A 461373-nucleotide genomic window follows, 5' to 3' on the forward strand; every position below is an offset into this window, starting at 1 on the left:
GAGCAGCGCGAGCGCCACGACAAGCGCTTCGACCTTGATATACAGCTTCGCGCCGAAGCCGCCGCCGAGCAGCGCCGATTTCACGCGCACGCGGTTTTCGTCCCAGCCGAGCAGACGCGCGATTTCGATGCGCACGAACGACGGGCTTTGCGATGCCGTGTGCACGGTCAGTGTGCCCATGCCCGCATCGGGTTCGGCCACCGAAACCATCGGTTCGAGCGGCGTATGCATCACCTGCTGCGTCCTGAACGTGTCTTCGAACACATGCGCGGCGCTCGCGAAGGCCGCCTCGACGTCGCCGCGCCGCAACCTGTAATCGAGCGCGACGTTGGTGCCCTTGCGGCCGGCCAGGTGCTGGAGATCGGGAAAGGTGCCCGCGGGGCGCAGAAACTCGTGAACCAGCACGTCGTCCGATTGCGCGGCTTGCACTTCGTCGAACACGGCCGGCATGTCCTCGTAGTCGACCATGATCAGATGCGTGGCTTCCTCCGCGATATGCGGATCGGTCGCGAGCACGACGGCGACCGGTTCGCCGATATAGCGCACTTTCTCGAGCGCGAGGATCGGCTGGTCGTGAAACGCGGGTCCGTAATACGGCTCCGGAATCACCTTGACGATATCCTGGGCGGTATAAACGCCGAATACGCCCGGCAACTCACGCGCCGCGCTCGTATCGATGCCGGTTATCTTTCCATGCGCGACCGTGCTGCGCAGAATCTTGCCGTGCAGCATGCGCGGCAGCACGAGGTTGTGAATGTAATCGGCGCGTCCGGTAACCTTCGAACGCGCCTCGAGCCGGTTCAGTGAGCGGCCTATCTGCTTCTGCGCCGGCTGTTCGTCCAGCTTCGTTTCAATCTTCATTTAGGCGTGGCCCTCGAATGCGGTACCGCGCGAGTTCGCGGCGGCAAGCGCCGTGCGCACCGCGCGGCCCAGGTAGACCTTCAGCAACTGTTTCTTGTAGCTCGCCGTGCCGTGCGAATCGCCGACGATGTCGAGTTGCGCGGCACCCGCTTCGCCCGCTTCACGCAAAGTCTTTTCGTCGTTCGGCTCGGCGCCGCGCAAGAGCGTTTCGGCTTCGGTGAGGCGGGTCGGCCGGTCGGTGGCCGCGCCGACGATCACGCTCGCCTGTGCGATCGCGGCGCCCTGCATGTCGAGCACGACGGCCACGCCAAGCGCGGGCCAGTCGTGCGACGCTCGCGTCGTCACCTTCATATAGGCGGCGGGCCGGCCCGCTTGCGGCGGCACGATCACGCGCGAAATCAGTTCGTCGCGCGCCAGCACGGTTTCGTAGTAGCCGGTGCACAACTGCTCGACAGGCACCGTTCGCTCGCCGTTCGGACCTTTGATCGTCACGCGTGCGCCGAGCGCACTGAGCACGGGCGGCATGTCCATATGCGGGTCCGCATGCGCCAGGTTGCCGCCGATCGTCGCGACGTTGCGCACGCGCACATTGGACAGCGTGCGCAAGGTGCGCGCGAGCATCGGCCAGCCTTCCTTCACGAGCGGCGCATGTTCGAGCGTGGCGAGCCGCGCGAGGCCGCCAATCTGCAATTCGCCGTTGTTGCCGATGCCGATCTGCGCGTACTCGGGTTCGACGTCGCGCAGACTCACGAGACGCGTCGGCCGCAGCACGCCGGCTTTCATCATCAGCATCACCGCCGTGCCGCCGCCCATCGGTCGGATATCGGGGTCTTCCGGATCCAGCAGGGCGATCGCTTCGGTCAGCGAGCGGGGCTTTGCGAGCTCAAACGGAATCATCGGGTGCGCTCCCTTTTGTTTGTCATGCCGGTATCACACTTGTATCCCGCGTTTATCGCGCGCAGCCGGCGCGATCGAGCAGCTTGTGCAGTTCGTTCGCGACGATGTCCGGCGTTTCGAGCGGCGTCAGATGGCGCGCCTTCGGGATCTCGACGAATGTCGATCCGGCGACGCCCGCGTGCAGCGCGCGCGCCATCGCAGGCGTCGCCGCATAATCTTCTTCGCCGACGATCACGCATGCAGGCACCTTCACGTCCTTCATCAGCGCGCGGCCGTCGAACGCGCCGAGCATGCGGCCCGTCGCGGCGAACTGCGCGACGCCGTTGCGCAGGAACGTATCGACGCAGCGCTGCACGACTTCGGGGTTGGCGGCACGAAACGCATCGCTGAACCAGCGCGTCGTCTGGAATTCGACGAGCGGCGCCATGCCGCCCGCTTCCGCTTTTTTCATGCGCTCGTCCCAGTCCTGCGGCGCAGTCTCGCCGTACCACGCGGTCGTATCGATGAGTCCGGCGGCGATCGCGTCGGGATAGGTCGCGGCGAACTCGAGCGCGACGCACCCGCCCATCGATGCGCCCGCGATCAGCACATTGCGAAAGCCGGTTCCGCTCACGACGTCGAATACGTCTTCGGCGAACTGCGTCACGGTGTACGGCCCCGGGGCCTTGTCGGACGAACCGTGGCCGCGCGCGTCGATCGCCAGCACGGATGCGCGCGGCAGCAGGCGCTCGACGACAGGCGTCCAGAAGTAGCGGTCCATCGCAAGCGAATGGACGAGCACGACGCGCACCGTGTTCTGCATTCCGCCGTAGAGGCTGTAGCCGATGCGCGTGCCGTCCCGTACGACGACGTGGGATGAAACGACATCGGGGCTGGTCGGTTGATTCATTGCATTGCTCCGCTGGCCGAAAGGTAAATTCAAGGCGGGCTCGACGCTGCGCGTCTGAATGGTCTGCGTTTCAGATCGACTGCGAGGTCTGCTGCGAGCCGGTAAGCGGATATTGCGGGGCCGCTGCTGGCGCGGCAAACGACGATCATTCATGCCCCATATGAAAACTATTCATTGCCTTGCGAAGAGGCGTTTTGCGTGATCCAGGCGGCCTGCGAGCCGGCGATGCAAACGGCCGCGGATGAATTTCTCTCATGTTCGGCATGAACAATTAGCGTTTGCCCACTGCCGGTCACGCGGTCAATCTCTGTGGCAACCACTCACCACAGAGGTTTAATGCCGTGAATGTCACGAGGAAAATCCTGAACTCGCAGTGGGTCCGTCCTCTGCTCCTGATCGTCGTCGTGCTCGTCGCGTGGGATCTCGTGATCCGCGTGTTCAAGATTCCGCCTTACCTCGTGCCGACGCCCGAGGCGATCGGCCAGCAGATCGCCGCGCAATGGCAGATGCTGCTGCAGGAATCGCTGCCGACGCTCTATGCGACGCTCGGCGGATTTGCCCTCTCGGTGCTGATCGGCGTGCCGATCGCGATGCTCGTCGCCGCGTCGCCGCTGATCGAAAGCTATCTCTATCCGCTCGTCGTGTTCTCGCAGAGCATTCCGAAAGTGGCGATCGCGCCGCTGTTTGTCGTCTGGTTCGGCTTCGGACTCTTTCCGCGCATGCTCGTCGCGTTTCTGCTCGGCTTCTTTCCCGTCGTCGTTTCGACCGTGCTCGGCTTCAAGTCCGTCGAGAAGGACCTGATCGATCTCGCGAAATCGATGGGCAGCTCGCCGGTCAAGACCTTCTTCAAGATCAGCCTGCCGCATGCGCTGCCGTCGATTTTTTCGAGCATGAAGGTGTCGATCACGCTGGCCGTGGTCGGTGCGGTGGTCGGCGAATTCGTCGGCGCGAATTCGGGGCTCGGTTTCGTGCTGCAGCGCGCGAACGGCAATTTCGATCAGCCGCTGATCTTTTCGGCGCTCGTCGTGCTGTCCGTGTAATAGGCGCGCTGCTGTTCGTCGCGATCGACATGCTCGAGCGCGTCGCGATTCCGTGGCACTCGTCGCATCGCGCGCGGCTGCTCGGCAAGACGTAACGCACCTGCGTGAAGTACTACGCGAGGTACTACGCGAAGTACGGCGCCGGCGGCATGGCGCGATGCCGCACGCGCGCGATCTGAATTTCTACATCATAAAAGGCAGGAGACGATATGAAGCTAAAACGGCTATTGCGTGCGGCAGCGGCGCTCGGTTTCGCCGCGTTCTGTTGCGCAAGCGGCAGCGCCTATGCGAAAGATTCGTTGAGCATGATGCTCAATTACACGGTCACGGGCGCGGTCGCACCGTTCTATCTCGGCAAGGTACGCGGCTATTACGACGCCGAAGGCATCGACCTGAAGCTCATCGAAGGCCACGGCTCGGGTCCGACCGTGCAGGCCGTCGCCACGCATAACGTCGATATCGGCTATGCCGATTTCAGCACGATGGTCAAGGTGGCCGCGATGGGCGCGCCCGTCAAGGCGATCGGCGTGCTGATGCAGGAAAACCCGACCTCGGTGGTCGGCCTCGCGGAAAAGAACATCAAGACGCCGCAGGACATCAAGGGCAAAACCGTAGCCGTCGCACCGGGCGATGCATCGTCGCAGATCTGGACGATGTTCATGAACAAGGTCGGCTTGAAGGACTCCGATTTCAAAACGATTACCGGCAATCCGCAAACGACGATCAATGCGGTTATCACCGGGCACGCCGATCTGCTCGTTGGCTTCGCGACGATCCCGCTGATCACCGTCGAAGAAGTCACCCGAAAGCCGGCTCGCGCGATTCGCTTCGCCGACTACGACGTCAATGTCGCGACGCTCAGCATCATCGCGCGCGACGACATGATCAAGGACAATCCCGATCTGCTCAGGCGCTTCATGCGCGCCACGGCGAAGTCGGTCGACGCAGCCGAAAAAGACCCGGCCGCGGCTGTCGACGCGCTGCTGAAAACGCTGCCGGCAGCGGGTTCGCGCGACACGATGATCCGCACGCTGCAGGCGACGATTCCGTTCTACCGGACGCCGGAAACGGAGAGCCAGCCGATTTTCCACGTCAGCGCGAAGAATATCGACGATTCGGTCGCGTCGATCGTTCAGTACAGCAAGCTCGATGCGTCCGCGAATGCGCCGGCGAAGTACTACACGGGTGCATTCGTGCCTTGAGCACCGCACGCTCTGGTCCCTCTCCTTCCTCCATTGAGACCCGTTCCGCCATGACCACCGTACTGAAGCTCGACGAAACCCATTATCGAACGCCCGCGGCGTCGCCGGCCCGGCCGCTGATCGAGTTGCGCAACGTAAGCAAAAGCTATAGCAGCCGGCAAGGCATGATGCAGGCGCTCAGGCCGCTCGACTTCGAGATCCGCGAGCGCGAGTTCGTGTCGATCGTCGGCCCGTCGGGCTGCGGCAAGAGCACCCTGCTCAAGATGGTCGCGGGACTCGAGCCGATCTCGTCGGGCTCGATGACGCTATCGGGCCAGACCATCAGCGGTCCGCAGAAGAACGTCGGCATCGTGTTCCAGAGCGCCGTGCTGCTTGCGTGGCGCAATGTGCTCGGCAATATCCTGCTGCAAGCCGAAATGCGTCATATGCCGAAGCGCGAAGCGCGCCAGAAGGCGCGCAAGCTCATCGAAATGGCCGGTCTGGTCGGCTTCGAGGAGAAGTACCCGTGGCAACTGTCGGGCGGCATGCAGCAGCGCGTCTCGATCTGCCGCGCGCTGCTTCACGAGCCGTCGGTGCTGCTGATGGACGAGCCTTTCGGGGCGCTCGATGCGATGACGCGCGAAAGCATGAATATGGAACTGCAGCGCATCTGGCTCGAATCGAAGAAAACCGTGCTGCTGATCACGCATAGCATTCCCGAGGCGGTGTTTCTGTCAGACCGCGTGCTCGTGATGTCCGAGCGCCCCGGCGGCATCGCCGCGATCTACGATATCGACCTGCCGCGGCCGCGGCCGCTCGAAGTGATGGCGACGCCTGCATTTCTGCACTACACGAAGACGATTCGCGCGCACTTCAACGCGCAAGGCTCGCTCGACGATCACTGATTGCGTTGGGAGGACGGCAGGCGCCCCAAAAAAGCGGCAGGAATCGCGAGATTCCTGCCGCTTTTTCGTTTGGCCTCGGCTGAAGCCGGAAGGCAGAAGGAGAGTAAGGCGAGCGCCGCTTGCGCCCGCCCAAAGCGCTAGAACCAGTGGTTGATACCGAACGAGATACCGGTCTGCTTTTCATGCCCCGATGCGTTGAGCGACGCGTTTTTCAAGTACACGCCGCTAAAGTGCGTATAGTCGATGTCCGCATAAAGCTCGGTGCGTTTGGACAGCAGATAAACGATGCCGAGAATTGCCACGTCCTTGCGCCCGTCGACGCCGGCCGTCCGGTTCGTGTCATCGTAATACGCAGCTGTCGCATTGAAGAACCGCGTGACCTGATAGCGCACGCCGCCCCACAAATACTGGTTGCGCGTCTTGCTCTTCGCCCCGGCCGGCACGTCCTGCATATCGAGCGAATAGCCGGCCATCATGTCGACGGGGCCGACCGACAGCGTGCCGCCCGCCGTGTACTGATCGTTGCTGAAGAACTGGTTCGATGTCGCCGTTAGCGGATTCGAGCGATGCGTGTAGCCGGCACCGAACTTCACCGTCTGCGTTCGGTAATTGAAGCCGCCGGCAAGCACCGAGCCGTGCGACACGCTGCCCGGCACGCCGCCGACCGCCACTTCGCCGCGCAGCACCCACGGTCCGAAAATGCCGTGATAGTTGATGTCGTTATCGTCGCGGCCCGTGTTCCCGCCCGATACGCCTGTCGCTTCCGTGATTCCCAGATAATGAAAGTCGAACGGCTCGAAATCCTTGATGACGAAGTGCTGCAGCGTGAACTGGCGGCCGATGTCGACCTGCCCGAACGGTCCGCCAAATCCAACCGTCGACGTGCGCTGGAACAGCTGGTTGTTCGAGTTGTTGTTCTGGCCTGTCGAAAGCACATAGCCTGCCTCGAGATTGAAACGCACGTAGTACCCGCCGCCCAGATCCTCCTTGCCGATAAAACCCCAGCGGTTCGAGTTATACGTGCCGTTCGAAGCCATCGAGAGCGCGGCGCCGCCCGCTTTCGTCCCGTTGACGAGATTGCGCAAGCCGCCATCGAGCGAACCGTACAGCGTCACGCTGCTTTGCGCATGCGCGGTGCCGCCCGCCGTACAACCGATCCCAACCACTGTCATTGCCGCCAGCGATCGCGTCAACATGACGACGCGCGTAGCGCCAACCGCTCCTCCTTTTTTATACATATCTCACCTGTTGATGTCGTTCTATTCGTGAGGCCGGACGTGTAAAGCCGATGCGCAGGCAAGGCCCGATGACGAACGGCGCCGCATGCGGCCGGCCGCTCGACGCGCCGCTGTCTCCAGTCGACGGCGCTTCGATACACACACGGGGCACGCATTTCCTTCAGCCTGTCGCGCAAATGAGAAGAGTGCTTACATGTGGTTTTTTTCCTCGCTCGCTTCGTCGTGCTTTTCGTCGCGCCTTTCTTCAAAATACCAGGCCGAATCCTTGTTGATCCACTCGGGGCCTACGCGTTGACGCGTCTGCTCTTCGCCAGTCGCGAAGTACTCGCTCTTCACCGCGCGCTGCGCCATTGCTTCGTTACGCTCGTCCCAGTCCCCCATCGAAACGCCGTACCACGGCCATTCGGGGCGCAGCGCCGGCAGGCCGAGTTCTTCCCAGATCGCCTTGGCGTTTTCCATGTATGGCTGCGTCGGCAGCGACATCGGCGGCAGCTTTTCCTTGAGCGTCGCGTTCATCAGGATCACGCCGTCCACCGCGTCGTCGCCGCGCTGTGCGCCCGACGTGCGCGGACCGTGGCCCGTATCGCGGCCGTGCAGGATCTGCACGTCCTTGACCGCGTTCATCCGGTAGCTCATCGACCAGAAAATCGCGTCGCTGTTTTCGGGGTTGATGTCGTTGCTGACCGCGACCACGAGCTTGCCGACCGCCGGCTGCAACGACGCTGCGCCCATCAGTGCGCGCCAGATCTCCGTTTCGGTGGCCTTTTCATTGAAGACGACGATGACGAGCTTGCGCAGATTCGTGAGCGGCTCGTGCATGACGACCTTCTCGACGCTCGAAATACGCAGCGCGTTACGCAGATGGTCGAGAAACAGCGGCTCGAAGGCGACTTTCTTCACGAGCGAGCTTTCGCTCGGCGTAACCTGACTGATGATCGAAACGAGGTGTGCGTTCTTGCGCCGCGTGATCGCGGTCACATTCATATACGGATTGAATTCCTGCAGGTTCACGTGACCGTGCGATTCGCCGAACGGCCCTTCCGGCTCGAGCGAATCGGTCGGCACGAAGCCTTCGATGACGATTTCCGCGTCGGCGGGCACGAGCAGATCGTTGGTCCTGCATTTCACGACGCGCAGCGGCTCGCCGAGAATCGCACCGGCCACGCCGAGTTCGTCGACGTCGATCGGCAGCTTTTGCACCGAGCAGAACGACACGGCCGGATGGCCGCCGATCACGAGCGCGGCCGGCATCGGCTTGCCCATCGCCTTGTACTTGAGCCAGTGCTGGTAGATGCCCTGTCCCATTTCGATCGACGGATTGCAGCCGACGCGGCGCTTGCCCTTGATCTGCCCGCGATACGTGCCCATGTTCTGCACGCCGTTCTCCGGATCGACCGAGATGTACTGCGAGCACGTCGTGTACGGCGCGTTGTCGAAGCCCGGCGTCGAAATCGGAATCGGCAGATGCTCGAGCCCCTGGCCGTCCACGTCGAGGTCGTCGCCGATAAAGCACACTTCCTGGCATGGCGCTTCGTCGACGACCACCGGCTTCAACGGGTTGCTCTTCGCCTGCTGCCACTTCTTGCCGATCTGATCGACAGGCACGCCCATCCCGATCGAATACACCTCGCGGTTGATCGATAGCGCGCCCACCACCACCGGCAATGCGTAGCGACGGCCCTTGCTGTCGACGACGTTGTGGAACACGAACGCCTTGCGGTCCGATTCGGGAATGCCGCCGCGCAATTGCCAGCGCACCAGTGGATGCAACTCGGTATCCTTGTTGATCTCTCGGTGCACGTGCACAACGAGCCCTTTTTCGTCGAGGGCTTGCAGATGTGTCTGGAATGAAGGGAAATTCTTCATGGTGGTCCGGTTAGTGAACGGGGAAATATCAATCGGCGCTACGGCGGATCGTCTATTGCGTAGTACACCGACAGGTAGCGGGCGCGCGGCGGATCGCGCAAGACGGTCAGCGCAGACTGAGGCAGAACCGCTCACGTCGCAAACGGTGATTTCTCATATAAGGCATGAACAGATTTCATCCGATCAGGCATCGAGGCACCCTCGCAGCGGCGCGCACGCAGACGATGAATCGCGCTCATGCCTTGCATGAACAGATTTCGTTTGAGCGGCATGACGTCCGTCATGCAACCTTCAAACTGGAGACGGGGATATTCGACGCGTTTAGCGGCGCATGTCCTCTCAAGCGGACCTCGACGCGGGATAACCGCTCAAACAAGAGAACGATCGTGACAAACCGACGCAAACGTATCGTGGTGGGAATCAGTGGCGCTTCGGGCGTGATTTACGGCATCCGGCTGCTCGACATGCTGCGCGAGCTCGATATCGAGTCGCATCTCGTGATGACGCGCTCGGCGCAGATGACGCTCGCCTACGAAACGCAGTGGCGTTCGGCCGACGTTCAGGCGCTGGCCCACCAACACTATCCGAACGCCGACATCGGCGCGGCGATCTCGAGCGGCTCGTTTCCCGTCGACGGGATGATCGTCGCGCCGTGTTCGATGAAAACGCTTGCCGAAATCGCGACCGGCAACACGGGTTCGCTGCTGTCGCGTGCCGCCGATGTGATGCTGAAGGAACGCCGCCGTGTGGTGCTGATGGTGCGCGAAACACCGCTGCATCTCGGGCACCTGCGCAATATGACGAGCGTCACCGAGATCGGCGCGATCGTCTATCCGCCCGTGCCGGCATTCTATGCGCGGCCCGATGGCCTCGAATCGATGATCGACCATACGCTCGGGCGCGTGCTCGATCTGTTCGATATCGACGCAGGCACCGTCAAGCGCTGGACGGGCCAGTTCGAAGTGGATGTGGCGCGGCTTGCGACGGTTTGAGCGCAGCGCGTAAGCGCCGGCGGTCTGCTCCGCCCGAGCCGATACGACATGGCATCGCGCCCGTCAATGCGCCGCCAGCTCACAGCAATGCATGCGACCCTATTCGAGCAACACGTCTCCCGTCTTCGACATATGCGTCGGGAAAATGCGAACGCGCTGCGCCGCGCCTCCGCGTTCCGGTCGAAGCCAGGCTTGCGATAAACTGAGAGTTCAGTCCGGAAGGTTTTCGACGTATGCGCAACGTCAAGTTCAACCACCGTGGAGAACCCGCCATGCAGCTTGCCGAGAATCGATTCAAACGCGCGATCGCGGCGCGCAAGCAGCAGATCGGCTTATGGTCGAGTCTGGCTCATCATGGGTCGGTCGAACTGCTGGCGGGCGTCGGCTTCGACTGGCTCGTGCTCGATATGGAACACGCCCCGAACGAGCTGCATATGGTGCATGGCCAGTTGCAGGCGATGCTCGGCTCGCCCACGCAGCCCGTGGTGCGCCCGCCGTGGAACGACATGGTGACGATCAAGCGCCTGCTCGACGTCGGCGCGCAAACCTTACTGATTCCCTACGTCGAGACCGAAGACGATGCACGCCATGCGGTTGCCTATACGCGTTATCCGCCCGACGGCGTGCGCGGCTACGCATCGGCGCCGCGCGCGTCGGGCTTCGGACGCATCGCGGATTACGTGAAACACGCCGCGAACGAGCTCTGCGTGCTCGTGCAGGTGGAAAGCCGGCTCGGTCTCGAGAACCTCGAGCGCATCGCCGCCGTAGACGGTGTCGACGGCGTGTTCATCGGCCCCGGCGACCTCTCCGCGGCGCTCGGGCATATCGGCAATCTCAAGCATCCGGACGTGGTCGACGCAATCGAGAAGACGCTTGCGCGCATCGTGGCGGCCGGCAAGCCCGCCGGCATTCTCGCCAGCGATGAAACCCTGGCGCGGCGCTGCATCGAACTGGGCAGCACGTTCACGGCGGTCGGATCGGATGTCGGTATTCTGACGCGCGGCGCCGAACAGTTGCTGACGAAGTACAAGGCAGGCGTCTAACGTAGCAAACTCGGCAACCATGTCGAGAATGACGCAAAGCACATGACGATATCGATCGCACTGAAGATGGCGAGGTAATACGGCGGCGCCGTCTTCGACGTCTCGCCGATCGCGCAACCGATCAACTGCACCAACCCGATCGGCGGATGCACGAGCCCGAGCGAGCAGTTGAGCAGTACGAGGCCCATCACCCATGTCTGCCGCTTACGGCGATGCGTGCGCCTTGTCGAATGGCGAACCGTCGAACGAAGAACCATCGGACGACGGCCCGCCCATAGGCAAAACACTCGACGAACCACTGCCGAACGAACCGCCATTCGACGATCCATCGTTGAACGAACCGCTGACCGATGCACCGCCGCCAAACGGCGTGCTGCCCGGCTGCGTTCCACCGGGCGGCGCGCTGCCGCCGTTCCCCGTTCCGGACGCATCGCCGTTCGGCGTCACCGGGCCATCGGGTGGACGCTGCCCCTGCGTGAGCGTCGGAAAGCGCGCGACGAACACCCAGTCCGAATAACTCTTCCTGTTCGCGAAGCCCTGAAACGCTGCGGGAAAATGCGAGATCTGGATCGGACGCGCATGCGATGCGCTATGAATGCCCACGATCGTCTGCCCATCGGGAGACATCACGAGTACCCAATCGCCCTTGCCCGTCATCGGATCGTCATAGACTCTGCGCAGATGGCGCACGACATTCGGGTAGCGCGGATCGCGCAGCAGGTCTTCGAGCGTGCGCGGCTGCGTCGGCTGGCCGATCGGCGTGGCGGACGCATAGCTTTGCAGCGCGCGCTGGAATTGCGCGCCGACCGCGAGCAGTTCCTTTTCCGCCATGCGCCGCTGATAGATCGCACCGAGTTGCGCCGACGCCGCCGCCGTGATGCTGATGATCGCCAGCAGAATCAGCAGCGCAAGATACGTGTAGCCACCTTGCGAAGTGCGGCGGCGCGGCGCGTGCGCGCGAACGTCAGCGCGAACGTCAGCGCAGACCTCAGCGCAGACCTCAGCGCGAGCGCAACTGCGCGCAAGGTAACGCGGCCTCGTGCGGGAACGCGTCTCGCCCATCACATCGCCCCGTAGGCCTTGCCCTCGGCATCGGTGCCCTCCGCACCGCTTTTGATGTCGTAGACATTGCCGGGAAACTGCTCGTCAGGCGCGACGATCTGCCAGGTCGTCGCGCTGTCGGCCACCGGATCGAACGGCAGCGAGCGCAGATAGTGCTTGTCGACGAGTTCCTGCAGCGAATCCGGATAACGCCCCTGGTCGCCGTAGAACTGATCGATCGCCACGCGCGTGACGTGCAGATTCTGCACGAGCACTTTCTCCTTCGACGAATCGATCGAATGGAAATACTCGGGCAATGCGAGCGTCAGCATCAACGCGATAATCGCGAGCACGATCAGCAGTTCGATCAGCGTAAAGCCCGCCGCGGTCTTCGCATGTCTCGCGCCTTGCATCGGTGTCACCATTTCCGGTAAGGAATGCCGTTCAGGCCAATGCCGTTCGACAGCGAATAGACGTCGTAGACGTCGTCGCCCTCCTGCGGATCGTCGGCTTCGCTCGCATAGGCCCGCTTGCCCCAGGTCGCCGAATCGGCAAGCTGCGGGTCGTTGTCGTTCATCGGATCGCGCGGAATGCGCCGCAGGAAGTACATCTTGTGCGCCTTCGGGTCCTGCTGGTCGGGCACGCCCTGCACCAGCAGTTCGAGATTGGCCGGATAGTCGGTGGCGCCCGCCTCTTTCTGGATGCGCCCATCCTTGCTCGCCGTGTGATACGCGTCGATCGCGTCGCGTATTTCATGCAGCGCCGCGCGCAGGTCCTGTTCGCGTTCGCGCTGACGCATCACCTGTGCGACGGGCACGGTCATGCACGCGAGCACGCCGAGAATCGCCAGCGTGACGAGCAGTTCGATCAGCGTGAAACCGCGCGCGCGCGCCTGCGTCATTTCGGATTCACCGTCAGGTCGTACGGCGTCGGCGGCAGCGCCGTCACCGGAATGCCGGTCAATCCGAGCAGCGTGCCCGGCTGCACCTGGATCGAGGTCTGCGAAGACGGTGCGATCGCGCGGAACGACAGCACCGCATACGTCGCGGACGCCGTGGCGCCCGTTCCGCCCGATGCGGAATCGGACAGGCTCAGCTGGCCGTTCTGCCCGACGCGGCTCGAGAAATTCGTCTGCGCGCCGCCCTGCTTCAGGAAATCGCCTTCGGTCACGCCCGTGAATTGCAGCTTCGAGCTGTCGTAGGTCACGTTCGCGGGCACGATCAGCAGCGGCTGGTCCGCCTGCATCGTCACCGTGACCGTGACCGAGTCGCCGACCTTCACCTGCTGCGGCCCCTGCACCGTCATCTGGGCCGTGCCCGTACCCGGCGCACCGCCGGCGACGACCGGATCGCCCTCGCCGCCGGCAAAACCGCCCGCGCCGCCGCCCACCGTGCCGCTACCCGCGCCGCCGTAGTTCGAGCCGAGCCCGTTCGTGCCCTGCGCGCTGTTGTTGCCGAACCCCGACGATGGCGCTTTGCCCGGCGTGGCCGACGTCGACGACGAACTGCTGCCCGGCGAGAACGACGCGCTGCTGATGCCGTTCGATTGCATCAGACCCTGCGAATTGGTCTCGGTGCCCGCCGAAAAATACGCCGCAGCGGCGTCGGGGCGCTGGATATTGCGGATCAGATGCGGCGTGATCGCAAGCACGATTTCGGTGTTCTTGTCGTCGTCGGTCGTCGCGCCGAACAGGCGGCCCAGCACCGGCAGCTGGCCGAAGCCCGGAATCTTGTTGCCCGACGTGCGCTCTTCGCTGTCGATCAGGCCCGCCAGCACGTCGGTTTCGCCGTTCTTCAGCTGCAGCACCGTGCTCGCGGTGCGCGTGCCGATTTCATAGGCGGTCGTGCCCGAGTTGCCGCCCGATACGACATTGAGCAGGCTGCTCACTTCGAGCGCGACCTTGATGCCGACCGAGTTGTCGAGATAGATCGACGGCTCGACGTTCAGCGTGAGGCCGACGTCGATATAGTTGACCGACTGCGAGACGAAGCCGGTCGAGGTCGCCGTCGACGTGATGTTCGGCACGCGCTCGCCGATCAGGATCTTTGCCTTCTCGTGATTGCGCACGCGAATGCGCGGATTGGTCAGCAGCTTCGCATTCGAATCGACGAGGTTCGCCTGCGCGGTCGCCTGGATCTGCGATACGCCGAGCGTCTTCGACGTCTGGTGAAACAGGTCGTTCAGCGACAGCGCCGGCGGGTTGCTGCCGCCCGAGGACGGGATGCCGAACGATCCGCTGTTGAACGGGTTGCCGAATCCGTTGCCCGTGTTGTTGCCCGAGCCCGTATTCGAGATCACGCTGCCGACCGGCAGCGGCGTCACCGTGAGCGAATCGGGCCACTGTATGCCGAGACTTTGCGTGCTGTTGCGCTGCACCTCGAGCACTTCGACTTCGAGCATGACTTCCGGCTCCGCGACATCTTCGAGTGCGACGAGCTTTTCGGCCATATGGATCACATCGGGCGTGTCGCGCACGATCACGAGATTGAGCTTCTCGTCGACGACGATGTCGTGCGCCTTGAGGATCGTCTTCAGCGTATTCGCGACTGTCTTCGCTTCGGCGTTCGACAGGAAGAACGTGCGCACCGCGAGCTCCTGGTAGTCCTTGAGCTTGGCCGGCGTATTCGGGTAGATCAGCACGGTGTTTTCGTCGAGCACCTGTTGCGCGAGCTGGTTCGTCGCGAGCACATAGCGAACCGCGGCTTCGATCGTGCTGTTTCTGAGGAAGATCGACGTGTGCTGGTCGGTGCGCACGTCCTTGTCGAACAGAAAGTTCATGTTGGCGCTGCGCGAGATCACATCGAATACCTGCTTGAGCGATGCGTCCTTGAAATCGATATGGATCGGCCGGCGGTAGGCCGCGGCGAGCGCCGCCTCGATGCGCGTCGCGCCCGAATCGAGCGTGAGCCGGCGCTGCAATGCGAGCGCGCGCGGCTGCTCGGGCGCTTCGGTCAACACCTGCTCGACGAGGCGGCGTGCGCCGGCCACGTTCTGCTTCGCCGCCATCGCTTCGGCTTGCGCGACGAGCGCATCGAGTCGCGCGGCCTGATCGAGCGCGGCCAGTCCGGCCAGTGCCCGTTCGTTTTCCGGGTCGAGCGTCAACGCATGCTGATAAGACTTGCGCGCCGCATCGCGTGCGCCGCTGGCGGCGAGACGGTCGCCCTGCTCGTTGTCGTGCGTCAGCGTGCTCGCGCGCACGGCGAGCCAGGTCGCGCGATATTGCGCGTCGTGCGGCTCCTGCGTCATCGCTTCCTGCATTTTCGCGAGCCCTTCGTCGACCTTGCCCTGCGCGACGAGATCTTCGCCCGCGCGATAGGCCTTCTGCGCCGCGCAACCGGCCAGCAGCACCGGCAAGGCAACGGCGAGCACGAGCGGCGCCAGCCACTGCAAGGAGGCGCGCCGCGCCCGCCGTTGCCGGCGCGGCATCTCGCCCGACGCGGCACCGCCGCCCGGACCCCGATGGCCATGTTGTTCTAGTGATTGCGTATGCAACGACTTGCTTCCTGTAAATGCTTTCTCTTATTGCATGTCAATCGGCGCTGCCGATATCGATGGTCTGGACCAGCTTGAGCGGCAGGTACGTCAACGTCAAAACAGGCGGCTTGATCGAGTCGACGCGATAGGTCGCATCGATCACGGATTTGTCGTGCACGATCACGGTCTCGTCGCCGTGCGCGAGATAAACCTCCCACGCACCGTCCGACGCCTGTTTCCCGATATAGGTGAACGGCAGGGTCGGCGCGATCGGCGCGGACGGCAGCGGCGGCACCTGCGCACCAGCCGGTGCGACCGACGGCAACGCGGGCGCCCATGTCTGGCTGCCGAACAACGCGTGATGGCCGCCGCCGGCCGAGCCGAACAGTTCCTTGCGCGAGCGCAGCGCGCCGACCGCGACGAGCGCTCCGTTGTCGGGATTCGCGGCCGATGTCGCGTCGGTGCCGCGCCCGGCCGGGGCGGCTGTGCGGGCCGCCGCGGCCGCGCGCGGCGAGGCTTCGACAACCTGATCGGGCGCGTCGTGACGACCGAAGATCAGCAGGCCGCCGCACACGACGAATGCGACCGCGAGCACCGCGTGCAGAGGCTTCATCGTTGCGCCTCGCCCGCCGCGACCAGTGCGGCGGTATTCGCGGCGCCCTCGCCCTGCTGCACGGGCCGCAGGAATACCGTAAACCGCAGGCTCGCCTCGACGGTCTGGTCGTTCGCGGAACTGCGCTTGAAGCGCATGTCGTCGAGCGCGGCGTAAGGCACTGTCAGCAGCACTTTTTCGCAGAAGCGGCGCAATTGCGCATAGTCGCCCTTGACGGGCAGCACGATCGAGTAGGTCTCGAAGCGCCCGGCCGCATCGCGCGCCGGCTTGTATTCGGTCTTGTCGAGCACGACGCCGGTCTCGCTTGCGGCGTCGAACAGATGCATGACGACCTGCTCCGTGTGACCCGCATCGCCGAGCGCGGCGTAAAACGCATCGAGCCGCTGGGCCGCGAGCGCCTGCGGAGAAATCACCGGCGCGGGCGGCGGCGCCGATCGCGCGCGCGCGACGGCGCGGGCTTCGTCGGCGATACGCACGGTCAGACCCGGCAGCAGCACGAACCACATCGTCGCGGCGCCGATCGCGAGCCCGCCCGCCGCGAGCGCGTCGATACCGGTGCGGCGCAGCGCGAGCCGGGTCCACAACAGCGCACGCATCAGATCCGGCATCTTCATGACGCGCTCCTGCGCCATCGCGCTTCGATCTGGAAGCGGATCACGCCGTCCATATGGTCTTTCGACATCTCGTGACGCACGAGATCGACGCGTCCGAACAGCGGCTGCTGCTCGAGCGCCTGTAGATAACCGATCATCGCGTCGCTGCCGGCGCCCTCGGCTTCGATGCGCAACAGCGCACGGCTCGCGTCGGGCGTGATCGACAGCAATGCGACCTTCGGCGGCGTCGCCGCTTCGACTGCGTCGAGAATGTCGTCCCAAGGCAAGTTCAGGCGCGCGACCGCTGCGTTGACGGCGGCGCCCTGCTTCGCGTCGACCGGACGGCTCGCGACGCTCGCGCGTGCGCGCGCCGCTTGCGCGTGATGCGAGGCAATGCGCTCCTGCTGGCGCTCGAGCACGTCGAGGCGGCCCAGCAGTTTGTGCGCGCGCACGCCGGCGATCACGCATGCGATCAGCGCGGCGAGTGCAAGCACGCGCATCACCGGATGGCTGCGGTACAGCTGACGGCGAGCGCTGAGCGGCGCGAGATCGATATGCAGGCGCTTCATCGCGAGGCACCGCCCTGGCTGCCGAATACCAGTTGCGCGGCGGAAGACCACGTCGCGATCGCGCCTTCAGGCGATGCGAACGCCGCCTGAACGGCAGTGCATGCGCGGACCTCGATGAAGCTGTCGATCGGGTTCGGGCTGGGGTCCAGGCTCGGGTTCAGGCTCGAGCTCGCGTTCGTGCTGCTGTTGCCGGACATCGCCGCGCGCGGCGTTTGCTGCCAGGCCGGCGGCAACGGGCCGTACACATGCAGCAGTTTCGGTGCGTGCACATTGTCCAGCAGCGCCGTACGCACAAGCTGCTCATGCAGCCATGCGAGCGGCGGCGCTTCTTCGACGAGCTTTAGCGTGCGTATCGCCGCAAGGCGCGCACGCCGCCCGGCGCCGTCGATCACGCCGAGCGTCAGCGCGCCATCATGCAGCGTGGCGAGCCACGCATCGCCGGTCACGCGGCGGCGCCAGCGGTTCCAAGCGCCGATGAAATTGGGCGCTGCCGAAACGAGACAACTGCGCCGTGCACGCGCCGCGAGTCGCAGCGCCATATGCATGCGCAGCGGCACCGCGCACGCGAGAAATGGCCGCGCCGCATGCCAGTCCGCGACGAGATGCCATGCCGCCGCCGATTCGCCATAGAGCACCTGGAAGCGCACCTCGGCCGCGGTGCGCAGGTCCTGCACGCGCGTGCCGTTCGGCGGCGGCGTCACGATGAAGTAGCGCACGAGGTCATCACCGAAGGTCGCGTGGATCGGCAATCCGCCGCATCCGGACTCGTCGAGCGCATCGCCGATCGCGGCGGCGAGTTCGTCGGGCGTCAGGGCGGGCGATGTCGCGCGCAGCGAACGTTCCGCGAGAAGCGGCGGTGCCGCTGCCTGACGTAACGCAACCGCATTTGTCACGCTGCTCGCCGCTGGGCCGACGCTCGAATTCGCGCGAGCATCGGCGAGCAGCCCTGTTCCCCCATGCCGCGCGCCCAAAGCGTTCACTCCGTCACCGCGTCCGCCGTTCGTGCGCAATATCGCCACGCCGTCTCGCGACAACCCGATGCGGCACACGCCGCGCCGCCACTTCAGCGAAACGCGCGGCAGCCCCGGTATCGAAACCGGCGTTGTGCTCCACCGCTTCAACACATCACGCATTGAGAGTCACCCGTTTCACTTCGGCGAGCGTCGTTTCGCCGCGCTTCACCTGGGCCAGCGCAACCTCGCGCAAATGGCGCGTGCCGTTGCGGCGCGCGACTTCCTTGATCAGGCGGATCGGCTGCTTCTCGACGACCATATCGCGGATCTCGTCGTCGAGAATCAGAATCTCGGCAATCGCGCGGCGCCCGCGATAACCGGTGCCGCGGCAATCGCCGCAGCCCGCGCCCTGGCGGAAATCGAAATCGGCGACCTCGGCGCGCGTGAGACCGACGCGCGCGAGTTCCGCGTCGGTCGGCGTATAAGGCGTCGCGCAATGCGAGCAGTTCACGCGCAACAGCCGCTGCGCCCAGATGCCGTTCAACGCGGACACGAACGCGTACGGATCGATACCCATATGGCTAAAGCGGCCGAACACGTCGAACACGTTGTTCGCGTGCACCGTCGTCAATACGAGGTGGCCCGTCAGCGCGGATTGCACCGCGATCTCGGCCGTCTCGCGGTCGCGGATTTCGCCGACCATGATCTTGTCCGGGTCGTGCCGCAGAATCGAGCGCAAGCCGCGCGCGAAGGTCAACCCCTTCTTCTCGTTGACTGGAATCTGCAGGATGCCCGGCAGCTGATATTCGACCGGGTCTTCGATCGTAATGATCTTGTCGCGGCCGTTATGAATTTCGGTGAGCGCCGCATACAGCGTCGTCGTCTTTCCCGAGCCGGTCGGACCCGTGACGAGCAGCATGCCGTATGGCTCCTCCGCGAGACGGCGCAATGCTTCGAGCGATTCGCCGTCGTAGCCGAGCGCTTCGAGCGTCAGCGACCCGTACGCTTCGATCATCGCGCGCTTGTCGAGAATACGGATCACCGCATCTTCGCCGTGAATGCTCGGCATGATCGACACGCGCAAGTCGATATCGCGCCCGCCGGCCGCGACGCGGAAACTGCCGTCCTGCGGCACGCGGCGCTCGGCGATATCGAGTTCCGCGAGCACCTTCAGGCGCGAGATGACCTGCTCCGCGGTTTCGACGCCGTGTATCGTCGCCGCCGCATCGAGCACGCCGTCGACGCGGTATTTCAACGCGAGGCCGGTCGCCGTGCTTTCCATATGGATGTCCGATGCGCCTGCCTTGAGCGCATCGTAGAGCGTCGAATTGACGAGCTTGACGGCGGGGCTCGCGGCCTCGCTGACCGTCTCGAACGACAGCACCTGCGCGGTGCGCCCGTCGGCGCGCGTGTCGCCGCCGTCGGTCACGAGGCTGTCCACCGCGCGCGCCGATTCCTCCATGCGCGTGTGGTAAGCCTGCAGATCGGACGGCAGCGTGACGCGGATCTCGATCGGGCCGCCTGCCTGCGCGGCCAGCCACGTCTGCAGGTCGAGATCGAACGGACTCGTCACGACGCCGATCAGCGTGCCGCAGAGGCTCGCTACGCGATCGTTCGCGTCTTCCGGCAGATTTTGCGCCGCGTGTTTGACAGTATTGTCCACATCGCGCAGCAACGCGCAGCGTCGCTGCATCGCGCGCGATAACGGCACGCGGTCGAACGCGGGCTGCATCGCGAGCATCGCAGGCGTTTCGATCACCTGCATCGCAAGCTGCTGCGCGAGCGTCTGCAGCAGCTCGCGCGGCTCGCTGCCGGTCATCGCTTCGAGCTCCACGATCAGATGACGCTGCGTCGCGGAGGCAGCCGCGCGCGCACGCGCGAGCAGTTCGGCATCGAGCTTCAATACCGGCCGCGCGAGCGAAACCGGTTGCGCGGACAACGATCCGGCCGGCGCATCGGACACATCGGACGCATCGGGCACACCCGGCACCCCGGCGGCCAGCGGCACCACATTCGCGGGCATGCTCACGACAGACTCTCCGCCAGATCGAAGATCGGCATGTACAGCAGGATAACGATGGTCCCGACGACGAGACCGATCGCCGACATCAGCAACGGCTCGAACAGACGCGTAAAGCGGTCGATCCACCGGCTGATCTCGCCGTCATAGAACGCCGCCGATTTGGTCAGCATGTCGCCGAGTTCGCCTGAGCGCTCGCCCACGCGCAGCATGCGCAGCGAGATCGGCGTCGTGAGGCCTTCGTTGTCGAACGCACTCGATAGATTCGTGCCGGCCTGCACCGCGATGCGCGCCTGCATCAGCCGCTCGCGCAGTGCGGGCGAGATCGTGCCGCCGGCGGTTTCCATCGCCGGCACGATCGGAATACCGCCTTCGAGTAGCATGCCGAGCGTCAGATACAGACGCGACAGCTGATAGATGCGCAGGTGCGGTCCGATCACGGGAATGCGCGCGAGCAGCGTCGCGAGACCCGCCTTCGCGATCGCCGCGCGCAGCACCGTGCCGCCCGCGAAGACGATGCCGAGCGTCGCGCCCGCGAGCGGCAGGCCATGCGCGGCGGCGAACTTGCCCCAGTCGAGCAGCAGCTGCGACATCCACGGCAGCGAGCGCCCTGTGCCCTCATAGATCGTCGCAAAGCGCGGCACCACATACGCGATCAGAAACGCCGCCACGCCGCCGCCGACGCATAACAGAATGCATGGATAGATCGCGGCGCTGACCAGCTTGTTGCGCACGAGGTCGATGCGCGACTGATAGTCGATATAGCGTTGCAGCGAGCGCGGCAAGTCGCTCGTGCCTTCGGCGGCGCGCACGATGCCGATATAAAGCGGCGGAAACACATCGGGTTGCTCGGCGAGCAGGCTCGAAAAGCGCTTGCCTTCGCGCAGCCCCGAAAGCAGCCGCTCGAGCACACCGCGCAAACGTCCGCTGCCCTCGCGCTCGAGCAGCGCCTCGAGCCCCTCGACGATCGACAGCCCCGCCGTCAGCAGCGCCAGCAGTTCCTCGCTGAACAGCACGAGCGACAACGCGCCGCGCGACGCCGCCGGGCGGCGCAGCGAACGGCGCGGCGCAAGCCGCGTCGCATGCAGTCCGCGCGCTTCGACCTGACGCCGCGCATCGTTCTCGTCGTGCGCATCGATGACGAGCGCGACGATCTGATTGTCGGGCGCCAGCGCTCTGACTTCGTATTGCATGGTGTATCGCCAGGGTTTACAGACGATGCCGGTGGCCCATTTCGGGTGCACCGGCATCGCACGTGATGATCAGTAGTCCGTCTGTCTATTCGCTGCTGATCTGCGCGCTTTCTCCGTTCGTGCCCGACTGGCTGTCGGGCCCGTTCGAAATGATCGCGTAGTCGCTTTTCGTACCGGGAATCCTGTAGATATACGGATGCCCCCACGGATCGAGCGGCACTTCCTTCTTCAGATACGGCCCCGCCCATTTGTCCGCGTTGGCGGGCTTCACGACGAGCGCCGCGAGTCCCTCCTGGGTGGTCGGATAACGGCCGACGTCGAGCCGGAAGTTGTCGACCGCCTTCGTGAACACGTCGATCTGTGCGCGCGCCACCGTCACCTGCGACTTGCCCAGTTGCGCGAAGTAGCGCGGACCGACCAGCGCCGCAAGCATGCCGATGATCACGAGCACAACGAGCAATTCGAGCAGCGTGAAGCCGCCTTGCCGGCGTGCCTGCTCTCGCCTCTGCACTTGCTCCTGCCTGTGCCCTTGCCTGTGCCGCTGTGCGACGCACCGCGTTTGCCCTGCCTGCGGGCTGCGCATCACCGCCGTGCTACTCATGCCATGCCGCCACATCGATACTCTCCTCGATGCGCCCGCGGATGCGGGCGCCCTTTCGCTTTACTGATTGCGTGCTCAGAAACCGATGCCGAGCACCACATGCTCCGGCTGCGGCGCGACGATCGTCGAGCTCGCATCGTTCACGTCGTCATACGCGAAGCCGTAGTCGAGTCCGCTGATGCCGTGGTCGTGGAAGAACCGCGCGTACTCGTTCGACGGCGAAGCTGCATACCACGCGGCCGGGTTCGCCCACTTGCTGACGTCTTCCGCTACGTGGCGATTCAACGCCGCGCACAGTTGCGCCTCGATCGCCAGCTCCGTCGAATTGCCGGTTGCGAGCGCACCGCTGCCCTGCAGCACGTCCTGCGTGGTCGGCTTGTTGACGACGTACGTGCCGCCGACGAACGCGCCGTTGTTCAGGTTCGTTTCGCTGAACACGAGCTGGTCGCCCTGCACCTTGCCGACGAACTGACGGCTATTGCCGAACATGTTCAACACGAGGCTGTTCGACGAGTAGTACTTCCAGACCTCGCTCACATACGCGTCGAAGTAGTTGCCGTTCGGCTGGCCGGCCGCGAAGCTGCCCTTGGCCGGCGCCATGATGCGGAACTGCGACGCCGGCTGCGGCTGGAACGCGGACGACACTTCGCTTGCGTACGCGGCGAACAGATCCGCGCGACGCTGCGTGATACCGGTCTGCTGGTGGAACGTGTGATTCGAGCCGTACACGTCTTCGGTCAGCGGGAAGCCGAACTCGTCGACCTGCGTCGTGTTGAGCCACAGGCCCGAATCGTTGTACGTGAACTCATACCAGTCGAAGTTCACGTTCAGGTTCGGGTCGGTCGGGTTCTGCGGATTCGGGCCGGCGAAACCGATCTGATTGTTCGCATCGGTCAGGATCTTCAGGAACACCGGGCTGCCCAGCGACACGTAAATGCGGCCCGAGAACAGCTTCGGCAATTGCAGCGTCTTGCTCTGCGCGAGCGTGAACGCATAGTTCGCGTAGTTCTGTCCGTCCGGTCCCGTCAGGTGATTCGGCGCATCGTTGTCCGACACGGCCGACGCCACAATCGTGCCGTCCGGCTTGAGCCACGCGAACTGGCCCGTCGCCGGGTCGCGCGCGATCACGAGCACATACACCTTGTCGTCCGGATACGCGCCGTTCGTGTTGTTCGCGAGATCGACGCCGACGAAGCCCGGCGTCACCGTGTAGTTCGGGAACGCACTGTTCACCGTCAACGTCGCGTCGTTCGACGTCACCGGACCGTTCGGGCCGGTCACGACGACGCTGTACACCGCGCCGCTGTCGCCGGCCGTCGTGACCGGCGTGTCGTACGTGCGGCTCGTCGCGTTTGCGATCGGCGTGGCGTTACGGCGCCACTGATACGTGAACGGACCGTTGCCCGACGGCAGGACCGCGAAGTGGCCGTTCTGGCCGACCGGCACGGTCTGGCTCGCCGGCTGCTCGATAAAGGCAGCGACCGGCGCGCTCGTCGTGGCACCGCTGTTGTACAGCTGGAATTCGAAGATCGAGTCGCCGTACTGCGTCGAGCGCTGCGTCATGTCGATGCGCACGTAGCGTGCGGTCGCAGCCGCGAACTTCAGATCTTCGACACCGCCTTTGCCTTCGTTCTGCGTGAACACGGGCGTCCAGTTCTGGTTGTCGCTGGACGTCTGGATCTGGTACGCGGTCGCATGCGCATCCTGCCAGTTGATCACCGCACGATCGAACGTCTGTGCCGTGCCGAGATCGACTTCGAGCCACTGCGGATCGGAGAACCCCGACGAGAAGCGCGTCGTCAGGTCGCCGTCGACCGCTGCCGACGCGGGCAGCCCGTCGTTTTCGAGGCTGCTCGCCGTCGCCGTCCTGTGCAACGCGAGGTTCACGCTCGCGGCTTGCGGCACGAAGTTCACGCTGATCGTGTGCGAGCCGGTCACATTCGTGAACGTGTAAGTCGACTGCACGCCGACTTCCTGGCCGTCGACGAACATCGCACCGACACCGTAGCCTTGCGCCGGCACTGCCGTGAACGTCTGGGTGGCGCCTGCGTCGATATTGACGGTGCCTGACGGGCTCAGCGTACCGTTCGCGTCGCCGCTCGCGGTAATCGCCACCTTCGGCGTGGTCGCGTTGTTATAGACCTCGAATTCGAACAACGAGTAACCATACTGCGACGCACGTTTCACACCTTGCATGCGCACGTAGCGCGCGGTCGTAGCCGGTACCGTCAGGTCTTCGGTGCCGCCCTTGCCCGCGTTCTGCGTGAATACCGGCGTCCACGTCCTGTCGTCGTTCGACGCCTGCAGCTGATAAGCCGAGCCGTATGCGTTTTCCCAACGCAGCACGATGCGGTTGAACAGCTGTGCCTGACCCAGATCGACTTCGAGCCATGCGTTGTCGTTGAAGTCCGACGACCAGCGCGAGTTCAGATCGCCGTCGACCGCGGCGGACGCGGGGTAGCCGTCACCCTGCGTGCCGCTCGCCGTCGCGAGCTTGCCGAGCGCGAGATTGCCGTTCGTCGCTTGCACCGGATTCGTGTTGTTGTTGCTGCCGGTATTGCCGCCCGTGCTGCTGCCGGTGTTGTTCGAGCCGGTGCCCGGATCGGTTGCGCCGCCGGTGCTGCTGCCGGTGTTGCCGCCGGCGTCGCCGGTCGTCGGTATATTGAACACTTCGAACTCGAACAGCGAGTTGCCGTAGTCACTGCTGCGTTGCGTGCTGTTCATCCGCACGTAACGGGCCGTGACGGTCGCAAACGAAATGTCCTCGACGCCGCCCTTGCCGTCGTCCTGCGTGAACACCGGCGTCCAGTTGTTGCCATCGTTCGACGTCTGGATCTGGTACTTGACGGAGTGCGCGTTTTCCCAGAACAGCATCACGCGGTTGAACGTGCGCTGCGTACCGAAGTCGAGCGTGATCCACGACGGGTCGATAAAGGCCGACGACCAGCGCGTGTTCAGATTGCCGTCCACTGCATTCGACGCCGGATATCCGTCGTTCTCGAGGCCGCTCGCGGTCGCCTTCGCACCAAGCGCGAGATTCACCGCACCTGCACTCGGGCCGAACGTCACGTTCACCGTATGCGGCATCAACACGTCGTTGAACGTATAGCTGCTCACGAGACCGACGTTCTGGCCGTCCACCTGCACAGCCGTCACCGCATTGCCGTCAGCCGGCGTGAACGTGTAGGTCACCGGACCGCCCTGCAACACCTGCGTCGTGCCGGCCGGCGTGATCGTACCGCTGCCGGTCGAGGTTGCCGTGATTGCGAACTGCGGCGTATTCGCCGTGTTGTACACACCGAACTCGAACAGCGAGTAGCCGAACTGCGTGGCGCGCTTCGTGCCGTGCATCCGCACATAGCGAGCCGTGGTGGCCTTGAAGCGCACGTCTTCCGTGCCGCCCTTGCCGCCCGTTTCCGTATACACCGGCGTCCAGCTCGAATCGTCGTCGCTGCCGTCGTTCGACACCTGGATCTGATAGTCGACCGCGAACGAATCCTGCCACTGCAGCACGACTCGATCGAAGGTCTGGGCCGAACCGAGATCGACCTTGATCCACTGCGGATCGGCGAAGGCCGACGACCAGCGCGTACCGTCGTTGCCGTCCACCGCCTGCTGCGGCTGGTAGCCGTCGTTCTCGATACCGCTCGCGGTGACCTGCTTGCCGAGCGCGAGGTTGGCCGAAGGAGCCGGCGGGGTGCCGCCGTTTCCGCCGTTTCCGCCGTTGCCTCCATTTCCACCGTTACCGCCATTGCCGCCATCACCGCCGTTAGCGGCTGCCGTGACGGTCAACGTCGCAGTGCCGCTCGACGCGCTGCCGCCGCCATTGCTGACGATCACCGAGATCGTCGCGCCGTTGTCGGTTGACGCCACCGTCGGCGCCGTGACGAAGGTCGGAATCGTCGTGATCGCGACCGGCTTGCCGTTCTCGAACCACTGGTAGCTGAACGGCCCGACGCTCTTCGGATCGATGCCGACCGTGAACTGCGCGGACGTGCCTTCGGCGGCCGACTGGTTAGCCGGCTGCGCGATGATGACCGGCGCCACGATCGACGGACCCGCCACGCACAGCGAAGCGCCCGGCGTGTTGTTCTTGATGCCGAACGTCGCGTTGCCTTGCGAGTCGACGATAAATGCGTCGCCCGGCGTCGACTGCACGTCGGTCGTCGTCCACGTGGTCCACGGCAACGGGAATGCACATTGTGCGTAGTTCGCGCGAGCGATCGTCAATGCCTCGGCCTGCGTCGGCAGACGCATGCCGATCGAGTTGCAGTACTCGGCTGCGAGATCCTGCGTGAACTGCGCGCCTTGCTGGCGGAACGTCGTCGAGAACTGCTGCCACGTCTGGCCGCTCACGTTGTCGCGCACGGTCGGCACGAACGGGCCCGAACCGAGTTGCGACAGATCCGACGGCGGCACATAGGTGCCCGACTTCGCCGGAATCGGCGTGAAGCGCTCGGTGTTGCTTTGCGCATCGCATTGCGGCACATCGTAGACGCCGAACTCGAACAGCGAATAACCGAAATCCGTATGGCGATGCTCACCGAGCATGCGCACGAAACGCGCCGACGTGCTGCGCAGCGGGATCGTTTCCGTGCCGCCCGTACCCGCGGACTGTGTGTGAATCGACGTCCATTGTTTGTTGTCGCCCGTATCGTTCGATACCTGGATTTCGTACTGATCGGCGTACGCGTTTTCCCACGCGAGCACGATCTGGTCGAACGTGCGCACGGTGCCGAGGTCGAGCTGGATCCACTGCGGGTCCACGCCGGCCTGCGACGACCAGCGCGTCGCGAAGCTGCCGTCGTTGACGAACTTCGGTCCTAGACCGTCGTTCTCGACGCTGCTCGAGGTCGCCGTCGCGCCGATCGCGAGGTTCGTCGCGCCGCCGCCGCTCACGCTCAGCGTGACCGGACCGGCGGTCACGCTGCCAGCGCCGTTGCTGACAGTGACCGTATAGTCGCCGTTATCGCTATCGGTCGCCGACGTGATCACGAGGCTCTTGCTGTTCGTGCCGACCACCGTGCCGTCGTGCTTCCACTGGTAGGTGAGCGGGTCCGAGCCGCTCGCGCTGACGCTGAACGTCACGTTCTGGCCGAGCGTCACGCTCTGGCTGCGCGGCGGGATCAGGATGCTCGGGAACGTGCCCTGACCGACCGTCAGCGACGCGCTGTTCGACGTCACCTGGCCCGCGCTGTTCTTCACGAGCACGCTGTAGGCCGTGTTGTTATCGGCAAGCGTCGTGACCGGCGTGATATAGGTCGGACGCGTCTCGCCCTGGATCGCTGCGCCGTTTTTCATCCACTGATAGCTGAGCACGGGCGAGCCGTCCGCGATCACGTCGAATTCCGCGGTCAGACCGACCGTGACGGACTGCGGCACCGGCTGCGCGACGATCTTCGGCATCGACGGCTGCACCACGGTAAGCGTGGCCGGATTCGACGTCTGACTGTCGGTGCCGTTGCTGACCGCGACCGAATAGCTCGACTGGTCGTCGCTCGCCTGCAGCGTCGGCGTCGTATAGCTGAAGCCCGTGGCGCCCTGAATCGGCGTGTTGTTCTTCATCCACTGGAAGTGCAGCGGCGTCGCGCTCGCGGCGAGCACGTTGAAGGTCGCCGTGAGACCGACGGTCGACTTCTGGTCGAGCGGCTGGTTGATGATCTGCAGTCCCGATGCCTGCTGCGCACCGATGAGCAGATCCTTGCCGTCAAACGTTTGCGCGCTGCCCGTCGGCGCGACGTCGAAGCTCACCGTGCCGCTGCCGAGGTTCGGCGAGCTCGCCGTGACGGTCACCGTGCCCGGAGTAAACGTGCTCCTGACGACGATTTGCGTCTGGCCGCCCTCGGCGTAGAGGCTCGGCCAGCCCGGCGAGTGGAAATGCAGATCCTGGCCGTCCGATACGTAGTGATCGCTTCCGCCGCGGTACTCGCCTGCCGCCCCGCTCACATTGAACGTGATTTCCTGGTTCGCATCGGGTACCACGATGCCGTTCCTGTCGACCACGGCAACATGGATGATTTCAGCATCCGAGCCGTTCGCCTTCATTTCGAACTGCGTACCGTCCGGCTTCACGAGTTGCGGTTCGGCGCTCAGCACGATGTGGTCGGCTGCGCCGGCAGTCACGAGCTGATCCTGCGCGACCACTTCCTGCCGGTCGTTCAGACACTGGGCCACGAGCGTGCCCGCCTGAAACTGCACGTTATCCCAGTGCACCTGCCCGGGCAGCAGCGTCGTACTCTGCGTCAGATTCGCGCTCGAATCCGAAGACGTCGGATTCGGCACCTGCGGCGCGCCGACCGGCTGTCCGTTGAGCATAAGGCCGACCTGCGGACAGTTACTGAACGCATTCACGGTCACGAGACCCGAGCGGTTCCACGTGTGCGCGAGTTTAACGACCGGTTTGCGATCGAACGGCGTCCAGGCCGCTTCGTAGATGTAGTACAGCAGGCGCGGCAGGCGGTTCTGGTCCATCATCGATGCGCCGTTGCCGCGCACTTCGGAATTCAGCGTACCGTCGACCTGGTCGACGATTTCGCCCGGCGTGTCCGCAAGATACCAGTGTGCGATACCCATCGACTGGATCGCCACGCTCTGCACCCAGTTGTTCACGTATGGCGCGGCAAACGCAAGCTCGAAGTCGTACTTCGCGCGGCCAACGCCGTTACCCCAGTATTCGGAGCCGACCGATGGCGTATCGGGGAAGTCGCGCTTCACGCCGATGTCGCAGCCGTCGCCGCTACAGCCGAGCAGCCCGCCGTTCGCCGGATTCGGCGTACGGTCGGCCTGAACGCGCGTGTTGACCGGATCCCAGGTCTGCGCGATCTGCGCGAGATCCTGCGCGAGCGAGGTGACCATCGCGCCGTTGTTCGCTTCCCACGCGAGCACCGACGGGTGGTTGCGGCCGTTGATGATCATGTCGCGATGCAGTTCTTTCTTCAGCGCGACGTCGTTCGGCGTCTCGAGACAGCCGGTCTTATCCTCCGTCTGGCACAGCGAACCGAAGCCGCCCTCGCCGTCGCCGCTCGGCTGCAACATCATGATGCCGTATGCGTCCGAACCGTCGAGCCAGCCGGGAGCTTGCGACGAGTGACCCGGACGGTACAGTGCGCCGCCCGCCTGCGCGAGCAAGCTCAGATCGCGCCATTGCAGCGCTTCCGGCACGGCCGATCCAAGCGCCGGGAAGTCGTAACGCCCCGACGCGCCCCATAGATAGCGCGCGTGCCCGTTGAAGATCGGGAAATTCTTGTCCCACGTGAGCGTGCGGATACCGAGCGGCGTTTCCTTTGCGTCGACCACCGTGCCGTTCACGCTGATCGTGTGGATCACGTGGTACAGGTACGGACCGCCGTTCGGATCATTGTTCGGATACCAGAGCGTCGGGTTCTTGACCGTCATGATCTGCGTGAACGTCGTCGGGTTCAGACCCGGCGGCGCGTTGGCAGCCACGTTATTGGTCTGCTCGTCGCGCGCGACGACCACACCGTTCGCATCGACGATCTGCGTCGTCAGCGTCACGGGCTGGTCGGTCGAGTACTCGTTAAGCACGTTCGTCTGCACCTGGATCGTGGCCGAGGACGGACTCGCTGCCGTCGTCGCGACATAGGTACCCCACGTCTGCAGCACCGAGTAGACGTTCTCGGGAATGTGCAGGCGGTCCGTGATGTGCATGATCACCGGCCGAAACAGACCAGAGTCGCTCTGGCCGAAGCGAAACGCGGTGCTGAAGCCCGGCGCCTGAAAGAACGTGTCGTTGCGCGCGACCTTCACGGCGATCACGTTATCCCCGCCGTTGAAATCGAGGTACGGAGTCGCATCGACGATAAACGGGATGAAACCGACCACGTGCGTCGCGTTCGGGTTGATCGCGCTGTTGCCGTGAATCAGGTTGCCGTTGATGTACACCTGCGCACCGACATGCGCGCCCTGGAACTCGATCAGCACCTTGCGATTCTGGAACGAGGAATCGATCTTGAAGTGCTTGCGGTACCAGGTGATGTTGCCGGTCAGCTCGCCCTCGCCGCCGCCCGACTGTTCGTTGATGAACGTGTCGTTATCGGATGGCGACTGCGGCACGCCTTTGAAGGCCCAGCTGGAGTCGTCAAACGTTTGCGTCGAATAGAGAGCGTTGTCGCTGTCCTTGATGTACCGCCAGGGTGTCTCGCCAAGATTGATGTCGAGACGATTGGATGCCGGTACGACGACGCCCGCGACAGCGTGTGTCGCGGCGAATACCAGCAATAGCCAAAGAAGTGCAAGCCGGCCCGTGAGCCCCGATAAATGCCCAATGCGTTCGCGCATCGTGATTCCCTTCTTCTGGTTTTACTACGCGTGGCTTTCTTTCGCCCCATTCGGCACAGCCGGTCGAAAGCGGACGTCGAAGTGATTGAGGCGCCATTGAGAGCGCTATTCCCCGGGGCGCTATGATCCGGTGTTCATTTCATCGTAAAGATTTCAACGCGAAGAACAGATGCGAAATACGAAGTTATTTCTTTCGTTGTTAATCCACCGGTACACGTTATGCAGTAACCAGAGATGGAATGGAATTTTCAGATGCGCCGGGCGTTCCCGCGCCAAGCCTTCACCGGCAAGGGGTTCCGGCGAGACGGCCAATGTCCGGCCGGTGTGTATGCAGCATGCGCATTCAGGCGACCGGCCCAGTCGTCTTTTCTTGGTGACCGGGACGAAAATTACGTGTAGAAAGGCTTTCATACACGTTTAGTAATATTTGAGAAAGAAAAGTATTCATCCAGGTGAACCCGTTGTGGTCACCGGTTTGTCATAGTCTTGTCTGCCTTTGTTATCCAACGGTTAAGCGGCGGAAATACGTCGCCTCTACCAGATCCTTTAAATTTCTTTCATCTTATTTACGAGCCGCGCTAATGAACTCAGGTGAGGCCTTTTAAAAACAATTAAACAATTCACGCGAGGCCAGGCCGCGCTCGCTCGGCGAACTAACAGGTTTGTCCATTACCCGCTGCGCGCGATGCGCGGGAAGATGAGCAAGGCGCACTCATGCCGCGCCGCGCGCGGACGAAATCCATCGTCCCGTCGTGACTCACATTTCGTTATCCATATTTAAAAATGAACACAACTATCACGGGATCGAGCCCTTGGCCGACCTCATCCAGCTTTGCCGACGCCCCGCCGCACACAAAAATCACGCAAGACAGAAGCAGCCGCGCAGCGCAGACGAACCATGCGTTACGGCAACCGCCGCGAGCGAGGCGCGACGACCCAAGCATCCCCACCAGGACATCCGATGCGTTCGCGGATTACGTGCTGCGTGCCGGCTCCCAGGCACCCATGACCGAGGAACAGATGTTTTCCGCGCGCATCGGCATCCTGCGTTCTATTTCGGCGAGCCGCCCGCGACTGGCCGATCGGCAAACGGCCGACATGATCGGCAACACCTTGCTCGACGCGATGAACCGGTCGCCGACTTTCCGTTCGGTGGTCAGTTACAGCTTCGCCCGCAACGGCGGACGCTTCGACAACCTCACCTTCAGGAACGAATACATCCACAACGCTACCTACCTGGGTGCCATGACACCGATCGGCAGCATGACGATTTCCTACCTGCAGTCGCATGGAACGAATCCGCTGCCGGTCACTGCGGAATCCGACGCGAATCGCGCATGGAGAAACATTGGACCCTATGTGAATCTCGGCGTGGCGCCGAACCCGGACACACCCGCTTCGCAGGCCTGGCAAGCCGTATTGATGCACGAGATCACCCATCATCTGACCGGCGCGGACGATCCCCCCGCAAGTTCACAGGGCAGTCACCTGGGGCCGACCGAGATCATTGCGCGACGTATAGCCGGCGAGATGGGTTGGGCGCTGCCGACATTCCGCGGCTACGGCGATCCGGCTCGCGTCGCGTATCACCTGCAAGCCAACTGGACCGGGCTCCTCGAAGCGGCGCAGCGCAATGGCGCACATGAGCACTCGTTTTTCGAGCGCCTGGAAAACATCAGCGATGCGCACGACGCGAGTGCCGATTTTCATGAACTGGACCCGCCGGGCGCAGCGGGCAGCGCGACCCATAACGCCTCGGTGCTTGCGGATATGGAACCGGACGATCTCGAGCGCGTGCGCTTCCACGACGGCGAGGTATCGTTCTTCCCGTTCGCCGACAGCGCACCGGCGGGCAAACCCGACGGATACCAGAGTGCGTATGCGGCAAGCAGCGCAAGCTGGAATACGCAGGGCCGGTTTTTTCGTTACGGCGAACCGGTGGGCGGCAACCCGCACGTCCGGCAGTTCGATTTTCCCGACGGCAGCAAGGCCGTCATCACCGCGCATCAGCCGACGCTGGCCGCGAGTGACCTGACCGGATTCGAGACGGCCATGGCGGTGGGCGGCGCAGCGCTGGGCGGCGCCGTCATCGGCTTTGTCGGCAGCGGCGGCAACCCGGCCGGCGCATACCTCGGAGGCGCGGCCGGTGCTGCCGCGGGATCGGCAATCGCAGCGAAGTTTCCCTACGACCGCATCTGGCAGGGTTACACGCTCGAGTATTTCAACCAGGGCGAGACGGCTCCGTTCTACACGCAGTCCATGTATGCGTGGGACAGCGGCTGGAGCCGGGTCGGCTTGCTATCGAGACAGCGCGATTCGAACCTTTGGCCCGATTACGCCGATACCAACCCGGACAAGAACTGGAACTGGTGGACGTGGAGAACGGGCAACGCGCCCAAACGCACGTGACCTCGCCGGCGAAACGCCACGGCGTGTCGGTTTCTCTTCAACGCATGCGCGCCCGATACTGTGGATTCCAGATCATTCTCCTGATCGACGCCGTGAAGCGCCGGCCACTACTTCCCATCCGCCTCGTTGCACCCGAAGACACGCGAGAGCGCGCGCGTGCCGCACGGCGTCATAGCGAGCGGCATCGATGTGTTCGATCACGCGGCCTCGATCCTGTTTGCGTTCCGGCGTGAGGACGAACGGCTGACGCTGCCCCGACTCTCGGAACGTAAGGGCTCTACAAAAGCACGCTGTAACGGCACGCGCAGGCGCTGTGTCACCACAATCAGCTGAACCGCCGTCACGACGGGCGCTACTGGCGCCATATCGACCGAACTGCTCGTGCCGGATCAGACCGCAAGACCCGGAGTGCGCGTGCCTCACGGCATCGGTAAGCTAGTCTTTCGACATTGAAAGGCTGCACAACGATACGAGGGATTGAAGATGAAAATCGCCATGCACGGGGCACGGCACGCCACTGACGCGGGGGCAAGCGTTTTGCCGGACCGGCCCGTCGACGAACGCGTCGCGTCGCTTGACTGGCCGCGCATCGAAGACGAGCTCGACAGCTTCGGCTGCGCGACCGCCGCGGGCCTTCTGGACCCGCAAGAGTGCGATCGGCTCGCGGGACTTTACATGCAAGACGCTATCTTCCGCTCGCGCGTCGTCATGGAGCGGCACGGCTTTGGGCGCGGCGAATACAAATATTTCGCCTACCCGCTGCCCGACATCGTCGGCACCCTGCGCGGCGCGCTCTACCCTCACCTCGTCGCCGTCGCGAATCGCTGGAACGAGGCACTGCGAATCGGCGTGCGCTATCCGTCATTGCATCGCGACTTCATCGAGCGCTGTCATCGTGCCGGGCAGACGCGGCCGACGCCGCTGCTGCTTCGATACAAGGCCGGCGACTACAACTGTCTGCACCAAGACCTCTATGGCGAGCATGTATTTCCGATTCAGGCGGCAATTCTGCTCTCGGAACCCGGCAAGGACTTCACGGGCGGCGAATTCGTGATAACCGAGCAGCGACCGCGTATGCAGTCGCGCGCGGAAGTGGTAACGCTCAACAAGGGCGATGCCGTCATCTTTACCGTGAACAGCCGGCCCGTGCAGGGCACGCGCGGCATCTATCGCGTGAATTTGCGGCATGGGGTCAGCCGCCTTCGTTCGGGGTATCGGCACACCGTCGGCGTGATCTTTCACGACGCGCTGTGATCGGGTGCAGCCGTTTCGTCTCACGAAAGGTAAGTGGACATTCTGCCACCGGAACAAAGGCGGCCGACAATACAAGCGATGGCAGCGATTAGCCAGCTCGCTTTGCAATTCCATTCGTCCCGGAATAGGACGGGGTGTTCGCCCGTTTGGCACTTGATACACGGCAACGTGTTTTAACGGGAGCACCCCATATGTCAAACGCTCCGCTCAGTCCTGGGAACAGCATGGCTCAAGTCACGGAAACACCCGCGTTCGATCGCCGCGTATGGCTGTTGGCGCTTGCCTTTTTCGCCATCGGCACGGATTTCAACGTCGTTTCAGGCATTTTGCCGTCGCTCGCGCAAAGCCTCGACGTCAGCGTGCCCGCTGCGGGCCAGGTCGTCAGCTCTTACGCGCTGTTCTATGCAGTATGCGCACCGGTGCTCGCGGGGCTAACGGCGCATATCCCGCGCAAACCGCTAGTCGTTATATCGCTGACGGCGTTCGCCGCCGCCAACGCGGCGTCCGCGCTGTCTCCAACCTACGCATTCCTGATCGGCACGCGCATCGTCGCGGCTTTCGCCGCCAGCGTGTTCTCGCCGGCCGGTTACGGACTCGCCGCAACGCTCGCGAGAGCGGATCGAAGGGGCGTCGCGCTGGCCGCGGCCTTGTCGGGCATCACGATCTCGCTCGTCGTGGGTGTGCCGATCGGCGCCTACATCGGCAACCGCTTCGGCTGGCCCAGCAGCTTCTGGTTTGTCACCGCGCTCACGCTAATCGGCGCCGCGGGCCTCGCGATGCGTTTGCCGCAAATCGATGCGCCGGCCGCAGCGCAAGCGCCCGGTCTCGCTGCCCGCTTTGCGCCCCTGGCCAATCGCGAGGTACTGCTCGGCATGACGCCCTCGCTCGTCTGGTACGTGGCAATGTTTTCGCTATATACGTATCTGGGCGCCGCAATGACCGAGCGCGGCATGACAAAGGAAGAACTCAGCGCCATTTATGGTGCGCTCGGCGTGGGATGCATCGCGGGCAACCATATCGGCGGCAAGCTAAGCGACCGGATCGGATCGCAGCGCGTCGTCGCCGTCGCGCTCGTCATCCAGATTGCGAACCTCGTGTGGCTTGGTCTTGCCGGGTCGTCGATGGTCGCCAATGCGTGCTCGATTGCGATTTTCGGCATGAACATGTGGTTCCTGTTCCCCGCACAGCAAAGCCGGCTCCTTTCGATCTCGCCACAGCACGGGCCGCTTGTGCTCGCCTTGAACAACTCGACGATGTACCTCGGCGGCGCCATCGGATCGGCCGCAAGCGCACTGTTGATTCGACACGGCATTGCGACGTCGAATCTGCCTTGGGTGTCGTGCGTGTTCTTCTTTGCAGCGCTCGTGCTGTTCGCGCTATGTTCGTGGGCACTGAAGCGCAGCGCCGCATCCGGACAGCAAGGCGTGGCATGAGCGGCAGCGAGCCGTCGAGCCAACCGGTGCCCCGGTCGCACTAGCTCCCTGCTACCGCTACACCTCGGATCTGGTGCCGGCCGTCAAACGCCGGCGCCCTTCATCACCCTCCCCGCCTCCGCCATACCGCGCTCTCTGTCCGCACTCCGCACTTCCGCGAAGCGGCTTTTAGTAACTTGTCATATTTTCATTCAGTAGTTACGCTTCATGGGTGATCTGTCCCGGAGAACCCCTATGCCCGCCCAATTCCTGACGCTATCCGACGATATGGTGCTTGATTTTCTCAATACGTCTTCCGCCGAAGATACGCACTTGCACGAATATTTCGCCAGCGACCAGCATGTTATCGATTGGATGCAGGCGCATCGGCTTATCGGCACGAGAAAGCTGCCGCTATTTGCGGACGGCGCATTGGTCAACGCCGCACATGCGCTTGGAGAAGCGATCAGAAAGGCACTGTTCGAGCGCAAAGCAGGAGAGAAAGTGCAAGTCGGATCGCTGAACGCATGCCTGGCACAAGGCCGCTATCGGCTCACTCTGGTCAGACAATCGAACGGCCAGCTACAACTCATGCACGAATACGAGCATTCGACACCTGAACAGTTTCTTGCGCAAATCGCCAGCGCGGCAGCCGAACTGCTGGCCGCCGGAGACTTCGCCCTAATCAGGAAATGCGAGTCCGATACATGCTCGCTATGGTTCTACGATCGAACCAAGGCTCACCGGCGTCGCTGGTGCAGCATGGCGAGGTGCGGCAATCGCCGCAAGGTGGCCGCGTATCGCGCGCGCCGCAAAGGCCGCGCCGGCGCCGGAATCGCCTGACGCCTTCATCCTCCGCGGTTTCGAGCTCGCTCATTCATTATTCGACGAGGCCGCCACACAGTAATCGCGTGCGAAAACGAGCCGCTTTCTGGCGGTTCCCGCAAATCGTCATGTTGCACCAGCGCCGCCTGTGCGATTTCGTTCTGTCGTAAAACCATAGCGGACAGTCTGGCGATTCGCACTGACGAATCAGCAGGAAATCTCCGCGAGCGAGCAGTTGCGCTGCCGCGATCGCGACAGGCACGAGCACCTGCATCGCCGATTGCGCCGGAAACCGGTATAACGCGTTCAAATTGCCTTCGCCATCCTCCGCGAGCTCGATTTGATAGCTGCCGGCGCTCAACACCCGATTGAGCAGTTCGGCGTCCACGCACTGTCCCAGCTTTTTCTGCAATACCAGTTGACGCACGTCCTCCCTCAACTGCCGCGCCTCTAATGCAAGATCGCAATAGAGACCGTCACCACGCATCTCGATCATATCGAGCAGCCCCGCTCCTTCGAGCCAGGCAAGCACATCGCTGTCGGATTGAAAAAGATCCAGCAACTGACCATTCCGCGGTACGACGGTATTCAGGAATTCGAGCACCGCGTCCTGAGCGCGTACTGATGCCAATGGCGAAGCCATTGAATCCTCCACAAAAATGAACCGTGACTGTAACTTCTAACACCACACTTGACAAGTTACTCTCATAATGAATCACTCCCATGCGCATGATTTCTTTAGCATAGGTCGACGGCTCATCTCAACAGGAAGATTCAGGTCTGCTCTTCAGGTATGAGCGCGCGCTCATACCTGCCACTCATACCTCGTCGTGCAATAACGGGAGATAACGGAGCGAGGCCTTGGAGGAACAGAGATAAGCCCACGAAAACGCTACCGCGGGAAAGCATGCCTCACATGCCGTGTCCTCACCGCTGCATAACGGTGATGCGGACCGACAGGCGATCTCAAACTCTATTCGACGGCGACACACAAATGACCGATGCTCACAACTGTCCGATTGCGGCGAATCAGAATGGTATTGTCTTTGTTAGTTTTCCCATTCATTTCATACCTTCGGCTCTCTCGGTACTGGCGTCGAAAGCCAACACGAACGACGAAACATTCGCGATTCGACCGTCGCGACAGCTAAACGTCAATCTGGCTGGCTTCGACGCTCCCTCTTTCAAAGGCCCTTCACTTCGCCGCCATCCATCCGCAACGCCGCGCCGATCAGCCATTCACCCGCTGGGGACAACATGAACGCCATCAGCTCCGCGATATCGTCGGGCTTGCCATAGCGCGTGATGCCGGCTAGCCCCGGGAATTTGTCGAGCGCCTCTTCCACTGTCATACCGTGAGAAGCCGCATACTTTTCCATATACGAGCGGCGCCGATCGGTCATCACGGGGCCTGGAAGCACGCTATTTACGCGTATGCCGTCGCCAATGCCGCGATCCGCAAACGCCTTCGCCATGGCGACGATCGCCGCATTAACGGTCGCAACGGCGGCAAAGCCCGATTTGGGCGCTTCGGCCGAATTGCCGGACGTAAAAATAACCGCACCGCGCGTTGCCTTCAGCGCATCCCACGCGTGAATTGCAAGCCTTCTCGCGCCGTGCAGCTTCAGTGCAAATCCGTCGTCCCATTGTTCGTCGGTCATTTCGAGCACGTCGATTTGCGGTACAGCACCGGCGATGTTGACCACCGCGTCGATTCGACCGAACCGGTCGAGCGTCTTCGCAACCACGGCTTCGGCGGCGATCGGCTCGCGCAGATCGATGCAGATATCGAGCGATTCCGCGCCGGCCGCGACGACGTCTCTCGCCGTCGCCTTCAGCAGTTCCGCGTCGCGTGCCGCGATCGCGACGCCGCCAAAGTCTTGCGCAAGACGAATCGCCGTGGCACGCCCGATACCGCGGCTCGCGCCAGTCACGATGGCAATTTTCTTTTCCATTTCTAATACCTCAGCAAGGTGGATGGCCAGGTTCGCGTCATGCGAACTTCACATTGTTTCGCATGACATATCGTTGCGTGCAGGATCGCCGCGTCTCGACAACGACGGGGTACCCGAGCGCTGCTTCGCTGAATGCAGTATTGGCCAATCCTGGCGGACAAGCCATAGAGCGGGCGAGATAGCTGCTATGACCTGGTTCCCATAAGATCGGGAACTAAGCCTCGCTCATCACTTTCGATGCGCTCTCACGCGCGATTTCGAGCATCAGCGCGGTCATGGCCGACAACGGACGGCCGCGGCGCGTCACCGCCACGACCCAGCGGCGCATCATCGGCTGCTCGATCTTCACGCTCACGAGCTGATACTCCTGCAACAGTTTCTCCGGAATCAGATCCGGCAGAATGCATTGGCCATTTGTCATCGACACGAGCTTCAGCATCGCGTCGACGGTTTCGACTTCGGCGGTAACCGTCGCATCGAATTCCTTCGTGTGCAGCATCTTGCGCAATGCGTAGCCTGCCGGAAACGCAACAAGCGGCACCGACTCGCTGCGCAAGTCGACGCTCGCCTTCGTAGCAAATCGTGAACGCTCATGTACGACCAGGCACATCGTGTCTTCGAATAAAGGCGTGATCTCGAGCTGGTCGGATGCGACTGCCGAGTCGTATGCGAAACCTATCTCGGCCCTTCCGCTTTCGACCAGTTCCACGACGCCGGGCGAACTGCGCCCGAGCAACGCGAGGCTCGCGCTCGGCCTTTGCGCCATGAACCTCGCGGCCACTTCCGCCATGAAGTAATAGCTCAGCGTGTGGATCGTCGCGATGTGAATGCTGCCGTCCGTCACGCCGTGTTCGTTGCGCAATTGCAGCATGGTGTTGTCCACCAGTTGATACGCGGCGCTGACCACTTCCAGCAGCTTGCGGCCCGCTTCGGTCAATTCCACCCCACGCCCATGGCGAATGAAAAGCGGTTGCCCGATGAATTCTTCGAGGCTCGCGAGATGACGGCTCAATCCCGATTGCGTGAGCGACATCGCCTCCGCTGCGGCGGAAAGCGATTTATGGGCAGCTATTTCTATGAAGAGCCTGGCCTGATAGTCAACGTTGGATTTCATGGTTGCACGGTGCGTTGCTTTGTCGGTCGGCTCGTTGCCGAATGCGGTAAAAATAGTTGCACGAACACATGTAACTTGTCAAATGCATTATTAACAGTTACGCCAACAAAGTGCACGCAGCAAGGCACACACGTGTACCTTGTATCCGTGAAATTGCCGGCCCGCGGCGCGCGAGCCAGGCAATCCGCGGCGTCGCGATCAGGGCTTCAGATGCTCCGCCAGAAAATCCCGCATCGCCGCAGCGATTTCATCGACATGCGTTTCCAGAGCAAAATGCCCAGTGTCGAGCATCCTGACCACCGCGCCCGGATTGTCGCGACGGTACGCTTCGGCGCCGGGCGGGATGAAGAACGGGTCGTTCTTTCCCCAGATGGCGAGCGTCGGCGGCTGCTTTTCGCGGAAAAACTGCTGGAATACCGGATAGAGTTTCAGGTTTGATCGATAGTCGAGGAACAGGTCGAGCTGGATGTCCTTCTGGCCAGGGCGCTCGAGCAGCGCCGCGTCGAGCGTGTACGATTCCGGCGGCACCGAATCGGGGCTCGATACGCCGTGCAAATATTGAAAGCGCGTGCCCTCGAAGTTCAGGATCGCGTCGTGAACGGTCTTGCGGTGAGCCGGTGTCGGCTCCGCCCAGTACTTGCGAATAGGATCCCACGCGTCACCGAGCCCTTCTTCATACGCGTTGCCATTCTGCGAGATCAATGCGCTCACGCGCTCCGGAAACTTCACGGCGAGCCGGAGGCCGACCGGTGCACCATAGTCGAATACGTAGACTGCATAACGCTTCAATCCGAGCTTGTCGACAAACGCGGCCATCGTCTGCGCGAGCGCATCGAAGGAGTATTTGTAGCCACGCGCGTCGGGGACATCGGTGAAACCGAACCCGGGCAAGTCCGGCGCGATCACCCGGTACGTATCTGCGAGACGTGGCATCAGTCGACGATACATGTGCGACGAAGAAGGAAAACCGTGCAACAGCAAAACGACCGGTGCCGTTGCAGGGCCGGCTTCCCGATAAAAGACGCCGACGCCGTCGGCCTCGATACGCTTGACGGAAACGGCTGGGACGTTATGACCTTTCGACATTGAAATCTCCATGAACCACTGATCAACGGGCTGGCCGCGTGCTGCCGGTGCTTCGCGGCAACCAGTCAATCCAACCTTTTATTCAATTTTTTATTGGTTACACTGACTGATTGCTTTCCGGGCGGCCTGACGATCGGTTCCGACTCGTCAGTTATGGTCGGTATCCTATCTAATAAAATGTATTGCAAATCACACGGCGCGCTTGTTCAATTCGCCCGCTACGGCGCCCTATGGGATTCGGCACGCGCTGCCTACCGGATCAGCGTAGCGAGTTCGACGAGCGACCGATGCTCGCTATGCAATCCCGCGAACTCGTATTCCGGCGGCAACTGTGACCGGTTGATACGTGCAGCCTTGAAGCCGAAAGACGACGCGCCCGCGAGATCCCATGCGTTGCTCGATACGAACACCACCTGACTCGGCTTCACGTTCAACGTGTCGCAAGCGTACTGGTAAACACGCGGGTCCGGCTTGTAGACCTTCAGATCATCAACCGACAACGCCGCGTCGATAAATTCCAGCAATCCACCCGCCTCGAGCGCCGCCTTGATCATCTGGTTTGTGCCATTCGACAGCACCGAAATTTTGACTTGCGAATCTTTCAAACGAGCGAGCGCTTGCCGGGCCTCCGGATGCGCATCGAGCACGAAATACGCGCTCAACAGCCGCGCTTTCAAGTCCTCGTCGTGATCGAGCCCGAACGTGCGCAAGGTATAGACGAGCGCTTCCTCCGTCACGGTCCAGAAATCTTCATAGCGATTCATCATCGTGCGCGTCCAGCAATACTCGAGCTGGCGCGATCGCCACATCGCAGCGAAGGCATCGGCCTTCTCTCCCATTGACGCCGCGTTGCGTTTCACCGCTGCGTTGACGTCCAGCAGCGTTCCGTATGCGTCAAACACAAAAGCTCGAATTCCGTCCGACATATCGCGCTCCAGTTCATAGGTCAAGGTGCAGTCCATATTAACCGGTTGATATGGTTTATCCAAACGCTGACTTGTCTCCATCTGACGAAAACACTTTTCTATTTCCGACCTGAAAAGAAGCGGACGTGCTTGAATGCGGAACTTCGTCGTAGAACGCTAAGGACTGCATTTGTCCCGCTAGCAGAGACGGGATCTCCGAGCGCGCCTCGACGCGATTCTGCGCGAGATCCGGGACATCACATAACAGCTATGCACGCGTCGCATCGGCGACGCGAGAATTGACCTATGGGATTCGACGGCAGACCGGTTCGACAAGGCCACGGTGGCCATGGGTATGGGCTTCGTGTTCTCGCGGAGCGGGACACGACGATGCGACCCGACGGGCGGCCGACTCTGAGGATTCGCCTAGCCGTCCCGGACAAATCAACGCATATGCGCCGCTCGCGCGTGCTTGCGCTTGAATGCGTGAACCTTTGCGCGGCTCCCGCAGCGCTGCATCGAACACCAGCGGCGTTGGCCGCTCGGTGATGTGTCGACGAACAGCATTCGGCAATCGGGCTGGTCGCAAGTCTTGACGCGCAATTTCAATGCCCCGGTGACGAGGTCGATCGCATCTCGCGCAATGATAGAGAGGGCCGTGGCCAACGGGTCGTCGGAAACCACCGATACGGTGCCGGTGGTACTGTCGAGCTGCGGCATTCCGAGCGGATACTTCGCCGCACGATTGACGATGCTCACGGCCCGCTCCGGCAACCTGCCGTGCATCGCTCCCGTGACCATCTGCCAGATCGCTTCGCGCAGCTCGACAAGGCGAGCTTCTTCGCTTCTGGATAGCGCCGGCACGTCGGAGAACAGACCCGCTGCTTTAAGCCATCTGCCGCTCGCGCCTGCCGACGCCATGATGTCGAGCGGTTTGGAGGCACGCCGCCGGATTGTCGCTGCAAGGTCTAACGAGACCCGTCCGGAATTGAAACGGAACTCCGGTTCCATTGCTCTCGCAATCGCCATACAAATAACCCTGAAACTCGAGACGAGTGCAACCAGTATATCCGGTTATACCGGTTTCCACCCGGTTCGAACCAGGGATGATCCGGGCGCGCCTTGACCCTGCGTTTTGTACTTAATAGTATGTACGCAACAAGCGTACGTACATCTCGATCAGGAGGCGAAAGGCAATGGGGCCGCGGGAAGACATCATCGAGGCGGCGAAAGACCTGCTCTGGGAGAAAGGGTACGAAGCGACGAGCCCGCGCGATATTCAACTGAAAAGTCATTCTGGCCAAGGCAGCTCTTATCATCCCTTCCCGAGCAAGCAGGCGTTAGCGTATGCCGCTATTGTCGAAGTCGTCGATGAGCGCATCGCAGATTTCGAAAAAGCAATGTCGCATGACGGACGCTTCAGGGACCGCCTGCTTACCTTTCTCGAGCAGAACACGAGGCCGTTGTCGGGTTGCCGCGTAGGCCGGCTCGTTTGGGATTGTGCAATTCAGGACGAAACGTTGCGGCTTCCTTTATCACGCTATTTCGAACACCTCGAAACGCGGCTGCGAGCAATTCTCGAAAACGAACAGGCAGCGGGTTCGATCCGCTTGAGCCTGCCTGCCGCCCACATAGCATTGACCATCGTCACCGTCGTTCAGGGCAGCTTCGCGGTGAGCCGCGCCATGAACCGGTCACGCGCCGACGATTCGCGCACCGCGCTGGCTGCCTGTCTCGACCTTGCAATCGTGGATTGCGGCGATTCGCACACGGCGTTCGCGGGTTCGTCCAACCACTGAGGCCAGCCATGCAAATGCCGCTCAAAGGCTCGATCAGCGTCGCAAATCAGCGGATCGCCTATACGCGCTCCGCTCAGACGCCTACGGTCGCATTGCTGCACGGCATTCCGACAAACCGCCATCTCTGGCGTCACGTCACGCCGGAGCTGTCAGCGAAACAATGCGGCTGGATTGCATTCGACCTCGTCGGATACGGCGATTCGTCAAAGCCGGCAACGCTCGACATTGGCGTGCGCGCGCAGGCGCATTTCATTGCGGGCGCCATGCATGCAGCAGGATGGCGGCGCGGCACGGTAGTCGGCCACGATATCGGCGGCGGAGTGGCACAGTTACTTGCGCTCGATCCGTCGCTAAGGATCAATCGAATGGCATTGATCGATAGCGTGGCCTACGACTCGTTTCCCGAACCGGGCATTGCGCGCCTTAAAGACCCGGCATGGGATGCGATCCTCGGCGCGGAAGATTTCGACCTGAAGCGCGGCTTTGCCAAGGGCCTGAAGCAAGGATTAGTAAAAGGCGAACTCGTGACGCCCGAGCTGATAGCCGCGTATGAACGCCCGTTCCAGGGCGTATCTGGGCGGCTCGCCTATTTACGCGCGGCACGCGCGCTGCGCAGCGAAGACCTCATGGCGCGAATCGCCGACATCGAGGCGCTTGACATTCCGGTCCTGATGATCTGGGGTGCGCACGATCATTTTCAGCCCGTTGAATATGGCCATCGGCTCGCAAATGCGTTGCAAAACGCGCAGATCGAGATCTTGGAGACAGCCGGGCACTTTCTGCCCGAAGACGAGCCCGCGCTGCTGGGCAAGCGGTTGGCCGATTTCGTATCGCACGCGCGCTGAGACGCCGCCCGCGGCCTCGCCCTCGCCGTTGCCCCTCGCCGCAAGGCCATTCTCGAACACGAATGGCGCTCGCGCAGACGGGTCGTCGCGCCAACCATCACCCAATACGTATTCGCACCCGCCGCTGCGGCGTCGACGCTTGAGATCACGCTTGCACTGGCATTCACTTACGCCATCAACCGAAAGCTGACTTGCTTGCCAGGTTGGGCGGCAAGCCCGCGAACTCGCAGACTCCTGTATATTACGAATGCGGGTTACCGGTACTGCAAGCGCCCTACGCCACGTATTTTCGACTGACCGATAACTTGTTCAATTTCCATTTTACCGGTTACAATCGGCTTCCCGGTTACTGGAGAAGACTGATGGTTGCCCCTTCCCAAGCGTTTCTGCAGCTTGCTGACGACCCTGCGCTCGACTTCGTCAATACGGTCGCGACCAACGAGGGCGAGCTATTCGATTACCTCGAAACCGATAGCGATGTGATCGCCTGGCTACAGGCGATGCAGTATCTCGACGCGAAGGAGCAGCCCTCGTTCAGAAAGGGAGCGCTGCTCGCCGCTGCCCGCCACCTGCGAGATGTCATCAAGAAGCTCGTCATACAGAAAAAAGAAGGAAAGCGAGTGGATGTGGCGGCGCTCAACGCGTTTCTGGGCCATGCGCGCTATCACGTGAACCTTGTTCGCAAGGCACACGGGCATCTCGATGTCGTTCACGAATACGAGCGCTCGTCGCCGGAGCAACTGCTGGCGCCCGTCGCGCAAGCGGCTGCGGAACTGCTTGCAACCGGAGACTTCGAGCTGGTCAGGAAATGCGAGGCCGACGATTGCGTGCTGTGGTTTTACGATCGAACCAAGGCGCATCGGCGCCGCTGGTGCAGCATGGCAATGTGCGGAAATCGCCATAAAGTTGCGAACTTTCGTGCCCGCCAGAAGTACGCCGCGAGCGAATGATCGCGACGCACCTTCGTGCAGCAACGTCGACAAGACACCCTATCATCAGCCCTCGCAGAGCGCACGCGGACAAAAAGTAGAAAATCCGTGGCGCGCATTGCGCCGGGACCCGCCAACTCAACGCACACACCATCGTGCAATAGCGCGTAACAGAACACCGTGGCGCTATCGAAGTCGCTTGCACGGTGACTTGTTGCAGGCGTAAGCGCCAACACATAGAAGTTCATCGTCCCGTTGCGGGCAGTCGAGGCATCGCAGCAACCGCACCGCAGCAGCCGTCTGCACGCTATCCCACGCCGCTCCCGTCATATCAGCTATTCCAAGCCTGGTGCAGCGTTGACGCTCCTACTCCGTACCTACTACTATGCACGAACGTCGAGTGCTGTTGCATTGGGTCCGTTTCAGCAGGAGTTCTGTTCATCCTGGCATCTCACGGATCTGTTTTAGCCGCACATGAGCAAAACCGGTATGAAGAACATCGATTACCAACTGCGTCAATTCGTTAAGGTTGCTTCTTATAAATCTTTGTCCGAAGCCGCTGTCGCACTGAATGTCACGCAGTCGGCATTGAGCAAGCAGTTGAGGGAAATCGAGCTTGCGGTTGGGCATCGGGTCTTTCGCCGCCACGGCCGCGGTATCGAACTGACGAAACAGGGCGATGCGCTCCGGCGCGCGGTGCGGGCCGCTTACAACCTGGTGGATGCAACGATCGGCCAGATCCGCGCGACGCATGACCGCACACCGGGCATGACATTGCGAGTCGCGACGTTGCATGGCCACTCACAGCGCGTCGTAAACGAACTTCTCGCGACCACGCCGGGCAAGCAGCCCGAAATGAATCTAACAGTAATGGAGGGTTCGGCAGCCGACGTGTACCGCCTCGTCGAAACAGGTATCGCCGACGTGGGCTTTATCGAAAGCGCCACAGAAATACCGGATACGCTCGAGCTAAGCAGCGCAGCGCCGGATCGCGGCGATTCATCCCGGTACGCTCATGGCGAGCGCTCGGCGCGTGCTGCGATTAGCGATGATATACCGGTTACACGCGTGAGTTGTGTTTCCGCCATCGGCAGCAGCGACATCGCCGCGAATTCTCCGATCGCTGAAACGATCGACCGAACCATGGGCCAGCGCAATTGCGAAGTCGCGAGGACATTCCTGCGCCTCGTCGCCGTTACCCGAAAAGCGAAGCGCGCGGCGTGACGCCGGCTCGCCGAACCTCCCTTCGACACAACCGTTTGCCGCATTCATACGCATTCCTTTTCATGGCGAGTTCCATCCATGGTTTCTCGATCATCGCGCTGTCCGTGACAACATATCTGTCATTGAGTAGACTTCTTGCCATTCACAGGTATCGCTGGACCATGACAGAGCAAGCCGCGAACTGTAACCAGTAAATCAGATATATCCGGTTTTACAGAATTTATGAGCGACACAGCCAGCCGCGGCTCGGCGAGCAATGACAGCAGCGGAATCGTCTATGTGATCGATGACGATTCGCCGATCTGCCAGGCAGTCGAATCCCTGTTCCGTTCCGTCGGAATCCACGCGAAGACATTCTCGAGCGCCGTGGATTTTCTGACGAGCGAGATGCCCGACACGCCATCGTGTCTGCTCCTCGACGTGCGCTTAAGGGGCCCTAGCGGCTTCGTCGTCCAAAGCCAGATGCGCGAGCGGCACATTCATATTCCGATCATCTTCATGACGGCCCACGGCGACGTCGCAATGTCGGTCAAGGCGATGAAAGCCGGTGCGTTCGATTTTCTGACAAAACCCATACGGGATCAGGAATTGCTTGACGTGGTCGCGGAAGCGCTGAAAGTCGACGAGAAACGCTTGCGCTACCAGCGTTCGCTGGCGGCACTGCGTTACCAATACGATTCGCTTACGCCAAGGCAACGCGAAGTGATGACGCTCGTCGTAAGCGGTCTGATGAACAAACAGATTGCCTCCCAGATGTGCCTGAGCGAGATCACGGTGAAGATCTACCGGAGGGAGGCCATGAAGAAGATGGGGGCGGCGACCGTGGCGGATCTCGTTCGCAAAGCGGTTCAGCTCGGCATACAGGATCCCGTGCCCGACGACCTCGCGCACTGCGTCCAGCTCGCGAAGGACACGGCCGTCTGAGCACATTCCATCGGTCCGCAATGACATTGCCGGAATAGAAACCATCGGTCGCGTGTCCAGTAAGGGTGCAACTGCGCAAAGCAGATAGGAACGGCGCAGTTGCCTTCACCGAGACACTGCGATGACCACACCGTCCCACCATCTGTCCTATCGCCGCGGACCCGCCGTCGAATACGAGTGGCAGCAGGGTTTGCGCTCGCTCGGCATCCACTGCAGGATGGATCCGCTGCGTTCGATCGATGCCGGCTTTACCAGCTGGAGCGCCGGGCAGATCGCGATCATGTCCGCTGATTTTCGCCATCAGACGATTACCCCGGTTTCCCCCGACGAATCGGTACTAACGCACGATCATCTGTTTCTCAAGGTCGTGAAAAGCGGTTGGGCCACGATCGAGCAGCGCGGACAAACGCGCGTGATTCGCGAAGGCGACGTCGTTGTTCTCGATCCCAAGGAGCCTTACCGCGAAATCGTCACGGAACGCGCGTCCGGCCTGGGCCTGCGCTTTCCGCGTTCCGCGTTGCGCGAACGCGGCTTTCGCTGCGCATTGCGCGGTCTCTATCTGCCCGATGTGTCTTCGCCGGATGTGCAGGCAGTGCGCGCGCTAATCGAGTGTCTTGGTCAGCGATCGGGCGCGTCCAGCACCGAGGTCAGGCGCCGTCTCGGCGATCAGTTGCTCGATCTGCTCGATATCGTCATCGACGATCCGACCGTGGCTCGCACAGGACGCGGGGCGGCCGCCATTCTCTTCAAGGCCAGGCAGTTTATTTCGCGCAACGCCGGCAATGCGGACCTCTCGCCATCGCAGATTGCCGCGCACGCGTGCGTCTCCGAAAAGCATTTGAGCCGCATTTTCTCGGCGCAAGGGACGTCGTTGATGCGCTACGTGCAGTCGGTGCGTCTCGAACGCGCCGCGCGGCTGCTTGCGGCAACGCCATGGAAACGCAATCTCGTCGTACAGGTTGCATTCGAGTGCGGATTTACGACCGCTTCACATTTCAGCCGCGCGTTCAAGGAGCGATTCGGTGTCGCGCCAAGCGAAGCGCAGACGCTTGGTCTGCTATCGCCGGACGGCGCGTACGGGCTCGAGGCGACGGAAAAGCGCTAGCGCGATAAACAATCGGCACGCGGCCGCTAGAACATCCCAAGTTGAAGACGCGCGGCTTCGGTCATGCGTGCCTTTGTCCAGGGCGGGTCCCATACGAGGTCGATCCGGACATCGCGCACGCCCGCTAGCGAGAAGACCTCCTCCTCGACTACCGATGGAAAAGTTTCGGCGACCGGACACGCGGGCGCGGTCAACGTCATCTGGATTTCCACGCGCCCTTCTTTTTCGTCGACTTTCAGGTCGTAAATCAGCCCCAGATCGTAGATGTTCACCGGAATCTCCGGATCGTACAGCGTGCGCAATCCCTCGATCACGCGGTCTTCGAGCGCACGCGCGCTTTCGCCGCTAAACGATTCGCCGCTCATTCTTCGTGCTCCTTGCGGCCTTGCAGCGCAGCCGATAACGTGTGCCATGCGAGGGTCGCGCATTTCACGCGTGCCGGATAGTCGCGCACGCCGGCTAGCACACGGGTTTTGCCGAGACCTTCGGTATCGTGTTGCGCGGGTTCGCGATCACTCGTCACCATACCCTGAAAGCGCTCGATCAGCCGTTGCGCCTCTTCCAGCGTTTTGCCCTTGACGAGATCGGTCATCATCGACGCCGATGCGGTCGCAATCGCACAGCCCTCGCCATCGAATCCGACCTCGATCACGACGCCATTCTCGACGCGCAGCGCAAGCTCGACACGATCGCCGCACAGCGCGTTATACCCTACCGCCGCGTGACTTGCGTGTTCGACCTCATGCCGGTTATGCGGCCGGCGATAGTGATCGAAGATCACTTCCTGATACAGCTCGCGTATGTCGCTCATGATCCAAACAGCTCCTTCACACGCGCGAGTCCCTTCACGAGGGCATCGATTTCGCCGTGCGTGTTGTAAAGCGCGAGCGACGCACGCACCGTTGCGGGGACGTTGAAACGCGCCATCGCCGGCATTGCGCAATGGTGACCGGCGCGCACCGCAATGCCGGCGTCGCTCAGAATCGAGCCGACGTCGTGCGCATGGATGCCGTCGACGACGAAGGACAGAATGCCGGATTTCTCCGCCGCAGTGCCGATGAGCCGCACGCCGTCGACGCGCTGCAATTCGCCTGTCGCATACTCGAGCAACGCATGCTCGCATGCTTCGATCGCCTTGAAGCCGAGCGAGCCGATATAGTCGATCGCCGAAGCAAGCGCAATGGCGCCCCCGATATTCGGCGTGCCCGCCTCGAACTTCCATGGCAGCTCGTTGTACGTGGTCGTTTCGAACGAGACGGTGCGGATCATGTCGCCGCCGCCCTGCCAGGGCGGCATTGCATCGAGCCACGTCGCCTTGCCGTACAGCACGCCGATGCCGGTCGGACCATACAGCTTATGGCCTGAAAACGCGTAGAAGTCGCAGTCGAGCGACCGTACGTCGACGGGCATGTGTGCGATTGCCTGCGCGCCGTCGAGCAGCACGGGAATACCGTGCTCGTGCGCGGCCTCGATCAGCCGCTTAACCGGATTGACCGTACCGAGCGCATTCGATACATGTGCAAGCGCAACGAGTTTCGTGCGCGGGCCAAGCAGGCGTTGGTAGGCCTCCATATCGAGCGTGCCGGTATCGTCGACGGGCACGACTTTCAGTACCGCGCCCGTCTGTTCGCACACGAGCTGCCACGGTACGATATTCGAATGATGCTCGATCGCGGAAAGCACGATCTCGTCGCCCATCTGCAAACGCGGCCGTGCGAAGCTGTGGGCCACGAGATTGATTGCTTCGGTCGTGCCGCGCACGAAGACGATTTCCGATGTGTGTGCCGCGTTGATAAACTTCGCGACCGTTGCACGCGAGCGCTCGTACGCTTGCGTTGCACGTTCGGCCAGCCAGTGCACGCCGCGGTGCACGTTCGAATTCGTGCTGCGGTAATAGTCTGCTTCCGTCGCAATCACGCGATACGGTTTCTGGGTGGTCGCGGCATTGTCGAGATAGATGAGCGGCTTCCCGTCCGGATGGGTGTCGAGAATCGGAAAATCGCGCCGCCATACGCGCACGAGGTCTTCGCGTTCCAGATCGATGCGTTTCATATGCGCTCCCTATGCCTATGCCTGTTCAGGCGTTGTTTGCGTCAGCCGGCGCCTCGTTCATCCGCGTCAGCAATGTGGCTTCGAGACGCGCTTTCAATGCGTCGATCGCCACGCGGTCGATCACGTCGCGCGCAAAGGCAAACGTCAGCAGCGCGCGTGCAGCCCGTTCGTCGATGCCGCGCGCACGCAGATAGAACAGTTGCGTTTCATCGATCTGTCCGACGGTCGTGCCGTGCGTGCAGCGCACGTCGTCGGCAAAGATTTCGAGTTGAGGCTTGGTGTCGACTTCCGCATTGCGCGACAGCAGCAGGTTGTGATTTGCCTGATCGGCATCGGTCTTTTGCGCATCCTGGCGCACGACGATGCGTCCGTTGAATACGCCGTGCGCGGCGCCGTCGAGCACGCCACGATAGGTTTCGCGGCTCGCACATAGCGGGTGCGCATGGTCGATCATCGTGTAGTGGTCGAGATGCTGCTTGCCGTTGCCGACGTAAAGCCCGTCGAGCGATGTCCGGCTGCCCGGCGCCGCGAGCTCTACGGCGATGGTCGAACGTGCGAGCGCGGCGCCGAACGAAAACGCATACGACGAAAAGCAGCTCGCGTTGCGCTGCTCGGCAATCACCGTTCCGGTATGAACGCTGCCTGGCGCCTCGTCCTGCACGCGGTAGTGCTGCACGTCCGAATTGTCGTCCGCATGAATATGCGTCACCGCGTTCGTGTAATACCAGTCGCCCTGCGTGCCGACGTACTGTTCTACGACCGCGCAGCGCGCATGTGCACCTGCAACGATCAGGTTCAAAGGTTGAACGGTCAGATCACGCTTGCCGCCGTCGACAAAGAGCACGTGCAGCGGCCTGTTCAGCTCCGTGCCCGGCGGCACCAGCATGACATAGCCATCGCGTGCGAATGCCGCGTTGAACGCAGTCAGGCCGTCGAACGCATCTTCGCGTTCCAACCGCTCACGGATCCGCTCTGGAATCTGCTCGAGCGCGTTTGCGAGGCTGCCGATAAACACGCCGGGCGGCAACGCGCCGAGGTCGGACAATTGTCGAGCCCACACGCCGTTGACAAACACTAACCGGCTCACTCCTTCGAGCGCATGCGCTTTCACAAGCTGTTCAGCTGCCCTCGGATGAACCTCGTAATCGACGGCCGTCGCAAAGTGCAGCAGCTTGCTGCTCAATATGTCGAGGTTCGTGTACTTCCACGCTTCCTCGGCGCGCGTCGGAAAGCCCTGAACGCGAAACTGCTCGAACGCGCGCAAGCGCCACTCGTTCACCCACGGCAGTGTTGCACCGGGTAAAGCCGGGGCAAGTGCCGTGAAGCGGTGCGTCAGATGGTCGAGGGACTCGCTCTTCATGCGGCCACCTGCGAGGATTGCGGCGCGCGAGCGTTTTCGTCGGAGCCCTCCACGAGCCAGCCATAGCCGCGCTGTTCGAGTTCGAGCGCCAGTTCGCGCGTGCCGGACCGTACGATTCTGCCCTGCGACAGCACATGCACATAGTCCGGCACGATGTAGTCGAGCAGCCGCTGATAGTGCGTGACGAGCACGATTGCACGCTCCGGGCTGCGCATCGCATTCACGCCCTTCGCCACGAGTTGCAGTGCATCGATATCGAGGCCCGAGTCGGTTTCATCGAGAATCGCGAGCTTCGGTTCGAGCACTGCCATCTGCAGAATTTCGTTGCGTTTCTTCTCGCCGCCGGAAAAGCCTTCATTTACGGCACGATGCAACAGATCGTCGTTCATCTGCATCATGTCCATCTTGCCGCGCAGCAGATCGAGGAAATCGATCGCGTCGAGTTCAGGCTCGCCGCGATGCCGGCGTTGCGCGTTGAGTGCCGCACGCAGCAAGTAGACGTTGCTCACACCCGGGATCTCGACCGGATACTGGAACGCGAGAAAAATGCCTTCGCGTGCGCGCTCTTCGGGTGCCAGCTCGAGCAGGTTCGAACCGAACCACAGGACTTCGCCGCCCGTAATCTCGAACTGGTCGCGGCCCGCCAGCACATTCGCAAGCGTGCTTTTTCCCGAGCCGTTCGGGCCCATGATCGCGTGTACTTCGCCGGGCCTTACGTCGAGATCGATACCGCGCAGAATGTCCTTGCTTTCAACACTTGCGCGCAGATTTCTGATTCTCAGCATGATTCAGTGCTCCTCGCTGTTTGCTGCCATTCCGTCTTGCTCGTCGCGTCAGCGTCATTAGCCGACGCTTCCTTCCAGACTGACCCCTAGAAGCTTCTGCGCTTCGACCGCAAACTCCATCGGTAGCTGATCGAACACTTGCTTGCAGAATCCGTTGACGATCATCGACACGGCGTCTTCCGCCGACAGCCCACGCTGCATGCAATAGAACAGCTGGTCTTCTCCGACGCGCGACGTCGACGCTTCGTGCTCGACCTTCGCCGTCGGATTCTTCACTTCGATATACGGAAACGTATGCGCGCTGCAGCGCTCACCCATCAGCAGCGAATCGCATTGCGTGAAGTTGCGCGCGCCTTCGGCCGAGCGCGCGATGCGCACGAGACCGCGATACGCGTTGCTGCCGCGGCCGGCGGAAATGCCTTTCGACACGATCGTACTGCGTGTGTTCGCACCGATATGAATCATCTTCGTGCCCGTGTCGGCCTGTTGCAGATTGTTGGTTAGCGCGACCGAGTAGAACTCGCCGATCGAGCCGTCGCCGCGCAGAATCACGCTCGGGTATTTCCACGTGATCGCCGAGCCGGTTTCGACCTGCGTCCACGAGATCTTCGAGTTTTTCCCGCGGCAGTCGCCGCGCTTCGTCACGAAGTTGTAGATGCCGCCACGGCCGTTCTCGTCGCCCGGATACCAGTTCTGCACCGTCGAATAGCGGATCTGCGCATCGTCGAGCGCAACGAGTTCGACCACGGCCGCATGCAACTGATTTTCGTCGCGCATCGGTGCCGTGCAGCCTTCCAGGTAGCTGACTTGCGCTCCCTTGTCGGCGATGATCAGCGTGCGTTCGAACTGGCCGGTGTTCTGCGCATTGATACGGAAATAGGTGGACAGTTCCATCGGACAGCGCACACCGGGCGGCACGTAGACGAACGAGCCGTCGCTGAACACCGCCGAATTCAGTGCCGCAAAGAAGTTATCCTTGTGCGGCACGACGGAGCCGAGATATCGCTGCACGAGATCCGGATGGTCGCGCACTGCGTCCGAAAACGAGCAGAAGATAATGCCGAGCGCCGACAGCTTGTCGCGGAACGTCGTTGCGACCGACACGCTGTCGAACACGGCATCGACTGCGACACCGGCGAGCATTTCGCGTTCCTTGAGCGGCACGCCAAGCCGTTCGTAGGTGCGCAACAGTTCAGGGTCGACTTCGTCGAGACTCTTCGGCCCGCCGTTGCGCGCCTTAGGCGCCGAGTAATAGACGATCGACGCGTAATCGATCGGGTCGCGCCGCACCGTCGCCCATTGCGGTTCGGTCATCGTCAACCAGTGGCGATAGGCGGCGAGACGCCATTCGAGCAGAAACGCCGGTTCACACTTGCGCGCCGATATGGCGCGAATCACGTCCTCATCCAGTCCCGGCGGTAACGAATCGGCCTCTACGTCCGACACGAAGCCATGCTTGTACTGCCGGTTTACGAAGGGGTCGAGTTCGGTCATCGTGTCTGCCATGCGTGCTCTCCATTGATTCCCTTGCGTTGATTCCCTTGCGTTCCTGCCACATCGAACAGTGCATGTTCCGTACCGCATCGATCAAAGTTTATGCTTTATCAGGATCCCTTATGTCGATACGGTTTTATGGTCTTCGGGCGCTATAACCCCACTTTCTTTAGCGCTTTCGTCGATAAGGTCTTTTCGCCTCGCGGCTCGCACGCGGCGAATCGCGGCAGCGAAACAGCGCTTGCAGCACGTCCGCTCAGGCGAGCCCCTATGGATGTCATGCGATTTTCAATCGCGGCGCAGCGTGACGGCTTTCGCGCGACCTGAGCCGAATGAGCATGTGTTTGAGCCATCCGGACTGCAAGCCACTACATGTTTCTTCCTAGAGTGGACCTACGCCATTGCCGATGGCCACGCGTGACGACCCTCAACAGGAGAACATGATGAAGTTCCAATTCGCCATCCCCCTCATTGCCGCGACTGCATTTGCGGTTCCCGCCTTGTCCGGCACCGCTGCGAGTGTCGCGCACGCGGATGAACTGACGCGTGCCCAGGTGCGCGCCGAACTCGCGCAATTACGAGCGACCGGCTACGACCAGTCGGTCGGCGAAGATGCGCATTATCCAGACGCATTGCAACTGGCACAGGCACGCGTCAATGCACCGCAACCCGTCGCGCAGGCGCCGTCTCACGAAATTTCAGGCTATGGTCCCGAAGCCGCGGGCATTTCGACTTCCGGCGGCAAGCGGTTCGCGCAGCCTGGCAACGACGGTATGAAGCCGATCTACTTCGGCCAGTGAATTCCCGCGAGCGGTTTTTAGCCCGACACGCTTTGACCAGAGCAGGCCGCTCGCGCGGCCTCGACTCACTTATCCGATGGAAGAAAACGATGAACCTCTATACCGACTTTCTGCGGGTCGCGAGCCGTGGCGAAAGCCTCGGCGCGAATCTCGTCCGTATCGCCATTGCGATCGTTTTTCTGTGGATCGGCGCGTTGAAGTTCGTTCCTTACGAAGCGGACAGCATCACGCCGCTCGTCGCGCAGAGTCCCGTGATGGAGTTCTTTTACAAGCATCCGAAGCAGTATGCGCAGCATATGACGAAGGAAGGGCAGCTCGTACCCGAGCAGCGCCAATGGCAGCAGGCTAACAATACGTATGGTTTCTCGCGTGGCCTCGGCACGCTCGAAATCATCATCGGCCTGCTCGTGCTGTCCAACTTCGTGTCGCGCAATCTCGGGCTGCTCGGCGGCGTGTTGTCGTTTCTCACGCCATTCGTGACCCTGTCGTTTCTGATAACGACGCCCGAAACATGGGTGCCCGCGCTCGGCGACGCGCAACACGGTTTCCCGTACCTGTCCGAACATGGCCGGCTAATTATCAAGGACACCGTGATACTGGCCGGCGGCGTCGTGATCATCGCCGATTCGGCGAGGCGGCTGTTGCTCGAACGCGAGTCGCTCACGCGGTCGGGCGCCCGTTCGCTGCTCGCTGAACACGCGCAGTCCCAGTAGGCATCGATGCCGCTATCTTCGCGGCCGTGCTTGTGCAAGGCGGGCAAACGGCCGCGAAGCTCGCGGTGCTTACTTCCAGAATACGTAGTTCGCGAAGTAAGGCGAATAAGCGATCTGATGTTCGGCCGTGCACATCTGGGCAGGTGCAGCGCCGCCCACCGTGTTCAATCGCTGCACATAGCGCACGTTCGACAGTTCGCCGCCTTTTTCACCTTTTTCGCCTTTTCCGTCGTCGCTCTTCGTTTCGAGCAGCAACTGCGGAATACTGTCCGCCGATGCGCTGGCCATCTGCGCGATCGGATGGCCGACGATGCGGCTACCGTCCTGCGCCTGCCATGACGGTCCGGCGTCGTGTTGAATCACCGCGCGCCCGACTGGGTCGTACAGCGTCGCATGTGGGCTTCTGAAGAGCCACGTCAGATGGTGCGAGCCGTCGTACTCGCACATATAAATCTGGACGCCGGTCGCGGTAGTGGAAGCGTACGGCTTCGCGTTCGCCGGCGTAAGCAGCGACGAAGTCGGTACAGCGGATTGCGCCGGCGCCGATCCAGCCGCCAGACAGGCGGCGGCCAGTACGGTGAAGACGCGCAAATACGGTAAGCGGTTGCGGAACATGACATGGGTCTCCTGGCAAAAAAGCCTGCTCCGGAAACATTCGAGACGCCGTTTCTATTCCGCCCGGCACAAAGCTTTCAGTTGCAAGCCAGGAAATGGCCAGCACGCCGCGCCGCGCCCCGTGACATATTCTGCACTGCGTACGCTGCGGGCACCGCCTGGTTATTTTTTTCGCGCCGCTTTCGCGGTCTTACTGCTGCTGTCTCCCCGAAGCGAGCTGCTCGTTGCGCTCCGTCAGGAACTGAATGAGCCCATCGATGCCGCTCTGTGCGATCTTCTCTCCAAATTGCTGCCGATACGTCTGCACGAGCCACGCGCCGACCACATTGAGGTCGTAGACGCGCCAGCCTGCCGGCGTCTTGTGCAGCCGGTAGTCGATTTCGACAGGCTGGGCATTCGTCAACGCGATGGTGCGCACCACGGTATCGGTATCGCTCGGCGACATCCGCATCGGCGGATACTCGATTTTCTGATCCGGGCGCAATTGCGCGAGCGCGCCCGCATACAGGTGAATCAACAGCATCTGGAACTGATGCACGAGCTTCTGCTGCTGTTCAGGTGTCGCGGTCCGCCAGTAGCGGCCGATCGCGAGCTGCGTCGTGTAACGGAAATCGATGTACGGCAGGATGTCCCGGTTCACGATATCCATGATGCGCGGGATGTCGCTCGGGTCGATCGACTGCTGGCGCACTTCGTCGAGCACTTGCTGCGTGGCGGTTTTGATCAGCGCCTGCGGGTCCGATTGATCGTCGATCTGCGCGAACGTGCTGCCTGAAAAGATGAAGGACGTGGCGAAAGCGGCGATCAGGAATAGTTTTTTCATGGGAGCGCGAATCCTGTGCGAATGCGTGGCAGCGATGCTTTACTGCGCGGGCCGATAGGGCGACGGCGCAAGCATGGCGTTGCGCTAGCTTAGCATTGCGCACGACATCGCGACCAAGGCGCGCCAAAACGCTGCCGTAGCGGCGCAGTCCGTACGCCGCAGCGCCTTCGCCGCGATGCGCAGACCGATGCGTAGACCGTTGCGCCGACCCTAAGCACCCGCGCGCATGGCCGCCGCGCCTGCGCTGGCCGGATGCTCGCACCACAGCGCCTCGACGCCGCGCAGCGTGTTGTGATGCCGCCAGCGCAGCGCTTGCAGGTTCAGCACACGCAAATCCGGCAGGCGCGTCAGCAGCGTCTCGAGCGCGATGTGCAGTTCGAGCAATGCAAGGCGTGCGCCAAGGCAATAGTGCAGACCGCCACCGAACGACAGAATGCGCTTGTCGTTTTCCGCACGGTCGAGAATCAGCTGGTTCGGGTCGTGAAAATGCGCGGGGTCGCGATTCGCACCGCCCAGCATCAGCGTAACGATCGAACCGCGCGGCAATGCGATGCCTTCGATTTCGACGCCGTCTTCGAGCGTTGTGCGCAGCGCCGTCTGTACCGAACTCTCGTAGCGCATGCACTCGATAATCGCCTTCGGCAGCAGCCGCGGTTGCTCGCGCAACTGCCTCAACTGCTCCGGATGCCGGTGCAAGCTCACCACCGCATTGCCGATCATGTTCGACGTAGTTTCATGTCCTGCAAAAAAAAGCAGCAGCACATTCGAGACGATCTCGTCGTCGGTCAGGCGCCTGCCGTCTGCTTCGACCGAAATCAGCATCGAAATCAGGTCGTTGCCCGGCTGCGTGCGGCGTGCCTCCAGCACACCGTAGAAGTACTGTTCGAGTTCGAGCGTCGCCTCGTTCGCGGCGGCGAGCGTCGGTTCGTCCATCGCGATCGTCTCGAACGCTCTCGCAAAACGCTCCATCTTGTGCCCGATCGCAGCGGCTTCCTCGAACGGCAGGCCGAGCACGCCGGCAATCACCTGCACAGGCAGCGGCAACGCGTAACTGCCGACGAGATCGAAAGGTCCGTCGTGCGGCAGCTCGCCGATAAGCCGTTCGGCGGTCGCGCGCGTGACCTCGCGCAGCCGCTCGACCTGGCGCGCGTTGAACGCCTGCATCAGCAATGCGCGCAGCGGCGTGTGATCGGGCGGGTCCATCGTAATGAACATGCGGCTCAGCGCCTGAAACGTCGGCTGCGTCGCACGTTCTTCGCCGTAACGGCGCACGACGCCCGGCATGTAGCGGCGCCCCATGCGGCGGTCGTCGAGCAAAGCGGTAACGACCGCGTGGCGCGCCGTCGCGAAACGCTTGCCATCCGGCGTCAACGCGACGAGCGGCCCCTGCTCGCGCAGTACTTCGTAGTACTGGTACGGATCATCGAAAAAAGCGGGTGATTGAAATGCAGGAGCGTTCATCAGCGAGGGCCTCCGTGAAGCGGAAACTGAGCGGAAACTGAGGACGCCCGACGACGCCCTTGTCCCGATTACAGCGCTCGCTGTGCCTTTATTCCCTGCTGCTTTTTATTCCGTATTTATTGTGCTTTTATTTGGCCTCTCTCGAACGGCCATCTGACGGCTATTCAGTCGAGGCTTTTGTCGATGCCGATGCCGTTCCGTTTTCGGTTGCCGGCTGAACGGGAGCTTCGCTTTCGCTAGCGGCTGGCGCAACGACCTGCGACGCTTCGACTGCTTGAGCGGTTTCCGGTGCTTGTGCAGTTCCCGGCGCCTGCGCGTCGCCCGCCGCCACGTCCTGCGGCTTCTCCGACGATTGCGCCGCACCTTCCGCGTTGCGCGGTCGACGCGGGCCACCGCGCTGCAAGCTGCGCGCGAACGCCGTATCGCGCGGGCTGACCTGCCCCGCCGGTTCGCCATTCAGGTTCACGCGCGCCGCGCCTTCGGTCAGGCTCGCCCAATAGCGGCTACCGCGGCACCACGTGGCAATCGCTTCGCGGATTTCGGCTTCGTTCAGCGCTAATTCCTGCGCATGCGGCAACAGGTCTTCGAGAATGCCGATTTTCAGCGGCAGTTTCGGCGCTGGCTTCTTCGGGAAGGCAGCCGGAAAACGCTTCTGCAATTTGCCGATCGCGTGCACCACCGCATCGACCGGCTCCTGCGGCGGCCTGCTTTTCTGCCGGTTACGCGAATTTGCGTGATTTCCAGCCTGATTTTCGCCCCGATTTCCAGCCTCATGGCCGGCGTGCTGCCCGCCACGCGCCTCGCTGCGGGATTCGCCGCGTCGAGGATCCCGCTGTTCACCGCGCTGTGGCCGCCCCTGCTGCCGGCCGCGCGCATCGCCATGCCTCGCGTGCTTGTCCGGGCCGCCGGGCTGACCCGCCGACGCACCGCCGGCGCCGCGTTGTGCACCGGCTTGAGCGCCGCCGGCTTGCCCGGTCTGGCTGCCGTGTTGATCCGCCGCGCGAGCGCGGCCTTCGTCTTTGCGCGGTCGATGCGTCGAGCCATCCGCGGATTTCTCCGCCGCTCTTTCCGCAGCCTTCTGCTGCCTTTGTTGCCGCGCCTGTTGCTCGAGTTGCTTCTTCAACTCGGCCAGTTGTTCGAAACCCATGCTGTGTCCTGCAAAAATGACGCGTGATTCTACCAGCCCCGTGCGATGCCCACGCGGTATGGCGTTACCGCACCTCGCGCCGTCCGACCCGCGGTGCGATGCCGAACCGGCGCGACGCCGTTACTTGCGCCACGTCTCGCGCATCACCATGAGCCGCAATTCCGTCATATCCTCGATCGCGTAACGAATGCCCTCGCGCCCGAGACCCGAATCCTTGACCCCGCCGTACGGCATATTGTCGACCCGGAACGAGGGCACATCGTTGATCACGACTCCGCCCACCTCGAGTTCATCCCACGCCTCGTGCGCATGCGCGAGCGAATCGGTAAACACGCCTGCCTGCAAGCCGAAGTCGCTGTCGTTGACGGTCGCCAGCGCTTCGCTGTAGTTCTCGAAACGCTCGAGAATCGCCACCGGCCCGAACGCTTCCTTGCGATAAAGATCGGTATCGCGCCCGACATTCTCGAGCAGCGTCGCCTCGAAGTTCGCGCCGTCCACCTTCCCGCCCGCGACGATCTTCGCGCCCGCTTTCACCGCGCTGTCCATCCAGCCGCCAAGGCGTTTCGCTTCCGATTCGGAGATCATCGGCCCGACGAAGGTCGCTTCGTCCTTCGGATCGCCCATCTTCAACGACTTCGTTTTAGCGATCAACTTTTCGCGCAAGGCGTCATATATATCGGCATGAACGAGGATACGCTGCACGCCGATGCAACTCTGCCCCGACTGATAGAACGCGCCGAACGCGAGCCGGTCGACCACGTAGTCGAGCTTGTCGCGCTGGTCTTTGTCGACGATCGCCGCCGCATTGCCGCCCAGTTCGAGAATGACCTTCTTCTTGCCGGCCTTGGCCTTGAGGTCCCAGCCGACCGCGGGCGAACCCGTGAATGAAAGCAGTTTAAAACGTTCGTCGGTCGTAAAGAGGTCCGCACCGTCACGGTGCGCGGGCAGAATCGAAAACGCGCCCTTCGGCAGATCCGTTTCCGCGAGCACCTCACCGATAATCAGCGCGCCGACCGGCGTGCGGCTCGCCGGCTTCATCACGAACGGCACGCCCGCCGCGATGCCGGGCGCGACCTTGTGCGCGGCGAGATTCAGCGGGAAATTGAACGGCGAGATAAACGAGCACGGCCCGATCGGCACGCGCTTCGCGTAGCCGTGATAGCCCTTGGCCCGCGGCGAAATTTCCAGATTGATCACTTCGCCGTCGATGCGCACCGATTCTTCGGCCGCAACCTTGAAGGTATCGATCAGGCGCGTCACTTCGCCGCGCGAGTCGTTGATCGGCTTGCCGGCCTCGATGCAAAGCGCCATGGCGAGTTCGTCGTAGCGCTCGCGAAAGCGCTTCACGCAATGTTCGAGCACTGCCTGCCGTTTGAACGGCGCAAACGCGCGCATCGCCGGCATCGCGTCGGCGGCGAAACCGATTGCGGCATCGATGGCCTTCGCATCGGCGAGCGCGACGCGCGTCGCGACCTCGCCGCTGAATTTGTCGGTCACTGCGAGATCGGTGTTCGCGGCGACCGGTTCGTTGGCGAGATAGTACGGGTACGTTTCTTTCAGCATCACACGTTCTCCTTGGGGACGCCCGTTGTTCGCAGCGGGCCGAGCAAGCTACGTGCCGCGGGTCCGCTACATTGCGTCAAAGCTGCGCCGACAGCCGCTTGATCTCGCGATTCAGCACGCGCTCATTGTCAGAGTAGTCGATCGGCAGATCGATGACGTGCACGCCGCGTGTCGCGAAGCAATCGCGCACGAGCGGTGCGAATTCGGCCGCGGACGCAATGCGATGCCCATGCGCGCCATAGCTTTTCGCGTAGTCGACGAAATCCGGATTCGACAAGGTCATCCCATAGTCCGGGAAATTCATGTTTTCCTGCTTCCAGCGAATCATGCCGAACGCGTCGTCGCGCAGGATCAGCACGACGAGATCGAGCTTGAGCCGCACCGCTGTTTCGAGCTCCTGCGAATTCATCATGAAGCCGCCGTCGCCGCAGACGGCCATCACCTTGCGCTCCGGATGCACGATCTTCGTCGCGATCGCCGACGGCAAACCCGCGCCCATCGACGCGAGCGCGTTGTCGAGCAGCAGCGAATTCGGCTCGTGCGCGCGGTAGTAGCGCGCGAACCAGATCTTGTACATGCCGTTGTCGAGACAGATGATGCCGTCCTGCGGCATCGTCTCGTAGACGTCGTTGACGATGCGCACCGGGTACATCGGAAAGCGTTCGTCGTGCTGGCCCTTCGCGAGATGCGCGTCGAAGTGCGCCTTGATCTCGGTGAAGCGCGCGAAATCCCAATGCTCGCCGCGCCCTTTGAGCGCCTCTTTCAACTGCCACACCGCATTCGCAATGTCGCCGACCACTTCGATTTGCGGGAAGTACACCGCATCGACTTCGGCGCCGAGAAAATTCACATGAATAACGGTCTTGTCGCCGACATCGGCGCCGCGCATGAAGAACGGCGGCTTTTCGATCACGTCGTGGCCGACATTGATGATGCAGTCCGCGTGATCGATCGCGCGATGCACGAAGTCGCCATCGGACAACGTTGCATTGCCGAGCCACATCGGATGCGATTCGTCGATCACGCCCTTGCCCATTTGCGTCGTAAAGAACGGAATGCCGACCTGATCGACGAATTCGCGCAGCATGTTGCACGTGGTCTTGCGGTTGCCGCCCGCGCCGATCATCAGCAGCGGGTGCTTCGCCGCAGCGATCGCCTCGACCGCGCGTTCGACCGCCTTTTCCTCGACCACCGGCCGCCGGCTGTAGCTCTTCGGAATCGGCTTGCCGTCGCCTTCTTCATGTGCGACGTCTTCGGGCAGTTCCAGATGCGTCGCACCGGGGCGTTCCTCTTCGGCACGACGGAACGCCTCGCGTACCGACGCCGGGATATTGCCGATCGATACGATCTGGCGCGTGTACTTCGTGAGCGGCTCCATCATGCGCACGACGTCGACAATCTGGAAATGGCCCTGCTTGCTCGACTTGATCGGCTTCTGCCCCGTGACCATCAGCATCGGCATGCCGCCTAGCTGCGCATACGCGGCCGCCGTGACGAAGTTCGTCGCGCCGGGGCCGAGCGTCGAGATGCAGACTCCCGTGCGCCCCGTCAAACGGCCGTAGGTCGCCGCCATGAAACCCGCGGCCTGTTCGTGGCGCGTCAGAATCAGCTTGATACGCGAACGGCGCAACGATTCGAGCAGGTCCAGATTTTCTTCTCCGGGAATGCCGAACACGTATTCGACGCCTTCCGCTTCCAACGATTTGACGAACAGATCCGATGCTTTCATGAAAGAGCCTCGTTTGAATTCAGGATTAAAAGCGCAGGATTTCGAGTGGACTGCCAGGCCGACATGCACGGCCTGAGCCGCCATCATGGCATTGAGGTAAAGCTTACTCTTTCAGAGGCGATCGTGCGTCAAACAGGTTAGACAAATCGCATGGGGCGGCGCTGCGCAACGACGCATGCCCAACAGGAAAAGGCCGCTGCGCGAGATCGCCTGACGATCCGCGGCAACGGCCAACTGTTCGACCTTCTAACGATGCGATGCCGGCGGCAACTCAGCGCTTGAACTGCTTGAGCAGTTCTTTGGCAGCGGGACCTGAAGACGCCGGGTTTTGTCCCGTCGTCAACAGACCGTCGACGATCACATAAGGCGCCCAGTCCGGCCCCTTCGAATACTTGCCGCCCTTTTCCTTCAGCATGTCTTCGACGAGAAACGGCACGACCTTCGTCAATTGCACGGCCTCTTCCTCGCTGTTCGCAAAGCCCGTTACCGACCGTCCCGAAACGAATGGCTTGCCGTCCTTGCCTTTGACATTTTTGAAAACGCACGGGGCGTGACACACGGCCGTCACGGGTTTGTCCGTGGCGATCGCGCGTTCGATCAGCGCGGCGGAGTCTTTATCTTCGGCGAGGTCCCACATCGGGCCATGTCCGCCGGGGTAGAACACCGCATCGAAGTCGTCCATCGACATCGTCGAGAGCTTGTGCGTGTTCGCGAGTGTGTTCGTCGCTTCCGTGTCTTTTTCGAAACGGCGTGTCAGATCGGTTTGAAACTCGGGCTCGTTGCTTTTTGGGTCGAGCGGCGGCTGGCCGCCCTTTACCGAGGCAAGCGTCAGTTCCGCGCCTGCGTCCTTGAATACGTAATAAGGCGCCGCGAGTTCTTCAAGCCAGAAGCCGGTTTTCCTGCCCGTGTCGCCGAGTCTGTCGTGCGAGGTCAAAACAATCAGGATCTTCATGTCGATCGCTCCAGAAAGTGCCTGCCGTTGCCGCATACCCGCTGCTGCTGCCGGCATTCAAGCAGGACGCTTGAACGACCGGCAAGCCATCTTTCGACGATCTTGTCGAATACGCAAGCGGCGTTACAACTGCCCGGACACTCGCGTATCGAGCCGTGCTTTTCCGAAATGCCCGACGAGCGATCAGGCGCATTTCATTCTGCAGCACACCGATCCATTTTTTGCGCGGCCAGATCGCGGCGCCCCGCACTTCGACACGAGCAACGGCGAGCAGTCGCGCGCGTGTGGGCATGACGGGCATCGCAGGGGCATACCTTCGTATAAGTACCGCAGACTGTGATTTGTTGATTGGACACCACCGTACGATGTTCAGTGGACGCGACCGACGTTATGTTCGAGGCGTTTAGTATTTTTCGTGGGTCTCGCGCCGGAACGGGCAGCGCGCAGGCCCGTTCGCATGCCCGGCCGCATCTGACATGACCTGCTCGTAGTTCCGTCCTCCATGACGAGGTGATCCGCGATGTCGTCGTTCATATCCTTATCCGTAGAGTCCTCGAATCTCGCCGCAGCGGACAGCGGCATGCGCACGCCACTGTTGCCGGCTGCCCGGGCGCGCACGCCGCTGCGCCATGAAGCGAGCTGGCGCAGCATGCCGCAGGAACGCGCCGACGCGCCCGCGTTGCGCGGCGAGCACGCGATCGTGCTGGCGCGCTGGACGACGAGCGCCGAAGGCGAAGGCAACGCGCTCGGACCGCAAGGCTATTACGTGATCGCGCTCGCGCTGCGCCCGACGCTCATGCGCCTGTCGTCGAATGGCGATGTGCTGCACGACGGTCCGATCGATCGCGGCATGGTGCAGGTTACCGCGCCCGCGACGCAGATCGAATATCGCGCGCATGCACCGTCCGACTTCCTCCATATTTATCTGTCGGCGCGATACGTGGCGCAATGCTCTGATCCCGCGCTTGCGATGCGCACACAGCAGGCGCACCAGACGTGCTTTCCGTTCATGCGCGACAGCGTGATTCGCCAGCTCATGCATGTGCTCGTCGAAGCGCTCGATAGTCCGGACCCGGCAAGCCGCGCATGCGCGGACGCGGTAGCGCGCGCCATTGCCGCCCGTGCGCTCGGCATCGCGCTGCAGCCGGCCCGCTCCGGTCAGCCCGAGCCCGGCAGAACGCCGGCGCTCGAGAACTGGCGCCTGCAGCGAACCGTCACGTTTATCGACGACCATCTCGATCAGTCGATTTCGTTGCAGCAGCTGGCCCACGCGGTTGGCCTGTCGCCGACCTATTTCGCCGCGCGCTTTCGCGCGGCCGTAGGCGCGTCACCGCGTCTTTTCGTGATGCGGCGGCGCATCGAGCGCGCCAAGGTGCTGCTCGCGTCCACGCAGATGAGCATGATCGACGTTGCGCTGAACGTGGGCTTTCGGACGCAGTCGCACTTCACGACCGTGTTCGGCCGCCAGGAAGGCGCAACGCCGCATCAGTGGCGCATGCGTTGCGCGAACATGAACGATACGGCGAGCGCGGACGGGCTCGGTCGCGCGGCGCACGAAACACTGACCTTGCCGGAGCGCTGCGCTCAGTCCGGCATGACAAAGCAATGCAGCGCGGCCGCATCGTCCTGAAGCACGAATTCGCTTGCGCGCCCCGCGCGTACGTCGAGCAGCAGGCGCTCGAGCTCGGCAAGCTCCGCACGCAATGTGTCCGCTTTCGCGACGTGCCGGTCGTCGAGCGCATCGGAAACGATGCGCCGGCGCACCATGATCTTTTCTATTGCGCGTACGCGCGTCAAAAACAGGCGTTCCATACTTGTTCGTCGATTCATCGAGCTTGCGCGCGGCCGGCCCGGCCGCACGCAGCACGATTCGACTACGCACGGCTTGCATGATTCCTTCCTGCGTGCAAAAAAATAACGGCACGTGCAGGTTGTCGATGTGCGCCACGCACGCCGCGTACCCGACACCGCATCGAGCCGCTGATCTGAAGCCCGCTATTCGTCTTCGATGCTGAGCAGGCACTCGTCGGCCTCGGTCCACATCGGCTCCGGGCGCACGATGCGCGCGTCGCCGAACAGCGATTTGAAGCGGCTCGGTTGCGCACGCAAATACTGTTTCGGCGCACACACCTGCGCGCCGAGTTCCGCGGCCGCATGCCACGGCCAGCGCGGGTCGTATAGCACGGTGCGCGCGAGCGCGATCATATCGGCATCGCCGTTTGCGACGATGCTTTCGGCATGCTCGGCGTTGCTGATCAGGCCGACCGCGATGACCGGCATGCGCACGGCCGCCTTCACTGCGCGCGCAAGCGGCACCTGATAGCCCGCGGACACGGGAATTTTCTGTGCCGGATGCAAGCCGCCGCTCGATACATGGATCGCGTCGCAGCCGCGCGCTTCGACTGCCTTCGCAAAGGCGATGGTCTGCTCGATGTCCCAGCCGCCTTCCACCCAGTCGGTACCGGACACGCGCACACTGACCGGTCGCTCATCGGGAAATGCGGCGCGCACCGCGTCGAACACTTCGAGCGGAAAGCGCATGCGGTTTTCGAGCGAGCCGCCGTATTCGTCGGTACGCCGATTCGAGAGCGGCGACAGGAATTGATGCAGCAGGTAGCCATGCGCGCAATGCAACTGGATCAGGTCGAGATCGAGCCGCGCGGCGCGGCGCGCGGCTGCGGCGAATGCCTCGCGCACGCGCTCGAGTCCGCCGCGGTCGAGCGCGACCGGCGCATGATCGCCCGGATCGAACGGTATCGCCGACGGCGCCTCGGTCTGCCAGCCGTTCGGCTGGCCCGGCGCGAACTGCAGCCGGCCGGCCCACGGCACTTCGGTCGACGCCTTGCGCCCCGCGTGATCGAGCTGCACGCCGATCGGCATGTTCGACCAGCGCCGGATGTGCGCGAGCGTGTCGCGCATCGCCGCTTCGCACGCATCGTCGTAAAGACCGAGGTCGCCGTAAGTGATCCGGCCTTCCGGCACGACCGCGGTGGCCTCGATCGTCAGCAACGCAGCGCCCGATAGCGCGAGCTGCCCGAGGTGAATCAGATGCCAGTCGTTCATGCAGCCGTTTTCGGCCGAGTACTGACACATCGGCGCGATCACGATCCGGTTCGCGAGCGTCACGTTGCGAACCTGCGCCGGCTTGAATAGAGCGGATTGAGCCACCGTGAACTCCTTGGCGTGCACAGGCACGTCAACGAGTGTAGGCGATCGTCGCGCGAATGCAGCGGCCTCGTGCGCTCAGGTGCAAGCGCCGGCCGTGCATTGGCGACAGTTGTTGCGTCATGCGACAGGCCACGGCAATTCGCTGCCGCCGCAAGAATGCGTTCACGTGCGGCGTCTATGTGTGCGCTTTCCTTTGCACAGGCCTTTGACGCACACCAGGCATCACACCTCGGGCGCGGCAGTCACGATCGATTTCAGCTCCGGCACCGGCTGCGCGAGCTTAGCGAGATCGGGACGCGCACGGCAGCGTGACGCATCGCGCTGCCACAGCATTTCGAGCGACTGCGCAATATCGAGCAGTCTTGCATCGCCGCGATGCGCGCCGACCACCTGCAACCCGAACGGCATGCCCGCATAATCGGTGCCGCACGGCAACGAAATCGCCGGGTTCGTGGCGAGCGTGACGAGATAGGTCAGCGCGAGCCAGCGGTAATAGTTCGCGAGCGGCTTGCCGTTCATTTCGGCGAGATAGACCTGCGACCACGGAAACGCCGTGATCGGCGTGGTCGGCGAGACGATCACATCGTAGCGGTCGAACACGCGCTGAAAGCGGCGGAACAGCCGCGTCTGTTCCGCGTGCGCCCACACGACATCGGCCAGCGTCATCGCGCGGCCCATCTCGTAGTTCGTACGTGTGTTCGATCCGAGCGAGTCGGGATCGCGCTCGTAGATGTCCTGAAAACCGGCCACGAAATTCTGCGCGCGCAGGATGTCGAAGCAGCGGTCCGCTTCGCCCATGTCGAGTTCGAGCGGCTCGCACACTTTCACTTCGCGCGACAGCGCAGCGATTTTTGCGCGGAACGTCTGGCGCATCGTGTCGTCGACGGCGGCCACGCCGAAGTCTTCGGTATAAGCGACGCGCAAGGTCGCGATGTCGACGGGCTTGAAGTGCGCGAACGCAGCGGTGTCGTACGCGACGCTCACCGGGTCGCTCGCTTCGAGGCCGACTGTCGCCGCAAGCTGCAGCCGCGTATCGGCGACGTTGCGGCCCATCGGGCCGACCACCGTAAGCGGCGTCCAGCCGAGCGGCAGGCGATCGTTCGGCACGAGCCCCGGCGACGGACGAAGCCCGACCACGCCGCACAGCGCGGCAGGAATGCGCAGCGACCCGCCCGTGTCCGAACCGGTACACATCGGCAGCATGTCGGTGGCGAGCGCGCAAGCCGACCCGCCCGACGAGCCCCCCGCATTCAGCGACGGATTGAACGGATTGCCGGTCGCGCCCCACACCACGTTGCGCGTATTCGCGCCCGCGCCGAACTCGGGCACATTGGTCTTCGCGGCGACGATCGCGCCGGCGGCCCGCAAACGCGCGACGAGCACGTGGTCTTGCTGCGGCACATGCGTGCGGTAAAGCGGCGAGCCGTAGGTGGTCAACAGGCCCGCGGTTTCCTCGAGATCCTTGATGCCCATCGGCAAGCCGTGCAGCGCTCCGAGCGTCTCGCCGCGCAGCACCGCCTGCTCGGCCCGGCGCGCGGCGTCGCGCGCACGGTCGAAATCGGTTGCCGCGATCGCGTTCACCGCCGGGTTCAGTGCTTCGATGCGCGCGATGCATGCGTCGAGCAGCTCGACCGGCGAGAGCTCGCGATTGCCGATCATGCGTCGCGCCTCGACGGCCGACAGAGCAACAACAGATTCGTCCATATCCGATGCGATCCTTGCGATTCGATGAATGGGAGAGGCGTGCAACGCGCGGGTGCACAGCGGCAGACTGCACAGCGATGGTGCGCAAACGTGGCGTCCCCGGGGCGCTTTCTGCGGCGCACGGACGGCGCCGCGGCGCCAGGTGCCGCCATGATGCCATGTCTGCAGCATCGGTGCCGCGCACTGCGCAGGTTGTCTCGCCGCTTGCAAAGCGGCGCGCGATCGACGGACGGCGTTCAGTGCAGGCGACGCAAAACGCGCTCGACCATCCGGTCGTGCCGCGAACGATCCACGCATCGCTCGACGACCTGCGCGCGATTGCGCGCTTCGATTGCGCGCTTGATACTCGCCGCCGGCGGGCCGCAAAAGAGCGGGACGACCGCAGAACGAAATTCGAGCGCTGGCCGGTATGGCCGAACAACGCTTCTGATCGCGCCTAGCGCGACGCGGACATCGGCGGCTTCGAGCCGTGTTCGTTGAACGCGCGCCCGAGCTTCAGACGCACGGCGACATGCGCGAGCCTTGCGCGATCGACCGATACCCCCAGCACTTCCGCCGATTCCTCGTAGGTCAATCCTTCGACTTCGGAAAGCAGCAGCGCGGCCCGCTCGGGCGGCGCAAGCGAGCGGAACTCCGCAAGAATTCTGGAATGTACGTCCGCATTGCGTATGCGGCGGCGCGCTGATCCCGACGAGGAATTGCGCGTCGCCCGGCGCGAACGCTCGTAGCGTTCATAAGCGGAGCCGCTGCGCAGCACACTATGCGCGGCGGCCAGCATGCGCACGAGCGTCTCGCGTTCGCCCACCGCGCAGCCCGCCTCGGCGCGGCCGGCCTCCACGCCGGCATTGCACGCATTGGCGACCATTGCTTCCGCGAGCGGAACATCCTCGGTAACCCGATAAGCAAACGACCATACCCGGGTGACGAGCGCGCGTAAGACAGCTGGATTCGAGACCGCATTCATGCGTATTGCTCCGCTTTAGACAACGCCGTTATTGCCAGATTGAACGACGCAGCAAGAGCTTACACAGGCAGCGGCAGTCACGCTATGCCAATTGCGTCAAATTTCTTGCTTGTTAAAAGCATTCGTTACGGCAATCGTCCGTTTGATGAGGCAACTGAAACAATAGGCTGAATGTGTTGCAATTTTTCATTGCTGGGAGCCTTCTTCTGCACGCCGGAAAATTTACGTTTTCTTTACGAATTCGCGCTATCCAAGGCTTGGCGGGCGTATCGGTGGGGACGCAGAGGGTCGGCCAGCATCGGCTGCGCAAAGGAAATATGTCGAACGATTTCCTGTTTTTCCCGCTTGGCGGATCGCCGGCGTTTTCATCGAACCAGAGAAAATGAAGAATGGCGTAAAAGACGGAATGCTGTATTTTTGAATAAAAGCCAACTATGGCCGTCTGAATAAAATTACGCGAATCGTGTCAATTACCATTTGGGATTAGACGGCGGCGCATTACGCCGCCGTCAGTTAGCCCATTAGTAGTATGGGTACGGTGAGTACATCACGGGCGGCGCATAGTAGCGCGGCGCCGGCGCATAGTAATACGGCTGCGGCGCATACACCGGCGCTTGCGGCTGCGCGATCGTATTGCCCTTCGACGTCATGCATTGGGCGTAGGCGGCGTCGTAACGCGCCTGCAAGCCGCCGGCTGCATAGGTCGCGCCGTTTGCGCCGACCGCGCTGCCGAGCAGCAACCCGCTGCCTGCGCCGATCGCCGCACCGACGCCTGCGTTGCCGGCTGCCGCGCCGAGCAATGCGCCTGCGGCAGCGCCGCCGAGCGTGCCGAGCGCGGTGCTGTTGACGCTGTTTTGCGTCGCCCCTTGCGAGGCGCCCTGCGCGTCGCTCGAGTGAAACGCATAGTCGCGGCACGCGTAATCATCCTGCTGGAACTGCGCGAGCGGCTCGCCCTTGCGCGGCAGCGCGACGATACTCGGACCGCTCGGCGGCGCGACGGCGCAACCGCCCAGCGCGAGTGCAATGGCAATGACCGGCAGCGCGACGGTGAGGGATCGGGTTCGGGTACTCATACCGGTTCAGGTTTTAAAGTAGTTTCAATACAGCAACGTTAGACGAAATCGGACCCCGCATGAGTTACCGGATCGTTACTGGATATTTTCGCTTATCCGGGCACGTCCAGGCGGCATGTCGCGCGGGACGTGCGTTGCGCAATGCATCGCGTGCGCCGCGTCGGGCGCCGGTAAGAAATGCTTACCAAATGTAACGCGCCTATCGCGCGAAGCACTACTTCAAGCAGCGCCCGCGCAACGCCTTTCTTCCGCTCTACCGCCCCCACCGTAACGCCGGTGTGTGCACCGCACTGTCCCAATGCCGCGTCATTTCGTCGTCGAGCGAGCATAGCGTGAGCGATGCGCCGGCCATCTCGAGCGAGGTGGTCAGCGAGCCGACCTGCACGCGCCCGACGTTCAGGCCGCGTCGCTGCAGCCACGCCCTGGCCGAATTGAAAAGCAGATACAACTCGCCCAACGGCGCGCCGCCGAGCCCGTTGACGAGCACGAGCAACGGCGTGCTCGCGGCCGGCTTCAGTTCGTCGACGATCGCTGTCAACAGTTCGTCGACAATCGTATCGGCCGGCGCGATGCGCGCGCGACGACGGCCCGGCTCGCCATGAATGCCGACGCCGATTTCGATTTCGTCGTCGCCGAGCGAGAAGGTCGGTTTGCCCGCGGCCGGCACCGTGCAGCTCGAAAACGCCACGCCCATCGAGGCGATACGCCTTGCCACACGCTCGCCGAATGCCTTGCATTGCTCGAGCGTCGCGCCGCTTTCGGCGAAGCTGCCCACGAGCTTCTCCACGATCACCGTGCCCGCGACGCCGCGGCGCCCTGTCGTGAAACTCGAGTTCTCGACCGCGACGTCGTCGTTGACGATCACCGTTGCGTTTGGCACTTCGCACATCTCTGCGGCCATCTCGAAGTTCATCAGATCGCCCGAGTAGTTCTTCACGATAAACAGCACGCCGGCGCCCGTCTCGACCGACTTCGCCGCGGCCATCATCTGGTCCGGCGTCGGCGACGTGAACACCTGGCCGGGACATGCCGCATCGAGCATGCCGTAACCGACGAAACCGCTGTGCAACGGTTCATGACCCGAGCCGCCGCCGGAAATCAGCGCGACTTTGCCGGGTGTCGTGCGTTTGCGCCGCACGTAGACGGGGTCGGCGTTCAGTTCGACGAGATCCTCGTGCGCGGCGGCGAAGCCGGCGAGGCTCTCGGATAAAAAATCGTCGACGCGGTTGATGAATTTTTTCATGATGCCTCTCCTCTATCTCCCAGGCAGCACATCGGCCGATCGATCACTGCGATTCCGTGCGGCGGGTTTGGCCGCGAGTTCGTCCAGTGCTGCATGTGCGGCGTCGATGCTCGCGGCGAGCGTCTGGCCGTCCACGTTGCCTCCCTGTTCGTTCGAACGGGCCGGAAGTCGTCTTGCGAGGCGGCCGCGCACACAAAACATAACGTTTCGCGAATCGAATACCAAGCGTTTTGTAACGAAGCAATGTTCGTACGCATAGGCGCGGGTCGGACTGCTGGTACAGTGGCGCGTCGGCGCGCCTCAGTGGCGAGCCGGACTGCATCGACCCGAGGCCTCGATATCCCGACGGCTCGTGACCTCCAGGCTTCGCAACGTGCAACCTCGAAGCCCGCGCCCACGCCATCGAAACCGGAGAACGCACAATGACTGAACGAAAAGGCCCGTTTTTCGCACGAAGCGCCGCTGCGCTTGCCGCGTTGGCGGCCGTCTCGCTTGCCGCCTGCTCCAGCACGGCACCCGTTGAATTTTCGTTGTCGGGCGCCGACGCGCCTTCGCTTACGCGCGCCGATGACCTCGACTTCGGTCCGATGGACCACTCGATCGCCGAATGCAAGACCGTGTCGCGCAACTCGGGGCAAGGACGTTGCACGCAGCTGCGCGCGTACGAGTCGTGCATGAAGACGCGCGGCTATATCACCGTGCTGGGACCGGAGAATTCGTCCGGATGCGGGGATCCCGATTGGGAAAAGGACGTGCGCAAATGGCTGCAGTGAAGAACGTCAACTGAAGGACGTCGCGAACATCGCGCGGTATCGATCGCGCCCGGCCGCATCTTCGTCCGGCGGGCGCATCATGCTCGTCAATCGAGCAGCTTCATCGCGAGATCGGCCGTCTGCCGCATCTGCGCCCGCGTACGGCCGGTCTTGCCGATCACGCGCATGCCTTGCATCGCACAGAGCATGAGGCGCGCGGTCGCTTCGCCGTCGACGCGCTTCGATATCGAACCGTCTTTCTGCCCCGCACGAATCAGCGCGGCAATCAGCGTTTCGATTTTGCGAAAGCCTGTATTCACGCGCTGGACCACATCGGCCTCGAACGTGCCGAGCACCATCGCGCTGCCGGCCAGCAGGCAGCCACGTTTGCCCGCTGCCCCCGACGATGCATCGGCATGGAACATCAGCACGCGATGAATCGCCTCGCGCGGCGGCAGGCCTGGTTCGACGGCGCGCCGCAACGATTCGTCGCGCGTGGCCTGCATGCGGTCGAACGCGGCGATGAAAACCGCCTGTTTGTCTTTAAACGCTTTATAGACACTGCCTGACGCGAGATCCATCGCGTTGGTCAGATCGACGATCGACGTGGCGTAAAAGCCGCGCTCGCAGAATACCGCCACGGCCTTGTCGAGCGCCGCGTCGATATCGAATTCGCGAGGGCGTCCCCGGCTTCTGGATGGCGCTGTGGCGGACGTATCTGTCATGAACGCATTATAGGGAAGGGCTAATTTCTTAATCAAGCCGGTGAATAGTAATTCAACTGCTTGCTAGCCGCGTGACAAATGCGTGTCGATACGACGGGTTTTGTTAAAGTAATCAGTAATTGACTGTATATAATCTGTTAGCGTAATTTCGTCGTCATCTTCTGTTTTTGTGCGCAGTCGAGGCGAGCACACGCGGCGACGTCGGCTTGCCGCTTGCGCCGTCAACCGCATCGCGCAGCAACCGGTTCTCCTCCGTCTTTCGTTGCAGCAGTGCCTGCAGGTGACGAATCTTCTCGACCGCCGCACTCAAGTCGGACACGAGCACCGGCTCTTCGCGCAAAGCGCCGCCGGCGGGTGCGGCCACCCCGTTGCGCGGCCGATCGCCGGCCGCCGGCGGGCGTTTGCGCGGCGGCAGCTCCGGCGGCGCGACCGGGGCACTGGCCGGTGAGCCGACCGGCCGCTGTTCCTGCTGCAGTTCCGGGCCACGCGCCACATCGACGACCGACGAAAGGCGAAATCCGGCGCCGCGCACCGTCTCGATCACGAGACTGTTGCGCAGCGGCTCGAGCGTTTCCCGCAGCGACTTGATATAGACGTCGACAATGCCTTCCTTGACAGACGAACCGAACCACACGTTTTCGATGATGTCCTTGCGTGAAAGCACCTTGTACGGGTTCTCCACGAAAAAGCGCAGCAACCGGTAGCAGGTCGGGCCCAGTTGCAACTCGACTTCGTGCTGGTCTTGCGCCGTTCGCGCAAACGCGCGGCGCGCATCCAGGTCCATTGTCAGCGTCTCGACAGCCACGCGGCGGCGCACTTCCCGGTATTCGATCGGCCGCAGCACGACCTGCACGCGCGCCATCAGTTCGCGAACGCCGAAAGGTCTTTTCACGTAATCGTCGGCACCTGCATCGAGCGCGCGGACGCATTCGTCTTCGCCCCCGTCTTCCTCGCCGAGCACGATGATCGGCATGCGGCTCGTGGCCGAATGCGTGCGCAAATCATTGATCAGCGACACGCCCGATGCGTCGGGCAATTTCCAGCGCAGCAGGACCGCCTGAGGATGCTCCTGCTCGATCAGCATGGCAGCCCGCTCGACGGAAAATGCGGCGAGCGGTTCGTGGCCTGCGAGCCTGACCTCGTTCCACAAGATCTCGGCGCACGACGTGTCCCATTCGACGATCAATATTTTTGCAATAGTGCCCATAGATGCGTGATGGCCTTATCGACGATGCGTTTCGAGCGGCATACGCGCTCACGCCGGCCATTGTGAGCGCCTGACTTTTGCGCACGTTCTGAAAAAGGAAACATAAGATTCCAAAATAGAGAAACGTCCCTTTTCGATAGCTGTGCAGCCGCAATGCGCGCCTTTCTCGCTATCGGCGAAGCGCGCACAGCAAGCAGGCATACCGTCTTTGCGCGGCACGCGTGTCTAAAGCCGGGCGACGGCAAAAAGGGAGTTGTCGTTTTCATAACAATCGATGCGGGGAGAATATTCCAGGGCTCGGTGACACGACCTTATCAGTGTCACGAATGCCTGATCCGGCACTGCCCAGGTCACTTATCGGCAAACTGCAACCATCGAATGAGCACGGACGCGCACGAACGGCGGTGCGCCTGATGGCGCACCTGCCGGATGCGGTATTGAAGTTGGATCAGATGCGCGCGAGTGGCGCTCATCGATGCAAGCGAAGCCGCGGATGTGCAATGCGTGCGCAAGCGCACAGCGGCCGATAGGCCGCGGCAGGGGTCTACGCCATCGTATAGCGCTAGTCCACCGTATGAATAACCGGTGGCCGCAGCCCGTCCGATGCCGGTTGCGGCGCGGACATCGCCCACGGCGCGGGCGCGAGACCCGTCGGCGTGCCGTTGCCGCCGTCGCTGTTGTCGTTGCCGCTGTTGTCGTAGCGACCGGCGGCGGCGGTATTTTCGGACGCGGCGCCTGTCGGGTCGGAAGCGCCGGTTTGCGCGGCCGTCGAGTCGCCGCGTTCACCGCATGCGCTCAACAATGCACCGGTAATCAACAAGGCAAGAACGTGCGGCCTGATCGACGCTCGCGGCACGATGGTCTCCTCGAAATATTCAGCGGCCGGCGCCGCGCAGGCGAATCGGCCCGCGCGGCGCCAGCCGGTTCGCCTGTGCCTAGCCGCCGAGCGCCGGATCCGACACGCTGTCGCGCCCCGTCTCCACGTGGCCGGCAATCCGCCATTGCGCGTTGCTGTCCGTGTCGACCGTGATCGTCAGGTCGTACCAGCCGAACGACTTGCGCAAGTCGACCATCACCGTGTTTGCGTCGTTGCCGCGCACATGCAGCGAACCTTGGACATGCGAGTCGTACGCGCTCGAAATTTTGAACGTGCAAGCGTCGCGGCCATCGTTTTTCAGACGCAGCTGCAGGTTGCCGTTCGCAACGTCGTAGCCGTCCTTGATTTCCACGCTGCCGCTCTGGTGACGTCCGCTCGAATCGACCTTGCCGACGAAGCGGCGCAGGAAGCCGTTCGGTCCGAATACCGAGAAGTCGTAGCCGCCGTTCGCTGCGAGCATCAACTGGTCGGCGAGGTCTTTGCCCGCTTCGACGGTATAGCTGCGCGGCAGGTCCTGCACGTTGCCCGAATAGACGAGGAAGTTCGCTCCGAGCTTGCCCGTGTTCGTGAGGTGCAGACGGAACGCATTGCCGCCGCCGCTCACGTCGCCGCGCACGAAGAACTCGTAGTCGAGTGCGCGTGCGGGCCGCACGCCCGGCTCCTGTTTCGGCAGCGACTGCGCGCCCGGCACCGCCGGCACGACGTCCGGATGACGGTTCTGGTCCGGGGGAAACGACGTGGACGGCAGTGCCGGCACGTGACCGTTCGGGTTGCGGAAATCGAACGCCGAAGTCAGGTCGCCGCAGACCGCGCGGCGCCACGCCGTGATATTCGGCTCGTGCAGGTCGTGGTGGCGACCGAAGCGCTTCTCGATAAAGCGGATGATCGATGTATGGTCGAACACTTCCGAGCAGACGTAGCCGCCCTTCGACCACGGCGACACGACGAGCATCGGCACGCGCGGCCCGAGACCGTACGGACCGGGCTGATTGTCGCCCGCGCCCGCGTAGAACTCATTGGCCGTCGAGACGGTCGAGCGGCCCGTGTCCGGCGTCGACGACGCATACGGCGGCGGCATATGGTCGAAGAGACCATCGTTCTCGTCGTACGTGATGAGCAGCACCGTCTTGCTCCACACTTCCGGGTTCGACGTCAACGCCTGCAGCACCTGGTCGACATACCACGCGCCGTAATTCGGCGGCCAGTTGCCGTGTTCGGAGAATGCCTCCGGCGCGACGATGTACGAGACCTGCGGCAACGTGTTGTTCTTCACATCGTTAAGCAGGATGTCGAAATAACCGCCGCCCTGCAGCACGTTGGTGCCCGTGCGTGCCGCCTGATAAAGCGGGCTGCCCGGCTGCGCGTTGCGGTACTGGTTGAAATACAGCAGCGACGTGTCGCCGTAGTTGCCGATAAACGGATTGTCGGTCCAGCCCCACGCGCCTTTGGCGTCGAGACCGTTGCCGATGTCCTGATAGACCTTCCAGGAAACGCCCGCCGCCTGCAGCTTTTCCGGGAACGTGCTCCACCCGTAGCCGGCTTCGGCGTTGTCGATCACCGGGCCGCCGCCGCTGCCGTCATTGCCGACCCAGCCGGTCCACATGTAGTAGCGGTTCGGATCGGTCGGCGTCATCGCCGAGCAGTGGTACGCGTCGCAAACCGTGAACGCGTCGGCGAGGCTGTAATGGAACGGCATGTCCTCGCGCGTCATGTAGAACATCGTCGTCGCGGACTTCGCGGGCACCCACTGATCGTAACGGCCGTTGTTCCATGCATCGTGCGTGCCGATCCAGCCGTGATCGAGGTCCACCACGAACTGCGAGCCGAGGTTCGGCAGATTCGGACGGAACGGCAGGACATACCCGTCTGCGTTCGGCGCCGGTTGATAGAACACCGGCTTGCCGGTGGAAAGCGGAATCGGCCGCGAGTCGCCAAAGCCTCGCACGCCACGCAGCGTGCCGAAGTAGTTATCGAAAGAACGGTTCTCCTGCATGAGCACGACGATGTGCTCGACGTCTTCGATCGTGCCTTTTGCGTTGTGCGCGGGGATAGCCAATGCGTTGCGAATACCAACCGGAAATGCTCCGAGAGCGGTGGCTGCGCCGGCGGCTTGCGCAGCCGCACGCAGGAAATCACGACGGCTATTCGATGTCATGTTCGTCAATCATCCTGATGAGTGGGGAGGGAACGGCGGCTGAAAACAGGGGCAAGCGTGGTCGAGAAAGATGACTCGCCTGTGGCAGCTCCATTCGAAAAAAATACATATCCTGGATGACCGTGCTTAGCATTCCTGGTTAATCAGTTAGCGGTCTTTAATCCGCAAGTGCTTGTGCCGATTCGGTTTACGGTCTGACAAATAATTCGTTCTGCATGCAAGCGGTACCGGCGTGGAGGACATTGCCGCTCCTGAGGGACCGTATTTTTTTCTAAAGTGATTTCCCTGGTGCACAGTCAATATCGTTGCTGCTATTCGCGCGCGGCGCGACGCCTGCGATGCGTGATGGGTGTGTGAGATGTGTTGAGCTAAATATGGCGCGACAGGAAGCATTGCTTGCGATCGACGACCGAGTTGCGCGACTGACACGCGGCCTTCACAAGCACCGGCGATACTGCGTCCACTTCCAGGTGAAAGGGAGCTCCCCCGCGATACCTGATGCCGGCAACCCGACACGCTCCATGCGTTTCGGGCATCATGGCGTGCCCACCGTTTAGCGGCGGCACGACCACGAACCTTGCCGTTCCGGCTATCGACATATGAACACCTCTGCGCTTCCGTCCGCGCCACGCGCGCGACCACGTGCCGCACTCGAAGTGCTCGCCGTATTTCTGCGGCTTGGGCTGACCAGCTTCGGGGGGCCGATTGCTCACCTCGGATACTTTCGTCGCGAGTTCGTCGTAAGACGCAACTGGCTCGACGACCAGCGCTACTCGGATCTCGTGGGCGTCTGTCAGTTTCTGCCTGGACCGACGAGCAGCCAGGTCGGCTTTTCGATCGGCTTGCTGCGCGCCGGGTGGCTCGGTGCGCTCGCCGCGTGGTGCGGTTTCACGTTGCCATCGGTACTGTTGCTGCTCGGCTTCGCCGTGCTTGCACCGCATCTTTCGGGCGGCCTCGGCGATGGCCTCGTGCATGGACTCAAACTCGTCGCGGTGGCGGTTGTCGCGCAGGCGGTCTGGGATATGGCGCGACGCTTGTGTCCGGATCGTCGGCGCGCCGCGATTGCGCTATGCGCGATGGCCGTGATCGGCGTGCTGACCGGCAACGTGTATGCGCAACTCATTGCGATCGTGGTCGGTGCGCTGCTCGGCCTCGCGCTGTGCCGCGCGGCGACGCCGTCATCGTCATCTTCGTCGGCCGCGCTCGATCGATCCCGACACGAGCAGCCCGCGCCTGACGCGCGGCTGCGCATCTCGCGTGCGGCCGGTGTGATCGCCCTGCTGATGTTCTGCGTTCTATTGCTTGTGCTTCCCGCCTTCTCGCGTTCGCACGACAGCCAGGCGTTGAAACTGTTCGACGCGTTCTATCGATCGGGCGCACTCGTGTTCGGCGGCGGCCATGTCGTGCTGCCGCTGCTGCAACAGCAAACGGTCGCGACCGGCTGGGTCGCGTCAAACGATTTTCTGGCTGGCTATGGCGCCGCTCAGGCTGTTCCCGGTCCGCTCTTCACATTCGCTGCGTACCTCGGCTGGATGTCGACGTTACAGCCTCACCTCTGGACGGGCGCGCTCATCGCGACAGTCGCGATCTTCTTGCCCGGCATGCTGCTCGTGATCGCCGCGCTGCCGTGGTGGCAGTCGTTGCGCGCGCGACCCGCCGTGGCGGCGCTGCTCGCTGGCGTCAACGCCGCGGTGGTCGGATTGCTCGCGATGGCGCTCTACTCGCCGGTCTGGACGAGCGCAGTTCACACGCCGATCGACTTCGCGGTCGCCGCGCTCGGATTCGTGCTGCTTGTGCGCTGGAATGCGCCGCCGCTGGCGATCGTCGCGCTGTGCGTCGCGACAGGCGTAGCGGCGACGGCTCTGTGATGAACTCCGTCACTCGTCGTGCGCGTGCCGGATGAGGTTGTCGCGCAACGCGCTCACCGACTTCTGCAGCTTTTTGAATTCGTCTTTGCTCAACCCGGTCGCCTCGACGAGATTCCTGCCGAACGCGTTTTTACGCAGATCGCGACCTGCTTCGGTCAGGCTCACGAGCACCTGGCGCTCGTCCGACGGATCGCGTTGCCGGCGCAGATAGCCCATCGCCTCGAGCTTCTTCAGAATCGGCGTCAGCGTGTTCGATTCGAGGAACAGCTTTTCGCCCAGCGCGCCGACGGTCACGTTGCCCATCTCCCACAGCACGATGATCGTGATGTATTGCGTGTATGTCAGACCGAGTTCGTCGAGAATCGGCCGATATGCACGGCCAAACGCCAGATTGGCCGAATAGACCGCGAAACACAGATAGTCGGCCAGCCGCTGCGTCGATGGATCGGACGCGTCGGCCGCGGGGTCGCTTCGATCGCTTCGATCGCTTCGGTGCTCGGTTCGGTGTTCGACCTGCTGGTCCGCGGGCTGGTCGCTGCGGCGCGCCGCAGCGTTCGTTCGTGAAGTCGTCATCTGTATGCCCCTCTTCGGCGTTCATAGGACCGCCGCATCATCGCCGAATAATACATCGGATGCGATTTAATCGAAAGTGCTTGACTTGGCGGCGCACATCGACAATGATTCACGCATCCGATTCAATCGCATGCGATATAAAAGCGTGGATCGGGGAGATAACCTCTTATTTCACAAAGGAAATTTTCCATGTCACGCATCGAAAAAGTGCTGTACACGGGTAAGACACACACGACCGGCGGCCGCAACGGCGCGTCGCGCAGCTCGGACGGCAACCTCGATATCGAACTTTCCCCGCCTGGAACCGGCACCGGCACGAACCCCGAGCAGCTGTTTGCGGCGGGCTGGTCGGCATGCTTCATCGGCGCGATGAATCGTGCGGCTGCAGCGCAAAAAATCGTGCTGCCGAAAGACCTGGCCGTCGACGCCGAAGTCGATCTCGGCACCGCCGGCAACGACTATTTCCTGCAAGCGCGGCTCAACGTGAGCCTGCCTGGGCTCGCACCGGAAGTCGCGCGTGCGGTCGTCGACGGCGCACATCAGCTGTGCCCGTATTCGAAGGCGACGCGCGGCAACATCGACGTAACGATCAACGCGATCTGAGCGCAACGTCGCACCGCGTTCAGAGCACCGAATCCCTGGCTTATGTACCGGACATCTGGAGTTTGATTATGAAGACCACCCTTCTTGCCACCCTGCTCGCAGCTTCCGCTGCTTTGGCGACCGTCGCCGCTCCCGCTGTGGCGAGCAACTACGGGCCGGCGCCGTTCTACCGCCCGTCGGTCAGCGACGCGCGGCCCGTGCCGCAAGCGGCCCGGGACGCTGCAGCCGAGCCCACGGCGATCACCGCGTCCAACAATGGCGATGCTGCCGACGCGGCGCGATCGTACGGTGGCGTCAGCGACGGCAGCTCGCAAGCGGACGCTCGCCGGAGCTTGACGGCATCGCAACGTGGACTATTCGCGCATCATTGATGGGACGCTGCATGGGGGTGTGCCAGAGTGCCGCATGATCTGCGGGCACTCCGGCGAGCTCCGTGCAGAGAATCAATTGCAGCGAACCGGTTGCAGCGAACCGATTGTGCCGACCAGCTGCAACGAACCAGTCGCAATGGACCAATCGGCAAACGTTACGAAGGAGCCACGAGGCTCACGGCGCGCCCGTCATACCCCACCGCCAGGCGATCGTGCGCCCAGTTCAGCGACCGTCGTCAGTTGCCGGAAATGATGGCGCCACAGGGCTACGCCGAGTTCGCCGCTTCGGTCGAGCGACGAGCCGACGGTCAGATCGGTGACGAGCGTCGGGTTCAAGCCCGCATCGAACAACATATAGCCGGCGCCGAGCACGCAGGTCTCGGTCTGCATGCCGCACACGAGGACGCGCTCCAGTTGCCGCGCGACCAGATAGTCGATCATCTCGCGCGGCGGCAAGTACCCGTATTTGACGAACACGCGATCGGCAGCGACGAGGCTCTCGTCGTCGCGCGCCGGACGCCAGCCAAGCTGCCGCTCGAATGGCGTGCGGCTTTCGTCGTGCCGCTCCACCGTCGCGATCGACGGCATCCGCTTCGCGAGCGCGCGAATATCGGTCACGAGCCAGTCGGGCGGCGCGCACGACGGCTGCACATCGACGACGAGAAGCATGTCGCGCATGGAAGTTGCTCCGGTGCGCCGTGCGGAAATGATCGGCTGGAACCGCGATTGTCCATCACTGCGACCGGTTCCGCGCTTCGTCGCCCGCCACGAGCAGACTCTGGTCGACAAGCTCGAGCTTAAGCGGCTTATCGGGGTCGAGCTGGTTCCTGTCGATCACGCGCTTCCATGCGCCATCGCCCCCCGGCTCGCGATAGAACGCCACCACCGCGACGAACTTCGTTTCGGGTTGCAACGGCTGCGAAAGACTCGCCGACGCGCCGGGGTTCAGCACGGCCGACAGGCTCGCCGCCTGCAGATCCTGCGCGAGCACGGTGCGATCGTTCTTCAGCAGATCGTCGTACGATGCGCCGTCGAACAACTTGCGGTCCTTCAGTTGAAGCACACGCACGGCAACCGATGTCGCGCGGCCGGCGTCGTCGGGATTCAGCGATGCGCGCGCGGTGAGATCGACATCGACCGTCTTCACCTGCTTGTAGAACACCGCGCGATAAGCGCTCGCCGACGTATCGGAGATGCTCTGCCATGCGCCGCATGCCGACAGCAGCGTCGCACACGCGACCATCGCCGTCGTCACTCGCGTCGCCGCGGCGATCGGCATAGACATGGCACTTCGTTGTTCACGCATGATTCGAGTCCAGACAGATGTTCGGCCGGGACGCCAGAAGGGCTTCGCAGAGGCCGAGGTTGATATGAATGAGGCGCTCGTCGCTGGCCGGCAGAACGGTCGTCCAGCCAAGGCGCGGCGCAGGGGTAACGCCGGGCGCGTCCGAAGCGCCCCGTGTGCCGATCGTCGGCTGCGGCGCGAGCGTCGAAGGAATCGTCATGCGCAGATGCACGTTGGCCTTGACGCCGACATAGAGCCGCACGTATGCGCAGAGTTCTCGATGCAGCCATGCACCGGGCAGCAGGTCGTGAGCCTGCCTTGCATCGGCGGGACGCAGCGTCGCGCGCACCGCGCCGTTGCGATAGATCATGCGCTTGCCGAGCACATAGCCGCAGCCGAGCCCACGCCTGCCGCCGTCGGGCGCGGCCGCGCCGCCTTGCCTGGCCGAGGACAACGGATCAGGCGCACCGGCCATGATCGCGACGGGCCAGAACTCGTCGACGCGCACCCGCACGCCCGGCGCCGCCAGCGCGATCACGCCCTCGAGACCTTCAGGCGTGCGCGTGCGCTGAATCAGCAAGCCCAGCAACGCAAGCATCCGAGATGCCGGCAAACCGGCCCGCTCCGGCTTGTCGCCCCACCCGAAGCCCGCGAGACACAGCAGATCGCGCGAATGCCGGTCGACACCGCCCGCACGAAAACTTTCCGGATAACGGTATTTTTTCCACGCGCGATAGAGCAGCGTAACGAAGCGATGATTGAACTGATCGAGAAACGCTTCGAGCGCTTCATGTCCCTCCTCGCGTAAGGCAATCTCGTCGATCATGTGCGGCGGCATCGCCGCGTCCACACCGTACAGGCCCATGAAGGTCGTGCGGACCGTCGGCGGTGCGGGAGGCACGCGATACGGATCGCGATCGCCATATGGATTGCCGGATTCCGCGCCAGATGCACCGCCCCGGCGGCTCTCACGGCTCTGCTCGCTCTCGTCGAACTCGACCGCAGCCAGCTCGCCGGCTGGGAAACCGAGCCGCGGCCACGAACCGAACCGCACCGGCTCATGCGCGGCCGTATCGCGCGTGCCGAACCCGGGACTGGCCGGAGCGCGCATCTCGAACAGCCGGCACAGCTGCATGAAACTCATATGCGGCGCGCGCGCGAGCAGCAACATGACGAGCGGCTCGAGCGCCGGCGAATCGACCGGCTTCATAGTGCCGCCCTTTGCATCTTGCTGCGCGGCCAACCGATGCGCGCCCTGGAGGGCAGGCTCACGATCGACAGCTTCGTGAACAGGTTGATTTCCGCGTAGAGCCCGAAAAAGCGATGCAGCAGTTCGCCGAACAGCATCACGTCGCCGTCGCCCGCGAAAGCGTGCGAATCGAGCGTCACCACGATATGCATGCCGCGTTCGACCGCGCCGCCCGACACCTCTTCGAGCAGCTCCTGCGACACCGACAGAATGCCCGCAAGACGCCTGCGATTGAGTTCGTCATCGGTCCAGTCGTAGAGCGCGAGCGCGCCGCGCAGCACCTGCGCGTCCATCATCGACAGGAAATTCGGTGCGAGATGCGACAGCACACGCCAGTGGAAGCGGTCGCCGGTCGGTGGATGCAACGGCAGCGTCGGCGCAACGAGGCTGCGTACCCCCGCGACATGCGGCGTGCTCTCGGCCAGCTCGTCGATATTGGCCTCGCGCAGTCCTTTGCGCGGCAGCATGCCGTTCGTGCCGGTCACATGCAGCGACAGACTTTCGAGCGGCAGCGTTTCGGCCGACTCCCACGCATGGCCGCCAAGCACGATCCAGGTTTCGTGCAGACCGCCGACACCGGGCCGCACGCGCGTATGAAAGTAGCGCTCCGGCGCTTCGTGCCGCATCATCCCGCCGCGATGGCGGAACGTCTTGAACGGCACGTATTCGTAGCGTCTTGCAGTGACATGGTCGAACGATTCGATCGCGTCGACCGAATAGGTTTCGATATGCTCGCCGTGCCGGCCGGCGGGCACGACACGGTACTCGGTTTCGTGATGATTGGCTTCGATCGTCTCGGCATCGAGCCGGAACAGATTGATCACAGGCGTGCAGAAAAGCCGCACGTTTTCCGCGTTGAAACGCTGGTCCGATGGGAACGCTTGCTTGAGGACGAACTCGAGCTCGAAGCGTGTCGACTTCGCGGGCAGCTTGGCGATATCGAGCCCGCACAGGTCGACGAACAGGAATTTTTCACGAAACGTGAAGTACTCGAGCAGCAGTTGATAGCCGGAAAACGCCGCCTCGGCCTTCGGCCATAGACGCTCTTCGGCGCAGAAGCCGGCCGGCTCGACCGTTACACCGGCAAGCGGCTGCGCTTCGCCATCGCGCACGCCGGCGATGCGCCACGCGACCGCATCGACCTCGCGCGTCAGCGCGAGATGCACGGCGAACGCAGTCGGCAAATCCGCGTTCAGGTACAGGCGCAGCCGCGACAGGTCGGTCTCGGCGCGGCGCGCCGAGGCATGCAACGCAAAGGAGAAGCGGATAACGGAGCGGCCATCGTGGCGTACGGCCGGCCCCGCATGCGTGAGCGCGACCGGCTGAAGCGCGACCGCCTGCGTCGTGCGGTACTCGCACTGGACCGTCTTCGGCGTCGTTGCGTCGGCACCGTCCTGCGGCGCGATCGGAATCGGCGCCGAACGCACGGAGATGCCGGCCGGCACGATCTCGGTTTTCTGCAGCTTTTCGTCGGGCGGCACGAGTTGCACGACCGACAGCGACGGAATCATCCGCAGATAGTGCGGCCATAGCAGGCTGACGAGCCCTTCGGTCAGTTCCGGCAGTTCGTCGTCGAGCTTCTGCTGAAGCCGGCCGGTCAGAAAGGCAAAGCCTTCGAACAGGCGTTCGACGTATGGGTCGCGATCGCCGACGCGGTCGAGATTCAGCATCCGCGCGCGGTCTGGATGCGCCTTCGCGAAGGCACGGCCGGACTCGCGCAGGTAGCGCATTTCCGCTTCGTAGTAGCGCAGGATCGGATCGTCGTTTTCCATCGATGTAGGTGGTTCAGTATGAGGTTATGTCGGGCTGTGTCGGGTTGCGCCGGATCGCGTGCCGTGGTGCGCTGTTATTGCAGCGCGAGCGCGCGGGCCGGATCGAGTACGGTCAGTTCGGCTTGCAGCTCGCCGACGCGGCGTAGGAGCGCCTGCTTATCGGCGTCCTTTCTCTGACTCTGCGCGTTGAGCATGCGCATCAGGTGGTGCTTGACCTCAAACGTCAGCGCAGGCTCCCAGCGCGCAAGCGGCACAGCGCGCGCCGCTGCGTCCAGTTCGGCAAGCAATGCGAGCGCGGCGTCGGTGTGCCCGGCGTGATCGGCGATGCGCGCCATGACGAGACGCTGCAGATAGCGCTGACGATCGGTGCGCAAGCCCGGCACTGCGTCAAGCCAGATAAAAGCCGCCTCGATTCCGTCGCTCGCCGCGATATCGCGCGCCTGCGCCTCGATTTCGGGCCAGTCGCCGGCTACGCCGTCTTCGTGATCGGCCGATACCGGCAATGGCGTCACGCCGTCGCCCGCTTCGAGATTGCGAACGACCGCGTGACGCGCGATCCATTCGAGCGTCGTATCGTCGGCGAACGGAGTGCCGTCGTCGAAAGCGAGGCGCTCGATTGCGGGCAGGCGCTCGAGGAACAGCGCAAAATCGGCGCGCAGCAAGTCGCGCCAGCTGTCGTAAGGCGGGCCGATGTGATCGAGCGCGACGTGCTGGAAATACTGAAGGTCGAACCACAAGTGGTTGACGCCTTCCATAAACGCACCTTCGACGCGCTCGAGCAATTCATACCACTGCTTTTGCAGCACGAGACGTTTCAATTGCTGACGCACTTCGCCGCGCGGCGGTGCGAGACGCGTGCGCCCGCTCGCCGCGGCTGGCGGCAGTTCATGCAGTGTGTCCCAGCGAATGCTGCGCGCAACGCGCGCGGACGACAGATAGCCGTCTTCCTGGTTGCGCAGCCAGTCGGTCAGCGCACGCGTTTGATCGAGCAGATCTCGCGCCGATGAGATCGTCGATGCCGCTGTCGCGCTTGCGGCCATATCGGGCTGCCGCGCGGCAGACTCGACGTTGGCATTCTGCGCGGGTTCTTCGGTACGCGCGAAACGCGCGACGAGCGGTTGCAGATTGGGGCGCGCCGGCTCGGGCCACCCCCCCGTACGCGCGATAAGCAGGTCGAGCGCGGCAATCGCGCGCTCGAAGTCGTCAGGTTCGAACTCGCCGCGGCTGTCGAGCATGCCGAGCATGCGAGTCGTGGCCAGCATATCGAGCGCGCCCTTCTTCGCCTCGGCGCGCACGGGCAGGATCGCCTCGCCGAAGCGGTCGACGAGCGCGGCAACGAGTTCGAGACCGTCGGCGAAACCGGCCGGGCCGTCCTGTCGCAGCCGCGCGAACGTGTAGTAACCGGCGACGCGCAAGTCTTTGCCGGTCTCCTTCGTCAACTGTTCGCAGTGGCGCACGATCAGCGCGTCGTCGATGCCGGAGAGCTTGCTCGCTTCGTCCTTCAATTCGAAGAAGGCGTCTTCGTAGCCGGGGTCGCGGCCCGCTATGCCGCCGCTTTGCGCGGTGCTGCTTTCGCCCGTGAGCGGTTTGAATGGCTGCAGCCACGCTTCCCATGCGTTCAGGCGCTCGCGCGACAATTGGTCGGCGTCGCGCGACGGAAAAAGATTCTTAAGCAGACTCGAGAGCATTACTGCGCCTCCTGCGGCATCAGGCGAGCGCCCGGCAACGGCGTCGTGGCGCGCTTCGCCGAGGCGATCGCGGCGGCGGGCAGCGGCGGCGGATCGAGCGCCACGGCGTTCGTGGCTGCGCTGTTCGTCGGGTTTTGTGCGTTCGTTGGGTCCGTTGCGTTTCTCGAATGCTTCACGAAAATGCGTGACGGCAACGCGAAATGCCGAAGCGCCAGCACATCGAGCGGACCGGCGCCCGCTTCGCTGCGCAACTGCACGCGAAGCGCAATGCCCTCGCTTTGATCCGGCGTCCACGACAGCAGGTAGCGCGCGTTGTCCTGCTGCGCGACGCTCGCGCGTTCGAGCAGGCGTATCAGTCCGAAGCGGCCTTGCGTGTCGAGTGCGGAACGCAGGCCGCCGTGCTCGGTTTGCCATTCGATATGCGACAGGTTGTCGAGCGACTGACCTGGCCATTCGAACGGCATCCATTCTTCTTTCTGGTTGAAGTAATGCAGCTCGCGGCCGGACAGCGCAAAGCGGATGTCGGAAATGCCCGGTGTCGGGACCGCGCGCAGTTCGTAGCGCACGTGCGCATCGCCGGACGGAAACAGCACCGTCGACACGCGCGTGAGCCGGTTCAACGCGGCGAGAAAATTCGGATCGAGCATCAGCGCGCCATGGTTCGCGCTTTGCGCGGCGACCCACCGGTCGCCCTGGCGTTCGACGACGCCCGCAAGCTGCGTGGCAACGAACTGCGTAATCACGCCATTGTCGGTGCGCATGAAGCGCGCCATTTCGGGTAACGATGCGTCGTTGTCGGAGTCGGCGAATGGATAACGGCCCGCAAAGCTGCGATTCCAGTCCGAGACGATCGCGCTGCGCCAGATCTCGTTCAGACTCGACGCAGCCGGTGCGACGACGACCTGCCACGTCTGGTTCATCGGCGCTTCGAAGAGATTGCCGAAACCGGCCCATTGTTCACCGAGGCTTGCCGCCACGCGGCTTGCGTAATCGCGGCTGTCGGCGATATCCGATGTTTTGCCTTGCAGAACCGCTTGCGCCGCGACGCGCGACATCGCGTCCGGGTCCGCGCTGGCCACCATTTGCTGCGCCTTGAGACGCATGGCCGTCACGCGTTCGAGATAGCGGGCGAGACTGAGCTCGCCCGTGGTCCCGAGTTGAGCCGCGGCCTGGTTGCCGGACGTTTGCTGCAGCGAAAGCGGGTCGCTGCCGGTCAGGCGAAGGATCGGCGCGAAAGCCGCGGCGAGCGAGGCGGTTGCCGGCGTGCGCTCTACAGGTCGCGAACGCCCATCGTTGGATGGACTGATCGCGCCGCTAAAGGAGGGGTTGTTCGACTGCCCGTCGGCGCCGACCAGATGTTGCGCCTTGCGAATCAACGTGTCCGACAGCGATTGCGCGGTTGTTCCCGCATTCGCCTGATAGACGATGACGTTCATCAGCGCGACGAGCGGCGAGCGTTGCGGATCGCCGAGCAACGCCAGTTGGTCGACCGTGCCTGACAGCGTAGGCGCCGGCTGCCAGCGCAGGCTGTTCAGGAACGTGCCCCACGCGCGCGCGTAGTCGTCGAAATAGCGCTTGCCGAGGTCGGCTTTCAACGTCGACGGCGAGACAGCGCGCGTGCTCGTGTCCGAGAGCACCCAATCGGCTTTCGTATCGCGCTTCTCGCTTGCGTCTTCGATGGCCTGCGAGATGCGCTCGTCCCACGCTGCCCGCGTGAAGACGCCGGGGATCGTTGTCGCGGTGCCGAAAAGACCGCGGCTCGTGGCGCCGCCGACGCCGAGGGACGCCTGTGCTTGTGGCGCGCCGTCGCCGAGTAACGTGGCAAGCGACACCGGCGGGTACTTCGGTCGCGCATCGTCGAGAATCTGCTGGTAGATCGCGTCGGTCGAATTCTGGATGCCGCGTACGCCGATGATGGTCTGTCGCGTCGAGGCGATCAGTGCACGGTCCGCGGAGATCGCGGATGCCGGCTTCGCACCGTGTTTGCGGTCGGCCAGGTGCGTGGCGTAGAACGTCAGCAGATGACGGCGCAAGTCGTCCCATGTGCCCGGGGCCAGCGTCGAATCGTGCGGACGGGCGGGGATGCCCGTTGCGATCAGTTGAGGCGTGAGAAACGCGGCATTGGCCAGTTCGGGCTTTGTCAGCATCAGATACGTTTTCAGTGTGTCGTAGGCGGCTTGCACCTGCGTGTCGCCCCCGCTCGCGATTTCCGAGTCGGACAACGACGCGAGTTGACGCAGGCGGCCTTCGAGCTTTTGACGCAGTGGTTCACCGAGGAAACGGTGCGCTGCTGAGTCGTACGCGGCTTGCAGTGCGCTGAGAACGGCGATGTCGCGGTTCAGGCCGAAACGCGTGCTCCACGGGGCACGCTCGCGCGTGTGGGTCTCGAGGGTGTCGATCTGTTTGGCGAGCGCGTCGAAGGCGAGCGCGGTTGCGGTCTGATCGGGCGTGGTCGAATCGCTCATGAGCCTGGCGAGCGTGTGATCGGCAGCGCGGATTGCCGCGCGGTTCGTGAAACCTGATGTGACCGTGCCAGCGATCCACAGGGCGAACGCTGCGATTGTCAACCACGCGGCTGTAGTGGACGCGGAAAACCCGACGCGGCGGCCGTGGACTTTGCGGCTGTGGTCGGCGATGGTTTGCCAGATGACGGTTCCGGAACGGAGCAGGTCTGCTCCGTCTGCTTCGACTGCTACGTCCGCTCGCGGCTGCACGCCGCTACCGCCGGCCGCTTCGCGCGCTCCCGACGCGACCGGGTCCCGCTCCTTGTAAAGCGGCATGAATAGAAGGCCATGCACCGCGTGGGTGTAGAAGCGGGATTGAGCGACCCGGAACACTACCTCCGACAACGAGCGCCGCAGACCGGAAACGTATCGAGAAAGCGCTGCCGGGTAGCGATCGAGAGGATCGCTGGCCATCCGTCCGACACCGGCATACGCGAGATGGTCTGCGAGACCTTGCAACGATAGATCGATTTCGGCGGCATCCACTCGCGCGTTCGACCAGGTGACACCGATGGCTTCATCTGGCATTGGCGATTCGGTGCCGAAATCCGTGACGTGCAGCAGATAGGCCGGCGCGGCCCAGCACAGCACGTGAGCGTGGCGTGCCAGCCGTTGAACGACTTCGTCGGCTTCGGCCGGCGCGTGCTTCGCGCCGCGATCGCGGGTCACCACAACGACGGCATCGACCGGACGTCGGCGGCGCATACGCCGGATCTGCTCGAGCCAGTCGGGATCGAGCGTGGTGGAGATTTGCTTCGCGTAGAGCAGGACCGCGTTTGCGGTGACTGCATAGCCAGTCTTGGCAAGCTGCGGCGCAAGACGGCTGACCTGCGGCAAATCGCCCGCAAGCAGTATCCAGCGGTCGCGATAGCGCCAATGACGGCCGTGGCGTTGTCGAAGCGTGTCGCGCAGTGCGGTTGCGGGATCGGGTTGCGCGTCGTGTTCGCCATGCTCGTCATGTGCAGCCGAGCCTGTGAAAAGACCTGACGGGGCATGCTTCTGGCTGTCGTAGTGCACAAACCAGCGCGCTGCTCTCGACGACGCGATGAGCAGCAAGACTGCTTCCAGATATTTCACGAACAGCATGGCGAGCAGCAACGCGGACAGCAGCCCAAGCTCGATCATGATTCGCGCATCGCGAGACCATCCGTAGCGGGCGCCCTGCACCCATACGGCAATACCGAGGGAGACGAAAATGATCGCGGCCGAGATGCCGATAAAGAGGCCGAGCGGTTGTATTTTGCTTTTGTTCATATCTGTTATTTGCACACGAGGGCAACGAGTTCGTTGTCGTCCCGGGACAGCACTAGTTGTGGCTCCCGCTCCCGTGTTGCCCGAGCGTTTTCAGCAGCGAACGCGGCGGCAAGCCAGGGACCGGCTGACGAGCAATCGCCGACGGACGTTTCGAGCCTCATCCAGTTCGGGTTGTTCTTGAGATTGGCCGCCTGTTGCACTGCGGTTACCTGCTCGCCTGTCAGGCCGTGGGTCCAGACTGTTTGCACGTCGTCGATCGATAGCCCGCTCCAACCGGTCACAAGTTCCAGCGTTTCTTTGATGGTCTCCCGCTCACCTTTGGCCGGTCGGTGCAGATGTGTCGCTGTGGAGCGCAAAGGCGACGGCAGCACGTGTGGCCGCCCGACGAGCAAGGCGACGCCGGCTTCTGCAACGCCATCCGGCAACAACGTGCTCAGTGCGTCGCGAAGTTCAATTGCGATCAGCAGATAGGCTTTGCTGTCGTCCCGGTTGTCGAGCCACGCGTCGATCTGGAAAAGCGGGATCGGGGCGCTGGCCGACTGGACATCGAGTGCCTTGCTGTCTAGCGTAGTTCGCGCGAGCAACAGCGCTCGCAATTGGCTTTTGAGTTCATCGGACTTTAACTTCGACTGCACATGGAACTTGACCTGAAGCTCTGTTTGCGCAGGCAAGGCGTTGATTTGGGGAGCGAAATAGTCGGTGAACCGCGCGAGCAGTGACGTACATATCGCGCGATGACGGGCGTATTCGTCAAGTTCGTTACCTGAACCGGGTTGGTCTACCGGGCAATCCATCCAGCGGGCGGCGACATTGCCAGTCATGCCTGGAGGGCGAGGTCGCGCTTCGAGCTTTGTCGATCCGCTCCGAATGCCATCGAGGGCATTGACCGTTTCGTTTGTCGAGAAACACCAGGCGCGGCCAAGCACGGCAAAGGGCCTGCTCGCGAGCGCATGACAAGCGTCTTTCGCTTCATCGCTCATGCTGTTGGCGGCGATTGCTTCGGCACGGATCATGTAGCCATAGCCGAGCCGGCTGCACAGCAGGAAAGCCCACGTCAGGAACGGGTAGCCTGTCAGGCAAAACCAGAACCATGGCGTGTTCGTCGGACGGCCCGCCGGCCATAAGACGATCGCGAGCCCTGCACCGGCCAAAAGCGTAAGTGCGAGCAGGATGGTCCATGTAATCGTCGATAGTCGCGGAGGAGCAGGCACGGTTACCGGCGGTGGGACGCGATTGAAGTCGATAGGCATTGGTTTAACGCGATCGAGTGTTGCTGGACGATGGGATGAAAGTCGCGGCGCACCGAGTGCGACCGCCATCACCAGGACAAAGGGACCGTGCATATGGGCGCATCATTTCTGCATGAGATTTTTCCATTGAAACTACGCCGCCACTTCGTGATCGAGCAATTCGATACTAATTATCTACGTCATCGATCGGCGATGATGTACTTATTCCGCGGTACGCACGTTGACTCAGACGTTGATATATGCCTTTTTCACAAATCAGATTCGCGACGGTTTCGCCGCTTCTTTTCACATAGACCCCATTAGGCGGCCCTTGATAGATTACGTAATCGTAGTCGCCCGATCTGAATCGCACATGTTCAATATTCAAATTTCCGCCAGTAATGTCAACGATCGAAAATCTTTTTCGAGGCGACTGCGATCCACTTGGAAATTTGAACTCTATGCGATCAGGCGTGCCAAACCGGTACTGGACGTAACCATAGTTTGGCGACAGATTTCCAGAGGCACAAAGGGAGATTATTTTTTTGCCTGATGGGCAGCTGAAGTAAATTTCCTCGTGCTGTTGACATAACGTTGCTTCGTTTGCTTGCACAGTGACGCATGCACTTGCAATGGATAGTGCGATGGCTACTCTGAATATAAAATTGCGCGAAATCCGATTCAATTAAAATCTCCACGATTATAAAATACTTCGAAATTTTTGAAGCGCGCCTGATAACTATCAGTGTATAAATTCACAATGGCAGTAATCGCGTCCACCTGCTTACTGGTGGCACCTTGATCGGCTATATTCGCGAGGCCATTGCTCACCCAGAAGTACGCCGCTGACCTTGCCGCGTACTTGGGCTGGATCAACAGGTCCGGATTAGTTTCAAAGTCGACTATGTCTTCAGGCCATTCGCTTTGGTGATTCTTGTTCCACTTCGTAAATTCGCGATAGTGGGTACGGCCGGTAAGTTGCTTCATGCCTCTTCCCCGATACTTCCACCCGTCTCCACTTTTATAATCCCCGTTGCCGAGATCGACGCGCCCGCCATACGCACCATTTGCGATTGCCTCAAAGTCCTCTTGAGTCATGCGAGTGCCATCCGCTTTGATCGGTCTTACATTCTCGTAGCCGTGTACGGCCTGATCCGGATTTCGCCTGAAGTAGGAGAAAGTTGCGATTAATGAACTTGCCTTCCATACGAAACTTTCCTCTAACGTTAAAGACGGTCCGGCTTCCTGCGCGACTTGCGCAAAAAAGTGCGTTCGTCTGAGCGGCGAATCCAACTCGTAGGTTTCGATGTGCGCATTGAGTTCATCGACGAGTTCCTGGAGGTCTTCTGCACGCGCGCTCGGGAACACTTTTTCTACGATCTGCAAAGTGAATCGGAAGCATGCACGCTGGAAGTTGCCAGCCAACCCAATCGGGTGAATATGAAACACATCCGGTTCCGGAAAGCCCGGCACCCGAGCCTTCACCTCATCCCACCACGCAAGCTTGCCGATCCGCTTTAGCTCTTCCTCGCGCTGCGGCTTCGTGCCCGTGCGCTGGTCGAGTTCCGCAATCAGCTTCGTCCATTTGGCCGGGTTCGCCCACTCGCTCCCGTGCTTGACGATCAGCCGCGACGCAGCCTGCACGAGCCACGGATAACCGCCCCGTTCGGTCTTCGACAGTGAGCACAGCTCGACCGCCGCCTGCCGGCCGTCGCCGCGGGTGAACAGCGCGTCGTACACCTTCAGCATCAGTGGACTGAGCTTCGCGCGCGAGGCCGTGTCGGCCACCTCGGCATGACTCGCGTAATCGATCCATTGCGCAGAGTTCGCAAAGATCGTATGGGTCGCATCGTGAGCGTCCTCGATGCACCGGAAATCGATCCACTTGCGCGAGAATTCGCGCGTGACCATGCCGCCCTTGTGGCTCGACTCCCGTACCCAGCCCTCGATCGGATGCCCCAGCATATTGGCGCTCTGGACAAGCCACCAGTTCACCGTGCGCTGCTGGATCGGGTCCGGCTCCGGTTCCGCGTAGTGCCGGCTTCTGTCCCGGGCGAGCCCGGCCAGCGGGTAGACCTGGACCACATCGGTTTTCCTCGACTGCGGCTCCATCCCTTCGGCAAACGTATCGCCGTTACGCTGGTTCAGCACCGTGTTCGGCCCGATCCGCAGGATGGTCGGATCGGCCGGCAGGCCCAGCTCGCTCCAGTCCTCCCTGTGCGGGCCATGCTGCGAAATCCAGGCGCGGCTCTGCTCGATAAACGGCCTGATGCTGCCGTCGCAGAACACTTCGATGTGGGCCATCCGTGTCCCGCTCGCGCCGCCTTCGGTCAGCGCGTCATAACGGCCCATGTGGCCGATCGGGTCGCCCGCCCTCACGCAGAAGCCCGCGCCTTGCGCATCGTCCGGCCGGCAATGCGCAGCCGCGGTGATCACCACCTGGTCGAATGCTGCGTCGGGGAAGACTTCATCAACCAGCGGGCCGCCGTTTTCCTGACCCATGCAGATCCATCCGCCGATCGCCGCCGACGCTGAGACGAACGTTCCCGCAATCGGTGGATGCAGCTGCGCGCCGTGCAGGTCCTTCAGCTGCCCCCAGCCCTTCTCCTTCTTTCCGATACTGACGCTGGCGCCCTGCGGCAGGATGCCGATCGCGTTGCTGTGCGGCGTCGGCGCAGTGCGTACGCGCAGCCCCAGCTGCCTCGCGTCCGCTGCCTGTCCGTTTCTGCCGATGACCGGTCTGTCGCGCGCAAAAGAGGTGACCAGCCACTGCCTCGTCCAGTAGGACGGTTTTCCCCGCGCCGGGAAATTCGCATAGTCCTCATCGGACATCAGGTGCATGTACAGGCTATAGAACGTCAGCGCCGAGCCGCGTGGAAACTCCATCGAGTGGCGCAACAGCGCAAAGCCGGTGCTGTAGGGCGCGCGAACCGTGCCGCCGCCCGGCGCGGCAAACTCGCTGACCGGGTAGGCGCGGTTGGCGCGATAGGCGATCAGATGACCGTCGGCAAGTGCACGCAGACCCGCATCGAGGTCCATTGCCCGGCCGGCACCGGCTTCCGTAATGTGGATGCCGCCATGCCACATGCCGCTCCTGCTGACGGGATACGAGCCGGACGGCTCGCGTTCGGCCAGCAGACGGTGAATCTCGTGCTCGTCGGTAAACGGCGACGCCTTCTGCGCCTTGCCTTCGGCTTTGCGCAGGAACGGAAAGGCAAACTGCAGTTCCCGCAGTCGAGGTTTTGCCGGTTGAGGAGCTTGCGCTGATTGCTTCGGCGTGTGCTTTGTTGTCATGGGTCAGGCTTATTCAGAGAATCTGAAGTCAATGGCGGTCTTTGCGTCTTTCACAGACGTCTTCGTCCACATGGGAAATTTGAAATTGCCTCCATCTGCGCCACTGATATTCAAGCCCCCTCTCAATTCAATTTCGCCTGAAGGGCTACCCAAAAGAATCTTGCCGCCCGACAACCGGATATAGGCACCGGACCCGTCCCCGATCGTGACGCCTTTGTTCCCTGTGATCGTGACCTCACCATCCGACGAGCTCACGACCAGGTCCTGCATCGACATCAGTTCCATCGCATCGCCCTGGGCCTGAATTTGCACCTTTCCCTTGGCGGCAAGTAACCGGATACCAAGCAGTGCCGCGAGAATGGAAATCGCCTCGCCAGCGGCGACCGTCACTCGCTTGAGCACGCCGATATCGAGACCCGCGCCTGCCGTGAAAAACGCCTGCTTTCTCGCCGCAATTTGAATGTGTTCCCCGCTAGCGAGACCAATTCCTTCCGGCGCGGTTGCGACGACCGCAGGACGCTGCAACCTCGCGAGCTTTTGATCGATCAACACTCTCTGCTGGTCGGCTTCCGCTGGTATGGCGTTCGCCTCATGTGCCGACGCGTTGAGCGAGCGCAGAATTTCCTTCGACTCGCGAAATGTCGCGTCAGCATTGCGCATTTCGAGCAGTTCCCCAGAGGCAGCCAGTTGCGCCTCCGCGGAAACCATATTTCCTAGCGCGCCGCGAGACACGGCATGTGCGTCCGAACGCATTTCGGCGCCGTGCCCACGCTCCTTGCGGTCGGCATCGACCAAATGCCCAAGATTGAGTTCGCTGGTCTGGTAAGGCGTCGACAAATGGCTGTGCTCGACACCTTCCTTATCTTCGATAGACCACTCGGTGCCGCCAGCCGTACGGACGACATTGCGCGTATGGTTCAGGTTGTTGACCAGATCCGGATGCTCACTGTCGTGCATTGCGCCGACGATGACGGGCCGATCCGGATTCCCTTCCATAAAGAGAAGCCCAACCTCCGTTCCGTCGATCAGCGGAAAGTGATGCCCGTAGTTGTCCCCACTATAGGGTTTCGAAAGCCGAACCGGCCGGCTCGTGCCGCCTGGGCTCCATTCGTCGAGATCGAACGGGAGCTTGACCACGTAGTGGCCCCGCTCGTCCAGATACGCGTATTTGTAGTTTCCTGGCGATGTTACGCGTGCCGGGAGAATGCCCTGAATCGACGGCCGCCTTGCCGCATCGACCATCGGCCGCCAGACACGATGCGAGGGAATAGCCTTGAATTGGATCGCATACGACTCACTGCGACCACCGCCCGATTCAACCGACGTGATCAGCAGGCCGTGCGGCGCATCCGCCTGATTCTGCTCGAGCCGCATCACCTCGCCGGCTTCGAGCGCAAACGGATTTCCCGTTCCCGCGAACGTGACCTGTTCGGCCAGGAGTGCCTCATGCCTCAGCCGCGCGATGCGTCGACCTTCTTCCCGTGTCTTATAGTGCTCGCCCCAGCGATAATCAATTGCATTGGTTGTCTTATCCTCGGGCGCGGCATTGTGTTCGACGAGCAGTTCCACCGCGGCATTTCGATGGTTGTAGTCATTAAGGTTGACGCCTTGTACAACGCGCTTTGTGCGGCGCTCAAGTGACTTGATCGCCTCAGCGCCCACGCTTTCCAGGCCCGCATCATGCCGCAGAGGTACGACACGCTGATGGCGCGCATAAGCATCGATATCGTCACCGAACACGACGACCGCACGATCCCTCCTCTGCTCGAAGCGAAACCAGATTCCCTCTTCCGCCGCTATACGCCGGATGAATGCGAAGGTAGTCTCGTGATATTGCGTGCGGTACTCATGCCGCTTGTACTCGCCACGCAGCTTGAACTCGAAATCGACACCCGCCCTGAAACCAAAGTGGCGTAGCGTATCGGTGATGATCTCCTCAACCGACTGTTTCTGGAACAGGCGGCTCGTTACACCGCGATTCAAATCCGCCAGGTTCGGCTCGAGCACGACGCGGTAGCGCGTCTCGTCCGACGACGTCTCGAATTCATCGAAACGGGTGATGATGCCGTGCACGGTCCGCGCCGGAGGCTTCTTGCTGAATTGCTCTGCGTTCTCACCGAACATCTTCTGCAAGTAAGCAAGGTCCGGATCGATCGGGTCGATAATGAACTTCGCCGGTCTGCCAAGCACCTGGTCCATCGGAATGCCGGCGACTTCGCTCGTGAACTCGATCTCATAGCAATACAACTCGCAAAGCGCGTCGCGCCCTGCAAATCGTAGAACAGAGAATGGCGCAGGATGCGGCGCGAGCCTTAGCTCATAAGCCTGCGAAGGCAAAACCATCGACATCTTCGTCTTCTCCTCACAAACGTGCGACCGGCGAATGGACGTGCACTACCAGCGCGCCAACGCGCGCGCTGGTCGCTCCTATGCATTACCTATGGGTCAGTTCTTAGCCTTCGGCATCTGCGACACGAGCGACAGCCCGATGTCCATCCCTTCGACCTGGAAGTGCGGCACGATAAACAGCTTGATGCGGAAGAAGCCCGGATTGTCCTCGATGTCTTCGACCGTTACCGTAGCCTCGCGCAACGGATGCGATGCCTGCAATTCATCGCCGGGATCTTTCATCTCGGTCACAAGACCCTTGACCCAATTATTCAGCTCGAGCTCGAGCAACCGACGATCTTTGGTCGTACCGATGTTTTCGCGCTGAATGAGCTTTAGATAGTGCGCGATGCGGGACAACAGGAAGATGTACGGCAATCGCGCATTGATACGACTGTTCGCCGTCGCCTCCTTCGTTTCGTAGATCGCGGGCCTTTGCGCCGAGTTTGCCGAGAAGAAGCACGCGAAGTCGTGGTTCTTATAGAACGACAGCGGGATAAATCCGAGATCGGCGAACTCGAACTCGCGCGTCTCCGGAATCAGCACTTCAGTCGGAATCTTCGGCTGAGAGCCGGTACCGAGGTCATACAGATGCACCGGTAGGTCTTCCACCTTACCCCCGGCCTGCGGGCCGCGAATCTGCACGCACCACCCGTTATTGACGAAGCTACGCACCATATTCACGGCGAAAGCGAACGACGCATTGACCCACAAATAACGATCGTGGTCCGGGCCTTTGACCGCTTCTTCATAGTTGAACGTGCGTACCGGCGTCGTATCTTTCCCGTACGGCAAACGTCCGAGCACACGCGGCATGGTCAGCCCGACGTAGCGCGCATCGTCGGTGTTGCGGAAGCTCTTCCATTTGATGTACTCCGCGCGATCGAAGTAGTTGCCGATATCCTGAATTGCGGCGACCTCTTCCATCGTTCTCTTGCCGAAGAACGCTGGTCCGACCGACCCGATGAACGGCATATGTGCCGCCGCCGCGACTTTGGAAATGTTGCGCAACAGAGCGACATCCTGCGGCGAGTTCGCAAATTCGAAATCGCTGATCATCGCGCTCACAGGCTGGCCACCCGGTGTGTCGTATTCCTCGATGTACGTGAGACGATACAGGCCGCTCTGAATGAGCTCAGGCGTGTCTTCGAAGTCGCGCGTCAAAGCGTCCTTGGACACGTCGAGCACTTCGATCTTCGCGTTCTTGCGGAAGTCCGTGCGCGATACAAGCATCTTGAGCCCACGCCAACGCCCTTCCAGCGCCTGGAAATCGGGATGATGCATTACCGCGTCCAATTGACGGCTAATTTTTCTGTCGATCTGGCCAATATGGAAGTCGAGCAGCGATTTGTCGAGCCGGTCGACTGGATGGCTCGCGTTGCTGATCAAATCGAGGAATGCACTCATGCCTCGCGCAATCCGCTCGTCAGCCGAGGCTTCCGAAAGCATGTCGCTGTCGCGAAACGCCTCGAGCGGACGAGCTTCGCTAACCGGCTTCAGGTTGATCTTGCTGCACAGCGATGCATACAAGCTGTCGCTTGCAGCAGAGGGGTCGAAATGCGAGCCCTCAAGGACGACAGTTTCAGTTGCCCCGTGCCGGGTTTCGTTCTGTTGGTTCATCTCGTTGTCTGCCTGCGTTCGTGTCGCCAAATGGTTGCGGAATACGGTAAGCGCGCGTTTTGCCTCGCTGCGCTTACGCATGCGCTTCCTGCTGCGTGGCCGCGCTGCCGATCTGCGCCAGCTCGTGGCGTAGTCGTTCCGACAGATGTCGGTCCTTCAGGATCTTTTCGAACTCGCGACGGAACGTGCCGTTGTCAAGTAAGTTCGATTTAAGATCGCGCAGCAGATTGCGCATAGCCAACAGCGCCTGCAGTTCCGGAATCCGCCGCGCGACCTGCTCGGGCTCGAAGTCCCGCATTGACCGGAACGCGAGATGCACCGGCAACTCGGACCCGTCGTCGGCGAGGGTGTTCGGTGCAGCGGTCTTGAGGTCTGGCGCGTAGTCGGCCAGCACTGCATCGAAATTGTTCTTGTCGATATTGACCTTCTTGCGCTCGGCGAGTGGCGCCTGCTCTCGCCCCGCGCTGAAATCGCCTGCCACTAGAAGCTTTAGCGGTAACTCGACCTTCTTCCGGGCTCCACCCGTATGCAGGTCCAACGTAATCGAGACGCGACTCTTCGGAATTTCGCGCTGGAAGCTGTCCATCTGTATCCGCTCCAATCTATTTAGATAAATTAACCCCGCCGAACCTACCCGGCTTTGCTCGGCGATCCGCGCAGGACGATGTGAATACTTGCCCCAGTCATTTAAATAAACGGGGATCTTTTTACTACTGTGCGTTGATTATGTTCTCACGAAAAACAAACGAATAACCATCTCATAAATACCATTGACAAATATTTGCAAAATCCGTCCTAAGGCGCCCAGTCCCATTCTTATGCAGCAGCGCCGCCAGATAAGGGATACATGGGACTTTTCGCAATCGAAACATATGCGCCCGTCAGTCGATTTGACATTTCCTGAATATCTTTAAATAACTTAAATGAACAAAAAAATCGTTTGCCATTGGATTTGATCATCGCGTACACTTCGCTCTCACGATTACGAATCCGATACTCAAGGTTTGCAGGTTTAATTGCTTTATTCAGTTGACGCTTTTGTATGTGTGCTCTGATGCCCACGCGTCTCCTCGTTGCGATCTGATCGTCGCTATTCAATTCTTTAAACCGTTTTTTCGCTACACCTATGCGGATCGATAAACCGCTTTGGCATGAAGGCCTGATCCTCACGCAACAGCACTTTCAACAGCACGAACGTTGGGCTGAATTCTCGCTGCGTCAGGTCACAACGGCGTCGCTCGTGCAGCCGTGGGGAACGCTTGGCGTCCATATCGACGAAGAAGCGCTCTCAGCGAGTCGCCTCAAGCTCACGCAACTAAAATTGCGCTTTCCGGATGGCACACCGTTCGACTCGACCGTCGCGGATGCGTTGCCGCCTGCGCGCAATCTGTCACAGGGATTACCGGTCGATCTGCAGAGCGTCGTTGTGCTGGCAGCGCTGCCGCTTGCCAATGCGAATGGCAATAACTGCCGCTTCGATGAAGACTCTCTCGCGCGGCCGCGCCGGGCGTTTCGAGAATTCGTGCAGGTCGCGGACCTCAACGGCACGGGCGAAGCGGAGATCGCTGCCGAGCGCCACGCGGTGCGACTGCTATTTGACTTCGAACCAAACGAAGACGACACGGTATGCGCGATCGCCCGCCTCACGCGCTCGAGCAGTGGCGAGTTCAAGCTCGATCACCGCTACGTACCTCCTTGCCTGACGTTGGCCAGCCATCCGCTGCATATCGAGCGGATCAATCGCCTGGCGGACATTCTGCTGGCGAAGAGCGTCGCACTCGGAGCACGCCGCGGCGAACGTATCGAACAGGTTACCGAGTACGGCGTGGCGGACGTGCAACTCTTCTGGCTCCTGCACTGTATTCATACGGCGTGGCCACAACTGCAGTTTTTCGCGTCTCACCCGTCGCAGCCGCCCGAGCGGCTCTACACGGTACTCGCTCAACTCACCGCCGCGTTGATGACGTTTTCGACAGGCGCGCAACTGACGGACATCCCGACTTACGATCACGCGCATGCCGGCGATGTTTTCGCGCGGCTCGAAACGAAGATCCGTGAGTTGCTCGACGCGATCATTCCGTCGCGCGTCGTGTCCATTGCGCTGACGCAAAAAAGCGCGACAACCTGGACCGGTCTTTTCGCCGACGAACGCATCGCGACCGGCACGGCGGACTGGTATTTGTCCGTCAGCGCATCGTTGTCGCCGTTTGAACTTGTCGAGCAATTCGCGCGACTGTGCAAGATCGGCGCACCCGACGATGTCAGGCAAATCGTGAATTCGGCACTCACAGGCATTCCGCTGAAGCCGGTACAGCGCGTGCCATCCGCGATTCCAGTGCGTCTCGACAACCACTATTTTGCGCTGGACGCTGACGATCCCGCACACGCGCGCATGCTTGCTGCGCGCGCTTGCCAGATCTATTTGCCCGCATCGATCCCCGATGCAACGCTTCAACTCCACGCGGTGCTGCGGTCATGAATCTTTTCGGCGTCTCCCCTTTTTCAAGACTGGTTGACTACTCGGCGGATGCGGGTCGCGCATCCTCGCAATGCATGCGTGGTCTCCTGCGCGATACCGCACTGGCCGTCACCCAGCTCTCGGCGAACCAGACGCCGACTACCTACAGGTTGCTTCGCGATCGCGCTGGGGAACTGGTCACGCAGTTTGCTGCCGCGCTCGAGCGTCACGGTTATCCGCGTGATGTGCGCGAGGACGCGGTCATCGCTCAATGCGGACTGCTCGATGAGACGGCACTGCGCCATCTCTCCGGCGATGACCTATCACAGTGGGACGCACATCCGCTGCAAATCGTGCATACCGGTCGGCACGATGCGGGTGAAAGCGTATTCGAACGACTCGAGCAACGGATGATCGAGGCGTCGCCCAACGTCGACCTGCTTGAATACTATGAATCGATCCTCGCGTTGGGATTTGTCGGCCGATATGCGTCGCTTTCATGGAACACGCCCGAAGGCGACGGCGCTGCAAAACGTGAGGCGCTCATCAAGGCGCTCAACACGCGACTGCAAACGCTAAGACCTGCGCGAGACCAGGCGTTCGTCGTCGAACGTTCAGGCTGGCGTTTTGCAGACTCGCTCTATCGCCTGTCGCCGTGGGCAATGACGAGCGTCGCTGGCGCGGTAGCGGTTGCCGTATGGCTCGCGTGGAACGCGACGCTCGATGCACAAGTCGCACATCTTGCATCGCAGGCGGTGCGCCCGTGACTCGGTCTATCAAGTCCGCCTCGCTGGAACCCGCGCGGGACGGGTTGCAGCGATTGGAACCGATGTCGTCCGTGCCACCGCGCTTTGCGTCAACGCCGCTCGAGCGCACATTGCACGCTCAATCTGGTACCGAGCCGGATGGCTCGGCGGCGATTCCGTCCAACGCAGCGACAGTCCTCGGGAACGAGGGCCTCGGCTACCCGTTTCGGACAATGGTCGTGCTTGCCGCGGTGCTCGCTCTCGCTGTGCTGTGGTTTATTCCGCGACTGGGCCAGACCCCGGTCTTGCTGCTAACGGCGTTCATCGGACTGCTGGCCTTCGCGCTCATATGGCTGCGCACCCGACAACTCATTTCCGCTCGCTCGCAAAACACGCGTGTACTTGCAGCGCTTGGCACTGCGGCGTCTGAGATTCCAGTTCGATTGCGGACGAATATGCCTCTGGTTGTCGTCACCGGCGACGGCTTGCCTGCGATCTTCGATCGCGCTGGCGAAGCGCGCTTCGCGCATATCGGCGATGGTGCAATCTGGATACGCGCGGAACGGCCGCGGGATCTGCCGAAACTTTCGGTTGCGGTCCGACAGTGGCGCAATGGCCGGGCGCCAGATGGCTTTGTGCTTTCGGTCGCGCCGGCTCTGCATTCGGACCTCGACACGTTGACGCAAAGACTTCGCGTGATGCGTCAGGCGATAGCCGACGCGTCACGAATGCTTCGCGCGCGTTTGCCTGGCTACCTCGCCATCTATCAGCGCGTAACGGCAGATGGAGATCCACATGGAACAGCCGCCGCAATGATCGATGGCGTAGGCGGCACGAACTCGTCTACCTTATCGAAAGCAACGCCGAATACCACGGCCGAATCTGGCTCGCAGTCGTCGAGGTTCATGGCGGGCCGCACGGACCCCCTGTGGTATGGCGCGTCATCAACCACGCGCATTCGTCCGCAGGGAGTGGCTTCCGGCCGCCTGGAAAAAATACCCGGGGACAGCGCTGCCGGGCTCTTCGAATCCATCACCAAGGCCGCCGAAGCCACCGCGTTAAGCATCAGTGCGTCAAATATCAGTGCGTCAAATATCAGTGCGTCAAATGCCAGTGCATTAAACGCCGAAGCCTTAAGCGCGGATGTGCGACGAGCCAGTTCAATCCATCGGGCGGTCACCCGCGCCGCCGCCCTGCCATTGCTCATCGACTGGACCCGGAGGATCGTGATCGAGGCATTAACCGACGATCGGCAGCCTTCGGCGCCGTGCACGCTGCATGGCGTCGGCTGGGTCGATTGCGGTCCCGCAACCGGCAGAGGCAAGCCTTGGGAAAGAGACGTCGAGTCGCGAACCGCCGTCGTACCAGCAACCATGCCGGCATCGCCGTTGCCCTGGCCTCTGCCGCAGCCGCTCATTGAAGCGATGCCGCAGCAGCGCTGGGTACCGCCCCGGGTCGCTGCGCTCGCGCACGCTTTAGCGCTGACCGCATGCGCGGCGGCAATCGCCTTCTGGGGCGCTGCGTCGAACAACGTGACCTTGATCGACCGTATCGGCGCCGACCTTCAACGGTACGCGAAAATTCCCGCGGCACGGGATACCGCGAGACGCGACGCGCTACAGGCGCTCGTCGCAGATCGCGATCAGCTCGAGCATTACGCGCGCCTCGGTGTTCCATTGCAGCTGTCGTTCGGCATGTACCGCGGCGCTCAACTGATGCCGGCGCTGAACGACGCAATCGCGACGTACCAGCCCCCTGAGGCGCCTCCGGCAGTCGTCACGCTCGACAGCATGTCGTTATTCGACAGCGGCAGCGCGCAACTAAAACAAGGCTCGACGCGTGCGATGGTTGGTGCGCTCGAGATGATCAGGGCGAATCCTCGCAAGCGGATTCTCGTTGCTGGGCACACCGACGCAGCCGGCGCACCGGACCGCAACTTGCGGCTGTCGATTGCACGTGCAGCCGCCGTACGCGACTGGCTGATCGACGCGTCGGGCATGCCGGCCACGCAGTTCGCCATCCAGGGGTATGGCGATACGCGGCCCATCGCAAGCAACGACGCATCCGAGGGTCGCTCAAAGAACCGGCGCGTCGAAATCACGCTCGTACCCGATACGGCTCCACAGCCCGTTGATGGCGCGTCGACGGCGCATCGATTACACATTGGTCACGGATCTGTATCCAACCGATTCACCAATCCGTCTAAGTCCCGAAGCGCTCCGCTTCGGGAATGGGAACCCCGGAGCCATCGCTCCGGGATATCGTTGCAGTACGAAACAGCAGGAAAAGGGAGAGAAAATGGCGATTCCAGCATATATGTGGCTCAAGGATGATGGCGGCGCGGACATCAAAGGCTCGGTGACGGTGCAAGGCCGTGAAGGTAGTGTCGAGCTTGTCGCGTTCGATCACAGCGTCCACATTCCGACCGACGGCAACACCGGCAAGCTCACAGGCACCCGCGTGCACAAGCCGATTACCCTCACCAAAGAGACGGACTCGTCCACCCCGTATCTCTATAAGGCGGTGACGAGCGGACAAACCCTCAAGAACGTTGAAATCAAGTGGTACAGGATCGACGACGCGGGCAAGGAAAAGGAATACTTCAACACGAAGCTCGACAACGTGAAGATTGTCGCCGTCAAGCCGAAGATGCTCGATATCAAGAACCCGGACTTCGAGAAGCACAACCATCTGGAAGACGTGGAACTGCGTTACGAGACGATCACATGGTCTTACAAAGACGGCAACATCATCCATAAGGACACATGGAACGAGCGATCCTGATCGTTTGAGCCGATGTCGTGCGGCGCACTCTGCCACGCATCTGCTACGCACTTGCCACCCAGGCGCCTAAGGTAGTACCGGCGCCACACGACAGTCCTGAAAGCACTTGTTTCGCCAGCTCGCTGCGCGGCGCGGCTGGCGCATCAAACCGACGATCAACGGCAGCCAAACGCCACACCAGACGCAACGCACGTCTGCCACGCTTTTCTGGCCGTGTCATTTCATCCCCGCGAGACGATCGAAGCATGTCCGTTACGAATACCCGAGATACGTCTGCGCTGCTGCGCAGGCTCAACCCTCACTGCGCGCGCGCACTCGAAGCAGCCGCGAACCTTTGTCAGGCGCGTCTTGCGGGCGAAATTTCCGTCGAGCACTGGCTATTGAAACTGATTGAGGCCGGCGACGGCGATGTCCCGGCGCTGCTCGAGCATTGCGACATCGATATCGATGCACTGTGGCACGCGCTGCTCGAATCGATCGACCGTGCGCCACGCAATTTGCGCGGCAAGCCAGCCCTGTCGTTGCAGGCTGCTACCGTATTGCAAGATGCGTGGAGCCTCGCGTCGCCGGACGCCTTGAGTGACACCACGGGCGACGCAATCCGCTCGAGCCAATTACTCCAGGCTATCGTGCAAGCGCCACACGTGTTGCATACGCGCCGCGCGCTTTCTCTGCTACCGCTGTCCGCTGCACAGATCAGCAGGCTGATACCGCGGCTCGGTTCCCGATCGGTCGAACACATTCCGACGCCGCCACCTGTTCCCCAATCGGCCACCTATACGCTTCCGCCCGGGCAAACCGGAGCAATCGGACCCACCGAATCCATCGGAGCCATCGCCGCAACAAAAGCCACCGACGAAACCGCCGCCCGTGCGACCCATCGGTGCCCTCAACCCGCATCCACACGCAAACAAGCGGAGGACATGTCATCGTCCGCGCCGGCATCTCATCAACGCCGCTCTAACGCATATCAAGCAACACCGTCTGCCGGCGAGTCTGCCGGCGAAGCTCTCTCCCGCTTCGCGCTCGACCTGACCGATAAGGCACGCCGCGGCGAAATCGACCCGGTCTTCGGACGCGATCGTGAAATCCAGCAGATGGTCGATGTCCTCGTGCGCCGGCGTAAGAACAATCCGATTCTCGTCGGCGAACCCGGTGTCGGCAAAACGGCGCTCGTGGAGGGGCTTGCATTGCGCGTCGCAGAAGGGAACGTGCCGAATCCGATCCGCGACGTGCGTATTCTTACGCTCGACCTCGCACTGTTGCAGGCCGGCGCCGGCGTCAAAGGCGAGTTCGAACAGCGTCTCAAGAACGTCATCGACGAGGTGCGCGCGTCACCGGTACCGATCCTGATTTTTATCGACGAAGCGCATACCTTGATTGGCGCCGGCAACGCCGCTGGCGCAGCCGATGCGGCCAACCTGCTGAAACCCGCGCTCGCGCGCGGCGAACTGCGGACCATCGCGGCGACCACATGGTCGGAGTTCAAGGAGCTTTTCGAGCGCGACGCCGCACTCGAACGCCGCTTTCAGATCGTCAAAGTGGACGAGCCCGACGACGAAGCCGCATGCCTGATGCTACGCGGGCTCGTCAACCGCTACGCGCAATACCATCGCGTACACATCCGCGATGACGCACTCGTTGCGGCAGTCAGGCTGTCACGTCGCTATATTCCCGCGCGGCAGTTACCCGACAAGGCCGTCGACCTCATCGATACCGCGGCGGCCCGGGTCCGCATGACGCTCGAGTCGCCGCCGGCGGAATTGCAACGCGTGCGCGCAGCGGTCGCCGCGCTCGAACTGGAACGCGCAACGCTCGATGCAGACGCGGCGGCCGGCATCGAAGACCATCAAATCGGTCAAACGCGCCGTGCCACCCTCGACGCGCTGCTCTTAACCACTACCGAAGAACAAAAGAAACTGCAGGCGCGATACGAACAGGAGCTCGCTCTCGTCACCGCGCTGCACGCACGCCGCGACGCCGAACCACCGATGCGCGATCCGCTCGCGCTAAGCACCGCACGCGAGGCGCTCGCCGACGTCCAACGCAGCTCGCCGCTCGTGTTCGCGGAAGTCGATGCGCAAGCGGTCGCACGTGTGGTCGCCGATTGGACCGGCATCCCGGTTGGCGATCTCGTCGACGACGAGCTGCAGCGCCTGCTTACACTCGAAGCACAGCTTGCGCAGCGTGTCGTCGCGCAAGACGATGCACTTGCCGCGCTTGCACAAAGCCTGCGCACCGCCAAAGCGGGGCTCGGCAACGAGCGGGCTCCGCTCGGCGTGTTTCTGCTCGCCGGCCCGTCCGGCGTCGGCAAGACCGAAACGGTGCTGGCGATCGCCGACCTGCTGTTCGGCGGCGAGGCCGCGTTGACCACGATCAACATGTCCGAGTATCAGGAAGCGCATACGGTCTCGCAATTAAAGGGGGCGCCGCCCGGCTACGTCGGTTATGGACGCGGCGGCATTCTGACCGAGGCAGTCAGGCGACGTCCATTCAGCGTCATCCTGCTCGACGAAGTCGAGAAAGCGCACCGCGACGTGCTGGACCTTTTCTATCAGGTATTCGATCGCGGCACGATGCGCGACGGCGAAGGACGCGAGATCGACTTCCGCCATTGCGTGATTTTGATGACGTCGAACCTCGGCAGCACGCAAATCGACGACGCGAGCGCCGATAACCGGGCGATCTCGCAAGCGGAACTGCTCGAAGCCATCCGCCCGTCGCTCACGGCGCACTTTCAGCCAGCGCTGCTCGCGCGCTTCCAGACGCTCGTCTATCGGCCCCTCGACCTGCCCGCGCTTGCATCGATCCTGCGGCTCAAGCTCGCGAAAGTCGCCGACCGCCTGCGCCGGCAGCACGATGTCCGGTTCGCGTGCGACGAGGCGCTAGTCGACGCGCTGGCACAACACTGCGTCGCGCGCGACTCGGGCGCGCGCAGCATCGACGCATTCATCGATCAGCGCATTTTGCCCACCGTTGCGCGTGAATTGCTCGTGCGCATCGCAACCGGCACCGTGCCCGCCGAAGTGCGGCTTTCGGGTTCACCGGAGGGCCAGCTCACAATCGACTTTATCGAACGCGACATCGCGCAAGGCCGCCATACGCCTCCAATCACTGCCACTGCCACTGCGACCGCATAACAAACGCCCCCTCAACCAGCCTACCCGCGAAACCATGCCCGCCGGCCCATCCCTCCATGATGTCCTGCTCGCGCATATCGACGGCGAGCCGCTCGACGCGCACAGCGATCGCACGCTCGAGTGTCTGAGCGTGCAGCAAAACGTGCGCCGCATTCTGAACACACGAGCCGGCGCGCTCAAACATCTGCCGGACTACGGGCTGCCCGACCTGACCAGCATCTATAAGGCTTTGCCGTCATCCGCACACCGGCTCAAGGAACAGATGGAAGCCACGCTGCTCAAGTACGAGCCGCGTATCCGCTCGATCGACGTCACGATTATCGACAACGATGACCCCGGCGTGCTCGTCAGCTTCGAAATGGCGTGCCATCTACGCAACGCCGGGCTCGTGCGGTTCGGCACGCACTTCGAGCCGCCCGGCCGGATGCGTATCGAGCCGCGTTGAGCGCAGCCGCATTCACCCCTTATCGGACACCACGAACGGCAACCGTCGGAACTAGCGGCTCCTCACCACATCCGCTGCTTCGACAATCATCTGCGTCACGACCTGCGGCGTTGCAATCATCGGCGAATGGTCGACCGCATGCGAATGCACCCGCGCATTCATGCGCGTGGCGAGCGCCACTTGTGTCTCGGGATTGATCATCCGGTCCTGTTCGGCCACGAGATACCAGTTGGGCCGCTCTCGCCAGAGCGGTCCCTCGATCGGCACGCCAATGCACGCCGCTGAAATCGGCCGCTGCACGGCGGCGAGCACCGCCAGTTCATCCGCGCTCGCCTGCTGCGCGAATGCCGCTGCGAAGGCGTCGTCCGGCAGCCAGATCAATCCGTCGCGGTCCGGCGCCAGTTGCGGTGCCTGCGGATGCGCGGCGCCGCGATAGAACACGTCGGCTACCGTCTCGCCGTGATCCGGCGCCAGCGCCGCGATATAAACGAGCGCCTTCACCTTCTCGTCGTGTGCCGAGCCGATTACCGCGCCTCCATAGGCGTGTCCGGCCAGCACAACCGACCCATCGATCCGATCGAGCACGCGATTCAATGCCGCCGTGTCGTCGGCAAACGTCGTCAGCGGCAACGGCGCCGCCACGGCCTTCATGCCCCATCCACGCAACAGGGCGATCACCTTGCTCCAACTCGATCCATCGGCCCATGCGCCATGCACGAGCACGACCGTCACATCGTTCAAAGCCATTTTTCTGCTCCATCAGGAATCGCTGCTATTGATCACGAAAACCCCCGCGGAAACCCAAGCCACGACCTCAAAAAAGCCTACGTTCCAATATCGCCCTCGGTGCCGTCATTTTGTAACCCGAATAATTTTATATCCGAGGTTACGACCCAGCATGTAACTAGCGAACAAAGACTGATGTGGTTATGACTGGCACACTCAATTCCGTTGGCGGATTGTCAGCGGAGCCGTTTCTCTATACCGCCGCTTTTATCGCCGACGCGCGGGGCCTCGATTTTCTGAATTTGATCGCGACGCAGGTCGATGTCGAGATCGACTCGATCGAGCGTGGCGAAGGTTGGCTGGCCTGGCTCGGGCAGGCGTCGCTCGTGCCCGAGCCGGTGCTCGACGCGTTTCGCCCGCGCGCCTTGCCCGGCGAACTCGATGCCGTCGCCGCGCAGGCGAGAAGCCTGCGTGAATGGTTCAGAGCGTTAGTCGCACGGCACATAGAGCAGCCTTTGACGACCAATGCGCCTTTACGCGATGCTGCCGTACGCGGATATCGCATCGATATCGACCGACTAAGGCCGTTTAAGTCCGTTACTCGAACGTGACGAGACCTTCACTGAAATCGTCTCGCACGACCATGGCGACAGTCTGGTATTGACACTTGAACAGCAGCGCCGCTGGCGGTCGTCCGAATCGCTGCTGCTGCCGATCGCCCAGACGCTCGCGACACTGATCTGCAACGAGAACTTTCTGCATGTGAAAGCTTGCGAGGGGCATCCAGTACACGATGCGGTTCGCCGACCATACGCGCGGCCATAGCCGCAGATGGTGCAGCATGGCCCTTTGCGGAAACGCGCGAAAGTCGCTGCGCATCGCAAACGTCAGAAAGAAATCCCGCAAGACCTGTTGCAAAACACGCTACGAGGCCCGTCGCGCAGCGTATACGGTCACTAGACCACGACAAACGCGTACGCGATTGCAAAAACGCACGGCGCGCCTCGCAACGCACGAAAACGCATTGCACGAAGCCCCGTTAAAATAAAACCCGCCATTGAGCAACCGATCGAACACTGCGCACAGAACGGCGCAAAGAATGGCGCCGAAAGCCGTTCAGCGTTTTGCAAGGTACCCACATGCGGATTCTGGTCGTCGAAGACGAGCCCAAGACGGGCGCCTATCTGAAGAAAGGTCTCGAGGAATCGGGCTATAGCGTCGACGTCGCCGCCGACGGCGCCGATGGACTGATCCTCGCGCAGGAAGAAGACTACGATGTCATCGTGCTCGACGTCATGCTGCCGACAATGGACGGCTGGGCCGTGCTGAAAACCCTGCGCGCCACGCGCTCCACACCGGTGCTGTTTCTGACCGCGCGCGACGACATCGACGACCGCGTGCGCGGCCTCGAACTCGGCGGCGACGATTACCTCGTCAAACCGTTCGCCTTCGTCGAGCTGCTCGCGCGCGTGCGCACGCTCGCACGCCGCGGGCCGCCGCGCGAAAGCGAACTACTGAAAGTGGGCGACCTCGAAATCGACGTGAACCGGCGGCGCGTCAAACGCGGCACGAATCGCATCGACCTCACGCCGCGCGAATTCTCGCTGCTGCAACTGCTCGCGCGCCGCCAGGGCGAAGTGTTGAGCCGCACGCAGATCGCGTCGTATGTGTGGGATATGAACTTCGACAGCGACACGAACGTCGTCGAAGTCGCGATTCGCAGGCTGCGCGCCAAAATCGACGATGGCTACGACGCCAGACTGATCCAGACCGTGCGCGGCGTCGGCTACGTGATCGAATGCAAAACGCCCGACTGATGGCCGGCCGGTCGCTGACCACGACGCTCGCGCTCGCGTTCGCGGGCACGACGATCGCGGTGTTCGCGCTGGTCGGCAGCGTGCTCTATTTCGCGCTCGAACGGCAGGTCACGCACCAGGACGACGACGAAATCGTGCTCGCCGCGCGTCACACGCGACGCCTTGCCAACGAGCTACGGTCGTTCGACGACGTGCGCGCGCATGCGGACCGGCTCACGAGCCAGGTGCTCGGCAACACGGCGCTGTCGATGGACGTGCGCGACTCGAACGGCAACGTGCTGTCGAGCCATAACACCGCGGGCGGCGCGACGTCGATGGTCGAGCCGCTCGTCGCGACGCAGCGCGTCGCGCAAGCCGAACGCATTACCGACACCGCCATCGTCGAAACGCAACAAGGCTCGCGCATGCCCGTGCGGGGCCTCGCCACGGATGCGCTACTGGCCGACGGCAGCGCGGTCACGATTGTCATCGCGCGCGACATGACCGACCGCTGGCTGCTGCTCGACCACTATCGCGACCGGCTGTACGGCGCGGGTTTCGGCGGCATGCTGCTCGCGTTTCTGATGAGCTGGATGCTCGTGCACGAGTCGCTGCGCCCGCTCCGCGAGCTCGCGGCACATGCTGCGGCCATCACGGTAGACCGGCTGCACGCACGTATGAAAATCGACGATGCGCCGCGCGAGCTCGCCGCCGTCATCGCATCGCTCAATGCAATGCTCGACCGGCTTGCCGGCGGCTTTCAACGGATGTCGCAATACACGGCCGATCTCGCGCACGATATGCGCACGCCGCTCGCGAATCTGCGCGGCTCGACCGAGGTCGCGTTAGCGCGGCCGCGCGGTGCCGACGAATATCAGGCCTTGCTCGAATCGAACCTCGAGGAATGCGAACGCTTGTCGCGGATGATCGAGAGCGTGCTGTTTCTTGCCCGTGCCGAGCATCCACAGTTCGTCACCCATATGAAAACGCTCGATGCGCACGCGGAACTCGCGCGCGTCGCCGATTACTTCGAGGGCATCGCCGACGATGCGGGCGTCAAGGTACGCGTGCTCGACGCCCGGCGAATCGATGACAAAACCGATAGAAAAAATGAAAGCGAAACCAGCGGCAGCGCGTTCCGGGCCGATGCGGAACTGTTCCGGCGCGCGGTGTCGAATCTGCTCGCGAATGCGATTCGCCATACGCCGCGCGGCGGCGAAATCACCCTGAGCGCGCAACCGGAGCGCGCCGCGCAGAGGCTACGCGTGAGCGTCGCGAACGAGGGCTCGCATATCGATCCGTCCGCGCTCGAGCGCGTCTTCGACCGCTTCTACCGCGCCGACCCCGCGCGGCGCACCGCGCCCGCCGGACCCGCGTCGACGGGCCTCGGCCTCGCCATCGTGCGCACGATCATGGAACTGCACGGCGGCAGTGCCTTCGCCGAAAGCGACAAAACGGGCACGCGTTTCATTCTGCTTTTCCCATTGAAGCGGAAGTAGTCGAGGTTGAAGTGGCGGATGCGAGCACCGCCCGATCCCATCCCCCGCCCAGCGCGCGCATCAACTGCACGCTTGCGTCGATACGGCGCGCGTCGATCTGGTCGACGGTGCGCTCGTTCGTCAACGCGATCGTCTGCGCGGTCACGACGTCGAGATAGCTGACCGCGCCCGCATTGAAGCGGTTCGTCGTCAGTTGCAGCGAGCGTGCCGCGGCGGCGGCCGCGAGCTGCTGCGTCTGCGCTTCGCTCGCGAGCGTCGTGAGCGCGCTGAGCTGATCTTCGACCTGCTGGAACGCGACCAGTACCGTCTGCCGATAATCGGCGACCACGCCGTCGTACTGTGCATGCGCGCCTTGCAGCGCCGCGTCGCGGCGGCCGCCATCGAAAAGCGTGCCGGCAATTTGCGCGCCGAGCGACCAGAAGAGGCTCGGCGCCGTCAGCCACGGTGCGAAGAACGTGCTCTCGAGGCCCGCGCTCGCCGACAACGTGAGGTTCGGATAATACGCCGCACGCGCTTCGCCGATCTGCGCGTTCGCCTCGGCGACGCGCCGTTCGGCCGCCGCGATGTCGGGCCGGCGTTCGAGCAGTTCGGACGGCACACCTGGCGGGATATCGGGCACCGGCACCGCGGCTGTGATCGGCGCAATCGTGAACGTCGAGGCCGGCTCGCCGATCAGCGTCGCGATCGCGTGCTGCAACTGCGCGCGCTGCAAGTCGATATCGGTGTCCTGTGTGCGCGTGCTTTCGAGTTGCGTCTGTGCCTGCGCAACCGCCGATGCATCGACGACGCCCTTCTGGAACTGCTGTTGATTGATCTTGAGCGCGGCTGCATAAGCGGTCACCGTATCGTCGAGGAGCTTCTTCTGGATATCGAGTGCACGCAGATCGAAGTAGTCGGCGGCGAGGTCCGCGCTGACAGACAGACGCACCGCATCGAGATCCGCTTGCGACGCCTGCGCCTCGTCGCGTGCACCGACCGTCGCGTCGCGCACGCGTCCGAACAGGTCGGGCTCCCAGCTCGCGTTCAGACCCGCGGAATAGTCGGGTTCCGTCACGCCCGCAAGCGAGCGGTGCTCGATGTTCTGCGACGTGCGATAGCGCAACGTCGAAGCGCCTGCGCTGACTGTCGGAAAGAAGCCCGAACGCTGATACGCGACCATGGCGCGCGCCGCCTGCAACTGCGCGACCGCTTTCCTGACGGTCTGGTTCGAGATGTCGACGCGGGCTTCGAGGCGATTCAGTTCATCGTCGTCGAAGACGGTCCACCACGGGCCGCGCGGCGTCGCATCGGCGGGCGCGGCGAGCGACCAGCCATTCGTCGATTGTGTCGGCGAAGACGGCGGCGAGGTGGGCGCGCTGGCGATGCCTGCTTGCGTGCCCGCATAGCGAGCCGGCACGTCGACGTCGGGTTTCGTGTAAGCGGGCAGTGTCGAGCAGGCCGCAAGCGAGCTCGCGAGTATGGCGGCGAGCATCACGCGAGCGCGGTCACGCTTCAGGAACACGGGCGGCGTTGTCATCATCGACTCCTGATTGTGCGCATCGGCGCGTATCATTTGTTCGCTGCCGCAACCGTGCGCGCCGGCGCCGACGGTTCGATCGCGACGCTTTCCCCGGTCACGATCGCATCGCCCGGGTTATTGATCACGCGGTCGGACTTCGCCAGTCCCGTCGCAACTTCGACATAGGTGCCAAAGTCGCGGCCGATCGTCACGGTCTTCAATTGCACCTTGTCGCCGGGGCCGGCCACCGCAACCGTCACGCCGTCCGGCCGGAACAGCAGCGCGCTGACGGGTAACTCGAGCGCCGGATGCGCGGAATCGAGCTGCACGTGCACCTGGGCGTACGCGCCGGGCAGCAGCGCGCCGTCCTTGTTGTCGACGTCGACTTCGACGCGCAGCGTGCGGCTCACCGGGTCGATCGCATCGGCACTGCGCGCGACCTTCGCATCGAAACGCCGCCCCGGATATTGCTGCGTCGTCAGATAGACAGGCGTGCCCGTGCCGACTTCGCTCGCATCGTTCTGCGGCACGTCGATAAAAACGCGCAGCGTATTGGTCTCTTCGACATGAAACAGTTCGCCCGGCATTGCCGCGAGCCCCGGCGTGCCGCCGGCGGTCACGAGCGCGCCGACATCGACATTGCGCGCGGTGATTACCCCGTTGAACGGCGCCGTCACCTTTTCGTACGACACGAGTTCCGCCAGCCGCGCGACGTTCGCCTGCGCCGACGCGAGAATGGCGCGCTTCGCTTCCATATCGCTCGTTTTCGCGTCGGCGTCCTGCTGCGCCACCGATTGCGTCTGCAACAACTGCTGCCAGCGTTTTGCGGTGGTGTTCGCGTAGTCGTAGTTCGCCTGCGCGGTCGCTTCGTCGGCCCGCGCCTGGCGTAATTGCGCATCGAGTTCCGGCGTTTCGATCACGGCGAGCGTATCGCCGGCTTTCACTTTTGCGCCGATATCGGTGTACCAGTGCAGCACGTAGCCGCTCGTGCGCGCATAGATCGACGCATCCGCATACGGCATCACCGAGCCTGGCAACAGCAGTTCGCTCGACGCGGGCGCGGGCTTCGGCGTCACGATCGACACCGGCAGCGCGCGTTGCGCAGCGACCTGCTCCGTCAACGCCCGCTTCGCCTCGAGCCGCGGCACGAGGCCGATCGCAAGCAATACGGCGGCCAGTCCGCCGATCACGAGCGGCAGCGCGCCATAGCGCCGTCGACGCGCACGCGCAGACGCGTCCATGCCGCCGTCGGACACGTTGCTGTCGCCCGGCTGGGCCGGCCCGGTTTGCGTGGTTTCCTCGGTTTGGGGAGTATTCATCGCGGGTCTCTATCTGAAGAAGGCATCGCGAACAGGTCGCATCGGATCTCGAAAGAAGGCGCTGTCATGGTTTATGCATGCACGGACGTCGCGGAATCGATCGCGCGCCCCGACTTTCCGCGCTTTGCGAGCCAGCTATGGACCATGCCGAACACCACCGGCACGAAGATCAGCGTCGACATCGTGCCCGCCGCGAGGCCGCCGATCACGGCGCGGCCAAGCGGCGCGTTCTGCTCGCCGCCGTCGCCGAGGCCAAGCGCCATCGGCAGCATGCCGATCAGCATGGCGAGCGCTGTCATCAGCACCGGACGGAAGCGGCTGAAGCCGGCGTCGAGCGCGGCGGCAAGCGGCTCGATGCCGGCCGCGAGTTTTTCGCGCGCGGTGTTGATCACGAGAATGCTGTTCGCCGTCGCGATGCCGATACACAGAATCGTGCCGGTCAGCGCGGGCACGCTCAATGTGGTGTGCGTCGCGAACAGCATCCATGAAATGCCCGCGAGCGACGCGGGCAAGCCGCTCACGATGATCAGCGGATCGAGCCACGACTGAAAATTCACGACCATCAGCAAATAGACGAGCACGATCGCGAACACGAGGCCGAAGCCGAGTCCGCTGAACGATTCGTTCATCGACTGCACCTGGCCGCGCATGACGATCGACGAACCGGGCGGCAATTGCGCGCGCGCTTCTTCGACGAGCTTCGATACGTCGGATGCGACGCCGCCGAGGTCGCGCCCTTGCGCGGATGCGAAGATATCGAGCACCGGCTGCACGTTGTAGTGCGAGACCACTGCCTGCTGCGTGCCGCGCGACATCGTGCCGAGCGTGCCGAGCAGGTTCTGCGGATTGACGTTCGGCGAAACCGTGGTGATCGGGATATTCGCAAGCGTCTGCAGCGAGTGAATGTCGTATTGCGGCACTTCGGCCATCAGCGGATAGCTGACGCCGTTCTTCGGGTCGAGCCAGAAATTCGGCGACGTCTGCGAGCTGCCGGACAGCGCGATCAGCAGGTTTTGCGCGACGTCGCGCTGCGTGAGGCCCGCCTGGATCGCCTTGGTTCGATCGACGTCGACATTGATGGCCGGCTCGTCGCCGGGCTGCTGGATGCGGGCGTCGACGAGGCCGCGCACGCCGCGCAGTTTCGTCAGCAGTTCGTTGGCGACCACGCGGTTCGCGGCGAGCTTGTTGCCGACGATCTGCACGTCGATCGGCGCAGGCAAGCCGAAATTCAGGATCTGGCTCACGATGTCGGCCGGCAGAAACGCAAACGTCACGCCGGGAAACGATGCGTTGAGCACATTGCGCAGCTTCGCGACATATTGGGCAGTCGGCTTGTGATCGGGCTTCAACGTGATCAGGATGTCTGCGTCCGCGGAGCCGATCGGGTCCGACGAGTCATACGTCAGATTGATGCCGCTGACGGGCACGCCGATGTTGTCGAGCATCGATCCCTGCTCCGAGGCCGGAATCACCGTGCGGATTCTGGCTTCGACCTCGTCGGTGATGCGCGCGGTTTCTTCGATGCGCGTGCCGGTCGGGGCGCGCAGGTGCAGACGGATTTCGCCGGTGTCGACGGCCGGAAAAAAGTCGCGGCCGATAAACGGTACGAGCACGAGCGAACCGAGGCACAGCAGCAGAAACAGCGGAATAAAGCGGCGGCGCCGGGCAAGCGCGCGTTCGAGCGCGCCGCGATACACGAGGCGCAGCGCCTCGAAACGCCGCTCGAATGCGGCCTGAAAACGCGCGAATACAGCAAAGCGGCCCGGCTGCGATGCGGCGTCAGGCGCGCCCTGCACCTTCTTCTTCGCCCGCATCAGATACATGGCGAGCGTCGGAATCAACGTGCGCGAGAAGAAATACGACGCGCACATCGCGAATACCACCGCCTCCGCCAGCGGCACGAACAGATAGCGTGCCACGCCCGACAACAGGAACATCGGCACGAATACGATGCAGATCGACAACGTCGAAACGAAAGTCGGCACTGCGATCTCGCCCGAGCCGTTCAGAATCGCATCGTGCAGCGCTTCGCCGTTCTCGAGATGATGGGTGATGTTCTCGATCGCGACGGTTGCGTCGTCAACCAGTATCCCGACGGCGAGCGCGAGTCCGCCGAGCGTCATGATGTTGATCGTCTCGCCGAGCGCCGACAGTGCGACGAGCGAGGTCAGCACCGCGAGCGGAATCGACACCGCGATGATCAGCGTCGCGCGCCAGCTGCCGAGAAACAGCAATATCATCGCGGCGGTCAGGCAGGCGGCGATCGCTGCTTCGCGCACGACGCCGTTGATGGCCGACTTCACGAACACCGACTGATCCGACAACGGCGTGACCTTCAGCGCGCTCGGCAGGCCTGCCTCGATCTTCGGCAGCATCGACTTCACTTGCTGGATGATCGTGAGCGTCGATGCGCTGCCGGTCTTTTCGATTTCGAGCAGCGCCGCGCGCTTGCCGTCGCTGCGCACGATATTCGTCTGCGGCTCGTAGCCGTCGATCACATGCGCGACGTCGCGTACATAGACTACGCCGCCGTTCACGGTCTTGATCGGCAGGTTGTTCAGCGCGGCGATCGAATCGGTGCTGCCGTTCATCTCGACGTTGTACTCGCGCGTGCCGATCTTCGCGGTGCCGCCGGGCAGAATCAGATTCTGCGCGTTCACCGCGTTGACCACGTCGAGCGGCGCGAGGCCTTTGGCCTGCAGTGCGGCCGGGTCGAGTTCGACGATCACCTGGCGCACTTTGCCGCCGAACGGCAACGGCACGGCAGCGCCCTGCACGGTTGCAAGCTGCGTGCGGATAAAGCTGTTGCCGAGGTCGTACAACGATTGCTCGGGCAGCGTGTCGCTCGACAGCCCGAGTTCGAGCACCGGTACGGTCGACGCGTTGTAGGTGATGATGTTCGGCGGCAGGGTGCCGGGCGGCAGCAGCCGCAACAGCGATTCGGAGTTCGACGACGCCTGGGCCACCGCGCGGTTGATGTCGGCGCCCGGGTGGAAGAACACCTTGACCACCGCGACGCCGTTCAGCGACTGCGATTCGATGTGCTCGATGTCGTCGACGTCGGTCGTCAGCGCACGTTCGTAGATCGAGGTGATCCGCTGCGCCATGTCCTGCGCCGACAGGCCATTGAACGACCAGACGATGCTGACCACCGGCACATTGATATTCGGGAAGATATCGGTCGGCGTACGAACGATCGCGAGCGGCCCGATGATGAACAGCAGGATGGCCAGCACGATGAACGTGTACGGGCGCTTGAGCGCGAGCTTGACGATCCACATGACCAGACTTCCTCGAAGGTGAACGACGTGCGAGCCTCCTTCGCGTTAGCGCGTCAGCTCAAGCCTGGCGCTTCATGCGGCCGCGAAGTGTCTCGGGATGGAAACAGTGTGCGCGGCCGGCCATTACCCGTTTCCGACGCGTTGATTACGAGTCTGTTATCTACGCGCCGATATGCCTGGTCGTGGGCTGAAGCGGACTAAAGCCGAATAAAGCGGGCTGGAGCAAGGCTGCTGCGCGTTGCGATCCCAATCGACGTCGAGCGCCGTTCAGTTCGCGCCCGCCTTGAGCGCGTCGTAGCGGTCTTTCGTGATGCCGCGAGCGTCGTAGAGGAATGCCGCCAGTTGCCAGATCGTCGCGTCCGTTTGGGTTTTGCCGAACGAAGGCATCGCGGTCATGTCGACGCCATGCTTGATCACCCAGAACATCAGTGGCGGCTTGTTGCGGCGGCTGGCCGCGAGCAGTCGCGGCGCGGACGGCTCGATGCCCTGCCCGACCGCGCTCAGCGGGCGGTCGGGCGCACCGTGGCACAGCGCGCAGGTCGAGTCGTACATGCGTGCGCCGGCGCGGATGTTTTCGAGCGACATCAGATCGCCCGGCGGCAGATCCTTGCCGCCGTGCCGGTGCAGCGATGCTTCATAAGTTCGATGCAGCAGCCACGCGACGGCCGGATTGTCCTTCGAACTGGCCGATACGTCGTAGATGCCGGAATAGACGAACGCGATGGCCGCGACGGCGGACAGCACGAGCAATGCAACCGCCGTCGCGACGACGGTGGCGAGTCGGGAACCAGTAGACATGCGCGGGGCCTTTGTGCGTGAAGGTTTCGAGCGAGCGACGCACGATCGTAAGACGCGCTGCTTTGCTGTTCGCGGTCGCGCAGATTACCGTTCCGTTATCTTTGCCCGCACACGGCGAGCGCGTTTGCGGCGCGCGATCCGTGTTTTTCAATGCGCACGCACCCTGCGCAGATGCGGCGTGGCTAGGCCGATTCGCCCGGCGTGGCTTCCCAATAGAGGTTGAAACCCATCAGCGAAGTCAGCGTGTACGCCGCGTCTTTCATCTTTGCGCCGACTTCGGCCATCGACGGCACCGGCGCATTGTCGATACGCTCGATATACGGCGTCGTCAAGGTTGCGATGGCATGCCCGTCGCGACCGAACACCGGATACGCGAGATTGCGCACGCCCTTCACCTGGCGGCTCGGCATCCGCGCGAAGCCGCGCTGCCGGATCTGCTCGAGCTCGCGTGCGAGTGCCGGCGGATCGACTTCGAGCTCGCCGTCGACGGGAACGTGCAGATCGAGCATGCGCTGCCGTTCCGCTTCATCCTGAAACGCCATCAGCACCTGCCCCGACGCGGTGTCGGTCATGCCGATCAGCGTGCCGACCTTCAGCGCAAAGCCCCAGCGTTCCGGGCTTTCGACGCCCGCGACGATCAGCACGCGTCCCGCCTGGTACACGCACATATGAAACGACTGGCGCACCTCGTGCGCGAGCTGCGTCAGCAGCGGCAGCGCCGTCGACACGAGCGAGCGCACCGGTTGATGCCGGTGCGCAAGCTGGAACAGCAGCAGCGACAGCTGATAGCGCTCGCCGGCCGCAATCAGATAGCCGCGCGTCTGCAACGTGACGACCATCCGGAAAATTTCGTTCGTCGTGCGTCCGAGCGCGCGCCCGAGTTCAACCAGCGACAGGCCCTCCGGGTGGTCGGCCAGCAGTTCGATGATGTCGAGGCCCTTTTCGAGTGCAGGGGCGGAATAGCGCGTGGTGTCCAAGCCGGTTCCTTCGCGAAGGCGCGATGAGCAATGTGTCGGGAAATGTCGTTGGTGTCGATTGTAGTGCGGCAAGGTGGGGAAAACACCGATCAACATTTCATGTATGAAAACACGTTTTATAAATAAAATAAACTTCATCAAGACGTTCGGAGGGGAGCTGCGCATGGCGGAAGTCACATTCGAGCAGGTGCGGAAATCGTTCGGCGCCGTGCAGGTGTTGAAACACATCGATCTGACCGTGCATGACGGCGAGTTTCTCGTGCTCGTGGGCCCGAGCGGTTGCGGCAAGTCGACCTTGCTGCGCGCGCTGGCCGGACTCGAGAACGTGACGCGCGGCCGGATTCTGATCGACGGCCGCGTCGTGAACAGCTTGCCGCCGAAAGATCGCGACATCGCGATGGTGTTCCAGAACTACGCGCTCTATCCGCATATGAGCGTGCTCGAAAACCTGACGTTTGCGCTGAAGCTGCGCGAACTCACGCCGGCCGAGATCGACGAGCGCGCGCGCGAGGCTGCGGCGATCCTCGGCCTCGAAGGCTTGCTCGACCGTTATCCGCGGCATCTGTCGGGCGGGCAGCGGCAGCGCGTCGCGATGGGCCGCGCGATCGTGCGCGACCCGAAGGTATTTCTGTTCGACGAACCCTTGTCGAATCTCGATGCGAAGCTGCGCGTGCAGATGCGTGCCGAGATTCGCGCACTGCATCAGCGGCTCAGAGCGACCACGGTCTATGTGACGCACGATCAGATTGAGGCGATGACCATGGCCGATCGCATCGTCGTGCTCAACGGCGGCGTGATCGAACAGATCGGCGCACCGCTCGATCTATACGACGATCCCGACAATCTGTTCGTCGCGGGCTTTATCGGCTCTCCGGCCATGAACCGCTTCAGCGGTATCTACGAACGCACGGCGCAAGGCGCACGCGTGCGAATCGGCGACCACGCACTCGCGGCGCCCGACGTGAAGGCGACATCGGGTCAGCGTGTGACCGTCGGTGTGCGTCCCGAACATCTGGAACCCGTCGTTGCGCAAGACACCGCCGTGGCTGGCCTGCCGTTCGCGATCGATGTCGTCGAACCGACCGGAGCCGCTACCGAACTGTTCGGCACCGTCGCGGGCGAGCGCTGCTGCGTGATGCGCAACGGCCGCTCGGCGCTGAAGCCCGGCACCATGGCGACGCTGCATGCAGCGCCCGGGCACGTCTATCTGTTCGACGACGAAACGGGACGGAGGCTGCGCTGACCAGCGGCCCGATGCTCATTGCTCACCCGTATTGCTCGCGACGATAAGCCACAACAACAACGGCGCTGCCTTCGATGCACGCCGCTCAATCCAAGGAGACGCACCATGTCGGGCTGCAACCGGATCAGGCAACGAACAAGCATGAAGGGGGCGATCGTCCGCGCGTTCGTGTCGGCGCTCGCGCTTGCCGGCGCAATCGCATCGGGTACCGCGCACGCCGACGGCGAATACAAGGGCTATACGCTGCGCGTGAAGCTGATCGGCGGCGTGCAGTATGAAGCGCTGTACACGCGCATTCCGTTGTGGGAAAAACAGACCGGCGCGAAGGTGGAAATCGTGTCGCGCAAAAGCCATTTCGAACTCGATCGCGAGCTGAAACAGGACATCGCCTCGAATCATATCGATTACTGCGTCTCGTCGAATCACACGAACTTCGCCGCACAGTATTCGATCTTCCGCGATCTGAAGGGGCTGTTCCCAGCCGACTATCTCGCTCAATTCGCGCCGAACCTGCTCAAACAGTCCGAAGTGAACGGCCATCTCGTGCAGATCCCGCGCTCGACCGATATCGAGGCGCTGTACTACGACAAGACCGCCTTTAACGATCCTGCCAATCAGGCGGCGTATCGAAAACAGTTCAACAAGCCGCTCGAACCGCCGAAAGACTTCGTCGAGTTCGCGCAACAGGCGAAGTTCTTCACGAAGTCGCCGAATTTCTACGGCACGCAATTCCCGGGCAAGGATGAAGCGCTGACCGGCACCTTCTATTCGCTGCTCGTCGCGAATGGCGGACAACTGCTCGATGCGAAGCTGCGCCCGACCTTCAACTCGCCGGCCGGCGTGAAGACACTCGACTGGTTCGTCGATCTGTACAAGACCGGCACCGTGCCGAAAGGCGCGCCGAATTATGTCTGGGACGACCTCGGCAACAATTTCGCCGCGGGCAAGATCGCGCTCGATATGGACTGGCCCGGTTTCGCGTCGTTCTATAACGACCCGAAAACCTCGAAGCTCGCGGGCAAGGTCGGCGTCGTACGCGCGCCGCTTGGTGCCGGCGGCAAGCGGCCGGGCTGGTCGGGCTCGCACAGCTTCTCGATCACTAAAACGTGCGACCGACCGGAAATCGCCGCGAGCTTTATCGAATTTCTGACGAGCCATGATTCGCAGATGGTCGAAGCCCGCCTCGGCACGATTCCGTCGCGCATCGACGCGCAGCGCGATGCGGTCAAGGAATTCCAGGCGAAGCACGACGAATTCATGGCCAATGCGATTGCGGTGTTCAGCAAGGCCGCACAGGACGATTCGTTCACGCCGCCGCGGATTGCGCAATGGAACGAGATTTCGAATGCACTGTGGCCCGAGTTGCAGAAAGCGATCATCGGCGACAAGAGTTCGAAGCAGGCGCTCGACGACGCAGCGAAGAAGGTCTCCGACATCATGCAGGATGCGGCCGATTGATGACGAATGCCGACCGTACCGTGAACGACGATCTGCGCAATGGCGGCCGCCGCGGCGCGGGCGAGCGGCTCGAACCTGACGGGGCCGACGCCTCGCATGCGGTTCGCGCCGCGCGCAAGGCGCCGATTGTGCCGCGCGTGCCGTCCGTCGTGCGTGAACGCATTGCCATGCCGGTCAAGCTGTTGCTACCCGCATTCGTTGCCGTCGCCATCGTCGTCGTGCTGCCGCTGCTGTTTTCGCTCTACACGAGCTTCACCGCATACCGGCTGACCGATCCCGGCACGCTCACGCACTGGATCGGCTGGCGCAACTACATGCGTGTGCTCGGCAATGCCGACTTCTGGGCCGCATTCGGCCGCACCGTGCTGTTCCTCACAGTCGCGTTGAACCTCGAGATGGTGCTCGGTCTCGGCATCGCCTTGCTGCTGAACCGCGTGACGGCCGGCCAGCGTGTGCTGCGCACCGTGATGATGTTCCCGATGATGTTTTCGCCAGTGCTCGTCGGCTTTCAGTTCAAATTCATGCTCAATGACAGCACCGGCGTGATCAATCATCTGCTGCAAACGCTATTCGGCATGCACGGCACGATTCCGTTTCTCGTCGACGAGAAATCGGCGCTGGCATCGCTGATTGCGGCCGAGGTGTGGAATTCGACGCCGGTGTTCGCCGTCATTCTGCTGGCCGGACTGATGGCCTTGCCAAAGGATCCGATCGAAGCGTCGAAGGTCGACGGATGCACGCCGTGGCAGACGTTCCGCTATGTCACGCTGCCGTACCTGATGCCGTTTATCTACATCGCGATGACGATCCGCTCGCTCGACGTGGGCCGCGCCTACGACATCGTGCGCATCATGACGAACGGCGGCCCCGGCGGGCGCACCGAATTGCTGTGGACGATGGTCGGGCGCATCGCGTACGACGATTCGCACATGGGCTACGCGAATGCGATTGCGTATATCTCGGTGCTCGTGTCGATCCTGTTCACGCTGTATTTCTTCCGCAAACTGAATGCCGCGCGCCGGCATATGGGACCCGCGTGACCATGACGACGAATGCTTCCGCTCCTGTTCGGGATTCGTACGATGCCGATCGCGGCATCGCATGGCGCCCTCTTCTGTCGCGTTGCGCATTGTGGTTCGGCGTGTTTGTCGTGATGGCCGCGATCTGCCTGCCGGGCATGTGGGTCGTACTGAACGCGTTTCGCTCGAACGTCGCGATTCTGTCGAACCAGTCGCCGTTCGCCGCCAGCAGCTACACGCTCGACAATTTCCGCGCGATGTTCGGCTTCGGGAAGATGGCGTCGCTGCCGATCGCGCAGTACTTCATCAACTCGCTGATCATTTCGAGCGTGAGCACCGTTGCCGCACTTGCGGTCGGCGTGCTCGGCGGCTATGGGTTTGCGCGCTTCGACTTCCGCCGCAAGAACGTGCTGTTCGTGCTGCTGATGCTCACGCGCGCGATTCCCGGCATTGCCTTGTCGTTGCCGATTTTCATGCTGTGGGCGTGGACGGGACTGCTCGATACGCGCATCGGCGTGATCGTCGTCTATCTCGCGATGAACGTGCCGTTCACCGTATGGCTGATCGACGGCTTTTTCCGCGAAGTGCCGATCGAACTGTCGCAAGCGGCGCTGATCGACGGCTGCACGCGCTGGCAGGCATTCTGGCGGGTCGAATTGCCGCTTGCCCGCTCGGGCATTGCATCGGCCGGCATCTTCGCGTTCCTCACGAGCTGGAACGAATTCGCGCTCGCCACGCAGCTTTGCCGCAGTCCCGACACGAAGACGCTGCCGGTCGGTCTGATGGATTACACCGCGCAGTTTTCGGTCGATTGGGCCGGCATGTGCGCGATGGCGGTCGTGATTATCGTGCCCGCGATCGTGCTGACATTCATCGTGCAGAAGCATCTGATCGCGGGGCTTACGCTTGGCGGCGTGAAAGGATAAATGCGCGTGAAGACGACTCGACCGCGGACGCGCCGCACGCCTCTCGACCTGGCGAACCCTGCAGGAGAACCCCGACATGACAAGAATCGACGCAGTTCAGATCCGGCAGGTCAACCTGCAGCCGAAGGTCAAACGGACCGATGCGATCCAGGCTTTCGTCGTGCAGGAGACCGTGCTCGTCACCGTGCGGTGCGACGACGGCAGCTGCGGCACGGGCTACACCTATACGATCGGAACCGGCGGCTCGTCGGTCGTCGCGCTATTGCGCGACCATCTCGCGCCGCAACTGATCGGCCGCGACCCGGCCACTTTCGAAGCGATCTGGCGCGACCTGCTGTTTCATACGCACGCGACCGCAGTCGGCGCGATCACGAGCCTCGCGCTCGCCGCCATCGACACCGCGCTATGGGACCGCAATACGCGCGTGGCCGGCGTGCCGTTGTGGGTCGCGGCGGGCGGCGCGAAGCCGGCAACGCGCACCTATTCGACTGAAGGCGGCTGGCTGCATCTGTCCGGGCGCGAACTGATCGACCAGACCCTGCAGGCGCAGGCCGACGGCTTTCGCGGCGCAAAGCTCAAGGTTGGCCGGCCGCACGTATCGGAAGACGTGCGGCGCCTCGAAGCCGTGCGCGACGCAGTCGGCGACGATTTCGAACTGATGGTCGACGCGAATCAGGGCTTTACGCTTTCCGAAGCAATACGCCGCGCGCATGCGTTCGAGCCGTTTCGTCTCGCATGGCTCGAAGAACCGTTGCCGGCGGAAAGCATCGATGCGCATCGGCGGCTCAACCTGGCCACGTCGGTGCCCGTCGCGATCGGCGAATCGCTGTATCACCCGGGCCAGTTCGGCGAATATATGAAAGCCGATGCGTGTTCGATCGTACAGGCGGACGTTGCGCGCATCGGCGGCATTACGCCGTGGCTGAAAGTCGCGCATGTGGCCGAAGCACTGAACCTCGATATCTGTCCGCATTTCCTGATGGAACTGCATGTCAGCCTGTGCGCGGCGGTGCCGAACGCGACGTGGGTCGAGTACATTCCGCAGCTCGATTCGCTCACGCATTCGCGCGTACGCATCGACGAAGGCTACGCGTACGCGCCGAACGAGCCCGGCATCGGCATCGATTGGGACTGGGATGCGATTCGCGCCGCGCAACATGTGGAACACGCAGTGAATGCAGCCGACGCGCTGGCGTAAGGCGTTCGTCGCGATTGCACGCCTCGGCGGTACTCGCGCGGCAGTCCGGGTACGATAGGCGCTCCTCGAACTCATGCAACGGAGCTTTGGATGCGCAAGATGGCCATGCTGATCGGCATCGCGCCGGAGAAAATCGCCGAATACAAGGCGCTGCACGCGGCGGTATGGCCTGCCGTTCTCGCGCGGATCCGGCAATCGAATATCCGCAATTACTCGATCTTTTTACGCGAGCCGGAGAATCTGCTGGTTGGATATTGGGAATATCACGGCGACGATTTCAATGCCGACATGGCGGCGATCGCGGCGGACCCTGAAACGCAGCGCTGGTGGGAACTCACCGCGCCTTGCCAGACACGGCTTGCGAGCGCGAAAGATCACGAACAGTGGTCGATGATGGAGCAGGTGTTCGATCTCGACGCCTGATCGTCAGCGCGGGCCGGCATGGGCCGGCACGGGCCGGACGGCGCAACGCCGTGCGCCGGTTCGCGCCGCGCCCGACCATCGCCAGAGATGGGGCGCCTAGCCGCGCGGCTCGCCGCGCGACGGCCGGTTGAAACGCTGCTCGACCACCGGCTGTCCCCAATGCATGCCTTCGGCTTCATGCGTGAGCACGAAGCCTTCAGATTCGTATAGATGGCGCGCGGCGTCGAGCCCTTTGAATGTCCATAGAAACGTCTCGTCGAAGCGCGCATCGACGTAATTGAGCGCCTTCGCGAGCAGACGGCGCCCAACGCCGGTGCCGCGCACTGCATCGTCGACGATAAACCAGCGCAGGTGCGCTTTGCCGGTCGCCTCGTCGCCGTCGATCGCGATCGACGCGAGCGTGCGGCCATCTTCCACGTAGCACCACAGCTCCTTGCCGCTTGCGGGCAACCGGTAGGCGAAGTCGGCCAGTTCCGATGCGACGCGCCGCTCGAAAAACGCGCCGAAGCCCGACTCGCGCGCGTAGTAACGCCCATGCAGGGCTGCTATGTCGCCGATGCAGCCGGGCCGGTAGCCCGCCTCGATCTGCCCGGTCGGCACGAGTACCGGCGCGCTGCGCGCCGTGTTGCCCGCGTCGTTATCGAGCGCGAGCGCGTCCGCATAGAGCGCGAGCGATCGCACGAGCGCCTGCTGGTCCTCCGGCACCAGCTTGCGCAATGCGTTCGACACCTGGTCGGTCGCGAAGCGGTCGATCTTTCTGCGCAGTTTTTGCCCGGCTTCGGTCAGATAAAGCAGCGACGAACGCGCGTCGTCGCTCGAGGCCTCGCGGTAGACAAGGCCCGCTTCCTCGAGCTTCGCCAGTTGCCGGCTCGTATTCGATTTGTCGAGCCGCAGCAGATTCGCGAGGTCGCGCGCCGGCATGCCCGGCGCGCCGCCGATCTCGAGAATCGCGTGGCAGGCGGACGGCGCGAGCTCGCTGTTGGCGAGCGTCGAGCGCATGAAGCCGAGTTCGCGCACGAGTTTGCGCGAGAATTCGCGCAGTTCGAGGATCGTGCGGTCGCGCGGTTTTTCGTGTTGTGCGACGTAATCCATCGTGAGTCTCCTGTTTATTGCTGAGATCCAGCCGCTTCTTTTTGGTTGCGATGTGCAACCAATATAATTGCGGATCGCAACTTGTTCAAGCGGTTTTTTCAGGAGACTTTTTAACTGGGCGGGGCCGAGTCGCGACCGCGAAGCACAAAAGCAAGCGCGCGGTATTCAACCGTTCGAGACCGGCTGGATACCGCGCGTTTTGAAATCGCTCGCCGCCCGCGTACGGGCCATTCTCTTTGCGTCAGTCAGGCATGCCCTGCCCACGCGTTTCCGGCAAAAACCACGGCAGCACGATACCGATCACATAAACGGAACCGAGCGCCATCGCCGCTTGCGGCACGCCGCCGAACGACTTGATCATGCTGCCCGCGATGATCGGAAAGACCCATGCGATCAGCCGCGCCGCGTTGAAGACGAAGCTGATCGCGGTGGAGCGCACGGTGCTCGTGAACAGTTCGCACGGATAGATCGCCATCCACACGTACGCACAACCAAGCGTGAAGAAGCCGTTGACCGGTGCGACGACCATCATTGCTTCGACACTACCCGTGAATCTGTAGGTAATCACCGTCGTCACGAGCGAGCCGACGAAGCTCAACGACAGAAACGCCTTGCGGCCGATTGCATCGATGATGAAGCCTGCGACCATATACGCGACGATCGCGCCGATCGTGTACGAGATCGAAACCTTCGAGCCCCACGACAGCGGATCGGCAACATGCTCGGCTTTGGCAATGGCCACCGTATGCGTCGGCAGCCAGCTCGAGATCGCCCACCAGCCAACCGTCGTAACGATCGACAGCACGAGCAAAATAACGGTGCGGCGCGCGGCCTCGCGCTCGTTGAACAGTTGCGTGAGCGTGAAAGGCCGCTTGTCGCTGTGCATGACCGCATTCGCGCCGCGTTGCGCAGACGCCGTTGCCGACGTCGCGTTCCAGCGCTTCTCGCGCACCGCGCGCTGCCATTTCTCCGATTCGTTCACGCCGCGCCGGATGTACAGCACGAATAGCGCGGGCACCGCGCCGAGCACGAACATCAGCCGCCAGGTTTCGGCGCCGAGCGGATGCAGCGTCGACATCGCGTACCAGACGACCGCCGCCGTCAGCGTGCCCCAGCCGAAGCCCGATTGCAGAAAGCCCGCGCCTTTCGCCCGCGCTTGCTCGGGCCACGTCTCGGAAAGCAGCGCAATGCCCGTGCTCCACTCGCTGCCCATCGCGAGGCCCGTCACGAAGCGCAACGCGCACAAGGTCCAGACCGTGTCGGAGAACGCGGTGAAACCGGAGAAAAGCGCGTATAACAGGACCGACCACAGCATCATGCGCTTGCGGCCGACGTAGTCGGCGAGAATGCCGCCGACAAGGCCGCCGATGCCCCAGCCGAGCAGCGTGATGCCGATCACGAGCCCGGCATAGATAGTCGACGATGCAGCCTGCGCCGGCGTCAACACCGAGTGCAGCATCGGCGCGAGCACGACGACGAGCACGAGCGCCTCATAGCCGTCGAAGATCCAGCCGAGAAAACTCGCGCGCAGCACACGCCAGTGCATCGCCGTCAAACCGTCGTACCAGCGGCCGCGTGAGCCGACCGCAATGTGCCCTTGTTCCATCTGCTTTGTCTCCAATGTACTTGCCTGCGTGTTGCCGCCGTTCTGCGCCGGCTTATCGCGTTTCTCTTTTATCGCTGTCCGAACGACGCGCCGCTGAACACCTTGTTCACGCCACGCGGTTCGCTGCGCCAGTATTGCGGCGGCGCCGTCACGCTTGCGCCAAGTTCTGCCGCCGCATGCCATGGCCAGCGCGGATCCCACAGTACCGCGCGAGCCAGCGCGATAAGATCGGCCTCGCCGCTGCGAATCACCTTGTCCGCTTCGGCGGCCTGCGTAACGAGGCCGACGCCCACCGTCGTCATACCGGTGGCCTCGCGCACCGCTTTCGCAAACGGAATCTGATAATGAGGCCCAAGCGGGATTTTCTGCAACGGCGACAAGCCGCCCGTCGACACGTCGATCCAGTCGCAGCCGAGTTGCTTCAGGCGTTGCGCGAGTTCGATCGTCCCTTCGAGATCCCAGCCGCCGTCCACCCAGTCGGTCGCCGAGACGCGCACGCCGAGCGGCTTGTCCGCGGGCCACGCGGCGCGCACCGCCTCGAATACCTCGAGCGGAAAGCGCATGCGGTTTTCGAGCGAGCCGCCGTATTCGTCGCTGCGCCGATTCGACAGCGGCGACAGAAACTGGTGCAGCAGGTAGCCATGCGCGAAGTGCAATTCGATCGCGGCAAGTCCGACGCGCGCGGCGCGCCGCGCACTTGCTGCAAACGCGTCGCGAATACGCTGCAAGCCGTCGCGATCGAGTGCGGCGGGCGTCGCTTCGCCGTCGCGTTGCGCGACCGGCGACGGCGCGACGGTCTGCCAGCCGCCGTTTTCGGCGGCAATCAGCGTGCCGCCGCGCCACGGCGGTTCGCTCGATGCCTTGCGCCCCGCGTGGTTCAACTGGACGCCGATCGGCATGCCGCTGAATTCGCGCACGTCGTCGAGCACGCGCGCGAGCGCGCGCTCGTTGTCGTCCGAATAGAGGCCGAGGCAGTGCGGCGTAATGCGGCCCGCCGCTTCGACCGCGGTCGCTTCGAGCAGCATCATCGCTGCGCCGCTCTGCGACAGATTGCCGACATGGATGCGATGCCATGCGCTCGCTGAACCGTCGATCGCGCTGTACTGGCACATCGGGCTGATCACGATACGGTTCGCCAGTTCGAGCGAACCGAGCTTCAAAGGAGAGAAAAGGGTTGCGTCCATCGATGCGATTGAGTTCAACCGATTGAATGAAATGAAAACCGCGGGCGAGCCGATTGCACGAGGCCGTTGCCGTCATGCTGCGGTGCCGGCTGTCTGTATGGGCTTCGCGACATGCGATGGCTCGCTGCCGCAAACGCCGCCTGCGATCGTCCGCACGCGACGCTGCACGGGTTATAGAATGCGGTTTGGCGCACGATTTGAGAATTTCTGATTATTCAGTGCAGCCATCGTCAATCGAGATGGATGCCGATGGCCGATAGCCTGCCGCCAGAACCGCCGAGAAACCAGGGGAAACCCGTACACAAAGGGTGTTAGAGCATGCGCATCCCGGAGGAGCGTCCGCTGCGCTTCGATATCGAGTCGCTGCGGATTTTTGTCGCCGTCGTCGAAGAAGGCAGCATCGCGGCAGCATCGGGACGCATGCATCTGGTCGCGTCGGCGGTCAGCAAGCGCGTGTCGGATCTCGAAGCCGAGGCCGGCACGCCGCTGCTCTATCGGCATAGCCGCGGCGTGCTCGCCACGCCGGCCGGGGACGCACTCTATCATCATGCGAAGCGGCTCGTCGAGCATCTGCAGCAGATCTCCGACGAGTTGTCCGAATACTCGCAAGGCTTGCGCGGCCATGCGCGGATCTACGTGAATTTCACTGCGATGGTGCTGTACCTGCCCGCGGCGCTGAACTCGTTCTTGCATGTGAATCCGCAAGTGCGCGTCGATATGGTCGAGAAGACCAGCGACGAAGTCGTGCAGGCGATCTCGAGCGGCGTCGCCGACCTCGGCATCTGCGCCGCGTCGCGCGATGCGCTCGGCGACCTGCAGGTGCGGCCGTATCGCGTCGACAAACTGGTTCTGATCGTGCCGAAGGCGCACCGTTTCGCCGACCGCGCGCGCGTCGCCTTCGACGAAACGCTCGACGACGATTTCGTTTGCATGCCGTACGGCACGTCGATTCCGAAGCTGTGCCGCGCGGCCGCCGAACGCGCAGACCGGCGCATGCGCGTGCGCATCGAGGTGACAAGCTTCGAGGGCGTGCGCAACATGGTCGGCGCAGGCCTCGGCATCGGGGTGCTGCCCGAACAAGGCGTGATGCCTTATCTCGAGTCGGCGGGCATACGCGCAGTCGAACTCGAAGAACCGTGGGCGTTCCGGCCGCTCGTGATCGTCGCGCGCAACTTCGACACGCTGCCGATGCCGGCCCGCATTCTTGTCGATCATCTGCAGAAGGAGGCGGCCGCCGCCGTGCCGGCTGTTGTGCCGGATGTTGTGCCGACCGCGGAATCAACCACCGGGCCGCGCGCGGCGTGACGATCCGAAAGAGAAACTAGACGCGGCTTCAAACGCGACATTCAAAGCGCGGTTCTGCACCCGCCTCACATCGCTTGCAAGCTCCTTCCGTTCACACGAGACGTGCAAGAAACGATTGCACCGCGCCATTGAAAAGCGCTGGCCGTTGCAGCGGCGCGAAATGACTGACGCCTTCCAGTCCCAGCCACTGCGCACCGGGAATGCTGCGGGCAAGATATTCCGCGTGTTCGCGCGTGATGAATTCGTCATGCTCGCTATGCGCGATCGTCACCGGCACGCGAATTCGCGCGAGTTCATGCACGCTCCAGTTCGGCTGCGTCTTCTGCATCGTGCTGACTGCTTCGACGAAAGCGTCGAACTGCTGCGGCGTGGCCGAAAGCTGCGCATAGTCCTTCACATGCCTCGCAAAGCAGTGGTCGATCACCGGCGTGGCGACAAACGGTTTCGCACCACCGGGGTCCATATTGCAGCCGAAGAAGAACACGCCCGCCACACGCTCGGGCGCTTGAGCCGCGAGTATCAGCGAGGTGCATGCGCCGTCGCTCCACCCGATCAACGCAGCGCGTTCGATACGCAGTGCATCGAGCACCGCGCGGACGTCCGATGCCATCAATTCATAGCTGTATGGCCGCGCGTCGCGCGTGCTGCGTCCGTGTCCGCGGCTGTCGATCGTGACGACGTAGTGCCCTGCCGCCACTAACGCCGGGATCTGGTAACCCCAATTTCCGCTGTGACCGAGGCCGCCATGCAGCAGCACGACCGGCACTCGATCGCCGCGCGGCCCGCAAGCGGCATACCAGATCCTTGCTCCGTCATGGTCGATGTGGCCTTCACGCCGGCTCGCCGGTAACGGCGGTGCGCCCGCGGCAGCGAACTGCGCCAGGTCGTCGTCGAATGAATCCATGCTGACCGTCTCCGTGTGCTTTATCGCAATGCTTTGTCTTCGTGTCTCGCCGGGTCCGCTGCGATTTCTTTCTCTCTTGCCCAGGAATTCGCGCGCATGTCCGGTGTTATGCCACATGCCATGCACGTTTACCGCCGTTCACGAATGACGAACGACACCCGCATGGCACGCAATCGGAATGCGTTTCCAACCGGAGAAAATCAGTTATGCGACGACTCTACACGATGATCAAAACCGCCACCGCGCTCGGGGCGTTGCTTGGCGCCGCGAGCGTGTACGCGCAGACGATGGAGGCTGCGCCTGCAAGCCCGGGCGCCACCGTCGATGCGAGCACTGCGAACACCGCGAGCACGACTGCCGCCGCTTCCGCGCGGATTGCGCTGCGCGGCCTACCCACGGGGCGACCGGTCAGCAAAGAGACGCTCACACCCGACGCGTTCGCGGCGCTGCTTCAGGCGAAATCTCCGGCGCTGCTGCAAATCGCGGGCACGCCGAAATGCACCGTCAACATCTATTCGCTCGGCTATCACACAATAGGCGGAGCCGGCGAACCGACCACCGCCGCTACCGCGGTGATGGAGCCTTCCGGTTCGGCCGCCGGCTGCTCGGGCACGCACCCTGTCGTGCTCTATGGGCACGGCACGTCGACGGACAAGCGCTATGACTCGACCAATCTCAACGGCGATATCGACGGCGAAGACGACGCCCTGCTCGTCGCCGCCGTCTACGCTGCGCAAGGCTTTACTGTCGTCATGCCGAACTACGCTGGCTATGCAGGTTCGACGTTGCCCTATGCGCCGTTTCTGAATGCCGACCAGCAGTCTGCCGATATGATCGACGCGTTGCGCGCCGCACGCATCGGATTTCCTTCGGTGCTGCTCGACAGCATTTTCGACAAACTGTTCGTAACCGGTTACTCGCAAGGCGCCCACGTTGCACTGGCAACGTTGCGTGCGATGCAGCAATTGCCGATCGAGTTCCGCCCCGCGGCATTCGCGGCGGGGAGCGGGCCGTACGCACTCTCGCATCTCGTCGACGAGGAAATCGACGGCGCCCCGAGCGCCTCCGCGCCGTTGCTGTTCGATCTGATTGTCGCCAGCTGGCAGCACGCGTACCACAACGTCTATCGCGTGCCGACCGACACGTTTGCCCCGCAATACGCGGCGCGCGCGCCCACCCTTCTCCCCGGCACGGCGCCCGAAACAACGCTGTTTGCGCAAAACGCGATACCGGCAACTGCGCTGTTCCAGACCGGCTCGCTGCCGCCGCCGGATCTATCGAATCCAAACACAGCCCTCGTCGTGCAGTCGGGCTTCGCCCCGGCCGATTTCTTTCTGAACACGAGCTTTCGCGAGCAACTCGTAGCCGACGTCGCCGCCAACCCGTGCAGCGACGCGACAGGCCAACGAATTGCAAACTGCGCGCCGGCGACCGGTTTTCGGCAGGACGCATTGCACAACGACCTGCTCGACTTCAAGCCTGCCGTTTCGGTGCAACTGTGCGGCGCGCATTCGGATAGCGTCGTGTACTTCTCGAACACGCAGATCGCCACGAAGTTTTTTCAGCAGGAAGGTGTGGACGCATCGAAGCTGACCATGATCGACGTCGACCCGGGCAACGCGGCGCCATCCGGGCCGTTCGCGGCACTGCAGGCGGGATTTGCCGCCGCGCGCGCACAGGAAGCCACGCAGCTCGGCAATACGCCCGCTGCGCAACTGCAGCTGTCGGCCGATATCCATACGCTCGCCGCGCCCTTCTGCGTGGTCGCCGCGCGCAGCTTTTTCCAGAGCTTCAAATAAGGAGCGCGGTCGAGATCTGCGCGGCATCCCGGTCGCAGGCGGCGAAGTGTGGGGGCAACTTCGCCGTCCGAGCGTTTCAGGCGCGCGTCATTTCGGCTGCGCGACATAACGCAGATACGGCTTCAGCGTCTTGAAACCTTGCGGATACTTCTTGTGCGCATCGTCGTCCGATACCGAGGTCGGGATGATCACGTCGTCGCCCGGCTTCCAGTTCACTGGCGTAGCGACGGCATGCTTCGCGTTCAGTTGCAGCGAGTCGAGCAGACGCATCACTTCGTCGAAGTTGCGGCCGGCGCTCATCGGATAGACGAGCATCGCCTTCACTTTCCTGTCCGGACCGATCAGGAATACCGAACGTACGGTCGCGTTGTCGACGGCGGTGCGCGTGCCGCCGCTCGCGTTCGGGTGAATCATGTCGTATAGCTTCGCGACTGCCAGGTCTGCGTCGCCGATCAACGGGTAGTTGACTGCATGGCCCTGGGTCTCCTCGATATCCTTGAGCCATTTCCGGTGGTCCGCCACCGGATCGATGCTAAGCCCGATGATTTTTGTATTGCGTTTGTCGAACTCGGCTTTGAGGCCGGCCATATAGCCGAGTTCGGTCGTGCAGACGGGTGTGAAATCTTTTGGATGCGAAAACAGGATGGCCCACTTGTCGCCGATCCAGTCGTGAAAACGGATCGTCCCCTCGGTCGTTTCGGCAGTGAAATCGGGCGCCTCTTCTCCTAAACGAATGGACATTTTTCAGCCTCCTTGGGTTGAGCGCGTCGGTTCCGGTAATCCCGCCGTAGACGCGAACGCAGATAACGGCTGCTTGAATTGTAGTCAGGTTGTCGGCTAAGAGATTACGTTTGACGCCTTGTTTTTGGGGATTTGCGTGCGGCTCATGCTTGAAGCAGAGGCGCATCGCCGATACTTCGGACGAAAGCCGAACTCGACCGATGACCGTGCGGGTTTCGTACGTTCGGTTACTGCGCCCCGTGCGTGACAGCGCTTCACGGCGCGCGGGTCGCGCTGCGGACCTTCGCCACGGCCTTTGCGCTAACCGCCGGCGCAGCGTTGTTCCAGTTGCCGCGCACGAAAGTCAGCACGTCCGCGATCTGCTCGTCGGTCAGCATCGCGTGGTACTTCGGCATCGGATATGGCGCCGGCACGCCGCCGATGACAAGTGCGCCCGTGCCGTTCAACGTGACGTTGATCAGCGATACGGGATCGGGCTCGAGCACGTTCGGATTGCCCGCAAGCGGCGCGAGCCATGGCGCCGCGCCCAGTCCGCCCGCGCCGTGGCAATGCATGCAGTAAGTCGCATACGTATGCGCGCCCCGGTTGTCAGGCATCGCGGCCAGCACCACGCGCTCGCCGTCCGGATGCGGCGCATACGGCGGCCCATCGTCGCTGCGGCCGCCCGGCAGCGATTTGATATAGCGAGCGATCGCGCGCGTGTCTGCATCGGTCAGCGCCTGCGTGCTGTAGTTGATCACGTCGGTCATCGAACCGAATGCCGTCGCGTGTGCATTCGCGCCCGTGCGCAGGAACGTATTGAGGTCGTCCTCGCTCCAGCGTCCGAGGCCCGTGTTGTGATTGCCGGTCAGGTTCGACGCAAACCAGTTCTCGAGCGGCGCGCCCGTCAGGAACGCGCGCCCGCTCTCGTCGAGCGCTTTTTCCTGAAAGCCGATGCCGCGCGGCGTGTGGCAGGCGCCGCAATGGCCGAGCCCTTGCACGAGGTACGCGCCGCGATTCCATTGCGCGTCCTTGCCGGTTTTCGTCTGGTAACGCGCGTTGTCGAGAAAGACGATGTTCCAGAGCTTGAGCGGCCAGCGCATGTTGAGCGGCCACGGAATGTCGCTCGCGCGGTTCGCCTGTTTGACCGGCGGCACGCCGTGCATGAAGTACGCGTAGAGCGCGTTCATGTCGGCATCGCTGACTTTCGCGTACGACGGGTACGGCATCGCCGGATACAGCGCATGACCGTCCGGCGCGACGCCTTCACGCACGGCTCGTGCGAAATCGGCTTCGCTGTAGCGGCCGATGCCGGTCTCGCGGTCCGGCGTGATGTTCGTCGAGAAGATGCGGCCCATCGGCGTCGTCATCGGCAGGCCGCCGGCAAACGGCTTGCCGCGCGGCGTCGAGTGGCAGGCGAGGCAGTCGCCGGCCCTGGCGAGATATTCGCCGCGCGCGACCAGCGCGGCATCGGCCTTCGCGCCTTGTGCGTGACAGGTGGCCGGGAGGCCGCCGCACAGCGCGACAAGCGCCGCGGCGGCCATTTGCATCAGGCGCGGATACGAGAAGCGCGGATACGAGTTCACGTTGACTCTCCTCACGCCGTCTGGCCCGGGCGCAATTGATCGCCGACCGGCAGCCGACGCACGCGCGTGCCGGTCGCCGCGAAAATGGCGTTGGTCACGGCCGGAATCACCGCCGACGTGCCCGGTTCGCCGATGCCGCCCGGCGCTTCCTCGCTTTTCACGATGATCGTCTCGATGCGCGGTGCCTCGTTGATCCGCATCACGCGATAGTCGGTGAAGTTCGTCTGTTCGACGCGGCCGTCCTTCAGCGTGATTTCGCCCCACAGCGTGGCGGTGATGCCGAAGATCGCGCCGCCCTCGATCTGTGCTTCGATCGTGTTCGGATTCACGACGTGCCCGCAATCGACCGCACAGACGACGCGCTCGACCCGCACCTCGCCGTCTTTCACGTCGACCTCGGCAACCACGCACAGGAAGCTGCCGAACGCGTTCATCACCGATACGCCGCGCCCTTTGCCTTTCGGCATCCCGGTGCCCCAGCCGGCCGCGCGCGCCGCGACGTCGAGCACATTGCGCGCGCGCGGCGTCTTGCCGAGCAGCGCGCGCCGGTATTCGACCGGGTCCGTCTTCGACTCGTGCGCGAGTTCATCGACGAAGCTCTCGACGACGAAGGTGCCGCGCGTCGGACCCACGCCGCGCCAGAATGCAGTTGGAATGCCGCGCGGCTCCTCGCGCACGTAGTCGATGCGCTGCGCGTGAACGTCGTACGGCAGCGTTGCGGCGACTTCGATCACGTCCGGATCGATGCCGTTCTTGAACCACTCCGGATACCAGCGCGCGACGATCGACGAGCCCGCGATGCGGTGCGTCCACGCGACGGGCTTGCCGTTCGAATCGAGTCCGGCGGCGATGCTATCGAAGTAGCACGGCCGGAACATGTCGTGCTGGATGTCTTCCTCGCGGCTCCACATCACCTTCACCGGCGCATCGACCTGCTTGCCGATCGCGACCGCCTGCCGGGCGACGTCCGATTCGAGCCGGCGCCCGAAGCCGCCGCCGATCAGGAAGTTGTGCACGACGATCCTGTCCGGCGGCAAACCCGTGACCTTGACCGCTTCGTCGACGACCCGCGTCGGCACCTGCGTGCCGATCCATACTTCGCACCGGTCGCCCGTCACATGGACCGTGCAGTTCATCGGCTCCATCGTTGCGTGCGCAAGGAACGGCTGCTGATAAACCGCGTCCATGTTTTTTGCCGCGCCCTTGAAGGCCGCATCGACGTCGCCATCCTTGCGTGCGATCGCGCCGGGACGTTGCGAGGCGCGCCGCAGATCGTCGAACAGCATCGCAGTGGTCAGATTCGCGTTGGCGCCTTCGTGCCAGTCGATCACGAGCGCGCTTGCGCCGCGCTTCGCGGCCCACGTGTGGTCGGCGACCACCGCCACCGCGTTGTCCAGCTTCACGATCTGCCGCACGCCTGGCTGCGCAAGCGCGACGCGATCGTCGACTTTCGCGAGCTTGCCGCCGATCACCGGGCAATTGACGACCATCGCAACGAGCATCCCGGGCTCGCGCACGTCGATGCCGAAGCGCGCGACGCCGTTCACTTTTTCCGGCGAATCGAGGCGCTTATGCGGTGTGCCGATCAGCGTGAATGTCTGCGGCTTTTTCAGCGTGACGGTCTTGAGCAGATCGGCGTTGACGGGCAAGCCGGCCGCGCGCGACGCGCATTCGCCGTAGCCAAGCGTGCGGCCGCTCGCCGTATCCGTGATAACTGCGTCGCGCGCGACGCAGGCCGCGGCATCCACCTGCCACTGTTGTGCCGCCGCATTGACGAGCAGCATGCGCGCCGCGGCGCCGGCCCGCCGCATCGGCTCCCATGTCGCGCGAATCGATAGCGAGCCGCCCGTGGCCTGCTGACCGAGCAGCGGATCGGCATAAAGTCTCGCGTCCGGCGGCGCATGCTCGACCTTCACGCGATCGAGCGGTACGGCGAGTTCTTCGGCGATCAGCATTGGAATCGCCGTATAGACACCCTGCCCCATCTCGACCTTGGAAATGACAAGCGCGATGCTGCCGTCCGGATCGATGCGAATAAATGCGTCGGGGGCGAATACACCCGCTGGCGGCTGCAGCGAACCGTCGCCGGCAATCACACTCGCGGAGGCAGGGGCGCCGTCGCTGCGCGCATCGAAGCTCACGCCGAGCAGCAAACCGCCGCCCGCCGCGACGCCGACACTGAGCCCGGCACGCAAAAAATCACGCCGGCTGAAAGCGCGCTCCACGCTGTGCGGTGGAATGCGCATATCACGCTCCCTTTGCGGCCTGTTTGATTGCAGCGCGAATTCGCACGTAGGTGCCGCAGCGGCAGATGTTGCCGGCCATCGCCATATCGATGTCGGCATCGCTCGGCTGCGGATGCGCGGCGAGCAGCGCGGCGGCCGACATGATCTGACCGGACTGGCAGTAGCCGCACTGCACGACATCGAGATCGAGCCATGCCTGCTGGATCTTGCGGCCTGCCGGCGTGCTGCCGATCGCCTCGATCGTCGTGACCTTGCGTGTGCCGACGGCTGCGATCGGCATCACGCACGAGCGCACTGGCTGGCCATCGAGATGGACCGTGCACGCGCCGCACTGTGCAATGCCGCAGCCAAACTTCGTGCCGGTCAGGCCGACGAGATCGCGCAGTACCCACAAAAGCGGCATTTCCGGCGTCGCGTCGACCTGCTGGTCTTGTCCGTTGACGTTGACGGTGAACATCGTAGCTCCCGCATTCCGTGAAGCGAGTTGCGTTGTGTTCGGATGGCGCTCGCGCGGGACGTAGCTACTGCGGGACGCGGCGCCGGCATCGACAATCAGGATCTTCTATCAACGCGGGCGCGGCGGTTTGCCGATTCGAACGGATCATTTCGCGATCCGTCATGGGGATGGAGGCCGCCGGTTCAGCACGTGTCGTTAGGACATCATAGGCGTGCGAAACGATATCGGCTAAAAGAAAATGCGGGCGCGCGCCGAGCGCATGCACGCGCTCAGCGCGCCGTCATTTGGCGTTCTGCCGCTTGTGAACCGGCTCTTCGCTATAGAACTCGTGCTGTTCGGTCTCACTGAGGGCGTTCAGAATGCTCGTCGTCTTTTCGTTGATGAGATTCTCGACCGTATTCGTGATCGTGTTGCCATAGTGGCTGGCAAGCCGTTCGAGGTTGCGCTTCGTCGATATCCGGACAAAAACGGACAAGCGTTCGCTCCCTCCCCCGGGCCCTAGATGCCGCTGCCGGTACCTTCGCTGCTTTTCGGAGTTCGATAATCCCATTGCGTCATTTCCATTCCGTCTTGGGCCCGGTGCTTCCGGACACCTGGTTGCCGCTTCAATGGATATCGGCCACAACCAATCAGCATTTAGGGTGGGGTAAAAGTTATGCGGTAACCGCTGTGGCCCAAAGCCGGCCGGGTGTTCCGGCAGAGCCGCCAGCAGAGCGGCTCCGCCTTGATCGGCGGGGCTGCGAGCGAGCGCGGCGCGCGCTGCCCGGATTCGCATAAACGTTTGCGAGTTCGTCTTCCCGGGCCAGGGCTATCGCGTCGTCACTCGTCATCTTTATGTGATCCCGGCTCATATTCGAGCCGATTTCTTTCATTATTCATACGGATGCGGTTCGATCAATGCGACTGGAACGCATGCATGAAACGCGGCGGAGAATCGTCCTTGCGATGCCTCATCTCGTCGTCGAAGAACGTCGAGAAGCGCGAAGCGGAGATCGCTTTGCCCAGATAGAAGCCCTGTGCGAGATCGATATGCGCGCGCCCGACCGCATGGAACTGGCTCACGCCTTCGACGCCGTCGACCACCACGGCCATGCTCAAACGCCGTCCCGCACTCGCCATCTCCTGCAACTGATGCGCGCGTGCGCCCTCTTCGAGGCCCATCACCTCGCGATCGACCTTCACGAAATCGCAGCCGGCTCGCGCGGCCGAGTCGAGCGCCGGCGATGCCGACCGCACATGCGACACGCCGACCCGAATCCTGTCGGTACGCAATTGCGCGACCGCGGATACCACATCCGATATGTCATCGATCGGCATCTGCAGAATGACATGGCTTTTTGCCGTCAGTCGATTCGCCATCCTGACGAGTTTCGCAATCGAGTCGGCCGAATCGAGCATCGACGCCGGCACATCGACGATCAGATAAAGCGAATCGCCGTGGTCTAACGTTTCGAGTTCGGTCGCGGCGGTCTCGAACACATGGTCGAGAATGCGCTCCGCGATCGGCGTGCGATCGAGCTGCTCCATATACCATTCGGCGCCGCGAATGCCATGCACCGAATTGCGCCAGCGCAGCATCACTTCGAGGCCCACACACTTCTGCGTGCGCGTGTAGAAGACCGGTTGATACTCGAGATGAAATTCGTTGCGCCGCAGTCCGCGCCGCGCGGCGCGCGCAAGTGACGCGCGCGGACTGAACCAGCGTGCGCGTGCGAGCATCGCGCCTGCGATAAGCGCGGCGATCAATGCGGCGCCAAGCACGATCGCGATGCCGATGCGGATCACGAGCGGCCAGTCGGTCGTGGGACCCGGCGAATCCGAGGCGCCGTCGCGAGGCGCGTCGGTGCTCGAATGCGCGTTTTCGATCGGGGCCGGTGCAGGCGCCGCAGCGTGTGCCGTCGAGGGCTTACCGAACGACGCGCCGATACCGCCGCTGACGGCGGTAGTCAGATTCTGCTGCGCGTTCGCATGGGGCGTGGGCGTACCTGTCGCGGTTTGTTGCGCGGCCGGATCGAACGGCGCCGAGGTCTGTGCCTCGCCGCCGTCACCGCTCGCCGCGATCTGCGTGAAACGGCAGTTGACCGGTGCGTCAGCGCCGAGCGTCTCGTTCATGCCCATGCCGCCGAGTGGCGCCGGCAAGCGAAGCACGGCGGGTCCTGCGCAATCGGTACCTGAAAACGCGCCGCCGGCGGAATCGTTTGCGTTTGCGGCCGCCAATTGCGCCGATTGCGCCGACGCGGCGAGCGCCGCTGCATAGGCCGCTTGCGCGAACATGCAGACAGCGAATACGCAGTACACCCCGATGTTTCTCGATCGCATAGTCGTGTGGTTAATGTTGCCGCACTTTCATTTCATTCCTCGCGGAATGGCCCGCTTGCCCGGCTTCTAAAGGCCGTGCTTAACGGGCTAACGCGTTTGCGTCCGAATATGAGCGGCACCGGCCGCGACGCAAACGTGTGCGCTTACGGCAAGGAACAGACGTCGTGACTACGCAAACGAGGACCTCAAAAGCCTCGGATTATAAGGACGCTATTCATGCTGCATTTCAATTCGGTTACGCGGTAACCGGTGAACTGATCGGCGAACTGCGATTGAGAGGGAGCAGAAAAAGGCAAACGACTTTATCGAAACGCTGCAGCTGGAAGAATCGCCGCCGGCGACAGGCAATCGTGCAATTGCGAGCTGCGTGTTCGTTTATTTTGTAGGGCGCAAGTCTACACCGCGCAGACGCTGCTGTGTAGACGGCCCGGTTACGCGCAAACCGCACGGCTAGAGCGCGGCCTGCAAGCGTGCGATTTGCGCTGAGCGGTTGCGCCCATTCCGCGTCGACCGACCGAAATCAGGTCTCGCTCCACATGCGCAACAGGTTGTGATAGCAACCAACGAGCGTGCGCCGCGCGGCTTCGTCGCCGTTCGACGCATTGAGGCGCTGGATCGCGTTGTCCATGTCGAATAGCAGTGCACGCTGCGTATCGTCGCGCACGAGGCTTTGTGCCCAGAAGAAGCTCGATACGCGCGCGCCGCGCGTAACGGGACGCACCTGATGCAGGCTCGTGCCCGGATAGACGATTGCATGGCCGGCCGGCAGCTTCACTTCCTGCAAGCCGAACGTGTCTTCGATCAGCAGTTCGCCGCCATCGTATTCGTCGGGCGGCGTGAGGAAAAGCGTGATCGATACATCGGTGCGTACGCGCCGGCCGCTGCCCGGCACGAGCCGGATCGCGCCGTCGACGTGGCTGCCGAAATGCATGCCGCCTTCGTAACGGTTGAATAGCGGCGGATACACCTTGTTGGGCAACACCGCGCTGATGAAAAGCTGGTTGCGCTCGAGCGACGCGACGATGCGATCGCCCATTTCGAGCGCGATTTGCGAGCCCTCCGCAATCTGCTGATTGTGCTTGACGGGCGCACCCTGATAGCCGGCCGTCGCACGGCCGTGCACCCATGAGTCGGTTGCCGCTTCGAGCTGCGCGCGCATGGCGGCCGCCTCGGCAGGACTCAGAACGTCGGGAATGGAGACAATCATCGTTTGACGCTTCCTGCATGGCCGCGCGCATGCCTGCTTGCAAGGCACGCATGCGCGCGGCGTTCGTGAGGGTTCGAAGACCCGCCCGCGGCGATCAATAGAAGCGATAGTTTAGCGTCGCGAGGAACGTGCGGCCTAGCGCCGGCACCGCGCGCCCACCATCGGACTGGATGATCGCATCGTAGTAGTGCTTGTTGGTCAGGTTGATCAGGTTCAGCTGGATGTCATAGTGCTTCTGGTGGAACGCAGCCATCGCGTCCCAGCGCGTGTAGCCAGGCACTTCGACGCGGTTGTTGTTCGCCGCATAGCGCGGACCCGTGTAAATCGGGCCGCCGCCGATTTCCCATTGCGGCGTGAACGCGTACGTCGTCCACAGCGTCAGCATGTTGCGCGGCGTGTTCGCCGGCGTATTGCCCTGCGTGCCATCGCGCGCTTCGAGAATATCGCCGTCCATATACGTGTAGCCGCCGAACACCTGCCATTTGTTCGTGATGCGGCCCGCCACGCCCGCCTGATAGCCGCGCACGCGGATATTGCCGTCGAGCGTGTAGGTGCCGTCCACATTCTGCGTGCGCGCGTTGGTCTGCTCAATGTTGAACAGCGACTGCGTGACCGACAGGCCGCCGCCGAGCAGATCCCACTTCGCGCCGACTTCGTACGACTTGTTGTGCACGGGCGGCAGATTCTGCTGGCCGTTCGTCAGCGTCAATGCTTCGAGCGACGGGTCGAACGAAGTGCCGTACGACACGTAGTACGACTGCCAGTCGGTCGGCTGCCAGATTATGCCGCCGCGCACGCTCGTGAAGTAGTTGGTCTGCGTCGCATAGCCCGGCGAATTGATCGAGTTGTTGATCGACGCTTCGTAGCGGTCCCAGCGCACGCCGCCCACGACCTTCCAGTGCTCGCCGATCGACACGGTATCGTTCGCATAGACGCCGATGCCGTTCGCACTCGATTCGGCGAGATTGCCGCGCGTGATCTGCAGGTTCGCCGGCGTCGGCACATAGGCCGGATCGAGCAGCGGCACGATCGCGATCGTGTTGGACGGCAGCCCCGGCGTGGTCGCCGTGTACGACTGATTGCTGTACGTCTCGTGACTGAGGTCGACGCCCATCAGCAGGTCATGCTTGATAAAGCCCGTCGCGAACTTCGTTTCGAGCTCGGTCGTGTTGTACAACGAGTGATCGTTGATCACACGGTCCTTGCCCTGCATCTTCACGAACAGCTGCGACGGATCGAGCGTGGTGAAGTTGCCGTTGCTCAACGCCGTCGACGTCGCGAGCGGCCCGGTCAGCACTGCGGCCGGATTCGAGGCGCGCACGTCGGTACTGTAGTGGCTGTACTGCGTCTGGTTGCTCAGCGTGACGTTTTCGTTGAAACGGTGCTTGATGCGCGCCGAGAACGTCTGCACGTCCTGAATCGTGCGGTCGTTGGTGAAGCCGTAAAACGTCGACGGGCCGACTACCGATGCCGGGTGACCATTCAGCGACGGAATGCCGTAGTCGGGCTGATCGTTGTTGTGCTGGATCAGCGCGCTCAGCGTGATTTCCGTCGGCGTGCCGATACCGAATTTCACTTCCGGCGCGACGCCGTAGTCCTTGCTTTTCATGACGTCACGCGTCGAACCGAGATCCTGGCCGAACGCATTGATTCGGAATGCAGAGGTGTCGGTGATCGGCTGATCGAGGTCGACGGTCGTGCGATAGCGGTCATGCGTGCCCGCCTGCACCGATACGTCGGCGCGCGGCTTCAGGGTGGGCTGCTTGCTGACCTGATTGATCACGCCACCCGTCGAGCCGCGGCCGAAATACAGCGACGACGGACCGTACAGCACGTCGATCGATTCGAGGTTGAACGTGTCGCGATAGTACTGGCCGCGATCGCGGAAGCCGTCGAGATAGATGTCGGTACGCGCGGTAAAGCCGCGCAGGTTGATGTTGTTGCCGATCGTGCCGCCTTCGGCCGCCGCGATCGTGATGCCGGGCACATTGCGCAGTGCGTCGGTAAACGAACTGGCCGCCTGCGACTGCAGCACGGCCTTTGGCACGACCACCGCTGCCTGCGGAATGTCGCGCAATGCGGTCGGCACTTTCGCGCCGACGCTCGAGATGTCAGGCTGGAAGTCGTTGGTGGTGTCGGCCTGGCCGGTCACCTTCACGGCAGGCAGAGTCGCTCCCGGCGCGGCGCTTTCGGCGGCGCCCGCAGCGCTGGTGTTTGCTGCGTCAGCGGCTCCGGTTGCGGTCTGTGATCCTGTTGCGGCCTGAGCGACCTGCATGGTTGAAGGCACGGCAGGCGCCGTGGGCGCGCTGGCGGTCTGGGCGTAAAGCGGCGTCGCGAAAATGGCCATGGCGGCCGCCGCGACTGGCGTCGTCTTGAACATCTGGTTCCCTGTCGTTGTCAATTAATTCTTATGAGCCGACAGGCACTACGCCGCCGGCGCACGCGAATAGGCGTGCGGGGACCGCCCCATGCCGTGGCGCAGCATCGCGACCGGCTGGTGGTGTTTGCTTATTGTTGGCTAAAACCAGTTACAAATAAATGAGAATCGGTATCATTACACAACCGGCACTGCGGGGCAATCGTTGGCTGACAAGGGTGTAGCCGAAACGCATCAGTTAACAATTTGAAAGGATTTGAAACAGTCGCAGGAGCGCGGAGCGATGGCGCGAGTGCATGTCGGAAGCCGGATCGCATCTAAATCCGCGTCTGGAAAAGAAAAAGCGGCACCGCTGGCGCCGCCTATCATGCTCATGACGTGAAATTTTCTACCTATGCAGCAAGTGCCGCCGGGTCAGCGAACCTTTCCAGCCTTCCACGCTGAAAGCAACTGATCGTACTTGACCGTCTCGCCTTTTGGCTTTTCGTTGGCCAGTTTCTTCCACGGCGCATGCTGATCGGAAAGCCACTTCGACGGATCGCTTTCCGGGTTCAGTTCCGGCGCGCACGACTTCATCCCCGCGCGCTGCAAACGCGCAAGCACCTGGTCCATCTCTTTGGCGAGATTGTCCATCGCGGCCTGCGGCGTCTTCTCGCCGGCGACCGCGGTGCCGACGTTCTTCCACCACAGCTGCGCCATCTTCGGGTAGTCGGGCACGTTGTTGCCGGTGGGCGTCCATGCCACGCGCGCCGGGCTGCGATAGAACTCGATCAGGCCGCCGTACTTGTCGGCATTCTTCGTGAAGTAATCGCTATGAATGTCCGAATCGCGAATAAACGTGAGGCCGACGATCGACTTCTTTAGCGACACCGTCTTCGACGTCACGAACTGCGCGTAGAGCCATGCGGCCGCGCGCTGGTTGGCCGGCGTCGACTTGAAGAAGGTCCACGAGCCGACGTCCTGGTAGCCGTTCTGCATGCCGTCCTTCCAGTACGCGCCGTGCGGCGACGGCGCCATGCGCCACTTCGGCGTGCCGTCCGGGTTCGTCACGTTGCCGGGCTTGAGCATCGACGCCGTGAACGCCGTGTACCAGAACACCTGCTGCGCGATGCGACCTTGCGCCGGTACCGGGCCCGCTTCGCTGAACGTCATGCCCGACGCCTCGGGCGGTGCGTATTTCTTCAACCAGTCGATATACTTGGTCGTCGCATACACCGCGGCCGGGCTATTCGTGCCGCCGCCGCGCGACACCGACGCGCCGACCGGATGACAACCGTCCGGCGTCACGCGAATACCCCACTCGTCGACGGGCATGCCGTTCGGAATGCCCTTGTCCGCTTCGCCTGCCATCGAGAGCCATGCATCGGTAAAGCGCCAGCCGAGCGATGGATCTTTCTTGCCGTAGTCCATGTGGCCATAGACTTTTTCGCCGTCGATGTTTTTCACGTCGTTGGTAAAGAACTCGGCGATATCTTCATAGGCCGACCAGTTCACCGGCACCCCGAGGTCGTAGCCGTACTTCGCCTTGAACTTGTCCTGCAGATCCTTGCGTGCGAACCAGTCGGCGCGGAACCAGTACAGATTCGCGAACTGCTGGTCCGGCAACTGGTAAAGCTTCTTGTCCGGCGCGGTCGTGAAGCTCGTGCCGATGAAGTCCTTGATGTCGAGCCCCGGATTCGTGTACGGCTTGCCCTCGCCGGTCATATAGTCGGACAGCGGCATGATCACGCCGTAGCGATAGTGCGTGCCGATCAGGTCCGAATCGGAAATCCAGCCGTCGTAGATGCTTTGTCCCGACTGCATCGACGTCTGCAGCTTTTCGACAACGTCGCCTTCCTGAATCACGTCGTGCTTGACCTGAATACCGGTGATTTCGGTAAATGCCTTGGCGAGCGTCTTCGATTCATACACGTGCGTATCGATTGTTTCGGATACCACATGGATTTCCTTCACGCCCTGCGACTTCAGTTTCGCGGACGCGTCGATAAACCACTTCATCTCGTCCATCTGCTGCTGTTTGCTGAGCGTGCTGGGCTGGAACTCGCTATCGACCCATTTCTGCGCCTCGGGCATGCCCGCCACCGCGGCATGGTTCGCGAAAGCGCCTGCAACGACGCCTGCGACCGCGAGCGCGACGATCCGTCTCCTGTGTTGCATGGTCTTCTCCTGTGTCTCCACACCCCTTGGATCATCCGCCGGCGGCCGCTCGGGGCATCAACGGAACCGGTCTCTTCTCACCTAGTTTTTTCGCGTACGGTGCTGCGTCATCCTTTCCACATCACGATCAGCAGCACGACGGCCGAGGCGGCCACGCCGGGCCACACGTTCGCGCCCTCGCTCGTCACCGCGAGCCAGCCGAGATTCACGTAAGCCGCGGCGAGCAGACCGATAAAGAGCCGATCGCCGCGCGTCGTCGATATCGGCAGGAAGCCTTTACGTTCGACGGTCGGTGCACGCAGCTCCCAGACCGTCATGCCGGCCAGCATGACGACGACGCACGCAAAGAAGATCGCGACTTCCGGCGTCCAGTACATCCATCCGAGCATCACACTCTCCCCATTGCAAAGCCCTTCGCGATGTAGTTGCGCACGAAATAGATGACGAGCGCGCCGGGCACGATCGTCAGCACGCCGGCCGCCGACAGCACGCCCCAGTCCATGCCGGCCGCCGACACCGTACGCGTCATCACGGCGGCGATCGGCTTCGCATTGACGGTCGTCAACGTTCGCGCAAGCAGCAGTTCGACCCAACTGAACATGAAGCAGAAAAACGCCGTCACGCCCACGCCCGACTTGATCAGCGGCAAAAAGATCTTCACGAAGAACGTGGGGAACGAATAACCGTCGATATACGCGGTCTCGTCGATTTCGCGCGACACGCCCGACATGAAGCCTTCGAGAATCCACACGGCAAGCGGCACGTTGAACAGCATGTGCGCGAGCGCGACCGCGAGATACGTGTCCTGCAAGCCGATGCTCGAATAGAGCTGGAAAAACGGCAGCAGGAACACCGCGGGCGGCGTCATGCGATTCGTCAGCAGCCAGAAGAACATGTGCTTGTCGCCGAGAAAACGGTAGCGCGAAAACGCGTACGCGGCCGGCAATGCGACGAGCACCGAAAACACCGTGTTCATCGCCACGTAGATGATCGAGTTGATATACCCCCAGTACCACGACGGGTCGGTGAAGATCACCTTGAAGTTCTCGAAGGTGACGTGCTGCGGCAGCAGCGCGAACGCCGACATCGTTTCCTCGTTCGTGCGCAACGCGATCGACAGCATCCAGTAGAGCGGGATCAGCGCGAACAGGATGTAGACGATCAGTACGACTGCGCGAATCCAGCGGCGCTGGCCGGTCCGGTCATGCATGATCGGCTCCTTGCGCGGCCGGTCCGCCCTTGCCGACGCGGCTCATCCAGTTGTACAGAATGAAGCACAGCAGCAGGATGATCAGGAAGTAGATCAGCGAAAACGCAGCCGCCGGGCCGAGGTCGAACTGGCCGACCGCTTTTTGCGTCAGGTACTGGCTCAGGAAGGTGGTCGAATCGCCGGGGCCGCCGCCCGTCAGCACGAACGGCTCGGTATAGATCATGAAGCTGTCCATGAAGCGTAGCAGCACGGCAATCATCAGCACGCCGCGCATTTTCGGCAGCTCGATATAGCGGAACACGGCGAAGCGGCTCGCGCCGTCGATCTCCGCAGCCTGATAGAACGCGTCGGGAATCGCACGCAAACCCGCATAGCAAAGCAGCGCGACCAGCGGCGTCCAATGCCAGATGTCCATTACGAGCACCGTGATCCAGGCGTCGGTCGGGCTTGCCGTGTAGTTGTAGTCGAAGCCGATGCGATTGAGACCGTAGCCGAGCAGGCCGATATCGGGGCGCCCGAAGATCTGCCAGATCGTGCCGACGACGTTCCATGGAATCAGCAGCGGCATCGCCAGCACGACGAGCGCGGCCGACGCGCGCCAGCCCGACGCGGGCATCGCAAGCGCAAGGCCGACGCCAAGCGGAATCTCGAACAGCAGCACGCACGCGGAAAAGATGATCTGCCGCCCGAGCGCGCCACGCAGATCGGGGTCCGTCATGATGTTGCGAAACCACTCGGTGCCGACGAAGACATGCTGCGTCGGGCTGATGATGTCCTGCACCGAATAGTTGACCACCGTCATCAGCGGCAGAATCGCGGAGAACGCGACGCACAGAAACACCGGCACCACGAGGAGCCACGCCTTCTGGTTGATCGGTTTGTTCATCGTTCGGTCCTTTCGGCGACCTTCACGGGAATGCGTTCGTCGTTGCTGAAGAACACCGTTTCGGCAGCAACGAGCTTCAACCACACCGCGCCGCCGTCCGGCACGCGAAGATGCGGCTCGAGCTTCGCATTGAACAGGTGGCCGTCGCATTGCGCGCTGACGAGCTGATAGTTGCCGAGCTGTTGCGCGCGCAACAATTGGGCACGCACGGCGCCGCGCTCGCCTTCGTGCGCGAGGCGCACGAATTCCGGCCGGATGCCGAGCTTGAGCGGGCCGGCCGCCTGCTTCAAGGCCGATAGCGTATCGGCGTCGAGCGCGATACGTTGCGCGCCGAGCCTGATGCCGTCGGCATCGGGTTCGACCGGACACAGGTTCATGCCGGGGCTGCCGATGAAGTACCCGACGAACGCGTGATCGGGCCTCAGAAACAGCGCTTCCGGGCCGCCTTGCTGCACCACGCGCCCATTGGTCATGACCACCACTTCGTCGGCGAACGTCAACGCTTCGACCTGATCGTGCGTGACGTAGATCAGCGTGAGCTTCAGTTGCTGGTGGATCTTTTTCAGTTGGCGCCGCAGCATCCACTTCATGTGCGGATCGATCACCGTCAGCGGTTCGTCGAACAGGATCGCCGCGACGTCCTGGCGCACGAGCCCTCGGCCCAGCGAGATTTTCTGTTTCGCGTCGGCCGCCAGATTGCTCGCCTTGCGCGGCAGCTCGCGTGTCATATCGAGAATCTCGGCCACTTCGTGCACGCGCCTTTTCACTTCGCTTGCGGCGATGTGGCGATTGCGCAGCGGGAACGCGAGATTGTCGAACACGCTCATCGTGTCGTAGATCACCGGGAACTGGAACACCTGGGCGATGTTCCGCTCGCGCGGGCTTTGCGCCGTCACGTCGCGGCCGTCGAACAGCACTTTTCCTTCGGATGGCGCAACGAGCCCCGAGACGATGTTGAGCAGCGTCGTCTTTCCGCATCCCGACGGTCCGAGCAACGCATAGGCGCCGCCGTCTTCCCACGCCATACTCATCGGCTGCAGCGCATAGTCGTCGAGCGTCGCGGGGTTCGGCCGGTACGCATGCGCGAGATTGTCGAACTCAATGCGCGCCATGCAAAGCCTCCGGGCTCGAGACGAGCCTCGTGTCCGCGCCGAATACGAACAGTTCGTCAGGGTCGACAAAGACGTCGAGCTGCGTGCCGAGGTCGATCTGATGAACGCCTTGCAACTGGGCGATCAGATTGATGCCGCCGTTCAGCGTATGCAGGTGCAGATAGGTTTCCGAGCCGCTCAGCTCCGCGAGTTCGAGCCTGCAAGGCACGGGCAACGCCTGCGGGCGGTTCGGCACGAGCCGCAGATGTCCGGGGCGAATGCCGATGCGGCACGTGCCGTTGGCTGGACCTGCTGCGTCCCGGCTGTTCGCGCCGTTCGCCTCCATCGCGCCGCTGCTCGCGTGCGCCGCTCGCTGCGCGCCGCGCACCGGCACTTCGATGCCGATCGGCAAGCGTGCGCTGCCGCTTGCGGTCAGTTCGCTCGTCAGCATGTTCATCGGCGGGTCGTTGAATACCGCGGCCGCATCGACGCTCGTCGGCGCGTTGTACACGTCGAGCGTCGGACCGAACTGCAGCACGCGGCCCTTGTCTACGATTGCCGTATAGCCGCCGAGCAGCAACGCTTCGAGCGGCTCGGTCGTTGCATAGACAACGGTCGTATTGCCGTCGCTGAAAAGCGTGGTCAATTCTTCGCGCAACTCTTCGCGCAGCTTGTAGTCGAGATTGACGAGCGGTTCGTCGAGCAACACGAGCGAGCTGCGTTTGACGAGCGCTCGCGCCAATGCGCAGCGTTGCTGCTGACCACCCGACAATTCGCCGGGACGCCGCTCGAGCAGATGTTCGATATGGAGTTTTGCCGCGACCTCGAGCACCCGGCGGCGAATTTCCGCCGCATCGACGCGCTGCAGCTTCAGCGGCGACGCGATGTTTTCGTACACCGTCATGGCCGGGTAATTGATGAATTGCTGGTAGACCATCGCGAGATTGCGCTCGCGCACGCTGACGCCGGTCACGTCCTTCCCGTCGACGAGCACACGCCCTGACGTAGGCCGGTCAAGGCCGGCCATCACCCGCATCAGCGTGGTCTTCCCCGCCTGGGTCGGGCCGAGTAGCACGTTGATCGCACCCGGCACGAGTTGCAAGTCGATGCTGTACAGATGTGTCAGCCCGCCCGCCACGACGGTGACCTGCTCCAGTTCCAAGACCAAATCGCTCTCCTTTTTCAATGCTTCCAAGGCGCTGCTTTCGTCGTACCGACCGACCGGTCCAATGTTCAAAAATGAAATCAAAACAACATAGAGAATGTCCCTTTTGTTCGTTTACGTTTAAATCGGGGTTAACCATACACGTTAAAAACACATAACAAACGTATGTCTTACGCATTCTCAATTTCTCGCCTTTATATGAAAGAAAATAGCAGGGAGGAGGAATGACGCAACGCAGCACATTCACGTTTGCCCGCGGTCCGGGCGACGATGCACGCAAAAACAAGCGCGGAAATGACAAGGCCCGCCGAAGCGGGCCTTGACAGATGCGACGCAATCGCGCGAGCCTGGCTCAGCCGATTAGCCCACGCTGCGCAAGGCTGCGATAAAGCGCGCGCACACCGAAAGTCCAGGGTTCGATCTCCGTGCACAGCCGCACGGTATTGACGAGCGCGCCGAGCCTGGGCGCCGAGATCGTCACGACATCGCCGAGGTGATGCGTAAAACCGCCGCCGGGTGCATCGCGGTCCTTGACCGGCGAGAACATCGTGCCGAGAAACAGCATGAAGCCGTCCGGATACTGATGATGCGCGCCGCACGTTTGCGCCACGAGATCGGCGGGATCGCGCGAAATCTCGGCCATATGGCTCACGCCGTCGAGTTCGAAGCCGTCGTCCGCGCCTTCGACGCGCAGCGACACGCTCGCCTCGCGCACCGCATCGAGCGTGAAGCGCTCATCGAACAGACGCACGAACGGTCCGATCGCACATGAGCCGTTGTTGTCCTTGCATTTGCTGAGCAGCAGCGCCGAGCGCCCTTCGATATCGCGCAGATTGACATCGTTGCCCAGCGTCGCGCCGACGATGCGCCCCACGCCGTTGACGGCAAGCACGATCTCGGGCTCCGGGTTGTTCCACACCGACACGGGCAAAAGGCCGATATCCGCGCCGAAGCCGACCGACGACATCGGCTGCGATTTCGAAAACACTTCCGCATCGGGCCCGATGCCGACCTCCATGTATTGGGACCACGCGCCGCGACGCTCGAGTTCGGCCTTCAGCCGCATCGCCGCATCCGAACCGGGCTCGATTTTCGACAGGTCGGTGCCGATCAGCGCCGTGATCGTCGCGCGCACTTCCTGCGCTTTCGATGGATCGCCGCCCGCCTGCTCTTCGATCACGCGCTCGAGCAGACTGACCGCGAAGGTCACGCCGGCTGCCTTGATCGCCTGCACGTCGCAAGGCGCGAGCAGGCGCGGCATCGCGGCATCGGTGCGCGCCGCGAGCGCCGTCTCGATCAGCGCGGCGACCGGACCGAGTGCATCGCCTTGCGCGTTGCGCGCGACATCGACCGCATCGTCGCGATCGAAAAGATCGGCGGTAGTCGGCACCGTTTTCGTGATGTCGAACACCTCGCCGCCGCGCACGGCGACCACACATGGACCTTCGTGCGCGCCATCGCGGCGCCAGACGCGGCCGACCAGCAAGGCTTGTTCGAGATCTTCAGGTAGACAGGCGGATGCGGAGATTTTTTGCATGGGCGTGTTGGATCCGGCTTGTAGGGAGCCTTATCGTAGAACCCCATCGCGTCAAAGTCCAACCTTGCCCATCGGGCGAACGGCGTCGGCGAACGGAGCCTGGCCGATGCCGTGTGCGCGTTAGCCAGCCTGAGCAGACCCGCCGGTCTCCCGGCGCCATGCGTGATGATGCAACGCAGCGTAAAACTTCTCCGCGGACCATGCTGCAGCGAGTGCCTCGCGCACGAGCGCCTGCTGGCTCGGCGGCGCAAGGCCGCCGTGCGGAGGATCGCGGTCGAGATTGGTCGGGAACGGATAGCCTTCCGCGCAACTCGCGATGACCGCATCGATCTGGGGCGCACTGAAACGCGCTAGTGCGACGCCGTCGCGCAACACCGGATAGATCGCCTCGCACATCGCAACGCGATCGACCGATTCCATCGCGCGCCCGTATGCGGACGATATCTGCAGCAGGTTCGCCATGCGCGCGACGTCCGCGGTGCGGTTGTCGCCGGCCGCATGAAACAGCGCTGGATTGAAAAACAGGGCGTCGCCCTTCTCGAGCGGCAGTTGCACGCAATGCGCTTCGAAGTACTCGCGAAAGTCGGCGCGCCGCCAGGCGAGATAGCCCGGCGCATAGCGTTGCGAATACGGCAGCAGTTTCGTCGGCCCGCTTTCGATCGGCATATCGACATGCGCAATCGCGCCTTGCAGCGTCAGAAACGGCGACATCGTGTGAACGTGCGCGGGAAAACGCTGTGCCTCGTCGACGGTCTGAAAGCCGAGGTGATAGTCGCGATGCGCCTGCTGCGCGGCGCCGCCTGGCCGCACGACGTTGATCTGGGACGTCATCTGATACTGCGGGCCGAGCCACGCTTCGGCGGCGGACGCGACGAATTCGTTCGCGTAGTAGGCAGCGAACACGTCGGGCGAGCGCAGACACAGCTTTTCCAGCGCATTCCAGAGCCGGTCGTTCGCGCCTGCCTTGGCAAAGTGGTCGCCGCCGGCGCCGCCTTGCGCGCGTTCGGCGCCTATGATCGCTTCGAACAGCGCGGTCGCGGCGTCGATCGGCGCGGTATCGTCGTATGCATGCCGTAGCACGATCGCGCCCGCGCCGTCGCGCAGCACATGCACCCATTCCGCGAACAGGCGAGCGCGCGCGGCCGCATCTTCCAGTGCGTCGCGCAGCGTGCCGCACTCGTACAGCGCAATGCCATGTACTACGGAATGCGCGAATTGCACCCGCTGCGCCTCCCGGCCCATTGCAATTTGCGCCGCGAAATCCGCGAGTGAACACGCGTCCTCGCGATAGCCGTCGAGCCGCGGTGCGGGTGGCCGCAGCGCCGGGGTAGGCAATTCTTGCCCTCTCATTCTCGCTCCTCCAGAGTGCGTTGCGAGCATAGCGTCATCGGTACGGGCGCGCCAGAGCGTCGATAGCGGCCGCCCCTGGGTACGCGTTTTGCGCCTACGTCCTCAAGCGCTGCGGTCATGAAGCGATATCGCGCTTCGGCAGTCGCACAAGGGAGAACGAAAATGCCTTATCTGATCGGTTGGATGCTCGGTGTGCCGGTTATCGTACTCGTCATTCTGTATCTGATCTTTCACTGAAGCGCGCAATATTCGCGATCGCCGGCGCTCCTCGTTGGTGCACGCGTGCGATCGCCAGTACCCGAGTGCGCTAGCCCCGCCGCCTGCGGCGCGCAACGTCGATATTCGCCCGCAGGCCGCTCGCGGCTCGTCTACCGTCTGAGCAAACGCGCGCGGAAGGACCATTGGCCTTGCGCAAAGCCGCCCTGTCTTCTGCTGCCTGTCGCGCTGTATTCCCGAAGCATTCCATCGGTTCGCATCCCGCACGAAAGGTTCGCAGCGGGCATTCGCCATGCCTAACGACCGTGTATCGTGCGTTTCGCGCCGGTCGCCGTGCGCGTCGCGGGTTTACCTTAGTTTGTGTTCGGTAACACCGCCCATTTACTGAGTTTGGAAACGGTAAGGCTTCCGAAATGGAATCGCCGTGGTGGACTAAAAACTCTCGTGCGCGGAGGTGTGTCATGCCGAACTTGTCGAAGGACGCAGTTGATGGTTTAAAAGCCGCCACGCGCGGACAGGTGTTCACGCCGGACGACGCCGGCTACCACGAAGCGCGCGCGATCTGGAACGCGATGATCGACCGGCGTCCGGCCGTGATCGTCCGCTGCGCCGGAGTCTCCGATGTGCGCGGCGCCGTGAACTTCGCGCGCGACCGGCATCTGCCGCTCGCGATACGCGGCGGCGGCCACAATATCGCGGGAACCGCGCTATGCGTCGACGGGCTCGTGATCGACCTCAGCGCGATGAAATCGGCGCGCGTCGATCCGTTCACGCGCCGCGCGTACGTGGAGCCTGGCTGCACGTTGCGCGACTTCGATCACGAAGCGCAGGCATTCGGTCTTGCGGTGCCGCTCGGCATCAATTCGACGACCGGCGTCGCGGGACTCACGCTCGGCGGCGGCTTCGGCTGGCTGAGCCGCCGTTATGGCATGACGGTCGATAATCTGGTCTCCGCCGACATCGTCACCGCCGACGGCGAACTCTTGCACTGCAGTTCCGATGAACATGAAGAGCTGTTCTGGGCAATACGCGGCGGCGGCGGCAATTTCGGCGTGGTCACGATGTTCGAATTCGAAATGAAGCCGCTCGGACCGCAGGTCTATGGCGGCCTCGTCGTGCTGCCGCTCGATCAGGCGAAGGAAGCGCTCGGCCGCTACCGGAATGCGGTCGACTCGATGCCCGATGAGCTGACCGTCTGGGCCGTCGCCCGCCTTGCGCCGCCGCTGCCGTTCCTGCCGGCCGAGGTGCATGGCAAGCCGATGCTCGCCTTCGCGATCTGCTATACGGGACCGATCGAAAACGGTCCGCAGGCAATCGAAGCCGTGCGCCAGTTCGGCAGCGCACCATACGGCGAGCACCTCGGACCGATGCCGTATACCGCATGGCAACAGGCGTTCGATCCGCTCCTCGCACCGGGCGAACGCAATTACTGGAAATCGCACAATCTTTCGGCGCTGCAGGACGGCCTGATCGACGCACTGATCGAGGCGATCGGCACGCTGCCGTCGCCGCAGTGCGAGATTTTCTTCGGGCAGGTCGGCGGCGCGATGTCGCGCGTCGCCGAGGACGCCACCGCGTACGCCGCGCGCGACGCGAAATACGTGATGAACGTGCACGGCCGCTGGAGCGACGCGGCCGACGACGCGCGCTGCATCGGATGGTCGCGGGCATTCTTCGAGAACACCAAACCGTTCGCGCTCGGCAGCGTGTACGTGAACTTTCTGACTGAAGAAGAGACCGACCGGGTCAGCGCGGCGTACGGACCGAACTATGAACGGCTCGTCGCCGTAAAGGACCGCTACGATCCGCACAATCTGTTCAGCCGGAACCAGAACATCAAGCCGTCCGCCGCCGCCTGAATGGAACAGAGGCGGCGCAACGCGAGCAGCAACTGGGGAGACAACCCGGCAGTCGTCACGAAGACACGAACGCGTGGCGACTGCTACGCGTGACTGTTACGCTCAAGCGATGCGTTCGGCGCCTCCTCCCCAACCGCTTGCCGCAACTCGCACCGCAGCGTCGCGCTCGCGCCTCGCCGCGTTGACCACGCTCGCGATGTTCGCTTTCGCGGGCAACTCGCTCCTGTGCCGCGTCGCGTTGAAAGCAACCGCGATCGATCCGGCGACCTTCACGACGATCCGTATCGTGGCCGCTGCGGCGGTGCTCTGGCTGATCGAGCGCGGCCGTGCCCGGCAGCCTGCGCAGGCCGGCGGCGACTGGTACGCGGCGCTCGCGCTGTTCGTCTACGCCGCCGCGTTTTCGTTCGCCTACGTCCGGCTCGCCGCCGGCACGGGCGCCTTGCTGCTGTTCGGCGCAGTGCAGGCGACGATGATCGGTTACGCGCTATGGAGCGGCGAACGGTTGCAGGTCCGCCAATGGCTCGGCTTCGTGCTCGCGCTCGCGGGCCTCGTGGTCCTCGTATTGCCCGGTCTCGCGCTGCGGGGCCCCGCGTTGCCGAACCTCGCGCCGCCGCTCGCGTCTTCGCTGCTGATGCTTGCCGCCGGCGTCGCGTGGGGCGTCTATTCGCTGCGCGGCAAACGCGCCGCCGATCCCGTCGCGGCGACCGCCGGCAACTTTCTGCGCGCGGTGCCGTTCGCAGTCGCGCTCAGCGGACTCGGTCTCGTCGGCACGCCGATGCCCACGCACCTATCCGTGGACCACGCGGGTGTCGTCTATGCGCTGATCTCCGGGGCGGTCACATCCGGGCTCGGCTACGTGATCTGGTACGCGGCGTTGAAGGCACTGAAGGCATCGAGCGCGGCCACCGTGCAACTGAGCGTGCCGCTGATCGCGGCGCTCGGCGGCGTCGCGATCCTGAACGAAGCGTTGACGGCGCGGCTCGTTGCTAGTGCCGTGGCGATTCTGGGCGGAATCGCGCTCGTCATCGTGCGCAAACCGAAGGCCGGATAGCACCACGCATGCGGCGCGGAGTGCGAAACATGGAAATGCCCTGTATCGCGCGGTGCCGCAAAGCGGCGTTTTGGCGGACAATCGCGGATGCCGATCCACCCGAACGACCCACGCATATGAATTCCCCCTCCGCCGACGATACGCCGCGCGCCGCGCTGCGCGCCCTGACTCCGCTTGAAGCACGCGTGGTTGGCGTGCTCTTCGAAAAGCAACATACGGTGCCCGACACCTATCCGCTGTCGCTCAACGCGCTGACGCTCGGCTGCAATCAGAAAACATCGCGTTCGCCGGTCATGAATGCGAGCGAAGCCGAAGTGCTCGGCGCGATAGAAGGATTGAAACGGCTCAGCCTCGTGTTCGAAGGCAGCAGCAGCCGCGTGCCGCGCTTCGAGCACAATCTCGAGCGCGTACTCGGCGTGCCGCGCCAGGCGGCCGCGCTGCTCACGGCGCTGCTGTTGCGCGGAGCGCAGACGGCGGCCGAATTGCGCCTCGCCACGACGCGCCTGCATTCATTCGCCGACACGTCTTCCGTCGAAGCGTTTCTCGACGAACTCGCCGCGCGCGACACGCCGCTCGTACTAAAACTCGCGCGCACGCCGGGCGAGCGCGAAAGCCGCTGGATGCATCTGATGTGCGGCGAAGCGCACGCAAGCGAAGCGCAACCTCAACCGCGCGGCAGCGCAGGCGAATCTGCAACAGGCGGCGCGTCGCCGGGCGCCACGAGCGCGGAACTCGATGCGCTCAAGGCCGACTACAGCGAACTTGCGGGCAAGGTGGCGCACCTCGAGGCGCTCGTCGAACGGATGGCCGCAGAACTTGGCATCGAAGTCGACAGGCCGGCGCAGTAACGCGCTAACGGTTTGCGCCCACGATATTCGCCACGGGTTCACACCGCCGGTTTTCGCGACCGGTTCGCACCGCTCACGTGCGACGCGTCATCATCGCCGCGAGTCCCGGCTTGTCCTTCGCCGGCTGATCCTTCGCATCCGCTTGCGGCGCGCGTTCGTCGTCGCGCGCCTTCTTCGTGCCCGCATGCAGCCCCGTGCCGCTCGACTTGCGGCTCGCGGCATGGCGTTCGATCACGCGTTGCAGCAGGCAGAACGCGCACAGCAGCGCACCGATCACAATGCGCGTCCACCACGAACTGAGCGTGCCGTCGAACGTAATCAGCGTCTGGATCGTGCCAAGAATGCCGACGCCGAACACCGAGCCGAACACATAGCCGACGCCGCCCGTCAGCAGCGTGCCGCCGATCACCGTCGCCGCGATCGCATCGAGCTCCATGCCCTGCGCCTGCAGCCCATAGCCCGACAGCAGATACAGCGTGAACACGACACCGCCGAGCGCCGAGCAGAAGCCGCTTAGCGCGTAAACGCCGATCTTCGTGCGCGCGACGGGCAAGCCCATCAGCAAGGCCGACCGTTCATTGCCGCCGATCGCGTAGACGTTACGGCCAAAGCGCGTGAAATGCGCGATATAGATCGCGACGAGCAGCGCGGCGATGCCGATCAGCGCCCCCGAATTCAGCGAACCGCTGCCGATCGGCACGCTGAACGCGGACACCGCATGAAACGTCTTTTCGTCGATCGTGATCGACTGCGTCGTGATCAGAAAGCAGGCCCCGCGCGCGAGGAACATGCCCGCGAGCGTGACGATGAACGCCTGCAGCTTGAAGAAATGAATCAGTGCGCCCATCGCGGCGCCGAACAATGCGCCGAACAGCAGCACGAGCGGCACGATCGCCCAGATCGGCCAGTGCCACCATTGCGCGGCGACGGCGCACAGAATGGTGGTCAGCGCGACGACCGAGCCGACCGACAGATCGATGCCGCCCGACACGATCACGAACGTCATGCCGAGCGCGACGATCAGCAGGAACGAGTTGTCGACGAGCAGGCCGAGCGCCACCTGCAGCGAGAAAAAACCGGTGTACATGACCGAGCCGAAGCCGAACAGCGCGGCGAACAGCGCGATCGTCACGACGACCGGCAGCGTGCGCGGGTCCAGCAAGCGCGTCACGAAAGTCGATTTCACGGCAGTGTGGTCCTGTTCGTTCTTTGCGCTCATCTTCGTATTCTGCCTCGTGCTCATTTCGCGGCCTCGCCGACGGGCTTCGCTTGCGCGAACGAAAAGACTCGCTTCACGTGCCTGACGAGCAGCGTGCGCGCCGACTCCGACTGGATCACGCAGACCAGCAGCACGACGATCGCCTTCACGACGAGCGTCGCTTCGGGCGGCACGCCGATCGAATACGTCGTGTACGTCAGCGTCTGGATGATCAGCGCGCCGATCACCGTGCCGGCGAGACTGAAGCGGCCGCCGGCGAGCGACGTGCCGCCGAGCGTCACCGCGAGAATCGCGTCGAGCTCGAGCAGCAGGCCCGCGTTGTTGCCGTCGGCGCTGCGCACGTTCGAGCTCATCAACACGCCTGCGATCGCGGCCATCAGCCCCGAGAACACATAAACAGCGAACACGATCAGGCTCGAGCGCAAGCCGACCAGACGCGTCGCCACCGGATTGACGCCGATCGCGCGAATGAACAGGCCCAGCGCCGTGCGGCTCATCAGCAAGACCGTCGCCGCGGTCACTGCCGCCGCGACCCACACCGCGCACGGAATGCGCGCGAGATAGCCGCCGCCGATCACGAGATAAGCGGGCGCGCCGATCGGAATGATCTGCCCGCCCGTCAGCAACTGCGCGACGCCGCGGCCGGCCACCATCAGAATCAGCGTCGCGATGATCGGCTGCATGCCGACGAACGCGACGAGCACGCCGTTCCATGCGCCTGCAACAAGACCGACAGCGAGCGCGGCGGCCACCGCTGTCGTCACATTCGCCGCGTTGTCGGCAAGCAGCATCGCCGCGGCGGCCCCCGCGATCGCCACCACCGCGCCGACCGAAATATCGATGCCGCGCGTCGCGATCACGAGCGTCATGCCGAGCGACACGATCACGAGCGGCGCCGCGCGATTGAGAATGTCGATCGGCGCGCCGAAGAAGTGGCCCTCGAACATCGAAATCGCAAGAAAGTTCGCGCGATACGCAACGTCGAGCGCAATCAGCAACACGAGCGTGAGCACCGGCCACACGAGCGTATGCTGAAACGCGGCTTTGATCGCTTTCATTGATCACTCCCTGCAATGAGCCGATACACCTGATCTTCGGATACCGCGTTGCCCGCGATTTCCGCCACCTTGCGCCGATCGCGCAGCACCGCGATGCGGTGGCTCACGCGCACCACTTCGCTGACTTCGGACGAGATGAACAGCATGCCGAGTCCTTTCGCACACAACGCGAGCACACGGTCCATGATTTCGAACTTCGCGGCGACATCGATGCCGCGCGTCGGTTCGTCGAGAATCAGCATCTTCGGCTCGGTCGCGAGCCAGCGCGCGAGCAGCACCTTCTGCTGGTTGCCGCCCGATAGGAGACCGATCGGCTGTTCGGCGTCGCGCGCCTTGATGCCGAGCATGCCGATGTACTCGTCGGCCATCTCGCGCTGCCTGGCGCGGCTAATGGCACGCCACCAGCCGCGCCGCGCCTGCAGCGCGAAAACGATGTTCTCGCGTATCGACAGCTCCGCGACCACGCCTTCCTTCTTGCGGTCTTCCGGGCAATAGCCGATGCCGTGGCGCACTGCATCGTGCGGCGAGCGCAGCTTGACGCGCTTGTTGTGCGCGAGCACCGTGCCCTCGTCGGATTTCTCGGCGCCGAACAGCAGCTTCGCCGTTTCGGTGCGGCCGGAGCCAAGCAGGCCCGCGAGACCGAGAATCTGTCCGGGCCGCACGTCGATATCGATCGGGTTCAGCAAGCCGCGCCGCCCGACGCCGCGCATCTCGAACATCGGCTGAGCTTCGCTTGCGGCCTTCGGCGGCTCGCTCGCCGCCTGTTTCAGACGCTCGGACATCCGCGCATGGCCGACCATCTTCGCGACCAGTTCGTCGACCGGCAGGTCCTTCGCCAGATACTCGCCTTCGCGCTCGCCGTTGCGCATCACCGTGATGCGATCCGATATCGCGTAGGTCTGCTCGAGAAAGTGCGTGACGAACAGAATTGCAATGCCCGACCGCTTGAGCTTGCGCAGCACGTCGAACAGGCGCGCCACTTCGCCGTCGTCGAGACTCGAGGTCGGTTCGTCGAGTATCAGCACGCGCGCATCGACCGATACCGCGCGCGCGATCGCGACCATCTGCTGGACCGCGATCGGATAGGCGTCGAGCGAGCGCGTGACGTCGAGCGACACGTTCAGATCGGCGAGCGCCGCCTCGGCCCTCGCATGGATCGACTTCCAGTCGATCGCGCCGCGCCGCTTCAAATGCCGCCCCGCGAAGATATTCTCCGCGACCGACAGATTCGGACACAGGTTCACTTCCTGGTACAGCGTGCGAACGCCGGCGGCTTCGGCTTCGAGCGGCGTCGCGAACTGCACGGGCTGGCCCGCGAGATGAATCGCGCCGGCGTCGTAGGCATGCACGCCCGTGAGCACATTGATGAGCGTCGATTTGCCCGCGCCGTTCTGTCCCATCAGCGTGTGGACCTCACCGGGGAACAGGCGGAAATCGACGCCCTGCAACGCGTTGACACCCGGAAACGACTTGCTGATGCCGAGAGTTTCGAGAATGGGAGAGTCGCTCATGAGCGTAGCGAAGACGAAGAAGAAAGCCTGAAAAAAGTCCGGCGCCGCGCGTGCCGCGCCGGCGCCGGACCTGCTACTCGACGGGGACCTAGTACTTGCGCGTCGGCAGCACCTGGGCGGCGACGCTCATCGGGAACACCGTCTCCTCGGTGGTGATGCGCTTGGGCAACTGCTTGCCGGCGACGATGTCCTTCGCGGCCTGCATCAGTTGCGGCCCGAGCAGCGGGCTGCATTCCACGTCGACGTTGATCTTGCCCGCGACCATCGCCTGGAAGCCGCCCTTCGTCGCGTCGAACGAGACGACGCTGATGTCGGTGCCCGGCTTCAGGCCCGCTTCTTCCATCGCCTGGATCGCGCCGAGCGCCATATCGTCGTTATGCGCGTAGACGACGTTGATCTGCTTGCCGTACGTCTTCGCGAACGCCTCCATCACCTGCTTGCCGCCCGCGAGCGTGAAGTCGCCGCTTTGCGACGCGATGATCTTGAACTTCGGATCGTTCTTGATCACTTCCATGAGGCCCGCATGACGATCGTTGGCCGGCGCCGAGCCGACCGTGCCCTGCAGTTCGACGATATTGATCGGGCCTTTGTCGTTCTTGTAGCGCTCTTCGAGCCAACGGCCGCCGCGGCGGCCTTCCTCGAGGAAGTCGGAGCCGATCATCGTCACATACAGCGACTTGTCCTTCACGTCGATGTTGCGGTCGGTCAGGATCACCGGAATCTTCGCGTTCTTCGCTTCGGTCAGCACCGGCTCCCAGCCCGATTCGACAACCGGCGAAAATGCGATCACGTCCACTTTCTGCGCGATATACGAGCGAATCGCCTTGATCTGGTTTTCCTGCTTCTGCTGCGCGTCCGAGAACTTGAGATTGACGCCGGCGTCCTTCGCGGCCTGCTTGACCGACACGGTATTGGCGGTGCGCCATGCGCTTTCGGCACCGACCTGTGCGAAACCGAGCGTGATTTTCTTGTCTTCCGCGTGACCGTTGATGGCCGCCGCGAACAGCAGCGCCGAACCGACCAGCGCGCCCAGTGTCAGGCGTCTCGTGTGATTCATTTCCTGTCTCCGATTTATATCGTCTGTTCTGGCGCCGGCTACCGCAGGCGAGCGTCCTTACGGGCACGCGACAGCAAAATGCTGGCGCCACCTTTCGCAACACTGCACAATCGATCAAGCAGCCCAACTGGAAACGTATTAACTGAAGCCGGCGCAACGCGACGCCCCCGCTCGTGACAGCGAATCGGGTCCACCCGGTCCGTTAATAGCCAAACTATATCCATGCGCCCGTGCGGCGGTGATTGGTACTTTCCCGAGCCTCGAGACGCCTGCGCGTTTCATCATTCTCACTGCATAGCGCGCGCCAGATCCCGTATGCGGCGACCACCGAAAAACCCCGGAAGTCCTTCGGCGTGCGGTACGAGCCTCCAATATCCATCCGATATAGTCCTACTATTTAGGCAACTCGCGATGCAGCTCAGTGCGAGAACCGTGTATCGGCCGCCGTGTGCCGCGTGAGCGTGCGGCGAATCGATCGTTTATCGCCGCAAAATATGCGGAGATAAATTTGCCGATGCGGTCAATGAGGCGCATAATCTCCGCATGGAAAGCGGAGATTACCTTTACATCTGGGAGGCGCCGGACTGGCCGCGATGGCGCTACGACCTCGCGTCGCTGGCCGCACCGCTCGCGGCAGTCACCGGCGCGCAGGGGCTGCTGCTCGGACGCATGTACGACGCCGGCCTCGCGCAGCGCGAGGAAGCCAACCTCGCTGCACTGACCGCGGACGTGCTGAAAACCAGCGAGATCGAAGGCGAATCGCTGAACGCGCATTCGGTGCGCTCGTCGATCGCACGCCGGCTCGGCGTCGATATCGGCGCGCTCGCGCCGGTCGATCGCCACGTCGAAGGCGTCGTCGAAATGACGCTCGACGCCACGCTGCGCTGCAACTCGGACCTCACGCGCAGGCGTTTGCTCGGCTGGCACGCCGCCCTCTTTCCGACCGGCTACAGCGGGCTCACGCCGATTCGCGTCGGCGCCTATCGCGACGACGCACGCGGCCCGATGCAGGTCGTGTCCGGCTCCGGCGCCCGTCAACGCGTGCACTTCGAAGCGCCGCCGGCACCGCGGCTCAAGAAGGAAATGGCGCGCTTTCTGCGCTGGGTCGACGGCAATTTCGATCACCATCCGATCCTGAAGGCCGGCATCGCACATCTGTGGTTCGTCACGCTGCACCCGTTCGACGACGGCAACGGCCGTATCGCGCGCGCGATCGGCGACATGGTGCTTGCGCAGATGGATCACACGGAAAGCGGGCGGCGCTTTTATAGCCTGTCCGCGCAGATCCAGCGCGAGCGGCGCAGCTATTACGAGATCCTCGAGCGCACGCAAAAAGGCACGCTCGACATCACCGCGTGGCTTGCATGGTTCCTCGAGAATTTGCAGCGCGCCCTCGACGCCGCGCTCGCCACGCTCGACACCGTGCTCGCGAAATCGCGTTTCTGGCAGCGCATGGCCGGCACGCCGCTCAACGAGCGCCAGTCGAAGCTCGTCAACCGCCTGCTCGACGGCTTCGACGGCAAACTCACGAGCAGCAAGTGGGCAAGCATCGCGAAGTGCTCCCCGGACACCGCGCTGCGCGACATCAACGAGCTGATCGCGGCCGGCGTCCTGCGCAAAACCGACGGCGGCGGGCGCAGCACCGCTTACGAGCTGGCCGCGATTTCCGCGCCGGACGATCGCCACGACGCGCCCGCTGTGCGACGCACGCACTGACAACTGCTGTGACGACGCTGTGACAGCCCGAGGCGGTACACGTCGCGGCAGCGCTCCTTCACACCACCGGTTCGTTTTTCTCCTTCGCGCGGACCCCAAACGGTGCGAGTATGCGGTTCGAGCGTGGCGCATCGCGCTGCGCCCCCGCCCCGCTACCCTGTCTCGCTACCGCAGCGTCCAAGGAGAATCGCGAATGAACGACAACGATCCGCACCGCCTTGCCGACACCGATGCCGCCGGCACCGATCTGCCCGACGACCCCGAGCGCCGCCGTGTGCTGACCGGCCTCGCCGCGGTCGGAGCGGGCCTCGTGCTGGCCGGTTGCCAGTCGCCCGGGGAAGCGGGCAATGCCTCGAGGAGTGCTGCCGATCTGCGCCTCGACGCCGCGCTGCGCGACCAGGTGAAGAACATCGTCGTGATTTATGCGGAGAACCGCAGCTTCGCGAATCTGTACGGCAACTTCCCCGGCGTACAACAACCGCTCGATTCGGTCAGACCGGATTCATACGTGCAGTTCGATCGCGACGGCACGACGCCGCTGCCGCGTCTGCCGGCAATCTGGGGCGGTCTCGTGCCGCAGGCGCAGGAAGTCGACGGCAAGCGCTACGCGATCGGCGAAAAGCAGATCGAGAATCTGCGCAACCAGCCGTTCCACCTCGTCGACGCGCAAGGCGCGCCGCTGCCGAACGGCGTGATCACGCGCGACCTCGTCCATCGCTTCTACCAGAACCAGATGCAGATCAACGGCGGGCGCAACAACGGCTTCGTCGCATGGGGCAACTCGGGCGCCCTCGTCATGGGCCATTACCGCAACTCGCCGGCTTCGCTGAAAATCTGGGGCCTCGCGCAGCAATACACGCTATGCGACAACTTCTTTATGGCCGCGTTCGGCGGCTCGTGGCTCAACCACATCTTCCTGATTTCCGCGCAGGCGCCGCTGGTTCCGGACATCCACAACAGCATCGCGAAGAACCATGTGTCGGTGCTCGAAGGCGACGACCCGCTCGGCACGCGCCTGAAAACGGCGCCCAATTCGCCCGCATCCGCGCTCGACGGCCCGCCGAAGTTCGTGCGCGACGGCCTCTTCACGCCCGACGGCTACGCGGTGAACACCATGGCGCCGCCGTATCAGCCGAGCTTTATCCGGCCTGCGCCCGACGGCAATCCGCTATACGCTAACCCGGCGGACCCGAAGGTGCTGCCGCCGCAGAAGTATGCAACGATCGGCGACCGGCTGACCGAACGCGACGTGCAATGGGCGTGGTATTCGGGCGCCTGGCAATATGCGCTCGAGCATCGGGACACGGGCGCGGTGCCCGATTTCCAGTATCACCATCAGCCGTTCAACTACTTCGCGAACTATGCGCCCGGCACGGCGGCGCGCGCGCGGCACCTGCGCGACGCGGGCGTCGGCGACGACCCGTCGACGAACCGGCTGCTCGCCGATATCGACGCGGGGCGCCTGCCGCCGGTTACGTTCTACAAACCGCAGGGCAATCTGAACATGCACGCGGGCTACGCGGACGTCGAATCGGGCGACCGTCATATCGCGGCCGTGATCGACCGCCTGCAGCGCGGGCCGCAGTGGCGCAATACGGTGGTGATCGTGACCGTCGACGAGAACGGCGGCTGGTGGGATCCGGTCGCGCCGCCCAAAGGCGACCGCTGGGGTCCGGGCTCGCGCATCCCGGCGCTCGTCGTGTCGCCGCTCGCGAAGAAGGGCTACGTCGATCATACGGTGTACGACACGAACTCGATCCTGCGCTTCATCAGCCGCGTGCATGGGCTCGAAGCGCTGCCCGGCGTGGCCGCGCGCGACCGCGCGTTCGCGCAGAACGGCCTCGCGCCGCTCGGCGACCTGACCGGCGCGCTCGAGCTCGCGTAACGGCAGGCATGGCCGCTCGCGCGCGGGCGGCCATGCCTTGCCTATGCCTGCTCTCTACCGCTACGCCTCGACGATGCCGGGGCTGCGTTGCTCGCGCCGCTCGCGCATCCAGCCGTCGAGCTGCACCGACGACAGCGGCCGCGCGATCCAGAAGCCCTGCAGCTCGTCGCAGCCGATCCGGCGCAACAGGTTCGCCTCGCGTTCGTTTTCGACGCCCTCCGCAACGACTCGCAAGCCGAGCATATGGCCCAGGCCGACGATCGCCTCGACGATCGCGAGATCGGTCGGCTTGTCGAGCTTGTTGTGCACGAAGGTGCGGTCGATCTTCAGCCGGTCGAGCGGAAAACGGTTCAGATAGCTGAGACTCGAATAGCCGGTGCCGAAATCGTCGAGCGAGATGCGCACGCCGAGCGCGCGAATCGCGCCGATCGTCGCGATGTTGCGTTGCGCGCCGTCGAGCAGCACCGATTCGGTGATCTCGAGTTCGAGGCGCTGCGGCGCGACGTGATGCTTCGCGAGGCTCGCCTTCAGCGTATCGAGCAGCGTGTCGTCGCGAAGCTGCACCGTCGACAGATTGATCGACAACGTGAGGGCGGCGAGCGGTCCATCGCGCCAGCGCGCGAGCTGCCGGCACGCCTCGTCGATCACCCACGCGCCGATCGGCACGATCAGGCGCGTCTCCTCGGCGATCGGAATGAACTGTGCGGGCGCGAGGCGGCCGAGTTCGTTGCTGTCCCAGCGCAGCAGCGCCTCCACCGCGATGACCTCGCCGCTCTTCGTATCGATACACGGCTGATACGCGAGCCACAACTCGTCGCGCTCGATCGCCGTGCGCAAGCACGCTTCGAGTGCGAGCCGCATGCGGCTGCGCTCGATCATGTCGGCCGAAAAGAACTTCGCGAGATTGCGCCCGGCCGCCTTGGCCTGATACATCGCGAGGTCGGCATTCTGCATCAGCGTATCGATGTCGAGCCCGTCTTCCGGATACATCGCGATGCCGACGCTGCACGATACCTGGATCGCGATACCGTTGATGTCGTGCGTCTCGCCGACGAGCGGAATCATCCGCTCCTCGATGGTCCGCGCGACGTCGGCCGCGCTCGCCGCACCGTTGAGGATCACCGTGAACTCGTCGCCGCCGAGGCGGCTCACGGTGTCGTCGTGACGCACCGAGCGCATGAGGCGCGCCGCGACCGAGCGCAGCAGGCCGTCGCCGATATGATGGCCGAGCGAATCGTTGATGTCCTTGAAGCGGTCGAGATCGATAAACAGCACGGCCAAGCGCCGCCCCGTGCGCTTCGCGGTATCGAGCGCGACCGCAAGCCGCTTCTTGAAGAGCGCGCGATTCGGCAATTCGGTGAGAAAGTCGTGCTCGGCGAGAAACTGGATGCGCGCTTCGCTCTTCTTGCGGTCGCTGATGTCGATCAGCGTGCAGATGTAGTGCGTGACATGCCCTTCCGTATCGCGCACGGCACTGACCATGAGCCAGGCCGGATAATCGCCGCCATGCCGGCGCCGCACGTGCGCTTCGCCGTTCCATGTGCTCGCGCGATCGACCATTCGCCCGAGCGATGCGAAACCGTCGTCGCCGGGCAACCCGTCGACGATAAAGCGCGGCCCGCGGCCGACCACGTCTTCGGACCGGTAACCCGTTACCCGGTAGAACGCCGCATTGGCCGTCAGCAACCGATAGCCGTCGTCGAGAATCAGGATCGCTTCCGACGATGCCTCGAACACGCGTGCCCATAGCTCGAGCCGCTGCTCCATGAGCTTGATCTGATTGATCGGCGTAAACGCGGTCAGAATCGCGTCCTGCCCCTGGAAACTCAGGCGCCGCGCCGACAGCATCGCCCACGTCGATTCGTCGGTGGCCTTCCAGTGAACCTCGAATTCGTCGACCGCCTCGAGGTCGGATAACTGCTGGAAGAACCGCGCACGCGTGCCCGAATCGAGCCCGCGTGCCCACGGGTCGATCGCACAGCCGTTCAGCCAGTACAGCGCGGGACGGTTCGCATGCAGCACTTCGTGCCCGGGCACCGCGGTCACCACCATCGGCACCGGCGTCGCCTCGACGAGCGCATACTGCGCGGCCGACGCGCGCGCGGTCGCAGCCAGTTCCTTCTGCACGTCGCGCTCGCGATCGAGTTGCTCGAGCATCTCGTTGAAACCGTTCACGAGCACGCCGATTTCGTCCTGACTATGCCAGCGCGCGCGCAGCGAGTGGTCGCCAGTGCGCCGCACGGTATCCATCACGCGCGCGAGCTGGCGCAGCGGCCGCGAGATCTGCTGCGCGACTGTATAGACCATCGTCAGAATGGCGAACAGCAGAAACAGCACGGTGCCCAGATGCAACCACATGCGTGCATACAGCGCGCGTACGCGTTCGTGCAACAGGCGGTCGAGCTCGACGCCAGTGCTGCGCCAGGTTTCGCCGACTTGCGCGACGACGCGCTGCTGCGCGGCATCGGCCGCCGCGAACAGCGCGGCGTTCGCCCCGCCGCTATCGACGATCGCGCGCGCCGCGCGCCGGTAGTCTTCGACCGATGCGTCCATACGCCGGATCGACGGTCCGAGCGCGCGATCGAGTGCGTGATCGGCTGCCACGGCTTCGGCGAAGTCCGTGTGCAGGCCTTGCAGCACCGCATCGAGCTGGCCTTCGCGCACGAGGTACCGGGTGCGCAGCAAATCCGCGGCAGCGGGACGCATATCGTCGCGCAGGCCGCTGCCGATCTGATTGACTGCATCGAGCAACGCGGGATAACGCAGGATCGACAGCGACATCGAGTAGTAGCTGTCGAGATCGGGGTCGAGAATGAGGTTCGACTGATTGCCGATGCGCGTGACAAGCTCGCGGCACGCGAACAGCGCATTGTTGACCTCGGCGACGTTCAATGTCGTGCCGTTCGCAAGCGTGACCAGTGCATGACGCACCCGCTCGTTCAGTTGCGCGCTCTGCATCGCCGCGCCGTAGCGCGTTTCGGCGTCTTCGAGTGCTTGCGCGGTCTGCTGCAGCACATGCGCCGGCACATGCGCGCCCGCGCCGGCTTGCGCGACCTCGACCACCGCATCGCGCACCGTGCGCAAATAGATGTTCCCGACAATTTCCTTGTCCGAGAAATCGATGGCGATGTACTTCTCGTGAATCAGGATGCCGCTGATATAAACGACCGCGCTGAGGTCCAGTAAATAAATGAGCAGCAGCTTCCGGCCGACGCGCAATCGTGCCAGCAGACGGAAGAAGAGATTGCGTTTCATGAAGTGCGGAACCTTTACGCCGATGGACTGGACAACACTCTGAAGCCTCACGTATTCCGTAGAACCGTCAGACCTGGTGAATGTACTTATCTGTGTCTATCGGCGCATGATAGGCGCACATTAAGCGCGTTTCAGCGATTCCCTGTAACGGTGCGCACGTGCGCCAGAACGGCGCGCATACAAACGTTTGCCGGCACGTATCGGTGCTTTCGCATCAATGCGCGAGGACCGCTTTCCGGTGGCGCGGTTATGCGCGCAACCGCGCTTGCGCCCAATCCGCCTTGCGCGCGAGCGCGACGAACGCGCTCAGATAATCGATCGCATCATCCGCTTCGCGTGTGCCGAGGAAGATCTGTTTCGCGATGCCCTTCTTGCCGAGCCGCAACGGAACGATCGGCATCGATTCCGCATACTCTTGCGCAAGCCATCTCGGCAGCGCGGCGACGCCGCGCCCGCTCGCCACCATCTGCAGCATGATGTCGGTCGTCTCGATCACCTTGTGCCGTTTCGGCACGACGTTCGCGGGCGTCAGAAACCGCGTATAGATGTCGAGCCGATCCGTTTCGACCGGGTACGTGATCAGCACTTCCGATGCGAGCTGCGCCGGCGTGACATAAGCCTCGCTGGCCAACGCGTGCGCGTCGGCCACCACGAGCACCTGCTCGTAATCGAATACGGGCTGGAAGCGCAGCCCGGACTTCTTCAGCGGGTCCGGCGTCACGAGCACATCGATGTCGTAGCCGAACAGCGCGCCGATGCCGCCGAACTGAAAACGCTGTTTCACGTCGACGTCGACGTCCGGCCAGCGCGCGAGATACGGCGAGACGACCTTCAGCAGCCATTGATAGCACGGGTGGCATTCCATGCCGATGCGTAGCGTGCCGCGCTCGCCTTGCGCGTACTGCTTCATGCGCGCTTGCGCATGCTCGAACTGCGGCAGCAGCCGATTGGCCAGGCCAAGCAGATACTGGCCCGCCTGGGTGAGACGCATCGAGCGCCCTTCGCGCGTCCATACGGCCGTGCCGAGCTGCTCTTCGAGCTTTCTCACAGTGTGGCTCAGCGCCGATTGCGTGACGTTCAACGCCTCGGCCGCGCCCGTCAGCGAACCCTGTCGCTCCACTTCCCTAACCACCATCAGATGACTGCGTTCGAGCATTCCGACCTCATGACGTCATGAACATAACTAATGCATGTATGAAATAAATCCATTTTTATTCATACATCGGAAATTCTATCATCGGTGCCGATGGCGCCGGTTCAGTGCTTTCCTCGCGCTTCCGGCTGTTACCCGATTCTCTCGACACACAAGACAAAGATGGCTACCACGCATAACCTCGGTTTCCCGCGCATCGGCGCCGGACGCGAACTGAAATTCGCGCTTGAAAACTACTGGAAGGGTCAGACGTCGCGCGACACGCTCAAAGCCGTCGGCGCGCAGCTTCGCGAGCGTCACTGGAATGATCAGGCGCGCCTCGACTTCGTTCCGGTCGGCGATTTCGCGTTCTACGACCACGTGCTCGACATGAGCTTCACGCTCGGCAATCTGCCCGAGCGCGTGCGCGATTTCCATGGCGACACGCTCGATAACACTTTCCGCGTCGCCCGCGGCCGCTCGGCCCAAACGGAGCAAACGGCACATGCGGCAGACGCGGCACATGCGGCACAAGCGGCCGACGCGCCGGAAACATCGAAGGAACACGGCGCATGCTGCGACGGCGTGGCCGCCGGCGAAATGACGAAGTGGTTCGATACGAACTATCACTACATCGTGCCGGAATTCACCTCGGCGACGAACTTTTCGCTCGACGCGACGCGGCTCGTCGCGCAACTCGCGCAAGCGCGCAGATGCGGCGTCAACGCGAAGCCCGTGATCATCGGTCCGGTCACGTACCTGTGGCTTGGCAAGTCGAAGGATGCAAACGACGCCTGGGACCGTCTCGCGCTGTTGCCGAAGCTGCTGCCCGTGTATGGCGCGTTGCTCGATACGTTCGCGGCGCAAGGCGTCGACTGGGTGCAGATCGACGAGCCCGCGCTCGTGACCGAACTCGATGCGAAGTGGCGCGCCGCATTCGTTACTGCCTACGATTCGCTGTCCGCGCGCCGGGTGCGCCTGCTGCTCGCCACCTACTTCGGGCAGTTACAGGAAAACCTCGAGCTAGCCTGCACGCTACCGGTCGACGGTCTGCACATCGACGCGATCAATGCACGCGAAGAACTGGCCCGGGCGGCGGCGCTCCTCCCCGACACGTCGATACTCTCGGTCGGTGCGATCAACGGCCGCAACATCTGGAAGACCGACCTGAACGCGACGCTCGACTGGCTCGAACCGCTCGCAGACCAGCTCGGCGGGCGTTTGTGGGTCGCACCGTCGTGCTCGTTGCTGCACGTGCCGGTCGACCTCGAAAGCGAACAGGCGCTCGATGCGGAGATTCGCTCATGGCTCGCGTTCGCGTTGCAGAAGCTCGACGAGGTGAAACTGCTGGCCGACGCACTGAACCACGGGCGCGATTCCGTCTGCGCCGCGCTTGCGGCCAACGCGGCGGCAATCGGGACGCGCCGCACGTCGCCGCGCGTCAACCACTGCGCCATCCAGGCCGCCGTGGCACAGATCGACCCGGCGCTCGGCAGGCGGCACAGCCCCTACGCCGTGCGCGCGCCGAAACAGGCGGCGCTGCTCGCGCTGCCCGCCTTCCCGACCACGACGATCGGCTCGTTCCCGCAGACGGCCGAGATTCGTCACGCGCGCAGCCAGTTCAAGGCCGGCGCGCTCGATGAAGACGGTTATCGCACAGCGATGAAGGCAGAGATCGCACGCAGCGTGCGCGAGCAGGAATCGCTCGGTCTCGACGTGCTCGTGCATGGCGAAGCCGAACGCAACGACATGGTCGAATATTTCGGCGAGCGACTCGAAGGCTTCGCGTTCAGCCAGTTCGGCTGGGTGCAATCATACGGTTCGCGCTGCGTGAAACCGCCGGTTCTGTTCGGCGACATCAGCCGCCCGAACGCAATGACGGTCGAATGGATCCGCTACGCGCAGACGCTGACGAACAAGCCGATGAAAGGGATGTTGACGGGGCCTGTGACGATCCTGAACTGGTCGTTCGTGCGCGACGATCAGCCGCGATCGGTGTCGTGCCGCCAGCTCGCGCTCGCGATTCGCGAAGAAGTGCTCGACCTCGAAAAGGCCGGCGTGCGCGTGATCCAGATCGACGAAGCCGCGCTGCGCGAAGGTCTGCCGCTACGGCGCTCGCAATGGAACGCGTATCTGCAATGGGCCGTGGAATCGTTCCGCATCGCGGCGAACGGCGTGCGCGACGAAACGCAGATCCATACGCATATGTGCTATTCGGAGTTCAACGACATCATCGCGTCGATTGCCGAAATGGACGCGGACGTGATCACGATCGAAACGTCGCGTTCCGATATGGAACTGCTCGATGCGTTCGACCACTTCAACTACCCGAATGAGATCGGGCCCGGCGTGTACGACATTCATTCGCCGAACATTCCGTCGCAGGAACACATTGTCACGCTGATGAAGAAGGCGGCCGAGCGCATTCCGCGGCAACGCCTGTGGGTCAATCCCGATTGCGGACTGAAAACGCGCCAGTGGGCCGAGGTCATCCCCGCGCTGACCAATATGGTGGCGGCGGCAAGGACGCTGCGCAGTCACCCGTTCTGATGCGGTAACCGTAGCGTCGCACGCACGCGCATCGGCATGCGGCCCCGTTCGGCATGCCGATACGCGCTTTTTTTCGCGCGCATGTCCCCTTTTCCCATTTCGCGTGTCAAGCACATAGGAGCCACACACACCGTCACATCACCTCAGGAGTCCGTATGCCGTCCCGCCGCGCCTTTCGCAGTTCGTTCACCCTGTTCAGGCGCGGCGCGCACAGCAGAAGACTCAAGTCACTGCCTGCCGGTGCGGCTCTGCTCGCGCTTCGCGGTATGCCGGCCGGCCTCGCGCTGGCGGGCATCGCCAGCGTCCCCGCCGCTTTCGCGGCCGCTGCGCCGAATCCCTCGGCCGCCGCTTCGGCTACCGCTGCAGCAGCGAAACGAACCTATAACGTTCCGGCCGGTTCGCTCGGCAGCGCGCTTTCCGACTTCGCAAGCGAGGCGGGCGTCGGTGTGCAGATCGATGCGCGCCTGGTCGAAGGCTTACGCACGCACGGGCTCAACGGCGCCTATACCGTGCGCGAAGGCTTCGCCGCACTGCTATCCGGCACGAGCCTCGAGGCGTCTGAAAGCAGCGCCGGCGTTTTTCTGGTCCGGCGGCAACCGGCGTCCGACAGCGTCACGCCGGACGGGGCGGTGCTGCCCACCGTCAAGGTGTCGGCGCACAGCGAGCCGACGAACCCGTATGGTCCAACCGTCGGCTACGTCGCATCGACCGCCACGACGGCCATGAAAACCGATACGCCGATTCTCGAAACGCCGCAGTCCGTGTCCGTGATCACGCGCGAGCAGATGACGCAGCAGGACGCGCAAACGCTGAATGCCGCCGTGCGCTATACATCGGGCGTAACGCCCGAAACACGCGGCGGCACGGCTACGCGTTACGACCTGCTGACGATTCGCGGCTTTACCGCGGATACCTACTGGAATGGCCTGAAGCTGCTGCAAAACGGCCAATACGCGGTACCGCAACTCGATCCGTATCTGATGGAACGCATCGAAGTGCTCAAAGGCCCCGTTTCGGTGCTGTACGGCCAGGCCGCCGCGGGCGGCGTGCTCGATCAGCAGAGCAAGCTGCCGACACGCCAGGCGCTGCACGACATCGGCATCGAGTTCGGCAACTTCGGCCACAAGCAGGCAAGCTTCGATTTTTCCGGTCCGCTCGATCAGGACGGCCACTATCTGTACCGGCTTACCGCGATCGGCCGCAGCGAGGACGGCCAGATCGATACGACGCGCAACGAGCGCATCGCGATCGCGCCGTCGTTCACATGGCGGCCCGACCACGACACGTCGCTGACGTTGTTCGGGTTGTTCCAGCGCGATCCGCGCAGCACGTCGTACGGCAGCGTGCCGGCCGAAGGCTCTGCGCTGTTCAACCCGTACGGCAAGCTGCCGATCGACTTCTACGACGGCGATACCGGCTTCGAGCGCTTCAGCCGCACGCAGGAATCGATCGGCTACAAGTTCGAACACAACGTCAACCGGGATTGGACCGTGCGCTCGAACGCGCGCTACTTTCACATCGGCCAGGACTACGCGAGCGTCTACAGCAATGGCCTCGAAAGCGACTTTCGCACGCTCGATCGCAGCGCAATCTCGTCGCAGGAACAGCTGAACACATTCGAGATCGACAACCAGCTGCAAGGCAAATTCTCGACCGGCCCGATTCACCATACGCTGTTGACGGGCTTCGACTATCAGCACGTCGGCAGTTCGTGGGACATGGGATTCGGCACGGCGCCGACGCTCGACATCCTGAACCCCGATTACCAGCAGCCGATCGGGCCGCTCGACACCGCGCTCACGCGCGTTCGCCTCAACCAGTATGGCCTCTACGCGCAGGATCAGATGCGCTACGGCCCCGTCATCCTCACACTGAGCGGACGCGAAGACTGGACCAGCACGACGACGACGAACGCCGGCGACAACTCGTCGATCCAGCAGTCGGCCCGCGCCTTCACGAAGCGCGCGGGTCTCACGTATGTATTCGATAACGGCATCGCACCGTACGTCAGCTATACGGAGTCGTTTTCTCCGCAGACCGGCACCGACGCGAGCGGCAAGCCGTTCGACCCCGAGCGCGCACGCCAGTATGAAGTGGGCGTGAAGTTCCAGCCGAACAACTACGATGCGCTGCTGACGGTCGCGTGGTTCGATCTGACGCGCAAAAACCTGCTGACGCCCGACGCGAACAACCCGGCATTCCAGGCGCAAACGGGCGAAGCGCGCTCGCGCGGCGTCGAGGTCGAAGCCAAAGCGAGCCTGTCCGATTCGCTCAACGTCGTGGCGAGCTACACGTACCTCGACACGAAGTACATCAAGGACAACAGCGGCCTCGAAGGAAAATACCTCGCCGCCGTGCCGCAGAATCAGGCGTCTGCCTGGGCCTACTACACACAGCGGCGCGGGCCGCTCGCGGGTCTGTCGGCCGGCGCCGGCGTGCGTTATACGGGGCAGACCTACTCGTACGACAACAGCTATAAGCTCAGCAGCTTCCTGCTCGTCGATGCGACGCTGCGCTACGACCTCGGCCGCGCACTGCCGCAACTCAAGGGCACCGAAGTGTATGTGAACGCGCAGAACCTGCTGAACAAGCGCTATGTCGCGTCGTGCATCTATACGACGTGGTGCTTTTTCGGCTACGGACGTCAGGTATTCGCGGGCGCGAACTATCACTGGTGACGCGCAGGCGGCGGGCGCGGGCCGCCCGTGGTCAGCCGCGCTTCGCGGGCTGCGCGCTGCTTCCACCGCTTCCGTCGCCCGCGGCCGTAATCGTCACCCAATACCGCGTGCGGTAGACGACGTCGACCGGCAACGTACGCGGCAGCGCCGCGAGCACGTTCTCGATGTTGCCGAGCTGGAACGTGCCGGTGATGCGCAGATTCGCGACTTCGCGATCGCAGCGCAATAACCCGCGCCGGTAACGGCCCAGCTCGCCGACGAAGTCGGCCAGGCGCATGCCGTCGGCGAACAGCACACCGCGCGACCAGTCGCCCGCGTGCGGATCGGCGGCCTCGATCGCATCGATCGAGATTGCCGTGAAGCGCGTCTGCTGCCCCGCGTCGAGCACGGTCGCCCGCTCGGGCGCATCGCCAGGGGTCACCTCGACCGCGCCATGCAGCACGGCGATGCGCGTCGCGCCGGCTCCATCGTCGTTTCGCACGACAAAGCGGGTGCCAAGCGCGCGGATGCGCCCCTGCCGCGTCTCGACGACAAAAGGCCGGTAGACGCCGGACCTGTTGGCCGCGTCGCGCCCTGTTTCCACGAGAATTTCCCCGTCGTTCAGCACGACGCGGCGCTCGCTCGCGGTGAAGTCGATATCGATCGCCGTCGACGTATTGAGATCGATGCGCGTGCCGTCCGCAAGCACGACGAAGCGGCGCTCGCCGACCAGCGTGCGCTCGTCGGACATCCAGTCGCGCCACGGCATCGCGCGATAGGCCGCGTAGCCCGTCGGCCCTGCGGTGAACGCGACGGCGAGCGCCTTGAGCGCAAAACGCCGGTCCGTGCGCGCACGGCGGCCGAGCGTGCGCACGCCGACGCCGGCAGGCAATCTCGCGAACTTGTCGTTGAGCCGCTGCGCGCGCTGCCAGGCGCGCTCGTGCTCGGGGTCGGCGGCACGCCAACGCGCACAGGCGTCGAGGTCTTGCTGCGACGCGTCTTCGCGCAGCCGCACGAGCCATGCCGCGGCTTCGCGCGCGACCGCGCGGTCGAGCGGGCGCGGTTCGCGCGGTTCGCTCACCTCGCTACGATCGGCCGCCGCGCCGTTCACATCATCAACAGGATGCATTCTTCAAATGCGGTCGCCATGTAGCGCTTGACGGTCCGCACGTGCACGCCGAGTTGCGCGGCGATCTCGGCGTAGGTCAGATCTTCGAGTTGAGCGAGCAAAAACGCGGTGCGCACCCTGGGCTCGAGACGGTCGAGCATCGCATCGATTTCGTGCAGCGTTTCGAGGATGGCGAGGCGCTCTTCGGTCGACGGAATGTGCGCTTCGGGCAAACGCTCGAGCGTCTCGAGAAACGCCCTTTCGAGCGACAGCCTGCGGTAGTGGTTCAGCAATACACGGCCCGCGACCGTCGTCAGATACGCGCGCGGCTCGCGCAGATCGAGCTCGCCGCGCCGGTCCCAGGCGACGAGCACGCGCATGAACGTGTCGTGCGTGAGGTCCGCGGCATCGAACGCATTGCCGAGCTTCCTGCGCAGCCACGTTTGCAGCCAACCGTGGTGGTCACGGTAGAGGGCACACAACTCCGGTTGCGCGTCGAGTTGAACCGCGGACATGTAACGAACCCTTTTCGATGACACATTTTCACAAATGCGAATTATTCGCATTTATAACCGATCGGGTTCGTTTGCGCAATGCCGATATCGCGACGCCTGCTATGAATTCGCCGCCTCCGGCGGCGGCGCGTCGCCACGCGGTTCGTTGAACGATTCGAGCGACAGCTTTCGTTCCGGCGGCTTTGCAGCGGCCCGCTGCCCCGCCTGTGAGGATGCCGGCGCGGTCAGGAACTTCACGTGCTGTTCGGCCGCATCGTAAGTGCAGGTAATGTGCGCGCCTTCGCCGATCTCGCCCTTCAGCATCTCCTTGGCCAGTTCGTTCTCGATCAGCTGCCGGATCTGCCGGCGCAGCTCGCGCGCGCCGAACTCGGGCCGGTAACCTTCGGTTGCGAGATAGTCGACAACCGTATCGTCGAACTCGAGGTCGATATCCTGGCTCTTCGCGAGTCGCTTCACCTGTTCGAGCTGCAGTCGCACCACATGCCGGGTCTCGTCGCGCGTCAACGCCTTGAACAGAATGATGTCGTCGATGCGGTTCAGAAACTCGGGCCTGAAATGCTGGCGCAACACGTTCATCACACCGCTTTGCACGGTCGACGCCGCATCGCCGCTCAGGAAGCCCGGGCCCGTGCGCGTATGCCCGCCGATCACTTCGGCGGCAAGATTGCTCGTGGCGATGATCAGCGTATTGCTGAAGTCGACCACGCGCCCTTTGCCGTCGGTCAGGCGCCCATCGTCGAACACCTGCAGCAGCACGTTGTAGACGTCCGGATGCGCCTTTTCGATTTCGTCGAACAGAATCACGCTATAGGGGCGGCGCCGCACGCGTTCGGTCAGTTGCCCGCCTTCGTCGTGGCCCACGTAGCCGGGCGGCGAGCCGATCAGACGCGACACCGCATGCCGCTCCATGTATTCGCTCATATCGATGCGCAGCATCGCCTCTTCGTCGCCGAATACGACTTCGGCAAGCGCCTTCGCGAGCTCGGTCTTGCCGACGCCGGTCGGGCCGAGGAACAGAAACACCGCGGTCGGCCGGTGCCGCGCCTGCAAGCCCGTGCGCGAGCGGCGCACCGCGTCGCTGACGGCCTGCACCGCCTGGTCCTGACCGATCACGCGCTCGTGCAGGCGCTCTTCCATAATGAGCAGCCGTTCGCGTTCCTCGGTCGTCAGTTGTGCGACGGGGATGCCGGTGAGCTTCGCGACAATCTCCGCGATATTCGTCACCGTCACGTGCGATGTGTTCGCGCCCATGCCCGTCTTCCACGCATCGGTCGCGTCGCTCAAGGCGCGCTCCTTGTCCGCGATTTCGGTGTCGAGCGCATGCGCGCGCTCGTACTGCTTGCGCGACGCCGCATAGTCTTGCTCGCGATGCAATTGCGCAAGCTCGGCTTCGAGTTCGAGAATCGCGGCCGGGCGCGAGGTGGCCGACAGATGCACGCGCGCGGCCGCCTGGTCGACGAGGTCGATCGCCTTGTCCGGCAGAAAGCGCCCGCTGATATAGCGGTCCGACAGTTCGGCCGCGCCGACGATCGCATCGTCCTGGATCGTCACGCGATGATGCGCTTCGAGCCGGTCGCGCAGTCCGCGCAGGATATTGATGGTCTGCACGACGCTTGGCTCGGGCACGAGCACGGGCTGGAAACGCCGCTCGAGCGCCGCGTCTTTTTCGATGTACTTCTGGTATTCGGACAGCGTCGTCGCGCCGATCAGGTTCAGTTCGCCGCGCGCCATCGCAGGCTTGAACACGTTCGCGATATCGAGTCCGCCTTCGCCGCCGCCCTGCCCCGCGCCGACGATCGTATGCACTTCATCGACGAACAGCACGAGCGAATCGAGATTCGCCGTGATTTCCTCGAGCAGCTGCTTCACGCGCTCCTCGAACTCGCCGCGAAACTTCGCGCCGGCCACGAGCGAGTTCACGTTGAGTTCGACGAGGCGCTTGTCGCGCAGCGATTCCGGCACGTCGCCATTCACCATCCGCTGTGCCAGCCCTTCGACGACTGCCGTTTTACCGACGCCCGGTTCGCCGATCAGCACCGGGTTGTTCTTGCGGCGCCGTGCGAGCACTTCGACGAGCGTTTCGATTTCGCCCGAGCGGCCGATCACCGGGTCGAGCCTGCCGTCGCGCGCAAGCGCGGTCAGATCGCGGCTGAATTTGTCGAGCTGCGGCGTATTCGACGGCGCCGCGACCGTCTCGCGCTTCAGGCTCGGCCCGATTGCGGCGGCTGTCTGCTGGCGCAGCGCCTGCGTATCGAGACCGTATTTGACGAACAGGTTGCTCGCAAAACTGTTGTTCACTTCGGCGAGGCCGATCAGCAGATGCTCGGGGCCGACATAGCTGTGACCCAGTTCGCGCGACGCAAGAAACGCGCGCTCGAGCGCACTTTTGAGGCAAGGCGTGACGCCCATCTGGTTGTCGGGCGGCGCTTCGAGATCGGTGCGCCGCGGCGCGTTCGCATCGATATACGCGCGCACGTCGGTAGACGAGATGCCGAGGCTTTTCAGAATCGAAACGATGACCGCGTTGTCGGCGAGTTCGTAAAGCAGATGCTCGGTGTCCACTTCACGTCTGCCGAACTGCACCGCGCGTTCCGCCGCGCGCTGCAGCATTTCCTTTGCCAGATCGCTGAAATGCCGTTCGATGTTGACGACGGCTTCCGCGCCTTCGACGCGCTGCGGCACCGGGCGCGCGTACGTGGCTGCCTCGCCGGGATCGTCGAGCTGATCGGGCATGCCGCTGCGAAACAGCGCCTCGAGCGGCGACAGCGTGCGCTGGTGCCGTGTGAGCTGCTCGTAGTGGTAGTCGCATACATCGAGAATCCGTCTGCGTCCGCTCTGAAGCACCGCGAGCCGGACGCTCGCGGGCCTGACGCCGCAGATGTCACAGACTTGCCGTGCCATATGAGCTCCCCCTGTGGAACGTTTCGCGTAAGAAAAACCTCGCAACGCGCGTTCGGCTTTGCCGACACACGTTCGATGCTACATGATCGGTGCGCGAAGCGCATTCAGGGTACGTTCAGGGCGCGAAAGGGTTCAAGTAAGCCCAGACAGGCTCAAACAGGCTGAAGCCGGCGCGCGGACGCGCGAAGAGATTCGCAGACGCGAACATGAATGCGAGGCGCCGGCCACGCGAACCGCAAGCGTGGACAGCGCCTCACGTCACCCGCAGGGAAACTCGTCGGCACGGCGGCACTGCGTCAAACCCTCGCCGTCAACAGCGCGTCGAGACCGCCTTCGTTCTCGAGCGCACGCAGATCGTCGTAGCCGCCCACGTGCGTCCCGCCTACATAGATCTGCGGCACCGTGCGGCGTCCGCTGCGCTCGATCATCTCGAGCGTCTTCGCCCGGTTGTTCTCGATGTCGATTTCGCGGAACGCGGCACCCTTGCCGCGCAGCAGCGCTTTCGCGGCAAGACAGTACGGGCACGTCGGCTTCGTATAGAGCGTGATTTCAGGCATCGTCATCTCCATGAATTGAAGTTGCGGCACCGCTGCCGTGCGCGCAAAACTCGCGCGCACGGCAAGCGATCGTCAGTAGCCGGAACGACGGGACGGCGCTCAGACCTCGGCTTCGACAGCCGGGAAGTCCACGTCCGTGTTCGCCACGTTGTTCAGGTAGTTCGTGAAGGTCACCTGCGCAACCACGGCGATGATCTCGACGATCTTGCTGTCGGTCAGGCCCGCGTCGCGTGCGGCGGCAACATCGGCGTCGCCGACGCGGCCGCGCTGGTTCGACACCTTGCTCGCGAACGTCGCGATCGCGCTGCCTTCGCCGCGACGCGCGGCACGAATCGCGTCGTCCGACAGGCCCGCGTGGCCGCCCAGCACCGTGTGCGCGGCAAGACAGTACTCACAGCGGTTCGCTTGCGACACCGCGAGCGCGATGATTTCGCGTTCCGCGCCGCTGAGCTCGCCCTTCGACAGCTGTTGCTGTCCTTGCAGGAAAACACCAAGCGAAGACGGCGAATTGGCGAAGACCTTGAAAAGATTCGGCAGGAAGCCCGTCGCCTTTTCGACTGCATGCAGCGACGCTTGCGCGGATGCCGGGGCTTCGCCGATCGACAGGGTTTGAATGCGTGCCATGGTAGTTCTCCTTGTGACAATCAATTGTTGAAAATGCAACCAGAGAGGTTTCGTTTCGGTTTCGTCCGTCATCCAACGGATTGATTGCACTGTACGGATTCGCGGCATGTAAGTTAATGGCACGCCGGCTCAAGAAATTGCCCGATCGACTCACGGCCGCTCGACCGCATGCGGCGCGGCGAGCGCGATAGCGGGCAGAACGACGGAAAAGGCTGGCCGCAGCAATCCGGCAGCGGAAGAAAGATCAGGCAGAAGGGGCGGACGAAGGCGTAACCGTTAAAACGTACGATTACGCATACAAACGCGCATCGGGCACCCCGCCCGGCACGGCAACGAACCGCGCCAGGCTACTTCGGCTCGATATTGCCGCCGGATGCGCGCCAGCGCGCGGGCGTGACGCCGATATGACGCTTGAACACGCGCTGAAACGCGGCTTCGGACTGGTAACCGACCGTCGAGCCGATCTCGGCCACCGACGTCGTCGTTTCGAGCAGCGCGCGGCCGGCGAGCGTCAATCGCACTTCGGTCAGCATATCGGTTGCCGAGCGGCCGATCGCGTCCTGGAACTGCCGCACGAACGTGGCGCGCGACATATGGCATAGCGCGGCGAACTGATCGAGCGTCCACGGCTCGCCGGGCGCTTCGAACATCGCTGAAATCGCCGGCTGCAGGCGCGGCTGGCCGGCCAGCGCGAGCAGCCCGCGCGGCGCATCGATGCCTTCGCTCGCAAAGCGCAGCGTCAAGGCGAACAGCGCAGCCGACAGATAGTTGATCAGGCATTCGCTGCCGGGACTTTCGTCAAGCGCCTCGTCGCGCATCAACGAGACGATGCGCGCAAGGCGCGAGCCGGCCACGCTCGGTTGCGATGCGCTGCGCGCTGCCGCTTCGCTTGCAGCCGTTGCGCCGCGCGCAACTTCGTCTGCGGCATCGGCATGGCCGCCTTCGCCGGCGACGTCCGCGATCCGAATCGCACCGGCCGCTTCGTCTCGCGCGGCATCGGCGGCCTCCGACGCGATGCCGGATCCAACTTCGGACAGCGCCGCAGTTCGCGCTGTGGCGCTTGCCGCCCCGATAGACGCCACGGCGCGTTGCCCGTGCGACTCCGGGTGCGCCGCCGTCACCGGTCCTGTGCTTACCACGAGCCTCGCGGGCAAATGTTCGCGCAACAGCCGCTCCGGCATCGCGCCGACCAGAAAGCGCCCGCACAGCAGATCGGCGGCCGGCCCCGTGCCGCCGTTTTCGACGACCGTCAGCGTGATATTGCGCCGCTTGACCTTCGGTGCGGGCGGCACGCCGCTGCCGTCATGGATCCGGTGCGGCGTGCCGGTCGGAAACAGGATCACGTCGCCTGCCGTCAGCCTGCGCGGCGGCCCGTTGCCATCCTCGAGCACCGCTTCGCCGGCCAGCAGCACGTGATACGGAATCTCGTGAACGCCGGCCGCGCCGACCTCGACCACCCACGGCGAGCCGAAGTGGCAGCGCTCGTCGATGCGTCCATTGACCGGCGTCAGCGACAGAAAGCGGCTTAGCAGATCCATCTGAGTCGTTTGAGCAATTTGTTGATCCGTTAGCGAATTCGCACGCGGCGACGATCGACGTACATTGACTCCATCGAATGCACGCAAGGCCCGCGCCTGATTTTACTGGACCAGGCGAGGCGCATGGCAAGAGGCTTTCCCGCCACGCACGCGGTGCATTCAAACGAACTGGAGCAACAGATGAAGACGATTCATATCGATGTCGCAGTGATCGGCGCCGGCAGCGCCGGTTTGCCGGCGTACCGTGCCGCGAAGGCCGCGGGCGCGTCTGCGCTGCTGATCGAAGGCGGCCCGCACGGCACCACGTGTGCGCGGGTCGGCTGTATGCCGTCGAAGCTGCTGATCGCGGCGGCCGAGGCCGCGCACGCGGCGGCCAGCACGGCGCCATTCGGCGTGCATGTGGACGGTACGATCCGCATCGACGGACGCGAGGTGATGCAACGCGTGAAAAGCGAGCGCGACCGTTTCGTCGGCTTCGTCGTGGAAAGCGTCGAAGGCATTCCCGCAGAAGACCGCCTGACCGGGTACGCGACCTTCATCGACGACAATCTGCTGCAGGTCGGCGACCATACCCGCGTGCACGCACGCAGCGTCGTGATCGCGACGGGCTCGTCGCCATACGTGCCGCCGATGTACCGCGCACTCGGCGATCGCGCGATCGTCAACGACGACGTATTCAGCTGGGACGATCTGCCGCGCAAGGTCGCGGTGGTCGGCGCGGGCGTGATCGGCCTCGAACTGGGTCAGGCGCTCGCGCGGCTCGGCGTCGACGTGACGATGCTCGGCGCGCGCGACCGTGTCGGTCCGCTGACCGATCCGGCGATCCGCGAGTACGCGCAGAACGTGTTCAGCGACGCGTTCCGATTCGAGCCGCGCGCCGAAATCGAAGCGGCAACGCGCGAAGGCGACACCGTGCATCTGCGCTACCGTACGAGCGCGGGCGCGCTCGTCGACGATACGTTCGACTATGTGCTCGTCACCGCGGGCCGCCGGCCGAACATCGACAAACTCGCGCTCGGCAACACGACACTCGAACTCGATCAGACCGGCATGCCGGTCTACGACCCGCTGACCTTGCAGGCGGGCAAGCACGCGGTGTTTATCGCCGGCGACGCGAACGGCGTGCTGCCGCTGCTGCACGAAGCCGCCGACGAGGGCCGCGCGGCCGGCACGAATGCCGCGCATTACCCGAACGTCGCGCCGCTCGTGCGCCGCGCGCCGATCTCGGTGCTGTTCTCCGACCCGGGCATCGCGATGGTCGGCGCGCGGTATGCGGATCTCGCGCCGGGCAGCTTCGTGGCCGGTGAAGTGAGCTTCGAGGATCAGGGCCGCAGCCGTGTGATGCTGCGCAATCGCGGGCTCATGCACGTCTATGTCGACAAGGCGACGCGACGCTTTGCCGGCGCCGAGTGGATCGGCCCCGATGCGGAGCACATCGCGCATCTGCTGTCATGGGCGCTGCAGATGAACCTGACGGTCGACGCGATGCTCGAGATGCCGTTCTACCATCCGGTCGTCGAAGAAGGGTTGCGCACGGCGCTCAGACATGCGGTCGCGCAGCTGAAGTCCGAGCAATAAATCAGACGTCGGGACGTCGCCGCGACTTTCGCGCAATCGCATGCGTCTAGGTCGCGTCGGTGACGTTTCCCGCCTACGCCTGTGTATTGATCAACCCGCCCGCGGTTTGCCCTTGCTTCATCAGCAGTTCCGCCAGTTGCGCGGTCGCGGCGCCGATCGCGCCTTGGATCGATGTCGCCTCGCCCTGCAACGTGGCGACGGCCGGATTCGGGCTGCCATCGGGACTGCGCAAACGCTCAGCCGCCGCGATCTGCGCCTGCACGCCGGCAAGCTGCGCTTTGAGGCGCGCGATCAGCGCCTCGAGTTGCTCGATCGCGGGATTGACCGCGCCAGACGCGCTAGCGGACGCGCCGCGCGTGCCGCCTGCACCCGCGGGGCCGCCGTTGTTCGCCGTGACCGACGAGGCGGACGACCCCGACGCGGTGCCCGACGTTGCCGCTTGCGAACCCGCCGAACCCGACGTGCCGTTCGTACTGTTATTTCCCGCCCCCTGATTGGTGGACGTGTCCTGCGCCGGGCTCGGATTCGAGCCGATCGCAGCCGTGCCGGCGACGCCAGAAATGCCTTGCACGATCATTGTCGATCACCTCCGTTTTGAAAGGGGATGTCAACATATCGGCAGGATCTGCCGCTTTCTTTAGTCGGACGAAACCATAGCCGGAGCGCACCGGGCGCGCGAGCCGCGCCGCGCGCCAACGTCCAGGTAAATTTGCCGAATCTGCTTCGCAATTCTGCACCGAAGATCGCGGCGGCCACGCGCACGCGACCGGCCGGCACGCGAGCGGCCCGCGCTTCAATGGCTCACGGTTTCCAAACGCGCGATACGCGCCAGGCGCACGTCTTGCTTAATGGCTAGCTCATCCGCGAAAGCATCGGTGCAAACCGCACACCTTTGCACCGATGATCAACACGCCGAAGGACAACACGCTTCCCATACCCCACGCCGATCCATGATGAAACTGCCGCTGACGCCACCACGACCGTCGAATCGCGTCTACCCGCCTGGCGTTCCCGGCCTGCTCGGACTCACGTCGACGATCACGGCCGTCGTGGTGGTCTGCGGCCTGTATTTCGGCCGTGAAGTGCTGATTCCGATCACGCTCGCGGTGCTGCTGAGCTTCCTGCTCGCACCGCTCGTCAGCGTGCTGAGGCGGCTGCGCTTCGGACAGCTGCCGTCGATCTTCGTCGCGGTACTCGTCGCGCTCGTCTCGCTGCTTGCGGTCGGCACGCTGATCGCGGCGCAGATCGCGCAGCTCGCGAGTTCGCTGCCGCAATACCAGGCGGCAATCGAACTGAAGATCGAGACCGTGCAGGAGAAAACGATCGGCCGCGCCGACGCGCTGCTCACGCGCGCGGCCAGCACGCTCGCGCGCGTCACGCCCGATCATGCGCCCAATCCGCCGCACGAGGCGGGCCGCACGCAGAAGCCGTCGGCCGCCGCGCCGCTGCCCGTCGAAGTGCACGAGCCGATGCCCTCGCCGCTGCAACTCGCGCAGAAAGTGTTTTCGCCGGTCGTCGGCCCGATCGAAACGACGTTCATCGTGCTCGTCGTGACGATCTTCATCCTGTTGCAGCGCGAGGACTTGCGAGACCGCCTGATACGCCTGTTCGGCGCGCGCGATCTGCACCGCACGACCACCGCCATCAACGATGCGGCGACCCGGCTGTCGCGCTACTTCGTCGCGCAGCTCGGCATCAATGTCGGCGCCGGTTCGCTGATCGCGGTGGGCCTCGCGATCATCGGCGTGCCGGGTGCACTGCTGTTTGGCGTATTGACTGCGTTGCTGCGCTTCGTGCCGTATATCGGCACATGGATCGCCGCCGCGCTCGCGGCGATACTCGCGGCCGCGATTCAGCCGCAATGGTCGATGGCCGTCGCGACGATCGTTCTGTTCGTGGTCGTCGACGTGGTTGCGGGGCAAGTGGTCGAACCGCTGCTCTATGGACACAGTTCGGGGCTGTCGCCGCTCGCCGTGGTGGTCGCCGCGATCTTCTGGAGCTGGCTGTGGGGACCCGTGGGTCTTGTGCTGTCGACGCCGCTTACGCTGTGTCTCGTCACGCTCGGCCGCTACGCGGAGCGATTGCGGTTCCTGACCGTGCTGCTCGGCGATCAACCGGCGCTCACGCCCGCGCAGAACTTCTATCAGCGCCTGCTCGCCGACGATCCGCACGAGGCGATCGTGCAGGCGGAACGGCTGCTCAAGGAGATGCCGCTCGTCCAGTACTACGACGATGTCGCGCGCGAAGGGTTGCGTCTTGCGCGCAACGACGCGCTGCGCGGCGTATTCGCACCGGACCAGCTGAGCCGCATGAACGAGACGCTGCTCGATATCGTCGAGAATCTCGAAGGGGCGGAAAACCCGCTGGCCCCGCCGCCGCTCGCACCGTCGTCGCCGCTGCACGGCAGCGCCGATGGCAGCAAAGCAAGTGCGGGCGAAGACCCCGAAGCCGATAGCGATACGCCCATGCAGCTGCTGCCCGGCATGCGCGTCGTATGCGTAGCGGGCCGCGGCGCCTTCGACGAAGTGGCGACCGCGATCGCCGTGCAACTGCTCTGCCGCCGCGGCCTGCCCGTGTTCGCCGCGCATTATGCGCAGTTCCGCAAAGGCAGCATCGATTCGGCAAGCATCGAAAATGCGCCGATTCTCTGCGTCGTCACGCTCGATGCATCGGAGGCGCCGCCGTACCTGCGCAACCTCGTGCGCCGCATTCGCGAACGGGCGCCGTCGGCAGCGCTCGTGGTTGGCGTCGGCGGCCTGTCCGAACGCGACGATGAGACGACGTCGCTGAGCGGGACGATCAACGCGAACGGCTTCGGCGAACTCGTCGACCAGTGCGTGCACGCGGCGACCAACGCCGCGCCGCTGCCGCCGCGGCTCGTGGAAAACACCGGCTGAGCGCCCGCTCGCCATGCAACGTCATTTCGAAAGCGAATTGAAATAATTGAACCGCGATTCTGATGATCGCGCGCGCGACGATAACCGGCATTGGAATAATTCAGGCCAATTTCATTTAAACCGGTTACTTCCGCTTTCCGGAAATTCCGCGAATAGATTACGTATCGTCAGCAAATAATCATCGAGTCTTTATAAATATCTGCTTTCCATTTTCTGTTTATATTTCAGGAAAAATCCCCCGAAGCCGGAAAACAATCGCCCCGAAGCGGCCGTGAGACCGCTTCGGGGCGACGTGCCTGCCTGCAGTGCTGCGAGGTCTTCGGTCGTTACGAAGCCGTCATGACGGGCGCGACGGCGGCCGGGTCCGTAATGCTCGGCTTGCCGGTCTCGATATGACCCGCGAGGCGGCGCTGGAACGCCGGGTCGTCGTTGTCGGTCACCGTCAGGTCGTACCAGTGGTGGCTCGACGCGAGAACCCACTTTTCTTCGACCGTCTCGTTCGGCGGCACGATCACGGGCCGCGACAGCGCGCCGTAGGCGTTATCGGCCACCGACAGCCGCGCGTTCCTGTTGCCCTTGTTCGTGAAGCGCAGCACGACGTTGCCGTTCGCCACGTCGTAGTGCGTCTTGACCTCGGGCAAAGCCGTCCTGTTCTTGCCCTTGCCGGCGGCGGCCTCGATCATCTCCGCGTTCAGGTCGCCGTTGAAGCGCCGCACGAAGCCGTTCGGGCCGTAGACGGTGAACGCATAGGCGCCGTTGTTGATCGACAGGTCGAAAGTCTCGGTGATCGACTTGTCCTTTTCGACCGTGTAGCGCCACGGGCCGTCGGTGCGCAGCGACGAGTACACGTAGAAATGGGCGCCGACCGAACCGGTGTTGCCCATCACGAGTTCGAGCACGTTGCGCTTCTCGTTGACCTTGCCGTTCACGTGCAGCTCGTACGGCAGCGCACGGGCGAAGCGGATGCCCGGCTCCTGCGGCACGATCGGACCCGGCGCGGCGGGCACGACCGGCTTCGGCTGCGTCGCACACTGGTTGTCGGCGATCGACTTGTAGTTGCTCGTGTCGGGCAGCGCCGGCATCGTCGCGTCCGGCGTGCGGAAATCGAACGCCGAGGTCAGGTCGCCGCACACCGCGCGGCGCCATTTCGTGATGTTCGGCTCCTTCACGCCGAAACGCGCTTCGATGAAGCGGATCACCGACGTGTGGTCGAACACTTCCGAGCACACGAAGCCGCCCTTCGTCCACGGCGACACGATCGTCATCGGCACGCGCGTGCCGAGACCGTACGGCAGATTGTCGACCGTGTAGGTGCCGCCGCGGCCGTCCGGGTTGATCACGTTGTGGATCTCGCCCTCGGTCGTCACGGTCGACAGGCCCTGTGCGCGCGTCGTCGGCACTTGCGGCGGCGGCACGTGATCGAAGAAGCCGTCGTTCTCGTCGTACATGATGAAGAGCACGGTCTTGCTCCACACCTCGGGGTTCGACGTCAGCGCGTCGAGAATCATCGAGGTGTACTCGGCGCCATAGGCAGGCGTGTACTTCGGGTGTTCCGAGTAGGCCGCCGGCGGGCACAGCCACGACACCTGCGGCAGCTTGTTCGCGAGCACGTCGGCCTTCAGATCGTCGATCGTGCGCGCCGTCTGCGCGCGCTGGTACAGCGACGAGCCCGGCTGCGCGTTGATGAAGTTCGTGAAGTTCTGCAGGACGTTCGTGCCGTAGTTGCCGTTCAGCGGATCGTTGCCGTTCGTGCCCTGCTGGTAGACCTGCCACGAGATGCCGGCTTTTTCGAGGCGTTCCGGATACGTGGTCCACGACAACAACTGGTACTTCGGCGGTCCGTCGCCGTCCACGAAGTCGTTGTTGTCGAGCAGCGGGCCGCCTTGCGTGCCGGTCGGATCGACCATGCCCGTCATCAGGTACATGCGGTTCGGATGCGTCGGCCCCGGCATCGAGCAGTAGTATGCATCGCACACCGTAAATGCATCGGCCAGTGCGTAGTGGAACGGAATGTCGGTGCGCAGGTGGTAGCCCATCGTCATGTCCGTCTTGTTCGCGGGCCACTGGTCGTAGCGGCCGTTGTTGATCGCGGCATGCGTCGGATACCAGTTATGGTCGAGGTCGCCGATACATTGCGCGCTCGTCGTCAGCGTATCGAGGTGGAACGGCAGCACGGGCTTCGTCGCGTCTTCCTTCGACGGCTGGAACCACACCGGGTTGCCGCCCGGCAGCGGGATCGGGAAGCGGTCGTTATAACCGCGCACGCCACGCATATGGCCGAAGTAGTGGTCGAAGGAGCGGTTCTCCTGCATGAACACGACGATATGCTCGATATCGCGGATCGTGCCCGTGCGGGATGCGGCCGGCACGGCGAGCGCTCTGCGGATCGAATCCGGCAGCGCGGTCATCGCGGCGGCAGCCCCGGCGGATGAAGCAACGGTTTGTAGAAAACGGCGGCGGCTATTTGAAGTCATGGTCTGGTCACCTTCTCTTTGTTGCGGGGGGAATCTGGCGGCTATGCGTCGCAGCGCTTCGACGAAGCGAGGAACCCGCGCCAAGCGACGCGCGGCGCGAAGTGCTGCTGATCAGTTGGCGCTATCGCCGGGCGCGTAGCGCATCACGGGCGCGACCTGTATCGCATCGGCGGCGACGCTCGCCTGCGCGCTGGCCACTGCGCTGCCGGTTCCGGCATTGGTCAACGGCGGCGCCTGCAGTTGCGAGAGCGGCACCGATGCACCCGCAGCTAACTGCAGCGCGGCGCTCTGATAGCGCGACGTGCCGTTCTGCATGGAATTGGCCGAATCATTCGAAGCAGACAGGCTGCTCGTGGCATGGCTCGCGTCCGCCGGCCCGGGGCCGCATGCAACGAGCATGAAGACGCTGATCAGAGCGGCACATGACGCCGCCAGTCTCGAGAAAAAGTCTCCGTCCATGATCCTCATCCCATTCTTTAGTTAACCGGACGTTCAGCACGGCTTTCGATTTAATGCCGGATTGTTTTCGCGAGGAGAGTGTCACGTTTAATTAAGAAGAATTTGTGAAATGGTTTCATCTCCATTTACGGATATTTCCACTTACCTGGAATGCATCACTTCAATGCCAGGATAAATAAACGAAAAAGAAATAAAACATTAATACGACCAGCTTCGGGTCCGGGGCTTGCGACCGTGCATATCCGCTAGCGGCACATAAGACTGGGGAGACATGGATGCGCACAGGCACTAACCTGCAGGACAGCGAAGACGAATTGCAGTGGCGGCCGATTGGCCGGGCGCTGGCCGACCATCGCCGCGTACTCGTCGTCGACGACTACGCGGATGCCGCCGACGCCTTGCAACTGCTGCTCAGCGCGAACGGCTTCGAATGCCGTGCGATGCACGAGGCGCATGACGTCTGTGCGATCGCCGAGGCGTGGCAGCCGTTTGCGGTGGTGCTCGATATCGCCATGCCGGAACTCGACGGCCTCGAGCTCGCCCGGCGGTTGCGTGCGACGCCGTCGACGTCGCACATGCTGCTCGTCGCGTGCACGGGCTATGCATCGGGACGCGACCGAGAGCGCGCGCGGGAAGCCGGCTTCGACGCCCATTGCGCGAAGCCGCTGACGCCGCAGCGGCTGCTTGCATTATTGAAGAGGGCTGTGGCGATGACGCCGGACATGAGGAACGGAGGCACACGGGCATGAGCGCGACGCAAGCGTCGAGCGTGGACAGAACAGATGCGATGACGGTCGACTCGCCGGTCGACCCGCCGGTCAGGCACAGGCCGTGCTGTAGGGTCCGCTGCACTCAATGCGCATCTACTCAATCACGCTTACAGGAGAACAACGATGCAAAGAAGAAAGTTCATTTTGACCAGCGGTACGATGCTTGCGGCCGGCGGCCTCGTGTTGGCTGGCTGCACGACGACGGGACAAAGCTCGGCGAACAGCACGGCCGGCAACTCGGATAAGCGTGCTGCCATCAATCACGACGTCGACGCGACGCTGTCGCGGCTCTACACGACTGTCAACGGCTCGCGCGAACTGGTTTCGAAAGCGCGCGGCGTGCTGGTGTTTCCGCAGGTCGTGCAGGCCGGCTTCGTGGTCGGCGGCCAGTACGGCCAGGGCGCGCTGCGCGTCGGCGGCCGGACCCAGGGCTACTACAGCACGGCGGCCGGCTCGTTCGGTCTGCAGGCCGGCGCCCAGTCGAAGGCGATCATCTTCTGCTTCATGACCGAACAGGCGCTCGCCGACTTCCGCAACCGCGACGGCTGGGCCGTGGGTGGCGATGCGACGGTCGCGGTGGTCAAGGTCGGCGCGAACGGCAACATCGACTCATCGACGGCGACCGCCCCGGTGCAGGCGTTCGTGCTGACCAACGCGGGCCTGATGGCCGGTGTATCGCTCGAAGGCACCAAGGTGTCGAAACTGGATATCTGACCGGCGCGTTCACACCATGCTCACGCCGCGGCGTATTTGTCTGTGTAAAAGCCGCCGCGGCGGGAAGCCGAAATTACATTGTGACCGGCCGTGCACGCGTCGCGCGGCGCGAAGCGGCCGTTTTTTTCATGGCATAGCCTTTGCGTTGTACCGCAGCGCAACACGCTTTACTCCTGTACCGTCCCCTTCTGTTTTTTTCGCGCGGAGTCGATCTTGACGCTGAATGTTCTTCTCGTTGCTTCGGAGGCGATGCCGCTCGCCAAATCCGGCGGGCTCGGCGATATGGTGAGCGCCTATGCGGCCGCATTGCGCGACGCGGGCGTCGACGTGTCGATCCTGCTGCCCGCCTATCCGGGCGCACTCGCACAGGCGGTGGGCGTCACGCCGATTACGCGGATCAGCGGACTGCCCGGCGGCGACGCGCGCCTGTTGCGCGCGCAGATGCCCGACACAGGCGTGCCGGTACTGCTATTGCAGATGGATCATCTGTTCGACCGCGAGCAGCTTTATGTCGATCAGCGCGGTCGCGATTACCTCGACAATACCGTGCGTTTCGCCTCGCTTGCCGCTGCGGCTGCACGCATTGCGCGCGGCGTACGGGGCGTGCGGCGCCCCGATATCGTGCATGCGCACGATTGGCATGCAGCGCTCACGCCCTTGCTGATGAAGCTCGCGGGCGTGCCCGCGAAGAGCGTGTTTACGATTCACAATCTCGCGTTCCAGGGCAACTGCCCGCTCGCGCTCGGCAGCTGGCTCGGCGTGCCCGACGCGCTGCTCGCGCCGGCCCTTTCGGATGAGCGCAGCATCGAGTTCTACGACACGTTGAGCCCGATGAAGGCCGGCATCGTGCACGCCGATCGCGTGACGACGGTCAGCGACACCTATGCGCGCGAAATCCTCACGCCGCACTTCGGACACCGGATGGAAGGCGTGCTGCAAGCGAGCGCGCACAAGCTTTCCGGCATCACGAACGGCATCGACGAAAACGTCTGGGATCCGGCGACGGACGCACATATCGCGCGTCACTACTGCGCCGCCGACGTGCGCGGCAAGCAGGCCTGCAAGCGCGATCTGCAGCAACGCTTCGGGCTGACCGTCGATCCGTTCGCGCCGCTGGTCGCAATCGGCAGCCGTCTGACCTCGCAGAAGCTCGCAGACGTGGTTGCTGCCGCCTTGCCGATGGCGCTTGCGCGGCACCCGCGGCTGCAGGTGGCGATTCTCGGTAAAGGCGACGCGCATCTCGAACAGGCGATGCGCGCACTGGCCGCGCTGTGGCCGCAGCGCGTCGCCGTGCAGATCGGCTACGACGAGGCGACCGCGCACAAGCTGCATGCGGGCGCGGACATGCTGCTGCACGGCAGCCGCTTCGAGCCGTGCGGTCTCACGCAGATGTATGCGATGCGTTACGGCACGATTCCGATTGCATCGCGAGTCGGCGGCCTTGCCGACACGATCGTCGATTACGAACCGGCGCGTTCGCCCGAACTCGGCTTGCCCGAAGACGGCGCGACCGGCTTCCTGTTCGACGGTGAAACCGTGGGCGACGTGGTGGCGGCGCTCGAGCGCGCACTCGAAGCGTTTATGCGGCCGTCGTCATGGCATGCGTTGCAGCGTAATGCGATGCGCGGCGATTTCGGCTGGGCGAAGCCGGCTGCACGCTATCTGCAACTGTATGCGGAGCTCACCGATGCGCGGCCCGCGAGGCGCGGTCTGTCCGAAGCCGTGCAAGCGGCGGCGGCCAGCGCGAATGGCGCGCGCGATGTCGACGTGGTCGCACAGCGGCGGCCGGCACGGCGTGCCGCGGGTGCTGCGCAGAACGGCAAGTGGAACGGCAATGCTTCCGCGCAGGGCGTGCACGAGGATGTTGCGCGACGCGCGTGACGTCCAGAAAGATGCAGCCGCGTAACCGGTAACCGGATTACGCGGCTACATGATCGATGTGCGGGCAACGAGATTGCCCGCACACCCCCACTCTACTCGCTACTGCGTGAGCCGCTCCTCGAGCCGGTCGAACACATGCTGCGTCTCCCCCTGCGCATGCAACGCGAACAGCAGCAGCGAGCGACCCGTCACCTGATACACGTCGCCCGAACCGAATTCCGGCAACTCGTCGCGTTCGGGCGCGTTCGTATCGATCAGACAGCTCCATTGATCGCTGCCGGGCACCTCGGGCAGCGTGAAGTCCACCACATCGTGATACGCGTTGACGATGACGAGCAGCGTCGCGTCCGATGCGGGCCGTCGAATACCGCTTGCCTGCGCGCGCCCGTCGATCACGAGGCCGAAGCAGCGCATTGCCGGATCGCCCCATTGCTCGTCCGTCAGCTCGACGCCGGCGGGGCTTAGCCACTTCACGTCCTTCACTTCGAGATCGGCTTCGCTTTCGGCCTTGCTTGCGCCCTCGCTTTCCGCTTCGCTTTGGCCTTCCATGCGGGCTTCCATCCGGCCCGGCAGCTTGAGCACGCGCGTCTCGCCGGTCAGGAAGCGGCCGCGCCGCAAGACCGGCAACGCATGACGCAACGCCGTGAGCTTGCGCACGAAGCCGATCAGCGCACGGCCGCGCTCGTCGATGCCTTCCCAGTCGACCCAGCTGATTTCGTTGTCCTGGCAATATGCGTTGTTATTGCCCTGCTGGGTGCGGCCGAATTCGTCGCCGGCCAGTAGCATCGGCGTGCCTTGCGAGAACAGCAGCGTCGCAAGCATGTTGCGCTTCTGACGCTCGCGCAATTCGACGATGTCGATGTCGTCGGTCGGTCCTTCGGCGCCGCAGTTCCACGAACGGTTATCGCTGTGGCCGTCGTTGTTGTTCTCGCCGTTGGCGTCGTTGTGACGCTCGTTGTACGACACGAGATCGTGCAGCGTGAAACCATCGTGCGCGGTCACGAAATTCACGCTCGACCACGGGCGTCTGCCGCGGCGGTTGAAGAAATCGCCCGATGCGGTCAGGCGCGTCGCGAGGTCGGCCGCGCAGTTTTCGTCGCCCTTCCAGAACGAGCGCGCCGTATCGCGGAATCGGTCGTTCCATTCGGCCCACCCCGGCGGGAAGCCGCCGACCTGATAGCCGCCGGGCCCGCAATCCCACGGTTCGGCAATGAGCTTGACGCTCGCGAGCACCGGGTCTTGCCGGCAACTGTCGAGAAAGCCGCCGCCTTCGTCGAAGCCGTACGGCTCGCGGCCGAGAATCGTCGCGAGATCGAAGCGGAAGCCATCGACGTTCATCTCGGTGACCCAGTAGCGCAAACTGTCGGTCACCATCTGCAGCACGCGCGGATGCGACAGGTTCAGCGTGTTGCCGGTGCCGGTGTCGTTGATGTAATAGCGGTTCTGTTCGGGCATCAGCCGGTAGTACGAGGCGTTGTCGATGCCGCGAAATGACAGCGTCGGTCCGCGCTCGTTGCCTTCGGCCGTATGGTTATAAACCACGTCGAGTATCACCTCGAGACCCGCGTCGTGCAGGCGGTCCACCATTTCCTTGAATTCGGCGACCATGCCCGGGCCGCGCGCGAAGTAGCGCGGATCGGCCGCGAAAAAGCCAATCGTGTTGTAGCCCCAGTAGTTCGTGAGGCCTTTGTCGAGCAGGTAACTGTCGTTGACGAACGCGTGGATCGGCATCAGTTCGACGGTCGTGACGCCGAGCCGCCGGATATGATCGATCACGGCTTTCTGCGCGAGACCGTCGAACGTGCCGCGCAACTTCGCGGGCACCGCCGGATGCCGCTTCGTGTAACCGCGCACATGCGTCTCATAGACGATCGTGCGGTCCCACGGCACGCGAATGCGCGTCGGATGCGTCCAGTTGAAAGTCTGATCGACGACCTGACACTTCGGCATATAGGCCGCGCTATCGCGCTTGTCGAAAGTCAGATCGGGCTCGTCGCCGGGCGCGTTCAACGTATAGCCGAACAGCGACGGGTGCCATTTGAGCGCGCCGACGTGCGCTTTCGCATACGGGTCGAGCAGCAGCTTGTGCGGATTGAAGCGATGCCCCGCCTCGGGTTCGAACGGTCCATGCACGCGATAGCCGTACACGGTGCCCGCCGGCAAACCCGCGACATGCACATGCCACACTTCGTCGGTGTATTCGGGTAGTTCGATACGTTCGACTTCGCGCTTGCCTTTCGCGTCGAACAGACACAGTTCGACCTTCGTCGCATGCGCAGAAAAAAGCGCGAAATTCACGCCCTTTCCGTCCCATGTAGCGCCGAGCGGAAATGGCAGGCCTTCGGAAATGCGTCGGTCGTATGGCATGGAAAGCCTTCATTGACGAGAAGCGATTGATGAACGCGCAACAGTGCCTGCAACGGCGGACAGGAGCGTACGGCGCGGGAGGCGCGTCGAATCAGCAAGGCATGTGCCCGAAGCGGTCATCGTGCGTCGGCGCCGTCGCCGGAAGCCGCGCGAATCGCCGCAATGCGACTCGTCACAAGGCTTACCCGGACTTACAAACAAAGATAGATTCTGCGCGTTCGCCGTAAGCGTTCCCGCGCCCGCGCACGGTGTATTCAGCAGATGCAACAACTGGCAGCCTGTCACGCCCGGGTCACGCCCACGTCACGCGAACGCCGTACGGCGCGCCGCAGCGTGGGAGCCGGAAAGCCGCGGCCCGCGCGGTGCGCGATGCGATGCAGATCGAGCGCCTCGATGGCACGGCTCATGCATGCGTAAGAAAATAGTCAAGCCGCCTGGACCGCGCATCGTTCGATGCACCGATAGTAGACCGATGATGGATGCCACTGCACTTTCGGACACCCGCCTGCCCACTATTCTGCTCATCGACGACGAACAGGAATTGCTCGTCGCGTGGGCGCTGCTGCTCGAACTCGAAGGATTTCATGTCGTCACGACGCGCGAGTCGCGCGAAGGCGTGGAACTCGCGCATCGTCTGCATCCGGCGCTCGTCATTACCGACCTGATGATGCCGGGAATGAACGGCGTCGAAGTGTGCATCGCGCTAAAGGCGGATTCGTCGCTCGACGACGTGCCGATCATTTTATGGAGCGCGTCGCCGGATATCCCCGATGGCGTGCTGTGCGAATGCAAGCTGCACAAGCCGGTCGCGCGCGAGACGTTGCTTGCGAACGTCGAGGGGCTCCTGCGCTCGGCGCTGGACGCGCGGCGGCAGCGCGCATCCGTGCGCCGGTAGGCAGGCAACGCGCGAGCTTATTTCGTCGGCGCCTATTTCCTTTAACTTGCCGCTTCGTCATCTCCATCAGCGCGGCTGGTAACCCGAAGGACCCGGTTGTGCAGACGCAGCGGCATGCTGCGCGGGCACTGCGCCGTCAAACGCCCGCATATGCGCTGCGATCGTTTCTTTCGGAAGCGACATCAACAGGCCGATGCTGTGGACCGACAACGCGCCGCTCCACCGCGCGGCAAACGCCTCCGCCTCAGGGGTGAAAAACACGCCCGACGGACGTGTCCCGCTCGCGAGCTCGCGACGGATCAGGTTGCGCCATCCCACATGAGCGAGATCCAGCAGCGCTGCGCGGCTTGGCTCCGGCAACGAGGACGAGGTCCGGCAGTTCGTTCTGTGAAGGTAGTTTTCGATCATGTCCTTCGGCTTGTGCATGATGGCGGCGAACGTGTCGACTGGTAACCTGCCGCCCCACTTCCGCAGATATGCTTTTTCGCCGTTCGTGAACGGCCGCACGATCACCGAGAGCCTGACCTGCAGTCCTGTGTTCTGCAGATCGTGCCAGCCACGTACTGCCGATTGCACGTCCGACGCGATTTTTTCGACCTGCTCTGCGGTTGCACCGTATCGGCTCGGCAGATCGTCATGGCGAGCACCGGGATTTCGCAACAGATGGTTCGCGATCCTGTCCGACAGCGTCGGCTCCGGCAGCGCTTGCCGCGGGCGCGACGGCGCCGACGCGGGCGGTCGGACCGTTGGCGCCGGCGACGCGGTACTGCCGGTGCCCGCAAGCCGGCGCCATCGAGGAGGCGCGACATCTTCGACGGCGGTTGCGCGAGAACCCACGCTCGCCGCCGCCCGGCCTGCGCTGCGAGGACGCGTCGAATCCGTCTGCAGCATCCACGCGCCTAGTGCATTGCGTTGCAGGGCACTGCCGCGCGCACGAGGATTGCCAGGTGTCGTCAACCGCCAGTCACGCGTATCCGCGTCTTGCGCGACCGCATACGAACGCTTGTCGTGAAAGATAAATGTCTGGCCGCTATGCAGATCCTTGAATACGCCCGGCTCGGACGTCGAAGCATACGCGTCCGGCAACCGGGGCAGTGCATATGACTCGTGCCAGGCCGTCGGGCGTCCACTTCGGAAAAAAACGCGGCCGCCGGACGTGCCCGCCGGCGACGATACGGTCCATGAAGGGGCTTCTCGCACCGGCGTCGGCGTCGGCGCCGACGCCGACGCCGGTTGCTCTTCATGAGGCGCCTGAACGTGCTCTCGCGATGTCGGCTCGACATGAACATCCGGCGCGCGAGACGTGCTTTCTCCGATTCGTGGCATACCGGTTTTCCTCGTCGGTTGCAGGTGCATGCATCGAAACCGTCATGCTACGAAAACCGCCTCGCCCTGCTGCGATACCGCCATACCTACGTCCGCGGCGACGTTGTCGCCGCGTCAGCGCGACAGGCGTAACAATCAGACCGCCGCCGGGTCGGAACGATGAATCGCGATCCCTTCCATCGGATCGAGCGGCGTGCGCCACGGCGCGCGTTCGATCATGCTGCGCGTATCGTCGTAGCCGGCCTTCCAGCGCCGCTCGATGCCGCTTGCAGAGAAGTCGATGTCCTTATGCAGGTCGTGGCCGCACGAGCGCGGCGCATCGAGTTCGATCACCTGCATCGTCGTGCCGCAGCCCCAGTCGAGCAGCTGTCCGATCGCGTCGCTCTCGCGCTGTTCTTCGGTCATGTGCCGGCCCAGTTCGCGAATCACATGGCGCAGGTTGTGAATCTGCTTCTGGCGCTCGAGATGGCTTTCCGCACGGCTCGAATACTGGATGTCGCGCTGCCTCGTCATCGCTTCGCGTATCGATGCCGGCTCGGGACCATGCACGGGCCACAACTGCACGGTGAAGATGACCGAGTCGCGGCGCGGGCGATCGTCGAGCACCGCTTCGAGCGGCGTGTTCGAGTAAATGCCGCCGTCCCAATATGCTTCGCCGCCGATACGCACCGACGGAAAGCCCGGCGGAAACGCGGCCGATGCCATCACATGATCGACGGCGAGCGGCATGTCGCGGTTCGTGAAGTAATGCATATGGCCGCTGGCGACGCCGACCGTGCCGACGGTCAAACGCATGCGCCGCGCGTTGAGGAAATCGAAATCGACGAGCGAGGTCAGCGTGTCGCGCAACGGCTCGGTTTGATAGAACGCGGCGCGCTCGGGGCCGACCGCGCCGTAGAGGCCGAACCATGCATCGGCGCGCGGCGTGAAGAACAATGGAATGCCGTGCGTGACGATCGACAGATCGCGTAGCCACTCGGCCACACTGCCCGGCAGGCCGTACAAGCCGGGTAGCCATCCGTTCGTGCCGGTGGCTCCGCCGCAGCCACCCTGCCAGGTGACGCGTCGCCAGAATTCGTGCAACCGCTCGAGACGTTCGCCGGCTGGATTGCCGGCAATGATGGCGCCATTGATCGCGCCGATCGACGTGCCGATCACCCAGTCGGGCTCGATGCCTGCGTCATGCAACGCATGGAACACGCCGGCCTGATACGCGCCGAGCGCGCCACCGCCTTGCAGCACGAGCACCACCTGGCCCGGAATATCGGCGCGCCGCGCGTCGGTGCCTGCGTGCCCGGCGGGTTCGCGCTACGCGCGGGCGCCGGCGCCCGCTGCCTGTTTTGCCATCGCGCTTCTCCGTCGACGAAACGTTGCCTTCAGTGAAGCAATCACTTGAGGCAATCACATGAGGCAGTCACGATAGCGCACCTTCCCGTCGCACGCAGCGAGGTACACCCGGCATGCCCGGCGGCGAGGCGTGCCGCCGCGTCAGCGGCCGACGAGCCGGTAGGTGAAGAACAGCAGCGCGATAGCGGCCGCCATGCAGGCGAATGCCTTCAGCAGTGCGAGGGCCGCCGCGCCGGCGCGCCGCCAGGTGAACCGCACGTGCCGCGGCTGCGCAGGGTTCAGCGAGTCTTCGGCCAGCAAGGTCGTGAAGCGCACTGTTTCGTCGATCATTCGCATGGTCCGTTTCTCCTTGCGGTATGGGCCAGGGCTCGCGCTGTCTTCGCTATTTTCACTGTCTGCGTTGGGCACGACGCTCACCGTTTGCTTCGCCTGTCCGCTTCGATGTTGCTTCGATGCCCGCAAAATCCGCGACGCGATCCGCGCATGGCATCGCCGCGTGCCCAGGACACCGCACGGTGGTCGCGAATGGTCCGTATGGCAACGAACCATTCGCTCCACTCTTCTTCCGACTTCGCCCCCCAATGGCTCCGCCGCCTTCCCGATTCGCGGTATTCCCCGACCTCGAACCGTGAAGTCCCCGTGCCGTCGTCCGGTGCCGATCTCTGTGGATCGGTGTGGCCGGACAGCGGCGAGCCGGTTGTGGCCAACCTATCGCAACGGATATGCCATGAGGGCATGAGCCTTATCGTGCCGTGCTCTTTGAACTGACGAACACATCGGGAACAGGCTTTCAGGCTGCTCACGTTTCGGAATCGAAACATATTTTGCGCGCGGATCGACGTGCGCGAAGCCTACGGAAACGCTCCCTGTCGACGTCGCCAGGGACGGCGAATCGGGCGCAAAGCAGCGTTGGGCAACGCCTTGACCGCGAAACTGCCCGATCCGCGCGTAGCGCGAGTGGTCCGGCACGCGTTATGCCCAATGTGTCGCAGTGTTGAGACAAACGGCATGAGGCGGGACACGAAATGCATGCGGACTGATACCCGTTCGCTACGCCGAGCGCGGAAAGCCTTATCTGTTCTGGCTTCGCCACTGTTCGCCGATGAATCACCGAGGAACCGCGCGGTCGTCCCGTCCCGGCGATTCGTTTGCGCATCCTGATTTGTGCTTATACAAACGTGTGTTCCTTTCCTTTATTTTTTGATCAAGAGCCGTAATCATGCGACGATAGGACCGTCGCCCCTCGGCGATGGAATGTGCAGGACCGGCCGATAAGATCACTAAAGACCGCTGATAAGAACGCTAAAACCAGGCAGGCTGAAACCACGAAGGCTGAAACCGCTGTCGCAATCGAAGGATCACTGGCTTACGCGTTCGCGCTGCGCAGCGGCCAAACGTCCAACCGGGGGTACCATGCATTCCACCTCGATGTCGCCCGCTGCCGAACGTGCCGTGCTTTGCGTGTCATCGGCGCCTGACGAGCCTCTCGCCCGATTTCTGGCCGCTGCGGGCTGGCATGTCGTCCATGCGAAAACGCCCGCGAACGCCGAGCGTCTGCTCGACCGCGGCGATATCAAGGTCGGCCTTATCGACCTTCCTGACGACTGCACCGCGCAACAACTGTCCGCGCTCGAAGCGTTCATGCAGCGCGGCGAGACGAACTGGGTCGCGCAGATCGCGCCGGGCCGCTCGGACGACGAACCGACGAGCCGCTTTATCCTCGACTACTGCTTCGACTTCGTGACGAAGCCATGTCTGAACGACCGTCTGATCTTCGCCCTCGGCCATGCGCATGGCCTGTCGAGCCTGCGGCGCACGAGCGTCAAGCCGAAGCCGTCGCTGGGCAAGCACGGCATGGTCGGCCATTGCGAGCCGATGGAGCGGCTCTACCGGCGACTCGACAAATGCGCGCAAACCGACGCGCCCGTCTTTATCGCCGGCGAATCGGGCACGGGCAAGGAGCTCACCGCGCGCGCGGTGCACGACTGTTCGGCGCGTCATAAGCAGCCGTTCGTCGCGATCAACTGCGCGGCGATTCCGCCCACGTTGTTGCAAGCGGAGCTGTTCGGCCACGAGCGCGGCGCATTTACGGGCGCACTGCAGAAGAAAATCGGCCGCATCGAGCACGCGGACGGCGGCACGCTGTTTCTCGACGAAATCGGCGACATGCCGCACGAGTGCCAGGCGGTGCTGTTGCGCTTCCTGCAGGAAGGAACAATCGAGCGTCTGGGTAGCAACTCCCCGATCAAGGTCGACGTGCGCGTGATTTCGGCGACCCATGTGGACCTCGAAGCCGCGGTCGGCGACGGGCGCTTCCGCGCGGATCTCTATCACCGGCTTTGCGTGCTGCGGCTCGACGAACCGCCGCTGCGCGAGCGCGGCGGCGATATCCGCCTGCTGGCCGAATACGCGCTCAGCATGTACCGACAGGACGGCACGCATAAGATTCGCGGCTTTTCGAGCGGCGCCGTGGTCGCCATGTCGAACTACGCGTGGCCCGGCAATGTGCGCGAACTGATCAACTGCGTGCGGCGCGCGGTCGTCATGACCGAAGGACGCTTCATTACCGAAGCGGACCTCGGCTTGCCCGCCGCGATCAACCAGCGGCCCAGGACGCTTGCCGAGATCCGCATGCAGGCCGAAATCGAAGCGATCGAAGACGCGCTGCGGCGGCATGGGCACAATCTGTCGTCGGCGGCCGCGGAGCTTGGCGTATCCCGCGCGACGCTGTACCGGCTCATGAACGCGAACCGGATCCAGAGCGATATCAGCTCGATCCGGCAAGGACGCCGTCAGGCCCAAAACGGCGATCGCGACGCCGAAGCGGACCCCGATGCTCCCGCGGCCGCGGGCGCAGACGATGCGCCGCCGCGCTCCGCCATGGCCCTGTGACGGGTACCGGATAGCCGGCCGCCGGGCCCGCGCGGGCCGCTGCCTTGTCGCCGAACCGTTCGCCGGACCGGTTGTCTCGCGCCAGCGTGACGGGTCATGCAAGCGCATGCGCTGCCCGAGTCGCTGCATGCGGCCCGCCACAGTTGCTATGCTTGTCCGTGTTACCGGCACGGAAGCGAACTTGTCCCCTCCCGATCTCTGCAACGCGCGCACGCGGCGCACACCGTATCCCCCGGCCGTCGCGGTCGGCGCGAGTCCCTGCGACGAAGTTGCGATCTGCGGCGCGCGCTGCTCCGCGCCCGACCGGGGGAGCCGCTACAAGCGGCTTGCGCTGCTTTCGACGATCCTCGGTTCGAGCATGGCGTTTATCGACGGCTCGGTTGTCAACGTCGCACTGCCCGCGCTGCAGTCCGAACTGCATGCAAGCGTCGCCGCGATCCAATGGGTCGTCGACGCATACCTGCTGATGCTCGCTTCGCTCGTGCTCGTCGGCGGCGCACTCGGCGACCGCTACGGACGACGCCGCATATTCGTCTGCGGAATTGCCATCTTCACGCTCGCCTCGGCCGCCTGCGGCCTCGCGCCCGATTCCGCGACGCTGATCGCGGCGCGCGCGGTGCAAGGCATCGGCGCGGCGTTGCTGGTACCGAGCAGCCTGTCGATCATCGGCGCCGTCTTCGACGATCGCGAGCGCGGCCGCGCAATCGGCATCTGGGCCGGTTTCGCGTCGATCACCTCGGCGCTCGGTCCGATTGCGGGCGGCTGGCTCGTCGATGCGTTCTCGTGGCGCGCGATCTTCTTTCTGAATCTGCCGATCGCGGCCGCCACCATCGTGCTCGCGCTGATCGCAGTGCCCGACAGCCATCGGCCCGACGCGCCGCGCCGCATGGACTGGGCCGGCGCGATAGCCGCCGCGGCAGGTCTCGGCGCGCTTGCCTACGGCCTGACGCTCGCCTCGGAGCGCGGCGTGGCCGGTTTTGCGGCGCCGGCCGTGCTCGCGTCGGTGGCGGGCGGCGGCATCGTGCTGATCGGTTTCGTCGTCATCGAGGCTGCGGGCAGGCAGCCGATGATGCCGCTCGACGTGTTTCAATCGCGCGACTTCAGCGGCGCCAATCTCATCACACTGCTGCTTTACTTCGGCCTGGGCGGTACGTTGTTCTTTCTGCCGTTCACGCTGATCCGGGCGCACGCGTTCACGGCGACGCAGGCGGGCGCCGCGCTGCTGCCCATTCCGCTCATCATCGGCGCGCTGTCGCGCTTCGCGGGCGGGGCGCTCGCGGAGCGCTTCGGGCCGCGCCTGCTGCTGACGGCCGGATCGATCGTCACGGCGGCGGGCTTTGCGCTGTTCGCGCTCGTGCCGCTCGCGACCGGCGAGCGGTCGTACTGGGCGGCGTTTTTCCCGGCGCTCGTCGTGATGGGCCTCGGCATGACGCTGACCGTGACGCCGCTGACGACGACCGTCATGGCGTCGGTGCCGGGCGAGCGGACTGGCCTCGCGTCCGGCATCAACAATGCGGTCGCGCGCGTGGCAAGCCTGATCGCGGTGGCGGCGCTCGGCATCGTGTTCACGTGGACGCATGAAGCTGCGTTGTCGACGCGGCTCGACGCGCTGCATATTCCGCACCGCGCGGGCACGGTCATATATTCGATCGGGTCGGCCGCGTCCTCGTCCGGCCGTATGGCGCACCGCGCCGCAACGGTTGCGCAGGCGGAACATGGCGCGCTCGACGCCGCGTTTCGCGCGGTTGCGCTCGTCTGCGCGCTGGGTGCGCTCGGCAGCGCGCTGTGCGCGGCGCTGATGATCGGGCGGCGAAGCGCCGACGGCAGCGCCCCCTGAACCGGCCCGGCGACGCAGCGCGGGAGCGGCGCGGGCACACGCGTTGCGTTCGGATCGGGCCCTATCGAGGAACTTGAGAGGAACTTGAGGCCCGACAATCGGTCGCTTTTACTTTTCCGCTTTTACTCTTCATTAGATCGAATCGGGACGCGATGCCGCGCTTCGCCTCGCGAGGCCCGAATCACGATGCCTGAATGTTTTATATGCGCAAACTATTTATCGCCTGGCTTCTTATCGTACTGGCGCCGCCCGCCCTCGCGGCCGCGTCGACGGCGCCCGTCGCCGCATCGTCCGCGCCGCCTGTCGAACTCACGCCCGACCAGGCTCGCCAGGCGCTCGAAGTCCTCAACGATCCACGACGTCGCGCGCAGGTAACCAACACGCTGCATGCCATCGCTGCGGCCGGGGCACTCGCCGCGCCGCCCGTCGCGGCGAGTCCGGCCGCACCCGCGAGCGCAGCGCCGGCAGCCGCCGCCAGCACGCCGCTCGCGCTGAAATCGAACGGTCTCGCGGCACAGATCGCGCGGCAAGGCGCACGCTGGCTCGAGCAGGTCGGCATGTCGCTCAAGCATTCGCTGATCGTGCTGCTCGATACGGACTCGGTGCGCGCGTGGTGGCGCGGCGAGATTCAGAACCCCCAGGAGCGCGCGAAGCTCGCGATGATTCTTTCGGCGATCCTTGGTACGCTGCTGCCGGCGATCCTTATCGAATGGCTTGTGCGGCGGCTTTTGCGCCGCGCGCGTGCCGCGATTGCCGCGCGGCGGCTGCATCGCGAGGCAAGGCAGCACGCCGCCGAGGAGCAGGAGGCGCAACAGGCGGCAGCAAGCATGGCGCCTGTTGCAACGCAAGGCGCGTCTGCGTCCGCTGCCGCTTCGTCCGCCGCGCGTGCTGCCGGACCGGCCGGCGAGGTCGACGAAGAAGCCGCGCAAGCCGCACAGGCCGCCGGCGTGCCGCTGCAGCCCGGCGACGACGCAAGCGCGGCACAGGCCAAAGCCGACGCCGCGGCGGCGGCAACAACGGCAGCAACCGCAAAGACTGCCGCGTCGACTGCCGTATCGATTGATTCGACGCCGCCTGCGGCAGCCGCCCCATCGACTGCCACAGGCAAAACCGAATCCCCCGAGCAGCAGGCAAAACAGGCCCGCAGCCGGCGCCACGCAGCCGCTCATTGGACCTTGCTGCAACGGCTGCCGCTCGCGGCGTTACAACTGGTCCTGCGCGTCGTGCCGCTTGCGGTGTTCGTCATCGCGGCAAGCGTTCTGATGTCGATCCTCGCCGAAGCCGGCTCGCCGCAGGACCGGGCACTTAGCACGCTGATCGACCTGTACGTGATCTGCCGGTCGATCGTCATCGCGTGCGGCTTTTTCCTGCAGCCCGACGCGCCCGCGCTGCGCTTATGGCGCATGCCGGACCGGTGGGCGATATTCGTGCAGCGCTGGGCCATCTGGATCGTCGGCGCAATCGGCTGCGGCGCCGCGCTCGTCGAAATCGCGCTGGCGCTCGGCCTCTCGGAGTCCGCCCACGTCGCGCTCGTCAAACTCGTCGCGCTCGCGGGCCACGTGCTGCTGTCGCTGATGATCCTGCAATGCCGCAAGCCCGTCGCCGAAGCGATCCGTGCGCGAGCGCAGGACAGCAGCAGCCCGATGAAACTGATTGGCGAAGGCTTCGTCGATTTATGGACCGGCGTGGCGGTGTTTATCGTGATGGCGCTGTGGTTCGTCTGGGCGCTCGATGTGCAAAACGGCTACCGCACGCTGCTGCATCTCGGCGGAATTTCGGTGGCGGTGCTGATCGGCGCGCGTGTCGTGTCGATCGTCGTGTTCGGCGCGCTCGGGCGGATCTTTCGCGCCGAGGAGCAGGAGGGGCGCTCGCTGGTTCATCAGCATGCGTACCGCTACTACCCGTTCGTGCGCAGAATCGTCTATGGGCTGATCGCAGTGGTGACCGTGCTCGTGCTGTTGCAGGTCTGGCACGTCGACGTCTGGCAGTTCTTCGCAACGGGCACGATCGGGCATCGCCTCGCGTCCGCCATCGTGACGATCTTCGTGGCCGCGGTCATCGCGCTGTTCATCTGGGAGGCGGCGAACGTGTCGGTCGAGCGGCGCCTTGCGCGCTGGACGCAAAGCGGCGATCTGATGCGCGCGGCGCGCCTGCGCACCTTGCTGCCGATGCTGCGCACGGCGCTGTTCGTGGTGATCGCGCTCGTCGTCGTCATGACGGGATTGAGCGAACTCGGCGTGAATACCGCGCCGTTGCTGGCGAGCGCGAGCATCTTCGGCGTGGCGCTCGGCTTCGGCTCGCAAAAGCTCGTGCAGGATTTCATCACCGGCATCTTCCTGCTGATGGAAAACGCGATGCAGGTCGGCGACTGGGTCACGCTCGCGGGTGTGTCGGGCACGGTCGAATATCTGTCGATTCGCACGGTGCGGCTGCGCGGCGGAGACGGTTCGCTGTACACGGTGCCCTTCAGTTCGGTTTCGACCGTCAACAATACGAACCGCGGGCTCGGCAATGCGGCGGTGAGAGTCAGCATCGTGTTCGGCGCGGACCTCGATCTGGCGATCGCGACGTTGAAGGAAATCGGCACATCGCTGCGCGAAGACGACCAGTTCAAGGACGGCATTCTGTCGGACTTCGCCTTCTGGGGCGTCGATGCGGTCGACGGCGCGTCGGTCACGCTCGCGGGCCAGGTGCAATGCCGCGACTCCGCGCGCTGGGGCGTGCAGCGCGAATTCAACCGGCGCATTTTCCAGCGCTTCAGCGAGCGCGGCATTGCAATTGCGAATCCGCAGCGGCAGGTGCTTGCACCCGAGGATGGGAGGCTGCCCGTTGCGCAGTTGAATGGGCGGGGCGAACCCGACGATCACGACGATGCGCGCGACGAGCGGGATGTTAGGTCGCGCAACGGTGCGCGCGACGGCTATCGGCATCGTGCCGATGATGATGTGCAGGCCAATGAGGATCGCGAGGCGGGTCAAGGAGCGAGCGAAAAGCCGGGCGCCGCGGGGCGCCGCGCCTAGTATGTTTCGCCATCCGTCAGATGCGTTGCGGCCGGCATGTTCAGGAAACTGCCGGCCGGCCCGTCGCGACTAGATCTGGAAGCCCGCAATCAGTTGGGCGTTCATAAAGTAGCCGCCGCAGTGAACACTGTCATAGATGTTGGTGTTTTGCAGCAGAAGTCCGTCCCCGGAGTATTTTGATTGGGCGGTCGCGTGACCTGTCTTGTCATAAGTCGTGGACCAATACGAGCCGTCATTGTTGTACGAAAATTTCGTGAAACCGGTCAGACCCAGTGAGTTATAGCGGTCAGCTTCGATCTGACGGCCCAGGCCGTCGAAGAAATCGTGCTCGGTCAAAGTTCGCCCCGTGTACTGGTAATAGTCATGGATGATGTTGTTGGAACCAAATACCCCAATCAATTCCTGCGTGCTATTGAAGGCATGGGCTGTATAGCTGCCGTCCAGATTGAAGTCGAACTGTTTGGTCGTTTTTCCGTCGCTGCCGAAATAGATGTCCTGCGTTTTATATCCGCTGGCGTTGAAGGCTGCGTACTCCGTCATTTGACCATTGGTGCCGAACAGCGCGGCGATTTGTGAACCGTCACTGTTAAAGACGTGCGACGTATAACTGCCGTCAAGCTTGAAGTCCAGTTGCTTGGTTGACTTGCCGTCCGTGCCGAAATAGATGTCCTGCGTTTTGGCGCCGTTGACGTTGAACGTCGCATACTCGGTTACCTTGCTTTGAGCATCGACGAGTGTGGCTGTCTGCGTACCATCTGACTTGAAGTCATATTTTGTGTAGCTGTGGTCCAGATTGAAGGTGTACCGCTGCGTTTCCTTGCCGTTCGTGTAGAAGCTGTCGAGCGTTTTGAAGCCGCTGGCGTTGAACTTCGCATATTCGGCCAACTGGCCATTGGTCCCGTACAGGCTCGCGGTCTGCGAACCGTCTGCGCTGAAGTCGTACTTCGTATAGCTGTTGTCCAGATTGAACTTGTACTGCTGCGTCTCCCTGCCGTTCGTGTAGAAGCTATCGAGTGTTTTGAAGCCGCTGGCGTTGAACTTCGCATATTCGGTCAACTGGCCATTGGTCCCGTACAGGCTCGCGGTCTGCGAACCGTCCGCACCGAAGTCGTACTTCGTATAGCTGTTGTCCAGATTGAACTTGTACTGCTGCGTCTCCCTGCCATTCGTGTAGAAGCTGTCGAGCGTCTTGAAGCCGCTGGCGTTGAACTTGGCATACTCGGTCAACTGGCCGTTCGTTCCATACAGGCTGGCGGTCTGCGAACCGTCCGTGCTGAAGTCGTACTTCACGTAGCTGTTGTCCAGATTGAAGATATACCGCTGCGTTTCCTTGCCGCTCGAGTAGAAGCTGTCGAGCGTCTTGAAACCGCTGGCGTTGAACTTCGCATATTCGGTTAACTGACCGCTGGCCCCATACAGGCTGGCGGTCTGTGAGCCGTCAGCACTGAAGTCGTACTTCGTATAGCTGTGATCGAGATTGAAGTTGTACTGCTGCGTCGCCTTGCCGTTCAATCCATAAAAGGTGTCTTGAAGCTTGAATCCGGAATAGTCGAATTTCGCCTGCTCCGTTATCTGACCGTTGCTCCCGAACAGCGTTGACGTTACGAACCCATTGAGCGATACGTCGCCGCCAACCATCAGCCATGTACCGTTCGTTAGTGGAATGGCTTTGCTCTCAATCGAGCACACCTGCTGTCCATTGACCGTGGTGGTTTTGTAAGTGATTGTCGGGCTCTGTATTTTGGTCCAGTCCACGGTATTCGGGTCCATGCCGCAGTGGCTGACAATCCACCAGTCCGACCAATATTCGTAGTACGTAATATTCTGGGCAATAGAAGGATGAAGATTGGCATAGTACTGCCCCGCCAGACTGACCGTTGCAGAACCGGGATTCGCGAGCATCTGGGCGGCAGCGGAACCAAACAGCGCGTTTTTCACGTCGATACCCATCGATAGCGCGAGTTGGTTCAATTGCTGCGTGAGCGTGCTATTTGAGTCGTCGGAATGCATGTGCCCGGCTGTGCCGCCCGTCAGGCCCAACTGAATTGCGACGATATACTCCGAGAGCAATGCGACGCCTTCGTTCGTCAGGCCATTGGCAATCGCCTGGTCCGGATTTGTTGCTAGCTTGCCTCCTGTGCCGCCTTGCAAAAGGGCGTGTCCGAGTTCGTGTGCCAGTGTGGTGGCAAACGCGTTTGAAGGTTCACTCCAGGAAGAATCGAAGCTGATTACTCCCTTGGAAGGATTGGTGAAGACCCCGCTCCCTGCGGGGCCGCGTTTGAATGACCAGTAAGAGTCGTTACCGAAGGCGTTCAGCTCACCAGCGAGAAAAGATGAACGAGCTGCGGCTGCAACGACTGCATTATATTCAGCCGAATTAAAACCGAATGCATCGATCAGTTTGTCCAAAACGTCTTTTTCGAGAATTGTCATTTCGCTTTCCATTTTTTAGTTTTTCTTGACACCGATTAGAACGCTGGAAAGTCGACCAGTCGGGTCAAAGCCGATCGTCAGCGTTTTTTCAGCGTAATCGGCCAACTGCTTGTATTGCCACGTCTCGTTACCGTGGGGAGCTGTCGCGGGAGGCGGGCCGCCGTGGGGAGATGGCTGCGGCGGGAGTCGAGTAAATGTCTCCGCAAACACCCTTTGCGATTCGTCAAAATCCGGACCGCCCTCATGCATGAGAAAATTCATTCCTGCCGTGACACGTCCGGTGTGGTGAACCGCCTTTCCGCCCACCAATTGCGCAGTTGGCGTAAGTTCAACGCGTCCCGGTATAGCCACCCATGGGAATATTGACAAAAAATGACTCGATGAAATGGAGATCCGACCATCCCCATTCTGTTCGACAGTCCTGGTTACATGCGCGCTTTCCAAACTGAACACATTTTTCAGGTTGGCTTCGGAATAAAAGTCGTCGTTCAGCAAAAGATCGTGATCAAAAATGAACTTGAGATTCCTGACGAACTCAACAGGAGTTTTGGGTCGCGATATCATCTGGCTCACCTCTTCCGATGTATTGGACGGAACAGACTGCGTGGTCGACGGGCTCGCCGCCTCGACATACTTCAGGCCGCTCGCCGTTGACGCGGGGACTTCCGGCGGAGCCGCCGGTTGTGCGTAACTCAGATTGCTTGCCACTGCGACGGTTGTCACCGCAACGGTTGCTACAGGGTTCATCTGTCATGCTCCATAAAGAGCTGTATTGAACAGCGGGATTTCCATCGTCGACGCTCATCCTTGATCGTGCGGGAACTCATATCTGCACGCATCTGATGCGGCGCTCACTCAGGGAATTTCACGAAATCATTGAGGCGGCCGCCAGTTAAAATTGGGCGGCCTACCGTAACCTGGCCGCGTAATTGCGGCCTGAGCACGGCGAGCGTTGTTCACGTTCTCGACAGTTTGCTGCTGGCTTTTCTGCAGCGCCGACTGCCGTCTGCTTTCGCTGTCGGCAGCGTCCATGCAACGGATCGCTTCAATCCGTTGCTGCGAAGTCTGGTCGGCCGAATTGAGCGGCATACCTTGTGCGTCACGCACCTGACATCCGAACTCCACGCGCGGCATTTCTTGTGCATGGCTTAACTGAATAACAACAAGTCCCGATAGCGAGACATGAGCGAAGACGAAATCCCTGAATAGCCTGTTCTTCATAACTGGTCGAATTCCTCACAAAAAGGTTATACGTGACTCACTTCATCGATCGCGATGCCGCTTCAATCCCGCATTGACTTTCGAATGCCGTCCAGGACCGGCTCCAGCAGATAATCGAGCGCCGAGCGAGCATGCTTTCGGATATACACCTCGGTCCGTAATCCCGGCCCCAGGGCGATGGGCTTTCTGGCGAGCCGGTTCGCCCTGTCCAAGGCCTGCGCCGACACCTCGACCCGCACCACATAGAAATGGGCGCGGTTTTCCTTATCGGTCAATGCGTCCGCGGAAACGTAGATCACCTTACCGTCAAGCATCGGCGTGGTACGCGAGTTGTAGGCCGTCAAGCGCACATCGGCACGACTTCCGGGCGCAATTGCACGCACGTCATCCGGCCGGATATTCGCCTCTACGATGAGCGGCGCGCCTTCAGGTACGACATCGACAATCGGTTCACGCGGCCCGATCACTGCGCCAATCGTATGCACCTTCAGGCCGACGATCAGCCCGGCAACCGGCGCGGTGATACGGGTTCGCGCAGAAACGTCGTGCGCGGGACGAAGCCGCTCCGCGATCTGGACCGCGCGCGTGGTCGCTTCCTTGAGTTCATCGTCGGCCGCCTTCACATAGTCGTTGCGCACGCTGGCCGTTTTCAATTCAAGATCGATCTGTCGCTGTCTCGCTCGGCTCAGCTCGGCCTCTCCAGACTGAACGCGCGACAGTGCGTCGCCTTCGGCGCGCTGTAAATCGAGCACCTTTGTTTCGGCCACGAAGCCCTCCTTTTGTAACGCTTCGTTAGTCCGCCGCTGTTGTGCCGCCATCGCGTAACTACGGTTCATCGTCCTGATCATTTGCGCGCTGATCGAGATTTCCTGTTGCGTGTGGGCGAGTTCAGTGCGTAGCATGGCGCTCTGGTCAACGAACGCGCGGCGACGTGCCGTGAAGAGCGCGGACTCGCGCGCAAGCAATTCGGCGATGCGAGGATCGGCTCGCCGGCCTGCGAGGATGGCCGGAAACGTCAGCGTACCCTTCAGTTCGCGCTCGGCCGAGAGTCGTGCGATTTTCGCCTGCTCGGCGTCGAACTGGGCTTGCAGTGCAGACAGTTCTGCGGCAGGACTCACGTTGTCCAGTTCGATCAGCACCTGACCGGCCTTTACCCGGTCGCCGTCGCGGATCAATATGGCCTTCACGATGCCGCCTTCCTGATGTTGCAGCGTCTTGCGTTCGCCTTCCGAGCGCACCACGCCTTCGGCCACCACCGCGCCTGAAAGCGGTGCAAGCGCCGCCCAGCCTGCTATCAAACCCAGTCCGACGGCTGTCGCCATGCAGCTAAATGCGATTAGCCTTCGCGGCAGAGGCAGCACATTTCCCGTCGACCGGGCCGACTCGGTCAAGGCACGTCCTACGGCGTTGCGCGTGCCACGCAACCAGTTTGACCGGCTCATCGGTTGCTCCCAATCAGGATTTCCGCGGTCTGCGGTCGGGCGGCCTGGAGCGATGACTCGCGGGCATGAAGCTCCCCGACGTCAATGAACGGCGTCCCGCCCACACCATCCAATTGCGAGTCCGCAACTGCCGATCCAGAGTCCAATTGAGGATGCCAAAACTTCTCAATCTGCCCGTCTTTCAGGCATAGCATCCGATCAGCCAGTTCGATCAGCGACGGCCGATGAGTGACGGCTATGACGGTCACGCCATCGGCTTTCAGCTGGCGAAGCACCCGGCAGAGTGCCGCTTCGCCGTCCGTGTCGAGACTGGCATTCGGTTCGTCCAGCAGCACGACTGCGGGTTCGCCGTACAGTGCACGCGCAAGGGCAATGCGCTGGCGCTGGCCGCCAGACAGAGATTCGCCGGCCTCTCCCATCGGCGTCTCGTAGCCTTGAGGCAAAGCCAGAATCATTGCGTGAACCTCAGCGCGTTGCGCCGCGCGGATGATGGCAGCCGAATCAAGCGGCAACGGCTTCGCACTCCGGGCGATACATTCGGCGACGGTGCCCGCCAGTAGCTCGATATCCTGCGGCACATAACCGAGATACTGCCCGAGGGACTGTCTGGGCCATTGCGTTAAATCAGCACCGTCGAGACGCACCGTGCCCGCCTGTGGGCGCCACAGCCCCGCGATAATCCGCAGCAGCGTCGACTTTCCAGACGCACTCGGGCCCGTGACGATTAGCGTCTGCCCGGCAGCCAACGTGAAATCGACGCCGCGAAGCAGAAACTTGCCCGTTCCCCGCATGTGCGCCGGTGCACTGAAAGTAACCTGTTCAACACCGATATCGCCTTTTGGCCGGGGCAGCGCAACCTGTTCGACATCGGCCGGCATGGTTAGCAACGCGTTCAGGCGCGGCCACGCCTCACGTAACTCCCCCGCCTGCTTCCAGTTGCCGATCAACTGCCCGATCGGCGCGAGCGCCTTGCCGAGCAGGATCGTCGTGGCCAGCATCACGCCTGGCGTCGCATGGCCGTTGATCACCAGTCCGGCGCCAGCGGCCATCATGATCACCTGAATCGCCTGGCGCAATCCCTTGCTGATGTCGCGGTAAAGTGCGCTGTTGTCGGACACGTCCCGTTGAGCCGCGAGATATTCGCGCTTGCGCAAGTCCCAGGCATCCACCATGTTGCTGCTCATGCCGAGCACGGTCATGACGTCGGCGTTGCGGATGATCTGTTGATAGAACGCATCGCCTTCCCGCTGCCGCACGAGATATGACTGAATCGATTTTCGGGTGAGCCGGTCGTTGAATAGCGCGACGCAGAACAGCACGAGCGCGCTTATCCCGGCGATCAGTGCAAGGGTCCAGTGAAAGAGCCCGATGATCACCAGATAGACGAGTAGCCAGGGCATGTCGAAGAAAGCGATCACACCGGACCCCGCAAGGAACGCACGCAGCGTATTGATATCGCCCTGGCCTGCGAATGCGCGGGACGGAAGGCAGTGCGCTTGCGCCGAAATCTGCGCCTGTAGAGCCAGCCGATCGAGCCGGTTGCCGATCTGCATGGCCAGGTCGGACAATATCCGGCTACGCGCAACGTCGACCACGAGATTCATCCCGAGTGCGACCACCATAAACGCTATCAGCATCAGCAATGTTTCGATGCTCTGACTGGGCAGTACGCGGTCATAGACCTGGAGCAGGTATAGGGTCGGCGTCAGTGCGAGCACATTGGAGGCGACGCTGAATGCTGCCGCGATAAGCAGGTGACGCTTCATGAGTGGGTACATCAACGGACCGCCTGTGCGTCGGAATGGGGTTGCGCAGCAGGCGCGCTTTCTACGAGTTGTGCGTCGAGAGCGGCCAGATCGGCCTCGCTGAGGTCGGCGATGCTCGCCTTCAGCTTCAGGCCTTGCAGCGCTGTTTCCGCCCGGATGCGAACCAGTTCCCGTTGAGCCCGGTACAGTTTGTCTTCCGCGTCGAGCACATCCGCATTGACCCGGACGCCGACACGGTAGCCAGTCTGGTTCGAGCGCAATGCGACGGCCGCGGATTGCACCGCGGTGGCAAGCGCGCGCGTCTGCGCAAGCCCTCTCGTGACCCCCAGATACGCGTCGCGAGCCGAGAGCCCGGCACTGCGTTGAGCATCATCCAGATCGTGGCCAGCCTTGTCTTCGAGCGCGTGCGCTTCGCGAATCCGGCTCCGTGTCATGAAGCCGTCGGTGAGGGGGATTGAAATCTGGAGGCCGATTGCCCCTGCCGTGCCACGATTTCCGCCTGTATAGAAATTCGCTTGACCGTTGATGAACGCCGCGTTGCCGTTATTGACGTTGCCGACCAGCGCGACGCTTGGGTAGTCGCCCCCGCGTGCTTTACTGACTTCGCGGCCGGCAATTTCCGCCGCAATCATTTTCCTGCGCACGTCATGATTCGATGTCATTGCCGCGCCCACCCATGCCTCGACATCAGGCGGATCGATGGGACGAAGGCGGAAATCGTCATGCCATCCATTGACTCTGCCGACTGGCTGGCCGACGATCTTTTGCAGCGCTGCATAGCTCGCGTCAAGCCGGGTTCGCGCACCAATCTCGTCGGCCTGCGCGGCATCGAAGCCGGCTTTGGCTTCGTTCGTGTCCACGATGGTCGCGTCCCCAAGTGCAAAGCGGCGCTGCGCTAATGCCAGTTGCGCTGCGACGGCTTTGACGTGGTTAGTGGCAAGCGCCAACGCCTCCTGAGCATCCAGCGCATCAAAATAGGCCTGCGAAACACGCAGCAGAAGATCCTGTCTCGCCTGCGCTAACGCCTGGTCGGCATCCATCGCAAACAGTTGGCCCTGCTGGTATGTTTCCCAGGCGGCCCAATTGAAGAGCGGCTGGTTGAGCGAAAGGGTGAAGCCGACTGTCGAGTAACCGGGAACCGCGTACCCTGGAATATTGACACCGTTGCGGTAAATCGACTGCTGCACGCCGACTTGCGGCAAAAGTCCCGCCCGTCCCTGCGGGGCCTTTTCGATAGCGGCCCGCCATGCAGCCTCCGCACTCTGGAACTCCGCGTCGGCCCCGAGCGCGTGGTTCGCAAGTGCGCTCAGACTGGAGGCATGTGCAGCGGTCGCGGCCGCAATCAGCAAAACACAGGCGATTCTCTTCATTGCATCGCGCACGACGTGCCTGTCAAGCAGTGCCTTACATGCGGACTGTCTCCATACGTTTCACATTTTTCGACCACGCCTCTCCCTCGCCACATGCCTTCTACCCCTATCAGCGCTTTGCGTTGCGTTGCGATGCATCGCAGAGCGTTTATATTCGCTCTGCTTAGTACCATCCACGCGAACGCACAGGTTATTGGAAATAGGGTCGGAGTTTTATCGGATTACTCTGAAGAATTACATTCGGACACTTCAATATGTATGCCTAAGTTTTTTGGATATACCTCGAAGCGATGCAGCGAGGCCTATCCGCAGCTAACGAAAACAGATTCACGCATACTGGCAACAAGCTCGGCTTTCGCGAAAAGTGCGAGGCGCCGTTGGCGTTTGCGCCACCGCCTAGTCTTCGCGCGGCAACACCAGCACCGCATCGAGCCCTCGCCCCTCCCGGTTCTCCAGCGTCAGCGTGCCGCCATGCGCGGCCGCGACGCTGCGCGAGATGGTCAACCCGAGCCCTGTGCCCTCTTTCGACGCAAGCCTGACATACGGCTCGAACACACGCTCGCGCTGCGTCGCATCGGCGATACCGGGCCCGCGATCGCTAATCACGATGCGCACGCTGCGCCCCATATCGGTGACGAGCACGTCCGCGCATTCGCCATAGCGGATCGCATTGTCGAGCAGATTCTGCAGGCAGCGTTTCAGATTGCGTGGATAGCCGGGCACCGGCCGCCCCGCGCAGCCCGTCACGCTCACGGCGCGACCCGTTTCGCGCAGGTCCTGCGCAAGACCTTCGAGCATCGAGTCGATATCGATCGCGTGGCGCGTCTCGGTGATCTCGATGCCTTGCACCGCATCGAGCGTCGACGTGACCATCGCCTCCATCTCGTCGAGATCGCCGCGCAGCCGGTCGCGCCAGTCAGGATCAGGCAGCATCTCCGTGCGCAGCCGCAGGCGCGTCAGCGGCGAGCGCAAGTCGTGCGATACGGCAGTCAGAAAACGCGTGCGTTGCGCGATGCTGTCGGCTAACTGCTGCTGCATCGCGTTGAACGACTGCGCGGCGCTCCTCACCTCCGACGGCCCCGTAACCGGTAAAGGCGGTCGGTGAATATTGCGGCCCAGCGCGTCAGCCGCCTTCGCCAGCTGACGCAGCGGCTGCACCGCGAAGCGCACCGCAATGAACGCGAGCACGCAAACGGCGGTAAAGCGGATCAAATAGAGGCGCACGAGATAGTCGAGCGCGAGCGAATGCGGCTCGGTCAGGGCGTCGGCCTGACCTTCGTTTGCGCGCACATCGAGCCAGCCGTCCCAGCCGCTGCCGTGCAGCTTCAACTGGACGTGGAAATCGCCAGTCGGCATCGACGAATCGAACAAGCTCAGGATGCCGCCGCGCTTGCCCGAGTCGTCGTGCACGTCGGCTTCGAGCAGGCGCATATCGGGCGTCGCGCCGAGACGCCGCGCGAGCACGCCGCGCATCAGGTCGCCGGTCACGCGTTGCACGATCGGTACGCGGTCGGATCCAGTGAGCTTCGCTACAGCGGCACCGGGCTCGCCGGCCGCGAGCCACTCGATCCGATACTTCGGATCGCCAAGCTGTTGCGCAAGCGCGCGGCGCGCCGCATCGTCCGGCGCAAGCGCGATGAGCCGCACCGTATCGGCAAGGCGGCTCGCGAACAGCCGCGCCGGCACTTCGAGTGCGCGGCTTTCGTGCGTGTCGAACCAGATCGTGCTCGTCAGCAGTTGCCCCGCGAACATGCCGATCGCGAGAATCGTCACGAGGCGGCCGAATAGCGAATCGGGCCACAGACGCGGCAAAAAGCGCATTCGCCGCAAGCGCGCTCCCCAACCGAACCTCGCCGCCGAACGGTCCACGCGCGTCTCACGCGTCGTACACGACGTCGGCCACGAGCATATAACCCTCGTTGCGCACCGTGCGAATCAGTCCGGCGCGCCGCGCCGCATCCTTCAGATGATGGCGCAGACGGCTGATGCAGACGTCGATCGACCGGTCGAGCGGCGTGTGCTCCTTGCCGAACACATGATCGAGCAGGAATTCGCGCGACAGCGGCCGGTTCGGATGATCGAGCAGCGTGCGCAACGTTCGGTAATCCGAGCCGCCGAGCGACACGACGATGCCGTCGGGCGACAGCATCTGCTTCATTCGCGTATCGAGCCGCCAGCCGGCAAAGCCGACGAACGCACTCGCGTCGGCAGCGTGCCGCGAAGGCGCCATGCCGCGTGCGCGGCGCAGCACGACCTTGATCTTCGCGACGAGTTCGCGCGGATCGAACGGCTTCGGCAGGTAGTCGTCGGCACCCATCTCGAGGCCGAGAATGCGGTCCAGCAAGGCGCCGCGCGCGCTCAGGATGATGATCGGCACGTCGCGATCGCGGCGCAGTTCGCGCGTGAGATCGAGCCCGTCCTCGCCGTCGAGCATCAGATCGAGCACCACCAGATCGACGCGCGCAGCGCGCAGCACCTCTTTCATTTGCGCACCGCCGCTCGCAATGCTCGTCTCGTAGCCCATGCCGCGCAGGTAGTCGTGCAGCAGTTGCCGGATATTCGGATCGTCGTCGACGACGAGTATGTGGTCCATCTAAGCCCGAGCCTTTCGTTCCTTTCATTCCAATGGCGCGCCTGGTCATCGCAAGCAAGCCAACACATTCCATTACAAAACTGCGCCGCGACAACACATCGCCATTACATCGGAACGCTACAGTTGCCACCTCAAATGGCAATCATTCTCATTAACTCAAACTATATCACGGCGGTTTCCGGACACACATGAAGCGCACACTCATCGTCGCGACGTGCACCGCGGCCTTTACGTGTCACGCCCACGCGCAATCGGCGGTCACGCTGTACGGCCTGATCGACGCCGGCATTTTCTATACGAATAACGTCAAGGGCCACAGCGCATGGCAGGAATCGAGCGGCGACGTGACGGGCAGCCATTGGGGATTGCTCGGGCGCGAAGATCTCGGTGGCAGCACGAAGGCCATATTCGAAATCGAAAACGGCTTCAGCGTGACGAACGGCACGCTGCGCCAGGGCGGCCGTCTGTTCGGCTATCAGGCTTATGCGGGGCTGTCGAACGCGCGCCTCGGTACCGTAACGCTTGGCCGCCAGTACGATTCGGTCGTCGACTATCTGGCCGCGCTCAGCTTTACCGGCACGCATCCGGGCGGCAATAACCTGTCCGCGCATCCGTACGACAACGACAATCTAAACAATTCGTTTCGCGTGAACAACGCGATCAAGTACGCAAGCGTGAACTACGCAGGCCTCAGATTCGGCGCGCTATACGGATTCTCGAACGACCCCGGTTTCGACGATAACCGGCTTTACAGCTTCGGCGCGTCGTACGACGCGGGGCCGCTCACATTCGGCGCCGGATACTTGCAGGCGAACAACGGCGGCGGCGGCAACACGAACGGCGCGCTGACGCTGACCGATCGCACGTTCATCGCAGCACTGCAGCGCACTTATGGTGCCGGCGTCGCCTATGCGTTCGGACCGGCCCGCGTGGGTTTCGTATGGACGCGCACGCAACTGGGCGGGCTCGATACGATCAACGGCCCGAATAGCCTCGGCCTTGCGCAGAACGGCCAGGGCGCGAGCTTCACGAACTACGAAGTCAACGCGAGCTACCTGGTGATGCCGACGTTCAGCGTAAGCGGCGAGTACACCTTCACCGACGGCGCGCTCTCGACGACCAGCGGGTCGCATCGTCCAAAGTGGCACGAGGTGTCGGTGCAGGCCGACTATCTTTTTTCGAAACGCACGGATGTTTATCTGCAGACGAGTTACCAGCATATCGATAGCGACGGCTCCGGCCTGAGCGCCGATATCGCCAGCCAGACGCCTTCATCGAACGATCAGCAGCTCGTGGTTGCCGTGGGGCTGCGGCACCGGTTCTAGCCCTGCGTGCCGGCCTGGGTTGCCCCGCGTTCGGCGCGCCTCGCGAGCCTCATTTTCTGCTCATTCTGCGGCAATACGATACGTCTCATGGAAGCGTTTTACCTCTCACTCAATGGAGACGATCATGTTTGCATACCTGATGGAAAAGATTGGCAGCTGGTTCGTACGCAATGAACAACGCGAACTGAACCGCCATCTGGAAGGCGCGGCCGACCTCGCCGAAGTCGAGCGCCGTCTGCGCGACTACAACTCGCGCGCGTACACGAACCTGTAAAGAGCGAACCGCCCGGCGGCAATGCGCCGCTCCCGGGCCCGCCTCGCTCGACCTCGTCGCCGGTGAAGACCAGCGATTCACGTCGGAGGCTGTCATGACCTGCATCTTCATGCTGATGGATCTGCTTGCGCCCCGCTATCCGGAATTCGACATGCCGCTCGATAGCGACTACTCATACGAAGCCCGGCACGCCGACTACGAACGCCGTCATGCGTTTGGCATCAATCACGCGTGGCATCGGAACTGACCGCCACGCGCATCGCAATGAGCGCGATGCGCGCGATGCGCGTGGCAAGCGTGGCGGCACGGTGGACGTGCCGCCCGCACGCGTTCGGCATTTCGCTTAGTTCTTCAGATCGTCGGGCACCTTGCCGCCGTTTTCGGCGAGCTTCGTCATCACCTGCTTGTGCAGCCAGACGTTCATCGACGCCGAATCGTTCGTATCGCCGGTGTAGTGCAGTTCTCCAGCGAGCTCCTTGCGCGCGTTAAGACTGCTGTCCAGATTGAGCAGCTTCATCAGATCGACAATCGACGTACGCCAGTTCAGCGTTTCCGAGCGTTGCGAAGCGAGTCCGCTCAGCACCGCTTCGACATCGACGGGCTGCGCAGCGGCGGCCGGCGCTGCCGCCGACGCGTCGCTCGCAGCGGGCGCGGCTTGAGCAGGCGCTGGAGCGCTTGCAGTATCAGCGGTGCTTTGCGTAGCAGGATGACCGGTGGGGAAGATCTTGCTGAGGATCGTGCCGAAAATACTCATGTCTTTTCTCCGCTAAATAGAGGGGGTTGCCGAAACACCCTTCGTGCGAGGGCGCTGCCTGCGCGAGCAGCGAGTGCGAAGCGACGCGCATCGCCTCGCGTACGATCAGGCGGGCGCCGAATCTAGCATAGTCAAAGAATCGGCCGTATCGAAAACACGCCGCACACAACTCACCACGCGCCGACGACTCGCGCGCGAATCCGGCCGGCGTCTCACGCCATTCGACCGTCTCGCGAGCCTTGTGCCGCTTTGCCGTATACAATGCGGCAGCTTTTTAATCCGCTTGGCATTTCATTCGACTCCGCTTATGCCCAATCCGACCCGGGCCTTCCTGCTCGGCCCGCTTCTGAAAGGTGTTTCGCGCTCGTTCTATCTGACCCTGCGCGTGCTGCCGCCCGGTATGCGCGACCCGATCGGTCTCGCCTATCTGTTAGCGCGTGCGGCCGATACGATTGCGGACACGTCGATCGTGCCGCCGGCCGAACGTCTCTCGCTGCTGCTGTCGCTGCGCGCCGCAGTGAACGGCGCGTCGGACGAACGCGCGCAGATGCGGCGCGTAGCCGTGCAGGTCGCCGCGCAACAAACGCAATCGGACGAACGCGTGCTGCTCGAATCGCTCGAGCCGGCGCTTGCGATCCTGCCGCAATTGAGCGATGACGACCGCAATGCGGTTCGCGAAATCGTCACGACGCTCACGCAAGGGATGGAATTCGACCTGCGCACCTTCCCCGACGAACAGTCGGGCGATATCGTCGCGCTGCGCGAGTGGGACGCGCTCGACCGCTACACGTATATGGTGGCCGGCTGCGTCGGTGAATTCTGGACGAAGATGACGTACGCGCATCTGCCCGGCACGCTAAGCGAAACATCCGATGTGATGATCGAGCGCGGCGTACGCTTCGGTAAAGCGCTGCAAATGACGAACGTGCTTCGCGATTGCAGCAAGGATCTGCGCATTGGCCGCTGCTATCTGCCGTCAACGCTGCTCGAGCGCTTCGGCCTCGCGCCCCGCGATCTGCTCGAGCCCGACGCGTCGTTGCGCGCGCAACCGCTGATGCACGAACTGGTGGGCAAGGCGCTCGAGAACTACCGCGCGGCGATCGACTACACGCTCGCGATCCCCGCGCGCGCGGTCCGCTTGCGGCTTGCCTGCGTATGGCCGATCCTGATCGGCCTCGAGACGCTCGAGTTGCTCGTGGCGAACCCGCTCTGGCTCGAACCGGGGCGCGCATCGAAGATCAGACGCGGCGACGTGTACCGGATTCTCGCACTATCGATTCCGGCGGTGATGTCCGATACGCTGCTGCGCGGCTGGATGCAGCGGCTCATTGCACGCGTCGATGCGCAACGGCGGATTGAGGCCGATGGGTAGAAAAGCGATGCCGGCCCGCAATCCAGCGGCGGGCCGGCATCGATATGGCCTGGACCGTTCATTCTCCTGAACAACCGTCCGCAAACTCACGCCGCCTCTTCCTCCCGCGAGTCACCGCTTAACTCGCGCAAGCGCTTGTCCGACTCCGGCAACGTCCCTTTCGCCCGATGCACGTCGTGCGTGACGAACCCGACGTCGCGGCTCGGCACGTCGAACCAGTCGCGATGCGCGAACGAATCGCGAATGTCTTCGAGCCCGCTGTCCCAGTGCTCGTTCATCGTGTCGATGCTGAACTCGTAGTCCTTGTAGTGCCCTTCGTACGACTTGTTCCTGTAGATCAGGTGCACGACGTTGATCGCACTGCCGTCGGCGAGCCTCTGCGCATGCCTGAACAGCGGATCGGCCTTGATCACCGAACCCGGCACGTGCTTGAGCAATTCCTTGATGAAGCACGCGTTGCGCTGGCGTTCGGCGAGCATATTGGTGACCGCGCGCGTACGGCTCGAGTACTGAATGTCTTTCGCGCGCTCCGTTACGTCGAGAAAATCGCCAGGCAGATTGCCTTGCGCGCTCCACAAATCGACCTGAAAAACGAGCGTATCTTTCTGATCCGCATCGCGCAGCACTTCGGTCAGCGGCGTGTTCGACACGAGGCCGCCGTCCCAGTAGAACTCCCCGTCGATTTCGACTGCGGGAAAGCCGGGCGGCAACGCGCCTGACGCCATGAAATGCTCGGGCGTCAAACGCATCTTGCGATTGACGAAGCTCGTCAGGTTGCCGGTGCGCACATTGACCGCGCCGACCGACACGCAAATGCCGCCGTCGTTGATACGGTCGAAATCGGCAAAGGCAAGCAGCGTCTCTTTCAATGCGGCCGTGTTGTAGTAGCTGACCTCGCTCGGGCTCACTTTCGAGAAACCCGCGAGCGGCAACGGAAAGCGCGGTGCGAAAAAGCCCGGCTGCCCTTCGGTCAGCGCGCGCCCCGCCGCGATCATGCTCGCCCAACGACGCGCGAGTTCGTGCTGGTCCAGCCCCGGCAGAGCCCACGCGCTGAGGTTGCCGAGCCACCCGCGCTGATGGCAGATCGCGTTCCAGAAGCCACGCAATGCTTCGACGCGCTTTTCCGGCGGATTGCCCGCGATAATCGCCGTGTTCAGCGCACCGATCGATACGCCCGCAATGCGATGCGGCTCGACGCCCGCTTCGGCGAGCCCTTCGTAGACGCCCGCCTGATACGAACCAAGCGCGCCGCCGCCCTGCAGCACCAGCGCAATCTCGTCATAGCGCGGCAACATGAACGACTCCGCCTGCCGCGCCGGCTTGTTGGTCTTGCTGCTCATGCGTGCGCCTCCGTTACTGCATGTACCAGCCGTGGCTGACGACGATCGATTGCCCCGTCAGCGCCGCCGACTCGAAACCCGCGAGGAACGCAACCGTATTCGCGACGTCGTCGATGGTCGTGAATTCGCCGTCGACCGTATCGCCGAGCATCACGTTCCTGATCACCTCCTGTTCGGAAATGCCGAGTTCTTTCGCCTGCTCGGGAATCTGCTTGTCGACGAGCGGCGTGCGCACGAAACCAGGGCACACGACATTCGCGCGCACGCCGCGCGGACCGCCCTCCTTCGCGACCACGCGTGCCAGGCCGAGCAGGCCGTGCTTCGCGGTAACGTACGCGGACTTCAGCTTCGATGCCTCGTGCGAGTGCACCGAGCCCATGTAGATGATCGAGCCGCCGCGGCCGCTGTCGTACATGTGGCGAATGGCCGCCTTCGTCGTGAGAAACGCGCCGTCGAGGTGCACGGCGAGCATCTTCTTCCAGTCGGCAAATGCGTAGTTTTCGATCGGGTTCACGATCTGGATGCCCGCATTCGACACGAGCACGTCGACGCTGCCGAATTTTTCAACCGCTGCGTCGATGCCGCGGCTCACGGCGTCTTCGTCGATCACGTTCATTTCGACCGCGAATGCCCTGCCGCCGCTCTCGTCGATACTCGTTGCCACCTGTTGCGCATTTTTCAGCGAAAGGTCGGCGATCACGACTTTCGCGCCCTGCGCAGCGAGCTTGCGCGCGCATTGCTCGCCGATACCGCTTGCCGCACCGGTGACGACGGCGACCTTGTTGTTCAACGTCATATCAGGAATCCTTAGCCAATAATTGGGAAATACGATGCGAAACGAGCCGGAACGCGTTCGACCGATTATTCGTTCGCGGCGGGCTTCAGCGTATCGACGGCCGCGAGATAGTCGAACGCCACTTCGCCGATGTCGAGCGTGAGGTCGGCGATGAAATGCCGCGCGCCGATCACGCGGCGCACCGGCAGGTCCGCGACCGGCGCGAGTGCGTGCGGATGCAACTCGAGCGCGGCCGGGCCGCTCCATGCACCGAGCACCGTCACGTCGCGCAGGAAGAAGCGCACGAGTTCGCAGACGCGAGCGGTGCCGTCCACATGCGGAATGACCTTCAGCACATAGTTCGGTGTTTCGGCGAGTTTGCGGCGCTCGGTCTCGATGTCGCAGAAGTTGTGCTTGTAGCCCATCGTGCCCGTCGCGATGCGCTGAGTGCCGTAATCGACGGTGCCGAGCAGCGTGTCGTTGCCGTCCACCGAAATACGCGGACGCGCGAGCTTCTTCGGAAAGCCCCAGATTTCGCGGCCGCCCGCGATCGGGCTCTCGTCGTCGAGATACATCGCGTGCGTGTAGTTGCCGATTCTGCCTTGCGGATCGCGCACCGCGATGACCTGGCCGCTTTCGGTGTAATCGCCGAAACCCGACGAATCGGGCATGCGAATGAACTCGTAATGAACCAGGCCGTCGTCCGGACGCAGCGGCTCGGGTACAGCCGCGCGCAGCGCTTCAGGGTCGGTTTCATATGAAATGACGAAGTACTCGCGATTCCGGTAGCGATACGGCGGGCGCGGATACGATGGGTTATGAACCGGCATCGCAAAGGCGGCTTTGCGAATCGAATCGATGTCCATGAAGTCCTCTCCTTTTGGGTCAGGCGTGCGTGGGCACATCTGGAATCGTAAAGGAACGTGCGGCGTTTCTGCTCCCGGTTTGCAAAAAAATACATTGATGCTTTTGCAACATTGGCGGCTCGAATTCGCACTCCAATGTAAGGACGATGTGTTAACGACATATGTCCGCACCGCGCGTGCGAGCACCTTGGACCGCACTCTTGCCCGAAACGGATTAGCCGGGTAGTGCCCAGGGGGATAGGCGCGATGCTTTCGCAACGCATTCATCGCGGAACGCCAACATCATAGTGTCATGATCGATGTTCGATACTGACGAGTCGCGCACCGAGCAGACGCGCGAGCGAGATGCCGCCCTCGCGCATCACGAAGTCGTGGTTCCATTGAAAGAAAGGCCTCGCAAGCGGCGCGAACACGTTCATCCAGCCGCGCTTCGTATGCACGCGCCATTCGTAGCGCACGACGGTAACGCCGCCGGGATCGTGCGAAAAGCGCCAGCAGCCTGTGCCCTCCAGATCGCCGCTCGCGATGCCTTCGAGCGCGACAAGCGGCTCGATACGCGTGACGCGCATGTCGAACACGACGCGATAAGGCAGCCGCCCCTTCCACGTGTAGCGCTGCAGCGCGCCCACGCCGTCGCTCGACCCGGCTTCGAGCGCCGCCACCCGTTCGACGTTTTTCCACCACTCGGGCCAGCGCGCCGAATCGTGAATAGCCGTCCACACTGCAGGGAGCGGTGCTTCGAGACGCCAGACTGTCGATAGCCGGTACTCGCCCGATTGCATGCCGTCCTCACGTTTCTGTTTATCGATGACGTTCGTCGATCATTGCACCCGCCACCAGCGCGGCAGCAGGCGCCGCACGTCGGCACGCCGATAGCGGTCGTCGATCAGATGCACGACGCCGACGTCATGCTCGGTGCGAATCACGCGGCCCGCCGCCTGCACGACTTTCTGCAAGCCCGGATAGAGGTACACGTAGTCGTAGCCGTTGCCGAATTGCGCATGCATCGTACGGCGCATCTGCTCGTTGACGTCGTTGATCTGCGGCAAACCGAGCGTTGCAATGAATGCGCCGATCAACTGCTCGCCGGCAAGATCGATGCCTTCCGCGAACGCGCCGCCGAGCACCGCGAAGCCGATGCCGCACGTCGAGGTGCGAAAGCGCGCGACGAATGCGTCGCGCGCCGCTTCGTCCATGCCGGGCTCCTGTGTCCATATCGGCACGTGCGGATGTTGCGCGCGCAACGATGCGGCAACGCGCTGCAGATAGTCGAAGCTGCTCAGAAAGCCGAGGTAATTGCCGGGCCGAGCCTCATACTGGCGCGCAATCAGTTCGACGATCGGCGCGATCGAATCTTCGCGATCGCGCCAGCGCGTCGATACGTGAGACGCGACGTGCACGGCCAGTTGCTCGGCCCTGAACGGGCCCTCGACGTCGAGCCAGCCGGTGTTCCCGGCAAGCCCCAGCATGTCGCGGTAATAGTGCTGCGGGCCGAGCGTGCCGGAGAACATGACGGTGGTGCGCGCAGCCGCGTGACGCGAGGCGAGAAACGGCGCAGGAATGACATTGCGCACACAAAGCGATGTTGCGGGTTTGCTGCGTGATTCTTCCGCACGCAACGGCGTCGAGAGCGTCACATCGCATAGCGAATGGTCGCCGAACGCTTCCGCGAGCGACATGAAATGCAGCGCGTCGAAGTAGAAGCGCAGCAACGTCTCATCTGCGCCGAATGGCGCTTCGGATAGCTGATCGGTAATCGCCGCGATCAGATTTTGCACGGCCGATTGCATGCGCGCCGGAATGCCGGGCAGGACTTCGTAGCGCGCCGTGCGTTCGCGCGTCAATGCGTTCCACTCGCGGTTCAGCCGGTCGAACGGCTTGCGCAACGCGGCCGGCGCGGCGCGGCGCGCGGCCTTGAACGCGTGCTGATCGAGCGTCGCGGTGTACATGCGGCGCGCGCGATCCGGCAGGTTGTGCGCCTCGTCGACGAGCACGGCAACGCGCCACTGGTTCAGCTGCGTCAGCGCATGGAGCAGCGCGCTGCTGTCGTAGTAATAGTTGTAGTCGCCGATCACGACATCGCACCAGCGCGCGAGTTCCTGCGCGAGATAGTACGGGCAGACGTCGTGCGCGAGCGCAGCGGTGCGCACCGCGTCGCGCGACAGGCGCGTCGAGCGCAATGCGGTCTCGCGTGCGGCCGCGACGCGATCGTAAAAGCCGCGTGCGAGCGGGCACGATTCGCCGTCGCAGGAATTGCCGGGGTGCTCGCAGGCTTTGTCGCGTGCGACGAGTTCGAGCACGCGCAGCGGGAAGGAGCGCATTGGCGCGTTGCCGGCTTCGCTGCTGCCTGCAGAGGACGCGATCTCCGCGCAATCGGAAGCATCGTTGCCGACGCCACTTTCAGCGCGGTTTGCGCACGCTCGCTCCAACGCATCGAGCGCATCGAACGCGAGCGCACGGCCCGGCGTTTTCGCGGTCAGAAAGAAAATGCGGTCGATATGATCTTCCGCGCACGCCTTCAGCAACGGGAAAATCGTGCCGAGCGTCTTGCCGATGCCGGTCGGCGCCTGCGCGAGCAGCGCGCGGCCGTCGCGCGCTGCCCGGTAAACGGCCACCGACAGCTCGCGCTGGCCGCTGCGAAATGCGCCATACGGAAATCCGAGTTCGCCTAGAAACGCATTGCGCGCGATGCGGTGCGATGCCTCGCGTTCGGCCCACGCGACAAAGCGTTCGCATTGCTCCTCGAAGAACATGCGTAAAGCGGCCGCCGTATGACGCCCGGTCAACAGCGTCTCTTTCTGGCTCACGATATCGAAGTAGACGAGCGCGACGTCGAGCTCCGCGAGCGCGCGCGCTTCGCACAGCAAATGCCCGTAGATCAGTGCCTGTGCCCAATGCAGCGCGCGATGGTTTTCGCGCATACGCTCGAGGTCGCCGCGGTATGTCTTGATCTCTTCGAGCCTGTTGCGCGCGGCGTCGTAACCATCGGCGCGGCCTCGCACCGTAAGGCCGCGATAGACGCCGCTCAATGTGACTTCGGTTTCGTAACCGCTGTCGCGCCGGCCGGCGACGACCGTGTGCCCCGCCATGCCTTCGGCTGCGCTTGGCGCCGGCGTGAAGCGCAAGTCGAGATCGCCGCGCTTTGCGGTGAACTCGCACAGTGTGCGCACGGCAACCACGTAGTTCATGCGATCGCCTCCGGTGCACGCGCCATATTGTCATCGGATTCGCCGTCGACACTGTCGGCCCATCGCACGTCGAGCACGCGCACCGGAATGCCGTGTTGCACGCAATACGCAAGCCAACGGACCTGATTGTCCTGCAGCCGGTCGCCGGGCCCTTTCACTTCGATCAGTTCGTAACGCCTCTCACGCGGCCAGAAGCGGATCAGATCGGGCAAGCCTGAGCGATTCGCGCGGACGTCGCGCAAAAGCCGCGCGCAAAACAGCTTCAGATGCGCGGCCGGCAAGCAGTCGAGTGCGAGATCGAGCAACTCGCGCGTCATCAGTCCCCAGAACACGAACGGCGATTGGCGCCCTGCCTTGCTTTCGAAATGGCGCAGTATCGTCTCGCGATAGCGGTTACCCGTTTCGTCGTCGAGTTGCGCAAGACATGCATCGAACATCGCGGCGCGCTTTGTGTAGAAGTCCGGCGCATGCAGATCGGCGGGACCGCGTTGAAACGGGTGAAAAAACGCCCCCGGCAGCGCCGCGAACACCGGCTCCCAGCACAGCAACCCGCACAGCGAACTGATCAGCGCGTTTTCGACGTAGTACACCGGCGCATCCTGCTCGCGAAGATGATCGAGCACGACGTATTCGACCGAGGCCGCCTCGATGGGCCGCGCGAGTGTCAGCATGCTGCGCGGAACCGCATGTGCGTCAGCGGACACCGCGGCGCGCCTGTCACGCGAAGCTTGCGGCGCTGACCGAACCGATCGCGCCGACACGCCCGTCTGCCGCTGCAACCGCGGCAACATGCGCGCCACCCGCTGACTTTCTTCTTCGCTCTCCGGTAAGCTCGCGGCCTGCAACGCGAGCGTCAGCGCCTCCTGCACCCGGCCGGCCAGTTCGAGCGCGCGTATGCGCCGATGACGCGCGCCGGGCCATGCGCAACGCGCGTAAATAGCCGTTGCCGTATCCCATCGGCGATGACGTTCGGCGCAGTATCCGATGCGATAGAAAAGTTTTTCGCGCCGCATTGCAAGCCATGCGTTCTCGGTCGAGATCTCGTCGACTGCGCTCAGCAGTGCATCGAACAGCGTTTCGGTCGTTGGATCGTTGCCTGTCGCCGCGAGCGTTTCGAGTTCGCCAAGCGTGTCGCTGCACGCGTGCAATGCGAGATAGATATCGATATCGCCGCGCTTCTGAAATGCTCGCGACGACGCTGCAAATGCAACGGGCTCGTATTGATAGACGCCAAGATCGGCAAGCACGAACTCGGACCAGTCCTGCTGCAGATTGCCGAAAAACATCAGCCGCAAGCGTTCGCACAGCGGCGCGACACTGACCCGCAACACCTGCTCGTCGGCTTGCGCATGCCATTCGCTGTACGGGCGCGCATCGGCATGACTATCGCGCAGCAGCGCGAGCCATTCCTGCTTGCGCGCGGATTTCGCCCCGGCCAGTTCCCCGCGAAAACACGCAAGCAATTCGACGCGCGTCGATAGATCGAACAGTTCGTCGAGCGTCAGCAGCGCATTGGCGTCGACCCATCCCGCCGCGACGAGCGGCCTCGCTGCCGCGAGCGGACAGCCGATCTCGCGATAGACAAGCCGGCCTGTGCGAAAGAGCGTGCCTTTGCGCATCACCATGCGCGTAAGCAACGCGCGCGACGCTTCAGGCAGACGCGCGAAATCATCGAGAAATGCGCGCTCGGCATCGTCGAGCAAATCGGCGTAGCGTTCGGCGAGCCATGCAAGCGCGCGTTCGAAATTGCGCAGGTAATAGAGCGGATCCGGGGTGTCGTTCGGCACGGCGCTGGCGGTCAAAAAGCGGGAGAGCCTCGAGCAAATGGGCGAATCAGACGAACTGTATATTTATACAGCCATCATGGCAATGCGCACGATTCACCCGACCCGCGCTGCACGGAAACGCCAATGCGCCAGACGGTCGCGCTTTTCGTGAAATCGAAATACGGAGATTGCAGACTGGCCCAATCGCGATGGGCGGCCCATCTCTTGCAACCGGATTCTTGTCGGGTCTGGCCAAGTCGCTTCGCGATGTCGTCACATTCGGACCGTCACACTGCTACTGTCGCACGCACGACCTGATGGCGCGTTCTACGGTAGCCGTAAATCCGACACACCTATCCAACTGTTGAGTATCGACCGCGCGTGGCCTCGCGTAGGGTTCAACGGATCCTCAACCTGCAGGAACCGATATGACGTTCACTCACTCCCTTCGTCGCGGACTGACCCGGTATCACTCACGCGCAAGCAATGTCGTCGCGAACGCTTCGCGCTTTGCGAATGCTCGATACTGCACATCGCGCGTACCCATGCTGGCGTTTCTCGCGCTCGTTCTGTGCACGCCGTGCGCGGCAATGGACGTCGTGGTGACCCCCGCGGCAACGAATGCCCGCGAAAGCGGCCAGACGCCCGCACCGAATCCAGTCACACTCACTTCGCCCAACCTGGGCCTGCGCGACGCACTTTCCGTGCTCAACAGGAACAAGGGGTTCGCGGGAAGCAACATCGACAGCCTGAATTTCGTGCTTGCAGCGGGTACTTATCGTCTCAGCGCGCCGCTCGTCGTGTCTCCCGATCCGACGTGGAGCAGCACACCGATCACGATCACAGGCCCGACCAGTGGCCGCGCCATCATCACCGGCGGCAAGCTGCTGTCCGGCTTCACACCCGTCACCGATGCCGCGTCGCTCGCACGGCTACCGTCTGCCGCACGAGGCAACGTAGTCGTTGCAAGTCTCAGCAACAACGGCATCACGGATCTCGGCACGGAACAACGGCACGGCTATAACATCCCGATCACACCGGCTCCGCTCGAGATTTTTTTTCGCGATGCGCCGATGACCGTGGCGCGCTGGCCCAACACCGGCTTCGCCAAGATCCAGTCGTTGCCCGACGGGCCGACGGGCCTTACGTTCACCGTCTCGGGCGGTCATCCCAGCGCATGGCAGCACGAACCGAACCTCGAAGCGATGGGCTACTGGGCGCGGGACTGGGCCGACACGACGCTTCCGGTGACGTCCGTGAATCCTTCGTCGGGCGTGCTCACGCTGCAAGCGCCCGCGCCTGAGTTCGGATTGCTCCAGGGTCAACGCGTGGTGATCGAAAACGCGCTCTCGGAACTCGATCAGCCAGGCGAGTATTACGTGGATAAGGCCACCGCGCGCGTGTTCCTCTGGCCACCGTTTCCGATGATGAGCGGCGATGTGCAGGCGTCCGTCGTCGATACGCTGCTCACCGTGAACAACGCGGTAAATCTTACGATCAGCAACCTTGTGTTCGATATCGCGCGAGGCGACGGCATCGATCTCAACGGCGGCGGCCACATCGTGGTGCAAAACACGACGCTGAGCAACATGGGAGGCCGCGGCGCGTTTTCGAACGCGGGCAGCAGCGGCTTCGACTCGATCAAGCTCGCGCACACGGGCGAGGGCGGCATTGTCATCGTTACCGGCAATCGCACGACGCTTGCGCCAGGCAATGCATTCGTCGACAACAGCGACCTGCATGACTTCGCGCGGCGTTCGCACGCGTACCGCCCCGCGGTCAATGTGGCCGGCGTCGGCAATCGCGTGAGCGGCAACACGATCTACTCGGGTCCGCATGCTGCGATCCTGTTCACCGGCAACAACCACGTGATCTCGGACAACGAGATCTACGACGTCGTCACCGAAACCGCCGACTCCGGCGCCATATATACGGGCCGCGACTGGACCACGCGTGGCACGGTGATCGAAGACAACTTTATCCACGACATCGGCACGACGACACTGCCCGACGCGACGGTCGGCGTTTATCTCGATGACGAGGCAAGCGGCACGATCATCCGGCGCAACGTATTCTCGCGTGTGAACCAGGCGGTGTTCATCGGCGGCGGGCGCGACAACGTCGTCGAAGACAACCTCTTTGCCAACTCGTCGCCGGCGCTCCATGTCGATTCGCGCGGACTGTCATGGCAAAACCCCGATGCCGTCAATCCGAACGGTATATTCCAGACCGAACTGCGCGCGGTGCCCTATGACCAGCCGCCGTACTCGACCCAATATCCGACGCTGCCCAACATTCTGCAGAACCACCTCGGCGCGCCGGTCGGAAACGTATTCGACCGTAACATCGTAATCAACGGAAGCCCAACCGACATCGACGCCGGCGCACAGCCGTTCTTCGTTCCCGGACAGGTGTTCGACGCGAGCAGTGTCGTGTTCACGAGTGCAATCGCTGACGCCGACCGCAAGACTTTCAGCGACTTCACGATTTCGCCGTCATCGCCTGCCATCGCCGCGGGTTTCACGCCTTCGTTGTTCGGTACAGCGGCGGCGGCGCCGCCCCCGCCCGTCGCCGCGAGTTCGACGAATCAACCGTAGGCATGAGCGAGCCGCGGCAACCGCGCGCGCATCGCTCGCTAGAACAGCGTGCGAATTCCGCCGCCGACCGTATAACCGGACGAGAAATGCGTAGCGTGATCGCCAAGCACCGCGGCATAGACAAGCGTGCGTCTTGACAGCGGATAGTCGTAGCCGACCGACCACGTGTTGCGGAATTCGTCGCGCTCGCCACCGCTCTTCGACATGCCGTCCGATATCAGCACCGTACCGGTGCCTGCCTGGATCGCTGCCCCGAGCTCGCCGAAATTGACGTGATAACCGCCGCCCGCAATCGCATTCGAGATGTACTGATATTGCCCATATAGCTTGACGATGCCGACGACGTAAGTCGCGCCCGCCTGCACCGCCGACTGCGTCGAAAGTCCGGGCACGCTCGACGCGAAATCGCCCGGCACGCTGTTGAACTTGATCTGCTGGTAGACGACGTTCGCGGTCAGCGAGGCGCCGCGATACTGCACCTGCCCCGCCCACTTGTTCTGCCCGGGCTCGCCGGCGGCATTGCCGAACGCATACTGCGCGTTCAGCTGCCAGCCGTCGTAGAACGTCGACGAATACGTCACGGCATTGCTCCACTCGCCGCCGCCGCCGCCGACGCCCTGCCCGTTGACCGCGACGTAGGTGTGGATCACGGCCGGCGAGAACACGAACGAATTGAAGAACGGGTTGTAGAAGATCGTCGAGTTCCAGTAGAGCGGTCCGATCTGACCGAACACGAGCTTGCCCCACGGCGCGCTGACGCCGACCCACGCATTGCGCGAAAAGAACCCGTCGCCGGCGAAGCGCCCGAACGTGCCGTTCTGCACCGAAAAATAGCTCTCCAGTTCGAACACCGCCTGGTAGCCGCCGCCGAGATCCTCCGCGCCCTTCATGCCCCAGAACGACGCGGTCGCGCCCCCATTGCCCAACATGAAGGCGGTCTTGCCGCCCAGGGCCTTTTTCGCGCCGACGAATGCGTCGACGTCGCCGTACAACGTCACGCTGGACTGAGCCGCAACGTGACCGCTCCAGCACAACACGGCGAGCGCCACCGCAGGGAACGCGCGCGGCAGTTTCCTGTTCATCTGATACCTCCGTAGCTTGTTGTTCTGTTGATGTGCGGCGCGCTCAGCGCATCGCGGCACGGTAGTAGGTCGGGTCGTAGTACTTCGAAGGGTCCGTCAACTTTTTATGGGGCGTCGCGTAGCGACTGCGCAGCGCAAGCACCGTGCGAATGCCGGCAACGTTCATCCGGCCTTTCCGGAAGAATCCCGCCTGCGGATCGAGCAACTCGCCATAGGTGGTCGCAGCGAGGGCGGGCGTCATCTGCGGCACGTTCTTACGCAGGATCGCGATCGCTTCGTCATGGTTCTTCGGGTCATACAGCCAGTCGATCGCCTCGACGTATGCGCGGATGAACGCAACCACCTTCGCCTTGTTCTTGCGCGCCCACGAACGGCGTGTCGCCGCGACGTTGCCCTGATACGGGCCGATGACATCGGTGGCCGTCGCGATCTGGTTGAACCCATCGTTGCGCGCAAGGATGTTGAACGGCGTGGACAGCAGCGTCGCGACCTGCTTGTGCTGCTGTAGCGCCGCCCAGCGTTGCACCATGCCGCCCGCGGTCTCGATCGTGTAGTCGTCCGGTTGCAAGCCTTTGCGGGCCAGCATGTCGTACAGCACGAACGCGTAGCCGGTGGTGCGCGCGTCGACCGACAGCGTCTTGCCGCGAAGGTCCGCATAGGACTTGATGTCCGGCGCCGCCACGAGGGAAAGGAAACTGCTGTCGCTGCCCATCACCGCGACGAAATCCGGCTGCGGTCCGATCGGCGCTTCGCCCTCGCCTTCCACGTACGCGACGATGTTGTCGATCGCGGTCATCGCAATGTCGAAGCGGCCCTGCGACAGGTCGGTCATCTGGTTGACCGAACCGGTCGTGCCTTGCAGGACCACGTGAATGCCATGCTGCTCGAAGAAGCCTTTATCTTCGGCCACGTAGCTCGGCCAGTTGAAGCCGCCGGGAAACACATTGACCGTCACGTCGCCCAGTTTGGGCGCCTGCTGCGCCTGCGCGGCCGGCGCCGCGCTGATGCCGCATGCGATCAGTGCCGCGGCGATGAATGCCGCCATCCATGATTTTCCAATTGCTTTCATTGTTCAATGATCCTAAATATGTAAACCAGCAAGATGCACGAAGACAACGTTCAGGCTATTTGGCGGTCAACGGCGCGGTTTCCCTCGCGCGGCTGGCGGGCAACGCCATGCGCGACGGTTGCAGCGCAAGCGCAAGCAACGCGCCGATAAAAGCCAGCAGTGAAATCTGTTCGAGTCCGGCGGTCGACCACCCGCTGGACGTCGCAAGCCAGCCGATGGTGTAGCCGGCGATCGACGCCGATCCGTACAGGCTCGACACGAATACACCCGACGCCTTGTTATTCAGATGGCCGCTGACCGAGCGAATGTGATAACCGGCCAGATTCACGTAGATCACGCCGCTCACCACGAGCCCCCAGACAAACGACAGCAACGCTTGTGCGAAGAGCGTGGTGGCCGCATAGAAGAGTCCGTAGCCAAGCAAAGCCGCGATCAGAAAGCTCACGACGAGTACCTTGCGCGCCGAAAGGCGGTCGCCTATCCAGCCGCCCGCGATCGATGCGAACACACCGAACCCGTAGGCGCTCATCACGCGGCCGGTCATCGCCGGCGTAAAGCCAAGATGTTCACGCAGGAAAGTCGGATACATCCCGAGATAGCCATAGATGATCAGCCCGCCGATCAGACTCAGCACGGTGAGCAGCACGGTGTTGCGATTCCACAGCGTATGCGCGGTGGCAATTCCTGCATCGTCGTGGCGCTCAGCTGTGCGTGTCTCGCTGAACCACGGCCGCACCGCAATCAGGATCAGCACGATTGCCGCGAAGCCCAGCAGCCCGAACACGATCATCGGGAACCGCCACTCGTGTCTCATCGCGAGAAGGCCAGCGCCGGCCACCGGCCCGATAATCGCGCCGACGCCGAACGAGAAATTCACCGCGCCCACCGCAGTCGAACGAAAACGAGTGAAGTAGCTGGTCCCGATCGCGATGATCACCGTCAACTGCATGGCTTCGCCGATGCCGGTCGCGGCCCGGTACAGCAGCATTTCGGCGAAACCGTGCGCACTCGCGGTCAGCACGGTCCCGATCGAGAAAATCGCAATGCCCACGATCGTCGCGCTTCTGCGCGACAGCCGGGCGAGCAGGAAGCCGGTCGGCGCGCCGGCGAGGGCCATGCCGAGCGTGAAGATCGTCGACAGCAAGCCGATCTGCGCAAGCCCGAAGCCATACTCGTGGCGCACGTCGGCCGCAAGCAGCGGAAAAATCTGGCGATCCATCGCGTTGATCGAGTACGACGCGAGCAGCACGACGAACATCGCAACAGCGGCCAACGTCGAACCGGACGGACGCAACCCTGCCTGCTGCGCAGGCCGCGAAAGAGGACTATTCATCAACGTCTCGAAGAGAGCGGCAGCCGCGCGGCCGCCTTTGTCATGGGAGCGGCGCGGACCGGTCAGGCCCGCGCGCGACGTTCTCGCGCTTAGCCCGGTTGCGGCGCCGACGCGACGAACGCATCGCAGATCGCACTGCCGGTCGTGAAGACAACGCCCGGCCGTGCGTTGATGTGCGCAAGCGCTTCGCGGAAATAGCGCATCCGGTGCGGCACGCCCATGATGTAGGGATGCACGACGAGCGCCATCACGCGCGGCTCTTTGTGCGCATCCGCGTAAAGCTGTTCGAACTGATCGATCGCGCGATCGCGATACTCGGCCGCGGCATGGTGCTGGATCAGCATCATGGCGACGTCGTTGCACTCCTGCGTGTACGGCACGCTGACGATCGGCTTCGTGCGCGTCTTCAGATACAGCGGCTGGTCGTCGAGCACCCAGTCGCATACGTAGTCGTAGCCCTCCTCGACGAGGATGTCCGGCGTCTCCCATGTTTCGGTCAGCCCCGGCCCGAGCCAGCCGCGCGGCGCCTGTCCCGTGAATGCGCGGATCGCTTCGGAGGTCTTGCGAATATCGGCGCGCTCGTCTTCGACCTTCTGCATGTTTTTCTGGCTGAAGCCATGACCCATGAACTCCCAGCCGCGCTCGAGCGCCGCGCGCGAAATCGGCTCGTAGCTATGGATCGCCGAACCGTTGATCGCGAGGGCGGCCCGAATGCCGAGCGTATCGAACACATCGAGCATGCGCCAGAATGCGACGCGATTGCCGTATTCGTGCCATGCCCAGTTCGGCACGTCCGGTGTCGGCGAGCCGCCGGCAGGCGGCGTCAGCACCGTGCGCGGCATCGTTTCGCGCGGATTCCATTCCTCGATGTTGACGATCACCCACACGGCGAGCCGCGCGCCGTCCGGCAACGCGAGCTTCGACCGCTCGACGATCGGCGAATACGCGAGACGTTCGTTCGGTAACAGGTTCATGATTTCCTCGAGCCGATTGTGAAATGGATGGCGCCGAGCCCTTCGACCGAGCCTTCGATGCGATCGCCCGGCACGACCGGGCCGACGCCGGCAGGCGTGCCGGTGAAGATCAGGTCTCCCGCCTTCAGTTCGTACTGCGTCGACAGATTCGCAATGATCTCCGGCACGTTCCAGATCATCTGCGCGAGGTCGCCCTTTTGCCGCACTTCGCCGTTGACGGACAGCGCGATGGCGCCGCGCCCGATGTGCCCGACGCGTGCGACCGGATGCAGCGGGCCGCACGGCGCCGATGCGTCAAACGACTTGCCGAGCTCCCACGGCAGCATGCGTTCCCGCATTTCGCGCTGGCGATCGCGGCGCGTCATGTCGATGCCGACCGCGTAGCCGAACACGTGCCCAAGCGCTTCGGTCACCGGAATGTTCGCGCCGTCGGTGCCGATCGCGACGACGAGTTCGATCTCATGCTGAAAATCTTCAGTGCACGGCGGGTAAGCAAGCTCTGCGCCATTCGCGACGACAGCGTCGGACGGCTTCTGGAAAAAGAATGGCGGATCGCGCTCGTCGCCCTCCTTCATCTCGCGAATGTGGTCCACGTAATTGCGGCCGACGCAGTACACGCGACGTACCGGAAATGCGCTGGTTTCGCCGGCTATCGCCAGGACGGTGGTGGCCAATGAAACGGCATACGAAGCAGTCAAGCTTGTCTCCCTGGTGGTGAACGTTCGTTGGCCAGATAATCTGTGTACAATAACTCGTTGTCAACGCCAAATTGTATTCACTTTGTTTGGCACTGCAGCAATCTGTGTTCGTTCATATCAGAGATGCGCTTACATCACAGATGGTCAGGCGTCAGTCCCCACCGCACACAAGTAGTGAATGAGAGCGTGCGATTTGCATACTTTTGTGGCCCGATCACCCATAAGTGTGCTCACCACTGATTTATAATCGGCCTCGTCTCAAGTCCGAGGACCCTATGATCGAAAAAGCCGCTGCCGCCACGCTGTCGGGCGAACTCGCCGAACGCATACGCCAGGATCTGCTCGATGGCGTGCTTGCGCCGGGATCGCGTATCAACGAGGTTTCGCTAAGCCGGGAACTGGCGGTGTCGCGCACGCCGCTGAGGTCGGCGCTGCAGATGCTTGCAGGCGAAGGCCTGCTGACCTACACGCCCAATCGAGGCTTCACGGTGCGCGCCTTTCCGTTATCGGAAATCGTCGACGCTTATGAAATGCGCGCCCTTGCGGAAGGTCTCGCCGCGCGGCTCGCGGCCGAGCGCGGCCTATCGGCCGACGCCTGCGTGCAGCTGGAAAATGCGCTTACGCGCGGCGATGAAATTCTTGCGGGCGACGCGGAGCCGAACGAGCAGCGCGCGAACTACGCGGAGGTCAACGAGGTCTTCCACTCGGTGATTCATCAGGCGGCCAGTTCGCGGCTAGTGTCCGATGTGTTGCGCGTGTGCCAGCAGATTCCGCAAGCTTCGACGCACAACATACTTGCGTTCGAGATCGACGACATTCGCGAGCGGCATCGGTTTCACCACCGCATTTACGATGCGATTCTCGCGCGCGAACCACGCGAGGCGGAGACGCTGATGCGGCAGCACGTGGTGAGCGTGAAGACATCGTTGATTCGCGCGACGAGCCGGCATTTGAATACGGCTCAAAATGAAGGCGCAAGCGCGGGTAAAAGAAAAGCGACAACGAAGTAGATGGCCTGGCGAGGCCTGCCGCGGCCAGGCGATGCGCGACTGCAATGGGCTCGCATGCGACGCCCAGGAGGGCTCCACTCGGGGAGCCTGCGCCTATCGATTACCTATTCGGGCTGCGCCGCCGCCCCGTCTGCGGATGCCTGCGCAGCCGCCACGCCTGCTGCTGCGCCTGCCGCTGCCGTCGCACCTTCCGGCGCACCGTCGTCCGGATACACGACACGCACCGCCGGCACGAACCACGCGAGGCACAGCCCGATGAGCGCGGCTGCCGCCGCGAGCGCAAGACCCAGATGAATCGAGTCGATCAGCGCGAGGCGGGCCGCCTGCATCATCGGCCCGCCGACGTGCCCCGCCATGATCAGATGCTCGATCAGCGCGGCCTGCTGGGAATGGTCGACGCGCAAATCGGGGCTCGCGAACGACTGCAGCCACTGCGTCGCCTGATACGAATCGAGCGAACGATGCACGCCGCGCACATAGAGATGGCTCAACAGCGCGCCCGTCATCGCGGTGCCGAGCATGCCGCCGAAAATCCGCAGCGACTGCAGCAGTGCTGTCACCGCGCCGATGTGGTCGCGCGCCACGAGCTGTTGCGAGCAGATCGTCAGATTCGTCGCGACGAGCCCAAGGCCGAGGCCGCTCAGCGCCATGCACAGCATCCACACGTAATGCGGCTGATGGCCCGTAATCGCGACGAGCGCGAGACACGACGCCGCAAACAGCGCAAAGCCGATATACATGAGTGCGTTCGCGCGCGGAATGCGCGTGACGAGCCGGTTATTCAGCACGCTGCCGACCGACGTGCCGAGCAGCAGCGGCGTGATCAGCATGCCCGATTCGTGCGGCGACATGCCAAAGCCGCCCTGAAATAGCAGCGGCACATAAAACACCATCGAAAACAGCGCGAAGCCCCCGAGCGTGGACATCGCAAACAGCGCGGCAAGCCGCCGGTCGAGCAGCATATCGATGGGCACCACCGGGTAACCCATGCGCCTTTCCCAGAACCATAGCGTGCTGCCGCATGCAACGGTCACGAGCATCAGCACGATCGTCATCGTGCTCACGCCTTCCTTCGGCAGCAGTTCGATCAGCAATTGCAACGCGCCGAACGTCGCCGCGACGACGAACGCGCCGAGCCAGTCGAGCTGAACCGGACCCGCCTTGCGCAGGTGCCGCAGCGGCGGTACGAAGCGCAGCACGAACAGCAGCGACGCGACGCCGACCGGAACGTTGACAAAAAACACGAAGCGCCAGCTCGCCGACTGCGTAAGCATGCCGCCAAGCGACGGCCCAACGACATTCGCAAGCCCGAACGCCGACGTGACGAACACGAGCCAGCGCAGCCGCAGTTTGGGATCCGGAAACAGATCGGCGACCGTCGCGAACACCGTGCCGATCAGAATGCCGCCGCCGATGCCTTGCAGGCCGCGCGCGATGACGAGAAACAGCATGTTCGAGGCAATGCCGCACAGCACCGAGGCGCCGGTAAACAGCGAGATTGCGGCGATCAGAAACGGTTTGCGGCCGAACAGGTCGCCGAGGCGCCCGAAAATCGGAATCGTGATGACCGATGCGAGCATGTAGGACGTCGCGACCCATGCGTATAGATCGAACCCCTTGAGGTCCGCGACGATGCGCGGCAACGCGGTGCCGACGATCGTCTGATCGAGTGCGACGAGCATCGCGACGAACGCGATCCCGAGCATGGCTAGCAGCGATTCGCGAAACGGCAGCAACTGCCTGCCCGGCTCATAGGCGGCGATAGCGGGAATCATGATGGCGTCGGCGAGAGTGAAGAACGCAAGCGGCACAAGAGCGGCGCACTGCGCGAGCGCTGTGCAGACTGTGGCACTGCCGCTACGAATCGGCAAGTCACAGTCCGTAAGTCGCTGAAAGCGCAAGAAAATGACAGACGGAGCGTGGCGCGCACCAGTTTGCGCCACAGCCTGGGTCGCGCCAGGCCGTTCGCTACGTCTGCACCGCTTGCATCACTAACATCGCCTTCGCGTCGTTTATTCCCGCGAACCGAAGAAGGGCCCGATGCATCGGCCCTCAGCCGGGGATCGAGCCGACGCTCAAAGCGCGGCGGCGTACTCCACTGCGGCCGCGATCGCGCCTTGCGCCGCCGTGCCGGCCGCGCGGCCACTCGCGTGTCGATGTTGCGTATGCCGCACCTCGTCTTCATGCAGATGAAATGCGCGCAGCGCGTTCTGCAGAATCACCGCCTGCTCGGTCAGCGACTGCGCGGCGGCCGCCGCTTCTTCGACGAGCGCGGCGTTCTCCTGCGTCAGCGTGTCCATATGCGTGACCGCGAGGTTCACCTGCTCGATGCCCGAGCTCTGCTCGGACGCCGCCGCGGCGATTTCCTGAATCAGCGTCGTGACCTGCGCGATCGCATCGCGCGCGCCGTCGATCGTGCCGCCCGCCTGCTCGACGAGCTGCGCGCCGCTGCCGACCTTGCCGACCGCATTGCCGATCAGTTCGCGCACTTCCTTCGCGGCCGCGGCGCTGCGATGCGCAAGCGAGCGCACTTCCGCCGCGACCACGGCGAAACCGCGCCCTTCTTCGCCGGCGCGTGCCGCTTCGACCGCGGCATTCAGCGCGAGGATATTGGTCTGGAACGCGATGCCTTCGATGACCGCGATGATCTCCACCATGCGCTGCGACGCGGCCGAAATATCGCGCATCGTCGCGACCGCGTCGGCGACCATGTTGCCGCCGTCGCCGGCGATCTGCGCGGCCTTCACCGCGAGCTGGCTCGCCGTCTTCGCGTGTTCGGCCGTTTGCCGGACCATCGACGTCACCTCTTCCATGCTGGCGGCCGTTTCCTCGAGCGACGCCGCCTGGTTTTCGGTGCGCACCGACAGGTCCGCGCTGCCGGTCGCGATTTCGCGCGCGCCGGTCGCGACGCTGTCGGCGGCCGCGCCGATCTGCCGCACGGTGCCGGTCAGCGCATCGCGCATGCGCTGCATCACGTTCAGCAGGCTGCTGTCGTAGCCGGTTCGGTTCGCGCGCATTTCGATCGTCACCGTCAGATCGCCCTCGGCGATCGCGCCGGCCACTTGCGCCGCATAACGCGGATCGCCGCCGATCGTGCGCAGAATGCTGCGGTTGATCATCCAGACGAGCGACGCGAGGACAAGCGCAAGCACGACGAACACGGCGCCAAGTACATAGAGCGTCTCCATGAAGGCCGCGTCGATATCGTCGACGTAGGCGCCCGTCGAGATGATCCAGTCCCACGGCGCGTAACGCACGACATAACCGATCTTGTCGACCGCTTCGGTCGAATGCGGATGCGGAAACACATAATCGACGAAGCCGCCGTTCGGCGACTGTGCGACCTGCGCGAAGCTCACATAGTGATGGCGGCCGTCCGCGTCCGCGATGCCCGCCAGCAGTTTGCCGTTCGTCGCGGGCTTCATCGGATGCATGACCATGCGCGGCGTCGAGTCGATCACGAGCAGATAGCCGTCCTCGCCGTATCGGATGTCGCGTAGCCGCGCGAGCGCCTCCTTGCGCGCCTGGGCTTCCGGGATCGCACCGCTTTTCGCGAGCGCCGCGTATTCCTCGACGATTGACAGACCGACATGCGCGACATTGATCAGATCATTCTTGCGTTCGTCGATACGCGTCTGCCGCGAAAGCCATGCTGCCGACACGGACACCAGCAGCAGCGCCACGAGGCTCACGACGAGCGGCAACCACAGCTTTTGCGCGAAACCGAGCTTATGCATCTCCTGTGTCTCCGTCTTTATGGTGTGGGTCGAGCCGCAATTTCAACAAGGCGCCTCGTTCCGGCCGCATGCCTCTGGTGTTCAGTCGCAAGGTCGCAGCAGAAAGGCAATACGTCGGCATCCACGCGACGACGAACTATGCCCATTCCATATAACGACAGGAACGGGCTGCAGATTTGTAGAGGGAAACCCTTGCCTCGCGATGAATCTTTTCGGCAAGGGCTGAAGAAAGCGAGGCGCGCGCGGCAAGCGCGGCGCCTGCGGCTTTCAGGACGCGCAATCAGCCGCGCGGGCGATCGCGATCGACGACTACGATATGCTGCGCGCCCGAGGCCGGCGCGGCATGCACATCAGATGCGACGCGGCTATCGGCCACGCGCGTGGCGCCATTGGCCGCTGTCCCTTCGGCCTGCGCGAGCACTTCGCCGGCCGTCGCATCGATCGCATCGGTGAACGGCTTCGGATCGATACCGATCGCGAGCACGAGCACCGCGAGCGCGCCCAGCAGCACGAACTCCCGCTTGCCGACATCGGCGAGCTTCGCGACCTGCGCATTGGCGAGCGCGCCGAAGATCACGCGCTTGACCATCCACAGCGTGTACGCCGCACTGAGGATCAGCGTCAGTGCGGCGATCGCGCCGATCCAGAAGTTGAACTGGATCGTGCCCATCAGCACCATGAACTCGCCGACGAAACCGGACGTGCCCGGCAAGCCCACGTTGGCCATCGAAAACAGCATCACGAAGACGGCGAAGCGCGGCATGGTGTTGACCACGCCGCCATACGCATCGATCGAGCCGCTTTGCGTGCGATCGTAGAGCATGCCCGAGCACAGCAGCATCGCGCCGGATACGATGCCGTACGACAGCATCTGCACGACCGCGCCTTCCATCGAAATGCGCGTGAACACGAACAGGCCCAGCGTGACGAGGCCCATATGCGCGATCGCCGAATACGCGAGCAGCTTGCGGATGTCCGTTTGCACGAGCGCGACGAGGCTCGCGTAGATCACCGCGACGAGCGACAGCGTAATGACAGCCGGTGCGAAGAAGTGGCTCGCTTGCGGCACGATCGGCAACGCGAAGCGCAACAGACCATAGCCGCCGATCTTCAGCATGCCGAGCAGCACGGCCGCCGCGGTCGGCCCTTCGAGGTGCACGTCGGGCAGCCACGTATGCACGGGCCACATCGGCACCTTCACCGAAAACGCGGCAAAGAAGCACAGGAAGATCAGCACCTGCGGCATGAAGTCGATTTGCAGCGAACGCCACTGCGCGAGGTCGAAGCTATGCGACTGCGAGTACAGGTACAGCATCGCCGCGAGCATCGCGAGCGAGCCCGTCAGCGAGAAAAGGAAAAAGCGCAGCGCGGCATGCGCGCGATTCGACTGACCCCAGGTGCCGATCAGCAGATACAGCGGGATCAGCGTCGCTTCGAAGAACACGAAGAACAGCATGCCGTCCTGCGCCGTGAACACGCCTTGCATGAAGCCCGACAACAGCAGGAATGCACCGAAGTACTGTGCGACGCGCTTCGTGATCGACTGCCACGATGCGATCACGACGATGACGGTCGTGATCGCCGTCAGCACGGTAAACCACAGCGAAATGCCATCGACGCCGAGATGCCACGCCACGCCGAACGACGGCAGCCACGGCTTGTTCTCGACGAACTGCATCGCGACGACGTTGTTGCGAAAGCCTTGCACCAGCGGCACGGCCGGCAGGAGAGCGGCGATCGCGCCGACCAGCGCGAGCCAGCGGGTGCGGTTGAGCGCGCGATCCGAACCCGCGCACAGCACGACTAGGCCAGCCACGATCGGAATCCAGATCAGCAGGCTGAGTAACGGAGGGAATTGCATGAGATTGACTGGAACTCTAAGCATAGCGACAGCCCGGCTGTCGCAACCGAAAGGGAATCGATTACAAACTGATTGCGGAAATAAAACAGAAAGGAGGACATCAGACGGGCGCGGTTGAAACCAACCCGTCAGGGTTAACGAGCATAACCGTTTAGACAATGTTTTGCAGCGCACCAAAAAATAGTGGTGAGCGCAACGAGTCATTGCTGCTGTGAGGGTTGCCAGACCGACTGCTGTTGTGCTTCGCACAACACACAAAGCTTGGCGGGATTTGCCGTGGGCCGCGGTGCGCTTTTTGCGGGCAATAACGGGACCTTTTGCCACGACGTTCTGTCGCCGAATTACCACGCGTTCAACGCGTCCGTAGCGAAAAAAGTCACACGAAAACGGGAAATCCCTGGCATGGGACGCAGGGGCTTCGCGTTAGGCTCTAGCAAGGGAGGAGACAACCCGATGAGACGAGCTTTCAATATCGCAGTCGTCGTGCTGGTCGGCTTTCTGATTGCCGACCGAACCGCGATGCACGTGCAGGCACATGAGCAGGCATCGATCAGCTGCGCCGCGGGAGCGGACCTCGTGCGGCTCGATGCACTGAACAAGGGCTTTTCGGATGCCGGTGCGACGAATCAGGGCGACGCGTTCAGGTCGAGCTGCTTCGTGACCGGCCGCGCGCAGATCGGCGATCTGATCGCGCGGGATTGACGAGCCGCACGACTCCATTGCTTCAAAGTCGCTTCAAAGCTGTTATTGCGCATCGCCGCTTGCGCGCGATGCGCGAGTCCCTGTCCGCCTTCCCCGATCTGCACAATAATGAACGGCAATCGAATCGCCGATCTTCGATCGGCATGACGAACGGCCAGGGGACACGCTTATGCATCTGAAAGGACGAACCGTCGGCGTCATCGCGCCGGCCGGCGTACCGGATATGAACAACGTTGCACACGGCATCGCGTTGCTCGAGAGCTGGGGGCTCGAAGTGCGCGTCGGCACGCATGTGACGAAGCGCTTTCGCACCTTCGCCGGCACGCATGAAGAGCGCCGTGCGGACCTCGCATGGGCTTTGACAGACCCGTCGATCGATATCGTCTGGGTTGCGCGCGGCGGCTATGGCTGCGTGCACTGCCTGCCCGCGATTCCGCCGGTACTGCCGCGTGAAAAGACGGTGATCGGCTTTTCCGATGCGACTTCCCTGTTCTGCGCGATGAACGGCATGCCGAACGCACGGCTCATACACGGACCGTCGCTCGGCAGCCTCGCCTCCCATGTCGACGACGCCTCGCGGCAAAGCGTGCTGACCGCGCTCACGAACGACGTTGCGGGCGGTGCGCCTGCCATTTCGCTCATGCATCTGCACGGACCGCACACGCCCGTGCGCGGCCATCTGCACGGCGGCAACATCACGACGCTCGCGAGCGTCGCGGGCACGCGCTGGCAAGCCGACTGCCACGACGCGATCGTGCTGCTCGAAGACATCACCGAACTCGGTTACCGGCTCGACCGCAGCATCACGCTGCTCAAGGAAAGCGCGACCTTCGACGGTGCGCGCGCTTTCGTGTTCGGCGAGTTCGTGCGTTGCCCGCTGCCCGAAGGAGCCGACTATACGCTGCACGACATCTTCGTCGATCTGCTTGCGCCTTATGGCGTGCCGATCTTTGCCGGCATGCCGTTCGGACATGCCGCGCAGAATGTCGCGTGGACGTATGGGGCGCCCGCGCGCATCGTCGAAAATCAGCTTCTGCTCGACGCGTCGCGCGATGCCGATGCCGACGCCGATCCCGTCGTTGCGTCGTCACTGCTGTCGAACTTGTCCAGGTAGACACGCGGACCTTGCGTCGGCTTTACAGCGCGCGCATTAACGGTGCGCGCTGCAGCCCGTGTCGCGCACCAGCGCAGGGCTCACGCACCGCGCGCAACCACCATTCCTCTGCCCACGCCTCGTGCGGGCGCATCGAGCACTGAGCCGACGCGCGGATTTCTGCGCCCGCCATTCATCCGTCAACCCGCATCCGGCCTGTCCGGGCGCACTGTCGCGGCTCGCGGCAATGCCTTTGGCATGGTTCTCGCTCATGTCGGCGGTCCTGGTGCAGGACTCGATAACAGAACACGAAATAACGCACCGCCTGTCCCACGCAATCTCGCAACGGAGAATCACCGATGAACACCCCTGTACAGTCGCTCGATCACGCCGCATCCTCGGGCGCGCGTTCCGCGACTTCCATGCGCTGGCTGCAGCTCGCGCTCGGCCTCGTCTGCATGATGTCGATCTCGAGCCCGCAATACGTGTGGACGCTGATGACGAAACCGCTGATGGCGAAGCTCGGCATCTCGCTGCCCGAAGTGCAGGTCACGTTTTCGATTCTCGTCTTTCTGCAGGCTTTCTTTTCGCCGTTCCAGGGCGCACTGATCGATCGCTTCGGGCCGCGTAAGCTGATCTCGATCGGCACGCTGCTCGCGGGCGTCAGCTGGATGCTCGCATCGCATGCGTCGAGCACGACGGCGCTGTACCTCACCTATGGCGGCCTTGGCGGTCTCGGCACCGGCATCGTGTATGTCGGCGTCGTCGGCCTCATGGTGCGCTGGTTTCCGGATCGCCGCGGCATGGCCGCCGGCGCGGTCGCGGCCGGCTACGGCATGGGCGCGATCGTCACGACGTTTCCGATTTCCGCCTCGCTGGCTGCGCACGGCATCGAGTCGACGTTGTGGCTGTACGGCATGATCTTCGCCGTCGTCGGCTTCGTCGCATCGCAAGGATTGCGTGTGCCGCCGCAAGCGGACGCGAACACGGCGGCTGCGGCTCACTCGTCCACGCGTGAATACCGTCCGTCCGAAATGTTGAAGACGCCGATCTTCTGGCTCATGTTCGCGATGATGACGATGATGTCGACCTCGGGCCTCATGGTCACCTCGCAGATGGCGAGCTTCGCGGCCGATTTCGGCGTCAGCAAAGTGCTCGTGTTCGGGCTCGCCGCCCTGCCGCTCGCGCTGACCATTGACCGTTTCACGAACGGCCTGACCCGACCGCTGTTCGGCTGGGTCTCCGACAAACTCGGCCGCGAAAATACGATGGGCTTCGCGTTCGCGCTCGAAGGCATCGCCATGACGCTGTGGCTGCTCACCCGTGACGACGCCGTGCTGTTCGTGCTGCTGTCGGGCGTCGTGTTCTTCGGCTGGGGCGAGATCTTCTCGCTGTTCCCGTCGACGCTGACCGACACCTTCGGCACGCGCTTCGCCACGGCGAATTATGGCTGGCTCTACATCTCATTCGGCGTCGGCTCGATCTTCGGCGGACCGCTTGCCGCGCTGCTGCATCAGCATACGGGCAGCTGGGTGCCGGTGTTTGCCTGCGCAATCACGCTCGATATCGTGACCGCCGTGCTTGCGCTCTTCGTGCTGAAGCCGGCGCGCGCGAAGTTCGTTCGCGCGCAGCCGTAACATCCGCATCAGTAGGAACCAAACGTGTTTTCCCACACGCTTGTCGACTTCGGCACCTTCACGTTTTCGCCGAGACAGTCGGCACGATACTTGACTGCGAGCCGCGCTTGCGCGGCCTCGATGTCCGACGGGTAGTAGTCGTCGCCACCCGCTGAGGGATCGTAGCCGACCGATTCCAGCTCGCTGAGTTCCTGCATGAGCTGCGCATGCGTGACGGCACCCGAGAGCGGCTTGAAAGGATAGTCGTTGCATTCGCCTGGCGTCAGCTTGCTTGCCGACGCAGCGCCGCTTGCGAGCAACACGCAAAGCGTCGCTGCCGTTTTGATCCAGAAAGGTTTCATGTCGTCCGCTCCTTGCGCGATGTTGTGACAGTCCAAGGATGGTCCGCGCGACGTATCGAACCGCAAAACAACAGATGAACGTTCTGTTAGGATCGCGCGATCGGCTCACGCCGCCGGCATCCCGCCGGCTGGTTCCATGAAACAAGTTTCATCATTTCACTGTCCGACTTCTACTCGCCGGGCGCGGCTTCACGCGCATACTTCTGCCGTTCAGCAGCGGCAGGAGCCTATATGCACCACCCCATGCAAGTGGAACTCGTCAGCGACTACAGCGGACAGGCGCTGCGCGTGACGATCGACCGCAGCGTGTCGATACTCGACGCGCCCGATCTCGATGCACTGATCGAACATCTCGCGGTCCTACGCGCGAAGATGCAGCCTGCGATCCCGCCACAGATATCCCGCCAGCATCGCTATGTGGTCGAAATCGATCCATGCTGGTACACCGAGAAAAACCCCGTATTCGAAGGCGCCGTGCTGTTCTTCCGGCACACGGGTTTCAACTGGACCGGTTTCGCCGTGCCGAAGGAAAGCCTCGTCAAACTGATCGACGCGCTGACCGAGCATGCGGACGCGTCTCACGAAACGTACAGCATGCCGAACTGACTTCCCTTTCTCTTCGCCATTTCACTTTCGCGTGACGCATGCGGGCACGGCATGACGCCGTCGCTCGCATACCGGCGCTGCCTGCTGCGGCTTTTCTCCGCCTCCTCCTGCTTTTCATCGCGCGCATCAAGATAGTTGCACGCGCAACTTCCCTATTTTTTACGCACCTGATCGATGTGCGAAACCGCATTCACGACGAGACGACAAGCAATCCGAAATATAAAGAATCGTTCACGTTGACGGCGATCCGCTGTTAGTTCGACTGGACGATCATTCGCAACGTCCAACGTAGAGGGCTCGTCGAAATGAATCAACTCCAGTCCATGCGTGTCTTCATGCGCGTCGTCGAACTGAGCAGCTTCTCGATTGCCTCGCGCCAGCTCGGCATGTCGGCCGCGGCGGTCACGCGCAGTGTCAATATGCTCGAAGCGCATCTGAACACACGTCTGATCAATCGCTCGACACGCAGTCTTTCGCTAACCGAGGCAGGCGCACGTTATCTCGACGGCTGTCGCGCGATCGTTGCGAATCTCGACGAAATGGATGCGAATCTGACGCGCACGGCGCATTCGCCGCACGGCACGGTGCGCATTGCCGCGTCGACGACGTTCGCGAACACCGAGCTTGCCGCACTGCTTGCGGACTATCGCGTGGCCGAACCGGGCGTCGACTTCGAAGTCGCAACCTTCGAGGCGAATCTCGATCTGATCGAAGGCGGCTTCGACGTCGGCTTCACCGACGACGATCGCCTCGTCGGTACTTCGCTGGTCGGCCGCACGCTGATGCAATACCGCAGCGTGCTCGTCGCGTCCCCTTCCTATCTTGCGCGACAAGGTACGCCGCTCAATCCGTCGATGCTCAGCACGCATTCTTTGCTGGGCCCCGCGAACGGCGCCGCACGCGCGTGGGAATTCGCCGATGCGCATGGCGCGTATCGCGTGCCCGTGCGCTACAGCTTGCGCGCGACCAACACCGCCATGCTGCGCATGGCCGCATTGAGCCATATGGGCATTGCGCTGCTGCCCGCACCGAGCGTCGCGCGCGAGCTTGCAAGCGGTGCGCTGGCGCCGGTGCTCGAACGTTTTCCGCTCAACGACTCCGCACGCCATTTCTCGATCGTCTATTCGGGCCGCAATCATCTGACGGCCAAAGTGCGCGCGTTCGTCGACTTCACCGTCGCACGGTTCCGCTCCGAAGAGCGCAAAACATCGTTGCGCGCGGTCGCGTAACGCCGCCCGAACAGACGAGCAATCGAGCCCATGGCCAGAATCCTCACCATCGAAGACGACGAATGGGTCGTCGGCGACATCGTGCGTGCGCTGAGTGCAAGCGGACTTGCCGTCGACGTCGCGCGCACGGGCCGCGAAGGCCTCGTCAAGGCGATGTCCGACGCTTACGACGTGATCACCGTGGACCGCGTGCTGCCCGATCTCGACGGCCTCAAGATTGTCTCGACGATGCGCGGCGCCGGCATCGAGACACCGGTGCTCGTGATGAGCGCGCTCGACGGCGTCGAGCAACGCATCGAAGGCCTGCGCGCCGGCAGCGACGACTATCTGATCAAGCCGTTTTCGGCCGATGAAATGTCGGCACGTGTCGAAGTGCTATTGCGGCGCCGCCCGCGCCACGCGCCCGAACCGATCGTGCTGCGGGTCGGGCCGCTCGAACTGGACCGCATGCGCAGACGCGTCACGGCACGCGAGCGCAACGTGACCTTGCAGCCGACCGAGTTCCGTCTGCTCGAATTCATGATGCGCCACGCGGGCCAGGTGATGACGCGCACGATGATTTTCGAAGGCGTCTGGGGCGGCCGCTACGACCCGGGCACGAACCTCATCGATGTGCATATCGGCCGCTTGCGCCGCAAGCTCGAAGCGGGCGGCGAGCCGCCGCTGATCCGCACGGTGCGCGGTTCCGGCTACCTGCTCGGCTAACTCGCCCGAACCTACGCAGCCCGCAACCGTCGAACGTCACACGCGCCCGACGCCGAACTGACTGAACTGAAAGTCGTCCGCCCGGCGCTGACCGGCCCTGGACGTTGATCTCGCTGGCGCTGCTTCGCGCCGGCGCTGCTGATACCGCTGTACGGCTCACTCGGCGGCCGTGCGCGTCTTCCGATTATTTCCCCGTACGTCTGCATCCGCTGATCGCGGTGGTTTGAAACCACCACGGTCTGCGACCGGATGCCCCCTGCCCGGCCGCGCAATGACGTGCGAGAAGCGCTCGCCTGGCATGAATGCCAATGATATCCAGCACATCGAATCGCGCTCGTGTCGCGGGCGCGGCGACGTCGAGAGCGTCCTCGGCTCGCCGCAGGATGAACGAGTTTTCATCGTGTTACGGCCGAACGGCTATCGGGCGCTGCTTACACTGAATCCAGACCGTTAGCGATTCATTCGCAGTCCATCGACGACGGTCGATTTCTTTATACCCTTAGGATGACGAATATCATGATGAAACTCGTACTGGTTAGCTTCGCACTCACCGGCGCCACGCTGTGCAGCCCGGTTTTCGCACAAACCTCCGCACCGGCGGGCATGAACGCCGCTACCCAAGCCGCTCCCGCGCCTGTCACTGCGCCGTCCGCGGGCTCGCAAGCCGGCCAATGGACGCCGCCGTATGGTCAGCCCGTAACGGGCCTCACGCGCGCGCAGGTCTATCAGGACCTCGTTCATGCCGAACAGGACGGGCAGCTTCAGTACCTGAACAAGACGCTGTACTCGCACGGTTGAGCATGCTGGAGACGAGCGATCCGCTCACGCTTGCGCCGACAACTGATAGCCGAAGCGGCTCACCGTGTCGATCCGCACCTGCGGGCAGCGACCGGCCAGCTTGCGGCGCAAGCGCGACACGACGAGGTTCACGCATGCCGGATCGACCTCTTCCTTCTCCGACCACGCGTAACGGATCAGCTGATCGCGCGGCACCGGCGCGTCGAACCGGCGCAGCAGGCATTCGAGCAGCTGGTACTCGCGCCTCGTCAGCGCGACCCGGCCCACGCCGGCCACGAGTTCGCGCGTGGCCGCATCGAGATGCACGGCGGTCTGTAGCGCCATTGCCTGCGTGGGTTGAGCCGGCTGCCACGCTTGTGGCGCTTGCGTCGCTTGTGCCCCTTGTGCCGCCTGTATCGCTTGCGCCGACTTTGCCGGCAATGCCGTCGCCATCCGCTGCAAGGCCGCAATCCGCTCCTGGATCTCGACAAACGAATAGGGCGGCGTCAGACACGCATCCGCCCCCGCGCGCAGCATGCGTACGCGCTGCGCCGCGTCGAGCCCGCGCACGAGCGCGACGATGACCGGCGTATCGTCGACAGCCGACAACGCCGGCAGCGCGTCCAGCAGATCGGCTTGCGCCCCGGGCTCCATCGCGAGCGCAACCACGGCGTCGAAGGGGTCGTGCGCGGCAACGAAGGCGCCATCGCGACTATTGTCGACGCGCTGCACGCTATGCGCGCTTTCGCGAAAAGCCTTATGCAGCCACGTGGCTTCCGGATGATTCGTGGAGATCAGAAGTATGCGCATGCGAACGGTGACGGATAGTCACGAAATCACGAAGGTTGGTCGGGGTGAGCGCGCACAGGCGCGCCCGAGGTAGGCACATGCATGTCCATTCGCGTTCACGCAAGCGTGTGCGGCCAGCATTCGATGCTCACTTGCGTGCCGGGCTCGGCACTGCCGATGCGTGCGGAAAAATCGTGAACCCTCATCACGGCCGACACGATGCCCAGTCCCAGGCCCGAGCCCGCAATATGCCGCGTATGCTCGCCGCGATAAAAGCGTTGCATCACCGCATGGCGTTCTTCGACCGGAATGCCAGGCCCGTTATCGATCACATCCACTTGCGGGCCGTCGCGCGTTTGCGTGAGCGTCACACGCACAGCCCCGCCGGCCGGCGTGAATTTCAGCGCGTTGTCGAGCAGGTTGCTCAACGCTTCGAACAGCAGCGCGCGGTCGCCATGCACGACCTGAACCGCGGTCGCTTCGACGGCAAGCGAAATCGACCGGCTTTCCGCAAGCGGCTCGTAAAGGTCGCACACGTCGCGCACGAGCGCTTCGAGTTGGATTTCCGCGAAGCCGCCACGCCGTTTGAGCGAGCCGATTTCCGAAATGCGCAGCATCGCGCGAAAGCGGTCGAGCAACTGGTCGGTTTCCTCTCGCGCGCGCTCGAGCATCGGCATCCATGCCAGCGTGCGCCCATCTTCGCTCATGTCGCGCGCACTTTCGTCGATACGGGCCAGCAGGGATCTGACATGCGCGAGCGGCGTGCGCAGGTCGTGTGCGATGCCATCGCAGGCCCCCTTCACTTCCGTCATCAAACGCTCGACTTCGTCGAGCATGTGGTTGACGAGATGCGACAGCATGTCGAGCTCGTCGCGGCCACCGACAGGCAGGCGCTGGTTCAGATCGCCTTGCGCGATCAGTTGCGTCACGCGCCGGATCTCGCGCACGCGCCGCATCTGCCGCATGCCGAGCGCGAAGCCGCCGACGACGCCTGCTGCGAGACAAAGGCCGCTGCTGAACAGCAGCGCGTTCAGTATCGTGTCGCGAATGCGGATGATATGCGTGAGGTCGCGCGCGACCACGAGGATATTGCCGTCATGGCGCCGGTCGGCCATCGCGCGCACGACGGGCGCCGGTTGAGCACTGGCTACGGGCAGCGTGTGATCGAGCGTGACCCCCTTGCGATCGGTGCGTATGCCAGGCGGGACTTGCATGATGTCGCCGGCCAGATGCTGGCCGTCCGCGCGAAACAGGCCGTAGTACGCAGCATGCATGCGCTCGTGCTCGAGCCGGTGCCCGATCGTCTCGGCCAGCTGGGCGCGCGGTATCGCAGCGAAATACGTGAGCTGCCAGTCCATCACGAGATCGTTCTGGCGCTCCATTTCGCCGGTCACGACCCAGCTCATGAAGCCGAGCAAAAGTATGACCGATACCGCGAAAATCAGCCCATAGACGGACAGCAGACGGAACGTCGCGGCGTGCCAGCGCCGACCGATATCGGGCGCCCGCGTGCCTGAGGGACCGGACGGTCCCGATGAAGAGGTCGATGAGGCAGTCGATGAAAGGGTGCTCAACGTTGCTCCTCGCCGAACATATAGCCGGACCCCCGCATCGTATGGATCATCGCGCGCGCGCCTGGCGGATCGAGCTTCTTGCGCAAGCGCCCCATATGCACGTCGATCAGATTCGTGCCTGGATCGAAGTGGTAGCCCCACACCGCTTCGAACAGCATCGTGCGCGTAATCGTGCGCCCGGCATGACGCATCATATATTCAAGCACGCGGTATTCGGTCGGCAGTAGCGCGATCTCCTCGCCGTCGCGGCGAACCTTGCGCGAGACGAGATCGAGCTCGATCGGCCCCACGCTCAAAACCGCTTCCGATTGCGGCACCGGTGCGTTGCGTCTGCGCAGCAGCACTTCGAGCCGCGCGACCATCTCTTCGGGATCGAAGGGCTTCGTCAGATAGTCGTCGCCGCCGGCGCGCAGGCCGCGCACGCGCTCGTCGACGTCGCCGAGCGCGCTTAGCATCAGCACCGGCGTCGTCACGCCGATGCTGCGCATGGTCGTGAGAATCGACAGGCCGTCCATGCCCGGCAACATGCGGTCGAGCGTGATCACATCATAGTCGTCGCTCAACGCGCAGACCATCCCCTCCTTGCCGTTGTCGATCCAGTGCACGGCAAACCCCCTACGGCTCAGTTCGTTGACGATCTCGCCCGCGGCGATTTCGTCGTCTTCGATCGTCAGCACTTTCAACATGGTCTTTTACTCGCCTCGCCGGTCGCTTCGTCGTCGCGTTCTCGTCGCTCCCGGGACTGCCTCGCCCGGCTGCAACCGATGCCGTTTATCGAGCATCCGCCCCGTTTCGTTACTGAGAGCTTACGCGCGGCTATCCAACCGAACTGTAGCAATTCAATGAAAAAAGTTTCATGTTTGCGCGATGCATCAAGCGCACACCGGTTCTCGCGTCGATTCAGTTTTTCGGAAGAGTTCATTGCACGTCGCGCCTTTCCGTTGCACTGCTACATTCCGTCGGCCTGAAGCGCATCCGCTTCGCCGGTTACACCGGCCGCCAAGGATTGCGGCAGGACGGGATGAAGGAAATCAATGCATGGAGACGTTAGATGGTGAAAATAACGGGTAAAAAGCGCTGGGTCGCGGCACTCGTGCTCGGATCGCTGATCGATGCCGCGCACGCGGACGACAGCAACAGCGTCACGCTTTACGGGGTGATGGACGTTGCGGTGGGTGTGGTCGAACATAGCGCGAACGCGAGTGCGTCGTTTCCGACCACGGTCAATCCCGTCAGCAAGGTCGGTACGCAGTTCCAGCATCCGGTTTACGGCCTTTTCAACGGCGGCATCTCCGACTCTCGATGGGGCATACGCGGCAATGAAAATCTCGGCGGTGGACTGAATGCGTTCTTCGACCTCGAATCGGGCTTCAATGAACAGTCAGGTCAGTTGGCCAACGCGGCCGCTTCGATTGCAGGCTCCAAAAACACGGTAGGGGCCGCATCGGCGCTTGACGGGCAGTTGTTCAACCGCGCAGCTTATGTCGGACTGCGCGACGGCAAGTTTGGTTCCGTCGAATTCGGCCGTTCGACGACATTCGGCTTCGACGTGATCACCGCGTACGACCCGCTGTTCCAGTCGCAGCTGTTCTCGCCGATCGGCTTCTCGGGATCGTATTCGTCAGGCGGAATTACGGAAGGATCCCGAACCGACAACAACATCAAATACACGAACCATGTAGGCGATTTCAACTTCGGCCTTTCTTATAGCTTCGGCGGCGTCGCAGGGCACTTCGGCGACGGCTCGACCTTCGGTGCCGTGGCCGGTTACCAGAACAACGCATTCGGCATTCAGGCGACTTACTACGAAGCGCGCGATATCGTGCACTCGGGCGCACTCGTCGGCGCGAATGCGATCGATAGCCCGCTCGTCGGCACCAACGTCGGCGCGCTGTCGCTCAACGACGACTACGACTATATGATCGCGGCCCGGTACCTGATCGGCAAGGCGACGATCAAAGGCGGCTACGAGCGCTTCGTGATCAAGCCGCCGAGCGACCCCGTCACGCCCGGCACGACGGTCGACTATTTCGGCTTCACAGGCGCGCTCAGCAACACCACGACGACGACCACGACCAACGTCTACTTCTTCGGCGGCGACTATCAGTTCACGCCGAGCTTCGACGTCGCAGCCGGCATTTACGATACGCAGACGGAGCAGTCGCAAGGCGTATTGGGCGGCAACCAGTGGCAGTACTCGCTGCTTGCCGACTATCACTTCACGCGACGCACGGACGTATACGCCGGTTACATGTTCTCGAAGTTCAATGGCGCCGCCTTCGACGGCTTTCAATCGACGAACTACATTCTTGCGACCGGCATACGCACGTTATTCTGATCGACGTCCGTTATTCGTGTAGCCGCGGCATCTCGTCTGTCCTCGCCGGATCGAGCATTCTCGAGAAATAGAACAGATGCCGATCGCCTTGCTGCAGCGCAATGTCGTGGTTATACGGCGGCGCGCGGAAACTCCCGTCGACGTCCCTGCCGAAAAAGGTCGGGACGACCGTATCGCTCTCGCGCGAATAGGTCAGCACGAGTGAGCGATCGAAGCTGCGCATCGGTTTGCCGCTCGACGGCCAGCAGAATGTTTGCGGCCAGTGAGAAAGCAGGCTCACGTATTCCTTGCCGTTCTTTTGCGCGGCATCGCGCAGGAACGGCGTCATGTCTTGCGCCACGCGATCCGCACGCTCCTTCATCGCATTGGCGTAGTAGTCCGTCACGGTCGGATTGTTTCCGGTGCCCGGTGGCAGTTCGGCTGGTGCGGGATCGCCATCGAAATTGCCGTGCGCATGCTCGAACTTCTCGACATCGGGCGTCAGCGCATTCTGGTAGAACGGCGCGAACCAGTTCACGACCGGCGTCGCGCTCAACGCCGCAAGCGCATGCGATTGCCCCGTCGCATTCGCCTCCGTCTGCTGGCCTTTCTGCTCGAGATCGTTTTTCTGGTTCAGCAGCTCGGCCGCACGCCCGATTTCCGCGAAGTCGGGCAGCACCAATGGCGCGAAGGCAATCGCGGGTGAGAGCGGCATCAATGCCATTGCCGCGCCGTCCGCGAACGTGTGAACGGCGCTGTTCGCAAGATACCATTTGGCCATTTCGGAATCCGGATGGTTGGCCAACCCGGTCGCGTTGAGGCCCAGGCCATACAGATCCATGCCGGCATTGATCATTGCGCCAGCCCACATCGAGCCGCGGTAAAGCCCGCTGAGCGTCTTGCTGCTGTTTCTGCCGATCAGAGCGAGGTATTCCGCCGCAGTCATCGTCGCGCTGGTCGCGGCCCCGAGGGAGTTGAACGCGTTCGGATTGTCGACGGCCGCTTTCACCTGACCCGGCAACGAAATAGCGCCGGCGCCGAGCCAATGGGCGTGGAAACCGCCGGTGGCACGGTTGCCGCTACCCGTTGAGCCGTGGCTCGGTGTATGCCGGCGAACCGTTTGATGGCTCGAACCGTGCGCATCGTTGCCTGCCCTGCTGTTTTGCCCCGATCCGGTATGAGCGCGACCGTCTTCATCCGGACTGGCGGGCGCCACGCCGTTATCGCGATTCGCCGAAACTCGCACGTGACCATCCTCTTTGAAGTTGAAGTGCCAAGCCGATGGTCTGATTCTATGGGTGCGTTGCCCGCGGGGGTCCTATCTATTCATGATCGACCGCTGCGCCGTAGCGGGAAGTCAGTGAACCGAAAAGAACGGGCCGGCTCAGCGGCAGTTCAGTGGTGCGCGTATACGGTTTTGTTCAGATACGCGATTTGTCCGTCGCGCTGGGCCCGAACGAGTTCGTCATAGATCTGTGCGCGCGTCTTGCCCACATATGCAGTGTCCGGTGCCACCCATTGCTGCGTCTGCGTGCCTGCGGGGTTCTGTTGTGCTTGAGTTTGCGCTTGCTGTGGTCGCTGCGGCGTTGGCGCGTCGTTATAGGCCTGCGCGAAAACTGCCGTGCTCGAAGCGAATGTCACGATCGCAACCAATGTGCCGATACTTGCTTTCATGGGATATTCCGTCCGTCAATTGAATAGCTGTCTTGCAGATAGCGACGCATGCAACTGCATCGCGATCGTCTATTTCAATAACGTCCCGGCTTTCCCTGCTGTTCCATTCAACAAATCTCACCAAGCCGCACACTACACCGGTTACTTGCGACGCGTGCGGCGCGCTACCGGCGCCGTCGAATCGCGGACCACGAGTTCGGGCAGCGGCACCTTGTACGCGTCGCGTTTCGCCTTGCGGCCCTCGATGCGGTCGATCGTCAATGCGACCGCAATCGATGCGATAGACGCGGTCGGAAAATGTACCGTCGTCAGCGCGGGCCGGAATTGATGCGCGAGATGAATATTGGTCAGGCCGATCACGGACAGCTCGTGCGGTACCTGCCGGCCGCTGTCGGCTGCCGCCTGGATGGCGCCGATTGCCATCAGGTCGTTCGTCGCGAATAGTGCAGTGAGTTGCGGATGCGCGGCGAGCAACGCGCGCGCCGCTTCGTAGCCGCCTTCGATCGAATCGCGGCATGATGCGGCATGCAAGGCGGTCGTGTCGACTCCGCGCGCGGCTAGCGTATCGACAAAGCCTTTCAGTCGCAGCGATTGCGGGCCGCCCGATCCGTCGCCGAGCAGCGTGCCGATGCGGCGATGCCCAAGGCCGGCGAGATGGTCGGCAGCGAGCGCGCCCGCATATTCGTAGTCGACTGTGACGCATGGCAGCGCACGCGATGTCTTCGCGCCTTCCCACATGCATAGCGCGAGCGTGGATCCGCGCGCGGCGATGCCCGCGAGTTCGTCCGCGCTGACATCGGTGTTCATCACGATCACGCCGGCTGCCAGCGTGCCGGCGATCTTGTCGAGGTATGCGCGTGCAATGGCAGGGTTATCGTCAGTATTGCAAACAAGCAGGAAGTAACCGTGGCGACGCGCCGCGGCCTCCGCTTCGAGCACGAACTCCGGGTAGAACGGGTTCGAAATATTCGACAGCATCAACGCGAGCGTCGAGGTGCGGCCTTCCGCGAGCGCGCGTGCAGTGAGGTTCGGCCGGTAGCCGAGTTCGCGCACCGCCGCCATGACGCGGTCGACTGTGGCGGGCCGCACTTTTTGCGGATTGCGCAGCGCGTTCGATACGGTAGCCGCCGTCACCTGCGCGTGCCGCGCGACTTCAGCGAGCGTCACCATCGGCGGCGCGCGCGCATGCGGGTAAACGCGCGATGGCCGCTCGCGCGTGGCGTTTCAGGTGCGTCATGGTACGCATTTTTGCCCATATATTAAGACGCCATTCCAAAGGTTGCGTAGGCGGAACGGCTCGGCTACTTTTAGCGCAACGGAGGCAGACGCGGCACATGGTAAAGCAAATGAGCGTATTGCAAGCAAAAATTTAAGCGCTTAAATTTTCTACCCGCTTGTGAAAAGCCGTATGCAAGCGGTGCGGAGAAAGCAGTCGCTCCCGCGTCGCCGCCGTCATAAAACGAGACATACGACTATCTGGATGGGACTGGAGACAACGATGAAATTCAAGGCAAGCCGCCTGCTGCTCGCGGGCATTGCATGCTTCGCACTCGGCGCGGGCGCGTACGTCGAGGCCGCGACGCTGAAGGTCAACGTATCGGCGCGCGGCAATCAACGCGCGGTCTGGCAAAGCGCTTTCGACCAGTTTCAGAAAGCGAACCCCGACATCGATCTGAAGGTGACCTACGTCGGCGAAGAAGCGTACAAGGTGCAGATTTCCGGCTGGCTCGCGACCGATCCGCCCGACGTGTTGAGCTGGCACAACGGCGAACGGATGGCGTACTTCGCCAAGCGCGGTCTGCTCGACGACCTGAGCGCCGACTGGCAGAAGAACGGCTGGAACCAGACGTATGCGTCGGTCAAACCGCCTTCAACCTACGCGGGCAAGCAGTATGCGGCGCCGCTCGGCTACGACTCTTATGGCTTCTTCTATCGCAAGGATCTGTTCCAGAAGGCCGGCATTGCATCGGAGCCCAAAACGTGGAATGAATTCCTCGAAGACTGCAAGAAGCTCAAAGCAGCCGGTATCGCACCGATCGCCGTACCGGCGAAAGATTCGTGGACGCTTGCCGCATGGTTCGACTATCTGGACCTGCGCATCAACGGTTACGCGTTCCACGAACAGCTGATGGCAGGCGACATCCCGTACACCGACCCGCGCGTCAAGAAAGTCTATACGACATGGAAGACCTTGATCGACGACAAGTACTTCGTCGACAACGCGCTGTCGTACGACGTCGATTCGGTCAGCCCGCTGCTCGTGAACGGCAAAGCCGCGATGATGCTGATGGGCACGTTCTTCTCGGCGGCCCTGCCCGATGCGACGCGCGAGCAGATGAGCTACTTCCGCTTCCCGGTGATCGACGCGGCTGTGCCGATGGCCGAAGACGGTCCGGTCAACATCCTCATGATTCCGGCGAAGGCGGCGAACAGGAAGGACGCGCACCGGCTGCTCGCTTTCATGTCCACGCCTGAAATCAACGGCGAGCTCGCGAAGGGCTGGGGACAGCTGCCGTCGAACAACAAGGCGCCGGAGCCGCAGGACGCGATCTCGAAGATCGGCTTCCAGATCCTGTCGAACACGCCAGGTGGCGTCGCGCAATTCTACGATCGCGACATGACGAAGGAGATGGCCGACGAGGGAATGAAGGGTATGCAGCAATTCTTCAACGACCCGAGCCAGATCGACGCGATCCTGGCCCGACTGGAACAGACCCGCAAGCGCATCGACCATAAGTGACACAAACAGGGGCTCGCGACGAGTCCAATGCTGGCCGGGCTACCCTGCCCGGCCATTCAAGGGCCGCCCCTTTCGGAGCCAGATCCGGATGCTGCCGCTGAAGCCGCCGCCGGTTCAACGGGCCCGCAGCGCAACCCACGCCGTAGCCCCGCGCGAGGAAACGTATGTCCACTACCTTGTCCGATCACGCCGCAAGCGCAAGCCGCGTTCGCCGCAAAAGCCAGTCGCCGCTGAACAAAAGACGCAACCGCGCGGCGCTGATGTTTCTGCTGCCTGGCGCGTTGATCTTTACGATCTATGTTGTCTACCCGGTGCTGAACAGCATCGTGCTCAGCTTCTACAACTGGGACGGCATGACGCCGCGCACGTTTATCGGCTTCGCGAACTACGCGGAGCTGATCCAGACCGACACGTTTTACGTCGCGCTGAAAAACAACGTGCTGTGGCTCGTGCTGTTTCTGCTCGCACCGCCGATCGGTCTTGCGTTCGCCCTCTATCTGAACCAGAACGTACGCGGCATAAGGCTTGTGAAGTCGCTGTTCTTCGCGCCGTTCGTGCTGCCGGGTGTGGTGGTCGGCCTCGTGTTCAGCTGGTTTTACGACCCGACGTTCGGCCTGCTGAAGCTGATTATCGGCCACGGCATACCGGTGCTCGGCGATCCGCGCTATGTGACGTACGGCATTATTTTCGCTGCACTGTGGCCGCAAATTCCGTTCTGCATGATTCTCTATCTGACGGGCCTGACCGGCATCAATAGCGAAATCATCGAAGCCGCGCGCATGGAAGGCGCGCAAGGCATCAAGCTGCTGTGGCACATCATCCTGCCGCAATTGCGCCCCGCCACGTTCATGGCGTTCGTGTTGACCGTGATCGGCGCGCTGCGCAGCTTCGATCTGATTTCGGTGATGAGCGGCGGCGGTCCATTCGACAGCTCGACCGTGCTCGCGTATTACATGTACGACCAGGCGATCAAGTACTACCGCGACGGCTATTCTGCCGCGATCGCCGTCGTGCTGTTCCTGATCATGCTTGCCTTTATTGTCTGGCAGCTGCGCCGTCTCGTGCGCAGCGAATCGTGAGGACCCGCCATGTATCCGATGCCCGTTTCGCGCTGGCGCCCCGCCAACCGTCTGCTGTACAAGGTGTCGCTGCCGTTCGCGCTGCTCCTGTGGCTGTTGCCGCTGATCGCGGTGCTGACCACATCGATCCGCTCGAGCGACGAGCTTTCAGCCGGCAACTATTGGGGCTGGCCGCAGCATTTCGCGCTCGTCGAGAACTACAGGATAGCGCTCACGCAGACGCCGATGCTGCATTACTTCCTCAATAGCGTGCTGATCACGCTGCCGGCGGTGGCGGTGTCGATTTTTCTCGCGTCGATGGCCGGCCACGCGCTCGCCAACTATCGTTTCCGCGGCAACATGTTGCTGCTCGCGATTTTCGTCGCAGGCAACTTCGTGCCGATCCAGATCCTCATGATTCCGGTGCGGCAACTCACGCTCGACCTCGGGCTCTACAACACCGTCTGGGGGCTGATGCTGTTTCATATCGCCTTCCAGACCGGCTTTTGCACGCTGTTTCTGCGCAACTTCATTCGCGAACTGCCCTATGAGCTGATCGAAGCGGCGCGCGTCGAAGGCGCGAGCGAATGGGCCATCTATGCGCGCATCGTGCTGCCGCTCGTGCGTCCGGCGCTTGCCGCACTCGGCATTCTCGTCTTCACGTTCATCTGGAACGACTACTTCTGGGCGCTGTGCCTCACGCAAGGCGACGATGCCGCGCCGATCACCGTCGGCGTCGCGGCCTTGCGCGGCCAGTGGACCACCGCGTGGAATCTCGTTTCCGCCGGCTCGGTACTCGCCGCGCTGCCGTCGGTCCTGATGTTCTTCGCCATGCAGAAACACTTCGTCGCGGGCCTCACGTTCGGCGCGACGAAAGGTTAGGCCAGCCGGAAAAATTCCTGCCGCCGCGCCGATGCGTACTACTTCGCACGCTTACGCACGTGCGCGGTTCAGCGCGGGCGTGCCTCCCGACATCAACGGCTTCATCGATACGAAAGCGAGACACTCATGCGTTTAGGAGTCTGCTACTACCCCGAGCAATGGCCACGCGAGAAATGGCACAGCGACGCGCGCCGCATGGCCGGGCTCGGCATTCGCCGCGTGCGCATCGCGGAATTCGCGTGGAGCCGGATGGAGCCGGAACCGGGCCGTTACGAATGGGAATGGCTCGACACGGTGATCGACGTGCTCGCGCAGCACGGTCTCGAAGTCGTGCTCGGCACACCGACCGCCGCGCCGCCGATGTGGCTCGTTCATCAGCATCCGGAGATCCTGCCGGTCGCGCAGAACGGCATGACGTACAACTTCGGTTCCCGCCGCCACTACGACGTTTCGAGTAGCGCGTATCGCGAACATTGCGCGCGCATCGTCGAGCAGATGGTGCGGCGTTACGGCAAGCATCGCGCCGTCGTCGCATGGCAAACCGATAACGAACTCGGCTGCCACGACACGGTGCCGACCTATACCGAGGCTGCGCGCGTGCGCTTCACGCAATGGCTCGCGCAGCGCTACGGCGAAATCGGTGCGTTGAACGACGCGTGGGGCAACGTATTCTGGAGCATGGAGTACCGCGATTTCGCCGAGATCGGCCTGCCGAACCGCACGCCGACCGACGCGAACCCGAGCCACTGGCTCGACTTCCGGCGCTTCATGTCCGCCGAAACCGCAAGCTTTCACGCGCTGCAAGGCAGTCTGATCCGCGAGCATGCGCCCGGGCGCGACCTGCTGCATAACTTCATGGGCTTCTTTACCGCATTCGATCACTATGAATTCGCGAAGAGCGGTCTCGACGTGGCAGCGTGGGACAGCTATCCGCTTGCGCGCACCGAAGTGCTGTGGTTCGACGACGACGTCAAGCATCGCTGGGCGAGAAGCGGCCATCCGGACATTCCGTCGTTCAATCACGATCTCTATCGCGGCGTCGGCAAAGGTCGCATGTGGGTAATGGAACAGCAGGTCGGGCCGGTCAACTGGGCGCCTTATAACCCGATCCCCAAAGCCGGGATGACGCGACTCTGGACATGGGAAGCGTTCGCTCACGGCGCCGAGCTCGTATCGTATTTCCGCTGGCGTCAGGCGCCGTTCGCGCAGGAGCAGATGCATTCGGGCATCAACGCGCCCGACGACACGCTGACTGCCGGCGGTCATGAAATTGCGCGTGTGGCGCGCGAGGTCGCGGCATTCGATTCCGAATTCGTTGCGAATGCAAGCAACGCGCGACAGCAACGCGCACCGGTCGCGCTGCTGTTCGATTACGAAGCCGACTGGATCGTGCAGATCCAGCGGCATGGCGCCGATTTCGACTATCAACGCAGCGTGTTCGAGTGGTACAGCGCCTTTCGCTCGATGGGCATCGACATCGATATCCTCTCGCCACACGCGGATGTATCGGGCTACGCGCTCGTCGTGGCGCCGTCGTTGCCGATCGTGCCGGACAGCCTCGTCGCGCAGATCGAAGGCGGCCATGCACAATGGCTATTCGGCCCGCGCACCGGTTCGAGAACGCGCGACTTCACGATTCCCGCGACGCTGCCTCCGGGCCCGTTGCAGGCCGCGTTGAACGTACGCGTGCTGCAGAGCGAGTCGCTGCGGCCGACGCTGCGCCCGGCGGTAACGATCGACGGTGTCCCAGGGCATGCGTTGCGCTGGCGCGATTACGTCGAACCCGGCAGCGGCACAACGGTCACCGCGGTATTCGACGATGGTTTGCCCGCGGTCGTGCAGGGCGGGCGCACGCGCATGGCCACCGCCTGTTTCGACGACGCATCGCTGCGCGCGCTGCTCGCGCTCTGTGCACGCGACGCTGGAATCGACGTGACGACGCTGCCGGAAGGCGTACGTTTGCAGCGATTGGGCCGCCTGCAATTCGTTTTCAACTACGGCGAGGTTGCATGGCGAGCAAACGCGCCGGACAATGCGCGTTTCGTGCTGGGCAATCGCGAGGTCGGACCGGCGGATGTCGCCGCGTGGGTCGTGTGAATCGGAACTGCGCCGATTCGACGGCGGCGCTGCGAGCGGATCGGCGCGCGATGCAGCGTGCATGAGGGCCTGGTGCGGCGCCGTCTTGCGCGCCGCCTTGCCCGCTCGCATGATGCGCCGCCCGCAGCGCACCGGCCCCCTCATGTCGACCCGCGTTGGCGCTTTGGCGCTTACTCGGGTCCCATGCAGTAACTGCGGTATCAATGAACGCCCGACTCGTCGAACTCGCCCGCATTGCGCATTTCCTGCCTCTCGCAGCAGCGACGCTGATGCTCGGCGTCGCGATGTCGTTCACCGCACCGTATCTGTCGCTGTTCGGCGTCGAGCAGGCGCAGATGACGCCGCTCATGCTCGGCGTCTTCATGACGCTGATCGCTGCCAGCGGCGTCGCGATCAGCGCATGGGCCGGCAAGTGGTCGGACCGCCACGGCCACCATCGTCCGCTGCTGCTCGCGGCGCTGCTGCTCTCGGCGCTCGGCTATCTGCTGATCTGTTTCGTACGCAACTATCATGCGCTGCTCGGCATCGGCATCGTATTTCTCGGTGCCGGCGGCTCGGCGCTTTCCCTTGTGTTTTCGTTCGGGCGCGCCGCACTGCCGGTGCGCGACGAGGCCGAGCGCGCGTTTGCCACCGCGACGCTGCGCACGCTGCTGTCGGTCGCATGGGTATTCGGGCCGTCGCTCGGCGCGCTCGTGCTGGCGGCAGCGAACTTCCACGGACTCTTTCTTTTCGCGGCCGCAAGCTTTGCGGGATGCGCCGCGATTATCTGGCGCATGCACGAAATACCGGGCGGCGAGCTGCATAGCGCGCCCGAGCATGTTCCCGGCGACCCGGCGTCGTCGCTCGAAATCACGACGCCTGAACCAGAAGAACCTGCGCAACCCGATTACACGCATCCGGGTGCGCCCACGCGCCAGATCTGGCGTTCGGTCATCGCACTGACGCTGATCGGACTCGCCGCCAACGCCACGATGATCGTGCTGCCGCTTTACATCGTGCACGGCATGCACGGCGCGCGCATCGACGTGTCGATCATGCTCGGACTCGGTGCGTTCCTCGAGATTCCGATGATGCTCGCACTCGGCGCACGCGGCGCGACGCTGAACAAGATGCGCTGGCTCGCCGCCTGCTGCATCGTGCATGTGATCTATTTCATCGCGATGGCCGCAGCCGGCTCGATCGACGTGCTCATTCCGATGCAGGGACTCAATGCGTTTGTCGTCGCGGTCACCTCGTGCCTCGGCATGACATATATCCAGGACCTGATGCCTGACAAGCCCGGCGCGGCCACCGCGCTTTTCTTCAACGCGTCGCGCGTCGGTTCGATTCTTTCAGGCGTGTTGTCCGGCCTGCTCGTCGCAGGCATCGGTTATCGCGGCACTTTCCTGGCATGTGGGTGTCTCGCGGCCGGCGCTTTCGTGCTGTTCGCCGATCCGCCCTGGGCGCGCGCCGTGCACTATGTGCGCGATCTGTGGCGCACGCGCCGCAGTTAGGATGTGAAAATTTCCTTTATCGCGTAATCCTTTATTTGCTACCACTGCGTATCGAACAAACGCTGTGCGAATTGGCAAGACGCACGCGATCCGAATGCCAACAATGAGTCTTTTTCCCGGCAACGGCATGCGGCGCCTTGCGCACACGATTGCGCGGGCCGCACGCCGAGGCTCGATGTCCCGAGGCAAAATTGGCATTCAGTACCGTTACCCATCAGATCGGCGACGTGTCGATTACCCGCGTCACTGAAACCACGTTTGCGCTTCCGCTGTCATTCCTCTATCCGAACTGGCGCACGATCTGCTGCGCCGAACTGGGGCGACTCCTGTCGCCGGCCACGCTCGACGTGCGGCAAGAGGAAGTGATATTGAACGTGCATACGTGGGTGGTCCGCACAGGCGGACACACGCTGCTGATCGACACCGGCATCGGCAACGGCAAGTACCGTCCGTTCAATGCGCGCTTCGACCAGTTGCAAACCTCGTTTATCGAGCGCCTCGCACATGCGGGCGTGCAACCCGACGATGTCGACTACGTGCTGCTCACGCATCTGCACGCGGACCATGTCGGCTGGAACACGCATCTTGTCGACGGCCGCTGGATGCCGACGTTCGGCCGCGCAAAGTACGTGTTCCCGCAAGCGGAAAGGGATTTCTTTGCGACGCGCGCAGGCGCGAGCCGCAGAATGGTGTTTGAAGACAGCGTATTGCCCGTGATCGAGGCGAATCAAGCGGTCATGATTCCCGAGACCGGCGGCGAGTTTCTCGACGGCGTCGTGTTTCACCCGACGCCTGGACACAGCATCGCGCATATGGCCATCTCGGTCCGCTCGAACGGCTACGAAGCGCTTTTTTGCGGCGATGTCATGCACAATCCGTTGCAGGTGTATCGACCCGAATGGTGCTCGACATTTGCGCTCGACGAAGCACGCGCACGCACTTCGCGGCGGTGGCTGCTCGACTACGCGGTCAAGCGCGATGCACTGCTGTTTACCGCGCATTTTCCGGAGTCGTCGATAGGGCGCGTGATGCGCAAAGGCGACGGATATGCGTGGCGATATAGCGCGTGATGCGGTGCCCGCACCCCCGGCAGCACCCATTCGGCAACACCACCCGCACCTCGCCGCTCGCCAGTTCCAGCGCGAACATCCATTCCGAGGCCACCGCGACTCCCATATCGGCAGGCGCTGCGGCGCGCACGCCTTCCGCGGCGGTGACGCGCATCCTGCCGCTTATCGACACCGAGGTCTCAGAACTGCGTCGCCGACACCGCGCGCATGGGCATTTCATTCAGTGTCCGTAACAACGGCCGAACAACGGCCGATCTGATAGTACGGTTTGAACCCTGTGCTTAAGGCGTTGGACGGTGCCGTCGGCAACGCGCGCCTTTGTCGATGTCTTCTTCTCATTTTTCCCATCGGCGGGCGCACCATCGTAAGCGATGCCGCATCGCTCAGCGGGCCATCGGCTCCGCTCCGATTTCACCTGTTTTCGCGGGGTTTTCGTCGGATTACGTATATCTGCTGTAAATGCGTTTGGCAATGCAGCGGCGCGTGGCAAGCATATGAAGCCCTTCAGTTCCGTATTGGAAACACACGGACTACTTCGCGATCGCGCTTCGATATTCCCTTACGGATACATCGCATGCGCCGATCGCGAAGTACCTTCCACATGAGTCGATATTCACGACGACAGCGAGCCAATGGTCCGGAATAATCGCCCGTCCCAGTTGTTTTAGCTGAGCAGCATGCATGTTGACGTAGAGCAGGATCGGAGCGTCGCGGGTGGTACGGCCCGGTTGCGTGCCGGCAAAGCTGCAAGGCGCAAGGGGCGCCACCCCGTGTTTACATCCAGCACCAAAGGAGTTGAAGCAATGATGAATCAGTCTGTGTTCGAAAAGGCCGTGCGGCCGTTGAAGAAGCTTCCCACGCGGTTGCATCACCATGCCTTCACGACGGACAACCATCAGCAAACGCGCCACTTCTACGAAAGAATTCTGGGCCTGCCGCTGGTCGCCTATGAGGTCGAACCCGAGCGGATCGGCAAAACATGCGTCGACCTCGGTTACGCATTTTATGAACTCGGCGACGGCAGCACGCTCGCGTTCTTCACGTTCGACGATCCCGAAAAACAGGCGGCGTGGAAGGAAAAGGAGCAGTCGCTCTTCGTGCATATCTCGCTGCTTGTCGCGGCGTCCACACAGGACGAAATCGAGCAGCGTCTGAAAAAAGCCGGATATGAGCCGCTGATGCTCCAGCATGGCTTTTGCACGTCGCTATACATCAAGGATCCGAATGGCGTGATGCTCGAGTTCAGCGTCGATCATGAAGACACGTTCGGAGTCGTCGAGGAAATGACGGCGTCGGTCCGCGAATGGATGCAAGGCGGTCGTAGATCAGGCGGAAGCCCGCAGTTCAGTATTGTCGCGGGCAATGTTGCGTGATGATCTGATGCAAGCGGCCCCGACCGATATTAGCGGGCTTGGCGCACAAACGCTAAGCAGAAGTCTGTATGCACAGCCTCGTGGCTTGAACCTGCCACCGGCCGCGTATGGCGCGCTCTTCATCTCGCACGAAAACCTCTGCGAAAATAGAGAATCTTCGCGTACGCTAATCCGTTAGACTTTGCAGAGTGCGTTACATGCCGCCTTGGTAGAGGGGGTGTAATTGATAGGCAAGCAGCGAATCAAACGATGCCTGACCGAATAGCTGGCTGTTGTGACTTTCGGCCAGCATCTTGCCCAGGTCGGGCAACGCAATACCATCGCGTTTCCCGATCAGTGCGTAGCCGAGCTGCCCGCGCCTCCATGTCACCACACTCATATCGTCGATTCTCTGCTCGGCGATCGGGTGGTCGGGCTTCGCCTCTTTCGTCACGCACAGCGCAACCGGCGAGCCGGATGCCGGCAGATAGACGATCTGCACGAGCGGCCTGCCGTGAAAACGCAGGCGCTGCACACGCTTGAACGTGAGACCCGATGCGCTCAGGTCCGGCACATGCACGTCGAGGCCATCTTTTTGGCGGATCTCGTCGACGATATGTGCGGACTGCACCATGTCTGGTTGCACTTCCGCAAGCGTTTCGTGCGCATAGAGCTGCTGGTAGCCCGCGGCGGCCACGACCCACGGCGATGCGGCACTGCCCGTCAACGAGGCGAGCGGCGTGCCATCGAACATGCCCGACCCCGTGCGGGAATCCGCGGCGAGTCTGAACACCGCACCCCAGCAAAATGCGCCCGCAACGAACGCGACCGCTAGCCAGGCAGGCGCGACGCGAAACGGTGCGCGGCGCGACAATTGCCACGCGGGCGGTACGTCAGCCGGAGGCGAACCCGCGGGATTCGCTTGCACGCGTATTTCATCTTTCGCGGTAGATGCGTCGTCGATCTGGTCATCGTATTGCGCATGGACATCGCCGCGCGAGATGCGACTCACCAGTTCTATCAGACGCTCGGGCACCTCGGGCAAGTTCTGGTGCGCGAATGCGTGCTGATAAGGTAGCCGAGACGCGCGTAGCAATGCCACACGTTCCGCGAGTTCAGCCGACGACCCGATCCCCTCTTCAACCTGTTGCTTCTGGTCGGCCGGTAGCACGCCGTCGACGTACGACAACAACAGGATGTCGTCAATCTTCATTCCCCGTCTCCTTACCCTTTGATGCTGTCTTTCACTTTTTGGTCTTGTCGCGTGCCGAATTGACTCCCAACGGCCTGCCGCGCGCGCGACAGACGGCTCATGATGGTGCCTACCGGTACTCCGAGTACCTGGGCCGCCTCCTGATAACTAAGCCCTTCGACAACTACCAGCAGCATAACGGTGCGTTGCGCATCCGGCAATCGCTCGACGGCGCGGACGATCTGCCGGTTGAGCGCGTCGGCTTCAGGATCGGGCGCGGAAGGATCGGCGACAGTCTCCAGGTAGCTGTCGTCCCATTCCGCACTTGTACGACTGCGTACGCTGCGCGCGCGCAATTCGTTGATCCAGGTCGTGTGCACGATCGAATACATCCAGCTCAACGGAGAAGTATCCGGCTTTAGTTGATGTGCCCGCTCGAGTGCGCGAAGGCATGCACGTTGCACCAGATCTTCCGCATCGTGCTGATCTCGAGAGATGCGTAGCGCGAACGCCCACAACCTCGGCAGCAATTCTGGAAGGATGCTGGGAAAATCTGCGACGCTCATCGGCGTAATTCCTCGCGTGACGTTTCTGTTCTGCCGACTCCGCGTTAATTCGCGGAGATCGGCGGCAGACGAAGTTTAGCGTCGATCGCAAACGTTTGCTGGCGCATCCTTTATCAACCCGGCTAACGCAATTAGAAAAATAAACGAAGGTAGTCATTGTTGATCACCAATCGAATTGCAAGCCAATTTCCGGGTAGTCAAGTCCAAAACCATTGCCTTTCTTTTAGACGCAAGTAGCGTAAGCCGCTTGCGCAAGAGCGCCGTCCCGAAACGACGGCGGACCGTCGCGAACGCCACCTTTGCAGCGTCGTGCGATAAACGCGGTTTGCCTAATGTCATTCGTTTTTGCACCATCAGGATCCTGGTTTCGTGTGCTCGCACGGACAACATATCGATATCCTTGCGATGCGTTTTTGCCCGCTACGTCATGCCGCCCCGCCCGGTCGCCGGGCTACCGCCCTGCTTCGACGCACCGGAGGAGAAAGGCAACGATAACAACGCATTCCCTGTCAAACGTGACCTTAACCAAAGCGCATCGTTACGGCAACCGAACACCATTCGTTTAGGAAGAACCGGCCTTGCTCCCCGACGAACCGCTTTGCGGCGCAATTATGCAAAGCACGACATATGTCAGGTATTTGCAAAACAATTCTGGAAAAACGCTTTCGGAATCTTTAGGCTTGTGTGAACCAATAATATGTTGGTTCATTCAAGGTAACTAAAAATCCCTAACGGGCGCCCCTGAAATTTCAGGCGCGACACGAAGAGGAAATATCCATCAAATTTGCCACGCACGAATTCGTGCGCCGCAATCATACGTAATTAAACCGCCTATATCGAGAGCACATAGCCTGAACCACGCACCGTCTTGAGCAGGGATTCTTTACCAGGCATGTCAATCTTCTTGCGTAGCTTGCTCATGTGAACTTCTATGAGGTTCGTACCCGGGTCAAAGTGATAGCTCCAGACCGCCTCGAACAGCATCATGCGAGTCACGGTCTGGCCTACGCGCCGCATCATGAATTCGAGCACGCGACATTCGGTCGGCAGCAACGCAATCTCGGCGCCGTCGCGCGTCACTCTGCGCGCGGCGAGATCGAGTGCGAGCGGGCCGGTGCGCAGCACCGTCTCCGCAGCACGTGCGGCAACGCCGACGCCGGGCTCCTGGCTGCGACGAATCAAGCCTTCGAGACGCGCCATCAATTCGCCCGAGTCGTATGGGCGCGTCAGATAGTCATCGCCGCGCGCACGCAGGCTGCGTATCCTTTCGTCGACATCGTCGGGAACGTTCAACATCAGCACCGGCGTTTGCACGCCGACGGTGCGCATAGCGGCAAGAATGCTCATGCCGTCGATACCCGGCAGCATGCGTTCCAGCGTGATCGCGTCATAACCCCCGCCGATCGCGCGTGCGAGTGCTTCGCGCCCGTCGCCGACCCAGTCCACGGAAAATCCATAGTTTTTCAGTTCCGCGACGATTTCCACGCCCGTCTTCGGGTCGTCGTCGATCGTCAGCACTCGAGATCTCGTCATCGTTTTACCATCCCGAATCTGCCGCTTATCCGTTGGGCCGATCATCCGTCACCTTCGCTGGCCGCGTCGCCGCCACACATATTGCCGGTTCGTTTCATGCCTAGTTCTTCGACTGGTCGACGAGTTTGTTCTTCGCGATCCACGGCATCATCGCGCGCAGCTTCGCACCGACCTGCTCGATCTGGTGCTCGGCCGTCAGACGGCGGCGCGATTGCAGCGTCGGCGCGCCGGCGCGGTTTTCGATGATGAAGCTCTTCGCGTATTCGCCCGTCTGGATGTCTTTCAGCACGTCCTTCATCACCTTCTTCGTTTCGTCGGTGATGATGCGCGGGCCCGTCACGTACTCGCCGTACTCGGCGTTGTTCGAGATCGAGTAGTTCATGTTCGCGATGCCGCCTTCGTAGATCAGGTCGACGATCAGCTTCAGTTCATGCAGGCACTCGAAGTACGCCATTTCCGGCGCGTAACCGGCCTCGACCAGCGTCTCGAAGCCGGCCTTGATCAGATCGACCGTGCCGCCGCACAGCACCGCCTGTTCGCCGAACAGATCGGTTTCGGTTTCTTCGCGGAAGTTCGTCTCGATGACGCCGGCGCGGCCGCCGCCGATGGCTGCCGCGTATGAGAGCGCGATATCGCGCGCCGCGCCCGATTTGTCCTGCGCCACCGCGACCAGCATCGGCACGCCGCCGCCTTGCGAGTACGTGCTGCGCACCGTGTGACCCGGCGCCTTCGGCGCGATCATGATCACGTCGAGGTCCGCACGCGGAATCACCTGGCCGTAATGCACGTTGAAGCCGTGCGCGAACGCGAGCGCCGCGCCCTGCTTCGCATTGGCGTGCACTTCGTTCCTGTACACCTCGGCGATCTGCTCGTCGGGCAGCAGCATCATGACGACGTCGGCGCCCTTCACCGCCTCGGCCACTTCCTTCACGGTCAGGCCCGCGTTCTCAGCCTTGCTCCACGAAGCGCCGCCCTTGCGAAGACCGACGGTCACCTTCACGCCGCTGTCCTTCAGGTTCAGCGCGTGTGCATGGCCTTGCGAGCCGTAACCGATGATCGTGACCTGCTTGCCTTTGATGAGGGAGAGGTCGGCGTCTTTGTCGTAGAAAACTTTCATTTGTCTTCCTGTTGGAAATCGCAGGCGTGGCAAATTCTCCAGCGCTCGCCGCATCACCGGCCGCACGCTTTACAAATGCCTTAAACCACCGCCGTTTCACGCTGAAACAGCTCAGTGCACGTCGGACATGCGACGGGTATCGGCAACCTGCAACCGACACAACACCTGAACGTGCGGCGTTATTCCATCGTCAGAATGGGGCATGGCTGCCGTACGGCGTGCGCAGCGCGCCGCGCGCGGCCGGGCCTGGTGGGCCCCGCGCTGGTGGGCCGCGCGAAGCACTGGCGCGGCTGAACCGCTCAGTTACAAGGAATTGTCACGACAAGGCGGCCATTGCAGCGCGCCATCAGATCGTCGTGCGCGAGGCCCCGGTTCCACCATCGGGCAAGACCGCTGCGCGGGCGATGCCCGACAACCAGAATGTCCGAGTTCAGCAGCCCGGCGTGCGTCGAGATGCTGTCGACGATGTCGCCGCAGGCCATGTGGCCGCGCACGGGCACGCCGCTGCCCTCCATATGGTCGAGCGCCTCGCGCAAGGTGATCATCGCCGCGTCCTGGACGCACGCGCAGGCGAGGTCCGACAGGTACCAGCCGGTTGCCGCGATCGTCGACGTCGTATCGACGACTGCGAGCACGTCGGTGTGCGCCTCGAGGGCAAGCGCAAGCTCGGCTGCGTGATGCAGCGCCGTTTTCGCTTCGCGGGTGCCGTCGTAGTAAAGCAGGATCCTTGAAGGTTTGGACATGGAAAACTCGCTGCAAAGGTTAGAGAGCCGGTAGGGCTTCGCACGCTGTCTGACCTTTCGTCCCTTGGTCACCTCGCAAAACACCTGGCCCAGCAGGCGTATTCCACGGGGAGGCGCCGCGCCGACGCATCGGCTGTGCGCGCACATGGCAAGCGCGCGTCGATCAACGTCCTGCGCGACGGCCACACGCCATCCGCACGCCATCCAAACGCCGTCCGCACGCCATCATTAGGGCTGCCGTTCAAATGCCTGTCGCGTGCTTTCACTTCCATACCCCGATTGCCGACGCCTTTTAGGGCTTCGAGCATACGAATATTCGCCACGCCCGTTCGCAATGCAGGAGGTCCTGTTCGTTCGCCTCGCACGCGAATGCGTTTCGGCCTGGCCGCCGCCCAGCATCGCGCGTTCGGTTAGGAAACACCGCCCCTCTGTCCGCGGACGGGCAGCGGCTTTCGGCGGCATTGCATCGCGAACCTGTTGCCGTTGACGGCAAATTCGATGACTACGGTAAAACCGGTGATCGAAGTCCACCCGATCGTTCGCGGTTGCCATTTCCACAGCCTTCGGGAAGGCGCATAAAAAAGCACAGCGCCTGAACAAGGCGCTGTGCGATATCAATGAAATGTATGAACCAGGGCGGCCCGACTCAGATCTGCCTGCGCATCTCCGCGGGCGGGACTTTCATCAGCCGCCGATATTTCGCGACCGTGCGCCGCGCGACGAGCACGCCCTGATCCGCGAGCATCTTCGCCAATGTGACGTCCGACAACGGATCGCGCACGTTCTCCGCGGCGATCATTTCCTTGAGCAACGCGCGCACGGCCGCCGCCGAGCAGGTCCCGCCGCTTTCGGTGCCGAGCTCGCGCGGGAAGAAGTGTTTGAACTCGAAAATGCCGCGCGGCGTAGCCATGTACTTGTTGCCTGTCGCACGCGAGATCGTCGATTCGTGCAGACCCAGCTCGTCGGCGACGTCGCGCAGCACGAGCGGCTTCAGCGCGATCTCGCCATACTGGAAGAACGCCTTCTGATGCGCGACGATGCATTCGGCCACGCGCTGAATCGTGTCGAAGCGCTGTTGCGCATTGCGGATCAGCCAACGCGCTTCCTGCAGCTGCTGCGCAAGCGGCGAGCGGCTCGCGCCTGCCGATTGCGCAAACAGTTCGGCGTACATCCGGTGAATGCGCGCCCGCGGCAAAACGGCCGGATTGATCGTCACGACCCACTTGTTGCGCACCTGACGCACGAGCACGTCCGGTACGACATAGTTCTCGTCGCTGCGCCCATACGAATTGCCGGGTTTCGGATCGAGCTTGCGTACCAGCGCACAGGCAATGCGTAGCGCCTCCGCGTCGCAGCCGAGCTGCTTCTGAAGCTCCGCATGCTCGCGGCGCGCGAGCCGGTCGAGATGCTGTTCGACGATTTTGCGCGCGACGGCGCGCCCCGGCGTATCGGCCGGCAAGGCATCGATCTGCAGCGCGAGACATTCGGATAACGAACGAGCGGCGAGACCGGGACGGTCGAGTGTCTGCACGAGACGCAGCGCCACGGTGAGTTCGTCTTCGGTGAGCGGTGGATCGAACTCGACGACGTCGGTCAGCTCTGAGAGCGCCTGGCGCAGGTAACCATCGTCGTCGAGCGCCTCGATCACGACCCGTGCTGCCTCGCGGTCGCGTTCATCGAGTCGATAGAGGCGCAGCGCATCATGCAGCTGTTCGTGGAGGGTCGGCTGCACACGCGCCCATTCCGCCGGATCGCTCCCTTCGCCGTCGCCGTTGTAGCGCGACGAACCGCGGCCATACGAATCGCCGGAATAGTCGCCGCCGACGTCGTCCGCCAGCGCGCTTTCGCCACGCGTATCGGTTGCCGAGCCGTCGAGCGCCGCGTCGCGCTCCGCCGCCGGCAACGTCTCCGCCGCCACTTGACCATCGGCCGCGGCGGTGCCGGTCAGTCCCCCCTCTTCGGGAGCAGACGGATCGTACTCGAGGAAAGGATTCGTATCGAGCGCAGTGCGCAGTTCCTGCTGGAATTCGAGCGACGAGAGCTGCAATAGCCGCACGGACTGTTGCAGGCGCGGAGTAAGCGCAAACGACTGCCTCGCTCGTAGTTCAATTGAAGGCGGCATTGTAGACATGGTCCTGTTGATCAACGAAAAACGGTTCTGCCCGATAAGAGCAACTGTCGTACCAGCTTCGCCAATCGCCTGTTTTTTCTCGGATTTGCGTTTTTGCACGGCGCTTGCTGACGGTTCTCGCCGCGTGCTTTTTACAAGCGGCCGGCAAAGGCTGGCATCCCTCGCGCGGCGCGGCGCCAACCGTTGCCGACGCGCGCCGGCATGCTCATCCGAGCGGCCGGAGCACTCGTGCCTACGCGGCTCGAGCGGGGCACACCCGTCGTAACGCATGTCGGCGCCAGCGTCGGGCACGTGGCTTGCGGCAGGAACGATGCGCATATCTGCGCCATGCGCGGGACTGACCGCGTTCCGATGATTCAAGCGAAATTCACGCAAAAGGAGAACCCATGAAAACGATCCAGCTCCTCAAGACCGCAGGCAGCATCGCATGCGTCGCGTTTGCCCTGAACGCAACCGCGCAGACCGGTGCATCGGCACCGCCCGCGTCGTCCGAGACCCTGGGCCAACATTTCGACGACGGCACGGTCACGACCAAAGTCAAGGCTGAACTGCTCAGTGCGAAGAACGTCAAGTCGACGCACATCCATGTGAAGACGCGTAAGGGCATCGTGTGGCTGACGGGTTCCGTGCCCTCGGCCGATGACAAGTCGGCGGCGCAAGACGTCGCGCAGAACGTCGACGGCGTGAAGGGCGTGAAGAACCACCTGAAGATCGCTTCCGAATAACGCGGAAGCACACGATTAGCTTCTTCGAGTTCGCGAGGGGAAGTGACTTGGGGGTCGGCTGACGTAGCGGCTCGCAATTGAAGAAAGAAGAGCGCCGGTGCTGCGATAGCGCCGGCGCTCTTTTTTTATCGGCTCCTTATCGGCTCGGATGCGGTTGAGACACCGGGTAAGACGCCGCGGCGGTAAAACACCGCCGCGCCGATCCGTCTTGACCGCGCAAATCAGGGTTTTGTCGCTGCATGCTGATCGCGCAGGTCGCGAATGCGGTCATGATTCTGCAACACGCCCTGGTATTGACGTTCAACCACTGCCCTCACGTCGGCAGGCAGATCCTTCTCGAGCGCTTGCTGATAGCGCTTCTTCGCAACGTCCTCGCCTTTCTCGCAGTCGGCCAGGATCGCGTGATCGCTGCGGCTGCCGACCGCGGACTTCAGATCGACCCAGCCGCGGTGCAAGGCGCCCGACATCGAACCGCCGCTTTCGGGCTTACCTCCTAGTTGCATCACGACGTCCTGCAGTTCGCGCGCGGCGCGCGTACACGTGTCGGCGCGCGAACGCAGTAACGTCTTCAGTTCCGTATCGTGTGCATCTTCGGCTGCCTTCAGAAAACCCTGCTCGCCATCCTTTGAAGTTTCAATCAACTCGTTGATCACCGAGATCACATTGGTAGCCATTTTTTACCTCCTCGTTTCGGGTTTAGGCGCGTGCAAATGCGCGCCGCGCATTTCACAGGCTGCGACACGCCGGTTCGTGCCTTGAAAGCTTCGCAGTCGGCGTGCCCGACGCCGAACGCCGATAGGCATGTCGTTTGGTGGCACGCCGTTTGGTGGCACGCCGTTTGCTGTCTCTTCGCGGCAAACATAAAAGTCGGGCAGCAACGACAAGGAGAAGCGATGTCGAAGGTTAGATACGCAGAGTGGCTTGTGCTGGCGGCGATCGTCGCGTCGGCGGCTGCCGTGCAGGTCCGCGAACGGCTCGCCGGGCCGCTGGTTAAACGGCACGTAGAACTGGATCAGCGACCGGCGGGCTGCGGCACCGCGCGCGCCGGCGTCATCGCGGCGGGCTGCGGCACAGAACAAGACACGCACAGCGAAGCGGGCCGCGTCGCGCCGCAGAGCGCCGACCCGCGTGCAATGTCCCGCCGTTTCACCCACCGCTACGCGCCGCCTCAGAACCTTTGGGTGTGAGAGAAACTTTCGGGTTGGGCTAGTCTCTGGTTTAAGCGCGCGGCGGCCGCTTGTAACGGGCCGCCGTCTTTTTTTGTCGCTTGTCGAAGCCTTCGATTTCCGCTTCCGTTACTCCTCGTCCATGCGAAACACACCGCTATGCAACTCGACGCTTGCGCCGTCGTTGTGCTCGAGCGCCTGCTCGCATACCGAACGGATGCGCGCCCGGCCACGCTCGAACGCGCGCAACAACTCGTCCTCCTGCGCCGAATTCGCGCCGAAATGATCTTCGAGCGCCTCGGCCGTTATTGCGCACGCAACGGCTTCGCCGTCCACGTACGCGACAAATGCCAGCTTCAGGCTCGAACCGTCGAAATGCGGCGCGTCGTCGGAAAATGTGATCTTCATGAACGAGCCGCGCTCACGCCGCCGCACGCGATAGTTGTGCAATCAACGTTTTGTTGAATGCCGGTATATCGTCGGGCTTGCGGCTCGTGATGAAGTTGCCGTCTTCGACGACTTCCTTGTCGACCCATGTGCCGCCCGCGTTGCGAATATCGTCCTGCAGGCTTGGCCAGCTTGTCACCGTCCGTCCTTTGATGATGCCCGCCGATACCGGTAGCCACGTGCCATGGCAGATCACGGCAATCGGCTTGCGCGCGTGGTCGACGGCTTTTACGAACGCCTGCGCCGCCGGCAGCACGCGAATTGCATCGCCGTTGACGACGCCACCAGGTAGCACGACCGCATCGTAGTCATCGGGCGTCGCCTTCTCGAACGTCAGGTCGACATCGACGGCATCGCCCTTGTCGACGTGCTTGAACCCCTGAATCTTTCCGGGTTTGGCAGAAATTACGTGAACGGTTGCACCGGCTTCGGCGAGCGCGCGGCGTGGCTCGAGCAGTTCTGCCTGCTCGAATCCGTCGACAGCAAGCATCGCGACCTTGCAACCCTTGAGCGAATCAGGTGTGTTGGCCATACATTTCTCTCCTTGAAACAGTCACTCTTCATACGCGGCCATGACGAGCCACAAATCGCGCTCGCCGTCGCGTATCTCCGCTGCGATCGCGTACGGATCGCGTGGCTGGCAGGTCTGCGCGAGTACATGCTGCGCGACCTCGCCGTTGTCGAATACGCGGCCTTCGAGAGGCCGCACTTCGCGCTTGCCTTCAAACATGAACTGATTGCGCCGATATACGAGCGTTTGCGTCTTCCACGTCTCGAAACACTGCCGGACGTGCTGGAAATCGCCGCCGCAAATATTGGCCTGGTAATGAGTTTTCGACTGCATGATCCTCTCCACAATGCTTGAGCGTGCCGCTTGCTGGTGCCGCCTTGCATGCCGTCGGCAACGGCGTCGGTGGATCACCGCGAAGCCGGTACGCGTCCATTGCGCACACGGCGTTGCTGTGGATCGTCACGCACTTGCAGTTGTGATGCACCTGCTGCCATCCGGTTCCCGAGGTTCTTCCCCCGTTTTACTGGCTGGCTCCTGAAGCTGCATCCGTCGAGGCTGCTCCGCTCGCGCCCAACGGTCCGCTGGCCGCGGCCGGGCCGCCCATCGCGCCGCCGCTGCCCGCGGCGGCACCTGTGTCCGCACTGCTGTTATCGGCCTTCTTGCACGCGACCGTGCCGCACGCAAGCATTACGACCGACGCTGCAATGCCGATGCTGCGTAATACACCGTTCATCGAACTGTCCTCCCGTCATCATGAGGGGCCGGCGTCGTCGCCGGCCGGATCTCTGTTTCGTGCCTCATCCGGCCTCTCGTTTCGCGCTGAGCTACTGTCCCTTCGTGTCGCTGCTCGCATTTGCACCCGGCATGTTGGTCGTATCGTTCATCTGCTTCTTCTTGCCCTTGGTCGAGTGGTGTTGCATTTGCGAATGGCTCATGCCGCTCGAACTCGTCGCGTTCTGGCCAGCCTTATTGGCGCCCGTATCGTTGCCCGTCGCCATCCCGGCCCCGCCGCCGCCCGACGAACCGCCGCCCGAGTTACCGCCGCCCCCGCCCGCGCCTTGTGCAAACGCCGCACCGGAGAGCGCGAGAAGAGCCGATACCAGCAGTGTTTTCGTGAATTTCATCCTGAGCTTCATCCTGTTTCTCCCTTGAATTGTTCTGCGGCGGAAGGCCGCAAAGCGATGCGTCACCTGCACTGACAGTTCAGCAAGCCCTGTGCCGCCGCGCCTCGACGACATATGCGCAGCATCCGGGCGATGCCCCTCACGTATGCAATCCGCTACGCACGCGCCGCATGGACCGTTACACTCTGCATGTACCTGCAATTTACGAGCGCGACGTCAGTCTTTCGCGCAGCAACAAATGGCCCGGGCCGCGTTGCGATATCGCAATACATGCCCGAACGACGGTCCATTCACGTGAGGTATCTCATCATGCGCATTACTACGTCGTTTTTGTTCGACCTCGATGGAACGCTGGTCGACAGCGTTTATCAGCACGTGCTCGCGTGGAAGGAAGCGCTCGATAGCGAAGGCATCGAACTCTCCGTGTGGAGGATTCACCGCAAGATCGGCATGAGCGGCGGCCTCTTCACACATCAGTTGCTGCGCGAAACAGGCGGCGCGATCAGCGGCGAGCGCGTCGAGCGCCTGCGTTCGAAACACGCTGACGCATATCGCCGGCTCCATGCACAGGTATGCCCACTGCCCGGCGCGCGCGAGTTGCTCGCCGCGCTCGACGCGAGCGGCACGAAATGGGCGATCGCGACGAGCGGACGCATGGAAACCGCCGCCGTCAACCTGCAGGCGCTCGGCGTCGATCCGGCGAAATCCGTCGTCGTCACGCGCGACGATGTCAAATACGCAAAGCCGGACCCGGACCTCTTTATCGCGGCAGCACACCGGCTCGCGGTGCCGATCGAACAGACGGTCGTGGTTGGCGACAGTATCTGGGACATGCTCGCGGCGCGCCGTTGCCGCGCTCTCGGTGTCGGCCTGCTATCGGGCGGCTACGGGCGCGAAGAGCTCGAACGGGCGGGCGCGCTGCGCGTGTACGAAGATCCTGCCGATCTGCTGCTGCATCTCGACGAAATCGCCGCACGGCCCTGACACTGCGCGCTGCGCACCGACTCGTTCCGCTAAGGAACGCCAGTTGCTGCCACGCTCCATGTCAAAACGTTCGGAGAACCGCGATGAGCACAGGTGCAAACATCGTCGGCAGCGGCCGCGACATGGCAAATGGGCCGGGACCAGAAGTGATGGCCGCCGCCACGCTCGACGGCGATCGTGTCATCAGTTCGGATGGCCATGACATCGGCAAGCTCAAGGACATCATGCTCGACGTTCGCTCGGGACGCGTCGCGTATGCGGTGCTGTCGACCGGCGGCTTTCTTGGCATCGGCGACAAGCTGATGGCCATTCCATGGGGCGCGCTCACGCTCGACACGGACCGCACATGCTTCGTGCTGTCTTTAACCGCCGAGCGCGTGAAAAACGCACCGGGCTTCGACAGGAATCATTGGCCGTCCATGGCGGATGAAACCTGGGCGACGTCGATCCACCAATACTATGGACGCGAGCCGTATTGGGGAAGCGACGCAGGCAGCCGCTATCGTTCGACCGAATTCGACGCCCGTGACGCCGGCGATATTCCGCCCGGTTCGTCGGACGCGCCCGAGGCCGGCGGCGTGAAGCTTTGAGGGAGGACACAGGCCATGACTACGATCCGTTCACGCTCCCCATCGCGCAAATCCACCGCGAAACATCCGTCCGCGCGCAGCAAGGGCGGCCGGCCCGCGCGTCAACGCCATAAGCATGCGGCGCAGCAGGCCAAACCCGCCGCGAACGACAAATCGCGCCGCTGGTCGCACGAGGTGATGGAGCACAGCGACGCGATGGACCTCGAGCGCGACATCTTCAAGACCGGCAATGCACAGGACATCGCCGAATCGCTGAAGCGTTCCTCGACGCACAGCAAACGGCGCAAAGGCACGCCGTTTCAGTCCGCTATGTCGATGCTGAACTTTTATATCAACCGTGCCGGACGGAATCTGCCAAAGAGCCGCCGCGCTACGTTGCAGCAGGCAAAGCGCAAGCTGCGCGAAGCGTTCGGCCGCGAGCCGTGAAAGGCTGCGAGGATAAAAGAGCGAACATCGGTGAACCACGCCGGACAACAAGGGTGATGATAAGGATGCTTAACCGGTCTGCGTGCAACGGCGTGCGTGCAGCGGCCCACGTGCAGGTATGCGATCTTTGCCTGCATGCGCATCAGCGCATATAACACGATGCAACCTTGTCCGCCGCTCATGGCGGCTGTTCCATGGAACGGCGACGGTCGTGAAGACGAAGCATGTGACCGGTGTACGCATCGGCAGCCTCCTGTTACTTTCGAAAACACTCACGATTCATGCGGTCGCCGCTTGCAACAGCAACGCTCCGCTGTCCAATGCGTCGGTCACGTGTACCGGGTCCAGCTTTGCGCCCGTGATCGCACAGAGCGGCAGCACGAACGTCTCGGTGAGTGTTGCGCCGGGCGCATCGGGCAGCTTCGTGCATGCAAGCAGCCCGATTGCGTTGAGCGTCGAGCAGAGTAGCGCTGTCACCAGCAACGGCTCGCTATCGCTGACGGGCGGCGGCGGCACCGGCACGCAACGCGGTGCGGTGCTGCTAGCCGCGGGCAATGGCAATCGGTTGACGAACGGCGCCGGCGCCACGATCGATACGGCAGGCGCCTTCAACGATGCGATGGCCGCGAACGGCAGCGGCAACACGCTGACCAACCTCGGCGCGATCACGACCGCGGGTCCGAACGCCTACGCAATGACGGCGGCGTGGGGACAAACGAATGCCGGCCAGTTGAACAACACGCTCGTCAACGCCGGTCTGGTTAATACATCCGGCACCAACGCGCGCGCGGCATCGATACTCGGCGGCAACGGCACGATCAGCAATAGCGGGACGTTGTCGACCAGCGGTGCGATGAGCCCGACCGCGTATATGCAAGGCAACAACGATCATCTGATCAACACCGGTTCGATCAATGCGACAGGTCAGAGCTCCGACGCGGTGTTTTCGAATACGGCCAGTTCGTCGTTCAATGCGCTGATCGAAAATCGCACCGGCGGTCAGATCGTGTCGCAACACGCGGCAGGCATTCGCACGCTCAACGGCAATTCGACCGTGATCAACGCCGGGCTCGTGCAAAGCGGCATGGGCACCGCTATTTCGATGGGTGGCGGCAACGACGCGCTGATTCTGCAGACCGGCTCGACGATTGTCGGCGGCGCCGATGGCGGTGCTGGCACGAACACCGTGACGCTGCAAGGAAACGGCACCGCGGATAATGCATTCACGAACTTCCAGACGCTGCTCGTGCAAGGCACACTGTGGAACTGGAGCGGCACGGGGACGTTTTCGACGGCGCACGTGCAAAGCGGCACGCTCGCGCTGACCGGCACGCTCAATGCGCCCGCTACGGTCACGGCGACAATCGATGCGGGCGCAACGATCATCGCCGATGCGGGGAATCTGCCGCTTCACGTGGTCGACAACGGTCTTGTGAATTTCGCGCAGGAGGCGGACGGCGTCTATAGCGGGGTGATCGAGGGTGCCGGCGCCGTGCAAAAGAACGGCGCAGGCAGATTGACGCTTGCGCCGTCCGCGACGAGCGGCAATATCTATTCGGGCGGCACGCTGATCGCGGGCGGCGTCGTGGCGATTGCCGCCGACAATGCACTTGGCGCGTCGACGGGCCGCCTCGCATTCGACGGCGGCACGTTGCAGCTGAACCGGAGTCTCGACCTCGCGGCGACACGCACCATGACACTAAGCGCAGCGGGCGGCACGATCGATACGCAGGCATTCGATTCGACGCTCGCCCAGCCCGTGACCGGCAACGGCACGCTGACCAAGACCGGCGCCGGCATGCTGCTGATGAACGGAGTCAGCACCTACAGCGGCGCTACGAACGTGACGGCCGGTACGCTCGCGGTCGGCGACCCGATGCACACGAAGGCCGCACTCGCCGGCGGCGGCGCGATGAACATCGATGCCGGCTCCACAGTGGGCGGCTATGGTTCGATAAACGGTGCCGTGACGAACAACGGCACGCTTGCCGTGGCGAATGCGTTGCCCGCGTTCGCCGCCGCGTCCAACGGCATATTCAATCTGAACGGCGCATTGACGAATGCCGCGCTCGTCCGGATCGGCGGCCCGGCGGGCACGACGCCTGGCAACGTCCTGCGCGTCGCGGGCGACTATGCAGGACGGGACGGCGCGATCGCGCTGAACACGGTCGTCGGCCTCGACGATGCGCCGTCGGACAGGCTCGTCATCGACGGCGGCAGTGCACGCGGTTCGACGGTGCTGCAGGTCGCAAACGCGGGCGGCACGGGCGCACAGACCGCGGTGAACGGCATTCGTGTGGTCGAGGCGGCGAACGGCGCGACGACCGATCCCTCGGCGTTTCACCTGTCCGCGCCGATCAAGGCCGGTGCCTATACGTACTACCTTGCGAAGGGGGGCGTGACGGCTGGTACTGCGAACGACTGGTTCTTGCGCAACACGGTCGCACCGCAGCCGGGGTTGCCGCAGCCTGTTGCGCCATCCGGGCCCGGTGCGCCGCCGTCGCCGCCTCCCTCTCCTTCGGATGTGGTCGCGGTGCCGGTTGCGGCCGCGGGTACGCCGCCCCTGCCGGCGCCGCCGCCCGCCGGATCGGCCCCGATTCCGCTGTACCGTCGCGAAGTGCCGTTGTATGCGGCCATTTCAGGTGTCGCAAGACAGTTGGGCATTTTGCCGATCGAGACGTTTCACGATCGCCAAGGCGATCAGTCTTTGCTCGCCGGCTACGGCGCGCTGCCAGCCGGATGGGCGCGCGCATGGGGCAATCACGGCGTGCTCGCCGAGGACGGCGCCGCAAGCCCGGAATTCGATGGCGCGACATTCGGCGTGCAGGCCGGCCACGATCTGTATGCGGACGCAAACGCGAGCGGCGCGCGAGATCGCTACGGCCTCTTCATCGGATTTGCGCGCGCAACGGGCAGCGTCGATGGCTTCGCACTCGGCGCGCCGAATCTCGATGCCGGACATCTGGCGATCGACGCGTACAACGTCGGCGGCTACTGGACGCACATAAGCGCAAGCGGCTGGTACACCGATATGGTTTTAACGGGCGGCTCGCTTGCCATAAAGACGCAATCGCGCGACGGCACCGATGCGACGACGCACGGGCACGACATCGCCGCATCGGTCGAAGGCGGCTTGCCGTTCGCACTGTATGGCGGCGCGCTCAGCGTCGAACCGCAGGCCCAATTGATCTGGCAACACCTGTCGCTCGCCGATTTCAACGACGGCGTATCGAGCGTCTCGTTTTATAGCGGCAACGCGCTGATCGGACGCCTCGGCATGCGTCTCAAGGGTCGCTTCACCGCAGCAGGCACGCGCATCGAACCCTGGCTGCGCGTGAGCGTGCTGCGCGCATTCGGCAGCGACGATCAGGCAACCTTTGCCGGCAGCACGGAGATCGATACGAAAGTCGGTCAAACCGCCGCGCAGATCGGCGCAGGCATTGCTGCGCAGCTCGCGAAATCGGCTAGCGTCTACGCCACTATCGGCTGGCTCACGAACCTCGGCGGCGCGCATCAACGCACGATCGGCGGCAATGCGGGCGTGCGCTGGACGTGGTGAGCGAGCGCATCCGACAGCTTGTCCGCTTCAGTCCGTCCCCTTACGCCGATACCACCGATGGCACGCGTGCCGAAAACCTGCGAGACTTTCGTCCTGAAGACGCAATCGGGCGGCCTGCCGCCCTCTGGATATGGCTCGCCGCGCCCCCACCTACGGTCGCATGACTTCCGGCTCTTCCTCTGCCGGCGCGCTCGCCGGTTTCCACCCGGTCGTTGCCGGCTGGTTCTCGAAAACCTTCCCCGCTCCGACCGACGCGCAGGCTGCCGCGTGGCCGCTGATCCGGCGCGGCCGGCCGACGCTCGTCGCCGCGCCGACCGGTTCGGGTAAAACGCTTACGGCTTTTTTATCGGCGCTCGACGAGCTCGTGCGCGAAGGGCTCGCTAACGGCGGCGCTTTGCCGGACCAGACACTCGTCGTCTATGTGTCGCCGTTGAAGGCGCTATCGAACGATATCCGTATCAACCTGCAGGCACCGCTGGCCGGCATTGCGCAGGAGCTCGCCGAACGCGGCCTGCCGCCGCTCGAGATTCGCACCGCCGTGCGCACCGGCGACACGACGCAACAGGAGCGCGCCGCGCTGCGCAAACGCGCCGCGCACATTCTCGTCACGACGCCGGAATCGCTGTACGTGCTGCTCGGCTCGGAGTCAGGCCGCGCGATGCTCTCGACCGTGCGCACGGTGATCGTCGATGAAATCCATGCGATGGCGGGCAGCAAGCGCGGCAGCCATCTCGCGCTTACGCTCGAGCGGCTCGATGCGTTGTGCGGTCGCCGTTTGCCGCGCATCGGGCTGTCCGCGACGCAAAAGCCGATCGGCGCCGTCGCGCATTTTCTGGTCGGCGGCGCGAGCGTCGACAGCGATGCGCCCGCGGACTGCGAAATCGTCGACGTGGGCCATGTGCGCGCACGCGACCTTGCGCTCGAAATTCCGCCGGTGCCGCTCGAAGCCGTCATGTCGAACGATGCGTGGGAGCTCGTCTATAACCGGCTCGCCGAACTGGTCGCGTTGCATCGCACGACGCTCGTGTTCGTCAACACGCGGCGCATGGCCGAACGCGCGGCGCGGCATCTGACCGACCGCCTTGGCAAGGACGCGGTCGCCGCGCACCACGGCAGCCTCGCGAAAGAACATCGCTTCGATGCCGAGCAGCGGCTCAAACGCGGCGAATTGCGCGTGCTGATCGCGACCGCTTCGCTTGAACTCGGCATCGATATCGGCGACGTCGAACTCGTTTGCCAGATCGGTTCGCCGCGCGGGATCGCGCCGTTCCTGCAGCGTGTCGGGCGCTCGGGCCATCAGGTGGGCGGCATGCCGAAGGGACGTCTTTTTCCCGTCTCGCGCGACGATCTGATTGAATGCGCGGCGCTGCTCGATTGCGTGCGGCGCGGCGAGCTCGACGCATTGCGGATTCCACGCGCGCCGCTCGACGTGCTCGCGCAGCAGATCGTCGCCGAAGTGAGCAGCCGCGAATGGAGCGAGGATGCGCTCTTCGAGCGGTTTCGCCAGGCGGCGCCGTATGCGGCGCTCGAGCGCGAGCAATTCGATGCGGTGCTCGAGATGCTGGCCGAAGGCTTTACGACGCGCCATGGCACGCGCGCCGCGCATATCCATCGCGATGCGGTGAACGGCACGCTGCGCGGCCGGCGCGGCGGCAAGCTGTATGCGGTCACGTCCGGCGGCACGATTCCGGAAAACGCCGACTACTCGGTGATACTCGAGCCGCAAGGCGTGCAGGTCGGCACGGTCAACGAAGACTTCGCGGTCGAAAGTCTGGCCGGCGATGTCTTTCAGCTCGGCAATGCGTCGTACCGCATCTTGCGAGTCGAGAGCGGCCGTGTGCGCGTCGAAGATGCGCACGGCCAGCCGCCAAGCATTCCGTTCTGGCTCGGCGAAGCGCCGGGGCGCAGCGACGAGCTGTCGTTCGGCGTGGCGCGCTTGCGGCGCGAGATCGAGCGCATGTTGGCGGACGACGATGCGGGCAGTGACGGCGATGCATCCGTGGCTGCGGAGGTCGTTGCACACGCAACGGAATCGAAACCTGCAGCGCGCCGCCGCCCTGCGCGCGATGTGGCGCCCGCAGCGCATGGCGCAATGGATGAAGCGCATCTCGCTGTTCATGAACCGCTTGCGGGAACCGCCGTCGCAGAATGCCTACGCGTGCCCCACGGCATGGAGCGCGGCGCCGGACGCACGATCGAACGCGCAATCGAACGCGCAATCGGGCGGCTCGTCGACGAGATCGGCATCTCAGAGCCCGCGGCACGGCAGATTGTCGAGTATCTTGCGCGCGCGCGCCAGGCGCTGGGCGCCTTGCCGACGCAGGACACGCTCGTCATGGAGCGATTTTTCGACGAATCGGGCGGCACGCAGCTCGTCATTCACTCATTGTTCGGCAGCCGCCTGAACCGCGCATGGGGCCTCGCCCTCAGAAAGCGCTTTTGCCGCACGTTCAATTTCGAACTGCAGGCCGCCGCGACCGAAGACGCGATCATTCTTTCGCTGACCAGCAGCCACAGCTTCGCGCTCGACGAAGTGTGGCGCTATCTGAACTCGAAGAGTGCCGAGCATCTGCTGATTCAGGCCCTGCTCGACGCGCCGCTGTTCAACGTGCGGTGGCGCTGGAACGCGACGACGTCGCTCGCGCTGCCGCGCTATACGGGCGGCCGCAAGACCGCGCCGCAACTGCAGCGCATGCGTAGCGAAGATCTGCTCGCGGCCATCTTTCCCGATCAGGTCGCGTGCGCCGAAAACATCGCGGGCGAGCGCGAGCTGCCGCGCCATCCGCTCGTCGATCAAACCATCGACGACTGCCTGAACGAGGCGATGGATACCGAAGGCTGGCTGCAACTGCTGCGCCGCATCGAGCGCAAGCAGGTGACGCTAATCGCGCGCGACCTGCCCGCGCCGTCCGCGCTCGCCGCCGAGATTCTGACCGCGAAGCCATACGCCTATCTCGACGATGCGCCGATCGAAGAACGCCGCACGCAGGCGGTGCTCAATCGCCGCTGGACCGACCCCACGTCCGCCGACGACCTGGGCGCACTCGACGCCGACGCAATTGCGAGCGTGCGCGAACAAGCGTGGCCGCAAGTGCGCAGTGCGGACGAAATGCACGAGGCGCTGAACACGCTCGCGTGCATCACCGCCGCCGAGGCGCAGCAGAACGAGGGATGGCCGGCGTGGCTCGCGACGCTTGCGCAGTCGGGCCACGCGACGCGGCTCGCCATCGCGCCGCACGACGCGCTGTGGGTACCCGTCGAACGCCTGAGCTGCGTGCGCGCACTCTACCCCGACGCGCCGTTCGAACCGAAGCTGCGCGTGCCGAAGGCGTACGCCGATGCATGGAACGAAGACGACGCGCTCGTCGAAGTCGTCCGCGCGCGGCTCTCGGGGTTCGGTCCACTGCCGCTGCCCGCGCTCGCGCGTGCGCTTGCGCTGCCTGCATCGGCCGTCGCGCAGGCGCTCGCGCGTCTCGAAGCGCAAGGCTATGTGATGCGAGGCCGCTTTACGCCGGGCCTCGCGCCGGACGCGGCCGATGAAGAATGGTGCGAGCGCCATCTGCTCGCGCGCATTCATCGCTACACGGTGCGCAAGCTCAGGCGCGAGATCGAACCCGTCGAGCGCCATGACTTCATGCGCTTCCTGTTCGCGTGGCAACGCGTGACGCCGGAGACGCGCGGTACGGGCCGCGACGCGCTCGCAGCCGTGCTCGATCAGATGGAAGGCTTCGAAGCCGGCGCCGCCGCGTGGGAAGAAGACATCCTGCCCGCGCGCATGAACGACTACTCGCCGATGCTGCTCGATGAACTGTGCCGCGCGGGCAAGATCGTATGGACACGCTTGACCGAGCGTTCGCGCACGACGAGCGCGCCTGTGCGCAGCACGCCTGTCGTACTGTTGCCGCGACGCCATCTCAATGCGTGGCAGGCGTTGTTCGATTCTCACGCGCAGCTTGAGCTCTCGTCGCGCGCGCAGCTCGTGTACGAAGCGTTGGCCAGTCACGGCGCGATGTTTTTCGACGAACTCGTGGCCGATGCGCATCTGCTTCCAGTGGAACTCGAAAATGCACTCGGCGAACTGGTCGCGGCGGGCCTCGTGCATTCCGATAGTTTTGCCGGCTTGCGCGCGCTGCTCAAGCCCGCGTCCGCCAAACGCAGTGCGTTTCATCACGGCCGGCGCCGCGCGGCGATGCCGCTGATCGGCGGGATGGACGATGCGGGGCGCTGGGCGCTCGTGCAGCGACGCAAGGCGCCGGTTTCCGATGCGGCGGCAACCGTTGCGAGCGCAACGACGGCGCGGTCGTCGGCGGCCTCGGGTGTCGGCGCCGCCTCTTCCGCGCGCCGCGCACCTTTCCCGTCCGACGTCGTCGAGCACATCGCGCTGACGCTGCTGCGCCGCTATGGCGTCGTGTTCTGGCGGCTGCTCGAACGCGAAGCGCAATGGCTGCCGCCGTGGCGCGACCTGCTGCGTGTCTATCAACGGCTCGAAGCACGCGGCCAGGTGCGCGGCGGACGCTTCGTGAACGGGCTGTCGGGCGAGCAGTTCGCGCTGCCGGAAGCGATTCCAGTGCTGCGCGAAGCGCGCCGGCGCAGGCAGGACGCATCCGATCGGCACGACGCTGGCAACCACGCCTTCGTTTGCATTGCCGCTACCGATCCGCTCAATCTGGTCGGTACGCTGCTGCCCGGCGACAAGGTGCCGGCCATCGCCGGCAACCGCGTGCTGTTTCGAGACGGCGTGCCGGTCGCCACGCTAGCCGCCAACGCATTCAACTACCTCGAAGAAACGGATGCGGCCGCGCGCGAACAGATGCGCGCGTGCCTTGCGCGGCGCCGCTGAACTCGCAGATACGCAGGCGCGTCGCCTCTCGGCGGCCTGTTTCAGGTAGCCAGTGCGCATATTCAGGATTCGTGGCGCAATCAAGAATCGGCCGACGTCTGTCTCGGCGCAACATCGTTGGCTATTGCTATTAAGAATGTTCTGCGCTACACCGTTAACCTGTTCGGAGCCCGAAATCCGTGCTTCCTTCGCTACAATGGGGACCGCTTTCCGCACGCCGACCGTCTGCCATCGCCCGCTCGAGTCCGTTTTTTGCTGGTTACGTTGTACCGGCGCGAGGACAGCTGGCAATTTTTGCCCGGATACCCTCATTCATGAACGACGACCAATACGATCAGGTACACCAGGCGCTGTACGCACGGTTCGGTACCCATAGTCCATGCTGGCGCCTGTCGAGCGACAGCAATGCGCTCGAATTGTCGCCCGTTACAGGCGATGGCCCTGCCACGGCCGCCGTCGCGCTTAGCGCGCAACAGGCCGCGCAGATTCGCAGGCTGACCGGCGTCACGTCGCACCTGACGCTCGAAGTGCGTCTCTATGGCGAACCGTTGCGTCTGCATCTGGTTGGGAAAAAGCTCAATAGCAGCACATGGGCCGGGACCGCCTCCGAATACGACGATACGGAATCGGTTGCGCGCGATCTCGTCCATGGGCTCTCGTTTGCCGAACAGGTCGTCTCCGAAGTGAACTCGGTGGTCGTGATCGTCGACCGCAACGGCCGTATCCAGCGCTTCAATCGCCTTGCCGAAGAGCTGACAGGCATGAAGGAAGAAGACGTCATCGGGCGCAGTGTATGGGCGCTGTTCATGTCGTCGGAAGCCGGCGCGGCGTCGAGCCAGAATATCTCGGGCTTCTTCAATCGCGGCGTCTCCTATGAAGTCGAGCGGCTCGTGCGCACCGTGCACGGCGAGCGGCTCTTCCTGTTTCGCAACAAGTTCGTGCAAAGCGGCAGCGGCATGGACGAGCAGTTCCTGATCTGTTCGGGAACCGACATCACCGAAGAACGCCGCGCGCAGGAGCGTCTGTCGGAACTCGCGAACACCGATTCGCTGACCGGCCTGCCGAACCGCAACGCGATTCAGGACAAGATCCGCATGGCCATCGCGAGTGCGGCGGCCGACACCTCGGTCGGCATCCTGTTTCTCGATCTCGACAACTTCAAGAAGGTCAACGATCACTACGGGCACGTGTTCGGCGACCGGCTGATTCAGGACGTGTCGGCCACCGTGCGCGATTGCCTCGATGAAGGCGACACGCTTGCGCGTCTGGGCGGCGATGAATTCATCGTGCTGTCGTCGCCGGCGACCGCCGCGTCGCTCGAGGCAACCGCGCAGCGCATTCTCGAACGCTTGCGCACGCCGTTCAGTCTCGGGCTCGTCGAGGTCTACACCGGTTGCTCGATCGGCATCGCGCTCTTCCCCGAGCATGGCGACAGCCTCGAATCGCTGGTCCGCGCGGCCGATACGGCGATGTACGTTGCAAAGGACGGCGGCAAGCGTACCTATCGCGTGTTCTCGCCGGAAATGAACCGCAAGGTCGCCGAGTATATGTGGCTCGATACGAACTTGCGGCGCGGCCTCGACGAAGGACAGCTCACGCTGCACTATCAGCCGAAGCTATCGCTCGCAACAGGCGCCGTGTGCGGCGTCGAGGCGCTCGTGCGCTGGAACTCGCCCGAGCGCGGGCAGATCATGCCGGGCGAGTTCATTCGCTATGCGGAGGAATCCGGCCTGATCGGTCCGCTCGGCCGCTGGGTCATGCAGACCGCGGCCGCGCAGGCCGCGCAATGGAAAGCGCGCGGTCTCACGCTGCGCGTGGCGATCAACGTGTCGGCGCGGCAGCTCGTCGATACCGCAGTGGTCCGTCATTTCCGCGAGGCGCTGCAATGCGCGAACCTCGATCCGTGCCTCGTCGATCTCGAACTCACCGAGAGCTGTCTGATCGAAGACGAAGCCGCGGCAATCGACCTCATCACGCAATTCCGCGAACTCGGCGCGCAAGTGCACCTCGACGACTTCGGCACGGGCTATTCGTCTCTTTCGCAACTCGGCCGCATTCCGCTCGATGTAATCAAGCTCGACCGCAGCTTCGTGTGCTCGATCAACACGGACAGGAAAGCACAGGCGCTCGTGCGCTCGATGGTAGCGGTCGCTCAGGCGCTGCAACTGCAGGTGGTCGCCGAAGGTATCGAGACCGAAGCCGAAGAACTCTTTATGAAAGGCCTCGGCGTCGAATACGTGCAGGGCTATCTGTACAGTCAGCCGATGCCGGCTGCTGAATTCGAACAATGGCTGGTCGACCGGCAGAAGGTCCGGCTGATCGCCTGAACGGCGCAATCCGTGCGACCTGCAAGACCCTCTGCCAACTCCCCTCAAACGAGCCAGGCCAAGCGCATCAGGCAACGTTCGCGTTGTGATGACGCAAGTTACCCGTGCGGCGGTTCTGCAGCATCACGAGCCGTTCCATGAACGCGAGATCCTTCTCCTCGATCGTGAACGCGGCCTCGACCCAGTCTTCGGTGATTTCCATCAGCTCCGAGCGCGAAAGCTGCAGCACGCGCTGCCGTGCGCGCACCATTGCGCGGATGCCGTTCAGTTTCGGCCGCAGCGTGTCGATGAAGGTTCGCGTCGCGATGTACGCATCGCCCGGTTCGAACAGGTGATCGACCAGTCCTTTCGCCGCGTGCCATTCGGCCGTGTGCGATTCGCCGCCGCCGATCAGCTCTTCGGCCAGACGCATGCCGGCGCGCCGCGCGACGAGCGAATAGCCGCCCATGCCCGGAAACAGATTGAACGCGATCTCGGGGAAGCCCATTCTCGCGTCGTTCTGCGCGAGCAAGAAATGATGCGCGAGCGCCGCCTCGAATCCGCCGCCTAGCGCCGTACCCTCGATCATCGCGATCGAGATCGCGCCTGTATCGAAACCGCGCGCCGCCGCATGCACGCAATCGACACAGGCGCGCGCGTAGGCCATCAGCTCCTGGCGCCGGCCAGCGCGAATCGCTTCGGCGAAAAAACTCAGGTCGCCACCGACGTTGAACATGGTTGGGATGACCGAGCCCGTCACCCAGAAATCGATCGGCAGCCCTGATTCCTGCGCGGCGCGCGCGAGGCTCAGGATGTCGTGCACGAGTTCCAGGTTGAAGCATGGCCGTGGTTGAGCCCGCAGCATCATCCACATGATGTTGCGTTCTTCTTCGTAAAAAGCCGAGATTTGTGAAAGACTGCCCGCTTCAACGAACGGACGGCATGCGTGATGGCTATTCAGGTTCATTTCCAGTGGTCCTTTTAGGTTATAAAACGTCGGAAGAGCTATACGAGCCTAAAACAGACCACAATCCCGCGAGAGCGGCTGGCTAACACTTCAGCACAATTAATGGAGTGCGCGCGTCAGACCGGCCAGCGCGACTTTGCGGTAACTCGTACCGACATTCCGTGACGCAAACGATTGCGGGGGAGCACGTACAGCGAACTACCCGATCAGGCCCGCCGCGGCATGGATGGGCGTAACGCCATTAGAACCTTTGCTTCAATTTTTCTGTGGAAATTTCATTCCGTTTATGCAATGCGAAGCGGATATATTCCCGGTGCATTTTTATTCGAATTACCGGAAAGAAATGAATAGCGCCGGGTGGCCGGCGCGAGGGGCCGCGAGAGGAACGACGGCCGCGGCAAGGCACGGCCGGGGACACGACATTTCGGTGTACGTGGCGACGATGCACGTACTCCGTGCATGATCGCGTGCGATCAGGAGACCCGAGCGTTCACGGCGCGGCCGCGATCACTTCGGCCACGCAAGCCGTGAGCTTCTTGCCGTACGGTACGTGCAGGAACTCGTTGGGGCCGTGCGCATTCGACTTCGGTCCGAGCACGCCGCACACCATGAACTGCGACTGCGGAAAGCCCGCTTTCAATACGTTCATCAACGGGATCGTGCCGCCCTGGCCGATATAGGCACAGTCGGCGCCGAAGTGCTGGCGCGATGCGTCGTTCAATGCGGCGCCGAGCCAGCTTGCGACATCCGGAGCGTTCCAGCCGGTCGCCGCGCCGCTGTCGGGCTTGAACGTGACTTTCGCGTTGTAAGGCGGATCGAGTTCGAGCAACGCTTGCAATTCATTGACAGCGTTGCTGGCGTCGACGAGCGGCGGCAGCCGCAGCGACAGCTTGAACGCGGTGCGCGGGCGCAGTACGTTGCCCGCGTCGGCGAGCGACGGCAGGCCGGACGCACCGGTCACCGCAAGCGACGGGCGCCACGTCGAATTGAGCAGCGCGTCTTTCGGGTCGGTGGTGGTCGGCAGCACTTGCCGGCCGTCCTGACCGCACGCCCAGGGCATTTTCTTCCACACGTCGTCGCCGAGTATCGTCGCGGTCGCTTCGGCTTCGCGCAGACGCTCGGGCGGTATCGGGCAATGAAAACCCTTTGGCAGCAGATTGCCCGTCGATGCGTCTTCGAGCCGCTCGAACAGTTGGCGCATGATGCGGAAGCTCGAAGGCGCAATACCGCCGTAGGAGCCCGAATGAATGCCCTCGTCGAGCACCTGCACCTCGAGGTCGCCCGAAACGAGGCCGCGCAGCGACGTGGTGAGCCAGAGCTGGTCGTAATTGCCCGCGCCCGAATCAAGGCACACGACGAGGCCGACTTTGCCGAGCCGGTCGCGCAGTGCATCGACATACGGCAGCAGGTCGTAACTGCCCGACTCCTCGCAGGTTTCGATGAGCCCGACGCAGCGCGGCCGTTCGACGCCTTGCGCATCGAGAGCCGCGAGCGCGGTGACGCTCGCGTAGATCGCGTAGCCGTCGTCGGCGCCACCGCGGCCATAGAGCTTGCCGTCTTCGAGCTTCGGCACCCACGGGCCGAGGTCGTTGCGCCAGCCCGCGAATTCCGGCTGCTTGTCGAGATGCCCATACAACACGATGGTTTCGGTGCTGCCCGGGCGCGTTGCAGGCGATTCGAAGAAGATCACCGGCGTGCGGCCCGGCAGCCGCACCACTTCGAGCTTCAGACCGCGCACCGGCTGCGTTTCGGCCCACTTCGCCGCTTCGGTGACGACGCGCTCGATATAGCCGTGCTTCTGCCAGTCGGGATCGAACGCCGGGCTTTTGGCCGGGACGGCGATGTAGTCGGTCAGCGCGGGCACGATCTCGTCGTTCCATTTGCGCTCGACGAAATCGCGCAGCGTGGTGGGGTCAAGTTTCGATTGCGTGGTGGCGTCGGAAATCATCGCGGCATGTCCGGTCGGTGAAAGAACACATGATAGTCCCGATCATGCGCGGCGCAGCGAAGGGCGCGTCGCCGCGCGCCGCATGCGGCGCGGTGTGGCTGTGCGCTGCGCGTGCGCAGCGTTCGCGCGACAATGGTGCATTCGTCATGCATCGCCCCCTTGGCAATCTCATGGAGAATCTCGTTATACAAGGCGTCGCGGCTATCGCCGCGCTCGGAGTCTATTTCCTGCCGTCGATCATCGCCGACCGGCGCAAACGCTACGATCTGCTGACTATCGCGCTCTTCAACGCCGTGGTCGGCTGGACCGTGTTCGGCTGGCTGCTTGCGCTTTACTGGGCGCTACAGCCGAATCCGCCGAAAAACGTGGCTGGCGAAATCGTAAAGTCGCGCAAGATCGTGAGCATGCGCAAGTTTTCGACGATGCTCGCCGATCGCGTGCGCCTGCGCTCGTCGCGCACCAAGGCGCGCGAGCGTTCGTCGAAGTGAAGTGGGAAAAGTGAGGGCCGGCCGCCGGCCCTGCTGTCGGGCTGACATACCGCTGAATAGGCCTCCTGTCGACACGCGCAAGGGGCCGCGCAACAGCTGTTGTCATGGGATAATCTTGTGGTTCGCGCGACTGGCGCTACGAGATGGATCACCATCGGGGAACGCGAACCGCACTCCGCCGCTGGCCGGAATCGCGAATCGCCGCGCGCCTGGGCATTGCCTCGATCTTGTCACGGAGACATGCAATGCCCGAACACACCTCTCTTCTCGCTTTCGGCCTCGTCGCACTGGGCATGGCACTGACGCCCGGCCCGAATATGGTTTACCTCGTCTCGCGCTCGATCTGCCAGGGACGCACGGCGGGGCTGATTTCCCTCGGCGGCGTCGCGCTCGGTTTCGTCGTCTATATGTTGTCTGCGGCCTTCGGCATTACTGCGCTGCTGCTTGCCGTGCCTTTCGCGTACGATGCGCTGCGCTTCGGCGGTGCGCTTTATCTGTTGTGGCTCGCATGGCAAGCAGTAAAGCCCGGCGGACGTTCGCCGTTTCAGGTGCGCGCACTGCCCGCTGACAGCCGGGGCAAGCTGTTTGCGATGGGCTTCGTGACCAATCTGCTGAACCCGAAAATCGCGGTGCTATACCTGTCGCTGCTGCCGCAGTTCATCGATCCGCTACACGGCAGCGTGCTCGGCCAGTCGCTCGCGCTGGGCTTCGTGCAGATTGCGCTTAGCATGTGCGTGAACGCGGCGGTCGCGATGACCGCGGGCTCGATTGCCGGGTTTCTTGCGCGCCGGCCGACATGGCTTGTGGTCCAACGCTGGATGATGGGCACGGTGCTGACGGGTCTGGCCGTGCGAATGGCCATGGACGCGCGGCGCTAGAGCGTATCCAGGCCGTTTATCGACAGGCGCGCTCAGGGAAGCGCACCTCGTTTGCCTCGCTCACGGAAGCACGACCCGAATGAACTTGTGCAGTTGCACCGAGCCCGCCGGAATCGAGCGCGGCTCGCAACGCACGTTCTCGTAATCGAAAATGTCCTGGCGTAATTCGCCGTGCTCGTCGAACCACTGGCAGACAAGCCGGTCGGCCGCCGAACCGGCCACCGGCCCTGCGTAAGTGACCGTCATGCGCGGGCCGCCGGCCTTGAGCGTGACAACATCGCCAACGTTGAATTGGTCGGCACGCGTCGTATCGAATGGTTTGAGAGTAGCAGTCAGCATGATGTCCCCGTTATAAGCGTAAGCGTCGAGCCGTCTGATCAAACACTGCCGTAAACGCACTACCGTCGAATCAATTGAAAGTGCCGCAAGATTATCAATCGGATTTTCCGCAAGCAAGCTTTTTCTAAAAAGATACCGAGGCCCGTGCTAATTAAGTGACCTTATAAAATATTTTAGAACGAATGTTCAGCATGTGGGACACCGATGCCCGTCAGTTCCGTGCTCTCCGCTCTGTAAGAGTTGATGCCCTTGCGACACGGGTCTGAAGGGCGCGGCTACCGCGCCTGTAATCTTCCCTGCATGTGCGATGTCATACGCGTGCAATAATATTTGCTAACTCGCAATGCGCAGACTTAATCTCCCATAATCCAATCATCAATAAACCGACCGATCATTGCTGAACCACGATAAATCGCGCGGCGCCAGAAATCCGTCAAAAAGATCGCGCTATTTACGGGTAATTACCGAGGGCTGGTTAGATGCGTGACGAATATTTTCCGCACGTGCGGGTTTCTGCCCGATTCACGCGCAATTGTTCAGTGCACGACTTTCGCGCGCAAGGCGTAGCGCGCGCTGCTGAGGGCGCACCACCCTCACGCTCGGCACCACGCAAGCCGCGAGCAGAATTGCGTTGATGCTCAGGCTGCCTTCGAACGCACGCGCGTACGCTTGCGGCGCGTCGTGCCCCTGAACGATGCCGAAGAACACGCCGCTGATTACCGCAATACCGAACGCGGCACTGATCTGCAGCGTCGTGTTCACGACGCCCGGGCGGACGAGCCCCAGATAAAACAACAGCTCCGGTTCGACGCGTCGCAGCGTCGCCCAGCCTGTCACCGTGAAGCCGACGGCGAGCAGCCTGGGTACGATCGGTCCGGACATACTGCGGCTTTTATGACTGGTCAGTCGATAAATCGACCACTAAGCGGTTTGCCGCGGCACAGGTCGTTCCTCTGCCGCGGCATCCCGCCATACCGGTCGCGCTCAGGTCTCGAGCTTCGCGTCCATCGTGATCGTTGCGTTCAGTACCTTCGAGATTGGGCAGCCGGCTTTCGCATCCGCTGCAGCCTTTTCGAATTTGGCCTTGTCGCCTCCGGGGATTTTGACTACGACATCGAGGTGCGAGGCGGTAAGCGAAAAGCCGCCACCGTCTTTATCGAGGGTGACCGTCGCCGTAGTCGCAATCCGCTCCGGTTTGATGCCGGCCTTGCCCAGTTCCGCCGATAGCGCCATTGAAAAACAGCCGGCATGCGCGGCCGCGATCAGCTCTTCGGGATTCGTGCCGACGCCGCTTTCGAACCGTGTCGAGAACGAATACTGCGTGTCTTTCAGCACGCCGCTATCAGTCGAGATGCTGCCCTTTCCGTCCTGCAGACCGCCCTGCCAGACTGCCGATGCTTTGCGCTTCATTACACTCTCCTGTGGTTGCCTCATCGATGCGAGCGTGCCGTTGCACGCGCCGTGCCGCGACGCCTGTCCGCAATGATCCCGCCCGGATTCTTCTGCGGAAAACGGCCTCCATTGCAATCGCCACGCTTCGACCGAGGCGCGGGCCTGGACCAACTTCATCATAGGCTCAAGCTCGCAACGTCGCGTCGACGCCGTGCTGATCGCTTCAAACGCCATAGCGCGTCCGATCCATCTTTTCCGGCACGGTTAAAAGTTCCTGATAGCGCTTCCCGCTCCACGCGATGCGCTGTCCCTTGCTGATCAAGCATGAGAGCGTAGTGGCAGCGCGTGCTTCGGCCCGATGCTAGTATCCGAACCAGTTCATAAACCGGGTCGATCGGACTTCCGCAAGTGCGCGCTTGACCGGCACATCTTCTCCGGCCGACCTACTGGCCCAGATGAACTGGCAACGCTTCAACGCGGCAAATGGACGCTGTTGCGCAGTTCCTTCTATACCCGCGTCGACTTCCCGATTCGCACCGCACCCCGTGCAAACGCATTTTCGAGGAGGCACCATGATCGACAAGGTTGGGTCGAGCGCTTCGAGCGCCGCGCAAGAGCAGGTACGTGTCAGGCGCGTAACACCGGCATATTGGCAAGCTACGTTGCACAATCCGCCGTTCAACATCTTTGGTCCTGACTCCATTCCACAGTTGCAGGCTGTGGTCCACGCGATCGAAACGACGCCGGAGCTCAAGGTGGTCGTGTTTCAGAGCGACGTGCCCGGCTACTTCCTGACTCACTACGATTTCATCCCGCCCTTGTCGGATTCGACTGGTCTGCCCAACGGCCCGACCAGCCTGCATCCGATACCGGACATGATGGTGCGGATCGCAAGGTCGCGCGTCATATCGATCGCAAAACTGCGCGGGCGAGTGACCGGCGTCGGCGGCGAACTGGCGCTCGCGAGCGACATGCGCTTCGCCGCCCTCGAAAATCTCGAGATCTCGCAATGGGAAGCGGGCGCGGGATTCGTACCCGGCGGCGGTCCGATGGCGAGGCTGCCGCGTCTGATCGGCCGTGGCCGGGCGATGGAAGTCCTGCTCGGCGCCGACAATATCGACGGCGAGACGGCCGACAAATACGGCTACGTGAATCGCTCGCTGCCGGACGCTCAGCTCGACGACTTCGTGGACAGATTGGCGCGTCGCATTGCGAGCTTCGACGGCGAGTCGCTTGCCGACATCAAGCAGGCCGTGAACTACGCAAGCCTGCCGCCCGATGCGGAGTCTGCCGCTGGCTGGAATCTGTTTATCTGGTCCGTGCAGCGACCCGAAGCACAATACCGCATCGGCGAACTGATGAAGCGCGGCTTGCAGAAGGACCCCGACATCGAGCGCAATCTCAATCGCTACACAGAAGAAGTGGGCAAGCGCTAAGCCGTAGCCAGATCAGCGTCCGAATCGGAATGTGCGTGGTCCACGTCGTGCACGCTGTGTCGAAGCGGCTCGCGATGTTCGCGCACCTTCGGGATTATCGACTCGCTACAGGTAAAGGCCTATCTGATCCTGCGTTCCAACGCCGACTGACTATCAATGCGGCGCGGACATCACCGGGTGATGGCGGACGTAGCAAGAAAAAACCCCGTCCGACACAAATGTCCGACGGGGTTTTGGCCTTACGTTGCTTCTGTACGGAAAACCGTGCGTCCTAGAAGCGGTGACGCATACCGATCGTCGCCACCACCTGGTTGCCCGTCGACGACGCGCCACCCGAGTTGTTGACGAACGCCACGAAGTTGCTGCCCGACACGTGCTGGTACATGCCTTCGGCGTACACGTCCGTGCGCTTGGACAGCGAATACACTGCCTGCAGGTTCACCTGGTTCCACTTCGGATCCGAGCCGAACGTCGAGCTGTCCGACACGTGGCCATTCGTGTACGTGTACGCGACTCCAAGGCTGATCGCCGGCGTCACCGCGTACTTGCCGTTCACTTCATAGTTGTCGAACGTCACATGGCCGTTCGCCGAACCGAACGACTGCGTGCCCTGGAACTGGCTGTGCGTGTACACGAATCCGACGAGCGCCGGCCCGATCGCGTAGTTGATGCCTGCGCCGACCGTACGCTGAACGTCGGCGCCGAGCACGAAGCCGCCCGTGCCGTTCGACTGCGATTCGGCGAGGTCGACCGCGCCCGCCGTGTTCGCGGTGCTGTTCGAACCGTTGATCTGCAGGTAGCCAGCCGCGACGTTGAAGCCCGCGAACGAGTAGCTCGCGCCGGCGCTATAGGCGCGATTCACGGCGAAGTCGTCGTTGTTCGAGAACGCGTACAAGCCGCCGAACTTGAAACCGCCGTAGTTCGCGCTGTTGTACTTGATCGAGTTGTTCATCCGAACCGAGTGGTTCAGGTTGTCGTTATCGAACGGGTGCGCGAAGCCGGTGTCGCCGAACGTGCCTGCCGTGCCCGACAGCGGCGCGACGAAGTCGACCAGCGAGTCGTACTGGCGGCCCAGCGTGACGGTGCCGTACTGGTTGCTCGCCAGACCGACGAACGCTTGCCGGCCGAACAGACGGCTGTGCTGGGCAAGCGTGCCGTTCGTTACGCTGAAACCATTTTCGAGCACGAAGATCGCGTGCAGACCGCCGCCGAGATCTTCAGAGCCGCGTACACCGAAGCGGCTGCCGTTGATTTCGCCGCTGGTGGCCTGGAACAGCGAGCCATGGCTGCCGCCTTTGACGACGTTGTTCGTATATTGCAGACCGGCATCGATGATGCCGTAGAGAGTCACGGAACTTTGCGCATGCGCGCTCGACGCGGCGAATGCGGCAATGACCGCCGCGGGGATGGCGATTTTCTTCACTGAGTAGCTCCTTCGTGTGGAAACCGGATTAACGGCGAACGAAAGTATAGGGAGCTACCCGCAATAAGCATCTCGCCATATATCGCAATACTGTTCGTCTATTGGAGCTGTATATCTTTCATAAAACAGTAATACGCAAGTCAGGCAAAGCTTTGGCAGGCTTCCGGCACGCTTCGATTAGAGCTTTTAACGTGTAGCAGTGGCGCAACTGCAACGCGGTCCGGGAGTTCCGATACGAGAAGGGCTATTCCGGCTCATCCGGCCAGATCGCGTAATTCGCGCGATCTGGCCGCATACACTCTGGACCTGAATTCCGCTTACCGATAGCTCATTAGTTGTTGATCATGCTTTCAGTTTCTCTTTTTGCATTGATCAAAAGAATTCGAAGAACAGGAAGCCATATTCCTCAATAATTATTATTGCAATCTGAGAAATATGGCTATCCGGCAGCCGTTCTTTCAGAACATTTTTTGCGTAAATCGAACCGCATTATTTCGCTTTATAGCAATGCGACCACTCGCACGTCGCTCTGCTCGGACGACGCGACCACCTTGCCGTCCATGCGCCGGAACGTAATTGACACGGTCGCGTCGCCGACGCGAAGGTTGCTGATCTCGAGCCAGTCGATGCCGTCCGGCAGCATCGGCTGCTCGATCAGTACTTCGCGCCGCGCCGCATCGATCGTTACGCCGAGGCACGCCTCGAGCATCATGAACGGCGATCCGGCCGCCCACGCCTGCGGCAGGCATGCAACCGGGTACGCGGTCGGCGGCTCGCCGCGGCGTCGCTGGAAGCCGCAGAACAGCTCCGGCAGCCGCATATCGAACTTGACCGCCGCCTGGAACAGCGCCTGCAGCAGATTGACGGCGGCCGGCTTGCCGCCGTAGCGCACGAGTCCGCGCGCGCAAAGCGCGTTGTCATGCGGCCAGACCGAGCCGTTGTGATACGCCATCGGATTGAAGCGCGGCTGCCCCGCCGCAAGCGTACGCACGCCCCAGCCCGTATGAAAGAGCGAGGATCCGAGCGTATGCGCGACCGCTTCGCCGCGCTCGCGCTTCGGCAGTCCGAACGCGAGCAGATGTCCCGCGTTCGACGCGAGCACGCGACACAGCTCGCCGTGGCCATCGAGTGCGATGCCGTAGAAATTCAGGTCTTCCATCCAGTACAACGCTTCGACGCGCTCGCGAATCGACGTCGCGCGCTGGGTGTAGCGCATCGCATCGCTCGTCAGGCCGCGCAACGCCGCGAACTGCGCCATCGTGTCGAACGCGGCGCTCGCATACGCCTGCACTTCGACGAGCGCGATCGGGCCGTCCGGAAAGCGGCCGTCGGCATGGAACACGGAGTCGTGACTGTCTTTCCAGCCCTGATTCGCGAGCCCGCCGTCGGAAGCGCGCTGATAGTCGAGCAGACCGAACCGGTTCTTGTCGCAGACGCCTGCGACCCACTTCGCCGCACGCTCGAGCGCTGGCCACAACTCGTCGACGAGCGCCGTGTCGCCGGTGCGCGTCACGTATGCGCCGGCCAGCACGATGAATAGCGGCGTCGTGTCGACGCCTCCGTAGTACAGCGCAAACGGCACTTCGCCCGTTGCCGCCATCTCGCCGCGCCGCAGTTCGTGCATGATCTTGCCGACCGCGGCGTCGCGGAATGCCGAATCTTCGAGCGCCTGATGCTTCGCGAGAAAGCGCAGCACGCCACGCGCAAGCCCCGGCTGCAGCCATAACGACTGCAGCGAGGTGATCACCGCGTCGCGGCCGAATGGCGTGGAGAACCACGGGATGCCCGCATACGGATACGGACCCGTTTCGAGATCGGTGGTCAGCAGGCTCAAATCCGCCTGCGAACGGTCGATCCACGCGTTGAAGAGCGGATTGCTCGAACGCACGCGCGCCGACGCGCGGCGCCGCTCGCGCATCATCAGGTGCGCGTCGACGAGTGCCGCTCGCACCGCGGCGCGGCCGACGCGCGGACGCACGGTATCGATCTGCGACGTATGCGCTTCGCTGAATGAATGCGTGGGCTGCGGCACGTGCGCGTCGCCGCGCCCCTTGCCTTCGACTTCGACGGCCACCGACAGATAGATCGACAGGCAGGCCTGCGCCGGCAGCCGCACCGAATAATCGGCGCGGCCGGCGAGCAGCTTGTCCGGCGTCGGCGAAAAAGCGATGCGCACGCGGCGCGACACGTCGTCGAGGCCGATATAGTTGAGCAGCACTTCGCCGTTCTCGACGCGTGCCGGTTCGATCGTGCCTTGCTTCGGGCGCTTGAGACCGCGCACTTCGAACATGTCGCGGAAGTCGCTCGCAAACGAAATGGAGAGCGGCACGACCGCTTCATTCGTGCCGTAGTTCGTCAGTTCGATCGCTTCGTTCAATACTGTGCCGCACAGCACGCGCACGCGCTCGACGTGAATCGCGCCTTCCGGTGTGATGTCGCCGCCCAAAGGCGGCAGCGGACGATTCGTGAGGTGCGCGGTAAACGCCGTGTTGTCGCTGCTCACGCTGCCCGACAGCAGCGACGGCGCGCGCCCGCCGAATGTGAGGCGCAATTGCGACAGCACCCGCGTATCGTTGACGAACAAGCCATCGTCGACGCCGGTAATGTCGCCCAGTGGATCGTTGACGATGAATGTCCCGCCCGACTTCAAGACCGACTGGTTGGCACTCGCCACGTTCAGATTTTCCGGCGCGATGAATGCGCCGTCGTCTTCCTGCTCCTCGAAATCCGCGCGTTCCGTATGTGTCAGTCCACCTAGTGCTTCCGGATTCTGCATCAGCTCCCTCCCTGTGCTCGTCTGTGCTCGTCGATCATCGTTCCGATTTTAGAGGGTCTACGCGAAATGGGCACGCTTGCGTTGCGAGCATGCACGCGCGGTTTCACAGTCGCACCCGGACGCACCGGACAAATCGGCAAACGAAACTGGAAAAAATGCGGGAAATGATGGGGGCACAGAGGCGGTATCGGCGCGGTGCCCGCGGTGCCGACTGCGCGATTTTGGCACGCTGCATGCGCTTGCGCGTACCGGTGGTCGACGGATGCGTTCGCCGCGCGAGCGCATCCGGGTAGATCCCGAGCCGGATCCAGCCGGATCCAGTTACATTCGTCGGGATCAACGCTCGGCGAGCGGCTTCGCCTCGCGCGGCGTGTGACCGACAAAGAGCTGGCGCGGACGGCCGATCTTCTGCTCCGGATCCGCGATCATCTCGTTCCACTGCGCAATCCAGCCCACCGTACGCGCCATCGCGAAGATGCAGGTGAACATCGACGTCGGAATGCCAAGCGCGCGCTGCACGATGCCCGAATAGAAGTCGACGTTCGGGTACAGCTTGCGCGACACGAAGTAGTCGTCTTCGAGCGCGATCTTTTCGAGCGCCATCGCGAGCTTGAACAGCGGGTCGTCGTGCAGGCCCAGTTCCTCGAGCACTTCGTGGCACGTCTCGCGCATCAGCTTCGCGCGCGGATCGTAGTTCTTGTACACACGGTGACCGAAGCCCATCAGCTTCACATGCGAATTCTTGTCCTTCACCTGCTTGATGAATTCGGGGATGTTATCGACCGAGCCGATCTGCTCGAGCATGTTCAGCGCCGCTTCGTTCGCGCCGCCGTGCGCCGGCCCCCACAGGCAGGCAATACCGGCCGCGATACAGGCAAACGGGTTCGCACCCGAAGAACCGGCCAGGCGCACCGTCGAGGTCGATGCGTTCTGCTCGTGGTCCGCATGCAGGATCAGGATGCGGTCGAGCGCGCGCACGAGCACGTCGTTGACCTTGAATTCCTCGGCCGGCGTCGAGAACATCATGCGCATGAAGTTCGCGCTATACGACAGGTCGTTCTGCGGATAAACGAACGGCTGGCCGATGCTGTACTTGTACGCCATCGCGACGAGCGTCGGCAGCTTCGCGATCATGCGGATTGCCGACACTTCGCGATGGTCGGCATTCGCGATGTCGAGCGAGTCGTGATAGAACGCGGACAGCGCGCCGACTGCCGCCACGAGAATCGCCATCGGGTGCGCGTCGCGCCGGAAACCACGGAAGAAAATGTGCATCTGCTCGTGCACCATCGTGTGGTTGACCACCGATTTCACAAACGCTTCCTTCTGCTGCGGATTCGGCAGATCGCCTTTCAACAGCAGATAGCAGGTTTCGAGGAAGTCCGCATTCTGCGCCAGATCGTCGATCGGGAAACCGCGATACAGCAGTTCGCCCTTGTCCCCATCGATATAGGTGATCGAGGAATTGCACGACGCCGTCGACATGAACCCCGGGTCGTACGTGAACTTGCCGGTCTGGCCATAGAGCTTGCGAATATCGACCACATCCGGACCCATCGAGCCTTTGTAAATCGGCAGTTCGACCTTCTCGTTGCTATCGGAAAACGTTAGCGTTGCGTGTGCGCTTGAGCTGTTCATTCGGGGTCCTCGTATCAAACCATTGCTTGCAAGTCGACCTGCATTCTAAAGCCCGGGTTCGGCAACTTTGCGACGATATACGCAACAGTGATTACCGTCGAAAGAAACACTCATCGGCGAGAAGGCCTTTGCGAAGCCGACAAAGTGAAAGAAAGCGCTGCAAATGCAACAATCTTTTGTTCAGTGGAACGATACGGATCGCAAACGGGTCTGCGATACTGCAGTCATGCAACCGATCGTCTGCGAGGCGTGAGATGTTTTCATGCGCAGACCTTCGGAACCAACTGAACAGGGATGTCAAACATGACGCTGAATATGGAAACGCTTTTCCCGGATACCGGCGAGCAGGAAGAAGCCGTCGTCACTGCGCTCAATCATCAGGACATCGTGCTGGCGATGTCGGCGGCGCTGGCCACCGAAAAAATCGCAGTGCTGCACATGCTGTACCCGCGCACCGACGCTCGCACGCACAGCAGCCTTGACAAGCTAGTCGACCAGCTGCATGCGCATGGGTTGCATGAAGTCGCGCGGCTGCTCTCGCAGGAGGCTCACTATCTGGTATTCCGGAATCCGGCCAAAGCGTGGAAGGCGTTTCATGAAATCCGCAACGACTCGCTCGCCATCGGCGTGCATCTTTACTACTGCGGCCTCGTCGGCGAGGCCGCGGAGCGCGCGCTGGACGAAGATGCGCATCGCAAGCCCACGCACAAGCGCAAGCACTGACAACGCGAGGCGCTCGACACGGGCCGCGATGCAGACAGTCACGCCCGAGCGTCAGTCGCTACACCGCGCACGAACTCGTCGACATAGCGATTGAAGGCGGCCGGGTGCGCGAGATTCATCCCGTGCGACGCGCCGTTCACGGTTTTCTGGCGCGCATCGGGCAGCCACGATTGAAGCGCCGCGACGGCGCGTTTGAACATCTGCGGACTTTTCTCGCCGTCGATCAGCAATACCGGGCAGCGCACCTGCGACGCGTCGTCGGGCACATAGGCAGGGAGCGGATCGCGGAACTGGCGCGCCAGCGTGTGCGCGTTGTCCGTCGCCATCGTGCGAAACGCGGTCGTGCTCTTCGACCAGAAGCCAGGGCGGCTCACCGAATCGACGAACAGCTGCAGGCCCGCTTCCACCTTCCCTTCTTCGATCAGTTGCGCGGCACGCGCGCGCAACGCATTGACCGTTTCGGGCAGGTTCGCGACCGGCCGGCCGGCGATCTGCAGCGGACCGCCCGGGTCCGCCAGCGTCAGCGTGCGCACATGCTGCCGGTGCCGGCGCGCAAAATGAAACGACACACAGCCGCCGCGCGAATGGCCGATTACATGCGCCGGGCCCGCATCGAAACGATCGATGAATTCCGCGAGTTCGTCGGCATGGCGGCTCCAGCTGAAAGGAAATCGCGCCGGCGTCGCGCCATTGGGCCAGTAGTGCGTGAGGCTGATCGCAACGCAGCGATAGCGGTTCGACAGGCCGTCGAGCTGAGGTTGCCAGTAGCGGTAGTCGCATAGCGACCCGTGCACGAACAGCAGCAGTTCGCCTTCGCCGCGTTCGACGTACGGCACACGCAAGCCGCTGCTCAATTCGACGAACGAGGGAGAGAAAGCGTGCGTGGCGGCAGGTGCATTCACAGGCGGAGATGGGCAAACAGTGACGAATGAGCGGACATCAGGCGATGTCCGACATTGTCACATACCTTTCAGAGCCGCTCTGCTTGCCCCCGCGACCCGCTTATTCGTACACGTAGGCGTCGACGAGTCCCGCTTCCGCTACCGCGCCCGCGCCGCGCACCGCGCACGTCAGCGGCTCGTCGGCGACCCGCACGGTAAGACCCAGTTCGCCCGCGAGATAGCCGGTCAGATGCCCAAGCAGTGCACCGCCGCCCGTCAGCACGATGCCGGCATGCGCGATGTCGGTAACGAGTTCGGGCGGCGCATTTTCGAGTGCCCCTTTCACTGCGACGAGCACCTGGCGCAGCGGCACCGCGATCGCATCGGCGACATCCTGCGTGCTGATCTCGATCGTGCGCGGCAGGCCGTCGTCGACGCTGCGGCCCGTCGCGAACATCTTTTCCTGCGGCACATCGCGCAACGCCGAGCCGATCGTCTTTTTCACGTGTTCGGCAGTCTGTTCGCCAAGCACGACGCCATACATCGTGCGCACATAGTTGACGATGGCCTGGTCGAGCTGATCGCCGCCGACGCGGATCGATCCGCTATACGCGATGCCGCCGAGCGCGATCACGCCGATTTCGGTCGTGCCGCCGCCGATATCGACGACCATCGAGCCGGTCGCCTCAGACACCGGCAACCCCGCGCCGACCGCCGATGCAAGCGATTCTTCGATCAGGTTGACCTTCCACGCGCCCGCCGCGACCGCCGCTTCGCGGATCGCGCGCCGCTCGACCTGGGTCGCGCCGGCCGGTACGCAGATCGTGAAGGCCGCGCGGCGCGCGAAGAACGGCCGCGGCTTCGCCATGTCGACGAATTGCCGGATCATGTGCTCGGCGGCCGGGAAATTCGCGATCACGCCGTGCCGCATTGGCCGCACCGGTTCGAGGTTGCCCGGCGCGCGCCCGAGCATCTGCTTCGCTTCGGCGCCGACTGCCGCGACGCGTCTGCGGCCTTCGGTCGACATCTGCTTCTGGAAGCAGACGACCGAAGGCTGGTTGACGACGATGCCGCCGTCATCGGTATAGATCAGGGTGTTGGCCGTGCCGAGGTCGACGGCGACGGAATAGTGGAACAAGCGTCCGAAAAGCGAAGAGCGGTTCAGCGAAGCTTGCGGCATCGATCGCGCCATATATCGGCTCTGTAGGTGTGTGGTTGGCCGTCCGGAAGGCGACGTCAGCGCGACGTCGATCGCTTCATGGCGGCACGAAACGCTCGAACGCGCGGGCAGGCATGCGGCCGGCCGTGCGTCGGGCATGTTTTTCAGGCTTATGACCACCGTTAACGGCGCGCCGCGGACGATCTTTAGCGCAACGTAAAGAACTCGCGAGCAACGCGAAAACACCTACAAAAAGCCTTCATTCGCACGGGCGCCAGCGCGGCGCGCGGCGCAAGCGGGCAAAGGCGGTCCATCGAGGCGCACCGCTTCGCGAACGCTTTAGCGGAAATATCGCGCAGGCGTTTCGCCAAGCGAATCCTTGAACACCGCGATAAACGACGACACGTCGTTGTACCCGACGTCGAGCGCCACGCGCGTTACGCTCGCCCCGGCGCCGAGCCGCTCGAGCGCAACCAGCAAACGCAGTTGCTGCCGCCATTGGCCGAATGTCAGTCCGGTTTCCTTGACGAAGAGCCGCGCGGCCGTGCGCGCGGTCACGCCGGCGCCTGCCGCGAGCTCTTCGAGCACGCCCGATTGAGCCGGATGCGCGCTCAACGCTTCGGCAATGCGCAGAATTCGCCGGTCGCGAGGGTAATGCAACGACAGCGGCGCGACCGCGAGCAACGGCAGACGGTCGACGATCACATCGATCAGGCGCGCCTCGGGGCCGTCGGGCGGATAGTCATCGCCGGATTGGGCGGCCGCGAGCAGCAATTCGTCGACCAGCGGGTCGACCGACACGACGACGTTTTGCGCCGGCACGGGCACGGCATCGGCATCCGCATACAGCGTGCGGGTCACGACCGGAGTCAGCGACGTCGCGCGATGCGGCGCGCCCGGCAGCAGCCACACCGCGTGATGCGGCGGCACGACCCACAGTCCGCCGTCGGTGCACACGGTCAGCACCCCTTCGCTGACCTGCACGAACTGCGCGCGGTGCTCCGCGTTCCACGGCTTGTCCAGCGCGTCGTGCCGCTCGGCGAGCACGAAAACGGGGCGCTGCGCGAGGTTCGCTTCGATGGCGTCCATTGTCCGTTTTGCCGTGTCAGGTTTCGAAACGGTGCGAGATTAGCACGTCGGCGATAAGTCTGCCGACGCGAGAGGCAGTCATCCCATAAAACGACATTTGACAAACCATCTTTAGATATATATCTTGCGATATATCTTTAGATACAACCTCACTCTTCCTGAGGAGTTCGTCATGCGCGATCACCGGCAGTTTCATATCTCGTCCAACAGCCGCTATCCGAGCCGTCCTGGTTTGGCCGACGCATTCTCGCTGCACCGCCTGTGGCATGCGTGGCATGCCATCGGCCGCCATCACCACGGTCGCGGCGGCCGCTTTTCGGGCGGCGGCCCGGGTTTCGGCGGCTTCGGCGACGAAACCGACGGCTTCCCGCGCGGACGCAAGTTCACGTCCGACGATCTGCAACTGCTATTGCTCGCGTTGATCGGCGAGCGGCCCAGTCACGGCTATGAACTGATCAAGGCGCTCGACGCGCGCTCGAACGGCTTCTACTCGCCGAGCCCGGGCATGGTGTACCCGGCGCTCACCTACCTCGAGGAACTCGGCTACGTCACCGTGCAGATGGAAGGCAACCGCAAGCGCTACGAACTGGCCGATGCGGGCCGCAGCTATCTGGCCGCGAACCGCGAACGCGCCGACCTGATGCTCGCGAAGCTCAGTCATATCGCCCGCAAGATGGACATGGTGCGGCGCGCGTTCTCCGGCGAGGCGGGCGATAGCGCAGGTACCGAAGCCGGCGGCGATGAATTCGGCGGCGTTCGCGGCGCGGCCTGGCTGCCCGAATTCATCGAGGCGCGCCGTGCACTGAAACACGCGCTGCTCCTGCGCGACAACGCATCGCCCGACGAGCAGCGCCGCATTGCCGCCATCCTCGCGCGCGCAACGGCCGAGATCGAAGGCAAAACCAGGGGCGGCGGCGATAAGGCCTGAGCACAGTCTGAATAACGCCAAAGCCCGCTCGCAACCGAAAAGGAATTCCTTTATGCACGATCGCTCCGATCTTGCGGTGACGCGTGTGCGTCATCCACTGAAGTTCCGACTGCTGCAAGTCAAGCATGTGCGGCACCTCACGCCGCATCTGACCCGCGTCACGCTGACCGGCGACGACCTGCACGACTTCGAGTCGGCTTCGTTCGACGACCATGTCAAAGTCTTTTTCCCGGCCCCCGGCGCGGAAAAGCCGTCGCTGCCGCAAACAGGTCCGGACGGACCCGTGTTCGCTGCCGACGAACCGCGCCCCGTGGCACGCGATTTCACGCCGCGCCGCTACGACCGCGCCGCGCGCGAGCTCGATCTCGAGTTCGCCTTGCACGAAGCAGGGCCCGCCGCCGAGTGGGCGGCGCAGGCACAGGCCGGCCAGTATCTCGGCGTCGGCGGCCCGCGCGGCTCGCTGGTCATTCCAACCGGGTTCGACTGGCATCTGCTGATCGGTGACGATACGGCGCTGCCCGCCATTGCGCGTCGACTCGAAGAGTTACCGGCAGGCACGCGCGTCGCGGCAATCATCGAAGTCAGCGATCCGTCCGCGCGCATCGAATTTTCGACTGCATCGGATCTGTATAACGTGTGGTGCTATCGCAGCGACTCGAAGTCGCGCGGCGAAGCGCTGCTGCAGGCTGTCCGCGAAACGTGGATGCCCGACGGCGAAGGCTATGTCTGGGCAGCCGGCGAAGCGGCGACAATGCGCGCGGTGCGCTACCACCTCGTCAACGAGCGCGGCATCGACAAGTCGCGAATTCGCGCAGCGAGCTATTGGAAACAGGGCGCCGTTGCAGTACACGAAGCGCTCGACGATTGACGCGCCCGCGTCGTCATCCATCGTTAGCAACGCGTACTTTTCGTTGTCGTCGCAATTCCATATCGGATGAGCCGGCGCGAACCTGACGGTACGTGCGCGACAGCAGACATCGAAAAATTCCGGTATGTTTCGTGCCCACGTCGAACGCGGCGGCGCGGCGCACGAGCTTTCAAACTGAAGGCTTGTGCACCGTGCAACACGCCGCATCTGAAACCACGCGCACGAGAGAAAACACAATGGACGCGAGACAGCCTGCTCCCACAACCCCATCGCAACCGGAACGCCGCAACATCGTAAGCGTGCTCGTCTATCTGTTCGAGCGTGTGATGCCCGACCCGTTCGTACTGTCGATCGGGCTCACGCTCGTCGTGATCGTGTTGTCGATGCTGTTCGCGCCGAAAGCCGACATTCCGCACGTGCTCAGTTCATGGTATGGCGGCGCCTTCGGCATTCTCGGCTTCGCGCTGCAGATGATCCTGATTCTCGCGACCGGCTTTGCGATCGCCGATGCGCCGGTCGTGCAGCGCGCGCTGCGCTCGCTCGCCTCGCGCGTGCAGACGCCGACCAAAGCGGCACTCGTCGTGTTTCCGATCGTCGCGGTTGCGGCATGGCTGAACTGGGGGTTTGGACTCGTGGTCGGCGCGCTGCTCGCGCGCGAGATCGCGAGGCGCGTCGATGTCGATTTCGCGTGGCTCGTCGCGGGCAGCTATTCCGCGTGGTCGATCTGCAATAGCGGGCTGTCGAGTTCGATTGCGCTGTCGCAGGCTTCGCACGGCAACGCGCTGAATCTCGTCGAAAAAGCGACGGGCCAGGTCGTGCCGCTCACGCAAACGGTGTTCGCGCCGTTCGTGTTTGTGCCGACGGTCGCGGTCGTCGTCGTGATGACGTTTATCTTCATCAGGATGCATCCGCGCGATGCGAAGATCACGACGCTGCGCGACGAAGCCGCCGCCCCCGCCGACGATCCGCACGCACGCAACGCCGACGACGGCTCGCTTGCCGCGCGACTCGAACAGTCGATGCTCGGCACGCTGCTGCTGCTCGCCATGGGCGTCGGCTATATCGCGATGCAGTGGCACGAGAAGGGCTTTGAGCTCGACATCAACACGACCATTCTGATCTTTCTGCTCGCCGGTCTCGCGCTGCAGCGCACGCCGATCGCTTACGCCGATGCGATTCGCCGCGCGGCGCGCCAGACCGGCTCGATGCTGCTCCAATATCCGATGTACGGCGGCATCATGGGCATCATGAGCGGCACGGGCCTCGCATCGGTCATCGCCAAGACGTTCGTAGCGGTCGCGACGCCGACCACGCTCGCGCTGTGGAGCTATCTGAGCTCGCTCATCATCACGTTGCTGATTCCGAGCGCAGGCGGTCATTGGGCCGTGCAGGGGCCGTTCGTTCTGCCGGCTGCATTGAGCCTGCATGCGCCGGTCGCGCGCACCGCGATGGGCGTCGCGATGGCGGAGAACGTGTCGAACATGCTGCAGCCGTTCTGGGCCGTGCCGGTCGTCGCGATTGCCGGCATCCGGATTCAGCGCGTGATGGGCTATACCGCGGTGACGTTTTTCGTGTCGCTGGTCATTTACGCGGTGTCGTTGTGGCTCGTGCCGTGACGCGTGGGCTTCTGCCTCGCGCGATCAGGCCGTATCGTCGTCGCGCCGGTACAGCCTGATCACCGACGAGAAATCGAGCTTGCCCGCACCGTTCGTGCTCATCGCCTGATACAGCTGCTGTGCGAGCGCGCCAAGAAAGACCGGTTGCCGCACGAGCTTCGCGGCGTCGTTCGCGAGACCGAGATCTTTGAGCATCAGATCGATGCCGAAGCCGCCCGTATAGCCGCGCGACGACGGCGCGGTGTCGACCACGCCCGGAAACGGATTGTACGTATCGGAACTCCAGCAGCGCCCCGTCGACGTATTCATGATGCCGTCCAGCACCTTCGGATCGATGCCGAGCGCAGCGCCTAGCGCCATGCCCTCCGCCACGCCCGCCATCGTGATGCCGAGCACGAGGTTATTGCAGATCTTCGCAACCTGCCCTGTGCCCGTGTCCCCGCAATGCACGATGTTGCGGCCCATCGCCGACAACACCGGCTTCACACATTCGTAGGCTTGCGCACTGCCGCCGACCATGAAGGTCAGCGTGCCTGCCGCAGCGCCGCCCGTGCCGCCCGAGACCGGTGCATCGACGAATGCGTTGCCCTGCTGCTGCGCAAGCGCCGCGAACGCCTTCACGCTCGCCGGATCGATCGTGCTCGAATCGACGATCGTTACGCCGCGTGCGATGCCGGCGAGAATGCCGTCGTCGCCGGTCAGTACGCTCTTGACGTGCGCGGCGGCCGGCAGCATCGTGATCACGCATTGCGCCCCGGTCGACGCCGCTTTGGGCGACGCGGCCGCCTGCGCGCCCGCGTCCACGAGTGCCTGCACGGCCGGCGCGCTGACGTCGAACACCTGCAGAACGTGACCCGCATTCAGCAGATTGCGCGCCATCGGCGCACCCATGTTGCCGAGCCCTACGAAACCAATTTTCATCGTGCCGTCTCCGGTGGGGTCCGCATGCGACGCGCCTGTCAACACACCTCAGCGCACCTCAGCGCCTTCAACGCAATTCAACGCAATTCAACGCGCTTCGGTTCAGGTCAGCGCAAATCGGGAAAGTCCTCTTCCCAATACTCGCCGGGCATGCGCGCCGGCTCCGCGGAGCGATCGAGCTCGCGACAACGCAGCTCGACGCGGCGAATCTTTCCCGAGATCGTCTTCGGCAGTTCGCTGAATTGCAGGCGGCGAATCCGCTTGTACGGCGCGAGCTTCTCGCGGGCAAAACGAAACACGTCGCGTGCCACTTCGGGGCTCGCGTCGAAGCCCTGACGCACGGTGACGAACGCCTTCGGCACCGACGCACGCAGCGCATCGGGGCTCGGCACCACTGCCGCTTCGGCAATGGCCTCATGCTCGATCAGCACACTTTCGATCTCGAACGGGCTCAGCCGGTAATCGGACGACTTGAACACGTCGTCAGACCGGCCGACGTAGACGAGGTAGCCGTCGTCGCGCCTGAATGCAACATCGGACGTGTGGTAGTAGCCGTTGCGCATCGCGTTCGCATTTGCCGCTTCGTTGTTCGCGTAGCCGGTCATCAAGCCGAGCGGGCTCGCCGAAAGCGGCAGCGCGATTTCGCCCTCCGCAACGGGCTGATCGTCCGCATCGACGAGTTCGACCCGATAACCAGGCAGCGGCCGTCCCATCGAACCGGGTACCACCGGCTGCCCCGGCGAGTTACCGACCTGACACGTCGTCTCCGTCTGGCCGTAGCCATCGCGTATCGTGATGTTCCACGCGTGGCGCACGCGCTCGATGATTTCCGGATTCAGCGGCTCGCCCGCGCCGACAATCTCGCGCAACTTCACCGGATACGAAGCAAGCGGCTCCTGCACGAGCATGCGCCACACGGTGGGCGGCGCGCACAGCGTCGTCACATTGCAGCGCACGAGGACCGTTAGCGTGTCTTTCGGCACGAAGCGCGCGAAGTTGTAGACGAACACGCACGCCTGCGCATTCCACGGCGCAAAGAAACAGCTCCACGCATGCTTCGCCCAGCCTGGCGAACTGATATTCCAGTGAATATCGCCCGGCTGCAGACCGATCCAGTACATGGTCGACAGATGCCCGACCGGATAGCTCGCATGCGTGTGTTCGACGAGCTTCGGCTTCGATGTGGTACCGGACGTGAAATACAGCAGCATCGGATCGCTCGCGCGCGTGCGGCCATCGGGCGCGAACGATGATGACGCCTGGTAAGCGGCGGCTATATCGGTCCAGCCGTCGCGCGGCGCCCCCACGCAGACACGCGTGAGCGGCACGTCGAGCGCATCGAATTTCGCGAGTTCCGCGCCATCGACAATCGCGACGGTCGCGCCGCCCAGTTGCACGCGATCGCGCACATCGTCGGCCGATAGCTGGGTGGTGGCCGGCAGCACGATCGCGCCGAGCTTCATCGCGGCGAGCATCGTGTCCCATAGCTCGACGCGATTCGGCAGCATCAGCAGCAGACGGTCGCCGCGGCCGACGCCGAGGCCGCGCAGAAAGTTCGCCACGCGATTCGACCGCTCCGCCATCTGCGCATACGAAAGCGTGAGGCCGCGGCCCTCGGTGTCGTCGACGATCCACAGTGCCGGGCGCTCATTGCCGCGCGCGATAACGTCGAAGTAGTCGAGCGCCCAGTTGAAGTCGTCGAGAACCGGCCAGCGGAACTCGCGATAGGCGCGCTCGTAGTCGGTGCGATGGCGCAACAACAGATCGCGCGCTTCCAGAAAGCTGTCGGCTGCTGTCATGGTTGTCTCCAGTACCATGCCGCGTTATCCGAGCCTGCGTTTCAACGCGTGGCTGGGCATCGTCGCGTGTCGGCGCAATTGCGCTCTATTGGCGGACATTCTGCACGCAAACGCGCCGCGCGATAACACCTGTTTGGACTTCGATCAATTCATCGCGAACTCGCCGCGCATTCGTCCCGCATTTCCCGCGCATCGATCGATTTCCGACTAAGCTTGATAACAGGCCTCCTTTTGGGGCTGGTCGCCGCCGGCGCCGGGATCCGCCCGGCGGTGCACCGGCCGTCGGCGATGAGAATCTACCCGTTTCTCCCGTACCGGCACCCCGGCCCGACGTCCGGACGCCGCATCGCATGCGGCGCGGCGCGGGTGGCGGGCGCGACGATGCACCGCACGCCACGCGGCCTGCACCTGCGTGCGGCTGCGGTGCGAATGCTGCTGCTGGCCACCGCTTCGATGGCCTTCGCTATCTTCACGGGCCAAAGCCCAACCGGTTTCGGCATGGCGGCGGCCCATGCCGCCGAAACCAGCGACAATCGCGCCGCCGCTGCGACGCCGCACGTGATCGTGATTCCGGTCAGCGGCGCAATCGGCCCGGCGAGTGCGGACTTCATCGTGCGCGGGCTCGCGCGCGCCGCGCACGAGCATGCGGCCCTGGCGGTGCTGCAGCTCGACACGCCCGGCGGGCTCGACACGTCGATGCGACAGATCATCAAGGCGATGCTCGGCTCGCCGGTGCCCGTCGCCAGCTATATCGCCCCGGGCGGCGCGCGCGCCGCGAGTGCCGGCACTTATATCGTCTATGCAAGCCAGATCGCCGCCATGGCGCCGGGCACGAATCTCGGCGCCGCGACGCCGGTGCAGATCGGCATGGGCGGCTCCGACGCGCCGAAACCGGGCGCGGGCCCGGCGCTGCCCGGCCTCGCGCCGGACAGCAAGCCCGGCGGTGGGCCTTCCGCGGCTTCGTCCGCCTCCGCTGCAGCCGCCCCATCGCCCGCGCTCGATACGCAATCGACCGAAATCCGCAAGCAGGTGCAGGATGCGTCCGCCTACATTCGCGGTCTCGCCCAACTGCGCGGGCGCAACGCGGACTGGGCCGAGCGGGCGGTGCGCGAAGCCGTAAGCCTGTCGGCACGCGAAGCGCTCGAACAGAAGGTCGTCGACGTCGTCGCCCGCGACCTTCCCGATCTGTTGCGGCAGGTGGATGGCCGAACCGTCACCACCGCCGACGGAGACCATCGCCTCGCCGTCGCGCACGCCGACGTGATTACGCTCGAGCCGGACTGGCGCAGCCGGTTCCTCGCGGTGATCACCGATCCGAACGTGGCGCTGATTCTGCTGATGATCGGCATGTACGGCCTCTTCTTCGAGTTCGCGAATCCGGGTTTCGTGCTGCCGGGCGTGGTCGGCACGATCAGCCTGCTGGTCGGCCTCTTCGCGCTGCAATTGCTGCCTGTCAACTATGTGGGACTCGGCCTGATTTTCCTCGGCCTCGCTTTCCTGATCGCCGAGGCCTTTTTGCCGACGTTCGGTTCGCTCGGCTTCGGCGGCGTCGTCGCGTTTGCGATCGGCGCACTGATGCTGATCGATACCGATGTGCCCGGCTTCGGCATTCCGCTGCCGATGATCGCCGGGGTCACGCTGTTCGGCGCGCTGTTCGTGTTCACCGTGTCGAGCGTCGCGCTGCGTGCGCGGCGGCAGCCGGTCGTGACGGGCTCCGAAGCGATGATCGGCAGCATCGGCGTGGTGCTCGACGACGGTCTCGTGCCGGGCTATAACGCCGGCGACGGCGGCGGCGTCAACCGCGGCACCGGCTGGGCACGCGTGCATGGCGAACGCTGGCGCGTCGAGAGCAGCGAGCTGCTGCCCGCGGGCCACACGGTACGCGTGACCGGCCGCCGCGGACTTACGCTGACAGTCGTGCCGGCCGGTGCGGCATCACAACAGGGAGAACGCAGATGATCGGTTTCACGTTCGGTTTCGGCAGCATTCTGATTGTGGTCGTGGCACTGCTGATCGCATCGTCGATCCGCATTTTTCGCGAGTACGAACGCGGCGTCGTGTTCATGCTCGGGCGCTTCTGGAAGGTCAAGGGACCGGGACTCGTGCTGATCATTCCGGTCGTGCAGCAGGTCGTGCGGATGGATCTGCGCACGATCGTATTCGACGTGCCGCCGCAGGACGTCATTACGCGCGACAACGTTTCGGTCAAGGTGAATGCGGTGGTCTACTTTCGCGTCGTCGATCCGGAGCGCGCGGTCATCCAGGTCGCGCGCTACCTCGAAGCCACGAGCCAGCTCGCGCAAACCACGCTGCGCGCGGTGCTCGGCAAGCACGAACTCGACGAACTGCTATCCGAGCGCGAGCAACTGAACGCCGACATCCAGAAGGTGCTCGATGCGCAGACCGACGCCTGGGGCATCAAGGTATCGACGGTCGAAATCAAGCACGTGGACATCAACGAAACGATGATCCGTGCGATCGCGCGGCAAGCGGAGGCGGAACGCGAACGGCGCGCAAAGGTCATTCACGCCGAAGGCGAACTGCAAGCATCGGAGAAGCTGCTCAATGCAGCACGGATGCTTGCGCAGCAGCCGCAGGCGATGCAACTGCGGTATCTGCAAACGCTCACGACCATCGCCGCGGACAAGAATTCGACGATCGTGTTTCCGCTGCCGATCGACGTGATCACCGCCGTGCTGGACCGGATGGGCAAGCCCACGCAAATGTGAGCGTGCCTATTGCGCACAACAGTTCGCTTGTGCCTCACGCGCTTTGACGAGCCGCTCTAGAATGGGAATGCACTGCTTCAACTTGTTGAGGACGCAACCATGAAACGCATTCCTCGTAGGGTTCTTTGTGTGATCGCCGGCGTCTTGTGCTCGACCTATGCCTTTTCGGATACGCCCACGGCCGGGTATGATCCGTCGGCGCCGAAAACGCGCGCGCAAGTGATCGCCGATTTTGCCGAATGGCGCGCGGCAGGCTACGATCCGGACGACTGGATCGATTATCCGGAGAACGCCATCGCCGCAGGCAGGATCGTGGCCGCGCGCCGCGCGGCGCAAGCGGCGAATCCGTCGCCGCAGTAAGCGCCCAGCACGCGAGGTCCGCGCAACGTTCGATTCCGCGGACCTTTTCCTATCTAACCGTTCTCTGCCCGTCGCGTTTCTGCCGCTCTCCCCTTAACGGCACTCCACGCACCCCGCCCGCCTTTATTCCGGTTTTTCCTGTCGAACCGCAACGCTTTGGTGATTCCCCGATCGCCCGCACGGGATTGCGCCAATCAAGGAATTCACGAAGATGTGCGCCCCGAATTTGTTCATATAAACTCCGCACAACTATCGAGGTTGTCCCTGCTGCCCGCGCGGCCGATTCATGTTTACAATCCGCCGCGTGGCTGTCCCGGACCGGCAGCCGCCTGACCGGCAGTCTTCTTCGACAACAACGACTCAACCCGACGAGAGAATCGGCACATGGACTCCGTAAAACGGTATTTCGGCTTCGACGAAGCAGGCACGAACCTGCGCACGGAAGTACTCGCAGGCGTGACCACCTTCCTGACGATGGCCTACATCATCTTCGTCAACCCCGCGATTCTCGGCGACGCCGGCATGCCGAAAGACTCCGTGTTCGTCGCGACCTGCATCGTCGCGGCGCTCGCGTCCATCATCATGGGTCTCTACGCGAACTATCCGATCGCGCTCGCGCCGGGCATGGGACTCAACGCCTATTTCGCGTACACGGTCGTCAAGGGCATGCACTTTCCGTGGCAAGCGGCACTCGGCGCCGTGTTCATTTCCGGGTGCCTTTTCATGATCGTCACGCTGTTCCGTGTGCGCGAGGTGATCGTCAACGGCATTCCGCATTCGATCCGCATCGCGATTACCGGCGGCATCGGGCTCTTTCTCGCCATCATCTCGCTGAAGTCCGCCGGCATCGTCACCGGCAATCCGGCCACGCTCGTCACGCTTGGCAATCTTCATGACGCGCATGCCGTGCTCGCCATCGTCGGCTTTTTCGCGATCGTCACGCTCGATTATCTGCGCATCCGCGGTGCGATTCTGATCGGCATCGTCGGCGTCACGGTGTTGAGCTTTTTCTTCGGCGGCAACGAGTTTCACGGCATCGTGTCGATGCCGCCGTCGATCGAACCGACGCTGTTCAAGCTCGACATTCGCGGCGCGCTATCGACCGGCGTGCTCAATGTCGTGCTCGTCTTCTTTCTGGTCGAACTGTTCGATGCGACAGGCACGCTGATGGGCGTCGCCAACCGCGCGGGGCTGCTCGTGCACGGCAAGATGCACCGGCTCAACCGCGCGCTGCTCGCGGACAGCACCGCGATTCTCGCGGGCTCGGTGCTCGGCACGTCGTCGACGACCGCGTATATCGAAAGCGCGTCCGGCGTGCAGGCGGGCGGCCGCACCGGCGCGACGGCGCTCACCGTCGCCGTGCTGTTCCTGCTGAGCCTCTTCTTCGCTCCGCTCGCCGGTGTCGTGCCGGCTTATGCGACGGCGCCCGCGCTGCTCTATGTGTCGTGCCTGATGCTGCGCGAGATGGCCGACCTGCCGTGGGACGATGCGACCGAGGTCGTGCCCGCCGCGCTCACCGCATTGCTGATGCCGTTCACCTATTCGATCGCGAATGGCGTCGCGTTCGGCTTTATCTCCTATGCAGGACTCAAGCTGCTGACGGGACAGGCGCGGCAAGTGAAGCCCGTCGTATGGATCATCGCGGCGGTCTTCCTGCTGCGCTTTTTCTACCTCGGCGCGGAATAGCCGCGGCCGGCCTGTCTGTCGCTTCGGTTGCCACGACCATTCGTTACAGGAACAAGATCCATCAAGGAGCAGTGCATGTCCGCTTACACGACGCAGGAACGCTATTCAAGGCCTGCGATCTTTTTTCATTGGGCCATTTTTCTGCTGGTCGCGACTGCCTTCCTTGCGATCGAAATTCGCGGACCGAAAGGCAGCGACAGCCGCACGCTATGGACTGCCGTGCACATGTGGGCCGGCGCGCTCGTGCTCTCTCTCGCCGTGTTGCGGCTGCTGTGGCGCCTGTGGCACGGCGTGCCCGCCGAAGTGGAAACGAATGCGCTATTGACCTTTCTCGCGCGGCTCGTTCATCTCGCGCTTTATCTGTTTATCTTCGCGCAGCCGCTGCTCGGCATTCTGATGATCAACGCCGGCGGTCATCCGGTCACGCTTGCCGGCACGAACCTTCAGATCGTGCTCGTGGGCGCCGACCCCGGCGCGCGGCACGCGCTGCACGACGCGCACGTGTGGCTCGGCAATGCGTTCTACTGGGTGATTGGTCTACATGCGCTGGCGGCGATCGCGCATCAGGTGCTGTTCAGGGATCGCACGCTGCAGCGAATGATGTAGCGTGCGCGCCGGCTACGAGCGAACGTTCGCCTCGTAGAACCGCACATAGCCGCTGCGCAACACCGCGCATTGCGCGCGCGTCTCCGAGAGCAGCCGGCGCGTCGCGGCTTCGATACGCGAGCGGTGCGCATCGAACGCGCCCAGCATGTCTTCGATGCGCGGCGACGCCGCGCCGAAATGGTCTTCGAGCGCCTCGGCCGTAATCGTGCACTCCACCCGTTCACCATCGACCATCGCCGTAAAAGCCAGGGTCAGCTCTCGCCCCGAATATTGAGGGGGCACGTTCGGGAAAATGATCTGCATGGGAATCGCCTGCCGGGTGGAACGTCATTGCCGTGGCCGCGCCTGCCCTTCGAGTGCCTCCGTCTAAAACGCAGGCGCGGGTCGAACCGCCGCGGACTGTGCGCGAGCGCACGCCCGAAACGATTTCATTCACTTTAGACGACTTCCGCCGTGCCGCAAGTTTTCCGTTGACGCACACCATCGCGGTGCCTGAAGCGAGCAAAACAAGCCCTGCCGCGGTGCAAAAAGCGCCTGACGCGTCGCGCGGACGGTTCAAGTGTCCTGCTTCAACAGGCAGAGCGCGCGACGGGAAGTCGACCGCCGGGCCGGTCGCCGTTGCCCGCCCAAAGCGCCAGCGTCTACGCGTAACGGCGAATCAACGCATAACACTTCTAACGAGCGGCTCTGTCTGCGCGGGAAACACCAGCTTCCCAGGCTTGCCGTGCCGAATGGCCGCAGCGTCCTGTAAGATGACCACTGACCGGCAATCGTATGCTGCAGTGCCAAATAAATGGCATGAAGACACGACGAAGCCGCCCGCTGCCACGCGGACGCGGCTTTGCATTCCACCGGAGACAAGCCTGTGAATCATCGTCCCGCTGCTGGACACCCTGCTGGGCAGGTCGTCGGGCAACCCGCTGCTCGACTCGACGTGATCGCCCAGGCGCACGCGCGCTCGCGCGATTTCGGTCTGCATGCGCATGAGGCGCCGGATTTCCATCCGCTGCGGCATACGCAGTTGCAGGACATCGTCGAACGCAACCAGTCGCTCTACTCGCATGCGCTGCCGGTCATGGAAACGCTGCATGCGCAAATCGTCGATACGCAAAGCATGGTGCTGTTGACCGACAGCAACGGCGTGATCCTGCACAGCCTCGGCGACAGCGACTTCGTCGAGAAAGCGCGACGGGTGGCGCTATGCCCCGGCGTATCGTGGGCCGAGGCCGATCGCGGTACGAACGCAATCGGCACCGCGCTCGCGGACGGGCGGCCGACCGTCGTGCACGGCGGCGAACATTTTCTGCATGCGAACCGCGTCCTCAGCTGCTCGTGCGCGCCGATTGCCGACCCATACGGCCATACGATCGGCACACTCGACGTGAGCGGCGATACGCGCGGCTTTCACAAACACACGCTTGCGCTCGTGCGGATGTCCGCGCAGATCATCGAGAATCATCTGTTTGCGAACCAGTTTGCCGACGCCGTGCGGGTGCGCTTCCATGCGCGAGCGGAATTCATCGGCACGCTGTTCGAAGGACTCGCTGCGTTCTCGCGCGACGGTTGCTTTCTCTCTGCGAATCGCAGCGCGCTATTCCAGTTCGGACGGCCGCTCGCCGCGCTCGAGCGGCTGCCGTTCGACGCGCTGTTCGGCGCGCCGTTCTCGGCGCTCGTCAGCGAAGCGGAGCACGCGCCCGGCGAATGCATGACGCTAACCCTGCCAAGCGGCGTGCGCGTTGTTGCGCGAGCCGAATGTCGTGCGCGGCCTGCGTTCAGCGCCGGCGCATCGAGTGACCACGACCGCGACCGCCGCCGCGATCCCGGCGGCTGCGCATCGGCCAAAGCGCCGGCCGGCGCGGGGCGCGTACGCCCTGAACCGCATGCGGTGAGCTTCGCGACGCTCGATACCGGGGACGCGAGAATGGCCGAGGTTCTGCGCCGGGTCGAAAAGATCGGCGGCCGCGACATTGCGCTGCTCGTACTCGGCAAAACCGGCACCGGCAAGGAATGGCTTGCCCGCGCGTTTCATTACGAGTCGCCGCGCCGCGCGGCGCCATTCGTTGCCGTCAATTGCGCATCGCTGCCCGACACGCTGATCGAAGCGGAACTGTTCGGCTACGAGGACGGCGCCTTCACCGGCGCACGCAAGCGCGGCAACGTCGGCAAGATCGTGCAGGCCGACGGCGGCACGCTCTTTCTCGATGAAATCGGCGATATGCCGCTCGCGCAGCAGGTGCGGCTGATGCGCGTGCTGCAGGAGCGCGCGGTCGTCCCGCTCGGCGGCACGCGGGCGATCCCGGTCGATCTGAGGATCATTTGCGCGACGCATCGCAACCTGCGCGCGATGATCGACGCGGGCACGTTCCGCGAAGACCTGTATTACCGGATCAACGGCCTCGCCGTCACCTTGCCGGCCTTGTGCGAGCGCTCTGATTTGCCGACGCTCGTCGAAAGGATGCTGTTACAGCAGCAACGTGAGGAACCGCGCACTCCATCGCGCGTGCATCGCGACGTACTGGAACTGTTCGGCCGTTGCCTATGGCCCGGCAATCTGCGGCAACTGTCGAACGTACTGCGCACGGCCGGCATCATGGCGGAAGGCGCGCACGCAATCGGCATCGAGCATCTGCCCGAGGATTTTCTCGAAGACCATGCCGCGGCGCAAAGACGGGAACTCGACGGCCAGGAAGCCGCCTTCGCCGTCGAGGACGATGCCGCGTTGCGCGCGCAGTCGACGTGTTCTTCCCGCTCCGCGGAACGCCCCGCCCGCATGACCGAATGGCAGGCCGCGCTCATCGAGCAGACGCTGACGCGGCATGGCGGCAACATCTCCGCCGCGTCGCGCGAACTGGGACTCGCGCGCAACACGGTGTACCGCTATCTGCGTATGCGCGGCGCGCACTGAGCGCACTGCGCCCCAGATCGACCGACAATGGCCACGCATCACGAACTCAAACGGTTCCGCACGAACCTGGCCGACGAACTTGACAGCGCCGCGCTATACGACACGCTCGCCCGCGTCGAGAAAGACCCGGCGCGCCGCGCCGTATTTGCGCAGCTGGCCGGCGCGGAGCGCGAGCACGCGAACATCTGGCTCGACAAACTGCGCGCGAGCGGCGAGCGCGTGCGGACACACCGTCAGAGTGCGAAGACTTACCTGATGCGCGCGTTGATCCATACGCTCGGACCGTCGTCCGTGCTGCCGGCGCTCGCGGCCGCGGAAACCGCGGACCGCGACAAGTACGCGCATCAGCCCGACGCCGCACAGCTTTCGGCGGACGAGCAGCGTCATGCGGCAGTGATGGAGGCCGTCGTCGCACAAGACATGCAGCGCGCAAGAAGGCTGCTGGCCACGCGCGCGCGTCGGCACTTCACGCCTTCGGTCGCGCGCGCGGTCGAAGCGGAGCCCTGGCACAAGGGCGTCGCATCGGGCAACGAACTGCGCGCCGCTGTGCTCGGCGCAAACGACGGACTCGTGTCGAACTTCTGCCTGATCATGGGCATCGCGGGCGCGGGCACCGGCAATAAGGCCATCATGCTGACCGGCTTCGCCGGCCTGATCGCGGGCGCGTGCTCGATGGCGCTCGGCGAATGGCTGTCGGTCACGAATGCCCGCGAACTCGCGCGCGCGCAGATCGCAAAGGAAGCGGACGAGCTCGAGCATGCACCCGATGCGGAACGCCGCGAGCTTGCGATGATCTACGAGGCGAAAGGCATCGACCGCGCAGAAGCGAACCGTGTTGCCGAGCAAATCATGCGCGACAAGCAGAAGGCGCTCGACACGCTGACGCGCGAAGAGTTGGGTATCGACCCAGCGGAACTCGGCGGCAATCCGTGGTCCGCAGCGGGGATGTCGTTCTGTCTGTTTTCGCTCGGCGCGCTTTTTCCCGTGCTGCCGTTTCTCTGGGCGCAAGGCAGCGCCGCAATCGCGCAATGCGTGGCACTCAGCGCCTTCGCACTCGCGGCGGTCGGCGTGTTCACATCGCTTTTCAACGGTCGTGGTGCCGCGTTTTCAGCGATGCGCCAGATCGTGATTGGACTCGTTGCGGCTGCGTTCACCTTTGGGGTTGGGCATTTGCTGGGCGTGTCGATTTCGTGATCTTGCGACCGCGGATTTTTTAACCCCGTCGCGGCGTCATCGTGCCATCGTGCCATTGGGTCGCGGTACGTGAAGACGCAGCCGCGTGCAAGCCGGAGTTCCGTTAAACTCCGCTACGCTTGCTCAGCGCATGGCTTATGCGCCTCTCCGCCTACCCGTCCACCGGCTAATCGCAATGCTCGACCCTGACACGACGCACACGGTCCTTATAGAACCGCTCGGACGCACGTTCGAGGCACCCGAGTCGTTGACCGTGCTCGAAGCGGCCGCCTTCGCCGGTTTGCGTCTGCCGCGCTCATGCCGCAATGGCACATGCCGCACCTGCCTGTGCAAAATGACGTCGGGCAGCGTGCGCTATCAGATCGAATGGCCCGGCGTCAGTGCCGAGGAAAAGGCAGAGGGCTATATCCTGCCGTGCGTGGCCATCGCCGAAAGCGATCTTGCAATCGAGGTGACGGGCGTGCAGGAGACGTGAGCGTCGGACCACTCGCGGCGCGGACCGCGAGTCGACCGATCTCGACGAAGAATCAGAAGTCGAGCTGATCGGCAGTGATGTCAAGCGCGGCAGCGATTTTCTCGCGCGTGGATCGACGCAAACGGTCGCTGCTTTCCTGTTGCGCATAGGCCGATTGGCTAATGCCCAGCCGCTGCGCGACTTCGGACTGAGTCAAACCCAAATGCTCGCGCCACGCGCGTACAGGCGTCGCACCGTCAACCGTGCGACTCACCACATCATGAGGAATCAACCCGCGTTCGCCGCTGCGCTCGGCCAGATACTGCATATACGGAATGACCACGAACGCCGGCGTACCATCAGCGCCCGTTATAAGTTGAATATTAGTAGGTGCGTTCATCGCGTTTCCTCACTTCTTCGATCTCGACAACCTTGATTTCGCCGTCCCAGTTGAACAACACCCGAAAGTCACCAATGCGAAGCCGGTAGCCATGCAAATGGTTCGTCAAATGCACGACATTCTGGCAAAGCGGCATGGACACCAGCGAAGCCACCCCATCGCGAATCGTGACTTGATGCTGGCGGTCTAGCTTGCGTAGCTGACGGGCCGCCTTCGCGGTCCAGTTAATCGAATTCAATGGATTCATTATAAGCACAAAATAAGTTTTAGCAAAGGGGCCTTTCTCCTTCAGCCGTCTTTCCGGCGACGGTTCATAGCGGCATGTCTGCCGCTGTCAGCTTTGATGGCTGACTTGCTGTTAGTGATGCAGATCGTCTGGGACGCTGACGTCGTGCCTGCTTCCTGGCGTCCGCATACTCGCCTATCGCACCTGTTTGCGGACCATACGAAAACTCTGAAAAGTGGCCGCAGCAGGAAGCGTTCGTATGGCGCGTCATTCGACCTCGACGGGCAACCTATAATCGCCGGGTCGACACTCGACATCGCGACGCGACAACCCGCACATCACCCTGTTCAACCACACACAAACCCGCATGGACTTCGACGTCATCGTTCTCGGCGCCGGCATCATCGGCGTTTCATCGGCTGTGCATCTGCAGGACCGCGCGCTACGCGTCGCGCTCGTCGACCGCCGCGGTCCCGGCGAAGAAACGAGCTTCGGCAACGCGGGGCTCATCGAGCGTTCGTCGATCGTGCCGTATGGCTTTCCGCGCCAGCTGCGCACATTGCTGCGCTACGCACGCAATCGTTCCACCGATCTCTACTGGGATTACCGGGCACTGCCGTCCTACGCCGGATGGCTAATGCGCTACTGGTGGGAATCGCAGCCGCAACGCCATGCGGCCGCCGCACGCGACATGCTGCCGCTCATCGGCGCGTGCATCGCCGAGCACGACGCCTTGATCGCACGCGCGGGCGCCGGCGCGCTCGTGTACGACGGCGGGTGGATCGAGGCATACCGCACACCTGCCGCATTCGACAAGGAACGCGCAGCAGCGCAAGCCGACGCGCACGCGCACGGCCTGCGCGTCGAACCGCTCGATGCGGCCGCGCTACGCATCCGCGAGCCGGGCGTCGGCGCAGACATCTGCGGCGGTTTGCACTGGCGCGATCCGAAAAGCGTGCGCAGCCCGGGTGCGCTCGTGAAAAGCTACGCGCGGCTTTTCGAAAGCACCGGTGGGATATTCATCAACGGCGACGCAACCACGCTGCGCGCGGAAGGCGGCGCATGGACTGTCGAAACGGCATCCGGGCGACTCAGCGCACCCAACGTCGTGGTTGCGCTCGGCCCATGGTCGGATCTGGTGTTCGAGCCGCTCGGGTATCGCATTCCGCTGCGCGCGAAGCGCGGCTACCACATGCACTACCGGCCGACGCGCACACCGTTGTCGGTGCCTGTCGTCGATATCGAGTGCGGCTATGTCGTGGCGCCGATGGAAAACGGCCGGCTGCGCGTCACGACCGGCACCGAGCTTGCGACGCGCGGCAGCCCGCCCACCGGCATTCAGCTTGCGCGTGTCGAGCCGCTCGCGCGCGCTGCGTTCGGCATCGGCGATCGGCTCGATGCGGCGCCCTGGCTCGGCATGCGCCCGTGCACGCCGGACATGCGGCCTGTGATCGGGCCCGCGCCGCGGCATCGCGGTTTGTGGTTCGCATTCGGCCATAACCATCATGGGCTCACGCTCGGCCCCGTCACCGGCCGGCTGCTTGCCGAAATGATGACCGGCTCCAGGCCGTTTACCGACCCACGGCCGTATCGCGTCGAACGCTTCGGCTAAGGTCGCGAGTGCCGCCTCGTAACGTCGCCGGCTGCGCGGCCGCAGCGCGAAAGTTCGTCACAAAGCGTGCCGCTGCATGATCAGCAACAGCAACGATAACGTCACGAGCGAGGCGACTGTCGAAAAGAGGATGGTTTGCGACGTCACGTGCGCCTCGCGCCGATAAAACTCGGCGAGCATGTACGGTCCGGTGCCGGTCGGCAGTGCGGCAAGCAATACGGCGACACCGGCCATATCGGCCGGCAGTACGAACACGCGCGAGGCCATCCACCAGGCCAAGGCCGGCTGGACGATCAGCTTGATCGCGGTAATGGCAACCGACGTATTGCGTTCGTTGCCCGCTTGCCGCTTCTCCGCCAGGAAGAGCCCGAGGCTCACGAGCGCGCACGGGCTCGCGGCGCCGCCCAGCAGCTTGAGAAACGTTTCGGCGCTGTGCGGCAAGGTCCAATGCACGCTCGCGACGAGCGCACCCGCGATCGGCGAAACGATCAGCGGATTTTTCGCGAGCGAGCGCAGCACCTTCAAACCGAGCTTGTGCGGCGCACGCTCGGTCTGCAACCCGACTTCGATCAGCACGATCGCGAAAGCAAACAGCACACAAGCGACGATGATCGTCGCGATCGTCGTCGGCGTGAGGCTCGCGTTGCCGAATACGATCAACGCAAGCGGAAAGCCGATGTAACCGGTATTCGGGTACGACGCCGCGATCGCATCGACGCTCGCGTCCGCAAGATGCCGGCCTTGAAAGAGCCGCACGATCAGCACGCCAATGAACAGCACCGCGCACGCAACCGAAAACGTCGCCACGAAACCCGGCTGGTCGAGTTGGCGCCAGGTGGAATGGGCCATGATGTCGAACAGCAGCGCGGGCAGCGCGAGCCACACAACGAAACGGTTCAGTTCGGAAGCGGCGGTCGGGCCGAGCAGATTGCGCCGCCGGCAAACGAAGCCGGCGAAAATCAACGCGAAGACAGGAATCAGGATTTCGAGCGTGGACAACATCGGGACATGCACATCAGCCAGTCGGAAGGCCGCTAGCGTAAACGCGATCAACGATACAATCCAATGCTGATTGAATTGCTCAACGATACTTTTTTTGCATCATGGTCGATGTCAAGCCGCTCCGCTATTTCGTCACCCTCGCCGAGACGCGCCATTTCGGCCGCGCCGCCGCGCGGCTCAATCTGTCGCAACCGCCGCTGAGCCGTCAGCTTGCGGCGCTCGAAGCCTCGCTAGGCGTCACGCTGATCGAGCGCAACTCGCGCAGCGTCACGCTGACCGCCGCGGGCGCGCGCTTCTACGCCGACGCGAAAGCGATTCTCGCCGCCCTCGATCAGGCGGGCCGCAATGCGCGCGCCGCGGTGCTCGGCGAGCGTGGCGAACTGTCGATCGGATTTACGATGTGCGCGGCTTACAGTGTGTTGCCTACTTACGCGCGCAGTTACGGCGCGGCTTTTCCCGATGTCGCGCTGAATCTGCGGGAAATCGTCTCGAACGATCTCGCGCCGCAGGTGCTCGACGGGCAACTCGATGCGGCGATCATGCTGTCGGGCGCGCCGCCGCATGGGCTTGCCGCACGCACTGTGCTGACCGAACCGCTGTGCGTCGCGCTGCCGCGCCGGCATCGGCTTGCCCGCGCGAGGCGGGTGTCGATTGCGCAGCTTGCGCATGAGCCATTCGTCATCGCCGCGCGCGAAGTCGGCGAAGGGCTGCATACGACCATCGTCGAGCATTGCCGCACGGGTGGCTTCGAGCCCGACGTGCGCTTCGAGGTGCGTTTGCAGCAGACAGTCCTGAGTCTTGTCGATGAAGGCGCCGGCGTCGCGCTCGTGCCCGCGTCGATGCAACGCGCGCAACTGGCGGGGGTGACGTTCAAACCGCTTGCGCAGGCACCGTCGATCTCTCAGGTGCTCGTATGGCTGTCGACGAACCGGAACCCCTGTCTTGCGCGGTTTCTCGAACTGGTCGAACAGGGCCCCGACAAAAACGGCCTGCACGCGTTTGCCGTGCAGGCCGCAGAAGCGAGATAGCGTGCTCTGTGCTTTAACCCAAGCCACCCGTTCAACCCGCGAGGCGCCGCTGCGGCCGAGCGGCGCGCGACACGCGCTGCAAGCGTTCGGCGAATGCTCCGAACAGCAAGCCGAGCGCCGTCCACAACACGGCCTGCATGCCGAGTGCGGCAACACGGAACTTCCACAGCACGACCGCCGGAAACGCGGCCGGCACCTCGTTGATCTCCGGCAAACCGGCTTGCACGGCCGCGATAATCGCAATGAATACGAGCCCCGCGAGGATCGACCCGTTCCATACGCCGAAGCGTGCAATCGCGCGGCGGCGCACCTTCATCGAAAACACGAGCGCGGTCAGCGAAATGACGATCATCAGGAAGTACAACCCGGTGCGATAGCCGATTGTCTGCGGGTCGCCGACCGACGGCGGGTTTGGCGGATACTTGAGCGCCGGCACGATCGCAATCGCCATGAATGCGCCGAGCGCGAGCCATGCGGACAGTTCGCGCACACTGAGCTTTTTGGCGCGGCCGTAAAAATACGCGAAGGTCAGCGCAAAGAGCCCGCCCACTGCGGCCCCATACACGACCACACCGGTGAAGAGACCGAGCCCTGCCTGGGTGCCGCGGCTCACGAGTTCAGGCTCCGGTGCTTCGCCCTTCGCCGCGTCGGCTTTTTCCTCGAATGAAATGGCCTGATCGACCTGCGGCTCACCGGCCACGCGTGCCAGACCGAACGTGAGCAACCCCGCGGCGATGCCCGCGAGCATCCCGCGCACCAGCAATTTACCTACCATGGTTCGCTCCTGCGTCAGTGGCAGGGGAAGCCGAGCAGATGGCGGCCGTCGTGCACGAATTCGTGCACGTACATGCCGGGGATCAGCGATGTCGCGCCCTCTTCCGCGCCGACGAAATAGAGCGCAAGCAACAGCAGCAGGCCGCCGAAGACAACCCACGGCAATAATTCGCGCAGCGGAATGGGGGTGGGCTCGGCGGCGGGTTCGAGTGTGTCGAGCGGCTTGAAAACTGCGTCGGACATGACGGATATCTCCCTGGGGTTACGCGCCCCGATAGACGATTGCAGAAAAGGCACGAAGCTGGGTCTGACTTCCGGACCAACGATGTGGCCGATTACAGTGGCGCGACCGCGCCGGACTTGCACCGGCTTCCGCGCTTCGAGTAGCGCTCATTCTACGCGCTAAACTGTGCGACCCCCGAGAGCTTTTCGCGGGCCGCGCAAAACAGCGCACCCTGCGCATGCAGATGCACATGGAACGACATGCAGACACGTCTCTGGTTGGTCAGCCACGCGTCGACCGCGGCACAACGCAGCGCGACGTTCGCAGACACGAACGAGCCGCTCGATGCGCGCGGTCTCGCCGAAGCGAACGCCTTCGCTCAGCGCGTGCGCTTCGCACTCGACGGCGTGGACGAAGTACGCGTGCTGACCAGTCCTGCAGCGTGCGCGCGCGACACGGCTCGGGCGTTCGGCTTCGATGCCACCGTTGCCACCGAGCTTGCCGATACGGACTACGGCGAATGGCAACGCATGCGCGTCGCCGAGATCGCGACGCAGGCGCCGCAGGCCCTGGACGCGTGGCTGCGCGATCCTGCTGCAGCGCCGCCGCGTGGCGAGTCGTTCGAAGCGGTTCTGGCACGCGTCGGCGCATGGCTCGACGCGCTAGCGAGCAATGACCCGGCCGGTCGCGCGGTCGTCGCCATTACACATGCGGCCGTGCTGCGCGCGGCGCTCATCCATGTGCTGCACGCGCCGCCCGCCGCATTCACGCAAATCGAAATTGCGCCGCTCACAACGATCGGGCTGCGCAGTTCGAAGCGCGGCTGGACGTGGTGGCCTCATGCGCAAGCGAATCCGCACCCGTAACGCAAAAAACGCCTGACACGCAGTGCGCCTTGTCCAAAGGGCCGACAGACGATTCGGTCAATGTCGCTTCAGACGGCGCGCCCGTATCGTCGCGCACCACCTCGCAAGCCGGCGGCTGCGCGCATCGCGGAAAAACCCGCTTCAACCGGGCTTATCGTCTCCGCCGCTCATTCGCGGTATCAGCGAATCGCTTGGCCGCGCAATATCGAGCACCTTGCGCGCCGACTGGATGCCAACTACCGGCAAACCCTCGGCATCGAGCATGCCGATCTGCGCAAGCACGGTCGCCTGATCCCAATACACATGCAGGTTGTCGATCTTGTCGCCGCGAAAGCAGATCACCGCGACCATCGCGACTTCGAAGTATTTGCCCGTCGGTGCGACGCCGGGCAGCATCCAGTGCATCTCGCACGTGTGCGTACAACGAAACACGAATTCGTCGACGATCCGGTCGACGCCGACCGTAAACGACACCGGCACATGCTGCGCGTCGGGTGGAAACGAATGCATGAACTCTTCGATATAGAAGCGCTTGAGTTCCTCGTGGCCGACACCCCCGGTCATCGTCGGCACGTCGTTGAAGTAGGGATCGTCGACCATCGTCGCCATCACGGCCTCGGCGTCGCGCGTGACGTACTTGTGATACGAGTGCCGCTTCCATACGCGTTCGATGGCATAGATCGGCCCCATCGTCTTCTTGAGCAGCGACAACGAACGCGAATACGACAACGCCGCCGACGGACGGTCGAATTCGGGGCCGGGCACGGTAAACGACTCGCCGCAGTCGTATTCGTGGATCGTGACCCCCGGCTTGTACTCGAACGCCGCGCGAATCTTGCCGCGCACGAGCACGTCGTGCGCCGACGAAATGCGCCCCGACAGATGCAGCACCACCGGGCAGCGCAGACGGCGCGCCTCGCCGAGGTGAGCTTCGAGCGCCGCGCCGCAGTAGCCGACCGCACAGTCGACGTCGGTATGCGCTGCCGCGAGCACCGCGAGCGTACCGCCGGGTCCAAAGCCGAGCACGCCGACCTTGCCGTCCTGCGCCGGATGTTCGCGCAATGCTTCGAAGGTCGAATTGATGTCGTCGATCGCATGATCGATCTCGAGAAGCCGGTTACGTTCGCGTGCGAGCGCGGCGTCGCCGCCGTAACGGTCGAACGACTTGCGCGGCGAGAGCCGCCAGTAAAGATCGGGCACGACGACCACGTAACCTTCTTCGGCATAACGCCGCGCCATCGCTTTGATGGGCTCGTCGATGCCATAGTCGTCGTGCAGCAGCACGAGCCCCGGCGCCGGTCTATGCGCGGGCAATGCGAGATAGCCTGTGAAACTCCGGCCATGGCTCGCGGCAATTTCAATCAAATCGTCCATCGTCCATCTTGTTGTCACACCGGCCTGTAATGTGTGAAAGCCCGTCGTATGGAGAACGTGCAGACAAAGCACTTATTCCAGCCGTCATCGATCGGAAAGCAAAAAACATTCGGGCATCGCATCGGCGCGTTCTCGCGCTAATTCAGTGCATCGCTGATTTCGCGCACTGCTGCGGTGCAATACAAAAGTCGTGACCGGCGCGCCAAATGCCTTGCCGGACAAGGAATTGCCGCTTTGCTGCTCAATGGCACGACCGTTGCTTTAAGCGGTGAGTTGCCTGCAAAGACGCGGGCGGCGCAAGCGGAACCAACGTTCGCCATCGGCGAACGCGATCCGCGCAAGATACGGCCGCAAACGCCCGCAACAGAGCAACGCATGAAGCGGAGTTTCGGCAGACAACAGTCGGGCAATGGCGTTCGACGTGCGCTGCATCGGGTTTCGCCCCCCGCTGCGCGATACCTCGGCAGAACGGACATCATGAGCAAACCCCGACTCGTCGTCATCGGCAACGGCATGGCCGGCATTCGCACGCTCGAAGAACTGTTGACGATCGCCCCCGATCAATACGACATCACGGTCTTCGGCGCCGAACCTCACCCGAACTACAACCGCATCCTGCTGTCGCCAGTACTGGCCGGCGAGCAGAGCTTCAACGACATCGTGCTCAATCCGCTCGAGTGGTACGAGCAGAACGGCATTCATCTGCACCTGGGCAAGACCGTCGAGAAGATCGACCGCGTGCGCCGCAAGGTGATCGCCACCGACGGCACCGAGGCGCCGTACGAGCGTCTGCTGATCGCGACCGGTTCGACGCCGTTCATCCTGCCAGTGCCCGGCAACACGCTCAAGGGCGTGATCAGCTATCGCGACATCTACGATACGCAGACGATGATCGACACGGCTGCGGTGAAACGTCATGCCGTCGTGATCGGCGGCGGCCTGCTCGGGCTCGAGGCCGCCAACGGTCTGAAGCTGCGCGGCATGGAGGTGACCGTCGTGCACCTCGCCGACACCTTGCTCGAACGGCAGCTCGATGCGACCGCGGGGCGCCTCCTGCAGCGCTCGCTCGAAGCACGCGGCCTCAGGTTTCTGCTCAGCAAGGCGACCGCGGAAATCGCGGGCAACGAAGCAGGCGAAGTGACCGGCGTGATCTTCAAGGACGGCGACGCGATTCCCGCGGACCTCGTCGTGATGGCAGCAGGCATCCGCCCGAATACCGCTCTCGCGGAAGCAGCGGGCCTCTACTGCAATCGCGGCATCGTCGTCAGCGATGCGCTGCAGACCTACGATCCGCGCATCTACGCGGTCGGCGAATGCGTAAGCCATCGCGGCATCGCGTACGGCCTTGTCGCGCCGCTCTTCGAACAGGCCAAGGTCGCGGCGAACCATCTCGCGCTGATGGGCATCGGCAGCTACAAAGGATCGGTGCTGTCGACGAAGCTGAAGGTAACCGGTATCGACCTCTTTTCCGCGGGCGATTTCATGGGCAGCGAGGGCACCGAGGAAATCGTGCTGTCCGATCCGGCGGGCGGCGTCTACAAGAAACTCGTGATCAAGGACGACCAGCTCGTCGGCGCATGCCTGTATGGCGACACCGCCGACGGCGCCTGGTACTTCAGGCTGCTGCGCGAAGGCCGCAAGCTCGGCGAGCTGCGCGACCACATCATGTTCGGCGAATCGAGCGTCGGCGATGCGGGCGTGCAGGGACAAAGCCGCGCCGCCGCGATGGCCGACAGCGACGAAGTGTGCGGCTGCAACGGCGTATGCAAAGGCACGATCGTCAAGGCCATCACCGAAAAGGGCCTGTTTACGCTCGACGACGTGAAGAAGCACACGAAGGCGTCGAGCTCGTGCGGCTCGTGCACGGGGCTTGTCGAACAGATCCTGATGAGCACGGTCGGCGCAAACTTCCAGGAGCCGCCGAAGACGAAGGCCGTGTGCGGCTGCACCGATCGCAACCACGGCGAAGTGCGCAAGGCGATTCGCGACCACCATCTGCTCACGCACCGCGAGGTCTACGACTTCCTCGAATGGCGCACGCCGAATGGCTGCGCGACGTGCCGCCCCGCGATCAACTACTACCTGCTGTCGACCTGGCCGCGCGAAGCCGTCGACGATCCGCAAAGCCGTTTCGTCAACGAGCGCGTGCACGCGAACATCCAGAAGGACAACACCTTCTCGGTGATCCCGCAGATGAAAGGCGGCGTGACGAACTCGGCCGAACTGCGCCGCATTGCGGACGTGGCGGACAAGTACAACGTGCCGATGGTCAAGGTGACGGGCGGCCAGCGGATCGACCTGTTCGGCATCAAAAAGGAGGATCTGCCGCACGTATGGAAAGACCTCGGCATGAAGTCGGGCCACGGATACGGCAAGTCGATCCGCACCGTGAAAACGTGCGTGGGCAGCGAGTTCTGCCGCTTCGGCACGCAAAACAGCACGCAGATGGGCATCGATCTCGAAACCATGCTCGCCAATATGTGGTCGCCGCACAAGACGAAGCTCGCGGTGTCGGGCTGTCCGCGCAACTGCGCCGAAGCCGGCATCAAGGACGTCGGCGTGATCGCGGTCGAAAGCGGCTGGGAACTGTATGTGGGCGGCAACGGCGGCATCAGGACCGAAGTCGCGCAGTTCCTCGTCAAGGTGAAGACGCCGGACGAGGTGAAGGAATACACCGGTGCGTTCCTGCAGCTCTATCGCGAAGAAGCGTATTACCTCGACCGCACCGTGCATTACATCGCACGCGTCGGGCTCGACTACGTGAAACAGAAAGTGGTCGAGGATGCGGCGAGCCGCAAGGCGCTCTACGAACGGCTGCTCTATTCGCTCGAAGGCCTGCCCGATCCATGGGAGGCGCGCATCGCGGGCATGCAGGAGAGCGAATACATCCCGCTCAAGGTAGTGGCCTGAAAGCGAACGCAACAGACCGGAAGGGAACATGACCATGGACATGCAAGTGAGCCGCGCGTGGACGCGCATCTGCACCGTTGCCGACATTCCGCCGCTCGGCAGCCGCGTGCTCGAACGCGCGAACGGCAATATCGCGATCTTTCGCACCGCCACCGACAACGTATTCGCGCTGCTCGACCGGTGCCCGCACAAAGGCGGCGCGCTGTCGCTCGGCATCGTGCACGGCGAGAGCGTGACCTGCCCGCTGCACGCGTGGAATATCGATCTCGCCAGCGGCGTCGCGAAAGCGCCCGATGAAGGTTGCGCGCGCCACTTTCCGGTGCGCGTCGATGAGGACGGCACGGTGTACCTGTGCCTCGAATAGCGCGCGAGACCTGATGCAATGAGCAGACGCAATCAGGCGCATGGAGGTTCGATGAAAACCGTCACCCGTTCCACCTGCTGTTACTGCGGCGTCGGCTGCGGCGTGCTGATCGAGGCGGAGGACGGGCGCATCACCGGCGTCAGGGGCGACCCCGAACATCCGGCGAACTTCGGCAGGCTGTGCAGCAAGGGGCTCGCGCTCGCGGACAGCGCGCGCAGCGAGACCGGCCGCATGCTGACGCCCGCCTTGCGCACGGCGCGCGACGAGCCGCGCCGCGCCGTGTCGTGGAACGACGCACTCGACACGGTCGCGCAACGCTTTGCCGACGTGATCGACGAACATGGCCCCGATGCCGTTGCGTTCTACCTGTCCGGCCAGTTGCTCACCGAAGACTATTACGTCTTCAACAAGCTCGCGAAAGGCCTGATCGGCACCAACAACATCGATACGAACTCGCGCCTGTGCATGTCGAGCGCGGTGACGGCGTACAGGATGGCACTGGGCGCCGACGGTCCGCCGACCTGCTACGAAGACCTCGAACTCGCGCAAACGGTGCTGTTCGCGGGCAGCAACATGGCGTGGGCGCATCCGGTGCTGTTCCGTCGGCTCGAAGCGGCCAAGGCCGCGAACCCCGCGATCCGCTGGATCGTCGTCGATCCGCGCCGCACCGACACGGCCGCGATGGCCGATCTGCATCTCGCGATCCAGCCCGGCACCGATGTCGCGCTCTTCAACGGCATGCTGCATCACCTGATCTGGGAAGGTCTCGTCGAGCGCGACTATATCGATGCGCACACAACCGGTTTCGCCGACCTGAAAAATCTGGTGCGCGAATTCACGCCGCGTGTCGCCGCCGAATTGTGCGGCATTGCCGAGCAGGACCTGCTGCAGGCGGCCCGGTGGTTCGGCGAAAGCCCCGCGGCGCTTTCGCTCTATTGCATGGGCCTGAACCAGTCGAGCCACGGCACCGACAAGAATCTCGCGCTGATCAACCTGCATCTGGCGACGCATCAGATCGGCCGTCCCGGCGCCGGCCCGTTTTCGCTGACCGGCCAGCCGAACGCGATGGGCGGGCGCGAAGTCGGCGGCATGGCGACCATGCTCGCCGCGCACCGCGATATCGGCAACGCCGCGCATCGCGAAGAAATCGCGCGGCTCTGGGGGCTGGCCGATGCGACGCGCCTGTCGGACACGCCGGGACTGCCCGCCGTCGACCTCTTCGAAGCGGCGCGCAGCGGCAAGGTCAAGGCGGTCTGGATTGCGTGCACGAACCCCGTGCATTCGATGCCCGATATCGCGAAGGTGCGCGAGGCGCTCGATCAGGCCGAATTCGTCGTCGTGCAGGACGCGTTCATGCAAACCGACACGGTGCCCTACGCGGACGTGCTGCTGCCCGCGGCGACGTGGGGCGAAAAAGCCGGGACCGTCACGAATTCGGAGCGGCGCATCACGCGCGTGCGCGCCGCCGTCGAGCCCGCCGGAGAGGCGAAGCCCGACTGGTGGATCGCAAACGAAGTCGCGCGCCGTATCGCGCACAAGCTCGAACGCGAGCCGCACCTGTTCGGCTTCGAGACCACCGAAGCGGTATTCGACGAACATCGCGCGCTCACGGCCGGCCGCGATCTCGACATCGGCGGCCTCAGCTATGCATTGCTCGACGCGCAGGGGCCGCAGCAATGGCCGTTTCCGCCGGGCCACGCAGCGGGCGATGCGCGCCGCTACACCGATGGCCGCTTCGCCACCGCGGACGGGCGCGCGCGCTTTCATGCAACGCGCTATCTGCCGGTGGCCGACGAGGTCAACGCGCGCTTTCCGTTCCGTCTGACGACCGGACGCCTGCGCGACCAGTGGCATGGCATGAGCCGCACGAGCCGCGTGGCAAGGCTGTTTTCGCATGCACCGGAACCGGCACTGACGATGCATCCGGGCGATGCCGCGCGCCGCGGTCTCGCGGAAGGCGACCTCGTGCAGGTGAAGAGCCGCCGCGGCGCCTTGGTGCTGCCGCTGCAGATCTCCGAGGACGTGCAGTCTGGCGCCGTATTCGCCGCGATGCACTGGAGCGGCCAGTTCGTCGCCAGCGGCGGCATCAACGAGACGACGCACGGCGCGGTCGATCCGCATTCGAAGCAGCCGGAGCTCAAGCATGCGGCCGTGCGCGTCGAACGCGCCGACCTGCCATGGCGCATGATCGCGGCACGCCGCGGCGACGCACTTGCGCTGCAGGCCGCGCTGCAGCCGCTGCTCGGGGAATGCGCCTACGCATCGGTCACATTCGATGCCGACGACCTGCTAATTCTGCGCGCCGCGCACACTGCTGCGCCGCAAGGCTGGCTCGAGCGCGTCTATGCGGCCATGGATTTGCCGTCCGGCGACGATACGCTCGAATACCGCGACGCACGGCGCGGACTTGACAGGCGCGCGATCTGGCGCGAAAACGTGATAGACGGCTTCGTGCTGGCCGGCGACACCGCAAACGGCGCCGCCTTGCTGGCAAAATTGCGCGACGCGACGCCGTGGAGCGGCCCGCGTTTTGCGGCATTCGCGGGTCTGCGCGCGGAACCGGCGGTGCGTGATCGCGTCGTGTGCGGCTGCATGCAGGTGAAGGCGTCGAGTATCAACGAGGCGATCGCGCATGGCGCGAGCGTGCCCGAACTGAAAGCGAAGCTCGGCTGCGGCACGGTCTGCGGCTCGTGCCTGCCGGAACTGAAACGGCTTGTCGACACGGCCGCTGTCGCAGGCTGACGCCGCAGGTGCGAAGGCAAGCACGAAGCAAAACGCGAAGTCCGACATGCGGCGCCGCCCCGCGCTACTGAAGAATCGAACTGGAAGACCATGCTGCGTGTACTGCTCGTGACCGATACCGACAAGCCGATAGGCGAATTGCGCGAAACGCTCGCGCAACTCGGCTACGAAATGCTGACCGGCACGGCGACGCCGCAGGCGCTGCATCGTACGGTCGAGAGCGAGCGGCCCGACGTGATCATCATCGATACCGAATCGCCATCGCGCGATACGCTCGAGCAGCTCGCCGTGATGAACGCGACCGCGCCGCGCCCGGTGCTGATGTTCAGCAACGACACGAACCAGCAGCTGATTCGCGATGCGGTCGGCGCAGGCGTCACCGCGTATCTCGTCGAAGGTCTCGCCACCGAACGCCTCGCACCGATTCTCGAAGTGGCGCTCGCACGCTTTGCGCAGGAATCGCAACTGCGCGAACGTCTCGCGCAGGCCGAAAACGAACTCGCCGAGCGCAAGCTGATCGACCGCGCGAAACGCGTGCTGATGGAGCGTCAGAAAATGACCGAGCACGCCGCGTATGCGACGCTGCGCAAACGCGCGATGGACCAAAGCATCAAACTCGTCGACGTCGCGCGCCAGATCGTCGCGTCGGCGGACTTGCCGGAATGACGATGGGCCGCTTATGACTGAATCTGCACACTCGCCTCTACCGGACGCGTCGCACATGGCGCCCGGCCGGCTCGAAAAAACGCATCTGCGTCTGGGCTTCGTCGCGCTCAGCGACGCGGCGCCGCTCGTAGCGGCGAAGCTATACGAATTCGGCCACGCGCACGGCCTCACGCTCGAACTCGTGCGCCAGCCCTCGTGGGCCGCCGTGCGGGACAAGCTCATCTCCGGCGATCTCGACGCCGCGCATGCGCTGTACGGCCTGGTCTACGGCGTGCAGCTCGGCCTCGGCGGACCGCAAACCGATATGGCCGTGCTGATGGTGCTGAACCGCAACGGCCAGGCCATCACGCTGTCGCGCCGCCTCACCGAAGCGCTCGCGTCGCATCGCACGCTGCCCGAAGCACTCGCGACGCTCGGCCGCAAACCCGTGTTCGCGCAGACGTTCCCGACCGGCACGCATGCGATGTGGCTGTACTACTGGCTCGCCGCACAAAACGTGCATCCGTTGCGGGATATCGAGAGCGTCGTGATTCCGCCGCCGCAGATGGTCGATGCGCTTGCGCAGGACCGGCTCGACGGGCTGTGCGTCGGCGAGCCGTGGAACGCGGTGGCACAGGCGCAAGGCGTCGGCGCGACGGCCGTCTATAGCAGCGAAATCTGGCCGGACCATCCGGAGAAGGTGCTCGCCTGCCGGCGCGATTTCGTGAGCCGTTTTCCGAATACATCGCGCGCGCTCGTGCAGACGATGCTCGAGGCGTGCCGCTGGCTCGACGACGACCGCCATTGCGCGGAAATCGCACGGCGGCTTGCGCAACCTGAATTTATCGGCGTGCCGGTGGAGACGATCGCACCGCGTTTGCAGCGTGCAACCGGGCACGATACGCGTTTGCCCATCCGCTTTTTCTCGGGCGGACAGGTGAACTATCCGCGGCCCGACGACGGTGTCTGGTTTCTGACGCAGTTCCAGCGTTGGGCAATGATCGACACGCGTGACGACTATGCGGAAATCGCCGCGCAGATCAACCAGACCCGGCTTTATCGCGAAGCAGCGCACAACGTGGGGGTGATCGTGCCGGACACCCAGGCACCGCAGGCGTTGATCGATGGGCGCGTGTGGGATGGCTCAAACCCGGTTGAATACGCCGACACGTTTGCGATTCGCGGCTTATGATCCGCTCGCGATCGACCGGGAATACGCGCCGTGCGCAGTGCGCGCCCCGGCGCACGCGCGCTTTCGGCGAAGACGCGTCGGCGATGGGGCGCGTGATTCGCGTCGCTCAATGCGAATCGCGCGGCACCGGCGCACCGCTGGCACCGACCAGAAAGTCGAGATCGGCGCCCTGATCCGCCTGCAACACATGCTCGACATAGAGCCGGTAGTATCCGCGCTTCGGCAATTCGGGCGCTTGCCACGCGGCGCGCCGGCGCTCGAGTTCTTCGTCTGAGACCTCGAGATGAAGCTTGCGCGCCTGCACATCGAGTTCGATCATGTCGCCGGTGCGCACGAGCGCGAGCGGGCCGCCCGCCGCAGCCTCCGGGGATACATGCAGCACCACCGCGCCATACGCGGTGCCGCTCATGCGTCCATCGGAGATCCGCACCATATCGGTAATCCCTTTTTGCAGCACCTTCTTCGGCAGCGGCATATTGCCGACTTCCGCGAAGCCCGGATAGCCCTTCGGGCCCGCGCCCTTTAGCACCATCACGCAGTTTTCGTCGATATCGAGCGACTCGTCGTCGACCTTCGCATGCAACTCCTCGACGTTCTCGAACACGACCGCGCGGCCGCGATGCCTGAGCAGCGATTGCGTTGCGGCCGACGGCTTGATGACCGCGCCGTTCGGCGCAAGATTGCCTTTGAGCACCGCAATGCCCGCATGCGGCTTGAACGGCTTCGCGAACGACGTGATGACCTGCTCGTTGTAATTCGGCGCCTCGCTCACGTTGTCCCAGATCGTCTTGCCGTTGACGGTCAGCGCGTCGCGATGCAACAGCCCCTGTTCGCCGAGTTGCCGCAGCACCGCGGGCAAGCCGCCCGCGTAATAGAAATCTTCCATCAGGAATTCGCCGGACGGCTGCAGGTTCACGAGGCACGGCACTTCGGAACCGAGTTCCCAGTCTTCGAGCGTCAGTTCGACGCCGATGCGTTTGGCGATCGCAAGCAGGTGCACGACCGCATTCGTGGAGCCGCCGATCGCCGCATTCGTGCGAATCGCGTTTTCAAATGCCTGACGCGTCAGAATCTTGTCCATCGTCAGATCGTCGCGCACCATGTCGACGATGCGGCGCCCCGCCATATGCGCAAGCACCTGGCGGCGCGCGTCGACCGCCGGAATGGCCGCATTGTGCGGCAAACCCATGCCGAGCGATTCGACCATCGAGGCCATTGTCGATGCGGTGCCCATCGTCATGCAGTGGCCGCGCGAGCGGTTCATGCACGATTCCGCTTCGACGAATTCCTCGCGCGTCATCGTGCCCGCGCGTACTTCCTCCGACATTTGCCAGACGCCGGTGCCCGAGCCGAGCGTACCGTCACGAAAACGGCCATTGAGCATCGGGCCGCCCGAGACGGCGAGCGCAGGCAGATTGCAAGACGCCGCGCCCATCAGCAATGCCGGCGTGGTCTTGTCGCAGCCGACCAGCAGAATCACGCCGTCGATCGGATTGCCGCGAATCGATTCCTCGACATCCATCGACGCGAGGTTGCGAAACAGCATGGCCGTAGGCCGCAAATTCGTTTCGCCGAGCGACATCACCGGAAACTCGAGCGGCAGGCCGCCCGCTTCGCGCACGCCACGCTTCACGTAGTCCGCCAGTTCGCGGAAATGCGCGTTGCATGGCGTCAGTTCGGACCATGTATTGCAGATGCCGATAACAGGCCGGCCGTCGAATTCGTCGTGCGGAATGCCCTGATTCTTCATCCACGAGCGGTGGATAAAGCCATCTTTGTCGTCCCTGCCAAACCAGCTCTGCGAGCGGAGCTTGCGCATGTCGCCTCCTATGTCTCTTTTGCGGTTGCCGTCTGTCGCGGCGAATATCGAGCTTACCGCATCGGGCTCGCGCCGGCAGAGGCGAATCGCTCGACAGGCATGCGCGTTATCCCTTAGCCGGCGCGGACAGATCGTCGCGCGGCCCGATCAGCAACGAGCCGATGGCGGCTATATCGTCGATATCGAGCGTCGCGGCGTCGGCTTTCAATTGCAACAGTGCGACGATCGTGTCGTAGCGCGCGGCGCGCAGATCGCGCCGCGCCACGTAAAGCGCATTCAGCGTGCGCAGCACGTCGGTGCTGGTCCGGCTGCCGACCTTGTAGCCCGCTTGCGTAGCGTCGAGCGTGTTGCGGCACGCTTCGACGAAGTCGATCAGCATGCGGGTCCGCTCGCGCCCCGCCTCGTAGCGCGCGAAGCTTTCGCGCGCAGCCGCCTCGGCATCGCGCTGCGCGGACAACAGACCGTTACGCGCCTTATCCTCGAGCGCTTCCGATGCCTTGACCTTCGACTGCACCTCGCCGCCGGAAAAAAGCGGAATGGTGACGGTCAGCATGGCCGTAGTCGTGGTGGTCGGCCGCGCATAGCCAGCCGCCGCGCCGGCCGGCGTATAACTCGCGGTCACGCCCGCTACCGGATAGTGCGCCGCGCGCGCCTTGGTCACGTCGTACTGCGCGATCTGCCAGTCGAGCTGCCGCATCTGCACGCCGAAGCCATGCTCGCGCGCCTGCGCCGCCCAGTCTTCCGGGTCCGCGGGCGCCGCCGCGGGCAGCGGCATTGCGCCACGCAAACGCGCAAGCGGTTCGAAAGGCGCGCCCGTCACCTGTTCGAGTGCACGGCGCTTCGCTTGCAGATTCACCTGCGCCACGCGCTGCTGCAGAACGATTTCGTCGCGCAGCGTGTGCGCATCGCGCAGATCGATTCCGGTTGCCTCGCCCGCATCGCGCCTGCGTTGCAATTGCCCGTATTCGGCGTCGATCGCGGCAAGGTAATCGTCGATGCGGCGCACTTCGTCCTCGGCGGCGAGTTCGTCGAAATACGCTTTCGCGGCACGAAGAATCGACGCCTGCTGCGCGCCGCCGAATTCGACCGCGCCGCGCGCTTCGACGAGGTCCGCCTGCCGGTAATTCGTCCAGCGTGTCCAGTCGAACAGCGGCTGGGTCAGGTTGACGCTCCATCCGCTTTGCCAGTAGTCGTTGCGCGGAAAGCCTTCCGTATCGATGCGGTTATAGCCGCGCCCCCAGCCGCCTGAGAGTTGCGGCAGCAGCGCGGCGCGCGCAATCGGCACGGCCTGCCGAGCGGCGTCATACGAGGCGCGTGCCTGCGCGACGCTTGCGTCGTAATCGACCGCCTGTTCGACGACGGTCAGCAAATCCACCGCATGCGCGTAGCCGCTGCCGCACAGCATCGCTGCGAGCGCGGCTGCGACACCCATTGCCCGACGTCGATCAACCATGCGTGGGCTCCATGTCAAGGTTCGCATTTCCCGCCGTTTCCCTCAGCAACGCACCATCGTGCAGTCGATAGCGAATTTCAAACGTGGCGGCCAGCGTCAGATCGTGCGTAATGACGACCACCGTGCAATCGAGTTGCCGCAGCAATGCGGCGATGTGCCGGACCGACGCCGGATCGAGATTCGAAGTCGGCTCGTCGAGCAGCAGCAGGCTGCGCCGCTGATACAGCGCGCGCGCCAGCAGAAGCCGCTGCCGCTGACCGGCCGAAATATTGGCGATCGTGTCGCTGATCACGGTGCGCGTGCGCATCGGCAGACGCATCACGTCCTCGAGCAGGCCGACCGCGGCGAGTGTGGCGTGCACGCGATCTTCGTCGACGCTCGCGGCAAACAGCGAAACGTTATCGGCAATCGAACCATGCAGAATCAGATCGCCCTGCCGCATATGCGCGGCGTGGCGGCGAATTTCGTCGACGCTCAGATTGCGCCAGTCGATACCGTTCAGCGCAATGCGCCCTTCCTGCAACGGCTCGGCCGCGGACAGCAGCTTGAACAACGTCGACTTGCCGCTTCCCGATGGGCCGACAATCGCAATCTTGTCGCCGCTGCGGATATCGATGCTCGCGTTTTTCAGCACGGGCCGATCGGAGACGCCATAACGAAACGTCACATCGCGCACCTCGATCTGCCGGAACTCGCGAACTTCCGCCGCTTTCAGGCTATCGGCAAGCGGCGTATAGCGCTCCGCCTCGCAGTCCGCGATATCGGCCACGCGCGCCACCGGCACGCTCAGCATCAGGTAAGCGAAGCCCGAGTTGATCGCGTGCGCGAAGCGCTCCGAGAGCAGCGACTTGTAGATGAGGAATGAATAGAACACGCCGGCCGAGACGGCGCCGCCCAGCATCAGGCGCGCGGCGAACCATGTAATTGCGATCGTGTCCGCATAATTGACGAGCTTCAGAATCGCATCGCGCGTATTGGTCAGGCGCGCGCTCGACAGCGTCGCCGCGATGTACTCCTTGTACTTCGTCATAAAGAGCGCGGTGCGGCGCGTCTCGCCCTGCGCAAGCTTGATCAGCGATGCGGCGCGGATCGTCTCGATCAGCGCGTCATCGCAACGCGCCGAACGCTCGACGACGAGCGCGTGCGTGTCGCGCATGCGCGCGAACATCGCTATCGCAATCGCGACATAAACGGCAAACATCGCCAGCGCAACGAGCGTGAGGCGCCGGCTTTGCATCAGCATCAGGCAAAGCGCCAGCACGCCGACGGTCACGTCGATGCATAGCGACACGAAGGTACGCGTCGCGTACACGCTGATTTCGTCCTGCGCCTTGACGCGCGCGAACACATCGCCGACGTGACGCTTCTCGAACCACGACATCGGATTGCGCAGCAGATGGCCGAGCAGCCCTTCCGTCGTGTTGATCCGCACGCGCCCGTGCAACAGTTCGACGAGCATCGTTTCGACATACTGACTCAGCGCACCCGCCGCGAAGATACTGGCGAACGTCAGCACCAGCACGTTCAGCAGATTCAGGTTGTCCGCCGCCACGACATAGTCGAGCACGAGGTTGCCCAGATATGGCATCGCGAGAATCGCAAACTGACTGCCGAGCGCGACGAACAGCACCTTCGCCAGATGTTGCCGCAACAATGGATTCAGCGCGCGCACGCGTGCAAGCGCAGCAGGAATGCGCGACTTCATGCGGATGCGCGGCAACGCTGGCGTCGGCGCGCATTCGAGCAGATAGCCCGAGACGCTCGCAACGAACGTATCGAGCGAGATGCGGCGCTTGCCGCTCGCGGGGTCGATCACCTGCACATAGCCGCGGCCGCATTTGTCGAACACGACGAAATGCGCACCGCCGAAATGCAGAATCGAGCCGCGCGCGATCGAATGCAGATCCGCGCCCGCATCGAAACGGTAGGCCTGCACCGCGAGCCCGAATTCGACGGCCACGTCATACAGGTCCATCAGCGAAAGACCGTTCGCCGAGATCGGCCGGAATACCGACAGTTCGCGCACCTCGGTTGCGCGGCCCAGATGGGACAGCACCATCGCAAGGCACGCATATCCGCATTCGGCCACTTCATTCTGGTAGATGATGCGCACGTTCACCCCCTCAACACGCGAAAGAGCGGCGCGAGTACCCACTCGGCAACCGTCCTGCGTTCGACCACGATGCTCGCCATCGCCCGCATGCCCGGCAAAATGTCGAAGTGCTGCCCCTCGAAATCGAACGTGCGGCCGCGCAGCGTCGCCCATGCCATATAGCTGTCGCCGGCCGGCCTGCCGGCATTCTTCGGATTGCCGCCCGGCGGTGCGGGCGGCTCCACCGTCGTATCGGACAAGGCATCGATGCGCGCTTCGTAGGTACCGAATTTTCCGTACGGAAACGCATCGAACTTGAGCCGCACGGTCTGGCCGATCCGGACAAAGCCGCGGCGCCGCGATGGAATCAGCAGCGCGGCACGCAAACGGCGATCGTCGCCGGTGGCGATGACGAGTGCGACGTCTTCAGGGGCAAGCATGCGTCCCGGCACGAGACTCGAGAACGTGACGACGCCTGCTTTCGGCGCGGAAATCGTCGTATCCTGGCGCGACTGCTCGAACTTCACCCGGATGTCCTGTACATCGCGGGCATGGCGCGCGTCGAGTTCCTTCATTTGCGCTTCGAGATCGGCGCGCGTGTTGCGCAATGAACCGATCTCGCCTATCAGCTGCGCGCGCCGCGCCCTGGTTTGCGCGACGCTCGACCTCGCCTGGTGCACTTCCGCACTCGCGTCTTCAACGCGATTCGCCGTGACGAGGCCGGTGGCCGATTCGAGCCGCTGCAGCTTGCGTGCCGAACCCTCGGCGAGCGCCTCGGTTTGTGCGATCTGTTCGTCGAGCGCCGGCAGTTCGGCGCGCCGGCTCGCCTCGGTCGCTTGCGTACCGTCGAGTTGCGCGCGTAGCTGGAGCTTGCGCTGTGCCCACTGCGCGTCGGCGGCCGCGAGCTGCTCGTCGCGCATGCGCGCATCGAAATCGAAGCGCTGGCTGCCATCGCTCGCGAGCGACAAGTCGCGCTGCACCCTGAAAAGCGGCGCGCCCTGCGCGATGTGCGCAGCCGGTTGCGCGTAAATCGACGTCACGAGTCCGCTGATACCGCGAATCTTCACTTCCGACGAGGACACGATTTCACAGGGCACATCCTGCTTGATTTCGATCTGATGGTTGAACGCGAAGATAACCGCGGCGACGGTCAGCAGCGACGTCGCATACGCGATCCATCGCCATGGGATATCGCGAAACTGGGGCAGACTCGTTGGGTCCATTCTTCCAAGGCAAAAGCCGGCCACGACAGGCCGCATATACAGGTGAAAAAGAGCAATCTCGTGCGCAAAACCGTCGAGCCGTCGAGCGCGGAATCAGCGCGACGCGCAGAACGCATAGATCGACGGGTGGCCTGTCACGAGTGAACGGGCGAAGTTATCGATCAACGCGCGCTCGATGCAGTCCGCAGCGCGCTGCGGCGCATCCGCGTTCGCGAGCGCGATCGCATCGCACTGTTGCGCGCCGAAGCGCCCTTGCTCGAAGCGCAAATAGAACGGCAACAGCCACGCATCGAGCGGCGCGCCGAGACGAAACACACCGCGATGAATACGCGCGGCGCGGCCGAATAATCGAACACCCACCGTTTCCATCGGAAAACGCGTGAACGAGTAAGGCGGCACATCGGCGAACAATACGACGACGCCATTGCGACGCAGCGAGCGGATCACACGCAAACCGAGACCGTTGCGGTTTTCGCCGCTGTTGGTATGCATCACGTCGATCGCCGGTATCATCGCGTCATCGTCGCCATACAGATTGCGCGGCACGCCGGAGACGACGCCGATCGACTCGAGCCCGAGCAGCCTGCGCAATTCGTCGACGACGTAGATGTTCGCGTATTGCGACACGTAGTGAAACGGCGCGACGATCACGGGCCGGTCGGGGGCTTGCGCTTTGAGCGCCGCGATTCTTTGCGCAACGGTCGCGGCAATCGCGTTCAGCTCCGGCCACGCCTCGGCGCGCCGCAACTGCCTGCCGAAATGCAGCCGCTGATCGATCAGCCTTTCGAGACGCGCACCAGCCAGCACGTCACGTCGCTTCAGGGACGGCAGCCGCAATACATCGTGTCCGGTTTCCCATCGCTCGAGTCCGGCCCAGCGCGCACGTGCATCGACGAGGCCGCGCAGCGTCGAGCCGGCAATGGCAAGACGCTCGATTGCGCGTAACGACAGACGGCACAACAGGCGCGCACGCATCCGGTAATGCCACGCCGCGATCCGGCGTAGCGCAGGCTTCAGCAAAAGCCACGGGGAAAGTCGGATTTTCATCGCTTCGATGCCCGGCAAGACGGTGTTGCCGCGGCGAACCCGTTAAGTCCGCCGCGGCGATGCGCCCGTTCCGAACGGTGCCTACCGGCTCAATGCTTCGCCGGTTGAGACGACGACGAAGACGACGAGCCCGCCACCTGCACCATCACCACCGTTGTCGATGAAGCGTACGTGGAAGGGCCTTTGTTGGCGCCGCCTGCAACACCGGCGGCAACCAACGCGTTGCGCTCGATTTTTTGCATGATCAGCTGCCCACCTTCACGATGACGACGGTCGTCGTCTTGGCCACGGACGAACCATGCTTGTTGCAACCCCCGGCAAGATTCGCTTGAATCAGTGCACTGCGTTCGATTTTTTGCATGTTTTTAACCTCAGAGTGGATAAGTACGACCATCCGGAAAACATTCGTTCGGAAGGCGTTCCGGACGGGCTGAAGTATCTGCAATGCAAATGCGCCGATCTATAGGATTTCTTCGATTCTTGCTCCGCGATCCGTAAAATATCGTCACTTTGCTGTACAAGCAGCGATCGAACGCTAGAATCGCCGCGTTAAGAAAGCCGCGGTCAGGCACCGCATCGAGCATGTTCGCCCCTTCGAATTTCCCCACTCCGCGCGAGCTTCGCATCGCCATCGCCGACGATCATCCGGTGATCCGTCATGCGGCCGCCGCGGCATTCGCCCAGATCCCAGGCATGCATATCGCTGCGAGCGTCGCTTCGGGTGCCGAACTGCTCGAAGCGCTGCACAGCGGGGCATGGGACCTGATCGTCACCGATCTGCTGATGCCGAGCGAGCAGATCGAGGGCGACGGCGTGCATCTCGTACGGCGCCTCAAACGGCTCCATCCGGGCATACCGATCATGGTGTTCACGATGGTTCGCAATCGCGACATCGTGCGCGAACTCGATCAGATCGGCATCGCGGGCATCGTGACGAAGTCCGAGAGCATCGGCGTATTCATGGAAGCGGTGCTCGACGTCGCGGTCCATCGTCAGCAGTACCGGTCGGCAGGCGTGCGGGACATTCTTCGCGGTCCGCATGCGACGATGCCCGAACCCGTCGTGCGCCCTTCGCTGACGGCAAGGGAATTCGAAGTCATTCGCCTTTATGGCGCGGGCCTCTCCCTCACGGAAATCGCGGCGCGCCTGCACCGCTCGATCTCCACGGTTGCGACGCAAAAGAGCAAAGCGATGCGCAAGCTCGGCATCGAAACGAACGCGGAGATGATCCGCTTCGTTCAGGCGAACCGGCTCATACAATAGAAAAGCCGCGCAGCAGACCTGCGCGGCTCATCTTTTACAACAGCGACCACCCAGTGTGCACTCGGGCTGCATCCGACATCAGAAGTTGAATTTGTCGATATTGCTCGCGTCGAACGTGGTTGGCGGCCCGAGAATGATCTCGCCGTTCGCGCCGATCGTGCGCTTGCCGAGCTTGCCCGCTTCGAACGATTCGCCTTCCTTGCCGCTGATGGTGCCCGATGCAAGGTTCGCCGCGGCATAAGCGGCGAGATAACCGAGCTGGCCCGGATCCCACAACTGGAACGCCTTGACCGTGCCGTTCTTCACGAACGCGCGCATCTGGTTCGGCGTGCCGAGGCCTGTCACCGCAACCTTTCCCTTGCTCGACGAGGTCGAGATATAGCGCGCGGCCGCGGCAATACCGACCGACGTCGGCGCGACGATCGCCTTCAGGTTCGGATACGCCTGCAGCAGACCTTGCGTCTCGACGAACGACTTCTGGTCGTCGTCGTTGCCGTAGGCGATCTTCACGAGCTTCATCTTCGCGTACTCGGGCTTTTTCAGCTCGTCCTGCATCCATTTGATCCACGTGTTCTGATTCGTCGCGTTCGGCGTTGCCGAAAGGATCGCGAACTCCCCTTCTCCTCCCATCAGCTTCGACACGAGCTGGATCTGTCCGCGCCCGATGCTCTCCGCGTTTGCCTGGTTCACGAACAGCTGGCGTCCGTCGGGCGCCGTGTCCGAATCGAACGTGACGACCTTGATGCCTTGCGACATCGCCTTCTTCAGATACGGCACAAGCGCGTTTGCGTCGTTTGCGGCAATCACGATGGCGTTCTGGCGTTGCGTGATCAACGTGTTGATGTACGAAACCTGCGATGAAGCACCCGCGTCCGACGGGCCGACCACCTTGCCGTCGCCCTTGAATTCCTTGATTGCCGCCATGCCGCCGTCGTCGGCGATCACTTCGTATGGGTTGTTGATCTGCTTCGGAACGAAAGCGATCTTCAGGCCGCTCCTGACGTCGGCCGCGTGCCCGGCGCTCGCGACGCCAAGCATCGCCGCGCATAACAGCGCCGCGGATAGCGCGGTTTTCGCCGCATGTTTCGCATACCGCAAAGGTTGATCCATTTGTCTGTCTCCTCGCTGGACTGAGCGGACCGTTCGGCCCGGGTTGTTGATATCGGTTACTACGCTCCCCTATCCGGCAATTTGCGAAGCCGCTGACTTCGCAAGAAAACGCCGGTCGCGCATCGCACGCCAGCGTGCCACGAGATTCGGAATCAGCACCGATGCAAGCAGTAACGCACCGGTCACGATGGTCAGCGTCTCGCTCGACACGTCGTCGAGCGTCAGTGCATTCTTCAGCACGCCGATGATCAGCAGCGACAGCAGCACGCCGAACATCGACCCGCGTCCGCCGAATATGCTCACGCCGCCGAACAGCACCGCCGCGATAACGGATAGCTCGAACCCCTCGCCGTTATCGCCGCGCGCGCTCGTAAAGCGCAACGTATAGACGACGCCGGCCAGTGCGCTCATTGCGCCCGACAGCACAAAGGCGGTGAGCCGGATCTTCGCGACTTCGATACCGGAAAAGGCGGCGGCCGTCGGGTTCGCGCCGATCGCATAGAGACTGCGGCCGAACGCGGTAGCCTGCAGCAGCACCGTGAACAGCACCGCGCAGACGATGACGATCACGAACGGCAGCGGAATAAACGTCGCGCCGAGCGTATCCATGCCGAACGCGGTGTAGCCTGCGGGAAAATCCGCGACCGCCCGATCGCCGAGCAGTACATAGGCAAGACCGCGAAACAGCGCGAGCGTGCCGATCGTCACCGCCAGCGACGGCAGGTTCAGCTTCACGATGACGAGCCCGTTCAATAGTCCGGCAAGCATGCCGAACAGCAGCACGAGCGCGATGACCGCGGGCATCGGCAAACCCATATGCCACAGCACGCCCATCAATGCGCTCGATGCGCCGAGCACCGATGCGACCGACAGGTCGATTTCGGCGGCGACGATAATCAGCGTCATCGGCAGCGCCATCAACGCGATCTCGGTCAGATCGGCGAGCACGTTCGACAGATTCGCACCGGTCAGAAACACCGGCGACAGCACGCGTCCAAGCAGCAGCGACAGCGCGAGCACGATCACGAGCAGCGTCTCCCAGCGCAGCGGCGTTTGCCGCTTGCGCGTGAGCAGCGCGGAATCGGGTTTAGCCATGATCGCGTTTCCTCATCATGCGTTTGGCGACAGAGCGGGCCAGCAAGGTATCGACGGTGATCGCAGCGACGATCAGCGCGCCTTCGATGGCCTGTTCCCAGAACGGCGACACATGCAGCACGACCAGCGCGATGCTGATCACGCCGAGCACCAGCGCACCGAGCGTCGCGCCAAGTATCGTGCCGACGCCGCCGGTAATCGCGACACTGCCGACCACCGCGGCCGCGACGACCTGCAATTCGATGCCTTTTGCCGTGCTCGCATCGACGGTGCCGAAACGCGCAAGCCACAGCGCACCCGCAAAGCCCGCGATGGCGCCCGACAACAGAAAGCCCGACATCACGCGGCGCTCGACGTTCACACCCGCGAGCCGCGCCGCCTCCGGATTCGAGCCGATCGCATAGTGTTCGCGACCGCCGCGAAAATGCTTCAGATAAACGCCGAGCGCGATCAGCACCGCGGCGGCAATCAGCGCAAGCGTCGGAATGCCGAATGCCACGCCGGTCGCGAGCCGGGAAAACGCATCGGGCAAACTCGTGGCGTTGATTTGCCCGCCATGCACCCATGCGTAGTCGGCGCCGCGGAAAATATAAAGGGTTGACAGAGTCGCCACGAGCGAAGGCACGCGGCCGACCGCAACGAGCAGCGCATTGATGCCGCCTGCAACGAGACCGATCGCGAGCCCCGCCACCAGCGCGACCACGACCGGCATATGCGGGAACGCCACGTACAGGCTCCCGACCGCATACGCGCTGATGCCGACTGTCGAGCCGACCGACAGATCGATATGGCGCATCAGGATCACAACGGTCATCCCGGCGGTCAGCAAGCTGATGATCGATACATTGAGCAGGACATCCCGCAGGTTTTGCAGATTCAGGAATTGCGGCTGCGCGAGCGCGGTGCCGACGATCAGCAACAGCAGCACGACAAACAGCGTCGTTTCCCGGCTTTTCGCGAGCGCACCGACGAAGCTGCCCGCGCGCGGCGCGGCGCGCATTTCGGCCGGCGTGCGGACCGGCGCGGCCTGGGTCGATGAATGGCGCATCATGCCGCGTGCCCCCACTGCGCGGCGCTTTGGCCGAGCGCCGCGCTCATGATCCGTTCCTCGCTCGCATCGGCGCGCGCGATTTCGGCGCTGATGCGCCCTTCGTGCATCACGAGCACACGGTCGGCCATGCCGAGCACTTCGGGCAGTTCGCTCGAAATCATCAGCACGGCCATACCGTTCTGCACGAGTTCCGATAGTGCGCCGTACACTTCGGCCTTCGCGCCGACGTCGATGCCGCGCGTCGGTTCGTCGATGATCAGCACGTTCGGATTCGTCGCGAGCCATTTGCCGAGCACGACTTTCTGCTGGTTGCCGCCGGACAGCGTACCCGCTGCCGCGCCTGTGTCTTCGGCCTTGAGGCGCAACCGCTTGCCCCAGTGCGTGGCCAGCGCCGTTTCACTGCGCGAGAAAATCAGTCCATGCCGAACGAGGCGTCCCAGCACCGTCATCGACGCATTGCGCGCGATGCTGAGGTCGAGCGCGAGCCCTTGTTGACGGCGGTCCTCCGGCACGAGCGCGAGCCCCGCGCGCACGGCCGCCGCGGGCCGCCCCGGCGCGAGCCGCTTGCCGCCGAGTCGGACCTCGCCCGCATCGTACGGATCGATGCCGAAGATCGCGCGCGCAACTTCGCTGCGCCCCGCGCCGACAAGGCCCGCCAGCGCGACGATTTCGCCCGCGTGGACTTCGAAGGAAATGCTCTTGAACACGCCGGTGCGCGTCAGATTACGCACCGCGAGCCGCACTTCACCGGGCGCGACGTCCGCTTTCGGGTAGAAGGTCTCGAGATCGCGACCCACCATCCTCGCGACGATCTGATCGGTGGTCAGCGCCGAGGTCGGCGCGTCGAATACTTTTGCGCCGTCGCGCATGATCGTGACGTGCTGCGTCAATGCAAATACTTCGTCGAGCCGGTGCGTGATGAACAGAATCGCCACGTCGCGTTCGCGCAGCTTGCGTACGATCGCAAAGAGCCGCTCGACTTCGGGCAATGACAGCGCGGCTGTCGGCTCGTCCATGATCAGCACGCTCGCGTTCAGCGACAACGCCTTCGCGATTTCGATAACCTGCTGGTCCGCGATGGAAAGCCCGCGCACGAGTTGATCCGCGCGCAGATCGACGCCGAGCGACGCAAGCAGGCCGTTCACTTCGTCGCGCATCGCGTCGTAGCGAATGCGGCCGACGCGGTCCACCGGCTGGCGCCCCATATAGATGTTCTCCGCAATCGACAGATCGAAGAACAGCGTCGGCTCCTGATAGATGACGGCGAGGCCCGCATCGCGCGCGTCGGCCGGCGTCGCGAAGTGCCGCGGCGCGCCGTCGATATAAAGCTCGCCTGTGTCGGGCTGGTGCACGCCCGCGAGAATCTTGACGAGCGTCGACTTGCCCGCGCCGTTCTCGCCAAGCAACGCATGCACTTCTCCGGGCCATAGGACGAGCGCGCCGTCGGCGAGCGCGCGAACGCGCCCGAATGATTTACTCGCGCGCTTCAGTTCCAGCCTCGGCACCGCGTCGGTGTGTTGCTGCACTGCGTGTCTCCTCCGGCAAGCGGCCTCGTTTGTGTGCCGCATCGTTACGGTTGCCTCGGTGTTTCATGAGGCGCCGTCAAAACTCCCGCGTCAGATGCGATAAACGCGCTCGGCATTGCGCACGAACAGCGCGGCTTTTTCCGCGTCGCTCACGCCGCCGACAATCGCCGCATACGCGTTCCACAAATCCGCATACGATCCGAATTGCCGGTCGACCGGAAAGTTCGACGCAAACATCGCCCGCTCGACGCCGAAAGCATCGATCGTTTCCAGCACATAAGGGCGCAAGCTCTCGGCAGTCCAGCGGTGATCGAACATTGCCAGGCCACTGATCTTCACCGCGACGTTTGCGCAGCCCGCAAGCTCGCGCATTCCGTCGCGCCATGCGCGATAGCCCGCTACGCTGTCGCGATCGACGAACATGCCGGTGTGATTGACGATGAACTGTGTATCGGCGTGTTTGCGCGCCAGCGCGGCGGCATCGTCCATTTGCGACGGGTACAGCTGCATATCGAACGACATCCGATGGCGCCGCAGCAGCGCGAAATTCGCGCACCACGTCGCATCGCGCATCAGATGCCGGCCGATATAGTCGTACAGCTTGTTTTCGTGCACGTTCAGGATCTGCCGCACGCCGCGCGTGTTCGCGAATGCGGCGTGCCCTTCGAGCACTTGCGCCGCGTTCGGCGCGCAAAGATCGACACCGGCGACAATGCCGTTCGGCATGCGGCGCGATGAACGGTTATCGGCCACCTGCTGCAGCCAGCGCGTTTCTTCGACCGGATCGGCCGGATCGTGATTCGCCTCGACGTGCACCACTTTCAATACGTCGACGGGCTGCGCGTCCTCGAGCAGATCGGCGAGCAGATAGTCATGCCGCAAATCGCGCGCATCGCCGACGAACGAGACGCCCGGGTTCGCCAGCCACGGGTAGTGATGCGTTTTCAGGTCCCACAGATGAATATGCGGGTCGACCACTTGCATGGAGCGTCCTTTATCCGTTGAGCGTCGTCAATTCATCGGGGTGGTTCAATGCGGGTCCGCGCCCTGCAAGCGGAATACGCGCTAAAGCGGCTGTTGCAGCGGTCTGTGATCCGGCGCCGTCTGCATGATGTCCGCCATGCAATCCCAGCATTTGCGCAGCGGCCGCGCATATGCAACGACTATAATTCGGGCGTCGATAGCCTCTCAATCCGTTGTTCGGATAAGGCGATACCGAAACCGAATCGGACATCTCATGAGCCAGAACGCCGCCACCGTCGCCCTCGTCAACCGGCTCAAGTTCAAACACCTTGCGTTGCTCGTCGCACTCGACGACACGCGCAACGTCCATCAGGCCGCCGACGCAATCAATGTCGCGCAGCCGAGCGCGAGCCGCATGCTCGGCGATATCGAGGAAGCGCTCGGCTTTCTGCTGTTCGAACGCAATGCGCGCGGCATGCAGCCGACGCCGCTCGGCGTCGTCACGCTCGCCTATGCGCGCCGGGCGCTTGCCGAACTCACGCGCTTCGCCGACGACCTCGAAGTCAAGCGCAAAGGCGGCCACGGTCAGCTCACGGTGGGCGCGATCATGGGTGCGGCACCCGATCTGCTCGCGATGGCCGTCGCGACGCTGAAGACGGAGCGGCCGCTGCTCAACGTCTGCATCCTCGGCGAAACCAGCGATCAGGTCGTGCAGTTGCTGCACCGCCGCGAAATCGACCTCGCGCTCGGACGTCTTACCCATCCGCTGCAGCACAACGATTTCAGCTTCGAACCGCTCGCGAACGAAACGCTGCTGCTCGTCGTGCGCGCCGTGCATCCGCTTGCAACGCGTGCGGCGCTCTCGCTGCCCGAAGTCATCGGCTGGCCATGGGTCGCGCAGCCGATCACGAGCCCCGCGCGTGTGCTGTTCGAAGAAGAGCTCGCACGCGCAGGCCTGACGACGCCCGCCAATCTCACTGAATGCGCCTCGATCTTCGCGACGCTGCAACTGCTCGAAAACTACGATGCGGTGGCGATGCTGCCGGAATCGGTCGTACGCGATCACATGCGCGGCAAACTGCTCGTCGCGTTGCCGGTCGAAATCGGCAAGAGCCTGGCGGGCTTCGGCATTCTGACGCGCAAGGAAGAGCCGCTCGCCGAGCCGGCCGTGCGCTTTATCGAATTGCTGCGTCAGCATTCGCTCACGCTCAAGCGCGCTGCGTCCGCTGCCGGCGACACAGCGCCGGCAAGCCGGGCGGCGCGCAAGACCGCCCCGGTTCATTGAACGACGCAAAACCGCAAACGCCGCGTTGCCGCACAGGTGTGCCCGATCGAACCCGCTTCATTGCAGGTTCACGAACAGGCCGCCGTCGACGAGCAACGCTGCGCCCGTCACATAGCGCGCCCGATCCGACGCAAGAAACACGACACAATCGGCGACATCGTCGGGGCAACCGAGGCGACCGAGCGGAATGCGCTTTTCGAAGTACGCTTTCTTCGCTTCGTCGGCGAGGTCTTGCGCGTTGAGGTCCGTGGCGATCGTGCCGGGCATCACCGAATTGCAGCGAATGCCGTACGGTCCGAGCGCGATCGCGCACGACTGCATCAGCGAATGGACGCCGGCCTTCGTCGGCGTGTAGTGCGTCTGCATGCCGCCGCCGACGAGCGCGCTGATCGAACTCGTCGCCACGATCGCACCGCCCGTGCCCTGCGCTTTCATCTGTCGCGCGGCGGCTTGCGTCACGAAAAACGCGCCGTTCAGGTTCACCGCCACCGTCGTTTCGAGCACATCGGCCGGCATGTCGAGAAACGCGTGAAACGGACAGATGCCCGCATTGCTCGCGAGCACGTCGACCTTGCCGAATGCTTCGACCGTGCGGCGCACGAGTTCCGGTCCCGTCGCGCGATCGGCGACGTTGCCTTCGACCGCGATCACGCGACGGCCGAGGGCCTTGATTTCGTCGACCACTTCCGCGACCGCGGAGCGGCGGTTGTACGACGCATCGTTGTCGCCCCAGTAATTGATCGCGACATCCGCGCCATCCTTCGCGCACGCCACCGCAATCGCACGGCCAATGCCGCGCGAACCGCCCGTGACGATCACGGCCTTGTCTTTCAGCAGCACAACTGTCTCCCTTGTTTGACCGACTCGTTGCGTCAGTGCTCTTGATGCGGTGGCCTTGGTGCGACGCTGTTAGTACGGTGCTTTTAGTGCGGCGCTTTTAGTGCGGCGCTTTTAATGCGAATAAGGTCGCGCAAGCGCGCATTCCGGATTCAACCGCACGCCGAAACCCGGCGCGTCCGGCACCTTCAACCGGCCATTCACCGGCACCGGCTCGTCGAGCAGCAGCGGCGTGAACATCGGCACGACCTCATCGGCCTTCGGCGCCATCATCAGGAATTCGGAGAACGGCGAGTTATGGCGCGTCACCACGAAGTGATAGCTGTAAACCGACGACCCATGCGGCACGACCAGCACGTTATGCGCATCGGCAAGCGCCGAAATCTTGATCAGTTCGGTGATGCCGCCGCACCAGCCGACATCGGGCTGGATCAGATCGCAGCACTGCATTTCCAGCAGCATCCGGAAGCCCCAGCGCGTCGCTTCGTGTTCGCCGGTGGACACCATCATGCCGCGCGGAACGTTGCGGCGCAGTTCGGCGTAACCCCAGTAGTCGTCGGGTGGCAATGCTTCCTCGACCCATTTGAGCCCGTATTCGTGCGCCGCTTTCGCCAGCTTCGTCGCATAGTTGACGTCGAGGCTCATCCAGCAGTCGTACATGAGCCAGAAGTCGTCGCCCACGCGGTTGCGCATATCGGCAAGGCGCTCGATGTTCTGCCCGAGGCCCGCCTCGCCTTCCGCGGGACCGTGCTGCAGCGGCATCTTGCCGCCGATGAACCCCATGTCTTTCGCGAGATCGGGCCGCGCGCCGGTCGCATAGAACTGCAGTTCGTCGCGCACGGGTCCGCCCAATAGCTGGTACACCGGTTCCTTGCGCACTTTCGCGAGCAGATCCCACAACGCGAGATCGACGCCCGAGATCGTATTGAGCACGATGCCTTTGCGGCCGTAATAGAGCGTCGAGAAATACATCTGATCCCACATCTTCTCGATATCGGTCACAAGCTGGCCTTCGAGAAAACGCGCGAGATGCCGCTCGACGATAAACGCGCCGATTTCGCCGCCCGTCGTCACCGCGAAGCCGACCGTACCGTCGCTCGCCTCGATCTCGACGACGAGCGTGCCGAGCACGTTGATGCCGAACGATTGCCGGCTTTGCCGGTATTCGGGGTAGCGCGCCATTGGTGTCGCAATGTGATCGTCGATCCAGTGGCCGCCGGCCTGATCGTGATAGTCGGCGCCGCCGCCGCGAACGACGAAGGCACGCACGTGCCGGATAGTGGGCATCGCCATGTGAGTAGGCTCCGTTATGTCTGGTGCTTGTGCAGTTATACGGCGGTGCGCGCAACCGGTCGTCCGCGCACGGTCGTGCGTAGCGAAGCGCGCGTGAAAGAAGAATGGCTCGAATCGTTCGGCAGCGCCGATCAGTAAGTCGCGCGCCCGCCGGACAGATCGAAGACCGAACCGGTGCTGAACGCGCAGTCTTCCGACGACAGCCAGAGAATCATCGACGCTGCTTCCTCAGGCAGCAGGAAGCGGTTCATCGGGATTTTCGACAGCATGTAGTCGATGTGCTCCTGCTTCATCGAATCGAAGATTTCGGTCTTCGCGGCCGCGGGCGTGACCGCGTTCACGAGAATGTTCTTCGTAGCGAGTTCCTTGCCGAGCGATTTCGTCAGGCCGATCAATCCGGCCTTCGAAGCGCTGTAGTGCGACGCGTTCGGATTGCCTTCCTTGCCCGCTACCGAAGCGATATTGACGATGCGGCCGTAGTTCTGTTCGATCATGAGCGGCACGATCGCCCGGCACGTGAGGTAGGGGCCGATCAGGTTGACGTCGATCACGCGGCGCCACACGTCCGGCGCGAGTTCCCACAACGTGCCGTTGCCGCCGGTGATGCCCGCGCAATTGATCAGCACGTGAATCGCGCGATGCGCGGCGACGGTTGCGGCGACTGCCTTGTCGATCGACGCTTCGTCGGTCAGTTCGACCGTGGCCGTCGAGACGGTGCCGAGTGCTTCGAGTTCTTTTTTGCCGCGCTCGAGGCGCTTGCCATCGATGTCCCACAGCGCCACTTGCGCGCCCGAGCGCAGCGCGCGCTGCGCGACCGCGTAGCCGATGCCGCGCGCACCGCCGGTGATGACGACGACGCGGCCCTCCAGATCGATCTGATTCATCATGCGCTCCTGGTCGGCGCGCAGCTTGCGCGCGCACCGCTATCGTTATTGCCGGGTTATGGTTCATTCCGGTTCAAGCAATATAAAGCGGTACGCAATGCGGGAACAATCCGGGTATTGGATGGGGTGATAGCAAAACTGGATCGTATGGGCCTGGCAGCATCATCGGCACCATCCACAAATTTCAGCGCGCGTCGCGACGCACGTCAATCGAGCGACGCCGGGTTATGAATCGCGCCCGTCAGCAGTTCGATGAACGCCTGCATTGTTTGCGGCAGGGTGCGTCCCGCCATCGTTTGCACCTGAAGCGTGCGCTGATGCAATTCCGCATTGACGATCGGCACTGCCGCGAGTCCATCGGCCTTCAGCCGGCTGCGCACCGTCACATAACCGGTCAGGGTGAACGCATCGGTCTGCCGCACGAAGCTTTGCAGCGCGGCGTGATAGTTGCTCACGAACACGGGGTCGAAAACAAGCCCCTCGAGGCTGCACGCAATATCGAAGAGTTGCCGGATCGTCACGCCCTGATGGTCGATCGCAAGCGGCCACGCGGCGAGATCGGCAAGCGACACCGATTCGCGCGTGCCGAGCGGATGATCGCTTCTGACGAGCGCGTAGATCGGCGCGCGCTGCGAATACAGCACGTGAATGTCCTTCTCCGGCGCAACGCTGAAACAGACGGCGATATCGGAGGCGCCCTCGCGCACGCGCTGCGTCGCAACGGACGGTGCGGATACATCGAGCTGGAAATGCGTGGCGCGATGTGTCTTCAGAAAGCGCGCGAAGACTTGCGGCAAGAAATGCGGCGCCACGCCTTCGGAGCTTGCCACGCGTATCGTCGCGCGGCCACCGTTGGAAAGCCCGCGAATCTCTTCGGTGACGCGCTCGGCATCGAGCAGACTGCGCTGCGCATGTTCGGCAAGCAGACGCCCCGCATCGCTTAGCACCATGCCGCGCGGATGCCGCTCGAACAGTACCGCGTCGACTTCCTCTTCGAGCTTCGCGATCTGCCGGCTCAATGCGGACACCGCCACGTACAGGCGCTCGGATGCCTTGCTCAGCGATCCGCTGCGTGCCACTTCGAGAAAGTAACGCAGTGCAGTGTTGTCCATATCGCCAGACGGTTGCTTTGCCGTTTCGGCACGGTTGGATGGCTTTGCCGTTTCGGCAACGATACGTGCCAAATATTGTAATTGTCCATAAATATCGTCCACGCCAGGATCGCGTCATGGGTGATGCACGAACGCCGTATGCCGCCCCATTCGCCGCTGCGGCGCTGACCGGAGAGCAACGTTGACACGAGATATCGCGATTCAATCGGCAGCCGAACATTACGATTCGGGCCGCTTTCTCGAAGACCTCGGGCGCCGCGTCGCCGCGCGCACCGAAAGCCAGGAAGCGGACAGCGCAGATCGACTTCACGCGTACCTCGCCGATGAAATCGCGCCGCTGCTCAAGGCGTGCGGTTTCACATCGCGCATCGTCGCGAACCCGGTGAAGGGCGCCGGACCGTTTCTGATCGCGCATCGCCATGAAAGCGATACGCTGCCCACCGTGCTGACTTACGGGCACGGCGACGTCGTGCGCGGCTACGACGCGCAATGGCACGAGGGCCTCGCACCGTGGCGCATCACGGTGGACGGCGATCGCTGGTACGGCCGCGGCACCGCCGACAACAAAGGGCAGCACAGCATCAATCTCGCCGCGCTGCAGGCTGCGCTCAAAGCACGCGGCGGGCGGCTCGGCTTCAATGTGAAACTGCTCTACGAGACCGGCGAGGAAGTCGGTTCCCCCGGCTTGCACGCGCTCTGCGAGCAGTTACGCGACGAATTGAGCGCCGATGTGCTGATCGCGTCGGACGGTCCGCGCGTCAGCGCGCACCGTCCGACTGTATTTCTCGGCTCGCGCGGTCTCGTGAATTTCAGGCTCGACGTCAAGCTGCGCGACGGCGGTCATCATTCGGGCAACTGGGGCGGACTGCTACGCAATCCAGGCGTGACGCTCGCGAACGCGATCGCGTCGATGGTCGATGCGCAGGGACGCATTCTCGTCGAAGGCCTGCGTCCGCCGCCGATTAGCGCTTCGGTGCGCCGCGCGCTTGCCGATATCGAAGTCGGCGGCTATCCGGGCGAGCCCGCGATCGATGCCGATTACGGCGAACCAACGCTCACGCCGACCGAACGTGTATTCGGCTGGAACAGCCTCGAAGTGCTTGCATTTCGCACCGGCAATCCGGACAAGCCGGTCAATGCGATACCGCCGTCCGCTTTTGCGCATATGCAATTGCGCTTCGTGGTCGGCACCGACTGGCAGAACCTCGAGTCGATCGTGCGTCGCCATCTCGACGAGCGTGGCTTTACGCACGTCGAGCTCGACGTCGAACGCGGCGTGCCGGCTACGCGCGTCGATCCCGAAAACGCGTGGGTGCGGTGGGCATTGCGCTCCATCCGCGACACGACCGGCATGCAACCCGCGCTATTGCCGAATCTCGGCGGCACGTTGCCGAACGACGTCTTCGCCCACGTGCTCGGCATGCCGACGCTGTGGGTGCCGCACTCCTACCCCGGTTGCTCGCAGCATGCGCCGAACGAACATCTGCTCGGCCCCGTTGCGCGCGAGGCACTGCAGATCATGGCGGCGCTCTTCTGGGATCTCGGCGCGGGGCGCCCCGATGCCGCCGATGCCGCCGGCCGCCAGACCTCCAGTTCCGCCCTTTCCTGAACCGCTGAACGTCGCGTAAGGACATCGCCAATGCGCCTCGACTCCACCACGACGGCGGGCTCGCTCGCCCCACCCGTATCGCGCGCGAGCGTGTCGCGCCTGATCGTCGCGACCTCGATCGGCAATGCGCTCGAGTTCTTCGATCTGATCGTCTACGGCTACTTCGCGACGATCCTCTCGCGTCAGTTTTTTCCCGTGCATGATAAAACCGTGTCGTTGCTGTTGACGCTCGGCACCTTTGCGCTCTCGTATCTGGCGCGGCCAATCGGCGCGCTCGCGCTCGGCTCGTTTAGCGACCGCAAAGGCCGCAAAGCATCGTTGACACTGTCGATTACCATGATGACGCTCGGCACCGGCATGGTCGCGTTGATGCCGTCGTACGACGCGATCGGACTGTTCGCGCCGTTCGGCATATTTGTTTCGCGTCTTCTGCAAGGCTTCTCGGCAGGCGGCGAGTTCGGCAGCTCCACGGCCTTTCTGATCGAACACGCGCCCGAGCGCAAAGGATTCATGGCGAGCTGGCAGTTCTCGAGCCAGGGTGCGAGCACGCTGCTCGCGTCCGCCTTCGGCGCGGTGCTGACCGGTACGCTCGCGCCCGACGATCTGAACAGCTGGGGCTGGCGCATACCGTTTCTGTTCGGCATGCTGATCGGTCCGGTCGGTCTGTATATTCGCCGGCGCATCGACGAAACGCCCGAGTTCGAGCGCGCCGAAAAAGCCGCGTCGCCGGTTCGCGAGCTGTTGGCCACGCAGAAGGCGCGCGTGCTCGTGTCGATCGGCTCGCTCGTGCTGACCACAACCGCCAACTACATGCTGCTCTATCTGCCGACCTATGCGTCGCGTCAGCTGGGGCTTGCCGCATCGTCGGGTTTCATCGCCACGCTGGTTGCAGGCGGCATCGTGATGGTGCTGACGCCGCTCGTCGGGCATTGGTCCGACCGGGTCGGCCGCACGCGGATCATGCTCGGCGCGGGCACGGTGTTTCTCGTGACCATCTATCCCGCGTTCATGTTTCTGAATGCGCATCCGTCGCTGCCCACCCTGCTTGTGGCCGTGATCTGGATCGCGCTACTGAAAGCGACCTACTTTGCGCCGATTCCCGCGCTGATGTCCGAACTGTTCCCGACGCGCACACGAACCACGGGAATGGCGCTCGGTTATAACATCGGTACGACCGTGTTCGGCGGGTTCACGCCCCTCGCTGTCGCGAGCCTCATTGCGGCGACGGGCAATAATCTCGCACCGGGCTTTTATCTGATGCTCGCGGCAATCATCAGTCTCTTTACGCTTGGATGGGCACGCGCGCACCTCAAGGTTCGCTAAAGATCCAATAGCGTCCGCCGGCCGTCCACTTTCCTCGACCTGACAGCAGGAAGTATTCATGCAACACGCTTTGCAGCAAGCCGTGCAATTCGCAGTGGAAAACGAATCGCTCTGGGACCGTCATGTGACCGGCAACTGGGGCGTGCACGTGAACGACCCGCCGCCGTGGAACAGGCTGCTCGGTCCGGTGCACGACCGGGGACCGGCTTCCGGCGCGATCGCAGTGGACGGCCGGGTTCTCGTCACATGGGGCGAACCGGATCGGCCCGACCTGACGTTCAGTGTGGCGAAGATGTATCTTGCGTTGCTCGCCGGCCTCGCGCACGACCGCGGCCTGTTGCCCGACGTCGACGAACCGGTGCGCGTCCGGGTACCCGGCATCGGCTTCGACGACGAGCACAATGCGCCGGTGACATGGGCGCACCTGCTGCAACAGACGAGCGAATGGCAAGGCACGTATTTCGGCTTATCGGATCAGGCCGATCACTTTCGCACCGTGAACTTTGCCGCACCGCCCGACGGCAAGAAAGGCGACCTGCGTCCGCTGCGGCGCCCCGGCACGTACTGGGAATACAACGACGTGCGTATCAATCAGCTTTCGCTCGCGTTGCTGCATCTGTTCAGGCAACCGCTGCCGGACGTGTTTCGCGACGCGATCATGCGACCCGCCGGCGCGAGCGAAAGCTGGCAATGGGTCGGTTACGACAACGCATGGATCGAGATTGACGGCCGGCGCATGCAATCGGTACCGGGCGGTACGCACTGGGGCGGCGGCATGTCGGTCAGCGCGAACGATCAGTTGAAGGTTGCGCAAATGCTGCTCGACGATGGAGTTGCGAACGGCCGGCGCGTGCTGTCGAGCGAATGGATTGCGCGGATGCGTACGCCCTGTGCGATCGCGCCGTTCTATGGATATCTCGTCTGGCTCAACACCGATAGAAAGATTTTCCCGAGCGTGCCGGCGTCGAGCTATTTCGGTGTCGGCGCGGGCAGCTCATTTACGTGGATCGAACCCGAGCGCCGGATGACGGTAATCGTGCGCTGGCTCAATCCGGCTGCCGCCGACGGTTTCTTTGGGCGCGTTCTCAACGCGATTGGCTAAGCCCTGACGCGTGGCTCAGTGCGCGCTGCGCGCGCCGCGCGTCAGCGAATCGAACAGCTGTTCCGCTTCGGTCAACTCCTCGAGCGCACGCTCGAGGCGCGATACCGCATCCGAATGGCTGATCGCCGGTTCGCCCTCGGCTTCTCCGCGCACGAGGCGGAACGCCTGTTCGACGTTGCGCGTCGCTTGCATATAGCGCGCCGCGGCGTTCGATTCGCGCGAATGAGAAATAGCTGCCATGGTGGTCCTCCATCTGCCTGCACATTGCACAGACGCCAGGTTACCAGGCCGGCAACGCCCTGTCCAGGAACTCGCGCACAGTGTTGTAAACAGGCAATGAGGCGCGCTTGCGCGCGATCGCAGCAGGCCTTCGTGGCCGACCCCGCTACGCCTCGCCGATAAAGCGCCCGATCTCCACGTTCAGAAATTGCGCCGCAGCCGGGTCCGCCTCCGACGCCGCCATATGGCCGCTGTCGTAGGGCAACCTTAGCAGCGTGCTGCCGGGAATCTGGCGCGCCGCCCATTCGCCATCTTCGACCGGATTGTAAAGATCGAGCCGCGGCACGCCGATCATCGTGCGAGCGGTAATCGATGCGAGCGCTCGCGCGGTGTCGCCGCCGAAGCCCGGCGTATGCCCGACGTCGTGCGCGTCATAGGCCCACGACTGATACGTCCAGTCGAGCGGATCGTATTGCTGTGCGCTCCACCACTGCGTGCGCTGCTTGAGCCACGCGTCCACGCTACCGGCTTGTGCGGCGTCGCTTGCAAAGCGCTGCGGCGTGCGGTTTGCGAATACGTGCATCACGCCGATCCACGCCGACCAGTCTGTCGCCGCACCGCCGCGCGCCATTTCCGGATTGGCGTTCGCGAGCGCGAGCCGGCCTGCGTGATTCATCGCCTGCGCCCACGGCGCTGTCTTCGCCATCGGCACCAGCGCGACGATGTGCGACATGAAGCCGGCAAACTGCACACCCCACTGCAACGCTTGCATGCCGCCCATCGATGCGCCCGCAACCGTATGCAACGCATCGATGCGCAGATGTTCGAGCAGACGCTTCTGGCTCGACACCATGTCGCCAATCGTAAAGCGCGGGAAGCGGCTGCGCGGCTGCGTCGCCGAATTGGACGGCGAGCTCGACAGTCCGTTGCCGAGCGCGTCGACCACGACGATCGTGAAGCGCGACGGATCGAACGCACGGCCCGCGCCGATCAGGAAATCGAGCCGATGATGCGTGCTGCCGATCGCGCATAGACCGAGTATCACGGGTTTCGACCGGTCGTCGGGATCGCCGTGCACGACATACGAAACTCGAAGATCGTCGATGCTTTCGCCGGATTCGAGCGCAAAACGGCCGAGCGCCGCGTGCCGATGCGGCGCATCGATCCAGCCCGGTTGTAGAGGAGGATGACTCATTCTCTAGCTGCTCATATACCAGCCACCGTTCACATTGATGGTCTGGCCGTTCATATAGCCGTTGTTCGCAAGCAGTACGGCGATGTCGGCGACTTCATCGACGCTGCCGAGGCGGCCGACCGGAATCACATCCCTTTTGATGTTCGGATTGCCGGCGACCATGTCGGTCTCGATCAGTGCCGGTGCAATTGCATTCGACGTGACGCCCGTTTTCGCGAGTAGCGTCGCATAGCTGTGCGCCAGCCCGATCATGCCTGCCTTCGATGCCGCATAGTGCGGACCGATTACGCCGCCCGTCTGCGCGGCCACCGACGATAGCATAATCAAACGACCCCAGCCGCGCGACACCATCTCAGGCGCGACTTCCTGCGACGCAAGAAACGCCGACGTAAGGTTCGTGGCGAGCGTCGTGTGCCAATCGTCAGCCGTTAGCTGCTGCCACGGTTTCGCATGGCCGATGCCCGCATTGTTGACGAGCACGTCGATCTTGCCGAATGCGTCGCGCGCACGATCGACCATGCTCCTGATGCCTGCCGCGTCGCTCACGTCGACCTGAATCGCGATCGCCTTCGCACCGTTCGCTTCGATCTGCGCGACCGTTTCGCGCGCGGGCTGCGCTGCGTCCTTATACGTGAGCGCAACCGACATCCCGCATCGTCCATACGCAAGCGCAATCGCCTTGCCGATGCCGCGGCTTGCACCCGTCACAAGCGCAACCTTGCCTGTCAGATCCGTCATTGCAAGACTCCTTACCGTTGGCGGCAGCCGCGCATTCGGGCTGCTTTTACACATGAGTATCGGTGAGAAACGCCGCGCAAAACGGAGTTCCCGCGCCGATACGTTGGTCTGCGACGGCATGTCGGACCGCGCCGGCCTTACCGTCGTTACGCGACGCCCGGAAAATTTTCGCCTCGCCGCGATCGCATCACTTGATAGACTTGCGGCTTGCAAAGACGACGGATAAAACGCGTGAGCATCGGGGAATACTACAAGCGGCTGAATCTGCCTGAAACCGCTTCGCCTGAAGAGATCAAGAAGGCGTATCGGCGCCTGCGCGCAAAGTACCATCCCGACCTCAACAAAGGCAGCGAATCGAACGTCGAGCCCGTATTCAAGCGCATTCAGGAAGCATTCGAAGTCTTGACCGGTGCACGCGCGCCCGCGGCGCACGGGGCTTCCGCCACGCCGAAAGAAAGCCGCCAGGCGCAGGCGCCGCAACCGCAGTCGCCGCGTACGAGCGAACGCGACACGAACAGCAAACCCTGGTCCTCGACGTCGGACCGCTGGCAGGCATACCGGTCGAGTGAAGACCGGCCGCCGATGCGCGGCGCGAACCGCCACGACAAGCTCTATGTGCCGCTCGACATTGCCTTGAACGGCGGCCACGTGCCGAGCGGTTACCAGATAACCGCGCCTTGCCGGCAATGTGGCGGAATGAGCGCGCGTTTCAATGCCGGACCCTGTGGCGATTGCGCTGGACAAGGCAAATCGGCTCTTGGCGCACGCTGCGGTAGTTGCGGCGGCAGCGGACGCGCGAACGTCGATCGCTGCGGCGCCTGCCAGAACACCGGATCGGAAAGCTACTGGAAAACCGATCAGGTCGCCGTGCCGGCCGGCGCATGGGACGGCCAGCACGTGACGGTGCCCGACGGCGGCTTTCCCGGCGCGAACGGCGGCGCGGCCGGCAACGCCGTGCTCTCGGTCGTCATTTTGTGCGGCTCCGATATCGAGCGCGATGGGCTTAATCTGACGAGCGAACTGAAGGTCGATTTCGTCACGGCAACGTTAGGCGGCGCATTCGAAACGCATCTGCTCGGGAGGAACCTGCGCGTTGCGATTCCGCCGAACTCGGCGCAAGGCAGTGTGATTCGGTTGCCCGCGCATGGATTATCCGATGCGTCGGGCAACCAGGGCGAACTGAGGCTGCATGTCGTGCTTGCAATGCCACCTTCCGTCAATCACCTGACCGACGATCAGCGCGCACAGCTCAAGCAGATGTTCGACGCTGCTGCGCAGCGCAGCAAGAGCGACGGCGACGGCGACGGCGACGGCGACGGCGACGGCGACGCACAATAATCTCGAGCTGCGATGTCGCGCACGTGGCGCACCTTGCGCATCAGTCGCATCAGTCCGCATCAGTGCGTCGCATCACGCTCCTCAGCGAGCAGATCGACAAGCGCCGTTATGCCGCGGCGCCATGACAGATCCGTATTGCCGCGAATATCGACCGAGCGCTGAAACACCGTCTTCCCGCTTGCCACGTCCTCGACCCGCAGATTGATGTTGATGATCAGGTTGCTGATCTTCTGCACCCAGCACACACCCACGCGTTCGGTTCCGAGCTTGCGGCCGATCTCGAGTTCGCAGCCGTTGCATGCGTTCAGGTTCTGCGAGGCCGAGAGCTTGTCGATCAAAGCGCTGGCCGGCGTGTTGTCGGCGACGCGATAAAGCGAGCGGTCGCGCAATTGGGCACGCAGTTCGTCGCTGACCATCCGCACGCGCGCGGCGTCCTGCTGCGAAGTAGCTGCGCCGTTATACGACGCGTTGTCGTCGATCAGCGTGCAATCGGGGATCGCGATCGACGCGGCCGCCGGCGTTGCTCCTTGCACGATGCGTGGCGAAAAGAGCGCCACGCACACGATGCCGAGCACGCACGCGGCATCGCGCATCCTTACGCGCGCGGCACAGGCAGCAGCGAAATCCCGACTGTCGGCAGTCGCCATGATGGCTGTCCTCACGAAGATGAACGCGTTGAATGCGGCAACCGGGATTTCCGCCGCTTCGGCTGTGATCAGCATGTTCCGGGCCTACGTTAGCGTTTTCGCACGCCGTTTTACTACATCGCCAGACGATCCGCGCTATGCTTGACCCACCCCGAATGCCGGTCAATGCTGCTTCGCACACCGGCGCCGCCCCCCTATCACGAGGAGTCCGCGATGACCGACACCCAGAAGCCGACGCAAGCGCAGCAACCATCCGAAGGAATCGATCCGCAACTGATCGAGCTCGCACACGAGGTGTTCGAACTCGCGCGGCGCGGCGATGCAGGAATGCTCGCCGCCGTGATCGAAAAGGGCGTGCCGCCGAATCTGCGCAACGACAAGGGCGATACCCTCGTGATGCTTGCCGCTTATCACGGCCACGAGGACGCGGTGCGCACGCTGCTCGAACGCGGCGCCGACCCGAATCTGCGCAACAACAACGGCCAGACGCCCATCGCGGGCGCCGCGTTCAAAGGCTTCAAACCGATTATCGAACTGCTGCTCGATCATGGCGCGGATGTCGAAGGCGCGTCGCCTGACGGCCGCACCGCATTGATGGTGGCCGCGATGTTCAACCGCACCGACATAGTCGACCTGCTGATTTCGCGCGGCGCGAATCCGCAAGCGCGCGACGCAGGCGGCAATTCGGCCGCCGACGCGGCCGCGCGGATGGGCGCCGCCGATACCGCCGCACAACTGACTAAACCGCGCGGCTAGACCTTCATATTGCGCCCATGCCGCGTGCGGCGAATCCGCAGCGGTTCGCCGTCTGCTGCTTGCGCCTCACCACTTTTACCCGACCATGAGCCAAAGACTTCCGCGATTCGAGGCCGCCACGGCCACCGACGAACAGAAGGCTGTTCTTCAAGACATTCTTGGCGGCCCGCGCGGCAACCTCGACGGCCCATTTCTCGGCTGGATTTTCAGCCCGGAGCTCGCGCAGCACGCGCAGCGTCTCGGCGCATTCTGCCGCTATCAGACCGGACTGCCGCTACGCCTGTCGGAACTGGCGATTCTTGTCACGGCAGCGCGCTGGCAGGCGCAGGCCGAGTGGTTCATCCATTACCCGATCGCCATGCAGGCGGGCCTGCCGGCAGACGTCGCCGAGGCCATCCGGATCGGCCTGGAACCGAAATTCGCCGAGAAAGACGACAAGCTGATCTACCGGTTCGCCACCGAGTTGTACGAACTCAAACGCGTGTCGGACGCCACCTATCAACAGGCAGTCGACCGCTTCGGCCATACCGTCGTCGTCAATCTTGTCGGCCTGCTCGGCTACTATGCGCTGGTCGCGATGACGCTCAATGTGTTCGAGATGCGCGCGGCAGGCCAGGACTCGCTGCCGTTTCACGAGTGAGCACGCATTGGCAGCAAACACTTGCGCCGCTAACCATTTCGCCGAGGTCGGGGAAATCGTCGATGGCGGAGGCCTTGCGCCTCAGCAGGCACCCTGCCCTTTCACGCAAGCCTCAAACCGCGTGCCGGCAAAATCTCCTGTACGACAGCAAAGCGTTGCTCCTTCACCGCGTCGTGGAACCTGCGGTAGTCGCTGTTTTCGAAGGTCTTCGTGTGTTTCGGCTGTACCGCCCCGTCGTCCTTCACCTTGATGCCGGTCGCAACGTGTTTCCATGAGCCCGGGCCTTTTGCGATGTAGTGCGGAACCGATTCCTGAACGCCGGGAATCGATCCGGCTGCGACCGCATCGCGAATCACTTCAAGACGCTTCTGCTCGTCCCGGTCGGTATTGTTCTGGAGCAATTGCTGCAGCGCCGTTTTAGCAGCGGTCGGCAAGCCCGGCTGACCGGAGAAATCGGCGGCGTTCGCCACCCATGCCTGCACGACGCGGCAAGCCATGTCCGCAGCCTCCATGAATTGCGGCAGGTTATCGCGGTGCACGGCCTCGCCCTTGCCGTTCACGTAGTGCCATTTTGCCCAGGGCAGGTCCGGGTAGGTCAGCGCGGCGCCATGCCCGAGCGGCAGCGCGCGCGTGAGCGCGTCGGATTGCAGTTTGTCGATCAGATGTTCGGTGTAGCGCTCGATCCGTTCGAGCCAGTCTTCGCGCGAGCAATCATCCGCTTCGAGGTGCGAGACCCTGTTGTAGTCCGATTCGATGCCCGAGAATCCCTGGTGCGCCCATGTATCGACATAGGTGTGCAGCGTCGTGCCGAGCCGGTGCAGCGCATTGTCCGCGCCGCGGCGCTCGAGTGCGTGCCGCACGAGTTCGCGCGCGACCTCGCTGTCCGGCCGGCAAACCGCGCGCTGCTCGAGCGTGTCGCCGATGCCCGCGGGCAGGAAGTGAAACGGCGTCCAGACGAGCCGGTTCATTTCGTCCTCTACGTTCACGTAGTCGAACAGCTTGTGCGCCGACGCGAAGCGTTCGAACTGCTCGCCGCCCGCAAATCGCAGCAATCCCGGCGTCGTTGCGTCGTCGATGTACTGGCACGCGTGCGCGACCGTTTGCGCGTCTCTCGCAGATAGTCCGCCGAGCCGCGTCGTGATGTAGATCACCCCGTAGTGGAAATCGATGTTCATGCCGACTCTCCGTATGGTTGTCTTCGCTTGGCATTGCGCGTGCGGGCACGCGCGGCGCAGGTGCTGCCCGAATCCAGAATCGCAACAGCACGAGAACATCGATTCGCGCGCAGCGGCTTTATCGGGAAATCGAATCAGCCACGCCCGCTTTTAACTTCACCAGCGTTAATCAATCAGTTAATCACGACGTTTCCATGAAAACCCCTCGCGCAGCGCGTGCCTAAGCTGACGCGAGGCCGTGATCCGATCGAGCAGTTTCATGAGCCGCCGCGCCATTCACGCTGCGAGTGCGCGCCTCTAAAGTTCAACCCATGCCGTCGCCGACGGAAACTCTATTAAAGGTGTTAGCCATGAAACGTCTGAACCATGCTCTTATCGCCGCCTCGCTGGTCGCCGCTACCTTCGCGGCTCCGTTTACCGCTCATGCTTCCGACGTCGCACCGCTCACGCGTGCCCAAGTGCGTGCCGAGCTGATCGCGGCCGAACAGAACGGAACGTATCCGACGAGCAAGGTGCACTACCCGGCTGCGCAACCGGATGCGGCCACCGTTTATGTCGCCAATCGCGCGGCCGCCGCGGCCGGCGCCGATAGTGCGTACGGCGGTTCGGCTGCGGGCAGTTCCGTGTCCGGTACGCGTAGCGGCGGCGCGGCATTGAACGGGCGCCCGCCGTTCGGCAACCTGTATCGCCATCACTAAGCGGTCGATATTGGCGTGCTCGGCGCACTGAGCGCGATCGCAACGTTCGTCGGCACCGTGACCAACACGCTGATCAACGATCTGGCCCGCACGGGCCTCATGAAGCGAGGAGACGAGCCGCCGAAAACGCTCATGCGTAACAAGCCGGCTTGATGGAGGTTGGTTCGAGGCGCGTGCAATCGAGTTGCACGCGCCCTTGAGCCGTCTGAACGCTTGAGAGCCAGCAAGCGTTCCAGTGCCGCCGGCCTTTAGAACAGATACATCCCGGCGACGAAGATCACGCCCGAAAACAGCAGTGCTGTCACGCAATAGCCCATGATGTCGCGCACGCCGAGGCCCGCGATCGCGAGCGCCGGCAGTGCCCAGAACGGCTGCGCCATATTGGTCCACGCCTCGCCGTACGCGATCGCCATTGCCGACTTGCCGAGGTCCGCGCCAAGCGCCTGCGCGGCCGGCATGACGAACGGCCCCTGCACGACCCAGTGACCGCCGCCGCTCGGCACCGCGAAGTTGATCACGGCGGAGCTCAGGAACGCTAGCAGCGGGAACGTGTGGACGTTCGCGATATCGACGAACCATTTCGTGATCACGCCGGCGAGCCCCGAGTGATCCATCAGCGCCTGAATACCTGCATAGAACGGAAACTGGATCATGATGCCCGCGGCGCCGCGCGCCGCCGCGGCTACCGCACGCGCATACGCCATCGGCGTCTTGTGCAGCAGCATGCCGGTTGCGAGGAACACAAGGTTCACCGTGTCGATATCGAGCGTGAAGCCCTTCGTTACCGTGCGCACGACGAGAAAGCCATAGCAGACGAGCGCGACGAGAATCGCGAGCAGGCGGCTTTCTTCGAGCCGTTCGGCGAGCGTCGCATTCGCGGGCAGCTTGCGTTCGACGCTCGGCGGTTCTTCGAGCAATGCCGGGTCGACCGCGACCACATCCTGCGGCTTCGGCATCATCAAACGCGCGAGAATCGGCAACATGACGATGAGGCCAAACGTGATGAACGCGTTATAGCCGGTGAAAATGGTGTGCGACACCGGGATCAGGCCGATGGTCTTTTCCATCGGATTGCCTTTGGTCGCGGCGACGAGCGGTACCGATCCCGACAGGCCGCCGTGCCACGTCAGAAAGCCCATATACGCACACGCAACGAGCAACCGGTAGTCGGTACCCTTGACGCGCCGCGCGACTTCGCGCGAAAGCATCGCACCGAGCACGAGCCCGAAGCCCCAATTGATCGCGCACGCCACGGCGCCGACGAACGCGACCAGCATCACGGCTTGCCCCGGCGTGCGTGCCGAGTTCGCAAGCGCGACCAGCATCCGCCTGATCGGGCCCGAACTCGCGAGCGCGTGGCCGGTGACGAGAATCATGGCCATCTGCATCGAGAACGCGAGCAGATTCCAGAAGCCCGCGCCCCATAGCGAAATCAGTTCGATGGGCGGCTTCGGCGTGAGGCCGAACGCGAGCGCGAAGGTCGCGATGGTCAGGAAGATGGCGAAAATCAAAGGGTCGGGAAGCACGCGGTGCACGACCTGCGTGAAAAACTGCGAGATGCGCTGAATCAACTGTCTACTCCTTGTCGCCTGTTTGATGTGCGCGCGAGGTACGCACGCGGAATTTGTATGGCGGGTTTCCCCATGGTGATCCGGCGAGCCTTTCATTTTTATTCATCGCGCTCGTCGGCAAGGGCAGAATTTTTGCATAAAACAGTCGTCCGCGTGCTCGAAGTATGCAAATCGCAAGGCTTACACGCGTGACAAACATCGGCGCCGCAAATGGATCTGGAACATTGCGGCGCTGAAAACTATCATCGACGCCATACCTTCCGCGATCGAGGATCGTCATGGGCAATGGCGCATCGGCAGGGCGTGTGATCGGCGTGCTGGGCGGCATGGGCCCGCAGGCGACGGCCGACTTTCTCACCAAGCTCACGGCCGCGACGCCTGCCGAACGCGAACAGGATCATCTGCGCGTTTTGATCGATTCGAACCCGAAGGTGCCCGATCGCAGCGAGGCCATCGCGGGCCGCGGCGCGTCGCCGGGGGCCACGCTCGCTGCGATGGCGGCCGGCCTCGAACGCGCGGGCGCCGATTTTCTCGTGATGCCGTGCAATACCGCTCATGCATTCGAGCCCGACATTCGCGCGGCGGCCAGCGTGCCGTTCGTGAGCATGATCGACGAGACCAGCGCGGTCTGCGAAAGCGCATTCCCCCATGCACTGCGCTTCGGTCTGCTGGCGACGAGCGGCTGCATTCACGCGCTTCTCTATCAGAACGCTTTCATCCGGACCGGGCGCCGCACTGTCGTTCTCGACGCTGTCGACCAGGAAAAACTGATGGCGCTGCTGTACCGGATCAAACTCGGCGACCGGTCCGCCACGGCGCAAATTGCGATGCGTGCCTATGGCGAAACGCTCGTCGACGCAGGTGCGGATATCGTGATCGCGGCCTGCTCGGAAGTTCCGCTCGTGCTTGCGGATGGCGATCTCACGCGGCCCGTGCTCGATGCGACCGCCGTGCTCGCGCAGCGCTGCATACGTTATGCCTATGGGTTCGAACCGCTGCCTTCCGCGCAATCGACTCTACGAGCAGGCGCAGAATCAGCCACGCATCCACCGCACGCGCAGCCCGTTGTTTCACTGTGAACCCTCGCAACGCGAAACACTGCGCCACCCGCTGCGCCGCGCAAGTCGCCGGATACGACGCATTGAATTTTGGTCGATGAAGATACGCCTGCGGCGCGCCTTGCGAAACGGCAAAAAACGGCGCACCGCCCGAACGCGTAAGTCATTTTCAATGCGCCTGAGCGCGGGAGACAAAGCGTGAAACAGAACAGACTGGGGCTGGCCATCGTGATCGGCATGCTGATCGGCATTGCCGCGGGGTACGTGTGCCATCAATCGGCCGACTCGCCTGCAGCGGCGAAAGAAATGGCCAGCAGTTTCTCCTTGATTACCGATATCTTTCTGCGCCTTATCAAAATGGTGATCGCGCCGCTCGTATTCAGCGGCATCGTTGCGGGGCTGGCCGCGATCGGCGACCCGAAGGCAGTCGGCCGTGCGGGCCTGAAGGCGCTCGGCTGGTTTATCTGCGCGTCGTTCATGTCGCTATTGATCGGCATGGTGCTCGCCAACGCCTTCGACCTCGGGCACGCAATGAATCTGCACGTGCCGGCCGCGGGCGCGGCGGCCGGCGTCAGCACCGCTGCGTTCAATCTGCACAATTTCATTACGCACATCGTGCCTTCGAGCGTAATCGAAGCCATGGCGAACAACGAGATATTGCCGATCCTCGTGTTCTCGCTGTTTTTCGGTATTGCGATGGGCACGATGAAAGACCGGCTGCCGCCCGCGCTGCTGTCGTCGATCGAGGGGCTGTTCTCGATCATGCTCAGAATTACCGGTTACGTGATGTGGTTCGCGCCGCTCGGCGTATTCGGCGCGGTGGCCGCCGTCATCACCGTGCACGGGCTCGGCATGCTTGTCACGTATGGCAAGTTTATCGGCGCGGTCTATTTCAGCATGATGGTGCTGTGGTGCGTGCTGCTCGCGGCCGGCTACGGCGTGCTCGGCAGACCGGTCTTCGCGCTCGTGAAGCTGATTCGCGAGCCAATGATTATCGCGTTTTGCACGGCGAGCAGCGAAGCCGCTTACCCGAAAACGATCGAGCAGCTGACACGCTTCGGCGTCAAGCCGCGTATCAGCAACTTCGTGCTGCCGCTCGCATACTCGTTCAATCTGGACGGATCGATGATGTATCAGGCGTTCGCCGCGCTTTTTATCGCGCAGGCCTACGACATTCACCTGTCGTTCGGCCAACAGTTCTGGATGCTGCTCGTGATGATGCTGACGAGCAAGGGCGTGGCCGGCGTGCCGCGCGCGGCGATCGTCGTGATTGCGGCCACCTTGCCGCTGTTCGGGCTGCCGGTCGAAGGCGTCGTGCTGCTGCTCGCGATCGATCAGTTCATCGATATGGGGCGTACGACAACGAATGTGGTCGGCAACAGCATCGCGTCGGCGGTCATCGCGAAGTGGGAAAGCAGCCTTGCTCCGTGGACGGGGAAGGCCTATCCGTTATCCGAAGCAATTCCGTCGATGCACGACGAGATGGCCGGCGCACCGACCTCGAACGCGCCGCACCCGGCCTTCCCGGCATCGCGAACGTCCCACTAGCGTCTCACCAGCGCCTGCGTATGAACGCCGGCCGGCGGCACACGCAAAGCTCAAGCGCGTTGAACTTCATGGCGCCGCTGCGCAACAGCATCGTGTGCGCAGCGGCACACCGGCCTGCGTTTCTGCAAACAAACCCTGTTCGGTATATCGTTAGAACGAAAAGTCGGTTCACGCCGCGCACATGCAACTCCAAGATAGCGATTCTGGCCGTTGTCCGTCCGCGCGCCCGATCGTCCGCGCTGCATGCTATGCGGTGATCGCGGCCGACGTCACCGAGCAAGGAGTCTTTCAGTTGAACCGTTTCGAGCATTCCCGCGCGCCGCTCGTAGTCGGCATCGGCGGCACGACGCGCGCCGCATCGTCGACCGAGCGCGCGCTTGCCGTCGCGCTAGGCGGCGCGCAAGAAGCCGGTGCGCAGACGCGCCTGTTCGGCGGCGCATTCCTGCATCGGCTGCCGCACTATGCACCTGAAAATGACGAGCGCACCGACGAGCAGCTGGAGCTGATCGAAGCCGTGCGCCACGCCGATGCGCTCGTCATCGCAACGCCCGGCTATCACGGCGGCGTATCGGGGCTCGTCAAGAATGCGCTCGATACGCTCGAAGACCTGCGCGACGATGCGCGCCCGTATCTCGATGGCCGTGCGGCCGGCTGTATCGTCACCGCATACGGCTGGCAGGCCGCGGGCTCCGTGCTCACGTCGCTGCGCTCGATCGTGCACGCGCTGCGCGGCTGGCCGACGCCGTTCGGCGCCGGCATCAATACGCTCGAGACACGCTTCGACAGCGCCGGGCTTTGCTCGGACCCGAAGGTCGCCGAGCAGCTCGCAACCGTCGGCCGCCAGGCCGCCCAGTTCGCCATCGCATTCGGCGGCGAGGCGCAAGCAGGCGATCACGGTGCAGCCGGCGGCGGCCCGTCGCATGCAGGCGCCGCCGGGATCTTCGCGCTGGCCGACTAACGCGCCGCCCGCCCATGGCGCGCCGCGCATCGCGGCTTCACATGCGCGCGTTCTTTGCGTCCATCACGTTGCGTCCGTCACGTTTTGCGCCGTCCGTCGCGCCACGACCCATTGCGCACGGCAATGCGGCCGTGCGCACAAAGCATCCGCGAAACCGTGTGCCAGCCCACAGACGGACGCGCATTGGCGACCGATAGTCGCGTCAACCGGACAATAAAACCGGATGCAAGAGCAAATGAACCGACTGATTCGCTACAAGGGTTACCAGGTCGCTCCCGCTGCGCAGCGCCTGCCGAACGGGCTGTTCGCGGCCAATCTGACCATCGAGAAAAGCGCGGCCGAGCCGGGGCGCGCCTATTCGTTCGACGCCCTCGACTACTTCTTCGACGAAGAACATGCGCTCGCCTATGCATTCCGCTGGGGACGCCTGTGGGTCGACGACCATCAATAACGGCACGGCGCCTCGCCGGTTAGTCACCCGAAACGCGCGCAAAGACGCGCGTACGCCAACGCTTGCCGGGTTCCGTCCGGTATCGGCGCGCTCCGCCTTTCATCCAAGCCGCAGCAAGACCGCACCAAGGCAACATTTAGGCCACGTCAAGGCCACACAAGGCCTCGCGCGCGCCGCGCGCGATTCGTCGCGCGGGCCGCCGGCCACGCCTGTCGTGCCGGTGCAAGCGCCGTTCCAGTGTGTTGTGACAAAATAGGGCGACATATGTCTTACGTAAGATGCCTTAAATAAATTTGCCATGTCCGATACCCTGACAGATGCTGCCGGCGAAGATTACGCGCTGCGAAACTGGACGTTCCGGGACCACGCCCGCATGCGGATCGGCTCCGAGGCCCACAAGCAGATGTTCTGCCGCATGCTGCTGGAAACCCATAATCCCTATAAACCCGCGGTACTCGACTGGCCACCGCTCGCACCCGACGCACTGCAGCGCCTCACTTCGCTGCCGATCTGGGACATCGCCGTACAAACCGAAGGCCGCGCATCGATTCGCGTGGCCACGTACGCCGCCACGGTCAAAGACCCGCTGCTGCGCGAAGCGATCGAAATGGACGGCGCCGAAGAAGCGCGCCACAAGCACGTGCTGTCGCACCTCGTCGCGGCCTACGGCATCGAACTCGCGCCGGAGCCTGAATACCCGGCGCCGCGCGACGCCGAATGGGCATGGATGTTCACGGGCTATAGCGAATGCATCGATAGCTTCTTTGCCTTCGGCCTGTTCCGTTCGGCCCAGCAATCGGGCTACTTCCCCGAATCGCTCGTCGAAACGTTCGAGCCCGTCATTCAGGAAGAGGCGCGCCATATCCTCTTCTTCATCAACTGGGTCGCGTGGTATAGGCGCAGGATGCCGTGGTGGCGCCGCCCGTGGCATTCGCTGCGCGTCGCTGCGATCTGGGTCAAACTGGTGTGGGACCGCGTAGGCATCGCGAAGGGCATGGACGCCGACGGCGTGATGCACGACTCGAATTTTCTCGCCGCGAACAGCTCGACGATCGGCGCTGCGCTCGACGCACGGCAACTTCTCGAGCTATGCCTCGTCGAAAACGAGCAGCGCATGAGCGGCTATGATGTGCGTCTTCTGCGCCCCACGCTGATGCCGCGGCTCGCGCGGCTCGCTCTGCGTTTCATGAAGAAGTAACGGGTGCAGCGTGGCATCCGATTCGCGCCGCGCGGCTCAAGCGCGCCGGCGCGAGTTGGGCTTCGTGCGTCCGACCGGGAGGAAACACGCATGGCATGGACCGTCGACGAACAGCTGGCACTGAGCGCATGCGAAGCAGTTGCGGCCATCCAGGCGGGCAAGCTGCTCGCAACCGATTACGTTGCGACGCTGCTCGCACGCGCGGCGGCGCTGTCGAGCCTCAATGCCTTGACCGCGCTCAATATGGAAGGCGCGCTCGCGGCCGCGCAGCGTATCGACGCGCTATCGCCCGGCGAGAAAGCGCGTCTGCCGCTCGCGGGCCTGCCCGTGGTCGTCAAGGACAACATCAACACGGCAGACCTGCAGACCGCCGGCGCGACGCCCGCACTCGCGGACTTCAAACCGAAAACCAATGCGCCCTCGGTGCAGCGCCTGCTCGACGCGGGCGCAGTGCTGCTCGGAAAAGCGAACATGCACGAGCTCGCATGCGGCATCACGAGCACGAATTTCGCGGCGCCGGGCCCCGTGCGCAATCCGTACGACCCGGGCCTGATTCCAGGCGGCTCGTCGGGCGGCAATGCGGTCGCGGTCGCCGCACGCATCGTGACGGCCGGTCTCGGCACTGACACGAGCGGTTCGAACCGCATTCCGGCCGCGCTGACGGGGTGTGTCGGCTTTCGGCCTTCGGTCGGCAACGGCGGCGCCGAGCGCCGCTATCACGATCCGCAAGCGCTGCTGCCGTTGAGCCATACGCGCGACACCGTCGGTCCGATCACGCGCACCGTGGCCGATGCCGCGCTGCTCGACGCGGTCATTACCGGCGACGCCGCACAGCCGCCGGTGGCACTGTCGGGCTTGCGCATCGGCTTGCCTGCGCCGTTGTGGGACGGCCTCGATGCATCGCTCGAAGCGGTCGCGCGCGCCGCGCAGCGCAAGCTCGTAGCCGCGGGTGTCACGTTCGTCGAACTCGAGATGCGCGAACTGATGCCGCTCAACGACCGCACGGCACCGATCACGGCTCACGAAACGCTGGCCGACATGCGTGCATGGCTCGTCGCGAACGACGCGCCGGTGCAGACGGTCGAGGAACTCGCACGCTCGATTGCGAGCCCCGACGTGCGCGAAATATTCGAAGCGATTCTTGCAGACCCGTTCGCGCCGCTCTATCAGGCCGCGCTCGCCACATGGCGGCCGCAACTGCAGCAGCTTTATGCAACGACATTCGCAAACGGACGCGTCGATGCATTGATGTTTCCAACCACGATTCTTCCGGCGACGCCGCTCGACGAAATTCGCGGCTCGTCCGTCGTATCGCTGCATGGCCGCATGCTCGATACGATGATGGCCTATCTGCGCAACACGGACCCTTCCGCCAACGCGGGGCTGCCCGGTTTGTCGTTGCCCGCGGGACGCACCGCGGACGGTTTGCCCGTAGGTATCGAACTCGATGGGCCGGTCGGCAGCGACCGGCAACTGCTTGCGATCGGTAGCGCATTCGAACAGGTTCTCGGCGCTCTCGCGCCACCCACAATCTAACTACCGATGAGTCTCTTCCATGCTCCTCTTCTTGCGAAAAACACTGGTCTTTTCGCTGGCCGTGTTCGTGGGCGCCTGCGCGTCGCTAGCGGCCAGCAATCCGAATGCGCTATGGCAGATCGTCAGTGAACAGTGCGTGCCGCCCGAGCAGTCGATCGGGAAACCCGGCGCATGCACCGACGTCAATCTGAAGAAACACTATGCGATCCTGAAGGATATCGTCGGCGCCACGCAGTTCCTGCTGATTCCGACCGACCGCGTGAGCGGTATAGAAAGTCCGCTGATTCTGCAACCCGACGCGCCCGATTACTGGGTCGATGCGTGGAACGCGCGGCATTACGTCAATGACCGGGCCAAGGTTCAGTTGCAGGACGATCAGCTCGGGCTCGAGATCAATTCCCAGTTCCGGCGATCGCAAGAGCAGCTGCATATACATATCGATTGCATGCGCGACGATATCGTTGCCGCGCTTGCGCCGTATCGCGACCAGGTGCTGTTCCAGTGGCATCCGGCGACACTCGATAAACAGCGCTATCGCGTGATGCGCGTGCCGAACCTCGAGGGAGAAAACAATCCGTTCCGGGTCGTCGCGCGCGATCTTCCGGATTCCGGTCAGATGGCCGAACAGACCATACTCGTCACGGGAGCGGGGCGCACCACGAAGGATGGCTGGCTGATCGTCAACAGCGCGTTGAATATCGAAGACGGCAGCGGCACGGCCGAGCCGTTGCTCGATCACCAGTGCATGCTCGCGAAGCACGGGTAGGCATCGCGTCGACGCCATCACGCAAACCGGCGCCGCTTCGACACGGCGCCGGCCAATGCAACCGAGGCTTCTGCTACGGCGTGCGCGTCTTCAGTTCAGACGCTTCAACTGACCGTCGTCTGCATACCAGTCGACCGTCTTGCCCGTCGTGTTGACCGTCACCGCGCGCGGCTCGGTGAACTGGTCGAACGACTCGATGCCGGTCTCGCGGCCCACGCCGCTGTTCTTGAAGCCGCCCCACGGCGATGCCGGGTCGAGACGGTGATGGTCGTTGACCCACACCATGCCGAACTCGAGCTTGCTCGCCACCCGATGCGCGCGCGCAACGTCGATCGTCCACACGGAGGCGGCAAGGCCGAACTGCGAGTCGTTGGCAATGCGGATCGCGTCGGCTTCGTCCTTGAACGGCATCACCACGGTGACCGGGCCGAACACTTCTTCCTGGCCGATTTCGCAGCCCGGATTGACGTCGTACAGCACCGTCGGCTCGAGGAAGAAGCCTTGCGACAGATGCGACGGAATCTTGCCGCCCGTCAAAAGCTTCGCACCGTCCTGTTCGGCGCGCGCGAGCATGGCGAGAATGCGCTGCCGCGACCGGTCGGAAATCACCGGGCCCAGTTGCGTCTTCGGGTCTTCGGGGTTGCCGACGCGGATGCCGGCCGCCTTCGCGCGGAAACGTTCGAGAAATTGCTGATAGATCGTTTCCTGAACGAGAATGCGGGCGCCGCACACACACGTCTGCCCGGCGCCGATGAACGACGCAAATGCGGCGCCGTTGACGGCCCGTTCGATATCCATATCGTCGAACAGGATCACCGCACCCTTGCCGCCCAGTTCGAGCGTAGTCAGCGCGAAGGTGCGCGCGGCCGCTTCGCCGATCGAGCGGCCCACCTCCGTGCCGCCCGTGAACACGACCTTGCGGATCAGCTCGTGCTTCGCGAGCGCCGCGCCGCATACGCGGCCTTCGCCGTTCACGACGTTGACCACGCCCTTCGGCACGCCCGCTTCTTCGAGCAGGCGTACGAGACGCACCGTCGTCAGCGGGGTTTGCTCGGATGCCTTGATGACGACGCTGTTGCCGGTCGCGAGCGCCGGTGCGAGGCTTTTCGACAGAATCATCAACGGATGATTGAACGACGTCATCAGCGCGACGACGCCGAGCGCCACACGCTGCGTATAGCAGAGATACGGGCCTTCGATCGGAATCACGTCGCTACGGCGTGTCAGCGACAGCGCCGCAAAATATCGATAGAACTGCGGCAGGCGCGAAATCTGCGCGCGCGTTTCAGCGATCGGCCGGCCGTTGTTCAGTGTTTCGAGCTTGTAGAAATTCTCGAGGTCGGCTTCGAACAGGTCGGCAAATCTGTTCATGATGCGCGAGCGCTGCTGAATCGGCATATCGCGCCATTCGCCGCGCTCGAACGCCGCGTGGCCGGCGCGCACCGCGCGATCGACATCGGCTTCCGACGCCGCCGCGAGGCTGCCGATCACGGCGCCCGTTGCGGGGTTCACGATGTCCATCGTGTGGCCGCCTTCGGCGCCAGTCCATTCGCCATCGATCAGAAGCTGGGCTTCGAGGTGCTGATTGTTGACTGCATCCATTGCGATTTCCTTTTCGATTTCCTTGCGGGTTCGGTGCGGTTTCGTGCGATTGGGTTGATTGTTACTTGAGCGGCGACACCCGCGCGGCGGCGTTGACGCCATCGTGCGCGAGCGCGTCGCCCGGTTGAAGGTCTTCGAGGCGCTGGCCCGTCGGTTCGACGCCGAGCCACGCGACCACCACGATCTGGACCGCGAGCAGGCCGATCATCAGCGCCAGCACGCCGACCACGCCATGCTGCGCAAACAGCGAAACCACGATGAACGGCGTCACGATCGTCGCGCCACGCCCCAGGGTATTACAGATGCCCGATGCGCGCAGACGCACTTCGGTCGGGAACAGTTCGGGCACGTACACGGCGAACAGCAGCGCGACGAGCACATAGATCGGTATGGTCAGCAGCAGGCCTACCACCGGCAGCAACAGCGGATTGCTGACGAACGGATAGATCGCGCCGAACACAATGGCCAGCAACGAGGCGATGATGATCGTCTTCTTGCGCCCCCAGGAATCCGCGGTGAAGGCGCCGATGGCCGAACCGACGGGCGCGCCGATCGACATCACGAGCGCATAGCCGAACGACTTGGCAATGCTGAAGCCTTGATGCACGAAGAACGTCGGCAGCCACGTGACGAAGCCATACAGCAGCGTGTTGATGACCACGAGACACACGCAGCCGACAATCATTCGCTGCAGCATCGTGCCTGAGAACAGCGACCCGAAGCTCATCGGCTGCTGCGCATGCCCGGACTTCGCGGCCGCGACGGCCGGCGGCGGCAACGGCTTGCCCTGCTCGTTCGTGACTTCGCCTTCGATGCGCTGCAGGATCGCTTCGGCTTCCTTTTCGCGGCCCGCCGATTCGAGCCAGCGCGGCGACTCGGGCAGCGACTTGCGCGCGTACCAGACGCCGAGCGCGCCGATGCCGCCCAGCACGAACATCGCTCGCCAGCCGAGTGCGGGAATCACGAGCAAACCGATCAGCCCCGCGATCGGCAGGCCGGTCACGACGAACACCGCCATCAGCCCTTGCAGCCGGCCGCGCGAACGCGGCGGAACGAACTCGGCGAGCGTCGAGTAGCCGACCACGTTTTCAGCGCCGAGACCCACGCCCATCAGGAAGCGGCACGCGATCAGCAGGTTCATGGTCGGAGAAATCGCGGCGCCGAGCGACGCGAGGCCGAAGATCGCCAGATTCACCTGATACGTGAAGCGGCGTCCGAAACGATCGCCAAGGAAGCCGGTGGCGAGCGAGCCGAGCATCATGCCGAGGAACGTCAGCGACACGAACAACGCGTTTTGCGCGAGGGTCGAGAAGCCCGTTTTCAGCGTCGCGCCGAGCACCGTCGACGCGACATAGATGTCGAAGCCGTCGAAAAACATGCCGATGCCGATCAGCCACATGATCCGGCGATGAAACGCCGACATCGGTAGCCGGTCGAGTCTTGCACCTGCGTTCACGTTCATGTTGTACGTCTCCAGCCAGTTTCCGGTCGGTTGTTGTTTTGCGCGGCGGGGGGTGGTTGCCGCGGGCGTGTGTCGGGTGTTGCGTCGACGATTGCGTTAAGGGTTGCGACGTCGGCGGTTCAGTGCTCAGCGGCTTTGCAACAGCCGCATGGTCGCCACGGTCAGCGTTTCCGTTGCCAAGCGGAAGTTCTGTTCGAGCGCGTTTTCTTCCGCCGCCTGGAAGAACACCTTGCAATTGCGGGCGCCGGTCTCGTCGAGCGCGAGAATCCGTTCGATCAGCGTGTCCGTTGCCGCGTTCAGCGTATCGGGCTCGGCAACCTGCGTGATCAGGCCCGCCTCGAGCGCGACAGCAGGCGCAAGCGGTTCGCCGAACAGCACCATCGGGAACACGCGCTTGGGCAGCGCATAGCGGCTAAGGTAAGCCATGATCGCGGCCGGCGGCAGCCCGGCTTTCATCTCCGGGAACGCAAGGCGCGCAGCACTCGATACGATCGCGAAATCGCACAGGATTGCGAGGCCGAAACCGAAACCGAATGCATCGCCCTGCACCTCGGCGACGCTGATCAGCGACGTGCTGCGCAGCAGCTTCTTCAATTCGATAAGCCGCGCCACCTCGGCGTGAACCGACGCCGCGTCGCGGCCCGCGCGTTCGCGTCCCTTGCAGAATGCGTTGCCCGCAGCGCGCAGCCGCAGCACGCGCGCGCTCGGCTCGATCGCTTCGCTGCGCAGCGCGGCGATCATCGCGTCGAACATCGGCCCGGTGATTTCATTGGCGGCGTCCGGGTTGTTCAGCGTGAACGTGAGCACCGCGCCGGATTTTTCGATCAATACGGGCTGCGGCAAAGAAACGTGATCCACGTGCTCTCCTTGGGTTCGGGTCTTGGTGCGGGTCTTGGTTCGGGTGTTGGTTCAGGCCTTGGTACGGCAGGCTCGATGTTGTATAATCTGTATACAGCGTATTCAATGAACATCGCAGTGTCAACCGGAATGCTCGGCGAGGGGTTATTACGATCATCGGAAGGGAGAAGGGAGCTCCAATTGCGAACCGCAAAAAAAGCCGAGAAAGGCCAGCACCAGGACATGCCGCTCGCGCCGCCGCTCGATACGATCGGCCGCAAGTACCACGCGCGCATGCGCACCATTCATGCGACGAGCGACTCGTTGAGCGAAGGCGTGGTCGTGCCGGCGCTGCGCGAGGCGATCGTCGAAGGCGTGCTCGCGCCGGGCAGCCGCCTGTCCGAAGTACAGGTCGCGAAGCAATTGAATGTGAGCCGCACGCCGATGCGCGAAGCATTCGCGCAGCTCGAACGCGAAGGGCTCGTCACGATGCTGCCGCGCATCGGCGCGTTCGTGCGCTCGGTCAGCGTGCGCGACGTCGAAGAAATCTATACGGTACGTTCGGCGCTCGAGTGCCTTGCGGTGCAACTCGCCGCGGACCGCATTACCGCGCTCGGCCGCGCGCAGCTCGATGATGTGGTCGCCGCGATGGAAAGCGCCGTCGCCGACGACAATCCCGCGAGCTATGTCGATGCGCTCGATCGCTTCTATACGGTCGTGATGACGATTGCCGATAATCACACGCTGCAGGAAAGCCATGCCGCGCTGATCGGTCCGGTGCGGCGCGTGCGGCGTATCGCAATGGCGCGCGGCGGGCGCATGCGGGCGTCGTTCGAGCAGTCGGTGCGGATTCGCGATGCGATCGTGAATCACGATCCGGGCGTGCAGGACTTGATGCGCGAACAACTGCAGGGGGCCTGCAAGTCCGCGCTCGACGTGCTCAATCACGTCGAATGACCGTGACGCAGCGCGGTGGCGCCATGCCGCGGCCATATGGCGTGGCGCGCTTGCCGCGGTCGGCGCGGTTTGGCGAGGCTCCGACGATGTGCCAGAATCGGGCGCATCATGAATTCCGTTCCCTGGATTGCCGCGCTGCCGATGTACAACGTCTCGCCATCGCTCGCAGCGTGCTGGCGCGACTGGCTTGCGGACGTGCTCGGCATCGTCGAGCCGGCGGCGCGCATAGTCGACGGCGGTAACGACTTATCGGCGCTCTGGCGCCGCAACGATCTGCTGCTGTCGCAAACGTGCGGCTACCCGTTGACGCACGAATTGCGCGACGCGGTACAACTCGTTGCAACGCCTTGCTTTGACGCGCCGGGCTGCGACGGTCCCTGCTATTCGAGCGCGCTGATCACGCATGCAGGTGCATCGTTCGCCACGCTCGAAAGCTTGCGCGGTTCGACAGTCGCGTTCAACCAGACCGATTCGAACAGCGGCTTCAATACATTGCGGCATGTCTTCGCACCGTTGGCGCGCGGCGGCCGCTTCTTCGATTCAAGCATCGAAACCGGCTCACATCTCGCTTCGCTGCAGGCCGTGGCCGAACGCCGCGCGGATCTTGCCGCGATCGACTGCGTGACGATGGCGTTCGTGCGCGACGAACGGCCGGCGCTTGCGCATGCCGTCAGGCAGATCGGATGGACCGAAGCATCGCCGGGCTTGCCGCTGATTGCATCGAAAGCGCTGCCGGCGGATCGCATCATCGCGTTGAGAAGCGCGTTGAAGCAAGCGCTGCTGTTGCAGCCCGCGCGTGCCCGGCGGCTGCGTTTAAAGGGCTTTGAAATACGCTCGATGGACGATTACGCGCGTATCAGCGAGCTGGAAAACGAGGCCATCGAACGCGGCTATGCGCGGCTGGCGTGACGCGGCACATGCTTGCGGGCGCTCACACTATGCGGATCATTCGCTTGCCAGCACGAGCAATTGCGCCCCTTCGGCGACCTGATCGCCGACCGCGTACAGCAGTTCCGCCACCGTACCCGCAGCAGGCGCGCCGATCGTATGCTCCATTTTCATCGCTTCCATCACGATCAGCGGTGCGCCCTTTTCGACCTTTTCGCCGGGCTCGACGAGCACCGCGATGACCTTGCCCGGCATCGGCGCCGTCAGGCGTCCTTCGCCATGCTCGGCGTCCGCGGCATGCGCAAGCAGGTTCTGCCATTCGAATGCGAGCGCCTCGCCGCGGCAGAACACATGGAACGTATCGCCATCGATAAACACGCGGCCCGTCACGCGGGCATTGCCAAGCGTCGCACCATATTCGTGCGGCGTCGTGCCGGCCCACCACGCGAACGGCGCCTCACGACCCGCGAATTCGAGCGCCTGCACGTCACCGTCGCGTGCGAAGGTGACCGCGAACGGCGCATCGCTTTCGACTTCGTTCCAGTTCAACGTCCGTCGATAACCGCCGTTCAGACGCCAGTGTGCGAGCGCTTCCCACGGCGACGTACCGCTCGCGGCAGCAGCGCCGCCCGCCGCATCATCGCCCTCGCGCTCGAGCAGGGCCGCACAGGCAAGCGCAAGCGCGGCGTCGAACGGCTTTTGCGTCGGTGCGAACAACGTATCGCGATGACGTTCGATCAAACCGGTATCGAGGTCGGCGCTCGCGAACGGCTCGCTTGTCACGATCCGCCGCAAAAACTCGACATTCGTATGCGGCCCGACCACTTCGCATGCCTGCAACGCGCGGCTCATGCGCTGCAACGCGTCAGCACGCGTCGCGCCGTACACGATCAGTTTCGCGATCATCGGGTCGTAGAACGGCGTAATCGTGTCGCCCTCGCGCACGCCGCTGTCGATGCGCACGGGCGCACGCGGACCGCCCTGCTGCACGCCGACCGTGAACTCGACGCCTTCCGGCATGCGCAAATGCTTGAGCGTGCCCGTCGACGGCAGAAAACCGCGCGCCGGATGCTCGGCATAGATGCGCGCTTCGATCGCGTGTCCGGTTAGCTGCAACTGCTGCTGCACACATGGCAGCGCTTCGCCGGCCGCGACGCGCAACTGCCATTCGACGAGGTCGTGCCCCGTCACCATCTCGGTGACCGGATGCTCGACCTGCAGCCGCGTGTTCATTTCCATGAAGTAGAAGTCGCCACCCGTCATGATGAATTCGACGGTGCCGGCGCCGACATAGTCGACCGCGCGCGCGGCCGCGACCGCTGCTTCGCCCATCGCACGGCGCAGCGCATCGGAGAGCCCGGGCGCGGGCGCTTCTTCGAGCACTTTCTGGTGACGCCGCTGCACCGAGCAGTCGCGATCGAACAGATAGACCGCGCCGCCATGCGTATCGGCGAACACCTGCACTTCAACGTGGCGCGGCCGCGTCAGATACTTTTCGATCAGCACGCGATCATTGCCGAAGCTGCTCGCCGCTTCGCGTTTGCACGACACGAGCGCCGCCGCGAAATCGTCGCCACGCTCGACGACGCGCATGCCTTTGCCGCCGCCGCCCGCGCTTGCTTTCAGCAGCACCGGGTAGCCGATCGCGTCCGCTTCGCGCCTGAGCAGATCAGCGTCCTGATTGGCGCCGTGATATCCGGGTACGAGCGGGACCGCGGCGGCATGCATCAGTGCCTTGGCGGCGGCCTTCGAGCCCATCGCGGCGATGGCCTCGACGGGCGGCCCGATAAAGACGAGGCCGGCCGCCTTGCACGCCTGCGCGAAGTCTTCGTTCTCCGACAGGAAGCCGTAGCCCGGGTGCACGGCCTGCGCGCCGCTTGCGCGCGCCGCGTCGATAATGCGCTCGATGCGCAGGTAACTTTCCGTCGCCGTCGAGCCGCCGATATGCACGGCTTCGTCGCAAGCTGCGACGTGCTTCGCGTTCGCATCCGCATCGGAATAGACCGCCACGCTTGCAATGCCGAGCCGCTTGCACGTAGCCGCAACGCGGCATGCGATTTCGCCTCGGTTCGCAATGAGGATCCTGTTGAACATGAGTCTGCCCTGGCGCTGTAGTTTGCCTGTTGACTTATTGTGTGCGCCACACGGGCGCGCGCTTCTCGAGAAACGATGCCACGCCTTCGCGCCCTTCCGCGCCAGCCCGCACCTGCGCGATGCGAACGGCCGTTTCCTCGATCAGGGCCCGGTCGAGTTCGCGCTCTGCGATGTCCTGCACGAGTTGCTTGCTGGCGCGCACCGCGCGCGGTCCGTTCGAACATAGAATGGCCGCAAGTTGCTGCACGGTGTCGTCGAGCTTGTCTGCGCCGACCACTTCGCTGACGAAACCGAGCCGCAGCGCGGTCGCGCAATCGAACTGCTCGGCCGTCGCAAAGTAACGGCGCGAAGCGCGTTCGCCGAGTGCGCGGATCACGTACGGTGCGATGGTCGCCGGAATCAGGCCCAAACGGGCTTCGGAGAGGCAGAAATGCGCGGTGTCGACGGCAATCACGATATCGCATGCGGAGATCAGACCCATCCCGCCCGCGTATGCATCGCCGTTCACGCGCGCGATGACGGGCTTCGGGCAGCGGTAGATCGACCACAGCATATCGGCAAGGCGCAATGCGTCGGCGCGGTTCTCGTCGTCCGAGTAGCCGGCCATCTTCTTCATCCAGTTCAGGTCCGCACCCGCGCAGAACGCCTTGCCGTTTGCGCCGAGCACGACGGCACGCACGTCGTCGCGCTCGCCGAGTTCGCGAAACACCGCGGTCAACTCGGCGATCATCGTTTCGTTGAACGCGTTGCGTACGTCTGGACGATTCAGCGTGACCGTCGCCACCTGATGCGTGAATTCGACGATCAGCGTTTCAGGGTTCAGTTCATTCACCATTCGAAACTCCTCGCGCGAGCCTGCAAGATCCTGCGCATTCCGTGCGCCGCATTGCATCCGCTGCATTACATGCGGAACACGCCGAAACGCGTGTCCTCGATCGGCGCGTTCATCGCAGCCGACAACCCGAGTCCGAGCACGTCGCGCGTTTGCGCCGGATCGATCACGCCGTCGTCCCATAGCCGCGCGCTTGCATAGTACGGGTGGCCCTGCTGCTCGTATTGCTCGCGAATCGGCTGCTTGAAAGCCTCTTCTTCGGCCGCGCTCCATGTGCCGCCCTTCGCTTCGATACCGTCGCGCTTCACGGTGGCGAGCACCGATGCGGCCTGCTCGCCGCCCATCACCGAAATGCGCGCGTTCGGCCACATCCACAGAAAACGCGGCGAATACGCACGGCCGCACATCCCATAGTTGCCCGCGCCGAACGATCCGCCGATGATCACCGTGAACTTCGGCACCTTCGCCGTCGCGACCGCGGTAACCATCTTCGCGCCATTGCGCGCGATGCCTTCGTTCTCATACTTGCGGCCGACCATAAAGCCCGTGATGTTCTGCAGGAACACGAGCGGAATCTTGCGCTGGCAGCACAGTTCGATGAAATGCGCGCCCTTCAACGCAGACTCCGAAAAGAGTATGCCGTTGTTTGCAACGATGCCGACCGGATGCCCCCAGATGTGCGCGAACCCCGTGACGAGCGTCGTGCCGTAGCGGGCCTTGAATTCATCGAAAGCGGAATCGTCGACGATGCGCGCGATCACTTCACGAATATCGAACGGCTTGCGCGTATCGACCGGAATCACGCCGTAGATGCTCTTCGCGTCGTAACGCGGCGGCTTCGGTTCGCGCAGCGCGAGCGGCTGATCCTTGCGCCGGTTCAGATTCGCGACGATGCTGCGCGCGATGGCGAGCGCGTGCGCGTCGTTCCGGGCAAGATGATCGGCTACGCCCGACAAACGCGTGTGCACATCGCCGCCGCCCAGGTCTTCGGCGCTGACTTCTTCACCGGTCGCGGCCTTCACGAGCGGCGGCCCGCCAAGAAAAATCGTGCCCTGGTTCCTTACGATGATCGACTCGTCGCTCATGGCCGGCACGTAGGCGCCGCCCGCCGTGCACGATCCCATCACCACGGCGATCTGCGGAATGCCCGCGGCGGAGAGATTCGCCTGGTTGTAGAAGATACGGCCGAAGTGGTCGCGATCGGGAAACACGTCGTCCTGATTCGGCAGATTGGCGCCGCCGGAATCGACGAGATACACGCAAGGCAAGCGGTTTTCGGCGGCGATCTCCTGCGCTCGCACGTGCTTCTTGACGGTGATCGGGTAGTACGTGCCGCCTTTGACAGTCGCATCGTTGCAAACGATCACGCACTCCTGCCCTGCGATCCGTCCGATGCCGGTGATGACGCCCGCGCCCGGTGCGTCATCGTTATACATGCCGAATGCGGCAAGCTGCGAGAGTTCGAGAAACGGCGTGCCGGGGTCGAGCAGTTGCGCCACGCGCTCGCGCGGCAACAGCTTGCCGCGCGATACGTGCTTGTCGCGCGCGGCCTCTCCGCCACCGAGCGCGAGCTTGGCGATCCTGCCGCGCAGGTCTGTGACGAGCGCTTCGAGTGCGGCGGCGTTCGCGCGGAAATCCTCCGAGCGCGGGTTCAACTTCGTTTCGATGACCGGCATTGTATGCTTCTCCTTCTTCTGATGCCTCGCGTGCTTTTGTTGCTATTGCGGGCCGCCACGCCGCGATACGATCCGGTTCGCCGCTACATTGTTTCGGCAAACAGCTCGCGGCCGATCAGCATGCGGCGAATTTCGCTCGTTCCCGCACCGATCTCGTATAGCTTCGCATCGCGCCACAAGCGGCCAACCGGATACTCGTTGATATAGCCATTGCCGCCGAGAATCTGGATCGCCTCGCCGGCCATCCATGTGGCCTTTTCCGCCGTATAGAGAATCACGCCCGCGCAATCCTTGCGCACCTGACGTATATGATCTTTGCCGAGCGTGTCGAGATTGCGGCCCACCGCATACAGATATGCGCGGCATGCCTGAAACGTCGTATAGAGATCGGCGAGTTTGCCCTGGATCAACTGAAATTCGCCGATCGACTGGCCGAACTGCTTGCGGTCGTGCACATAGGGCACCACGGCGTCCATCACGGCGGCCATGATGCCGGTCGGGCCGCCCGCCAGAACGGCACGCTCGTAGTCGAGCCCGCTCATCAACACCTTGACGCCGCCGTTCAGTTCACCGAGCACATTTTCCTGCGGCACCTCGACGTCCTGAAACACGAGTTCGCCGGTATGCGAGCCGCGCATACCGAGCTTGTCGAGCTTCTGCGCAACCGAAAAACCGCGCATGCCCTTCTCGACGATGAACGCGGTGATGCCACGCGCGCCCGCTTCGATGTCCGTCTTCGCATAGACGACCAACGTATCGCAATCGGGACCGTTGGTGATCCACATCTTGGTACCGTTCAACACGTAATGGTCGCCCTTTTTGTCCGCACGTAATTTCATGCTGACGACATCCGAGCCCGCATTCGGCTCGCTCATCGCCAGCGCGCCGACGTGCTCGCCCGACACGAGCTTCGGCAAATATTTGCGCTTCTGTGCTTCGGTGCCGTTGCGATGGATCTGGTTCACGCACAGATTCGAATGCGCGCCGTAAGACAACCCGACCGACGCCGATGCACGCGAGATCTCCTCCATCGCAACCATATGCGCGGTGTAGCCCATGTTCGCGCCGCCGTACTCCTCCGCCACTGTCATGCCGAGCACGCCGAGATCGCCGAACTTGCGCCAGAGATCCATGGGGAATTGATCGGTGCGGTCGATTTCGCCGGCACGCGGTGCGATTTCGTTTGCTGCGAACCCCGCGATGCTGTCACGCAGCATTTCGACTTCTTCGCCGAGCGGGAATTGCAGGCCGGGCAAGTTGCTCATTCGAATCTCCCAGGTGAGCGGTCGGCGGTGCGGCCTGGATGCGGCGGCCCGTGATGACGCGCGGTACGGGACCTGATACAAAGGCTAGATACAAGGTCTAGATACAAGGTCTAGATAAGGCCCGATGTGCAGCGCAGCCAGCGTGAGGCCGATGCGCGACGCGTATGCCGCATTGCAGTAGCGCGAATTTTCTGAGCCAGGCTCAAGATTTTCCGCGACCGACGAACACGGTTTGCCGCTACAAGGTACCATCGAAAACACCGTTACAGTGCGCATTTCACGCCAGATTTACGTAAGCGTCAATAGGTATTTCTGAGCGAAGCTCATAAAACGGCAAGCGTACTGAAGCCTTACGTGCCATGCTAGTATCGACTGGCGCCGGACCATCCGGCACTGAAATCTGAATTGGGCTCATATGATGCGCGTAACAAGGGACGAGACACCGGCCTCACGCCGGCAGCCGGCGGGACGCAAGTCGCAGCAGCGTGTGAAGGAAATTCTGGAAGCCGGCCGCGACGTGTTCTCCGAGAAAGGATACGAGCGGGCGACCACGGCGGAGATCGCGCATCGTCTCGGCGTTTCCGAAGCCACCGTATTCAGCTATTTCCGCGGCAAGCGCGAGTTGTGCGCACGCGTGATCGGAGACTGGTACGACGAAATCATCGAGGCGATCGAAGCAGGCCTGCCGCGCGACGGCGGCGTACGTCAGCAGTTCGCGTTCATCGTGCGCACCCACTTGCGGCTCATGCTCGTCAACGGCACCGGCCTGTGTTCGCTCGTGCTGTCCGAAGGGCGCACGCAGCAGCATGAGCTGAGCGAGGCGCTAACGGGACTGCACCGGCGCTATACCGCACCGCTGATGCGCGTGCTCGCACAGGGGCAGGCCACGGGCCAGGTGCGCGCCGACATGCCGCTGCGCCTGTTGCGCTCGCTCGTGTTCGGGCCGATGGAGCATGTGCTGTGGGAGGCGACGCTCGCCAATCGCCGCTCCGATATCGATGCAACCGCGGACCGGCTCATCGACGTCCTGTGGTCCGCGCTACAACCGCCCGACGTCTCGCGCGCAGCGCTTGCGCAATTTCGCCATGACGTAAGCGAGGCGACGCGCCGGCTCGAACAGGCGGAAGCCGCGCTGCGGGAAACAGCACCCACACGCGAGACGCGACGTTCGCGCAAGGACAACGGCAGCCGCGGTGCATGAAAGCCGCACATTTTCGTTGCGATGCACGTGTCATGTACACACCTTGAAAGGAATTGACACGCTTTCTGGCTCGTATATCCTGATTATGTAAGGCCATCTTTTTAACGTCGCCAGATCGAGTGTCATCGTGAGAATCCGAGGCCCTTTGGTAAGGTGGAACCGTCGTCAGCCCGCGAGGTGTCTTCGCGCTGACACCAACGCCGACGGTATCGGTAGCGGCATGCACGCACTACTTGCATTGCGCCGCTTCCTGCCCGTCTTCGCCATTCTTTCCCGCCGTTCGGTCAGACGCCACAACGTCGTCTGCGCACGCGCCTTCGTCGCCATTCATTCGGACGGCGTCGCGTCCCTGCTGCCCTAGCGCCTCTTCCGGCGTTCCCTTTTTCGCTACCGCTCTGTTTCGCCTTGTCTGTGCACGCGTTTGCGTCGCCCAGCGGCGCGATTGCGCGCGTGCCGACATTGCTATCAACGCTAAGCGCGCGTGCGTTCGTCGACGCGCGCCTCATGTGGCACGCCGCCATGCGCGGCGCGTAGCCTGGCTATTCGCATCGCGTAGTGCGATGCGCTGACCGCGGTTGCACCAAAGAACGCTATTCATACGCGTTCTCTCATCTCTCCCGACACGTTATGTTCGGCCATTAGTCATGCAAACAAAACCATTGATCGGCGTCATCGCCGACAGAACGACGATCTGAGCAAAGCCTTCCAATCCAGGGACGTGCGCGCTGGCGGACAACACTTACGCAGTGGCGAGCCCACAGAGAGAACAATCATGTACGACATCGATGAATTTCTGAAGAAGCATCACATCACCGAGATCGAAGCCATCATTCCGGATATGGCCGGTATCGCGCGCGGCAAGATCATTCCGCGCAGCAAGTTCGAATCCGGCGAATCGATGCGCCTGCCGCAGGCCGTCATGGTGCAGACCGTAACGGGCGATTACCCGTCGGACGGCAGCCTGACCGGCGTGACCGATCCGGACATGGTATGCGTGCCCGATGCATCGACGATCCGCATCATCCCGTGGGCCGTCGATCCGACCGCGCAGGTCATCCACGATTGCGTGCATTTCGACGGCACACCTGTTGAAATCTCGCCGCGCCGTGTCTTGCGGCGCGTGCTCGATCTCTATCGGGAGAAGGGCTGGAAGCCGATCGTCGCGCCCGAACTCGAGTTCTATCTCGTCGATATGAACAAGGACCCGGACCTGCCGCTTCAGCCGCCCATCGGCCGCACCGGTCGCGCCGAAACAGGGAGGCAGGCGTATTCGATCGAAGCGGTCAATGAATTCGACCCGCTTTTCGAAGACATCTACGAATACTGCGACGTTCAGGAACTCGAAGTAGACACGCTGATTCACGAAGTGGGTGCCGCGCAGATGGAAATCAACTTCCTGCATGGCGACCCGCTCAACCTGGCGGACCGTGTGTTTCTGTTCAAGCGCACCGTGCGTGAAGCGGCATTGCGTCATCAGATGTACGCGACCTTCATGGCGAAGCCGATGGAGGGCGAACCGGGTTCGGCCATGCACGTGCATCAAAGTCTCGTCGACTGCCATAGCGGCGAAAACCTGTTTACCGGCCACGACGGCGAGCCCACCGCCCTCTTCCACGGGTATCTTGCGGGCCTCCAGAAGTACACGCCTGCGTTGATGCCGATCTTCGCGCCGTACATCAACTCGTACCGGCGGCTGTCGCGTTTCATGGCGGCGCCGATCAACGTGCAATGGGGCTACGACAACCGCACGGTCGGTTTTCGCATTCCGCATTCGGGGCCTGGCGCGCGGCGCATCGAGAACCGGATTCCGGGCGTCGACTGCAATCCGTACCTGGCGATTGCCGGCACGCTCGCGGCCGGCTACCTCGGCATGACGCAGTATCTGCGTCCGACCGAGCCGCTGTCGAGCGACGGTTATCAGATGCCGTATCAACTGCCGCGCAATCTCGAAGAGGGCCTCACGCTGATGTCGGCATGCACGCCGCTGGCCGAAACGCTCGGAGAGCGCTTCGTCAAGGCCTACCTGACACTGAAGGAAACCGAATACGAAGCGTTCTTTCGCGTGATCAGCTCGTGGGAACGCAGGCATCTGCTGCTGCATGTCTAACCATACCGGAGCCGACCATGAGTTTTACGACAGAAGCAAGCCTCTATGCGACGCAAACGCCGGCGACACATGACGAACCGCAAGTCGAAGCAATGCGGCATACACGCAGCACCGCCGAGTACCGTACGCTTGACGCTGCACATCACATCCATCCGTTCTCCGACATGGGAACGCTGAATCGCACCGGCAGCCGCGTGATAGTGAAAGCGGAAGGGGTTTACCTGTGGGATTCCGATGGAAACCGGATTATCGACGGGATGGCAGGTCTCTGGTGCGTGAATGTCGGCTATGGCCGAAAGGAACTCGCTGACGCGGCCTATCGGCAGATTCGCGAACTATCGTTTTACAACACTTTCTTCAAGACCACGCATCCGCCCGTGATCGAGCTGTCGGCGCTGCTTGCCGAATTGACGCCTGCGCCGTTCAATCACTTCTTTTATTGCAACAGCGGCTCCGAGGCCAACGACACGATGCTGCGAATCGCGCATCGATATTGGGCGGCGCTCGGCAAACCCGGCAAGAAGTATGTGATTGCACGCACGAACGGTTACCACGGCTCGACAATCGCGGGCGGCACATTGGGCGGCATGGACTATATGCACGAGCAGATGCCGTCGCCAGTGCCGCATATCGTGCATATCGATCAGCCGTACTTCTTCGGCGAAGCGGCGACCGACATCACGCCTGACGCGTTCGGCCTCAATCGCGCCCGGCAACTCGAAACAAAAATTCTGGAGCTCGGGGCACAGAACGTTGCCGCATTTATCGGTGAGCCTTTCCAGGGAGCAGGTGGGGTGATTTTTCCGCCGTCGAGCTATTGGCCTGAAATTGAGCGCATTTGTCGAAAGTACGATGTGCTGCTCGTCGCCGATGAAGTGATCGGCGGATTCGGGCGCACCGGCGAATGGTTCGCGCATCAGCACTTTTGCTTCGAACCCGATCTGATTACGCTAGCGAAAGGAATGACAAGCGGGTATGTGCCGATGGGCGCGGTCGGCTTGCACGACCGTATCGCAGGAGCACTGATCGAGAACGGCGAATTCAATCACGGGATGACCTATTCGGGCCATCCGGTCGCTGCCGCCGTCGCGATCGCCAATCTCACGTTGTTGCGCGACGAAGGCATTGTCGAGCGTGTCAGGCATGAAACGGGGCCGTATTTTCAGGCGCTGTTGCGCGAGACCTTTGCGGGGCATCCGATTGTCGGCGAGGTGGTCGGTACCGGGCTCGTTGCCGGCGTGCAACTCGCGAGGGAACCCGCTGCGCGCCGCCGCTTCGAAAATGGCGCGGAGGTTGGCACGGTGTGCCGCGATTTCTGCTTCAACGACAATCTGATCATGCGCGCGACAGGAGACCGGATGTTGCTGTCGCCGCCGCTCGTTATCACGAAGAATGAGATCGACGAGATCGTGGAGAAGGCAAAGCGTGCGATCGATGCGACCGCGCGACAGGCAGGATGCCATTGATTTCACATTAGTACGTGAAGAGGTTCAAGCTAGCCAGTTCGTCTTCAACCGATCGCAAATCCATACAGGCATAGTTGTATTTCGCGACGTAGCTGAATGTCCGCAAGTGCAATGCGCCGATCCGGCGGCGCCGCATCGACATTGAATCAGTCATGCGTTTTGCGAGGTAGTGATCGGGAATGGAAGCGGGATGACGGTAGAATCTCGGGCTGGTCACCAGCATATCCGCCTGCCTCCCGATACGCAATCGCCAACACGTTTTCGATGCCCGCTACCCTCGATCGCCGCGCCGACGCACTTATCCAGAACTCGTACTACGAGGCCAACGTCCTGCGCCCCGCTACCGACGACCCGATCCTCGAAGGCACGCTCGAAGCCGACGTCTGCGTGATAGGCGCGGGGTTCTCGGGCTTGTCCGTCGCGCTCGAGTGCCGCGCACGCGGCCTGTCTGTCATCGTGCTCGACGCACACCGGCCTGGCTGGGGTGCGTCGGGACGCAACGGCGGACAGATGCTGGTCGGTTTCGCCAAAGACGATGTGATCGAACAAGCGCTCGGCGCCGACGGTGCGCGCGCCGCCTGGTCTCTTTCCGTGGCCGGCGTCGCACTGGTGCGCGAGCGGATCGAGCGTTATGGGATCGACTGCGATCTCACGCAGGGTTACCTGACCGTCGCCACCAGGGAAAAGCGCATCGAGGAACTTCGCGCATGGATGGGTGCGGCCGCGACCCGCTGGGGCTATCCGCATCTGAAATGGATCGAGCGCGATGCGATTCGCTCGCGCGTCGCGTCCGACCGCTACCTGGCGGGCGTTTACGATCCATTTTCCGGACATTTGCACCCGCTCAAATATTGTCTCGGCCTCGCTGACGCAGCGCGCAAGGAAGGGGCGCGACTTTTTGCGCATTCGCCTGTAGTCGAAGTGATACGCGGCGCGCAACCGGTTGTACGCACAACGAGCGGCGAAGTGCGCTGCCGGTTCGTTGCCGCATGTGGCAACGCGACGCTCGGCAACGTGCTGCCTGCGGCAATCGCAGCACGCATCGCACCCATCGCGTCATATATCGTTGCGACCGAACCACTCGAAGAAGCGCGTGCGGATGCGCTCATAGCCGGACGCGCCGCAGTTTGCGATAACAACTTTTTTCTCGACTACTTTCGCGTGTCCGCGGACCACCGCTTGCTATTCGGCGGCCGCGCAACATCGACAAGCATGGCGCCTGCACAGATCACCGAGGCGATTCGCAAGCGGATGCTCGCGGTTTTCCCCCAACTCGCCAATGTGCGCATCGAATATGCATGGGGCGGTTTCGTCGACGTGACGCGCAATCGCGCGCCGGACTTCGGTGCGATCGATCCGAACTATTTCTACCTGCAAGGCTTCGCAGGCCACGGCGTTGCGCTGACGGGGATCGCGGGACGCGTGATAGCCCAGGCGATCGCGCAAGACCGCACGGCGCTCGACCTCTTCGCGAAGATACGGCACGCGCGCTTTCCTGGCGGCCCCGCGTTGCGCGCCCCCGCGCTCGAACTCGGCATGCTGTATCACCGCATTCGCGAGTTGTTTTAGGAATGCGGCACGCTGAATTCCGATAGTGACGGATTAAGCATTACTCAAATCACGGCAGCAAAAAGACGAGAAGGCCGCCGGAGAAGCGACAACGCATCACGAATCGCGCAGGCTTGCTGGAATAACGTCGATCGCATGACTGTTCCTGTTTACGGAGTGGCATTGTCTGCGTTTCTCGATGAGGAGCGGCGCACGGTGCCCGTCGTCGGTTTTCGTCTATCCGTCTACAGGAGCCATGCGATGCAATTCAGCGATTTTTCGAACGCTGCGTTCTTCAACAATCCTTATCCGCTCTATGATGAGATGCGCGCCGCCGGGCCTCTTGTGAAACTCTCCGCGGGGCTATATGTGACCGGACGCTATTCAGTCGTGCACGATTTGCTGTTCGATCGGCGCTTTGGCAAAGGTATCGAGGCCAGCGTGAAGGCGCGATACGGAAACGCAGCGGTCGACGAGCCGATCTTTCGGATGGCGCGCCACATGCTGGCCGGCCTCAACCCGCCAACCCATACGCGGCTGCGCGCACTGGTGATGAAATCCTTTACGGCTCGCCAGCTGGAACGCTTTCGCCTCGCCTCGCATGAAATTTCGCATCGTCTTGCCGATGCGTTGATCGCCAGCGATCAACCGGACATCATCCGCGATTTTGCGTTTCCGCTGCCCGCGCAGATCATTTGCACGATCATGAATGTGCCGTTGGAAGATGCGCCGATGTTAAAGCGGCTAAGCGACGATGCATCCAGCGTGCTCGATGTCAATGTCATGAACGCAGAGCAGCTGCGCAAAGCGAACGAATCCGTGCTCGAACTGCAGCGGTATTTCACCGCGCTATTCGAGGCGCGCAGGCGCAATCCGGGCGACGACCTCATATCGCAAATGGTGGCCGCCGAAGAAGAGGGCGAGGTGATGACGAACGAGGAGCTTGTTGCGAATGTTCTGCTTCTGTTTGTGGCCGGTCATGAAACCACGACGAACATCATTGGCAACTCACTGGTTTCCTTGCATCGGCATCCGGAGCAACTCATCCTCGCCAGGTCCAATCCGGCGATCCTGCCCAATGTCATCATGGAGTGCATGCGCCATGAAACGTCGGTGCAGTCGACCATGCGGGTCGCTCTCGAAGATGCGGAGGTCGCGGGCGTTCAGGTCGCACGCGGCGACGTGGTGTTCGTCTGGCTCGGCGCGGCGCACCGCGATCCCGAGAAATTCGCCGAGCCCGACAGACTGAAGATCGACCGGTCGTTCAAGGATGTCAAAATACTGAGCTTCGGCGGCGGCCTGCACTTTTGCCTGGGCGCGCGGCTCGCAACGATGGAAATCGAAGCCGCGCTGGGCACGCTGTTTTCGCGGCTGCCGGATATGCGCATCACCAACCTCGACGATCTGCGCTGGCACAAGCGCTCGCAACTTCGCGGCGTCGAGTCTTTGCAGATAGCCCGCTCCTGATAAAGCTCTCATGGCCACCCAGCTCACTGCCGCCGTCGCATCGAAATTCGCGAATCTCGCGCTCGACCACCTGACGCGCGAGTATCCGAACCAGCTGACCCATCGGCTCGCGGGCCCGCATGATGTGCAAAGCCCGCGATCACTGCATCCGATCTTCTACGGCAGCTTCGACTGGCATTCGTGCGTACACGGGTACTGGCTCGTGCTGCGCCTTGTCGACCGCTTTCCCGATTTGCCCGAAGCCGCACGCATCGTTGAACTGGTCGACGCGCATTTCACCAACGCGAACGTGGCCGGCGAGCGCGCGTATCTGGACTTGCCCCATAATCGCGGCTTCGAGCGTCCGTACGGCTGGGCGTGGATGCTTGCGCTCGCGGCACAGGTCGAGGCATTGAAGCTACCGCAGGCCGCGCGTTGGGCACAAGCGATCGCCCCGCTCGCGAATGCGTTCGTCGAACGCTTCGAGGAATTTCTTCCGAAGTCGACTTATCCGCTCCGTGTCGGTACGCACTTCAATACCGCGTTTGCGCTAACGCACGCGCTCGATTTCGCGCGTGCGTCTTCGTCGCGCAGATCGCTCGAAACGCTGATCGTCGATACCGCGAGACGCTGGTATCTGAACGATGCGGGCTGTCAGGCGTGGGAGCCGTCCGGCGACGAATTTCTGTCGCCGTCGTTGATGGAAGCGGAATTGATGCGCCGCGTGCTCGCGCCCGCCGAGTTCGATGGCTGGTTCAGGCGCTTTCTGCCCGCGCTTGCGTCACGCGAGCCCGCCACGCTGTTCGCGCCTGCGGCGGTGTCCGATCGCAGCGACGGCAAGATCGCGCATCTCGACGGACTCAACCTCAGCCGCGCATGGTGCCAACGCTCGCTTGCACGCGCGTTGCCCGAAAGCGATGCGCGGCGCGCGGCGCTGCTCGAAGCCGCCGAGCATCATCTGCAAGACGCGCTCGGGCATGTGGCCGGCGACTACATGGGCGAGCACTGGCTTGCGACATTCGCAACGCTCGCACTCGAAGCGTAGTCAACCGGCGTTGGCGGCGCGCGGGCTCACGCCCTCGTCCTCGTTTTGAGCCTTGGGCGAAGCGATGCGGCCAAGCATCGCGTGAAATGCGCGTTTGATCCGCTCGACGCTTGCCGTCTTGTAGGGAAATGACTCGTTGTCGCCGTGCGCCAGCATGCAGGCGTTCACCTCGAACACGACGACCGCGCCTTGCGCATCGAGCGCGCAATCGATGCCAAAGTAGTCGAGCCCGATCGTCTCGCCGATCGCACGCAGCGCGGCATACTGCGTTTCGCCAAATACGCTCGCGGGATTTTCGAGGAAGGTCCGCTCCTCTTCCTGCATCCACGGCGTGCGCGCCATAGCGGTCGTAGCGTGGTGCACTTTCCACTGGTCGCCGATGGCGAGGTGGTACGGCAGGATTTCGCCGTCGACGTAGAAAAAGCGGTACTTGCGGTAATGTCCGTCCGGCGATCGGTAATCCACGAACGGTGTCAGATAGTAGTCGCAACTGTCGCCGTGCCGTTCGACGAACGCACGCACTTGCCACATCAGATGCGCCAGTTCGAAGTCGTTGCCGCCGTGCGTGCCGGCGCGCCGCAAGAGCAACGGAAACGTCCAAGGAAACGCCGCTTCGTCGGCGATCAGCGCGCGCAGTTCGGCGGTGGTGTACAAGCGCGTTTGCGGCACGATGCATCCCGGCGTATCGGCAATCAGCTTCGCAATCGATTCGCGTCCCGTGTACGCAATCCGTCGCGGATGATTGACGACGGGCTTACCGATCTGCTCGACGAACTGTTCCGCCAACGCGAGCATCGGGCCGCATTGATCGACATCGGCGATCAGATTCACCACCACATCGCCGCTATTGCGCAAGACTTCGTTGTCGTATTTGAAGTCTTGCAGCAGGTTCAGCACGTTGCTCTCGAACGGCGCACCTTCGACGAGATACGAAAATGGCGTATTGCCGCGCCCGGGCGCGAAAACGAACAGCACGCTGAACGGCGACGGCTTGACCGCCGACGGCACGTTGACAAGCAGCTTGTGCTCGAGTGCGCGACGGTAATGCGCATCGGCCTCCTCGTTCAGATGCAGCGACTGCTCGAAGTTCGCAACGAGGTGCAGCGTTTCAGGGTCGTTCGGCTGCTTTTCGAGGATGCTTCTGAAATGCTCGAGCGCACGCCGAGGACGCCCGGCGCTGGCGTGCGCAAACCCAAGCTCACGATGCACAGGCACGCATTCGTCGGGATCCTCCGCAAGCATCGGCATCAACCAGCCTATCGCCGCGTCATGCCGGTTCGTCCGGTTCAACACCTCGGCCAGACCGAAGCGGGCGCTCCAGTGCGTGGGTGCGCTCTTGATTACTTCGAGGTACAGATTTTCAGCGAGATCGAGACGACCTTCGCGATGATGGGTAAACGCGCTTTGCAGCACACTGTTGATGGACATGGAGGGGAGCGCGTGAGGTAGTCATGCGGCGCGTGGTTCTCGCCGCGCGCACGAAACATAGCAGAGCTTCGCGCATCATGGGGACGTTTGAATGCGACGCGTAAGGTTCCATTTTTTACGCCGAAACAATTGAAAGCTGGAACGCGGTGCGCAAGCGCCTGAACGGCTGGAGGAATTTTCGCGTGCAGCGATTGTTATGTCGATGAAACCCCTCGACGCACGCGCTATGCCGCATCGTATGCAAGGCTAGTCATCGGGCGCCCATCAACATGCAAACCCTCACGCTCCGCCTCCCCATAACATGCCTACCGATAAACCATCATTCCTGCTGATTCACGGCGCCTGGCACGGCGCTTCCACATGGCGTCATCTGGCTCCGCTGCTCGAAGCGCGCGGCCATATCGTGCGCGCGTACGACCTGCCCGGCGCGGGCGCGCACGCGAAGCAGCCGGCGTCGTATCTGCGGCAGCCACGCGATAACGAAACGTTCGCGGCCGAACCGACCTTGAATACAGGAATATCGCAGGACGACCGTACGCAGGCCGCGATTGGATGGATCGAGGACATGCATCGGCAAACGGCCTTGCCCGTGATTCCGGTCGGCCATTCGCTCGGCGGAGTGACGGTTACCGGCGTTGCACAAGCGCGTCCCGAACTCGTGCATGCGGCAGTCTATCTGGCCGCATACCTGGTGCCGCCCGGCCAGGTGCCCGCAAAGATTCGCGCACATCCAACCATGAACAACTCGCTGATCGGCTTGTTGAGCAGAAGCGATCCGTTAAAGACCGGTGCGTCACGCATCGATCCGCGCAGTCCGGACCCCGCATATCGCGATTTACTCAGGTACGCCTTCTACGGCGACATCGACGACGCGGCACTCGACGACGAACTTTCGCTGCTGCATTGCGACGAGCCGGTAAGCGCGCTTGTTGCGCCATCCGAAATGACGCGCGAACGCTTCGGCAGTGTGCCGCGGCACTACATCCGAACGGCCAGCGATGCGTCGATGATGCCCATTGCACAAGACCATTTGATCTCGGCTGTCGACGTGGCAATGGGCAATGCAACCATCGTTCATACGCTATCGTCCGGCCATTCGCCGCACGTGACGCAGCCCGCCGCGCTGGCCGCATTGCTGTGCGCGATCGCGGCGGACGTCTAGCGCCTCGCGCAAGCCTGTGCGGCGCCGCACCAACACCTACAAATAAAAAACTTTACATTACGTTTTACTTTCATCTATAAAGGTAACGCATGTCGCGAACCCGCTTTGTCTCGCCGCATGTCCTCGCCCGCCGACGCTTGTCCGGCGGGCTTTTTTTTGCCTGACACGCGCCATTCATGCGCTGCCTTCATTTTCCTTTCGTTCGACGAATCGCCTGGTGAAAACCCCGCCAATCCTTTCTCTTGACTTACTTGATATATCACATACTGTATCGACTTATGGCCGGCCCTAAAACTGCCTTTCACCAGGCTTGAGTCAGGTTGGCGGCGACACAGCCCGGTCGTCTCCTTCCCCACGTACATAAATCAAGGCAGTCATACATCGGAGACATCATGAGAGCGGATCGAGAGGAACAGGCGGGACAAGCGTCGTCGTGGATGGCGTCGCCGTGGGTACAACTTGTATTCGGCGTGATATGCATGGCGATGATCGCCAATATGCAGTACGGCTGGACACTATTCGTCAACCCGATCAACGAGAAATACCAGTGGGGGCGCGCAGCGATCCAGGTGGCGTTCACGATTTTCGTGGTCACCGAAACGTGGCTCGTGCCCGTTGAAGGGTATCTCGTCGATCGCTTCGGGCCGAGGCCGGTCGTTGTCGGCGGCGGCATTCTGTGCGCGCTTGCGTGGGCGCTGAACTCGGTCGCGTCATCCTTGCCGCTGCTTTATTTCGCGGCCGCAATCGGCGGCATCGGCGCAGGCGCGGTGTACGGCACCTGCGTCGGCAATGCGCTCAAGTGGTTTCCCCATCGCCGCGGGCTTGCGGCCGGGATCACCGCAGCCGGTTTCGGCATGGGCTCCGCAGCGACGGTCGTGCCGATCGCGAACATGATCAAGAGCAGCGGCTATGAAGCGACATTCCTGTGGTTCGGCTTGGGCCAGGGAATTATCGTGTTCATTCTGGGCCTTGCATTGCTCGCGCCACCGAAGAGCCTGCTCGAAAGCGCGAAGGCCGCTGCAACGGGCACGGCCAACGCGGTGAAGCGCACGATCTACAACGCGACACCTCGCGAAGTGGTGAGTTCGCCGGTGTTCTGGGTCATGTACCTGATGTTCGTGATGATGGCCGCGGGCGGGCTGATGGCAACGGCACAGCTTGGTCCGATCGCCAAAGACTTCGGATTGCAGGACTCCCCGGTTTCATTGGCAGGGCTTACGTTGCCGGCGCTGACGTTCGCGTTGACGATCGACCGCGTGCTCAACGGTTTGACACGGCCGTTCTTCGGCTGGGTGTCGGACCGCATCGGCCGCGAAAATACGATGTTCGTCGCGTTCGCAATCGAGGCGATCGGCATCGTTGCGCTGTCGCGATATGGTCACAGCCCGACTGCGTTCGTCATCCTGACGGGTATCGTGTTCTTCGCATGGGGTGAAATCTATAGCCTCTTCCCCGCCACTTGCGGCGACACGTATGGGCCGAAGTTCGCCGCGACGAATGCGGGTCTGCTCTATACGGCAAAGGGCACCGCGGCCCTGCTCGTACCGTTCACCAGCGTCATTACCGCCGCCACGGGAAGCTGGCACGCGGTGTTCATGCTTGCAGCCGGTATGGCGGCTGTTGCTGCGCTGCTCGCGGTCTTCGTGTTGAAGCCGATGCGTCGCGCCCATGCGGAACGACATTCATCGCCGGCAATCGATTTGCCGTATGGCGCGGGATCGCTCGTTAGCGAGTCAGCGCGAGTCTCGGGCATCGAACGATGAGAAACGGTAAGCGCGGCATTCGTTGACGTTTGCTCGCGGCTTAAGCAGAAACGGGTCGCTTTTCGCTAGCGACCCGTTTTTGCAATTTACCGTAGCCTGCCTACCTGTTTTCTTACCAACGCTGATGCACGTGCGGCGCGATCAGTCGATCGTAGATGCGGCGCGCGTGCGCCATCGTCTCTTCGGTCAAGGCGCCAAGCGCGCTTGCTTCGGCATTGGCTTTCGCCTGCACCGCGTTTTTCGCACCCGGAATGACAACCGAGACGGCCTTTTCCATCAGAATCCAGCGCAGCGCGAACTGAGCCATGGTCGCGCCTTGCGGCACATCCGCGCGCAACGCTTCGACCGCTTCCAGTGCGACGTCGTATGGCACGCCCGAAAAAGTCTCGCCGACATCGAACGCTTCACCATGGCGATTGAAGTTGCGATGGTCGTCCGCTGCGAACGTCGATTGCGCATCGAGCTTGCCCGTCAGCATGCCGCTGGCGAGCGGCACGCGAACGATCACGGCGACATTCTTCGCCTGCGCTTCGCGAAAGAACAATTGTGCAGGCCGCTGCCGGAAGATGTTGTAGATGATCTGCACCGATACGACATTCGGATACTCGATCGCCTTCAGCGCCTCTTCGACGCGTTCGACCGACACCCCATAGTGGCGCAGCTTGCCTGCGGCGACGAGTTCGTCGAGCCCGTCGAACAGTTGCGGGCGGAAGTAGACATCGGTGGGCGGGCAATGCAATTGCACGAGGTCGAGCGTATCGACGCCGAGGTTCTCGCGGCTTCGGTCGATAAACGCTTCGATATTGGCCTTCGTATAACCGTCGGCGATATGCGGATTCAGCCTGCGCCCTGCTTTCGTCGCAACCACGGGCCGCGCGCCGCCGCGCTCGCGCAGCACGTCGCGAATGATCCGCTCCGAGCGGCCGTCGCCGTAGACATCCGCCGTATCGATGAACGTAACGCCTGCGTCGAGCGCTGCATGCAGCGCCTCGCGCGCATCCGCGTCGGACACGTCGCCCCACGAACCGCCGATCGCCCACGCACCGAAGCCGATTTCCGAAACGTCCCAGCCGGTACGGCCGAAACGGCGATGATGAATCTTCATGAATGCCTCCTGGATGTTCACGATTTGGGATCGACTCGCGGCCGCAAGACCGCTAGTGTGCCAGCAAGTTGCGAGAACCGCTGAGTATCCGTTTGTATCCGTTCTAGCGTTGCGCTCGTGATCCGTGCGCCGTGCCTTCGTCTACGCAACACCGAACATGCCCACCAGTTGCTCGCGCAACCATCGGTGCGCAGGCACGGTTTCGTTGCGTTGATGCCAGAACAGGCTAATCACGCGCTCGGGCGCTTCGAGCGGCGCACGCAAGCCGACGAGCTCGCCGCTCATACCGAAACGTTCGCACAAGTCGCTCGGCATCACCGCGATCAGATCGCTGGCGCGGATCATTTCGCACGCGACCGAATAGTGATTGACGGTTGTGACAAGATTGCGTTTGAGGCCGCGCGACGCAAGAAATATATCGAACGACGGTTGCGTCTGGCCCGCAAGACTGATGTCGACATGCCGCGCGTTAAGAAAACGCCGCGTGGTCAGACGGCCAGCGCTTGCAAGCGGATGATCGTGCCGCATCAGGCATGCATAGTCGACGGTCCACAACGAACGCGAGCGGATATAGGCAGGCGGCAAGGTCTCGTTCACATATACGCCGATCAGGCAATCGACGCGATTGTCTTCGAGCAGTGTCGGCGCATCGAGCAGCATGTTCGGCACCGAATGAAAACGCAACCCCGGCGCTGTACCGCTAAAGCGCGCAACGAGCTGCGGCATCACGATGCTCGCGACATAGTCTGACATCGAAAGACTGAAGCTCGCTTGCGCGCTCTGGGCGAGGAAGGTTTCTTCGTCGAGCACCGCGCGAATGCGCGACAACGATTCGCCGACCGGCCCCCACAGCGCAATCGCTCGCTGCGTCGGCGTAACGCCTGCGCCATTGCGCACGAACAGCGGATCGTCGAAGGCCTCGCGCAAACGGCTCAGCGCATTGCTGACCGCCGGCTGCGTGAGCGACAGCTTCGACGCCGCGCGCGTGACCGCGCCCTCCGACATCAGCGCCTCGAACACTTTGAGCAGGTTCAGATCGAGTGTCCTGAAGTTCATCGCGCCTCCATTCATCGCATTTATATGGCGGATCACGATTATAAATATTTATGACGTTGAGCATAGCTCTAGAATCGGCGGTGCTGCGTGCAACGTCCGCCATCCGCTTCTCCAGGCGCCGTTCTGGACAATGGGAGAGACAATCCGTGTCGACGATTTCCGGCCGCATCGAGCGCCTGCCGTTCGGGCGTTTTCACAAGCGTCTGCTGTTGATGGGCGGTCTCGGTTACACGTTCGATGCGATGGACGCCGCGGCCGTTGCATTCGTGCTGCCGGTACTGCGTCACGACTGGGCTCTGACGAGCGTACAGACCGGCGTGCTCGGTAGCGGCAATTTCATCGGCTACTTCTTCGGCGCGTTGTTCGCGGGTACACTCGGCGACCTGATCGGCCGGCGCAAGGTAATGATGTGGGCGCTGCTGCTGTATAGCGTCGCGACCATCGTCAGCGCCACGACTCATTCGTGGCCCGCCTTTCTCGCATCGCGGATCGTTTCCGGCGTCGGCACGGGCGCAGAGAGCGCGATCATCGCGCCATATCTTGCCGAGTTCGTCGCGCGCCGCTATCGCGGGCTCTTCACAGGCTCGCTCGCGGGCTTCTTTTCGTTCGGCTTTGTCGGTGCGGCGCTGCTCGGCTATTTCATCGTCCCGGCGTTTTCTTCTGGCTGGCGCGCGGTGCTCTACATCACCGCGGTGCCGGTCGTCATGCTGCTGTGGTGGCGCCGCGCGCTGCCCGAATCGCCGCGCTGGCTCGAAAGCCGCGGCCACGCCGCGCAAGCCGACCGCGTGCTGACGAAAATCGAAAAGGAGTTCGCTGCAGCCGGTATCGCGTTGCCCGAGCCTGAGCCGATCGTCGCGAGCGGGTCGTTTTCCGCGACGACCGGCACGGTGCTCGCGAATATCCGCGCTTTATGGGTCGGCAAACAGGTGCGCATTACGGCGATGACCTGGCTGATGTGGCTGTCGATCACCTTCAGCTACTACGCGTTCTTCACCTGGATTCCGGGCCTGCTCGTGCAGCGCGGCATGAGCATCACACAAAGCTTCGGCTATTCGGTCGCGATCTATCTGGCGCAGGTGCCTGGCTACTTCAGCGCATCGTGGTTCAATGAACGCATCGGCCGGCAAGCGACGATCGCCTCGTACATGGTGCTTGGCGGCGCGTGCGCGCTCGGCATGGCATTTGCGTCGACCGGCGGCGAGATCATGCTATCGGGAATCTTACTGTCGTTCTTTATGAACGGTACGTACGCCGGCGTGTATGCGTACACCGCCGAAGTGTTTCCAACCGCCGTGCGCACGACCGGCACCGGAATTGCATCGGCAATCGGACGCATCGGCGCGATCGCTTCGCCGATACTCGTCGGCTATCTGTTTCCGAAATTCGGCTTTGGGGGCGTATTCGGCACAACGACTATCGTGCTGCTGCTCGGCGCCATTTCGGTGCTCGTGATGGGCATACCCACGCGCGGCCGCTCGCTCGAAGATATCGCCGCAAGCGAAGCGGTGTAGCACTGCAAAACATTCGCATATCTGGTTAGCAGGCTCGTACGCTCCACATCGGACGTGTCACGCTTGAATGAGGAGAAAGTCGTGGAATCTACGCTGTTCAGGAATGCCGCCCTGCTCGACCCGCTGCACGGCGAATTGCTCGAAACGCGCGATGTGCTCGTCGAGAACGGTCTGGTGAAGGAAGTGTCCGACCAACCGTTGCAAAGCACCACCGCGCGCATCATCGACCTCAAGGGCAAAACGCTGATGCCCGGCCTGATCGATTTGCACGTGCATGTGGTCGCCGTGCAATTGAATCTGGCGCAGCTCGTGCATGTGCCGAATGTCCTCGTGACGTTACGCTCGGTGCCGCTCATGCGCGGCATGCTGCGGCGCGGCTTTACGACTGTTCGAGACGCGGGCGGCGCAAACGCGCCGTATAAGCAGGCCATCGAAAGCGGGCTTGCGGTCGGGCCGCGCATGTTCGTCGCTGGCCGCGCGCTGAGTCCGACCGCCGGCCACGGCGATATGCGCTCTCGCTCCGACTATATCGGCGCTAGCGCACCGTGCGGCTGCTGCGTACGCGTCGGTGCGTTGTCGCGCGTCGCGGACGGCGTCGACGAAGTGCGCAAGGCCGCGCGCGAAGAACTGCAGATGGGTGCCGATCATCTGAAGATCATGGCATCGGGCGGCGTCGCATCGCCAACCGATCCGGTCGGCGCGTTTGGCTTCGCCGAAGACGAAGTGCGCGCGATCGTCGACGAGGCTCGCGCGCGGCACACGTATGTGATGGCGCATGCGTATACGGCCGAGTCGATTGCGCGCGTCGTACGCTGGGGCGTTCGCACGATCGAGCACGGCAACCTGATCGACGGGCCGACCGCGAAGCTGATGGCCGATGCCGGCACCTATGTCGTGCCAACGCTCGTCACTTACGACGCGCTCGCAAGCGAAGGTGCGCAATACGGGCTCGCCGAAGAAAGCGTGGCGAAAATCGAGGACGTGCGCGAAGCGGGAAGGCGTTCGCTTGAAATCTATCGCGATGCAGGCGTGAAAATGGGCTTCGGTTCGGATCTGCTCGGCCCGTCGCAGCGATTGCAAAGCAATGAGTTTCTGATTCGCGCCGACGTGCTGGGCGCGGCCGAGGCGATCCGCAGCGCGACGGTAATCGGTGCGGAGGTGCTCGGCTTGCCGGAGAAACTCGGTTGCATCGCGCCGGGCGCGTGGGCCGATATGATCGTCGTCGACGGTAATCCGCTTAAGGATATAGCCTGTTTGACGGGGCAAGGCGAGCGCATTCCGCTGGTGATGAAAGGCGGCAAGATCGAGTTCGACGAACTGGCGCGGTAGTCCGTGCGCTGCCGCGCTACTTGTACTCCACCAATATCTCGCGATAGCGCGTATCGCCCTCGTTTCGCGCTTTATGAGTTGCGGGAACGCGCATTCCCTTGCCTACATTGGACAGTATTTCGAGGTATCCGTTTTCGCACAGTAGTGAGTAGACCCCGCCCGTCGACACCTCGAAAATGCCGAGGTCGCTGCCGTGTTCGTCGAAGATGCGCAGCGGCGCGCCTTCGATTGCGTACCACATGTACGAATGCATATGGGTATGTATGGGCGTCTCCTGACCCGGATCAAGCACGAGGTCCCACACGATGATCTTGTCGTTCTCGAATACTTTCTCGGTACCCACACCGGCCATGGCTTTCTCCTTGAGTTTCGCAAGCGATCGATCTCGCGATTCTGCGCGCTAACGTCGTGATTCGCCCTTGAACTCCGGAAAGCCGGGCGCATTGCCCGAAGCGCCCGGCTTTGCGATTGGCTAATCAGCCTGCTTGAGCCGCATAAGGAAAGTCACGCCTCGACGTGTTGCGCATTCCCATGAGCGATGCGCGAACAGCCGGCCTGGCTAGATGTGCTCGCGAAACCACCGGATCTGCACGTCGATACTGCTTGCGAAGTGCGGCCCGTCGTACATGTCGTAATGCCCAGCGCCTTCTTCGATATGAAGCTTTTTCACAGGCGTTCCGAGCGCCGCGAAGAGTTCCTCACCGTGGTCTGGCGGATTCACTCCGTCGTCGCCCGCCACGACCACCAGCACTGGGCATGCAACGCGAGCGGCATGCACCCCCGGTTTGTAGTTCAGCATCTCGCGGACGGTTAAAAATGGAATCTTGATATCCATTGCCGGATATCGCTGCCGGCTCTCCTCGACGAACGCTTTCGACTGCGGGTCTGTCAGCACCTTCGTGATGGGGACCAGCATCTCCCTGCCCGTGCTGCGCTTTTTTTCATTCATACGCTCCAATGTGGAGATGAATGCAAGCTTTTCAGCGTCGGTCATATTGCGTGTGACGACCCGTTCTCCGTCCGCGAAGCCGAGTTGACTAACAACGGCCTTGATCGATGGGTCATTGGCCGCTGCAGCCAGCACGTGACCGCCGCCGAGCGACGTGCCCCACAGCCCGATGCGACCGGCATCCATGTCAGGCAGTGTTTTCACAAAATCGATGACGGTGTGAATATCCTCGATCTGCATGGCCGGGACCAGACGACCGGGTTCGCCACCGCTCGCGCCAAAGCCGCGGTAGTCGAACGTGACGGCCGCATAGCCTGAACCGACGAAGGCCTGCGCAAACGCAGGCAGCAGCAACTCCTGGATGCCGCAGAATCCGTGGCACAAGATAATGACCGGCACCGGAGACTCGACGTCAGGGAGATGTACCGTCAGTGCAATGTCGTTGGGGGCTCGATATAAAGTCGTTTTCATGTAAGCGATAAGTAAACGTGACGATGGCCAGAGCACCGCGTGCGCCCGTCGTTGATCAACGTGAGTGGGCAGCACTATAGAGGTTGGAGCAGCAACAGCCTGCCGGCGAGGTTCTATGCGACATCAGCAGTAGCGCCGTCGATCAAGCGGGTGATGGACAAAATGAGTGTATCGAAAATCTCAAGTGGCTGAGCGCGTCCCGACAAACGGTATGGCGTCGTGCTACACACCGGGTTTTCTTCAAGGCATCGGCACAGCGATGTCCCGAACGCCGATAATGGTTGACGAATCGGATCGCAGCAACTACGATTAGCCTACCAACCGTTAGGTTGGGAGGGCTGATATTTGCACGCAAGTCTCAGAGCGATGCTCAAGGGCTGTTTCAGCCACATGCGTACTTTCGACTTACCGTCAAATGTATGCATATGCACGCGACGAACCACGCTGAACTTTCCCAGACGATCCGTCGAAGATACGATCGCGCTTTTGCTCGAGAGGAAGGTAATGACCGTTATTCGCCGGAACATCTTGCTCCCACGAACATGCTGCATTTCCCTGCGTGCTTCCGTTTAACTCAAGCCCGGTTTCGCAATAGCGTGTTAGCACGCCAACCATCAAAATTTCGCAACGGTTCCAATACCCGACGAACTCATCAAGGCACGAATGATGTGCAGGTCGACGACGTGCTCTCATGACGAACGCTATAGTATAGCTTGGTGCGTTATCCAAAAACGATTAACGCGACTCCTAAGTATCCTTAACGGAACCGCAGTATGCTTGAGCAAGTTATTTCGCCCGATGTCGACGCCTGTCGCGTTCTTCTGGATCAACTGGCCGATAAGTGGACTTTCACGGTCTTCCTCGCGCTTCGTGACCAACCTCTTCGCTTTAATGAGCTCAAGCGAAGGGTGCGCGGCATCACCCAGAAAGCACTCACCCAAAGCTTGCGGCGCCTGGAACGCAATGGCATGGTCTCGCGACGTATCGTTGAAACAGCTCCCCCGGGTGTCGAGTACTCCGTTTCCGAAATTGGAAAAAGCATGTCGGAACCGCTTAGCGTCCTCGCCGAATGGGCAGCGCGGCAACTCCCATTCATTCTGGCAGCCCAGGCGCAATTCGATTCTCGCCCCGAGAGCGTTGCACACGCCGACACGGCTCACCTCTCAGAATGCGACACTCTCACTGCGCGAGGTCATCTGTGAAATTTTTTTCCTCTAATTATGATAATCATCATTTAAATTGTGTCCACGACATGTCAATCTGCGGAGTCGAGTGTCGTGTCTTCAAATCCATGCCGTGTCGCTCCACCGCCGCCCTTTAAATCAGCGTCGCCCACTGCCACCAAGCGAACCCTTGAACGCGACGCAAACGCTCCAACGTGCGCTTACGATGCGTACGCGGAAGTCGTCCCAGGTCTCCCGTCATTTGACTGTCTTGGCTCCGTGCCCTGGAGGGCAGTTGGGCTCACGCCGTAGTGTCTTTTGAAGGCCCGACTGAAGTGCGCGGCACTGACGAAGCCGCAATGCCACGCGACGTCGCTAATGCGAACGCTTTCATCACTGTGCGCAAGGATCCTCTGCGCTTTCGCAAGCCGCTGTTGCAAAAGGTAGCGCATGACAGAAGTGCCTTCCTGCGCGAATATTCTGGATAAGTGCCGCTTTGACACGCCCATGGCGTTCGCTACAAAGTCGAGGTCAATGTTTTCGTTTCCCACGTTCCGCTCGATAAAGCGCTTGATCTTCCTCAGCATCAATTCAGGACGCGTGCGCCCGTTCGGCGCTGCGAGATCGTCGGCAATTTCTCCCATCAGGTGAGTCAGAAGTTCCGCCACCCGCCATCGGGTGTAAACACTGCTCTTCCCGCCGTAGGCGGCTGCTCCCGTCAACATCGACTGCAGCATGAGTACGTCAGGCGATGAACTGTTTACTAACAGTAATTCTCGGCCCAACGATATCTTCCCACGCGTTTCGAGCGATGCCCTTGGTACCCGAAGCAATAGTCCGCGGGAATCCGGACCTGATGTTTGAGCATATCTCACGCTACCGTCAAGGAGAAGGCATGAGCTCGATTCAAGCCGCACCGACTTTCCGTTTTGCTCGAACTCGGTTGAGCCGGTCTCTGCCAGAAATACGACGATGCTGCTCCGTCTCCAGCCATCGAGACCGGATCCCGGCTTCCACGTCCAGCGCTGCCCCGAAAGATCCGCGACCTCGAATCTCACATCGCCCATAAACCAGCATGACGTAACAAGCTGCCGCTTGACATTCTTGTCAAATTCACAGTGCATGCTCCAGTTTTTTTCTACCAGCCGACACCATTCATCCTCGGTCTTCGGCACTTCCTTTTCGAGAGCATGCGTAACAAAGTTCATCGTATTCTCTACGTTCTACCTGGTCCATCCGGGCGCGGAAAACGGCTCAAGGCATCTCCGCTATTCCGCGTGTGCGGTGAAACGGTCCGACATTCGAAGGCGAATAAGCGCCCTTGCCTGATCGAAAACGTCGTTGTCGTTCCAATGAGACAACGCATCCAGGCATTGAACCAACTGCAGCTCGTGCAAGCCTTCGGGCAACGTATCGTCGTTGGCCAGACGCTTTGCTATGCACAGGGCTGCTTCGTCGCACAGGACGTGGCCACGCCATGTCGCCAGCGCCATGAGGCAGGCGGCAATCGTCCCGCCATTCATTTGCGCCACCAGCGATTTGTCGTCCACGATACGCTGCGAAAGGCGAATCGCGGCGGTCGCGGACACGCCCGAATCGGCCAGCCTGCAAAGTGCGCCCAGACAGTTGACGACATGCTTCATGCTAAGGCGATGACATATGGACGCGTCTGAAGCGACGCGCCTGCACAGATGAACGGCCGCACCGTAACACACCTCATCCGCACACCACTTCGATAAAGCGGCCAGACAAACCGCCACATGCCTGCCATTCAGATGATGCCGCAGTGGACCGTCTTCCGATAGACGGGTTGCGAGTCTTCGGCCGGCCGCGTAGCAGGCGTCGTCGTTGCTCCACGTTGCTAGTCCACTTATGCAGTGCGTAAGGCGGACGCCATTCATCTGCCTAATCAGTGTCTCGTCCGTCGATAGACGTCCGGCCAACCGTCGTGCCGCGTCCAGACATGCTTGTTCACTACTCCACTTTCCCAGCGCATATAGGCAACTCGCAACCTCCTGTGCATTCATGCGGACGGACAACAGCTGATCCCTGACTATCCTCTCGGCGAGTCGTATGCTTGCGGCCCGGCATACGTCTTCATCGGGCCATTTGCTCAGTGCATTCAGGGCAATGGCGACCTCATGTCTTGCAAGCGCGTTCCCGAGATTCCTATCGGCAAAGATTCTGGTCGCCAGTCGCGCGGCGGCATCCCGGCAGACCGGCTCCTTGTCCCACTTGTTCAACGCATCGAGACATCTGGTCAACTGCTGGCCGTTGATCGTGTAGAAAAGCGAGTCATCCGTAGCCAGCCGTCTCGCAAGGGTCAAGGCCGCCTCGCGAAACTCATTGTCCCGATACCAGGCAGAAAGCGCACTTAAACATCCCGCGATTTCTTCGCCATTCATACCAAGGCGAAGTGCCTCGTCGATCGTCAGCCGGCAAGCAAGACTTCTCGCAGCGCTTTCGAATTTTGCGTCCCTGTACTCAAGACTTAGCGAAACCAGAGAGGCGCAGATCTCTGCGCTGCCAAGCTCAACGATTGATGCAGGACGTTTGCCGATCAGTTCAGCTACCTGCCGGCTCGACAATTTGGACGGATTGTTCACTTGATAACCATCGCAGTTACTTTCTTGCCCTGGAACAACTGGTTTCTAATTAACGTAACGTTTTGTTTAACATCAAAACGATACCAGGTAGCCTTTTAGATTCTTAGAGCCACAACCCTAAAAATTTATCTTTCCAGGCCTCCTAAATGTCCTTGCTCGGCATCTTGATTCAATGTTTTACACGACGTTTGACCACCGTGGACTTTCTCTTGCCTCTTCAAGACTTTAACGTTCTATACGCTAAAAATGCCTAACCTTCTGCCGTCAACTCCATTTGAGGCAAGCAACCATCGATCAATGTATGCCTCCCCTGATCTCAAATCTCGTCGTGCATCACGCTACCTTTTCAAGGCGGACCGTATGGATATCAACACCAACATTCCCTCCCTTATCGCTCAGCAGAACCTGAACGCCAACAACAGCAGCCTGAACACGGCAATTACGCGCCTGTCGTCGGGTAAGCGCATCAATAGCGCCGCAGACGATGCGGCTGGCCTGGCCGTCGTCACGACCATGACAACGCAGGAAAATGGCCTGAACCAGGGTATTCAGAACGCCAATAACGGGGTGGCGCTAGTGCAGACGATCGCCTCTTCATTAGGCAGTTTGACGAACAGCTTGCAGCGCATCTACCAGCTGGCAAACGAGGCATTGCAAGGCACGTTGACGCCGGCTAATCAGCAAGCTCTGCAACAGGAGGTGAAAGAGCAAACCGACGAGATAAACCGGATTGCTTCGACAACGCAATACAACGGACTCAACCTGCTAAACGGCGCAGCCGGCATCCTGCAAGTGCAGGTCGGTGCGAACGTCGGTCAAACCGTGTCGATCGATCTGACCCAAGGCGTATCCGCGGCATCGCTCGGCGGCGGCGTCGTTCAGTCAGGCGTCACGCTTGGGACGATTACGGACCTGAACCTGAACGCGAATGGTACGGAAGCAAGCGGCGCGGGCGCAATAACGGAAATCCACGTCAATTCGGACGGCAACGGCGGATTCACGTTCACAGACCAGAACGACGTCGCTATCTCGACGACAGCATCGTCTGCCCTTTTTACGGTCACGACGACCAATGGCATTTCATCGCTGTCGCTAAACTCGACGGGGACCGATGCACTCCTGCCGACCAACGACCTCGCCTCGATCAACGCCGCGATCACCGCCAATGCAGCAACCGCGTCTGAAGGCACCGTGTTCGGCAAGATTTCAGGCATCGACCTCGACGCTTCGACTGGCCTCGATGCAACGGCGGGTGCTTCGAACGTCATTACATCCGTCACCGTGGAATCGGATGGCAAGGGCGGCGTCAAGTACGTCGATCAGAACGGTACCCAGCTTAGCTCGGGCGCGACCGCGGGTCTCTTTAACACGGCGGCCGGCGGTACGATTTCGTTCACCAACACGCCGACAAGCACCATCGGTTCGACGCAGGCAGGCGTACAACCGGCAAACAGCGTGCTTGCGACGATCAATCAGCTGAATGCGCCGACCACGGTATCGCAGATCAACATCAGCACGTCCGACGGTGCCAACAACGCGATCAATTCCGTCGAGAACGCACTTGCAACTATCGCGAACATGCAGGCGTCGCTCGGCGCTGTGCAAAATCGCTTCACCGGAATTGCACAAACGCAGCAAGCCCAGTCGACCGACCTGGCAACTGCAGCGTCGGGTTACATGGACGCCGACTTCGCGCAAGAAACGGCGAACCTGAGCAAAACGCAAGTGCTGGTTCAGGCCGCGATCTCGGTGGTCGCACAAGCGAACGCACTTCCGCAACAGGTGCTGAAGCTTTTGCAGTAACCAATCGCCGCCGTTTCCAGATAGAACGCAGAACATCGTATACGGGTAGGTAACGTGCGCGGGGTGGCGGTCGTGCAAGACGACTCCCCCGCGCGCTTGCCGGAAAGTGCCAGGCGTTCTGCGTTCGCCATCACTTATCACCAGTTCTGACGGCCGAATGGAGCCACCAAATGTCGACCTCATCCGCCACCTCCGCCACCTCCGCAGCCGCAAAAGCTGCGCAAGACGCCGCCGCCGCAGTTCAGCAAGCCGCCCAGTCGCTGATATCCGCCTCGACCGGCAGTACGGTCGACGTCAATTCTCTCGTATCAGCTCTTGCCACAGCGAAAACTGCAGGCCCGGCTGCATTGATCAGCTCGCAGGCCGGAGAGGATGAGGCTCAGATCAGCGGCCTCGCCGCGCTATCCGCCGCGATGTCCGGACTACAGGCGGCAATCGGGCCATTTCTCAACGGCAAAGCGCTTTCATCAACCACGGCCACGCTAAGCGGCGCCGGGATTACTGCGAAGACCGCCGGCGGCGCAGCGGCCGCGACTTATCAGATCGACACGACGCAGTTTGCGCAGTCGCAATCGATCACGTCCGGTTCGTTCTCCCAGACGGATTCCGCCGCGATGGGCTCGGGGACGCTGGTCATTTCTCTAGGCAGCGGATCGACTGCGAAATCGCTTCAGGTTACGGTCGACCCGTCGAACGACAGCCTGCAGGATATTGCGAACGAGATCAATTCGGCATCCGGCAATCCCGGGGTCAAGGCACTCGTGATAAATGGCGCCAATGGCCAGTCGCTCAGCTTGCAGTCCACATCGACTGGTTCATCGAGCATGATCAGCGTCGACGTGCAAAATGCGACCAGCAGTACTAGCCCGATCAGTCAACTTGAAGTCACTTCGTCCGTCACTGCCGATTCGTCTGCGCCGGTTGGCTCGTCGACGATCTCTTCCTCGACTGGTGCCTGGACGCAGTCGCAGGCTGCGCAGGACGCGCGCCTGACTATCAACAACCAGCTTGTCACGAGCTCGACGAACACCATTTCGGGCGCGATTCCCGACGTCACGCTGACACTCGATCCAACCAGTGCCAAGACCATCGGCCAGCAAACCCTGACCGTCGCACCGGATCACGGTTCGGTCGAGAGTGAGCTGTCCACGTTCGTCACGGCCTATAACGCAGTGATCAACCAGTTGAACTCGCTTGCCGCACCGAACGTCGCGGGGACGTCCGGCACCGGTGGCACGTTGCTAGGCGACGAAATGCTCAACCAGATCGGCGCAGCGCTTGCCGGTATCGCGGGCGGCGCGGTATCGAGCGGCGGCATCGCGGGCACCCTCGCTTCGCTAGGCATTTCGTTGCAAGTCGACACGGCGACGAATTCTCAGCCGTTTGCGCAGCTGCAGATCGACGCCGACACCAATAGCCCGACTCTCGACGACGCGGTCACCAACAATCCCGCGCTGGTTAATGCGCTATTCAACGACACCAACGGAATCGCTCAGCAACTCGACTCGATCCTTGCTGTGTACACGTCCTCCAAAGGCATTATCCAGTCGCGCACGGACGCGCTCACCGCCGATATCACCAGCCTGTCGAAACAGCAGGACGATCTGAACGACTACAAGGCGGTGCTGATGTCGCAGTACAACGATCAGTTCACCGCGCTCGATACACTGATGGCACAGGCGCAAACAAACCAGAACTATCTCACCGCCCTATTCGGCGGCAGCAACAGCAGCGGCGCCCTTGCCCAGAACAGCAAGTAAGCGTGTTTTATCTCGCGACGTGTCCACATGGAATAATGTTTCCCAAGGTACTGTTTTATCATTCGGGCGACTATCATGGCGATCGACAGTGAGCATCCAGCATTCAATTCTTCTCCCTGCCGTTGTCCTGGCTACATGGACATCGATATGGCACTGGGGACGGAGTCTGATTGGCTTTTTGCTTACCTTGATATTCTGCATCCCAATACGTCGGGACACGCAGTCAATGTCAAATCGTGCGGTCGCCCTCGACTTTCTTGAAAGCAGCATCTGGCTGAACTCCTATCGCGACGGCTTGCTGAATGTGACGGTGATTTTCTACGTTGTGTCGATAGCCTTCGCGATCACGAGAAAGGTCGACGGTTCGTATTTCGTGCTGGCGTGGAGCTATGTGGTACTAGGTATCATTTTTAGCCTAGGCGACGCGCTTTCCATTGGGGCTGTCAACAGACAGCTTCTGTTTTTTATTTCATTCGTTCTTGTACAAGTGCTTGCCGTGCGGTTTATCGCGGGCGCATTTGTCTTCTGAAGGAACGTGCTCGACATACCCCCGTGAAAGCCACGCACAGCGATGTGCATCGCGTCGGTACCCAGTCATCGAGGTGCGAATCCTGGCCCTATGGCTTGACGAGCGAAGTATTAAACGTTAAAGTCTACCTAACAATCGTTTGGTAGCGCCGATGGATGAGTCACCATGAAGTCAGAAATCTTGTATGAAGATGCAACGCGGCTGGCCGAACTGATCCGTACACGCCAGATCTCGCCGGTCGAGGTCATTCAGGCGCATCTCGATAGAATCGAAGCCGTCAATCCCAGCCTCAATGCCATCGTCACCATTGCAGCCGATGCGCTCAAAACTGCGAAAGCAGCAGAAGCCGCGGTGCTGCAAGGTCGTGATCTTGGCCCCTTGCACGGCGTGCCCTTTACCGTAAAAGACTCCATCGACACCGCCAGGGTGATGACACAACGCGGCTCGCCTATTTTCAAAGGACGCGTACCTGACACCGACGCCACCTGCGTCGCCCGAATGAAAAAAGCCGGCGCTATCCTGCTGGCAAAGACAAACCTCCCTGAGTTTTCCTACTCGTTCGAAACCGACAATCTCCTTAGCGGTCGTTCGAACAATCCGTGGGACCTCGAGCGCACGCCCGGTGGTTCGAGCGGCGGGGAATCGGCGGCCATTGCGGCGGGTATGTCGCCGATCGGGCTCGGGACCGATCTTGGGAATTCGTTGCGCGGCCCGGCCGCACAAACCGGAATCGTATCGCTCAAGGCGACGCACGGGCGTGTGCCGATGACCGGGATCTGGCCGCGTGCGCCGCGTCGTTTCTGGCATGTCGGCCCGATGGCCCGCAGTATCCGCGACCTCGCACTCGCGTTCTCACAATTGTCAGGGCCCGATGGCCTGGATGCTTTCGCAAGCAGCGCTGTCCAGTTCGATGCGCCAATCGGTTCTTCTCGCCTTAAGCCGCACAAGCAGCTGCGCGTGGGCTGGATGGTGGAACCCGGCTTTGGGCCAGTCGACTCGGAGGTTGCCGCCACCGTTGAAGCGGCGGCTGAAGCGCTGAAGAACGTCGGGTGCCTTGTTGAGCCGGTACGTATCCCCGCACTCGAGCGCGACTTCGCGAATGACGTGTTCAACCGTCTGCACGTGATGGAAATGAAGCGGGAATTTGCTGAAGCAACTAAGGGGCGCAGCCTCGACGATCTCTACAAGTCCGCCAGAAAAATGCTCTCGCTGCCCGATGTATCCATGCAGGACTACGTTGACGCGGAACAGGCGGCCGAACGCCTGCGTGACGGATTTGCCGACTATTTCACGAAGTACGACGCGCTCGTTACGCATGTGTTGCCGATCCCGGCACATAAACACGGTATCGACGCGCTCACCGTCAACGGCCAGACCATGGATGTCTCGTATATCCGGGGCGCAGCGGTACCGCTTAACGTTACCGGTCTGCCCGGCATCTCGATGCGCTTCGGCACGAGCAAGGAGGGGTTGCCGATCAGCGTTCAGGTGGTGGGCAGCTGGCAAGCCGAGTCGACCATCCTCCATCTCGCAACGATGCTCGAATCGGTCAGCCAGGTGCGTCACCTGCATCCCGACATTTGACGCAACGGGCAATCGGCCGGTCACGCAGACGCCCCGATTGTGTGCATACACACATAAAGACATCATGAGTACTTCGATCGCCCCGCCTCTGCCCAATCCGATGGACCTTCCGACGAGCACGAAACTTTTCGCGTTCGGCATCATGTGCCTTGGCTTCTTCATGGCAACCCTTGATATCCAGATCGTCGCCTCATCGCTGCGCGACATTGGGGGCGGACTGTCCGCCAGTCAGGACGAGTTGTCATGGGTGCAGACGTCTTACCTGATCGCGGAAATTATCGTCATTCCGATGTCGGGTTGGCTGACGCGAGTCTTCTCCACACGTTGGGTGTTCGCATTTTCTGCATTCGGTTTCACCGTCACGAGCATGCTCTGTGGACTTGCATGGGACATCAATTCGATGATCCTGTTTCGTGGGCTTCAAGGTGCACTTGGCGCCGCGATGATTCCCACCGTCTACACAACGGTCTTCGTGATCTTCCCGCCGAAGCAACGACTCGCCGCATCGACCACGATTGGTGCGCTCTCGACGCTCGCTCCGACCATCGGGCCGGTTATCGGGGGCTGGGTGACGTCCGAGTGGTCGTGGCACTGGTTGTTTTATCTGAACGTGATACCGGGCATCGCCGTCACCGTATTCGTGCCCCGGTATGTCAATTTCGATCACGCAAATCTTTCCTTGCTCAAGAAGGGTGATTACCTGGGCGTATTGCTGATGTCCGGATGCCTGGGCTGCCTTGAATATGTGCTGGAGGAAGGGCCGCGCAAGAACTGGCTCGGCGACGACGCGATTCTCGCGTGTACATGGATCTGCGCCATCTGCGGTTTTCTGTTTCTCGTGCACGCGTTTACCGCCGAAGAGCCGATTGTCGACCTGCGTGCGCTGGCCGTCCGGAACTTCGGAATCTGCAGCCTCCTATCGTTCATCATAGGTATCGGCATCTTCTGCACCGTCTATTTGACACCCGTGTTTCTCACGCGCGTAAGAGGCTTCGATTCGCTTCAGACGGGCATCGCATTACTTTCCGTTGGGTGTTTTCAGGCGCTGGGTATGGTGGTCTATAGCCGACTCGCAAAATTTGTCGGCATGCGTTCGCTGATGATGATTGGTCTCGCGATGTTCGGCATCGGCTGCTATCTCTATGTACCGTTGACCAACGACTGGGGCTGGCAGCAATTACTGCTTCCTCAGGCGCTGCGCGGATTTGGCCAACAGTTCGCGATTCCTCCGATTGTCATTCTGGCATTGGGATCTTTGCCGCCCGAGCGACTCCGGGCGGCGAGCGGGCTCTTCAATCTGATGCGAAATCTCGGCGGCGCGATAGGCATTGCCGTCGTCAGCACGATGTTGAACGACCGCCTGAACTTCCACTACGAAATTCTCGCAGAGCATGTCAGCGTGGGTCGACCGGTAGTGGAGGCTTTTCTTCAACAGCAGGCTGGACGGCTTTCCCACGTCGCCGGCGACACGCTCAATGCGGCCGGTGCAAGTATGGGCATGCTGCAATCGCTTGTGATGCGCGAGGCACTCACGCTGACATTCGCCGATACGTTTCTTGCCGTCGCGCTGTGCTTCGGCGTGGGTCTCATCGGCGCATTCTTTACGCGGGGAGTCGGCAACGTCAAGCCTCCGCCCGACGCGCATTGAGCGGTACGGTTTGATATCGAAACCGCTTCGTGCCCATGTCGGGGCGGCGAGCACTTCCCGTTGAGCAGTCTTAAGGGTGTCTAATCTTCCGCATATCGGAACGGCTGGGCGACTCTATTGGTTCACTGTGAACGTCGCGCTTGCGCGCCGACGCCATCCATTGTGGCCCATTCGAAAGGTGTTGACGAAACGAAGCATAGCGCCTAACCTTTTAACCTAACAAACGTTAGACAGTCTTCAGAACTGGCTTCGCTGGTCACTTTTCCGACACTTTCAGGACACGCCTGATGAGCACCGAACTTATTTCCCAAGACGCCACCCGGCTCGCCGAACTGATCCGCAACAAGGACGTCTCGCCGGTAGAAGTCATGCAAGCGCATCTCGCGCGCATCGATGCGTTCGATTCGAAGATCAACGCCATCGTCACGCTCGCCGACGGCGCGATCGAAGCCGCGCGCGTCGCCGAGGCTGCCGTGATGGCCGGTCAGGAACTCGGCCCGCTGCACGGCGTTCCCTTCACCGCGAAGGACTCCATCGATACCGCCGGCGTGCCGACGCAACGTGCCTCGCCCATCTTCAAGGGCCGTGTGCCCGACACCGACGCCACGAGCATTGCTCGCATGAAGAAGGCAGGCGGCATCCTGCTGGCGAAAACCAACCATCCCGAATTTTCGTTCTGGATCGAAACCGATAACCTGCTGTCGGGACGCACGCGTAATCCGTGGAATCTGGATCGCACGCCAGGCGGCTCGAGTGGCGGCGAATCCGCAGCCGTCGCAGCGCTGATGTCGCCGCTCGGTCTCGCAACCGACGTCGCCATTTCGGTGCGCGGCCCGGCAGCGCTAACCGGCGTGGTCGGACTCAAGGCCACCCACGGACGCATTCCGATGACCGGTATCTGGCCACGCGTACCGCGCCGCTTCTGGCACATCGGGCCGATCGCACGCAGCGTTCGCGACATCGCGCTCGCCTATTCGCTGCTGGCCGGCCCTGACGGCGCGGACGGCTTTTCGACGGCGCCGCCCAGCCTCGATGCCGGCGTGGCGTCCAGCCCGGGCCGGCCGATTCGGGTTGGCCTGCTCATCGATGCCTTCGCGCCCGTAGACCCCGACGTCGCCGCTACCGTGCTCGCCTCGGCCGAAGCGCTGAAGAGCCTGGGCATCACCGTCGAGCCGGTGCGCATTCCAGTGCTCGAGCAGATCAACGCGCTCGAGCTGCTCTGGAAGCTTCAGGTCATGGAAACCAAACCCGCCTTCAGGAAAGTAACGGCCGGACACGAAGACAAGATCTTCAAGCACGTCCAGGGCGTCTACGACACGCCGGACACCTCGATCGCCGATTTCGTCGACGCGGAGCAGAAAGCGGAACAGTTGCGCGACGGCTTTGCCGGGTACTTCCAGCAATACGACGCGTTGCTCTGCCCGGTCACGACAGTACCGGCGCACGCACACGACGCTGCGGAGTTCAACATCGACGGCCAGTCGGTGTCGTCGCTGCACGTCATGACCGCGACGGCGCCGCTCAATGTGACCGGGCTTCCGGGCCTGTCGCTGCGTTTCGGCACGAGCCGCGAAGGTCTGCCGGTCGGCGTGCAACTCGTCGCACCGTGGATGGCGGAGTCGACTGTTCTGCACCTCGCCTCGCTGCTCGAAGCCGTAAGCCCGGTGCGCGGACTTCATCCGGACCTGTCGGCTATCTGAGTCGAGCCAGTGATCCGTCCGGCCCCTGAATGACTTGCAATGCGGGCCGGGCGGCACACGAGCGATAAGCCCATAGGGTCACGTAACCGCCTTCGCCAATTCCAGAGATGTCGAATCCAGTCAACACCCAGCGCCGCCGACTGTTGAACAGCACCACAGCCCTCGCCGCTCTGAGCTTCCTGAACCGCGCCGGACCGGCCCACGCCAGCGCCGCCTATCAGACCACGTCTGCGCAGCACACAAAGCCAACCGCCGCATTCGGCCCGATTCGACAGGTCGAGGCCGGTGCATTGAACATCGGCTACGCCGAGGCAGGGCCGGCCAATGGACCCGTCGCCATCCTGCTGCATGGCTGGCCGCACGATATCCACAGTTTTGTCGACGTGGCCCCTATCCTTGCGGGCGCAGGCTATCGGGTCATCGTGCCGTATCTTAGAGGCTATGGCTCGACGCGCATCCTTTCGCCGAACACGCCACGCAACGGCCAGCAGTCGATCTTCGCGGTCGACGTGATTGCCCTCATGGATGCGTTGAAGATCGACAAGGCGGTGCTCGCGGGTTTCGACTGGGGCGGACGGGCCGCGAATATCATCGCCGCAATATGGCCTGAACGCTGTCGCGCCCTCGTATCGGCCAGTGGCTACCTGATCGGCAGCCAGGCGGCCAACCGCGAGCCCGCACCGCCGCAGGTCGAACTGCAGGCGTGGTTCCAGTACTACTTCGCCACGGAGCGCGGCGCGACCGGTTACGCAGAGCAGCGCAGTGAATTCAACAAGCTGATCTGGCAGCGTGCATCGCCACGATTCAGGTTCGATGACGCCACGTTCCTGCGCACGGCCAAGGCATTCGACAATCCCGACCACGTGAGCATCGTCATTCATAACTACCGTTGGCGGTTGGGACTCGCACAAGGCGAGCCGCAATATGACGACCTGGAAAATCGCCTGGCGCAGGCACCGAAGATTTCCGTGCCCACCATCACGCTCGAAGGCGACGCAAACGGCGCACCGCATCAGCCGCCGGCCGCGTACGCCAAACAATACATCGGCAGATACCAGCACCGCGACGTGGAGAGCGGCATCGGACATAACCTGCCGCAGGAAGCGCCCAAGGCATTTGCCGAAGCGGTGCTGCAGGTCGTCACACTCTAAGTGCGCCTTGGGACGTCGAGCTACTCCGAGGCAGCCTGGCGGCCTTTACTCATCGACCGCCCTCCGCTGACCGCTTGTTCCATAGCACGCACTATGTGAACCAGACGACACGTCGCGCGTCGATCGTCATCGACGCGCAGCGAAGACCTCCTTATTTACCCTACCTCCACGACTCGGGAAATTGCACGCTGCGGCCAGCAAAGCCACTGCTGACAAGGCGCAGGCTCAATCAGCAGATGTAATTTACCGTGCGGCGCAGCAAACTGCGCCGCCTTGACACTGCGTCGCCGCGCGCATTAAATAAAGCCAATTGATTTAGTCGCCGGCCGCGGCGCGTGACCTTGCAATCGCGTCCGAAGCACAGCGAATCCGAATCCACTGCAGTCCATAACGTCGGTGTCAATCACCTGGAGGAGCGTTTCCCATGAATCTGAAATCGAGCGTGCCAAGCGCCGTTAGGCGAATCGTCGTGGTGTGCGCGGCGGCATCGGCCGTCTTGTGCATCGGCACCAGCGAGGCGGCCGATCAACCCGTGGTAGGCCTGATCACAAAGACCGACACGAACCCGTTTTTCGTGAAGATGCGCCAGGGCGCAGAAGGCGCCGCACAGAAAGACGGCGCGAAACTGATGACCGCCGCCGGCAAGTTCGACGGCGACAATGCAAGCCAGGTGACCGCGATCGAAAACATGCTGACCGCCGGCGCGAAAGCGATTCTGATCACGCCGAGCGATACGAAGGCGATCGTGCCCAGCATCAAAAAAGCGCGCGCGGCCGGCGCCATCGTAATCGCACTCGACACGCCAACCGACCCGCAAGACGCGACCGACGCGCTCTTTGCGACCGACAACTTCAAGGCCGGCGTGCTGATCGGCGAATATGCGAAAGCCGCGCTCGGCGGCAAGCCCGCGAAGATTGCGACGCTCGACCTCGCGCCGGGCGTGACGGTCGGCGTGCTGCGCCATAACGGCTTCCTGAAGGGCTTCGGCATCAAGGAAGGCGACCCATCGATAGTCTGCAGCCAGGACACGCGCGGCGATCAGTCGAAGGGACAAACGGCGATGGAAAACTGCCTGCAAAAAGCACCTGACATCAACGTCGTCTATACGATCAACGAACCGGCCGCGGCCGGCGCGTATCGCGCGCTGAAGTCCGCAGGCAAGGATAAGGGCGTGATGATCGTATCGATCGACGGCGGCTGCGAAGGCGTGCGCAATGTGAAGGCCGGCGCGATCGCCGCGACGTCGCAGCAATATCCGCTGAAGATGGCTCAACTGGGTGTGGATGCCGGCGTCGAATATGCGAAGACCGGCAAGAAACCGAGCGGCTACCACGACACCGGCGTCACGCTGATTTCCGATAAGCCGCAATCGGGTGTCGCCAGCAAGGACACTACCTTCGGCCTCGATAACTGTTGGGGCAACAAGTAACGACGCGCATTATCGTATCGACCGGCGCGGCGCGCCAGAACGCGCCAGCGCCGGTGGCATCAACGCATCGAGGAAACACATCATGTCGACCCCCACCCCCACCGCCCCCGCTCAAGGCCACCGCCGGCTTGCCGACCGTTTGCCGACGCTCGCCGAAGCCGGACCGCTTATCGCCCTGGTGCTCGCATGCGCATTCTTTATTTCGCAAAGCGACCGCTTTCTGTCCGCGCAAAACCTTTCGTTGATCTTGCAACAAACGATGGTCGTCGCGGTGATCGCGATCGGCCAGACACTGATCGTACTGACCGGCGGCATCGATCTGTCATGCGGGATGGTGATGGCGTTCGGTTCGATCGTGATGACCAAATTCGCCGTGGTACTCGGCGTACCGCCGGTACTCGCGATTGCGTGCGGGATCGGTGCGAGCGCATTGTTCGGTCTTCTGAATGGTGCACTGATCACGCGGATCAAGCTACCGTCGTTTATCGTCACGCTCGGCACGCTGAATATCGCGTTTGCACTGACGCAAATCTATTCGAATGCAGAGAGCGTATCGAACTTGCCCGACGCGATCATGTTCCTCGGCAACACGTTCCGGCTCGGCCCCGCAGAAGTGACATACGGCACCGTGCTGACGCTGCTCATGTATCTCGCGACATGGTTCGTCCTGCGCGATACCGTGCCGGGCCGCCATCTGTACGCGCTTGGCAATAACGCCGAAGCCGCACGCCTGATGGGTCTTTCGTCGCAGAAGATCCTGCTGACCGTCTACACGCTTTCGGGCGCGATCTACGGCGTCGCCGCGCTGCTTGCGGTATCGCGCACCGGCGTCGGCGATCCGCAGGCCGGCCAGACCGAAAACCTCGACAGCATTACCGCGGTCGTGCTCGGCGGCACGAGTCTGTTCGGCGGACGCGGTTCGATCGCGGGCACGCTGCTCGGCGCGCTGATCGTCGGTGTGTTCCGCAACGGCTTGACGCTGATCGGCGTTTCGTCCGTCTATCAGGTGCTCATTACCGGCATTCTCGTGATTCTCGCAGTCGCCGCCGACAAGCTGTCGCGACGCGGCGTGCGCTAATCGCTGAACGCTCGACGCTCGACGCTCGACGCTCGACGCAGAAGCATCACCATCTTTCGCACCGCATTCAAGCATGGAGCCCGTCATGTCGACGACATCCGTATCCTCTTCCGCCATCTCCGCGGTTACCCCTGTGCTCGAAGCCCGCGGCATCGTCAAACGCTATGGCCAGGTCACCGCGCTCGACGGCTGCGATTTCGAAGTGCTGCCAGGCGAAATCATGGCTGTGATCGGCGACAATGGCGCCGGCAAATCATCGCTGATCAAGGCGCTGTCCGGCGCCACCGTACCCGACGAAGGCGAAATCCGTCTCGACGGCAAGCCCGTTCGCTTCCGCAGCCCCCTCGATGCGCGCGAACAGGGCATCGAAACCGTCTATCAGGACCTCGCCGTCGCGCCTGCGATGAGCATCGCGGAAAACCTGTTTCTCGCACGCGAGTTGCTCAAACCAGGCTGGCGCGGTTCGCTGCTGAAGATGATCGACAAGCGCCGCATGCTCGAAGAAGCGACCGCGCATATGAAAGACCTGCAAATCGGCATCCGTTCGATGCGGCAGGCCGTCGAAACGCTATCGGGCGGCCAGCGCCAGGGCGTGGCCGTCGCGCGCAGCGCGGCGTTTGCGCGGCATGTCGTGATCCTCGACGAACCGACCGCCGCACTCGGCGTGAAGGAAGGCAACATGGTGCTCGAACTGATTCGCCGCGTGCGCGATCGCGGGCTGCCGGTTATTCTGATCAGCCACAATATGCCGCACGTGTTCGAGATCGCGGATCGCATCCATATCCAGCGTCTCGGCCGGCGCGCGGCGCTCGTCAAGCGCAAGGACATCCATATGTCCGAAGCCGTCGCGATCATGACCGGCGCAAAGGAAGCGGATGTGAAGGCGATCGCGTGATGGCGCGACGTTCGCCATGCATGTCAAGGCCATAAAAACCCATTTCGGCTGAAGCCGAGGAACACCATGGATACCGGCATCCGCTCGCCGCTCAAACGCACGGTCGGCTCGAACCAGGTCGGCATGCGCCAGTTCAACGAACGTATCGTGCTGCAAGCGATCCGCCTGCATGGGCCGCTGCCGAAGGCCGACGTCGGCCGGCTCACGCGGCTGTCGATGCAATCGGTCTCGATGATCGTCGACCGGCTGATCGACGACGGCCTGCTCGTCAAGCAGGCGCGCGTGCGCGGCCGCATCGGTCAGCCATCCGTGCCGATTGCGCTGCGGCCCGAAGGTGCGTACACGATTGGCGTCAAGGTCGGGCGGCGCAGCCTCGATGTGCTCGCGATGGATTTCCTCGGCCGCGTGTGCTGCCGCGAAGTTCTCGAGTATGCATATCCCGATCCGCGCACGCTTTTTCCCGCGCTCGAAAACAGGCTTGCGCGCGTGAACGAGGCATTGGGCGCGGCAAGAAAACGGAAAATAGTCGGCGTCGGCGTAGCGGCTCCGCTGTGGTTGGGAGGGTGGCGCGAGTTCCTGGGCGCACCGCGCGACGCGCTCGATGCGTGGAGCGACATCGATATCCGCGCGCGCATCGCGACGATGACCGGCTTGCCGGTCGAGTTTGCCAAAGACACCACCGCCGCCTGCGCGGCCGAACTCGTGATGGGCCAGGGGCGCGGCATCCATCATTTTCTGTATCTGTTCGTCGGCACGTTTATCGGTGGCGGCCTCGTCATCGACGGGCGCTTGCATGGCGGCCCGCACGACAATGCGGGCGCGGTCGGTTCGATTCCGCTTGCCGGCCGAGTGCGCGACCCGGCACGGCAGTTGTTGCACGCAGCATCGGGCTTCGTGCTCGAGCGGCTGTTCACCGAGGCCGGCGCGCCGGCCGCCGCCGCGCACGATGAACGCGCATTATCGGCAGACCTGTGGCGGCTGACCGACCAGTGGCTCGACACCGCATGCCCCGCGATCGCAAGCGCCCTGACCAATGCGGCGGCGCTGCTCGATCTGGAAGCCGTAGTGATAGACGGCGAGCTCGACCGTCAGTTGCTGCGTGAAATCATTCGGCGTACCGAGCGTGTGCTCGATCGCTACGAATGGGAGGGTATGGTCCGGCCGCAATTGCTCGAAGGTACGATCGGCTCCGACGCTCGCGCAATGGGCGGCGCCATCCTGCCGCTCTATGCGCACTTCGCGCCCGTGCACGAGCTTTTTCTGAAGCCCGCGACGGAAGTCGGTCTCTAGCTATTTCGCCGCGGGCTGCCCGCTCGCCGCCGCGACGCGCCTCGCCGCCCGCTCCGGCGGCGTGTCGAGCAGCGGCTGCAGCGCGGCCCCCATCGATTTCAGCAACTGCACGGACAGCGCACTCGTAAAATCGAAGCGGCTCGCGTACGGCTCATGCACGACGGCGGTCATGGTGCCGAAGTACCGGTCGCCGAGTTCGAACACGAAAGTTGCCGTGCGATTGACTTTGCGCGACTCGATCAGGCGCCCGCCCTTCGCATAGACATTGAAGCGCTGGTCGCCCGTGCCGGTTTTGCCCGATACGGGCAGCACCTGGCCATTCGGGAAGCGGATGCCGTCCGCCAGACGGCGCGCGGTGCCGCCCGCAACGACGTCGTGGACGAGCGACTGCACGACACGCGCGACATCGGGCGACAGCACCTGCTCGGGCTGCGTTTGCGCGCGCGTGAAGCGCGTTTCATACGGCGTGCCCTTCGCAAATTCGAGGTCCGTAATACTATGCGTCGGCACCTGTTTGCCGCCGTTCGAAATGATGCCGATCAGTTGCGCAAGCGCGGCCGGCCGATCGCCCGACGCGCCGATCGCCGCTCCATACGACGGCGTGATCTTCGCGAATGGGTAGCCGAGCGCGCGCCACGACTTGCCGATCTCATCATAGGCACGCTGCTCGACCATGCGTTTGATGCGGCGATCCTGGGTTGCGTGATAGCGCGTCTTGAAGAGCCATTTGTAGGCATCCGCGCGCGCATCGCGGCTCGCTTCCTGCACTTCGTTCAGGCTTGCATCGGGATGCGTGCGCAGATAGTTGACGGCCCACAGTTCGAGCGGATGCACGCTCGAAATATAGCCACGGTCATTCAGATTGAACTTGTCGATGCCGTACTTCGTATAGAGCTTTGCAAGATCTTCGTTGTCGAGAATGACGGCAGCCGGCGTGCCCTTCAGCGCGGCGCGCATCTGCACGTTGAACCATTCCTGCGAGCCATCGGGCGCGACGCTGCGCAGCACGGTCGCGACCTTCGGCGGCGATTTGCGCACCGCGCGCAGCAATGCGGCGAGCACCGCATCGGGTGTCTTGCCGTGATACTTCGTGTAGAAGCGGTTCATATAGACGCGGCTTTCCTGGTCCGCGAAGCGCGTCAGATACATCTTGCGCGTGGCCGGATCGTCGAGCCATTGCGTGCTCGGTCCCGACGTCTGGATCATTTCGTAGTGGACGATATCGCGCATCATCCGCACGAAAACCAGGTTCACCGAATGCTGGAAGGCGCGGTGCACGGTCAGAATGCGGCCGTTATCGCTCGATTCGAAATTGCTGAACACCTGCCCGCCGCCACCCGTGTAAAACATCTCGCCGGCGCTCGCCGAATACTTGCGCTCGGTCGCCGCATCGAGCATTGCGGGCAGCGAATGGTCCTTCGTATGCAGCAGATAATCGATCGACCAGCGCGTCAAACCATCGGACGGGTCGGGCTTGACTGCACGCAATTCGTCGCTGCTCATCGACGCATAGCGACCGTGCAGTTCCTCGACGATCTGTAGATACGTGACGATCGTGCGCAGCTTAGCCGTCGAACCCAGATTCAAACGCGCACCCTGGTTGATGTCGAACGGCTGGTCGACGCTATCGGTCTGCACGCGCATCAGGTTCTGGCCGCCGTGCTTTTCGAATAGCGTGAAGCTAAACGAAATTTTCGACGGATCGTCCTGCGGGCGCAGCATGTCCTTGCCGTAAAGTCCGGCAGCGCGCGCGCCGTCTTTGGTTGCGGCAGCGGCCAGCCGGTCGCTGACCGCCTGTTGCACTTCATTGTCGAGCGTCGCGGTGGCGCTCAGGTCGAGACGGTCGAGATCGTACAGGTTGTTCACGCCCAATGCCGTCATCAGATGCGAGCGCAGCGACGTCACCGCCTTGCGCGACACGAACGATTCGGTCGCCGCCGGCAACGACGCACGATGCAATTCGACCGGCGCGGACAGCGCCGCATCGCGCAACGCCGTAGAAATCGCGCCACCGCTCGCGAGCAGCCGCAGATAGCTGTCGGTGAGCGTTGCGAGATCCGCATTCCTGCGCAACAGGAAATGCGAAGGCCCACGCTGCGCGATCATCAGCGACAGTACCTGGCGAAATGCAAGGCCTTGCGCAGCCAGGTTCTCTTCGGTCGTCGGCGCCGCGAGAATGCGGTTCACCTCGTCGAAATCACGGCCATACCACGCGGCAAGCCCGTCGCCGATCCCGTTGATTTCGCCGATGCCCGGCTGCGCCGCGAGCGGCACCGAATTCAGATAGCGCACGACGATTTGCTGACGCGCTTCCATCGTGCGCGGACCATCGAGATACGCGCGCACCGAGGCCGATGCGATTTGCCGCAGCTTTTCCTGCGGCGTCGCGGTACGGCCGCCTGGCGAGTGGCGAAATTTTTCGATCTGCGTCGCGAGCGTGCTGCCGCCCGGCTGCGGCTGGTTGTGATTGAAAAAGCGCAGACCCTGGTCGGCGAGTGCGCGGCCGAAGCGCGTCCAGTCAATAGCCGGATTGCGATTGGGTTGATCTGCATCAAGCAGATGACGATCCTCGATAAACAGCAGCGCGTTCACGACAAGCGGCGGAATCGCGTCAAAGCCGCCATAAATCCGTTTCGGATAATCGTCGCCGAACAGTTCGATGCCTGTCGAATCGTAAAGGCGCAAGCCGGCCTGATCCTTCTCCTCGAAGGGGATGAAAAGACCATCGTCGGCGAGGGATAGCATGCGATCCGAATCGCGCGACTGAGAGGCGATGGTGAAGCCGCGCTCACGCAGGCGCCGTTCGATGGACGGCAGCAGCGAGTATCCGAGCCGGATATCGTAAGGCCCGTCCTTCGGAAAACGGATATTGTCGCTCGGGCCTGTCGCAACGGTGAAACCGACTTCGCTGGTGAGTTCGGACAGATACCGGGCCTGAAGCCGCGAGGTATCCATTTCGATCTGCACGACCCGTACACCGGCCGCGACCGCCACCAGAAACGCTAGAAAAATACCCCACTTCAGCCACTTCCATGTGGATGTGGTGCCGGAGGTACGCAGCGGCGGAACGCGAAGCAGAGGCCGATTCATGGTGGCGTCTCCTTGCAGATGCCAGACCACAAAAAATGCGACTCGTATCAGTCTAGCGCGTAACCGAGGTTTGCGAATGACCATCGCACAAACAGGTGCCTGCAATGAGTACGCCACGCAACACTCGCGGCGCTGGCGCCTGCCGAAATTCCGCGCGGCACGGGCTGTTCCGGCTTGGGGCGTGCGTGGCAGTCCGTAGCAGGTGCGCACTTCCCCTATGGAAAGCCCGATAGGAGCGGCGCGGAAATTTCAGTACCATAGCCGCCCATTTCAAGCGGAACCGCTTATGCAAAGCTTCTACGAAGCGACTGTAAGCCGGCCTGAACGCCCGCGTCTGACCGGCCGGCAAAGCGCTCGCGTATGCATTGTCGGCGGCGGCCTGGCCGGCCTGTCGACTGCACTCGGGCTCGCCGAGCGCGGCGTGCGCGACGTCGTGGTGCTCGAAGCGGAACACGTCGGGTTCGGCGCATCGGGGCGCAACGGCGGTTTCGTGTTCGGCGGCTATAGCCTCGACTGTGCGGAGCTGCTGAGAATTCTCGGGCCGTCACGCGCTCGCGACCTGTATGCGCTGACCACCGATGCGGTCGACCTGATGCGCGAGCGCATCCGTCGTTACCATATCGACTGCGATGCCATCGATGCGGGTGTGATTCTCGCGAACTGGTTCGACGAGCCGGCGCGGCTCGATGCCCAACGGCGCTTGATGAAGGAATCGTTCGGCGTCGACTGGGAACCGCTCGACCGGCGCGATCTCTCGGCGAAGCTCAAAACCTCGCGTTATCACGGCGGGCTTTTCGAGCGCCATGCGTTTCACTTTCATCCTTTGAAATATGTCGCCGGCGTCGCTGCCGCTGCAAGCGATACCGGCATACGCATTCATGAGCACTCGCCCGTGCTTGCGCTTCGGCCCCAACGCAGTGGGTTCGTCGTCGAGACCGCGCACGGCGCGGTCGACGCGGAGCATGTCGTGATGGCGGGCGGCGGCTATGCGCGCAACGTCTATCGGCGCGTCGAACGTGCGGTCCTTCCGATCGCCACCTACGTGATCGCGACCGAACCACTCGGCGAGCGACTCAGAGACGCGATCGACTGCGCGTCAGCCGTCTATGACACGCGCTTTGCATTCGACTACTATCGGCCGCTGCCCGACACCCGTATTTTGTGGGGTGGCCGGATCTCGATTGTCGAACGCACGCCGCAGGCAATTGCGCGGCTGCTACGCAACGATCTGCTGAAGGTCTACCCGCAACTGCATGATGTACACGTCGACTACGCATGGGGCGGCCTCATGAGCTATGCGCGGCACAAGATGCCGCAGATCGGCCAAAGCGCCGATGGCGTCTGGTACGCGGTCGGCTTCGGCGGTCATGGAATGGCGCCGACTACCGTATGCGGCGAGCTGCTCGCATCGGCGATCAGCGGTGAAAGGCCTGTGCCCGACGCGTTTGCGCAGTTCGGCCTAACGCACACGTTCGGCGCATTCGGTCTGGCAGCCGCGCAGTTGACTTATTCCGCCATGCAAACACGCGATGCGCTTTCTGCAAGGTTTCCCGCCCGGTCGGCTGCGCGACTCGGCGCAAAGCGGCGCACGTCATCACGCTAAGCGATCCGAAGCAAAGCAGCCGACGGGCGAGGCGGTACATTGCCTGCTTTCCGATTTCGCATCACTCGCGTCACGGCCGCCGATCAGACCACCGATCGCCCGCCGGCTGGGCACGCCCCTTGCGTCGTTATAATCTGCTGTTGTGTGAATGCGATTTGCCGTTTTGATATCAAGGAGCGTCATGAGGAATTCGTTCAAAGCATCGTTATACGCCGCTATCCTGCTCGTTCCTGTCGCGCTTGGCGCGTGCGCGCAGTTTCAGCGCAATCCCGACGCGGGCGATCCGGAAAACGACCAGATGACGAATCGCCCGGTTGCCGACGTCGTTCAATGCCTCGAACAGGAAGCGAAAAAACACGATACGAAGGTCGCCACGTCGCCGATTCCTCAAGGCACGATGCTCGATTTCGGCGAATCGAATATCGTCAAGGTCCGCACCGACAACGGCGGCACCACCTACCGCTATTACGCCGGCAAGCGCCACCTGTCGAACATGTGGATCGAGGCGGCCAGCAAGACGTGCGCGCCGTGACGTCCGCGTGACGTAAGCGTAAGCAAACAGCAATCGAGTCGACATGCGAATATCGCATCGCGAATGCGAACGTACGGGAAGCGTGTGGCGGGCTGTCGCATCCTTGTCTTAAGTGTCGTTTAAGTTTGGCTCATCAAGATGCGATGCACTCGAATCGAACCGTGATCCGTATGAGGTGCCCGATGCAAAACAATGACGATAATAACGAGCGTGACACTCGGAAGACCCTGTCGGTTTCGTCCACGCCGGTAGCCGCAAAGCGGCCTACGATGTTGCGGCGGCTGCTGAGCCACCACGAGCTCGCGACGCTGCTATTGCTGCTGCACGCGCCTGTCGATGCGCATGCGAAACCCGAAATTCCGATGCTGCAGGAAGCAGGCCTCGTAGAAAGCATCGCATCGTCCGATGCCGGTGCGCCGCGCATTCGTCTGACTGATGAAGGCAACGCCATTCTGCGTGGCCTCGGCCTCGGCGTCCGATAACGATCATGTCGTCAGGCTTGCCACACCGCATAGCCTGCCTCGCGTAACCCGATCGCAAGTTCCACTTCCATGTCGCGCGCCCCGTCGTACGGCATCGGGTTGTAAAAGTCATACAGTTCGGGCATGAGCCGCACACCGTAATCGCGCACATAGCGATTCGCCTGAATGTCCGCCTTGTGCCTGTCGAAGCGCAGGTCCGGGTCGAGTCCCGTCATCCCCACATACACGCATGGCCTCGCGAAGCGATAGTCGGGATTCGCGCGCCTGAAGCGTGCTTCGTTCCATACGGTGTCGTCGAGTGCGACGACGTACACGTTGTAGCGCAGCAAAGCGCCTCGCTTTTTCATTTCCCTTCACGATGCCACGTGGACTGTCATGCGGCCGCGCGCGGGCGCCCGCTGCCGAGCAGCAGTAACCGGTATTCGGTCGGTGTGACGCCGACAGTCGCCTTGAATTGCCGCGTAAATGCACTGTGATCGGTGTAGCCGCACAGCGCGGCGACGTCGGTCACCTTGTCGTGCGAGACGAGCAGCGCCGTCGCCGCATCGAGGCGCGTTTTCAGCAGCACCTGGCGCGGCGTTAGATGGAACACCTTGTGAAAATAGCGTTCGAGTTGCGCGACGGACATATCCGCCATCGACGCAAGCTGCTTCAGGTTCAACGGCTGTACAAAGTTTTGCTGGATGTACTGGACGACGATCGCAAGACGGCTGTACGCGGGGTGGCTGCTCTCATCGGCCTTCAGATCGCGCGACGTGCCCGCGAGGCCGACAATGCGCCCCGCTGCATCGCGCAGCGGCTGCTTGCAGGTCAGACACCAGCCGGGCTGGCGGCCCGGATACAGATGCAATTCGAGCTGATCGAGCATCTGGTTGCCCACATGAATCACCGCCTGGTCCTGCGCGGTATAGATACGGCCGAAGCGGCTCGGGAATACCTGTTCGGCGGTCTTGCCGAGCAGCGCCTCCTTCTCCTTATATCCGCAGCGCGATGCCAGCGTGCGGTTGACGAGCGCGTAGCGCGCTTCGGCATCCTTCACGAAGAACACGGTATCCGGCATCGCGTCGAAAACCGGCGCGAGCATCGTGAAATGCTCGAGCATTGCGGCGAGCGGCGACGACGCCACTGCACCCTGCTCAGGCGTCCCACGGGCGCTTCCCTCAGCCATTCCATAGGAACTTCCTGAGGTCGCCCCATAGGGACTTCCTTCGGGCGCTTCCAGCGGATGAGCCAGCGTGGTCATTGTTTGCGGATTCCAGGTTCGCAGAGCGGTGCGGTGCGTAGGCCGGGCAGGAGGTTCCCTGAAGGCCTCTCACAGAGAATTCCTGCGGACGCCCAAACGCACTCCTGCGATCGTGCGGACGATTATAGGGCCGTGCGGCGCAGTACAAAATTCGGGACGCCCCCGAGTATGCGCGACCTCCTTGCGCTTCACTTCGCGTCCGGCGTCGCGTCCGTCGTGTCGCGCACGGCGTCGAGCAACGTGCCAATCCGCGCGGGACTAAACGGCGGCCGCACCTGAGCGGTGTTCCAGCCGAAATAGAGTTCGGCCGCGCATCCGCAGATGCGCCCCTGGCAAGGTCCCATCCCGCAGCGCGTTTGCAGCTTTGCATCGCGCCAGTTCGTATGCTCGCGCACCTGCGCGCAGGTCACATCTTCGCATCGGCAAAACAGCGTGTCGTCCGATGGCAGCGCGCGCGCCGCTTCGCGAGGCGCAAACGCCGTCTCGACGCGCCGTGCGAAGCGCCGCCACCGATCGCGCTGCGCCTGCAGCCGCGCAGCTTCGCGCTGTGCGTCGACGGCTTGCAACCCTGCGATTTCTCCTTCGACGCTCGCGAGTTCCATGCCGCCGGCGCCGGTGCACTCGCCTGCGGCAAACACATGCGCGAGCGACGTGCGCTGCGCGTCGTCGACGATCAGCGCACTGCCCGCCGCCGGATCGCGATGGACTGCGCAACCAAGCGACTCGCCGACCGTGACGTTCGGCACCAGCCCATAGCCGCATGCGATGCGCGCGCAGTCGAGCACGAGATCGCCACCGCCGCCCTGACGAATCCGGACCTGCTCGACTCGGCCATCGCCGATCGCTTCGCGCACCACGCTTCCAGTCAAATAGCGCAGCCCCGCAAAACCGCGCGTAAGCCGCGCTGCCTGCCACAGTTTCGACGGCGTCGCGACAAGTCCGACGCCGAAGCGCGCAACCGCCGTCCACGGCGCCTGTTCGATCACTGCGACCACCTTGGCGCCCGCTTGCCGCGCGGTGGCGAGCGACGCAATCAGCAGCGGCCCGCTGCCGGCTATGACGATCCGCTCGCCGCGCACGGGTACGCCGCCCTTGATCAGCGCCTGCAATCCGCCCGCGCCGGTCACCCCGGGCAAGGTCCACCCTTTGAACGGCAGCAGCCGCTCGCGCGCGCCGGTCGCAAGAATCAGCCGCTCACAGCCGAGTTCAAGCACGCCATGCTGCGCCGATTCGACGAGCAGACTGCGATCGCCGAGCGGCGCGACGACGCGCGCTGACGAGAAAACGTCCACGTTTCCGGCACGCAGCAACGCGTCGAGACGTTCGTTCAATGCCGTCGCCGGTGGATACGCGGGGCCGTGGCGCCAGACCTGGCCGCCGGCACGCGGGTTATCGTCAAGTACGGCGATGCGCGCGTGCGCCTGCGTCTGCGCAGCGGCGCGTGCGGCGCTCAGGCCTGCGGGGCCCGCACCGACGATAACGACGTCATAGTGCCGCCGGTTCATGTCGTCCCCGCGTCCCGGCTTGAGCCAGCGGTTTCGATCGTCTGCCCGTCGCGGCATAGCGTCTGGCACGCGAGCCTATGCGCGCAACCATCGATCGTTACGCGGCACTCCTGGCACACGCCCATGCCGCACAGCGCCGTGCGCGGCATGCCGGTTACCGAGGTTCGTGTACCCGCGATGCCAGCATGTGTCGCAAGCGCAGCCGCTACGGTAGCGCCCGCCAACATCTCGAGAACATGCCCGTCGACGGTTACACGCACGCGCGCGTCAGCCTGGTTCGCGTCACGCATGGCTAACCCCGTGCATGAAGCGCGCCGGCAGGTAAGGATCGGTAGCGATCGTGGCCGCACCGCCGGTGATTTGCGCGGCAAGCAATTGTGCAGTGGCAAGCGATGTGGTGACGCCGAGTCCTTCATGGCCGACCGCCAGCCAGACGCCCGCGTTTGAATCGCCGGCGATGGTCTCGCCGGCCGCCGATACGCCGTACTGCCCGATCAGCGGCAAGCCGTCGGGTGTCGCCGCTCGAAAGCCGGTCCACGCGCGAATCGCATTCAGATCAGGTAATTGAGGCAAATAACGCGCTGCACGCTGCAGCATCTGCGCAAGGACCGGCATTTCGACCGCGGGGTCCGTCGTATCGAACTGCCTCGACGAGCCGATCAGCAATTGCCCTGTCGGCCGCGGCTGCGCGTTGAATGCAACCGATGTGCCCGTCGCATGATGTGCGCTCTTGATATAGCCGAGTTCGAGCACTTCATGCCGGATCAGTCCGGGGTAACGGTCCGTGATCAGCAGATGGCCTTTTTTGGGTTGCAGAGGCAACGATCGCACGAGCTCCGTCGCACCGATGCCATTCGCCACGATCACATACGAAGCCTCGACGCGCTCGCCATTCTCAAGCCTCACCGAATGCGCGTCGACCGCAACGACTCGTGTTCCGGGCCGCACGTCGATGCGTGCGGCGGCCGGGGATATTTTCAACAGCCATTGCGCAACCGATGGCGCGTAGACGATGCTGTCCTGTTCGATCAGCAGGCCGCCTGCCATGCCATGCACGAGCGCCGGCTCGCACTCGCGCAATGCGGACGCATCGAGCAACTGCGATGAAACGCCCTGCGCGGCAAACGCGTCGTGCATGACGCGCGCCGCTTGCCATTCTTCGTCATCCTCTGCGACCCAGAGCGTCCCGCAACGCGAGAACGCATCGCGTTCGCGCAGTTGCGGCGCCAATTCGAGCCACAGATCGCGCGAGTAACGGCTCAGTGCGAATTCGGCCGGCGAATCGTGCATCGCGACAATGTGCCCCATGCCCGCAGCGGTCGCACCGCCGCCGATCCCGTGCGCGTCGAAGACGACGACGCGCAAGCCGCGCGCAGCCAGTTCCGCCGCGCACGCCGCGCCGACGATGCCCGCGCCGACGATCAGCGCATCCGCTTTCATCTATCGCCTCGCGTATCTGCGTCTGCGTCGATCGCCTGCGCGCTGGTTGCACGCGCAACGGCTCGTGCCACTGCGACGAATGCTGCCGGATGTGACCTGGCCGACGTCATCGCGTCGGAATGCCCCATGCAAACGGATCGCGCTCGTCGAAGCATAGGCGGCTCTCCGCCATGACGTGCGCGTGGCCGGTGATGGTGGGCACGATCGCCGCCACGCCGTCGATCGGTTCCGTCGGTGCGTAGCTCGCTTCGAACACGCTGCCGATGATGCTTTCCTGACGCCATACCGCGCCCGGCGCGAGCTTGCCGGCGGCGGCGAGACACGCGACCTTCGCACTCGTGCCTGTGCCGCACGGCGAGCGATCGTAGGCATTGCCGGGACACAGCACGAAACTGCGGCTATCGATGCCGGCATATGAACCAGGGCTAAACAGTTCGATGTGGTCGATATAACCGTTCGCCGCGCCCGTGATGCCGGACGCGCTCAGCGCATCGCGCATGGCCGACGTGAACGTGGTCAGTTCGTCGATATTCGCGGGCACGAGCGTGCGCCCGTGATCGGCAACCAGGAAGAACCAGTTGCCGCCCCACGCGATATCGCCTGTGAACACGCCGTAGCCCGGCACGTCGACGCTCACATCGCGACGGTAGCGATACGACGGCACATTACGCACCGATACGCTCGAATCGTCATTGAGCGTCGCCTCGACGATGCCGACCGGTGTCTCGATCCTGTGCCGCCCCGGGCCGATGCGCCCCATATGCGCGAGCGACACGACGAGTCCTATCGTGCCGTGCCCGCACATGCCGAGGTAGCCAACGTTGTTGAAAAAGATCACGCCAGCCGCGCATTGCGGATCGTGCGGCTCGCACAACAGCGCACCGACAACGACGTCCGAACCGCGCGGTTCGGTCACGATGCCGGCTCGCCAGTCGTCGAAACGCGTGCGGAAAACGTGAAGGCGCCCGGCAAGCGTGCCGCTGCCCAGATCGGGACCGCCGGACACCACAAGCCGCGTGGGCTCGCCGCCGGTGTGCGTATCAATGACGTTCAGGGTTTTCATGGCCGACATGTTAGAAACGCGGCGCGCGCGAGTCTTGACCCGGCTGCGCGCCGTTTATGACGATTTCAGCATAGCAACTGTTGCGCCGCGCCATTGTAACGAAGGCAGCGGAGACACTCCTGCGGGCGCCCATCGCGCGTGCGCCACGCGAGTCGCGCGTCCCTGCTTCGATGCGTATCGTGACCTTGCCGTCAAAGCGTATCGTCACGCGCCTGGTGACAACCCCAATTGCTGCATTACCCTTTACATAAAGGTTCAGGATGCCTATTTTCTGCGCTCCCCACTATGCTGAAATCGTCACGCAGCACGCGTGAATCGCGCAAGACGACCGATTTTGATGTGCTTACACTGCGATCGATTCATCAACATCTGGAGAGCTGTCGTGGCGCATATCTGGGAAGGCGTAATGCCCGCCGTCACCACCAAATTCAACGCGGATTTCAGCATAGACCGCGGGTGGACGAAGAAAAACATCGAAGCACAGATCGACGCGGGCGTCGACGGCATCATCGTATGCGGTTCGCTCGGCGAGGCGTCGACGCTTTCTCTCGACGAGAAGCTGCAGGTGCTCGACATCGCCGTCGATGCATCGCAAGGCCGCGTACCGGTTCTGCTGACGATCGCCGAAAACAGCACGCTCGACGCATGCCGTCAGGCCGAAGCGGGCGCAAAGCACGGCGCAGCCGGCTATATGGTGCTGCCGGGCCTGCGTTACCTGTCCGACCGACGCGAAACGATCAATCATTTCCGCATGGTTGCGAACGCAAGCAGTTTGCCGCTGATGATCTACAACAATCCGCTCGCCTACGGCGTCGACATGACGCCGGAGATGTTCGCGGAAGTCGCTGACGAACAGAAAATTGTCGCGATCAAGGAATCGTGCGGCGACGTGCGCCGCGTGACCGATCTGATCAACGCGGTCGGCGACCGTTACGCGATTCTGTGCGGCGTCGATAACCTCGCGCTCGAAGCGATGATGATGGGCGCGCACGGCTGGGTCGCGGGGCTCGTGTGCGCGTTTCCGAAGGAGACGGTCGCGATCTACAGGCTGTTCAAGGCAGGCCGCTTCGAAGAAGCACGCGCCATCTACCGCTGGTTCGCGCCGTTGCTCGCGCTCGATGTATCGGCAAAGCTCGTGCAGAACATCAAGCTTGCCGAAGCGATCGTCGGCCTCGGTACCGAGCCGGTGCGGCCGCCGCGTCTGCCGCTCGCCGGCGACGAGCGCAAGGCCGTCGAAGCGTTGATCCGCCGCTCGATCGAAACGCGCCCGGCACTGCCGAAGCTGTAACCGCGCGTCCCGGACCGCGGTGTGCTGCGCATGCATGCACGCCGCGTGTACCCCGGTTTTGCAACACCGCGCTTGTCATCGAAGTTGGTCTACGACGCACGGGCCGCGAGTGCTCCATGCCGCGCCTGCGTTCATTCATACACGGGGAGTCACAGTGAAGCTCAAGGTATCGCATATCGTGATCGCGTCTGCGCTCGCGTGGGCAAGCGGCGCGCAGGCAGCGGACGCCGACGTCGTGAAGATCGGTTTTGCCGCGCCGTTGACCGGCCAGCAATCGAACTACGGCACCGACATGCAAAAAGGCGCGCAACTCGCCATCGACGATTTCAACGCGACACATCCGGTGATCGGCGGCAAGCCGGTTAAGTTCTCCCTGACCTCCGAAGACGACCAGGCCGATCCGCGGACCGGCACGACGGTCGCGCAGCGGCTCATCGACGACGGCGTGCACGGCATTGTCGGGCACTTCAACTCGGGCACGAGCATTCCGGCTTCGGACCTGTACAACCGCGCAGGCCTGCCGCAGGTGTCGATGGCCACGTCGCCGGTCTACACTGCACGCGGCTACAAAACCACCTACCGGCTGCTCACGAGCGATTCGCAAGCGGGCAGCATCATGGGCAAGTACGTGGTGAACAAGCTCAAATACAAGCGCATTGCGATCATCGACGACCGCACCGCATACGGGCAGGGCATCGCCGACGAGTTCGCCGCGGCCGTCACAGCGGCCGGCGGCACGGTCGTCAAGCGCGACTACACGAACGACAAGGCGCTCGATTTCTCTGCGGTCCTGACCAATATGAAAGGCCTCGAACCGGATGCGATCTTCTACGGCGGCGGCGACGCCCAGTCGTCGCCGATGATCCGCAAGATGCGCCAGCTCGGCATCAAGTCGGCGTTCATCACCGGCGAGATGTCGAAGTCGCCGACGTTCCTGAAGGTCGGCGGCAGCGCGGCGGAAGGTTCGATCGTCTATATGGGCGGGTTGCCTAAAGAGAAGATGCCGGGATTCTCCGGCTTCGAATCGCGCTACAAGGCGCGCTTTCACGAAGATCCGGTGACGTACTCGCCATACTCGTACGACGGCACGATCGCGCTGCTGACCGCGATGAAGGACGCGAACTCCACCGACCCGAAGGTGTACACGTCGTGGCTCGACAAGGTGAACATCAAGGGCGTGACGTCGAACGACGTCGCGTACGACTCGAAAGGCGATCTCAAAGACGCGCCGGTGACGATCTACAAAGTGGAAAAAGGCGGCTTCGTGCCAATGGACACGATCGGCGGAAAGAGCTGATCGCGGCGGCGGAATAATCGGGCCGATCGATGCAGCGCGCGGCCCCTGCCGCGCGCTTTGCCTTTTCGGCAATCAGGCCGCGGCGGCCGCGGTCGCTTCGGCTGCCGCGTTTTCCTCGCGCACACAGAGCAGCCGGTAGCCGCTCTTGTACACGGGCTGCAGACGGTAATCGTTGTGTTCTTCGATTTGCAGCAGCAGACGCAAACGCGACACGTGGCTATCGATCGTGCGCGTGACCTCGCGGAACTCGCGTCCCCACACCATCGCAAAGATATGGTCGCGCGACAGCACACGGCCCACATTGGAAAAGAACAGCGCGGCAAGACGAAACTGCGTGCCCGAAAGCTGCACCGGCGTGCCGTGCAGCGTGACGACCTGACGGCGCGTATCGAAGTGGTACGGCCCGACGTCGAAACTCGACACGCCGAATCGCTCCGGATAGGTACGCCGCAGCAACGCCGTCACGCGTTCGCGAAATTCCGCGGTGCGCACCGGAAACGTCACATAGTCGTCGGCTCCCGCGATCAGCGCACGCACGACGCTTTCTTCGGATTGATCGCTCGATGCGAAGATGACCGGCACACGATCGCCGTTCACCGCACGCATCGACTTCAAGACGTCGATACCGGACATTCGCACGCCATGCCAATCGAGCACGAGCAGGTCCGCGGTGGATCGCGCGAGCGCTTTGGACATCGTCAGACCATCGTCATAGACCATGCAGCTATGGCCGGCCTGCACAAGGATGCGCTCCAGATGCTTGCTGCGCACCGGATCGCGTTGAAGGATTGCTATACGCATTGTAAAAATTCTCGACTGTTGCCTCGGTGGCGATTCTCTGGGCACCCAATGCCTGTGCCCATAAGATCAGTCTGAATTTGCGACGTCGCACCGATATTTCGCCCGAGCCGGAAACGTCGCGACAGCGTGTGGACATACCATGGGTTTCATGAAAACCCTATCCGTTTCCTCCTCGCCCCAGCCGTCGCCATCGACTTCGTCGTCGCGTTTGACACCTGCGCTTGCGCGGATCGTTGCGACGGTCAGCGTCGGCTTTGTCGTCACGCAACTCGACGTGACGATCGTCAACGTCGCGCTCGCGCGCATCGGTGCCGACCTTCGCGCAAACGTCACGGCACTGCAATGGATCGTCGACGCGTACACGCTTGCATTCGCGGTGCTGATGCTGTCGGCCGGTGCGCTTGGCGATCGCTTCGGAGCCCGCAGGATATTTGCGGCAGGCATTGCGCTGTTTGCATTCGCGTCGCTGCTGTGCGGGCTCGCCGCGAACGGCGCATGGCTCGTCGCCGCGCGTGCATGCCAGGGCGTCGGAGCGGCGGCGATGCTGCCCACTTCGCTCGCTCTGCTCAATCAGTCGTGCGCGCATGATCCGAAACTGCGCGCGCGTGCGGTCGGTCTGTGGACCGCCACGGGCTCGATTTCGATCGCGGCGGGTCCGGTGATCGGCGGCGTGCTGATCGACGCATTCGGCTGGCGCAGCATCTTTCTCGTAAATCTGCCGTTGTGCGCGGCGGGTCTCGCGGCGACTTTCGCATGGCTGCCGAAGGGCGCGTCAATAACGACGGCGGCGGCGATAGCGGAGATGACGACTTCCGCCGCGCCCCCTGCACGAGCGCGCGGAATCGATCCGCTCGGTCAGCTATTCGCGGTCGTGGCGTTGACCGCATTCACAGGCGCGGTGATCGAATGGCGACCGCTCGGACTCGCACATCCACTCGTTGCAGGCGGTTTCGGCCTCGCGCTTGCGGCCGGGTTCGCATTCGTCGCGACCGAGCGGCACATCGCCTCGCCGATGCTACCGCTGTCGCTCTTCGCAAGACGCACGTTCAGCGCCGCAGTGCTGTTCGGCATCTGCGTGAATCTGACCTACTACGGCGTCGTGTTCGTGTTGAGCCTTTTCCTGCAGCGTGTGCGCGGCGATACGCCGTTGCAGGCCGGGCTCGCGTTCCTGCCGCTCACCGGCGGTTTTCTGATTTCGAATCTCGTGAGCGGCTGGGTGATCGGAAAATTCGGCGCGCGCGTGCCGATGCTGGCAGGCGCTCTGATTGCCGCGCTCGGCTATGGGCTTCTGCATCGGGCCGGTGCACAGACACCGCTTTGGGCGCTACTCGTGCCGTTCCTGCTGATTCCATCCGGCATGGGCCTCGCCGTTCCCGCAATGACAACCGCCGTACTCGCATCAGCCGACGCACGGCGCGCCGGCACGGCTTCGGCGGTGCTCAATACGGCGCGCCAGGCCGGCGGCGCGGTCGGCGTCGCGGCGTTCGGCGCGCTCGCAAGCGGCGCGCAGGCTGCCCATATCGTGAACGGCCTGCACGCGGCGACCGCCATTTCGACGGTGATTCTGCTGATTGCCGCCGTATGTGCGCGCCGCGTGGAACCTTATCCGCACGCACGCGGATAAGTTTTACAAGCTCACTTCCTGTATTTGCCCGGATTCGAGCGCTTTTTCGATGAGCCCTTCGCTTTGTGCCTTGCGAACCGCATTCGCGACGAGGTCTTCGGGCTCTTCGATCTCGGCCTTGATCGTGCTGATCAAGCCGGACGCGTCGAGAATGACGAGCGTTTTGGCCGAATCGGCCTGACTGATGATGACGCGATGCGGTGTCGGCCCTTCGCCGAGGCTCGCGCAAAACTGCATGACCTGGCCACCGATCAAATGGTCGAAAGCTTGAATCATCGCGTGCTCCTTGTCAGCTCAATCTGAGGTTAACCGATACAGTTTATTGACACCGCCAGGAAGCGCCTGGCCCAACTCTGCTACAAGGCTACAGGTTCAGCCCGCTACGTGGCGCCCGTGCGCCGTCGATGCTGATACGCCCCGCGCCTGTCACGGTCAACAACAGGAAGCCGCCGGCAATCGCAATGTTCTTCCAGAAATGCACCACCATGTCGCGCTGCAGGGCGGCGTCCGTGACGTTCCAGAAATCATGCCCGAGAATCGCGGTCGCCACCGTGTAGATCGCAAGAATCAAACCGACCGAACGGATCCGCAGCCCGACCACGAGGCAAACCCCGCCGAGCAGTTCGATGGCGACGACGAGCGGAGCCGCAAACGCGACGAAGGGCACGCCCCGCGCCTGCAGGTAACCGACAAAACTTGCGTAACCGAGCGCTTTCATCGCCGCGCCCCAAAGGAACATCACCGCAAGTGCAATACGTGCAATGAAAATCACGCCGGACTCAACGGCACGCGACATGGATCGTCCCCTCCCTTTCGAATATGCAAAAGACCTTGCGAGAAAGCGTCAGTTCCCCGATTACCGCCGATCGGCACCTCGTCGATCGATCCTGCGTATGCACGACGTATGGATCACGGCAAAAAAGTACGCGGGCCGCGTAAAAAAGCGTCTTAAAGCAAGCTTTTAACCCACAACCCATGACACGCGTTGTTATAATCCTCTCATAACCCGAACGAAATCTAACGCCGTATCCAGACGTGTCCTCACGCGTCGCCCAAGGATTTCCATGCTCAAAACTGAACGTCTGCATGTGCTTGCCGATGCGTTAGCAAGGCAAAACGTGATGCGTCTGCGCGATGCGGCGTCACTACTCGGCGTTTCGGAAATGACGGTGCGACGCGATATCGCCGCGAGTCCAGGAAAATTCACTTATCTCGGCGGATATATCGTCAGCGCGAACGACGTGCCCAATAACGTCGGCTACTCGCTCGAAGAAGAAAAGGATCACTTCGCGCAGGCAAAGGCGGAAGCATCGTCGATCGCATCGCGCCTGATTGCCGGCAACGAAACGATCTTCATCGACTGCGGCACGACGCTTACTACGCTCGCGCGCCTCATTCCGGCGGAAACGAATGTGACAGTCGTCTGTTACTCGCTGAACGTCGCGGAAATTCTGCGGCGCAAGCCGAATGTACGGATGATTCTGCTAGGCGGGGTCTATGTGCCGTCGTCGGATTCGTTTTCCGGCGAAGAAAGCATCGAGGTATTGCGCCGCATGGGCATCAACAAGGCGTTCATTTCGGCGGGTGGTGTCGATACCGCACGCGGCGTCACGTGCTGGAATTTTCACGAAGTCGCGCTCAAGCAGGCCGCAATGGCGAGCGCGGTCGAAAGCCACCTCGTGGTGGACAGCAGCAAGTTCGGGGTGGTGAAGGCGGTGCGCTTTTCGCAGATCGACGACTTCGATTCGATCATCACCGAAAAGGGACAGGAAGCACGCCGGCGCAGATAAGCGCCGGCGCCTTTTGCGTGGCAAGCGACGCGTTACTGCTTTTTGCGCTGCAGCGCGAACAGCGTGCCCGCGATCAGAATGAACGCGCCGATAATCACCTTCTGCCAGGTGCTCGGCACGCCGACCAGGATCAGCACGTTATTGATCAGCGTCACGAGTACGACGCCAAGCAGCGTGCCCACCACCGTACCGGTGCCGCCTGTAATGCGCGCGCCGCCCAGAATCACTGCGGCGATCACATCGAGTTCCGAGCCCACGAGATCGAACGGATTGGCGAGCCGGTTGTTCGATACGTGCAGAATGCCCGCGATGCCGGCCAGCATGCCCGTATAGCCGAACACGAACAGATGAATCGCGCGCAGGTTATAGCCGAGCCGCTCGGCAATCGCGAGACTGCCGCCCATCGCATAGACGCCGCGCCCCATCATCGTGCGATTGAGCAGCCACCACGTCACCACTGCTGCGATCACGAGCGCGAGCACCGAAGCCGGCAACACGGCGCGCAAACCGTCGGCCGTGTGATAGAAGATCAGCGGAATGCGCCCGAAGTGGTCCATGCTGTGCGGGATATTCATAAAGAACACCGTGCCGACGAAGGTCAGCAGAATCCCGCGATACAGATATTGCGTGCCGATCGTCACGATCAGCGACGGCGCCTTGAGGCGATACACCAGCACCCCGTTAATGAGCCCTAGCACGATGCCGCCGATTGCGCCTGTCAGCAGGATCAACGCGAACGGTGCGTCGGGCCACCACGCGAAAACGGCTTTCGTGATCGCGTACATGGTCAGCGCGGCGATCGCGGTGAACGAGACGTCGATGCCGCCCGACGCGAGCACGACGAGCGTGCCGAGCGCAAATAGCGACACCGTCGTCGCCGAATGCAGCAGGTCGAACAGTGTTGCGAACTGGAAAAAGCGCGGGTTGATCGCGCCGACGATCGCGCACGCCACGACGATCAGGGCAAACGTAAACCATTCCGGTTGACGCGCAAGACGCGTGCGCCAGCTGGGCGGCTTGACCTCGGGTGCGATTTTGACGACGTTAGGAGTGGCCATGGTCCGGTTCACGCTCGATGACATCGTTGACTTCCTTTAAGCTCTAAAACTTCGAAGCACTGTGCTGTACACGCTATCCGCCGCTGTCGATCCTCAAGCCGCTTCCGACAGCAACGCGTGATACAGGTCCGCTTCGTCCAGCCGGTCCGCGCGATACTCGTTCGCGACGCGACCTTTCTTCATCATCAGAATGCGGTCGCAGTTCTGCAGCAGTTCGGGCAAGTCGTCGCTGATCAGAATGATGCCGATGCCCCGCTGCGAAAGCCGCTGCATGATGCGATAGATGATGTCCTTCGAACCGACGTCGACGCCGACGGTCGGCCCATGCAGGATCAGCACACGCGGGTCGATGGCGAGCCAGCGGCCGATCAGCACGCGCTGCTGGTTGCCGCCCGACAGCGATTGCACGGGCTTGTCGACATCGGGTGTGGCGATCTGCAGTTCTTTCACGGTTTCCACCGCGAGCGCCTGGGCGCGGGCGCGGTCCACCTGGCCAAAGCGATCGCGCAAGCTCGAGATCATCGCGGTAATCACGTTGTCGCGAATCGGCTTGTCGAGAAAGAGGCCTTCGTTGAGACGATCTTCGGGCACATAGCCGATGCGGTGCTCTTTCGCGTCGGAAGGCGTGCGCACGGTAATCGCGTTGCCGTCGAGCGCGAGTTCGCCGCTCTCGGCCGGCGCGACGCCGGCCAATGCCCGCGCCAGTTCGTTGCGGCCCGAATCGAGCAGTCCGGTCACGCCGAGAATTTCGCCGCGATGCAAGGTGAACGACACGTCGCTGAACTGCCCCGCGCGCGTCAGATGCCTGACGTCGAGCACCACCTCGCCGCCGACGCCCGCCCCGCCTTCGCGGTAACGCTCGGTCGACAGTTGCCGGCCCGTCATCAGTTCGCTGATTTGCGCCTTGGTGAATTGCTCGATCGGGCCTTGCGCCATCTTCTGACCGTCGCGCAGCACGATCACTTCGCCGCCGATCGCATAGCATTCGTCGAGCTTGTGGCTCACGAACAGCACGGTCACGCCTTGCGCGCGCAGATTGGCTAACACGGCGATCAGGTTATCGACTTCCTTTTGCGTGAGCGACGTGGTCGGTTCGTCCATGATCACGAACTTCGCTTCGCTCGCAATCGCACGCGCGATCGCGACGAGCTGGCGCGTCGCCAGCGGCAACTGCTCGATCAGCGTCGCCTGGAATTCCGGGTCGCCGGGCAGGCCCACGGCATGCAGCGCCCGCTTTGCCGTTTCCGCGAGCGCCTTGCGATCGAACGTGCGCGCGAGGCGCCCGTTGTGCTCGGCCAGTTCCGTTGTGAGCGCAACGTTCTCCGCGACGCTCATGTTCGGCAGCAGCGACAGATCCTGATACACGGTCTCGATGCCGGCCGCGAGCGACTCGAGCGCCGACAGGCGCGCATGATGCACGCCCTCGATCACGAGTTCGCCTTCGTCGGGCGGTTGTGCGCCCGAGATGATCTTGATCAGCGTGCTCTTGCCGCAGCCGTTTTCGCCGAGCAGGTGATAGATCTGTCCGCGCTGGAACGACAGGCTCACGCCGCGCAGCGCATGCACGCCGGTAAAGCGCTTGTGCACGCCGACCACTTCGAGAAACGGTGTCGAGGAAACGGGTGAGTTCATGATACGAAGCCGTAGTCTTCAAACGCGCATCCGCGCCGGGACGCAACACACTGCACGCTTTCTTGCTGCATGACGTGGCCCGGATGCGCGGCAACACAAAAGGTCAAAAAGCAGAGGTCAAAACAAAGGTCGAAAGCAGGTGGCAAAAGTCAGGCGTTGAAGGCGGCAATCGAACTGCTTCGACATGCCGCCTCATCCTGCCTAGAACGAGTACTGCTTGTAATTCGATTTGTCGACGCTGACCCAGCCCTGACCGCGAACGATAATGCCCTTGCCCGGCCCTTTCGACACCGTCACCTTCTCGTAGCCCGGCAGGCCCAGGTTCGCGCCGTTCTCGACCGTCTTGCCGTCGAGCAGCATCTTCGCAATCTTGTTCATCGCGAGGCCCGCGAGCTTCGGATCCCAGAAGGCGATGCCGTTGATCGCGCCGCTTTCGAGGAACTTGCCCGCTTCGGTCGGCAGGCCCGTGCCATAGACGCAGATCTTGCCCTGCAGGCCCGACTCTTCGACCGCACGCCCAATACCGATCACGTCGAGCGACGACGAACCCTGGAAGCCCTTCAGGTCCGGATGCTTGCGCAACACTTCCTTGGCCACTTCATAGGCGCGCTCGCCGTCGTTATTCGTTTCGAGGTTCTTCTCGACGAGCTGCATCTTCGGATACTTCTTGGCCGCGTTGTCGATGCCGCCGTTGGCCCACTGCACCTGCGAGCGGCTACCGAGCGAGCCGACCAGCGTCGCCCATTTGCCTTCGTCGTGCATGCACGATGCGAGCCGCTCGTTGAGCGCGGCGCCGTACTCGCTGTTGTCGAACGCTTCGACGTCGACATTCGTGTTCTTCTCGTTGTCGGCTTCGTGCGTGACGACCTTGATGCCGCGATCCATCGCTTTCTTGAGCGCAGGTTCCAGCGTCGGCGGATCATACGGAACGACCGCGATCGCGTTCACTTTCTTCGCGATCAGGTCTTCGATGATCTTCAACTGCTGCGCCGCGTCGGCACGCCCCGGCCCCGTCTGGTAGACCGTCACGCCGGGGTTTTCCTTACCGAACTCCTTGACGCCTTCGTCCATCCGGTTGAACCAGCTAATGCCCGTCACCTTGACCACGGTGACAATAGTTTGATTGGTTGCCGCGTACGCGGTGGCCGCGATCCCGGCCGCAAGCGCGCATGCTGTGAGGGCAACGCTGAATCGTACGGATTTCATATTAGTTGTCTCCTGACTTATTCGTTGATGCCCCACGATTGACGAAGACGGACGCCCGAGGCACGTCGCCCGCCCGATTTCCTGCTATGCGCTAGCCGCGCGCCTCGCGCTTGCCGCCGGTTTGCGGCGGCTTCGCTTCGAGACCGAAAATCGCGCGCACGCGCACGCCGCCCGCGAATGCAAGCGACAGCAGCAGCAAAAAACCCCACGCGCAATCGCCGAAAAACTGCGAAACGCCGAGCAGATTGAAAAGGCTCGATAGAAACTGCAATACGGTCGCGGCAAAGAAAACGCAGATGATGCGTCCGTAGCCGCCGGCCGGATTCACACCGCCCATCACCGCAATCAGGATCGCGATCAGCAGATACGAATTACCGTAGTCCCATTTCGCGCTCAGCGTGTGCGTCACGCTGACGAGCCCGGCCAGCGACGCGAGCACGCCGCACATCGTGTACGTGATGATCAGCATCCGGTCGCGCGGAATACCCGCGTAGAACGCGGCGCGCTGGTTCGTGCCCATCAGATAGAGACGCAGTCCGAACGGCGTGCGTTTGAGCAGCCAGCCGAGCAGCACGACGGCCGCCATGAAAATAATGAACTGGATCGGCACCTGGAAAAATGTGCCGTTGCCGATATCGGAGAGCGGTTCGACGTAGTCGACGTGCACCGACGCGCCATTGCTGAGCGCGACGGCGATGCCTGTAAACAGCAGTTGCGTGCCGAGCGTACAGAGAATCGGCGTGAGCTTGAGGCGCGCGATGATGATGCCGTTCAGCAAGCCGCCGAGCAGCCCCGAAACCAGCACGATCACGCAGAACAACGCCGTAAACAGCGCCGGCGAATTGTCGCCGCTCACGAATTTGGGCACGATCAGCGCCGCGATCATGCCCGACAGATTCGCGAGCCCCACGCCGGAAAGATCGATGCCGCCGTTGCCCGATAGCATCGACAGCATGATGCCGAGCGCGAGCAGCGCGATCTCGGGAAGCTGCGCGCCCATCGACTGCAGGTTGTCGATGCCGACGAAGTCGCCATGCGAGAGCCCGATCGCGACGAGCACGACCACCAGATTCACGGCGAGCAGAAAATTCAGCTGCCGGTCATGAAACCATTTTGCGAGAAGAGATCCGTTCATTCGCGCCTTCCTTACGGCTGATCTGTTCGCCCGCGTTTAGCGTGCCGCCTCGGCCGCGCGGCCGAGCACTTCATCGATTTCCCGGCGTGTCGGCATGGACGGCGCGGTACCGGGACGCGTGACCGAAATGCCTGCGAGCGCGCAGCCGAAGCGCATCGCCGCAACCGGATCTTCGCCGCGCGCAAGCGCCGCCGCGAAACCGCCGGTGAAGCCGTCGCCGGCGCCGGCCGTTTCGACGACACGTCCGCAGCGATATGCGGCCACGAACACCGATTGCTGCGCGCAATGCAGCAACGCACCCGCTTCGCCAAGCGTGACGATCACGGTGCCGACGCCCTTTTTCAGCAACACGTCGGCTGCGCGGCGCGCCTCGTCGACGTCGTTGACCGGCATGCCGGTCAACGCCGCCGTCTCGGTTTCGTTCGGCGTGATGTAGTCGCACAGCGGGAAGATGTCGTCGTCGAGCGGCAACGCGGGCGCGGGATTGAACACCGTCGTCACGCCGTGCTTGCGCGCGACTTCAAGGCCGCGCTTCGCGGCGGGAATCGGCTGCTCGAGCTGCGTCACGAACACGCGCGCGCTGGCGATGTCGGCTTCGATTGCGTCGACATCCGCGGCGCTCATCGTGCCCGCGGCACCCGATGCGACGATGATCGCGTTCATACCCGTCGTGTCGTCGACGAAAATATGCGCAGCGCCCGTCGATGCGCCTTCGACCACCGTTGCGCGCGACGTGATGCCTTCGGCTTGCCAGGTGGCCTCGGCGATCTGGCCGAAGGCGTCGTTACCGAGGCGCGTGCAGAACACCACGTCGGCGCCCGCGCGCGCGGCCGCAACGGCCTGGTTCGAGCCCTTGCCGCCGGGCCCCATCGCGAAAGCGGAGCCGGCAATCGTTTCGCCGATCAGCGGCATGCGCTGCGCGCGAAACGTCAGATCGGTCACGTAGATGCCGAGGATCACCACACGGCCTTGCACTTGCGACTGCGCGGTCATTTGCCCTGATCCTTCGACTGGTCCCCCGAGGGAGCTTGCTTCGCGACGTCCGGCGCAAGCTGCACGCCCTTCTTGAATACAAAGCAGCCATACCCGCGCTGTTCGCCGGTTGCGATCACGCAATAAGCGCTGCGGGCGCGCTCGTAAAACGCGAACCGTTCGATCGGCCTGAACGCCAGATCACGGCCTTCGGCGGCGTTCACTTCCGCTTGCGCTTCGCGCTGCACGGCCGGAATCGTGTTCGGCTCGCCGACCACTTCCATGCGCAGCGCCGGATCGTCGACGAAGGTGTCGAGCGGCAGCACCGACAGGACCGCGCGAATCGCGCGCGGCGCGTCGGCGCCGTCGATACGCAGCAGCTTGCCGAGCACCGTTGCGCGCGCAACGGAGTCGGCGGGGAAATTCGCATCGCAAATGACGAGCTCATCGCCGTGCCCCATCGCACGCAGCGCATACAGCACGTCGGCATTGAGCAGCGGATCTACATTCTTCAGCACGTTGTCTCCTCCGTTTCGGTTGGCGTGCCGCGTGGGCCGCCCTTCAGGCGCCCACGCGCATCAATCGCCGTACGGGATCCAGATGTTCTTCACCTGCACAGCCTGGCGCAACAGCGCCTGCCCTTCGGTCGAGCGGTCGAACCAGTCGAAGCGGTGCCCGTAATCGACGAACGTTCGCTTCAGGTTGCCGGTTGACGCGCGCTCGACGCGCGTCGATTCGCCTGCATCGCCGAAGCACCAGAGCGCGTCGACGTCGTCGTGTTTCGCAAGCGCGTCGAGCAAACCCGCACGCTCGCCGGTAACGATATTCAGCACGCCCGCGGGCACATCCGATGTTTCCACGACCTGATAAAAATCCGTTGCGGCGAGCGGGCACGTCTCGCTCGGCACGGCGACGACGCGATTGCCCATCGCCAGCGCCGGCGCGACCAGCGACACGAACGCGAGCAGCGGCGCCTCATCCGGGCACGCAATGCCGATCACGCCGAGCGGTTCGTGCATCGCGAGCGCCACGCCGCGCAGCGGCGGCGCATGCACGGCGCCGTCGTATTTGTCGGCCCACGCCGCGTACGTAAAGAGGCGATTGACCGACGCTTCAACTTCATTGCGCGCGTCCGCCTCGCTCGCACCCGTGCGTGCAACCAGCTGCGCGACGAATTCATGCGAGCGCACCGCGAGATTTTCGGCAAGGAAGTACAGCACCTGCGCGCGATTGTGCGCGGTCGTAGCCGACCACTTCTGCGCACCGCGCGCGGCTGCCACCGCATTGCGGATGTCCTTGCGGTTGCCCGCGCCGACTTCTCCCGCGAGCGAGCCGTCCGCTGCGAACACGGGCAGCGAATACCCGCTGTCCGGCCGGACCTGCTTGCCGCCGACAAAAAGCTTCGCGGTGCGATCGACGTTGAACGGATCGCCCGACTGCCATGCGACCTCCGCATCGGCCGTCAACGCTTCGCTTGCGACACGCTGCACCGCACGCCGCTGCGGCAGATTAAGCCAAGCGTTCGGCTTCAGGTATTCGTGAATGCCCTCGCGCCCGCCTTCGCGCCCATAGCCCGATTCGCGATAACCGCCGAAGCCGACCGCCGCGTCGAACAGGTTCGTCGCGTTGACCCAGACCACGCCGCACGCAAGGCGCGGCGCGATATCGAGCGCGCGGCCGATCGTCTCGCTCCACACGCTCGCGGCAAGTCCATAGCGCGTGTTGTTGGCCAGTGCAACGGCTTCGTCGGGCGTGCGAAAGCTCATCGTCACCAGCACGGGCCCGAAAATCTCTTGCTGCGCAAGCGTCGACGCCGGAGCGACGCCGGTCACGAGCGTCGGCGGATAGAAACAGCCGCGGCTCGGCACGCCGGTTTCGGGCGATTGCCAGATCTGGCAGCCTTCGCGGCGCCCTGCTTCAACGAGCGACTCGATCCGCTCGAGTTGCACCGGATCGACGATCGCGCCGATATCGATGCCCTTGTCGAGCGACGGGCCGACACGCAGCGTCGCCATGCGGCGCTTCAGCTTTTCGATGAAGCGCGCTTCGACGCCTTCCTGCACGAGCAGACGCGAGCCTGCACAGCACACCTGGCCCTGATTGAGCCAGATCGCGTCGACCACGCCTTCGACAGCGCCGTCGAGATCGGCATCGTCGAACACGATAAACGGCGACTTGCCGCCGAGTTCGAGCGTCAGCGATTTGCCGGAGCCCGCGGTAGCCTCGCGAATCAGGCGGCCGACCTCGGTCGAACCGGTGAACGCGATCTTGTCGACGTCCGGATGATCGACGAGCGCCGCACCGGTGCGGCCATCGCCCGTCACGACGTTGAGCACGCCGGCCGGCAAGCCGGCGCGCTGCGCGAGTTCGGCGAACAGCAAGGCGGTGAGCGGTGTGTATTCGGCCGGCTTCAGCACGACGCAATTGCCGGTTGCGAGCGCGGGGGCGATCTTCCACGCAAGCATCAGCAGTGGGAAATTCCACGGCACGATCTGACCGATCACGCCAAGCGGCGAATAGTCGGCGAATTCGCTGTCCTGCAGTTGCGCCCAGCCCGCGTGATGCAGAAAGTGCCGGGCGACGAGCGGGATATCGAGGTCGCGCGTTTCGCGAATCGGCTTGCCGTTGTCGAGCGCCTCGAGCACCGCGAACAGACGGCTATGCCGCTGCACCATGCGCGCGAGCGCATACAGATGCCGCGCGCGCCCCACGCCGCCAAGCGCACGCCATGCGGGCTGCGCGGCACGCGCGGCGGCGACCGCCGCATCGACATCGGCTGCGTCGCCCTGCGCGATCTGCGCGAGTTCGTCGCCGGTTGCCGGCTCGTGCGTCGCGAAACGCTCGGCTGAAGACGGCGCGCGCCACGCGCCGCCGATGAAATGACCGAAGACGCCGTGATGCTGCGCGAGCCACGCGCGCGCGGGCTTGTCGTCCTCCGGGGCGGGACCGTAATCCATCGATGAAAAATACTCGGCTACGCTCATGAGAATCGGAATGCTTGCAGATGCAACGTTATGCAACGGGATGGCGGTTGAAGGACGAGTAACGGCCGCTAGCGTGATGCTCGAGCTGACGCTCGATATCGGCCAGCAGACTCGACGCGCCGATACGGAACAATTCGGGCTCGAGCCACGCGCGGCCCAGCTCTTCCTTCATCAGGATCTGGTAAAGCAACGCGGTTTTCGCATCGGATACGCCGCCGGCCGGCTTGAAGCCGATCAGCACGCCCGTGCGCGCGTGATACTCGCGAATCATGCGCACCATCACGAGCGACACGTCGAGCGTTGCGTTGACGCCTTCCTTGCCCGTCGACGTCTTGATGAAATCGGCGCCGGCCATCATGCACACCATCGATGCGCGGGCCACGTTCGACAGCGTGCGGATATCGCCGGTCGCGAGAATCGCCTTCAGATGCGCATGGCCGCACGCGGCGCGGAAGTCGCGCACCTCTTCATATAGTGCGCGCCAGTTGCCGGTCAGCACGTGCTCGCGCGTGACGACGATGTCGATTTCCTCGGCGCCATCGGCAACCGACGCTTCGATCTCCTTCAGTTTCAGCTCGTGCGGATTGAGACCGGCGGGGAAGCCGGTCGACACGGCCGCGACCGGAATACCGCTGCCGCGCAGCGCATCGACCGCCGTCGCGACGAAACGGTGGTACACGCACACGGCACCGGTCGTGATGCCATGCGGCGCGATGCCCAGTTCGGCGAGGATATCGGCGCGCACCGGCTGGCGCGCTTTCGCGCACAGGCGCCGCACGCGGCCTTCGGTATCGTCGCCGTTCAGCGTCGTCAGATCGATACAGGTGATCGCTTTCAGAAGCCAGGCGGCCTGTGCATCTTTCTTGACGGTGCGGCGCGTGCCGAGCGTCGCGGTGCGCCGCTCGACGGCCGACTGATTGACCCGCACGTCGTCGAACCACGAAGGGTCGAACGGCGCGCCCGGATTGCGCGTGGGATGAACGATGGCGCCGCGCGACAACGCGACCACGGAGGAAGACAAGGTAGAAGCTTCTGGCATGAGACGTTCGCGGTTTTGTGCGATGCACAGCAACGGCTGATGGGTTGTTCGCAATGAATCGTATGTCAATGAGAGAATCTTAACAAGTGGCGTTACGTTGATTTCACGCCACGATTCGTCGATAACGGGACGTGTGTGCGCTTGCGGCCCGTCGCAGAAGGCTTGCGCGCCGAAGCACACGCTTCTCGGGGTTTTCACCTAACTCGGTTACAGCGCGGCAAAGCGGACGGAATGCGCGGCACATACGTTGCTAAATGCCAAGGCTAAACGCAAGGGTGGCTCGCGTGAGCGCGGCGGCGTACGGCCCGCCAAGCGCGGCGTCGCGTCGATTTCACGAGATCGCGCGCTATTGCCAGTACACTTTGATATCGACGGATTCAACGGACCCGTACCGGGTGCGCTTTGCAGCGATTTTTGTTTTAGCTCACGGAGAAATGCTCATGGCAAACGACAAAATGCTTGCGCAGATGACAGACAAGCCGGGATTCATCGCCGCTCTCGATCAGAGCGGCGGCTCGACGCCCGGCGCATTGCGGCAATACGGGATTCCGGACGACGCTTACAGCGGCGACGCCGAGATGTTCAAGCTCATGCACGAGATGCGCGCACGCATCATTAGCGACCCGTCGTTCAGCGGCGACAAGGTGATCGGCGCGATCCTGTTCGAAATGACGATGGACGGTCAGGTGCAGGGCAAACCCGCGCCGTCGTTCCTGTGGGAAGACCGCGGCGTCGTGCCGTTCCTCAAGGTCGACAAGGGCCTGCTCGACGAAGCCGACGGCGTGCGTCTGATGAAACCGATTCCCGGCCTCGACGCGCTGCTCGAGCGCGCGGTGAAACTCGGCATCTTCGGCACCAAGATGCGTTCGCTGGTCAACCAGAATTCCGCCGCGGGCATTGCCGCGATCGTCA

General features: G+C 63.0%; 380 protein-coding genes, 2 pseudogenes and 2 riboswitches (2 of these 384 running past the window's edge). Of the genes and pseudogenes, 160 read left to right on the forward strand and 222 right to left on the reverse strand.

What is annotated here, in order from left to right; translation table 11 throughout:
* The 3 genes in view from BTO02_RS30360 to BTO02_RS30370 are tightly spaced (at most 52 nt apart) and all read right to left on the reverse strand, a layout consistent with a single transcriptional unit that may run on beyond the window.
* Window positions 1–861, reverse strand: partial view of a xanthine dehydrogenase family protein molybdopterin-binding subunit gene (locus BTO02_RS30360; protein WP_075160715.1) — the start only. Its footprint begins 1458 nt before the window's first position; 861 of the gene's 2319 nt are visible here — the first part of the coding sequence; the start codon lies at window positions 859–861; its stop codon lies beyond the left edge, outside the window.
* Window positions 862–1758: an FAD binding domain-containing protein gene (locus BTO02_RS30365; RefSeq protein WP_075160716.1), complete on the reverse strand. Its 897-nt coding sequence runs from the start codon at window positions 1756–1758 to the stop codon at window positions 862–864.
* Between the two features lie 52 nt (window positions 1759–1810).
* Window positions 1811–2647, reverse strand: coding sequence for an alpha/beta fold hydrolase (locus tag BTO02_RS30370; RefSeq protein ID WP_075160717.1), 837 nt, complete (start codon window positions 2645–2647; stop codon window positions 1811–1813).
* Between the two features lie 341 nt (window positions 2648–2988).
* Between BTO02_RS30370 and BTO02_RS30375 the strand changes: the two are divergent.
* The 3 genes and pseudogenes from BTO02_RS30375 to BTO02_RS30385 all read left to right on the forward strand — a co-directional run bounded on the left by BTO02_RS30375 (window position 2989) and on the right by BTO02_RS30385 (window position 5773).
* A pseudogene (locus BTO02_RS30375) lies at window positions 2989–3782 on the forward strand (ABC transporter permease).
* Window positions 3783–3896: 114 nt separating this feature from the next.
* Window positions 3897–4889 (forward strand): ABC transporter substrate-binding protein, encoded by a 993-nt coding sequence (locus BTO02_RS30380; protein WP_075160718.1) that lies wholly within the window; start codon window positions 3897–3899, stop codon window positions 4887–4889.
* 50 nt (window positions 4890–4939) lie between these two features.
* On the forward strand, window positions 4940–5773 hold the full coding sequence (locus tag BTO02_RS30385) for an ABC transporter ATP-binding protein (RefSeq protein ID WP_083615455.1): 834 nt from the start codon (window positions 4940–4942) through the stop codon (window positions 5771–5773).
* Between the two features lie 137 nt (window positions 5774–5910).
* On the opposite strand, the gene BTO02_RS30390 is transcribed toward BTO02_RS30385, so the two are convergent.
* A complete protein-coding gene (locus tag BTO02_RS30390) occupies window positions 5911–6969 on the reverse strand; it encodes a porin (RefSeq protein ID WP_232243587.1) in 1059 nt (352 codons plus the stop codon).
* Window positions 6970–7200: 231 nt separating this feature from the next.
* Window positions 7201–8877 (reverse strand): UbiD family decarboxylase, encoded by a 1677-nt coding sequence (locus tag BTO02_RS30395; RefSeq protein ID WP_075160720.1) that lies wholly within the window; start codon window positions 8875–8877, stop codon window positions 7201–7203.
* Window positions 8878–9263: 386 nt separating this feature from the next.
* On the opposite strand from BTO02_RS30395, the gene BTO02_RS30400 reads away from it, so the two are divergent.
* Window positions 9264–9869, forward strand: a complete 606-nt coding sequence (locus BTO02_RS30400; protein ID WP_442953466.1) for a UbiX family flavin prenyltransferase — start codon at window positions 9264–9266, stop codon at window positions 9867–9869.
* Between the two features lie 272 nt (window positions 9870–10141).
* Window positions 10142–10912: an HpcH/HpaI aldolase family protein gene (locus BTO02_RS30405; RefSeq protein ID WP_075161542.1), complete on the forward strand. Its 771-nt coding sequence runs from the start codon at window positions 10142–10144 to the stop codon at window positions 10910–10912.
* On the opposite strand, the pseudogene BTO02_RS30410 reads toward BTO02_RS30405, so the two are convergent.
* The 13 genes and pseudogenes from BTO02_RS30410 to BTO02_RS30470 all read right to left on the reverse strand — a co-directional run.
* Window positions 10909–11094, reverse strand: a pseudogene (locus BTO02_RS30410) (hypothetical protein); the annotation flags it as partial. The gene BTO02_RS30405 and the pseudogene BTO02_RS30410 sit on opposite strands and share 4 nt — an antisense overlap.
* A gap of 22 nt (window positions 11095–11116) precedes the next feature.
* Window positions 11117–11974: a type II secretion system protein gene (locus BTO02_RS34900; protein ID WP_198039286.1), complete on the reverse strand. Its 858-nt coding sequence runs from the start codon at window positions 11972–11974 to the stop codon at window positions 11117–11119.
* A complete protein-coding gene (locus BTO02_RS30420) occupies window positions 11974–12366 on the reverse strand; it encodes a type II secretion system protein (protein ID WP_156884030.1) in 393 nt (130 codons plus the stop codon). The genes BTO02_RS34900 and BTO02_RS30420 overlap by 1 nt, the downstream gene beginning before the upstream one ends.
* A 5-nt stretch (window positions 12367–12371) precedes the next feature.
* On the reverse strand, window positions 12372–12854 hold the full coding sequence (locus BTO02_RS30425; protein ID WP_075160722.1) for a type II secretion system protein: 483 nt from the start codon (window positions 12852–12854) through the stop codon (window positions 12372–12374).
* Window positions 12851–15343, reverse strand: a complete 2493-nt coding sequence (locus BTO02_RS30430; RefSeq protein WP_232243588.1) for a secretin N-terminal domain-containing protein — start codon at window positions 15341–15343, stop codon at window positions 12851–12853. The genes BTO02_RS30425 and BTO02_RS30430 overlap by 4 nt, the downstream gene beginning before the upstream one ends.
* Before the next feature lie 139 nt (window positions 15344–15482).
* A complete protein-coding gene (locus tag BTO02_RS30435; RefSeq protein ID WP_075160724.1) occupies window positions 15483–16040 on the reverse strand; it encodes a hypothetical protein in 558 nt (185 codons plus the stop codon).
* Window positions 16037–16654: a hypothetical protein gene (locus BTO02_RS30440; protein ID WP_075161543.1), complete on the reverse strand. Its 618-nt coding sequence runs from the start codon at window positions 16652–16654 to the stop codon at window positions 16037–16039. Before BTO02_RS30440 ends, BTO02_RS30435 begins: the two co-directional genes overlap by 4 nt.
* A complete protein-coding gene (locus BTO02_RS34560) occupies window positions 16651–17202 on the reverse strand; it encodes a PilN domain-containing protein (RefSeq protein ID WP_075160725.1) in 552 nt (183 codons plus the stop codon). Before BTO02_RS34560 ends, BTO02_RS30440 begins: the two co-directional genes overlap by 4 nt.
* Window positions 17199–18335, reverse strand: a complete 1137-nt coding sequence (locus BTO02_RS30450) for a hypothetical protein (protein WP_075160726.1) — start codon at window positions 18333–18335, stop codon at window positions 17199–17201. The genes BTO02_RS34560 and BTO02_RS30450 overlap by 4 nt, the downstream gene beginning before the upstream one ends.
* Entirely contained in the window at window positions 18328–20178 is a 1851-nt protein-coding gene (locus BTO02_RS30455; RefSeq protein ID WP_083615456.1) for a GspE/PulE family protein, read from the reverse strand. Before BTO02_RS30455 ends, BTO02_RS30450 begins: the two co-directional genes overlap by 8 nt.
* Before the next feature lie 2 nt (window positions 20179–20180).
* Window positions 20181–21368 (reverse strand): type II secretion system F family protein, encoded by a 1188-nt coding sequence (locus BTO02_RS30460; protein ID WP_075160727.1) that lies wholly within the window; start codon window positions 21366–21368, stop codon window positions 20181–20183.
* An 85-nt stretch (window positions 21369–21453) separates the two neighbouring features.
* On the reverse strand, window positions 21454–21879 hold the full coding sequence (gene gspG, locus BTO02_RS30465) for a type II secretion system major pseudopilin GspG (protein WP_075161545.1): 426 nt from the start codon (window positions 21877–21879) through the stop codon (window positions 21454–21456).
* Window positions 21880–22044: 165 nt separating this feature from the next.
* On the reverse strand, window positions 22045–30267 hold the full coding sequence (locus BTO02_RS30470) for a glycoside hydrolase family 2 (protein WP_075160728.1): 8223 nt from the start codon (window positions 30265–30267) through the stop codon (window positions 22045–22047).
* Window positions 30268–31050: 783 nt separating this feature from the next.
* Here BTO02_RS30470 and BTO02_RS30475 point away from each other — a divergent pair.
* From BTO02_RS30475 to BTO02_RS30495, 4 genes are all read left to right on the forward strand, one after another.
* Window positions 31051–32676 (forward strand): M85 family metallopeptidase, encoded by a 1626-nt coding sequence (locus tag BTO02_RS30475; protein WP_156884031.1) that lies wholly within the window; start codon window positions 31051–31053, stop codon window positions 32674–32676.
* A 495-nt stretch (window positions 32677–33171) separates the two neighbouring features.
* Entirely contained in the window at window positions 33172–33930 is a 759-nt protein-coding gene (locus BTO02_RS30485) for a 2OG-Fe(II) oxygenase (protein ID WP_075161546.1), read from the forward strand.
* 224 nt (window positions 33931–34154) lie between these two features.
* Window positions 34155–35363, forward strand: a complete 1209-nt coding sequence (locus BTO02_RS30490) for an MFS transporter (RefSeq protein WP_075160730.1) — start codon at window positions 34155–34157, stop codon at window positions 35361–35363.
* A gap of 234 nt (window positions 35364–35597) precedes the next feature.
* A complete protein-coding gene (locus BTO02_RS30495) occupies window positions 35598–36185 on the forward strand; it encodes a CGNR zinc finger domain-containing protein (RefSeq protein ID WP_075160731.1) in 588 nt (195 codons plus the stop codon).
* Window positions 36186–36222: 37 nt separating this feature from the next.
* Here the strand turns inward: BTO02_RS30495 and BTO02_RS30500 are convergent, their stop codons facing one another.
* The 6 genes from BTO02_RS30500 to BTO02_RS30525 form a co-directional block, all read right to left on the reverse strand.
* The gene (locus BTO02_RS30500; RefSeq protein ID WP_198039288.1) at window positions 36223–36822 is read right to left on the reverse strand and encodes a CGNR zinc finger domain-containing protein; all 600 of its coding nucleotides are present in this window, start codon (window positions 36820–36822) and stop codon (window positions 36223–36225) included.
* A 529-nt stretch (window positions 36823–37351) separates the two neighbouring features.
* The gene (locus BTO02_RS30505; RefSeq protein ID WP_075160733.1) at window positions 37352–38122 is read right to left on the reverse strand and encodes an SDR family oxidoreductase; all 771 of its coding nucleotides are present in this window, start codon (window positions 38120–38122) and stop codon (window positions 37352–37354) included.
* A gap of 214 nt (window positions 38123–38336) precedes the next feature.
* The gene (locus tag BTO02_RS30510) at window positions 38337–39236 is read right to left on the reverse strand and encodes a LysR family transcriptional regulator (protein WP_075160734.1); all 900 of its coding nucleotides are present in this window, start codon (window positions 39234–39236) and stop codon (window positions 38337–38339) included.
* Between the two features lie 198 nt (window positions 39237–39434).
* On the reverse strand, window positions 39435–40322 hold the full coding sequence (locus tag BTO02_RS30515) for an alpha/beta fold hydrolase (RefSeq protein WP_156884032.1): 888 nt from the start codon (window positions 40320–40322) through the stop codon (window positions 39435–39437).
* A gap of 251 nt (window positions 40323–40573) precedes the next feature.
* The gene (locus BTO02_RS30520) at window positions 40574–41272 is read right to left on the reverse strand and encodes a haloacid dehalogenase type II (protein WP_232243589.1); all 699 of its coding nucleotides are present in this window, start codon (window positions 41270–41272) and stop codon (window positions 40574–40576) included.
* A gap of 399 nt (window positions 41273–41671) precedes the next feature.
* Window positions 41672–42256 (reverse strand): CGNR zinc finger domain-containing protein, encoded by a 585-nt coding sequence (locus tag BTO02_RS30525; RefSeq protein ID WP_198039289.1) that lies wholly within the window; start codon window positions 42254–42256, stop codon window positions 41672–41674.
* A 167-nt stretch (window positions 42257–42423) separates the two neighbouring features.
* Here BTO02_RS30525 and BTO02_RS30530 point away from each other — a divergent pair, with 167 nt between their 5' ends.
* From BTO02_RS30530 to BTO02_RS30555, 6 genes are all read left to right on the forward strand, one after another.
* Window positions 42424–43026, forward strand: a complete 603-nt coding sequence (locus BTO02_RS30530) for a TetR/AcrR family transcriptional regulator (RefSeq protein WP_075160736.1) — start codon at window positions 42424–42426, stop codon at window positions 43024–43026.
* An 8-nt stretch (window positions 43027–43034) separates the two neighbouring features.
* Window positions 43035–43871: an alpha/beta fold hydrolase gene (locus BTO02_RS30535; RefSeq protein ID WP_075160737.1), complete on the forward strand. Its 837-nt coding sequence runs from the start codon at window positions 43035–43037 to the stop codon at window positions 43869–43871.
* Between the two features lie 191 nt (window positions 43872–44062).
* On the forward strand, window positions 44063–44821 hold the full coding sequence (locus BTO02_RS30540; RefSeq protein WP_232243590.1) for a CGNR zinc finger domain-containing protein: 759 nt from the start codon (window positions 44063–44065) through the stop codon (window positions 44819–44821).
* A 468-nt stretch (window positions 44822–45289) separates the two neighbouring features.
* Complete coding sequence (locus BTO02_RS30545) at window positions 45290–46024, forward strand: LysR family transcriptional regulator (RefSeq protein WP_198039290.1); 735 nt, start codon at window positions 45290–45292, stop codon at window positions 46022–46024.
* A gap of 222 nt (window positions 46025–46246) precedes the next feature.
* Complete coding sequence (locus tag BTO02_RS30550; protein ID WP_075160740.1) at window positions 46247–46948, forward strand: response regulator transcription factor; 702 nt, start codon at window positions 46247–46249, stop codon at window positions 46946–46948.
* A gap of 121 nt (window positions 46949–47069) precedes the next feature.
* Window positions 47070–48053 carry an AraC family transcriptional regulator gene (locus BTO02_RS30555; RefSeq protein ID WP_075160741.1) on the forward strand — a complete coding sequence of 328 codons (984 nt, stop codon included), beginning with the start codon at window positions 47070–47072 and terminating at the stop codon, window positions 48051–48053.
* A gap of 26 nt (window positions 48054–48079) precedes the next feature.
* Here BTO02_RS30555 and BTO02_RS30560 read toward each other — a convergent pair whose 3' ends face one another.
* Genes BTO02_RS30560 through sufB form a run of 6 tightly spaced genes read right to left on the reverse strand, consistent with a single transcriptional unit; the run spans window position 48080 to window position 53756 of the window.
* The gene (locus tag BTO02_RS30560; protein ID WP_075160742.1) at window positions 48080–48418 is read right to left on the reverse strand and encodes an SUF system Fe-S cluster assembly protein; all 339 of its coding nucleotides are present in this window, start codon (window positions 48416–48418) and stop codon (window positions 48080–48082) included.
* The gene (gene sufU / locus BTO02_RS30565; RefSeq protein ID WP_075160743.1) at window positions 48415–48864 is read right to left on the reverse strand and encodes a Fe-S cluster assembly sulfur transfer protein SufU; all 450 of its coding nucleotides are present in this window, start codon (window positions 48862–48864) and stop codon (window positions 48415–48417) included. Before sufU ends, BTO02_RS30560 begins: the two co-directional genes overlap by 4 nt.
* The gene (locus BTO02_RS30570; protein WP_075160744.1) at window positions 48861–50105 is read right to left on the reverse strand and encodes a cysteine desulfurase; all 1245 of its coding nucleotides are present in this window, start codon (window positions 50103–50105) and stop codon (window positions 48861–48863) included. Before BTO02_RS30570 ends, sufU begins: the two co-directional genes overlap by 4 nt.
* A 25-nt stretch (window positions 50106–50130) precedes the next feature.
* Window positions 50131–51465 carry a Fe-S cluster assembly protein SufD gene (gene sufD, locus BTO02_RS30575; protein WP_075160745.1) on the reverse strand — a complete coding sequence of 445 codons (1335 nt, stop codon included), beginning with the start codon at window positions 51463–51465 and terminating at the stop codon, window positions 50131–50133.
* On the reverse strand, window positions 51462–52250 hold the full coding sequence (gene sufC, locus BTO02_RS30580; protein ID WP_075160746.1) for a Fe-S cluster assembly ATPase SufC: 789 nt from the start codon (window positions 52248–52250) through the stop codon (window positions 51462–51464). The genes sufD and sufC overlap by 4 nt, the downstream gene beginning before the upstream one ends.
* Window positions 52251–52307: 57 nt before the next feature.
* Window positions 52308–53756, reverse strand: coding sequence for a Fe-S cluster assembly protein SufB (sufB, locus tag BTO02_RS30585; protein WP_075160747.1), 1449 nt, complete (start codon window positions 53754–53756; stop codon window positions 52308–52310).
* A 428-nt stretch (window positions 53757–54184) separates the two neighbouring features.
* Here sufB and BTO02_RS30590 point away from each other — a divergent pair, with 428 nt between their 5' ends.
* On the forward strand, window positions 54185–54544 hold the full coding sequence (locus BTO02_RS30590; protein ID WP_232243591.1) for a DUF4148 domain-containing protein: 360 nt from the start codon (window positions 54185–54187) through the stop codon (window positions 54542–54544).
* A gap of 89 nt (window positions 54545–54633) precedes the next feature.
* A complete protein-coding gene (gene rclC / locus BTO02_RS30595; protein ID WP_075160748.1) occupies window positions 54634–55257 on the forward strand; it encodes a reactive chlorine resistance membrane protein RclC in 624 nt (207 codons plus the stop codon).
* A 69-nt stretch (window positions 55258–55326) separates the two neighbouring features.
* Here rclC and BTO02_RS30600 read toward each other — a convergent pair whose 3' ends face one another.
* The 4 genes from BTO02_RS30600 to BTO02_RS35310 form a co-directional block, all read right to left on the reverse strand.
* A complete protein-coding gene (locus BTO02_RS30600) occupies window positions 55327–55872 on the reverse strand; it encodes a DUF3455 domain-containing protein (protein ID WP_083615459.1) in 546 nt (181 codons plus the stop codon).
* 190 nt (window positions 55873–56062) lie between these two features.
* Window positions 56063–56695, reverse strand: coding sequence for an MlaC/ttg2D family ABC transporter substrate-binding protein (locus tag BTO02_RS30605; protein ID WP_075160749.1), 633 nt, complete (start codon window positions 56693–56695; stop codon window positions 56063–56065).
* A 210-nt stretch (window positions 56696–56905) separates the two neighbouring features.
* Entirely contained in the window at window positions 56906–58156 is a 1251-nt protein-coding gene (locus tag BTO02_RS30610; RefSeq protein ID WP_075160750.1) for a cytochrome P450, read from the reverse strand.
* 160 nt (window positions 58157–58316) lie between these two features.
* Window positions 58317–58835: a ProQ/FinO family protein gene (locus BTO02_RS35310; protein WP_075160751.1), complete on the reverse strand. Its 519-nt coding sequence runs from the start codon at window positions 58833–58835 to the stop codon at window positions 58317–58319.
* Window positions 58836–58889: 54 nt separating this feature from the next.
* Between BTO02_RS35310 and BTO02_RS35315 the strand changes: the two genes are divergently transcribed.
* Complete coding sequence (locus BTO02_RS35315) at window positions 58890–59330, forward strand: hypothetical protein (protein ID WP_232243592.1); 441 nt, start codon at window positions 58890–58892, stop codon at window positions 59328–59330.
* A 93-nt stretch (window positions 59331–59423) separates the two neighbouring features.
* Here the strand turns inward: BTO02_RS35315 and BTO02_RS30625 are convergent, their stop codons facing one another.
* The 3 genes from BTO02_RS30625 to BTO02_RS30635 all read right to left on the reverse strand — a co-directional run bounded on the left by BTO02_RS30625 (window position 59424) and on the right by BTO02_RS30635 (window position 63547).
* Entirely contained in the window at window positions 59424–60866 is a 1443-nt protein-coding gene (locus BTO02_RS30625; protein WP_075160753.1) for an aldehyde dehydrogenase family protein, read from the reverse strand.
* 76 nt (window positions 60867–60942) lie between these two features.
* Window positions 60943–62595 (reverse strand): acetolactate synthase large subunit, encoded by a 1653-nt coding sequence (locus tag BTO02_RS30630; RefSeq protein WP_075160754.1) that lies wholly within the window; start codon window positions 62593–62595, stop codon window positions 60943–60945.
* Window positions 62596–62866: 271 nt separating this feature from the next.
* On the reverse strand, window positions 62867–63547 hold the full coding sequence (locus BTO02_RS30635; RefSeq protein WP_075160755.1) for a type 1 glutamine amidotransferase domain-containing protein: 681 nt from the start codon (window positions 63545–63547) through the stop codon (window positions 62867–62869).
* A gap of 580 nt (window positions 63548–64127) precedes the next feature.
* Here BTO02_RS30635 and BTO02_RS30640 point away from each other — a divergent pair.
* A complete protein-coding gene (locus BTO02_RS30640; RefSeq protein WP_075160756.1) occupies window positions 64128–65177 on the forward strand; it encodes a helix-turn-helix transcriptional regulator in 1050 nt (349 codons plus the stop codon).
* Here BTO02_RS30640 and BTO02_RS30645 read toward each other — a convergent pair.
* From BTO02_RS30645 to BTO02_RS30655, 3 genes are all read right to left on the reverse strand, one after another.
* On the reverse strand, window positions 65132–65359 hold the full coding sequence (locus BTO02_RS30645; protein ID WP_075160757.1) for a hypothetical protein: 228 nt from the start codon (window positions 65357–65359) through the stop codon (window positions 65132–65134). The two genes, BTO02_RS30640 and BTO02_RS30645, sit on opposite strands and share 46 nt — an antisense overlap.
* 183 nt (window positions 65360–65542) lie before the next feature.
* Window positions 65543–66715, reverse strand: a complete 1173-nt coding sequence (locus tag BTO02_RS30650) for an NADH:flavin oxidoreductase/NADH oxidase (RefSeq protein WP_083615552.1) — start codon at window positions 66713–66715, stop codon at window positions 65543–65545.
* A gap of 222 nt (window positions 66716–66937) precedes the next feature.
* Window positions 66938–68419 carry an amidase gene (locus BTO02_RS30655; protein WP_075160758.1) on the reverse strand — a complete coding sequence of 494 codons (1482 nt, stop codon included), beginning with the start codon at window positions 68417–68419 and terminating at the stop codon, window positions 66938–66940.
* Between the two features lie 158 nt (window positions 68420–68577).
* Between BTO02_RS30655 and BTO02_RS30660 the strand changes: the two genes are divergently transcribed.
* Entirely contained in the window at window positions 68578–68859 is a 282-nt protein-coding gene (locus tag BTO02_RS30660; protein ID WP_075160759.1) for a hypothetical protein, read from the forward strand.
* On the opposite strand, the gene BTO02_RS30665 is transcribed toward BTO02_RS30660, so the two are convergent.
* The 3 genes from BTO02_RS30665 to dhaK form a co-directional block, all read right to left on the reverse strand.
* Complete coding sequence (locus BTO02_RS30665) at window positions 68856–69383, reverse strand: RNA polymerase sigma factor (protein WP_083615462.1); 528 nt, start codon at window positions 69381–69383, stop codon at window positions 68856–68858. The two genes, BTO02_RS30660 and BTO02_RS30665, sit on opposite strands and share 4 nt — an antisense overlap.
* Window positions 69384–69904: 521 nt before the next feature.
* The gene (locus tag BTO02_RS30670; RefSeq protein WP_075160761.1) at window positions 69905–70456 is read right to left on the reverse strand and encodes a YMGG-like glycine zipper-containing protein; all 552 of its coding nucleotides are present in this window, start codon (window positions 70454–70456) and stop codon (window positions 69905–69907) included.
* Window positions 70457–70709: 253 nt separating this feature from the next.
* Complete coding sequence (gene dhaK, locus BTO02_RS30675; RefSeq protein WP_075160762.1) at window positions 70710–71699, reverse strand: dihydroxyacetone kinase subunit DhaK; 990 nt, start codon at window positions 71697–71699, stop codon at window positions 70710–70712.
* A 422-nt stretch (window positions 71700–72121) separates the two neighbouring features.
* Here dhaK and BTO02_RS30685 point away from each other — a divergent pair, with 422 nt between their 5' ends.
* Window positions 72122–72472 carry a hypothetical protein gene (locus BTO02_RS30685; RefSeq protein WP_075160764.1) on the forward strand — a complete coding sequence of 117 codons (351 nt, stop codon included), beginning with the start codon at window positions 72122–72124 and terminating at the stop codon, window positions 72470–72472.
* An 86-nt stretch (window positions 72473–72558) separates the two neighbouring features.
* Here the strand turns inward: BTO02_RS30685 and BTO02_RS30690 are convergent, their stop codons facing one another.
* The 4 genes from BTO02_RS30690 to BTO02_RS30705 all read right to left on the reverse strand — a co-directional run bounded on the left by BTO02_RS30690 (window position 72559) and on the right by BTO02_RS30705 (window position 77415).
* Window positions 72559–73176, reverse strand: a complete 618-nt coding sequence (locus tag BTO02_RS30690) for a TetR/AcrR family transcriptional regulator (RefSeq protein ID WP_075160765.1) — start codon at window positions 73174–73176, stop codon at window positions 72559–72561.
* Window positions 73177–73330: 154 nt separating this feature from the next.
* Window positions 73331–74383, reverse strand: a complete 1053-nt coding sequence (locus BTO02_RS30695) for a winged helix-turn-helix domain-containing protein (protein WP_075160766.1) — start codon at window positions 74381–74383, stop codon at window positions 73331–73333.
* A 562-nt stretch (window positions 74384–74945) separates the two neighbouring features.
* Complete coding sequence (locus BTO02_RS30700) at window positions 74946–75239, reverse strand: hypothetical protein (protein WP_075160767.1); 294 nt, start codon at window positions 75237–75239, stop codon at window positions 74946–74948.
* Window positions 75240–75318: 79 nt separating this feature from the next.
* On the reverse strand, window positions 75319–77415 hold the full coding sequence (locus BTO02_RS30705) for a phosphocholine-specific phospholipase C (protein ID WP_075160768.1): 2097 nt from the start codon (window positions 77413–77415) through the stop codon (window positions 75319–75321).
* Window positions 77416–78014: 599 nt separating this feature from the next.
* Here BTO02_RS30705 and chrA point away from each other — a divergent pair.
* Window positions 78015–79283: a chromate efflux transporter gene (chrA, locus tag BTO02_RS30710; protein ID WP_075160769.1), complete on the forward strand. Its 1269-nt coding sequence runs from the start codon at window positions 78015–78017 to the stop codon at window positions 79281–79283.
* Between the two features lie 9 nt (window positions 79284–79292).
* Here chrA and BTO02_RS30715 read toward each other — a convergent pair whose 3' ends face one another.
* Window positions 79293–79856: a MarR family winged helix-turn-helix transcriptional regulator gene (locus BTO02_RS30715; protein WP_083615463.1), complete on the reverse strand. Its 564-nt coding sequence runs from the start codon at window positions 79854–79856 to the stop codon at window positions 79293–79295.
* Between the two features lie 189 nt (window positions 79857–80045).
* On the opposite strand from BTO02_RS30715, the gene BTO02_RS30720 reads away from it, so the two are divergent.
* Entirely contained in the window at window positions 80046–80459 is a 414-nt protein-coding gene (locus tag BTO02_RS30720) for an organic hydroperoxide resistance protein (RefSeq protein WP_075160770.1), read from the forward strand.
* A 68-nt stretch (window positions 80460–80527) separates the two neighbouring features.
* The gene (locus BTO02_RS30725; protein WP_075160771.1) at window positions 80528–80830 is read left to right on the forward strand and encodes a hypothetical protein; all 303 of its coding nucleotides are present in this window, start codon (window positions 80528–80530) and stop codon (window positions 80828–80830) included.
* A gap of 189 nt (window positions 80831–81019) precedes the next feature.
* On the opposite strand, the gene BTO02_RS30730 is transcribed toward BTO02_RS30725, so the two are convergent.
* The 12 genes from BTO02_RS30730 to BTO02_RS34565 form a co-directional block, all read right to left on the reverse strand.
* Window positions 81020–81508, reverse strand: a complete 489-nt coding sequence (locus BTO02_RS30730; RefSeq protein WP_075160772.1) for a cysteine hydrolase family protein — start codon at window positions 81506–81508, stop codon at window positions 81020–81022.
* Window positions 81509–81563: 55 nt separating this feature from the next.
* The gene (tssJ, locus tag BTO02_RS30735; protein ID WP_075160773.1) at window positions 81564–82115 is read right to left on the reverse strand and encodes a type VI secretion system lipoprotein TssJ; all 552 of its coding nucleotides are present in this window, start codon (window positions 82113–82115) and stop codon (window positions 81564–81566) included.
* Between the two features lie 13 nt (window positions 82116–82128).
* The gene (tssG, locus tag BTO02_RS30740; RefSeq protein WP_075160774.1) at window positions 82129–83325 is read right to left on the reverse strand and encodes a type VI secretion system baseplate subunit TssG; all 1197 of its coding nucleotides are present in this window, start codon (window positions 83323–83325) and stop codon (window positions 82129–82131) included.
* Window positions 83322–85136 (reverse strand): type VI secretion system baseplate subunit TssF, encoded by a 1815-nt coding sequence (tssF, locus tag BTO02_RS30745; protein ID WP_075160775.1) that lies wholly within the window; start codon window positions 85134–85136, stop codon window positions 83322–83324. Before tssF ends, tssG begins: the two co-directional genes overlap by 4 nt.
* A 74-nt stretch (window positions 85137–85210) precedes the next feature.
* Window positions 85211–86824 (reverse strand): type VI secretion system protein TssA, encoded by a 1614-nt coding sequence (gene tssA / locus BTO02_RS30750; RefSeq protein WP_075160776.1) that lies wholly within the window; start codon window positions 86822–86824, stop codon window positions 85211–85213.
* Complete coding sequence (locus BTO02_RS30755; RefSeq protein ID WP_075160777.1) at window positions 86824–90582, reverse strand: ImcF-related family protein; 3759 nt, start codon at window positions 90580–90582, stop codon at window positions 86824–86826. The genes tssA and BTO02_RS30755 overlap by 1 nt, the downstream gene beginning before the upstream one ends.
* Window positions 90583–90587: 5 nt before the next feature.
* Window positions 90588–91832: a hypothetical protein gene (locus BTO02_RS30760; RefSeq protein WP_075160778.1), complete on the reverse strand. Its 1245-nt coding sequence runs from the start codon at window positions 91830–91832 to the stop codon at window positions 90588–90590.
* A gap of 660 nt (window positions 91833–92492) precedes the next feature.
* A complete protein-coding gene (locus BTO02_RS30765) occupies window positions 92493–95105 on the reverse strand; it encodes a glycoside hydrolase family 19 protein (RefSeq protein WP_075160779.1) in 2613 nt (870 codons plus the stop codon).
* Between the two features lie 9 nt (window positions 95106–95114).
* The gene (locus BTO02_RS30770) at window positions 95115–97454 is read right to left on the reverse strand and encodes a type VI secretion system Vgr family protein (RefSeq protein ID WP_075160780.1); all 2340 of its coding nucleotides are present in this window, start codon (window positions 97452–97454) and stop codon (window positions 95115–95117) included.
* A gap of 96 nt (window positions 97455–97550) precedes the next feature.
* A complete protein-coding gene (gene tssC, locus BTO02_RS30775) occupies window positions 97551–99113 on the reverse strand; it encodes a type VI secretion system contractile sheath large subunit (RefSeq protein ID WP_075161552.1) in 1563 nt (520 codons plus the stop codon).
* 73 nt (window positions 99114–99186) lie between these two features.
* Complete coding sequence (gene tssB, locus BTO02_RS30780; RefSeq protein ID WP_075160781.1) at window positions 99187–99699, reverse strand: type VI secretion system contractile sheath small subunit; 513 nt, start codon at window positions 99697–99699, stop codon at window positions 99187–99189.
* Window positions 99700–99929: 230 nt separating this feature from the next.
* Entirely contained in the window at window positions 99930–100175 is a 246-nt protein-coding gene (locus BTO02_RS34565; RefSeq protein ID WP_156884033.1) for a hypothetical protein, read from the reverse strand.
* Between the two features lie 64 nt (window positions 100176–100239).
* On the opposite strand from BTO02_RS34565, the gene tssK reads away from it, so the two are divergent.
* From tssK to tssE, 6 genes are all read left to right on the forward strand, one after another.
* Complete coding sequence (gene tssK, locus BTO02_RS30785) at window positions 100240–101592, forward strand: type VI secretion system baseplate subunit TssK (RefSeq protein WP_075160782.1); 1353 nt, start codon at window positions 100240–100242, stop codon at window positions 101590–101592.
* Window positions 101593–101666: 74 nt separating this feature from the next.
* On the forward strand, window positions 101667–102338 hold the full coding sequence (locus BTO02_RS30790) for a DotU family type IV/VI secretion system protein (protein WP_075160783.1): 672 nt from the start codon (window positions 101667–101669) through the stop codon (window positions 102336–102338).
* Between the two features lie 62 nt (window positions 102339–102400).
* A complete protein-coding gene (locus tag BTO02_RS34005; RefSeq protein ID WP_232243593.1) occupies window positions 102401–104650 on the forward strand; it encodes an OmpA family protein in 2250 nt (749 codons plus the stop codon).
* The gene (locus BTO02_RS30800; RefSeq protein ID WP_075160784.1) at window positions 104616–105101 is read left to right on the forward strand and encodes an Hcp family type VI secretion system effector; all 486 of its coding nucleotides are present in this window, start codon (window positions 104616–104618) and stop codon (window positions 105099–105101) included. Before BTO02_RS34005 ends, BTO02_RS30800 begins: the two co-directional genes overlap by 35 nt.
* 245 nt (window positions 105102–105346) lie before the next feature.
* Window positions 105347–108241, forward strand: a complete 2895-nt coding sequence (gene tssH, locus BTO02_RS30805; protein ID WP_083615465.1) for a type VI secretion system ATPase TssH — start codon at window positions 105347–105349, stop codon at window positions 108239–108241.
* A 34-nt stretch (window positions 108242–108275) separates the two neighbouring features.
* On the forward strand, window positions 108276–108686 hold the full coding sequence (gene tssE, locus BTO02_RS30810; RefSeq protein WP_075160785.1) for a type VI secretion system baseplate subunit TssE: 411 nt from the start codon (window positions 108276–108278) through the stop codon (window positions 108684–108686).
* 51 nt (window positions 108687–108737) lie between these two features.
* Here the strand turns inward: tssE and BTO02_RS30815 are convergent, their stop codons facing one another.
* Window positions 108738–109433, reverse strand: coding sequence for an alpha/beta fold hydrolase (locus BTO02_RS30815; RefSeq protein ID WP_075160786.1), 696 nt, complete (start codon window positions 109431–109433; stop codon window positions 108738–108740).
* Between the two features lie 182 nt (window positions 109434–109615).
* Here BTO02_RS30815 and BTO02_RS35560 point away from each other — a divergent pair, with 182 nt between their 5' ends.
* The 4 genes from BTO02_RS35560 to BTO02_RS30830 all read left to right on the forward strand — a co-directional run bounded on the left by BTO02_RS35560 (window position 109616) and on the right by BTO02_RS30830 (window position 112707).
* A complete protein-coding gene (locus tag BTO02_RS35560) occupies window positions 109616–110023 on the forward strand; it encodes an ABATE domain-containing protein (protein ID WP_332262269.1) in 408 nt (135 codons plus the stop codon).
* Between the two features lie 182 nt (window positions 110024–110205).
* On the forward strand, window positions 110206–110460 hold the full coding sequence (locus BTO02_RS35565; protein WP_332262270.1) for a CGNR zinc finger domain-containing protein: 255 nt from the start codon (window positions 110206–110208) through the stop codon (window positions 110458–110460).
* 91 nt (window positions 110461–110551) lie between these two features.
* A complete protein-coding gene (locus BTO02_RS30825) occupies window positions 110552–111229 on the forward strand; it encodes a heavy metal response regulator transcription factor (RefSeq protein ID WP_075160787.1) in 678 nt (225 codons plus the stop codon).
* Window positions 111229–112707, forward strand: coding sequence for a heavy metal sensor histidine kinase (locus BTO02_RS30830; protein WP_075160788.1), 1479 nt, complete (start codon window positions 111229–111231; stop codon window positions 112705–112707). The genes BTO02_RS30825 and BTO02_RS30830 overlap by 1 nt, the downstream gene beginning before the upstream one ends.
* Here the strand turns inward: BTO02_RS30830 and BTO02_RS30835 are convergent.
* From BTO02_RS30835 to BTO02_RS30855, 5 genes are all read right to left on the reverse strand, one after another.
* Window positions 112676–114223 carry an efflux transporter outer membrane subunit gene (locus BTO02_RS30835; protein WP_232243691.1) on the reverse strand — a complete coding sequence of 516 codons (1548 nt, stop codon included), beginning with the start codon at window positions 114221–114223 and terminating at the stop codon, window positions 112676–112678. The genes BTO02_RS30830 and BTO02_RS30835 overlap by 32 nt on opposite strands.
* 32 nt (window positions 114224–114255) lie before the next feature.
* Entirely contained in the window at window positions 114256–115446 is a 1191-nt protein-coding gene (locus BTO02_RS30840; RefSeq protein WP_075161554.1) for an efflux RND transporter periplasmic adaptor subunit, read from the reverse strand.
* A 149-nt stretch (window positions 115447–115595) separates the two neighbouring features.
* Window positions 115596–118805, reverse strand: a complete 3210-nt coding sequence (locus BTO02_RS30845; protein WP_075160789.1) for an efflux RND transporter permease subunit — start codon at window positions 118803–118805, stop codon at window positions 115596–115598.
* A gap of 267 nt (window positions 118806–119072) precedes the next feature.
* The gene (locus BTO02_RS35570; RefSeq protein ID WP_075160790.1) at window positions 119073–119603 is read right to left on the reverse strand and encodes a c-type cytochrome; all 531 of its coding nucleotides are present in this window, start codon (window positions 119601–119603) and stop codon (window positions 119073–119075) included.
* Between the two features lie 182 nt (window positions 119604–119785).
* Window positions 119786–120580 carry an IclR family transcriptional regulator gene (locus BTO02_RS30855; RefSeq protein WP_075160791.1) on the reverse strand — a complete coding sequence of 265 codons (795 nt, stop codon included), beginning with the start codon at window positions 120578–120580 and terminating at the stop codon, window positions 119786–119788.
* Window positions 120581–120743: 163 nt separating this feature from the next.
* Here BTO02_RS30855 and BTO02_RS30860 point away from each other — a divergent pair, with 163 nt between their 5' ends.
* From BTO02_RS30860 to BTO02_RS30885, 6 genes are all read left to right on the forward strand, one after another.
* On the forward strand, window positions 120744–121823 hold the full coding sequence (locus BTO02_RS30860) for an ABC transporter ATP-binding protein (RefSeq protein WP_075160792.1): 1080 nt from the start codon (window positions 120744–120746) through the stop codon (window positions 121821–121823).
* 141 nt (window positions 121824–121964) lie between these two features.
* Window positions 121965–123281 carry an ABC transporter substrate-binding protein gene (locus BTO02_RS30865; protein WP_232243594.1) on the forward strand — a complete coding sequence of 439 codons (1317 nt, stop codon included), beginning with the start codon at window positions 121965–121967 and terminating at the stop codon, window positions 123279–123281.
* 167 nt (window positions 123282–123448) lie between these two features.
* Window positions 123449–124321, forward strand: a complete 873-nt coding sequence (locus BTO02_RS30870; protein WP_075161555.1) for a carbohydrate ABC transporter permease — start codon at window positions 123449–123451, stop codon at window positions 124319–124321.
* A gap of 74 nt (window positions 124322–124395) precedes the next feature.
* On the forward strand, window positions 124396–125226 hold the full coding sequence (locus BTO02_RS30875) for a carbohydrate ABC transporter permease (protein WP_083615555.1): 831 nt from the start codon (window positions 124396–124398) through the stop codon (window positions 125224–125226).
* Window positions 125227–125302: 76 nt separating this feature from the next.
* Window positions 125303–126424 (forward strand): mandelate racemase/muconate lactonizing enzyme family protein, encoded by a 1122-nt coding sequence (locus BTO02_RS30880; protein ID WP_075160795.1) that lies wholly within the window; start codon window positions 125303–125305, stop codon window positions 126422–126424.
* 90 nt (window positions 126425–126514) lie between these two features.
* The gene (locus tag BTO02_RS30885; protein ID WP_075160796.1) at window positions 126515–126847 is read left to right on the forward strand and encodes an L-rhamnose mutarotase; all 333 of its coding nucleotides are present in this window, start codon (window positions 126515–126517) and stop codon (window positions 126845–126847) included.
* 96 nt (window positions 126848–126943) lie between these two features.
* Here BTO02_RS30885 and BTO02_RS30890 read toward each other — a convergent pair whose 3' ends face one another.
* The 3 genes from BTO02_RS30890 to BTO02_RS30900 form a co-directional block, all read right to left on the reverse strand.
* The gene (locus BTO02_RS30890; protein WP_075160797.1) at window positions 126944–127939 is read right to left on the reverse strand and encodes a bifunctional helix-turn-helix transcriptional regulator/GNAT family N-acetyltransferase; all 996 of its coding nucleotides are present in this window, start codon (window positions 127937–127939) and stop codon (window positions 126944–126946) included.
* 241 nt (window positions 127940–128180) lie between these two features.
* Window positions 128181–129545 carry an MFS transporter gene (locus tag BTO02_RS30895; protein ID WP_075160798.1) on the reverse strand — a complete coding sequence of 455 codons (1365 nt, stop codon included), beginning with the start codon at window positions 129543–129545 and terminating at the stop codon, window positions 128181–128183.
* Between the two features lie 68 nt (window positions 129546–129613).
* Window positions 129614–130729, reverse strand: coding sequence for an NADH:flavin oxidoreductase/NADH oxidase (locus BTO02_RS30900; protein WP_075160799.1), 1116 nt, complete (start codon window positions 130727–130729; stop codon window positions 129614–129616).
* A gap of 318 nt (window positions 130730–131047) precedes the next feature.
* Here BTO02_RS30900 and BTO02_RS30905 point away from each other — a divergent pair, with 318 nt between their 5' ends.
* Window positions 131048–132034: a LysR family transcriptional regulator gene (locus BTO02_RS30905; protein ID WP_075160800.1), complete on the forward strand. Its 987-nt coding sequence runs from the start codon at window positions 131048–131050 to the stop codon at window positions 132032–132034.
* 91 nt (window positions 132035–132125) lie between these two features.
* Here the strand turns inward: BTO02_RS30905 and BTO02_RS30910 are convergent, their stop codons facing one another.
* Window positions 132126–132938 (reverse strand): alpha/beta fold hydrolase, encoded by an 813-nt coding sequence (locus BTO02_RS30910; protein WP_075160801.1) that lies wholly within the window; start codon window positions 132936–132938, stop codon window positions 132126–132128.
* Window positions 132939–133144: 206 nt separating this feature from the next.
* On the opposite strand from BTO02_RS30910, the gene BTO02_RS30915 reads away from it, so the two are divergent.
* Window positions 133145–134737, forward strand: a complete 1593-nt coding sequence (locus tag BTO02_RS30915) for an alpha/beta hydrolase family protein (RefSeq protein WP_075160802.1) — start codon at window positions 133145–133147, stop codon at window positions 134735–134737.
* Window positions 134738–134824: 87 nt separating this feature from the next.
* Here the strand turns inward: BTO02_RS30915 and BTO02_RS30920 are convergent, their stop codons facing one another.
* The 16 genes from BTO02_RS30920 to BTO02_RS30995 form a co-directional block, all read right to left on the reverse strand.
* Complete coding sequence (locus BTO02_RS30920) at window positions 134825–135478, reverse strand: peroxiredoxin (RefSeq protein ID WP_075160803.1); 654 nt, start codon at window positions 135476–135478, stop codon at window positions 134825–134827.
* Between the two features lie 254 nt (window positions 135479–135732).
* A complete protein-coding gene (locus tag BTO02_RS30925; RefSeq protein WP_083615557.1) occupies window positions 135733–137007 on the reverse strand; it encodes a c-type cytochrome in 1275 nt (424 codons plus the stop codon).
* Between the two features lie 47 nt (window positions 137008–137054).
* Entirely contained in the window at window positions 137055–139289 is a 2235-nt protein-coding gene (locus tag BTO02_RS30930) for a xanthine dehydrogenase family protein molybdopterin-binding subunit (protein ID WP_075160804.1), read from the reverse strand.
* Between the two features lies 1 nt (window position 139290).
* Window positions 139291–139746 carry a (2Fe-2S)-binding protein gene (locus BTO02_RS30935; RefSeq protein WP_075160805.1) on the reverse strand — a complete coding sequence of 152 codons (456 nt, stop codon included), beginning with the start codon at window positions 139744–139746 and terminating at the stop codon, window positions 139291–139293.
* A 280-nt stretch (window positions 139747–140026) separates the two neighbouring features.
* Entirely contained in the window at window positions 140027–140221 is a 195-nt protein-coding gene (locus tag BTO02_RS30940) for a hypothetical protein (RefSeq protein WP_232243595.1), read from the reverse strand.
* Window positions 140222–140640: 419 nt separating this feature from the next.
* Entirely contained in the window at window positions 140641–142044 is a 1404-nt protein-coding gene (locus BTO02_RS30945) for an EAL domain-containing protein (RefSeq protein WP_198039291.1), read from the reverse strand.
* A 541-nt stretch (window positions 142045–142585) separates the two neighbouring features.
* Window positions 142586–143272, reverse strand: coding sequence for a Fe2+-dependent dioxygenase (locus BTO02_RS30950; protein ID WP_075160808.1), 687 nt, complete (start codon window positions 143270–143272; stop codon window positions 142586–142588).
* A gap of 94 nt (window positions 143273–143366) precedes the next feature.
* Window positions 143367–145652: a TonB-dependent receptor gene (locus BTO02_RS30955; protein WP_075160809.1), complete on the reverse strand. Its 2286-nt coding sequence runs from the start codon at window positions 145650–145652 to the stop codon at window positions 143367–143369.
* 411 nt (window positions 145653–146063) lie between these two features.
* On the reverse strand, window positions 146064–147806 hold the full coding sequence (locus tag BTO02_RS30960; RefSeq protein ID WP_075160810.1) for an ABC transporter substrate-binding protein: 1743 nt from the start codon (window positions 147804–147806) through the stop codon (window positions 146064–146066).
* A 107-nt stretch (window positions 147807–147913) separates the two neighbouring features.
* Window positions 147914–148195, reverse strand: a complete 282-nt coding sequence (locus BTO02_RS30965) for a DUF2160 domain-containing protein (protein ID WP_075160811.1) — start codon at window positions 148193–148195, stop codon at window positions 147914–147916.
* Entirely contained in the window at window positions 148195–149016 is an 822-nt protein-coding gene (locus BTO02_RS30970; protein ID WP_075160812.1) for a carbohydrate ABC transporter permease, read from the reverse strand. The genes BTO02_RS30965 and BTO02_RS30970 overlap by 1 nt, the downstream gene beginning before the upstream one ends.
* A complete protein-coding gene (locus tag BTO02_RS30975) occupies window positions 149009–149902 on the reverse strand; it encodes a carbohydrate ABC transporter permease (RefSeq protein WP_075160813.1) in 894 nt (297 codons plus the stop codon). Before BTO02_RS30975 ends, BTO02_RS30970 begins: the two co-directional genes overlap by 8 nt.
* Complete coding sequence (locus BTO02_RS30980) at window positions 149899–151014, reverse strand: ABC transporter ATP-binding protein (protein WP_075160814.1); 1116 nt, start codon at window positions 151012–151014, stop codon at window positions 149899–149901. The genes BTO02_RS30975 and BTO02_RS30980 overlap by 4 nt, the downstream gene beginning before the upstream one ends.
* Window positions 151001–152161: an ABC transporter ATP-binding protein gene (locus tag BTO02_RS30985; RefSeq protein ID WP_075161557.1), complete on the reverse strand. Its 1161-nt coding sequence runs from the start codon at window positions 152159–152161 to the stop codon at window positions 151001–151003. Before BTO02_RS30985 ends, BTO02_RS30980 begins: the two co-directional genes overlap by 14 nt.
* A gap of 349 nt (window positions 152162–152510) precedes the next feature.
* The gene (locus tag BTO02_RS30990) at window positions 152511–153695 is read right to left on the reverse strand and encodes a fumarylacetoacetate hydrolase family protein (RefSeq protein WP_075160815.1); all 1185 of its coding nucleotides are present in this window, start codon (window positions 153693–153695) and stop codon (window positions 152511–152513) included.
* 120 nt (window positions 153696–153815) lie between these two features.
* Window positions 153816–155045 (reverse strand): phytanoyl-CoA dioxygenase family protein, encoded by a 1230-nt coding sequence (locus BTO02_RS30995; protein WP_075160816.1) that lies wholly within the window; start codon window positions 155043–155045, stop codon window positions 153816–153818.
* Between the two features lie 677 nt (window positions 155046–155722).
* Here BTO02_RS30995 and BTO02_RS31000 point away from each other — a divergent pair.
* The 3 genes from BTO02_RS31000 to BTO02_RS31010 all read left to right on the forward strand — a co-directional run bounded on the left by BTO02_RS31000 (window position 155723) and on the right by BTO02_RS31010 (window position 159019).
* Entirely contained in the window at window positions 155723–157120 is a 1398-nt protein-coding gene (locus tag BTO02_RS31000; RefSeq protein ID WP_075160817.1) for an FAD-binding oxidoreductase, read from the forward strand.
* A gap of 109 nt (window positions 157121–157229) precedes the next feature.
* Window positions 157230–158171, forward strand: coding sequence for a DMT family transporter (locus BTO02_RS31005; RefSeq protein WP_083615469.1), 942 nt, complete (start codon window positions 157230–157232; stop codon window positions 158169–158171).
* Window positions 158172–158287: 116 nt separating this feature from the next.
* Complete coding sequence (locus tag BTO02_RS31010; protein WP_075160818.1) at window positions 158288–159019, forward strand: YceH family protein; 732 nt, start codon at window positions 158288–158290, stop codon at window positions 159017–159019.
* A gap of 73 nt (window positions 159020–159092) precedes the next feature.
* On the opposite strand, the gene yjfF is transcribed toward BTO02_RS31010, so the two are convergent.
* The 4 genes from yjfF to BTO02_RS31030 all read right to left on the reverse strand — a co-directional run bounded on the left by yjfF (window position 159093) and on the right by BTO02_RS31030 (window position 163864).
* Window positions 159093–160238 carry a galactofuranose ABC transporter, permease protein YjfF gene (gene yjfF, locus BTO02_RS31015; RefSeq protein ID WP_075161559.1) on the reverse strand — a complete coding sequence of 382 codons (1146 nt, stop codon included), beginning with the start codon at window positions 160236–160238 and terminating at the stop codon, window positions 159093–159095.
* 20 nt (window positions 160239–160258) lie between these two features.
* Entirely contained in the window at window positions 160259–161296 is a 1038-nt protein-coding gene (locus BTO02_RS31020; RefSeq protein WP_075160819.1) for an ABC transporter permease, read from the reverse strand.
* Window positions 161293–162807: a sugar ABC transporter ATP-binding protein gene (locus BTO02_RS31025; RefSeq protein ID WP_075160820.1), complete on the reverse strand. Its 1515-nt coding sequence runs from the start codon at window positions 162805–162807 to the stop codon at window positions 161293–161295. The genes BTO02_RS31020 and BTO02_RS31025 overlap by 4 nt, the downstream gene beginning before the upstream one ends.
* 88 nt (window positions 162808–162895) lie before the next feature.
* A complete protein-coding gene (locus BTO02_RS31030; RefSeq protein ID WP_075160821.1) occupies window positions 162896–163864 on the reverse strand; it encodes an ABC transporter substrate-binding protein in 969 nt (322 codons plus the stop codon).
* A gap of 543 nt (window positions 163865–164407) precedes the next feature.
* Here BTO02_RS31030 and BTO02_RS31035 point away from each other — a divergent pair.
* On the forward strand, window positions 164408–165580 hold the full coding sequence (locus BTO02_RS31035; protein WP_075160822.1) for a Fic family protein: 1173 nt from the start codon (window positions 164408–164410) through the stop codon (window positions 165578–165580).
* A gap of 193 nt (window positions 165581–165773) precedes the next feature.
* Window positions 165774–167465, forward strand: coding sequence for an acid phosphatase (locus BTO02_RS31040; RefSeq protein WP_075160823.1), 1692 nt, complete (start codon window positions 165774–165776; stop codon window positions 167463–167465).
* A gap of 60 nt (window positions 167466–167525) precedes the next feature.
* Here BTO02_RS31040 and BTO02_RS31045 read toward each other — a convergent pair whose 3' ends face one another.
* Both BTO02_RS31045 and BTO02_RS31050 read right to left on the reverse strand, forming a co-directional pair.
* Complete coding sequence (locus BTO02_RS31045) at window positions 167526–170720, reverse strand: EAL domain-containing protein (RefSeq protein WP_075160824.1); 3195 nt, start codon at window positions 170718–170720, stop codon at window positions 167526–167528.
* A gap of 247 nt (window positions 170721–170967) precedes the next feature.
* Complete coding sequence (locus BTO02_RS31050; protein ID WP_075160825.1) at window positions 170968–171876, reverse strand: LysR family transcriptional regulator; 909 nt, start codon at window positions 171874–171876, stop codon at window positions 170968–170970.
* A gap of 159 nt (window positions 171877–172035) precedes the next feature.
* Between BTO02_RS31050 and metE the strand changes: the two genes are divergently transcribed.
* Both metE and BTO02_RS31060 read left to right on the forward strand, forming a co-directional pair.
* Window positions 172036–174402, forward strand: a complete 2367-nt coding sequence (gene metE / locus BTO02_RS31055; RefSeq protein ID WP_075160826.1) for a 5-methyltetrahydropteroyltriglutamate--homocysteine S-methyltransferase — start codon at window positions 172036–172038, stop codon at window positions 174400–174402.
* A 155-nt stretch (window positions 174403–174557) separates the two neighbouring features.
* Window positions 174558–177080, forward strand: coding sequence for a TonB-dependent siderophore receptor (locus tag BTO02_RS31060; protein WP_232243596.1), 2523 nt, complete (start codon window positions 174558–174560; stop codon window positions 177078–177080).
* 31 nt (window positions 177081–177111) lie between these two features.
* On the opposite strand, the gene BTO02_RS31065 is transcribed toward BTO02_RS31060, so the two are convergent.
* The 6 genes from BTO02_RS31065 to BTO02_RS34010 all read right to left on the reverse strand — a co-directional run bounded on the left by BTO02_RS31065 (window position 177112) and on the right by BTO02_RS34010 (window position 184302).
* Window positions 177112–178188 carry a FecR domain-containing protein gene (locus BTO02_RS31065; RefSeq protein WP_083615470.1) on the reverse strand — a complete coding sequence of 359 codons (1077 nt, stop codon included), beginning with the start codon at window positions 178186–178188 and terminating at the stop codon, window positions 177112–177114.
* The gene (locus BTO02_RS31070; protein WP_075160827.1) at window positions 178167–178682 is read right to left on the reverse strand and encodes a sigma-70 family RNA polymerase sigma factor; all 516 of its coding nucleotides are present in this window, start codon (window positions 178680–178682) and stop codon (window positions 178167–178169) included. The genes BTO02_RS31065 and BTO02_RS31070 overlap by 22 nt, the downstream gene beginning before the upstream one ends.
* 99 nt (window positions 178683–178781) lie before the next feature.
* Complete coding sequence (locus BTO02_RS31075) at window positions 178782–181583, reverse strand: ATP-dependent Clp protease ATP-binding subunit (RefSeq protein WP_075160828.1); 2802 nt, start codon at window positions 181581–181583, stop codon at window positions 178782–178784.
* Between the two features lie 296 nt (window positions 181584–181879).
* Window positions 181880–182140 carry a glutaredoxin 3 gene (gene grxC / locus BTO02_RS31080; protein WP_075161561.1) on the reverse strand — a complete coding sequence of 87 codons (261 nt, stop codon included), beginning with the start codon at window positions 182138–182140 and terminating at the stop codon, window positions 181880–181882.
* Window positions 182141–182239: 99 nt separating this feature from the next.
* Window positions 182240–182764, reverse strand: a complete 525-nt coding sequence (locus BTO02_RS31085) for a carboxymuconolactone decarboxylase family protein (RefSeq protein WP_075160829.1) — start codon at window positions 182762–182764, stop codon at window positions 182240–182242.
* Window positions 182765–183111: 347 nt separating this feature from the next.
* Window positions 183112–184302, reverse strand: a complete 1191-nt coding sequence (locus BTO02_RS34010; RefSeq protein WP_083615471.1) for an AraC family transcriptional regulator — start codon at window positions 184300–184302, stop codon at window positions 183112–183114.
* A 180-nt stretch (window positions 184303–184482) separates the two neighbouring features.
* Here BTO02_RS34010 and BTO02_RS31100 point away from each other — a divergent pair, with 180 nt between their 5' ends.
* Window positions 184483–185880, forward strand: a complete 1398-nt coding sequence (locus tag BTO02_RS31100) for a dihydrolipoyl dehydrogenase (protein WP_075161562.1) — start codon at window positions 184483–184485, stop codon at window positions 185878–185880.
* Window positions 185881–185953: 73 nt separating this feature from the next.
* Here BTO02_RS31100 and BTO02_RS31105 read toward each other — a convergent pair whose 3' ends face one another.
* A complete protein-coding gene (locus BTO02_RS31105) occupies window positions 185954–186451 on the reverse strand; it encodes an ABC transporter C-terminal domain-containing protein (protein ID WP_156884034.1) in 498 nt (165 codons plus the stop codon).
* Window positions 186452–186833: 382 nt separating this feature from the next.
* On the opposite strand from BTO02_RS31105, the gene BTO02_RS31110 reads away from it, so the two are divergent.
* Window positions 186834–188777 (forward strand): AI-2E family transporter, encoded by a 1944-nt coding sequence (locus tag BTO02_RS31110; protein ID WP_075161563.1) that lies wholly within the window; start codon window positions 186834–186836, stop codon window positions 188775–188777.
* Between the two features lie 326 nt (window positions 188778–189103).
* On the opposite strand, the gene BTO02_RS31115 is transcribed toward BTO02_RS31110, so the two are convergent.
* Window positions 189104–191251 (reverse strand): phosphocholine-specific phospholipase C, encoded by a 2148-nt coding sequence (locus BTO02_RS31115; protein WP_075160831.1) that lies wholly within the window; start codon window positions 191249–191251, stop codon window positions 189104–189106.
* A gap of 111 nt (window positions 191252–191362) precedes the next feature.
* Window positions 191363–191710, reverse strand: coding sequence for a hypothetical protein (locus BTO02_RS34575; protein WP_156884035.1), 348 nt, complete (start codon window positions 191708–191710; stop codon window positions 191363–191365).
* A 275-nt stretch (window positions 191711–191985) separates the two neighbouring features.
* Between BTO02_RS34575 and BTO02_RS31125 the strand changes: the two genes are divergently transcribed.
* The 3 genes from BTO02_RS31125 to glgA all read left to right on the forward strand — a co-directional run bounded on the left by BTO02_RS31125 (window position 191986) and on the right by glgA (window position 195075).
* Window positions 191986–192459: a response regulator gene (locus tag BTO02_RS31125; protein WP_075160833.1), complete on the forward strand. Its 474-nt coding sequence runs from the start codon at window positions 191986–191988 to the stop codon at window positions 192457–192459.
* A 144-nt stretch (window positions 192460–192603) separates the two neighbouring features.
* Window positions 192604–193194, forward strand: coding sequence for a BPSL1445 family SYLF domain-containing lipoprotein (locus BTO02_RS31130; RefSeq protein WP_075160834.1), 591 nt, complete (start codon window positions 192604–192606; stop codon window positions 193192–193194).
* 213 nt (window positions 193195–193407) lie between these two features.
* Window positions 193408–195075 carry a glycogen synthase GlgA gene (gene glgA / locus BTO02_RS31135; protein ID WP_075161564.1) on the forward strand — a complete coding sequence of 556 codons (1668 nt, stop codon included), beginning with the start codon at window positions 193408–193410 and terminating at the stop codon, window positions 195073–195075.
* Between the two features lie 99 nt (window positions 195076–195174).
* Here the strand turns inward: glgA and glgX are convergent, their stop codons facing one another.
* Window positions 195175–197442 carry a glycogen debranching protein GlgX gene (glgX, locus tag BTO02_RS31140; protein ID WP_075160835.1) on the reverse strand — a complete coding sequence of 756 codons (2268 nt, stop codon included), beginning with the start codon at window positions 197440–197442 and terminating at the stop codon, window positions 195175–195177.
* Between the two features lie 472 nt (window positions 197443–197914).
* Between glgX and BTO02_RS31145 the strand changes: the two genes are divergently transcribed.
* The gene (locus tag BTO02_RS31145; RefSeq protein ID WP_232243597.1) at window positions 197915–198337 is read left to right on the forward strand and encodes a response regulator; all 423 of its coding nucleotides are present in this window, start codon (window positions 197915–197917) and stop codon (window positions 198335–198337) included.
* Between the two features lie 66 nt (window positions 198338–198403).
* On the opposite strand, the gene BTO02_RS31150 is transcribed toward BTO02_RS31145, so the two are convergent.
* The 3 genes from BTO02_RS31150 to BTO02_RS31160 all read right to left on the reverse strand — a co-directional run bounded on the left by BTO02_RS31150 (window position 198404) and on the right by BTO02_RS31160 (window position 201346).
* A complete protein-coding gene (locus BTO02_RS31150) occupies window positions 198404–199423 on the reverse strand; it encodes a DUF6543 domain-containing protein (protein ID WP_075160836.1) in 1020 nt (339 codons plus the stop codon).
* 375 nt (window positions 199424–199798) lie between these two features.
* Window positions 199799–200926: a patatin-like phospholipase family protein gene (locus BTO02_RS31155; RefSeq protein ID WP_083615472.1), complete on the reverse strand. Its 1128-nt coding sequence runs from the start codon at window positions 200924–200926 to the stop codon at window positions 199799–199801.
* A gap of 225 nt (window positions 200927–201151) precedes the next feature.
* A complete protein-coding gene (locus BTO02_RS31160) occupies window positions 201152–201346 on the reverse strand; it encodes a hypothetical protein (protein WP_156884036.1) in 195 nt (64 codons plus the stop codon).
* A gap of 1077 nt (window positions 201347–202423) precedes the next feature.
* On the opposite strand from BTO02_RS31160, the gene BTO02_RS31165 reads away from it, so the two are divergent.
* The 3 genes from BTO02_RS31165 (at window position 202424) to BTO02_RS31175 (ending at window position 208759) form a co-directional block, all read left to right on the forward strand.
* Window positions 202424–203902 carry a sigma-54-dependent transcriptional regulator gene (locus tag BTO02_RS31165; protein ID WP_075160838.1) on the forward strand — a complete coding sequence of 493 codons (1479 nt, stop codon included), beginning with the start codon at window positions 202424–202426 and terminating at the stop codon, window positions 203900–203902.
* 181 nt (window positions 203903–204083) lie between these two features.
* Window positions 204084–205739: an MFS transporter gene (locus tag BTO02_RS31170; RefSeq protein WP_075161566.1), complete on the forward strand. Its 1656-nt coding sequence runs from the start codon at window positions 204084–204086 to the stop codon at window positions 205737–205739.
* 203 nt (window positions 205740–205942) lie between these two features.
* Complete coding sequence (locus tag BTO02_RS31175; RefSeq protein WP_083615559.1) at window positions 205943–208759, forward strand: mechanosensitive ion channel family protein; 2817 nt, start codon at window positions 205943–205945, stop codon at window positions 208757–208759.
* Window positions 208760–208828: 69 nt separating this feature from the next.
* On the opposite strand, the gene BTO02_RS31180 is transcribed toward BTO02_RS31175, so the two are convergent.
* The 8 genes from BTO02_RS31180 to BTO02_RS31215 all read right to left on the reverse strand — a co-directional run bounded on the left by BTO02_RS31180 (window position 208829) and on the right by BTO02_RS31215 (window position 219584).
* Window positions 208829–211192, reverse strand: a complete 2364-nt coding sequence (locus BTO02_RS31180) for a hypothetical protein (protein ID WP_156884037.1) — start codon at window positions 211190–211192, stop codon at window positions 208829–208831.
* Between the two features lie 15 nt (window positions 211193–211207).
* Window positions 211208–211939 carry a hypothetical protein gene (locus BTO02_RS31185; protein ID WP_075160841.1) on the reverse strand — a complete coding sequence of 244 codons (732 nt, stop codon included), beginning with the start codon at window positions 211937–211939 and terminating at the stop codon, window positions 211208–211210.
* Window positions 211940–212065: 126 nt separating this feature from the next.
* Complete coding sequence (locus tag BTO02_RS31190; RefSeq protein WP_075160842.1) at window positions 212066–212413, reverse strand: hypothetical protein; 348 nt, start codon at window positions 212411–212413, stop codon at window positions 212066–212068.
* 62 nt (window positions 212414–212475) lie between these two features.
* Window positions 212476–213735, reverse strand: a complete 1260-nt coding sequence (locus tag BTO02_RS31195) for an HlyD family type I secretion periplasmic adaptor subunit (protein WP_075160843.1) — start codon at window positions 213733–213735, stop codon at window positions 212476–212478.
* A 116-nt stretch (window positions 213736–213851) separates the two neighbouring features.
* Complete coding sequence (locus tag BTO02_RS31200; protein WP_232243598.1) at window positions 213852–215621, reverse strand: type I secretion system permease/ATPase; 1770 nt, start codon at window positions 215619–215621, stop codon at window positions 213852–213854.
* An 11-nt stretch (window positions 215622–215632) separates the two neighbouring features.
* Window positions 215633–216991: a TolC family outer membrane protein gene (locus tag BTO02_RS31205; protein ID WP_075160845.1), complete on the reverse strand. Its 1359-nt coding sequence runs from the start codon at window positions 216989–216991 to the stop codon at window positions 215633–215635.
* A gap of 396 nt (window positions 216992–217387) precedes the next feature.
* Entirely contained in the window at window positions 217388–218812 is a 1425-nt protein-coding gene (locus BTO02_RS31210) for an ATP-binding protein (RefSeq protein WP_075160846.1), read from the reverse strand.
* Between the two features lie 55 nt (window positions 218813–218867).
* The gene (locus BTO02_RS31215; RefSeq protein ID WP_075160847.1) at window positions 218868–219584 is read right to left on the reverse strand and encodes a response regulator; all 717 of its coding nucleotides are present in this window, start codon (window positions 219582–219584) and stop codon (window positions 218868–218870) included.
* Window positions 219585–219772: 188 nt separating this feature from the next.
* Here BTO02_RS31215 and BTO02_RS31220 point away from each other — a divergent pair, with 188 nt between their 5' ends.
* The 3 genes from BTO02_RS31220 to BTO02_RS34585 all read left to right on the forward strand — a co-directional run bounded on the left by BTO02_RS31220 (window position 219773) and on the right by BTO02_RS34585 (window position 221430).
* Window positions 219773–220909: a porin gene (locus BTO02_RS31220; RefSeq protein WP_075160848.1), complete on the forward strand. Its 1137-nt coding sequence runs from the start codon at window positions 219773–219775 to the stop codon at window positions 220907–220909.
* A 124-nt stretch (window positions 220910–221033) separates the two neighbouring features.
* Window positions 221034–221183: a DUF3563 domain-containing protein gene (locus BTO02_RS34580; RefSeq protein WP_232243599.1), complete on the forward strand. Its 150-nt coding sequence runs from the start codon at window positions 221034–221036 to the stop codon at window positions 221181–221183.
* A 94-nt stretch (window positions 221184–221277) separates the two neighbouring features.
* A complete protein-coding gene (locus tag BTO02_RS34585; protein ID WP_156884039.1) occupies window positions 221278–221430 on the forward strand; it encodes a hypothetical protein in 153 nt (50 codons plus the stop codon).
* A 96-nt stretch (window positions 221431–221526) separates the two neighbouring features.
* On the opposite strand, the gene BTO02_RS31225 is transcribed toward BTO02_RS34585, so the two are convergent.
* On the reverse strand, window positions 221527–221937 hold the full coding sequence (locus tag BTO02_RS31225) for a DUF3597 domain-containing protein (RefSeq protein WP_075160849.1): 411 nt from the start codon (window positions 221935–221937) through the stop codon (window positions 221527–221529).
* A gap of 307 nt (window positions 221938–222244) precedes the next feature.
* Between BTO02_RS31225 and BTO02_RS31230 the strand changes: the two genes are divergently transcribed.
* Window positions 222245–223309, forward strand: coding sequence for a phytoene/squalene synthase family protein (locus BTO02_RS31230; RefSeq protein WP_075161567.1), 1065 nt, complete (start codon window positions 222245–222247; stop codon window positions 223307–223309).
* Window positions 223310–223395: 86 nt separating this feature from the next.
* Here BTO02_RS31230 and BTO02_RS31235 read toward each other — a convergent pair whose 3' ends face one another.
* The 6 genes from BTO02_RS31235 to BTO02_RS31260 form a co-directional block, all read right to left on the reverse strand.
* Window positions 223396–224649 (reverse strand): DUF3734 domain-containing protein, encoded by a 1254-nt coding sequence (locus tag BTO02_RS31235; protein ID WP_075160850.1) that lies wholly within the window; start codon window positions 224647–224649, stop codon window positions 223396–223398.
* A gap of 13 nt (window positions 224650–224662) precedes the next feature.
* Complete coding sequence (locus BTO02_RS31240; RefSeq protein ID WP_075160851.1) at window positions 224663–225445, reverse strand: 3-hydroxybutyrate dehydrogenase; 783 nt, start codon at window positions 225443–225445, stop codon at window positions 224663–224665.
* Between the two features lie 65 nt (window positions 225446–225510).
* Complete coding sequence (locus tag BTO02_RS31245; protein ID WP_075160852.1) at window positions 225511–226290, reverse strand: acetoacetate decarboxylase; 780 nt, start codon at window positions 226288–226290, stop codon at window positions 225511–225513.
* Window positions 226291–226580: 290 nt separating this feature from the next.
* Entirely contained in the window at window positions 226581–227072 is a 492-nt protein-coding gene (locus BTO02_RS31250) for an SRPBCC family protein (RefSeq protein WP_075160853.1), read from the reverse strand.
* Between the two features lie 39 nt (window positions 227073–227111).
* A complete protein-coding gene (locus tag BTO02_RS31255; protein ID WP_075160854.1) occupies window positions 227112–229478 on the reverse strand; it encodes a helicase C-terminal domain-containing protein in 2367 nt (788 codons plus the stop codon).
* Window positions 229475–231265, reverse strand: coding sequence for a VRR-NUC domain-containing protein (locus tag BTO02_RS31260; RefSeq protein WP_075161568.1), 1791 nt, complete (start codon window positions 231263–231265; stop codon window positions 229475–229477). The genes BTO02_RS31255 and BTO02_RS31260 overlap by 4 nt, the downstream gene beginning before the upstream one ends.
* 524 nt (window positions 231266–231789) lie before the next feature.
* On the opposite strand from BTO02_RS31260, the gene BTO02_RS31265 reads away from it, so the two are divergent.
* On the forward strand, window positions 231790–233841 hold the full coding sequence (locus BTO02_RS31265) for a right-handed parallel beta-helix repeat-containing protein (protein ID WP_075160855.1): 2052 nt from the start codon (window positions 231790–231792) through the stop codon (window positions 233839–233841).
* 38 nt (window positions 233842–233879) lie between these two features.
* On the opposite strand, the gene BTO02_RS31270 is transcribed toward BTO02_RS31265, so the two are convergent.
* The 5 genes from BTO02_RS31270 to BTO02_RS31290 form a co-directional block, all read right to left on the reverse strand.
* Window positions 233880–234923 (reverse strand): porin, encoded by a 1044-nt coding sequence (locus tag BTO02_RS31270; protein WP_075160856.1) that lies wholly within the window; start codon window positions 234921–234923, stop codon window positions 233880–233882.
* 43 nt (window positions 234924–234966) lie between these two features.
* Entirely contained in the window at window positions 234967–235992 is a 1026-nt protein-coding gene (locus tag BTO02_RS31275) for an ABC transporter substrate-binding protein (protein ID WP_075160857.1), read from the reverse strand.
* A 55-nt stretch (window positions 235993–236047) separates the two neighbouring features.
* Window positions 236048–237325, reverse strand: coding sequence for an MFS transporter (locus BTO02_RS31280; protein WP_083615475.1), 1278 nt, complete (start codon window positions 237323–237325; stop codon window positions 236048–236050).
* 89 nt (window positions 237326–237414) lie between these two features.
* The gene (locus BTO02_RS31285; RefSeq protein ID WP_075160859.1) at window positions 237415–238299 is read right to left on the reverse strand and encodes a polysaccharide deacetylase family protein; all 885 of its coding nucleotides are present in this window, start codon (window positions 238297–238299) and stop codon (window positions 237415–237417) included.
* Window positions 238296–238997, reverse strand: a complete 702-nt coding sequence (locus tag BTO02_RS31290) for a fumarylacetoacetate hydrolase family protein (protein WP_075160860.1) — start codon at window positions 238995–238997, stop codon at window positions 238296–238298. Before BTO02_RS31290 ends, BTO02_RS31285 begins: the two co-directional genes overlap by 4 nt.
* Before the next feature lie 275 nt (window positions 238998–239272).
* Here BTO02_RS31290 and BTO02_RS31295 point away from each other — a divergent pair, with 275 nt between their 5' ends.
* A complete protein-coding gene (locus BTO02_RS31295; protein WP_075160861.1) occupies window positions 239273–240007 on the forward strand; it encodes a GntR family transcriptional regulator in 735 nt (244 codons plus the stop codon).
* A 104-nt stretch (window positions 240008–240111) separates the two neighbouring features.
* On the opposite strand, the gene BTO02_RS31300 is transcribed toward BTO02_RS31295, so the two are convergent.
* The 3 genes from BTO02_RS31300 to BTO02_RS31310 form a co-directional block, all read right to left on the reverse strand.
* Window positions 240112–241782: an MFS transporter gene (locus tag BTO02_RS31300; RefSeq protein WP_083615561.1), complete on the reverse strand. Its 1671-nt coding sequence runs from the start codon at window positions 241780–241782 to the stop codon at window positions 240112–240114.
* Window positions 241783–242082: 300 nt separating this feature from the next.
* Window positions 242083–243744: a methyl-accepting chemotaxis protein gene (locus BTO02_RS31305; RefSeq protein ID WP_083615476.1), complete on the reverse strand. Its 1662-nt coding sequence runs from the start codon at window positions 243742–243744 to the stop codon at window positions 242083–242085.
* Window positions 243745–244024: 280 nt separating this feature from the next.
* Entirely contained in the window at window positions 244025–245605 is a 1581-nt protein-coding gene (locus tag BTO02_RS31310; protein WP_075160862.1) for a complex I subunit 4 family protein, read from the reverse strand.
* A 453-nt stretch (window positions 245606–246058) separates the two neighbouring features.
* Here BTO02_RS31310 and BTO02_RS31315 point away from each other — a divergent pair, with 453 nt between their 5' ends.
* The 3 genes from BTO02_RS31315 (at window position 246059) to oxlT (BTO02_RS31325) (ending at window position 249037) form a co-directional block, all read left to right on the forward strand.
* Window positions 246059–246307: a hypothetical protein gene (locus tag BTO02_RS31315; RefSeq protein WP_075160863.1), complete on the forward strand. Its 249-nt coding sequence runs from the start codon at window positions 246059–246061 to the stop codon at window positions 246305–246307.
* 169 nt (window positions 246308–246476) lie between these two features.
* Entirely contained in the window at window positions 246477–247421 is a 945-nt protein-coding gene (locus BTO02_RS31320) for a S66 peptidase family protein (RefSeq protein WP_075160864.1), read from the forward strand.
* Window positions 247422–247759: 338 nt separating this feature from the next.
* A complete protein-coding gene (oxlT, locus tag BTO02_RS31325; protein ID WP_075160865.1) occupies window positions 247760–249037 on the forward strand; it encodes an oxalate/formate MFS antiporter in 1278 nt (425 codons plus the stop codon).
* A gap of 8 nt (window positions 249038–249045) precedes the next feature.
* Here oxlT (BTO02_RS31325) and BTO02_RS31330 read toward each other — a convergent pair whose 3' ends face one another.
* Entirely contained in the window at window positions 249046–249378 is a 333-nt protein-coding gene (locus BTO02_RS31330) for a DUF4148 domain-containing protein (protein WP_075161569.1), read from the reverse strand.
* A gap of 231 nt (window positions 249379–249609) precedes the next feature.
* Here BTO02_RS31330 and BTO02_RS31335 point away from each other — a divergent pair, with 231 nt between their 5' ends.
* From BTO02_RS31335 to BTO02_RS31360, 4 genes are all read left to right on the forward strand, one after another.
* Window positions 249610–249984 (forward strand): hypothetical protein, encoded by a 375-nt coding sequence (locus BTO02_RS31335; RefSeq protein WP_075160866.1) that lies wholly within the window; start codon window positions 249610–249612, stop codon window positions 249982–249984.
* Window positions 249985–250289: 305 nt separating this feature from the next.
* Entirely contained in the window at window positions 250290–251213 is a 924-nt protein-coding gene (locus tag BTO02_RS31345; RefSeq protein ID WP_075160868.1) for a LysR family transcriptional regulator, read from the forward strand.
* Window positions 251214–251243: 30 nt separating this feature from the next.
* Window positions 251244–251918 carry a response regulator transcription factor gene (locus tag BTO02_RS31350; protein WP_075160869.1) on the forward strand — a complete coding sequence of 225 codons (675 nt, stop codon included), beginning with the start codon at window positions 251244–251246 and terminating at the stop codon, window positions 251916–251918.
* Window positions 251919–252434: 516 nt separating this feature from the next.
* Window positions 252435–252716 carry a DUF4148 domain-containing protein gene (locus BTO02_RS31360; RefSeq protein ID WP_442953470.1) on the forward strand — a complete coding sequence of 94 codons (282 nt, stop codon included), beginning with the start codon at window positions 252435–252437 and terminating at the stop codon, window positions 252714–252716.
* A 24-nt stretch (window positions 252717–252740) separates the two neighbouring features.
* On the opposite strand, the gene BTO02_RS31365 is transcribed toward BTO02_RS31360, so the two are convergent.
* From BTO02_RS31365 to BTO02_RS31375, 3 genes are all read right to left on the reverse strand, one after another.
* The gene (locus BTO02_RS31365; RefSeq protein WP_075160871.1) at window positions 252741–253505 is read right to left on the reverse strand and encodes a response regulator transcription factor; all 765 of its coding nucleotides are present in this window, start codon (window positions 253503–253505) and stop codon (window positions 252741–252743) included.
* A gap of 95 nt (window positions 253506–253600) precedes the next feature.
* A complete protein-coding gene (locus BTO02_RS31370; RefSeq protein ID WP_198039349.1) occupies window positions 253601–254944 on the reverse strand; it encodes a sensor histidine kinase in 1344 nt (447 codons plus the stop codon).
* A gap of 110 nt (window positions 254945–255054) precedes the next feature.
* Window positions 255055–255744, reverse strand: a complete 690-nt coding sequence (locus BTO02_RS31375) for a response regulator transcription factor (protein ID WP_075160872.1) — start codon at window positions 255742–255744, stop codon at window positions 255055–255057.
* 365 nt (window positions 255745–256109) lie between these two features.
* Between BTO02_RS31375 and BTO02_RS31385 the strand changes: the two genes are divergently transcribed.
* On the forward strand, window positions 256110–257396 hold the full coding sequence (locus BTO02_RS31385; RefSeq protein WP_075160874.1) for a porin: 1287 nt from the start codon (window positions 256110–256112) through the stop codon (window positions 257394–257396).
* Between the two features lie 10 nt (window positions 257397–257406).
* On the opposite strand, the gene BTO02_RS31390 is transcribed toward BTO02_RS31385, so the two are convergent.
* From BTO02_RS31390 to BTO02_RS31400, 3 genes are all read right to left on the reverse strand, one after another.
* A complete protein-coding gene (locus BTO02_RS31390) occupies window positions 257407–258621 on the reverse strand; it encodes a hypothetical protein (protein WP_156884040.1) in 1215 nt (404 codons plus the stop codon).
* Window positions 258622–258770: 149 nt separating this feature from the next.
* A complete protein-coding gene (locus tag BTO02_RS31395; protein ID WP_075160876.1) occupies window positions 258771–259049 on the reverse strand; it encodes a DUF4148 domain-containing protein in 279 nt (92 codons plus the stop codon).
* A gap of 141 nt (window positions 259050–259190) precedes the next feature.
* On the reverse strand, window positions 259191–260219 hold the full coding sequence (locus BTO02_RS31400) for a LacI family DNA-binding transcriptional regulator (protein WP_075160877.1): 1029 nt from the start codon (window positions 260217–260219) through the stop codon (window positions 259191–259193).
* Window positions 260220–260547: 328 nt separating this feature from the next.
* Here BTO02_RS31400 and BTO02_RS31405 point away from each other — a divergent pair, with 328 nt between their 5' ends.
* From BTO02_RS31405 to BTO02_RS31435, 7 genes are all read left to right on the forward strand, one after another.
* Entirely contained in the window at window positions 260548–261789 is a 1242-nt protein-coding gene (locus BTO02_RS31405) for an ABC transporter substrate-binding protein (protein ID WP_075160878.1), read from the forward strand.
* A 164-nt stretch (window positions 261790–261953) separates the two neighbouring features.
* Window positions 261954–262868, forward strand: a complete 915-nt coding sequence (locus BTO02_RS31410) for a carbohydrate ABC transporter permease (RefSeq protein WP_075160879.1) — start codon at window positions 261954–261956, stop codon at window positions 262866–262868.
* 9 nt (window positions 262869–262877) lie between these two features.
* Window positions 262878–263729, forward strand: a complete 852-nt coding sequence (locus BTO02_RS31415; RefSeq protein ID WP_075160880.1) for a carbohydrate ABC transporter permease — start codon at window positions 262878–262880, stop codon at window positions 263727–263729.
* A gap of 126 nt (window positions 263730–263855) precedes the next feature.
* Window positions 263856–265826, forward strand: a complete 1971-nt coding sequence (locus BTO02_RS31420) for a beta-galactosidase (protein ID WP_075160881.1) — start codon at window positions 263856–263858, stop codon at window positions 265824–265826.
* Between the two features lie 203 nt (window positions 265827–266029).
* On the forward strand, window positions 266030–267319 hold the full coding sequence (locus BTO02_RS31425) for a sugar efflux transporter (RefSeq protein ID WP_075160882.1): 1290 nt from the start codon (window positions 266030–266032) through the stop codon (window positions 267317–267319).
* Between the two features lie 191 nt (window positions 267320–267510).
* Window positions 267511–268389 carry an MBL fold metallo-hydrolase gene (locus BTO02_RS31430; protein ID WP_075160883.1) on the forward strand — a complete coding sequence of 293 codons (879 nt, stop codon included), beginning with the start codon at window positions 267511–267513 and terminating at the stop codon, window positions 268387–268389.
* A gap of 803 nt (window positions 268390–269192) precedes the next feature.
* Entirely contained in the window at window positions 269193–269762 is a 570-nt protein-coding gene (locus BTO02_RS31435; RefSeq protein ID WP_075160884.1) for a VOC family protein, read from the forward strand.
* A gap of 193 nt (window positions 269763–269955) precedes the next feature.
* Here BTO02_RS31435 and BTO02_RS31440 read toward each other — a convergent pair whose 3' ends face one another.
* The 6 genes from BTO02_RS31440 to BTO02_RS31470 all read right to left on the reverse strand — a co-directional run bounded on the left by BTO02_RS31440 (window position 269956) and on the right by BTO02_RS31470 (window position 277014).
* Window positions 269956–270954, reverse strand: a complete 999-nt coding sequence (locus tag BTO02_RS31440; RefSeq protein ID WP_075160885.1) for an anti-sigma factor — start codon at window positions 270952–270954, stop codon at window positions 269956–269958.
* 11 nt (window positions 270955–270965) lie between these two features.
* The gene (locus tag BTO02_RS31445) at window positions 270966–271499 is read right to left on the reverse strand and encodes an RNA polymerase sigma factor (protein ID WP_075160886.1); all 534 of its coding nucleotides are present in this window, start codon (window positions 271497–271499) and stop codon (window positions 270966–270968) included.
* A gap of 831 nt (window positions 271500–272330) precedes the next feature.
* Window positions 272331–273077: a response regulator transcription factor gene (locus BTO02_RS31450; protein ID WP_075160887.1), complete on the reverse strand. Its 747-nt coding sequence runs from the start codon at window positions 273075–273077 to the stop codon at window positions 272331–272333.
* 55 nt (window positions 273078–273132) lie between these two features.
* A complete protein-coding gene (gene ilvC / locus BTO02_RS31455; protein ID WP_075160888.1) occupies window positions 273133–274149 on the reverse strand; it encodes a ketol-acid reductoisomerase in 1017 nt (338 codons plus the stop codon).
* A 299-nt stretch (window positions 274150–274448) separates the two neighbouring features.
* Window positions 274449–274892: a universal stress protein gene (locus BTO02_RS31465; protein WP_075160890.1), complete on the reverse strand. Its 444-nt coding sequence runs from the start codon at window positions 274890–274892 to the stop codon at window positions 274449–274451.
* A gap of 646 nt (window positions 274893–275538) precedes the next feature.
* On the reverse strand, window positions 275539–277014 hold the full coding sequence (locus BTO02_RS31470; RefSeq protein ID WP_075160891.1) for an RNA polymerase factor sigma-54: 1476 nt from the start codon (window positions 277012–277014) through the stop codon (window positions 275539–275541).
* Between the two features lie 395 nt (window positions 277015–277409).
* Between BTO02_RS31470 and BTO02_RS31475 the strand changes: the two genes are divergently transcribed.
* On the forward strand, window positions 277410–277748 hold the full coding sequence (locus tag BTO02_RS31475; RefSeq protein WP_075160892.1) for a BON domain-containing protein: 339 nt from the start codon (window positions 277410–277412) through the stop codon (window positions 277746–277748).
* 221 nt (window positions 277749–277969) lie between these two features.
* On the opposite strand, the gene BTO02_RS31480 is transcribed toward BTO02_RS31475, so the two are convergent.
* Window positions 277970–278422 carry a PA2169 family four-helix-bundle protein gene (locus BTO02_RS31480; protein ID WP_075160893.1) on the reverse strand — a complete coding sequence of 151 codons (453 nt, stop codon included), beginning with the start codon at window positions 278420–278422 and terminating at the stop codon, window positions 277970–277972.
* Window positions 278423–278641: 219 nt separating this feature from the next.
* Between BTO02_RS31480 and BTO02_RS34590 the strand changes: the two genes are divergently transcribed.
* Window positions 278642–278935 carry a hypothetical protein gene (locus BTO02_RS34590; RefSeq protein ID WP_156884041.1) on the forward strand — a complete coding sequence of 98 codons (294 nt, stop codon included), beginning with the start codon at window positions 278642–278644 and terminating at the stop codon, window positions 278933–278935.
* A gap of 108 nt (window positions 278936–279043) precedes the next feature.
* Here the strand turns inward: BTO02_RS34590 and BTO02_RS31490 are convergent, their stop codons facing one another.
* From BTO02_RS31490 to BTO02_RS31510, 5 genes are all read right to left on the reverse strand, one after another.
* Window positions 279044–279322 carry a DUF1488 domain-containing protein gene (locus tag BTO02_RS31490; protein WP_075161572.1) on the reverse strand — a complete coding sequence of 93 codons (279 nt, stop codon included), beginning with the start codon at window positions 279320–279322 and terminating at the stop codon, window positions 279044–279046.
* Between the two features lie 13 nt (window positions 279323–279335).
* Entirely contained in the window at window positions 279336–279893 is a 558-nt protein-coding gene (locus BTO02_RS31495; RefSeq protein WP_075160895.1) for a type 1 glutamine amidotransferase domain-containing protein, read from the reverse strand.
* 21 nt (window positions 279894–279914) lie between these two features.
* Window positions 279915–280205, reverse strand: a complete 291-nt coding sequence (locus tag BTO02_RS31500; protein ID WP_075160896.1) for a hypothetical protein — start codon at window positions 280203–280205, stop codon at window positions 279915–279917.
* A 187-nt stretch (window positions 280206–280392) separates the two neighbouring features.
* On the reverse strand, window positions 280393–280605 hold the full coding sequence (locus tag BTO02_RS31505) for a hypothetical protein (RefSeq protein ID WP_075160897.1): 213 nt from the start codon (window positions 280603–280605) through the stop codon (window positions 280393–280395).
* Between the two features lie 91 nt (window positions 280606–280696).
* The gene (locus tag BTO02_RS31510) at window positions 280697–280996 is read right to left on the reverse strand and encodes a hypothetical protein (RefSeq protein WP_075161573.1); all 300 of its coding nucleotides are present in this window, start codon (window positions 280994–280996) and stop codon (window positions 280697–280699) included.
* A 309-nt stretch (window positions 280997–281305) separates the two neighbouring features.
* On the opposite strand from BTO02_RS31510, the gene BTO02_RS31515 reads away from it, so the two are divergent.
* The 6 genes from BTO02_RS31515 (at window position 281306) to pdeR (ending at window position 293722) form a co-directional block, all read left to right on the forward strand.
* Entirely contained in the window at window positions 281306–281980 is a 675-nt protein-coding gene (locus BTO02_RS31515; RefSeq protein WP_075161574.1) for an HAD family hydrolase, read from the forward strand.
* 83 nt (window positions 281981–282063) lie between these two features.
* Window positions 282064–282570, forward strand: a complete 507-nt coding sequence (locus tag BTO02_RS31520) for a PRC-barrel domain-containing protein (protein WP_075160898.1) — start codon at window positions 282064–282066, stop codon at window positions 282568–282570.
* Between the two features lie 15 nt (window positions 282571–282585).
* Window positions 282586–282996: a DUF3175 domain-containing protein gene (locus BTO02_RS31525; RefSeq protein ID WP_075160899.1), complete on the forward strand. Its 411-nt coding sequence runs from the start codon at window positions 282586–282588 to the stop codon at window positions 282994–282996.
* 211 nt (window positions 282997–283207) lie between these two features.
* Window positions 283208–286555, forward strand: coding sequence for an autotransporter outer membrane beta-barrel domain-containing protein (locus BTO02_RS31530; protein ID WP_232243600.1), 3348 nt, complete (start codon window positions 283208–283210; stop codon window positions 286553–286555).
* 130 nt (window positions 286556–286685) lie between these two features.
* Window positions 286686–291395 (forward strand): DEAD/DEAH box helicase, encoded by a 4710-nt coding sequence (locus BTO02_RS31535; RefSeq protein WP_075160900.1) that lies wholly within the window; start codon window positions 286686–286688, stop codon window positions 291393–291395.
* A gap of 314 nt (window positions 291396–291709) precedes the next feature.
* Window positions 291710–293722 carry a cyclic di-GMP phosphodiesterase gene (pdeR, locus tag BTO02_RS31540; protein ID WP_075160901.1) on the forward strand — a complete coding sequence of 671 codons (2013 nt, stop codon included), beginning with the start codon at window positions 291710–291712 and terminating at the stop codon, window positions 293720–293722.
* Window positions 293723–293789: 67 nt separating this feature from the next.
* Here the strand turns inward: pdeR and BTO02_RS31545 are convergent, their stop codons facing one another.
* Window positions 293790–294668 carry a crotonase/enoyl-CoA hydratase family protein gene (locus tag BTO02_RS31545; RefSeq protein ID WP_075160902.1) on the reverse strand — a complete coding sequence of 293 codons (879 nt, stop codon included), beginning with the start codon at window positions 294666–294668 and terminating at the stop codon, window positions 293790–293792.
* Window positions 294669–295158: 490 nt separating this feature from the next.
* Window positions 295159–296616 carry a M20 family metallopeptidase gene (locus tag BTO02_RS31550; protein WP_075160903.1) on the reverse strand — a complete coding sequence of 486 codons (1458 nt, stop codon included), beginning with the start codon at window positions 296614–296616 and terminating at the stop codon, window positions 295159–295161.
* A 170-nt stretch (window positions 296617–296786) separates the two neighbouring features.
* Here BTO02_RS31550 and BTO02_RS31555 point away from each other — a divergent pair, with 170 nt between their 5' ends.
* Together BTO02_RS31555 and BTO02_RS31560 are read left to right on the forward strand one after the other, a co-directional pair.
* Window positions 296787–297104: a superinfection immunity protein gene (locus BTO02_RS31555; RefSeq protein ID WP_075161576.1), complete on the forward strand. Its 318-nt coding sequence runs from the start codon at window positions 296787–296789 to the stop codon at window positions 297102–297104.
* A gap of 116 nt (window positions 297105–297220) precedes the next feature.
* A riboswitch (ZMP/ZTP riboswitch) is annotated at window positions 297221–297326 on the forward strand.
* 23 nt (window positions 297327–297349) lie between these two features.
* A complete protein-coding gene (locus tag BTO02_RS31560; RefSeq protein WP_075160904.1) occupies window positions 297350–297982 on the forward strand; it encodes a LysE family translocator in 633 nt (210 codons plus the stop codon).
* A 60-nt stretch (window positions 297983–298042) separates the two neighbouring features.
* Here BTO02_RS31560 and BTO02_RS31565 read toward each other — a convergent pair whose 3' ends face one another.
* The 3 genes from BTO02_RS31565 to BTO02_RS31575 all read right to left on the reverse strand — a co-directional run bounded on the left by BTO02_RS31565 (window position 298043) and on the right by BTO02_RS31575 (window position 299731).
* Entirely contained in the window at window positions 298043–298321 is a 279-nt protein-coding gene (locus BTO02_RS31565; protein WP_075161577.1) for a YodC family protein, read from the reverse strand.
* Window positions 298322–298843: 522 nt separating this feature from the next.
* A complete protein-coding gene (locus tag BTO02_RS31570) occupies window positions 298844–299203 on the reverse strand; it encodes a hypothetical protein (protein WP_075160905.1) in 360 nt (119 codons plus the stop codon).
* A gap of 102 nt (window positions 299204–299305) precedes the next feature.
* On the reverse strand, window positions 299306–299731 hold the full coding sequence (locus BTO02_RS31575; RefSeq protein WP_075161578.1) for an OsmC family protein: 426 nt from the start codon (window positions 299729–299731) through the stop codon (window positions 299306–299308).
* A 398-nt stretch (window positions 299732–300129) separates the two neighbouring features.
* Here BTO02_RS31575 and BTO02_RS31580 point away from each other — a divergent pair, with 398 nt between their 5' ends.
* The gene (locus BTO02_RS31580) at window positions 300130–301149 is read left to right on the forward strand and encodes an enoyl-CoA hydratase/isomerase family protein (RefSeq protein ID WP_332262271.1); all 1020 of its coding nucleotides are present in this window, start codon (window positions 300130–300132) and stop codon (window positions 301147–301149) included.
* 271 nt (window positions 301150–301420) lie between these two features.
* Here BTO02_RS31580 and BTO02_RS31585 read toward each other — a convergent pair whose 3' ends face one another.
* The 3 genes from BTO02_RS31585 to gltA form a co-directional block, all read right to left on the reverse strand.
* Window positions 301421–302572, reverse strand: coding sequence for a porin (locus BTO02_RS31585; RefSeq protein WP_075160907.1), 1152 nt, complete (start codon window positions 302570–302572; stop codon window positions 301421–301423).
* A gap of 499 nt (window positions 302573–303071) precedes the next feature.
* The gene (locus BTO02_RS31590) at window positions 303072–305348 is read right to left on the reverse strand and encodes an amylo-alpha-1,6-glucosidase (protein ID WP_075160908.1); all 2277 of its coding nucleotides are present in this window, start codon (window positions 305346–305348) and stop codon (window positions 303072–303074) included.
* A 336-nt stretch (window positions 305349–305684) separates the two neighbouring features.
* Complete coding sequence (gltA, locus tag BTO02_RS31595; RefSeq protein ID WP_075160909.1) at window positions 305685–306986, reverse strand: citrate synthase; 1302 nt, start codon at window positions 306984–306986, stop codon at window positions 305685–305687.
* A 303-nt stretch (window positions 306987–307289) separates the two neighbouring features.
* Between gltA and BTO02_RS31600 the strand changes: the two genes are divergently transcribed.
* On the forward strand, window positions 307290–307709 hold the full coding sequence (locus BTO02_RS31600) for a hypothetical protein (RefSeq protein ID WP_075160910.1): 420 nt from the start codon (window positions 307290–307292) through the stop codon (window positions 307707–307709).
* A gap of 38 nt (window positions 307710–307747) precedes the next feature.
* Here the strand turns inward: BTO02_RS31600 and BTO02_RS31605 are convergent, their stop codons facing one another.
* The 3 genes from BTO02_RS31605 to BTO02_RS31615 all read right to left on the reverse strand — a co-directional run bounded on the left by BTO02_RS31605 (window position 307748) and on the right by BTO02_RS31615 (window position 310838).
* The gene (locus BTO02_RS31605; RefSeq protein WP_075161579.1) at window positions 307748–308545 is read right to left on the reverse strand and encodes an alpha/beta fold hydrolase; all 798 of its coding nucleotides are present in this window, start codon (window positions 308543–308545) and stop codon (window positions 307748–307750) included.
* 166 nt (window positions 308546–308711) lie between these two features.
* Window positions 308712–309782, reverse strand: a complete 1071-nt coding sequence (locus tag BTO02_RS31610) for a rod shape-determining protein (protein ID WP_075160911.1) — start codon at window positions 309780–309782, stop codon at window positions 308712–308714.
* Window positions 309783–310088: 306 nt separating this feature from the next.
* Complete coding sequence (locus BTO02_RS31615) at window positions 310089–310838, reverse strand: AraC family transcriptional regulator (RefSeq protein ID WP_075160912.1); 750 nt, start codon at window positions 310836–310838, stop codon at window positions 310089–310091.
* A 172-nt stretch (window positions 310839–311010) separates the two neighbouring features.
* Between BTO02_RS31615 and BTO02_RS31620 the strand changes: the two genes are divergently transcribed.
* From BTO02_RS31620 to BTO02_RS31630, 3 genes are all read left to right on the forward strand, one after another.
* Entirely contained in the window at window positions 311011–311766 is a 756-nt protein-coding gene (locus BTO02_RS31620; protein WP_075160913.1) for a PadR family transcriptional regulator, read from the forward strand.
* Between the two features lie 52 nt (window positions 311767–311818).
* On the forward strand, window positions 311819–312634 hold the full coding sequence (locus BTO02_RS31625) for a siderophore-interacting protein (RefSeq protein WP_075160914.1): 816 nt from the start codon (window positions 311819–311821) through the stop codon (window positions 312632–312634).
* Window positions 312635–312870: 236 nt separating this feature from the next.
* The gene (locus BTO02_RS31630; protein WP_075160915.1) at window positions 312871–314250 is read left to right on the forward strand and encodes a short-chain fatty acid transporter; all 1380 of its coding nucleotides are present in this window, start codon (window positions 312871–312873) and stop codon (window positions 314248–314250) included.
* Window positions 314251–314274: 24 nt separating this feature from the next.
* Here BTO02_RS31630 and mmsB read toward each other — a convergent pair whose 3' ends face one another.
* A complete protein-coding gene (gene mmsB / locus BTO02_RS31635) occupies window positions 314275–315171 on the reverse strand; it encodes a 3-hydroxyisobutyrate dehydrogenase (protein ID WP_075161580.1) in 897 nt (298 codons plus the stop codon).
* A 107-nt stretch (window positions 315172–315278) separates the two neighbouring features.
* Complete coding sequence (locus tag BTO02_RS31640) at window positions 315279–316970, reverse strand: AMP-binding protein (protein WP_075160916.1); 1692 nt, start codon at window positions 316968–316970, stop codon at window positions 315279–315281.
* 288 nt (window positions 316971–317258) lie between these two features.
* Here BTO02_RS31640 and BTO02_RS31650 point away from each other — a divergent pair, with 288 nt between their 5' ends.
* From BTO02_RS31650 to BTO02_RS31670, 5 genes are all read left to right on the forward strand, one after another.
* Entirely contained in the window at window positions 317259–318929 is a 1671-nt protein-coding gene (locus BTO02_RS31650; protein WP_083615563.1) for an NfeD family protein, read from the forward strand.
* Entirely contained in the window at window positions 318926–319699 is a 774-nt protein-coding gene (locus tag BTO02_RS31655) for a slipin family protein (RefSeq protein WP_075160918.1), read from the forward strand. The genes BTO02_RS31650 and BTO02_RS31655 overlap by 4 nt, the downstream gene beginning before the upstream one ends.
* 99 nt (window positions 319700–319798) lie before the next feature.
* Window positions 319799–320059 (forward strand): DUF4148 domain-containing protein, encoded by a 261-nt coding sequence (locus BTO02_RS31660; RefSeq protein ID WP_075160919.1) that lies wholly within the window; start codon window positions 319799–319801, stop codon window positions 320057–320059.
* 384 nt (window positions 320060–320443) lie between these two features.
* Window positions 320444–321745: an NCS2 family permease gene (locus BTO02_RS31665; RefSeq protein ID WP_075160920.1), complete on the forward strand. Its 1302-nt coding sequence runs from the start codon at window positions 320444–320446 to the stop codon at window positions 321743–321745.
* A gap of 75 nt (window positions 321746–321820) precedes the next feature.
* Window positions 321821–322351 (forward strand): cytochrome b, encoded by a 531-nt coding sequence (locus tag BTO02_RS31670; protein WP_075160921.1) that lies wholly within the window; start codon window positions 321821–321823, stop codon window positions 322349–322351.
* Between the two features lie 12 nt (window positions 322352–322363).
* On the opposite strand, the gene BTO02_RS31675 is transcribed toward BTO02_RS31670, so the two are convergent.
* Complete coding sequence (locus BTO02_RS31675; protein WP_075160922.1) at window positions 322364–322654, reverse strand: DUF1488 domain-containing protein; 291 nt, start codon at window positions 322652–322654, stop codon at window positions 322364–322366.
* A gap of 562 nt (window positions 322655–323216) precedes the next feature.
* On the opposite strand from BTO02_RS31675, the gene BTO02_RS31680 reads away from it, so the two are divergent.
* From BTO02_RS31680 to BTO02_RS31690, 3 genes are all read left to right on the forward strand, one after another.
* Window positions 323217–325256: a sigma-54-dependent Fis family transcriptional regulator gene (locus BTO02_RS31680; RefSeq protein ID WP_075160923.1), complete on the forward strand. Its 2040-nt coding sequence runs from the start codon at window positions 323217–323219 to the stop codon at window positions 325254–325256.
* 27 nt (window positions 325257–325283) lie between these two features.
* The gene (locus BTO02_RS31685; protein ID WP_075160924.1) at window positions 325284–326450 is read left to right on the forward strand and encodes a VIT1/CCC1 transporter family protein; all 1167 of its coding nucleotides are present in this window, start codon (window positions 325284–325286) and stop codon (window positions 326448–326450) included.
* A gap of 175 nt (window positions 326451–326625) precedes the next feature.
* Window positions 326626–326925, forward strand: coding sequence for a 2Fe-2S iron-sulfur cluster-binding protein (locus tag BTO02_RS31690; protein WP_075160925.1), 300 nt, complete (start codon window positions 326626–326628; stop codon window positions 326923–326925).
* 52 nt (window positions 326926–326977) lie between these two features.
* Here BTO02_RS31690 and BTO02_RS31695 read toward each other — a convergent pair whose 3' ends face one another.
* Both BTO02_RS31695 and BTO02_RS31700 read right to left on the reverse strand, forming a co-directional pair.
* Window positions 326978–327304 (reverse strand): helix-turn-helix domain-containing protein, encoded by a 327-nt coding sequence (locus tag BTO02_RS31695; RefSeq protein ID WP_075160926.1) that lies wholly within the window; start codon window positions 327302–327304, stop codon window positions 326978–326980.
* Window positions 327288–327551: a type II toxin-antitoxin system RelE family toxin gene (locus tag BTO02_RS31700; protein ID WP_083615482.1), complete on the reverse strand. Its 264-nt coding sequence runs from the start codon at window positions 327549–327551 to the stop codon at window positions 327288–327290. The genes BTO02_RS31695 and BTO02_RS31700 overlap by 17 nt, the downstream gene beginning before the upstream one ends.
* A gap of 346 nt (window positions 327552–327897) precedes the next feature.
* Here BTO02_RS31700 and BTO02_RS31705 point away from each other — a divergent pair, with 346 nt between their 5' ends.
* Complete coding sequence (locus BTO02_RS31705) at window positions 327898–329142, forward strand: NAD(P)/FAD-dependent oxidoreductase (protein WP_075160927.1); 1245 nt, start codon at window positions 327898–327900, stop codon at window positions 329140–329142.
* A 57-nt stretch (window positions 329143–329199) separates the two neighbouring features.
* On the opposite strand, the gene BTO02_RS31710 is transcribed toward BTO02_RS31705, so the two are convergent.
* Window positions 329200–330144, reverse strand: coding sequence for an AEC family transporter (locus BTO02_RS31710; RefSeq protein WP_075160928.1), 945 nt, complete (start codon window positions 330142–330144; stop codon window positions 329200–329202).
* A 101-nt stretch (window positions 330145–330245) separates the two neighbouring features.
* Between BTO02_RS31710 and BTO02_RS31715 the strand changes: the two genes are divergently transcribed.
* On the forward strand, window positions 330246–331172 hold the full coding sequence (locus BTO02_RS31715; RefSeq protein WP_083615483.1) for a LysR family transcriptional regulator: 927 nt from the start codon (window positions 330246–330248) through the stop codon (window positions 331170–331172).
* Window positions 331173–331203: 31 nt separating this feature from the next.
* Here BTO02_RS31715 and BTO02_RS31720 read toward each other — a convergent pair whose 3' ends face one another.
* Both BTO02_RS31720 and BTO02_RS31725 read right to left on the reverse strand, forming a co-directional pair.
* Complete coding sequence (locus tag BTO02_RS31720; protein WP_075160929.1) at window positions 331204–331947, reverse strand: CbtA family protein; 744 nt, start codon at window positions 331945–331947, stop codon at window positions 331204–331206.
* 14 nt (window positions 331948–331961) lie between these two features.
* Window positions 331962–332189: a CbtB domain-containing protein gene (locus tag BTO02_RS31725; RefSeq protein ID WP_075160930.1), complete on the reverse strand. Its 228-nt coding sequence runs from the start codon at window positions 332187–332189 to the stop codon at window positions 331962–331964.
* Window positions 332190–332228: 39 nt separating this feature from the next.
* A riboswitch (cobalamin riboswitch) is annotated at window positions 332229–332373 on the reverse strand.
* A 56-nt stretch (window positions 332374–332429) separates the two neighbouring features.
* On the opposite strand from BTO02_RS31725, the gene BTO02_RS31730 reads away from it, so the two are divergent.
* Window positions 332430–333035, forward strand: coding sequence for a histidine phosphatase family protein (locus tag BTO02_RS31730; protein WP_075160931.1), 606 nt, complete (start codon window positions 332430–332432; stop codon window positions 333033–333035).
* 141 nt (window positions 333036–333176) lie between these two features.
* On the opposite strand, the gene BTO02_RS31735 is transcribed toward BTO02_RS31730, so the two are convergent.
* Entirely contained in the window at window positions 333177–334409 is a 1233-nt protein-coding gene (locus BTO02_RS31735) for a dienelactone hydrolase family protein (protein WP_075160932.1), read from the reverse strand.
* Between the two features lie 477 nt (window positions 334410–334886).
* Here BTO02_RS31735 and nirB point away from each other — a divergent pair, with 477 nt between their 5' ends.
* From nirB to BTO02_RS31760, 5 genes are all read left to right on the forward strand, one after another.
* A complete protein-coding gene (gene nirB, locus BTO02_RS31740) occupies window positions 334887–337319 on the forward strand; it encodes a nitrite reductase large subunit NirB (protein ID WP_075161583.1) in 2433 nt (810 codons plus the stop codon).
* A gap of 28 nt (window positions 337320–337347) precedes the next feature.
* Window positions 337348–337683, forward strand: coding sequence for a nitrite reductase small subunit NirD (gene nirD, locus BTO02_RS31745; RefSeq protein ID WP_156884042.1), 336 nt, complete (start codon window positions 337348–337350; stop codon window positions 337681–337683).
* 51 nt (window positions 337684–337734) lie between these two features.
* The gene (locus BTO02_RS31750) at window positions 337735–340425 is read left to right on the forward strand and encodes a nitrate reductase (protein WP_083615484.1); all 2691 of its coding nucleotides are present in this window, start codon (window positions 337735–337737) and stop codon (window positions 340423–340425) included.
* A 90-nt stretch (window positions 340426–340515) separates the two neighbouring features.
* Entirely contained in the window at window positions 340516–341091 is a 576-nt protein-coding gene (locus BTO02_RS31755; protein ID WP_075160935.1) for an ANTAR domain-containing response regulator, read from the forward strand.
* A gap of 13 nt (window positions 341092–341104) precedes the next feature.
* A complete protein-coding gene (locus BTO02_RS31760; RefSeq protein WP_075160936.1) occupies window positions 341105–342262 on the forward strand; it encodes a CmpA/NrtA family ABC transporter substrate-binding protein in 1158 nt (385 codons plus the stop codon).
* Window positions 342263–342368: 106 nt separating this feature from the next.
* Here BTO02_RS31760 and BTO02_RS31765 read toward each other — a convergent pair whose 3' ends face one another.
* The 5 genes from BTO02_RS31765 to BTO02_RS31785 form a co-directional block, all read right to left on the reverse strand.
* A complete protein-coding gene (locus BTO02_RS31765; RefSeq protein WP_075160937.1) occupies window positions 342369–344081 on the reverse strand; it encodes an IlvD/Edd family dehydratase in 1713 nt (570 codons plus the stop codon).
* Between the two features lie 106 nt (window positions 344082–344187).
* The gene (locus BTO02_RS31770; RefSeq protein ID WP_075160938.1) at window positions 344188–345534 is read right to left on the reverse strand and encodes a TolC family outer membrane protein; all 1347 of its coding nucleotides are present in this window, start codon (window positions 345532–345534) and stop codon (window positions 344188–344190) included.
* Window positions 345527–347647: a peptidase domain-containing ABC transporter gene (locus tag BTO02_RS31775; protein ID WP_075161584.1), complete on the reverse strand. Its 2121-nt coding sequence runs from the start codon at window positions 347645–347647 to the stop codon at window positions 345527–345529. The genes BTO02_RS31770 and BTO02_RS31775 overlap by 8 nt, the downstream gene beginning before the upstream one ends.
* Before the next feature lie 2 nt (window positions 347648–347649).
* A complete protein-coding gene (locus tag BTO02_RS31780) occupies window positions 347650–348849 on the reverse strand; it encodes an HlyD family secretion protein (RefSeq protein ID WP_075160939.1) in 1200 nt (399 codons plus the stop codon).
* Between the two features lie 93 nt (window positions 348850–348942).
* The gene (locus tag BTO02_RS31785) at window positions 348943–349896 is read right to left on the reverse strand and encodes a hypothetical protein (protein WP_075161585.1); all 954 of its coding nucleotides are present in this window, start codon (window positions 349894–349896) and stop codon (window positions 348943–348945) included.
* A gap of 582 nt (window positions 349897–350478) precedes the next feature.
* Here BTO02_RS31785 and BTO02_RS31790 point away from each other — a divergent pair.
* Entirely contained in the window at window positions 350479–351159 is a 681-nt protein-coding gene (locus BTO02_RS31790) for a response regulator transcription factor (RefSeq protein ID WP_075160940.1), read from the forward strand.
* A gap of 78 nt (window positions 351160–351237) precedes the next feature.
* On the opposite strand, the gene rhaS is transcribed toward BTO02_RS31790, so the two are convergent.
* The 5 genes from rhaS to BTO02_RS31815 all read right to left on the reverse strand — a co-directional run bounded on the left by rhaS (window position 351238) and on the right by BTO02_RS31815 (window position 356925).
* Window positions 351238–352269: a rhamnose ABC transporter substrate-binding protein gene (gene rhaS, locus BTO02_RS31795; RefSeq protein WP_075160941.1), complete on the reverse strand. Its 1032-nt coding sequence runs from the start codon at window positions 352267–352269 to the stop codon at window positions 351238–351240.
* Between the two features lie 69 nt (window positions 352270–352338).
* Window positions 352339–353364 (reverse strand): ABC transporter permease, encoded by a 1026-nt coding sequence (locus BTO02_RS31800; RefSeq protein WP_075160942.1) that lies wholly within the window; start codon window positions 353362–353364, stop codon window positions 352339–352341.
* A complete protein-coding gene (locus BTO02_RS31805) occupies window positions 353357–354415 on the reverse strand; it encodes an ABC transporter permease (protein WP_075161586.1) in 1059 nt (352 codons plus the stop codon). The genes BTO02_RS31800 and BTO02_RS31805 overlap by 8 nt, the downstream gene beginning before the upstream one ends.
* Entirely contained in the window at window positions 354412–355941 is a 1530-nt protein-coding gene (locus tag BTO02_RS31810; protein ID WP_075160943.1) for a sugar ABC transporter ATP-binding protein, read from the reverse strand. The genes BTO02_RS31805 and BTO02_RS31810 overlap by 4 nt, the downstream gene beginning before the upstream one ends.
* A 90-nt stretch (window positions 355942–356031) precedes the next feature.
* Window positions 356032–356925 (reverse strand): amidohydrolase family protein, encoded by an 894-nt coding sequence (locus BTO02_RS31815; RefSeq protein WP_075160944.1) that lies wholly within the window; start codon window positions 356923–356925, stop codon window positions 356032–356034.
* Between the two features lie 253 nt (window positions 356926–357178).
* Between BTO02_RS31815 and BTO02_RS31825 the strand changes: the two genes are divergently transcribed.
* On the forward strand, window positions 357179–358189 hold the full coding sequence (locus BTO02_RS31825; protein ID WP_075160945.1) for a LysR family transcriptional regulator: 1011 nt from the start codon (window positions 357179–357181) through the stop codon (window positions 358187–358189).
* A 57-nt stretch (window positions 358190–358246) separates the two neighbouring features.
* On the opposite strand, the gene BTO02_RS31830 is transcribed toward BTO02_RS31825, so the two are convergent.
* The 4 genes from BTO02_RS31830 to BTO02_RS31845 form a co-directional block, all read right to left on the reverse strand.
* A complete protein-coding gene (locus BTO02_RS31830) occupies window positions 358247–359029 on the reverse strand; it encodes an SDR family NAD(P)-dependent oxidoreductase (protein ID WP_075160946.1) in 783 nt (260 codons plus the stop codon).
* Window positions 359030–359140: 111 nt separating this feature from the next.
* Window positions 359141–360319 carry an L-rhamnonate dehydratase gene (rhmD, locus tag BTO02_RS31835; RefSeq protein WP_075160947.1) on the reverse strand — a complete coding sequence of 393 codons (1179 nt, stop codon included), beginning with the start codon at window positions 360317–360319 and terminating at the stop codon, window positions 359141–359143.
* Between the two features lie 131 nt (window positions 360320–360450).
* A complete protein-coding gene (locus BTO02_RS31840; RefSeq protein WP_075161587.1) occupies window positions 360451–361203 on the reverse strand; it encodes an SDR family NAD(P)-dependent oxidoreductase in 753 nt (250 codons plus the stop codon).
* A 206-nt stretch (window positions 361204–361409) separates the two neighbouring features.
* Complete coding sequence (locus BTO02_RS31845; protein ID WP_075161588.1) at window positions 361410–362315, reverse strand: LysR family transcriptional regulator; 906 nt, start codon at window positions 362313–362315, stop codon at window positions 361410–361412.
* A 181-nt stretch (window positions 362316–362496) separates the two neighbouring features.
* On the opposite strand from BTO02_RS31845, the gene BTO02_RS31850 reads away from it, so the two are divergent.
* Genes BTO02_RS31850 through BTO02_RS31860 form a run of 3 tightly spaced genes read left to right on the forward strand, consistent with a single transcriptional unit; the run spans window position 362497 to window position 366349 of the window.
* Window positions 362497–363924, forward strand: coding sequence for a M20 family metallopeptidase (locus tag BTO02_RS31850; RefSeq protein WP_075160948.1), 1428 nt, complete (start codon window positions 362497–362499; stop codon window positions 363922–363924).
* Window positions 363925–363954: 30 nt separating this feature from the next.
* Window positions 363955–365247, forward strand: coding sequence for an MFS transporter (locus tag BTO02_RS31855; protein ID WP_075160949.1), 1293 nt, complete (start codon window positions 363955–363957; stop codon window positions 365245–365247).
* A gap of 58 nt (window positions 365248–365305) precedes the next feature.
* Window positions 365306–366349 carry a serine hydrolase domain-containing protein gene (locus BTO02_RS31860; protein WP_075160950.1) on the forward strand — a complete coding sequence of 348 codons (1044 nt, stop codon included), beginning with the start codon at window positions 365306–365308 and terminating at the stop codon, window positions 366347–366349.
* A 15-nt stretch (window positions 366350–366364) separates the two neighbouring features.
* Here the strand turns inward: BTO02_RS31860 and BTO02_RS31865 are convergent, their stop codons facing one another.
* The 3 genes from BTO02_RS31865 to BTO02_RS31875 all read right to left on the reverse strand — a co-directional run bounded on the left by BTO02_RS31865 (window position 366365) and on the right by BTO02_RS31875 (window position 368501).
* On the reverse strand, window positions 366365–366589 hold the full coding sequence (locus tag BTO02_RS31865; RefSeq protein ID WP_075160951.1) for a hypothetical protein: 225 nt from the start codon (window positions 366587–366589) through the stop codon (window positions 366365–366367).
* A 145-nt stretch (window positions 366590–366734) separates the two neighbouring features.
* The gene (locus tag BTO02_RS31870; protein ID WP_075160952.1) at window positions 366735–367763 is read right to left on the reverse strand and encodes an alpha/beta fold hydrolase; all 1029 of its coding nucleotides are present in this window, start codon (window positions 367761–367763) and stop codon (window positions 366735–366737) included.
* A gap of 3 nt (window positions 367764–367766) precedes the next feature.
* Window positions 367767–368501 (reverse strand): SDR family NAD(P)-dependent oxidoreductase, encoded by a 735-nt coding sequence (locus BTO02_RS31875; protein ID WP_075160953.1) that lies wholly within the window; start codon window positions 368499–368501, stop codon window positions 367767–367769.
* Window positions 368502–368732: 231 nt separating this feature from the next.
* Between BTO02_RS31875 and BTO02_RS31880 the strand changes: the two genes are divergently transcribed.
* The gene (locus BTO02_RS31880) at window positions 368733–369839 is read left to right on the forward strand and encodes a DnaJ C-terminal domain-containing protein (protein ID WP_075160954.1); all 1107 of its coding nucleotides are present in this window, start codon (window positions 368733–368735) and stop codon (window positions 369837–369839) included.
* Window positions 369840–369898: 59 nt separating this feature from the next.
* Here BTO02_RS31880 and BTO02_RS31885 read toward each other — a convergent pair whose 3' ends face one another.
* Entirely contained in the window at window positions 369899–370561 is a 663-nt protein-coding gene (locus BTO02_RS31885) for a DUF3280 domain-containing protein (RefSeq protein ID WP_332262272.1), read from the reverse strand.
* Between the two features lie 138 nt (window positions 370562–370699).
* Between BTO02_RS31885 and BTO02_RS31890 the strand changes: the two genes are divergently transcribed.
* A complete protein-coding gene (locus tag BTO02_RS31890) occupies window positions 370700–371242 on the forward strand; it encodes an ankyrin repeat domain-containing protein (protein ID WP_075160955.1) in 543 nt (180 codons plus the stop codon).
* Between the two features lie 85 nt (window positions 371243–371327).
* Window positions 371328–371882 (forward strand): carboxymuconolactone decarboxylase family protein, encoded by a 555-nt coding sequence (locus BTO02_RS31895; RefSeq protein WP_075160956.1) that lies wholly within the window; start codon window positions 371328–371330, stop codon window positions 371880–371882.
* A 101-nt stretch (window positions 371883–371983) separates the two neighbouring features.
* Here the strand turns inward: BTO02_RS31895 and BTO02_RS31900 are convergent, their stop codons facing one another.
* Window positions 371984–373057, reverse strand: a complete 1074-nt coding sequence (locus BTO02_RS31900) for a DUF6765 family protein (RefSeq protein WP_075160957.1) — start codon at window positions 373055–373057, stop codon at window positions 371984–371986.
* A gap of 350 nt (window positions 373058–373407) precedes the next feature.
* Here BTO02_RS31900 and BTO02_RS31905 point away from each other — a divergent pair, with 350 nt between their 5' ends.
* Window positions 373408–373755, forward strand: coding sequence for a DUF4148 domain-containing protein (locus tag BTO02_RS31905; RefSeq protein ID WP_075160958.1), 348 nt, complete (start codon window positions 373408–373410; stop codon window positions 373753–373755).
* Window positions 373756–373770: 15 nt separating this feature from the next.
* Complete coding sequence (locus BTO02_RS34595; protein WP_156884043.1) at window positions 373771–373908, forward strand: hypothetical protein; 138 nt, start codon at window positions 373771–373773, stop codon at window positions 373906–373908.
* Window positions 373909–374003: 95 nt separating this feature from the next.
* Here the strand turns inward: BTO02_RS34595 and BTO02_RS31910 are convergent, their stop codons facing one another.
* On the reverse strand, window positions 374004–375326 hold the full coding sequence (locus tag BTO02_RS31910) for a TIGR00366 family protein (RefSeq protein ID WP_075160959.1): 1323 nt from the start codon (window positions 375324–375326) through the stop codon (window positions 374004–374006).
* Between the two features lie 4 nt (window positions 375327–375330).
* Window positions 375331–375606: a hypothetical protein gene (locus tag BTO02_RS34600; protein WP_156884044.1), complete on the reverse strand. Its 276-nt coding sequence runs from the start codon at window positions 375604–375606 to the stop codon at window positions 375331–375333.
* Between BTO02_RS34600 and BTO02_RS31915 the strand changes: the two genes are divergently transcribed.
* The 7 genes from BTO02_RS31915 to BTO02_RS31945 all read left to right on the forward strand — a co-directional run bounded on the left by BTO02_RS31915 (window position 375605) and on the right by BTO02_RS31945 (window position 382841).
* On the forward strand, window positions 375605–376405 hold the full coding sequence (locus BTO02_RS31915) for an aspartate/glutamate racemase family protein (protein ID WP_075160960.1): 801 nt from the start codon (window positions 375605–375607) through the stop codon (window positions 376403–376405). The two genes, BTO02_RS34600 and BTO02_RS31915, sit on opposite strands and share 2 nt — an antisense overlap.
* Window positions 376406–376582: 177 nt before the next feature.
* Entirely contained in the window at window positions 376583–377932 is a 1350-nt protein-coding gene (locus tag BTO02_RS31920; protein WP_075160961.1) for a dicarboxylate/amino acid:cation symporter, read from the forward strand.
* A 292-nt stretch (window positions 377933–378224) separates the two neighbouring features.
* Window positions 378225–378890, forward strand: coding sequence for an NADPH-dependent FMN reductase (locus tag BTO02_RS31925; RefSeq protein WP_075161590.1), 666 nt, complete (start codon window positions 378225–378227; stop codon window positions 378888–378890).
* A 235-nt stretch (window positions 378891–379125) separates the two neighbouring features.
* The gene (locus BTO02_RS31930) at window positions 379126–379341 is read left to right on the forward strand and encodes a transcriptional regulator (protein WP_075161591.1); all 216 of its coding nucleotides are present in this window, start codon (window positions 379126–379128) and stop codon (window positions 379339–379341) included.
* Window positions 379342–379639: 298 nt separating this feature from the next.
* On the forward strand, window positions 379640–380539 hold the full coding sequence (locus BTO02_RS31935; RefSeq protein ID WP_075160962.1) for an aminomethyltransferase: 900 nt from the start codon (window positions 379640–379642) through the stop codon (window positions 380537–380539).
* Window positions 380540–380629: 90 nt separating this feature from the next.
* Entirely contained in the window at window positions 380630–382075 is a 1446-nt protein-coding gene (iaaH, locus tag BTO02_RS31940; RefSeq protein ID WP_075160963.1) for an indoleacetamide hydrolase, read from the forward strand.
* 19 nt (window positions 382076–382094) lie between these two features.
* Window positions 382095–382841 (forward strand): CDP-diacylglycerol diphosphatase, encoded by a 747-nt coding sequence (locus BTO02_RS31945; protein ID WP_075160964.1) that lies wholly within the window; start codon window positions 382095–382097, stop codon window positions 382839–382841.
* Between the two features lie 90 nt (window positions 382842–382931).
* Here the strand turns inward: BTO02_RS31945 and BTO02_RS31950 are convergent, their stop codons facing one another.
* From BTO02_RS31950 to BTO02_RS31960, 3 genes are all read right to left on the reverse strand, one after another.
* Window positions 382932–384443 (reverse strand): aldehyde dehydrogenase, encoded by a 1512-nt coding sequence (locus tag BTO02_RS31950; RefSeq protein ID WP_075160965.1) that lies wholly within the window; start codon window positions 384441–384443, stop codon window positions 382932–382934.
* Window positions 384444–384504: 61 nt separating this feature from the next.
* The gene (locus tag BTO02_RS31955; RefSeq protein WP_075160966.1) at window positions 384505–385905 is read right to left on the reverse strand and encodes an MFS transporter; all 1401 of its coding nucleotides are present in this window, start codon (window positions 385903–385905) and stop codon (window positions 384505–384507) included.
* 126 nt (window positions 385906–386031) lie between these two features.
* Window positions 386032–386763, reverse strand: a complete 732-nt coding sequence (locus tag BTO02_RS31960; protein ID WP_075160967.1) for an enoyl-CoA hydratase/isomerase family protein — start codon at window positions 386761–386763, stop codon at window positions 386032–386034.
* Between the two features lie 222 nt (window positions 386764–386985).
* Here BTO02_RS31960 and BTO02_RS31965 point away from each other — a divergent pair, with 222 nt between their 5' ends.
* Complete coding sequence (locus tag BTO02_RS31965) at window positions 386986–387699, forward strand: GntR family transcriptional regulator (protein ID WP_075161592.1); 714 nt, start codon at window positions 386986–386988, stop codon at window positions 387697–387699.
* Window positions 387700–387807: 108 nt separating this feature from the next.
* Window positions 387808–388608 (forward strand): phosphate/phosphite/phosphonate ABC transporter substrate-binding protein, encoded by an 801-nt coding sequence (locus BTO02_RS31970; protein ID WP_075160968.1) that lies wholly within the window; start codon window positions 387808–387810, stop codon window positions 388606–388608.
* A gap of 36 nt (window positions 388609–388644) precedes the next feature.
* Here BTO02_RS31970 and BTO02_RS31975 read toward each other — a convergent pair whose 3' ends face one another.
* The 4 genes from BTO02_RS31975 to BTO02_RS31990 all read right to left on the reverse strand — a co-directional run bounded on the left by BTO02_RS31975 (window position 388645) and on the right by BTO02_RS31990 (window position 394454).
* A complete protein-coding gene (locus BTO02_RS31975) occupies window positions 388645–390681 on the reverse strand; it encodes an acetyl/propionyl/methylcrotonyl-CoA carboxylase subunit alpha (RefSeq protein ID WP_075160969.1) in 2037 nt (678 codons plus the stop codon).
* 34 nt (window positions 390682–390715) lie between these two features.
* Window positions 390716–391504, reverse strand: a complete 789-nt coding sequence (locus BTO02_RS31980) for an enoyl-CoA hydratase/isomerase family protein (protein ID WP_198039354.1) — start codon at window positions 391502–391504, stop codon at window positions 390716–390718.
* A gap of 77 nt (window positions 391505–391581) precedes the next feature.
* A complete protein-coding gene (locus BTO02_RS31985; protein ID WP_075160970.1) occupies window positions 391582–393189 on the reverse strand; it encodes a carboxyl transferase domain-containing protein in 1608 nt (535 codons plus the stop codon).
* A gap of 83 nt (window positions 393190–393272) precedes the next feature.
* Window positions 393273–394454 carry an isovaleryl-CoA dehydrogenase gene (locus BTO02_RS31990; protein WP_075160971.1) on the reverse strand — a complete coding sequence of 394 codons (1182 nt, stop codon included), beginning with the start codon at window positions 394452–394454 and terminating at the stop codon, window positions 393273–393275.
* Between the two features lie 415 nt (window positions 394455–394869).
* Between BTO02_RS31990 and BTO02_RS31995 the strand changes: the two genes are divergently transcribed.
* From BTO02_RS31995 to BTO02_RS32010, 4 genes are all read left to right on the forward strand, one after another.
* Window positions 394870–395655: a TetR/AcrR family transcriptional regulator gene (locus tag BTO02_RS31995; protein WP_075160972.1), complete on the forward strand. Its 786-nt coding sequence runs from the start codon at window positions 394870–394872 to the stop codon at window positions 395653–395655.
* A 145-nt stretch (window positions 395656–395800) separates the two neighbouring features.
* On the forward strand, window positions 395801–396016 hold the full coding sequence (locus BTO02_RS35330; RefSeq protein ID WP_075160973.1) for a hypothetical protein: 216 nt from the start codon (window positions 395801–395803) through the stop codon (window positions 396014–396016).
* A gap of 411 nt (window positions 396017–396427) precedes the next feature.
* The gene (locus tag BTO02_RS32005) at window positions 396428–397762 is read left to right on the forward strand and encodes a glutamine synthetase family protein (protein ID WP_075160974.1); all 1335 of its coding nucleotides are present in this window, start codon (window positions 396428–396430) and stop codon (window positions 397760–397762) included.
* Between the two features lie 92 nt (window positions 397763–397854).
* The gene (locus BTO02_RS32010) at window positions 397855–399228 is read left to right on the forward strand and encodes an aspartate aminotransferase family protein (protein ID WP_232243697.1); all 1374 of its coding nucleotides are present in this window, start codon (window positions 397855–397857) and stop codon (window positions 399226–399228) included.
* Window positions 399229–399235: 7 nt separating this feature from the next.
* Here BTO02_RS32010 and BTO02_RS32015 read toward each other — a convergent pair whose 3' ends face one another.
* A complete protein-coding gene (locus BTO02_RS32015) occupies window positions 399236–399451 on the reverse strand; it encodes a hypothetical protein (RefSeq protein ID WP_075160976.1) in 216 nt (71 codons plus the stop codon).
* A 41-nt stretch (window positions 399452–399492) separates the two neighbouring features.
* On the opposite strand from BTO02_RS32015, the gene BTO02_RS32020 reads away from it, so the two are divergent.
* From BTO02_RS32020 to BTO02_RS32030, 3 genes are all read left to right on the forward strand, one after another.
* Window positions 399493–400797, forward strand: coding sequence for an NAD(P)/FAD-dependent oxidoreductase (locus BTO02_RS32020; protein ID WP_075160977.1), 1305 nt, complete (start codon window positions 399493–399495; stop codon window positions 400795–400797).
* A gap of 162 nt (window positions 400798–400959) precedes the next feature.
* On the forward strand, window positions 400960–402243 hold the full coding sequence (locus BTO02_RS32025; protein WP_232243604.1) for a cytochrome P450: 1284 nt from the start codon (window positions 400960–400962) through the stop codon (window positions 402241–402243).
* Between the two features lie 10 nt (window positions 402244–402253).
* Window positions 402254–403267 carry a DUF2891 domain-containing protein gene (locus BTO02_RS32030; RefSeq protein WP_075160978.1) on the forward strand — a complete coding sequence of 338 codons (1014 nt, stop codon included), beginning with the start codon at window positions 402254–402256 and terminating at the stop codon, window positions 403265–403267.
* Here the strand turns inward: BTO02_RS32030 and BTO02_RS32035 are convergent, their stop codons facing one another.
* A complete protein-coding gene (locus tag BTO02_RS32035) occupies window positions 403268–404695 on the reverse strand; it encodes a tetratricopeptide repeat protein (RefSeq protein WP_075160979.1) in 1428 nt (475 codons plus the stop codon).
* 301 nt (window positions 404696–404996) lie between these two features.
* Between BTO02_RS32035 and BTO02_RS32040 the strand changes: the two genes are divergently transcribed.
* Window positions 404997–405857, forward strand: a complete 861-nt coding sequence (locus BTO02_RS32040) for an alpha/beta fold hydrolase (RefSeq protein ID WP_075160980.1) — start codon at window positions 404997–404999, stop codon at window positions 405855–405857.
* A 392-nt stretch (window positions 405858–406249) separates the two neighbouring features.
* Entirely contained in the window at window positions 406250–407620 is a 1371-nt protein-coding gene (oxlT, locus tag BTO02_RS32045; protein WP_075160981.1) for an oxalate/formate MFS antiporter, read from the forward strand.
* A 112-nt stretch (window positions 407621–407732) separates the two neighbouring features.
* Here oxlT (BTO02_RS32045) and BTO02_RS32050 read toward each other — a convergent pair whose 3' ends face one another.
* Entirely contained in the window at window positions 407733–408719 is a 987-nt protein-coding gene (locus BTO02_RS32050; RefSeq protein WP_075161595.1) for an aldo/keto reductase, read from the reverse strand.
* Between the two features lie 147 nt (window positions 408720–408866).
* Window positions 408867–409781: a LysR family transcriptional regulator gene (locus BTO02_RS32055; protein ID WP_075161596.1), complete on the reverse strand. Its 915-nt coding sequence runs from the start codon at window positions 409779–409781 to the stop codon at window positions 408867–408869.
* Between the two features lie 146 nt (window positions 409782–409927).
* Here BTO02_RS32055 and BTO02_RS32060 point away from each other — a divergent pair, with 146 nt between their 5' ends.
* Window positions 409928–411292 carry an MFS transporter gene (locus BTO02_RS32060; protein ID WP_075160982.1) on the forward strand — a complete coding sequence of 455 codons (1365 nt, stop codon included), beginning with the start codon at window positions 409928–409930 and terminating at the stop codon, window positions 411290–411292.
* 81 nt (window positions 411293–411373) lie between these two features.
* Window positions 411374–412621: a metal-dependent hydrolase family protein gene (locus BTO02_RS32065; RefSeq protein ID WP_075160983.1), complete on the forward strand. Its 1248-nt coding sequence runs from the start codon at window positions 411374–411376 to the stop codon at window positions 412619–412621.
* Window positions 412622–412637: 16 nt separating this feature from the next.
* Here the strand turns inward: BTO02_RS32065 and BTO02_RS32070 are convergent, their stop codons facing one another.
* Both BTO02_RS32070 and uilS read right to left on the reverse strand, forming a co-directional pair.
* Window positions 412638–412973 carry a hypothetical protein gene (locus BTO02_RS32070; RefSeq protein ID WP_075160984.1) on the reverse strand — a complete coding sequence of 112 codons (336 nt, stop codon included), beginning with the start codon at window positions 412971–412973 and terminating at the stop codon, window positions 412638–412640.
* A 207-nt stretch (window positions 412974–413180) separates the two neighbouring features.
* Window positions 413181–414041: a UilS family quorum-quenching N-acyl-homoserine lactonase gene (uilS, locus tag BTO02_RS32075; RefSeq protein WP_075160985.1), complete on the reverse strand. Its 861-nt coding sequence runs from the start codon at window positions 414039–414041 to the stop codon at window positions 413181–413183.
* A gap of 773 nt (window positions 414042–414814) precedes the next feature.
* On the opposite strand from uilS, the gene BTO02_RS32080 reads away from it, so the two are divergent.
* Window positions 414815–415243, forward strand: a complete 429-nt coding sequence (locus tag BTO02_RS32080; protein ID WP_075160986.1) for a winged helix-turn-helix transcriptional regulator — start codon at window positions 414815–414817, stop codon at window positions 415241–415243.
* Window positions 415244–415425: 182 nt separating this feature from the next.
* Here the strand turns inward: BTO02_RS32080 and BTO02_RS32085 are convergent, their stop codons facing one another.
* Together BTO02_RS32085 and BTO02_RS32090 are read right to left on the reverse strand one after the other, a co-directional pair.
* On the reverse strand, window positions 415426–416412 hold the full coding sequence (locus BTO02_RS32085) for an AraC family transcriptional regulator (protein WP_075160987.1): 987 nt from the start codon (window positions 416410–416412) through the stop codon (window positions 415426–415428).
* Window positions 416413–416472: 60 nt separating this feature from the next.
* Entirely contained in the window at window positions 416473–417810 is a 1338-nt protein-coding gene (locus tag BTO02_RS32090; RefSeq protein WP_156884045.1) for a hypothetical protein, read from the reverse strand.
* 246 nt (window positions 417811–418056) lie between these two features.
* Here BTO02_RS32090 and BTO02_RS32095 point away from each other — a divergent pair, with 246 nt between their 5' ends.
* From BTO02_RS32095 to BTO02_RS32145, 11 genes are all read left to right on the forward strand, one after another.
* A complete protein-coding gene (locus BTO02_RS32095; RefSeq protein ID WP_232243606.1) occupies window positions 418057–419613 on the forward strand; it encodes a flagellin N-terminal helical domain-containing protein in 1557 nt (518 codons plus the stop codon).
* A 170-nt stretch (window positions 419614–419783) separates the two neighbouring features.
* Complete coding sequence (fliD, locus tag BTO02_RS32100; protein WP_075160990.1) at window positions 419784–421373, forward strand: flagellar filament capping protein FliD; 1590 nt, start codon at window positions 419784–419786, stop codon at window positions 421371–421373.
* A 226-nt stretch (window positions 421374–421599) separates the two neighbouring features.
* Complete coding sequence (locus tag BTO02_RS32105) at window positions 421600–421902, forward strand: hypothetical protein (protein ID WP_075160991.1); 303 nt, start codon at window positions 421600–421602, stop codon at window positions 421900–421902.
* Window positions 421903–422067: 165 nt separating this feature from the next.
* The gene (locus tag BTO02_RS32110) at window positions 422068–423486 is read left to right on the forward strand and encodes an amidase (RefSeq protein WP_075160992.1); all 1419 of its coding nucleotides are present in this window, start codon (window positions 422068–422070) and stop codon (window positions 423484–423486) included.
* A gap of 64 nt (window positions 423487–423550) precedes the next feature.
* On the forward strand, window positions 423551–425134 hold the full coding sequence (locus BTO02_RS32115; protein WP_075160993.1) for a DHA2 family efflux MFS transporter permease subunit: 1584 nt from the start codon (window positions 423551–423553) through the stop codon (window positions 425132–425134).
* A 287-nt stretch (window positions 425135–425421) separates the two neighbouring features.
* Window positions 425422–426834 (forward strand): amidase, encoded by a 1413-nt coding sequence (locus BTO02_RS32120; protein ID WP_075159615.1) that lies wholly within the window; start codon window positions 425422–425424, stop codon window positions 426832–426834.
* A 107-nt stretch (window positions 426835–426941) separates the two neighbouring features.
* Window positions 426942–427985, forward strand: coding sequence for an alpha/beta fold hydrolase (locus BTO02_RS32125; RefSeq protein WP_075160994.1), 1044 nt, complete (start codon window positions 426942–426944; stop codon window positions 427983–427985).
* Between the two features lie 424 nt (window positions 427986–428409).
* Entirely contained in the window at window positions 428410–429414 is a 1005-nt protein-coding gene (locus BTO02_RS32130; protein WP_075160995.1) for a sugar ABC transporter substrate-binding protein, read from the forward strand.
* An 82-nt stretch (window positions 429415–429496) separates the two neighbouring features.
* Complete coding sequence (locus BTO02_RS32135) at window positions 429497–430492, forward strand: ABC transporter permease (protein ID WP_075160996.1); 996 nt, start codon at window positions 429497–429499, stop codon at window positions 430490–430492.
* Window positions 430493–430577: 85 nt separating this feature from the next.
* Window positions 430578–431387, forward strand: a complete 810-nt coding sequence (locus BTO02_RS32140) for an ATP-binding cassette domain-containing protein (protein ID WP_075161597.1) — start codon at window positions 430578–430580, stop codon at window positions 431385–431387.
* 66 nt (window positions 431388–431453) lie between these two features.
* Window positions 431454–432677: an ROK family transcriptional regulator gene (locus BTO02_RS32145; RefSeq protein ID WP_075160997.1), complete on the forward strand. Its 1224-nt coding sequence runs from the start codon at window positions 431454–431456 to the stop codon at window positions 432675–432677.
* Here BTO02_RS32145 and BTO02_RS32150 read toward each other — a convergent pair whose 3' ends face one another.
* Window positions 432678–435767, reverse strand: coding sequence for a biosynthetic peptidoglycan transglycosylase (locus BTO02_RS32150; RefSeq protein ID WP_075160998.1), 3090 nt, complete (start codon window positions 435765–435767; stop codon window positions 432678–432680).
* Between the two features lie 286 nt (window positions 435768–436053).
* Between BTO02_RS32150 and BTO02_RS32155 the strand changes: the two genes are divergently transcribed.
* Complete coding sequence (locus tag BTO02_RS32155) at window positions 436054–437370, forward strand: NAD(P)/FAD-dependent oxidoreductase (protein ID WP_075160999.1); 1317 nt, start codon at window positions 436054–436056, stop codon at window positions 437368–437370.
* Here the strand turns inward: BTO02_RS32155 and BTO02_RS34605 are convergent.
* On the reverse strand, window positions 437362–437553 hold the full coding sequence (locus BTO02_RS34605) for a hypothetical protein (RefSeq protein ID WP_156884046.1): 192 nt from the start codon (window positions 437551–437553) through the stop codon (window positions 437362–437364). The two genes, BTO02_RS32155 and BTO02_RS34605, sit on opposite strands and share 9 nt — an antisense overlap.
* Between BTO02_RS34605 and BTO02_RS32160 the strand changes: the two genes are divergently transcribed.
* Complete coding sequence (locus BTO02_RS32160; RefSeq protein ID WP_075161000.1) at window positions 437552–437902, forward strand: hypothetical protein; 351 nt, start codon at window positions 437552–437554, stop codon at window positions 437900–437902. The genes BTO02_RS34605 and BTO02_RS32160 overlap by 2 nt on opposite strands.
* Before the next feature lie 269 nt (window positions 437903–438171).
* A complete protein-coding gene (locus BTO02_RS32165) occupies window positions 438172–438384 on the forward strand; it encodes a hypothetical protein (RefSeq protein ID WP_083615489.1) in 213 nt (70 codons plus the stop codon).
* 11 nt (window positions 438385–438395) lie between these two features.
* Here the strand turns inward: BTO02_RS32165 and BTO02_RS32170 are convergent, their stop codons facing one another.
* The 6 genes from BTO02_RS32170 to BTO02_RS32195 form a co-directional block, all read right to left on the reverse strand.
* Complete coding sequence (locus BTO02_RS32170; protein ID WP_075161002.1) at window positions 438396–438731, reverse strand: hypothetical protein; 336 nt, start codon at window positions 438729–438731, stop codon at window positions 438396–438398.
* 26 nt (window positions 438732–438757) lie between these two features.
* Window positions 438758–439552, reverse strand: coding sequence for a helix-turn-helix transcriptional regulator (locus tag BTO02_RS32175; RefSeq protein WP_075161003.1), 795 nt, complete (start codon window positions 439550–439552; stop codon window positions 438758–438760).
* Between the two features lie 263 nt (window positions 439553–439815).
* Complete coding sequence (locus tag BTO02_RS32180) at window positions 439816–441132, reverse strand: NAD(P)/FAD-dependent oxidoreductase (protein ID WP_075161004.1); 1317 nt, start codon at window positions 441130–441132, stop codon at window positions 439816–439818.
* Entirely contained in the window at window positions 441129–441422 is a 294-nt protein-coding gene (locus BTO02_RS32185; RefSeq protein WP_075161005.1) for a 2Fe-2S iron-sulfur cluster-binding protein, read from the reverse strand. The genes BTO02_RS32180 and BTO02_RS32185 overlap by 4 nt, the downstream gene beginning before the upstream one ends.
* On the reverse strand, window positions 441415–442572 hold the full coding sequence (locus BTO02_RS32190) for an NAD(P)/FAD-dependent oxidoreductase (protein ID WP_075161006.1): 1158 nt from the start codon (window positions 442570–442572) through the stop codon (window positions 441415–441417). Before BTO02_RS32190 ends, BTO02_RS32185 begins: the two co-directional genes overlap by 8 nt.
* A 106-nt stretch (window positions 442573–442678) precedes the next feature.
* Window positions 442679–443644: a 4-hydroxyproline epimerase gene (locus tag BTO02_RS32195; RefSeq protein WP_075161007.1), complete on the reverse strand. Its 966-nt coding sequence runs from the start codon at window positions 443642–443644 to the stop codon at window positions 442679–442681.
* A 373-nt stretch (window positions 443645–444017) separates the two neighbouring features.
* Here BTO02_RS32195 and BTO02_RS32200 point away from each other — a divergent pair, with 373 nt between their 5' ends.
* The gene (locus tag BTO02_RS32200; protein WP_075161008.1) at window positions 444018–444923 is read left to right on the forward strand and encodes a dihydrodipicolinate synthase family protein; all 906 of its coding nucleotides are present in this window, start codon (window positions 444018–444020) and stop codon (window positions 444921–444923) included.
* Between the two features lie 154 nt (window positions 444924–445077).
* Window positions 445078–446220: a branched-chain amino acid ABC transporter substrate-binding protein gene (locus tag BTO02_RS32205; RefSeq protein WP_075161009.1), complete on the forward strand. Its 1143-nt coding sequence runs from the start codon at window positions 445078–445080 to the stop codon at window positions 446218–446220.
* A 72-nt stretch (window positions 446221–446292) separates the two neighbouring features.
* Here the strand turns inward: BTO02_RS32205 and BTO02_RS32210 are convergent, their stop codons facing one another.
* Window positions 446293–447021 (reverse strand): response regulator transcription factor, encoded by a 729-nt coding sequence (locus tag BTO02_RS32210; RefSeq protein WP_075161010.1) that lies wholly within the window; start codon window positions 447019–447021, stop codon window positions 446293–446295.
* A 148-nt stretch (window positions 447022–447169) separates the two neighbouring features.
* Here BTO02_RS32210 and BTO02_RS32215 point away from each other — a divergent pair, with 148 nt between their 5' ends.
* Window positions 447170–448645, forward strand: a complete 1476-nt coding sequence (locus BTO02_RS32215) for an MFS transporter (protein WP_075161598.1) — start codon at window positions 447170–447172, stop codon at window positions 448643–448645.
* Window positions 448646–448648: 3 nt separating this feature from the next.
* Here BTO02_RS32215 and BTO02_RS32220 read toward each other — a convergent pair whose 3' ends face one another.
* Both BTO02_RS32220 and BTO02_RS32225 read right to left on the reverse strand, forming a co-directional pair.
* On the reverse strand, window positions 448649–448921 hold the full coding sequence (locus tag BTO02_RS32220) for a hypothetical protein (RefSeq protein ID WP_075161011.1): 273 nt from the start codon (window positions 448919–448921) through the stop codon (window positions 448649–448651).
* An 88-nt stretch (window positions 448922–449009) separates the two neighbouring features.
* A complete protein-coding gene (locus BTO02_RS32225) occupies window positions 449010–449441 on the reverse strand; it encodes a DoxX family protein (RefSeq protein ID WP_075161012.1) in 432 nt (143 codons plus the stop codon).
* A gap of 268 nt (window positions 449442–449709) precedes the next feature.
* Here BTO02_RS32225 and BTO02_RS32230 point away from each other — a divergent pair, with 268 nt between their 5' ends.
* Entirely contained in the window at window positions 449710–450435 is a 726-nt protein-coding gene (locus BTO02_RS32230; protein WP_075161013.1) for a DeoR/GlpR family DNA-binding transcription regulator, read from the forward strand.
* Between the two features lie 32 nt (window positions 450436–450467).
* Here BTO02_RS32230 and BTO02_RS32235 read toward each other — a convergent pair whose 3' ends face one another.
* The 8 genes from BTO02_RS32235 to deoC form a co-directional block, all read right to left on the reverse strand.
* The gene (locus tag BTO02_RS32235; protein WP_075161014.1) at window positions 450468–451517 is read right to left on the reverse strand and encodes an ABC transporter permease; all 1050 of its coding nucleotides are present in this window, start codon (window positions 451515–451517) and stop codon (window positions 450468–450470) included.
* A gap of 69 nt (window positions 451518–451586) precedes the next feature.
* Window positions 451587–453125, reverse strand: a complete 1539-nt coding sequence (locus tag BTO02_RS32240; RefSeq protein WP_075161015.1) for a sugar ABC transporter ATP-binding protein — start codon at window positions 453123–453125, stop codon at window positions 451587–451589.
* 201 nt (window positions 453126–453326) lie between these two features.
* The gene (locus BTO02_RS32245) at window positions 453327–454331 is read right to left on the reverse strand and encodes an autoinducer 2 ABC transporter substrate-binding protein (protein WP_075161016.1); all 1005 of its coding nucleotides are present in this window, start codon (window positions 454329–454331) and stop codon (window positions 453327–453329) included.
* A 91-nt stretch (window positions 454332–454422) separates the two neighbouring features.
* Window positions 454423–455466: an ABC transporter permease gene (locus BTO02_RS32250; RefSeq protein ID WP_075161017.1), complete on the reverse strand. Its 1044-nt coding sequence runs from the start codon at window positions 455464–455466 to the stop codon at window positions 454423–454425.
* A gap of 36 nt (window positions 455467–455502) precedes the next feature.
* Window positions 455503–456459: a ribokinase gene (rbsK, locus tag BTO02_RS32255; protein WP_075161018.1), complete on the reverse strand. Its 957-nt coding sequence runs from the start codon at window positions 456457–456459 to the stop codon at window positions 455503–455505.
* Entirely contained in the window at window positions 456456–456956 is a 501-nt protein-coding gene (locus BTO02_RS32260) for an RbsD/FucU family protein (protein ID WP_075161019.1), read from the reverse strand. Before BTO02_RS32260 ends, rbsK begins: the two co-directional genes overlap by 4 nt.
* A gap of 60 nt (window positions 456957–457016) precedes the next feature.
* The gene (locus BTO02_RS32265; protein ID WP_075161020.1) at window positions 457017–459422 is read right to left on the reverse strand and encodes an aldehyde dehydrogenase family protein; all 2406 of its coding nucleotides are present in this window, start codon (window positions 459420–459422) and stop codon (window positions 457017–457019) included.
* A gap of 28 nt (window positions 459423–459450) precedes the next feature.
* Complete coding sequence (gene deoC, locus BTO02_RS32270) at window positions 459451–460461, reverse strand: deoxyribose-phosphate aldolase (protein WP_075161599.1); 1011 nt, start codon at window positions 460459–460461, stop codon at window positions 459451–459453.
* 440 nt (window positions 460462–460901) lie between these two features.
* Between deoC and BTO02_RS32275 the strand changes: the two genes are divergently transcribed.
* Window positions 460902–461373, forward strand: partial view of a fructose bisphosphate aldolase gene (locus BTO02_RS32275; protein ID WP_075161600.1) — the 5' portion only. Its footprint extends 425 nt past the window's final position; only the first 472 of its 897 coding nucleotides appear in the window; it begins with the start codon at window positions 460902–460904; its stop codon lies off the right edge, out of view.

Source organism: Paraburkholderia sp. SOS3 (assembly GCF_001922345.1).
GTDB lineage: Bacteria > Pseudomonadota > Gammaproteobacteria > Burkholderiales > Burkholderiaceae > Paraburkholderia.

Coding starts and splice junctions, on each gene's coding strand:
- BTO02_RS30365 (WP_075160716.1), bottom strand. CDS start 1,758: ATGATTCCGTTTGAGCTCGCAAAGCCCCGCTCGCTGACCGAAGCGATC.
- BTO02_RS30370 (WP_075160717.1), bottom strand. CDS start 2,647: ATGAATCAACCGACCAGCCCCGATGTCGTTTCATCCCACGTCGTCGTA.
- BTO02_RS30380 (WP_075160718.1), top strand. CDS start 3,897: ATGAAGCTAAAACGGCTATTGCGTGCGGCAGCGGCGCTCGGTTTCGCC.
- BTO02_RS30385 (WP_083615455.1), top strand. CDS start 4,940: ATGACCACCGTACTGAAGCTCGACGAAACCCATTATCGAACGCCCGCG.
- BTO02_RS30390 (WP_232243587.1), bottom strand. CDS start 6,969: ATGTTGACGCGATCGCTGGCGGCAATGACAGTGGTTGGGATCGGTTGT.
- BTO02_RS30395 (WP_075160720.1), bottom strand. CDS start 8,877: ATGAAGAATTTCCCTTCATTCCAGACACATCTGCAAGCCCTCGACGAA.
- BTO02_RS30405 (WP_075161542.1), top strand. CDS start 10,142: ATGCAGCTTGCCGAGAATCGATTCAAACGCGCGATCGCGGCGCGCAAG.
- BTO02_RS34900 (WP_198039286.1), bottom strand. CDS start 11,974: ATGGGCGAGACGCGTTCCCGCACGAGGCCGCGTTACCTTGCGCGCAGT.
- BTO02_RS30420 (WP_156884030.1), bottom strand. CDS start 12,366: ATGCAAGGCGCGAGACATGCGAAGACCGCGGCGGGCTTTACGCTGATC.
- BTO02_RS30425 (WP_075160722.1), bottom strand. CDS start 12,854: ATGACGCAGGCGCGCGCGCGCGGTTTCACGCTGATCGAACTGCTCGTC.
- BTO02_RS30435 (WP_075160724.1), bottom strand. CDS start 16,040: ATGAAGCCTCTGCACGCGGTGCTCGCGGTCGCATTCGTCGTGTGCGGC.
- BTO02_RS30440 (WP_075161543.1), bottom strand. CDS start 16,654: ATGAAGATGCCGGATCTGATGCGTGCGCTGTTGTGGACCCGGCTCGCG.
- BTO02_RS34560 (WP_075160725.1), bottom strand. CDS start 17,202: ATGAAGCGCCTGCATATCGATCTCGCGCCGCTCAGCGCTCGCCGTCAG.
- BTO02_RS30450 (WP_075160726.1), bottom strand. CDS start 18,335: ATGCGTGATGTGTTGAAGCGGTGGAGCACAACGCCGGTTTCGATACCG.
- BTO02_RS30455 (WP_083615456.1), bottom strand. CDS start 20,178: ATGCCCGCGAATGTGGTGCCGCTGGCCGCCGGGGTGCCGGGTGTGCCC.
- BTO02_RS30460 (WP_075160727.1), bottom strand. CDS start 21,368: ATGCAATACGAAGTCAGAGCGCTGGCGCCCGACAATCAGATCGTCGCG.
- BTO02_RS30470 (WP_075160728.1), bottom strand. CDS start 30,267: ATGCGCGAACGCATTGGGCATTTATCGGGGCTCACGGGCCGGCTTGCA.
- BTO02_RS30475 (WP_156884031.1), top strand. CDS start 31,051: ATGAACACAACTATCACGGGATCGAGCCCTTGGCCGACCTCATCCAGC.
- BTO02_RS30485 (WP_075161546.1), top strand. CDS start 33,172: ATGCACGGGGCACGGCACGCCACTGACGCGGGGGCAAGCGTTTTGCCG.
- BTO02_RS30490 (WP_075160730.1), top strand. CDS start 34,155: ATGGCTCAAGTCACGGAAACACCCGCGTTCGATCGCCGCGTATGGCTG.
- BTO02_RS30495 (WP_075160731.1), top strand. CDS start 35,598: ATGCCCGCCCAATTCCTGACGCTATCCGACGATATGGTGCTTGATTTT.
- BTO02_RS30505 (WP_075160733.1), bottom strand. CDS start 38,122: ATGGAAAAGAAAATTGCCATCGTGACTGGCGCGAGCCGCGGTATCGGG.
- BTO02_RS30510 (WP_075160734.1), bottom strand. CDS start 39,236: ATGAAATCCAACGTTGACTATCAGGCCAGGCTCTTCATAGAAATAGCT.
- BTO02_RS30515 (WP_156884032.1), bottom strand. CDS start 40,322: ATGTCGAAAGGTCATAACGTCCCAGCCGTTTCCGTCAAGCGTATCGAG.
- BTO02_RS30525 (WP_198039289.1), bottom strand. CDS start 42,256: ATGGCGATTGCGAGAGCAATGGAACCGGAGTTCCGTTTCAATTCCGGA.
- BTO02_RS30530 (WP_075160736.1), top strand. CDS start 42,424: ATGGGGCCGCGGGAAGACATCATCGAGGCGGCGAAAGACCTGCTCTGG.
- BTO02_RS30535 (WP_075160737.1), top strand. CDS start 43,035: ATGCAAATGCCGCTCAAAGGCTCGATCAGCGTCGCAAATCAGCGGATC.
- BTO02_RS30545 (WP_198039290.1), top strand. CDS start 45,290: ATGAAGAACATCGATTACCAACTGCGTCAATTCGTTAAGGTTGCTTCT.
- BTO02_RS30550 (WP_075160740.1), top strand. CDS start 46,247: ATGAGCGACACAGCCAGCCGCGGCTCGGCGAGCAATGACAGCAGCGGA.
- BTO02_RS30555 (WP_075160741.1), top strand. CDS start 47,070: ATGACCACACCGTCCCACCATCTGTCCTATCGCCGCGGACCCGCCGTC.
- BTO02_RS30560 (WP_075160742.1), bottom strand. CDS start 48,418: ATGAGCGGCGAATCGTTTAGCGGCGAAAGCGCGCGTGCGCTCGAAGAC.
- sufU (WP_075160743.1), bottom strand. CDS start 48,864: ATGAGCGACATACGCGAGCTGTATCAGGAAGTGATCTTCGATCACTAT.
- BTO02_RS30570 (WP_075160744.1), bottom strand. CDS start 50,105: ATGAAACGCATCGATCTGGAACGCGAAGACCTCGTGCGCGTATGGCGG.
- sufD (WP_075160745.1), bottom strand. CDS start 51,465: ATGAAGAGCGAGTCCCTCGACCATCTGACGCACCGCTTCACGGCACTT.
- sufC (WP_075160746.1), bottom strand. CDS start 52,250: ATGCTGAGAATCAGAAATCTGCGCGCAAGTGTTGAAAGCAAGGACATT.
- sufB (WP_075160747.1), bottom strand. CDS start 53,756: ATGGCAGACACGATGACCGAACTCGACCCCTTCGTAAACCGGCAGTAC.
- BTO02_RS30590 (WP_232243591.1), top strand. CDS start 54,185: ATGATGAAGTTCCAATTCGCCATCCCCCTCATTGCCGCGACTGCATTT.
- rclC (WP_075160748.1), top strand. CDS start 54,634: ATGAACCTCTATACCGACTTTCTGCGGGTCGCGAGCCGTGGCGAAAGC.
- BTO02_RS30600 (WP_083615459.1), bottom strand. CDS start 55,872: ATGTTCCGCAACCGCTTACCGTATTTGCGCGTCTTCACCGTACTGGCC.
- BTO02_RS30605 (WP_075160749.1), bottom strand. CDS start 56,695: ATGAAAAAACTATTCCTGATCGCCGCTTTCGCCACGTCCTTCATCTTT.
- BTO02_RS30610 (WP_075160750.1), bottom strand. CDS start 58,156: ATGAACGCTCCTGCATTTCAATCACCCGCTTTTTTCGATGATCCGTAC.
- BTO02_RS30625 (WP_075160753.1), bottom strand. CDS start 60,866: ATGCTGAAAGAAACGTACCCGTACTATCTCGCCAACGAACCGGTCGCC.
- BTO02_RS30630 (WP_075160754.1), bottom strand. CDS start 62,595: ATGAAAGCATCGGATCTGTTCGTCAAATCGTTGGAAGCGGAAGGCGTC.
- BTO02_RS30635 (WP_075160755.1), bottom strand. CDS start 63,547: ATGAAGATCCTGATTGTTTTGACCTCGCACGACAGACTCGGCGACACG.
- BTO02_RS30640 (WP_075160756.1), top strand. CDS start 64,128: ATGCGCACGCCACTGTTGCCGGCTGCCCGGGCGCGCACGCCGCTGCGC.
- BTO02_RS30645 (WP_075160757.1), bottom strand. CDS start 65,359: ATGGAACGCCTGTTTTTGACGCGCGTACGCGCAATAGAAAAGATCATG.
- BTO02_RS30655 (WP_075160758.1), bottom strand. CDS start 68,419: ATGGACGAATCTGTTGTTGCTCTGTCGGCCGTCGAGGCGCGACGCATG.
- BTO02_RS30660 (WP_075160759.1), top strand. CDS start 68,578: ATGTCTGCAGCATCGGTGCCGCGCACTGCGCAGGTTGTCTCGCCGCTT.
- BTO02_RS30665 (WP_083615462.1), bottom strand. CDS start 69,383: ATGAATGCGGTCTCGAATCCAGCTGTCTTACGCGCGCTCGTCACCCGG.
- BTO02_RS30670 (WP_075160761.1), bottom strand. CDS start 70,456: ATGAGTACCCGAACCCGATCCCTCACCGTCGCGCTGCCGGTCATTGCC.
- dhaK (WP_075160762.1), bottom strand. CDS start 71,699: ATGAAAAAATTCATCAACCGCGTCGACGATTTTTTATCCGAGAGCCTC.
- BTO02_RS30685 (WP_075160764.1), top strand. CDS start 72,122: ATGACTGAACGAAAAGGCCCGTTTTTCGCACGAAGCGCCGCTGCGCTT.
- BTO02_RS30690 (WP_075160765.1), bottom strand. CDS start 73,176: ATGACAGATACGTCCGCCACAGCGCCATCCAGAAGCCGGGGACGCCCT.
- BTO02_RS30695 (WP_075160766.1), bottom strand. CDS start 74,383: ATGGGCACTATTGCAAAAATATTGATCGTCGAATGGGACACGTCGTGC.
- BTO02_RS30705 (WP_075160768.1), bottom strand. CDS start 77,415: ATGACATCGAATAGCCGTCGTGATTTCCTGCGTGCGGCTGCGCAAGCC.
- chrA (WP_075160769.1), top strand. CDS start 78,015: ATGAACACCTCTGCGCTTCCGTCCGCGCCACGCGCGCGACCACGTGCC.
- BTO02_RS30715 (WP_083615463.1), bottom strand. CDS start 79,856: ATGACGACTTCACGAACGAACGCTGCGGCGCGCCGCAGCGACCAGCCC.
- BTO02_RS30720 (WP_075160770.1), top strand. CDS start 80,046: ATGTCACGCATCGAAAAAGTGCTGTACACGGGTAAGACACACACGACC.
- BTO02_RS30725 (WP_075160771.1), top strand. CDS start 80,528: ATGAAGACCACCCTTCTTGCCACCCTGCTCGCAGCTTCCGCTGCTTTG.
- BTO02_RS30730 (WP_075160772.1), bottom strand. CDS start 81,508: ATGCGCGACATGCTTCTCGTCGTCGATGTGCAGCCGTCGTGCGCGCCG.
- tssJ (WP_075160773.1), bottom strand. CDS start 82,115: ATGTCTATGCCGATCGCCGCGGCGACGCGAGTGACGACGGCGATGGTC.
- tssG (WP_075160774.1), bottom strand. CDS start 83,325: ATGAAGCCGGTCGATTCGCCGGCGCTCGAGCCGCTCGTCATGTTGCTG.
- tssF (WP_075160775.1), bottom strand. CDS start 85,136: ATGGAAAACGACGATCCGATCCTGCGCTACTACGAAGCGGAAATGCGC.
- tssA (WP_075160776.1), bottom strand. CDS start 86,824: ATGCTCTCGAGTCTGCTTAAGAATCTTTTTCCGTCGCGCGACGCCGAC.
- BTO02_RS30755 (WP_075160777.1), bottom strand. CDS start 90,582: ATGAACAAAAGCAAAATACAACCGCTCGGCCTCTTTATCGGCATCTCG.
- BTO02_RS30760 (WP_075160778.1), bottom strand. CDS start 91,832: ATGCCTATCGACTTCAATCGCGTCCCACCGCCGGTAACCGTGCCTGCT.
- BTO02_RS30765 (WP_075160779.1), bottom strand. CDS start 95,105: ATGACAACAAAGCACACGCCGAAGCAATCAGCGCAAGCTCCTCAACCG.
- BTO02_RS30770 (WP_075160780.1), bottom strand. CDS start 97,454: ATGTCGATGGTTTTGCCTTCGCAGGCTTATGAGCTAAGGCTCGCGCCG.
- tssC (WP_075161552.1), bottom strand. CDS start 99,113: ATGAACCAACAGAACGAAACCCGGCACGGGGCAACTGAAACTGTCGTC.
- tssB (WP_075160781.1), bottom strand. CDS start 99,699: ATGGACAGCTTCCAGCGCGAAATTCCGAAGAGTCGCGTCTCGATTACG.
- tssK (WP_075160782.1), top strand. CDS start 100,240: ATGCGGATCGATAAACCGCTTTGGCATGAAGGCCTGATCCTCACGCAA.
- BTO02_RS30790 (WP_075160783.1), top strand. CDS start 101,667: ATGCGTGGTCTCCTGCGCGATACCGCACTGGCCGTCACCCAGCTCTCG.
- BTO02_RS34005 (WP_232243593.1), top strand. CDS start 102,401: ATGTCGTCCGTGCCACCGCGCTTTGCGTCAACGCCGCTCGAGCGCACA.
- BTO02_RS30800 (WP_075160784.1), top strand. CDS start 104,616: ATGGCGATTCCAGCATATATGTGGCTCAAGGATGATGGCGGCGCGGAC.
- tssH (WP_083615465.1), top strand. CDS start 105,347: ATGTCCGTTACGAATACCCGAGATACGTCTGCGCTGCTGCGCAGGCTC.
- tssE (WP_075160785.1), top strand. CDS start 108,276: ATGCCCGCCGGCCCATCCCTCCATGATGTCCTGCTCGCGCATATCGAC.
- BTO02_RS30815 (WP_075160786.1), bottom strand. CDS start 109,433: ATGGCTTTGAACGATGTGACGGTCGTGCTCGTGCATGGCGCATGGGCC.
- BTO02_RS35560 (WP_332262269.1), top strand. CDS start 109,616: ATGACTGGCACACTCAATTCCGTTGGCGGATTGTCAGCGGAGCCGTTT.
- BTO02_RS35565 (WP_332262270.1), top strand. CDS start 110,206: ATGCGGTTCGCCGACCATACGCGCGGCCATAGCCGCAGATGGTGCAGC.
- BTO02_RS30825 (WP_075160787.1), top strand. CDS start 110,552: ATGCGGATTCTGGTCGTCGAAGACGAGCCCAAGACGGGCGCCTATCTG.
- BTO02_RS30830 (WP_075160788.1), top strand. CDS start 111,229: ATGGCCGGCCGGTCGCTGACCACGACGCTCGCGCTCGCGTTCGCGGGC.
- BTO02_RS30835 (WP_232243691.1), bottom strand. CDS start 114,223: ATGACAACGCCGCCCGTGTTCCTGAAGCGTGACCGCGCTCGCGTGATG.
- BTO02_RS30840 (WP_075161554.1), bottom strand. CDS start 115,446: ATGGACGCGTCTGCGCGTGCGCGTCGACGGCGCTATGGCGCGCTGCCG.
- BTO02_RS30845 (WP_075160789.1), bottom strand. CDS start 118,805: ATGTGGATCGTCAAGCTCGCGCTCAAGCGCCCGTACACGTTCATCGTG.
- BTO02_RS35570 (WP_075160790.1), bottom strand. CDS start 119,603: ATGTCTACTGGTTCCCGACTCGCCACCGTCGTCGCGACGGCGGTTGCA.
- BTO02_RS30860 (WP_075160792.1), top strand. CDS start 120,744: ATGGCGGAAGTCACATTCGAGCAGGTGCGGAAATCGTTCGGCGCCGTG.
- BTO02_RS30865 (WP_232243594.1), top strand. CDS start 121,965: ATGAAGGGGGCGATCGTCCGCGCGTTCGTGTCGGCGCTCGCGCTTGCC.
- BTO02_RS30870 (WP_075161555.1), top strand. CDS start 123,449: ATGCCGGTCAAGCTGTTGCTACCCGCATTCGTTGCCGTCGCCATCGTC.
- BTO02_RS30880 (WP_075160795.1), top strand. CDS start 125,303: ATGACAAGAATCGACGCAGTTCAGATCCGGCAGGTCAACCTGCAGCCG.
- BTO02_RS30885 (WP_075160796.1), top strand. CDS start 126,515: ATGCGCAAGATGGCCATGCTGATCGGCATCGCGCCGGAGAAAATCGCC.
- BTO02_RS30890 (WP_075160797.1), bottom strand. CDS start 127,939: ATGGATTACGTCGCACAACACGAAAAACCGCGCGACCGCACGATCCTC.
- BTO02_RS30895 (WP_075160798.1), bottom strand. CDS start 129,545: ATGGAACAAGGGCACATTGCGGTCGGCTCACGCGGCCGCTGGTACGAC.
- BTO02_RS30900 (WP_075160799.1), bottom strand. CDS start 130,729: ATGGACGCAACCCTTTTCTCTCCTTTGAAGCTCGGTTCGCTCGAACTG.
- BTO02_RS30905 (WP_075160800.1), top strand. CDS start 131,048: ATGCGCATCCCGGAGGAGCGTCCGCTGCGCTTCGATATCGAGTCGCTG.
- BTO02_RS30910 (WP_075160801.1), bottom strand. CDS start 132,938: ATGGATTCATTCGACGACGACCTGGCGCAGTTCGCTGCCGCGGGCGCA.
- BTO02_RS30915 (WP_075160802.1), top strand. CDS start 133,145: ATGCGACGACTCTACACGATGATCAAAACCGCCACCGCGCTCGGGGCG.
- BTO02_RS30920 (WP_075160803.1), bottom strand. CDS start 135,478: ATGTCCATTCGTTTAGGAGAAGAGGCGCCCGATTTCACTGCCGAAACG.
- BTO02_RS30925 (WP_083615557.1), bottom strand. CDS start 137,007: ATGCAAATGGCCGCCGCGGCGCTTGTCGCGCTGTGCGGCGGCCTCCCG.
- BTO02_RS30930 (WP_075160804.1), bottom strand. CDS start 139,289: ATGCGCATTCCACCGCACAGCGTGGAGCGCGCTTTCAGCCGGCGTGAT.
- BTO02_RS30935 (WP_075160805.1), bottom strand. CDS start 139,746: ATGTTCACCGTCAACGTCAACGGACAAGACCAGCAGGTCGACGCGACG.
- BTO02_RS30950 (WP_075160808.1), bottom strand. CDS start 143,272: ATGATTGTCTCCATTCCCGACGTTCTGAGTCCTGCCGAGGCGGCCGCC.
- BTO02_RS30955 (WP_075160809.1), bottom strand. CDS start 145,652: ATGTTCAAGACGACGCCAGTCGCGGCGGCCGCCATGGCCATTTTCGCG.
- BTO02_RS30960 (WP_075160810.1), bottom strand. CDS start 147,806: ATGCAACACAGGAGACGGATCGTCGCGCTCGCGGTCGCAGGCGTCGTT.
- BTO02_RS30965 (WP_075160811.1), bottom strand. CDS start 148,195: ATGCTCGGATGGATGTACTGGACGCCGGAAGTCGCGATCTTCTTTGCG.
- BTO02_RS30970 (WP_075160812.1), bottom strand. CDS start 149,016: ATGCATGACCGGACCGGCCAGCGCCGCTGGATTCGCGCAGTCGTACTG.
- BTO02_RS30975 (WP_075160813.1), bottom strand. CDS start 149,902: ATGAACAAACCGATCAACCAGAAGGCGTGGCTCCTCGTGGTGCCGGTG.
- BTO02_RS30980 (WP_075160814.1), bottom strand. CDS start 151,014: ATGGCGCGCATTGAGTTCGACAATCTCGCGCATGCGTACCGGCCGAAC.
- BTO02_RS30990 (WP_075160815.1), bottom strand. CDS start 153,695: ATGCAAAAAATCTCCGCATCCGCCTGTCTACCTGAAGATCTCGAACAA.
- BTO02_RS30995 (WP_075160816.1), bottom strand. CDS start 155,045: ATGAGAGGGCAAGAATTGCCTACCCCGGCGCTGCGGCCACCCGCACCG.
- BTO02_RS31000 (WP_075160817.1), top strand. CDS start 155,723: ATGCCGAACTTGTCGAAGGACGCAGTTGATGGTTTAAAAGCCGCCACG.
- BTO02_RS31005 (WP_083615469.1), top strand. CDS start 157,230: ATGCGTTCGGCGCCTCCTCCCCAACCGCTTGCCGCAACTCGCACCGCA.
- BTO02_RS31010 (WP_075160818.1), top strand. CDS start 158,288: ATGAATTCCCCCTCCGCCGACGATACGCCGCGCGCCGCGCTGCGCGCC.
- yjfF (WP_075161559.1), bottom strand. CDS start 160,238: ATGAGCGCAAAGAACGAACAGGACCACACTGCCGTGAAATCGACTTTC.
- BTO02_RS31020 (WP_075160819.1), bottom strand. CDS start 161,296: ATGAAAGCGATCAAAGCCGCGTTTCAGCATACGCTCGTGTGGCCGGTG.
- BTO02_RS31025 (WP_075160820.1), bottom strand. CDS start 162,807: ATGAGCGACTCTCCCATTCTCGAAACTCTCGGCATCAGCAAGTCGTTT.
- BTO02_RS31030 (WP_075160821.1), bottom strand. CDS start 163,864: ATGAATCACACGAGACGCCTGACACTGGGCGCGCTGGTCGGTTCGGCG.
- BTO02_RS31035 (WP_075160822.1), top strand. CDS start 164,408: ATGGAAAGCGGAGATTACCTTTACATCTGGGAGGCGCCGGACTGGCCG.
- BTO02_RS31040 (WP_075160823.1), top strand. CDS start 165,774: ATGAACGACAACGATCCGCACCGCCTTGCCGACACCGATGCCGCCGGC.
- BTO02_RS31045 (WP_075160824.1), bottom strand. CDS start 170,720: ATGAAACGCAATCTCTTCTTCCGTCTGCTGGCACGATTGCGCGTCGGC.
- BTO02_RS31050 (WP_075160825.1), bottom strand. CDS start 171,876: ATGCTCGAACGCAGTCATCTGATGGTGGTTAGGGAAGTGGAGCGACAG.
- metE (WP_075160826.1), top strand. CDS start 172,036: ATGGCTACCACGCATAACCTCGGTTTCCCGCGCATCGGCGCCGGACGC.
- BTO02_RS31060 (WP_232243596.1), top strand. CDS start 174,558: ATGCCGTCCCGCCGCGCCTTTCGCAGTTCGTTCACCCTGTTCAGGCGC.
- BTO02_RS31065 (WP_083615470.1), bottom strand. CDS start 178,188: ATGCATCCTGTTGATGATGTGAACGGCGCGGCGGCCGATCGTAGCGAG.
- BTO02_RS31070 (WP_075160827.1), bottom strand. CDS start 178,682: ATGTCCGCGGTTCAACTCGACGCGCAACCGGAGTTGTGTGCCCTCTAC.
- BTO02_RS31075 (WP_075160828.1), bottom strand. CDS start 181,583: ATGGCACGGCAAGTCTGTGACATCTGCGGCGTCAGGCCCGCGAGCGTC.
- grxC (WP_075161561.1), bottom strand. CDS start 182,140: ATGCCTGAAATCACGCTCTATACGAAGCCGACGTGCCCGTACTGTCTT.
- BTO02_RS31085 (WP_075160829.1), bottom strand. CDS start 182,764: ATGGCACGCATTCAAACCCTGTCGATCGGCGAAGCCCCGGCATCCGCG.
- BTO02_RS34010 (WP_083615471.1), bottom strand. CDS start 184,302: ATGGATCTGCTAAGCCGCTTTCTGTCGCTGACGCCGGTCAATGGACGC.
- BTO02_RS31100 (WP_075161562.1), top strand. CDS start 184,483: ATGAAGACGATTCATATCGATGTCGCAGTGATCGGCGCCGGCAGCGCC.
- BTO02_RS31110 (WP_075161563.1), top strand. CDS start 186,834: ATGAAACTGCCGCTGACGCCACCACGACCGTCGAATCGCGTCTACCCG.
- BTO02_RS31115 (WP_075160831.1), bottom strand. CDS start 191,251: ATGACTTCAAATAGCCGCCGCCGTTTTCTACAAACCGTTGCTTCATCC.
- BTO02_RS34575 (WP_156884035.1), bottom strand. CDS start 191,710: ATGGACGGAGACTTTTTCTCGAGACTGGCGGCGTCATGTGCCGCTCTG.
- BTO02_RS31125 (WP_075160833.1), top strand. CDS start 191,986: ATGCGCACAGGCACTAACCTGCAGGACAGCGAAGACGAATTGCAGTGG.
- BTO02_RS31130 (WP_075160834.1), top strand. CDS start 192,604: ATGCAAAGAAGAAAGTTCATTTTGACCAGCGGTACGATGCTTGCGGCC.
- glgX (WP_075160835.1), bottom strand. CDS start 197,442: ATGCCATACGACCGACGCATTTCCGAAGGCCTGCCATTTCCGCTCGGC.
- BTO02_RS31145 (WP_232243597.1), top strand. CDS start 197,915: ATGATGGATGCCACTGCACTTTCGGACACCCGCCTGCCCACTATTCTG.
- BTO02_RS31160 (WP_156884036.1), bottom strand. CDS start 201,346: ATGCGAATGATCGACGAAACAGTGCGCTTCACGACCTTGCTGGCCGAA.
- BTO02_RS31165 (WP_075160838.1), top strand. CDS start 202,424: ATGCATTCCACCTCGATGTCGCCCGCTGCCGAACGTGCCGTGCTTTGC.
- BTO02_RS31175 (WP_083615559.1), top strand. CDS start 205,943: ATGCGCAAACTATTTATCGCCTGGCTTCTTATCGTACTGGCGCCGCCC.
- BTO02_RS31180 (WP_156884037.1), bottom strand. CDS start 211,192: ATGACAATTCTCGAAAAAGACGTTTTGGACAAACTGATCGATGCATTC.
- BTO02_RS31185 (WP_075160841.1), bottom strand. CDS start 211,939: ATGAACCCTGTAGCAACCGTTGCGGTGACAACCGTCGCAGTGGCAAGC.
- BTO02_RS31190 (WP_075160842.1), bottom strand. CDS start 212,413: ATGAAGAACAGGCTATTCAGGGATTTCGTCTTCGCTCATGTCTCGCTA.
- BTO02_RS31195 (WP_075160843.1), bottom strand. CDS start 213,735: ATGGCGACAGCCGTCGGACTGGGTTTGATAGCAGGCTGGGCGGCGCTT.
- BTO02_RS31200 (WP_232243598.1), bottom strand. CDS start 215,621: ATGAAGCGTCACCTGCTTATCGCGGCAGCATTCAGCGTCGCCTCCAAT.
- BTO02_RS31205 (WP_075160845.1), bottom strand. CDS start 216,991: ATGAAGAGAATCGCCTGTGTTTTGCTGATTGCGGCCGCGACCGCTGCA.
- BTO02_RS31210 (WP_075160846.1), bottom strand. CDS start 218,812: ATGCGCTTTTTGCCGCGTCTGTGGCCCGATTCGCTATTCGGCCGCCTC.
- BTO02_RS31215 (WP_075160847.1), bottom strand. CDS start 219,584: ATGGACCACATACTCGTCGTCGACGACGATCCGAATATCCGGCAACTG.
- BTO02_RS31220 (WP_075160848.1), top strand. CDS start 219,773: ATGAAGCGCACACTCATCGTCGCGACGTGCACCGCGGCCTTTACGTGT.
- BTO02_RS34580 (WP_232243599.1), top strand. CDS start 221,034: ATGTTTGCATACCTGATGGAAAAGATTGGCAGCTGGTTCGTACGCAAT.
- BTO02_RS34585 (WP_156884039.1), top strand. CDS start 221,278: ATGACCTGCATCTTCATGCTGATGGATCTGCTTGCGCCCCGCTATCCG.
- BTO02_RS31225 (WP_075160849.1), bottom strand. CDS start 221,937: ATGAGTATTTTCGGCACGATCCTCAGCAAGATCTTCCCCACCGGTCAT.
- BTO02_RS31230 (WP_075161567.1), top strand. CDS start 222,245: ATGCCCAATCCGACCCGGGCCTTCCTGCTCGGCCCGCTTCTGAAAGGT.
- BTO02_RS31235 (WP_075160850.1), bottom strand. CDS start 224,649: ATGAGCAGCAAGACCAACAAGCCGGCGCGGCAGGCGGAGTCGTTCATG.
- BTO02_RS31240 (WP_075160851.1), bottom strand. CDS start 225,445: ATGACGTTGAACAACAAGGTCGCCGTCGTCACCGGTGCGGCAAGCGGT.
- BTO02_RS31245 (WP_075160852.1), bottom strand. CDS start 226,290: ATGGACATCGATTCGATTCGCAAAGCCGCCTTTGCGATGCCGGTTCAT.
- BTO02_RS31250 (WP_075160853.1), bottom strand. CDS start 227,072: ATGCAATCGGGCGAGTACCGGCTATCGACAGTCTGGCGTCTCGAAGCA.
- BTO02_RS31255 (WP_075160854.1), bottom strand. CDS start 229,478: ATGAACTACGTGGTTGCCGTGCGCACACTGTGCGAGTTCACCGCAAAG.
- BTO02_RS31265 (WP_075160855.1), top strand. CDS start 231,790: ATGCTGGCGTTTCTCGCGCTCGTTCTGTGCACGCCGTGCGCGGCAATG.
- BTO02_RS31270 (WP_075160856.1), bottom strand. CDS start 234,923: ATGAACAGGAAACTGCCGCGCGCGTTCCCTGCGGTGGCGCTCGCCGTG.
- BTO02_RS31275 (WP_075160857.1), bottom strand. CDS start 235,992: ATGAAAGCAATTGGAAAATCATGGATGGCGGCATTCATCGCCGCGGCA.
- BTO02_RS31280 (WP_083615475.1), bottom strand. CDS start 237,325: ATGAATAGTCCTCTTTCGCGGCCTGCGCAGCAGGCAGGGTTGCGTCCG.
- BTO02_RS31285 (WP_075160859.1), bottom strand. CDS start 238,299: ATGAACCTGTTACCGAACGAACGTCTCGCGTATTCGCCGATCGTCGAG.
- BTO02_RS31295 (WP_075160861.1), top strand. CDS start 239,273: ATGATCGAAAAAGCCGCTGCCGCCACGCTGTCGGGCGAACTCGCCGAA.
- BTO02_RS31300 (WP_083615561.1), bottom strand. CDS start 241,782: ATGATTCCCGCTATCGCCGCCTATGAGCCGGGCAGGCAGTTGCTGCCG.
- BTO02_RS31305 (WP_083615476.1), bottom strand. CDS start 243,744: ATGCATAAGCTCGGTTTCGCGCAAAAGCTGTGGTTGCCGCTCGTCGTG.
- BTO02_RS31310 (WP_075160862.1), bottom strand. CDS start 245,605: ATGCAATTCCCTCCGTTACTCAGCCTGCTGATCTGGATTCCGATCGTG.
- BTO02_RS31315 (WP_075160863.1), top strand. CDS start 246,059: ATGAGACGAGCTTTCAATATCGCAGTCGTCGTGCTGGTCGGCTTTCTG.
- BTO02_RS31320 (WP_075160864.1), top strand. CDS start 246,477: ATGCATCTGAAAGGACGAACCGTCGGCGTCATCGCGCCGGCCGGCGTA.
- oxlT (WP_075160865.1), top strand. CDS start 247,760: ATGAACACCCCTGTACAGTCGCTCGATCACGCCGCATCCTCGGGCGCG.
- BTO02_RS31330 (WP_075161569.1), bottom strand. CDS start 249,378: ATGAAACCTTTCTGGATCAAAACGGCAGCGACGCTTTGCGTGTTGCTC.
- BTO02_RS31335 (WP_075160866.1), top strand. CDS start 249,610: ATGCACCACCCCATGCAAGTGGAACTCGTCAGCGACTACAGCGGACAG.
- BTO02_RS31345 (WP_075160868.1), top strand. CDS start 250,290: ATGAATCAACTCCAGTCCATGCGTGTCTTCATGCGCGTCGTCGAACTG.
- BTO02_RS31350 (WP_075160869.1), top strand. CDS start 251,244: ATGGCCAGAATCCTCACCATCGAAGACGACGAATGGGTCGTCGGCGAC.
- BTO02_RS31360 (WP_442953470.1), top strand. CDS start 252,435: ATGATGAAACTCGTACTGGTTAGCTTCGCACTCACCGGCGCCACGCTG.
- BTO02_RS31365 (WP_075160871.1), bottom strand. CDS start 253,505: ATGCGCATACTTCTGATCTCCACGAATCATCCGGAAGCCACGTGGCTG.
- BTO02_RS31375 (WP_075160872.1), bottom strand. CDS start 255,744: ATGTTGAAAGTGCTGACGATCGAAGACGACGAAATCGCCGCGGGCGAG.
- BTO02_RS31385 (WP_075160874.1), top strand. CDS start 256,110: ATGGTGAAAATAACGGGTAAAAAGCGCTGGGTCGCGGCACTCGTGCTC.
- BTO02_RS31395 (WP_075160876.1), bottom strand. CDS start 259,049: ATGAAAGCAAGTATCGGCACATTGGTTGCGATCGTGACATTCGCTTCG.
- BTO02_RS31400 (WP_075160877.1), bottom strand. CDS start 260,219: ATGGTGACGCTCGCTGAAGTCGCGCGGCACGCGCAGGTGACGGCGGCT.
- BTO02_RS31405 (WP_075160878.1), top strand. CDS start 260,548: ATGAAATTCAAGGCAAGCCGCCTGCTGCTCGCGGGCATTGCATGCTTC.
- BTO02_RS31410 (WP_075160879.1), top strand. CDS start 261,954: ATGTCCACTACCTTGTCCGATCACGCCGCAAGCGCAAGCCGCGTTCGC.
- BTO02_RS31415 (WP_075160880.1), top strand. CDS start 262,878: ATGTATCCGATGCCCGTTTCGCGCTGGCGCCCCGCCAACCGTCTGCTG.
- BTO02_RS31420 (WP_075160881.1), top strand. CDS start 263,856: ATGCGTTTAGGAGTCTGCTACTACCCCGAGCAATGGCCACGCGAGAAA.
- BTO02_RS31425 (WP_075160882.1), top strand. CDS start 266,030: ATGAACGCCCGACTCGTCGAACTCGCCCGCATTGCGCATTTCCTGCCT.
- BTO02_RS31435 (WP_075160884.1), top strand. CDS start 269,193: ATGATGAATCAGTCTGTGTTCGAAAAGGCCGTGCGGCCGTTGAAGAAG.
- BTO02_RS31440 (WP_075160885.1), bottom strand. CDS start 270,954: ATGAAGATTGACGACATCCTGTTGTTGTCGTACGTCGACGGCGTGCTA.
- BTO02_RS31445 (WP_075160886.1), bottom strand. CDS start 271,499: ATGAGCGTCGCAGATTTTCCCAGCATCCTTCCAGAATTGCTGCCGAGG.
- BTO02_RS31450 (WP_075160887.1), bottom strand. CDS start 273,077: ATGATCGGCCCAACGGATAAGCGGCAGATTCGGGATGGTAAAACGATG.
- ilvC (WP_075160888.1), bottom strand. CDS start 274,149: ATGAAAGTTTTCTACGACAAAGACGCCGACCTCTCCCTCATCAAAGGC.
- BTO02_RS31465 (WP_075160890.1), bottom strand. CDS start 274,892: ATGTCCAAACCTTCAAGGATCCTGCTTTACTACGACGGCACCCGCGAA.
- BTO02_RS31470 (WP_075160891.1), bottom strand. CDS start 277,014: ATGCCGCCTTCAATTGAACTACGAGCGAGGCAGTCGTTTGCGCTTACT.
- BTO02_RS31475 (WP_075160892.1), top strand. CDS start 277,410: ATGAAAACGATCCAGCTCCTCAAGACCGCAGGCAGCATCGCATGCGTC.
- BTO02_RS31480 (WP_075160893.1), bottom strand. CDS start 278,422: ATGGCTACCAATGTGATCTCGGTGATCAACGAGTTGATTGAAACTTCA.
- BTO02_RS34590 (WP_156884041.1), top strand. CDS start 278,642: ATGTCGAAGGTTAGATACGCAGAGTGGCTTGTGCTGGCGGCGATCGTC.
- BTO02_RS31490 (WP_075161572.1), bottom strand. CDS start 279,322: ATGAAGATCACATTTTCCGACGACGCGCCGCATTTCGACGGTTCGAGC.
- BTO02_RS31495 (WP_075160895.1), bottom strand. CDS start 279,893: ATGGCCAACACACCTGATTCGCTCAAGGGTTGCAAGGTCGCGATGCTT.
- BTO02_RS31500 (WP_075160896.1), bottom strand. CDS start 280,205: ATGCAGTCGAAAACTCATTACCAGGCCAATATTTGCGGCGGCGATTTC.
- BTO02_RS31505 (WP_075160897.1), bottom strand. CDS start 280,605: ATGAACGGTGTATTACGCAGCATCGGCATTGCAGCGTCGGTCGTAATG.
- BTO02_RS31510 (WP_075161573.1), bottom strand. CDS start 280,996: ATGAAATTCACGAAAACACTGCTGGTATCGGCTCTTCTCGCGCTCTCC.
- BTO02_RS31515 (WP_075161574.1), top strand. CDS start 281,306: ATGCGCATTACTACGTCGTTTTTGTTCGACCTCGATGGAACGCTGGTC.
- BTO02_RS31520 (WP_075160898.1), top strand. CDS start 282,064: ATGAGCACAGGTGCAAACATCGTCGGCAGCGGCCGCGACATGGCAAAT.
- BTO02_RS31525 (WP_075160899.1), top strand. CDS start 282,586: ATGACTACGATCCGTTCACGCTCCCCATCGCGCAAATCCACCGCGAAA.
- BTO02_RS31535 (WP_075160900.1), top strand. CDS start 286,686: ATGGCTCGCCGCGCCCCCACCTACGGTCGCATGACTTCCGGCTCTTCC.
- pdeR (WP_075160901.1), top strand. CDS start 291,710: ATGAACGACGACCAATACGATCAGGTACACCAGGCGCTGTACGCACGG.
- BTO02_RS31545 (WP_075160902.1), bottom strand. CDS start 294,668: ATGAACCTGAATAGCCATCACGCATGCCGTCCGTTCGTTGAAGCGGGC.
- BTO02_RS31550 (WP_075160903.1), bottom strand. CDS start 296,616: ATGATTTCCGACGCCACCACGCAATCGAAACTTGACCCCACCACGCTG.
- BTO02_RS31555 (WP_075161576.1), top strand. CDS start 296,787: ATGGAGAATCTCGTTATACAAGGCGTCGCGGCTATCGCCGCGCTCGGA.
- BTO02_RS31560 (WP_075160904.1), top strand. CDS start 297,350: ATGCCCGAACACACCTCTCTTCTCGCTTTCGGCCTCGTCGCACTGGGC.
- BTO02_RS31565 (WP_075161577.1), bottom strand. CDS start 298,321: ATGCTGACTGCTACTCTCAAACCATTCGATACGACGCGTGCCGACCAA.
- BTO02_RS31570 (WP_075160905.1), bottom strand. CDS start 299,203: ATGTCCGGACCGATCGTACCCAGGCTGCTCGCCGTCGGCTTCACGGTG.
- BTO02_RS31575 (WP_075161578.1), bottom strand. CDS start 299,731: ATGAAGCGCAAAGCATCGGCAGTCTGGCAGGGCGGTCTGCAGGACGGA.
- BTO02_RS31590 (WP_075160908.1), bottom strand. CDS start 305,348: ATGCAGAATCCGGAAGCACTAGGTGGACTGACACATACGGAACGCGCG.
- gltA (WP_075160909.1), bottom strand. CDS start 306,986: ATGAACAGCTCAAGCGCACACGCAACGCTAACGTTTTCCGATAGCAAC.
- BTO02_RS31600 (WP_075160910.1), top strand. CDS start 307,290: ATGACGCTGAATATGGAAACGCTTTTCCCGGATACCGGCGAGCAGGAA.
- BTO02_RS31610 (WP_075160911.1), bottom strand. CDS start 309,782: ATGGCGCGATCGATGCCGCAAGCTTCGCTGAACCGCTCTTCGCTTTTC.
- BTO02_RS31615 (WP_075160912.1), bottom strand. CDS start 310,838: ATGGACGCCATCGAAGCGAACCTCGCGCAGCGCCCCGTTTTCGTGCTC.
- BTO02_RS31620 (WP_075160913.1), top strand. CDS start 311,011: ATGCGCGATCACCGGCAGTTTCATATCTCGTCCAACAGCCGCTATCCG.
- BTO02_RS31625 (WP_075160914.1), top strand. CDS start 311,819: ATGCACGATCGCTCCGATCTTGCGGTGACGCGTGTGCGTCATCCACTG.
- BTO02_RS31630 (WP_075160915.1), top strand. CDS start 312,871: ATGGACGCGAGACAGCCTGCTCCCACAACCCCATCGCAACCGGAACGC.
- mmsB (WP_075161580.1), bottom strand. CDS start 315,171: ATGAAAATTGGTTTCGTAGGGCTCGGCAACATGGGTGCGCCGATGGCG.
- BTO02_RS31640 (WP_075160916.1), bottom strand. CDS start 316,970: ATGACAGCAGCCGACAGCTTTCTGGAAGCGCGCGATCTGTTGTTGCGC.
- BTO02_RS31650 (WP_083615563.1), top strand. CDS start 317,259: ATGAGAATCTACCCGTTTCTCCCGTACCGGCACCCCGGCCCGACGTCC.
- BTO02_RS31655 (WP_075160918.1), top strand. CDS start 318,926: ATGATCGGTTTCACGTTCGGTTTCGGCAGCATTCTGATTGTGGTCGTG.
- BTO02_RS31660 (WP_075160919.1), top strand. CDS start 319,799: ATGAAACGCATTCCTCGTAGGGTTCTTTGTGTGATCGCCGGCGTCTTG.
- BTO02_RS31665 (WP_075160920.1), top strand. CDS start 320,444: ATGGACTCCGTAAAACGGTATTTCGGCTTCGACGAAGCAGGCACGAAC.
- BTO02_RS31670 (WP_075160921.1), top strand. CDS start 321,821: ATGTCCGCTTACACGACGCAGGAACGCTATTCAAGGCCTGCGATCTTT.
- BTO02_RS31675 (WP_075160922.1), bottom strand. CDS start 322,654: ATGCAGATCATTTTCCCGAACGTGCCCCCTCAATATTCGGGGCGAGAG.
- BTO02_RS31685 (WP_075160924.1), top strand. CDS start 325,284: ATGGCCACGCATCACGAACTCAAACGGTTCCGCACGAACCTGGCCGAC.
- BTO02_RS31690 (WP_075160925.1), top strand. CDS start 326,626: ATGCTCGACCCTGACACGACGCACACGGTCCTTATAGAACCGCTCGGA.
- BTO02_RS31695 (WP_075160926.1), bottom strand. CDS start 327,304: ATGAACGCACCTACTAATATTCAACTTATAACGGGCGCTGATGGTACG.
- BTO02_RS31700 (WP_083615482.1), bottom strand. CDS start 327,551: ATGAATCCATTGAATTCGATTAACTGGACCGCGAAGGCGGCCCGTCAG.
- BTO02_RS31705 (WP_075160927.1), top strand. CDS start 327,898: ATGGACTTCGACGTCATCGTTCTCGGCGCCGGCATCATCGGCGTTTCA.
- BTO02_RS31710 (WP_075160928.1), bottom strand. CDS start 330,144: ATGTTGTCCACGCTCGAAATCCTGATTCCTGTCTTCGCGTTGATTTTC.
- BTO02_RS31715 (WP_083615483.1), top strand. CDS start 330,246: ATGGTCGATGTCAAGCCGCTCCGCTATTTCGTCACCCTCGCCGAGACG.
- BTO02_RS31720 (WP_075160929.1), bottom strand. CDS start 331,947: ATGGTAGGTAAATTGCTGGTGCGCGGGATGCTCGCGGGCATCGCCGCG.
- BTO02_RS31725 (WP_075160930.1), bottom strand. CDS start 332,189: ATGTCCGACGCAGTTTTCAAGCCGCTCGACACACTCGAACCCGCCGCC.
- BTO02_RS31730 (WP_075160931.1), top strand. CDS start 332,430: ATGCAGACACGTCTCTGGTTGGTCAGCCACGCGTCGACCGCGGCACAA.
- BTO02_RS31735 (WP_075160932.1), bottom strand. CDS start 334,409: ATGGACGATTTGATTGAAATTGCCGCGAGCCATGGCCGGAGTTTCACA.
- nirB (WP_075161583.1), top strand. CDS start 334,887: ATGAGCAAACCCCGACTCGTCGTCATCGGCAACGGCATGGCCGGCATT.
- nirD (WP_156884042.1), top strand. CDS start 337,348: ATGACCATGGACATGCAAGTGAGCCGCGCGTGGACGCGCATCTGCACC.
- BTO02_RS31750 (WP_083615484.1), top strand. CDS start 337,735: ATGAAAACCGTCACCCGTTCCACCTGCTGTTACTGCGGCGTCGGCTGC.
- BTO02_RS31755 (WP_075160935.1), top strand. CDS start 340,516: ATGCTGCGTGTACTGCTCGTGACCGATACCGACAAGCCGATAGGCGAA.
- BTO02_RS31760 (WP_075160936.1), top strand. CDS start 341,105: ATGACTGAATCTGCACACTCGCCTCTACCGGACGCGTCGCACATGGCG.
- BTO02_RS31765 (WP_075160937.1), bottom strand. CDS start 344,081: ATGCGCAAGCTCCGCTCGCAGAGCTGGTTTGGCAGGGACGACAAAGAT.
- BTO02_RS31770 (WP_075160938.1), bottom strand. CDS start 345,534: ATGGTTGATCGACGTCGGGCAATGGGTGTCGCAGCCGCGCTCGCAGCG.
- BTO02_RS31780 (WP_075160939.1), bottom strand. CDS start 348,849: ATGGACCCAACGAGTCTGCCCCAGTTTCGCGATATCCCATGGCGATGG.
- BTO02_RS31785 (WP_075161585.1), bottom strand. CDS start 349,896: ATGAAAATCCGACTTTCCCCGTGGCTTTTGCTGAAGCCTGCGCTACGC.
- BTO02_RS31790 (WP_075160940.1), top strand. CDS start 350,479: ATGTTCGCCCCTTCGAATTTCCCCACTCCGCGCGAGCTTCGCATCGCC.
- rhaS (WP_075160941.1), bottom strand. CDS start 352,269: ATGGATCAACCTTTGCGGTATGCGAAACATGCGGCGAAAACCGCGCTA.
- BTO02_RS31800 (WP_075160942.1), bottom strand. CDS start 353,364: ATGGCTAAACCCGATTCCGCGCTGCTCACGCGCAAGCGGCAAACGCCG.
- BTO02_RS31805 (WP_075161586.1), bottom strand. CDS start 354,415: ATGATGCGCCATTCATCGACCCAGGCCGCGCCGGTCCGCACGCCGGCC.
- BTO02_RS31815 (WP_075160944.1), bottom strand. CDS start 356,925: ATGCAAGTGGTCGACCCGCATATTCATCTGTGGGACCTGAAAACGCAT.
- BTO02_RS31825 (WP_075160945.1), top strand. CDS start 357,179: ATGAGCCAGAACGCCGCCACCGTCGCCCTCGTCAACCGGCTCAAGTTC.
- rhmD (WP_075160947.1), bottom strand. CDS start 360,319: ATGGCGATGCCCACTATCCGGCACGTGCGTGCCTTCGTCGTTCGCGGC.
- BTO02_RS31840 (WP_075161587.1), bottom strand. CDS start 361,203: ATGAATCAGATCGATCTGGAGGGCCGCGTCGTCGTCATCACCGGCGGT.
- BTO02_RS31845 (WP_075161588.1), bottom strand. CDS start 362,315: ATGGACAACACTGCACTGCGTTACTTTCTCGAAGTGGCACGCAGCGGA.
- BTO02_RS31855 (WP_075160949.1), top strand. CDS start 363,955: ATGCGCCTCGACTCCACCACGACGGCGGGCTCGCTCGCCCCACCCGTA.
- BTO02_RS31860 (WP_075160950.1), top strand. CDS start 365,306: ATGCAACACGCTTTGCAGCAAGCCGTGCAATTCGCAGTGGAAAACGAA.
- BTO02_RS31865 (WP_075160951.1), bottom strand. CDS start 366,589: ATGGCAGCTATTTCTCATTCGCGCGAATCGAACGCCGCGGCGCGCTAT.
- BTO02_RS31870 (WP_075160952.1), bottom strand. CDS start 367,763: ATGAGTCATCCTCCTCTACAACCGGGCTGGATCGATGCGCCGCATCGG.
- BTO02_RS31875 (WP_075160953.1), bottom strand. CDS start 368,501: ATGACGGATCTGACAGGCAAGGTTGCGCTTGTGACGGGTGCAAGCCGC.
- BTO02_RS31885 (WP_332262272.1), bottom strand. CDS start 370,561: ATGCTGATCACAGCCGAAGCGGCGGAAATCCCGGTTGCCGCATTCAAC.
- BTO02_RS31890 (WP_075160955.1), top strand. CDS start 370,700: ATGACCGACACCCAGAAGCCGACGCAAGCGCAGCAACCATCCGAAGGA.
- BTO02_RS31895 (WP_075160956.1), top strand. CDS start 371,328: ATGAGCCAAAGACTTCCGCGATTCGAGGCCGCCACGGCCACCGACGAA.
- BTO02_RS31900 (WP_075160957.1), bottom strand. CDS start 373,057: ATGAACATCGATTTCCACTACGGGGTGATCTACATCACGACGCGGCTC.
- BTO02_RS31905 (WP_075160958.1), top strand. CDS start 373,408: ATGAAACGTCTGAACCATGCTCTTATCGCCGCCTCGCTGGTCGCCGCT.
- BTO02_RS31915 (WP_075160960.1), top strand. CDS start 375,605: ATGGGCAATGGCGCATCGGCAGGGCGTGTGATCGGCGTGCTGGGCGGC.
- BTO02_RS34600 (WP_156884044.1), bottom strand. CDS start 375,606: ATGACGATCCTCGATCGCGGAAGGTATGGCGTCGATGATAGTTTTCAG.
- BTO02_RS31930 (WP_075161591.1), top strand. CDS start 379,126: ATGAACCGACTGATTCGCTACAAGGGTTACCAGGTCGCTCCCGCTGCG.
- BTO02_RS31935 (WP_075160962.1), top strand. CDS start 379,640: ATGTCCGATACCCTGACAGATGCTGCCGGCGAAGATTACGCGCTGCGA.
- iaaH (WP_075160963.1), top strand. CDS start 380,630: ATGGCATGGACCGTCGACGAACAGCTGGCACTGAGCGCATGCGAAGCA.
- BTO02_RS31945 (WP_075160964.1), top strand. CDS start 382,095: ATGCTCCTCTTCTTGCGAAAAACACTGGTCTTTTCGCTGGCCGTGTTC.
- BTO02_RS31950 (WP_075160965.1), bottom strand. CDS start 384,443: ATGGATGCAGTCAACAATCAGCACCTCGAAGCCCAGCTTCTGATCGAT.
- BTO02_RS31955 (WP_075160966.1), bottom strand. CDS start 385,905: ATGAACGTGAACGCAGGTGCAAGACTCGACCGGCTACCGATGTCGGCG.
- BTO02_RS31965 (WP_075161592.1), top strand. CDS start 386,986: ATGCCGCTCGCGCCGCCGCTCGATACGATCGGCCGCAAGTACCACGCG.
- BTO02_RS31970 (WP_075160968.1), top strand. CDS start 387,808: ATGAATTCCGTTCCCTGGATTGCCGCGCTGCCGATGTACAACGTCTCG.
- BTO02_RS31975 (WP_075160969.1), bottom strand. CDS start 390,681: ATGTTCAACAGGATCCTCATTGCGAACCGAGGCGAAATCGCATGCCGC.
- BTO02_RS31985 (WP_075160970.1), bottom strand. CDS start 393,189: ATGCCGGTCATCGAAACGAAGTTGAACCCGCGCTCGGAGGATTTCCGC.
- BTO02_RS31990 (WP_075160971.1), bottom strand. CDS start 394,454: ATGAGCAACTTGCCCGGCCTGCAATTCCCGCTCGGCGAAGAAGTCGAA.
- BTO02_RS31995 (WP_075160972.1), top strand. CDS start 394,870: ATGATGCGCGTAACAAGGGACGAGACACCGGCCTCACGCCGGCAGCCG.
- BTO02_RS32005 (WP_075160974.1), top strand. CDS start 396,428: ATGTACGACATCGATGAATTTCTGAAGAAGCATCACATCACCGAGATC.
- BTO02_RS32010 (WP_232243697.1), top strand. CDS start 397,855: ATGCGGCATACACGCAGCACCGCCGAGTACCGTACGCTTGACGCTGCA.
- BTO02_RS32015 (WP_075160976.1), bottom strand. CDS start 399,451: ATGCTGGTGACCAGCCCGAGATTCTACCGTCATCCCGCTTCCATTCCC.
- BTO02_RS32020 (WP_075160977.1), top strand. CDS start 399,493: ATGCCCGCTACCCTCGATCGCCGCGCCGACGCACTTATCCAGAACTCG.
- BTO02_RS32030 (WP_075160978.1), top strand. CDS start 402,254: ATGGCCACCCAGCTCACTGCCGCCGTCGCATCGAAATTCGCGAATCTC.
- BTO02_RS32035 (WP_075160979.1), bottom strand. CDS start 404,695: ATGTCCATCAACAGTGTGCTGCAAAGCGCGTTTACCCATCATCGCGAA.
- BTO02_RS32040 (WP_075160980.1), top strand. CDS start 404,997: ATGCCTACCGATAAACCATCATTCCTGCTGATTCACGGCGCCTGGCAC.
- oxlT (WP_075160981.1), top strand. CDS start 406,250: ATGAGAGCGGATCGAGAGGAACAGGCGGGACAAGCGTCGTCGTGGATG.
- BTO02_RS32055 (WP_075161596.1), bottom strand. CDS start 409,781: ATGAACTTCAGGACACTCGATCTGAACCTGCTCAAAGTGTTCGAGGCG.
- BTO02_RS32070 (WP_075160984.1), bottom strand. CDS start 412,973: ATGGCCGGTGTGGGTACCGAGAAAGTATTCGAGAACGACAAGATCATC.
- uilS (WP_075160985.1), bottom strand. CDS start 414,041: ATGAAAACGACTTTATATCGAGCCCCCAACGACATTGCACTGACGGTA.
- BTO02_RS32080 (WP_075160986.1), top strand. CDS start 414,815: ATGCTTGAGCAAGTTATTTCGCCCGATGTCGACGCCTGTCGCGTTCTT.
- BTO02_RS32085 (WP_075160987.1), bottom strand. CDS start 416,412: ATGAACTTTGTTACGCATGCTCTCGAAAAGGAAGTGCCGAAGACCGAG.
- BTO02_RS32095 (WP_232243606.1), top strand. CDS start 418,057: ATGCCTAACCTTCTGCCGTCAACTCCATTTGAGGCAAGCAACCATCGA.
- fliD (WP_075160990.1), top strand. CDS start 419,784: ATGTCGACCTCATCCGCCACCTCCGCCACCTCCGCAGCCGCAAAAGCT.
- BTO02_RS32105 (WP_075160991.1), top strand. CDS start 421,600: ATGTCAAATCGTGCGGTCGCCCTCGACTTTCTTGAAAGCAGCATCTGG.
- BTO02_RS32110 (WP_075160992.1), top strand. CDS start 422,068: ATGAAGTCAGAAATCTTGTATGAAGATGCAACGCGGCTGGCCGAACTG.
- BTO02_RS32115 (WP_075160993.1), top strand. CDS start 423,551: ATGAGTACTTCGATCGCCCCGCCTCTGCCCAATCCGATGGACCTTCCG.
- BTO02_RS32120 (WP_075159615.1), top strand. CDS start 425,422: ATGAGCACCGAACTTATTTCCCAAGACGCCACCCGGCTCGCCGAACTG.
- BTO02_RS32125 (WP_075160994.1), top strand. CDS start 426,942: ATGTCGAATCCAGTCAACACCCAGCGCCGCCGACTGTTGAACAGCACC.
- BTO02_RS32130 (WP_075160995.1), top strand. CDS start 428,410: ATGAATCTGAAATCGAGCGTGCCAAGCGCCGTTAGGCGAATCGTCGTG.
- BTO02_RS32135 (WP_075160996.1), top strand. CDS start 429,497: ATGTCGACCCCCACCCCCACCGCCCCCGCTCAAGGCCACCGCCGGCTT.
- BTO02_RS32140 (WP_075161597.1), top strand. CDS start 430,578: ATGTCGACGACATCCGTATCCTCTTCCGCCATCTCCGCGGTTACCCCT.
- BTO02_RS32145 (WP_075160997.1), top strand. CDS start 431,454: ATGGATACCGGCATCCGCTCGCCGCTCAAACGCACGGTCGGCTCGAAC.
- BTO02_RS32150 (WP_075160998.1), bottom strand. CDS start 435,767: ATGAATCGGCCTCTGCTTCGCGTTCCGCCGCTGCGTACCTCCGGCACC.
- BTO02_RS32155 (WP_075160999.1), top strand. CDS start 436,054: ATGCAAAGCTTCTACGAAGCGACTGTAAGCCGGCCTGAACGCCCGCGT.
- BTO02_RS32160 (WP_075161000.1), top strand. CDS start 437,552: ATGAGGAATTCGTTCAAAGCATCGTTATACGCCGCTATCCTGCTCGTT.
- BTO02_RS34605 (WP_156884046.1), bottom strand. CDS start 437,553: ATGACGCTCCTTGATATCAAAACGGCAAATCGCATTCACACAACAGCA.
- BTO02_RS32165 (WP_083615489.1), top strand. CDS start 438,172: ATGTTGCGGCGGCTGCTGAGCCACCACGAGCTCGCGACGCTGCTATTG.
- BTO02_RS32170 (WP_075161002.1), bottom strand. CDS start 438,731: ATGAAAAAGCGAGGCGCTTTGCTGCGCTACAACGTGTACGTCGTCGCA.
- BTO02_RS32175 (WP_075161003.1), bottom strand. CDS start 439,552: ATGGCTGAGGGAAGCGCCCGTGGGACGCCTGAGCAGGGTGCAGTGGCG.
- BTO02_RS32180 (WP_075161004.1), bottom strand. CDS start 441,132: ATGAACCGGCGGCACTATGACGTCGTTATCGTCGGTGCGGGCCCCGCA.
- BTO02_RS32185 (WP_075161005.1), bottom strand. CDS start 441,422: ATGCGTGACGCGAACCAGGCTGACGCGCGCGTGCGTGTAACCGTCGAC.
- BTO02_RS32190 (WP_075161006.1), bottom strand. CDS start 442,572: ATGAAAGCGGATGCGCTGATCGTCGGCGCGGGCATCGTCGGCGCGGCG.
- BTO02_RS32195 (WP_075161007.1), bottom strand. CDS start 443,644: ATGTCGGCCATGAAAACCCTGAACGTCATTGATACGCACACCGGCGGC.
- BTO02_RS32210 (WP_075161010.1), bottom strand. CDS start 447,021: ATGCGTATAGCAATCCTTCAACGCGATCCGGTGCGCAGCAAGCATCTG.
- BTO02_RS32215 (WP_075161598.1), top strand. CDS start 447,170: ATGAAAACCCTATCCGTTTCCTCCTCGCCCCAGCCGTCGCCATCGACT.
- BTO02_RS32220 (WP_075161011.1), bottom strand. CDS start 448,921: ATGATTCAAGCTTTCGACCATTTGATCGGTGGCCAGGTCATGCAGTTT.
- BTO02_RS32225 (WP_075161012.1), bottom strand. CDS start 449,441: ATGTCGCGTGCCGTTGAGTCCGGCGTGATTTTCATTGCACGTATTGCA.
- BTO02_RS32230 (WP_075161013.1), top strand. CDS start 449,710: ATGCTCAAAACTGAACGTCTGCATGTGCTTGCCGATGCGTTAGCAAGG.
- BTO02_RS32235 (WP_075161014.1), bottom strand. CDS start 451,517: ATGTCATCGAGCGTGAACCGGACCATGGCCACTCCTAACGTCGTCAAA.
- BTO02_RS32240 (WP_075161015.1), bottom strand. CDS start 453,125: ATGAACTCACCCGTTTCCTCGACACCGTTTCTCGAAGTGGTCGGCGTG.
- BTO02_RS32245 (WP_075161016.1), bottom strand. CDS start 454,331: ATGAAATCCGTACGATTCAGCGTTGCCCTCACAGCATGCGCGCTTGCG.
- BTO02_RS32250 (WP_075161017.1), bottom strand. CDS start 455,466: ATGAACGGATCTCTTCTCGCAAAATGGTTTCATGACCGGCAGCTGAAT.
- rbsK (WP_075161018.1), bottom strand. CDS start 456,459: ATGACCGCGCAGTCGCAAGTGCAAGGCCGTGTGGTGATCCTCGGCATC.
- BTO02_RS32265 (WP_075161020.1), bottom strand. CDS start 459,422: ATGAGCGTAGCCGAGTATTTTTCATCGATGGATTACGGTCCCGCCCCG.
- deoC (WP_075161599.1), bottom strand. CDS start 460,461: ATGCCAGAAGCTTCTACCTTGTCTTCCTCCGTGGTCGCGTTGTCGCGC.